The 461,373-nt window shown below is 50.7% G+C and carries 369 protein-coding genes, 2 rRNA genes, 12 pseudogenes and 4 CRISPR repeat arrays (2 of these 387 only partly in view); of the genes and pseudogenes, 202 read left to right on the top strand and 181 right to left on the bottom strand.

Translation table 11 applies throughout. The features are described 5' to 3' along the window. On the bottom strand, positions 1–404 hold the beginning of the coding sequence (locus tag KTT_RS33635) for an MIP/aquaporin family protein (protein WP_235845945.1). The gene continues 502 nt to the left of window position 1, outside the view; the window shows 404 of its 906 coding nt (coding positions 1–404); it begins with the start codon at positions 402–404; its stop codon lies off the left edge, out of view. A gap of 467 nt (positions 405–871) precedes the next feature. Between KTT_RS33635 and fgd the strand changes: the two genes are divergently transcribed. Continuing rightward, the gene (gene fgd, locus KTT_RS33630) at positions 872–1,885 is read left to right on the top strand and encodes a glucose-6-phosphate dehydrogenase (coenzyme-F420) (RefSeq protein ID WP_126602274.1); all 1,014 of its coding nucleotides are present in this window, start codon (positions 872–874) and stop codon (positions 1,883–1,885) included. A gap of 106 nt (positions 1,886–1,991) precedes the next feature. After that, entirely contained in the window at positions 1,992–2,456 is a 465-nt protein-coding gene (locus tag KTT_RS33625) for a GNAT family N-acetyltransferase (protein WP_126602272.1), read from the top strand. Positions 2,457–2,525: 69 nt separating this feature from the next. On the opposite strand, the gene KTT_RS33620 is transcribed toward KTT_RS33625, so the two are convergent. After that, on the bottom strand, positions 2,526–4,613 hold the full coding sequence (locus tag KTT_RS33620) for a glycosyltransferase family 39 protein (protein WP_160146328.1): 2,088 nt from the start codon (positions 4,611–4,613) through the stop codon (positions 2,526–2,528). Between the two features lie 287 nt (positions 4,614–4,900). On the opposite strand from KTT_RS33620, the gene KTT_RS33615 reads away from it, so the two are divergent. Together KTT_RS33615 and KTT_RS33610 are read left to right on the top strand one after the other, a co-directional pair. Then, positions 4,901–7,282, top strand: coding sequence for a phosphoketolase family protein (locus KTT_RS33615; protein WP_126602268.1), 2,382 nt, complete (start codon positions 4,901–4,903; stop codon positions 7,280–7,282). A 200-nt stretch (positions 7,283–7,482) separates the two neighbouring features. Next, entirely contained in the window at positions 7,483–8,559 is a 1,077-nt protein-coding gene (locus KTT_RS33610; protein WP_126602266.1) for a diacylglycerol/lipid kinase family protein, read from the top strand. 63 nt (positions 8,560–8,622) lie between these two features. On the opposite strand, the gene KTT_RS33605 is transcribed toward KTT_RS33610, so the two are convergent. From KTT_RS33605 to KTT_RS33595, 3 genes are all read right to left on the bottom strand, one after another. Further along, the gene (locus tag KTT_RS33605) at positions 8,623–9,192 is read right to left on the bottom strand and encodes a hypothetical protein (RefSeq protein ID WP_126602263.1); all 570 of its coding nucleotides are present in this window, start codon (positions 9,190–9,192) and stop codon (positions 8,623–8,625) included. Positions 9,193–9,438: 246 nt separating this feature from the next. Beyond that, entirely contained in the window at positions 9,439–9,750 is a 312-nt protein-coding gene (locus KTT_RS33600; protein WP_126602261.1) for a hypothetical protein, read from the bottom strand. A 183-nt stretch (positions 9,751–9,933) separates the two neighbouring features. Beyond that, the gene (locus KTT_RS33595) at positions 9,934–10,632 is read right to left on the bottom strand and encodes a zinc ribbon domain-containing protein (protein ID WP_126602259.1); all 699 of its coding nucleotides are present in this window, start codon (positions 10,630–10,632) and stop codon (positions 9,934–9,936) included. A gap of 434 nt (positions 10,633–11,066) precedes the next feature. Between KTT_RS33595 and KTT_RS33590 the strand changes: the two genes are divergently transcribed. The 3 genes from KTT_RS33590 to KTT_RS33580 all read left to right on the top strand — a co-directional run bounded on the left by KTT_RS33590 (position 11,067) and on the right by KTT_RS33580 (position 14,700). Beyond that, positions 11,067–11,567, top strand: coding sequence for a hypothetical protein (locus KTT_RS33590; RefSeq protein ID WP_126602257.1), 501 nt, complete (start codon positions 11,067–11,069; stop codon positions 11,565–11,567). A gap of 487 nt (positions 11,568–12,054) precedes the next feature. Continuing rightward, positions 12,055–12,792 carry an SMI1/KNR4 family protein gene (locus KTT_RS33585; RefSeq protein ID WP_126602255.1) on the top strand — a complete coding sequence of 246 codons (738 nt, stop codon included), beginning with the start codon at positions 12,055–12,057 and terminating at the stop codon, positions 12,790–12,792. Positions 12,793–12,996: 204 nt separating this feature from the next. Then, the gene (locus KTT_RS33580; protein WP_160146327.1) at positions 12,997–14,700 is read left to right on the top strand and encodes a L,D-transpeptidase; all 1,704 of its coding nucleotides are present in this window, start codon (positions 12,997–12,999) and stop codon (positions 14,698–14,700) included. A gap of 78 nt (positions 14,701–14,778) precedes the next feature. Here the strand turns inward: KTT_RS33580 and KTT_RS33575 are convergent, their stop codons facing one another. The 3 genes from KTT_RS33575 to KTT_RS33565 form a co-directional block, all read right to left on the bottom strand. Then, positions 14,779–16,449 carry a CocE/NonD family hydrolase gene (locus tag KTT_RS33575; protein ID WP_126602251.1) on the bottom strand — a complete coding sequence of 557 codons (1,671 nt, stop codon included), beginning with the start codon at positions 16,447–16,449 and terminating at the stop codon, positions 14,779–14,781. A 324-nt stretch (positions 16,450–16,773) separates the two neighbouring features. After that, positions 16,774–17,811, bottom strand: coding sequence for an NAD(P)-dependent alcohol dehydrogenase (locus KTT_RS33570; RefSeq protein WP_126602250.1), 1,038 nt, complete (start codon positions 17,809–17,811; stop codon positions 16,774–16,776). Positions 17,812–18,010: 199 nt separating this feature from the next. After that, complete coding sequence (locus KTT_RS33565; RefSeq protein WP_160146326.1) at positions 18,011–18,727, bottom strand: histidine phosphatase family protein; 717 nt, start codon at positions 18,725–18,727, stop codon at positions 18,011–18,013. Between the two features lie 425 nt (positions 18,728–19,152). Here KTT_RS33565 and KTT_RS36350 point away from each other — a divergent pair, with 425 nt between their 5' ends. Beyond that, positions 19,153–19,488, top strand: coding sequence for a hypothetical protein (locus KTT_RS36350; RefSeq protein ID WP_160146325.1), 336 nt, complete (start codon positions 19,153–19,155; stop codon positions 19,486–19,488). Between the two features lie 464 nt (positions 19,489–19,952). After that, a complete protein-coding gene (locus KTT_RS33555; RefSeq protein WP_126602244.1) occupies positions 19,953–20,717 on the top strand; it encodes an SDR family oxidoreductase in 765 nt (254 codons plus the stop codon). Between the two features lie 72 nt (positions 20,718–20,789). On the opposite strand, the gene KTT_RS33550 is transcribed toward KTT_RS33555, so the two are convergent. Next, entirely contained in the window at positions 20,790–21,800 is a 1,011-nt protein-coding gene (locus KTT_RS33550; RefSeq protein ID WP_126602242.1) for an ADP-ribosylglycohydrolase family protein, read from the bottom strand. A 436-nt stretch (positions 21,801–22,236) separates the two neighbouring features. On the opposite strand from KTT_RS33550, the gene KTT_RS33545 reads away from it, so the two are divergent. Continuing rightward, a complete protein-coding gene (locus KTT_RS33545) occupies positions 22,237–23,001 on the top strand; it encodes a 2-phosphosulfolactate phosphatase (RefSeq protein WP_160146324.1) in 765 nt (254 codons plus the stop codon). A gap of 279 nt (positions 23,002–23,280) precedes the next feature. Further along, positions 23,281–25,185, top strand: coding sequence for a bifunctional homocysteine S-methyltransferase/methylenetetrahydrofolate reductase (locus KTT_RS33540; protein ID WP_126602238.1), 1,905 nt, complete (start codon positions 23,281–23,283; stop codon positions 25,183–25,185). Between the two features lie 55 nt (positions 25,186–25,240). Here KTT_RS33540 and KTT_RS33535 read toward each other — a convergent pair whose 3' ends face one another. The 3 genes from KTT_RS33535 to KTT_RS33525 form a co-directional block, all read right to left on the bottom strand. Next, complete coding sequence (locus KTT_RS33535; RefSeq protein ID WP_126602236.1) at positions 25,241–25,765, bottom strand: GNAT family N-acetyltransferase; 525 nt, start codon at positions 25,763–25,765, stop codon at positions 25,241–25,243. A 44-nt stretch (positions 25,766–25,809) separates the two neighbouring features. Continuing rightward, complete coding sequence (locus tag KTT_RS33530; protein ID WP_126602234.1) at positions 25,810–26,331, bottom strand: GNAT family N-acetyltransferase; 522 nt, start codon at positions 26,329–26,331, stop codon at positions 25,810–25,812. 77 nt (positions 26,332–26,408) lie between these two features. Next, positions 26,409–26,891 (bottom strand): nucleotidyltransferase domain-containing protein, encoded by a 483-nt coding sequence (locus KTT_RS33525; RefSeq protein ID WP_126602232.1) that lies wholly within the window; start codon positions 26,889–26,891, stop codon positions 26,409–26,411. A 223-nt stretch (positions 26,892–27,114) separates the two neighbouring features. Between KTT_RS33525 and KTT_RS33520 the strand changes: the two genes are divergently transcribed. Further along, positions 27,115–27,849, top strand: a complete 735-nt coding sequence (locus KTT_RS33520; protein WP_160146323.1) for a class I SAM-dependent methyltransferase — start codon at positions 27,115–27,117, stop codon at positions 27,847–27,849. Positions 27,850–27,897: 48 nt separating this feature from the next. Here the strand turns inward: KTT_RS33520 and KTT_RS33515 are convergent, their stop codons facing one another. After that, positions 27,898–28,761: a PHP domain-containing protein gene (locus KTT_RS33515; RefSeq protein ID WP_126602228.1), complete on the bottom strand. Its 864-nt coding sequence runs from the start codon at positions 28,759–28,761 to the stop codon at positions 27,898–27,900. A gap of 62 nt (positions 28,762–28,823) precedes the next feature. Beyond that, the gene (locus tag KTT_RS33510) at positions 28,824–29,702 is read right to left on the bottom strand and encodes a phosphotransferase family protein (protein WP_126602226.1); all 879 of its coding nucleotides are present in this window, start codon (positions 29,700–29,702) and stop codon (positions 28,824–28,826) included. Between the two features lie 294 nt (positions 29,703–29,996). On the opposite strand from KTT_RS33510, the gene KTT_RS33505 reads away from it, so the two are divergent. Then, the gene (locus KTT_RS33505) at positions 29,997–31,493 is read left to right on the top strand and encodes a hypothetical protein (RefSeq protein WP_126602225.1); all 1,497 of its coding nucleotides are present in this window, start codon (positions 29,997–29,999) and stop codon (positions 31,491–31,493) included. Between the two features lie 19 nt (positions 31,494–31,512). Here the strand turns inward: KTT_RS33505 and KTT_RS33500 are convergent, their stop codons facing one another. After that, positions 31,513–31,956 (bottom strand): pentapeptide repeat-containing protein, encoded by a 444-nt coding sequence (locus KTT_RS33500; protein WP_126602223.1) that lies wholly within the window; start codon positions 31,954–31,956, stop codon positions 31,513–31,515. A 232-nt stretch (positions 31,957–32,188) separates the two neighbouring features. Here KTT_RS33500 and KTT_RS33495 point away from each other — a divergent pair, with 232 nt between their 5' ends. Continuing rightward, positions 32,189–33,292: a DmpA family aminopeptidase gene (locus tag KTT_RS33495; protein ID WP_126602221.1), complete on the top strand. Its 1,104-nt coding sequence runs from the start codon at positions 32,189–32,191 to the stop codon at positions 33,290–33,292. A gap of 74 nt (positions 33,293–33,366) precedes the next feature. Here the strand turns inward: KTT_RS33495 and KTT_RS33490 are convergent, their stop codons facing one another. After that, positions 33,367–33,936 carry an HdeD family acid-resistance protein gene (locus KTT_RS33490; RefSeq protein WP_218031073.1) on the bottom strand — a complete coding sequence of 190 codons (570 nt, stop codon included), beginning with the start codon at positions 33,934–33,936 and terminating at the stop codon, positions 33,367–33,369. Between the two features lie 362 nt (positions 33,937–34,298). Here KTT_RS33490 and KTT_RS33485 point away from each other — a divergent pair, with 362 nt between their 5' ends. Further along, on the top strand, positions 34,299–34,559 hold the full coding sequence (locus KTT_RS33485; RefSeq protein ID WP_126602219.1) for a hypothetical protein: 261 nt from the start codon (positions 34,299–34,301) through the stop codon (positions 34,557–34,559). A 195-nt stretch (positions 34,560–34,754) separates the two neighbouring features. Here the strand turns inward: KTT_RS33485 and KTT_RS33480 are convergent, their stop codons facing one another. After that, positions 34,755–36,542 (bottom strand): protein kinase domain-containing protein, encoded by a 1,788-nt coding sequence (locus tag KTT_RS33480; protein ID WP_126602217.1) that lies wholly within the window; start codon positions 36,540–36,542, stop codon positions 34,755–34,757. A gap of 387 nt (positions 36,543–36,929) precedes the next feature. Here KTT_RS33480 and lepB point away from each other — a divergent pair, with 387 nt between their 5' ends. The 5 genes from lepB to KTT_RS33455 all read left to right on the top strand — a co-directional run bounded on the left by lepB (position 36,930) and on the right by KTT_RS33455 (position 42,593). After that, positions 36,930–37,478 carry a signal peptidase I gene (gene lepB / locus KTT_RS33475; RefSeq protein WP_126602215.1) on the top strand — a complete coding sequence of 183 codons (549 nt, stop codon included), beginning with the start codon at positions 36,930–36,932 and terminating at the stop codon, positions 37,476–37,478. Between the two features lie 129 nt (positions 37,479–37,607). Continuing rightward, positions 37,608–38,690 carry a uroporphyrinogen decarboxylase gene (hemE, locus tag KTT_RS33470; RefSeq protein ID WP_126602213.1) on the top strand — a complete coding sequence of 361 codons (1,083 nt, stop codon included), beginning with the start codon at positions 37,608–37,610 and terminating at the stop codon, positions 38,688–38,690. A gap of 152 nt (positions 38,691–38,842) precedes the next feature. Further along, the gene (gene hemE, locus KTT_RS33465) at positions 38,843–39,880 is read left to right on the top strand and encodes a uroporphyrinogen decarboxylase (protein ID WP_162511833.1); all 1,038 of its coding nucleotides are present in this window, start codon (positions 38,843–38,845) and stop codon (positions 39,878–39,880) included. 275 nt (positions 39,881–40,155) lie between these two features. Next, positions 40,156–41,619: a hypothetical protein gene (locus tag KTT_RS33460; RefSeq protein ID WP_126602209.1), complete on the top strand. Its 1,464-nt coding sequence runs from the start codon at positions 40,156–40,158 to the stop codon at positions 41,617–41,619. A 149-nt stretch (positions 41,620–41,768) separates the two neighbouring features. Beyond that, complete coding sequence (locus tag KTT_RS33455) at positions 41,769–42,593, top strand: sugar phosphate isomerase/epimerase family protein (RefSeq protein WP_160146321.1); 825 nt, start codon at positions 41,769–41,771, stop codon at positions 42,591–42,593. A gap of 126 nt (positions 42,594–42,719) precedes the next feature. Here the strand turns inward: KTT_RS33455 and KTT_RS33450 are convergent, their stop codons facing one another. Further along, positions 42,720–43,556 carry an SDR family oxidoreductase gene (locus KTT_RS33450; protein ID WP_126602205.1) on the bottom strand — a complete coding sequence of 279 codons (837 nt, stop codon included), beginning with the start codon at positions 43,554–43,556 and terminating at the stop codon, positions 42,720–42,722. A gap of 380 nt (positions 43,557–43,936) precedes the next feature. Between KTT_RS33450 and KTT_RS33445 the strand changes: the two genes are divergently transcribed. After that, on the top strand, positions 43,937–45,001 hold the full coding sequence (locus KTT_RS33445) for a GAF domain-containing protein (protein WP_126602203.1): 1,065 nt from the start codon (positions 43,937–43,939) through the stop codon (positions 44,999–45,001). Here KTT_RS33445 and KTT_RS33440 read toward each other — a convergent pair. Next, positions 44,998–45,504: a HEAT repeat domain-containing protein gene (locus tag KTT_RS33440; protein WP_160146320.1), complete on the bottom strand. Its 507-nt coding sequence runs from the start codon at positions 45,502–45,504 to the stop codon at positions 44,998–45,000. The genes KTT_RS33445 and KTT_RS33440 overlap by 4 nt on opposite strands. A 337-nt stretch (positions 45,505–45,841) precedes the next feature. Between KTT_RS33440 and KTT_RS33435 the strand changes: the two genes are divergently transcribed. Continuing rightward, positions 45,842–46,522, top strand: coding sequence for a thiamine pyrophosphate-binding protein (locus KTT_RS33435; RefSeq protein WP_126602199.1), 681 nt, complete (start codon positions 45,842–45,844; stop codon positions 46,520–46,522). A 2-nt stretch (positions 46,523–46,524) separates the two neighbouring features. After that, positions 46,525–47,424 (top strand): transketolase family protein, encoded by a 900-nt coding sequence (locus tag KTT_RS33430; protein ID WP_126602197.1) that lies wholly within the window; start codon positions 46,525–46,527, stop codon positions 47,422–47,424. Between the two features lie 55 nt (positions 47,425–47,479). Here the strand turns inward: KTT_RS33430 and KTT_RS33425 are convergent, their stop codons facing one another. Next, positions 47,480–48,550, bottom strand: coding sequence for a phosphotransferase enzyme family protein (locus KTT_RS33425; RefSeq protein WP_126602195.1), 1,071 nt, complete (start codon positions 48,548–48,550; stop codon positions 47,480–47,482). 137 nt (positions 48,551–48,687) lie between these two features. Next, positions 48,688–49,614 carry a PP2C family protein-serine/threonine phosphatase gene (locus KTT_RS33420; protein ID WP_160146319.1) on the bottom strand — a complete coding sequence of 309 codons (927 nt, stop codon included), beginning with the start codon at positions 49,612–49,614 and terminating at the stop codon, positions 48,688–48,690. 287 nt (positions 49,615–49,901) lie between these two features. Between KTT_RS33420 and KTT_RS33415 the strand changes: the two genes are divergently transcribed. Then, entirely contained in the window at positions 49,902–50,657 is a 756-nt protein-coding gene (locus KTT_RS33415) for an HAD family hydrolase (RefSeq protein ID WP_160146318.1), read from the top strand. A 49-nt stretch (positions 50,658–50,706) separates the two neighbouring features. Further along, complete coding sequence (locus KTT_RS33410; RefSeq protein WP_126602189.1) at positions 50,707–51,189, top strand: NUDIX hydrolase; 483 nt, start codon at positions 50,707–50,709, stop codon at positions 51,187–51,189. A 43-nt stretch (positions 51,190–51,232) separates the two neighbouring features. Here the strand turns inward: KTT_RS33410 and KTT_RS33405 are convergent, their stop codons facing one another. The 4 genes from KTT_RS33405 to KTT_RS33390 form a co-directional block, all read right to left on the bottom strand. Next, positions 51,233–51,700, bottom strand: coding sequence for an SRPBCC family protein (locus tag KTT_RS33405; protein ID WP_126602187.1), 468 nt, complete (start codon positions 51,698–51,700; stop codon positions 51,233–51,235). Between the two features lie 37 nt (positions 51,701–51,737). Next, positions 51,738–52,865: a sensor histidine kinase gene (locus tag KTT_RS33400; RefSeq protein ID WP_160146317.1), complete on the bottom strand. Its 1,128-nt coding sequence runs from the start codon at positions 52,863–52,865 to the stop codon at positions 51,738–51,740. Positions 52,866–53,003: 138 nt separating this feature from the next. After that, positions 53,004–53,468, bottom strand: a complete 465-nt coding sequence (locus tag KTT_RS33395; protein WP_126602182.1) for a response regulator — start codon at positions 53,466–53,468, stop codon at positions 53,004–53,006. 68 nt (positions 53,469–53,536) lie between these two features. Beyond that, entirely contained in the window at positions 53,537–56,155 is a 2,619-nt protein-coding gene (locus KTT_RS33390; RefSeq protein WP_160146316.1) for a PAS domain-containing sensor histidine kinase, read from the bottom strand. A gap of 328 nt (positions 56,156–56,483) precedes the next feature. On the opposite strand from KTT_RS33390, the gene KTT_RS33385 reads away from it, so the two are divergent. Then, entirely contained in the window at positions 56,484–57,803 is a 1,320-nt protein-coding gene (locus tag KTT_RS33385) for an MFS transporter (RefSeq protein ID WP_126602178.1), read from the top strand. Between the two features lie 85 nt (positions 57,804–57,888). Here KTT_RS33385 and KTT_RS33380 read toward each other — a convergent pair whose 3' ends face one another. Continuing rightward, entirely contained in the window at positions 57,889–59,748 is a 1,860-nt protein-coding gene (locus KTT_RS33380; protein WP_126602176.1) for an ABC transporter ATP-binding protein, read from the bottom strand. Continuing rightward, entirely contained in the window at positions 59,745–61,595 is a 1,851-nt protein-coding gene (locus tag KTT_RS33375) for an ABC transporter ATP-binding protein (RefSeq protein ID WP_126602174.1), read from the bottom strand. Before KTT_RS33375 ends, KTT_RS33380 begins: the two co-directional genes overlap by 4 nt. Before the next feature lie 1,088 nt (positions 61,596–62,683). Here KTT_RS33375 and KTT_RS33370 point away from each other — a divergent pair. Next, positions 62,684–63,679, top strand: a complete 996-nt coding sequence (locus KTT_RS33370) for a helix-turn-helix transcriptional regulator (protein ID WP_126602172.1) — start codon at positions 62,684–62,686, stop codon at positions 63,677–63,679. Between the two features lie 173 nt (positions 63,680–63,852). Continuing rightward, positions 63,853–64,275 (top strand): ACT domain-containing protein, encoded by a 423-nt coding sequence (locus KTT_RS33365; RefSeq protein WP_160146315.1) that lies wholly within the window; start codon positions 63,853–63,855, stop codon positions 64,273–64,275. Between the two features lie 71 nt (positions 64,276–64,346). Here KTT_RS33365 and KTT_RS37865 read toward each other — a convergent pair whose 3' ends face one another. The 3 genes and pseudogenes from KTT_RS37865 to KTT_RS33355 form a co-directional block, all read right to left on the bottom strand. After that, positions 64,347–65,210 (bottom strand): helicase-related protein, encoded by an 864-nt coding sequence (locus tag KTT_RS37865; RefSeq protein ID WP_371864948.1) that lies wholly within the window; start codon positions 65,208–65,210, stop codon positions 64,347–64,349. Positions 65,211–65,330: 120 nt separating this feature from the next. Beyond that, positions 65,331–65,834 (bottom strand): annotated as a pseudogene (locus KTT_RS37860) (DEAD/DEAH box helicase); the annotation flags it as partial. Positions 65,835–66,382: 548 nt separating this feature from the next. Further along, entirely contained in the window at positions 66,383–67,345 is a 963-nt protein-coding gene (locus tag KTT_RS33355; RefSeq protein WP_126602166.1) for a purine-nucleoside phosphorylase, read from the bottom strand. 297 nt (positions 67,346–67,642) lie between these two features. Between KTT_RS33355 and KTT_RS33350 the strand changes: the two genes are divergently transcribed. Continuing rightward, positions 67,643–68,695, top strand: a complete 1,053-nt coding sequence (locus KTT_RS33350) for a LacI family DNA-binding transcriptional regulator (RefSeq protein WP_126602164.1) — start codon at positions 67,643–67,645, stop codon at positions 68,693–68,695. Between the two features lie 63 nt (positions 68,696–68,758). Here KTT_RS33350 and KTT_RS33345 read toward each other — a convergent pair whose 3' ends face one another. The 4 genes from KTT_RS33345 to KTT_RS33330 form a co-directional block, all read right to left on the bottom strand. Continuing rightward, positions 68,759–71,161, bottom strand: coding sequence for a peptidase domain-containing ABC transporter (locus KTT_RS33345; protein WP_126602162.1), 2,403 nt, complete (start codon positions 71,159–71,161; stop codon positions 68,759–68,761). A 16-nt stretch (positions 71,162–71,177) separates the two neighbouring features. Then, the gene (locus KTT_RS33340) at positions 71,178–71,744 is read right to left on the bottom strand and encodes a hypothetical protein (protein ID WP_126602160.1); all 567 of its coding nucleotides are present in this window, start codon (positions 71,742–71,744) and stop codon (positions 71,178–71,180) included. 405 nt (positions 71,745–72,149) lie between these two features. After that, the gene (locus KTT_RS33335; RefSeq protein WP_126602158.1) at positions 72,150–72,368 is read right to left on the bottom strand and encodes a hypothetical protein; all 219 of its coding nucleotides are present in this window, start codon (positions 72,366–72,368) and stop codon (positions 72,150–72,152) included. Between the two features lie 679 nt (positions 72,369–73,047). Next, positions 73,048–76,209: an alpha-mannosidase gene (locus KTT_RS33330; RefSeq protein ID WP_126602156.1), complete on the bottom strand. Its 3,162-nt coding sequence runs from the start codon at positions 76,207–76,209 to the stop codon at positions 73,048–73,050. A 476-nt stretch (positions 76,210–76,685) separates the two neighbouring features. Here KTT_RS33330 and KTT_RS33325 point away from each other — a divergent pair, with 476 nt between their 5' ends. Then, positions 76,686–78,356, top strand: a complete 1,671-nt coding sequence (locus tag KTT_RS33325) for a DUF6585 family protein (RefSeq protein ID WP_126602154.1) — start codon at positions 76,686–76,688, stop codon at positions 78,354–78,356. A 9-nt stretch (positions 78,357–78,365) separates the two neighbouring features. Here the strand turns inward: KTT_RS33325 and KTT_RS33320 are convergent, their stop codons facing one another. Both KTT_RS33320 and KTT_RS33315 read right to left on the bottom strand, forming a co-directional pair. Continuing rightward, positions 78,366–79,106 (bottom strand): alpha/beta hydrolase family protein, encoded by a 741-nt coding sequence (locus KTT_RS33320; RefSeq protein WP_160146313.1) that lies wholly within the window; start codon positions 79,104–79,106, stop codon positions 78,366–78,368. 13 nt (positions 79,107–79,119) lie between these two features. Beyond that, positions 79,120–79,968: a helix-turn-helix transcriptional regulator gene (locus tag KTT_RS33315; RefSeq protein ID WP_126602149.1), complete on the bottom strand. Its 849-nt coding sequence runs from the start codon at positions 79,966–79,968 to the stop codon at positions 79,120–79,122. Between the two features lie 119 nt (positions 79,969–80,087). On the opposite strand from KTT_RS33315, the gene KTT_RS33310 reads away from it, so the two are divergent. From KTT_RS33310 to fes, 4 genes are all read left to right on the top strand, one after another. Next, on the top strand, positions 80,088–81,164 hold the full coding sequence (locus tag KTT_RS33310) for a quinone oxidoreductase family protein (RefSeq protein WP_126602147.1): 1,077 nt from the start codon (positions 80,088–80,090) through the stop codon (positions 81,162–81,164). A gap of 802 nt (positions 81,165–81,966) precedes the next feature. Continuing rightward, a complete protein-coding gene (locus KTT_RS37315; protein WP_235845550.1) occupies positions 81,967–82,473 on the top strand; it encodes a winged helix-turn-helix domain-containing protein in 507 nt (168 codons plus the stop codon). Further along, entirely contained in the window at positions 82,461–82,979 is a 519-nt protein-coding gene (locus tag KTT_RS37310; RefSeq protein ID WP_307720656.1) for an IS630 family transposase, read from the top strand. The genes KTT_RS37315 and KTT_RS37310 overlap by 13 nt, the downstream gene beginning before the upstream one ends. A gap of 880 nt (positions 82,980–83,859) precedes the next feature. Continuing rightward, entirely contained in the window at positions 83,860–85,104 is a 1,245-nt protein-coding gene (gene fes / locus KTT_RS33300) for an enterochelin esterase (protein WP_126602145.1), read from the top strand. Positions 85,105–85,226: 122 nt separating this feature from the next. Here the strand turns inward: fes and KTT_RS33295 are convergent, their stop codons facing one another. The 5 genes from KTT_RS33295 to KTT_RS33275 form a co-directional block, all read right to left on the bottom strand. Beyond that, the gene (locus KTT_RS33295) at positions 85,227–85,625 is read right to left on the bottom strand and encodes a cupin domain-containing protein (protein ID WP_126602144.1); all 399 of its coding nucleotides are present in this window, start codon (positions 85,623–85,625) and stop codon (positions 85,227–85,229) included. A 103-nt stretch (positions 85,626–85,728) separates the two neighbouring features. After that, the gene (locus KTT_RS33290) at positions 85,729–87,150 is read right to left on the bottom strand and encodes a PQQ-binding-like beta-propeller repeat protein (RefSeq protein ID WP_126602142.1); all 1,422 of its coding nucleotides are present in this window, start codon (positions 87,148–87,150) and stop codon (positions 85,729–85,731) included. 65 nt (positions 87,151–87,215) lie between these two features. After that, positions 87,216–88,625: an outer membrane protein assembly factor BamB family protein gene (locus KTT_RS33285; protein WP_126602139.1), complete on the bottom strand. Its 1,410-nt coding sequence runs from the start codon at positions 88,623–88,625 to the stop codon at positions 87,216–87,218. Positions 88,626–89,081: 456 nt separating this feature from the next. Next, positions 89,082–90,521: an alpha-L-fucosidase gene (locus tag KTT_RS33280; protein ID WP_162511828.1), complete on the bottom strand. Its 1,440-nt coding sequence runs from the start codon at positions 90,519–90,521 to the stop codon at positions 89,082–89,084. A gap of 266 nt (positions 90,522–90,787) precedes the next feature. Then, entirely contained in the window at positions 90,788–91,936 is a 1,149-nt protein-coding gene (locus KTT_RS33275) for a LacI family DNA-binding transcriptional regulator (protein WP_126602137.1), read from the bottom strand. Positions 91,937–92,560: 624 nt separating this feature from the next. Here KTT_RS33275 and KTT_RS33270 point away from each other — a divergent pair. Together KTT_RS33270 and KTT_RS33265 are read left to right on the top strand one after the other, a co-directional pair. Next, positions 92,561–92,758 carry a hypothetical protein gene (locus tag KTT_RS33270; protein ID WP_126602135.1) on the top strand — a complete coding sequence of 66 codons (198 nt, stop codon included), beginning with the start codon at positions 92,561–92,563 and terminating at the stop codon, positions 92,756–92,758. Between the two features lie 381 nt (positions 92,759–93,139). Continuing rightward, positions 93,140–93,754 carry a DUF4388 domain-containing protein gene (locus tag KTT_RS33265; RefSeq protein ID WP_126602133.1) on the top strand — a complete coding sequence of 205 codons (615 nt, stop codon included), beginning with the start codon at positions 93,140–93,142 and terminating at the stop codon, positions 93,752–93,754. A 42-nt stretch (positions 93,755–93,796) separates the two neighbouring features. Here KTT_RS33265 and KTT_RS33260 read toward each other — a convergent pair whose 3' ends face one another. Together KTT_RS33260 and KTT_RS33255 are read right to left on the bottom strand one after the other, a co-directional pair. Further along, entirely contained in the window at positions 93,797–94,918 is a 1,122-nt protein-coding gene (locus KTT_RS33260) for a dipeptidase (protein ID WP_126602131.1), read from the bottom strand. A 35-nt stretch (positions 94,919–94,953) separates the two neighbouring features. Further along, complete coding sequence (locus KTT_RS33255; RefSeq protein WP_126602129.1) at positions 94,954–95,901, bottom strand: aldo/keto reductase; 948 nt, start codon at positions 95,899–95,901, stop codon at positions 94,954–94,956. A 1,094-nt stretch (positions 95,902–96,995) separates the two neighbouring features. On the opposite strand from KTT_RS33255, the gene KTT_RS33250 reads away from it, so the two are divergent. Then, the gene (locus KTT_RS33250; RefSeq protein ID WP_126602127.1) at positions 96,996–97,730 is read left to right on the top strand and encodes a 3-keto-5-aminohexanoate cleavage protein; all 735 of its coding nucleotides are present in this window, start codon (positions 96,996–96,998) and stop codon (positions 97,728–97,730) included. 203 nt (positions 97,731–97,933) lie between these two features. Here KTT_RS33250 and KTT_RS33245 read toward each other — a convergent pair whose 3' ends face one another. The 4 genes from KTT_RS33245 to KTT_RS33230 form a co-directional block, all read right to left on the bottom strand. After that, positions 97,934–99,376: an ABC transporter permease gene (locus KTT_RS33245; protein ID WP_160146312.1), complete on the bottom strand. Its 1,443-nt coding sequence runs from the start codon at positions 99,374–99,376 to the stop codon at positions 97,934–97,936. Positions 99,377–99,416: 40 nt separating this feature from the next. After that, positions 99,417–100,349, bottom strand: a complete 933-nt coding sequence (locus KTT_RS33240) for an ABC transporter ATP-binding protein (protein WP_126602123.1) — start codon at positions 100,347–100,349, stop codon at positions 99,417–99,419. A gap of 232 nt (positions 100,350–100,581) precedes the next feature. Further along, a complete protein-coding gene (locus KTT_RS33235; protein WP_126602120.1) occupies positions 100,582–101,355 on the bottom strand; it encodes a glycosyltransferase family 2 protein in 774 nt (257 codons plus the stop codon). Between the two features lie 73 nt (positions 101,356–101,428). After that, a complete protein-coding gene (locus KTT_RS33230; protein ID WP_126602118.1) occupies positions 101,429–102,613 on the bottom strand; it encodes an RNA-guided endonuclease TnpB family protein in 1,185 nt (394 codons plus the stop codon). An 829-nt stretch (positions 102,614–103,442) separates the two neighbouring features. On the opposite strand from KTT_RS33230, the gene KTT_RS33225 reads away from it, so the two are divergent. Both KTT_RS33225 and KTT_RS33220 read left to right on the top strand, forming a co-directional pair. Continuing rightward, positions 103,443–104,720 carry an MFS transporter gene (locus KTT_RS33225; RefSeq protein ID WP_160146311.1) on the top strand — a complete coding sequence of 426 codons (1,278 nt, stop codon included), beginning with the start codon at positions 103,443–103,445 and terminating at the stop codon, positions 104,718–104,720. A 263-nt stretch (positions 104,721–104,983) separates the two neighbouring features. Next, positions 104,984–105,247: a 4Fe-4S dicluster domain-containing protein gene (locus KTT_RS33220; RefSeq protein WP_126602114.1), complete on the top strand. Its 264-nt coding sequence runs from the start codon at positions 104,984–104,986 to the stop codon at positions 105,245–105,247. Positions 105,248–105,433: 186 nt separating this feature from the next. Here the strand turns inward: KTT_RS33220 and KTT_RS33215 are convergent, their stop codons facing one another. Continuing rightward, entirely contained in the window at positions 105,434–106,942 is a 1,509-nt protein-coding gene (locus KTT_RS33215) for a sugar porter family MFS transporter (RefSeq protein ID WP_160146310.1), read from the bottom strand. A gap of 340 nt (positions 106,943–107,282) precedes the next feature. Between KTT_RS33215 and KTT_RS33210 the strand changes: the two genes are divergently transcribed. The 6 genes from KTT_RS33210 to KTT_RS33185 all read left to right on the top strand — a co-directional run bounded on the left by KTT_RS33210 (position 107,283) and on the right by KTT_RS33185 (position 112,070). After that, complete coding sequence (locus KTT_RS33210) at positions 107,283–108,047, top strand: SRPBCC family protein (RefSeq protein ID WP_126602109.1); 765 nt, start codon at positions 107,283–107,285, stop codon at positions 108,045–108,047. Between the two features lie 13 nt (positions 108,048–108,060). Beyond that, a complete protein-coding gene (locus KTT_RS33205) occupies positions 108,061–109,236 on the top strand; it encodes a zinc-dependent alcohol dehydrogenase (RefSeq protein ID WP_126602107.1) in 1,176 nt (391 codons plus the stop codon). 374 nt (positions 109,237–109,610) lie between these two features. Beyond that, positions 109,611–110,318 (top strand): urease accessory protein UreF, encoded by a 708-nt coding sequence (locus tag KTT_RS33200; protein ID WP_126602105.1) that lies wholly within the window; start codon positions 109,611–109,613, stop codon positions 110,316–110,318. Positions 110,319–110,491: 173 nt separating this feature from the next. Next, positions 110,492–111,355 carry an urease accessory protein UreD gene (locus tag KTT_RS33195; RefSeq protein WP_503826473.1) on the top strand — a complete coding sequence of 288 codons (864 nt, stop codon included), beginning with the start codon at positions 110,492–110,494 and terminating at the stop codon, positions 111,353–111,355. Positions 111,356–111,415: 60 nt separating this feature from the next. Further along, the gene (locus tag KTT_RS33190; RefSeq protein WP_126602101.1) at positions 111,416–111,718 is read left to right on the top strand and encodes an urease subunit gamma; all 303 of its coding nucleotides are present in this window, start codon (positions 111,416–111,418) and stop codon (positions 111,716–111,718) included. A gap of 22 nt (positions 111,719–111,740) precedes the next feature. Next, positions 111,741–112,070, top strand: a complete 330-nt coding sequence (locus KTT_RS33185; protein ID WP_126602099.1) for an urease subunit beta — start codon at positions 111,741–111,743, stop codon at positions 112,068–112,070. A 69-nt stretch (positions 112,071–112,139) separates the two neighbouring features. Here the strand turns inward: KTT_RS33185 and KTT_RS33180 are convergent, their stop codons facing one another. The 5 genes from KTT_RS33180 to pnuC form a co-directional block, all read right to left on the bottom strand. Continuing rightward, positions 112,140–114,368 (bottom strand): protease pro-enzyme activation domain-containing protein, encoded by a 2,229-nt coding sequence (locus tag KTT_RS33180; protein WP_235845944.1) that lies wholly within the window; start codon positions 114,366–114,368, stop codon positions 112,140–112,142. Positions 114,369–115,006: 638 nt separating this feature from the next. Further along, positions 115,007–115,513: an HIT family protein gene (locus tag KTT_RS33175; RefSeq protein WP_126602097.1), complete on the bottom strand. Its 507-nt coding sequence runs from the start codon at positions 115,511–115,513 to the stop codon at positions 115,007–115,009. 111 nt (positions 115,514–115,624) lie between these two features. Beyond that, positions 115,625–116,440: a YwqG family protein gene (locus KTT_RS33170; protein WP_126602095.1), complete on the bottom strand. Its 816-nt coding sequence runs from the start codon at positions 116,438–116,440 to the stop codon at positions 115,625–115,627. 107 nt (positions 116,441–116,547) lie between these two features. Next, positions 116,548–117,513: an AAA family ATPase gene (locus tag KTT_RS33165; RefSeq protein WP_126602092.1), complete on the bottom strand. Its 966-nt coding sequence runs from the start codon at positions 117,511–117,513 to the stop codon at positions 116,548–116,550. Continuing rightward, complete coding sequence (gene pnuC, locus KTT_RS33160) at positions 117,510–118,220, bottom strand: nicotinamide riboside transporter PnuC (RefSeq protein ID WP_126602090.1); 711 nt, start codon at positions 118,218–118,220, stop codon at positions 117,510–117,512. Before pnuC ends, KTT_RS33165 begins: the two co-directional genes overlap by 4 nt. A 335-nt stretch (positions 118,221–118,555) precedes the next feature. Here pnuC and KTT_RS33155 point away from each other — a divergent pair, with 335 nt between their 5' ends. Further along, entirely contained in the window at positions 118,556–119,437 is an 882-nt protein-coding gene (locus tag KTT_RS33155) for a UTP--glucose-1-phosphate uridylyltransferase (RefSeq protein WP_126602088.1), read from the top strand. A gap of 229 nt (positions 119,438–119,666) precedes the next feature. On the opposite strand, the gene KTT_RS33150 is transcribed toward KTT_RS33155, so the two are convergent. Continuing rightward, positions 119,667–120,476, bottom strand: coding sequence for an alpha/beta fold hydrolase (locus tag KTT_RS33150; protein ID WP_126602086.1), 810 nt, complete (start codon positions 120,474–120,476; stop codon positions 119,667–119,669). 154 nt (positions 120,477–120,630) lie between these two features. Here KTT_RS33150 and KTT_RS33145 point away from each other — a divergent pair, with 154 nt between their 5' ends. Continuing rightward, positions 120,631–121,431 carry an alpha/beta fold hydrolase gene (locus KTT_RS33145; RefSeq protein WP_126602084.1) on the top strand — a complete coding sequence of 267 codons (801 nt, stop codon included), beginning with the start codon at positions 120,631–120,633 and terminating at the stop codon, positions 121,429–121,431. On the opposite strand, the gene KTT_RS36875 is transcribed toward KTT_RS33145, so the two are convergent. Then, positions 121,421–121,579 carry a VOC family protein gene (locus tag KTT_RS36875; protein WP_218031072.1) on the bottom strand — a complete coding sequence of 53 codons (159 nt, stop codon included), beginning with the start codon at positions 121,577–121,579 and terminating at the stop codon, positions 121,421–121,423. The two genes, KTT_RS33145 and KTT_RS36875, sit on opposite strands and share 11 nt — an antisense overlap. A gap of 533 nt (positions 121,580–122,112) precedes the next feature. Here KTT_RS36875 and KTT_RS33135 point away from each other — a divergent pair. The 4 genes and pseudogenes from KTT_RS33135 to KTT_RS33120 all read left to right on the top strand — a co-directional run. Continuing rightward, a complete protein-coding gene (locus tag KTT_RS33135; protein WP_126602082.1) occupies positions 122,113–122,304 on the top strand; it encodes a hypothetical protein in 192 nt (63 codons plus the stop codon). A 263-nt stretch (positions 122,305–122,567) separates the two neighbouring features. Beyond that, on the top strand, positions 122,568–123,152 hold the full coding sequence (locus tag KTT_RS33130) for a hypothetical protein (protein ID WP_126602080.1): 585 nt from the start codon (positions 122,568–122,570) through the stop codon (positions 123,150–123,152). A 425-nt stretch (positions 123,153–123,577) separates the two neighbouring features. Continuing rightward, positions 123,578–124,549: a P1 family peptidase gene (locus tag KTT_RS33125; protein ID WP_126602077.1), complete on the top strand. Its 972-nt coding sequence runs from the start codon at positions 123,578–123,580 to the stop codon at positions 124,547–124,549. Positions 124,550–124,586: 37 nt separating this feature from the next. Beyond that, a pseudogene (locus KTT_RS33120) lies at positions 124,587–124,757 on the top strand (amidohydrolase family protein); the annotation flags it as partial. A 61-nt stretch (positions 124,758–124,818) separates the two neighbouring features. Here the strand turns inward: KTT_RS33120 and KTT_RS33115 are convergent. The 4 genes and pseudogenes from KTT_RS33115 to KTT_RS33100 form a co-directional block, all read right to left on the bottom strand. Then, a complete protein-coding gene (locus tag KTT_RS33115; protein WP_126602075.1) occupies positions 124,819–125,217 on the bottom strand; it encodes a transposase in 399 nt (132 codons plus the stop codon). A gap of 33 nt (positions 125,218–125,250) precedes the next feature. Beyond that, positions 125,251–126,270 carry a hypothetical protein gene (locus KTT_RS33110; protein ID WP_126602073.1) on the bottom strand — a complete coding sequence of 340 codons (1,020 nt, stop codon included), beginning with the start codon at positions 126,268–126,270 and terminating at the stop codon, positions 125,251–125,253. Between the two features lie 46 nt (positions 126,271–126,316). Then, entirely contained in the window at positions 126,317–128,113 is a 1,797-nt protein-coding gene (locus KTT_RS33105) for a reverse transcriptase/maturase family protein (protein ID WP_126601729.1), read from the bottom strand. A 535-nt stretch (positions 128,114–128,648) separates the two neighbouring features. Further along, positions 128,649–128,927, bottom strand: a pseudogene (locus KTT_RS33100) (transposase); the annotation flags it as partial. Between the two features lie 212 nt (positions 128,928–129,139). Between KTT_RS33100 and tnpA (KTT_RS33095) the strand changes: the two are divergent. Together tnpA (KTT_RS33095) and KTT_RS33090 are read left to right on the top strand one after the other, a co-directional pair. Beyond that, positions 129,140–129,535, top strand: coding sequence for an IS200/IS605 family transposase (gene tnpA / locus KTT_RS33095; RefSeq protein WP_126603326.1), 396 nt, complete (start codon positions 129,140–129,142; stop codon positions 129,533–129,535). Positions 129,536–129,557: 22 nt separating this feature from the next. Continuing rightward, positions 129,558–130,715, top strand: a complete 1,158-nt coding sequence (locus KTT_RS33090; protein WP_126602069.1) for an RNA-guided endonuclease InsQ/TnpB family protein — start codon at positions 129,558–129,560, stop codon at positions 130,713–130,715. Between the two features lie 415 nt (positions 130,716–131,130). On the opposite strand, the gene KTT_RS33085 is transcribed toward KTT_RS33090, so the two are convergent. The 4 genes from KTT_RS33085 to KTT_RS33070 form a co-directional block, all read right to left on the bottom strand. Continuing rightward, positions 131,131–131,820 carry a hypothetical protein gene (locus tag KTT_RS33085; RefSeq protein WP_126602068.1) on the bottom strand — a complete coding sequence of 230 codons (690 nt, stop codon included), beginning with the start codon at positions 131,818–131,820 and terminating at the stop codon, positions 131,131–131,133. A gap of 37 nt (positions 131,821–131,857) precedes the next feature. Next, a complete protein-coding gene (locus KTT_RS33080) occupies positions 131,858–132,274 on the bottom strand; it encodes a hypothetical protein (protein WP_126602065.1) in 417 nt (138 codons plus the stop codon). A 265-nt stretch (positions 132,275–132,539) separates the two neighbouring features. After that, a complete protein-coding gene (locus tag KTT_RS33075; RefSeq protein ID WP_126602063.1) occupies positions 132,540–132,800 on the bottom strand; it encodes a hypothetical protein in 261 nt (86 codons plus the stop codon). Continuing rightward, on the bottom strand, positions 132,797–133,153 hold the full coding sequence (locus KTT_RS33070) for a hypothetical protein (RefSeq protein ID WP_126602060.1): 357 nt from the start codon (positions 133,151–133,153) through the stop codon (positions 132,797–132,799). The genes KTT_RS33075 and KTT_RS33070 overlap by 4 nt, the downstream gene beginning before the upstream one ends. Positions 133,154–133,623: 470 nt before the next feature. On the opposite strand from KTT_RS33070, the pseudogene KTT_RS33065 reads away from it, so the two are divergent. Beyond that, positions 133,624–134,571, top strand: a pseudogene (locus KTT_RS33065) (urease subunit alpha); the annotation flags it as partial. Here KTT_RS33065 and KTT_RS33060 read toward each other — a convergent pair. Further along, the gene (locus KTT_RS33060; protein WP_235845986.1) at positions 134,555–135,937 is read right to left on the bottom strand and encodes a recombinase family protein; all 1,383 of its coding nucleotides are present in this window, start codon (positions 135,935–135,937) and stop codon (positions 134,555–134,557) included. The pseudogene KTT_RS33065 and the gene KTT_RS33060 overlap by 17 nt on opposite strands. A gap of 1,096 nt (positions 135,938–137,033) precedes the next feature. On the opposite strand from KTT_RS33060, the gene KTT_RS33055 reads away from it, so the two are divergent. From KTT_RS33055 to KTT_RS33045, 3 genes are all read left to right on the top strand, one after another. Then, complete coding sequence (locus tag KTT_RS33055) at positions 137,034–137,228, top strand: helix-turn-helix domain-containing protein (protein ID WP_126602056.1); 195 nt, start codon at positions 137,034–137,036, stop codon at positions 137,226–137,228. 783 nt (positions 137,229–138,011) lie between these two features. Beyond that, complete coding sequence (locus KTT_RS33050) at positions 138,012–139,835, top strand: DUF262 domain-containing protein (protein WP_126602054.1); 1,824 nt, start codon at positions 138,012–138,014, stop codon at positions 139,833–139,835. 84 nt (positions 139,836–139,919) lie between these two features. Further along, complete coding sequence (locus tag KTT_RS33045; protein WP_126602052.1) at positions 139,920–140,399, top strand: EVE domain-containing protein; 480 nt, start codon at positions 139,920–139,922, stop codon at positions 140,397–140,399. A gap of 105 nt (positions 140,400–140,504) precedes the next feature. On the opposite strand, the gene KTT_RS33040 is transcribed toward KTT_RS33045, so the two are convergent. Further along, the gene (locus KTT_RS33040) at positions 140,505–140,825 is read right to left on the bottom strand and encodes a hypothetical protein (protein WP_126602050.1); all 321 of its coding nucleotides are present in this window, start codon (positions 140,823–140,825) and stop codon (positions 140,505–140,507) included. 143 nt (positions 140,826–140,968) lie between these two features. On the opposite strand from KTT_RS33040, the gene KTT_RS33035 reads away from it, so the two are divergent. The 3 genes from KTT_RS33035 (at position 140,969) to KTT_RS33025 (ending at position 148,382) form a co-directional block, all read left to right on the top strand. Further along, positions 140,969–141,205 carry a hypothetical protein gene (locus tag KTT_RS33035; protein ID WP_126602048.1) on the top strand — a complete coding sequence of 79 codons (237 nt, stop codon included), beginning with the start codon at positions 140,969–140,971 and terminating at the stop codon, positions 141,203–141,205. Between the two features lie 208 nt (positions 141,206–141,413). Further along, positions 141,414–144,548, top strand: a complete 3,135-nt coding sequence (locus tag KTT_RS33030; RefSeq protein ID WP_126602045.1) for a hypothetical protein — start codon at positions 141,414–141,416, stop codon at positions 144,546–144,548. Positions 144,549–144,569: 21 nt separating this feature from the next. Next, complete coding sequence (locus tag KTT_RS33025) at positions 144,570–148,382, top strand: helicase (protein ID WP_126602043.1); 3,813 nt, start codon at positions 144,570–144,572, stop codon at positions 148,380–148,382. 178 nt (positions 148,383–148,560) lie between these two features. On the opposite strand, the gene KTT_RS33020 is transcribed toward KTT_RS33025, so the two are convergent. Continuing rightward, positions 148,561–149,532, bottom strand: a complete 972-nt coding sequence (locus KTT_RS33020; RefSeq protein ID WP_126602041.1) for a pentapeptide repeat-containing protein — start codon at positions 149,530–149,532, stop codon at positions 148,561–148,563. A 229-nt stretch (positions 149,533–149,761) separates the two neighbouring features. On the opposite strand from KTT_RS33020, the gene KTT_RS33015 reads away from it, so the two are divergent. The 4 genes from KTT_RS33015 to KTT_RS33000 all read left to right on the top strand — a co-directional run bounded on the left by KTT_RS33015 (position 149,762) and on the right by KTT_RS33000 (position 153,472). Beyond that, on the top strand, positions 149,762–150,166 hold the full coding sequence (locus KTT_RS33015; RefSeq protein WP_126602039.1) for a recombinase family protein: 405 nt from the start codon (positions 149,762–149,764) through the stop codon (positions 150,164–150,166). Between the two features lie 347 nt (positions 150,167–150,513). Next, the gene (locus tag KTT_RS33010; protein ID WP_126602037.1) at positions 150,514–150,972 is read left to right on the top strand and encodes a hypothetical protein; all 459 of its coding nucleotides are present in this window, start codon (positions 150,514–150,516) and stop codon (positions 150,970–150,972) included. Continuing rightward, on the top strand, positions 150,969–151,601 hold the full coding sequence (locus KTT_RS33005) for a hypothetical protein (protein WP_126602035.1): 633 nt from the start codon (positions 150,969–150,971) through the stop codon (positions 151,599–151,601). Before KTT_RS33010 ends, KTT_RS33005 begins: the two co-directional genes overlap by 4 nt. Then, positions 151,598–153,472 (top strand): VirD4-like conjugal transfer protein, CD1115 family, encoded by a 1,875-nt coding sequence (locus tag KTT_RS33000; RefSeq protein WP_126602033.1) that lies wholly within the window; start codon positions 151,598–151,600, stop codon positions 153,470–153,472. The genes KTT_RS33005 and KTT_RS33000 overlap by 4 nt, the downstream gene beginning before the upstream one ends. Before the next feature lie 392 nt (positions 153,473–153,864). On the opposite strand, the gene KTT_RS32995 is transcribed toward KTT_RS33000, so the two are convergent. Then, complete coding sequence (locus tag KTT_RS32995; RefSeq protein ID WP_160146308.1) at positions 153,865–154,767, bottom strand: DMT family transporter; 903 nt, start codon at positions 154,765–154,767, stop codon at positions 153,865–153,867. 667 nt (positions 154,768–155,434) lie between these two features. Here KTT_RS32995 and KTT_RS32990 point away from each other — a divergent pair. Together KTT_RS32990 and KTT_RS32985 are read left to right on the top strand one after the other, a co-directional pair. Then, positions 155,435–159,094: an NACHT and WD40 repeat domain-containing protein gene (locus KTT_RS32990; protein ID WP_126602028.1), complete on the top strand. Its 3,660-nt coding sequence runs from the start codon at positions 155,435–155,437 to the stop codon at positions 159,092–159,094. 146 nt (positions 159,095–159,240) lie between these two features. Continuing rightward, entirely contained in the window at positions 159,241–160,647 is a 1,407-nt protein-coding gene (locus KTT_RS32985; RefSeq protein WP_126602026.1) for a transposase, read from the top strand. A 505-nt stretch (positions 160,648–161,152) separates the two neighbouring features. Here KTT_RS32985 and KTT_RS32980 read toward each other — a convergent pair. From KTT_RS32980 to KTT_RS32960, 5 genes are read right to left on the bottom strand one after another with little or no spacing between them, the layout of a single operon-like run. Then, positions 161,153–163,603: a VirB4 family type IV secretion system protein gene (locus KTT_RS32980; RefSeq protein WP_126602024.1), complete on the bottom strand. Its 2,451-nt coding sequence runs from the start codon at positions 163,601–163,603 to the stop codon at positions 161,153–161,155. A gap of 5 nt (positions 163,604–163,608) precedes the next feature. Continuing rightward, entirely contained in the window at positions 163,609–163,989 is a 381-nt protein-coding gene (locus KTT_RS32975) for a PrgI family mobile element protein (protein WP_126602022.1), read from the bottom strand. An 11-nt stretch (positions 163,990–164,000) separates the two neighbouring features. Next, on the bottom strand, positions 164,001–164,237 hold the full coding sequence (locus KTT_RS32970; RefSeq protein WP_126602020.1) for a hypothetical protein: 237 nt from the start codon (positions 164,235–164,237) through the stop codon (positions 164,001–164,003). Positions 164,238–164,283: 46 nt separating this feature from the next. After that, entirely contained in the window at positions 164,284–164,967 is a 684-nt protein-coding gene (locus tag KTT_RS32965; protein ID WP_235845942.1) for a CHAP domain-containing protein, read from the bottom strand. Positions 164,968–164,978: 11 nt separating this feature from the next. Beyond that, entirely contained in the window at positions 164,979–166,322 is a 1,344-nt protein-coding gene (locus tag KTT_RS32960) for a hypothetical protein (protein ID WP_126602018.1), read from the bottom strand. Between the two features lie 66 nt (positions 166,323–166,388). Here KTT_RS32960 and KTT_RS32955 point away from each other — a divergent pair, with 66 nt between their 5' ends. Together KTT_RS32955 and KTT_RS32950 are read left to right on the top strand one after the other, a co-directional pair. Continuing rightward, on the top strand, positions 166,389–167,207 hold the full coding sequence (locus KTT_RS32955) for a hypothetical protein (RefSeq protein WP_126602016.1): 819 nt from the start codon (positions 166,389–166,391) through the stop codon (positions 167,205–167,207). A gap of 135 nt (positions 167,208–167,342) precedes the next feature. After that, on the top strand, positions 167,343–167,921 hold the full coding sequence (locus tag KTT_RS32950; protein ID WP_126602014.1) for an SMI1/KNR4 family protein: 579 nt from the start codon (positions 167,343–167,345) through the stop codon (positions 167,919–167,921). Positions 167,922–168,178: 257 nt separating this feature from the next. On the opposite strand, the gene KTT_RS32945 is transcribed toward KTT_RS32950, so the two are convergent. Then, complete coding sequence (locus KTT_RS32945) at positions 168,179–168,511, bottom strand: helix-turn-helix domain-containing protein (protein WP_126602012.1); 333 nt, start codon at positions 168,509–168,511, stop codon at positions 168,179–168,181. A gap of 219 nt (positions 168,512–168,730) precedes the next feature. Between KTT_RS32945 and KTT_RS32940 the strand changes: the two genes are divergently transcribed. Then, positions 168,731–169,246, top strand: a complete 516-nt coding sequence (locus KTT_RS32940) for a DinB family protein (protein ID WP_126602010.1) — start codon at positions 168,731–168,733, stop codon at positions 169,244–169,246. 113 nt (positions 169,247–169,359) lie between these two features. Here KTT_RS32940 and KTT_RS32935 read toward each other — a convergent pair whose 3' ends face one another. Next, on the bottom strand, positions 169,360–170,148 hold the full coding sequence (locus tag KTT_RS32935) for an aminoglycoside adenylyltransferase domain-containing protein (RefSeq protein ID WP_126602008.1): 789 nt from the start codon (positions 170,146–170,148) through the stop codon (positions 169,360–169,362). Between the two features lie 194 nt (positions 170,149–170,342). Between KTT_RS32935 and KTT_RS37955 the strand changes: the two are divergent. Beyond that, positions 170,343–170,528, top strand: a pseudogene (locus KTT_RS37955) (ISL3 family transposase); the annotation flags it as partial. Here KTT_RS37955 and KTT_RS32930 read toward each other — a convergent pair. Beyond that, positions 170,514–170,993 carry a GNAT family N-acetyltransferase gene (locus KTT_RS32930; RefSeq protein WP_160146307.1) on the bottom strand — a complete coding sequence of 160 codons (480 nt, stop codon included), beginning with the start codon at positions 170,991–170,993 and terminating at the stop codon, positions 170,514–170,516. The pseudogene KTT_RS37955 and the gene KTT_RS32930 sit on opposite strands and share 15 nt — an antisense overlap. Positions 170,994–171,363: 370 nt before the next feature. Between KTT_RS32930 and KTT_RS37495 the strand changes: the two genes are divergently transcribed. From KTT_RS37495 to KTT_RS32920, 3 genes are all read left to right on the top strand, one after another. Next, the gene (locus tag KTT_RS37495) at positions 171,364–171,645 is read left to right on the top strand and encodes a sugar phosphate nucleotidyltransferase (RefSeq protein ID WP_218031071.1); all 282 of its coding nucleotides are present in this window, start codon (positions 171,364–171,366) and stop codon (positions 171,643–171,645) included. Next, a complete protein-coding gene (locus KTT_RS32925; RefSeq protein ID WP_218031070.1) occupies positions 171,603–172,184 on the top strand; it encodes a UTP--glucose-1-phosphate uridylyltransferase in 582 nt (193 codons plus the stop codon). The genes KTT_RS37495 and KTT_RS32925 overlap by 43 nt, the downstream gene beginning before the upstream one ends. A 252-nt stretch (positions 172,185–172,436) precedes the next feature. Further along, positions 172,437–173,009, top strand: coding sequence for a GNAT family N-acetyltransferase (locus tag KTT_RS32920; protein ID WP_126602004.1), 573 nt, complete (start codon positions 172,437–172,439; stop codon positions 173,007–173,009). Positions 173,010–173,058: 49 nt separating this feature from the next. On the opposite strand, the gene KTT_RS32915 is transcribed toward KTT_RS32920, so the two are convergent. Next, positions 173,059–174,009 carry an IS630 family transposase gene (locus tag KTT_RS32915; protein ID WP_126602002.1) on the bottom strand — a complete coding sequence of 317 codons (951 nt, stop codon included), beginning with the start codon at positions 174,007–174,009 and terminating at the stop codon, positions 173,059–173,061. 214 nt (positions 174,010–174,223) lie between these two features. Here KTT_RS32915 and KTT_RS32910 point away from each other — a divergent pair, with 214 nt between their 5' ends. Then, positions 174,224–175,246, top strand: a complete 1,023-nt coding sequence (locus KTT_RS32910) for a S41 family peptidase (RefSeq protein WP_160146306.1) — start codon at positions 174,224–174,226, stop codon at positions 175,244–175,246. Between the two features lie 428 nt (positions 175,247–175,674). After that, the gene (locus tag KTT_RS32905) at positions 175,675–177,906 is read left to right on the top strand and encodes a helix-turn-helix domain-containing protein (RefSeq protein ID WP_126601997.1); all 2,232 of its coding nucleotides are present in this window, start codon (positions 175,675–175,677) and stop codon (positions 177,904–177,906) included. A gap of 67 nt (positions 177,907–177,973) precedes the next feature. Here the strand turns inward: KTT_RS32905 and KTT_RS32900 are convergent, their stop codons facing one another. Beyond that, positions 177,974–178,705 (bottom strand): DUF4253 domain-containing protein, encoded by a 732-nt coding sequence (locus KTT_RS32900; protein WP_160146304.1) that lies wholly within the window; start codon positions 178,703–178,705, stop codon positions 177,974–177,976. 316 nt (positions 178,706–179,021) lie between these two features. Further along, complete coding sequence (locus KTT_RS32895) at positions 179,022–179,435, bottom strand: DUF8617 domain-containing protein (protein ID WP_126601993.1); 414 nt, start codon at positions 179,433–179,435, stop codon at positions 179,022–179,024. 326 nt (positions 179,436–179,761) lie between these two features. On the opposite strand from KTT_RS32895, the gene KTT_RS32890 reads away from it, so the two are divergent. The 3 genes from KTT_RS32890 to KTT_RS32880 all read left to right on the top strand — a co-directional run bounded on the left by KTT_RS32890 (position 179,762) and on the right by KTT_RS32880 (position 182,382). Next, positions 179,762–181,012 carry a pentapeptide repeat-containing protein gene (locus KTT_RS32890; protein ID WP_126601991.1) on the top strand — a complete coding sequence of 417 codons (1,251 nt, stop codon included), beginning with the start codon at positions 179,762–179,764 and terminating at the stop codon, positions 181,010–181,012. A gap of 89 nt (positions 181,013–181,101) precedes the next feature. Next, positions 181,102–181,533 carry a hypothetical protein gene (locus tag KTT_RS32885; RefSeq protein WP_126601988.1) on the top strand — a complete coding sequence of 144 codons (432 nt, stop codon included), beginning with the start codon at positions 181,102–181,104 and terminating at the stop codon, positions 181,531–181,533. 324 nt (positions 181,534–181,857) lie between these two features. Further along, positions 181,858–182,382, top strand: a complete 525-nt coding sequence (locus KTT_RS32880; protein ID WP_126601986.1) for a hypothetical protein — start codon at positions 181,858–181,860, stop codon at positions 182,380–182,382. A 40-nt stretch (positions 182,383–182,422) separates the two neighbouring features. Here the strand turns inward: KTT_RS32880 and KTT_RS32875 are convergent, their stop codons facing one another. The 6 genes from KTT_RS32875 to KTT_RS32850 form a co-directional block, all read right to left on the bottom strand. Continuing rightward, positions 182,423–182,926, bottom strand: a complete 504-nt coding sequence (locus tag KTT_RS32875) for a phosphoesterase PA-phosphatase (RefSeq protein ID WP_126601984.1) — start codon at positions 182,924–182,926, stop codon at positions 182,423–182,425. Positions 182,927–183,206: 280 nt separating this feature from the next. Beyond that, positions 183,207–183,644, bottom strand: a complete 438-nt coding sequence (locus KTT_RS32870; protein WP_126601982.1) for a hypothetical protein — start codon at positions 183,642–183,644, stop codon at positions 183,207–183,209. A gap of 6 nt (positions 183,645–183,650) precedes the next feature. After that, positions 183,651–184,652 carry a WD40 repeat domain-containing protein gene (locus KTT_RS32865; protein ID WP_160146303.1) on the bottom strand — a complete coding sequence of 334 codons (1,002 nt, stop codon included), beginning with the start codon at positions 184,650–184,652 and terminating at the stop codon, positions 183,651–183,653. Positions 184,653–184,718: 66 nt separating this feature from the next. Further along, positions 184,719–185,414 (bottom strand): hypothetical protein, encoded by a 696-nt coding sequence (locus tag KTT_RS32860; RefSeq protein ID WP_126601977.1) that lies wholly within the window; start codon positions 185,412–185,414, stop codon positions 184,719–184,721. 19 nt (positions 185,415–185,433) lie between these two features. Next, positions 185,434–185,976 (bottom strand): flavoprotein, encoded by a 543-nt coding sequence (locus KTT_RS32855; protein WP_126601975.1) that lies wholly within the window; start codon positions 185,974–185,976, stop codon positions 185,434–185,436. Positions 185,977–185,985: 9 nt separating this feature from the next. Continuing rightward, positions 185,986–187,362, bottom strand: a complete 1,377-nt coding sequence (locus KTT_RS32850) for a helix-turn-helix domain-containing protein (RefSeq protein WP_160146302.1) — start codon at positions 187,360–187,362, stop codon at positions 185,986–185,988. Positions 187,363–187,535: 173 nt separating this feature from the next. On the opposite strand from KTT_RS32850, the gene KTT_RS32845 reads away from it, so the two are divergent. The 6 genes from KTT_RS32845 to KTT_RS32820 all read left to right on the top strand — a co-directional run bounded on the left by KTT_RS32845 (position 187,536) and on the right by KTT_RS32820 (position 192,172). Next, a complete protein-coding gene (locus KTT_RS32845) occupies positions 187,536–187,763 on the top strand; it encodes a hypothetical protein (RefSeq protein ID WP_126601971.1) in 228 nt (75 codons plus the stop codon). After that, complete coding sequence (locus KTT_RS32840) at positions 187,756–188,013, top strand: hypothetical protein (RefSeq protein WP_126601969.1); 258 nt, start codon at positions 187,756–187,758, stop codon at positions 188,011–188,013. The genes KTT_RS32845 and KTT_RS32840 overlap by 8 nt, the downstream gene beginning before the upstream one ends. 234 nt (positions 188,014–188,247) lie before the next feature. Further along, positions 188,248–188,511, top strand: coding sequence for a hypothetical protein (locus tag KTT_RS32835; RefSeq protein ID WP_126601967.1), 264 nt, complete (start codon positions 188,248–188,250; stop codon positions 188,509–188,511). Next, the gene (locus KTT_RS32830; RefSeq protein WP_126601965.1) at positions 188,511–189,512 is read left to right on the top strand and encodes an MvdC/MvdD family ATP grasp protein; all 1,002 of its coding nucleotides are present in this window, start codon (positions 188,511–188,513) and stop codon (positions 189,510–189,512) included. The genes KTT_RS32835 and KTT_RS32830 overlap by 1 nt, the downstream gene beginning before the upstream one ends. Further along, positions 189,509–190,690, top strand: coding sequence for an rRNA adenine N-6-methyltransferase family protein (locus KTT_RS32825; RefSeq protein ID WP_126601963.1), 1,182 nt, complete (start codon positions 189,509–189,511; stop codon positions 190,688–190,690). Before KTT_RS32830 ends, KTT_RS32825 begins: the two co-directional genes overlap by 4 nt. Positions 190,691–190,960: 270 nt before the next feature. After that, positions 190,961–192,172 (top strand): IS256 family transposase, encoded by a 1,212-nt coding sequence (locus KTT_RS32820; protein ID WP_126599403.1) that lies wholly within the window; start codon positions 190,961–190,963, stop codon positions 192,170–192,172. 251 nt (positions 192,173–192,423) lie between these two features. Here the strand turns inward: KTT_RS32820 and KTT_RS32815 are convergent, their stop codons facing one another. Genes KTT_RS32815 through KTT_RS32810 form a run of 3 tightly spaced genes read right to left on the bottom strand, consistent with a single transcriptional unit; the run spans position 192,424 to position 196,042 of the window. Continuing rightward, positions 192,424–194,355, bottom strand: a complete 1,932-nt coding sequence (locus tag KTT_RS32815) for a DUF3732 domain-containing protein (RefSeq protein ID WP_126601961.1) — start codon at positions 194,353–194,355, stop codon at positions 192,424–192,426. Further along, entirely contained in the window at positions 194,355–194,837 is a 483-nt protein-coding gene (locus KTT_RS37855) for a three component ABC system middle component (protein ID WP_371864947.1), read from the bottom strand. Before KTT_RS37855 ends, KTT_RS32815 begins: the two co-directional genes overlap by 1 nt. Beyond that, the gene (locus KTT_RS32810) at positions 194,837–196,042 is read right to left on the bottom strand and encodes an ABC-three component system protein (protein ID WP_126601959.1); all 1,206 of its coding nucleotides are present in this window, start codon (positions 196,040–196,042) and stop codon (positions 194,837–194,839) included. The genes KTT_RS37855 and KTT_RS32810 overlap by 1 nt, the downstream gene beginning before the upstream one ends. A 575-nt stretch (positions 196,043–196,617) precedes the next feature. Between KTT_RS32810 and KTT_RS32805 the strand changes: the two genes are divergently transcribed. The 6 genes and pseudogenes from KTT_RS32805 (at position 196,618) to KTT_RS32780 (ending at position 204,143) form a co-directional block, all read left to right on the top strand. After that, the gene (locus KTT_RS32805) at positions 196,618–198,756 is read left to right on the top strand and encodes a phosphotransferase family protein (RefSeq protein ID WP_126601957.1); all 2,139 of its coding nucleotides are present in this window, start codon (positions 196,618–196,620) and stop codon (positions 198,754–198,756) included. A 13-nt stretch (positions 198,757–198,769) separates the two neighbouring features. Continuing rightward, complete coding sequence (locus KTT_RS32800; protein ID WP_160146301.1) at positions 198,770–199,858, top strand: toll/interleukin-1 receptor domain-containing protein; 1,089 nt, start codon at positions 198,770–198,772, stop codon at positions 199,856–199,858. Between the two features lie 230 nt (positions 199,859–200,088). Beyond that, on the top strand, positions 200,089–201,813 hold the full coding sequence (ureC, locus tag KTT_RS32795; protein ID WP_126601953.1) for an urease subunit alpha: 1,725 nt from the start codon (positions 200,089–200,091) through the stop codon (positions 201,811–201,813). Between the two features lie 233 nt (positions 201,814–202,046). Then, positions 202,047–202,838: pseudogene (locus tag KTT_RS32790) on the top strand (urease subunit alpha); the annotation flags it as partial. Between the two features lie 45 nt (positions 202,839–202,883). Next, complete coding sequence (gene ureG / locus KTT_RS32785) at positions 202,884–203,603, top strand: urease accessory protein UreG (protein ID WP_126601951.1); 720 nt, start codon at positions 202,884–202,886, stop codon at positions 203,601–203,603. Positions 203,604–203,648: 45 nt separating this feature from the next. Further along, positions 203,649–204,143 (top strand): hypothetical protein, encoded by a 495-nt coding sequence (locus tag KTT_RS32780; protein ID WP_126601949.1) that lies wholly within the window; start codon positions 203,649–203,651, stop codon positions 204,141–204,143. A 165-nt stretch (positions 204,144–204,308) separates the two neighbouring features. Here the strand turns inward: KTT_RS32780 and KTT_RS32775 are convergent. Then, positions 204,309–207,270: ribosomal RNA gene (locus KTT_RS32775) — 23S ribosomal RNA — on the bottom strand. A gap of 351 nt (positions 207,271–207,621) precedes the next feature. Then, positions 207,622–209,100 (bottom strand): 16S ribosomal RNA (locus KTT_RS32770). The 16S and 23S rRNA genes sit together here, the layout of an rRNA operon. A 657-nt stretch (positions 209,101–209,757) precedes the next feature. Between KTT_RS32770 and KTT_RS32765 the strand changes: the two genes are divergently transcribed. Next, positions 209,758–210,366 (top strand): GrpB family protein, encoded by a 609-nt coding sequence (locus KTT_RS32765; protein WP_218031069.1) that lies wholly within the window; start codon positions 209,758–209,760, stop codon positions 210,364–210,366. 171 nt (positions 210,367–210,537) lie between these two features. Here KTT_RS32765 and thiO read toward each other — a convergent pair whose 3' ends face one another. After that, complete coding sequence (gene thiO / locus KTT_RS32760) at positions 210,538–211,662, bottom strand: glycine oxidase ThiO (protein WP_126601945.1); 1,125 nt, start codon at positions 211,660–211,662, stop codon at positions 210,538–210,540. Positions 211,663–212,151: 489 nt separating this feature from the next. Here thiO and KTT_RS32755 point away from each other — a divergent pair, with 489 nt between their 5' ends. Both KTT_RS32755 and KTT_RS32750 read left to right on the top strand, forming a co-directional pair. Further along, complete coding sequence (locus tag KTT_RS32755; protein ID WP_126601943.1) at positions 212,152–214,122, top strand: S9 family peptidase; 1,971 nt, start codon at positions 212,152–212,154, stop codon at positions 214,120–214,122. Between the two features lie 332 nt (positions 214,123–214,454). Then, positions 214,455–216,056, top strand: coding sequence for a Na+/H+ antiporter (locus KTT_RS32750; RefSeq protein ID WP_126601941.1), 1,602 nt, complete (start codon positions 214,455–214,457; stop codon positions 216,054–216,056). A gap of 30 nt (positions 216,057–216,086) precedes the next feature. Here the strand turns inward: KTT_RS32750 and KTT_RS32745 are convergent, their stop codons facing one another. Further along, the gene (locus KTT_RS32745) at positions 216,087–216,482 is read right to left on the bottom strand and encodes a response regulator (protein WP_160146300.1); all 396 of its coding nucleotides are present in this window, start codon (positions 216,480–216,482) and stop codon (positions 216,087–216,089) included. Positions 216,483–216,890: 408 nt separating this feature from the next. Here KTT_RS32745 and KTT_RS32740 point away from each other — a divergent pair, with 408 nt between their 5' ends. Further along, positions 216,891–217,805, top strand: coding sequence for a glycosyltransferase (locus tag KTT_RS32740; protein WP_126601937.1), 915 nt, complete (start codon positions 216,891–216,893; stop codon positions 217,803–217,805). A gap of 40 nt (positions 217,806–217,845) precedes the next feature. On the opposite strand, the gene KTT_RS32735 is transcribed toward KTT_RS32740, so the two are convergent. Beyond that, entirely contained in the window at positions 217,846–218,112 is a 267-nt protein-coding gene (locus KTT_RS32735) for a metal-sensitive transcriptional regulator (protein WP_126601935.1), read from the bottom strand. 527 nt (positions 218,113–218,639) lie between these two features. On the opposite strand from KTT_RS32735, the gene KTT_RS32730 reads away from it, so the two are divergent. Continuing rightward, positions 218,640–219,137, top strand: a complete 498-nt coding sequence (locus KTT_RS32730) for a hypothetical protein (protein ID WP_126601933.1) — start codon at positions 218,640–218,642, stop codon at positions 219,135–219,137. Here KTT_RS32730 and KTT_RS32725 read toward each other — a convergent pair. Both KTT_RS32725 and KTT_RS32720 read right to left on the bottom strand, forming a co-directional pair. Beyond that, entirely contained in the window at positions 219,134–220,615 is a 1,482-nt protein-coding gene (locus KTT_RS32725) for a helix-turn-helix domain-containing protein (protein WP_126601930.1), read from the bottom strand. The genes KTT_RS32730 and KTT_RS32725 overlap by 4 nt on opposite strands. Before the next feature lie 192 nt (positions 220,616–220,807). After that, a complete protein-coding gene (locus KTT_RS32720; protein ID WP_126601928.1) occupies positions 220,808–221,296 on the bottom strand; it encodes a DUF488 domain-containing protein in 489 nt (162 codons plus the stop codon). A 193-nt stretch (positions 221,297–221,489) separates the two neighbouring features. Between KTT_RS32720 and KTT_RS32715 the strand changes: the two genes are divergently transcribed. From KTT_RS32715 to KTT_RS32690, 6 genes are all read left to right on the top strand, one after another. Further along, the gene (locus KTT_RS32715; RefSeq protein ID WP_126601926.1) at positions 221,490–222,338 is read left to right on the top strand and encodes a class I SAM-dependent methyltransferase; all 849 of its coding nucleotides are present in this window, start codon (positions 221,490–221,492) and stop codon (positions 222,336–222,338) included. A gap of 290 nt (positions 222,339–222,628) precedes the next feature. Then, the gene (locus KTT_RS32710) at positions 222,629–223,633 is read left to right on the top strand and encodes a LacI family DNA-binding transcriptional regulator (protein WP_218031068.1); all 1,005 of its coding nucleotides are present in this window, start codon (positions 222,629–222,631) and stop codon (positions 223,631–223,633) included. Between the two features lie 165 nt (positions 223,634–223,798). Further along, a complete protein-coding gene (locus KTT_RS32705; RefSeq protein ID WP_126601922.1) occupies positions 223,799–225,142 on the top strand; it encodes a substrate-binding domain-containing protein in 1,344 nt (447 codons plus the stop codon). Between the two features lie 114 nt (positions 225,143–225,256). Beyond that, the gene (locus KTT_RS32700; RefSeq protein WP_126601920.1) at positions 225,257–226,195 is read left to right on the top strand and encodes a carbohydrate ABC transporter permease; all 939 of its coding nucleotides are present in this window, start codon (positions 225,257–225,259) and stop codon (positions 226,193–226,195) included. A gap of 37 nt (positions 226,196–226,232) precedes the next feature. Further along, positions 226,233–227,120, top strand: coding sequence for a carbohydrate ABC transporter permease (locus KTT_RS32695; RefSeq protein WP_126601918.1), 888 nt, complete (start codon positions 226,233–226,235; stop codon positions 227,118–227,120). A gap of 57 nt (positions 227,121–227,177) precedes the next feature. Next, on the top strand, positions 227,178–229,535 hold the full coding sequence (locus KTT_RS32690; protein ID WP_126601916.1) for a glycoside hydrolase family 3 N-terminal domain-containing protein: 2,358 nt from the start codon (positions 227,178–227,180) through the stop codon (positions 229,533–229,535). Positions 229,536–229,670: 135 nt separating this feature from the next. Here KTT_RS32690 and KTT_RS32685 read toward each other — a convergent pair whose 3' ends face one another. The 7 genes from KTT_RS32685 to KTT_RS32655 form a co-directional block, all read right to left on the bottom strand. Next, positions 229,671–230,918: a cytochrome P450 family protein gene (locus tag KTT_RS32685; protein WP_126601914.1), complete on the bottom strand. Its 1,248-nt coding sequence runs from the start codon at positions 230,916–230,918 to the stop codon at positions 229,671–229,673. Then, the gene (locus KTT_RS32680) at positions 230,899–231,564 is read right to left on the bottom strand and encodes a TetR/AcrR family transcriptional regulator (RefSeq protein WP_160146299.1); all 666 of its coding nucleotides are present in this window, start codon (positions 231,562–231,564) and stop codon (positions 230,899–230,901) included. The genes KTT_RS32685 and KTT_RS32680 overlap by 20 nt, the downstream gene beginning before the upstream one ends. 132 nt (positions 231,565–231,696) lie before the next feature. Further along, positions 231,697–232,710, bottom strand: coding sequence for a tagatose 1,6-diphosphate aldolase (locus tag KTT_RS32675; protein ID WP_126603322.1), 1,014 nt, complete (start codon positions 232,708–232,710; stop codon positions 231,697–231,699). Positions 232,711–232,791: 81 nt separating this feature from the next. Further along, the gene (locus tag KTT_RS32670; protein WP_126601910.1) at positions 232,792–233,727 is read right to left on the bottom strand and encodes a 1-phosphofructokinase family hexose kinase; all 936 of its coding nucleotides are present in this window, start codon (positions 233,725–233,727) and stop codon (positions 232,792–232,794) included. Between the two features lie 3 nt (positions 233,728–233,730). Continuing rightward, positions 233,731–234,822, bottom strand: coding sequence for an SIS domain-containing protein (locus tag KTT_RS32665; RefSeq protein ID WP_126601908.1), 1,092 nt, complete (start codon positions 234,820–234,822; stop codon positions 233,731–233,733). Next, positions 234,819–235,847, bottom strand: coding sequence for an ROK family protein (locus KTT_RS32660; protein WP_160146298.1), 1,029 nt, complete (start codon positions 235,845–235,847; stop codon positions 234,819–234,821). The genes KTT_RS32665 and KTT_RS32660 overlap by 4 nt, the downstream gene beginning before the upstream one ends. A gap of 18 nt (positions 235,848–235,865) precedes the next feature. Continuing rightward, positions 235,866–237,110 carry a Gfo/Idh/MocA family protein gene (locus tag KTT_RS32655; RefSeq protein WP_126601904.1) on the bottom strand — a complete coding sequence of 415 codons (1,245 nt, stop codon included), beginning with the start codon at positions 237,108–237,110 and terminating at the stop codon, positions 235,866–235,868. A gap of 513 nt (positions 237,111–237,623) precedes the next feature. On the opposite strand from KTT_RS32655, the gene KTT_RS32650 reads away from it, so the two are divergent. The 6 genes from KTT_RS32650 (at position 237,624) to KTT_RS32625 (ending at position 244,511) form a co-directional block, all read left to right on the top strand. After that, on the top strand, positions 237,624–238,400 hold the full coding sequence (locus KTT_RS32650) for a DeoR/GlpR family DNA-binding transcription regulator (RefSeq protein ID WP_126601902.1): 777 nt from the start codon (positions 237,624–237,626) through the stop codon (positions 238,398–238,400). Between the two features lie 233 nt (positions 238,401–238,633). Then, a complete protein-coding gene (locus KTT_RS32645) occupies positions 238,634–239,401 on the top strand; it encodes an ABC transporter ATP-binding protein (protein WP_126601900.1) in 768 nt (255 codons plus the stop codon). Continuing rightward, on the top strand, positions 239,398–241,821 hold the full coding sequence (locus KTT_RS32640; RefSeq protein ID WP_126601898.1) for an ABC transporter permease: 2,424 nt from the start codon (positions 239,398–239,400) through the stop codon (positions 241,819–241,821). The genes KTT_RS32645 and KTT_RS32640 overlap by 4 nt, the downstream gene beginning before the upstream one ends. 66 nt (positions 241,822–241,887) lie before the next feature. Further along, positions 241,888–243,411 (top strand): HAMP domain-containing sensor histidine kinase, encoded by a 1,524-nt coding sequence (locus KTT_RS32635; RefSeq protein ID WP_126601896.1) that lies wholly within the window; start codon positions 241,888–241,890, stop codon positions 243,409–243,411. Continuing rightward, entirely contained in the window at positions 243,408–244,058 is a 651-nt protein-coding gene (locus KTT_RS32630; RefSeq protein WP_126601894.1) for a response regulator, read from the top strand. Before KTT_RS32635 ends, KTT_RS32630 begins: the two co-directional genes overlap by 4 nt. A gap of 213 nt (positions 244,059–244,271) precedes the next feature. Further along, positions 244,272–244,511: a hypothetical protein gene (locus tag KTT_RS32625; RefSeq protein WP_126601892.1), complete on the top strand. Its 240-nt coding sequence runs from the start codon at positions 244,272–244,274 to the stop codon at positions 244,509–244,511. Between the two features lie 235 nt (positions 244,512–244,746). Here the strand turns inward: KTT_RS32625 and KTT_RS32620 are convergent, their stop codons facing one another. Then, on the bottom strand, positions 244,747–246,654 hold the full coding sequence (locus KTT_RS32620; protein WP_126601890.1) for a pectate lyase-like domain-containing protein: 1,908 nt from the start codon (positions 246,652–246,654) through the stop codon (positions 244,747–244,749). A 402-nt stretch (positions 246,655–247,056) separates the two neighbouring features. Between KTT_RS32620 and KTT_RS37305 the strand changes: the two are divergent. Then, positions 247,057–247,638: pseudogene (locus KTT_RS37305) on the top strand (helix-turn-helix transcriptional regulator); the annotation flags it as partial. A 255-nt stretch (positions 247,639–247,893) separates the two neighbouring features. Here the strand turns inward: KTT_RS37305 and KTT_RS32610 are convergent. From KTT_RS32610 to KTT_RS32580, 6 genes and pseudogenes are all read right to left on the bottom strand, one after another. Then, a complete protein-coding gene (locus KTT_RS32610; RefSeq protein WP_126601886.1) occupies positions 247,894–250,509 on the bottom strand; it encodes a PEP/pyruvate-binding domain-containing protein in 2,616 nt (871 codons plus the stop codon). Positions 250,510–250,541: 32 nt separating this feature from the next. Beyond that, positions 250,542–251,195 (bottom strand): TetR/AcrR family transcriptional regulator, encoded by a 654-nt coding sequence (locus KTT_RS32605; RefSeq protein WP_160146297.1) that lies wholly within the window; start codon positions 251,193–251,195, stop codon positions 250,542–250,544. A 666-nt stretch (positions 251,196–251,861) separates the two neighbouring features. After that, the gene (locus KTT_RS32600; RefSeq protein ID WP_235845941.1) at positions 251,862–252,998 is read right to left on the bottom strand and encodes an RNA-guided endonuclease InsQ/TnpB family protein; all 1,137 of its coding nucleotides are present in this window, start codon (positions 252,996–252,998) and stop codon (positions 251,862–251,864) included. A gap of 5 nt (positions 252,999–253,003) precedes the next feature. Continuing rightward, positions 253,004–254,767, bottom strand: a complete 1,764-nt coding sequence (gene ltrA, locus KTT_RS32595; RefSeq protein WP_235845940.1) for a group II intron reverse transcriptase/maturase — start codon at positions 254,765–254,767, stop codon at positions 253,004–253,006. A gap of 577 nt (positions 254,768–255,344) precedes the next feature. Continuing rightward, positions 255,345–255,440: pseudogene (locus KTT_RS32585) on the bottom strand (helix-turn-helix domain-containing protein); the annotation flags it as partial. A gap of 153 nt (positions 255,441–255,593) precedes the next feature. Then, the gene (locus KTT_RS32580; RefSeq protein ID WP_126601882.1) at positions 255,594–256,610 is read right to left on the bottom strand and encodes a phosphotransferase; all 1,017 of its coding nucleotides are present in this window, start codon (positions 256,608–256,610) and stop codon (positions 255,594–255,596) included. A 260-nt stretch (positions 256,611–256,870) separates the two neighbouring features. On the opposite strand from KTT_RS32580, the gene KTT_RS32575 reads away from it, so the two are divergent. From KTT_RS32575 to KTT_RS32555, 5 genes are all read left to right on the top strand, one after another. Next, positions 256,871–257,452 carry a dihydrofolate reductase family protein gene (locus tag KTT_RS32575; protein WP_126601880.1) on the top strand — a complete coding sequence of 194 codons (582 nt, stop codon included), beginning with the start codon at positions 256,871–256,873 and terminating at the stop codon, positions 257,450–257,452. A gap of 169 nt (positions 257,453–257,621) precedes the next feature. Further along, entirely contained in the window at positions 257,622–258,077 is a 456-nt protein-coding gene (locus tag KTT_RS32570) for a carboxymuconolactone decarboxylase family protein (RefSeq protein WP_126601878.1), read from the top strand. A gap of 156 nt (positions 258,078–258,233) precedes the next feature. Then, on the top strand, positions 258,234–259,043 hold the full coding sequence (locus KTT_RS32565; protein ID WP_160146296.1) for a retropepsin-like aspartic protease: 810 nt from the start codon (positions 258,234–258,236) through the stop codon (positions 259,041–259,043). Between the two features lie 646 nt (positions 259,044–259,689). Continuing rightward, positions 259,690–260,295, top strand: coding sequence for a P-loop NTPase family protein (locus KTT_RS32560; RefSeq protein WP_126601874.1), 606 nt, complete (start codon positions 259,690–259,692; stop codon positions 260,293–260,295). A gap of 69 nt (positions 260,296–260,364) precedes the next feature. Beyond that, entirely contained in the window at positions 260,365–260,829 is a 465-nt protein-coding gene (locus tag KTT_RS32555; protein ID WP_126601872.1) for a ClbS/DfsB family four-helix bundle protein, read from the top strand. 47 nt (positions 260,830–260,876) lie between these two features. On the opposite strand, the gene KTT_RS32550 is transcribed toward KTT_RS32555, so the two are convergent. Together KTT_RS32550 and KTT_RS32545 are read right to left on the bottom strand one after the other, a co-directional pair. Next, positions 260,877–261,725 carry an LLM class flavin-dependent oxidoreductase gene (locus KTT_RS32550; protein ID WP_126601870.1) on the bottom strand — a complete coding sequence of 283 codons (849 nt, stop codon included), beginning with the start codon at positions 261,723–261,725 and terminating at the stop codon, positions 260,877–260,879. A 34-nt stretch (positions 261,726–261,759) separates the two neighbouring features. Further along, complete coding sequence (locus tag KTT_RS32545; protein WP_126601868.1) at positions 261,760–262,995, bottom strand: serine hydrolase domain-containing protein; 1,236 nt, start codon at positions 262,993–262,995, stop codon at positions 261,760–261,762. A gap of 219 nt (positions 262,996–263,214) precedes the next feature. Here KTT_RS32545 and KTT_RS32540 point away from each other — a divergent pair, with 219 nt between their 5' ends. Together KTT_RS32540 and KTT_RS32535 are read left to right on the top strand one after the other, a co-directional pair. Further along, on the top strand, positions 263,215–263,760 hold the full coding sequence (locus KTT_RS32540; RefSeq protein ID WP_160146295.1) for a non-canonical purine NTP pyrophosphatase: 546 nt from the start codon (positions 263,215–263,217) through the stop codon (positions 263,758–263,760). Between the two features lie 70 nt (positions 263,761–263,830). Beyond that, entirely contained in the window at positions 263,831–264,667 is an 837-nt protein-coding gene (locus tag KTT_RS32535; protein ID WP_126601864.1) for an alpha/beta hydrolase, read from the top strand. A 20-nt stretch (positions 264,668–264,687) separates the two neighbouring features. On the opposite strand, the gene KTT_RS32530 is transcribed toward KTT_RS32535, so the two are convergent. The 4 genes from KTT_RS32530 to KTT_RS32515 form a co-directional block, all read right to left on the bottom strand. Next, entirely contained in the window at positions 264,688–265,569 is an 882-nt protein-coding gene (locus KTT_RS32530) for a proline iminopeptidase-family hydrolase (RefSeq protein WP_126601862.1), read from the bottom strand. A 10-nt stretch (positions 265,570–265,579) separates the two neighbouring features. Further along, on the bottom strand, positions 265,580–265,882 hold the full coding sequence (locus KTT_RS32525) for a YciI family protein (RefSeq protein WP_126601861.1): 303 nt from the start codon (positions 265,880–265,882) through the stop codon (positions 265,580–265,582). Positions 265,883–265,966: 84 nt separating this feature from the next. Further along, on the bottom strand, positions 265,967–266,698 hold the full coding sequence (locus KTT_RS32520; RefSeq protein WP_126601860.1) for an FAM151A/B family protein: 732 nt from the start codon (positions 266,696–266,698) through the stop codon (positions 265,967–265,969). A gap of 18 nt (positions 266,699–266,716) precedes the next feature. Beyond that, the gene (locus KTT_RS32515) at positions 266,717–267,505 is read right to left on the bottom strand and encodes a PHP domain-containing protein (RefSeq protein ID WP_160146294.1); all 789 of its coding nucleotides are present in this window, start codon (positions 267,503–267,505) and stop codon (positions 266,717–266,719) included. Between the two features lie 569 nt (positions 267,506–268,074). On the opposite strand from KTT_RS32515, the gene KTT_RS32510 reads away from it, so the two are divergent. Further along, complete coding sequence (locus tag KTT_RS32510; protein WP_218031067.1) at positions 268,075–271,482, top strand: ATP-binding protein; 3,408 nt, start codon at positions 268,075–268,077, stop codon at positions 271,480–271,482. A gap of 9 nt (positions 271,483–271,491) precedes the next feature. Here the strand turns inward: KTT_RS32510 and KTT_RS32505 are convergent, their stop codons facing one another. The 4 genes from KTT_RS32505 to KTT_RS32490 form a co-directional block, all read right to left on the bottom strand. Further along, positions 271,492–273,105, bottom strand: coding sequence for a hypothetical protein (locus KTT_RS32505; protein ID WP_126601857.1), 1,614 nt, complete (start codon positions 273,103–273,105; stop codon positions 271,492–271,494). A gap of 244 nt (positions 273,106–273,349) precedes the next feature. Continuing rightward, the gene (locus KTT_RS32500; protein WP_160146293.1) at positions 273,350–274,192 is read right to left on the bottom strand and encodes an alpha/beta fold hydrolase; all 843 of its coding nucleotides are present in this window, start codon (positions 274,190–274,192) and stop codon (positions 273,350–273,352) included. A gap of 151 nt (positions 274,193–274,343) precedes the next feature. Beyond that, positions 274,344–275,342: an extracellular catalytic domain type 1 short-chain-length polyhydroxyalkanoate depolymerase gene (locus KTT_RS32495; RefSeq protein WP_126601853.1), complete on the bottom strand. Its 999-nt coding sequence runs from the start codon at positions 275,340–275,342 to the stop codon at positions 274,344–274,346. A 128-nt stretch (positions 275,343–275,470) separates the two neighbouring features. Beyond that, entirely contained in the window at positions 275,471–277,030 is a 1,560-nt protein-coding gene (locus KTT_RS32490) for a long-chain-fatty-acid--CoA ligase (protein ID WP_126601851.1), read from the bottom strand. Positions 277,031–277,620: 590 nt separating this feature from the next. Between KTT_RS32490 and KTT_RS32485 the strand changes: the two genes are divergently transcribed. Continuing rightward, positions 277,621–281,337 carry an ATP-binding protein gene (locus KTT_RS32485; RefSeq protein ID WP_126601849.1) on the top strand — a complete coding sequence of 1,239 codons (3,717 nt, stop codon included), beginning with the start codon at positions 277,621–277,623 and terminating at the stop codon, positions 281,335–281,337. On the opposite strand, the gene KTT_RS32480 is transcribed toward KTT_RS32485, so the two are convergent. Together KTT_RS32480 and KTT_RS32475 are read right to left on the bottom strand one after the other, a co-directional pair. Continuing rightward, the gene (locus tag KTT_RS32480; protein ID WP_160146292.1) at positions 281,312–282,193 is read right to left on the bottom strand and encodes a glycosyltransferase family 2 protein; all 882 of its coding nucleotides are present in this window, start codon (positions 282,191–282,193) and stop codon (positions 281,312–281,314) included. The genes KTT_RS32485 and KTT_RS32480 overlap by 26 nt on opposite strands. 57 nt (positions 282,194–282,250) lie before the next feature. Next, a complete protein-coding gene (locus KTT_RS32475; RefSeq protein ID WP_126601845.1) occupies positions 282,251–283,426 on the bottom strand; it encodes a glycosyltransferase family 9 protein in 1,176 nt (391 codons plus the stop codon). Positions 283,427–283,956: 530 nt separating this feature from the next. Between KTT_RS32475 and KTT_RS32470 the strand changes: the two genes are divergently transcribed. Together KTT_RS32470 and ppsA are read left to right on the top strand one after the other, a co-directional pair. Further along, a complete protein-coding gene (locus tag KTT_RS32470) occupies positions 283,957–284,976 on the top strand; it encodes an acyltransferase domain-containing protein (protein WP_126601843.1) in 1,020 nt (339 codons plus the stop codon). Between the two features lie 261 nt (positions 284,977–285,237). After that, positions 285,238–287,853, top strand: coding sequence for a phosphoenolpyruvate synthase (gene ppsA / locus KTT_RS32465; protein WP_126601841.1), 2,616 nt, complete (start codon positions 285,238–285,240; stop codon positions 287,851–287,853). An 88-nt stretch (positions 287,854–287,941) separates the two neighbouring features. Here ppsA and KTT_RS32460 read toward each other — a convergent pair whose 3' ends face one another. Then, on the bottom strand, positions 287,942–288,811 hold the full coding sequence (locus KTT_RS32460) for a beta-ketoacyl-[acyl-carrier-protein] synthase family protein (protein WP_235845939.1): 870 nt from the start codon (positions 288,809–288,811) through the stop codon (positions 287,942–287,944). 307 nt (positions 288,812–289,118) lie between these two features. Then, positions 289,119–290,879 (bottom strand): thiamine pyrophosphate-binding protein, encoded by a 1,761-nt coding sequence (locus KTT_RS32455; protein WP_126601837.1) that lies wholly within the window; start codon positions 290,877–290,879, stop codon positions 289,119–289,121. 966 nt (positions 290,880–291,845) lie between these two features. Here KTT_RS32455 and KTT_RS32450 point away from each other — a divergent pair. Continuing rightward, complete coding sequence (locus tag KTT_RS32450; protein ID WP_126601835.1) at positions 291,846–292,415, top strand: hypothetical protein; 570 nt, start codon at positions 291,846–291,848, stop codon at positions 292,413–292,415. A gap of 83 nt (positions 292,416–292,498) precedes the next feature. Continuing rightward, the gene (locus KTT_RS32445) at positions 292,499–293,581 is read left to right on the top strand and encodes a hypothetical protein (RefSeq protein ID WP_126601832.1); all 1,083 of its coding nucleotides are present in this window, start codon (positions 292,499–292,501) and stop codon (positions 293,579–293,581) included. Positions 293,582–293,880: 299 nt separating this feature from the next. Here KTT_RS32445 and KTT_RS32440 read toward each other — a convergent pair whose 3' ends face one another. Further along, positions 293,881–294,594 (bottom strand): PIG-L deacetylase family protein, encoded by a 714-nt coding sequence (locus KTT_RS32440; RefSeq protein ID WP_126601830.1) that lies wholly within the window; start codon positions 294,592–294,594, stop codon positions 293,881–293,883. A 271-nt stretch (positions 294,595–294,865) separates the two neighbouring features. On the opposite strand from KTT_RS32440, the gene KTT_RS32435 reads away from it, so the two are divergent. Beyond that, positions 294,866–298,117 (top strand): S41 family peptidase, encoded by a 3,252-nt coding sequence (locus KTT_RS32435; RefSeq protein WP_126601828.1) that lies wholly within the window; start codon positions 294,866–294,868, stop codon positions 298,115–298,117. A gap of 369 nt (positions 298,118–298,486) precedes the next feature. On the opposite strand, the gene KTT_RS32430 is transcribed toward KTT_RS32435, so the two are convergent. Continuing rightward, positions 298,487–299,893, bottom strand: coding sequence for a golvesin C-terminal-like domain-containing protein (locus tag KTT_RS32430; RefSeq protein WP_160146291.1), 1,407 nt, complete (start codon positions 299,891–299,893; stop codon positions 298,487–298,489). Between the two features lie 753 nt (positions 299,894–300,646). On the opposite strand from KTT_RS32430, the gene KTT_RS32425 reads away from it, so the two are divergent. The 7 genes from KTT_RS32425 to KTT_RS32395 all read left to right on the top strand — a co-directional run bounded on the left by KTT_RS32425 (position 300,647) and on the right by KTT_RS32395 (position 309,848). Then, on the top strand, positions 300,647–301,705 hold the full coding sequence (locus tag KTT_RS32425) for a LacI family DNA-binding transcriptional regulator (protein WP_126601824.1): 1,059 nt from the start codon (positions 300,647–300,649) through the stop codon (positions 301,703–301,705). Between the two features lie 106 nt (positions 301,706–301,811). After that, positions 301,812–302,834: a glycoside hydrolase family protein gene (locus KTT_RS32420; RefSeq protein ID WP_126601822.1), complete on the top strand. Its 1,023-nt coding sequence runs from the start codon at positions 301,812–301,814 to the stop codon at positions 302,832–302,834. A 97-nt stretch (positions 302,835–302,931) separates the two neighbouring features. Further along, positions 302,932–304,272 (top strand): ABC transporter substrate-binding protein, encoded by a 1,341-nt coding sequence (locus tag KTT_RS32415; RefSeq protein ID WP_126601820.1) that lies wholly within the window; start codon positions 302,932–302,934, stop codon positions 304,270–304,272. A 3-nt stretch (positions 304,273–304,275) separates the two neighbouring features. After that, positions 304,276–305,235: a carbohydrate ABC transporter permease gene (locus tag KTT_RS32410; protein ID WP_126601817.1), complete on the top strand. Its 960-nt coding sequence runs from the start codon at positions 304,276–304,278 to the stop codon at positions 305,233–305,235. 15 nt (positions 305,236–305,250) lie between these two features. Continuing rightward, complete coding sequence (locus tag KTT_RS32405; protein WP_126601815.1) at positions 305,251–306,141, top strand: carbohydrate ABC transporter permease; 891 nt, start codon at positions 305,251–305,253, stop codon at positions 306,139–306,141. Between the two features lie 17 nt (positions 306,142–306,158). After that, positions 306,159–308,444: an FAD-dependent oxidoreductase gene (locus tag KTT_RS32400; RefSeq protein WP_126601813.1), complete on the top strand. Its 2,286-nt coding sequence runs from the start codon at positions 306,159–306,161 to the stop codon at positions 308,442–308,444. Between the two features lie 345 nt (positions 308,445–308,789). Continuing rightward, entirely contained in the window at positions 308,790–309,848 is a 1,059-nt protein-coding gene (locus KTT_RS32395; RefSeq protein WP_126601811.1) for a sodium:calcium antiporter, read from the top strand. 20 nt (positions 309,849–309,868) lie between these two features. Here the strand turns inward: KTT_RS32395 and KTT_RS32390 are convergent, their stop codons facing one another. Further along, entirely contained in the window at positions 309,869–310,906 is a 1,038-nt protein-coding gene (locus tag KTT_RS32390; RefSeq protein WP_126601809.1) for a LacI family DNA-binding transcriptional regulator, read from the bottom strand. A 347-nt stretch (positions 310,907–311,253) separates the two neighbouring features. Between KTT_RS32390 and KTT_RS32385 the strand changes: the two genes are divergently transcribed. Beyond that, the gene (locus KTT_RS32385; protein ID WP_126601806.1) at positions 311,254–313,278 is read left to right on the top strand and encodes a hypothetical protein; all 2,025 of its coding nucleotides are present in this window, start codon (positions 311,254–311,256) and stop codon (positions 313,276–313,278) included. Positions 313,279–313,373: 95 nt separating this feature from the next. On the opposite strand, the gene KTT_RS32380 is transcribed toward KTT_RS32385, so the two are convergent. The 5 genes from KTT_RS32380 to KTT_RS32360 form a co-directional block, all read right to left on the bottom strand. Then, complete coding sequence (locus KTT_RS32380) at positions 313,374–315,401, bottom strand: glycosyl hydrolase 2 galactose-binding domain-containing protein (RefSeq protein WP_126601804.1); 2,028 nt, start codon at positions 315,399–315,401, stop codon at positions 313,374–313,376. A gap of 29 nt (positions 315,402–315,430) precedes the next feature. Further along, positions 315,431–316,348, bottom strand: a complete 918-nt coding sequence (locus tag KTT_RS32375) for a carbohydrate ABC transporter permease (protein ID WP_218031066.1) — start codon at positions 316,346–316,348, stop codon at positions 315,431–315,433. Further along, complete coding sequence (locus KTT_RS32370; RefSeq protein WP_218031065.1) at positions 316,345–317,235, bottom strand: carbohydrate ABC transporter permease; 891 nt, start codon at positions 317,233–317,235, stop codon at positions 316,345–316,347. The genes KTT_RS32375 and KTT_RS32370 overlap by 4 nt, the downstream gene beginning before the upstream one ends. Before the next feature lie 87 nt (positions 317,236–317,322). Further along, complete coding sequence (locus tag KTT_RS32365) at positions 317,323–318,747, bottom strand: ABC transporter substrate-binding protein (RefSeq protein ID WP_126601802.1); 1,425 nt, start codon at positions 318,745–318,747, stop codon at positions 317,323–317,325. Positions 318,748–319,044: 297 nt separating this feature from the next. After that, the gene (locus tag KTT_RS32360; RefSeq protein WP_126601800.1) at positions 319,045–320,106 is read right to left on the bottom strand and encodes a LacI family DNA-binding transcriptional regulator; all 1,062 of its coding nucleotides are present in this window, start codon (positions 320,104–320,106) and stop codon (positions 319,045–319,047) included. 504 nt (positions 320,107–320,610) lie between these two features. On the opposite strand from KTT_RS32360, the gene KTT_RS32355 reads away from it, so the two are divergent. Together KTT_RS32355 and KTT_RS32350 are read left to right on the top strand one after the other, a co-directional pair. Beyond that, a complete protein-coding gene (locus KTT_RS32355; RefSeq protein ID WP_126601798.1) occupies positions 320,611–321,024 on the top strand; it encodes a DUF1254 domain-containing protein in 414 nt (137 codons plus the stop codon). Positions 321,025–321,270: 246 nt separating this feature from the next. Next, positions 321,271–322,029 (top strand): SDR family oxidoreductase, encoded by a 759-nt coding sequence (locus tag KTT_RS32350; protein ID WP_126601796.1) that lies wholly within the window; start codon positions 321,271–321,273, stop codon positions 322,027–322,029. 171 nt (positions 322,030–322,200) lie between these two features. Here the strand turns inward: KTT_RS32350 and KTT_RS32345 are convergent, their stop codons facing one another. Beyond that, positions 322,201–322,713: a cupin domain-containing protein gene (locus tag KTT_RS32345; protein WP_126601794.1), complete on the bottom strand. Its 513-nt coding sequence runs from the start codon at positions 322,711–322,713 to the stop codon at positions 322,201–322,203. A gap of 131 nt (positions 322,714–322,844) precedes the next feature. On the opposite strand from KTT_RS32345, the gene KTT_RS32340 reads away from it, so the two are divergent. The 6 genes from KTT_RS32340 (at position 322,845) to KTT_RS32315 (ending at position 328,117) form a co-directional block, all read left to right on the top strand. Further along, the gene (locus KTT_RS32340; RefSeq protein WP_126601792.1) at positions 322,845–323,345 is read left to right on the top strand and encodes a MarR family winged helix-turn-helix transcriptional regulator; all 501 of its coding nucleotides are present in this window, start codon (positions 322,845–322,847) and stop codon (positions 323,343–323,345) included. Between the two features lie 272 nt (positions 323,346–323,617). After that, the gene (locus KTT_RS32335) at positions 323,618–324,556 is read left to right on the top strand and encodes a proline racemase family protein (RefSeq protein ID WP_126601790.1); all 939 of its coding nucleotides are present in this window, start codon (positions 323,618–323,620) and stop codon (positions 324,554–324,556) included. Beyond that, positions 324,549–325,673, top strand: a complete 1,125-nt coding sequence (locus KTT_RS32330; protein ID WP_126601788.1) for an NAD(P)/FAD-dependent oxidoreductase — start codon at positions 324,549–324,551, stop codon at positions 325,671–325,673. Before KTT_RS32335 ends, KTT_RS32330 begins: the two co-directional genes overlap by 8 nt. After that, positions 325,666–325,908: a (2Fe-2S)-binding protein gene (locus tag KTT_RS32325; RefSeq protein ID WP_126601786.1), complete on the top strand. Its 243-nt coding sequence runs from the start codon at positions 325,666–325,668 to the stop codon at positions 325,906–325,908. The genes KTT_RS32330 and KTT_RS32325 overlap by 8 nt, the downstream gene beginning before the upstream one ends. After that, positions 325,905–327,197, top strand: coding sequence for an FAD/NAD(P)-dependent oxidoreductase (locus KTT_RS32320; protein ID WP_126601784.1), 1,293 nt, complete (start codon positions 325,905–325,907; stop codon positions 327,195–327,197). The genes KTT_RS32325 and KTT_RS32320 overlap by 4 nt, the downstream gene beginning before the upstream one ends. Beyond that, a complete protein-coding gene (locus KTT_RS32315; protein WP_126601782.1) occupies positions 327,194–328,117 on the top strand; it encodes a dihydrodipicolinate synthase family protein in 924 nt (307 codons plus the stop codon). Before KTT_RS32320 ends, KTT_RS32315 begins: the two co-directional genes overlap by 4 nt. 92 nt (positions 328,118–328,209) lie before the next feature. Here the strand turns inward: KTT_RS32315 and KTT_RS32310 are convergent, their stop codons facing one another. Continuing rightward, complete coding sequence (locus KTT_RS32310) at positions 328,210–328,590, bottom strand: hypothetical protein (protein ID WP_126601779.1); 381 nt, start codon at positions 328,588–328,590, stop codon at positions 328,210–328,212. 189 nt (positions 328,591–328,779) lie between these two features. Between KTT_RS32310 and KTT_RS32305 the strand changes: the two genes are divergently transcribed. Both KTT_RS32305 and KTT_RS32300 read left to right on the top strand, forming a co-directional pair. Then, positions 328,780–329,511 carry an SDR family NAD(P)-dependent oxidoreductase gene (locus KTT_RS32305; protein ID WP_126601777.1) on the top strand — a complete coding sequence of 244 codons (732 nt, stop codon included), beginning with the start codon at positions 328,780–328,782 and terminating at the stop codon, positions 329,509–329,511. 307 nt (positions 329,512–329,818) lie between these two features. After that, positions 329,819–331,108 carry an MFS transporter gene (locus tag KTT_RS32300; RefSeq protein ID WP_235845937.1) on the top strand — a complete coding sequence of 430 codons (1,290 nt, stop codon included), beginning with the start codon at positions 329,819–329,821 and terminating at the stop codon, positions 331,106–331,108. A gap of 217 nt (positions 331,109–331,325) precedes the next feature. On the opposite strand, the gene KTT_RS32295 is transcribed toward KTT_RS32300, so the two are convergent. The 6 genes from KTT_RS32295 to KTT_RS32270 form a co-directional block, all read right to left on the bottom strand. Beyond that, the gene (locus KTT_RS32295; protein WP_126601775.1) at positions 331,326–331,646 is read right to left on the bottom strand and encodes an SDR family oxidoreductase; all 321 of its coding nucleotides are present in this window, start codon (positions 331,644–331,646) and stop codon (positions 331,326–331,328) included. Between the two features lie 115 nt (positions 331,647–331,761). Then, positions 331,762–332,910, bottom strand: a complete 1,149-nt coding sequence (locus KTT_RS32290; RefSeq protein ID WP_126601773.1) for an RNA-guided endonuclease InsQ/TnpB family protein — start codon at positions 332,908–332,910, stop codon at positions 331,762–331,764. After that, positions 332,907–333,494: an IS607 family transposase gene (locus tag KTT_RS32285; RefSeq protein ID WP_126601771.1), complete on the bottom strand. Its 588-nt coding sequence runs from the start codon at positions 333,492–333,494 to the stop codon at positions 332,907–332,909. The genes KTT_RS32290 and KTT_RS32285 overlap by 4 nt, the downstream gene beginning before the upstream one ends. Before the next feature lie 152 nt (positions 333,495–333,646). Next, positions 333,647–334,051, bottom strand: coding sequence for a PPOX class F420-dependent oxidoreductase (locus KTT_RS32280; protein WP_126601769.1), 405 nt, complete (start codon positions 334,049–334,051; stop codon positions 333,647–333,649). 472 nt (positions 334,052–334,523) lie between these two features. Next, complete coding sequence (locus KTT_RS32275) at positions 334,524–335,291, bottom strand: SDR family NAD(P)-dependent oxidoreductase (protein WP_126601767.1); 768 nt, start codon at positions 335,289–335,291, stop codon at positions 334,524–334,526. A 100-nt stretch (positions 335,292–335,391) separates the two neighbouring features. After that, on the bottom strand, positions 335,392–336,276 hold the full coding sequence (locus tag KTT_RS32270) for an SDR family oxidoreductase (RefSeq protein WP_126601765.1): 885 nt from the start codon (positions 336,274–336,276) through the stop codon (positions 335,392–335,394). A 327-nt stretch (positions 336,277–336,603) separates the two neighbouring features. On the opposite strand from KTT_RS32270, the gene KTT_RS32265 reads away from it, so the two are divergent. Both KTT_RS32265 and KTT_RS37850 read left to right on the top strand, forming a co-directional pair. Beyond that, positions 336,604–337,542, top strand: a complete 939-nt coding sequence (locus tag KTT_RS32265) for an AraC family transcriptional regulator (RefSeq protein WP_126601763.1) — start codon at positions 336,604–336,606, stop codon at positions 337,540–337,542. Positions 337,543–337,571: 29 nt separating this feature from the next. Further along, positions 337,572–337,763, top strand: coding sequence for a nuclear transport factor 2 family protein (locus KTT_RS37850; RefSeq protein WP_371864928.1), 192 nt, complete (start codon positions 337,572–337,574; stop codon positions 337,761–337,763). Here the strand turns inward: KTT_RS37850 and KTT_RS32260 are convergent. The 3 genes from KTT_RS32260 to KTT_RS32250 form a co-directional block, all read right to left on the bottom strand. Continuing rightward, positions 337,746–338,594, bottom strand: a complete 849-nt coding sequence (locus tag KTT_RS32260) for a hypothetical protein (protein WP_126601761.1) — start codon at positions 338,592–338,594, stop codon at positions 337,746–337,748. The genes KTT_RS37850 and KTT_RS32260 overlap by 18 nt on opposite strands. Positions 338,595–338,596: 2 nt before the next feature. Beyond that, positions 338,597–339,229, bottom strand: a complete 633-nt coding sequence (locus KTT_RS32255) for a M28 family peptidase (RefSeq protein ID WP_126601759.1) — start codon at positions 339,227–339,229, stop codon at positions 338,597–338,599. A 543-nt stretch (positions 339,230–339,772) separates the two neighbouring features. Continuing rightward, positions 339,773–340,321, bottom strand: a complete 549-nt coding sequence (locus tag KTT_RS32250) for a TetR/AcrR family transcriptional regulator (protein ID WP_160146290.1) — start codon at positions 340,319–340,321, stop codon at positions 339,773–339,775. A 205-nt stretch (positions 340,322–340,526) separates the two neighbouring features. Here KTT_RS32250 and KTT_RS32245 point away from each other — a divergent pair, with 205 nt between their 5' ends. Then, positions 340,527–341,495 carry an amidohydrolase family protein gene (locus tag KTT_RS32245; RefSeq protein ID WP_218031063.1) on the top strand — a complete coding sequence of 323 codons (969 nt, stop codon included), beginning with the start codon at positions 340,527–340,529 and terminating at the stop codon, positions 341,493–341,495. A 189-nt stretch (positions 341,496–341,684) separates the two neighbouring features. Continuing rightward, positions 341,685–342,389 carry an SDR family NAD(P)-dependent oxidoreductase gene (locus KTT_RS32240; RefSeq protein ID WP_126603308.1) on the top strand — a complete coding sequence of 235 codons (705 nt, stop codon included), beginning with the start codon at positions 341,685–341,687 and terminating at the stop codon, positions 342,387–342,389. A 264-nt stretch (positions 342,390–342,653) separates the two neighbouring features. Here KTT_RS32240 and KTT_RS32235 read toward each other — a convergent pair whose 3' ends face one another. Both KTT_RS32235 and KTT_RS32230 read right to left on the bottom strand, forming a co-directional pair. After that, positions 342,654–342,989 carry a hypothetical protein gene (locus KTT_RS32235; RefSeq protein ID WP_126601757.1) on the bottom strand — a complete coding sequence of 112 codons (336 nt, stop codon included), beginning with the start codon at positions 342,987–342,989 and terminating at the stop codon, positions 342,654–342,656. Between the two features lie 67 nt (positions 342,990–343,056). Beyond that, entirely contained in the window at positions 343,057–343,254 is a 198-nt protein-coding gene (locus tag KTT_RS32230) for a ribbon-helix-helix domain-containing protein (protein WP_126601568.1), read from the bottom strand. Between the two features lie 81 nt (positions 343,255–343,335). On the opposite strand from KTT_RS32230, the gene KTT_RS32225 reads away from it, so the two are divergent. Next, positions 343,336–344,463 (top strand): RNA-guided endonuclease InsQ/TnpB family protein, encoded by a 1,128-nt coding sequence (locus KTT_RS32225; RefSeq protein WP_126601756.1) that lies wholly within the window; start codon positions 343,336–343,338, stop codon positions 344,461–344,463. Between the two features lie 278 nt (positions 344,464–344,741). Here KTT_RS32225 and KTT_RS32220 read toward each other — a convergent pair whose 3' ends face one another. Further along, positions 344,742–345,077 (bottom strand): hypothetical protein, encoded by a 336-nt coding sequence (locus tag KTT_RS32220; protein WP_174844816.1) that lies wholly within the window; start codon positions 345,075–345,077, stop codon positions 344,742–344,744. A gap of 503 nt (positions 345,078–345,580) precedes the next feature. Here KTT_RS32220 and KTT_RS32215 point away from each other — a divergent pair. Together KTT_RS32215 and KTT_RS32210 are read left to right on the top strand one after the other, a co-directional pair. Beyond that, positions 345,581–346,066 (top strand): GNAT family N-acetyltransferase, encoded by a 486-nt coding sequence (locus KTT_RS32215; protein ID WP_126601755.1) that lies wholly within the window; start codon positions 345,581–345,583, stop codon positions 346,064–346,066. Positions 346,067–346,246: 180 nt separating this feature from the next. After that, the gene (locus tag KTT_RS32210) at positions 346,247–347,653 is read left to right on the top strand and encodes a transposase (protein ID WP_126594639.1); all 1,407 of its coding nucleotides are present in this window, start codon (positions 346,247–346,249) and stop codon (positions 347,651–347,653) included. 322 nt (positions 347,654–347,975) lie between these two features. Here the strand turns inward: KTT_RS32210 and KTT_RS32205 are convergent, their stop codons facing one another. After that, entirely contained in the window at positions 347,976–348,260 is a 285-nt protein-coding gene (locus KTT_RS32205) for an ABC transporter permease family protein (protein WP_126601754.1), read from the bottom strand. Here KTT_RS32205 and KTT_RS32200 point away from each other — a divergent pair. The 3 genes from KTT_RS32200 (at position 348,253) to KTT_RS32190 (ending at position 350,133) form a co-directional block, all read left to right on the top strand. Next, positions 348,253–348,507, top strand: coding sequence for a hypothetical protein (locus tag KTT_RS32200; protein ID WP_126601753.1), 255 nt, complete (start codon positions 348,253–348,255; stop codon positions 348,505–348,507). The two genes, KTT_RS32205 and KTT_RS32200, sit on opposite strands and share 8 nt — an antisense overlap. Positions 348,508–348,658: 151 nt before the next feature. Then, positions 348,659–349,111 (top strand): discoidin domain-containing protein, encoded by a 453-nt coding sequence (locus KTT_RS32195; RefSeq protein ID WP_126601752.1) that lies wholly within the window; start codon positions 348,659–348,661, stop codon positions 349,109–349,111. Continuing rightward, positions 349,108–350,133, top strand: a complete 1,026-nt coding sequence (locus KTT_RS32190) for a discoidin domain-containing protein (protein WP_126601751.1) — start codon at positions 349,108–349,110, stop codon at positions 350,131–350,133. The genes KTT_RS32195 and KTT_RS32190 overlap by 4 nt, the downstream gene beginning before the upstream one ends. A 61-nt stretch (positions 350,134–350,194) precedes the next feature. Here the strand turns inward: KTT_RS32190 and KTT_RS32185 are convergent, their stop codons facing one another. After that, complete coding sequence (locus KTT_RS32185; protein ID WP_371864945.1) at positions 350,195–350,482, bottom strand: GNAT family N-acetyltransferase; 288 nt, start codon at positions 350,480–350,482, stop codon at positions 350,195–350,197. Between the two features lie 364 nt (positions 350,483–350,846). Between KTT_RS32185 and pepF the strand changes: the two genes are divergently transcribed. Continuing rightward, positions 350,847–352,658 (top strand): oligoendopeptidase F, encoded by a 1,812-nt coding sequence (gene pepF, locus KTT_RS32180; RefSeq protein ID WP_126601749.1) that lies wholly within the window; start codon positions 350,847–350,849, stop codon positions 352,656–352,658. Positions 352,659–352,924: 266 nt separating this feature from the next. Here the strand turns inward: pepF and KTT_RS32175 are convergent, their stop codons facing one another. Both KTT_RS32175 and KTT_RS37845 read right to left on the bottom strand, forming a co-directional pair. Continuing rightward, the gene (locus KTT_RS32175; RefSeq protein WP_160146289.1) at positions 352,925–353,629 is read right to left on the bottom strand and encodes a LysR family transcriptional regulator substrate-binding protein; all 705 of its coding nucleotides are present in this window, start codon (positions 353,627–353,629) and stop codon (positions 352,925–352,927) included. A 63-nt stretch (positions 353,630–353,692) separates the two neighbouring features. After that, the gene (locus tag KTT_RS37845) at positions 353,693–353,836 is read right to left on the bottom strand and encodes a LysR family transcriptional regulator (protein ID WP_126601747.1); all 144 of its coding nucleotides are present in this window, start codon (positions 353,834–353,836) and stop codon (positions 353,693–353,695) included. Positions 353,837–353,998: 162 nt separating this feature from the next. Here KTT_RS37845 and KTT_RS32165 point away from each other — a divergent pair, with 162 nt between their 5' ends. Continuing rightward, positions 353,999–354,739, top strand: coding sequence for an SDR family NAD(P)-dependent oxidoreductase (locus tag KTT_RS32165; RefSeq protein WP_126601746.1), 741 nt, complete (start codon positions 353,999–354,001; stop codon positions 354,737–354,739). Between the two features lie 97 nt (positions 354,740–354,836). Here the strand turns inward: KTT_RS32165 and KTT_RS32160 are convergent, their stop codons facing one another. Both KTT_RS32160 and KTT_RS32155 read right to left on the bottom strand, forming a co-directional pair. Next, positions 354,837–355,109, bottom strand: coding sequence for a hypothetical protein (locus KTT_RS32160; protein WP_126601745.1), 273 nt, complete (start codon positions 355,107–355,109; stop codon positions 354,837–354,839). A gap of 63 nt (positions 355,110–355,172) precedes the next feature. Beyond that, positions 355,173–356,948 (bottom strand): dihydroxy-acid dehydratase domain-containing protein, encoded by a 1,776-nt coding sequence (locus KTT_RS32155; RefSeq protein ID WP_126601744.1) that lies wholly within the window; start codon positions 356,946–356,948, stop codon positions 355,173–355,175. A gap of 769 nt (positions 356,949–357,717) precedes the next feature. On the opposite strand from KTT_RS32155, the gene KTT_RS32150 reads away from it, so the two are divergent. The 3 genes from KTT_RS32150 (at position 357,718) to KTT_RS32140 (ending at position 361,115) form a co-directional block, all read left to right on the top strand. After that, complete coding sequence (locus KTT_RS32150; RefSeq protein WP_218031061.1) at positions 357,718–358,692, top strand: pentapeptide repeat-containing protein; 975 nt, start codon at positions 357,718–357,720, stop codon at positions 358,690–358,692. A 521-nt stretch (positions 358,693–359,213) separates the two neighbouring features. Next, complete coding sequence (locus tag KTT_RS32145) at positions 359,214–360,128, top strand: AraC family transcriptional regulator (RefSeq protein ID WP_160146287.1); 915 nt, start codon at positions 359,214–359,216, stop codon at positions 360,126–360,128. 114 nt (positions 360,129–360,242) lie between these two features. Next, positions 360,243–361,115 (top strand): alpha/beta fold hydrolase, encoded by an 873-nt coding sequence (locus tag KTT_RS32140; RefSeq protein ID WP_126601742.1) that lies wholly within the window; start codon positions 360,243–360,245, stop codon positions 361,113–361,115. 288 nt (positions 361,116–361,403) lie between these two features. Here KTT_RS32140 and KTT_RS36865 read toward each other — a convergent pair whose 3' ends face one another. The 3 genes from KTT_RS36865 to KTT_RS32130 all read right to left on the bottom strand — a co-directional run bounded on the left by KTT_RS36865 (position 361,404) and on the right by KTT_RS32130 (position 362,589). Then, positions 361,404–361,811 (bottom strand): aldo/keto reductase, encoded by a 408-nt coding sequence (locus KTT_RS36865; RefSeq protein ID WP_218031060.1) that lies wholly within the window; start codon positions 361,809–361,811, stop codon positions 361,404–361,406. Next, entirely contained in the window at positions 361,762–362,052 is a 291-nt protein-coding gene (locus KTT_RS36860; RefSeq protein ID WP_218031059.1) for an aldo/keto reductase, read from the bottom strand. Before KTT_RS36860 ends, KTT_RS36865 begins: the two co-directional genes overlap by 50 nt. Before the next feature lie 138 nt (positions 362,053–362,190). Then, the gene (locus KTT_RS32130; RefSeq protein WP_126601741.1) at positions 362,191–362,589 is read right to left on the bottom strand and encodes a VOC family protein; all 399 of its coding nucleotides are present in this window, start codon (positions 362,587–362,589) and stop codon (positions 362,191–362,193) included. Between the two features lie 147 nt (positions 362,590–362,736). Here KTT_RS32130 and KTT_RS32125 point away from each other — a divergent pair, with 147 nt between their 5' ends. The 6 genes from KTT_RS32125 (at position 362,737) to KTT_RS32100 (ending at position 370,346) form a co-directional block, all read left to right on the top strand. Further along, positions 362,737–363,312 carry a TetR/AcrR family transcriptional regulator gene (locus KTT_RS32125; RefSeq protein ID WP_126601740.1) on the top strand — a complete coding sequence of 192 codons (576 nt, stop codon included), beginning with the start codon at positions 362,737–362,739 and terminating at the stop codon, positions 363,310–363,312. A 277-nt stretch (positions 363,313–363,589) separates the two neighbouring features. Continuing rightward, entirely contained in the window at positions 363,590–364,120 is a 531-nt protein-coding gene (locus tag KTT_RS32120) for a MarR family winged helix-turn-helix transcriptional regulator (protein WP_126601739.1), read from the top strand. After that, entirely contained in the window at positions 364,077–366,824 is a 2,748-nt protein-coding gene (locus KTT_RS32115; RefSeq protein ID WP_126601738.1) for a PEP/pyruvate-binding domain-containing protein, read from the top strand. Before KTT_RS32120 ends, KTT_RS32115 begins: the two co-directional genes overlap by 44 nt. A 472-nt stretch (positions 366,825–367,296) precedes the next feature. After that, entirely contained in the window at positions 367,297–367,992 is a 696-nt protein-coding gene (locus KTT_RS32110; protein WP_126601737.1) for a hypothetical protein, read from the top strand. Between the two features lie 313 nt (positions 367,993–368,305). Next, on the top strand, positions 368,306–368,851 hold the full coding sequence (locus KTT_RS32105) for an RNA-guided endonuclease TnpB family protein (RefSeq protein WP_235845984.1): 546 nt from the start codon (positions 368,306–368,308) through the stop codon (positions 368,849–368,851). Between the two features lie 94 nt (positions 368,852–368,945). Continuing rightward, a complete protein-coding gene (locus tag KTT_RS32100) occupies positions 368,946–370,346 on the top strand; it encodes an IS4 family transposase (protein WP_126601736.1) in 1,401 nt (466 codons plus the stop codon). Between the two features lie 39 nt (positions 370,347–370,385). Here the strand turns inward: KTT_RS32100 and KTT_RS32095 are convergent, their stop codons facing one another. From KTT_RS32095 to KTT_RS32050, 10 genes and pseudogenes are all read right to left on the bottom strand, one after another. Next, the gene (locus KTT_RS32095; RefSeq protein ID WP_126601735.1) at positions 370,386–371,006 is read right to left on the bottom strand and encodes a phytanoyl-CoA dioxygenase family protein; all 621 of its coding nucleotides are present in this window, start codon (positions 371,004–371,006) and stop codon (positions 370,386–370,388) included. A gap of 44 nt (positions 371,007–371,050) precedes the next feature. Then, the gene (locus KTT_RS32090; RefSeq protein ID WP_126601734.1) at positions 371,051–372,616 is read right to left on the bottom strand and encodes an ISL3 family transposase; all 1,566 of its coding nucleotides are present in this window, start codon (positions 372,614–372,616) and stop codon (positions 371,051–371,053) included. An 81-nt stretch (positions 372,617–372,697) separates the two neighbouring features. Continuing rightward, on the bottom strand, positions 372,698–373,012 hold the full coding sequence (locus KTT_RS32085; RefSeq protein ID WP_126601733.1) for a phytanoyl-CoA dioxygenase family protein: 315 nt from the start codon (positions 373,010–373,012) through the stop codon (positions 372,698–372,700). Positions 373,013–373,067: 55 nt separating this feature from the next. Continuing rightward, entirely contained in the window at positions 373,068–373,535 is a 468-nt protein-coding gene (locus KTT_RS32080; protein ID WP_160146286.1) for a helix-turn-helix domain-containing protein, read from the bottom strand. Between the two features lie 169 nt (positions 373,536–373,704). Then, a complete protein-coding gene (locus tag KTT_RS32075; protein ID WP_126601731.1) occupies positions 373,705–374,862 on the bottom strand; it encodes an RNA-guided endonuclease InsQ/TnpB family protein in 1,158 nt (385 codons plus the stop codon). 22 nt (positions 374,863–374,884) lie between these two features. Further along, positions 374,885–375,280 (bottom strand): IS200/IS605 family transposase, encoded by a 396-nt coding sequence (gene tnpA / locus KTT_RS32070; RefSeq protein WP_126603303.1) that lies wholly within the window; start codon positions 375,278–375,280, stop codon positions 374,885–374,887. Between the two features lie 134 nt (positions 375,281–375,414). After that, positions 375,415–376,860 (bottom strand): transposase, encoded by a 1,446-nt coding sequence (locus KTT_RS32065; RefSeq protein ID WP_126601730.1) that lies wholly within the window; start codon positions 376,858–376,860, stop codon positions 375,415–375,417. Between the two features lie 46 nt (positions 376,861–376,906). Next, positions 376,907–378,703 carry a reverse transcriptase/maturase family protein gene (locus KTT_RS32060; protein ID WP_126601729.1) on the bottom strand — a complete coding sequence of 599 codons (1,797 nt, stop codon included), beginning with the start codon at positions 378,701–378,703 and terminating at the stop codon, positions 376,907–376,909. A gap of 535 nt (positions 378,704–379,238) precedes the next feature. Continuing rightward, positions 379,239–379,517, bottom strand: a pseudogene (locus tag KTT_RS32055) (transposase); the annotation flags it as partial. Positions 379,518–379,832: 315 nt separating this feature from the next. Beyond that, a complete protein-coding gene (locus KTT_RS32050) occupies positions 379,833–380,426 on the bottom strand; it encodes a DUF4291 domain-containing protein (RefSeq protein WP_218031058.1) in 594 nt (197 codons plus the stop codon). Positions 380,427–381,033: 607 nt separating this feature from the next. On the opposite strand from KTT_RS32050, the gene KTT_RS32045 reads away from it, so the two are divergent. The 3 genes from KTT_RS32045 (at position 381,034) to KTT_RS37490 (ending at position 383,280) form a co-directional block, all read left to right on the top strand. Beyond that, positions 381,034–381,351: a hypothetical protein gene (locus KTT_RS32045; RefSeq protein WP_126601727.1), complete on the top strand. Its 318-nt coding sequence runs from the start codon at positions 381,034–381,036 to the stop codon at positions 381,349–381,351. Between the two features lie 298 nt (positions 381,352–381,649). Further along, on the top strand, positions 381,650–382,981 hold the full coding sequence (locus tag KTT_RS32040) for a tetratricopeptide repeat protein (protein WP_126601726.1): 1,332 nt from the start codon (positions 381,650–381,652) through the stop codon (positions 382,979–382,981). A 167-nt stretch (positions 382,982–383,148) separates the two neighbouring features. Continuing rightward, a complete protein-coding gene (locus KTT_RS37490; RefSeq protein ID WP_268904557.1) occupies positions 383,149–383,280 on the top strand; it encodes a hypothetical protein in 132 nt (43 codons plus the stop codon). Between the two features lie 131 nt (positions 383,281–383,411). On the opposite strand, the gene KTT_RS32035 is transcribed toward KTT_RS37490, so the two are convergent. From KTT_RS32035 to KTT_RS32010, 7 genes are all read right to left on the bottom strand, one after another. Next, on the bottom strand, positions 383,412–384,056 hold the full coding sequence (locus KTT_RS32035) for an HAD family hydrolase (protein WP_160146284.1): 645 nt from the start codon (positions 384,054–384,056) through the stop codon (positions 383,412–383,414). Between the two features lie 36 nt (positions 384,057–384,092). Continuing rightward, positions 384,093–384,221, bottom strand: coding sequence for a hypothetical protein (locus KTT_RS37485; RefSeq protein WP_268904556.1), 129 nt, complete (start codon positions 384,219–384,221; stop codon positions 384,093–384,095). A gap of 520 nt (positions 384,222–384,741) precedes the next feature. After that, entirely contained in the window at positions 384,742–385,386 is a 645-nt protein-coding gene (locus KTT_RS32030) for a DJ-1/PfpI family protein (RefSeq protein WP_126601724.1), read from the bottom strand. Between the two features lie 184 nt (positions 385,387–385,570). Continuing rightward, positions 385,571–386,974, bottom strand: coding sequence for a cytochrome P450 (locus KTT_RS32025; RefSeq protein WP_126601723.1), 1,404 nt, complete (start codon positions 386,972–386,974; stop codon positions 385,571–385,573). A gap of 313 nt (positions 386,975–387,287) precedes the next feature. Continuing rightward, positions 387,288–388,097 carry an alpha/beta fold hydrolase gene (locus KTT_RS32020; protein WP_126601722.1) on the bottom strand — a complete coding sequence of 270 codons (810 nt, stop codon included), beginning with the start codon at positions 388,095–388,097 and terminating at the stop codon, positions 387,288–387,290. Between the two features lie 23 nt (positions 388,098–388,120). Beyond that, positions 388,121–388,420, bottom strand: coding sequence for a hypothetical protein (locus KTT_RS32015; protein WP_126601721.1), 300 nt, complete (start codon positions 388,418–388,420; stop codon positions 388,121–388,123). Between the two features lie 168 nt (positions 388,421–388,588). Further along, positions 388,589–389,278, bottom strand: coding sequence for a class I SAM-dependent methyltransferase (locus KTT_RS32010; RefSeq protein WP_126601720.1), 690 nt, complete (start codon positions 389,276–389,278; stop codon positions 388,589–388,591). Positions 389,279–389,628: 350 nt separating this feature from the next. Between KTT_RS32010 and KTT_RS32005 the strand changes: the two genes are divergently transcribed. Next, positions 389,629–390,510, top strand: a complete 882-nt coding sequence (locus KTT_RS32005; protein ID WP_126601719.1) for an ATP-binding protein — start codon at positions 389,629–389,631, stop codon at positions 390,508–390,510. Between the two features lie 21 nt (positions 390,511–390,531). Further along, positions 390,532–390,984 carry a hypothetical protein gene (locus tag KTT_RS32000; RefSeq protein ID WP_126601718.1) on the top strand — a complete coding sequence of 151 codons (453 nt, stop codon included), beginning with the start codon at positions 390,532–390,534 and terminating at the stop codon, positions 390,982–390,984. Between the two features lie 131 nt (positions 390,985–391,115). Here the strand turns inward: KTT_RS32000 and KTT_RS31995 are convergent, their stop codons facing one another. Next, positions 391,116–391,859, bottom strand: a complete 744-nt coding sequence (locus KTT_RS31995) for an SDR family oxidoreductase (protein ID WP_126601717.1) — start codon at positions 391,857–391,859, stop codon at positions 391,116–391,118. A 473-nt stretch (positions 391,860–392,332) separates the two neighbouring features. Here KTT_RS31995 and KTT_RS31990 point away from each other — a divergent pair, with 473 nt between their 5' ends. Further along, positions 392,333–393,262, top strand: coding sequence for an AraC family transcriptional regulator (locus KTT_RS31990; protein WP_126601716.1), 930 nt, complete (start codon positions 392,333–392,335; stop codon positions 393,260–393,262). Positions 393,263–393,578: 316 nt separating this feature from the next. Here the strand turns inward: KTT_RS31990 and KTT_RS31985 are convergent, their stop codons facing one another. Beyond that, positions 393,579–393,749 carry a TetR/AcrR family transcriptional regulator gene (locus tag KTT_RS31985; RefSeq protein ID WP_235845934.1) on the bottom strand — a complete coding sequence of 57 codons (171 nt, stop codon included), beginning with the start codon at positions 393,747–393,749 and terminating at the stop codon, positions 393,579–393,581. A gap of 147 nt (positions 393,750–393,896) precedes the next feature. Between KTT_RS31985 and KTT_RS31980 the strand changes: the two genes are divergently transcribed. The 3 genes from KTT_RS31980 to KTT_RS31970 all read left to right on the top strand — a co-directional run bounded on the left by KTT_RS31980 (position 393,897) and on the right by KTT_RS31970 (position 395,634). Next, positions 393,897–394,295 carry a VOC family protein gene (locus tag KTT_RS31980; protein WP_126601715.1) on the top strand — a complete coding sequence of 133 codons (399 nt, stop codon included), beginning with the start codon at positions 393,897–393,899 and terminating at the stop codon, positions 394,293–394,295. A 172-nt stretch (positions 394,296–394,467) separates the two neighbouring features. Beyond that, the gene (locus KTT_RS31975) at positions 394,468–395,184 is read left to right on the top strand and encodes an SDR family NAD(P)-dependent oxidoreductase (protein ID WP_126601714.1); all 717 of its coding nucleotides are present in this window, start codon (positions 394,468–394,470) and stop codon (positions 395,182–395,184) included. A 42-nt stretch (positions 395,185–395,226) separates the two neighbouring features. Next, the gene (locus KTT_RS31970; protein ID WP_126601713.1) at positions 395,227–395,634 is read left to right on the top strand and encodes a nuclear transport factor 2 family protein; all 408 of its coding nucleotides are present in this window, start codon (positions 395,227–395,229) and stop codon (positions 395,632–395,634) included. A gap of 90 nt (positions 395,635–395,724) precedes the next feature. Here the strand turns inward: KTT_RS31970 and KTT_RS37950 are convergent. Beyond that, a pseudogene (locus KTT_RS37950) lies at positions 395,725–395,865 on the bottom strand (IS3 family transposase); the annotation flags it as partial. A gap of 133 nt (positions 395,866–395,998) precedes the next feature. Beyond that, complete coding sequence (locus KTT_RS31965; protein WP_160146283.1) at positions 395,999–397,018, bottom strand: IS110 family RNA-guided transposase; 1,020 nt, start codon at positions 397,016–397,018, stop codon at positions 395,999–396,001. Between the two features lie 508 nt (positions 397,019–397,526). Between KTT_RS31965 and KTT_RS37580 the strand changes: the two genes are divergently transcribed. Continuing rightward, on the top strand, positions 397,527–400,121 hold the full coding sequence (locus KTT_RS37580; RefSeq protein ID WP_160146282.1) for a LuxR C-terminal-related transcriptional regulator: 2,595 nt from the start codon (positions 397,527–397,529) through the stop codon (positions 400,119–400,121). 1,572 nt (positions 400,122–401,693) lie between these two features. Continuing rightward, positions 401,694–403,485: a CRISPR direct-repeat array (repeat unit 37 nt; unit sequence GTTTCAATCTCTACCGAGATACTTACCCCTCTGCAGC). Between the two features lie 342 nt (positions 403,486–403,827). Here the strand turns inward: KTT_RS37580 and KTT_RS31955 are convergent. Together KTT_RS31955 and KTT_RS31950 are read right to left on the bottom strand one after the other, a co-directional pair. Then, positions 403,828–404,694 (bottom strand): annotated as a pseudogene (locus KTT_RS31955) (DUF8757 domain-containing protein). Between the two features lie 65 nt (positions 404,695–404,759). Beyond that, entirely contained in the window at positions 404,760–405,731 is a 972-nt protein-coding gene (locus KTT_RS31950; protein ID WP_126601710.1) for a DUF488 domain-containing protein, read from the bottom strand. Between the two features lie 415 nt (positions 405,732–406,146). Between KTT_RS31950 and KTT_RS31945 the strand changes: the two genes are divergently transcribed. Then, positions 406,147–407,553: a toll/interleukin-1 receptor domain-containing protein gene (locus KTT_RS31945; RefSeq protein ID WP_126601709.1), complete on the top strand. Its 1,407-nt coding sequence runs from the start codon at positions 406,147–406,149 to the stop codon at positions 407,551–407,553. Positions 407,554–407,882: 329 nt separating this feature from the next. Further along, a CRISPR array of direct repeats spans positions 407,883–409,603; the repeat unit is 37 nt; unit sequence GTTTCAATCCCTATCGGGATGCTAACTCCTCTGCGAC. 245 nt (positions 409,604–409,848) lie between these two features. On the opposite strand, the gene cas6 (KTT_RS31940) is transcribed toward KTT_RS31945, so the two are convergent. Next, the gene (gene cas6 / locus KTT_RS31940; protein ID WP_126601708.1) at positions 409,849–410,814 is read right to left on the bottom strand and encodes a CRISPR system precrRNA processing endoribonuclease RAMP protein Cas6; all 966 of its coding nucleotides are present in this window, start codon (positions 410,812–410,814) and stop codon (positions 409,849–409,851) included. A 483-nt stretch (positions 410,815–411,297) separates the two neighbouring features. On the opposite strand from cas6 (KTT_RS31940), the gene KTT_RS31935 reads away from it, so the two are divergent. The 20 genes from KTT_RS31935 to cas2 all read left to right on the top strand — a co-directional run bounded on the left by KTT_RS31935 (position 411,298) and on the right by cas2 (position 437,263). After that, complete coding sequence (locus tag KTT_RS31935; RefSeq protein WP_126601707.1) at positions 411,298–411,723, top strand: hypothetical protein; 426 nt, start codon at positions 411,298–411,300, stop codon at positions 411,721–411,723. Between the two features lie 461 nt (positions 411,724–412,184). After that, positions 412,185–414,011 carry a Cas10/Cmr2 second palm domain-containing protein gene (locus KTT_RS31930; RefSeq protein WP_126601706.1) on the top strand — a complete coding sequence of 609 codons (1,827 nt, stop codon included), beginning with the start codon at positions 412,185–412,187 and terminating at the stop codon, positions 414,009–414,011. Further along, positions 414,001–414,765 (top strand): RAMP superfamily CRISPR-associated protein, encoded by a 765-nt coding sequence (locus KTT_RS31925; RefSeq protein ID WP_126601705.1) that lies wholly within the window; start codon positions 414,001–414,003, stop codon positions 414,763–414,765. The genes KTT_RS31930 and KTT_RS31925 overlap by 11 nt, the downstream gene beginning before the upstream one ends. Then, positions 414,762–416,051, top strand: a complete 1,290-nt coding sequence (locus KTT_RS31920; RefSeq protein WP_126601704.1) for an RAMP superfamily CRISPR-associated protein — start codon at positions 414,762–414,764, stop codon at positions 416,049–416,051. The genes KTT_RS31925 and KTT_RS31920 overlap by 4 nt, the downstream gene beginning before the upstream one ends. Then, entirely contained in the window at positions 416,042–416,560 is a 519-nt protein-coding gene (locus tag KTT_RS31915; protein ID WP_126601703.1) for a hypothetical protein, read from the top strand. The genes KTT_RS31920 and KTT_RS31915 overlap by 10 nt, the downstream gene beginning before the upstream one ends. Continuing rightward, the gene (locus KTT_RS31910; protein ID WP_126601702.1) at positions 416,561–417,079 is read left to right on the top strand and encodes a hypothetical protein; all 519 of its coding nucleotides are present in this window, start codon (positions 416,561–416,563) and stop codon (positions 417,077–417,079) included. A 29-nt stretch (positions 417,080–417,108) separates the two neighbouring features. Beyond that, complete coding sequence (gene csx7, locus KTT_RS31905; protein ID WP_126601701.1) at positions 417,109–417,996, top strand: type III CRISPR-associated RAMP protein Csx7; 888 nt, start codon at positions 417,109–417,111, stop codon at positions 417,994–417,996. A 22-nt stretch (positions 417,997–418,018) separates the two neighbouring features. After that, complete coding sequence (gene csx7, locus KTT_RS31900; RefSeq protein WP_126601700.1) at positions 418,019–419,050, top strand: type III CRISPR-associated RAMP protein Csx7; 1,032 nt, start codon at positions 418,019–418,021, stop codon at positions 419,048–419,050. 7 nt (positions 419,051–419,057) lie between these two features. Continuing rightward, the gene (csx19, locus tag KTT_RS31895; RefSeq protein ID WP_126601699.1) at positions 419,058–419,687 is read left to right on the top strand and encodes a type III-D CRISPR-associated protein Csx19; all 630 of its coding nucleotides are present in this window, start codon (positions 419,058–419,060) and stop codon (positions 419,685–419,687) included. 6 nt (positions 419,688–419,693) lie between these two features. Beyond that, positions 419,694–420,803, top strand: a complete 1,110-nt coding sequence (locus tag KTT_RS31890; protein ID WP_126601698.1) for an RAMP superfamily CRISPR-associated protein — start codon at positions 419,694–419,696, stop codon at positions 420,801–420,803. Between the two features lie 29 nt (positions 420,804–420,832). Beyond that, the gene (locus KTT_RS31885; protein WP_126601697.1) at positions 420,833–422,332 is read left to right on the top strand and encodes an SAVED domain-containing protein; all 1,500 of its coding nucleotides are present in this window, start codon (positions 420,833–420,835) and stop codon (positions 422,330–422,332) included. A 223-nt stretch (positions 422,333–422,555) separates the two neighbouring features. Next, positions 422,556–425,300: direct repeats of the CRISPR family, unit length 37 nt; unit sequence GTTTCAATCCCTACCGGGATGCTCTTCCCTCTGCAAC. Between the two features lie 421 nt (positions 425,301–425,721). Continuing rightward, complete coding sequence (locus KTT_RS31880; RefSeq protein ID WP_160146281.1) at positions 425,722–426,861, top strand: helix-turn-helix transcriptional regulator; 1,140 nt, start codon at positions 425,722–425,724, stop codon at positions 426,859–426,861. Positions 426,862–427,292: 431 nt separating this feature from the next. Beyond that, on the top strand, positions 427,293–429,323 hold the full coding sequence (gene cas3, locus KTT_RS31875) for a type I-D CRISPR-associated helicase Cas3' (RefSeq protein ID WP_126601695.1): 2,031 nt from the start codon (positions 427,293–427,295) through the stop codon (positions 429,321–429,323). 66 nt (positions 429,324–429,389) lie between these two features. After that, positions 429,390–432,470, top strand: coding sequence for a type I-D CRISPR-associated protein Cas10d/Csc3 (cas10d, locus tag KTT_RS31870; RefSeq protein ID WP_126601694.1), 3,081 nt, complete (start codon positions 429,390–429,392; stop codon positions 432,468–432,470). 74 nt (positions 432,471–432,544) lie between these two features. Then, on the top strand, positions 432,545–433,534 hold the full coding sequence (cas7d, locus tag KTT_RS31865) for a type I-D CRISPR-associated protein Cas7/Csc2 (protein ID WP_126601693.1): 990 nt from the start codon (positions 432,545–432,547) through the stop codon (positions 433,532–433,534). 8 nt (positions 433,535–433,542) lie between these two features. Continuing rightward, on the top strand, positions 433,543–434,220 hold the full coding sequence (gene cas5d, locus KTT_RS31860; RefSeq protein ID WP_126601692.1) for a type I-D CRISPR-associated protein Cas5/Csc1: 678 nt from the start codon (positions 433,543–433,545) through the stop codon (positions 434,218–434,220). Between the two features lie 76 nt (positions 434,221–434,296). Beyond that, a complete protein-coding gene (cas6, locus tag KTT_RS31855; protein WP_160146280.1) occupies positions 434,297–435,277 on the top strand; it encodes a CRISPR system precrRNA processing endoribonuclease RAMP protein Cas6 in 981 nt (326 codons plus the stop codon). Then, positions 435,270–435,941: a CRISPR-associated protein Cas4 gene (gene cas4 / locus KTT_RS31850; RefSeq protein WP_218031056.1), complete on the top strand. Its 672-nt coding sequence runs from the start codon at positions 435,270–435,272 to the stop codon at positions 435,939–435,941. Before cas6 (KTT_RS31855) ends, cas4 begins: the two co-directional genes overlap by 8 nt. A 16-nt stretch (positions 435,942–435,957) precedes the next feature. Beyond that, positions 435,958–436,953, top strand: a complete 996-nt coding sequence (gene cas1d / locus KTT_RS31845; protein ID WP_160146279.1) for a type I-D CRISPR-associated endonuclease Cas1d — start codon at positions 435,958–435,960, stop codon at positions 436,951–436,953. A gap of 4 nt (positions 436,954–436,957) precedes the next feature. Then, positions 436,958–437,263 (top strand): CRISPR-associated endonuclease Cas2, encoded by a 306-nt coding sequence (cas2, locus tag KTT_RS31840; protein ID WP_126601689.1) that lies wholly within the window; start codon positions 436,958–436,960, stop codon positions 437,261–437,263. Positions 437,264–437,583: 320 nt separating this feature from the next. Here cas2 and KTT_RS31835 read toward each other — a convergent pair. Continuing rightward, positions 437,584–438,716, bottom strand: a protein-coding gene (locus KTT_RS31835) for an IS630 family transposase (protein WP_126601688.1) whose coding sequence is annotated in 2 segments (ribosomal slippage) — positions 437,584–438,302 and positions 438,302–438,716 — 1,134 coding nt in all. Because the reading frame shifts where the segments join, the coding sequence is not laid out codon by codon here. Between the two features lie 138 nt (positions 438,717–438,854). After that, positions 438,855–442,768: a CRISPR direct-repeat array (repeat unit 37 nt; unit sequence GTTTCAATCCCTACCGGGATACCAGCTTCTCTGCGAC). A gap of 895 nt (positions 442,769–443,663) precedes the next feature. Here KTT_RS31835 and KTT_RS31830 point away from each other — a divergent pair. The 3 genes from KTT_RS31830 to KTT_RS31820 are packed head-to-tail and all read left to right on the top strand — an operon-like array spanning position 443,664 to position 445,628. Beyond that, a complete protein-coding gene (locus KTT_RS31830; protein ID WP_126601687.1) occupies positions 443,664–444,404 on the top strand; it encodes a hypothetical protein in 741 nt (246 codons plus the stop codon). Continuing rightward, the gene (locus KTT_RS31825) at positions 444,401–444,727 is read left to right on the top strand and encodes a hypothetical protein (protein ID WP_126601686.1); all 327 of its coding nucleotides are present in this window, start codon (positions 444,401–444,403) and stop codon (positions 444,725–444,727) included. Before KTT_RS31830 ends, KTT_RS31825 begins: the two co-directional genes overlap by 4 nt. A gap of 25 nt (positions 444,728–444,752) precedes the next feature. Continuing rightward, a complete protein-coding gene (locus KTT_RS31820) occupies positions 444,753–445,628 on the top strand; it encodes a hypothetical protein (RefSeq protein ID WP_126601685.1) in 876 nt (291 codons plus the stop codon). 562 nt (positions 445,629–446,190) lie between these two features. Here KTT_RS31820 and KTT_RS31815 read toward each other — a convergent pair. Both KTT_RS31815 and KTT_RS31810 read right to left on the bottom strand, forming a co-directional pair. Next, positions 446,191–446,757, bottom strand: coding sequence for a hypothetical protein (locus KTT_RS31815; protein WP_126601684.1), 567 nt, complete (start codon positions 446,755–446,757; stop codon positions 446,191–446,193). A gap of 83 nt (positions 446,758–446,840) precedes the next feature. Beyond that, positions 446,841–447,989, bottom strand: coding sequence for a DEAD/DEAH box helicase (locus tag KTT_RS31810; RefSeq protein ID WP_126601683.1), 1,149 nt, complete (start codon positions 447,987–447,989; stop codon positions 446,841–446,843). Between the two features lie 770 nt (positions 447,990–448,759). Here KTT_RS31810 and KTT_RS31805 point away from each other — a divergent pair. The 7 genes and pseudogenes from KTT_RS31805 (at position 448,760) to KTT_RS31775 (ending at position 460,991) form a co-directional block, all read left to right on the top strand. Beyond that, positions 448,760–449,590 (top strand): DUF4007 family protein, encoded by an 831-nt coding sequence (locus tag KTT_RS31805; RefSeq protein WP_126601682.1) that lies wholly within the window; start codon positions 448,760–448,762, stop codon positions 449,588–449,590. Positions 449,591–449,595: 5 nt separating this feature from the next. Then, positions 449,596–450,081 (top strand): hypothetical protein, encoded by a 486-nt coding sequence (locus KTT_RS31800; protein WP_126601681.1) that lies wholly within the window; start codon positions 449,596–449,598, stop codon positions 450,079–450,081. Next, positions 450,069–454,037 (top strand): hypothetical protein, encoded by a 3,969-nt coding sequence (locus KTT_RS31795; protein ID WP_126601680.1) that lies wholly within the window; start codon positions 450,069–450,071, stop codon positions 454,035–454,037. The genes KTT_RS31800 and KTT_RS31795 overlap by 13 nt, the downstream gene beginning before the upstream one ends. Then, positions 454,034–456,373, top strand: coding sequence for a PglZ domain-containing protein (locus tag KTT_RS31790; protein WP_126601679.1), 2,340 nt, complete (start codon positions 454,034–454,036; stop codon positions 456,371–456,373). Before KTT_RS31795 ends, KTT_RS31790 begins: the two co-directional genes overlap by 4 nt. A gap of 2 nt (positions 456,374–456,375) precedes the next feature. Beyond that, positions 456,376–457,797: a BREX system Lon protease-like protein BrxL gene (brxL, locus tag KTT_RS31785; RefSeq protein ID WP_160146278.1), complete on the top strand. Its 1,422-nt coding sequence runs from the start codon at positions 456,376–456,378 to the stop codon at positions 457,795–457,797. A 301-nt stretch (positions 457,798–458,098) separates the two neighbouring features. Then, a complete protein-coding gene (locus KTT_RS31780; protein ID WP_126594041.1) occupies positions 458,099–459,694 on the top strand; it encodes an ISL3 family transposase in 1,596 nt (531 codons plus the stop codon). An 85-nt stretch (positions 459,695–459,779) separates the two neighbouring features. Continuing rightward, a pseudogene (locus tag KTT_RS31775) lies at positions 459,780–460,991 on the top strand (IS256 family transposase). A gap of 50 nt (positions 460,992–461,041) precedes the next feature. Here KTT_RS31775 and KTT_RS31770 read toward each other — a convergent pair. Continuing rightward, positions 461,042–461,373, bottom strand: partial view of an ISL3 family transposase gene (locus KTT_RS31770; RefSeq protein ID WP_235845818.1) — the 3' portion only. It continues 1,243 nt past the right edge of the window; only the last 332 of its 1,575 coding nucleotides appear in the window; the start codon falls outside the window, past its right edge; it ends in the stop codon at positions 461,042–461,044.

Genomic DNA, 461,373 nt, shown 5'->3' with positions numbered 1-461,373 from the left:
GCGGCAAAGACGGCACCCAACAGGTGGGCCACAATATAACAGAAGCCCAGGCCAGATTTAATGCGCCGCGCCACCAGAAAAGCGATGGTCACGGCCGGATTAAAATGTCCGCCTGAGGTGGCGCCAAAGATGGTAATCAGCACTGCCAGCGCCAGACCATGGGCCACGGCGATTCCCGGCAGGCCAACCGCCCCTTGCATCCAGGTGTTGGCCATGACCGAACCCACCCCCACAAACACAAATAGAAAGCTCCCGATCAACTCTGCGACAACCGCGCTGATACCCTTACGCTCAATATTACGCCCACGCGCAGATGGGTCTGTCACCCGTTGTCCCATTGCCGCATCAATATCAACTTCTTCTGGCTCTTCATTAACATAGTCATTCATTATATGATTATCCATGTGCTAAAATCTCTCTTTCATCATCACCACCGATGCGCATGAATAGCTCAAAAGCGATGAGAATGAGGAATAGCACACTCCATGTATCCTCACTGCCTTTGAATGCCCTTGCGCTCCTCCTTACAGTATAAAAAACACGCTAAATTCCATCCCTTGGCAACCAACTTCTCAAGTGAGCGCAGCGGCGGAACGGGAATAAATCTGCTTCATCCATCGTTTTAGAGGGTATCTGACGCTCATGATCATCATCTACAATCGAGACAAGTTCTCGCACCTGCGGCCGCCCGTATGGGGGCGCTCACGTGCGCCAGAAAGACGAGAGAAAGTCCCCTTCTTAACAAGTGATATGCTGTAAGCACCAGAATCTTTGAAACGCTATACAACTATTTCTTCGTAGCCCAAGAGGAAGCTTTATTGCGACAATAAAATTCCTCATAAGACACAGAAAGATAGAGAGGATTTATAGCATGGGCAAACATCCCTTAAAACTTGGATATAAAGCATCGGCGGAACAGTTCGGGCCACGCCAGTTAATCGACTTTGCGGTTGAGGCCGAGCAAAACGGCTTCGATAGCGTATGGGTCAGCGATCATTTCCAGCCATGGCGCCATACCAATGGACACGCTCCTCAGGCGCTTGTCTGGCTGGGAGCCGTGGGTGAGCGCACTTCGCGCATCGAGCTGGGTACCAGCGTACTGACACCAACCTTCCGCTATGAACCAGCAGTAATCGCGCAGGCCTTTGGCACGCTCGGCGTCCTCAATCCTGGTCGCGTTATCCTTGGCGTCGGTTCTGGTGAATCTTTGAACGAGGTGGCCGTCACCGCAGCTGAGTGGCCAGAGGCCAAAGAGCGCCTGGCACGCTTACGCGAGGCGGTCGCGCTGATCAAGCAGTTGTGGACCGAGGATCTGGTAAACTTCGAAGGCAAATACTATAAGACCAAAAACGCCACCATTTATGATAAGCCAGAGCAGCCCGTGCCCATCTATATCAGTGCTGGTGGTCCTGTAGCAGCAAAGTTCGCCGGTCGCGCCGGGGATGGTTTTATCTGCACATCCGGCAAAGGCGAGGAGCTCTATCGCGATAAACTCCTGCCGGCAGTAGAAGAGGGGGCGAAGGCCGCCAACAAGGATCCAGACGATGTAGAGCGCACCATCGAGGTGAAGGTCGCCTTTGATGAGAATCGCGATCATGCGCTGGCCGATACGCGTATCTGGGCCGCTCTGGCACTGCCAGCCGAGGATAAGGTGCAGATTCACGATGCCCGTGAGATGGAGCGGCGCGCCGAAGGGGTGGCGGATCAGGCCCATCGCCGCTGGCTCGTCTCGTCCGATCCCGAAGAGCACATCGAGCAGATCCGCTCCTATATCGAACTGGGCTTCACCCACCTGGTCTTCCACTATCCCGGCGATGACCAGTCCCGCTTCATGAAGCTCTACGCCAAAGATATTATGCCGCGTCTACGGGAGCGCTGGGGATAAATCAGTTTTCTGCTTGTTTATATAAATGCGGTGGTTGAGGCGCTCTGGAGCGCCTCAACCACCGCATTTATATAAACAAATCCTATATTCTTAAAAGGCTATACGAATGCTAGATATGCAGCCAATAAAATCTGAAGATTTACCGCTGATTCAGCAGCTTGGCTACAAGTACAACCTGGAATTGGATGCCGCGGGAACGGATCATGCCGCTGTGGTACGCTGGATTACAGCGACGGCACAAAAAACATGGGAGGGAACCCATTTTTTCTGGCTGGCAAGGTTAGAGAACGAAGTGATCGGCTTCTCAAGTTGTTACCTGGCCATCAATCCCTTCACCCAGAAAACGTCTGGCATGATCGAGGACTTCTATATTGTACCGGCATATCGCCACCATGGCTACGCGCAGGAGCTGGCTCATACGACATTCCACGAACTGGCCAGCAGGGGTGCGGTAGAAATTCACCTGGATATACTCAAGAACAACACAACCGCTCTACAGTTCTGGCGAAGGCTTGGGCTACAGGTGCATCATTATGCAATGTCAATGCCCATCACGAACAAAGAGGCTTAAGCTGTTCAGCGCGCTACAGGTCTGTATGTAAATGTATATACAGACCTGTAACGCATTCCGCTATCGCGTTTAAGTGTGGTGAGAGCAGTTATATAAGCTGAACTGGTTTAGCGCGTTGTGGGAGTTTGGCAGCATCCATAATCTGGCGGAGATCAAGAAACAATGCGTGCCGACCCATCTGATGGCTTCGGCGTTATCGCCTGCTCCCAGCACACTGATAGTCGTCACTTTATGCTTACCTACCTGGTGCGTAGTGCGATGGATGTTAGAAAACAAAAAGTAGCGGATCATGCCCCGATTAACCAGGTCTATTAATTGATCCCTGTTCACAATCTTGTCTCCACCACCAAATCCACCGAGATCCATCACTGGCTGACCGGTCGCCAGAATAATGGGGGCAGCCGGTGATGAGGTCTGGGTAGCTACCAGAAAGCGTGCATGCTGACGATGGGCCTGCAGGTAGGAGATCAGGCGTGTATACGTTATGTCTACCGGAGATGGGGGGCCCTTCTGCACACCAGGCTTGACAATTGTGAGATCGCCGGTGGGACTCACATGAACAACGGGGCCCGCCGAGCCCTGCACACCCGATCGGATAAAGACCGAATAACCACCCCATATGGTAGGTGCAATCAAAAGGGCCAGCACGCCAAACACCAGTGCGAGCATCAAGACAACAAAACGATTCACAGGAGCCAGGCGACCGCTCTGTGGCCTGCCACTCCTATCAGAAACCGGACGCCTGAATGCACGCGCAATAGTCAGGAACAGGGCTATGGCAAAACAGATAATAATGATGGTAGGTATCAGCCAGCTATTCCAGCCACGATAATATTGTATAAACTGGCCCTGCGTGGCCGCAGTTAACATTAACGCGCAAGGAAGCAGCCAGCCGCGCCAGCCAGGTCGCATATAATCCTGCCACATTACGACAAAACCAATACCGGCCAGCGCGCAGATGGCGGGCGATAGCATGACCATATAATACACATGAAAAAATACGGCGACGCAAAAGAAGACATACATCGTTAGCAACCAGACGCCCCAGAGGAGCAGCGACTGCTGCCGGCGATCCCAGGTGAATTGGGGACGCCCCTGCCAGGCCAGCGCGACCAGTGCCAGCAGAGCCACAGGCAAGAACCAGCTCACCTGCACGCTCAACTGGCGGTTGAACAGGCGCAAAGGATCTGGCGCGCCGATGTCGCTGGAGGCCTGCGCTTCCCTGGCGCGGGCCAATTGGGCGGGAGTCTCCGTGACCGTCTTTGTAGCAGTCTCGGGCTTACCATTAGCGGCTGGAGTGCGTCCCAGCAAGCGCGTCAGACCGTTCCATCCCAGGGCAAGACTTAACTCTGAGTTATCTGTGGTAGAGCCAACATATGGTCTCTGGCTGGCTGGAGTCATATCAACCAGCGTCACCCATGATAAAGAAATGGTCAGCAACAGCAGCGCGGCCAGCAACAGGTGTAGCAGGCGTATCCACCAGCGCCGTGGCGCACCCAATAGATACGTAACCGCGAAAGCAGGCAACACCAGGTAGGCCTGCAGCATCTTAATGTTGAACCCCAGACCCACCAGCAGGGCACAGGCGAGCAACCAGCGTAGGTGCCCGGTCTCAGTGGCCTTCAGCAGCGTCCAGGCAGCGCATAGCGTGCTGCAGACCAGCAGCATATCAATAGTATTGTTGCGGCTGGTAACAATGCTGAGAGGAGTCAAGGTCAAGGCCAGCGCCGCCAGCAGTCCAGCCCACTGCCCAAAGGTCCGTGCGACCAGGTGGTGAAGTATTAATACGGAAACAACACCCGCCAGCGCTTCTGGCAGCAACAGGCTGACACCAGAAAAGCCGAATATCCGAGCGCTTAGCACCTGCAGCCAGAAACCCAGCGGCGGCTTATCGATCGTGACGAAGCCGCCTGGATCCAGAGAAACAAAAAAGAAATTATGCCAGTTCAGCAGCATGCTTTTCACGCCGGCGGCATAATAATAATTGCCATAGCCAATCCAATTCAACCGATAAAAATTCAACAGAGCAGCCAGCGATACAATCAAGCCGAGCAGTACGCGGTGCCACCAGGAAGGCACATCTGGTGGATATATGCGAGCAGCACGCAATGGGCGGGTCGGCTCATCCGCGGCAACGGTTGTGTCATTTGCCTGCATTGACCAATCCTCAATCATGAATTTGCATATTACGGCTCAGATAATCTCACTACAGCGAGAAGATGTCAACTATACCGTGCGTTCGTGAGAATAGTATGAAAATCTCAAGTATACGTGGCTCTTTCTCCATTGGTCGATAATATTGCCTGTGAGACGAATGTGATGTTGCTTTGGCTGGTGGTGATATCACTGTGATGTGAAAAAGGTATTTTATTGATGAAACAAAGAGCACCAATGAGAAATAGTAGATACACAGCAGTTCATCTGCGTGGAAGGAAAAGAATACCATGGCAAAGCAGTTGGCAAGCGTCAAGTCTTATCTTGAGCCGGGATTACTTGACCGCATGCATCGTTACTGGAACGCAAGCAACTACCTGACCATTGGACAGATATATTTACAGGATAATCCGCTCCTACGTGAGTCGCTACGCCCTGAGCATATCAAGCCCCGTCTGCTGGGCCACTGGGGCACCTCGCCGGGGCTCAATCTTATATACGTCCATGCGAACAGGTTGATCAAAGAGCAGGACGTCAACGCGATCTACCTGGCGGGACCGGGGCATGGTGGACCGGCACTTATTGCCAATGTGTACCTGGAGGGCACGTACTCAGAGATCTATCCTAACATCTCGGCGGATAGTGAGGGGATGCGCCGCCTGTTCCGCCAGTTCTCGTCACCCGGTGGCGTACCAAGCCATGTGAGCGTTCCCACACCAGGATCGATCCATGAAGGTGGTGAACTGGGTTACGTCCTCTCACACGCCTTCGGTGCCGTCTTTGATAATCCTGACCTCCTGGCTATCGCCGTTGTAGGAGACGGTGAGGCAGAGACGGGTCCGTTAGAGGGCGCCTGGAAGAGCGTCAAATTCCTCAATCCCGCCTGTGATGGCGCGGTACTTCCCATCTTACATCTCAATGGCTATAAAATTTCGGGTCCAACCGTGTTGGGACGCGAAGAGAATGAAGAAGTCAGCCACTTACTGGAAGCCCATGGCTATGAACCTTTCTTAGTAGAGGGCAGCGATCCGTACGTGGTCCACCAGCAGTTCGCGGAAACACTCGATACCTGCTACGCGAAGATCCGCGCATATCAGCACGAGGCGCGGCAGCACGGCTTTTCACACCGGCCGCAATGGCCAGCCATTATTCTGCGCACGCCAAAGGGTTGGACTGGACCGAAGTTCGTGGATAATGTACCGGTTGAAGGCACCTTTCGCGCCCATCAGGTGCCCGTCGCGGATGTCAAAAATCGGCCCGATCATCTGAAAATCCTCGAAGACTGGATGCGCAGCTATAAACCTGAAGAGCTCTTTGATGAAACAGGCCGTTTGATCCCTGAACTGGCCGAACTGGCGCCGAAGGGGAAACGCCGTATGGGCGCCAATCCACATGCCAATGGTGGAAAACTGCTGGTTGAACTGGATCTACCAGATTTCAAAGACTATGCCATAGACGTTCAGCAGCCGGCGACTGAACAGCATGAATCGACACGGCAGTTGGGCAAGTTTATGCGCGACATTTTCACGCGCAATGCGGAGCAGAGAAACTTCCGCCTCTTCTGTCCCGATGAGACCAACTCTAACCGCCTGGGCAACGTGTTTGAGGTCGAGAACCGCTGCTCTGTCAACAAAATCATCCCGGGAGATGATCATCTCTCCCCTGATGGTCGCGTAATGGAGGTCCTGAGCGAGCATCTCTGTCAGGGATGGCTGGAGGGCTATCTGCTCACCGGGCGCCATGGTCTGTTCGCCACCTACGAGGCGTTCGCGATGGTCTCAGACTCGATGACTGTGCAACATGCGAAGTGGATGCAGGAGGGCATTAAACTACCCTGGCGCGCGCCCATATCGTCGCTCAATATCCTTCTGACCTCGACCTGCTGGCGCAATGACCACAACGGCTTCAGCCATCAGGGCCCTGGCCTGATCGATACCGTGCTGTCGAAGAAAGGCTCGATCGCGCGTATCTACCTGCCGCCCGATGCCAACAGCCTGATGGCCATCTCGGATCGCTGCTTCCGCAGCAAAAACCGTGTGAATCTGATCGTCATCGATAAGCAACCACAACTACAGTATATGACCATGGCAGAGGCGATCGAGCACTGCGACCGTGGTTTATCCACCTGGCAATGGGCCAGTAATGATGGGAACCTTGAACCCGACGTGGTCCTGGGCTGTGCTGGCGATATCGCCACCCTGGAGACCGTAGCGGCGGCCTGGTGGCTGCGCAAGCATATCCCTGAACTCAAGGTCCGCGTCGTCAATGTCGTTGACCTGATGGCCCTGTATCCAGCCTTCTTCCATCCCCATGGGCTGGATGAAAGAACATTTATTAACCATTTTACGGAAGATAAACCGGTCGTCTTCGCCTTCCATGGCTATCAACGAGCCATTCACGAGATTGTTCATGGACGCAGCAATGCGCACCGCTTCCATGTGCGCGGCTTCCTCGAAGAGGGAACAACTACCACGCCATTCGATATGGTTGTAAAAAATGGCATGAGCCGGTATCATCTCTGTATCGAGGCACTCAAGCGAGCATCGCGAATCAAGAACCTGGCCCCCGAACTGATCGCCGAGTGTGAAGACATGCTGGTCAAACATGCATCCTATGTGCAGCAGAATCTCCAGGACATGCCAGAAGTACGCGATTGGGTCTGGAGCAATTGAACTGCTAAAGAGATATGAGCGCGGCCGCGACAATGGCGTCACGGCTCATTGCTCCTCCTTTTTTCAGAAGAGGGGGGCGTTGTCTGATCAGACGGTGCCTTCCTCTATTTTTTATGTCCGCCTATTTGATAGGCTGAGCGCTCATACGTTTGAGTCATAAAAAGCCGATGGCAGTTTGAAAAGTAAGTAGAAAGAGACCAATGCAAGCACAAAAAGCTATCATGATTCATAGTCCCAGCTCTGGCCGATCCAGTAAACTGGCAGAGACCACTGACTGGTTACGTGAAGCGGGAATGGAGATTGTCGATGTCCTGCCAATTAATGCGCTCGATGGTCTACCGCCACAGGGACCACTCTGGCAAGAGCAGGGCATCCAACTTGTCATCGCCTCCGGTGGGGATGGCCTGGTAGGTGGCGTAACATCGCACATTGTGTCTAGCAACTTACCACTGGGCATCTTACCGTTGGGGACCGCCAACGATGTAGCGCGTACCCTGGGTATCTCAATGGATATCAAGCAGGCAGCCGCTACAATTATGCGCGGCAAGGTCATCACCATTGACATTGGCATAGCCCGGCCCGCCGAACAGGAGCCGCACCCTATTTCTAACGAGTACAAAGCCGCCGTCCCAGCCAACTCCCACAGCTACTTTGCGCACGCCCTGACCATCGGTATTAACGTAAGATTCGCACAGTTCGCCACCGATAAGCGGCTGCGCAAAAAGTTCGGCAACATGACATATGCGGCCGCGGTAGCCAAAGCGCTGCAGAGCTATACGCCGATCGAGGTAGATCTGGACTTTGAGGGGCTGGCTATCTACGATCACGATCACAATGGCAAACCGGTGGGCACGCCCAGAATTCTCTCCAACCGGGTTCAGATCCATAGTAAGGTGGCTCAGGTCACCATTGTCAATTCGCCGGTATTCTGGGGAGCCTTACAGGCCACGGTGCCAGGCGTTAACCTGCATGATCGGCTGCTGGATATCGTTGTCATCGAGGATAACCGCATGGAACAGTTGGTATATAAAGTGTTGCGCTTCTTCAGGCGTTCAACGGCACAGAAACCTGAGTATGCGGGCTGGTATAAACAATTTCCAGAACTGGTTTCCGCCGAGCGTACCAATATTCCAGGCATTCATCATGTGCAGGCGCAGGGAATTACCATTCATTGCCGTGGCGAGCAGGCCGAGGCAACTTTAGATGGAGAGGTCCGTGGTCAGACCCCTATGCATGCCCGTGTCGCCGACGAGTGCCTCAATGTCATTGTACCTTGAGCCACCAATCACTTGCAGCCTGGCAGTGACGACCGGCGAAAATTATATACCTCTTACGCTGACTTACCCGCCTCTGACCATAATCATATGTTCATCACCAGTCAAGCCAGCAGCAAATGGAATGCATACCACACAACGAGCACAATGACCGTCCCGCGCCGCTTCATCGGGCAGGGTCAGACAGAAACTACTATGTCCCCAGGCCAACAATTCTAAACAGATCTGCCAGTGCAAAGAGATCTCTACCGGAGGGGAACCTCTTTGCCGCAAAAAAAGTTTGCACAGGTCTTCGATAGTGCCCAGCGTATCCAATAGCGATGGCGTTGGGCGCAATGCCTGCAGGGTATAGAGATGATGCGTGTCGCCGAGCGCGCTTATGATAGCAGGTGTGGAACAGACATCCTGCGCTTCCTTCTGCCCGCTTTCAGGCGCTTCGCGCAAAGGTGGGGTCGATGATACCAGGGTAGTAACACACATCTCCCTCGGAGTATGATTAGTAGGAATATAGAGAGCCGCGGTGACCTCTAGCAGAGTATCTGGCTCCCCCTCAACGCGCTGAACTGGCGCAGGTAAATACATCGTTTCCTGGTCCGCAACATCACCAGCCTGGCGCAGGCGCATAAAAATATCCACAGTTTCCTCCCCTACACTGACAACACAACCACGTCACTGTGTAAAGCAATAGCGTATGATGAATTTCATTATACGTATCTACGTGGATTAGCTCAAGAAAAAGCGTGAAAAGTGGTTATGGCTAGGAGAAAAGTCCCTGTATATCTAAGCGCAGAAAACAGTTATAGAGAGGGAAGGGGAGGAAAACAGATTTATCCATCTTCACCCCCGTGCAATATCACGAATAGTGGGATTAAGCCACAATCGCTACCTGCGCGAATGTTCCCGATGAGATTGCTCACCTGCATGGCGGCGAGTGCGTTCATGCTCACGGTCCCGGTCATGCTCGCGCTCATATGAGTGCTCTCGTCCACGGCTATGAGATCTCTCTTCATCCCGATCGCGGTCTCTATCATAATCCCGGTCCCTGTCACGCCCCTTATTGTTCTCGCGATAGCTATACCCTCGTTTATTCCCTTTGCGCCGGCCCCCACCAAAAATTCTGTAGACTACATTGATGAGCATAATGATTACCAGCAGGGCGAGAAAGCCACCGAGCAACAAAATCCAATTATCCATAATAACACTGTTCCTTCCAAACCCGGGTACATCTTGATTGGCGCTGATATCCTACGCTATAGAAAACGATGTATTGCTCGCTAGATCAAACGGTAAATAGTGCGCTTATCGATACAAGTACCTGATTATGCGCCACCAATAAAGGATAGTTTCGCATGTTTGTGCCTGTTTTGCAAACCCGGACTACTTATTGATAGAGGTTCCACATTTCGCGCAGAAGGCCGCCCCCGGCTTTAATTCAGCCTTACAACGTGGGCAATAGGCTTTAGGGGTCTTCAATGCCGTGCCACACCACGAACAGTAGAAGTCGTCAGCATCGTTTAGTTTCTGGCATTTACTACACTTGTGTTGAGCCGGTGCACTGGTAGCAGTTCCCTGTACTGGCTGGGAATATGCTTCTCTGGACGTAGCAGTCCAGGAAAATGGACCACCCTGCGTAGACCCCTGCCGTTGCATTTGCGCCTCCATATGCGAGGGCACAGGACCCACCTGGACATCGGGCCGCTGCTGCAGAGCAACCATGTCCAGGGCCTCAAAGAGCTGTTCCTCCAAGCCTGCCTGACGTAACACACCGGCCCCGGTGGTAAATAGCAGAGGCCAGAAAAATATCATGCCCAGTAGACCAGCTGCCGCCTTGTCTTCCCAACGATGCTCTCCTACCAGCGCCACCACACCCCCTGGCACCCTGCGCAAAATAACCGTCAGCGCAGCCTGCATGCCCAGGATAGCCTCAAAATCGCCACCTTTGCGCAACTGCACTACCATCTGTCCCTGGTTAGAAAAATGCTGCACCTGGTATCCCTGAGACATAAAAATGGATTCAAAATCTCTCACCATGCGATCAACATCAAGATTGGCGGCCTGATAAAAACGTGTACTCATTTATGAAATATCCCCAATTCTATCTGATTATTTTTGAGAGCGTCTGATGCGCAGGATATCGCCTGAAGCATGGCTGGTCTTTCACACCTGCGGTGCTCAAGAGTCAGTTTTGAGTTGGTGCATAGGGGCCCATTCGCGCCCCCATGCACCAACTCAGAAATCAGTGCGGCCGCGCCAGTGGACGCCCGTATGGGGGCGCAAACATGCCCCAATACGACGATAGGTAAGCTACTCTCTTTAATAAGATATGTTTAATAAGACGCGATAAAGTAATGAGATCTAAAAATATTAACCCATCAGGGTTAATTGTACGAAAACCGAAACGATTTATAGAAATGAACAGATCTAAAAGAAAGGCAACCTCAAATGTGCCATAACAACGAGTCAGGTATGCTAAAAGAGTCAGAAACATTACCTGCCTAAGGAGATGCACCATGCTGCAAGCGCCGCAGATTATCGATAACTTTACTCGAAGTAGTCATCCTGACAATTGCTTTCATCTTTCTTACCTCTACACGCGGGGCGTGCCCCTGGCCTTGTTATCATTAGCGGGCATATTGCTCTTAAAAGCGATGGTGCTATCGCATCCTAAAGACCGTCGCAAGCATTTAAAATACAGTTGCGGCACCTTGCTACTGGCCCTATTATGCCTTTCACACCAATGGTTCTGGATCTTTCCAGGGCTGGCTCTCTATAAGCTTTTGCCCGCGTTAGCAAGGATCACCAACATCTCTCACCCATCACGAACGTTGCCAGACTCACATCAGGATGTTTCTGATGAGCAATATGATACTTCCCAGGACAGAAAACCAGCGGAAGAGGGAAGCACGTCTTTGCATTACCAGTATCTATCGTCCTACTATTCCTACGATGAGCAACCTCTGGCGCACTACCCACAGGCGCTCCCACCACACACATACAGCTCATGGCATTAAAAAGGGTGCCGACATGGACACAAACATGGTGTTGCGTACCATTTTTGTGTCAATCAGAAAACATGAGGATAAACGAACTCACCCTGCTCAGCCCGAGGGACATGAGACCCTGACGGGACCGGCAGGGTGACACCTCTTTATCCATCTCACGAAGCCGAAAAACATGGGCGCGATAACGGTACAGCCATTATCATCTTCCTGCTTCATGAATACATTCAGTATACCTGGTTTAGCCATAAAGATTAGTGAACCGCTACACATGCTTTTTGTGAATCATATCACTCCTTGTGCAAAAGCCTGGTAAAAGGAACGAATAAGCACATATCATTGCCCACCAATCTGTCGTTTACAAGGGGGATGACCACAATACTACGTTCAGATCGCCAATCCACGAAAGCCAGAACATGGCTGTTGACAAGAAAGGCCGCGCATATTAGGCTTGTATACGCGGCAACAGCCCAATATAAGCTAGTAGAGGTTAATATGTATGCCACACTTTGATGAGTTATTCCTCACCCAGATTCGGGATCACACCGAAGCCAAATGGCGTGATTCCCAACCACTGACCTTTGAACAGTTTCTGGCGCAAGATCGTATGAGTTGCATCTGGCAAAAAGGCACAAAATGGTTGGGATTAAGCGATGAGGAGATAAACTCGATTGAGAAGCAGTGGTCCCTTCACTTTCCGCCCGATTACCGGCTGTTCTTAAACATTTTACATTGCCTCGATAGACCTGTTATTATCGCGACCTATGATGGCGATACACGCAAAATCGTCCCTTGCGAGTCTTCTTTCTTACCCGACTGGCAACGGGAGGGCGATGGCATAAAAAATGCCTATCGGCAACTTGTCGATGATATCACGTATGAGGTGCTACACAATAATATCTGGAAACCCGGTTGGGGCCGAAAACCCATCACCAGGTATGGCTTGAAGCAACAGATAGAAGCCCTGATCGCGCGCGCGCCTAAATTGATACCAATCTATGGGCACCGTTTCTTGCTAGCTGAGCCCGGGATGGCGGGAAACCCCATTCTGACATGGCATCATTCAAGCATGATTATCTATGCTCCCGACCTCTATCATTTCTTTTGCAAAGATTTTGTGGAACTATTGGAACTGACCGACCAGGACCTGCAGGCAATCAACATTGAAAGCAGGCAGATCAGTAAAAAAAAGCATCAGGAATATAAAACTATTCCTTTCTGGGGAGAGATGCTATAAGCTGCATCGTCCATCTATGCAACCGATTGCTTCAGGGGCTGGAAATACAACTCATTTGTTTTTTGTTTAAAATTTTAGTCCTAGCAGTGCAACTTTTCGTCACTGTAATCGATTATAATAAATATAGAGAGATATATAAACTTATCTTTATGACCAAAGTCTATTTTATGCTTTTAAATGTATGTCCAGGAGGCACATCCCACAATGGTTGATTACCATACCAGTCGACAGCGTTCATATAAAGTACTGTCGCTGATGAGTGTCACCATACTTCTTCTAATGATGCTAAGCGCCTGTGGTAATCCACAGGTGCAAAATAGCGCGTCAACAGATAAAGCAGCGCTTGATAAAGCGATAGCCCACGCCCAGAGCGTCGGGGTACCAGACACTCTTCTCCGTCCTATTTTGAATCAGGAACATAAAATCAGCAGCACGAATGAACCGGTTACCCTGTTTTCCAACCAACCTGCCACTGATTATTATTCAAATCTCGCTAAAAATTATCAACTGTTAACAGTACAGGTACGAGGACTTGAGTATCAAGCCACACAGCAATCTGGCCACCAGGCCTCTATTGACCTGAAAGCTTTCTCCTCAATTCTATCGCAGCGACAGACGCAGGGGTTTGTAGAGGCTCAGAACTTTACCAATACGCTTACCCAGGTTCAAAACGAAATGAACCAGGCACAAGAGCCAAAACAGTATATCCAGGTGAGTCAGAAGTCACAGCAGGCTACGGAAGCGCTGAAATTGCTCGGCACCGCCAATGATCAACTGGGGTCGTTCCAGACGCTCATCAAGACCCTGAAAAGCTCTAACCTGGATACAACCGCATTAGACCAGCAAGAGGCTGACGATGTCAAGCAATTCCGCCAGGCTACCACGCCCGATGATTTCCGCAAGATCATTAAAGACCTCAACGCGCAGTCGCAGACCGCCAATACCATCTCAACCCAGGCTGTTCCTTATGTGGGGCAATTCAAATTGGGGCAGTTTCAGGCATCCATCGATAAGGTGAAAAGCTACGGTGGCAATGCGGACCAGTACCAGAAACAGTACGACAGTGACAAGGCGTTGCTGGATAGCGGAAACTTTGTTAAGTTTACAACCGACTTGAATCAGCACATGGCCGACATTCGGGTACCCTTGCTCCAGTTACAGGCAACCTACGATGTCAACCAGCTCATGACCGATGCCAAGAACTGGGGCCACGCCCACCAGTACCACGATAGCTTCAACGGCCAAACCTATGATACGGCCTATGACTACTGGAATGGTACCGTGTACGATCTCAATTCCGAGCTCACTACCGCGCAGACCGCCGACGATTTCCAGGCGATCATTGATTCAGCCAAAGATCAGCGCACCCTTTTTGAAGGCATGAAGACGGATGCCGTTGATTCAACGCCGTATAACGTTCCTCATCAGAGCGACCTGAAGTTGATGCAGGAGTTCAACGCGACCAAAGGCAAAGTCATCGTTACATCGCTGAATAACGGTGCTTTGCGCGTCTATCAAGATGGCAAACTTATCCACTCTATGCTGGTGGTGTCTGGCATGCCTGACAAACCATCTCCTCCAGGAGTAACAACGGTCACCAATCGCCAATCGCCCGCGGTCTTTAAGGCGTTTGATCAAAATAAAAATTCGCCTTTCTACTATCCAGATACCCCCATCCATTACGCGATGATGTATCACACGGGCGAATACTACTATCACGATAGCTGGTGGAGAGCCGATGACGATTATGGTCCAGGCAAACAATTCCCGCATTATGCTCCAGCAGCATTCAACGATGGAACCCACGGTTGTATTAACATGTCGCTGGACGAGGCGGCCTGGTTGTGGAAATTCACCACGCCAACCGACCCCAATGGAACCGATACGGTGACATCCATCGTGTATTAATCGCGAACACAACACCATAAAAAGGGAGAAACCCGAACGGGCTTCTCCCTTTTTACTATTGAGCTGGATAAGCTACAACTACGCTGATGGGATGATCGGCAAGACGACGGCCGATGGATGCTCGGCATCATGGTAGATGCGCTGCTCAGCAACAGCCAGTTCACTGGTCATACCCAGGGGCGCTCCAGTATTCTGGTTACGATCATATTTGGGAAAGGCACTGGAAGTTATCTGCACGCAGATACGATGGCCAACCTTGAACACCTGGGATACGTTCCAGCAATCAATCGAGTAGTGATAAATCTCGCCAGGTTGGATCAGTTCAGGCTTATCCATGCCATTGCGGAAGCGGGCGCGCACCATACCATCACAGAGACGCTGGCGAAAACCATTGGGCCATACATCGATCAGCATAGCCATAAAATCGGTATCCGGAGCGGACGAGGAGGCATAGAGATCAACCATGATTGGTCCGGTCACCTCCACATCCTCTTGCAGCGGCTCGCTGACATACACCAGCATATCATCCCGACGCTGCAAAGATGCATAGTCATCTGGCCCGCCAATCTGAGAGGAGGTTGCCTCGGTGATAAAGGGTACTGCATTAGCGGGATCGTAGAGGTAGGTATCTACGGGTTCGGTCTCTGGCCTGGTGAAAGAGAGCATACCATTGCCAAAACGGCTGTTCGCACGTCCCTGACTATGCAGATAATAAGGCGTCCACTGTGTACGTGCCAGGGGCCACTCCTGCTCGTCACGCCACACGTTATTCCCCATCACAAAGATACGCACCGGCGACACCCCTGTCACGGGCTGGCCCTTCAAATAACGATCATACCAGCGCAGTTGTTCCGCACGCAAATCGATAATCGATTGCGGACCAAAATCGACATCACCAATTCTGGATTCGGCATTAACGTTGTGGCCCCAGGGACCCATCAACAGGCGTTGATTGGTACGTGCTTCAACGGTCGCGCCTTGCCTGGTCATGCCAATATAATTTAAAGGGGTGCCAATCTGCTCGTCATCGTACCAGCCGGAAATGTGCAAGGCGGGCACATCGACACGATCGAACTTCTGCTGATAGCATAGTGGCTCCCAGTAGTCATCGAGCTGTGTATGCTGCATCTCCGTGCGCCAGGCAGGGATGCTACGACCAACACTCTCATCCATAGTGACGAGTGGCAGATGTTGATAGACCTGCTCCCACTCTACCCGTGCCATTGACTGGAGGGCACGGCCACTGACCAGGTGCAGCCAGCACAGATGCATGGGACTCGGGGTTCCGGTAGGGGTTTCGACAAACGGATCGGAAGGAGGAACCAGCACTACCATGGCCTTGAGATGCGGTGGACGCTCAATCGCGGTCAGCCACTGAATGCGACCACCATATGAGGCCCCGATAGTCCCGACATTGCCATCCGACCAGGGCTGGCTGGCGCACCACTCGACCGAATCATAACCATCGCGCCCTTCATTAAAATAAGGCACAAACTCACCATCGGAATCGCCACGGCCACGAACATCCATCGCGACAAAAATATACCCGTTGCGAACAAAATACTTGGCTGTCTCCAAACTCACCTCGGCCTTCATATACGGCGTGCGCGACAAAATAACCGGACGCTGACCGATCTGCTGCTCCGTACCAACAGGCATATAGATATCGGCCGACAGGGTAATCCCATCACGCATAGGCACGCGTTTATCAAACTGGATCTGTAGTTCGCGAGGATATGCAGTAGTCATTAAACAACTCTCCCTACACAGTTACTATACCAGGGAACGTTACCGTTCCCACACTATTTTTTGTGTTCATGCAGCAGACAGACGCAAAAGTCGTGAGTGTGATGGTGCATAGGAGGCGCGAATGCACTCCTGTTACACCATCAATACGTGATCTTTTGCACCTGTGTTGCTCAGGAGTCAATTTCTGATGGTGCATGGGGGCGCGAATGCGCCCCCATGCACCATCAGAAAAAAACCAGAGCGGCCGCGCACGCGGACGCCCGAAAGGGGGCGCTTATGTGCTCCAGTACGACGCAAGTCTGACGCTCTCATATCGTGAGAGCGTCAGGCAGGCAATACAATCTGCACTTTGACCGAGGTGGGTTTCATATGCGTCGCATACTTGAATGCCTCGATGCTTTCCTGGAAAGCGAACGTATCCGTGATTAACGGCTTCACATCTATCTTACCGCTCCCAAGTAGCGCCAGGGCACGTGGATAGACATGGGCGTAGCGAAAGACGGTCTCTATGCTGGCCTCTTTCGCCTGAGCTGCCACAATATCAAGCGGCACGGGGGCGCCAGGCATACCAATAAAGACAACGCGTCCGGCCGGGCAAAGCGGTTCAAAAACGCTGGCGGCCGAGCGGGCATTGCCGCTGGCCTCAAACACAATATCTGCCCCCCAGCCATCGCTTAGCTGCTGCACCACTTCGGTTACACTCTGCTGCGCCACGTTCACCGGTACGATTGGTCCCAGTGCGCGGGCCAGTTCCAGCTTCTCCTGCACCACATCCGTCATCACAACCTGGCTACAGCCACCGGCCAGCGCGGCCAGTGCCGTAACCATCCCGATTGGCCCTGCGCCCATCACCACCGCCAGGTCTCCAGGCTTGATTCTGGCCTTGGTTGCCGCGTGTATACCTACCGCTAACGGCTCAACCATGGCACCCTCAGCAAAGCTCACATTGTCTGGCAATTTAAACGTGAAAGCCGCCGGGTGCACAACATATGGGGTCAAGCATCCATGCACGGGAGGAGTTGCCCAGAAACGTACAGCCGGGTCCAGATTGTAGATGCCGAGACGGCTGGCCTTGCTATTGGGATCTGGAATCCCCGGCTCCATGCAGACGCGATCGCCTTCTTTTAGATGCGTAACTTCGCTACCGCATTCGACTACCGTGCCAGACGCTTCATGTCCAAGCACCATCGGCGCACGCACGACAAATGGCCCGATGGCGCCATGCTCATAGTAGTGCACATCGCTACCGCAAATACCGACCGTGTGAATAGCGATCCGCACATCGTGTGGACCCAGCGTGGTCGGTAGATCAATATCACGCAGCGACAACTCATGTGCCTTCTCTAAAACAAGAGCAACCATAGCAAACCTTTCTTTATTGAAACAGACCAACTGTTGCTTCCATAACCTGCCCACCGACAATGCTTCTCCTCCATGCGCACTTCTTCTCATCCATGAGCAGCAATTGTTGGTATATAATAGAGGCATTATAACACCTGAACCACGTTTCCCTCCTGACATCTTGAGGAGGTCATGCCTTTAAATGCATGCATATATGCATCTATTGATGCTCCTCTGTAGGCACAGGCTCGGTAGGACGCTCCTCGTCCGAGGCGGGAAGAGCGCGTATCTGATCCCAGGGGATGCGCGCAGGTGTACCGATATCATGCAGATGTAACGCATCATTGTAGCGCATCAGCCGCCAGCGTCGATCAGGCCCGCGCTTTTGCCAGTGGGTAATTGAGGTGTTGCGCGTTCTAAAGCCAGCCTGGGGCACTGCTAATGAACTCAATCGAAAGAAATAGATAAACGAACCATCAATAATGCCGCCATGGCATACCAGCACGATTGTCTTATCCTCATATGTATTTACAATACGCTCCAGGGCAGTGCCGACACGCAACTGGAATTCTCCCCAGCTCTCTCCACCCGGAGCAGGCTGCTTCAGGGGTGCCTTGCGAAAGTCGATCGGCCCGTAGGTGCGTTGATATTCTTCAGCGGGCATGCCATCTGTACCACCAGCGCGCATCTCCTCGATCTCTTCATCCACCAGGAGGGGAGAATCCAGCGCGGGCGCGATAATCTGAGCCGTCTGGCGCGCGCGATGCAGCGTGCTGCACATAAAAACGTCAGCCTTGATTTCATGGGTGGCAGCCAGCCGATCGCGCAGATGCTCAGCCTGAACGATACCCAGCGGAGAAAGCTCACTGTTACCAATCGTGCCCTGAATAGCGGATAGTGCTTCACCATGGCGAATTAAATACAGGTTGGTCGTCATAGATTCTCCAATCAACAGTAATAACATAAATAAACATACTTCGCTCTTCTACTATAACCCATGATCTCGACCGGCTGCAGGATAATTATGGTCATAGTGAGCGTTACAACCAGCATAAAACATGCTTAACAGCCAGTAGAAGCGGTTGCCCACACTTTCTGGTTAAGAAAGTGTGGGCAACCGCTTCTACTGGCTGTTAAGTTCCGTACCATCCACAGTTCCATTTGGCGGCGCACCGCTACATAGAAAGCCTGTGCAGGTGGGGAGGAATCACAACATCAAACGCCATATTCTTAAGAGTCGTGGTCAGAAGCCAACCTTCGCGATAGAACGAAAGCAAGAGTTACACTGTAAAGGCTGGTCATAAGGCGCTCTTAAGGTGAAACCAGATCAATCATTATCGCCAGAACCACCCATGCCACCTGATGGAGGATTATGCCATCCCGGGCCTCCTGGCGGAGGATTATTATGTTCTCCCGGGCCTCCTGGCGGAGGATTATTATGTTCTCCCGGGCCTCCTGACGGAGGATTATTATGCCATCCCGGACCTCCTGGCGGGGGATTATGTCCTTCCGGATAGGAATGATAGTGATAGAACGGAGGCAGCCAGTGATGGTGATACCAGTCCCACCAACCAGGGATATGATATTCATCACACCAGATCCATCCATATGGACCGTACCACCAGCCCGGATAATACAATCCCCTACACCAGTTGGATGGCCAGGGATCGGGATTGGGGTAGTAGTGTGGTTGCGTAGGAGCCTTCTGAAGTCCACAATTGCTCATAGCGTGAGTGGCTTGAAGCATATGGGTAGATGAGCAATTTGCAGACATGGGCGCAGCATGGGTAGAACTACTTCCCAGCATAGCAAATGACAAAGCAAATGCCAGTGCCAGAATGCCCACACCACATCGCAGTATAAGCACCTTACGGTCTCTCATAAGCACTTCCTTTCTTACCTGATAATCTGTAAGAGGTGCATTGAATAATGATTTGATGCAATAAATCATTAATTCCTCTCCCAACCCATTATAATGATGTAAAGAAATTGGGGCCTTAAATGTATAGGAAAAATAAAATCTGTAACTTTAAGGCAATAAATATTTTTAATGCGAAAAATAATTTAAAGAAATAGATATGTAAGGAGTGCGGCAGCTATACATCTAGCGCGAGGAATACGTTACAGTATAGTAAACATCATACCAAGCGAGGAGGAATTGTATGGATCCTAATACTACACCCCGCCGCATTGCGATTGTAACGGGTGCCAGTCGTGCCCGTGGTATCGGAGCTGCCGTCTGCAAAGCGCTAGCAGCCGAAGGTATCGATATCTTTTTTACTTATTGGGCAGCGTTTGATCGCGCCACCTACGGCGCCGAAGAAGAGCCGCAGGCACTGCAACAGGCCATCTGGAAAGCAGGGGTACGTTGTGTAAATCTGGAGATTGATCAAGGGCGGCCACAGGCTGCCAGAGAGATTATGGATACCGTTGAGGAACAACTCGGCTCACCAACCATACTGGTCAATAACGCCGCGTATTCAGCCCGTGGTGGTTATGAAACCATTGATGCTGAAACCATTGATGCTCACTATGCTGTTAATATCCGTGGCACGCTGCTGCTTAGTGCCGAATTCGCCCGGCGCTTTCAGAGTACATCAGATGGGCATATCGTCAACCTGATTTCGGGGCAAGCTCAGCCTATGCCAGAAGAACTGGCATATGGAGCCAGTAAGGGAGCCATTGAAGCCTTCACTATTTCACTGGCGGCGGCCCTGGCTTCGAAACGTATTACCGTCAACGCCATCGATCCAGGACCCACGGACACTGGTTGGATGACTGAAGAGATCAAGCAGCAACTCACCAGAATCTCACCACAGGGACGAGTCGGCCAGCCAGAAGATGCCGCCCGGCTGATCACATTTTTGACCAGTCCAAACGCCAACTGGATTACCGGGCAGGTCATTCATTCACGTGGGGGCATGTAGAACATGCGGCAAGCCGTTTCCCAGGTGTTGGAAGACGGCCTGCCACATTAAAAGGACCCGGCAGAACAACCGCTAGCTATCCCAGGCATTCCCCAGTCGGGTCAGCCGTTCGCGATATTCAATACGCTGCTGCCAATCTGCTGGCCAGGTAGACATTCCCAGATAAGCACCAACAAATGCACCAGTCAGACAGGCAATTGAGTCGGAGTCACCAGAGCTGACGGCGGCACGCTGAATAGCTGAAACAGGATCTTCAGGGTACAGCAAGAAACAGTATAGACCTGTCGTCAGAGCTTCTTCAGCTATCCAACCAGCCCCGGTAATCTGACAGGGATCGCTTTCACGATCCGGATGCTGCATCGCCTGGCGTAAGCGCTCCAGCACCGCCAGGCATTCATCCCAGCCGCCCTCGATAAAGCTCTCTGGAGACTGCGTCGCCTGGCGGCGCCAGAGTGGGCCTAGCCAGTCGGCATGGTATATGGAGCGCTGACTATTGGCATACTCGATCAGGCGCTCAGGTAAGGTAGATGGATCAGCGCCCGCGACCAACTCAGCAATCGCACAGGCCGTGAGGTCAGCAGCAGCCAGACCCGTAGGATGACCATGCGTTAGCGCCGCCTGAAACTGCGCGATGGCGGCACGTTCGCTGGCCGTCACCCCACTATTGGTAGTGGTCAACAACCCGACCGGCGCCACCCGCATATTGGCCCCACATCCCTTAGATCCGCTAATGGTAGCCTTATACCAGGGCAAACCGCAGGCCAGGTAGTCACAGGCTTGCCTGCAGGTCATGCCAGGGGCACGATTGTTGTCAGGACTTTCATTCCAGGCCACAAAGGCATCGCGCAAGGGATCTTCCAATGTCTTAGCCGTATAAGGCCGCGCAGCCGCCAGCAAAGCTTCCCCCACCGCCAGCGTCATCTGGGTATCGTCGGTCACGCGCACAGGCGTATCCTGCGCCAACTCGCGCGGTCCAGCAGGAGGATAACGTTGAAGGATTTCATTAACAGAGAGAAATTCGGTATCCGCGCCCAACGCATCTCCATAAGCGGCCCCAAACAGGCAGCCAGACGCGAGCTTCATACGGGGGCTTCTATCGTTAGTATTTTGCATATATGTACGACTCTCTTAAATTTAAAAATATAGCAAAGATGATAGAACAGTTTTACTATACCATACTTTGAAGCTTCTGCTTCTCAACATGACGCCTACGGTGCTCATTGAGTTTTTAGTATTGGTGTGACACAGTCAGGGGGTGCGAATGCACCCCCTGACTGTGTCACACCAATACTAAAAACGGGGCGGCCGCGCATGCGGACGCCTGTGCGGGAGCGCATTGTTCCCCTCAAGATTGAAAAGGTAGCACACATAGTAGTCACAATATACATAACGCGCCAGAGTTTTATTCTTAAATTCTGTAATTGCAATCCGATAAGAATCGTGTATAGTAGGGATAGAGGTTGACCCATCTTTGAGTAACTCACCTATGTAGTGTGAAAAGTACATGAGGAGAACCTGTTTGCAGCTCAGAATTTACTTTAATCCAGCCGAACTCACCTTTATTGAACCATCCGAAGAAGATATCTATATCGTCATCGATGTTATGCGTGCCACAACAACTATGACCGTGATGTTTGAGCAAGGCGCCAGGCAGGTACTGGCAGCCCAGACCCTCGAACAAGCATTGGAGGCGGGCCGCAAAGTGCCCGGACGTATCTTATGCGGTGAGCGCCATACACAGACACCACCCGGCTTCGACTGCGGGAACTCGCCCGCCCAGTTCGCCACGATGGACCTTAGCAATCGCGAACTGGTGCTTACTACCAGCAATGGCACACGCGCCCTCTTTGCCTGCCCCGAGAAAAGTACCCGCCTGGCGGGTTGTTTTTATAATGGGACCGCCGTAACAGGTAAAGCGCTCGAACTGGCACACGAGCGTCAGAGCAACATCGTGATCCTGTGCGCCGCCGAATACGGCTATTTCGCGCTAGAAGATGCCGCCTGTGCCGGTTACCTGGCGCAGGAGATCCTGCGTCAGAAGCCTGAAATACAGATTCATGACAGTACCCATGGCGCGATTACCCTGTATGAGAACTACCCTCCTGCAATCCTGCTCGAAAAAGCGCAATCCTCCCTCGATCTCACCGCCACCGGTCAACAGAAAGATCTGGAATATTGCCTCGCCAGGAACAAGAGTGCCTGCGTACCCATGGTTACTGGCATAGAAAACGCCACAGGACTCCTGCAGCTTGCCTATCCCGCATCCCAACTGATTGAAATTTAAGCCGCACCACGGTCCCTACACATAGCAGAACCAGACTACAACGATGTACATTGTGTGGGTTCCACAGCAGAGCATAGTGATCAGCTACATGAAGGCGAACAGACTGAAGTTCACCACGCCGGGGCGTGTTTTTAAACAAAGATATGATATACTGCTCTCAATAAAATGCAATTGCAGTAACCTGCTTATTTACCTTTTGAGATTACATTGATCCTAAGAATCAACCAGACGTTGGGATATCAGCATTTGTTCCATTGCTAAGAAAGCGTTAGATCAACAATGCAAAGACACAATCCATTTCTAGAACGATTACGCAATGGTCCACTATTATGCGATGGCGGAATGGGGACAGAGCTCTATGCGCGTGGGATTTCGTATGAGCGGTGCTTTGAGCATCTCAATATTACCGATCCAGAGCTCATCAAATCTATTCACCTGGATTATGTGGCCGCTGGCGCCCAGATCATCGAAACAAATACCTTCGGGGCCAATCGTTATCGGCTCGCGGAACATGGCCTGGAAAACCGGGTTGTCGAGATCAATCGCGCAGGTGCGAAAATAGCACGCGAAGTACGTGAATTGAGCGAGCAGCCTATCTTTCTAGCCGGCGATATTGGCCCCCTGGGTAGCCCTCTGGCCCCCATTGGCACTATCCAACCGGCCGACGCGCGTGCGGCATTCGTTGAGCAGACCGAAGCCCTGCTGCAAAGCGGCGTGGATCTGCTGATTATCGAAACGATGTCAGACCTGGCCGAGATGCGCGAAGCCTTGATGGCTGTGCGCAGCGTGACCGATCTCCCGGTCGTGGCGTTGATGACGTTTGGTGAAGATGGCACGATTGTCAGCGGTGAAGATGCCCATACGGTGGCTACCACCTTGCGTGACCTGGGCGCTAATATCTTTGGCGTCAACTGCGCTCTGGGTCCCGCCAGCATGTTCGATGTGGCTAAAAGCATGTGCGGCTATAGTACAGATGATTTCTTTGTGGCCGTACAGCCTAACGCGGGTCTGCCCAGGCGAGTCGGAAATCGCTTTATCTATGTGGCCACGCCTGAGTATTTCGCCGAGTATACACGACGCTTCCTTGGTATTGGTGTGCGCATGATCGGAGGCTGCTGCGGCACGACGCCCAGGCATATCGCCGCCATGCATGAGGTCTTAAATGAACTGGCACCCACGATCGCGCCCGAGGACGATACCCAATCGTCCACCACTACATTAGAAGCCCTGCGCGAACGCATGCAGGAAAACGCGGCTCAGGGTCAGGAAGAGCAACCGGTCACCCAACTGGCCGCGCGTCTACAGGAAGGTCGTTTCGTCATCAGCGTCGAGATGAGCCCGCCCAGAAGCGTAAAGTTCACACGCTTCCTGCAGAATGCCACCTTTATCTGCGAGAACGGGGCCGATACCATCAATATTACCGACAATGCCATGGCGCGCGTCAGGATGAACAACGTGGCGGCCGCCCGCCTGATTCAGCAAAATGTGGGCATCGAGACCATCGTCCACTTCACGCCGCGCGATCGCAACCTGATGGCGGTGCAGAGCGATGTGATCGGTGCCCACGCCACCGACATTCGCAATATCCTGGCCGTCACCGGTGATCCCCCCAGCCACGGTGACTTTCCCAACTCTACCGGTATCTGGGATGTCGATAGCATCGGGCTTATATCGATATTGAATAACTTAAATAAGGGACTCGATGGCAATCGCCGCAAACTGGCCGCCTCTTCATCCTTCTTTATTGGCTGCGCCGCTAATCCGGCCGCCACCGACCTGGACCTGGAGCTTGAGCGCCTGCAGCGCAAGATAGCCGGCGGGGCACAATATATTATGACGCAACCCGTCTTTGACGCGGGCGCCTTCTTGCACTTCATCAACAGATACAAAGATCAGTACGGCGAGATTCCGATACCACTGCTGGTCGGCCTGCAGCCCCTGCATTCGTATCAACAGGCTGAAAAGTTCCATAATGAAGTGCCCGGCATCGTCATTCCAGAAGAGGTGCGCCATCGCTTGCGCCAGGCCGGTGATGCTGGTGGGGCGGTAGGCATAGAGATCATCAAAGAGCTGTTTGATAAGCTTTATCCCCTGGTTCAGGGTGCGTATATCATGCCACTGGACCGCTTTGAATTAGTGGGCGAACTCATCCCTTACATCCGCCAGCAGACCACGAAGGCGTAAAAGAAATAGAGTGTGTAGAAATAAACGAGAATATTTCTACACACTCTAAGAAAAGCTATTCGCCACGCAACTTGCTATAGATCACTATGTCATGCCACTCCCCCCCACGCCATTGGGCCTTACGCACTATAACTTCGCGGGTAAAGCCAGCTCTGGTCAGCGCCCGCTGTTCCGCGATATTGGTCACATCGGTAGCAGCCTCAACGCGCATAATCGGGTAGGTCTTGAAGAGGTAGTCAGCCAGCAACTTTTGTGCTTCCGATCCATAACCTTTCCCGCGCTGCACAGAAGCCAGATTGATACCTAAAGCATAGTGTATGCTCCCCTCATTAGGACCATAACGAGCAGTACGATAGCTAATAGTGCCCGCCAGTTCGCCTGTAAGCGTCTCAATAGCCAGCATGCCACGGCTTGATTCCAGGCAGCCATTGGCCTCAAACCTACCTTGTAGATGCTTATCGCGAGTCAAACCAAAATTGTTATATTCCCCCTCATAGGCCGGATCATTAGCCCAGCTATGCAATGTGTCTATATCAGCAGCCTGCAGTGGTCGCAGGCGTATTCTTTCACCCTGTATCATTCAACATCGTCCTTGATTCAAACTACATCACATACGTCGATTAACTACTCACCGCGAATCTTGCTATAGAGCACCATGTCATGCCAGTCTCCACTACGCCACTGCGCCTTGCGCAACACACCTTCACGGGTAAAACCCGCTTTTTCCAGGGTGCGCTGCTCCGCTATATTGGTAATGTCCGTGGTAGCCTCAACGCGCATGATTGGATACGTTTTGAAGAGGTAGTCAGCCAGCAGTTTTTGCGCCTCTGATCCGTAGCCTTTCCCTCGTTGCTCAGGCGCCAGGCTGATGCCGATATTATAGGCGGTACTGGCTTCGGGCCCATACCGCTGTGGATGATAGCTGACCGTACCCAGAAATTGATCATCAGAGGTGGTAACAACCAGATTGCCAAATCGCGCGTTTAACAGGCCATCTTCTTCAAATGCCGCTAAGAGATGCCGATCGCGCTTCAAGCCGAAGTTATTGTACTCACCCTCAAACTCTGGATCATTGGCATACGTATGTAGAAAATCCAGATCCGAGCGCCGCAAGGGGCGCAGGCATACTTTTTCACCACGTATCATTTTTTACCCCGTCCTTTATAGCCATAGATACGTTCATCATAAAACAGTATAAGCGTTATGTCTATATAGCGGTGTGTTCAGTGATGATCTTGATAATACTGGTAGGCCAGCTGAATGTGATGATGGTTTTGACGGTAGGCCTGCAGAGCTTGCGAACTGGCTACCGGCACTAGAGATCCATCCACTAAAGCCAGATGGGTCAATGCATCGGATGGCCAGTAGAGACGATAGCCATCACCAAAGTAGTTGGTGACATAGCCATCCACTGTCGGTTCAAGCAAGAAGAATTCTAGCTTGACCTGGTGATAGAGCATGGCACGCTTGTGATGAAAGCGTTTTTCGGCGATCTCGATGATATTGTTGGTTTCACGCAACCAGCGATCCACAGCCTGAAAATCAGCGGCGGGGTAGAGCAGATCAATATCAGCATGGGTACGCGGTGCACTGAGTTGCCAGAGCTCTTCAGCCCAGCCACCAAAGAGGTATGTGGAGATACCAACAGCCTTCAACTGGTGTATCACTTCACGGACAAATTCCCATGTATTGCGAGCAGCACTCATAGTCAACAAATCCCTTTTACTGCTATAATTACTTACTATCAATGAGCTTGTTTTACTAGAAGGGACCATCCCCTACACCGCCGTAGCCCTCACCCTTTTAGTCGAATGCATTGATTGTTCGCTTGATCAGTAAGGATCTTAACAAATCACAATTACATTAAAAACATCATTCTGCTAAAATCGATATCATGATCGATCTGTTAGAATGGAAGGAGTTCCATCAATGTCACAACCTTCAAATCAGATTGACTTCGACAAGAATCCACCCATGCCCATCAGTGAATATGAGCAAACAGTCAAGAGCGTGAATATCGGCTATGATCTCACATTCCAATTAACTGAATGCTTTCTACAGGCCCTCGATAAGTCCGATTTGCGCATCCTGGTGATTGGAGCCGGAGGCGGAGCGGAGATCGAGCGCTTCCTTCCGCAACATCCAGGGTGGAAGATCACTGGTGTCGATCCTTCACAACAGATGTTAGAGCAAGCGCAAGCCAGGGTGACTGGCTTCCATCTGGAAGATCGCGTGGCCCTCGTGCATGGCACCATTGAACAACTACAGTCCGAAACGCGGTTCGACGCCGCAACCTGCCTCTATGTGCTTCACTTCCTCCCAGATGCTGAAAAATTGGATTTATTGCGCAATATCAGGGATCGCTTACAGCCGGGAGCGCCATTGTACCTCATCAGTGCCGTGCGCCCAACCACGGCGGAAATCAACACGACGAATTCAACGCTAAGCGCAGATTTCACTGGCGCCTGGCGGCACTATGGCGAATCGATGGGCATGCCAGCAGAGCGTATGGCGGGCATCGTTGCACGGCTAACAGAGCAGATGTCACAATCACAGGCAGCCACAGCTGACAGGGTGCAGGAGCTTATACACGAAGCTGGCTTCACCCAGGTGGCGCCGTTCTACTCGATGCTGGGGAGTGTCTATGGGTGGGTAGCGCGCTAAATGTTGCTATCCACGACTCACTGCCCATCCAGGTAACAACGTGCTGTGCTATGAGGAGGTCTCAACGTGAATTCCAACGCGCTCCAGCAACTGGCGGCACAGCTCAGCGCGGTACTTTATAGGCAGGCGCCTGGTCGTATGTGAGTCCGAGCCCGCGCTCTGCAACAGCCGATGTTGCTGGGCGTAGGCTAGATACATGGAGGTCTGCTCATCCGTGTGCAGAGGATAGTAGACCTCCAGGCCATCCAGATCTACGTCCTGACGGAGCTGATCCAGCATAGCTTCGCTATAACGTGTAATATCTTCACGTCCAGGATGAGCCAGGATACAGATCGCTCCGGCGTGGTGCGCGGCCTCGATAACGTCTTTGATATCATTGGCGAACTCCAGCAGACCAGCGTCGCCCAGAATCTTCCACAGCGTTATATTATTGGGCGCGTAGCGATGTTCAATTAACAGTGCGGCCACGTCACTAAAACGCGTAACCTGTCCTGAACTGGCACGTAATACGCTCTGCTGCCGGGGAAACTGATAGCCTTTGCGCACTAAATTTTCATAGACGGAACGCACATTCTCCTGCTGCGCCTGCACCAGTGTATCTCCCAGCGCCTTTAGCTCATCATGTTGAGAACCAAAGCCGTAACACAGGATATCTGTAGGATACTCACGCCATCTGGTCGTCATCTCAACGGCAGCGAGCATCGGCAAACCCTTTTGTCTTGCCAGTTGTTGCAGCGCCAGTGATGCATCAACACGATCGTGATCGGTCACTGCCACCAGCGCGAACTGCTCGCTCAACAGGTAATCAATTAACTGCTCCGGGGTCCACTGCCCATCGCTATAGGTCGTATGCATCTGCAGATCGATAGCGGCATCCGCCGATAGCACCAGTTGGGAGGTTAAAGGGTTCACAGGCGCATCCTTTCAAGCAAAAATCTATCCGTATCACATTCTATTGAAAAATTGAACAGCGCTCATCGGTAAGTAGAGATACCACTCTCAAAAGCCTGCTGGTCGTCGTTTTCGAGACCGAACAACGCTTCGAGTAGCGCGAACGTTCCCTGGTAAAAAACGATACGCCCCCAAAAATGAGAGATAGCGGGATACACATCAGTACAGCAAAGCACGAAAGGTTCGCCATAACAGGCAAGTAAGCCCGCAAAATCATAGGCTGGATCACCAAGGCCCATGCCACCAAAATCGATCACACCACTAATCTCCTGCTGTTCGCTGGAATACAAGATGTTGCTGCTCCCGAAATCGCCATGTTTGAGCACCGGCGTGTAAGCAAAGTTGGCGGGATCAGCCAGAAAACGCTCAAAATGATCGCGCGTCTGCTCACGCGCCTCGGGGCGCATCCAAGGGAAACAGCGTTCACGCATCCGTGTGTATATATCCAGACACTCGGCGTGTGTGTTGGAGAGCGGCAAGGCATCAGTTGGTAACAGCGACAGGGGGATAGCATGTAGCTGCTTCAGAAAAAGGGCTAACTGCCCTGCCAGACGCTTCATCGTTCCCTCATCGGTAATAGCCTGGAAGGTCTGGCGCCACAGTGGCTGACCAGCCAGCATTCGATAGCCCACAAACGCCTCTCCGATCGTTTGGGACGCAAGATTATCGAACAGGATGTGCGGAATCGGCAAAGTGACCTTATCCTCTAGCAACCGCAGGATCGCTACCTCAGTCTCCAATTGCCGCAGACCAGCGCGGTACTTTGGAAAACGAAAAATGAAATCGTCGTTCACTATGAGCACATCGTTATTCTGTCCATGCTGCACAAATTTCATACTATTTATCGATATGTCAGGATAACATTGAGAGATGTGTTGTAGATACTGATTCTGTACGCTCATAACACCTCGTAACCTATTGCTGTTTTTTCGTTAAGGTCCACTGATGATAAAACATGGAGCATAAAAAAGAAAGGGGCTGAAAGGGAGTCCTTTTTCAGCCGCCTTACCCAAAAAACGCCACGGAGATCAGAATTCATCATGTATTAGCGATCAGTAATAATAGTATTAATTTAATTATACATTCATATCTTATTATATATATTTATAAATATAAGATCGCTTAAACATCCCATGCCCTAAATATTTGCTACCCTATCGTTTCATAAAAAAACACATGAGAAGGAGATGGGAACAATGGACAGCACTGATGATGTTCTCTTAGAAATAGTGGCGGACAACGCTCCTTATACCGCGAGCTGGCTGGCGGCATTTCAATATTTTTTGCCGGTTATTCCTATGGTAGCCGCGTTTCTGAGTGCGATTACCTTTATCATTGCGTGGGCACAAAGCCAGGCGCAACCAGTTTCCTGGATCGGGATATTCTTCCCATTTACCGCTGGCACCCTGGGAGCTTGCGCGCTATGGGCCATACTGGCAACCATCTTTCGGCGCTTCACAGCGGTTGATCTCGCCAACGCCAGCAGTTATAACGCGCTGTGCAAACGCCTCAACTACCTGGACTATTATATTGCTACCACCTTTCCAGATGGTAAAGTACTACAAGAAACGTATACCATGCTTAACCGGCTCAAAAAGTTTCCAGACCATAAACAAGGGCTCTCTCTTCCTGCATCAGAAGCCAATCAATCAGGGACGGATCTAGATCCAACGCCGGGCAGCAAAGGTAAGCAGCCAGCACATCCGCAGCCATTGATCTTATCCTACCGGAACGCGATCTACGCTGCACTGATGGAACAGACGCCGAACTGGATCAGCGGCGCTGGCTATATCAAACTATGGAACCTCATGAACCAGGCAGAAGAATTACTCATCACGCTTGAACCGGTCGAGAAGGTTCTGCAAGATGCGGTCTATGACGATATGCGCCTGCGCCAGTCAAATATCGCCAATAGCACCGAGTGGAAACACAAACTACAGATGGCGCTGCTGGCCGTCACAGCGGGGGCGGCCCCTTATCTCAATCCTGGTGTGCCTTCGCCCGCCAATAACACTACCGACACCGGAGGAAACAGGAGCACCTTGCTAGCAACACCACATCCACCTACTAATGCGGGCACAGGACAACCCGTTCTCCCTCCTCCCTCTCTGAGTCGGGATCAAGAATCGTCCAATGGCATTCCACAACCAGATAACGGACAGAACACACAGTCCCAGGCACGAGCTATACTTCAGCTCATTCGCGAAATGATCAATAGCTTTAATACAAACAATTGGAACGGCCTGATTACGGCGCGTAACCGGCTGCTGAGTACCATGCTGCTGGTAGGGCTAACCACATATATCGCCACACAGATGACTATTATCATCCGCATCAAACCTCAGCATCTCATAGGGATCATCATCTTCGGTCTGATCGGCGCCCTGGTGGGACTCTTTGGCCGCCTGTATCAGGAAGCACAGGCAGAAAACGATATAGATGATTATGGCCTGGGGTCGGCACGTTTAATTGTAGTGCCGTTGCTCTCGGGCCTGGCTTCCATCATCGGTGTTTTAATTGTCGCTAAAGTCGCTAGCTTTGACGATCTCTATAACATCAAGAGCATCCTCAGCAATTTTGTGGTGGCCGCCACCTTTGGGCTGACACCCAATCTGGTCGTCAACCAGTTGCAAAAGAGATCAGATCAGTATACGGGCAACCTCAAAAGCACACAGCCAACCAGCAGTCAATAAAACTCTATGCGCGCTAAGATTAGAGATTATCGCGACGGGAGCGGGCTCTGGCCAGTTGAGCAGGGCTGACGTTGGTTTCCGCCAGGCGCGCTCCCATCAAATCGGCTTTGCTCAGGTCTGCCCCTTCCAGATTAGCACCGCTGAGGTCTGCACCCCGTAGATCGCATTCAGCTAAACAGGCATTCCTCAGATCGGCACCACCCAGGTCAACCTCCGCCAGGTTGGCGCCACGAAGATTAGCGCCCACCAGTTGGGCGCTGTTCAGGCTCCCATTGTTGAAATCAACACCAGACAGGTTGGCACCATTAAAGTTAAAGTAGGAGAGGTCGAACTCGCCAAAATGAGCTCCGCTCACATCCTGGTCCGATAGATCCAGTACGGCATCGCTATGCTCACGACGCCACGTATTCCACTGCCGTGGACGACTGGTTCGCATCAAGTCAATCAAGTCAAACTTATCCATTACAGGCCTCCTTGATCCGATCGCTGCCTTTATATGTCTACTCTACATACAACCACAATTTATAATAGCCGCGACCCAAAATAAACCTCTACATTTATTGTAACCGCCACGCTGCTACTCCGCCAGACTGATCATTGAGGAAAATGTAGTATAGTGAGAGGGGCCCGAGACGGGTGAGGATGCCAGAGGAGCAGGCCAGACAACTATTACCTGAACAGGGAGTACATATATTATGCAAAGGGCGCGCTTACGCGATTTGGGGATTAACATCGGCAATCTGCCGACGGGCCAGTATAATGCCATCACAGATGTGCCGGGGGTGTTAGTCGGCCATGAAACACTGATTTCTGATGAGGGCCACGTAGCTCGTACCGGCGTCACGGTGGTTGTACCGCGCCATGGAGATATCTGGAGCAACCATGCTTTCGCGGGCACCTTCAATTTTAATGGCTGTGGCGAGATGACCGGGCAGGCCTGGATTGCTGAATCGGGGGTCATCCATACACCGATCGCCATCACCAATACAAACTCCGTGGGTGTAGTGCGGGATGCCCTGTGCGCCTATCCACTGGAGATGGCCGAGAAGTGGCAGACGCCGCCCTCAATTGCCGCCTCCTGGTCAGGCTCACTACCGGTGGTGGCCGAGACCTGGGATGGCTGGCTCAATGATATTGGGGCCTTTCACGTCACCAAAGAGCATACCTTTCAGGCACTGGAGAAGGCCAGCGGTGGCCGGGTCGCGGAAGGAAATGTAGGAGGAGGCACAGGAATGATCTGCCATGAGTTTAAAGGTGGCATCGGAACCTCCTCGCGCCTCGTCACCTGCGTTGGTGAGCAGTACACTGTCGGAGTCCTGGTGCAGAGCAATTATGGGAGCCGCAATCTGTTGCGCGTAGATGGCGTTCCCGTTGGACGCGAGCTCGATTACAGCAAGGTGCCCGATCCCTGGACCGTGCCTCCCAAGGGCGGCTCGATCATCGTCGTGGTAGCTACCGATGCCCCATTGCTACCTGTACAGTGCGCGCGCCTGGCCAGAAGGGCCACTGTCGGCCTATCCCGGGTTGGTGGAGTAGGGCACAATGGGAGCGGCGACCTCTTCCTGGCCTTCGCCACCGGGAACGACGTTCCCATAGGCGCGCAGGCTCCATTGAGCGTGAAGATGCTGCCCCACGATCAGCTCGATCCCTTCTTTGAGGCCGTGGCCGAAGCCACCGAGGAAGCGATCCTGAATGCTCTGACAGCCGCTGACACCATGACTGGCTGGCAGGGTCGAACCGTCTATGCGCTCCCGCTCGATGAGTTGCAGCGTATCATGGCGGCGTATCGCGCCCCATAAAAAAAGGATACAGATATATGTTTGATCTGTATCCTTTGAGGTTACCTATGACTGGAAACCGAAACGGACGTTGCTCAGGCCACGCCCGAGCCTGGCATGTGGGAAGCTGGATACACCCGGGAACGTGATTGAAAGTAGCGTACCAGAAACAACACGCCAAAGATGATCGCATAGAAACCGATGAGCCAGATCACGGCGAGCAGACCAAGCCGCGGTTGAATGGCGATCCAGATGCCGAAAATGATCGAGGCAAGACCTGCCAGCGCCAGCCACCAATCCGTTCCCACATTCAGCTGGGATGAAAAAGCCGCCACCACTTCTGCTATGCCGGTGATAACCGCCCAGGCCGCAATCACGTAGACAAATGCCAGCGCAGTAAGCCCCGGCCAGACAAAGGCAATGATACCAGCCAGGATGCTGACGATGCCCTCTAGCAATAACAATCCCCAGTTGTGCAACGAGCGGCCACGTATGGCGGAGAAAACGTTGGCGATGCCGTCAACAATCGCGTACGCGCCAAACAGGACCACCAGCAGGAGCAGTGTCTTTCCAGGCCAGCCGAGCGCCAGGATGCCAAAGAGAATGGCAATAACACCACGGAACAACAACGACCAGTGATAATCGCGTATCATGGTTTGCTGCATGATTTCTCTCCTTCATCGCTACCAAAGAACAACAATGTCAACGATTGATCTCAAATGGCCGCTTTTCACTTGATATATAACATCACTATCGCCACATTGACATCCTCCAAATGAAGTATAAATTTTTCCTGGTTTGCAGAAAAACCAGAAGAAAACCATAGTGGGAATCAAGCATTAGTCCTATGCGAGAGGCATTTGTCTACTTCAGACTAGTTTTCGCGTCAATATAATAAAGAGCATGTGCGAAACTAATTTCCACATTTAGTGATCCCGAATAGAATATTTGATTAGCAAGGCAAAAACACGTTTGAGACAAGCAGATAGCTATCATTAATCAGCAGAAGACACTCGGAGGGGCAGAAATGAAAGAAACATTGCAAAGTTTATGGACCCTGGAAGAGCAGCCTGAATCGTTAACTATCCTCCACAAAGGTGCGCGTTGCTATACCCGATCTCTGAAAAAAGCCTTTCATGGCCTTATCCATCCTCAATCTCACACCAGAATTGATCAATCAGCAGGCATTGCCAGAACCAGCTTACTCCATCCAGCCCAGCAGCAACGCTTAAAAAGCAAGATCTACGTGGTCGATTATTACATCGATGGTCACCAGGAAGTGGATTAGCGTCTCTCCCCTCGCCATGGCGCGGCTTCTCTCCACACCTTCGATACGTCCATATTTCAGGAGGGTCGGCCCCACGAAACTGACCCTCCACCTGAAGAGAAATACCCGGCTCAGTGCAGCCAGCGGGAACGGCATTAACATCAAGTGAGGCTAAAATCTCAGTCGAAATGCAGGCTGTAGACAGCAAAGAATCGTTTAGCCAGTCGTGATGGTTCCGTTGGCCTGGACATGAATCGTTACCGCTTTGAGCGGCTTCGTAGCGGGGCCATTGAGCACCTTGCCCATCTGCTGAGGATCAAACTGTGAATGGTGCAAGGGACAAACCAGTCTGTGGGTCAAAGCGTCATAGCTGACCAGCACCCCTTGATGGGTGCAGGCTCGATTGTAGGCGACAAGCTGACCAGTGGGTAGGTGAATCAAAATACTTTCGAGTTTGGTGTTGGGATCAATAAAGGTACGCGCGGTATTCTTAGGGGGAATCGTCGTACTAATAATGTTGTTCTTTCTGGCAACTGGAACCGGAGTCGGCTGTGCCGCTGGCTGCCCGGGCAGATGCAGGGTGCCATCCTGGAATAAATGCAACAGGGTAAAACCTCCGCCCAGTAAAACACCAGCTGTAATCACACCATTTACCGCCTGCACGACACGCCGACGACTGATTTCAGGCCGTGTTCCATCTGCTTTTGGCTGCTCCGGCGTGATGGTTTCAGGCGTATCGCGACCAACCCTGGCGCCATTGCCGGCCTGCGGCTGAGCAGGCATCGCCTGGGTATGTGAACTGGCCGGAGGAGTAGAGTATATCGGCGGCTGCTTCCTGGAAGCAACCGGTACCTCGGGGGCTGGGCCAGCGGGTGCGGCTGGCCCCATGGGAAGCGAGGTTGGTCGAGGAATGCTCTGCAGCTTAAATGTATTGCCTGGAAAAGATGATGCCACCTTCGGAACGCGACCAGACGTCATGCCTGCCATCGCCACTTTATATTCGCCGGTATCACCAGGAGGTAAGGTATCAACCAGCGCCAGGTGTACATTCATCGGCAGGGCGGTCCCTGGTGGAGCCGGGGCCGGGCGGGTCGCCTCCTCCATCACATTTAACACACGCTCAAAGGCCGTTACCAGTTTACCGGCCGACTGCAAGCGGAGCGCAGGATCGCGCTCAAGGGCGCGTTGCAGGGCAATATCCAGGGCAGCCGGCACATCTGGCGCCACCGACTGCAGGGAAGGGATACGCTCATCCACATGTTTCTGCAACACCGTAAAAGGATCAGGATCTGAAAACGGTGGATAGCCACAGAGCATTTCAAAGGCCAGGATACCCAGCGCGTAGACATCGGCGCGAGCATCAAAGGGATGGCCCAGTACTACTTCAGGGGCAATGTAGATAGGATTTGTCAGGAGGGTACCTGCCACGCTAAATAAACCAGGATACTGGTGGGCCACCTGCCCGATTCCGCGCATCTCTAACATATGGGCCAGGCCAAAACCAGCTACCATCACGCTGTAAAGACCGTCAGGCCCCCCCTGGCGCACCAGCAGAATATTCGATGACTTCAGCGTGCCGTGGATGACGTTATTGCTATGAGCATAATCTAACGCATCTGCGATCTGGAGCAACAGGGCCAGCGTTAGATCAGGGGAACAGCGCTGCTGCTGCTTTAGAAACGTAGCGACGGTCTCGCCCTCAACCAATGGAGTAATCAGGTATGGATATCCATATTGTTCACCAAAGGCATAGGTGGGCACGATATAGGGATGCTGCAAATGGCTGATCGCTGCGGCCTGCTGCATGAAACGAGCCATAAAACGTTCTCTCGCCGCTCCCTTACACTCAACGGGCAACAGAAAAACCGTCACCATCATCTCCCGCAGCTCTCCACCTTGCCGTCGAGCCAGGTATACCGCGCTCAGGCTCCCCTGCCCGATGAGCTGTGTCAGGCGATACTCACCAATATCTTTGCCGACAAGGTGTTCCACGGGTATTAGCATCTCATCCCCCTTGATATCTGCCGTCACGCGATCCAGACAAACTGGTAATCAAATAAATTGTATATACACTACGCCTATAGCGTCAATAGAACCACACCACGAATAGGACTTGTGGATATGCAATTACTTGATATGCCAGATTGCTCCAAATCCTATCAAAAAGGCTGATCTTTCCTTTTTTGCGCCTGATAGGTTGGTAGTTTTGGGCTACAAAATGCGACATTCTCGAACATTTCAAATGGCTTGCGCTATACTACCCCTACGTGTCCACCCGGTCACGGCCAAAGTATCAGGTAATATTCCCCTAACAGCATAAACTCAGGCCGTTACCATCATATTGTTACCACAGTTATGTGTATAGAAAATATATACATCTGGAGATAAAAGTTGAAACGATCGCATTTTGCGCGCGAAATTATAGAATTAATAGCGATTACCCTGCTTTTGTTCGTGGTTATTCGCTTTATTATTCACGGTTATCACATGCAGAGTACCAGCATGCAGCCAGAGGTTGGTAGTGACGCCTATGTGATGGTAAATCGAACCTCCTACATGTTTACCCGCCCCCAGCGGGGCGACGCGGTCGTCATCCATTATCCCCCCGATCCCAATACGGATATAATGGCGCGCATTATCGGTCTGCCGGGCGATGATATCAAGGCCAACGGCCCCCATATCAGCGTTAATGGCATGGTGCTCAATGAAACATACGTGCAGCATCCCTTTAATCCTGAATCAAAGGAGTGGAAGGTTCCGGCCAACTCGTACTTTGTCTTAAATGATAACCGCTCAATGACCGATGACTCACGCCGCTGGGGCTCAGTCACAAATGATATGATTGTGGGAAAAGCGATCGTGGTTTTCTGGCCGGTGAATTCCTGGCACATCATCAGTAGCCATTCAACTGTATTTAACCAGGTCAAAAATACTCCATAAAAAGTAAAAAATCTCCAGTGATTTTCTTTTGGGATGGAGAATTACACAGGTTTATACGTTGCATTTCGACTATCCTCACGCTATGATATGGAAAGTACAAATACGTTTTGAGGTCAACAAGGAAGTCGTATGCAGTTATCATCGCAATCTGGCTCAGAGCAAACAGGGGTGGGGCGATTTCTCGCCGCCTGCCAGCGTCAGCAGACAGATACAACACCGATCTGGTTTATGCGCCAGGCCGGACATTGCCTGGCTGAATATCGCACGCTTCGTGAATCCTATGACATTTTAACCATTGCTCGTACTCCAGAGCTCTGTTCGCGGGTATCTTTGATGCCGGTAGCGCAGTATGGCGTCGACGCAGCAGTGATGTATACAGATATCATCCTTCCCTTGCCCGGCATGGGTCTGCAGACCGAACTGGATCCCGCACGCGGCCCTATTATACGCAACCCGGTCCGTACGATGCAGGATGTAAACGCACTGCGTGTGCTGCCGACTGAGGAAACGACGCCTTTTGTGATGGAGGCTATCCGCATCGTCAAACAGGGACTGGCGGGGAAACAGGCGGTCATCGGCATCGCCGGTGCACCATTTACACTGGCGCTCTATATCATCGAGGGCGTGCCCACACGCGAATATAGTACCGCCCGATCTCTCATGTACCAATTCCCCGACGTCTGGCACGCATTGCTGAACACGATTACCGATGTACTGGTTCGCTATGTCCAGGCAGAGGTCCGGGCGGGTGCCGATGCCATTCAGCTCTTTGATAGCAATGTCGGAATACTGGGACCTGGCGCCTACGTTCAGTTTGTCCAGCCGTATACCCGGCGCGTCCTGGAGGCGATCCGGCAGGCGGGTGCGCAGAGCATCCACTTCGGGACCGGGAACGCCAGCCTGTTACCAGAGATGGCACGGGCCGGTGGTGATGTCATCGGCGTAGATTGGCGTGTGGACATCGATCAAGCCTGGCGGCAGATGGGGGTTGAGCATGGCATCATGGGCAATCTTGATCCTACGCTCTTGCTTGCCCCCTGGGACACCATTAACGCAGGCTGTCTAGATATCCTGCAGCGAATTCAGCGGCGGCCAGGCCATATATTCAATCTGGGACATGCTGTTCATCCGGGTACCAATCCAGATGACTTGCGCCGGATTGTCGATACGGTCCACAATTACAGGGGTCACGCCACAGAGCTCTCCCGCTAGAAATTCCCAGCGAGGGTACAGATTCCCCCGCTCGTGCATCATACAGTTAACATAAACCTGACAATACTGCCATCAACAGAGCAGATTGGAGATAATAGAGCACCACCATGAATGTAACACCATCAACGGAATCATCATCATCCGCCACCGCCATCCAGAGCCGCTTTCTACGTGCCTGCAAACGCCTCCCGGTAGATGCAACACCGGTCTGGCTCATGCGCCAGGCTGGCCGCTATATGGAAGAATACCGTGCCCTGCGCACCCAGCATCCTATCCTTGAACTTATCAAGCAGCCGGATCTGGCCGCCGAAGTAACCATGCAGCCTATTCGCGCATATAACCTGGACGCGGCCATTATCTTCGCCGATATCCTCCCACCTCTGGAAGGGATGGGCCTCAACCTGGAATTTATAAAGGGTGAAGGACCCGTCATCCATAATCCCATTCGCAGCCGCGCGGACGTTGAGGCTCTGCGCCTCCCTGATCCTACGGAGAGCCTGTGGTTTACCCTGGAAGCTATTAAGCTGGTCCGTAAACAGCTTGACCCTCGGGGTATCCCCCTGATTGGCTTTAGTGGCGCCCCTTTTACGCTGGCTTCCTATGCCATTGAAGGAGGTAGCAGCAAAAACTACTTGCACACCAAGGGCCTGATGATGAGCGACGCACCCACCTGGCATCTATTGATGGAGAAGCTAAGCGAAGTTGTCGGCAACTATCTCCTGGCCCAGGCTAAAGCGGGCGCGCAGGCGCTGCAATTCTTTGATAGCTGGGTCGGCGCCCTCAGTCCGGCCGACTATCGCGAATATATCCTGCCGCATAGCCGTCACGCCATCGACATCGCCAGGCAGGGCAATGTCCCCATTATCCATTTTGGTACCAACACCAGTGGCATGCTCAACCTGATTCAGGAGGCCGGTGGTGACGTTATCGGCGTCGACTGGCACATCGATCTGGATACCGCCTGGGACAGCCTCAAGCCCGAAACGGCAGTGCAGGGAAATCTGGACCCGGTAACGCTGCTGGCTCCCTGGCCGGAAATCGAGAAACGCACTCGAGAGATTCTCGATCGAGTTAAAGGCCGTCCGGGCCATATCTTCAACCTCGGACACGGCATCCTTCCGGGTACCCCCGTCGACAATGTACGCCACCTGATCGACTTCGTCCACGAATATACCTCTATTCAACACTAAAAATTGACATAGTGATATGCAATGGCGTGCAATGCATGCCATTGCATATCACTATGTCAAAAATCTTTTGTGCCCCTGCTCTGCGCAGTAGCCCATTTTATGGTGGGGTGCGCAAATGCGCACTTCACCACTACAAAAAACAGTCATTTGAAGCAATCAATATACATTGAGATGCTTCAAAGCACAATTGTTGTCGTTAGGGTATTGTTTTGGTATATTGTGATGTATGATATACACAAGGAAGAGTTTCTATCTCGCACAAGGAGATGGCACAATTGAAAATTAGTCATAAATCCGCAATTATCCTCATCGCATCCGTTTTGTCCCTGGTGGCAATTGTCGTGCTGGCTATGTATCTACTTGGCATCAAACCCTCTTCAGAAACGGCCTCCAGCCATCCCTTTGTCACCCCCCGGGCTTCAGCACCGGGCAAGCCGGAGCTCATAAAGCTGGAGCAGGTTACTGATCAGGCCTTTGGTGATGAAGACACATACGTTCCCAATAGCTGGGGTGCGCATAAAGATCGCATTATCCGTACATCCAGGGGTGACCTTTTCACAACCTATATTTCACAGGGAGATGATCTCAACGATCGTGAATGGCACCTGATGCATAAAGCTCCAGACAAAGGCTGGCAGGAGATCCAATCTGGAAATGCGGGCGCCGAGCCAATCAATATTGTCCTGGGCAAAAACGATAGCATCCATCTGTTCGCCTGGCCTCAAACGCAGGGAAAATTACAGCATATCTACTCAACCGATAATGGAGCAACCTTCAAGAACGAATGGATCGCAGGAAAATGGCAAACGGGCAATGAACAGGGCTATAGTAGCGTAGGCGTCAACGATCGCGGTGACATAGTTATTGATCAGACTGGACCCGATAAACCCGGCATCTTTAACTGGGCCTATTTCAATGCTGACACAAACAAATGGACCTTCCATAGCAATACGCTGGATTTCCGCTATACCTATGCTTTTCTCTTTCCCGGTTATAATAATGATCTCTCTTTTGTAGCCACCCGCGATGTACAGCGCCATTATCTTAATCTTCCCCAGCCCGCGAATATGTCGAGTACCCCCTGGATATTTAATGAAGTGAAATATTTCCATATCGATGACATTACAGCCAGCCAGCCAAAGCTTACTCCGCTCTTGATTAAAGAGGTTAAACCACAGGATCCCAATAATGCCGAGGATCATGACCTGGTCTATGTGACGGATAGCTATGTCGATACAGCGGGACGCATGCACATCCTCTATCTCAATGAATACGAGGGTCTCCACCAGGCCATTGTTGAGGACGGCAAAATTATTAAGGATGTGGCCATGCCCAATGTTGATTTCGGGCAAAAAGTACGCATCACCCAGGATACGCAGGGGCACTTTTATCTAATCTCGATGGGTGCGCAGGGCGCGACCCTGAATATCTATCCCGGCTCATCCGACGATACCGATGGCACGCAACTGGCGCCCGTGGTTAAATTCAACATCTCGCACTTTCTCGGTTGCGAGGATTACGACTTCTGCCATTCTCCTACCTTTACGGTTCCACGCAATGGGCACCAGCTTTCCGATACCATCGACGGCGTCTATGGCAATCATAATCATGAATACTACTTCCGCATCGATCTACGCGGCAATAGCACAGGGGCGGCAAAATCCATGCAGATGCCGTTTACATCGATGGTGATAGTCTATTCCGACGAGAAAAAAGAAACGACATTGCACACCCGCTAAGCGCTGGTGGTCATTAGCTCTACTGCCCGTGTCTCTATCAATAGAAAACCATTACTATCCATCCGTCAAGGTTTGGTGACATAATGGAAGAGAGGCAGATGATGCTGTCTATCTACAATGTTCTTTTCTGTAGAAAGAGGCAAGAAGCAGTGAAATTTGCATTTAGTACCCTTGGCTGTCCGCAATGGACGACAGAACAGGTCGCGGACAATGCTGTCCGGCTGGGCTATAGTGGTGTTGAGCTACGCCTGCTGGATAATGAAGTTATCGACCCGGTACGTGACGCGGAGAAGGTGCGACAGGCTGTGGCGACCTTCCGCGCACGCGGCGTTGAAGTGTGTGCCTTTGATACCTCCTGTACATTTAATCTCAGCGATGCGGCGGAACGGGCGAAGAACGTTGAGTCCCTGCGCGTCTGGATCCAACTGGCTCAGGAATTGCAGGTACCGATTTTACGTGTCTTCGGAGGTGCTGGTACGGGTGAAAATATCGAGCAGGAAAATCAATGGGTCGCGGAAGCGCTTCGGCAAGTCGCGCCCCAGGCCGAGCAGGCAGGGGTCACCATTACATTGGAAACCCATGATGGCTTTGCGTCCGCGCACCGCACGGCGCAAGTGCTGGATTTAATCGATTCGCCAGCGGTGGCGGCCCTCTGGGATAGCCATCATCCCTATCGCATGGGAGAATCGGCCTCCGAGGTATGGCAGCTACTGGGACCACGCGTGGCACACGTGCACGTAAAGGATGCCCGCCGGGATGATAGCGAAAAATCTGGCTGGAAACTGGTGTTGATGGGAGAAGGCGAGGTGCCGGTACGCGAGCAACTAGCCAGCCTGCAGGCCAATGGCTATGACGGCTATATTTCTGTCGAGTGGGAAAAACGCTGGCATCCAGAAATTGAAGATCCAGAGATCGCCCTGCCACAACACATCAACTGGCTCCATGCCGCCGAAAAACAGCTACAGCAAAAATAAAGAGTTCTCTATAGGCTCTTGCGCCTGCGGTATTCAAACAGCGTTTTACAGAATTGACGTGCTGCCCTGCAGGCGCAAGAGCGCCTGCAGGGCAGCACGTCAATTCTGTAAAACAAAACGGGTATATTAGACGCCGCTAAAGGCGGAAAAGCCGCCATCAACCGGGACAACGATGCCCGTTACAAAGGTCGCGGCCGGACTGGCCAGCCAGAGCAGGGTGCCAACCAGATCCTCGGCCTCTCCCAGGCGATGCATCGGCGTATGGGCGACAATCGTCTCTCCACGTGCGGTAAATCCGCCCGTCTTTTCATCGGTGAGCATAAAGCGATTCTGATTTGTCAGGAAAAATCCTGGCGCGATCGCATTGACACGAATGGCAGGGCTATATTCCTGAGCCATATGCACAGCCAGCCACTGCGTAAAGTTCGTGATGGCGGCCTTTGACGCGCTATAGGCGGGAATACGCGTCAATGGTCGTAGTGAGTTCATAGAGGCGATATTGATAATACAGCCTTGCTTGCGCTCCGCCATACCGCGCCCAAATACCTGGCAACATTTGAGTGTGCCGGAAAAGTTGAGGTCAAAGACATGATCAACCGCTTCATTATCCAGATCAAAAAATGATCGCTCTGGCGATGTGGTAGCGGACGGATGGTTGCCACCGGCACCATTTACTAAAATATCAACAGGGCCAAATGTCCGGATGATCTGTTCCAGGGCCTGCTCCAGGGAAGTGCGATCCACTACATCGCAAGCCAGGCCCAGAGCGCTTCCTCCCTGCGCCTGAATCTTCTCGGCAACGTTACGGGACGACTCCTCATGCCGGCTTAGAATAGCTACCTTTACGCCAGCCTGTGCCAGTGCATACGCCATCGCACTACCCAGTCCACCGCTACCACCAGTGATAACAGCCGTCTGACCTTCTACGTTAAAGAGGTGCTGAAGTTGTGACTCGTAACTCATATTTGCTCTCTCGTATCTTCACTAGCGCCACTATGGATGCATTTCGCGCGTCGCTCACGCTTCTTGACATTCCATGATTAAAGGCTCTTTTGATAAAATCCCTTTCATTGTAACATAGGATCTCGTTTCCATAGCACAGCATTCATCAAATCTGAGGATGGGTTTTACTTTCATCATGTTGGGGGCACGTGAGCACCCCCGCACGCGCGTCCGCCCTGTATCTTTCTGAGCACCGCAGGTGCAAAAAACCAGGTATGCCGCAGGTAATGATTATGAGAGTACGGCACTCTCTGAATACTTATTGACGGGGGCTACTTTTTTGACGTAATATAGCTAACAGGCCATTATACACTTGCTAGTAGTAGTTAGACGAGTAGTAATTGAGTAACACACATGAGTCGCCAGGGTGGCGTATATTTCTAGAAGCGGCCATTGCTGACCCAACCGAAAGGCAACGCATTGCACGCATATTAGGTGTCAATCAAATCAGTCTGATACGCTGGGCTTCGGGGACCTCAAATCCGCGTTTGAAGCACCTCTATGCACTATTAGAAGCTCTGCCTGATCATCGCGAAAAACTGATTGAAATGATCGCGGTTGAATTTCCTCAATTTCGAGCCGATGTCGCAGTTATCGAAGAAATGCCGCAAGAGATTCCTTCGTCCTTCTATGCCAAAATACTAGAAGCCTATAACCAGCGCACCAAACATCTAAGGATCGCTACGATCCGTTCAATGATTCTGCAGCAGATGCTTTCACATCTGGATGCTCGGCAGGATGGGGTCGCCATCTATGCCAGTCAGTGCACCCGACCCCAGGCGGGCAAAAAAGTTCGGAGCCTACGCATCATCGATGGGCGCGGCAATCCGCCATGGCATGCCATCAATAGTAACGTGCGGTTCTATGGCTTAGAGTCCCAGATTGGGTATGCAGTTCAGACCAAACGACCAATCGTTATTCATAAACATCTTATAAAAAAACAGTGGTTCCCCGTCAACTATAACGAACTGGCCGAAAGCATTGTCGCCTATCCTTTAATCCATGCCAATCAAATTGCCGGATGCATGACGTTGATCAGCCCGAAGCCACAGCACTTCAGCGATGTCCACATGGAATTGATCCGCAGGTATGTGGATCTCTTTATGCTCTCGTTTGAATCGTCGGATCTGTATGATTTTGAGCAGATCGCGCTGGGCGTTATGCCTTCATCCGATGTACAGGAAGCAATACTGGAAGAGTTTAATAGCAGAGCGACACAGTTAATCATTGAAGCCAGCAAGCGAGGATTATCCCTGACACGTCCAGAAGCAGAGAAACTGTTATGGCCGGAGATAGAACAGGAGCTACTGGATATAGCCGCAGGCTCTTCCAATGAGATGCCGCCAGCGGCACAGCCAGCATCATGCCCGGAAGTTATCACGCCATCAGCCTATAACCTCGATTAAGTATCCAGTTGCCGCAGGCGCTGAATGGCATGCTGCAGGTACACGGCGTCAATCTTCTGCTGTGAGTGCTCCTGTAACTGGAGCAGGGCGGATAATGCCTGGACATCGCCCGTTTCGCCCAGCGTGAGGATCGCGGTGTTGCGTACGCGCTCATCGGGATCCTGTAAAGTGGTCAGCAGGAGGGCAACAGCTTGTGAACCACCAAGCTTGCCCACAGCAACAATAGCGGCCCGGCGTACCCGGGGCAATTCATTGGTCAAAGCACCCGCCAGCGCAGCCACAGCCAGGGGACCTCCAATCTGACGTAACGCCAGAACGGCTCGCAGTCGCAACGCCGGATCAGGATCATTGAAGAGAGCCGCTAACGGCGCAATCGCTCGCTTATCCGCTAGTTGCCCTAACATTTCGACCGCCTCCATGCGCGCGGCTTGCTCACCGTGTTGAAGTTGTTCCTGCCATAGAGCCAGTCCCTGTTGCTTATCCTCGGCATCTGTTTCACCCATATCCTTAATCCTTTCATTATCTGAGACAGTGTATCTGACGCTCATGAGCATCGCCTGCAGCCTGCCTGAGGTTTCGCACCTCCGGTGCTCACACGTCCGTTGTGTGCTGGTGCAGGGGGCGCAAATACGCCCTCTGCACCAGCACACAAACTAGTGCGGATACGTGTGTGGGCACCCATGTGTCCCTCGATGGCTGGAGTAAAACCCGCGGTGCATACATAAGCATTGTATGTGTACAAAGGTACAGGTTGGCGCTGAACGTTGGGACAATGCGCCGCAATGCATAAAATTTTAAACTATCCCCATATTCACAATAGCAGATAAAGGACACAATGATATGACGACAGATTTGGCAGAGATCAAAAATTTGATGGCCCTGGCCACGGGCGATGAAAAACATAATGCCAGTGCCCACTCTACGCTCGATGTACTCTGGGTACTTTACGATCGTATTCTGCGCTATGATCCTCAACAACCTCACAGCGAAGAACGCGACCGCTTCATCTTGAGCAAAGGTCATGGACCGGTCGCACTCTATGCGATCCTGGCCGCGAAAGGCTTCTTTCCCAGCACGGAACTGCCACATTTCAAAAGCTGGGATGGGATATTAGGGGCCCATCCCGATCGGCAACGCGTGCCTGGCATCGAGGTATCCACCGGTTCGCTCGGTCATGGTCTATCAATGGCCATTGGCGTAACGCTAGCGCTGCAGGCGAAACAGAGCGATCGCCGCGTCTTCGCGCTGGTGGGTGACGCTGAATGCAATGAAGGCAGCATCTGGGAAGCGGTGATGGTCGCCAGCCAGAAAAAATTGAAGCAGCTTACCTGTATCGTGGTCAATAACCATTCCAGCACCATCGAGTATGGAGATATGGCGACCAGATTTGAGGCCTTTGGCTGGCATGCCACAACCATTAATGGCCGCGACCATGAACAGATCTACGCCGCATTAAGCCAGCAAGATGCTGCGAGACCAGGCGTCATCATCGCAGACATTGCCGAACGAAAAGGAGCCTGATTATGACTATCACAGCCACGACCATGCGCGCGCAGATGCGGTATACGCTTGAAGATCTGGCCGCAACTGATCCAAGACTGATGATATTGCTGGCAGATATCAGTGTCGATTACTTTCAGCAACTTCAGCAGCGCTATCCGGAACGCGTACATAATCTTGGTATCCTGGAACAAACCCTGATTGGTACGGGAGCAGGGATAGCAATGGAGGGATTTATCCCGGTTATGCATTCCATCGCCCCATTCCTGGTGGAACGTCCATTTGAACAGATCAAGCTTGATTTCTGCTACCAGGGTCTGCCGGGCAATTTTATCAGTATTGGCGCCTCTTATGACTATAGCACCGAAGGGATGACCCATCATGGGACCGGTGATGTGCAGATCCTACGCAGCCTGCCGGGCATGCAAATTGTCGTTCCGGGAACGGCGACTGAGTTTGATCACCTCTTTCGCGCAATGTACGCCAACGGCTCCCCCACCTACTATCGTCTCAGCGAACACGAAAACCCGACCGACCATCCGGTTGAAGCGGGCAAATTGACGGTGGTTAAACAGGGCAGACAGGCCACCGTTGTCGCGGTCGGGCCCATGCTCAGACATGTCTTGCCAGCAGTGGCGGATCTCGATGTCACGGTACTCTACTGTACAACGGTCGCTCCCTTTGATAGTGAGACACTGCGCCACTATGCGCACCAGAATATCATTCTGGTCGAGCCGTATTATAGCGGCGGTCTGTCCGCGGACATCAGTGCCACCCTCAAGCACATGCCCATCAGGCTGGAGGCAATCGGGGTTCCCCATACTCTGCCAACCCGTTATGGCAGCAGCGAACAGCATGACGCCGCCAACGGGCTAACGCCAGAAGAGATACGGCGCACGATCCTCAGCTTCTTATCACAGTAAGCATTATTGCCCTGGGATCAGGAGGAGGCGTGCGTTCCCCTGATCCCAAAGGCATCTAGAGCCTGGTAGAAAACGAGTGACGACCAGAGGATATATGAACAAAGTGCTGCAGCCAGTCGAGCACAAAGGCCAGTTGTGTGGGAGCGGTGGCGCGTAAAGTGGGATCATCAGAACGGAAGATAAAGTTGAGGTGTTCAATCAAACGTACCGCCTCAAAGAGGCGCAACCATCGTTCGTGCTGTTCTGGAAGGGGGCGCACACGTTCATAGCCACGTAGAAATGCATGTCTCAGCAGATCTTCATCCTGCCTTCCCGCCACTCCATCCAGGGTAATCGAAAGGTCAACCAGGTAGTAGCTCCAGCAACACTTGTGAAAGTCGATCGCGCATACCTCTCCCTTGTGGAACAGATAACAGTCCTGCCGAAGGTTTCCGTGGATGAGCCCATAGCTATCAGGACCGGCCGGGATAGTTGAGAACTCCTCGCGTGCCCGTTCGGCCACTTCAGAAAAGATACGGTACTCACGACCAGTGATTAAGCCCTCACAGCGCGTAGTGGCGAAATCAGGATCAAGCACCGTTTCATCCTCGAACACCTGCTGCCAATCCCAGCGCGGTCGTACAAAATCCTCGGAAGGCACAAACTGTCTGGAGTGTTGATGCAGGCGAGCCAGAAATGTACCCACACGCTCAAACAGGGTGGGAGAGAGGCCAGAATCTACCGAACGCCCGGGCATCCAGCTAAACAGCAAACAGACGCACTCCTCTTCAACGTCCTCAATGCGGACCTCCGGCATCAGCGCACCATCTCGGGCAGCGATAGGCTCTGGCACCAGCAGATCTGTGTCGCGCTTCAGCGCGGTCAACCATTGCAGCTCAGAGTTCCACAACACACGGTCAAAACCTTCCTTGCGGAAGAGATGCAGGGCGAAGCGTCCGTCACCACTCCCCGCGGCCGCGTTGCCTGCATGCATGCCTGGCCTGACATATGAGGCTATACGAAAAACACTGTGCTCCCCTGGAGAAAGCAGCATCAGACGCGTGCCGCCAATATCGTAGTGAGTCAGCGCGGCCTCAGCTAAAATACGCAATCGCCGGACCTGACTGTTATAGTTTGCGGTATCCATTCATTCACCCCCACACCATCAAATAGCCGAAAAATGTGTCTATAACAGACGCACAAAGATTATACATGAAAACATAAACATAGACATCGATCAAATAGTCGATGTCTATACACATATATGAGTATAGCATGCATATGTTAAGAGATTGTTGTACAGGTTATAACGACAGCACTCATATCATCACTTTTGGCGCGCATATTTTCCGCCACATTCTGATGCGAACTGGCAATTGCCTGCTGCACAATCTTTCTAGCAGCAGTTGTACGCTTCTCTTTTTCTAAAAGGAGCGCCAGCGTTTTATCAGTCAGGTTGTCATGAATACCATCGGAGCAGAGCAGGACCCGGTCTCCTGGCTGAACATCTATATGGCCAATATGAACATCCATCGACTTCTCATGGCCCAACGCCTGGGTAATACCATTGCGATTATCAAAATAACTTTTTTCAAGACGGCTAAGCTCACTAATGTTACTGGCCTGGTCAATACGCAATGCGTCTTCCGGGGTAATTGAGCCATCTGATATTTTTAGAGCCAGGTATCCGTCATCATCGGTCAAACGTTTCAAGCCATGATCTGGTCGCCAGAGATAAATGCGGCTGTCTCCAACGTGCGCATACGACATATAATAGATATGGGCATCTTCATCATAAGAAAAAAGGGTCAACGCGGCCGTGGTGGCGGGATACCTGGTATACTCCTGCATACTCTGCGCACGTCGCTCACCTTCCAGAATAATCTGCTGATGGGCGGCATCAAACAAATGCAGGATCATTTCTTCAAGCCTGGGGAATGACGAGAATGGCACAATGCATGGCTCGGTGTGCAACTTTTTCCAGGTGCGGCGCATAACACGCGCCGCCAGGCGTGAGGCCACCTGGCCCGGTCCAGAACCAACACCATCAAATACCGCCGCCAATCCTCTTTTTCGATCTAGCAAAATGGTGTCTTCATTAGGGTCATCACTATAGTAGGTATGCCCTTCGTGTGGCACACTATACCGAACAAAGGTCAATGGCGTTTGGGTAACACCAGACGTAGAATAAGCTCTTACAGAGACTGTCATAGTGAGCCCTCTTTCTTCCAGAATACTATCCAGCATATACAGAATAAAATAGAAGTTCTGCATCAACCAGACGGGGGATCATTTTGAACTATTTTAACATATCTTGAAGCTTTTTTCTGAATTCGTGCTCTTTGGTTATTTCCTATTGCGTAAGGCATATATCAGTCTACCGCGGAAGGACAACACCTGATCAATTGATGAGGACACAATTGTGCTATGATACAAGTAGAGGTTGGACAGGATGAAGATGCCCAATCGCCACAACAGCATCGCAGGAGAGAATAACATTGTCGGATTTACCAGCAGAAAAAACCTTACTCCCATTACAAACAAGCGCGATCTTATTCGATTTAGATGATACACTGCATCACCGCAGCAAGGCCTTTTATGGTTGGGCCAGCGACTTTGCGCAACGCTACCATGATCCGGCGAAAAAAGCTGAGGTAACAGCAATGGTTCGGTACCTTGTCGAGCTGGACAACCATGGTTACCGGCCGCGTGAGGAGTATTTTACCGATGTTAAACGCAAGTATCCGGCGGTAGAGGGATCGATTGAGCAGTTAATTGAGGGCTACCAGCGCGATGTCATTGATCATATCATTTTAGAGGATGAGATCATGCTCCTCTTGCAACAATTGCGCGCGCGCCAGATCCCCTTTGGCATTGTTACAAACGGGGTGGGCTATCAACAGAAACGCAAAATTAAGAGGCTGGGAATCGATGCCTACACGGACTGCATTTTTGTCTCGAAAGAGTTTGGAAAGCAGAAGCCCGATCCCGCGATCTTTCTGGCGGCGGCTCGCTGTCTGCAAAAACCTACGCAGGAGATTCTATTCGTTGGCGATAATCCCGAATTCGATATCTGGGGAGCACACCAGGTAGGCATGAAGACGGTCTGGGTCCATCATGAGCCCCGGCAGTGGCCGGAACAGATTTCGCCCGAGGTCGCCGACCTGACAGTGCATACATTCGCCGATCTTCTCCCGGTACTGGGCTTACAGTCGGAAAAAGATGAAGAGAATACGGCGGTCAGTCAGGGCTAAAGAGTGACATACAGGCATTGAGATTGAGGAAAGCGGTTTTAAGATTAAGATGGCATCAATTATAGCTACCCTGGGATATATTCTTTCGCCGGATGGGTCACACGTTTTGATGATTCACCGCAATAAACGCCCCGATGATATCCACTATGGGAAATATAATGGCCTGGGCGGAAAATTACATGCGCAGGAAGATATCATGTCCTGCATGAAACGAGAAATCGAGGAAGAATCGGGTCTGATCGCCGATCATATGTTGCTGCGCGGCACCATTTCCTGGCCCGGCTTTGGTAAGCAGGGACAGGATTGGTTCGGTTTTATCTTTATTGTCGATCGCTGGCATGGAGAGGCACACCAGGGGAATGAGGAGGGGACGCTGGAATGGGTGGAACGCTCGGCGATTGCGACGCTGCCGGTCTGGCCCAGTGACCATCAATTTTTACCCATGGTTTTTGACGATGATCCAAGGCCTTTCCACGGCGTTATGCCATGGAAGGACGGAACGATGCTTAGCTGGAGCTATGTGCGCTCATAAGTTGGTCTGACATCTGGAACGGCACATAGAAAATCGATCACTCTCAGGTATCGGAGCGATGCGCGCGCGCGGCATACCTGGCCAGGGCGTTGAGCTCTTGCGTAAAGACGTTCTTCAGGATGGCGGGATACAATGCCTGCTGGAAACGAGCCCACAGGGTGTGGGCCGGTTCCCAGTGAGCCGCGATCTGAACATGCGCCTGTTCACCGCCCATGGCCGGGGTGACGGCAAACATGGTCACAAGCGACGAGGTGGTCTCCCTCTCCACCAGCATTCGGCCAGGCTCAGGCTCACTAACAACGGCGCGCGCGGCACGCTCAATACCATACGCGTGTACCCGGTAGCGGATCACCGTTCCATCGCCCTGTCCACCCGACTCAACCTCAAACTGGCGTATATACTGCCTGGGCATAATCTTCATGTGCCCCCGGCGATAATCCGCCAGCAGCGCGTAGACAACCGCCGCAGGGGCGGCAATCAGCGCGACAGTCTCATAATGATTCTGTGCCATACTACTACTTTCTCTTCCTTTCTGTCGATTCCTCTATCTACCTGTCCACATCAGGCTGGCGCAACGTAAAGCAGAAGCGGCTTCCTTGACCCGCAATACCCTCGCTCTCAACCCAGATCCGTCCGCCCATCCCTTCTACAAATTGCTTGCAGATATACAGGCCAAGGCCCGTACCGTGTACCGAGCTGGCAGCATCACGCTTGAGACGCGAAAATTTTTGAAACAGATGAGGCATATCAGCAGCCTCGATACCGGCCCCTTCGTCCTTGACACATACACACACCGTGTTATCCTTTCGCAGGCTGGCGCAGATGACCACCTCCGTGTGCGCGGGCGAATATTTGCAGGCGTTGGAAATGAGATTGCGCAATATCTGCCGCAATTGTTGCCGATCAGCCAGAACCACCAGGCCAGGGCTAATACTCAGTTCCAGCGTGTGCTCCTGAAGATAGATGTGTTCGCAGATTTCCGCAATCGTCGCGGCCAGCGGCAACTCTTGTATGTAGATCGGCTTCCCTTCTTTTTCCACCTGCGACATATCGAGCACGTTTCTGATGATTAATTCCAGCTCGTCACAGCCGTAGGATGCACTCTGCAAAAAAGTGCTCCGCGTGGCTTCATCGAGCTGATCGCCGTGTTCCAGCACAAGATTAATGTAGCCTCGTATCTCCGTCAATGGTGAACGCAACTCGTGACTGACACTCATCAAAAACTGGTCGCGCGCTTCTTCTAATTGCTGCTTATTATAGGACTGGCTCAACTGCTGCACACCGTGTTGTGGTTGCGGGCCCGCAATAGCGGACGCATGACGGCTGAAAGGGAGCCACAGGAAACCGAAGCAGATAAGTACTACCCCCGGCGCCAGCATCCCGAACGCAAAATCCTCGACGAGTAGAGAGGACCAGTGCAAAGTATGGATATGCAGGGTCACCAGGCTGGCACAAAACAGTAAGGAGGACAGAGCACCCAGGCTGGCAATTCGTAGCCCGAACAGGCAACAGGCAACCGCCACAGGGATGGCACAGAGCGCGACGATTCGCGAGTCGCAGGCCTCAAATAAGGCGTACGCGATAACAATAAAAATAACGCTACAACTACCCAGCAAGAAAGCCAGACGTACACGCAACGATAAACGATGTAGAAAAAAAGGTACCAAAGATCGCAAAACACTTGCTCCCATTCACACAGAAAAGCTGGCACGAGCCATTAAAGGGACCCGTCCCTTTCCGATAACATACAATACCAGCCTGTGTATTATGCCGCTGGCATAGCATGCCGAAAACCGGGGGACTTGTGCAGGAGCCTAGTCTGATTGTAAAGAAATATTTTCTGGTAGCATAGCAACGCCAAACCAGTACTGATTGAGCATCTCAACAATAGCCAGCAGACGCTGAGTGCTCATAGGTTTCAGAATATAGCTATTCGCACCTTGCTTGAAGCTAACTTCGATATCATGCTCATCTGCGGAAGATGTCCAGACAATAACCGGTATCATGCGTAAGGTTTCATCCCCCTTGATCTCCTGCAACACCTCAAGACCATCTACCGCTACCAGTTTTAGATCGAGCAGAATCAGTGCTGGTATAGGTGACTTCTGCGGATCGCTGTAACGATCCCTCTGATACAGATAATCCAGAGCCTCCTCACCATCAGCACAGCGAACGATTGGGATAGTGATCGCAAGCTTTTTTAAAGCCCACTCAATAAGCTCTACATCTTCATCGCTGTCTTCTACCAAGAGCAAAGGTGCCAATACACTACGATCCATTTTCTTCTCTTTTCTGCTACCCTGGTTATAACCGTTTCTCCGATCGGAGATTTTTTTGTTCCCATACTTCAGTCCAGAGCCAGAGGTAAGGTAAACCAGAACGTGGCTCCCTGCCCCGGACTACTGATTACGCCAACCTGCCCATTGTGCTGGCGTATAATTTTCTGGCATATATAGAGTCCCAGACCTAATCCCGATGACCCACTATAAACGATGCGGTCAGGCACCTGGTAAAAACGCGACCAGATCTTTGATTGAAGCTCCCGAGCAATCCCTGGCCCTTCATCGCAGATAGAGACCCGTACAACCATGTTATCTAGCTCGAAACGTATGGTGATCGCTTTATCCACTGGCGAGTATTTAATGGCATTGTTCAGATAATTTGTGAGTACCTGACCAATACGTTCAACATCAACGACAACAGGGATCATATCTTCACCGACAGGCTCGATAATCTGAATAGTGCTCAAGGTGTTACCTGTACGAAGGTCCGCAACGACGTTACGTACCACATCCAAAAGATTGCACAACTTAGATTGTAACTCAAGGCGATCCTCTTGTATACGAGAAACATCTAATAGATCACCAATCAACCGGCTTTCAACCGCGACCTGGCGCTCGCCACGATTGAGCACCTCGTCGATCTGCTCTAGCAAACCGGGATCTGGTATCGCCGCCGGCAAGTGCCCTATCTTGCGATGGGTAAGTTGTAGACCGGCTTTAATCGTCGCCAGAGGCGTCCGTAGTTCGCGGCTGGCCAGGCGTAGAAAATTATCTTTCTGACGATTGGCTTCACTTTCTGCAACCGAACGGATCTGCGCAATAATACGTTCATGTATCAGACGCTCACGCTCAATGACCAGCGCGGTCAACTTGCCTACGACCTTTATCAAGGTCAGGGCTTCAGATAACGGGTATTCCTGCTGGACGGAGGGCGCATCCATGATCAACAGGCCCAGGCATTGTTCACCGATATGCAGGGGCGCCACTAACATCTGTGACATCCCAAAGGTGGCTATATCCGCCTTTGGGATGCAGGCCACATCTAACAAAACGGGCTCACCCCCTAAAAGTCGTTCACGAAAATCAGCGGACAGGTAATCATGCAGATAGACATGGGGCATCTCGCGCCAGAAACGCTCTTCTGATTCAGGGGGTAATCCGGTGGCGGTCACCGGCACCAAACGATATGTCCCCGAGTCAATGGTTACGATACACGCCATCTGCGCGCCTAGCAGATCACAACCAAGCGAGAGCAGGTGCCGTACTACCTCTTGCCGGGAAATATATGCTTGCTGATCCGCCATATTATCGGGAAAATTAAGCTGCTCCATCGAGTGGGCCAGGGCTTCGGCCATCGCCAATAGGGTATCTATAGCGTGCTGGGTACGCAACTCCTGGCGCCGTCTGACCGTCACATCTCGAAATATCAGCACGCCCCCGATAATTTCGTCGGCAAGGTTACGGATCGGGGCACCACTGATGTTCAGGCAGCGCTGTTGACCATCCAGAGCCGTAATAAAAATGTCTTCAGCCTGTGGACCTTTCAGAATCTCTCCATGTAATACGCGGTGGAGCGGCGTCTGCTCCAGCGCGAGAAGCTGTTCGTCCATGCGCATCTGTACTAACGGGATGCGTTTGGACATCGGCAGCAGATCAAATGTCTCATTCCCGTCAAAGCCCAACAGGTCACGGGCCGCCTGATTCATCTGTAGCACCTGTCCTTCGCGATCATAAATGACGATCCCGTCAGCAATCGCGGCAAAGGTGGTCGACAGTTGCTGGCTCAGATGGTGAATCTGTTCTTCCGCCTTTTTATGGCTGGTAATATCGTGAACGGCTCCATAGAAGTGAAACGCGCCGCTAGACTGATCCTTAATAGGATGACAGGAGTCACGTAACCAGCGTATCTCGCCATCTTTGGTGATCAGGCGCCACTCGCGCACATCGGAGGCGCCAGCCAGTAGTGCTCGTCGCCGCTCCCGCACCGCCGGAGCATCATCGGCGTGATAAAGCGCGGGATTCAACCAGCCCAGCGCATCAATTTCTTCGGGCGTATAACCGGTAATGCTCTTAAATGTATCTGTAAGCCATACACGCTTGATTTCACCATCGACTCGTATCTGATATGAGTAGGCAGAGTCAGCGACCAGGGCAGAAATGCGGCGCGCGCGCTCCTCACGCGTGCGCAGGCGTCGCTGCTCGATCGCACCCTGCCACAACATCTCTTCCAGATAGCGGCGGCGGCGTACATATTCAGTCATATCGCGCAGGATCACCACAGCGCCCACCAGATCGGCAAACTCGTTCTGCAAAGGCGCCCCACTGATCTGTACATAGAGCTCCTGCCCGTCATGGGTAGGGAAATGGATAATAGGAGCGTTCTGGCCGGATAACGTTTCACCACCCAGCATACGCGCAATGGGGATCGTATCGGGGGTTAATAACTGCCCTTGCATATCACGGGCCCGCAGGCCGGCCATTCTTTCTGGTTTCAGAATATCTTCCTGGGATGTTGAGACAATGCGAGCAAGCAAACACTGAGCAACCGCATTGGCGCTTTGCAGACAACCAGTTGCATCGACCTTTACCACGCCATCGGGAATCGCCTCCAGCAGAGCCTGTAATTTATTGACATGTTGTAGCTGAAAATGGGATGGAATGGTGGAGTACAGTTTATGTTGCAAATCAGTGTCCTCCTCTGCCAAGAGATCGCTGAAAGAAAGTCTCGCTTGCGCATGCAGCAGGGTAAAGCCGGGCCAATCTCCACGGTGAAATAAGAAATCGTTCTTTCCCATTCTAGCACATTAAGGTTTCTATGAGGAGTTGGGCAACGACAATAGATAGATACATTCGCACCCATCTGTTTTCGTTGCCCAACTCCTCATAGAACAGACACGATAAAAACTCTGCTGTTCCAAGCATGTCAAAAAGCAGAAAATGTTTTTTGTGTTATTATATATAGCAGTCTATTGACAAGCATTCTCTATTTCACGGACGAAAGGAATTCGGTCAATGAATGCCTGGAGATTATTTACCTCGCTCTCACGGGAGCAACGCAACACATTTACGGCCAGTTTCATGGGCTGGACATTGGATGCCTTTGACTTTTTCCTCCTCACCTTTGTACAGGTTAAACTGAAGGATGACTTCCATGTCGGGCTGCCCGCGATTGCCTTCGCACTTTCGATGACACTGATGATGCGTCCAGTAGGTGCCTTTATCTTCGGCTTGCTGGCTGAGCGCTTTGGCAGGCGCACCCCTTTGATGATCGATATCCTGTTCTATTCGGTGATCGAGTTACTCACAGCCTTCTCGCCCAATTACGGCGTTTTCCTTTTACTGCGTATCCTGTTTGGTATCGGTATGGGCGGTGAATGGGGACTGGGCGCCTCGTTAACAATGGAGTCATTGCCAACCGAATCAAGAGGGCTCTTCTCTGGCATTCTCCAGCAAGGCTACGCATGTGGTTATCTGCTTGCGGCGCTGGTCTATGGGCTGGTCTTCAGCTTCTTTCCGGCCTCCCTGGCAAACTGGCGTACATTGTTTGTAATTGGCGTGTTACCAGCTCTGCTGGTCGTCTACATTCGATTTAATGTGCCCGAATCACCGGTCTGGGAACAACAACAACGGCGCCACCGCCGCGCGGGCATTACTCCCTGGCAAAGTATCTGGCGCGCGATCAGCAGCCGCCCTATCCTGTTCATCTATGTGATCATTTTAATGACCGCGTTCAACTGCTTATCGCACGGCACCCAGGATAATTATCCAACCTTCTTGCAGGCACAACTAAAAATCGGGGTGACCGGGACGACCATCATTTCCGCCATCGCTAACGTGGGAGCGATTATTGGTGGAACGCTGTTTGGCTATTATTCACAACAATGGGGGCGGCGTAAAGCTATCATTATTGCCTGTTGCCTCGGCATCATCATGATTCCCCTGTGGTCCGGCTGGCTCAAGATTCCCGGGGTCAGTCTGCTCTATACGCTGCCACTGGGTGCCTTCCTGCTGCAATTTATGGTGCAGGGAGCGTGGGGCGTGGTACCAGTCCACCTCAACGAGCTTTCGCCCACCGATGTGCGCGGTACCTTCCCGGGCTTTGCCTACCAGTTGGGAAACCTGTTCGCGGCCCAGATCATTTTCGCCCAGGCCCTGCTGGCCGCCAATATGGGACAATCCAAAATCCCGAATTATACGGCCGCGCTGGGCATTTTCTCATTAGGGGCTTTTCTGGCGGTCATTATTATGACGGCCATCGGCCAGGAGGCCCGTGGCATCGAGTTTATGCACGAGGAAGATTCCGAGCAATCAACACTGGAACAACCAATCTAAAGAGGTGTATTGAAATAAGGAAAGGGTGGGTGAGAAGCGCCCGGGCGCTTCTCACCCACCCTTTCCTTATTTTAATATCAGAGCTCTACGCGCTGGCAGCGGCAGCCGTATGGCGGAATCCCATCGCGTAGAGCGATGCATACTCCCCCTCGCGCTGCAGAAGCTCGCTGTGCGTCCCCTGCTCAACGATCTGGCCCGCCTGCAAGACAACAATGCTATCCGCATCCTTAATCGTCGAGAGGCGGTGAGCAATCACAAAAGCGGTGCGACCATGCAGCAGCTTTTTGAGCCCCATCTGGACAATCGCCTCCGTAAAGGTATCGATATTAGCTGTAGCCTCGTCCAGGATCAGAATATGAGGATCAGCCAGCAGCGCCCGAGCAAATGAGATAAGCTGACGTTGTCCCATACTCAGATTACGGCCACGTTCGCGAATAGGCGTATTGTAGCCATCGGGCAACTGGATGATCAGATCATGGGCGCCTACAATTTTAGCCGCCTCCATCACCTCTTCATCCGTAGCCTCCAGGCGACCATAACGGATATTATCCGCGATGCTACCGGTAAACAGGAATGGCTCCTGGGGCACCACGCCAACCTGACGCCGCAACGACTTCTGTGTCACATCACGCAGATCATAGCCATCAATCGTAATCGATCCGCTCTGGATATCATAGAAGCGGGTCAACAAGCTGATGATCGTGCTCTTACCGGCACCCGTTGGGCCCACAATCGCCACTGTCTGACCAGCCTTGATATCCCAGTTCAGACCTCGCAGCACCGGATGCGCAGGATTGTAGCCGAAGACAACATCCTTAAACCTGACATCACCCTTGATCTCTGGCAGATCCTGGGCATCCGGCTTATCCTTAATCTCAACCTTCATATTCAAGATCTGGAAGATGCGCTCAGCCGCCACACCGGCACGCTGCAGTTGGGTATATTGCTGGCTCAGATCACGAATAGGATCAAAGAAACGGTTAATATACAATACAAAGGCAACCAGAGTACCAATCAGCAGCTGACCCTTTGAGACCAGGTAGCCACCATAGATAACGGCCAGACAGATAGCCAGGGCCGCTACCACCTCAACCAGAGGGAGGACTAGCGCCGCGATGCGGCTGGACTCGAGGTTGGTGTCGCGGTTATAAGCGTTGAGATCGTCAAACTCCGCGCGGTTGCGATCCTCACGTACCAGACTCTGGATCACGCGCATACCGGAGATGTTCTCTTGCAGCGTCGAGTTCACCAGCGAGATTGAGGCGCGCGTACGACGGAAAGACATCTGCGCATGCTTCTGCCAGAAGGCCGCGATAATGAACATGATGGGCAGCACCACAAAGGTCAGCAAGGCCAGCAATGGACTCATCACCAGCATCAAGATGATAATACCCACCAGCGCGATCACAGAGCCCAGCATCGAGAGCAGACCAGAACTGAGCATGGCTTCCAGCACGTCGATATCACTCTGCAAGCGTGACATGACGCGACCAATCTGCGTATGGTCGTAGAAGCTCAGCGAGAGGCGCTGCAGATGCGTAAACATATCAGCGCTCAACAAGAACAGGATCTGCTGACCGGCCCAGGACATCGACCAGACCTGCCAGTACTGGGCCTGCCACATGGCGATATTGACCACTAGAAAGATGACGCTCAGGATACCCAGTCCCACCAGGTCACTATGGATAATATAGTTATCGATCGCCAATCCAATTAACCAGGGATTGAGCAGGTTCAATATAGTATACACGAGCATGAGGACCATGCTCCAGATCGCTGGTGTCTTGTATTTCCCGATATACGGGAAAAACATGCGCACCAGCTTCCAATCAAAGTTGCTGCCCTCTTCTTCATCAGAATGAGCCAGGCTGTTCTCGATCCAGTTATGAGAACGTTTATAGTCAGCGTAAGAAACCGCCTTATCGCTTGCCCTGGTTTTAATCACTGTAATACCTCCGTCTGCAGATCAGACTGAGTATTCAGCACCTGTGCCTCAAACTCTTCCTGTTCTCGCAGCTGCATATCATAGAGTCGGGCATAGGGACCGTTATGCTTCAACAGTGTAGCATGGGTACCGCGCTCAACAATTTTTCCTCGCTCTAAGACAAGAATCTGGTCGGCATTTTTGATGGTGCGCAGGCGGGAGGCCACAACAAAGGTAGTGCGTCCACGCATCACTTCTTCCAACGCCTGCTGAATCAGATATTCGGTCTCCATGTCCACACTGGAGGTTGAATCATCCAGCACCAGGATGCTTGGATTGAGCAACAACGTACGCGCGATCGCCACACGCTGCTTCTGGCCGCCTGAAAGGGTGACACCACGCTCACCAACCCAGGTATCATAGCCATCGGGCAGCGTTAGAATGAAATCATGGATACGCGCTGCCTTCGCGGCTTCCAGAATCTGTTCCTCCGTTGCTCCAACCACACCATAGGCAATATTCTCGCGGATCGTCGCATTGAACAGAAACACATCCTGCAATACCAGGCCAATATTGCGTCGCAACGAGGCCAGCGTAACATCACGCACATCAGACCCATCCACCAGCACACGCCCCCCTTTTGTATCATAGAAGCGAGGCAGCAAATGCAGCATAGAACTCTTACCACTACCGGTTGGACCTAGAATAGCGATGGTCTGACCCGGCTGCGCATCAATAGTGATATCCTTGAGAACTTCAACACCATTACTATAGGCAAATGAAACATTTTCATAACGTACATGACCGGCTACTTTTTGCAGGACTTTGGCATCAGGCGCATCCGTAATATCTGAGGGCGTGTCCAGAACACTGAAAATACGTGTTCCTCCCGACAGACCACGTACCCACCAGTTAATCATGAAACCAAATGTACGCACCGGCGTTCCCAGTAGCAGGATATAGTTGGTTACCGCCACCAGGGTACCCAGGCTCAACGTGCGGTGAATAACCGCGATACCACCAACCCATAATACCAGTACCGTCACCAGGTTCAGCGAGAGAACCAGCAATGGCTGATTCCAGGCCGACAGGCGCATAGCGCTCATATTGAGCTCACGCAATTGCTGGTTCTGCGTACCATATTTCTCAATCTCAAACTCTTCACGAGCAAAAGACTTTACGACGCGCACACCGCTCAGGCTCTCCTGCATAATCGTGCTCAGATCACCTACGCCATTTTGCACCTCCAGCCACAAAGGTCGCAAACGCTTGACAACCTGGGCCGAGAGAATTAGCATTATAGGTACCGAGATTAACGTAATCAGAGCCAGATAGACATCGAGTCGCAATAATAGAATTGTCACAGAAGCAAAGGTAACCACCGCTAGCAGGGCGCGTAGCAACCCCATAGGGAAAAAGTTACGTACAGCTTCAATATCAGCGGTCATGCGTGACATCAGCTGACCAGTTTCAGAATCATCGTGAAATGAAAAACTGAGGTGCTGTAAATGATCATAAAGCATATCGCGCAGATCGTAAGCGACCAGCGACGAAATGGCCTGCCCGAGATAACCTTGCCCATAAGCAAAGAGGCCACGCAACGCACTGGTTACCAGGATCGCCAATGCCGCCCACAGCAGGTCCTGAAAACGACCACTACGAATACCAACATCAACGACCCACTGCAACAGCCAGGGCACGATCAACGAAAAGCCGGTTGCCAGCCCCATGCAAACAACAGCTGCAACTGCTTTGAACCAGTGAGGTCGCAACAGTTTAAAAATGCGCATATAAATGCGCCAATTCTCTTGTAATTGATTTTTACTCAAAGACGGTGAAGATTGCTGATTGGCCTGTGTTACCTGCATTCCAGATAAATCCTTTCTTGACGCGCCGTATCCGCAGTATTCCCAGTACACTTACTCATCGCACGTCGGGGCATTTCTGGTTATGCCCATAAAACAAAAATGACCTATTACACTATCTTTTATCCACTCATGCGTGATATGCATCGAGCAAGTAGAGCCTGAAGACAAATCACATACATCAATGGATGTGACAGGTTAGTATCATCACTCAAAGTCTAAAATGAAATGGCTGACATATGCTTGTCAGTCATTCTACATCTTTTTTGGAAATTTCGGTAATTGATTTTTGTTTTATTCCCGGAAACTGATACCTATTTCCGGGAATAAGCCGTTTTTCCAGTTTTTTGCTTTCTCATACTTTCGTTTTCTTTCTATTATGCTTTCTAAGAATGTATCTTAGTTTCATGATTATCACCTGCAGTGCGCATAAGTCTTCGCACCTACACTCAAAATGTGTTTGACTTTCGTCATGTTGGGGGCACGTGCGCGCCTCCGCACGCGCGTCCGCTGCGCGGCCGCGCTGGTTGTGTGTGTTGGTGCAGGCGGGGCGCGTCCCGCGCCCCGCCTGCACCAACACACCATGGATGTGTGAGCACCAGAGGTGCGAATGCGCTCCTGTTGCACCAATACACCATGGATGTGTAAGCACCAGAGGTGCGAATGCGCTCCTGTTGCACCAACACACCATGGATGTGTGAGCACCAGAGGTGCGAATGCGCTCCTGTTGCACCAATACACCATGGATGTGTGAGCACCAGAGGTGCAAAAGCTCACGCGTGCTGCAGGCGATAGTCATGAGAATCAGACACACTCAAAGTAGTCTTCGTACCTACCCCACTCACTAGTCTTCGTACCTACCCCACTCACTAGTCTTCGCACCTACACTCAGTAGTCTATTGTATATTGGTGCAGCAGGAGCGCTTTCGCGCTCCTGCTGCACCAATATACAATAACAATGCGGCCGCGTAGCGGACGCGCGTGTGGAGGCGCTTATATACCTCCTCATTAACGATAATCGTCAAAAAATAGTAACTTCTTTACCTCATCCCCTCTTGTTTTTTCGGGATCAGTAGCACATAATAAAAGATATGCAGAAGACTGAAAGACTTGTGGCGATCACACTATTGCTGCAGGCGCGCGGAAAAATGACGGCGAAGCGACTCTCCGACATTTTGGGCGTCTCCGTACGCACCATTTATCGAGATATTATTACACTCTCTCTCGCACATGTACCGGTTTCAATGGAATATGGGCCCGGCGGCGGCTACTACTTACCAGAAGACTATCACCTGGAATCAGCCATCTTTACCCGTGAAGAAGCTATTTCGCTGATCTTAAGTACCGATATCTCTGGGAACTACAACCTGTTTGCCGGTGATACCGATCTGCACCGGGCCCTGGTCAAGCTAGAGGCGGTGCTGCCTGAAGAATATCAGGCCGATGTGCGAGCGGCACGCGATCACATCCTGATTGATACATCCGCATGGTGCAACCAGACCACTGAACCGACGCATCTGGAAACGATCAGGGCCGCTGTCCTGGGCTCACATCAACTGGATATCCTTTATTCCGGCAGCAACTGCTCGAAGTTCGCGGTCACTGGCGTGCTGTGGCGCCGTATCGAACCCTATGGATTGGTATTTAAAGGCCTCAGTCGTCGTCATATCCGCACGGGACGCTGGTACCTGGTCGCCTTCTGCCAATGCTGTCAGTCTTTCCATATGCTGCGTGTCAGTGACATTGAGCAGGTATTTGTGCGAGAAGAATTGACGATACCCAGGCCGGATTTTAACCTGCGCGCTTACTGGCGAGAAGCTCGCAAACAGTTAGAGAGGCGCTATCCCCCCATTTCCCTGAAACTGCACGTGAGCGCCCAGGGCCGTCAAAGCGTCCTCCATGGAGACATCACGATTCTCAAAGAGGACGCCGATGGCGGCGCTATCGTTCAGGTCAATGTAGAATCTCTCGACGATGCCATCTCCTACGCGCTCGGACTAGGGGCCGCCGTAACGGTTCTGGAGCCTCCGCAGGTCAGAGAAGCAGTGGCGACAGCCGCTCATGCCATCGCGAATATATATAGCTGATCCAGACCACTGATCGTGCTTCAATACTCCTTCACATGTTCATCAACTTCGATTGAGAAAAAATACAAAATGTGGCACACTTCTAGAAGACGGCTAGGAAAATAACTTCAGCGCTGAAGTCCAGAACAGGTGATCTGGTTCATGAGAAGATGAAGAAGAGGGATCAGGCGATAATGACAAATAAACGACTTATACTTACGCTTCAACCCGATGTGCTGGCCATCTGCCGTTTAGATCCGGCGACCCCGCTTTCGTCCGACATGCTCAACGGAAATTTTGTAGCCATTACCAAAACAGATGAAGAGCTCTCGATCATTTGCCCACAGACTAACATAACAGATGAGGCTATTTATACCAGGGGATGGCGCTGCCTGCGCATCGAGGGTCCCTTTGCGCCCGACACCACCGGCATCCTGGCGGCGGTGTTATCCCCTCTGGCAAACGCCAATCTGAGCGTCTTTACCGCCACCACGTATGATACCGGGCATGTCCTGGTACGAGAACAAGATCTCAATCAGGCGATTCAAATCCTGGCTCAGGCAGGCCACACGGTGCGCAGCGAGAATAAAGCCACGGCACCCCACGCCATCCAATAAATAAAGGCACCCCTCCTTTTGTCATAGAGGGGTACCTTCTGGATGAATATATTCACCAGGTAGTAACCAGGTTAGCGCTGACCGGGTCGACCGCTAGAGGCGACGCGGCGGCGTACGCGTCCAGACTTCCTGTCGTTGTCATGGTGTTGGGCTTCGGCCTCAAAGGATATATGCGTCCTCTGCTTTACTTTATGGCCGCCAAAGTGCGCGGATCGGCCCGCCGGACGTTTACTACTATGCTCTCTCCTGCCAGCAAAACGGTCCGGCTCAACGAACTCTTCTGATTTCCAGACAGGAGCCGTATTGACGCGGATCTTTTTTGGGCGCGGCTTCACTTCAGCAGGATTTTTATCTTCGGCCTCCATCCTGCTACCTTTAGGAGCCACTGTAGCTGGGGATGCGAATTTGCGATTACGGGCGGGACGTGCTCCTGAAGGCTGCTCGAACTGCGGCTCGGCTACCATAACGGGCTTCGCGACTGGTCTGGCAATCATAGCATCCTCATCGATTGTCAGTTGTTGAAGCGAGACCGCCTGCCCGAGGTTGCGCGACATGCGCCGCCATTTGGAGACGTCCCCCGGCGTTAGCAGCGTAATGGCCTTACCATGGTCTCCCATGCGACCAGTACGGCCAATGCGATGGGTGAATAGCTCACTGGATTCGGGCAACTCATAGTTGATAACCTGGCGAATGCCCCGGATATCCAACCCACGAGCGGCTACGTTGGTTGCCAGCAAGGTCTGCACGCGCCCATGGCGGAAAGCGGCCAGCACCTCTTCACGGGCACGCTGGCTCTTGTTCCCATGTAGGGTCCCTACCGCAAAACCAAGGTTGGTAAGCTGCTTGCCTAACTTCTCCACGCCATATTTGGTCTTGCCAAAGATCAGGCTGCTTTCACCATCGGTGGAGTTCAGCAATGTACAGAGGGCCGCCATCTTCTGATTCTGCGGTATCTGATATGCGATCTGTTCGATGGTACTTTCCGCCCCGATGGCCGGTTGGATAGCGACCATGGCGGGATCCTTCAGGAATTTCTCCTGTATCTTCGCCACCCAGTCAGGCATGGTGGCCGAGAAGAGGGCCATCTGGCGTGTTTCAGGCGTTGTGGTCAGGATCTGCTCGATTTCGGGCGCAAATCCACTATCCAGCATCTGGTCAGCCTCGTCCAGCACGCAGATGCGCAGGCGTGTCAGGTTCAGGGAGCCTCGCTCCAGGTGATCCTTCACGCGACCGGGAGTGCCGACAACGATCTGGGCACCATAGCGTAGAGCCGAGATCTGCGGGTTATACGGTCGCCCACCCACCAGGAGGGCGGTTGAGAGACGCCGGGCAGCGGCCAGCCTGCTTAAAACATTATTGACCTGAACGGCCAGCTCGCGAGTCGGTACCAGAACCAGCGCCTGTACAAAGCGCTTATCTTTAGCAAGTCTTTCCACAAGAGGGATGCTATAAGCCAGGGTCTTACCCGAACCAGTCGCTGACTGCCCCACAAGATCTTTGCCATCCAGCAACACTGGAATGGCTCCGGCCTGAATAGGGGAAGGTTGGGTAACTTTCATATCTGCTAAAACCGCGCGTGTGGCGGGTTGCAATGCGAATTCAGAAAAAGATGGCATGAAAAATCCTTTCGGCCAAAGCGTCTGCGGTGGACGCATTAAAGTTCCCCGGCAGCGAATGGTGTCAGGGATTATCAGATGCAGACCGCGAGGTCACGGAAGCAATGCTGCTATCTGATAGAAGTAGAACTGGCGTGCAGGAAGAGATATTCTATAGAGGATTGCTCAGAGCTCTTTAGCGTCTTTTATCAGGGAACAGTGCTTCATCATTTATCTGTTCCAGGCCGTGCAAACAGTTATATCTCCCGTATTATATCCGCCCTAGAGCTAATAGTCAAGCCGCCCCCAAAAATACCAGTTTTTTTCACTTTCCTCTTTGGCGCCTACGGCGCCGGGTTGGGAGTGTGGAGTGTGCGCTGGGCGGCCGCCCAGCGCACACTCCACCAGGGACTGCCCGGGCTTTCACACACACATGTATAGTTGGAGGCAGCAGGGGCGCATCCGCGCCCCTGCTGCCTCCAACTATATAGAAAAGTGTGTTTGACACCCCCTTATACCTGGTGCGTGAGCAGATAGTGGGCCATGGCCGATCCAACCGTGTATGCGTTAGCGATAGCGATGCTGGAACCGGGGAAGTTTCCAAGTAGATCCTGTACGGACTGACCGGAAGCGGGCTGATCAAAGTTGCTGGCTGCTCGCAGGTTCAGGTAGTGGTCCAGGTGACCGGTACGCTGCAAGACACCGGCTACCGCCGTGTCTTCCTGTTCTGTCGTACAGTATTTGCCCTGATTGTTGGTCAGTAGACCCATAATATACTGAGCCTCGTTGGAGAGGTCCTGTCCCGCCCAGTAATCGTCACCGGCCATGGTATCACATGTCAGAACGGAAGGGTGCTGGTTGGCCTGATTTGCATACTTCTGCCTGGCAGTCTGGGCCTGGGTACTATCTTGCAGCTTCAAATTTGATGTCTGGGTCATAGCCAGTTTGGTTAGCGTCGTGTTGAGTTGGAAGGCACCGGTACCGGCTTTGTTATTCTCCAGGTAACCATGGGGCACATTAGGAGCTGTAGACGGCAGGAGGTGATGACCCTGATCCCAGTCCACCACCCAGTTAGCCCAGGCGACAGAACCCAGCGTGTTATTAGTGGGAGACGCACCACCAATGCCAGCGGTAATAAAATAGGTATTTTGAAACGAAAATTGTGGATCGCGCAGAATCGCCATCATACTGGCGGCGGCATTCACCTTCTCTTCACCGGTGGTGGTCACACAGAGGCCATTGCTGTTACAGTGCATGTCACTAAAGGCACCAGTCGTCTTGTAATCAAGCGGCAGGCTCTCATTAGACAACCATGGCTGTGTCTCAGATGAAAACATGGTAATCACTAATACTTTAACCTGAAAAGGTCCTGTTGCCGCGTGTCCGCGACCAATCGTACTCAACAACGCGACCAGGCACACCGCAAGACAGAGCACAGCCAGGCTGGCACGTTTGAAATAAGAACGTGAGAACATCGTTACTCCCTTCACATACAATCATTAACAGGCAAATCATTGGTGGAGTATATCCGGCTGTTTTTACACTGTCAATTGACTGATCATAAGCGGGGTGACTTTTTGGTAAAACTTATAAGTAGAAACCAATTTATCTTTAACGTAATTGTTCTTTGATAGTGGTATTAAAAAAGATAAGCTAAGGTTTTCCTGCCACATATCTTGTGTGTACAGATTTATACATATCTATTAATATGGTGTATGATAGAAACAAAAAAAACTCTGACATAAAATTGATAGAAATCGAGGGAAAAGGCTATGTCGACACCTGTATCCTCTATCCATGAATCTAACGATCCTCCGGCCGCGCGCCCAACTATGCAAGATGTCGCCCATGCCGCAGGTGTCAGCCTCAAAACAGTTTCACGCGTCGTCAATAATGAACCACGCGTAGACGAAAAGACGCGTGAGCGCGTCCACCAGGCAATCGCGCAGCTTGGCTTCAGGCGCAACGATATCGCCCGCAGCCTGCGGCAAAAACAAACATCCTCTACAATTGGACTTATAATTGAGGATATCGCCAACCCATTTTATTCGAGCATCGCCCGTGGCCTGGAGAAGGTGGCGCAGCAATATAACTATATGTTGATCATCAGTAATTCAGAGGAAAACGCGCTGCGAGAGCGCGAATTAGTCAATGCTCTATTAAGCCGACGCGTTGAAGGACTCTGCATTGTCCCCGCCGGTACCGACCATTCCTACCTGGCTGCGGAACTACGCCGGGGAACTCCATTTATCTTTCTGGATCGCCCACCGCTACAGTTGCAAACCGATACGATAGTGCTGGATAATCGAGGAGGATCTCGTCAGGCTATAAGACATCTACTCGCGTACGGACATCGGCGCATCGCCGTCATCCAGGGTGATCCGCGCGTCTATACTGGAGCTGAGCGTATCGCGGGCTACTATGAAACACTGGCCGAGCATGGTATCCCCTGCGATGAAAGCTTGATCTATTCTAATTGCGATGAGGCGCAACTGGCCCACCAGGCCACCCACGCGTTGATGAGCCTACCACAGCCGCCCAGCGCGATCTTCTCCACCAGCAATCGTATCAGTATCGCGGTACTGCGAGCATTGCGCTCCTACACGCAACAGCCAGCATTTATAGGCTTCGATGATTTCGATCTCGCCGATATGCTACCCACCCCTATAACAGTGGTCGCTCATGATCCAGCCGCAATGGGGACGCGAGCCGCGGAGATCCTGTTCGCGCGTCTGGCCGGTAGCACCGTCCCCTTTCAGCAGACAATCATACCAACGCGGTTGATCGCGCGCGGCTCGGGCGAGTTACCTCCTCCCCGGGCATAACGGTTTCAGCCTGTATCCAACCGAGCACAAAAAACAGGAGGGCATGGAACAGGCAAACGCCGCTCAACCAGCCGTAATAGCACCCGTCTCCATCTGGGCATGAATAAGTCTGGCATAATACCCATCCTGATGAATCAAAGCGTCATGCGTGCCCTGTTCTACGATGTGTCCTTCATCCAGTACAAGAATCAGGTCCGCGTGACGAATAGTGCTCAGGCGATGGGCAATAATGATCTGCGTACAGGAGAGGACGCTGATATTCTTTTCGACCACTCGCTCTGTTGCGACATCCAGAGCGCTGGTCGCTTCATCTAACAGGAGAATACCAGGCCGTGTCGCCAGGGCGCGCGCCAGCGCCAGGCGCTGACGTTGGCCTCCGGAGAAAGCACTTCCACCCTCGGATACCAGTGTCTCATACTGCATGGGCATCTTCTCGACATCCTCATGAATAGCGGCTGCCCTCGCAGCCTGCACAACTCGTTCCATCTCCATGGCTGGATTGTTGAGCGCGATATTTTCACGCACTGAGCCACTAAAGATAAAAGCCTCCTGCAATACAACCCCGAGTTGACTGCGCAGCGCGCGATAATTCAGCGTCTGAAGGGGCAAACCGTCGAAGAGAATCTCTCCCTGCGTTGGCGTTACCAATCCGATCAGCAATTTTCCGAGCGTGCTCTTGCCCGAGCCCGTTTTTCCCACGAGTGCTACCTTCTGGCCGGGCTGAATAGAGACCGTGATGTCTTGTAGCACCATGGGCGCGTGGGCATCGTACTGGAAGCTCACATTCTTCAGCTCAATACGTCCTGTCAGACGCGGAGGCAGCGACACCTGCTGTGGATCCTGCTCACTCTCGGCGCTCACTACGTCGGATATGCGATCAAAGTGAGCGCGGACAATTTGCAAACTGCTACCAGTGGTGGCAAGCGAACTAAATGGGGCGAGAAAAGAAACGGCCAGTGCATTAAGTGCCAGCATACTACCAATCGACATTGTGCCGTGAATCACCAGCAACGCTCCAATCCAGAGCAGCACGAATGGAGAAGTCAATTGGAGAATATTCATGAACGCGCTGACGATAGATGTGAGATAGCTGAGGCGCATAGAGATGTTCATCTCATCAAAGAACAGATTGGTCCAGCGATCGAGCGCACGCTGCTCGGCTCCCGCGGCCTTCAGGGTGGCGATGCCGGCCAATGCCTCGTTGAGATATCCCTGCGTCTTTCCCTGGGCCGCCAGATCTTGCTGGGTCATGCGACGGATCAGGGGCGCACTCAGCCAGAGAACTCCAACTTCAAGAAGGCCGATCACCAGGGCGATTCCCGCGATCAACGGCGATTGGGAGAACAGAATCACCATGTAGACAAGCACCGTACTGCCATCGAGCAGGGTCGAGATGAGTTGATTGGAGAGCAGGTCACGAATAACTATATTGCTGTTGACACGTGAGAGCAGGTCACCACTGAGCCGGAGTTGAAAGAAGCGATAGGGCAAACTAAGCAGGTGCTCAAAAAAGTTTAGCATCATTTGCGCGTCAATGCGTGTACGCAGATAAATCAACAGGGATGAGCGCAAGAGCGTTGTGATGCCCTGGGTGAGAATAAGCACAATCATTCCCAGTCCCAGAAACGTCAGTAGCTGGGTGGCCTGGGTTGGAATAATAGTATCAACAATGACGCGCGTCAGCAGCGGGATGCCCAGTCCAAAGAGTTGCAGCAGTAATGATGCCAGCAGTATTTGTATGATAGTGCCTCGCAGGTGGAGCAGCGAACGCGTATACGTTGTAAGTGAGAAGGTTGAGTTGGACGCGCGCCGTTCAAATTGTAGTCCAGGTTCCAGCATCAGCACCACGCCGGTAAAACCATCGGCAAACTCTTCTGGTGTCAGGCGCCGCCGTCCCACTGCGGGATCGACCACGTCAACATGGCGGTCTGACCAGCGCTCAACGACGATAAAGTGATTAAACTCCCAGTGAACGATGGCCGGTAGCGTGACAAAGCGAAAATTCTCGATGTCTTTAATGGCCACCGGCCTTGAACGCAATCCATATTGATGTGCCGATGTGAGAATAGTCAGGGCACTCAACCCATCGCGTCCGACGCCGCAGCGTTCCTGTACCTCTGAGACGGTGGTGACACAGCCATGATAGTTCAGGATCATGGCCAGGCAGGCGGCCCCACACTCGACTTCGCTCATCTGCCGCATTTCGGGAACCCGGCGCCATTCTTTTAATCTGATCTTCAGTTTGTCGGATAGGGATGGCCTATCAGCGCTTTCAGCCGATTTGGACGAGGTGGTCTCCTGCTCCTTTTGTTGGGCGGCACGCCGTTCTTCTTCCTGGATCAATTGTGCCAGGCGAATAAGTTCCGCCATATCTTTGATGCCATCTATATGCTGAGTCGGCGCCTCCATCTCCTCACCATCCCCTGTTGCCGGGGCCGAATTTTCATGAGATCGTGTATCTTGCATCGCGGCTCCCCTCTCGTTACGACGGTAAAATATGATCGAGTCCCGGTACGAGTGAAAGCACACTCTGCGTGCCGGTTTGCACGCTTGTCATGCAGTAACTGCCGGCGTACGTATGAGCAGTGGGCGTCGGTTCGATCTGCACCATGACAGCTACAGAAGGGGTGAGGATAACCTGGGCCAGTGGACCCTGTAAATGAAAGCGTGTGCGTGCCTCATCAGGGCCGATAATCCCTGATTCAACTTGCTGTACCGTACCACGTAAAGTAATACCGCTTGAGCCGAGTTGTAGTGTGGCTGGATCACCACTGTGCAGCCTGGTACGTTGATTGAGCGGGACAAAGACAACCGCCGTTAACTGTTGTGCATCCTTCCCGGGCTCCGTGATGAGTCCCTGCCCCGAAACCGACGCTGGCACCCTGACAAGCCAGGCCAGCATCCCCATAACCAGGGCAAATACCAGTAAAATCCACAAACAGGCGAATGCCGGTGGTGAGATGAGCCGCAAAAGAATACCCCGGTCACGCCGCTGTAGATAATTCTTTAAAGCCTGTTCACGAAAAATTGAGGGTTCCGAGGAAGACATCCCTACTCCTCCCATCTATGATAATGTGATTATTAGCAATAATGTCCACCATGGTAAGAATGTGTCTTATTCCCACCACTTTGGGGGCACGTGAGCGCCCTCGCACGGGCGTCCGCTACGCGGCCGCACTGTTTTTGTGTGTCGTGCATGGGGCGCGCGGATGCGCGCCCCATGCACGACACACAAGGGAATTCTGAGCACCGGAGGTGCGAAAACCCATGCAGGCCACAGGCCATCATCATAGGAGTCAGACACGTTCTAAAAGGTATAGGTACGTAGATAATTCGATAAGCAAAGATTGTAAATAAAAAATGGCAAGGCCAGATAGAGGCTCTGTTTTTCTCTATCTGGCCTTGCCAGCCATATGCATAGTTCATGCATATGGCTGGCCAGTTGATGCTGAGGCTACCAACCACAACGGCGGCTGTATGAGTTGATATCGATAACCACATTAACGTCGACGCTAATGCTGGTCTCGCGATCACCACACCAGGAATCCCAATCACGATGCTCACAGTGGTGTTCCCAATGATGCTCGCAGCCGTTGCCACCGGTGACCTGAGTAAGTTGCTCGTTTGTCAAATCCAGCAGACCCATCTCTTCTTTGTTCTTCATTGTAGACATAGAAAACTCCTCTTTTCAGGTTTCAAGCTGTTGACAATTTCTTCAGTTGATGATCATCAATTCCGCACCAATGTACCTTATATGCATTTTACCGATCTCACACCCACTCACCAGCATCAGGATAAATGTCACATATCCGTATACATTCTCTGTCCTACGCCAGGAGTTACGCGATTCTGCTAAAAGCAGTGCCACAAATAATTCACGTGCACTTGAACTACTTGAAACGCTCGCTTCCGCATATCCTTTTTAGGATACTCATCCGTTCATCCGATCATCATGTATACCTGCTGACAGGTACAGCGATGATAGTGGATCACGAGAAAAGGCGATCGCAGGGTGTGTCTTCAGTAAAGGTGCTCCCCGAAGGGTCGAGAGGTATCTTTTGTGCCCTCTCTGATAAGCATTACGCCAGGGGATGTATTTTGGATCACTTGTTTTGACCAAAATAAATTATTGAAGTAAAAAATCTAAATATTCCTTTTTGCATACTTAGATATTCCACCACTGTACTTTGTATAATATTTGCTAAGCTCTCCATTCAATCTCACAAATTTATTTTCTTTCTATCCAGCATATTCAACATGCAAATTAAACGTCTTCTCTATCTTAAACCATGAAAAAAACTACCCCTTCCTACAATAGGCAAGGGGTAGTTCACTATATTTATATTGTAGCCTTACACCTGCACCAGCCGCAGGGTAACGATCTCGTAGGGTTTGATGTTGAAAGAGACTTGCTTGCCCTGGCTCTGCAGCTGCTCGCCGTTCTCTTCCAGCAGATTGGTGTGCCAGACCGTGGCCAGCTCAAAGCCGGTGGTGAGTGTGACGCGACCACGGCGGCGCTGACTCTCGTACAGGCGTACGATAATCCCGTTGCCATCCTCGGCCCGCTTGACCGTTTCGATGATGACGTTGGGCTTATCCACGCTGAACAATGACGACAACTGCTGCTGATTAGCAGAAGCGCTGGCAGCACGCTCAGGCGTATAGACGATCAAGGGATCATTGAGCGCGTAGGCGGCACTGATCGTCTCCTCACTCCAGTTGCCCGCGTGCGGCAGCAGACTATAGGTAAAACGGTGCTCGCCCTGGTCCGCTTCTGGATCAGGCATGGTTGGGCTGCGCAACAAACTGATACGGATGACATTCTCTTTGATGTCATGGCCGTATTTACAATCGTTGAGCAGGCTCACGCCGTAATCACCCTCGCTCAGATCCACGAATTTTTGCGCGCAGGTTTCAAATCTGGCCCAATCCCAACTGGTGTTGCGATGGGTCGGGCGCTGAACATTGCCCCACTGGATCTCATAGGTAGCCATAGGACTCAGGATATCGACCGGGAAGGCGGCTTTGAGCAAGATATGGCGCTCACGCCAGTCGATGTGGGTGTCGACATCCAGGCGCGGACTGTTGTAGCTCAGCGAGATGCGCTGGGTGTAGTCGCTGTGCAAGATGCGGCGCTGGATCTCCAGTGTCGCACGCAGGGGTCCCTCTTCCACGACGCGGATCGCGCTGGCGGGCTCGGCCAGCCACTGCTTATCATCATAGAAGATATCGACATCCCAGGCGTCCCAGTTCAAGGGACGATCCTCAAAGGCCTGGAACTGGTTGGCGATGGCGCCCTCCGGCAGCACTTCGCGCTCACGCAACTTGTCGTAGACGCGGGTGATGTCACCGTCGCGGTTAAGCTCGATGCGGATGTACCTGTTCTCCAATAGCCCCTTCGTCGCGGTTAACTCGGTAGTGGGGACCTTCTGCTCGCCCTCGACTAGCTGCAAGCTAGTGATGCCAAACTGCGCTACCGTGCCAGCATCGATCCAGGTGCCCTGCTCGCTGGTCTGCGTCGAGACCGTTTCGCCGCTCTGGCTGATCTGCAGATGCTTACCCGCCGGCAACGTCTGCGGCCAGTAGGCCAGGTCGTTGCGCTCAAAGGAGGTGGGATTGGCTAGCAAGACATCGCCCCCAACCTGCTCGGCGATGGCCTGGAAGGCCTGGTCGCGCACGCTGGTACCCAGTTCGCTGATCTCTTTGTATTGCTCGGCCGAATCGACATAGACATCATGGATGCTACTGCCGGGGATGATGTCGTGGAACTGGTTGAGACAGATGAGCTGCCAGGCGCGCCCAATAGCATCGGCCGGATAGCTATAGCCACTATTGAGTAGACTGGCCTGTGCCGCCAGGAACTCGGCGTCGTGCATCAGGAACTCGCTCTTGCGGTTCGAGCGCTTGTTGCGGCTCTGGGTGGTATAGGTGCCACGATGGAACTCCAGGTACAGCTCGCCATTCCAGGTCGGCAGTTGCGCGCCCGAGGTCTCTTCTAGCTGACGGAAGAAGGCATCGACGTGTCCCTGGCGCGTGCGTGGCATGGCAGGGAACGCGGCCAGCTCGCGCAGGTTCTCCAGCATCTCGCGGGTAGGACCACCACCACCATCACCAAAACCAAAGGCGGTCAACACCGGAGGAGTAACATCGTCATGGCCCAGATCCTTCTGCCGGAAGTTGGTCCAGGTGCCCAGGATATCTTCGGGCGTCGCCATCGCGTTATAGGTGCTGGCGAAGGCGCTCCCTTTCTCGGGCGTGGGACTGAAGTGGGTCAGTACACGTGTACCATCGATACCCTGCCACCAGAAGCTATCGTAAGGCAGGCGGTTATATTGGCTCCAGCCGATCTTGATGGTGAAGAAATACTCCAGCCCGGCCTGCTTGATCAACTGCGGCAGAGCCCAGGCATAACCAAAGACGTCAGGCAGCCAGAGCACCGGCGTATCAACGTGCTCACCGAAGTGTTCTTTGAAAAAAGATCGGCCCAACAAGAACTGGCGCGCCAGCGACTCGGGACCGCTCAGGTTACAGTCGGCCTCGACCCACATGCCGCCGGTCGCCTCCCAGCGACCCTCGGCCACGCGCTGCTTGATAGCCTCAAACAGCTCGGGATGATCCTGGCGAATGTAGTCATAAAGCTGCGGCTGGCTCTGCGAGAAGTGGTAATCGGGGAACTGCTCCATCAGACGCTGCACGGTATAAAAGGTGCGTGACGCCTTGCGCCGGGTCTGTCCCAGCGTCCAGAGCCAGGCCACGTCGATATGCGCGTGACCGGTGCCTACCACCTCAACATCCAGCGGCTCACCCGCCTGCGCGATCCCCTCTTTGAGGGCTGCGTGCGCCTTTGAGACACTGGCATAGAACGCATCGCCAAAGGGCTCGCGCGTATCCAGAATGGTAAAGGCGCGATCAAGGGCGGCGAGCAGTTTGCCACGGGCGGGAGTCGCTTCGGTCAACACCTGAGCCGTCCCCAGGGCCACACGAGCCGTGGCGATAAAGTCGCGCGTCGGCTGATCGATCTGTACCACCTCAGCCGGCTTCATCAGCAGTTGTGTGCCCTTCTCACCACCAATACCGGTCCAGCCGTGCAGAGCCAGCACGTGCTGCTGCCCATCCTGCCACTGCGGCCGCAGCAAAAACTCATGGTGATAGCGATCGCTGGCGGCATATGCAACGCCATCAATATAGGCTAAGACCTCAGGATGGATAAAGTCGCCCGCGATGCCAATCGGCAAATACAGCGCCAGCGGCGCATCCTGTCCCCACTCCGAAGGAATCTGGAAGGTCGAGCGCAACACAAAGTTCTGGCGCCACTCACCCCAGTAGGAATAGGGCTCAATGGTCTTCCACTCTCGATCATCAACCTCAACTCCAACCGGAGGCGTCTCCTGCGGGCTCATCAAGGGCTGAAAACGGAACGGCGGCAATGCCTGTCGCCGACGATACACCAGCGGCTCGATCAACGTCAAGCGCTGCGCAATTTTCGGAATCGTCCAACGAATCTGGTGAAGCACAACATACTCCTTACTGCTGCTATGGTAAACTTCACCCATTGTAACACACGAACTCGCCGCCGACGCTTCGAATTCGCGACAATTCTTACATCCGCAAAGCAATCGAAAGCTAAAAGAAACACATGCTAAAAAGGCGGGGCCATAAACATATCGGCTCCAATGCAAAAAAACCAGGACTGTCTGCAGAACCGTAGCATCCTGTTGTTGGTACGAAAAAAATGGTTATCCCACATTGAGAGATACCCTCTCATTGACTTCTTTCCCATATTCTCTTGTTTTGTCTTGCGAACAATGTTAAACTCATACATACGCAAATTATCTTTTATTGATACATTGCCAGGCCAGAAAAAATGACTTCATCCCTCAACAAAGAAAATCTTATTTAAAGCCACAATCACTAAAATGACTGGATATCCCGCTTTAGATATTGGGAGCAAGCGAATATATAAAAAAATGTGATCCAAAGGATAAAGACAATGATTCCTCAGTCCTTTTCACCGCAGATGTATGAGTCGGATGAGCATCATCACCTGGGAACGCTTGAGGGGGTATATATTCGGCACGTAACCCTTTCAGGAAAGATAGCCCTGGTAGGCCTCAGCCTATCCATACTCTTTGTAGCAATAGATGCGCTGCTCCTGCTCATATGGGGCGCTGTATCCATGTCCATGCAATCGCCAATTGGCTTTACCCAGAGCATTTTCCTGGTTGGAAAACTTCTTTCTTTTATCAGAGGTGAAGAGCTCATCGCTCCCTTTTTACATCCCAGACTCTCTGTATCCATCTATACAGAAGGTCTGATTTATCGCAAAGGGCGCAGAACGCGGGTGGTGCGTTGGGACGAGATCCAGTCCATTCGGCGCCAATTCAAAATATATCGCAGCAGAGGCAAGGTAAAGCACGTCTCTCCTACGTATACCTGTATCCTTGCTCAGCAGCCAGATATAGTTCTGTACGCGGGGATAGATCATATTGCTGAAATAGGCACCCTCATAGAACATAAACTCACACAGCGGCTTCTCCCACAGCTTCAAGCGGACTATGAGGCGAACAAATTCATCGAATTCAACACGTTCTTTCTCGATCAGCAACACATCGGGGATTGGAAGCAAGAGACCATCTGGAGGCAGGTAAGCAGGATAGAAGTTGGCCTGGAAAATATCGTAGTTGAGATAGCAGACGAGAAGACAGACCAGATTGTTGTTCCTGCGACCAATATGGACAATGTGTGCGCGCTAGAGGCTTTGCTGGAGAGTATTCAAAAAGAGAAAGGATTTGAACTTTCTCTGACCGCGACCCCACAGGTTCAAAGTATTAAGCAGGGAAATCCGTACGAGAACACCATACAAAGGCAGCAGCGCGGGCAAACCTCCTGGGTCTCTACCCTGGTGCTCACCCTGCTATCCATCGCTGGACTGGCATTACAAACATGGGTGTTCTATGATAGTCTCAGCCAGGAACGACTCGCCGACCTGCCAGCTCAAACTTTCCAGGTCTCCACTACACCAACGATTATTATTAAGGTTGACGCAATAGACCAGCTCTTTATACGCAACAAAGGAAATGACAACAACCAGGTGTCGGTTGAGGGATGGAAGAAAGTCACAGGCATTGGCAGTCTTGACAACATCCAACAACAAGCGACCCGGAACGGCAACACGATCAATTTAAGCTGGACGATGCAGCAGAAAAATTTCTTAGGGCTTGGAGCAGAGAAAGTCTTTCTTCTCATTGATATACCAGTCAACAGCAATGTACAGATCGAGACACGTACGGGGGATCTGTTCATCAATGACATCAATGGAGAGATCAAGGTAAAGACGCAAACAGGCTCCATCAATCTACAGACAACCCTGCGAGGTCACTCCCAAGTGCAAAGTACATCAGGTCAGATCAATTTTTGCGGCTCACTTGATCCACAAAGCAGCGATCTCTTCAAAAGCGATAGCGGAAATATCAATATCACCCTACCATCAAATGCAGCCTTGAATCTGTCTTCATCAAACAGTACAAACCAGATCTACAATGACTTCAACAACAATGAAACAGGCACCGTACCACGTACCCGCTTAGAGATCACCACCCGCACAGGTACCGTCACAATTCATAAAGGAATCGTGTCAGATCCGAAACTTTTTTGCTCATGACAGGATTTTTTATCCCCTGGGGAGATAAGTAGTGAACCATGCTACAGCTTCATCCCACGCCTGTTCCCAATCGTGGGTAGAAAGGTCATGAGGAGAGTTGGGATACTCGATATAGCGCAGCCGTTCGGGTGACTGTGCATAGTATGGGGCAAGCCGCTGATGTAGTGCTCGTGCAAATTCAGGTAATACATTCGTATCTTTACCAGCCACCTGCGAGAGCAATGCTATGGGGAAGAAGCGATCAAGATGAAGGTGAGGACTATCAGGCCAGGGGAGTCTCCATTCAGGTGATCCGACCACAGAAACGGCTGCCTGGATGCGCTTATCAGCGATAGTGGCAGCATAAGTCACAAAGCCGCCAAACGAGTGACCAGCAATGCCGATCCGCCCAGAATGTGCCCAGCGGCATGCGATGAGCGCATCGATAATCGCTGGCACTTCTCGCGTAGTCGCCTGCACCGTGGAGAGAAATGCAGCCTCAAGCTGCTCATTCCCCATCAAATGAGGTGTGACCGGAGGGAAGCGCTCATGAAAGTCCGGATAACGCCGCTCTCCATGCCCGATGCCATCAACACCGACAGCAAGGACACCCGCTGCCGCGAGGCGCTGTAATACCGGCACGTAGTCATCTTTGGATTGTCCAAAACCATGATAAAAGAGCACTGTTCCCCGCTTTGCTCTTTCCTCTGGATCATCCTGAAATATAGCCAGTATAGGAGCTGAAGTGAGCTCCAGGCGAATAGATTCCATATCCATCCTTCCGTTAGTGTGTGAAAGAAGATTCGGACATAGCGAGTTGTGTTAGCTTTCTAGCCGTTTCCTCGTCGGCAGGCAGATAAACGACCATCTTCAGACCCGGCGCATCTTCGATCTGGAAGGTGTCATGATCGAAGACCAGGGAACCTACATGTGGGTGGAAGAATTCCTTGCGACCCTCCCGTCGTTCCTGTACATCATGCCGCGGCCACCAGCGTGCGAACTCGGAACTGCGCTGCTGGAGATCCGCGATTAACGCGCGCAATTGCGGGTCATTGCGATACAAGCCGCTGCTGACACGCAGTTGTGCCAGCACACGCCGTGCTACGGCTTCCCAATCACGACTACGACGACGATACTCCTCGTTGGTGAAGAGGAGGCGTACAATGTTGCGCTCTTCTACTGGCATGGTATCAAAGTCCGCGAGAACCTGGCAGGCGGCCCGATTCCAGGCCAGCACATCCCATCTGCGCCCGGTGATGTAGGCGGGATTGTTTCTTCCGATCTCTTCAAGAAAGCGGTGGAGGAAGGGACTGACATACTCACTCGGTGGGACTGGATGCGCGGGAGACGGCTGGCCCGCCAGCAGATAGAGGTGAATCTTTTCAGCAGTTGTAAGCCTGAAAGTTTGAGCCAGACTATCAAGTACCTGAGTAGAGACGTTGATGTCGCGTCCCTGTTCCAGCCAGGTATACCAGGTAACACCAACGCCAGCAAGCTGAGCAACTTCTTCACGTCGCAGTCCCGCCGTTTTGCGACGTGCAGTGCGTGGCAATCCTACATCAGCGGGGGACAACTGACTCCTACGCGTCCGCAAGAAACTGGCCAGCTCAGTACGCTGTTCGCTAGATACCATGCTACTATCTTCCTTTCCCTGGTAGTGCCAATACCAGTATCAACACGCTCTGGAATGACTTTAGATCTTATGGCAAGATAATACCATAAATAGAAAAGTATTGGAAAGGAGCCATAAACATGAAAGCCGCAATACTGAAAGCAAAAAAACAACCACTGACCATTGAACAACTTCCAGATCCAACGCCAGGTGCTGGTGAAGTGGTCGTTCAAGTGCTCACGGTTCCAATTCTAGCCTATACCCACGAGGTCTTTTCTGGTGAAAGAGATTATCCCCTGTTACTCCCACTTGCTCCAGGGGTGGGCGCCATCGGACTGATAGAGAAGACGGGACCTGATGCTACGCGCCTGGTGCCCGGTCAACTCGTCTTCTGCGACCCAACCGTGCGCTCACGCGATGATGTCCTTTCACCAGACATCATGCTGCAAGGATGGATCGCCCCTACCGCGGGCGCGCAAAAGCTTCAATCGCACTTTCGCCATGGCTCGTTTGCCGAGCGCATGCTGCTACCGATGGAGAACGCCTATTCACTTGAACAGCTCCGTTCTTTCGATCCCGCCAAACTTGCATGGATAAATACAATGCTAGTTCCCTATGGTGGTCTGCTGGCTGCCGATTTACAGCCGGGACAAACCATACTGGTGAATGGCGCAACCGGCCACTTTGGTAGCGCGGGGATAGCCGTCGCTCTGGCGATGGGGGCCGCCCGCGTGATCGCACCGGGGCGCAACGAACAGATGCTCAACACACTGGTAAGCACCTTTGGTCCACGCGTTCGCCCCGTTCTGATTTCAGAACAAGAGGAAGATCTCAGCAAGCGTTTCCGAGAGACGGCCGATGGCCCAATTGACTGCCTGCTCGATATCCTGGGACCCATGCGCAGCACAACTTTGACGCGCAGCGGTATCATGGCTTTACGTCCCGGAGGAACAGCGGTCCTGATGGGAGGAATCGATATGCCAGTCGAAATTCCTTATAAATACATGATGCGCAACAACCTGGTGGTTCGTGGGCAATATATGCTTCCCAAGCATGCCCCCTTGCTGCTGGCGGCACTGATCGGCAGTGGACAGATCAACCTTGAACCATTTTCTGTGCAGACCTTTCCCCTTGAACAGGCCAACCAGGCCGTGGAATACGCACGTGACCATGGTGGCCCCTTCCAATTAACGGTGCTTACCCCTACTCAAAGGTAGAAAGAAAAAAGTAAGCGTAAGTTAACTCACAAATTGACATTCAAATAAATTTAAAGCACTGAATCACCAGGATTATGCATAATCCTGGTGATTCAGTGCTTCAGTTCATCTCTTTTCTCGCTTTAATTACGTATATTTATATAGCACTACAATTAGAACAGAAAGCTAAGATAATAGAAGGCATTTCTATTTAATAGCAGGAAAGATCCTATGAAAAATTCTCTATATACCAACGATAGCACGCATGTGACGCGCTGGCTTTATGCTATAGTGGTGATCTTTCTATTTACGCCCATAGTTGTTTCTGAAGTTGCAGCATTATTGCATAAACCATCACCCTTCCCAATCTGGGTAAATTATATATTTCAATGTATTAGCTGGTTCTGCTGGGGCATAGCATCTTTAATCGTAGTCATCTCACGTCATCGTCATGAACCGTACCCCTCCATCTATACGCAACCGAGGTTCTGGTTCGGCATAATCGGCTTTACAATAATTCCTGACGCGATTACGCTAGGTATGGAAGATAGCCATGTACTCTCTGAAGGGATAGTATCAGCTACAATCCTATTAGCTTCAATCATTGCTACCTTGTTTTGCCTTATAGCAGCACTGTACTTTCAGGTACGAGGGCAAAGAAAAGCAACTCATAAACAAAAGAATATCTAGAAGTGACCATGCACAAAACCTAAGCAGGCATTTTTTATGGGAAGGCAAGAGATGAAGAGAACCTCTTCCAATGATCTATTGACCTCAGCATAAGGTTCTAAAGTCGTCCATACTCAAACCGATAAAAGGAGGTATGAGCAAGAAAGAACAACATCCCAACGATTGGCGTGAATGGCGACGACTGCGCGCTTGGCAGCTGTATACGCAGGGCTGGAGACAAAAAGACATCGCCGTAGCCCTTGGAGTAACCGAAGGAGCGGTGAGTCAGTGGATGAGCCGAGCCAGGAAAGAGGGCTCGGAGTCCTTGCGACAACAACCGCCACCAGGTCCCCAGCCCAAACTGACCGAAGAACAGCGAGCCCAGTTGCCCGATCTGCTGGCCAAAGGGGCCGAGCACTATGGGTTCCGCGGCCAGGTATGGACCACAGCCCGCGTGGCAGTGCTTATCAGGCAGCACTTTGGGGTCAGCTATCATCCCGCCCATTGCAGTCGCCTCCTGCGGAGCCTCAAGCAGAGTGTCCAAAAACCGGAGGAACACGCCAGCCAACGCAATGAAGAGGCGATCAACGCCTGGACAGACGAACGGTGGCCCGCGCTTAAAAAAAAGCCGAGCAGGAACAGCGGCAGATCGTCTTTGTAGACGAGTCGGGCTTTTACCTGCTGCCGATGGCGGTGCGCACGTATGCTCCGGTGGGCCAGACACCAGTGTTGCGAGTGCCGCTGACACGCGATCATGTCTCGGCGATTGGGGCGATTACCCCGCAGGGACGTCTCTTTATGCAGACGCAATCTCATTCCTATAAAGGAGAGGATGTGGTTGGTTTTCTCAAGCACCTGCTTCGCCAGATTCCCGGGAAGTTGCTGGTGATCTGGGATGGATCGAGCATCCATCGCTGCCAAGCGGTCAAAGACTTCTTGGCGCAGGGAGGCGCAGCTCGCCTTCACCTGGAACGCTTGCCTGCCTATGCGCCTGAGTTCAATCCGCAGGAAGGGGTGTGGAATTTGCTCAAACGTCGTGAACTTAAGAATGTGTGTTGCAAGGATTCCACCGAGCTGAGTTATGCCTTGCTGCTGGCTCTTGCCCGCCTTCGGCATCGCAAGCAGACCTTGCGTCACTGTTTCGTTCATGCTGGCTACTCACTTTAGCTTTTTATGCTGAGATCAATAGAATCTGAAATAAAAAGCAATGGAGTCTTAAAACACCTATGCCACTCACTCCAATTATTGGCCTCATCGGCTCAAGACCAGTTGGACCATTTCCCTACTGATCGGGTCGTGCTGACCGATGAAATGGCACTGGACTTCGAGCACTGGACACTATGTCTTCCTACCTACTGGCAACCTTCGGAAACGCAAATGGATCATCTCAAAAGATTGGATGATTTCTTGAGTAAGTTGAGTGGTTCGCAACATAGTGATTTCTGGACGAATGAAGCGCTCATCTCTGATCCCAGATGGGAAGAGGTTCGCATATTAGCCAGAGCGGCGCTGCTGTCATTTGGATGGTCCATCGTGGTTCCCCCACCAGTCCGAATGGAGCTTTGACTTTGTATTCACATTTTTGTATAGTATACAGGTACATAGAATTCCTCAAGAAGGAGAGATTTATGCCTGATCATTGCTAAATGATTCCGACGCATATAACTGAAGAGCAACTCTGTTGCATTAAGCTGGCTATGGCGCAACAGATATTTTGTTCTACCCAGCAAAACGCGGAAGAATGTTAGCAACATCACGGTTCAGGTCAGATGCTCTCGCGATATATCATTATTCCTTCCTCTTTGATCTTGTTCCTAGGTTGACTTGCATTGTAGCGCTGCATGCCATAGAGGCGCTTGCATCTCCATGCGTTCGGAATCTCATCTACACACTCATGTTAAATCTATAAATCAGTAAGATTCGAACACGAGACAAAGTGAAGCGATGAAAGGGCCGGAAGCAAAGAGAGGGTGATGCCGATTTATTTCTGATCCTTCCTGCAATTGTGGAGCTTTTCTCGTGGAAAGTTTATCAGGAAAGGTTCTTTATGGTTGCGACCCAAACCCAGATCAGTCCTCGCATCAGTTCGTTACAACGCGCGCTTGAAGTCGGAGATCCAATGGCATTGGAGACATTCTGGCAAGAAATTATGCAGAGCGGTACTCCACTCATAGAAACCAGTGAGGGTGATGACAGGCATGCCCTGGTTACGTTTCTCTGGCGGGATAAAGGGGAGACACAAAATGTGGTAATCTGGGGCGGACCGGCCGGCCTGGATCATCCTCAGGACCACCAGATGACCCACCTGCCAGATACAGATCTCTGGTACAAGACATATCGGCTTCAGATGGATCTGCGTGGAGTCTATACCCTCTCTACCAATGATTCTCTGATAGATCAGGAAAACGGAGGTTTCGGCACCCGTTTCATCCCTGATCCGCTCAATCCGAAACGCTTTGTAGCGCATAAAGATGAGGAGAAACCTGATTCACAGGAGGTAGTCTTCTCCATTCTTGAACTGCCAGATGCTCCCGTCCAGACCTGGATCGTACCACACACGGACGGTGCGAAGGGCAAGATCCATACCCATCGCCTTCGCAGTCAGATCCTCAACAATGAACGACGCATCTGGGTCTATACGCCTGCCGACTATACAGAGAGAAATGAGCCGTACCGCCTCTTGCTCCTCTTTGATGGCTGGGAGTACATCGATCTTATTCCAACGCCGACCATTCTGGACAACCTTGTACGTGAAGGGAAGATTCCACCCCTGGTCACGGTTTTGATTGATAATCCGGATGGTGAGACACGCAATCGCGAGTTAACCTGCCATCAGCCGTTTGTCGATTTTCTCACCCAGGAGTTGATGCCGTGGGTTCATGAACACTATCATGTCAGCTCCGATCCCGCGCGGACAATTGTTGGTGGCTGTAGCTTTGGTGGATTGGCGGCTGCCTTCGCCGGATTACGCGCTCCCAGCACCTTTGGCAACGTGCTTGCGCAATCGGGTTCGTTCTGGTGGGATAAGGATCCCGAGGACGATATTCAGCAAGAGTGGATTATCCAGCAATTCATCGCCAGTCCGCCTTTACCCCTGCGCTTCTATCTGGAAGTCGGCCTGAAGGAGGATCTGGGATGGATCTACATGGTTGGCTGCAATCGGCATATGCGCGATGTATTGAAGCTCAAAGGTTATGAGGTGCATTATGCCGAGTTCAATGGCTATCACCACAATGTTTCTCATCGTGGTTCGTTGGCTAATGGATTGCTTGCATTGATAGGCAAGCAATAGGTTAGTCTAAACTATTGCTTGCATTGATAGGCAAGCAATAGGTTAGTCTAAACTGTCTATGCGAGGCGAGGAATTCTCGCTTCGCATAGACGGGCCTGGATCTTTAATTGCCAGAACACATATTACAGCACTGGCCAGTGATCAGCCACAGGCACCCATTCCTGTTCACCCGGCCAGGGTGGCATCGTGACGATAACACAGCTCAGGGGCGTTGAGCTGGTGTTGCGCACCTGGAAGTGCGTGCCAGCCGGAATGCTAAAGGAGACACCTGGCTGGATCTTTTCTTCGTACTGCACGCCGTTTTGCTGTAGCCATACCTCACCCTGCCCCTGCAGCACATACCATATTTCTTCCACCGTTCGATGCACACCCGCACGCGATACCTGGTTCGGTAAAAGTGTACAATGGACCATACTTCCTCTGCTCGTATTCGCGAGCAAGCGAATCTCCGTCATATCAGGGGCCTGTACATCCATATCTACAGGCAGGTGCTTGATCTGGGTCTGAATATCATTATCCATGCTCGTACCTCATTCCAGTGCTATATGAATTCACGAAGGCCCTGGGTTCTTTTTTGAGAAGTGCCTCATGAAAAACATAATTCTACTATCACCAATACATTGGCTATTCTATATGTTTGCTCCAGAGGATTTTGCCATCGTTCAACTGCAGCACCGATATCGTCTGGTTGTCTTGAGATAATAAATCTAGCAGTCCGCCATTAATTGAAGTCAGATGGCTCTGTATAACTTGCGACCAGAGCACAGTTCCATCTCTTTTATTAATCGCCTGTATCAGGCCCATCTCAGCTGAAGAGGAATGTAAAGAGGAAATATACAGGCCGCCCTGTATGGTCCAGACAGCCTGATTTGCGTCAAGAGCCTTTTTCCACATTATGCCCGTATCCACATTGATAGATTGCAATTCATTGCTCTCGGTCTGAATATATACCACATTATTCTGAATATTGATGAAATCCGCGATGCCAGTCTCAGGAAGTGGAGTATGTTCTTTCTTCCCCGTTTGCAGGTCGAAAACCTCCAGGGTATCGACCCCCTGAGTATATGCATAGAGATAATGGGCATCTGCATTCAGATCAACAGTATCATTAAATTGATGGGACCACACAACATGACCCTGTGGTTGAATTGCTAATACCTTGTTATTGTCTGTTTGTAGATAGAACGTCTTCTGTTTTACTGCAAATGGCAACACGGGGTTCGATGCAAATGGTTGTGTGGAGGATGCTTCATTGTTGTATGCCCAGAGACGAGTACCACTCCGCTCATCTATCGCATAATAGTATTGTTGCCTATAACCACAGGCATAGATAATACCATCATTAATTGCTAACGTCGTGTCAATATCGGCACTATGCCAGAGCAGGCGGCCATCTTTGACCGCATAAGTGGTTTGGTCGGCATCGGAAAGTAGAAGCATTCCATCCTGCTCAACAGCTGTGGATTTAGTGGGAAGCGAGGGGAGCTTATAGGTCCAGAGAACTTTCCCGGAGCGGGGGGCAAGCAGAGAAATCTGTCCATCAGCATGTATAGCATAGATATTGAACGCCTCACCATAAAGATTAACTGTCACTCCATAGCTCATACTGGAGGTGGGAGATTGGGAGGTGCGCCAGAGCAGGGTGCCGGTCCGCGTGTCATAAGCAGTGACATTGGTATTCTTCTGGGTCAGGCTCGATACCTGGTCGTCATTTTGTGGCCGTTCCAGTACAAATGTCACGTTATCACTGCCAGTCATGGCAGTATATAAGGGTTGACCAGCTGGCGCGGTTGGAGTTGAAGCCACAGATGTTATCAGTGATGATACTTCCGGGAAGAGGAGAACAGCGATCACCACACATGCTGCGATAATCGCCAGCGTAAACCAGAGACGTGCACGGCGCGCCAGAGCAGCAAACAGTGGCTTCAGCTTTGATGGCCTGACAGGATGATTACCTGCCTCGCTCGTCTCTTCAGCATCAATATCGGTAATCTCTAATTCGCCATGCGTATAATCATCTTGATTTCCATCGGGTCTAGCATCCATTCAATCTCTCCATTACGTTGCAAGATATCATTGCAGGTCATCAACCTCTAGCATCAAGACATCATCTATTCTATCTGTTTGCTCCACAGGACTTTACCATCGCTTAATCGCAACACAGAAAGGGTATAGTCATCAGAGGCATACAGATCTAACACGCTGGCATCAATCGTCATTATGTTGCCCTTTATGGTACCAGACCAGAGCACGGTACCATCTCGCTCACTAATTGCCTGCACAGAAGCTGTATTGTTGAAAATGGGAACATACAGAACACCATCAGCGGCCCGGGTTGCTGGACTTACAGCGAGGGTCTTTTGCCAGACGACGTTCCCTGTATCCGCATTGATAGCTTTCAGTCCTTCATCAGTCTGAATGTATAACAGATTTCCCTGAATGTCTTTGATGCTTACAACACCTGTCGCAGGGAGAGGTGTGCGCTCTTGCCTGCCCGTTTGTAGATTCAGAACCTCAAGTGTCTCGGCCGATTGATCGACAACATAGAGATGATGAGTATCTGATTTCAGGGTAACAGAGCTATGAAATTGACGGGACCACAACACATGGCCTTCTTGAATAGCCAGCACTTTATTGTTGATCGCTTGCACATAGCATGTCTTATTTTCGATCACCGGCAGTGAAAAGGACTGAAAAGAAGGTTGTTGCGCTGCAGGTGGCATTGTATAGGTCCAGAGAGAGGTACCGCTGTTCTCATCGATGGCCGCATAACGCTGGTGCGCCATATCATAGAAATATATAATCCCATTATCAATCGTCAACATCGTTCCCAATTGACCATTACGCCATACTATGCCTCCATCTTTAAAAGCATACACGGCTTGATCGGACGTTTGCAAATAAAGCACCCCATCTTGCTCAATAGCCATGGGCTCAGGCATAGTAGAGGGCAATTGATAGCTCCAGAGGGTTTTACCGCTACGAGGGTCGAGCAGAGAAATCAGGCCATCCGCACGTAGCGCATAAATATGCTCTCCCTGACCCTTGAGGTTGGTCGCCAGCCCATACGTGGTCCTGGATAATTGGTGCTGTGGCGTGTGCCAGAGAAGCGCACCACTATGCGTATCATAAACAGTGATGCCAACGTTATCCAGAGGACGCGACGACTGATCTCCATTTTCGATCTGCCCCAATACAAAGGTAACATTATCATTGCCAGAAACCGTAACAAACGAATAAGGGGGAGCCATAGGCGTAATCGCCGGTGGCGCAGAGTCCACCGGATGGATAAAAGAGGCGGCATCGGGAAAGAGCAAGCTAGCAAATACGAGACAGCCCACCACAATCGCGAGCATAAACAAGATACGCGCATGGCGCACAGTAAAAGCGAGCAATGGCTCAAGCCTCGATGATTTGCTAGATCGACCATTCATCTCGCCAGAATCATCCGTATCTATATCAGTAATCTCTAATTCAAAGTCCGGTTGATCACGCTGAAGTGGATCGGGTCCAGAGTCCATCCTATTTCTCTCCCATAAACAGCACACGGTAGATCAGCCAGGGTAGCCGATCTGAACCAGAAAGCATATTCATTATACACTGTTAGCGCTGGTTTATGGTGATTCAACAGCGATCAAGCATAGTGCAGCCACGCCGTAGAATGTGTCTGGCTCTCACGATCATCGCTCTGAGCATGCTTACGTTTTCGCACCTGCGGTACTCAGGAATCCATTGTGTGTTGGTGCATCGGGTGCGCGGATGCGCACCCGATGCACCAACACACAAAACCGGTGCAACCGCGCAGCGGGCGCCCATGCGGGGGCGCTCACATGCCCCCATGGTGGCGGAAGTCAGACACGCTCTAGAAAAGAAATGCATCACACAGAGGAAATGCGGCGGGCGGCTTCATTGTTTTGAAGCCGCCCGCCGCATTTCCTCTATTTACAAGACTGATAGATGCATGCCTGGCCGGTGTGCTAAGCGGTTGGTGAGATGCGGAAGGCAAAGGCATGTTCGCATGGCTTCTGCTCTGGAAGGCTGATAACCAGGCCCGCGGCCTCGCGCCTCCACTGCAGTTCCTCGGGATAGCCCAGCAGTTCGACTTTCCCAATCTGATGTTGGAACAGGGTGGCATCGCTGGCCAGGGATTTAATGGTCACAGTGCCATCAGCTGGCCACGCCAGGGCGATTGCATACAGCGTTTCGCCATGGGTGGTAAAGCGAATATCCTGACTGGTAAAGGCCGCGCGCTTCGTGTCGTTAAAGCTGCCGCCAACAACCTGCGTGGGGCCCTCGCCAAAGGTCTTCCATGGCCGCGTTCCATAGATCGCTTCGCCATTGATCTTGAGCCAGCGACCGATATTCAGCAACAGTTCCACCTCTGGCTCAGGAATGGTGCCATCGGGTCTGGGACCGATATTGAGCAGGAGCGCCCCATTTTTGCTGACGATATCTACCAGGTCCCCGACCAGTTCAGTCGCGGTCTTATACTCCTGGTTCTCCGTATAGCCCCAGGAATTCTTGGCGACGGCCGTATCCGTCTGCCAGAACGGATAGCGGATATCGGTGAGCTGGCCGCGCTCGATATCGAAGACGGCGCTACCGGCGGGAAAAGCGTCATGCTTGTAGTTGATGGCCACTCCACGCGCCCACTGCGCGCCACGATTATAATAGTAGGCGGCGAAGCGCTGTAGATAACGGCGGAAGGCTGGCTCCTCAATCCACCAATCAAACCAGACCAGCTGCGGCTGATATTTATCCACCAGTTCACAGGTTCGCGCCAGCCAGTCGTCAAGAAACACCTCGTTGGGCTGCATCGTCTTGGGCTGGGCGGGTCCGTAGAGGCCAATATAGCGAGGATCCTGTACATCCGAATCAAACACCATGCCACCTTCGTAAAACCACCAGTGCTCGGCCCGGTGGCTGGAAAGGCCAAAGACCAGCCATTGCTTGCGCACAGCCTCCGCCAGTTCGCCAATCAGGTCACGCCTGGGACCCATTTTGGCGGCGGTCCACTCCGAAAAGGCGCTATCGTACATTGCGAAGCCATCATGGTGCTCGGCGACAGGAACAACAAACTGGGCGCCCGCCTGGCGGAAAATATTGGCCCAGGCATCGGCATCGAACTTTTCGGCCTTGAACAGGGGGATAAAGTCTTTATAGCCAAACTGCGCCTGCGAACCATAGGTCTCCACGTGGTGCTTGAACTCGCGGCTATCCTGCAGATACATGTTACGTGGATACCACTCATTCCCAAAGCCAGGAACCGAATAGACCCCCCAGTGAATAAAGATACCGAACTTGGCATCCTCGTACCAGGCGGGTACCGTATATCCTTTGAGCGATTCCCAATCAGCCTCAAATGGTCCAGCGGCAATCGTCTGTCGAATGCGTTGTGTCTCTTCCATCATACTCATGCGTAAACCTCCCTATGAACACGAAAGAACGGGCGCCATTAAAACGCTTTCTCGGCCATGGTAAAGGTGCTAATTGAACGTACATAGATTCGGAGCTCTAGCAGGTTGTTTCAACCGCCACAAAGGCGATGATAGCAGCCGTTGCTGCAAAATCTGAGAAAACGTTTTCTCAGATTACAATTTTATTAGCATACAAAGTGCGTATCTGTCAAGGGGCATACAAAATCAACAGGAACTTCTCAAGGAAAGTTTGCAGATTCCGAAGGCTAACACTCAGATGATGCTTTCTGGAGTTGCTCGCCTCGCGCATCCTTCTTGCGGCTGACTCTGGCCTGGCGAGTCGGTGATTGCGATGAACGGTCGGAAGTATGAACACGTGGACGAGAAGAGTCGCGAACCACAAGCTGATGCTGGAGAATAATTTCTTGTCGAGGGGCATCAGGTTTTTGTAAGCGTTGGAGCAGCCTGCTGGCGGCGGTGCTCCCGATGTCGTAAGCCGATTGAATCACAGTGGTAATCGAGACCAGTTCGGGTACCGACCAGTAAAGCTCATCAAAGCCGACCAGCCCGATATCAGCGGGAATGTGCTTTTGCCGGGCATGGATGGCGCGCAATGCGCCCATTGTCAGACGGTTATTAGCGGTGAAAATAGCATCGACCGGCGGGTCAAGGTCCAACAACTTGTTTGTCAGGTGGATACCCGCATCGGGCGCGATCATCGATCCCCGCTGCTCCAGTACGGCTTCCCGTGGAATGCCCGCTTCCTGCAGAGCCTGGCGATAGCCCAGCACACGTTCATTGGCATTCGTTACGGATTTGGGACCGCCAATCATGCCGATGCGGCGATAGCCATTCGCGATCAAGTGGGCGACCGCCTCGCGCGCGGCGGCGGCGTTGTCGATCAAGACACAATCAGTGGAGCGATCATCGAACTGGCGATCCACAGCTACCACCGGGATATTACGATCTTTCAGATCGCCTAAGACCGCGATGCGGCCCTGGGTAGGTACAATAATCACGCCAGCCACAGGTTCGGCCGCCAGCACCTCGAGGTATTGGGCCTCCTTATGAGCGTCTTCAAGTGTATTGCAAACGATCAGTAAATAGCCTTGCTGCTGCAATACCTCCTCCACACCACGAATCAGATCGAGAAAAAAAGGATTCTGCATGTCTGTAACCAGCAAACCAACCAGCACAGAACTTCTTCCAGCCAGGATGCGCGCGGCCCGACTCGGCTGATACTTCAGATGGATCGCCGCCGCATGAACACGTTCCGCCAATGCTGGATCAACGGTTGACACACCATTCAAAACTCGAGAAACGGTAGCAATCGATACGCCGGCTTTTCTCGCCACATCGTGAATGGTAATTGCCTTTGGCTCATGGAACTCTTCCGCCCTACTGCGATCTGTCATAACTAGCCTCTACATCTGCCGGAATTTTTTTCTCGCCTGGCCGATTTTCAATGATGAAAAAAACCTGTTTCTCAAAAGGAATCGATACAATCCGAGAAAAACAGTTTTCAACTTCTTGGCAAGCATTATAAGCTGATTTTTTTACGATAGCAAGAGCTTTTTCGTGTGCTCTGTATGGCATCCTCTCAAGCAAGCTCCAGTGTTTTTAACTGTCCAAAAAAATATAGTAAGCGCTTTCTTGAAAAGCGTTATACATATCATAACATACCCTTTTTCACACGCAATTCCCCCGTCATGCGGTTGGATTGAATTGTACTGATGACATGCGCCAGGTGATCAGCTAATTTCCCTTGCTGTTGTGACATGTCTTTCTCCATTACGGCATAAATACATTTGTAGCTTTCCAGCGGATAGAAGCATCTGTCTGTTGAAGCAGCGCACAGGCAATTATTTCAGGAAAAGAGCTACCTGCCAGGATAGCGCTACCCGGCAGAACGTGCTTGAAATAGATGCCGTTTTCAAAGCCTAAGGAACGGCCATTCCTCCTCTGCTTAAAAGGCAGGGGCATCCTGGCCCGTCTTGGTGATAAAATAAAGCAAAAACAAAGGAAAAGCAGGTGGTTCCATGGAAAATTTTGATGAACTAGACAACCAGGTGCTGGCGAAGTTGATGAAAATAAAGAAGAAGCGTGACGCAAATCTGCGTTTCCGGGCAGAACAAAAAGAGCGGCTCGAAAAGACGCTCAATGATCCCCTGCTCTCACCGATTGCTAAAAATAATATTGAAAGGCAGTTGCGCGAACTGATTACCCCGAACGATTAACAGACGCCCCAGGTCATCATCATCCAGGTCATCGAGTAGCATTTCTCTTTGTGATGAGCTGGTCAGGGCATCCGTTAGCTGTGGGCCAGCTCATTAATCGATATATACTAGAATACTTACCTCGATTGATAACAGAGTATTCCAGATCTCTTATATTTAGAGAATATAACCAGTCCTGTAAAAAATAGTCTCTTAACAGCTGCATCAGAACCTGCTAGACATAAATGTATTGTAAAATATGAAGGATATAGGTATAATAACCCTACCATATTTTGCAGCCTATCCTTCAGTCAACACAGCACAGGTACATAGATACTTTTTGGTTAGCGCTCTGTTGTGCACTGAAAATCAGAACTCATTGACGAGTAGAGCGGTGTACTTATGCCTCAACAGCGAGAAACAACAACCAATAATCTGGCAGATATAATTCAGCTCATTCAGGTTGCACACCGAAGTGGTACACTAACGGTCGAACGCGGTGAAGGAGCGGCCTTTGAAGAGGGCACAATTATATTTATAAATGGGCAAATTACGGGTGCACAGATCGGCCCCTACACAGGTACTCCGGCATTGAGCAGGTTTGCCACCTGGACTGTTTGTCGTTTTTCCTTTCTGGTCTCAAGTAATCCACCTGTGCCATCCAACCCGCCAGCTTCCAATGGCCATTCAAGCGGTTCACTCCCTCCAGTGCGCTCTAACGGCATGAGTCAACCATCTTCCTCGCTCACCAACCCGGGAATGCAGAGATTGCCCCAGGGTACAAACCCACAGGCACCCATCGCTTTACAAAAACCCTATCGCATTCCCACGAGTGGAAATGTGCTGGGATATATGGAACAATTAGGACTGACACGCGAACATCGACGTCTGTATATGCTCATCGATGGTCAACGTACCACACATGAATTGTTCGCGCTGATGGGTAAAAATCCGGAAAAAATATTGGAGCTCTTGAGAGATCTGGAACGATCAAGACTGATTATGCTGCACAGTTAAAACACAGAGCCATCTACAGCGGCTCTGTGTTTTAACTGTGTATCAGCGCCAGGTTTGCCGAAAAATACGGAGCCAGTTTTCAGAAGCAATGAGACGCAGGGAGTGCTCATCATAACCACGCGCTGTCAGCGCGGCATAAAGTCTGGGCAAACAGGAGATATCACGCAGGTCACCGGGCATGGTCGCGCCATCGTAATCGGTGCCGATCGCGACCCCTTCAATCCCTACATGCTCTACCAGGTAGTCGATATGGCGGATAAGATCCTCGATCGGTGTATCAACGTTGCCCTTTCCATCCGTACGCACATCATAGACATTGAAATTGATACCAACCAGGCCATGGGATGCCTTGATCGCGTCCAGTTGTCTGTCAGTGAGATTGCGTGCTGAGGGACAAAGGGCATAGGCATTGGAGTGCGTCGCGACCAGCGGTGCCTGTGAGAGGCGAGCGACATCCCAGAATCCCTGCTCATTGAGATGCGAAAGATCCAGCATGATACCCAGCTGGTTACAGGCTTTTACCAGGGCTTTACCAGCATCGGTCAGGCCGGGACCCGTATCGGGCGACTGGCCAACGACCAGAGGCACACCATAGCCAAAGATATTGGGACGGCTCCAGACCGGTCCTAAAGAGCGCAGACCGGCCTGGTAGAGCACGTCCAATGTGACCAGTTGCGGATCAATCATCTCGGCGCCCTCAATATGCATGATGGCCGCCATAATCCCTTGCTGCAGACAGATCTCAAGGTCTGAGACGGTACGCACAATCATTAAACGACCCTGCGAACCGGCCTCCAGACGAGAGAGCAAAGAGATGATCTGCCAGCTCGCCTGCTGGGCGTACTCATAGTGAATGGATGGTCTGATATAGCTCTCGTACCAGCGCTCCGGCGACACGTTGGATGCCGCCGATGGCCGTTCACCATCGGCGGCTTTGGGTGCGGGCACATAGACAGCAAAGAAGGCCCCGGCCATGCCTCCCTCCTGCGCGCGCGGATAATCGATATGACCATCCTGCCCGCGCGAAAAAAAGGTCTGGACAAAGGGAAGCTCGCTGGCTGGCATGGTCAACGCTGGCTGCGGCAGCGGTTCCATCTCATAAAAACGTAGCAACGTATCCATATGCCCGATCAGGGTTGGATGGATGGATGTATCATCTACCATACTATTTTCTTTCTACGTCAGGAGTTGAAGCAGAGTTAAGACAGACGAATCACCTCTATCTCTCGCCACAACTCATCAGGGATAACGGTCTGGGCCAGCTTTACGGTCTCATCCAGGCGCTCGGGACGTGTCATGCCGATTACCGTTGAATGGATACGCGGATCGCGCAGGGAGAACTGCAACGCCACCGCCGCCAGTGGAATATTATAGCGCTGACAGGCATCTTCAAACTTTATGGCCTTCTCTACGTACTCTTTAGGCGCTTCACCATATTCATAGCGCGCATAGGCGCGTGGTCCCTTCGCCAGCATACCACTCCCATAAGGAGCCGCGTTCACCGCCCCAACCCCATGCCGCTGGCAGACATCCCAGAATGGATCGGCCTCGGTATTGAGCAGGGTGTAACGATTATGTGAGATGGCCGCCTCAAAAATGTCGGTCTCAACGAAGCGTGTCATCAGATCGATTGGGCCACCGGCTACGCCCAGGTGCTCAATCAGTCCCTCTTCTTTACAGCGCTGCAGCACCTCGACGGGTCCGTTGGGCGCCATAGCAGCTTCGAACGTTGTATGCTCGGGATCGTGCAGATAGAGCAGCGGCAAACGGTCCAAACCCAGCAGGCGCAGGCTGCGCTCGACGCTTCTACGCATCTGATCGCCACTAAAATCGCCCGTCTTGAGATCACGATCAGCCTTGGAGGCCAGCACATAGCCAGCTGGCACACCGCCCAGTTCTTTTAGTACCACTCCGATCCGGCGCTCGCTCTCACCATCACCATAGGATGCCGCCGTATCCACAAACGTAATCGGGCTCTTAAAAATGGCGCGAATCGTCTCCAGGGCACGCTCTTCAGGCACCGAATAGGCGAACGTATCGGGCATATCACCCAGTGGAGCGCACCCTACGCATAACGCGGGCACCTGTAAACCTGTCTTCCCCAACGTACGCAGAGGCAGGATAGGGTTCGACTGAGAATATGACATAAAGCACTCCTTCTGCACATGCAACGTTCTGTCTCAGAGGTGTATGATATCATTATTCATAACAAAAACTTCTTGTTAACAGTATCGCACATATCCAATCAAGCATGCAGATCAATTTTAGGCGTTGATGGCACGTGTTCGTTCAATGAACACGTGCCATCAACGCCTAAAAGGTATGTCTCACTGCTTGATGCATATTGTGATTTGGCAGTCGATTTATCCGAACTCTTGACGGTTATCCTGTCCAGCACTTGGCTCTACAGGCCAGTTGAGACTTATATCCAAAATTTTTATTGTTCAGCTTTTGACGCATAAACATGACTGTGGCACAATTTTTGACAGAATTACTCTGTCCATTGGTCCATCAGCGCGAAAATGCACCGTCCTGTTTGTTTCTGGATGGGCTATGAGGACAGCAATTCGTCAAAACCGGACAGGATATAGATCAAAATCGCGAAAAGGCCACATTTGGTCCGAGCCTCAATATGTGACAGAATGGTTTCATTTCGCATCAGCGACTGTAGCGCTACTGTCTCAAACAGCTTATCAGGCCAATGGACCACTTTGCTGTTTTGACCCATAAGATGCCCGTGCTGTCATTAACCGATAAAGTGTCCATCGGGGACAAAGAGATTGTCAAACCACACACTCACATTTGGGCTAGCATCTGTCCTCCGCCAGGCCCAGATCGTTGGAAGAGACGCAGTTTTTTTGGAATGAAGAAGGGTTGCACAAGGGCGCAAGAGGAATGTGGCTGAGGCGCGAGCACGGCTGTATTGAGTATCAAGGGTGTTAGACACAGTGCATGAGGGAGAGTAGACACCTCGTCTTATGATACTTGACAGAGGTGCGTCGTCGAAATGAGCAAAAACAGTGAGATGAAAAGCGTCTAAAGCATCTGTAGAAGCCAAAAGGCACGTCCTTTTTTTGCTCAAATTGACTGCGCTCCCCTGTCAACACTCATATGGCGGAGTGTCGGAAAGTATTGTATCGTTTGCTACTGGTCTGTGAACACCAGGCCACCGTAGACTCATCTCGTAAGATGATATGGCTCGACGGGCGAAAGTCGCCTGTTTGCCACGACAGGAGGAACAATGAACCAAACCAGGATAGGACTTCAGGCCACTCTCAACGGAGATCTGACGAAGACCGCACACGTCGCGGTGCCGGTGTCGGTCGAGGAGCTGGCTCGCGACGCTGCTGCCTGCGTAGCAGCAGGGGCGCGTGCGATCCACCTCCACCCTCGTGATGCCAAGGGACGCGAACGGCTGAATGCGGAGATCGTTGACGCGGTCGTCATGACAGTCCGCAACGCGTGCGGGGTCCCAGTTGGTGTGTCAACCGGCGCCTGGATCGAACCCGATCTCGTACGCCGACTCGACTTGGTGCGAGCCTGGCGCGCCCCCGATTACGCGTCGGTTAATGTGTCTGAACCAGGCTCGCTGGAGGTCATGATGGCACTGATCCAGGCGGGGGTTGGCATCGAGGCTGGTGTCTGGACCGTCGAGGACGCCGAGCAGCTGGCCGCGTCTGGCTTGGGCGGACAGGTCACCCGCATCCTGGTTGAGCCGGTCGCGGTCAGCGTCGCCAACGCGCTCGGCTTGGTCGAAGACATTCACAGAACGCTGGACAGGCTCGGCCTGACGGCACCACGCCTGCAGCACGGTGATGGCGAGGCTACCTGGGTGCTGCTCACCGATGCGATCCATCGCGGTCTGGACACGCGGATCGGGCTTGAAGACACGCTCTACGAGCCCAGCGGCGAGCGCACGACGGGCAACGCGTCACTCGTGCGCGCCGCCCGTGAGTTAGGTGCCGGCACTGCATAGAACCCGTCCCACAGAGCGACCGTGCGAAGGTTCCCGTTACACTGGCTGAGATTGAGGGAAAGGCAGTTTTCTCTCAATCTGGACCACTCATGAAATTGACCCATATCATATCCACCTTTTTTTGACCCATATTGTGTCCGAGGCAGCTAAAACGTTTGGCAAATCACACATATCTAGATGTCAAATTCGAACCTGGCGTGTAATTAGCGTAGCATCCTGGCGATCTGGCGCAAATTCGGCTTTTGACCATACATCAAGATGCCGATGCGGTAGATGCGCGAGGAGGCCCAGGCGCAGATCATGATAGACACCAGCAGAATAACGATGCTCAGCATAATCTCCCAGCCGCTAACCGCGTTGGTGGCGATGCGCATCATCATCATGGTTGGTGTCCAGAAAGGGACAAACGACATGACCCTGAACCAGGTCGCACCCGAGCCTATTGAGCCACCAATAAAGCTGGCCATGTAGCCAACCATGAAGATGGTCGTCAGGGGTCCGACGGTATTCTGCACCTCGTCCTGGCGCTTCACCAGCGCGCCCAGGGCGGCAAAAAGGGTGGAATAGAGCAGGAAGCCCAGCACGAAGTAGACCAGCAACAGCAACAGGAGCGTCGTCGAAGCATGGATGTAGCTCAGGTTGAGCGGCAAACCATTGGTTTGCAGGGCCGCGCTCAGGGGTCCTTGCAACAACAGACCAATCAGGCCAGCAGCGACCAGACAGACCATCTGGGTTAAGCCAGCGGCACCAATCCCCAGAATCTTCCCCCACAAGAGCTGAAAAGGGGTCGCGGCATTCACCAGGATCTCCATGATGCGGCTCCCCTTCTCATCGGCCACGCCATTGGCCACCCACATGCCGTAAAGATAGACGGCCATAAAGATCAGCACAGTTCCGATCACACCCAGGAAGTAGCCGCCCGCCAGCGAGATCAACGAGTCATTGCCGCCATCCTTCTGGGTATAGACGACGTTAAAAGCAGGGGGCGCCAGCAGATGCTGGGTTTGCGCGGGTGTCAAGCCCAGGCGGGACGATTTATCCTGTACGCTCAATTGACCGGCTACGGCCTGGATCTGGGCCAGATCGGTATCGCTGAGGCTGGCGGTAGCGGTATAATAGGTGAAGCTCACATCCTTATTAGCGTTGCGGTTCAAAACCAGCAACACATCCAACTTGCCATCCTTTACATCTTTTTGCAATTGATCTGCCGTACCAGGCGCGCCGCTACTCAAGGTGAAATGCGGCTTCCCTTTTTGTGGGATCGATCCCTGGTTTATACCCTGAACGTCGGCATTCGCGGCTGTATTGAGACTACGGTCAAAGTATTGCAGTAAGCTATCACCGCTTAGCCCCGCCGTGGTCCCGGCATTATTGACGATGGTGACATGAGACTGCGAATTGGAGCGGGCCGCGAAAAACTGGATCACGGTTGGAACACAGGAACCGATCAGGGCGAATAAGACAAACAATACCGTTGTAATGATATAGCTACGCTGGGTAACGCGATTTTTATATTCACGACGAGCGATCAAGCTAATATTGCGCCATGTATTGCTGCGCGAATCGCGGCCCGAGCGCACAACCTCAGTATTATGAGTCACGGGAGCAGCCTCATCAACAGGAGGCATCACAGTCTTGTTTGGCATATATCCTCTTCTATCTATTGTATGCAGCGATAATGAATGGTTAAGCCACCGTCGTGGGAGCATCAGGCAGGGCGATATTACCGACACGTTCAATGAAGATATCAGTCAATGAAGGCTCGGCCAATTCAAAACGATTAATCTGGCCAGAATGTTGCAGAGCCGTCTCAAGAATGACATTCGGATCCAGGTCCGCGCGAATCTGCATCTCAATATAATCCTGGCGCCGCTTGGTTACCTGCACGCCATCCATATCATCCAGCCACAGCGCCTGGGGATCATTTTCTAGTTTTAACCTCACAATATTGCGTCCGTGCTGACGGCGTACTTCCTGCACGCTCCCCTCCACCACCGCTTCTCCCTTATTCATGATCACGATATCCTCGCACATCTCTTCAACCTGATCTAACTGGTGCGTCGAAAAGATGATCGTCTTGCCGCGCCGATGCATCTCTAAAAAGGCATCCTTCAACACAATGGCATTCACCGGATCAAGGCCGCTAAATGGCTCATCCATGATGAGAATAGAGGGATTATGTAAGATCGTAGCCAGGAATTGTATCTTTTGTTGATTTCCTTTAGAGAGATCTTCGATTTTCTTTTTACGATTCGCGTTAATCTGGAAACGGTCCAGCCACTCATCCATGGCGCTCTTCGCATCTCTTTTTGAGAGACCATTCAATTGAGCCAGGAACAGCAGTTGTTCCTCGACACTCATCTTTGAATACAGACCGCGCTCTTCAGGCAGATAGCCTAGCTCGCGGCGTGGAATTTCACGTACGTCTTTCCCATTCCAGGTAATCTGCCCACGATCGGGGCGGAAGATATCCAGCACCATACGCATCGTAGTCGTTTTCCCGGCTCCATTGGCACCCAGCAAGCCAAACAACGCCCCCTCTTTGACCTCCATAGACAGATCTTTGACAGCCTGAAACTGTCCAAAGGACTTACTGATAGTATCTACAACGAGTCCCATGCATAACTCCTCATCGCATGTGGTTGATATAGTATCTGAACATAGCAATATGTTATAGCCGTAGAAAAAAGGTCATCCAATAAGTATAGACGTTCTCTATACAAAAAATAAAATCATGAGCTTATCAAACTAGAACAGTAAAAATAGTTCAGGGAGATAGGTGAAGCCCGATATGACGCAATTTGTGTCATATCGGGCTTCACCTATCTCCCTGAATAGTGTCTGTTAGACGCTACCGGGGCGCGCTTTTTCTTTCTTGCAGGCGCCATTGACGAGCATAGTAAAAAAGCTCTTTGAAGGCGCGCAGGATAACACGGGGATGGGCGCCAGTAGCCTTGCCGGTACGCCTGGGCAGGTGATGGACGCCAATCTCTTTAAAAGTGTAGTCGGCGCGCTTTAACTTATACAGTATCTCGGCATTGATCATGGCGCCACGTGTCTCAAACTGGCTTTGGTGAATAAAAGCTGTTCGATACAATTTAAAGGCGCAATCAACGTCGCGTACATGCACACCCAGGATCAGGCCAATCAATTGCTTCCATCCCCAGGCATTTAGTTTACGCATCCACGTATCCTGGCGGTCGATGCGATATCCAAGCACCGCGTCATACTGGTCGATGAAAGGGAAAAATAAGCTGATCTCCCGAATATCAAACTGCCCATCAGAATCCATAAAGAACGTTAGCTCTTTATCGGCCGCCTTAAATCCACTAACCAGGGCCGCGCCATAGCCCTGATTCACAGGATGGGTAATGACACGCACGCGCTGGTCTTGTTCTGCCAGAACATGAAGAATCTCACCTGTGCGGTCCTTACTGCCATCATCAACCACCACAACTTCAAATTCGTCAGCCCATGGACTCAACGTTTCCAGAATATAGGTTACGGTCGTTGCGATTACCTGCTCTTCATTATGAGCGGGCAGCACAATAGAGAGACTGTGCGCTAACTTTGGCACTGAGCCGTCGCTGGCCGCCTTACTACTAAAGGATGGTGTGGAATGCATACACTAAACCTTCCATTATAACTGCCCCTATTTTGACATCCTCCCCACGGCTAAAGCCAGAGGATTCCAAGAATCACTTCTTGGGTTTCCTGCTTCGCTGAGACTTGCCGGCGTTGGTTTTCACCGCCCCCGGTCTGACGGCCTCTCCACAGGCATTGAGGACCGTGAGCCCCACGGACCTTATATTCTTTGCCGCATTCATATCTCGGTCATGATGGACGCCGCACTCGGGACATGTCCATTGGCGTACATCGAGCGTGAGAGATTCGAAGATATATCCACAGTCGAAGCACCGCTTACTGGAGGGATACCACTTGTCGATGGTGACCAGATTTCGATCGTACCAGTCTGCTTTGTATTCGAGCAGGGACACAAATTGGCTCCACCCCACATCCGAGATGGATTTGCTTAATGAACGATTCTTGACCATATTCTTCAACTCAAGGCTCTCCACACAGATCGTTTGGTTTTCACGGATCAGCCGTGTGGAGAGCTTGTGAAGAAAGTCAGCACGTCGGTCAGCAATCCGGGCGTGGATGCGAGCCACCGTGCGCCGTGCCTTCTCTCGATTCTTCGAGCCCTTTTGTTTCTTGGCGAGTCGCCGTTGGGCCTTTGCCAGTTTCTTTTCATCTTGCTGAAAAAAACGGGGATTGCCCACCATCTCACCATCAGAGAGCGCCACGAACGATTTCAAACCCAGGTCGGCGCCGATGGTGGTTTCACAGGGTATCAGGTGAGCAATGTCCTCCTGCACCAGCAAGCTCACGAAATAGCGGCCTGCGGCGTCTTGGCTGACGGTGATACTGGAAGGGATGGCCCCCGCTGGCAAAGGGCGCGACCACACAATCGCGAGTGGCTCTTGCATCTTCGCCAGCGTGAGAACCCCATGGCGAAAGGTGAAGGCGCTCGATGTGTAGGTCGCCGATTGTTTCTTCCGTTTCTTTTTGAAGGTCGGATACTTGCCGCGACCCTCAAAGAAATTGATGAATGCCTTGTCGAGGTGGCGCAATGCCTGTTGGACGGGAACACTGGATACCTCATTGAGCCAGCGATAGTCGTCTTGTTTTTTGAGCTCAGTGAGCATCGAAGAAAGGTCTTTGTAGTACAGGCGTGTGTGTTCTTTGTAGAAGGCATCCGTTTTGAGGCGTAAGGCCCAATTGTAGGTAAAGCGTACACAGCCAAAGGTCCGAGCAAGCATCTGTTTTTGCTCGTCGGTTGGGTAGCATCTGAATTTGTAGGCGCGTTTCTGTGTACTCATGCTTTACATGCTAGCATATACGGTGTAAAAAGTCAACAGTACCCCCCATCGCGCCACCAAAAGGAACGCGCCTTCTATCCTCATGGCTGAAGCCAGGGGTTTTACGGCGCGCTTGATAATTGCTTTATGGCCATTCGGGTATCCCTTCTTCAATATCGCTCGTATTGAGAGCAGTATAAATGAAAATTATCTGGAAATATGCGCAAAAATGTAAATTTTTTGCTAACTTTATCTGCAGATAGAATATATATTGTTTAAGCGTTGGTGCAACACAACAGGTAGGGACAGCTGCCCTTACCTGTTGTGTTGCACCAACGCTTAAACATATGTTACTATAAACCCATGAATCAGTTATCTATTTATATCCTATCCCTGGACAGCATCCATACCCGGGGATGGCTGATACACCGCAACAGGAATCGCAACACAAGCACCCCGGCCACGTAAGCCCGGCACCGGTTTACGTGGCCTGTGAAGGTGCTGGTTGGCGTTGTAAACGACATGCTTTCATGCCGTTTCTATATATATGCCTGATCGACCAGCAACACCTTCACTCTCCCGCATACTTTTTTCTTCACCTTATTATGCTGTTCTGCGCCGGGCATATGTCTGTGATCTTGCAATCCAGCTACACCTCCCGGCAAACAGGTCTGATATATAGCCTGGGGTTCATCCCCAATCGCTATATGCAATGTTTTCAGAGCTGCTTATCAGAACAGCAGTGCATGCTATCGAGTTGCAAGACCTTTCATACTGCCTGTGCGCAAACGCATGCGTTGAACCAACAACGTTTTTTAGTCTTTTTTCTAGCAGTACGAAAGGTCTCACTATGTCTACCAGGGCACCACAAACAGAGGCGCCGAAGGCTTCAAGGAAGCCTCGTTCGCTCTGGTGCAATCGCGATTATCTTCTACTATGGGGAGGCCAGACGATTTCTGATATCGGTGGTGGCGTATCGCAGTTCGCCTTTCCTCTCCTTGTGCTCTACATCACAAATTCACCGCTGGCGGCGGCTACGGCGGGCACCATTCGTGTCCTGCCGAATATGCTTTTCTTCCTGCTGGCGGGTGCATGGGTGGACCGCTACAATCGCAAACACGTGATGATACTGTGTGATCTTGGTCGCGCCTGCAGCCTGGCAAGCATTCCCATCGCGCTGGCGTTTCACAGTCTGACGATCTGGCAACTCTACATTACCGCCTTTATCGAAGGGACCTTGCTGGTCTTCTTTGGCGTCGCCCAGGCATCTGGCCTCAGCCAGGTGGTGCCGCCCGAGCAGATCTCCAGCGCCATGGCCCAGCAAGAGGTCGTGGAAGGCACCACCATTCTGCTAGGACCCGCCATCGCCGGTCCACTCTTTGCGCTGGGGCCGCTCTTCCCCTTCCTGGCAGATGCCATATCATACCTGATCTCCATAGTAACGCTGGGAGCGATTCGCACACCCTTCCAGACGCCACGCAACAAGCCACGACGCCACCTGCTACACGAAATCAAAGAGGGCATTATCTGGGCCTGGAGACAGCCCGTCATCAGAATCGTCAATAGCTTGAATACCCTGGCGGCCCTGGTGAACCCGAGTAGCGCGTTAATCGTCATTGTACTGGCCCGGCAGCAGCACGCCTCCAGCACGACGATCAGCACCATCTTTGTCATTGGTGGGCTGGGCGCGATCACAGGCTCGCTACTGGCGCCGCTGGCACGGAGATTTCTGACAGTGGGGCAAGCTATCATTGTGGTACGCTGGCTCTTCGTATTGCTCTGGCCCTGCTATCTGCTGGCCGGCAATCCGTTCATCCTGGGCGTTATTGAGGCCGGCTTCAACTTCGTCGATCCATTTGAGGATGTCGCGTATTTCAGCTACCGTCTGACGGTTATTCCTGATGATCTTCGAGGTAGGGTCATCAGTGCCTGCCGCATGTTTACCGCCATCAGCAATCCATTAGGGCAGTTTTTCATGGGCTGGTTGCTCGACAAATATGGACCACGACCAACGATTATATTCGGCTGGCTCGTTCTCATGCTGGTTGCCACACTGTTTACCCTCTCGCCGCACATCAGAACCGCCAGGCATCCGGAGACATTATCGACGGATCAATCGTCTACTTAAAAGTTTCCTGCAAGAGCATCTAATATGGTACAGGTTTCTTCGGGTGGACCGCCATCAAAAAATCAATTATAGTTGATAATAACGGACACAGTCTGCAAGCGTTTCGCGCGTGGCTGCTCACCCAAATAGTCGAAAGGCCTGGCAAAAGGATTAGAATTTCAAAAAAAACGGCCCAGGACATTTACAGCAGCCATGAATTGTACAATAATAGGGAGAAGGGTTCATTCTTCCCTAATTTGTTAATCTTGAAAGGATTATTCACTATGGCCTACGTAATCACCCAGCCTTGTATTGGCACCAAAGATGCCTCCTGTGTGGATGTTTGTCCGGTTGATTGCATCCATCCAGGACCCGGCGAAGACGGCTACGATGAGCATGAGCAGCTCTACATTAACCCGGACGAATGCATCGACTGCGGTGCATGTGAGCCTGCCTGTCCCGTCACCGCCATCTTCGAGGAATCTGCGGTACCAGCTGAGTGGAAACAATGGATCAAAATCAACGCCGATTTTTTCCAGGGAGCTTAAGACTCTATTTGCAATCTCAATGAAAAGTTGAGGATTAACAAAAAATAGGGTAATAACATATAGTGATATCTTTTGCAAGGCCTCTCTCGGAAAACAAGATTGTCAGCCGGGATGCAAAGGATATCACTTTTTATCCTGCCTTACAGGAGACGATGTGCATTCACGCCAGATACGATGCTCTCTGCGTTAAAGGTATTTACGCGACTTTATATTCGGGATAGCTCCCGTTGCTACCACTTCTTTCTCCTCCCACTTACGCCCATTGAGCCAGTAGGCCTCGATCTGCTCCAGGCTCTTATTCCTGGTCTCAGGGACGAAGAGAACGCAGAAGATCAACGCCAGGACACTCATACCAGCATAGACCCAGAAGGTAAAGCTCTTACCAATCAGGTTGATCAGCGATAAGAACGTCAGGCTGACGAGCAGATTGGCGCTCCAGTTGGCGAAGGTAGCAATACTGGCACCGGTAGCGCGCAGATGGGTGGGGAAGATCTCGGCACACATCAGCCAGAATACCGGACCCAGACTGATGGCAAACGCAATCACATATCCCAGCAGTGCCAGCAAGATGAGATAACCCGATTGGCTGGGCCCAATGGCGAAGATCACACCCAGGACAACTAATGTGATGAACATGCTGATGGTGCCACCAATGAGCAGTGCCCGTCTGCCCACCCGGTCAATCAGAATACCGGCAAGAACAGTGACTAAGACGTTGACCACCCCAACAATACTGGTGGCGAGAATAGCACTGGTAGCTGACGTAAAGCCGGCATACTCAAAGATAGTCGGTGCATAATAGATCACGGTATTGATACCTACAACCTGCTGAAAAATGGCCAGGCCGATGCCGGTCAGCAGGGCCACACGTAAACCAGGCCGTAACAGTTCGCGCAGCGCGCCACGAGTGGTTCTCCCGGCAAAGGATGAGCGAATCGTTTGCCATTCCTGCGTCGCCTCCTCAAAGGTGCAGAGTCGCTCCAGTACCAGCGCGGATTCAGACCAGCGTCCCTTGCTGGCCAGCCAGCGCGGCGACTCAAGGGTAAAAAGCATCCCGATCAGCAACGCCAGGCCAGGGAAAGCGGTGACCGCGTACATTGGAGGCCAGCCCATATGCGCGCCTGCGAACGCCAGATCAACCCAGTACGCCAGAGCAATCCCGATCGTCAATGCCAGTTGATTAAACGTTACCAGCACGCCCCGCAAACGGAAAGGGGCGATCTCTGAGATATAGACTGGCACGATACTGGCAGTCGCCCCGATGCTCAATCCAACAATGAAGCGTAACATGAGAAACATTGGCCAGTTCATCGAAAGGGCCGTACACAGTGTTCCCAGCGTAAACACACCGGCGGTCAGCCGCAGCGTCGTGCGCCTCCCCAGCATATCACTCAGTTTGCCACCACCCAACGATCCAATGGCTGCTCCCAGTAGTGCGATGCTCACCGTAACTTCCTGCATCCATGCATTCAAAGCAAAGCTCACGCGCAAAAACAGCATCGCCCCTGAAATAACCGCCGTATCATAACCAAACAAGAGGCCCCCCAGGGCCGCGATAATAACAACTACGTACAGCAATAGACGCTGCCGCCAACCACTTTGCTGACGTACCCGTAAAGGACTCTGCTCCAACAATGGTGGTCCCAGAAACAAACCATCATCCTCATCCCTACCACTACTGTTCCGATTATTCATTACATCCCTCCTCCACTTCTCCACAGTTGAAAACACAGTCCCTGTACTTTTGACAACATCAACGTATATCATTACTAAGGCACAAAAACTGTTTTCATACACATATTATATATATTGAGCAAAAAAGTAATTGCTTTAAGAAGAATATAAAAGAATAGTAAAAAAATCTATTGCCAATTGGCGGCTAACAGCAATGCTCGCAGACATTGCTGTTAGCCGCCAATGGACTTATGGCTGTCTACCGCTATCAAAAGGGAAACGACCGAAACCATGTTTTGAAGCGCCCCGTACTACCCTTATGTTTAATTGATTGGCTACTCAGCAATAAAAGAGGAAGAGTATGGCTTCAATTCAATCTCCTAGAAAAATTAGATTAACGACAGTAAACAATCTGGACCAAATAACAAGTTCATCTACAAATATAGGGAAAACCGAGCGCTGGATCTCTGCTATTAGTGGCGGAGCGCTTGCCAGCTATGGAATTGTGCGGCGGGACTGGTTGGGAGTAGGATTAGCGCTGATTGGTGGTGGACTGCTCTTGCGAGGCGCAAATGGGCGTAGCATGCTCTATAAAGCCCTGAATATTAATACTGGTGGGCAACAACTATCAGCCAATGTCACCATCATCCCGGGCAATAAAGGTATCCGGATCAGCCGTTCACGGACCATCAACAAAAGTGCGCAGGATCTCTATGCATTCTGGCATAATTTTGAGATGGCTCCCCTCTATATGCCCGGTATCAAGGCCGTCAACGCGACCGGCGAAAGAACTACGCACTGGGTCGCCAGTGGAGGCAATGAGTGGAATGCGGAACTTTTGGCAGATAAGCCGGGACAATTGATCGCCTGGCACGCGCATGGCAAGCCAACAACCGCCAACGCGGGCAAAGTGATCTTTCAACCCACTATCGAAGGACGAGGGACGGTTGTCACGCTTGAACTCGATTTCTTCCAGACCGATCCGCTGCATAAGGTAGTAAGCCACTTTACCAGTTCCGGCGCCGAATATGAGGCTGCCGAGATACTCAGGCGCTTCAAAGATTTAATGGAAGCGGGCGAGATTCCCACGATAAAAGGCCAACCAACAGGACAGGGTAGAAAGTAAGCGAGGAAAAAACATGAAAGCAGTATGCTGGTATGGTGTCCACGATGTACGTGTTGAATCGGTACCCGATCCAGAAATACTCAATCCACGTGACGCGATTATAAAGATTTCAACCTCGGCCATCTGTGGCTCAGATCTTCACCTCTACGATGGCTATATTCCAAGCATGAAAAAAGGGGACATCCTGGGGCATGAATTTATGGGCGAGGTTGTCGAGGTCGGTACAGGCGTGACCAATCTCCAAAAAGGGGATCGTGTGGTTGTCCCCTTCACCATCGCCTGTGGGAACTGCTTCTTCTGTGAGCGCCAGATGTGGTCTCTCTGCGATAATTCGAATCCCAATGCCGCAATGGCAGAAGCCCTCTATGGACAATCAGCCTCCGGACTCTATGGCTATTCCCATCTCTATGGTGGTTACGCGGGAGGACAGGCCCAATATGTTCGCGTCCCATTTGCCGATGTAGGCCCCATCAAGGTCCCTGATAACCTCAGTGATGAACAGGCCCTTTTCTTGTCCGACATCTTCCCCACCGGCTATATGGCCGCCGAAAACTGCCAGATCCAGCCGGGAGATACCGTGGCGGTATGGGGGTGTGGTCCTGTGGGCCAGTTCGCCATTCAGAGCGCCTATCTGCTCGGTGCGGAACGCGTCATCGCCATTGATCGCTATCCCGATCGCTTGCAGATGGCAAAAGAACAAAGTAAAGCCGAAGTGATCAATTATGAAGGCCAGGATGTCGTGGAACTGCTCAAACAGGCCACTGGTGGACGGGGCCCCGATGCCTGTATCGATGCTGTAGGATTGGAAGCTCATGGCACCAGCGTTGGCGCGACCATGGATAAGCTCAAACAGCAGGTACGTCTTGCCACAGACCGTCCTCATGTGCTCCGTCAGGCTATCCAGGCCTGCCGCAAAGGAGGTACCGTCTCCTTGCCAGGCGTCTATGGAGGCTTCCTGGACAAGGTACCCTTTGGAGCCGCATTCGCGAAGGGCCTGACCTTCAAGATGGGGCAGACCCATGTCCATAAATACCTGCGTCCGCTCCTCAATCGCATTCAAGAGGGCGAAATTGATCCATCGTTCGTCATCACTCACCGGGTAGGGATCGATGATGTCCCCCACGCGTACGACATCTTCAAACATAAAGAGGATCACTGCATCAAAGTCATCCTCAAACCTAACGATTAATATAGTGTAGGCGTACCGATACGGGCAGTGCACTTTACGCATAGTCTATATCGGTACATCTACACTATCATTATTTTTAAGTATTTACATCTTTCAAAGCAAAGGATATAGTATTTACAGCGAAACGGACGTTGGGCACCATGTAAATTTTCTGCTTGGCAAGTAAGTAAATTCAGTTAAAGCTCGTTCGAAACCCGCTCTCGTCCGTTTCAATTTCCTCTTGCATCTGGCTTCCATATTCATTCATCAGGTTGCGTATCAAAAATTGTCATTTTTGGCCCACTGAGGTACACTACTAACAATTTGATATCCCTATCTCATCACCATAGAGAAGACCATCTCAATGTTCGTCACTCAAGCAACCATGAGGGAGCATGATCATTGATAATTTGTCATTTTTAAAGTTGCTTCAGCTCGCCGATAGCGCTGTACCTATCGGTTCAGCGGCCCATTCCTTGGGGCTAGAAACCCTCACTATCGAGAATACTCTGGATGTAGGACGTTTAGAAGATTTTTTGCACCATTACCTGGCGGAAACAGGGGTGCTAGAGAGCGCCTTCTGTCGCCTCGGACATCGCCTGGCGCCAGATAAGGGGGCATCAGGGGTAGCAGCAAGCTGGCTAACGCTCAACCAGCGCTTGAGCGCGCTCAAAACCGCTCGCGAAAGCCGCATGGCGAGCGCCACACTGGGACGGCGTTTTTTACAACTGGTTATCGCGCTAGAAGATGCTCCGTGTCTGCGCCAGGCGTTCGCCATCGCTCGCCAGCAGCCATGTGACATGCACTTCAGCATAGCATTCGGCCTGGTTGGTGCCGTGCTGGGCATCGATGAAACAACAACGGTCCTGGTCTATCTCCAACAGTCATTGGCTAACCTGGTCTCTGCCAGCCAGCGTTTGCTTCCATTGGGACAAAGTCAGGCCAGCGCCATACAATGGCGTCTAAAATCAACGCTGCTGGAAATAGCTGAACGCGGCCGTGAACAGGCGGAGGAGCCGACAGAACTACAGGTATTTACCCCTTTGGTAGACATTGGCAGTATGCGACATCCACAACTTCAAACACGGCTCTTTATCAGCTAAAATAGAATTATGGCGTCAGAAGGCTCAACAATTGAGCCCTGTATGTGATCTATAATGGTTACATGCATCCGTTATCCATCCCACCGGTCTGTACACGCACCGCCGCGTAACAGTATCCACAGAACGATCTGGACCACAACGAGAAAGTCGAGTGGATTATCATTCAAACACCATTGATACCAACGAGAACAGTAGAGGGAAAGTTACGTCTTGGCTTCGCCTGCGACGAAGCAACGCAGCGCACACAGCTTCAACGCAGCGAGCAGCATGCGCCGCTCAAAGTCATTCGCGCCTTCCCCTTACCAGCAGGAGGAGCACTCATCCACATGCATAATATTTCCGGTGGGGTGCTGGGAGGAGACCAGCTGGCTGTCGAGGTCAATGTTGGCCCCGGTGCCTATGCGCAATTAACTTCAACCAGCGCGACCCGGCTCTATCGCAGTCTGCCAGAGGCTCCTCCTGCCCGTCAGATCACACAGCTACAGGTAGCCGCCAACGGCCTGCTAGAGTATGTCCCTGACGCCCTGATCCCGTTTGCCGGCGCTCGCTATCAGCAGCAGACGCGCATTCAGCTCGCGTCCGGGGCTGGTTTATTCTATTGGGAGACCGTCGCTCCCGGTCGTATAGCTCGTGGTGAACTCTTTGCATATGATTTATTACAGCTACAGACTGAAATTGTAGCCATAGATAAACCCATAGCCATTGAGCACATCAAACTGGAGCCACAGCGGCACAAACTATCATCGCTGGCCCGGCTCGGTCCCTATCATTATTTCTGTAGCTTCTACATTTGCAAGGTCGGCCTGGACGCCGCGCGCTGGCTGCAACTGGAAGAGGAGCTTGGTGCTTTAGCCAATCAGCTTACATACCCGGATGAGATATGCTGGGGCGTCAGCACTCTGACCGCCCATGGACTGGTGATCCGCGCGCTCAGCAAGCAACACACCCACCTTCCAGCAGGACTGCTACGCTTCTGGAACGCCGCCACACAGCGGCTTTACAATAGAGAGGCTCATCCACCGCGCAAGATCAATTAGCCACCTATTTAAGGCTATATGAATTCCAAGGACAAGATATCAAAGAAGGAGGCTGGATACATGTTACTGACCCAACGCGAACAAGAAAAACTACTTATTTTTGTTGCGGCTGAACTGGCACGCAAGCGCCAGGTTCGCGGGCTCAAGCTCAACTATCCCGAGGCGACCGCCATCATCACCGCTGAAATTATGGAGGCGGCCCGCGATGGCAAAACGGTCGAAGAGATTATGAACTTTGGGGCAACGATCCTGACCCGCGCCGATGTCATGGATGGCATTGCTGAAATGATCCATGAGGTTCAGGTTGAGGCCACGTTTCCAGACGGGACCAAACTGGTCACCATCCACGATCCAATCAAATAGCTGTCCGAATAGGAGGATAACCATGCAACCAGGCGAATATCTACTCAATGAGGTAGGAGGAGATATAGAGCTCAATACCGGTAGGAAAACAACGAGACTGCTGGTAAAAAATCTAGGGGATCGGCCAGTACAGGTTGGGAGTCATTATCATTTCTATGAGGTAAATAAGGCGCTGGAGTTTGCACGCCAGCAGGCCTATGGCATGCGTCTGAATATCGCTTCAGGCACCGCGGTGCGCTTTGAACCTGGTGAAGAGAAAGAAGTCAGCCTGGTAGCATTTGGAGGCGCGCGCATCATCTATGGGCATCAAGGACAGGTAAATGGACCACTCGATCCCGATAAGAAAAGCTAAGATCTGTTATGGGTGAACAGCACGCAGGGCGCGCGATGCTCACCCATAAGATAGATCATCTTGCGAACATTAGCTAATGGTCAGAGCCACATCGTCAACATAAAAGTTAGAGGTCAACGAGGAATCGGTAGTACCGGCGAAGTATACCTGCACCTGCTGGCCCTTATAACTTGAAAGCGTTGAGGTCACATTGAAGGTGTACTGTGTCCAGCCTTTGGCATTGGCATTACATAGCTTCTGTGGCGTTGAGATGGTCGTTCCGCTACTGGTACGCAGCCTTGCGTAGAAGTAGTCGTAACACGTGCTCCCGCTCTCACTCGTACTGATGTAGACCCAGTAACTCAATGTGATATTCGTCGCGGTCGATGGGATACTGACGGTTTGATAGATGCTATCGCTACACGAGTTGTAGCCACAGAGATAGACACTATTGCTCCCACTATGAGGATTACTGGAGTCAACAAGCTCGTAGCCACCGGAGGACCTCTCGGTCCAGGGGCTGGAGCCACTCTCAAAGCCACCGTTCTTTACCACATTGCCGCCTGGCGAGGGTGTCGGTGTCGTGGTTGGCGAGGGTGTCGGTGTCGGTGTCGTGGTTGGCGTCGGCGTCGGTGTGGGAGTACCACCACCGCTGCCAGCGGCCAGGTCGCGTGCGATATTCCAGGCATCAGGTGAACCAATACCTGTGGCATTATCATAGCCAGTGGTCGCCGAATAGTATAGATTGTTGCCGCTCGTGACATCGTGGTACGCGCTATAGGTCTGCGCGGTATTATACAACTTATATAGATCAGCACTGGCGCTCCCTAGCGTAGCCTTACCCTGCGCCGTCAGATACTCGTTGGTGTCGCCAGCAATACCGGCCCACAGGGGTGCGGCGGCACTGGTACCACCTACGCTAATCCAACCAGAACTGGAGCATCCAGCAGCTGTAACGGTGCAATAGACAGAATAGCCGGTACTGGGATTGGCATCGGCCGATACATCAGGAACTTCACGTTTGGCGTTGGTGAGATTGGGACCACTCTGATAGCTGGGGCGGTTAAAGTAGGTGCTGATGCCGCCGCCGCCACCCTGGCTGCCGCTGCCCCAGGCTGACTCGCTGCTATAGGTACCACCACTGCCAACGTTGAGCGTTGTACCACCAACGCCGACCACATAGGGATCGTCCGCTGGTGAGTCTACAGCCAGTGTCGTGCTACCATTACCGCAGTCATATGCACCCGAATCGCCGGAGGCCGCGAAGAAGGCCTGACCCTGGGCCGCGCCCTGAGCGAAGATAGCATCCAGCGCAGCAAGTTCAGAATTACCCGAACTGGATTCGCATTCGCCCCAGCTGATGCTGGTCACTTTCGCCTGGTTATCGGTCACGATCTTGTTGTAGGTATCATTCACGCCGGTTGTCGAATTTGGTCCAATGTAAATTTTCTGCGTCGCGCCTGGAGAGATGGCGGAAACCACTTCCATATCCAGCTCAACCTCGATCGCGCCCGCACCAGCGGTATTGGTCGCGCCATCGACCAGCACATTTGAATATTTGCCGGAGCCCAGGCCATAATTGCTCAGATATGCGTTCACATCGGAGGCTTTATACCCATCCAGCTCAAAGATAGCCGTGGTCTGACCCGTGCCATCGCCGCCAGCGCTGATCAACGAATTCACATCGTACGCGGTGCGCAGTTCGGATGGCGTATAGCCGCCTCCAGGTCCGGTCTGCGGCTGATTTGAGATCCGGGTCGCGGCATGCTTATACTGGGCAACGTTATCCAAACCCGCAACATTCAAAATGACATTCCCCAGATTAGCAGGCACAGTCGGATCGGTATTAGGGGCATGCACCGTTCGACCATTGATGTTGTAGTCATTCAACGTGACACCAAAGGCCTTCTCGATATTCGAGACGGAGCCACTGGCATCCACCAGGGTACGATTAGGAGATACAGAGGAAACCTGCATACCCTGACTACGTAAATAAGCGACAACATCATCAACTGATTGCTGAGTTGGGCTAAACTGATCAACGAACTCCTGAGGAGTCAAATAATGTTGATACCACTGAGAAAGTGGGTTACGCTGGTCCGCGATCAACGTATCCAGCGCATCCCGGTTGCGTAGATTCAAGCTGATCGAGAGTTGCAGTTGATTGTTTGCTCCAGTGGTATGTTGGGGTTTATATTTTTTCAGCACCGGAGCCAGGTGACCAGATAAAGTATGACGCCCTCCTTGCGGCACCAGAGTCTTCGCAAACGTCAATTCACTTCCCTGAAACATTACAAATGATACGAGTGCTAGCAACATGGCACACACCATCGCTGACAGGCGTGTTAGCCACTTTTGAGGCAAAGTCCTTTTCACAAGCCCTCCAAAGTGATAAACCACGGCGACAAAAACAAGTTGGAAGAGTCAATGATGGGCTACTGTTGTTGACGAAGATAAATAGTATCGTGCACCAGCAGCAGTAACAATCACTCCAACTTATCTGGTAAGAGATAATAAAATTATAAATGTATATACTTACTTTCCCCTTACCTAAAAAAATTACAACATTTACGATTAAATAAATATTACCGAGCGTCTTTTCTAGACTCTTTATGTATAGAGACACCTATTCATATGAGAAAAATTACAGAAGACTGCATAAGACAGGAACACAAAAAATAGCACAGGGTATGTGGATCAAACTATGCAATACTATTAGAATTAATAATCAGAAGAATGCGATGCCGACCACAATTCACTATCTAGCAAATGGATCAAGAGATTTTCTTCATGATGATCAGCGAAATAGATAACACGCCCTTGCCTCTGAAGAACGCCAATAGTGGAGAGCAGTGTGCAGCACACCGAGCCAGATGATGCCTGGCTCTGGCGTGCCACACTATCTGGAACAAAAATGTGATCCTGCTCCTCGTGACCCATATCGGAGAGAGAGGTCTCTATGGTTCTTGTCTCTCTAAAATGGGGAGGAGGGCGTATCGAATCTGTCTGGCTAGCTCCTCACCATTCTCAAGGGAACCACGTGGCAACACAAACCGCTTTGAACCGATAGGATCGCCAGCGTAACGAGGAAAGAGTTGGATGTGGACATGATTAATTGATCCATCACACATGGTATTCAGATAGACCTTTTCAGCGTGAAGAGCTATTTTGAGAACCTTTATAACCTGAAGACAGCGTTGAAAGAGGGATTTCACTTCTTCATCCGAAAGCTCAGAAATATCTTCTCGATGTGGCTTGTAGATCACAATGGTATGCCCGAGCATGCGTGGATACTGGTCAAGGACCACTTTAAACTGATCATCTTCATGTATGAGGGCTTGCTGCCCAAAGATAGAGCCGGTAGCCAGGTCATGGCAAGAATAACAAATCCCACGCTCTCGCAGCGCTTCGATCTCTTGATTAAGCCGGTGACGATCTTCTTCCCATGAAGGAGTGGTATTCATATCCTCTCTCCAATGTATCTGTATTGAGTTCAGACGATAGAGTTAAACATCATCTGGTCGCTATGCAGCGCTCTACTCACGGGAACTGCAAACGAGATGAATGCGTTCCTATCAGGTTGATTGTAAAATCAACTTCACCTTACTGAAATCTCTCTTTGCCAGGTCTCGTGTACGAATCCAGTAGTAAATCCGTCCGGTATCTCCCCACTCCGTATCAGGAACATCGTCGCTACCCATCTGAAACAGGAGTTGCCAGTCGTTTGGTGGGCCTTCAAGCTCGCAGTGCATATCCCATTGGACCTCATCTGGGTGTCCCAGAAGACGATGAAGAGGAATGTGGCGTTGGGTTCCCGCTCTGCCTGCAAGCTGTGCCTGTACCTCATAATAGGCCTGCTCTTCTTCATCGGTGAGCGGTCTTGACAAGCCCAGTCGCTCCACAGAGGTGGAATCATACTGGCTATAATCTGGCAATGTGATCTCCGTGGAACACGTTACAGCACTGGAACGATAGCGGCGACGCCTGGCGATCATCTCTGGAATGGCAACTCGTTGGAGGTCAGTGGGCGCATCGGAGTCATACAATACACGCCAGGTGCTCTGGCGACGAGGCCATGAATCGAAGAAAGCATCGATGTCAAAGAAAAAGGAGAGCAACCCCCTGATCGGCAAGAGGCGCATGGGATCACACGAAGTCACCTCAGACAGGTTGATCTGTGCTACAAACGGCAGCGGGACGCCATCACATTCTGGCCATAGATTTGCCGCAGAGAGATTCGGAGCACCCCCGAATTTAGTCGCCCCTGGCTCAAGCTGCGCTTCCTCCATGGAATAAGCTTTGAGGCGGATCGATGGCAATACCACCTGCATAATCTCTGTGCTCACCTGAGCCAGTCCCCCGGTCTCCAGGAGCTGCTGTAATCGGCTCATACGTTTCCTCCCTACTGCTCGACATGCGGTATTTGAGAAGGCGATCCGAATACACTCCTGATAGTTCTGCTGAGGAAGTGATGGTCGCTTTCAGAAGCCTGCCAGACTCATGTTCCCAGCAGATTTTCAACGGCCTGGACAGCCCTGGCAAAACGTTTTTCCCAGCTTCCGCTGATCATGAGATAGGGGCGGTTCCGCTCACGTAGGGCTTGCAGGCAGAGGTCCATGAACTCCTGGCGTTCATTCTTGAAGAAACGCTGGTTGTCATCGACCCAGGGTACATCGATATCGGTCACCAGGTACAGATCATAGTTCATTTCGTCAGCAGCTGCATAGAGCCAGGCCGGACAGGTACCAAAGAGGACGTTGCTCCAGACGGTGGTGGTCAACAGGTCGGTGTCGCAGAAGAGCACGCGATTGGCCTGGCGCGCCAGGGCCTCCGTTGAAGCCCGCTGTCCGCGCGCGATTCTGTTGATATCCTCCAGGTCATCGCAGCGGCCATTTTTGAAGTCGAGCAGCCCCCGGGCGTACTCTTCGACAAAAACGGTCTGGAAATGTCGGGCGAGATCGATGGTCAGGGTGGATTTGCCGGTGGATTCAGGACCATAGATGCACACGCGTTTGGCGTAATAAGGTCGCACCACGAGCGGGAGATACTGCCAGTAGTGAAGCGGATTGGAGCGTAGGCGCGTGGCCGAGATAGGCACCAGTGTGCGCGGATGGTTGACCGGAATATAGATCATGCCCAGTAGTTCAGCTAATTTCCAACCATAATCCTCGGACGCAAAAATGTAATCAGGAATGAAAGGCAGAGCGGCACGCAGCGTCTGTTCCCAGATCTGCCAATACTGAGGATGCGTCTCCTCTGGATTTTCGTCGTTAACATGGATCACCCGTGCCCTGGGTGCCATCTCCTTGATCCACTCCAGGCGCAATTCGCTTGCGATCGAGTCAGTTGGCCGGGTGCCTACCACCAGCAGCAGTTCATCGACATACTGTTGAGCGAAATCAATCAAATACTGATGGCCAAGATGGGGAGGAATAAAACGGCCAAGCACTAGCCCGCTTGTCATACATTTTTCTCCTCGAGCGTAGCCTCATCCAGAGAGGCTGTGCCAGCCACCATTTGGAGTTTGCTTTCCTGGCGTTTGGATTGCAGCCACGCACGTACCCCCAGGAGGCACATCGCCAGGAAAACCACATAAACCACGCTCGTCAAATAGAGCCGCTCGTACACATAGAGCGGAATATAGATCAGATCGGCAAGAATCCAGAAATACCAGTTCTCCAGAAATTTCTTATTCAGCATATACTGGGCGACCAGGCTCAAAACCATTGTCAATGCGTCCAGAAATGGAGCCGAATCCTGCACAGTTTGTAGATAGAAGGTCAGGACAGCCGTAGCGGCGATTGCGATGAGGGACAGAATCAGAAGTTCAAGCGGAGAAACGTGGGAAACCTTCAAGGCCGTCTTATTTTTTCCACCGCGCAACCAGAGATACCAGCCCTGGAAGCCCAGCAGCACATAGAGCACCTGCAAACTCATATCTGCGAAAAGCCCGACGCGCCAGAAAAGGACAAAGAAAAAGACATCGTTGGCAATTCCGATAGGAAAATTCCAGATATTCTCCACCACCGTCAGCCAAACCGACAAAGCGCCTGTGATGAATCCCAGATCTTCTGCCAGTGTAAAAGGAATCACCTGCCACCAGGAACCCGCCAGGAGAGCGAGAGAAGCCATGGTAAACAGGGCAAGAAAGATTACATTTCTTCGTTTCAAGGTAGCATCCTGCCGCCCGCTTTATAGGCCAATATAGAGATCCATCCATCTTTTTAGAACAAGTATACCACATCCACTGCGCGAAAAAGTTAGCGCATCTCCAATAACTGACGTTGAAGTGAGCCAGATCAGTGATACGCGAGAGAAACTTGTATTTCCTTATAATACCAGTTACACTCTTCTTTGAGTGTATTGTTACCAGGGTTTCAAGCCACCCAACGCTCTTGTACAGAGCAACGAAGACAACCACGCTATTTTCCACTTGAGAAACTGCCGCAGGGCAATACAAATACAGCCCCGTTGTATAATACTGTGTAAACACGAAAGGCAATTCTATGCAGAAAATCCGTAAAGTTGTTATTCCAGCAGCAGGTTTTGGGACACGATTCCTTCCACAGACCAAGGCAATGCCGAAAGAGATGCTGCCGATTGTGGATAAGCCTATCATTCAATACGTTGTGGAAGAGGCGATTGCCGCAGGCATTGAAGATGTTGTCATTGTGACGGGTGCGCTCAAGCGGGCCATCGAAGATCATTTCGATGTCCCCAATGCTGAACTGCTCAACAATCTTGAAGCAGGGGGCAAAACCGATCTTCTGGAAGAGATACGCGGCATTACTGACCAGGCGAACTTTATCGCTATTCGTCAAAAAGGGAAGTACGGGACTGGGACGGCTGTATTGTGTGCTGAGCCAGTGATTGAAAATGAAACGTTTGTGGTCATGTGGGGAGACGAGTTTATTCGCAGTACTCCCCCAAGGCTGTCTCAGATGATCCGTGTCTATGAGCAATATGGAGGGGCGGTGATCTCCACAGTGAGAATCCAGAACAAAGAGGATCTCTCACGCTATGGCATTGCCGATGTTGAACCTGTTGCAGGAAATGTCTATAGAATCAAACATATTGTAGAAAAACCGCAGCCTGACCAGGCTCCCTCAAACCTGGCCACCGTCGGGGCCTATATTCTTCCACCCGACATTTTTGCGCTTTTACGTCACCAAAACCCTGGCCCAGGAGGGGAAATCTGGTTGTCGGAAGCTATCGCCGAACTCATTCGCACAGGGTATCCTGTCTATGCGTGTGAAATTGAGGACGGGCGATATTATGATACCGGAAACAAATTGGAGTACCTGAAGGCGGTTGTTGAGCTCGCGTTGCACCATCCTGATCTGAAGACCGAATTCAAAGCGTTTCTGAAAGCCCTCCCGCTTGACTAATTGACTGGCAACATGAGAGGGTTTGGCTTACCTCTCATTAGATAGAGTAAAGGAAAGAGGCATGCTTCCCTCGCCTCTTTCCTTTACAGTGCAACATTTCAAGCTCAAGTCAGTAAAGTAGCCATGCATTTGATGCTCCACATGTTCGGACTGGACAAATGCGGGATACCCTCAGACACGCCAACATCCTCTGCCCACAAAGGATAAATAATCGGAAGCCTTCCTCTTTTCAAATCTCCATTTCTTGTCTTACCTGCATTACGATCTCTCGGAAGGCTTTTATCAGCGCCTCTGGCTCATCTTTGTTAATGAGGTGGCCGCTGTGCTCAGCGATGATATGTTTGCTCCTGGATGAGAGACCCGCTAGTTCGCACTGCATCTGGTACCAGATCTGTTCAATTTGCTCTACCAAACCAGGAGGATAGTTATCAGGATCTCTATTTGAACGTCCTCGGCTGACGACTATTAACGGCGTCGAGCCAAGCGTTCCGCAGGTGCGCATGAGCTCACTGTTGACTAGATTGTCGATGTGCTCTTCATTGCTAAATGGATCGCACCAACTCACCTCCCACGCATAGCGTAGTTGTGCCAGAGCGTTCGGCTCATTTGCTTGCGAAGAAGGCAGGATAGCCAACTGTCGTTGTTGTTGTTCTTCATGCGCGGAATCGATCAAGACCAGGGCTGCCACTTCTTCAGGATAATGCTTCTTGTAGAAGCGTATCGTCAATCCCCCCAGGGAATGCCCGGCCAGAATGTAGGGACCGGAAATATCGGCAGTATGAAGCAAAGCATGTAAATCAAAAACCAGGTCTTGAATGGTCCGAGGCGTCGGAACAGGATCACTCTGTCCAAGTCCAGCGCGATCGTACCACACCACGCGAGTAAACGTAGCAAGTTGCCTGGCAATCTCATCATAGAAGCTGCCTGCCGCTCCCAGGCCCATTTCCAGCACGATAGTCGGTACTCCATGTCCTGCTTTTCTCCCGACCAGCCGACGCTCAGCAACATTGACAACAATAGGTTCATCTTTTTGCTTCATAAAGCTTTTCTCCCCCTTGTCTATGATTCTTTGATTGCACTAACACCATATTGCAAATAGAAAAGCACTGGACTAATGCGGAATAAAGAAGTATGTAAATATATATATGCTATAATGCCTATAAATTGTAGTTGAGCGATAAAAGGAGCAAGGCATGCCTCGCATTCGCGTTAATGGTGCTGAACTGTATTATGAGGAACAAGGTAGCGGTGCCGAAACAATCTTTTTTTCACACGGTCTCCTCTGGAGTTGCCGCATGTTTGATGAACAGGTCGCATCACTACGCGATCGCTATCGCTGTATTGCCTTTGATCACCGTGGCCAGGGTCAGAGCGAAGTGACACGTGATGGCTATGATATGGAAACACTCTACCAGGATGCCGCTGCCATGATTGAAGAACTGGGACATGGGCCTTGCCATTTTCTTGGACTCTCGATGGGTGGTTTCATCGGTATGCGCCTGGCTGCGCGACGACCTGAGCTACTCAAATCCCTGCTATTACTGGACACCTCCGCTGATCCAGAATCCACCGAACATATATCCCAGTACAAACAACTTGCCTTCATCGGGCGTTGGACCGGTCTGAGCATGGTCAGTGGACCCGTAATGAAGACAATGTTTGGGCAGAAGTTTCTCAATGATCCAGCGCGAAGTGAGCAGCGTCGTGAGTGGCGACAACGACTTATCAACAATAATCGTATCGGCAGCGCCCGCGCCACCATGGGCGTGGTCAATCGTCAGAACGTCTATGACGAGCTCGAAAAGATCAGCATCCCCACGCTGATTATTGTCGGAGAGCAGGATGTAGCCACACCTCCCGAGAATGCGCAACGACTCCACGACCGGATTGCTGGTTCACAACTGGTTATCATACCAGAGGCAGGGCATACATCAACGGTGGAGGAACCAGAGGCGGTCAACGACGCGATCAGCACATTCCTTGCTAATCTATAACCTGATAACGCCTTGACCACCTATCTATCTGATCCTCTTCCTGGAAACTAGGAGCAAAGCCAATCATCTCTGTATAAAAAGTCCTGGCGCGATCAACGTCTGAAACAGGCACGATTATCAGTTCAAGTTTCATTTGCATCGTATTCATTATGGTTAGCTCCTCTTTCTGGATCTTCAATAACTCTTCTGCTTCAAGTATAGGCTGAAAAGAGAACAGAAGCGATCCTTGTGGTTTAAATTTATTTTGCTTGCTGTAACATAATGACGATACATGTGGGCATCTATCATCTGCCAATGCGGCACGCATTAATCTCAGACACGCAAGCTGTAAAGGAAAAACATCGCCAAGGTAAGAGAATCAGACCAGAGCTAGCATAGACGCTATAGCTCATCTAAATCAAGGAGTCTGTCAAGACTTTTGTGCATGTATTTTTCTCTATTATAAAACACGCACAGCAAGCATGCCTATAACAGGCAACCAGACCTGACATCAACCGGCTGAAACAGTCGCCCGGCCCTGGCGGGAAATCGGTCGTAATCTCACCACCACTATTCAAAAAGGGTTAGGCCTGAGCATCATTATTGCGCCCTGAGCACTAATCGCCATCATCACAAGAGCTGGTGGCTTCTTCTATGGCATCCCATATGGCCTGATCTATAGCATCATCATCGGATTAGTCAGTGGCATTGCCAGTATTCTCACTGGAATCCTTCACAGCGGTTGGTCAAGTACCATTCCTTGAAGAACACCAGCTGGCGTATGCGAATGAAGGCATACGCAACTCAGCTCGCAACGCCCTGATTGCCGCTGGCTTATTCGGCGTCGTAGGAGGTATTGCCAGCGGACTCGTATGCGGGTTTACCTTTGGCTAGATCGGCCAACTCCCTCATTGGCGGCGTGTTGAGTTAGAAAGGCAAGAGGACAAAGGTAAAAAAGTTATCGAATAAAAATATCTTGTATTTTCACTGGTAGATCACAAGGAATTGAACACAAGCCACAGCCCCATTCTTCATAAAATCAGCAGTATAACCACATTTCATAAACTAAAGAGACAATTGATCTTCATTTGTCTGTTTGAGCAACTTCTTTTCTCAAGGTATAATACGGAAAATACCGCTGAAAGAAAAGAGACTGTATGCAAGCAGCAAATATTGTGCAAGAAGCAAGAAATAGCCTGTCTGGACTGCCTTCCTCGCAGGTCCTTCACGCGCTCACCTACCTGAAGGAAGGCGCCCCCAAGAATGAGGATGGCTCTGATCCACACGCAACATTGCGTGCCCAAGTCCTCAAGGAGTTGCAGAACACACTCTCATTGAAAGACCGCCCGCTCCTTCGCTTTCTGATGGAACAAGAAATCACTTGTCGCAAGAATGACATCGAAACAGAGAGTGATAACATCCACCTTAGTGGTTTTCTGCTCTTTCTGCTCGGTCAGCTTGAGGATGTAGAGCTACTGTGGAAAGCCAAAAGAGCATCCTTTGATACCTGGTGTGGTTTTGATATTCAGTTTCTAGTTGGTGCAGGGGTCTCTACTACCCTGATATACCTCCACTCCATCGAGCAGGAATGGGCAAAGAAAGCAAGAACGTATATCGAAGAGTGCCAGCAAACAGGAGACTTAGACGACCTGGAGCGTTATCGTCGCGCGATGCAGAGGTATTTTGAGATAGAACCCTCTGCGGAGGAAGCAAACACAACGGAACACCCCGAGACGCAGTAATCAGAAATTGGTGATTCCAAATCTGATCCGTTAAAGAAAATTTAGAAGCAGATCAAATTACATTCCAAAATTTCCTTTCAGAGTTTCCTGAGTGGTTAATAAGCTAAATTATTCTGATATCCTCCTGAAGGATATGGGCCTCCGTAGTGTGCTTAGATTTTGTCAGAACCAGGTAAAATCTGCTGGGCGAGCTCTCCATTTACCCTCACTCCTTGGGCAGTTATCGGCGAAACTGCCGAACCTTTATTTGCACCACATCCTTATTGGTCAAGCATCTGCGATGACAGCCAAAAACCAGGAATATACATTTCACTGACTAATCCTATACATGGTGTATCGCTTTTATCATGAGAATGAGCTATTATATTTATTGGCTAAAATGAATATGATAAATATTAGTGCTTTGTAAACAGGAGATTCAACATATGTTGATGAATAGTTCTCTTTCCCTTGTGCCCCAAACTTCATTTGAAGGGCCAACCTTACCCGTTGATTTTCCAGCGCTGCACATTGGTGTGGCTGAATATGCAGAGGGGCCAACCGGTTGTACCGTTTTCTACTTCCCCGATGGGGTGGCGACGGCAATAGATGCGCGTGGAGGATTGGTCGGTAAGACTGGCGATTATGAACGCAACCATGCAATTTGTTTCGCTGGTGGCTCTATTTATGGACTGGAAGCTGCAAGTGGAGTCACTGCCGCCATCTTTGAGCAACGGGCTTCTGCCCTCCAAACGAAGGCGTCGGTTTCCAGCAAACATATGGCTTTAGTTTCTGGAGCCATTATCAATGATTATGGGGCACGTGACAATGTCATCTATCCTGATCTTCAATTGGGAAAAGCCGCCCTCCAAGCGGCGCGCCCTGGTCTTTTTCCTCTGGGGGCGCGAGGTGCTGGCCGATCAGCCACGTGCGGCAATATCTTCAATCTCACACACAAAGAGCCTTCGGGACAAGGTGGTGCCTTTCGCCAGATTGGAGACACCAGGATTGGCGTATTCACGGTCGTCAACGCCGTTGGTATCATCATTGATCGGCAGGGCCAGGTTGTACGGGGTAACCGCGACCCCAGGACCGGTCTACGCCTCTCTCCCGTTGAGGATCTGGAACAGCGACTTGCTCGTGGTGAAGTGGTCACTACGGCCTTTGGCAATACCACGCTGACACTTGTCGTTACTAATCAATGCTTACGTCCAGAAGAACTGCGCCAATTAGGAAGGCAAGTCCATAGCTCGATGGCGCGAGCTATTCAACCATTTCAGACCATCAATGATGGTGATGTGTTATATACCGTGACGACCAATGAAGTAAACGATGCTCGTGTCAGTGGAACGATGCTCGGAATACTGGCATCAGAACTGGCATGGGATGCGGTTCTCAACAGCGGGCCAGCGCAATAAGACTTTCTAAGAAAAAAGGAAGGAACCACTTTCTGCCAATGAAGCTGGCTTTGTCGAGGATACGATCGCGGCCATTGGACAGAGGACGATCCACACCTACCATACCGAAGGTGCCGGAGGGGGCCATGCGCCCTATATCATCCGTATCGCCTCATTTCCAAATATCCTGCCATCCTCAACCGATCCTACCATGCCTTTTACACAAAGCGAGCGAGAAAGCCCTCGTCATTCATGACTCTGTTGGGAAATTTTGTGCAGACATCGGAACATCACAGTCGAGCCACCTCCCTGAGACGAGCAAAGGGCGTAGCTTGGCGCTCGGGACGCGAAAGTGTCCCTTGCATTTGTGCTTGAAGATGCGCGATGATGCGTACCACATTGATCCCGGCCGCAATCTGTACATGGTGCAGATGCGTCTTTCGCTCCCCGCGATAAGGACTCCGTCGCATTCTGGTCCGACGCGCTGCTTGTGAAATGGTTCCTTCAACACCAGCACGCAGGGCGTATTCCTTCTGGAAAGCAGACGTGTCTTGCTCTTTTCGACGCTGCTCTAATGCCTCATAGGCTTCTTGAGGCAGAAGTTTGAGAATACGCCCCTTGGCCCCAGTTGTGCAGTGTTCTCGTGCCATGCACGCCTGACAGCATTGGGGAGGAAAACGAACCTCAATCTTGCCTGTGCCGTGTCGGTCAAGAAACGGAGCTCATCGCTGGCTCAGATGGCCTTGAGGACAACGGACCCGTTGCTGGTGCCAATCCACTTCAAAGTCGTACAGCCCATACCCCTCTCCAGCTTGCGCTTGCCAACTGGTTGACTCCTGGAGCGGACCCATCATCTCGGTTCCTTGTTTGGCTTGCTCGACAAGAGAGGTGGCACTGGTGTAGCCTTGATCCACGAACAGGGCCGAAGGGGCCACCTCGCGTTCACGCAGGTCCTGCAGGATCGGTTCCACTGCCATGCTATCAGGAGTCGTCGCCGGGACCGTGTGAACCTGGACAATCAGATGGGGCATGTGCGGATCTTGATCACAGGTCTCTGTCAGATGGATCTTGTACCCTAACCAGATGAGTTCTCGTTTGCGAGCCGAGCGTGCTTGTTCATCGTAGGGCGACACGATCCGGTCCTCGTTCGTGACCGCAGGCCCATCACGCCATCGCACTCCAGTCTGGCTACGCTCGTAATGCTGATCAAAGACCTGTCGGAGACGGATGACAGAGGGCAATTGGCCCAGAGCTGCGGGCGTTTCTTGCCGTTCGAGACCATCGAAAAGCCGTGCCACATCCTCTCCTACTTGCTTGCGTAGGGCCTGTTGTTTGCTCTCCTGCTTGGGAAAGCGTGTCATCTCAAAACGGTGAGCAGAACGATCGAACCAGTCGGGGGCCATATGCAAAAGCAACCACTCCGGGTTCTGCTTCGCCAGGTCATTGAGCGCGGCCCGCATACTCTCACCAACACTTTCCAGGCTGTTGAGCGTTCGCACCGCAGCGAGTACTGCGCTTGAATCCGTCCGTTGTTTGCCGCCGGCTTTGAGCCAGCCCCGTTGCCGGCTGACTATCAAGATGGGTTCGAGCACGAGAGACTCGGCATGGGCGTCGATGAGCCGTTGGCGAAAATCGCATAAAATGGTAAAATCGAACCCTTCGTCGTCTAAAGGTAAACTACAGGGTAGGCCGCTGGCGAGTTCCTCCGCAAAGAGCGGAGCACTTTTCCATCGGCCCCCCACCGAACCGGACGGGAACCTTTCGATTCATCCGGCTCTCTGGTAATGTTCATTCGAGGCGATGAGATGTCAGCGGTTTCCCGGCATGAATAGCTTTGTGGCAGGATTGGCAGACAACCAGTGTTTTTCGATGACGTGCCGCCATCGTTTTGACCCACGCTGGCTTTTCAGGCCGACCATAGCGTTCAAGATCCTTCAGAGCTCGGATATGGTGGACTTCGATCTGCGTATGCGAGTCACAGAGTTCACATGTCTCCGCAAGCAGTCGTTGAACGATTTCCGTTCGCCCATTCCAATAAAGGTAGGGATCATCATTGAGAACCGCCTCCATACGGCGTTGCAGAGGAATACCACCCCATTGGGCAATGAGGGGGTCTTTCCCTTCCCGCTGGATGACCGTTTGCAGTCCTTTGTAGACTTTCCCATCGGTCATCAGGGTGGCTCGGAAGCGTTCGTAGACTTGATGCACTGAGATTTTGAGTTTGGCTGCCAGTGTTTTGACCAGGGATTGCTCCATGATCCACTTCAGCTTGTTTAATCCATAGACATTGTGAGCCAGGCGGTAATACTCCACGACGCCCCGATACACCCCCTGGTAATGCACGATGATCGAAAAGACCGAGTCATTGAGCATCTCCGTGCGATGGATTGGCTTGTTATGGGTCATGTACCGCTGGCATTTGGCTTGGATTACTGCCGCAGGAAGAGAGAGTTCTATCTTCCCGTTGAGCACACGTCGCTTGTAGTACGCTTGCTCATGCGCATCGTTGCGCTGAAAGGTCGAGATTTCATACCCAAGGAATTTCGCCTTTTCCGTGCGCATATGGGTAATAAGCGTTTTGGTTTCTGAGAGGTCCAGTTTGAGAGACTCACGCAGGAACATTCCCAGTTGGCGTTTGATTTCCTTGGCATCTTCCTTTGGCCCGATGATTCCCAGGCAAAAGTCGTCTGCATAGCGACAATACCGGAGCCGTCGGTAATCGGGATCGTAGGGATCGATCGAAGGAAGAGAGCGCCGCTGTTGTTCCAGGCTTTTCGTTTCTTCTTGCTTTCCCTGCTGCCGCTTTCGACGGATGGTACTGCTGAGGCGAGTGTAGATGGGGTTGGCCTTGCGGCGTTCTCCCCTGGTGTATGCTGGGATGAGCGTGTCTTCGACAAAGGTATCCAGATGGCTGAGCACGATATTGGAAAGTATTGGACCAAGAATTGAGCCTTGCGGTGCACCGCTTAATGTGCGGTTCCATTTCCAGTTTTCTAGATATCCTGCTTTCAGCAAACTGCGGATGAGTTGAAGAAAGCGACCATCATGAATATATTTTGCCAGGGTATCGAGCAACAAGTCGTGCGACAAGTTGTCGAAGCAGGCAGCAATATCTCCCTCAATGGTCCAGGTTACTCCAGCCCAATGGTCGTAAATGTCCTTGAGAGCCGTATGGCAACCTCGTCCGGGCCGAAAACCGTGGGAGTGTTCAGAAAAAGTTGGTTCGAAGTATGCCTCAAGTATGAGGCGAATAACTTCTTGTAACAGCTTATCTGACCACGTTGGAAGACCCAGAGCGCGCGTCTTCGTGCTGTTCCGCTTTGGAATGACAACCCGTCGCACCGGTTTCCATTGATACCGTTCCTGACGTAATGCGTTGATGATCGCATCAATTTTCGCCAGGGACATGCTATCAACGGTTTCCGTTGTGACCCCCTGGGTCATGGCTCCTTTGTTCCGATAGATTTTGCCGTAAGCAATCAGGTACCATTCACGATTGAACAATTGTCGATACACGCGGGTCAATGGTAATCGCTTTTTCCCACGTTCTCGAACGAGTTCCAAGTAAACCCTGGCCTCCTGCATTACGCATACCTCGTTTCGTGTTGGAACTCCACATTTCCTGTCTTCCTTCCCCCTGTGGCTGGCTTTCCCAACCGCCCTGGTGGGTCGTGACTCCCACGAGTAGTATGAAGACTCTGTGACCCTAAGCCTCGCAGCTCGTAGGCCATCCCGTGGTACGTCATGGTGATACGTCCGAGCGTGACGTAGGCACGCAATTCATCCCCTTTGCCAACTTCATTAGCTGGTCCCCAATATGAAGAAGGGTGCAGTAATCGCCCTAAGTAATTACTGCATCATATGGCATCGGTAATAGACGCTATGACCGATGGGTGAAATATGACACCACATGGAGATTTGCATTTGAGCAGTGTAGCTCTTGCCATATCACGCGAGCCTTGCAGAACAGCACCCTAAGCGTCTTCGAATGTTTTCTGCGTTTCCAACATGCTCTTGTCCCCTTTCCTTTTCAGGTCCAGGTAAGTTGGATGACTCAAGAATCTCCCTTCTCATTCTTCCTGGCTGCACCAGGGATATCACCATGCGCCACACGGCGCAACAAGGCGTATTTCCAATCAATGCGCGCCCGCACTGCTTCTGCTGCTTGGCGATCTGTGAGGTGCTCAATGGTTTGTAATACTGTCACTACGGCCAAACGCCAGGGAGTTTCTGCATTCCGTCCACGCTTGGGGAACAGATGAGCAAAGGTCTCATCTGTATAGATGCTTGCCAGTTCGTCTCGTAAAACCATCGCGAGCGTCCCTTTGGGGAATGCTCGATGGGCGATCCGGCTCGTTGTTTCTGGAACCTCATCTAGCCGTCTCGGTTTCATGGACATGAGCATGCTCCTTTGCTTCTCGTCTTTCACTCCATTCCTGTCAAGGGGGGATTTTTTCTCACCTTACCATCTTTGCTCTTCCTTGACGAGTTGTCTGAACAAAATTTCCCAACAGAGTCATTCATGCGGGGGATGAATCGCCGTTCCTTGTTTTGGGGCTGGTGCACAGTGGCATGTTGACAGAGCATGTCGCATCAACTATACTAGTCTACATGAGTGATGCGTATATCCATGAACAGCATGCGGTCCACCACATATTGTACCACATCATTTTTTGCCCGAAACGACGACGCAAGGTGTTGGTAGGTCCGGTGCATGATCGGTTAAAAGAGGAGATTGAACACGTGGTAGAGGAAAACCAGTGGCACATTGTCCGGCTGGCGATTCAACCCGATCACGTCCATCTCTTCATTCAGATCACCCCTTATACCACGCCCACCGATGTGGCACGGCTCATCAAAGGTCGCTCGTCCAACCATCTGCGCAAGCAATTTGAGCACCTGAGACGGATGCCGTCATTGTGGACCCGTTCGACATTCTATTCAACTGCCGGGCATGTGAGTCAGGAGATTATTGACGCCTATATTGCCCGCCAATCAAGGTCCTAGCAGGAAGGGGGGACACGAGGCTATGCTCATCTACGAATACAAACTTGATGGCACAAAGGCACAATACGCTGCCATTGAAGATGCAATCAGGATCACGCAATTCATCCGTAACACGTGTATCCGGCAGTGGATGGATGGCCGTGGTATCGGTCGCAATGATTTGCAAGCCTCGTGTTCCCCCCTTGCTCAGGAATTTCCTTTTGCCAGCAAGCTCAATTCGATGGCACGGCAAGCCGCAGCGGATCGGGCGTGGTCTGCGATTTCCCGCTTCTATGACAACTGCAAACAGAAGAAATCAGGGAAGAAAGGTTACCCCCGTTTTCAGCATGATAATCGTTCAGTGGAATACAAAACCTCTGGGTGGAAATTGAACGCAGACGGCAGACACATCACCTTCACCGATGGCTGTGGGATTGGATGCTTGCGTCTGGTGGGCACGCGAGCCATTGAAACCTTTCCAGTCAAACAGATCAAGCGGGTTCGCCTCATTCGGCGTGCAGACGGCTACTTCTGTCAGTTTGCCGTGCAGATAGATCGGGTCGTCGAACATGAGATGACAGGAGCGATCACCGGCATTGACGTGGGACTCAAAGCCTACTACACCGATGCCAATGGCACTACTGTGGAAAATCCCCGCCACTATCGCAAAGCCGAGAAACGTCTCAAGCGGTTGCAGCGTCGTCTCTCCAAGACAACCAAGGGCGGCAAGAACCGTTTGAAGGCCAGAAAGACGTTGGCAAAAGCACACCTGAAAGTCCAGAGGCAGCGCGAAGATTTCGCTCGCAAAGAGGCGAACGCGCTTGTGACATCTCACGATCTCATTGCCTTTGAAGACTTGAAGATAGCGAATCTCGTGCGCAATCACCACCTGGCCAAATCGATCAATGATGCATCCTGGGGCCGCTTCCTGGCCTGGGTGCAATACTATGGGGCGTTGCACACCATCCCCGTGATCAAGGTCGCACCACATTTCACCAGCCAGAACTGTAGCGGCTGTGGCACGCTCGTCAAGAAAAGCTTGAGCGTGCGTACCCACGTCTGTCCCAAGTGCGGACTGCTCATAGACCGCGATGAGAATGCCGCTCGTAATATTCTGGCAAAAGCGTTGGCAAAACGAGAGCAACGGGAACAGGACCGTACCGTAGGGCATACGGGAACGGATGCGCCGTTGAGTGCATGAAACGCTTCTGGACATTGGGCCTCTACTTGCTGGTAGCAATATCCGTGAGCAAGTTCGATGGATGAAGGAAGAATCCCCGCGTCTTTAGACCGGGGAGTGTCAATAGAAACACGAGCCGAGATCGAAAGGGAATGAATACGATTGGGATTGCGCCGCTGTTCACGAGCATCTCGGTGCATGATGCCCTCCCAAGCTATCAGAGCTATCATTGTGCAAGTCCATCACTTGCGCGATCTAACCATTGTGGAGAAAGAGCTCAAACAGAATTGGGCAAAGGATACGGAAAGGTTGCTCTTGGACGTGAAAGAGGCTGTTGATACAAAGAAAGCTGACAACTCGTCGTGAGCTATCAGCTTGAGATCGCTAGGATTATTCTGGTTAATAATGTAATCCGACGATGATCCATCTGGTTGCTTTAGCCTAAATTGTAAGCCACCACATCACATGGCCCCTGTCCACCATCGCTAAAAAGATTAGGACCTCTTGTCCAGGTACACCATTCAAAGCGTTCAGGGATAATTGCCGAGATTGTTCCTTGGTCATCTGGAGTACCGCAATTATTCGAATAGAGATGTCCAGACGTGATCTTTACCATCGCTCCGTAGAGTCCATACCCCCTCGACATAGGGGGGATGGTTAACTGGATCAGGCTTCCTGTTGTCGATGTTTGAATCTTACTAACAGTATTACTAACCCGATGTACACTTTCGTAGATGGCATCTGCCTGAGCTTCTGCCGTAACCTCAAGGTTGGCTGCTCCGTTGAACAGAGGGGCATCTGCACTGGCTTCTATACCGGCCTGAACTTCAGCACGAAACTTCTCTATTTTTGTGTCGCTGGTTGAGATTGAGACTGAAGCGCTATGGCTCGCACTAAGTGTAAAAATTTCTTTATTCGCTGTGCCATTATAAGCGGACTCAAAGTCAACAACGTCCAATGCCTCGCCTTGATTCTGCACCTGGTCATAAACGTAGGTTGGTTGGCACGTAGGCGTTGCAGTTGCACGTGCATTACCTTCTGTGTCGTTGCCACCACAGGATGCAAGTGAAATGAGAACCAAGAGGAAGAGTATGCCGAAACGTACTATGCGAGGTATTCTAGTCACCTGTGGCTCCTTTATTTATGATATATATGGCGTGATCTTAGTTTACCGCAAAAGGGATGGAGGCTTCCTTGCTCGACTTATAGTCAATCTCGATAGTATAGTCGCCCGTCGCGTTGAGCAACACTGATTTTTCATAGACTGCGGTACCAGATTTGATAGAGACTGGTAAACTAGTATCCTCTAGGTCAACACCATTGAATATTTTTAAGGTTGCTATAGCATTGCTATCAGATGTATTAATAGTAAAGACAACGTACAATGTCTGCCCAACCTGAAATGTTCCACTTTCTCCTCGTACTGCTTGTTGTTTTTGATCGAAACCCGTTCCTACCTGAATGGCTGTAATATGTTGTCCGGTAATAGCTCCTGACGGATTCCCTCCACAGGCTACCAACGAGAGAAAGGCGACGAGAAGCAAACAAATCCCTATGCCCATTGCGGTGAATCGTCTCATGCAGCCTCCTGTCTACTGAAAATCATCTACTATTGATAAGCATGTCTACAATGCAAATGTTTTATAATACCTCACTATAAATAACGCATAAGCTCAACAAATATCAATTCTTGCTTACGCTGGCCGGTTCTATTATAGAAATTTGCAGATTAAGCGGTTCTTCTGCAAATCCGATGAATACAGTTTCCTTGCTGATAGGAAAGTACACCTTCACACTGCTGCCGCCAGAAGAAGAGTAAAGGCGTGAAACAGCAAAACACTTCGGCTAGAGTTGAATGCCAAAGAGCTGAAATGTCACCACCGTCACAACGATAGCCAGGCAGGTGCCAGCAATGGCTTGCAGAACGGTATGGGCGCGCACTTGCCATCGTGCCCAACCAACCAGGAACACGAGCGGTGAGAGAGCAAGCAAGCGAGGGCCGAAGAGAAGGACAAAGACCGTCACAGCACCTGCTATACCAACCAGGTGCAAGCTAATCTTCCAATAGCGTGTTACGATGAGCGAAATACCGCAGGCGACGATCACCGCCACCACGTAGCGATGAGAATAGGAGACGCATGCAAGGCGTAGAGGCCAGCAAAGCTGAGCAGCATACACGTCAGGCCAAAGAAGAGCGGTACAAAACGCTGCTCACGTTGACTGACATGGTGATCCGTCAGCTTCCCTTTTCGCACCCCCTGCCAGATAAACAGAAATGGGGCCACCGAAATACCAAGAATAGGAATGATCCACCAGAGGAAAGCATGCACAACATCAGGCGCAGTCACAAGTGCAATCACTAAAAATGTCGGGAGCGCCACAAACAAGGGGTTTGAGATCTCGGAAACCACCCGTGCCAGTTGCTGCTGAAGGGTCCTATCCTCTGAGGCTTTTTCCATCTCTTCTGCTTTGCGTACCTTTCTCAATACCAATACTACCTGCAGCCAAATCTTTGGATAACAACTCACGTTTGCCTGATATTCTCGAAAACCACTCCTGCCTCTGGCACCCTGGCATTATCACCTGGAGATAAACGCCAGTGACCAAACCATCCTGTATGTAAGAACGTTAAGTTTGCTGATTAATACACAATAAGGTTTCGCAAAACAGCAGCATTATAACTATGTCACTGTAAGTATGGCCGGAGATCCATTTATCAGGTTGCATGACCATAAATATGGGTTCTTTATATTATGTACAAAACAGCCATATGATGCCACCTATCATACACCAGGTGCCCCGCTTTCACAGTATACTAAGATGGAACCAACAAAGGAGGCGGCCATGCCATCAGAGACATCCGTCATTACAGTTGTTTGTGATAGCCGGAACTTCCATTCTTGTAGATAGTGATGAGAGGGCAACACGTATGAGCCAACGCATCCCTCGCCAGATGTATGCCGATCTCTATGGTCCTACGACCGGCGATCGCGTACGACTGGCTGATACCGAGTTACTGATTGAGATTGAGAAAGATTATACCGTTTACGGCGATGAGATTACCTTCGGTGGCGGCAAGGTGATTCGTGACGGCATGGGCCAGAGCAGCCGCGCCAGCCGTGAGAGTACCCCTGGCACCCTGGATCTGGTGATCACCAACGCGATCATCATCGACCACTGGGGCATCGTCAAAGGCGACATAGGCGTTCGTGATGGTCGCATCGTCAAAGTGGGGAAAGCCGGCAATCCCGATACGATGGATGGCGTTGATCCTGAGCTGGTGGTTGGCTCCGGAACCGAAGTGATCGCTGGCGAGAACATGATCGTGACGGCCGGCGGCATCGACTCACACATCCACTTTATTTCACCACAGCAGGTCTATGAGGCCATGTCCAACGGCATCACCACCATGATCGGTGGTGGTACAGGTCCCGCCACGGGTACTAACGCGACCACCTGTACACCGGGCGCATGGAATATAGCGAGGATGCTCCAGGCGGCCGAACACTGGCCCGTCAATTTCGGCTTCCTGGGCAAGGGCAATACAGCGACCCCCGAGCCGCTGGAGGAGCAGATACGCGCTGGCGCCTGCGGACTCAAATTGCATGAGGACTGGGGTACCACTCCTGCGGCCATTGATACCTGTCTCAAGGTCGCGGACCAGTATGATGTTCAGGTGGCCATCCATACGGATACTATCAATGAAGCTGGCTTTGTCGAGGATACGATCGCGGCCATTGGACAGAGGACGATTCACACTTACCACACAGAAGGTGCTGGCGGGGGCCATGCTCCTGATATTATCCGTATCGCCTCATTTCCAAATATCCTGCCATCCTCGACCAATCCTACGATGCCTTTTACCAAAAATACCATACCACGTCGTTTCCATCTTGGAACTGTTCCAGTGTTAGGCCAAACTTTTCTAGAAATGCCATGTCATCTAAACAGATGTTAACGTTTTTAATGGTTTTAGGTTTCCACGTTCCTTCTCTAACGCCAAGGTGATCAGCCTGATGCAATATGCTTCTCCAACTTCTCTGTGGAAGAGCTTTCATAATCTCTAGCTGGCTCTTATCCCGGTACATGTCTCGCAAGATTTTATTATCATCCGACCTCCACTTCTTATTGCCCTTGCCCTTGTCAATAAAGGCCGTTTCTACTCCCCAGTTCCCATACATCCACACAATGGTTATACGGTAAAAGCGGGGGCTGACATAATCGAGTTTCAGCTCTTTAATTAAAAGCTTAAGCAATGATTTGCGCAGTCCAAACGAATGTTTATGCCAGGACTGTTCCAAGTCTTTTAGCTCCTCTTCAAACGTGCCCAATACAATTTCTTGAGACGACTGAGCAATTTGTACTAACTCAGCTTCTGCTTCTGACTTTCTACCCAACAGCTTCTCAATCTGCGTTTCTAAGCGAGCAACCACAACGTCGGTTTTAATCTTACCCATATTCACAGTCAGCGTATCAATTTCTTCATCAATAGCTTCGATACTTTGTTCGAGCCTCCTCTTCCTCTTTGCATTTTTCTCGATAATGGCGGCTCGTTTCTTCTCCATATCACCAATGTCTATGTCTTGTAACTGTAAGCGTTCGAACAGCTGGGCTACGATAGCATCTTCTACAACATCGGCATATGCTGAAACTACAGTCTCCCGAGACATACCATCATAAACACGCACTTTATAGTGATACCATTGAGCACTTCTTCCATAAGACACAGTGGCCTTAGGATCTGACGAAGTAAATGTAAAAAGTGGTTTGCGCTCCGCATAGGTTATCTGGGAATATTTAACAACCCGACGCACACGATTGGTCGGAGTACCGTCTGGCCGAAAATCTCTTAAGCGGTCATAAACTGACCAGAACAAATCTTCCTCGATGATAGCCGGATGATTATCTACTCGTGTAACGCCTTCACGCTTAAATATACCAATGTAAACCTGATTCGTCAGGATTTTCTCAATCGTCGACTCACAAAAGGAAAAGCCACCATTCTGGACGCGCAGGTTGCATTTACTTGTATCAGAGGGGTGAACCCAACTCTCAAAAGCGGGGAAAATATAGGGCATTGCCTGTAATTCTCGTTTGAACTCAACAAGATCATAACCTAGCTTAACAAAGCGAACAAAAAGCCAGTGAACAATCTTCGCATGAGGCTTGTAGATGATAAACTTGCCGTAGCGGGGATCTTCCTCATTTCTCTCAGTAATATAGCCAACCGGGATAGATCCCATGCCTGCCCACATTCCACTTCTGGCAGCCAGACTACGCCGCCTGTGCATAGTTCCACGTACATGGTTTTCGATATAGGCGGCTGCCATCTGCACTTCCATCCTAAACATCTCTGCATGTTGTAGATTGGCAAAATTATAGGTCATCCGCTTACTTTCAATATGGACAAAAACATCATTCTCGCGGCACAGCTTGATAAAGATATTACTATCGATCCGGTCCTCGTCTCGAAAGAGACGGTCCACATACTCAGCAATAACGACACCAACATTGGAGGTTGGACTTTCAATAGCATTACAAATAGCCTTCAAACCGGGCCTGCGATCAATAGGCCATGTCCCCGAAGCATCTTTAATACTTACATTTCCGTCTGAATCCACCACCTCGTTTTCTACGAATAGGGTAACGCTCCCCGTTGTCCCATCATCTTTGAAACCCAAGGTATTTTTTACATAATCAAGCAACCTGACAGTTTGAGAAATATGTGATTGTATATTCTCAACAACTTGTTCTTTATCAGACTGTCGCCCATACAAATATGCATCGCGGCTTGTATCAATTCTGGGGTTATACAACTCTTCTGTAGCATAAAATTTTGTCGGTTTCTTCCGTTTGGCTACCATTAAACTTCCTCTTTCTAGCTAAAGGCTTGTCTTGATCTCCTTCAGAGACGGCTGATCTGCATTTGATTTCCTCTTTGGGTTTTCTAAAAAGAGCTCAATCAAAATTTCTCGAATCATCTCTTTCTCTGGCTCAGTCATATATGCTCCTGGTTTTCATAATCACCTGGCAAAATCTGCCCTACTCATAATGAAATCAGGATAGCGAACGCAGAAAAGAAATGACGAGAAGATTCTTGCTGAATTTTTCCTCCAATCTTATAGGGATATGCGGACGTATCGTGATAGAACATCAAAATTAGCGTTCTTCAATCACAGTCAATATCCCTGAATGGTATTATACAGCAATAAATAGAAATTTAACAGATTATTAGTCCTTAAAAAATAATAAACAAGAATCAAAATGAATATTTGTGAAGTTAATTGACCACGCAGAATATACATACTATAATGACCTAAATACTGATAGGAGAGGCTAATGGCGGAGCAAGAAGAAGTTATGCTAACTGTTAAGCAGATAGCAAAGAGAATGAGCGTCGATGAAAAAACCGTGCGCAATTGGATCACAAAGCAAGATTTAAAAGCATTTAATGTGGGTGGCCGGCGCCCAGAATATCGCATTAAACCTAGCGACTTCGAGGAGTTTCTTAACTTGAGGAGAGCTGGAAATTAAAAACAATTATTGTGCCCTATGCTGCATTGAGTTAACAAGAAAGAAACTCTCGTTAAGATTCCCATTGCTATCAATATTTTGATGGGACAGCATTAACAGGTAACTGGATACAAGATCATTTTCGGTAACAAACCCTACAATGTTAAGACATGACAGAATCAAATAGAAACGTTTCTCGCGCTATTTCGGTTCCATCCTTGCTAACAGAGGCTACTTTGTATACTAAACTTTCAGCCATATGCCAAATGTGATTAGCTAACCCACCGACTCATAAAACATCTGTCCACGTCATACTCTTTAATTTATAAATGCAATGTCATGCCAATCGACACCCATGTCTGGCGTACACGCAAACGTCGTCTGGATCTGTTCAACTCAAAATAAACGCCAATCAAGTTCATACTACCTTTGCTATAACCATCGTACCCTACTGAACCCTATGTCCTCTACGTCGGCCTCATCCACTAGGGCTGCCATATCCAACCACACCCAAGCCCAAAATGCAGCAATTTCCTCCTCAATAAAGTAGGTCAATATCTATATGGTTACGGTGAAGCAATCCAAAGAGAAACCTCGGAAATTTAAACCGAGCGTCTGTGTGAATGAACCCAGTGAGTTCGATTCCCATAAATAAATATAATAAATTAATGGAATTTCTTATTTCATGCTAACAAACATTTTAAGCAATAACGTAAGCATAATTACATTGATATTAATAACCATTTCGGTTAAAATTCATATTATATTATATAGTCATTAAAATCTAGTAGTAAGGAACATATAATGAATGAGATTCGTGGTATGGCAAAGACTGTTCGCCAACTACTGGCGGATACTAAGTATTCAGTTGATTATTATCAACGCGAATATAAATGGGAAGAGAAGCAGTTGAAAGAGTTGATTGACGATTTGGCATCTCGCTTCCTACAAGATTATGAAGCAGGGCATGCTCGTTTTTCTGTTGCTGACTATGGTCATTATTTCCTGGGCTCAATCATTATTAGTAAGAAAGAGAATCAGAGTTTTATTATTGATGGACAGCAACGCCTGACGAGTTTGACGCTCTTCCTCATTTACCTGAACAATTTACAAAAAGCATATAAAGATCCAGTTGAAATCAACAGTCTGATTTTCTCAGCTCACTTTGGTCAACGTTCATTTAATATGAATGTTGAAGAATGGGCTAGTTGCCTGGACGCTCTATATACTGGGCGGCCTTTCGATGAAGTGGATAAGCCAGAATCGGTACAAAATATTGTCCAACGTTATAGTGAAATTGAGACGCTGTTACCTGAAGAGATAGTCGATGGGGCACTACTCCATTTTATTGATTGGCTCACAGAGAAAGTTCATCTTGTTGAGATTACAGCATATTCAGATGAAGATGCCTATACAATTTTCGAGACAATGAATGATCGAGGACTTTCTCTCAATCCAACAGATATGCTTAAGGGATATTTGCTGGCGAAGATCTCAGATGTCAAGAAACGAAATACGATGAATGTGCTCTGGAAACAACAGATAACAAAGTTTGAAGCATTTTATAAAGAGGCTCCAGCTGATTTCTTTAAGACCTGGCTACGTAGTCAGTATGCTGAAAACATTCGTGATCGCAAAAAGGGCTCTAAACCTGGAGATTTTGACCGTATAGGTACAGAATTCCACCGCTGGATACGTGATTATCAGAGTCGCATAGGCCTCGATAATCAGGAAAGTTTTATACAGTTTATTGAGCGAGATATGAATTTTTATGCTCGTCACTATAGGCATCTGCTAAAAGCTGCTAACTCCTTCCAAGAAGGCTGGGAGTCTATCTACTATAATGCTCAATTGGGATTCACCACACAATATCAACTCTTGCTGGCTCCACTGCTACCCGAGGATTCTGAAGAGGTGGCTCATCACAAGTTCAAATTGGTAGGGCTCTATCTGGATATTCTCCTCAACCGCAGACTCTGGAACTTACATAATATCGGCTTCTCAACAATGCAATATGCCATGTATCTGCTTATGCGCGATATCAGACGCCAATCTGTAGAGGAACTCAGGAGCAATCTTTATAACAGATTAAAGGCAGAAAAAGAAAGCTTTACCAGCAATACACGCTTTGGATTGAACCAAAGAAACTATTTCTTTATTCGACTTATGCTTATGCGCATAACTCACTACATTGAGCAAAAATCTAATTTCCCTTCACAGTATAAAACGTACATGACAAGTACGGGAAAGGCAAAATTTGAGGTGGAGCATATCTGGGCCAATAAGCCAGAACGCCATCGTGATGAATTCCCACAGCCAGCAGATTTTCATGAATATCGTAACCGCATTGGTGGCCTACTGTTACTACCAAAAAGCTTCAATGCGAGCTACGGTGCTTTACCCTATCCAGAAAAAGTAACACACTACTACAGTCAGAATTTGCTGGCCAAATCGCTATCGGAACAGAGCTACGAACATTGCCCAGGCTTTCTCCAATTTGCGGAACAATCGCATTTACCATTTAAGCCCTACGCTGCATTTAACAGAGAAGCGTTAGATGAACGCCAGGAACTCTATATTCAGATTGCTGAGCAGCTATGGAATCCAGAACAACTAATACATATATAGCTGGCTCCTGATAGCTATATATGTATTAGTTGTTGTCATTTATCATTAATGACGTGATCAATATCTGTAGAAAGGATTCATCAGATGGAACGAGATTATTGGTTGACCACACATAAAGGCTCTTCCTGGCAAGAATTTCATCGATTAACAAATGCGCAATTGGCAAGTTTTCCGAAGCGAAATAGGCGTCAAGTAGAAAAGATGCAGATTGGTGATTATATCCTTTGTTATCAAGCAGTCACTTCTACCTGGATAGGGCTGTTAGAAGTAGTTGCTGAACCCTTTTATATTGATGAAGAACCATTCAATGAAAAAGATCGTATTTGGGACAATCCTGAATTGGAGTTTCGGTGTCGAGTTCCAGTGAGAGTGCGTCTCGATCTTCCTTCTGATGATGGGGTTCCCATTGCGCCGTTAAAAGAGCAACTTTCATTTTGTCAGGGTCCAAAACCTAACTCTTGGGCGGGTTTTCTAAGTAATAATCCTAGACATTTACGAACTTCAGATGGAGAAATCATTCAACAAGCTCTGCAAGAGAAAATAACCAGACTCTATGCTTCATGAGATATTCTGCTGCGTAGAGATCCACAGACACATATACAGCAATTTATTTCAAAAAGTAACCAGCCTTCTTGTAGATTAAGAAGGGCTGGTCGCTTTTTTGCTGACTTAACGTCGACGTAGCTTTACGCTGATACGCTTGAGGTGGCGCTTCATAGCTTCAGGGTCATCAAGGTCAGAGGAAGCTATTTCAATAACGTCGTAACCCTCCTCTTCAAGGCTTTCACGGATCATGCGATCAATCTGCTGCTGATTTTTATTGCCATGGATGCCTTTGGAGAGGCCATCGAGGTAAACGGCTAGCTGGGTTCCTCGTACTTCGTCTTGATAGAATAGATCTGGCGTTGTGACCCCAAGTGGCTTGCCAAGATCAATGCTATATTGATGAACAAACTGGGGTAAGCCTGCTTGCACCAATATCTCGCTCAACGTGTATTCTCCTCGATTAGTAGGCTGCTGGCTTCGGCTGTTTATCGAGCTTTCCTGAATTGGTGCGAGATCATGTTCGTGATGTGGAGTTCCCTGGCTACCTAGATAAAGAGGACCAACGGCATGATCCATATGGTTTCGCCATGACCTGGATGCTGGCAGCATTCATTAAAGAATATGAGCAGAATAGAACTTCACCAGTCTGGCAAGCGCTAGTAAAAGAGATATGTACCAGCTTTGAGCAAAATCTTAAAGAAAGCAAAATACGTGAGGAATATGTTGACGATTTGTTGCAACACGTTTTAGGTTCTAACAAAAATTCTAACAATTCTTCATTAACCCCAATACCCATACAAGCAAACAATAAAAGTAAATCATAAAAAAATTAAATTATTAGAACAAAAGCACTATATAATTTTATAAAAGCAATAAGTTAGGCAATTGCAAATTTTTAACTCTTATGCTATTCTCATTTTAAAAGTTATTCATACTTTAAGATCGCGATTCTTGGCAAGAATATTTTCAGGTCATAGTTGAAGGGAGGGCTGTGCAGGTTGCAATAGCAATTTTATGCATGGCTTAATTTATATGAGCAGTATCGAATACAACGATCAACAACTTTCACCGGTGAACTATAAAGAGCTTCTTGAGGCCATCCAGGCTGAATTGCAGAAACAAGCGAAGGTTGGTAAACATCTTTTCCTCGAAAAGGATAAAGTCATCTTTGATGTTGATATAATTGCGAATGCAGTTGCCGAAAAATTTGCCGACAGCAATCATTATCCTTTTGAAATCAGGGATGGTCTTAGTCACGCCTCAGTGCATGCATTGGACATCAATGAGAAATCAGACTTTAGCCATGACCTACAACGCACGATTCTTGCCGAGCTGCACACTCAAATCGCTCAATGCATGAGTACAAAACATCACTCCCTCGGCCAGTATGTATCGACCCTTCTCAAACCAATGGATGTATTCGTCCAAAATAAACCAGCTGGCCTTTCCTATCCCATTAATAAAGAACATACATTAGAGAAGCGCAGTTTGCATGCTAACGAGAACCTGTCAAAAGACGACACCTGGCTCAAAGCGCATAAGTTAACACTCAGCGTAACCAATATCGATAGTTTCAATCAACAAATTGTCGACAGTATCAACACCTATATCGAGAACTATGATGGCTGTGATGAGGACGATATCGCCGATGTTCGCGAGAACCTGATCAGTGCTCAAAATCAAGAGAAATCAAATCTGAATCAGCTTAAAAATATCGTCCTACAAGATTCTGTAGCGCGCATTCATCGCGAGGCAAAGGTCTGTTACCTACGCTATTTAGGACGAGGATTAATGGAGTGGCAAAAAAGCAAACAGCCACATAGCCAAAACGAAAAAAATGTTAGCAAAGCCATTCTGCTTCTAGGCAACCTTATCCGTCGCTTACAGAGTCTGGATGCCTATATTCGGCAAGCGGATAAAGCCTATAGCGAGTATACAGTCTACTTTCGCCAACAAGAATTTAATTATCGCGACCTCTTTGCCCGTGCCGATGCATTTAATGCACTTCCCATTATTCCTGAGATTGATGGCTTCCTGGGCGAAAATACAGATGCCAATCGACAGACAAAAACCTTTACTTCAGGTGTCAAAATGAAGTTTAATGGAGAGGTACATAATCATGGTGGCAAAGGGAAATCCGTCTTTGAGTTCAATACTATACTACTGGATCCTGCCGACCAAGAATACCTGCTACGCCAGAGGGCTGCAAGAAATGAGCACACATTCTATGAAAAAATGCTCAAAGTTGCACTGCTCTATTGCTTCGTCTTTGTAGATATGGAAAACAAAAACCATAATCCAGTCGCCTATTTTGAAACACATATCCTGCCTGCGCTACGCTCCAATGATGATGCTCAAGTTATAGCAAGCCTACAAAGACTCAAGCAGCAAGTAACCCAACCAGCGATAAAACAAAATCTGGATGTGCTCAAGAAAGTTATCATTGAATTTTTGAAGAAGGCCTCTTCAGGTCCGGCAAGATTGTCATTCGATATGGCCTTAACCCTGGACAAAAGTATCCTGACCAAAGATGTCAACCAGATTATTCAGGGAAATATTTTTCAGGATACCTTCGATAGCCGCAACGGCAAAAACGCACTCAAATATCTAGCAGTCACCGACAATGCTCCAGGCGCCAATACACTAAGCAAGCTACCCTTAAAAATGGTTTTTGAGCCAATCTATTACTCACCCGCCAACCAACAGGTCGAACATTTCACAATGCGTGCTCAGACCGATGATATTCAGGTCCTACCGATATTTTTAGCCCCCGTTGATGAAGCGGCACCCAATAAATACAAAAAAGCGTATGCAGACATCACGCGTATTGCGCTATATTATCGCCACCACGATGTACACGGTGACTCAACACGAGCATTTGTCTATCGTTTCACTTACACACTACTTGCGTATACCAGTATTAAACTACTAGCAGACAGCCTCCCAAGTGAGCAACATCAGGCCCTATTCACGCCCCTCATGTGTATCCATGCCAGAGAGATGCAAGCTCCCGATGAGAAGGGCGACAAGTATGACGATGAGACCTTTATGCACTCGCTCTCCAAACAACTGGCCCATATGTTAGGGCAAGACTATTTGAGTGGATCGCAAGGCTTTCATGTCGATACCATTCAGGACAGTAGCTACAAACTAGCCAACGGGCTATACTCTCTTTACTCAGCCCTCCCCCATACCTTTCAATTGAAAGAACCTACCAGCGATGAGGCACCTGTCACACCTTTACCAACTAACCATCTGATTAAGAAGATGGCCATTATCGTGGTTTCCAGTCAAAAAAGCGATGCCAATAAGCATTCACCTGATTCTTATCTATCCACGGTTATTGGGAAAGTAATTGGCATTGAAAGGGGAGACGACCACACGGTTACGGTGCGTACACTGAACACGTTCTCAGCCAATCAGAACAGCCAGGACCTGTATCGGCGTCCGGATGTTATTATCGAGCAAGTAAAAAAGTATCATCGTCAAGGCTACGAGCATTTCCTTTATATCGCTCATGCACCTTATAGCAGCAAACTTAATGTGTCTGACGGCGATGATGAAGATTTGTTCTTTATGAATAAGGATATTATTCAATCCATGCGTGCCGTGGATGCCAACATCAAAGTCTACCCAACCTTCTGTGATAAATATTATGTGATTAACCGCAAGCTCGCCGACGTACAAAATAAGCCATTGTTACAGGCCGACTCGCTCTACATCGATGATATCAGCGACCTGACCAGAGTAAGTAATGATCCTTCACGCCGCTCACAGGTATTTTTAAATCTGTTCAATGGCATCAAGGTCAATCCCAATGCCATCTACAATGGCGTCATGTCGTATGTGACATTGATCAATGTTTATGACAATGATCCAACATACGATCAGTATATCTGGACTGATCTTCTCAATACTTCAACTCCAAACAACATGAAGGCAGAGATCATCGACTTTATTACCATGCTGCACTTTTCACGCTACGAAAAGGCAAGCCAACAAAAAAACCCAGTTGGCTTTAAGCTTGATCCCTATACCGACATTATCGGTGACTCGGCAGTCGGCCCCCTTTCTATCTTTCCCAACATGAATGCTGGCCGGGCACGTTTTAACGCCCTGGCCTTCCTAACCGTTGTACGTGCCGTCATGCAAATCCACACAAAATAGTTGTCAGAAGGAAGTATTCCAATGAAACCAGAACAAGAGCCTGTTGAGGCTCTAGAACCAGCCGTTGAACCACAAAAGCAGGAGCAAACATTTGGGGAAGACCTGGGACGCATTTTTGAAATCGGCTTCAATACAGGCTTCTTGACCGCCATCCTTCAACACAAGAAGATTAAAACCTACTTTGGGGATCTCTATACTAATGATCTAAAGCACCTACGCAAACAGAGCTTGCTGAATGCAATCTATAAAAAAACAGGGGTCACAAATCCAGTTGATAAAGAACAGTTGCAGCGCTGGGTACTCTATTTTTCGCAAAAAGGCTATCTGGCTGGCCTGAATCTTTTTACGGAATACCTGCACTCATTTTCTCATCAGCGCAAGGATATACCTCGTGAGGTTGTCTATCTGCAGTGTAATTTCTATGGACAGAACAGTTTCTATGTGTATAACAAAAATGACAAGGCCGCTGTACAAGGATTGATGCAACAGCTGCATAGTTTCAAGGCAGCGGATTTCTCAATGAGCGAAAAGGAGATCCAGGACCACCATCACACCGGTCGCTTCCTTAACGCGGATACGTTGCTCTTACTTAAATATGGACGCTACTGGCGTATTTTGTGCATCGATCTTTCGGTGTTCTCTCTCCAACACCTTGAGGAAGCCAGAGATCTAGGAAATATCGAAAATATACGCACCATGCTGGCCTCGGAACTATATTATAACCGTTCCAAAAGTATCTTTAGTGATATGAGTATTGATACTGAAGCAGAAAATTTCACCAATGATCTTTTGTCGGAGCAACTTAAAACCTATTTCACAGCCTTTAAGCGCAAAGACAAGGAGACCGTTAAGCTTATTCAAGCAGCCAGTTATGCCAACGATTTTTACGCGTTTTTGTTACGCAAAGGTATTCTGGCAGAAACTGACCAAGTTCTTTTTAATATTATTGGTTATACTGATCGCGCCATCAATGCCATGTCGATCAACCAGGAGCAGCGATCTCTCTTGAAAACTTGTGCTGAGATTTATCAACACCATACCAGTGACAAAAACATTGGTGAAGCGCGCGATTCAGTACTGAGTAAGATTCAACTGGCGACCCGTAAAGGATTTGGAGGCAACCGGGATTTTGTAGAAAAATTGGTGCACCTGGTCGATAATGGTGATGGTCCTCACTGGTTGACCCATACCGAGACTATTGATAAATTTTTAAATACACGTGTTGCTATTACAGAACAAGAACTGAGCCCTCCTCTGCGTGCTGAACTGCAATCAGCAGAATATATTCAACAAAATATCCTGAATGTACATGCGTTGCTCACCAATAAAGCACTAGCTGGGCCTCATCCCTACCTCTTTTTAACAGGCAATCCTGGTATCGGCAAAACAACTGCCATCGTCAACTACTTGAAACGAGTGCGGCAACAGGGCGACGGCTTCCTGTTTCTCTATATCAGTCCGCGCAAACAGGTCAATCTGGATATCATCCAAAAGTTTCGCGAGACAACAGATACCGAACCTCCATGTCCCGATGTCTTTGCACTAACCTCGAACTCGCTGATTATTCGCAACACGGGCGGTCACAAGGCAGTACATTATTATTCTAATCAACGTAGTGACACCTTTCGCGAAAAGAATGTGACCTTTATTCATGCTGATAGTGAAGAAGCTCAGCTTCAGCAGGCGCGCGCACGTCAGCTTGAAGAGATTCAGGAGGGACTCCTGATCGACAAAGGTGAGCAGATTAGCGGGGTATTAGACAGTCTATGCACAGCACTGCATGCAACCCTGGACAAACCATTAGCCAAGGCAATTGTAGCTACAGTTGCAGTACAATCGCTCAAACGCTTAAAAGATGCACAGCAAACGACGATGCGCCACCTGCATACCATCTTCAAAGGCGTGTATAACAATGAGGGGCAGGTTATTCCTGCAAAGATGCAACAGTTAAGCCAACAGATCAAGCACCTCTTTATCATGATCGACGAAGTCACTGGCGATGAAAGTGGGGTTGAATTTTTGCATGGATTGCATACATTTTTGAAGAATCGCGAACTACTCAACTCCCCATTGATCAACACCAAAATCATCGTCGCTGATGCCTCTATTGTTGATCCTCACATCATCAAGCAACATCTGGAAAACACAGCCTACGAACCAGATAAAATTTATTTCCGCCAGGTAGCACCGAATACGAACCAAGCCTATCCATTACATCAAGAAACATTTCGCTTCCTGCGCGAACACGCAACCGTAATCAACGCGAATGCCTATCCCGCCAGCAAACTTCATATCACCTATAAGATCGGTGTGGACGCCCTCCAATTCGATGAAGCGACCTTCACCGAGCGTAGCAAACAATTGGAGCAGGAGAAGAAGCATAACATCATCACAGATATTCTGACCACCCTGGATGATGCAAATGTTCCTCAACAGTTAGTCTATATTCAGGACAAACAACGTTTAGCAGAGCTTATTCAGAATATCAGAAAAATCCGGGGACACTTCGAAGCTAATGTTGAGTATTTAGAAATTCATGCCAACATATCTGAGCAAGATAAAAAAGACATTGCAGCGTTCCGTAAAACTGCCAAAGTAGTTTTTATGACCGCATCAGCCAGTCGCGGACTATCCTTTCCCGAAGCGACACGCATCCTGATTGATATTCCCCATTTTGAGATTGAGCAAAATCTCATGGAGATACTCCAGGTTATCTATCGAGGACGCGGCGATAAGCATCGTGACCTGGAAGAAAAACAGCTGCTCTTCTATCTTACTGATCAGGTTATCTATACTGATGCCACAGATCGAGCCAACTCTGTACGTGAAAGTATGGTCCATCTGTTGAATATACTACTGATTCTTAAAACCTCGATGATGACCCGTATCGCTGGTGATCTGAAATTAGGGGTCAATCAACATTTTATGATGATTCCAATCGGTGGCAAGTCCGTTTATGCCGCGGGAGAAACATTCACTTCGCGCATCAGCAACTTAATTCGCGAAGCTCAGACCCTCAGTCACCGCTTTTATGGTGACAAAAGACTTACTATTGTGCAAGAAAGCTTAATGCGCACACTAGAAAATGTCCACATCAGTCTGCGTCCACTAGCCGCACAAAAGCATGAGGAAGACCAAATACAACGCTCCAATTATATCGCATCAATAACAACCTTCGCACATGATTTTGAACAGAAAATGCGCCAGGGTTTTGACCAATTACTCACGCTTCCAGCATTGGAACTTGCACACATTAATGGGAGTCTCTTGATTGTGCCAATTATCAATATGTCGATGCAGGAAGCATACTGGATGCAATTTGAAGAGGTTCTAAAGCAAAACAAGGCTGCTGGTATTGATTTGCTAACAGCGATGCGAGATTTAAGTACTGACCAGCGCTACCCACCTAGTTTCCAAATGGCGCTCAAGGATGGTATTGCGCTCATCAAAGCACTCCAAGAAATGGCAGAACACAAAACACCTCACTATGAACAAGAAAGCAGCCACACAGATCAGCATTATGCCCTACCTATAGCTGTTTTCCTGCTACAAAATGAAATGAAAGAACATTTTGCAGCCAAACAAGAGCCTGTAGATTCAGATAACCAGCGTCAACTACCATTTCATGCACTACTGTCCCGCTATATCCGTACACTCTACCCCGCCGATAGTATGTTACCGATTGGACAACATTATGACGATTTTCCATTCCTTGTTTTCCGCAGCTTAAATATAAGTGCAGCGAGAAGCAAGATGTTCACGGGAAAATATCTCTTTATGTCCCGGGAACTCAACATCATCAATATGCTCTTGTCCAGCAGCAAACAAGAATAATAGCAATATTAGATTGTCATTTTAGGGGTGGAATAGTACAACCAAAGTATTTTCGTTCCATTCCCAAGAGAGGATGTACAAAATTTGTACACCATCTTACCTGGACACTAGATTTTGGTTGGTTAGAAGATGTTAAAAGAAGAATTGGATTAGAACGCGACAATAACAGTTAAACACTTTACCAATTTTTCCCTTCCAATGCAACATGAGCCGATGATAGAGGTAAAGATGGTGAAACTGCTTCTATGCCAAGAAGAGCTCCCTTTGCTTTGCTAGTTTCTTTTTGTCCATTCGTTAATCCAATGGCATTGTAGAGGTTTGTACCCTTGAGAGATTGAGCATCCTCGATATTAGCACCTTGGAGATCAGCGTAGCTAAGATCTGCATTGCTGAGATTTGTACCGCTAAGATTGGCCATATCAAGCTGAGCATGACTAAGATAGGCGCCGCTGAGATCTGCATAACCAAGTTTGGCATTACTGAGATTGGTGCGTATCAGATTAGATCCATGCAGATTAGAGCGACTAAGCTTAGCACCTCGGAGATTTATATTGGATAGATCTGTCTCATGTAGATCTATCCCTCGTAAAGAATCTAATCCTATACCTAAATCCACCAATCTGGCTTCGCTTAAGAATCGAAGAACCATCCCTCTACGAACTGGATCTAACATCCTAAGAGTGGTTATAGTACGGGCCTGGGCAAGAACTTGAGCCTTCGAATTTGCGATTAAGTCTTCTTTGAGGAGAAGTTCTGATAGTGAGGTAAAATAATATTGTAATGCATCTTCCCTTTGTTTATCGAGTGCTTGTTGCTTCTCTGCCTCCTGGCTAGCGTCAATTCTTTTTCTCTCATCTTCGCTACGACTGTGCGTATAGAGTACGCCCCCAATCGTTAGCACAGCAGGTACAATAAAGAGTTGCATCCAATCCCAAAACGTTTTCCCTGACATCCCCGTCCAACGCCAACTTAGATAATATCCAAGAAATATCAGAATACTACAAATACTGAGAGCTAATGCAAGCGACATCGACCATGGGTGAGCTTTGAAAAGTTTTTTCATCATTTCACTCCCACAAATGCTTATCCTGGAAGAAGAGTCCATCACACTCTCTACAACGTAAAAAACACTGTATTGTACAATTTGCATGGCAAGTTGATTGCTTTATAGTTTGTAGTAAATACTCAGGTCTCTTCGACCACTTACACAAATTTCGCCATTTTCCCATGCCAACATTAGTTGTGATCATCGCCAATATATGAAAAACCACTAAAAATATTTCGCCACTCCTCCAGATCAGGGAATGACAGCATTGCCCTCGTCACAGAGATGAAACACAGTCATCTCAAGCTAGCAACAATGGTGAAAGGGATATGGAATGCAAATTATTAAGGCGCGGGCAGCTCTTTATTCGGTTTATGCGGAGGAGAAGGGTGATATTCTGCAAGCGGCAGAGACATATTGTACAGAGCATGGGTATTTTCTAGAAGCGGTCTACTATGATATCGACTCCAGTAAGACAATGTTTGCCGATTTACAGAATGCGGTAGATCGGCAGACCTTCCAGGTGCTGCTGTTACCTTCATTTGATCATATTTATAAGCATCATCTGGGTCATGTGCTGAATTTTCTCATTGACGCACTGAACGCTGGTATCGAGGTCATTTGTCTAGACCCGCAACCAACAAAATTATGCCAGCAAGGTCTGATGATTGTTCCCCACTCGCGAACGCCCCAGGCAGCCAACCTGGAGGAGATTGTTCACTGTCTGCGCTCACGTTAACCACGATGCGATCAAGGCTTCTCTTCTCGTGGACAAGAAGAGAAGCTCCTCCAGGATTTCCTCAAGAAAGGGTATCAATGAGCGCTGTCTCCACCAGTCTGCCTGGTATGTTCGGATGCTTAAAATCCCTAAGCGTTGAGGTGCTAGGCGAACGCGGCAGCCACCCCAGCGCAGGGTCTACCACGCTTGTGAGCGGGTAGGCAAGATAAAGGGAGCTTCGCTCCCACACTCGGGCAGCGCTATTGACTCCAGGAAGGGCCTGTGAAGAGGAACGAGGAAGCACTATTTGAGTGTCGGTTAAAAAAGCGGAGTGTCACGTCAGCACTGTGATGAAATGGAAGGAAGAGATGAAAAAAGAACGGCTCAATATCTATTTGGATCCGGCGTTGAGAGCTGCGATCCGTGATCTAGCTGGGAGCGATGGGCATAGTAGTCAGGTCGCTGAAGAGTTGCTACGTTTGGGACTGGGGTTGAAAAAAGGCGAGACGATCGAGCAGCAATCGCTGCCGGTCATTCGCGATCTGCTTCAGTACGAGATGCGCAAATCGCTATCTCAGTTACGCAACGAGCTGCGGGAAGATATGCAGCTTGAGATCCTCAATGAGATGAAGGCGGTGACGCGCCGGAGCGACGATCGGCTGGCCTCCTTGATTGTACGAGCTATCCGCGAAGGGGGATTAAGCCGGCGCATGATCTATGCGTTGCTGGCCAGAGATGATGCCCAGTTCGCGTTACACGTCTATGACGATGCCAGGGTCAAGGTCGGCAAGGATCTCGCCGCTCGTGCGGGCCAAGAACAGGCATGATCGCGAAAGGGACAGGTTTCGTCAAGGGAAAGAAGCAGGTGGCAGGCAAAAAGCTGGCCTACCACCTGAAATATCTCCAATACAGGCCCAGAGGATCTGAAGAGACGCGCGAGCAGCGCTTTTTCTTCGGTGCGGTGGAAGATCACGTCGACAGAAAGGATATTCAGGAAGAAATTATGGCTCATACCTCCAGAGCAGTCAGCTATCACCGGTTTGTGCTCTCCCCTTCCCAAGAGGAGCCTATCCTTGATTGGATGGAGTGGACGCGCGCCGTAATGCGCGACCTTGAACACTATAAGGGGCAGGCGCTCCACTGGTATGCAATCCATCATACCAATACCGATGACCCACACATTCATGTCGTGCTGGCCGGGAGCGGAGAAGACTATCAGTCTGGTCAGCCGAGCCCTGTGAAGATGCTGACAAAGGATAAATCGCCCGGCGGTCGCGATGATTGGGAGTTTCTACGCGCACGGGGAAGGGAACATAGCGAGTATGAACACTATCAGCATCTCCAGGCAACGCTTCAAAAGCTCGATAGAGAAGATCCCCTCATTCATCCGATGCAAAGAAGCGCGTTAACACGAGATGCTGAACGCTCGCATACACAGAAAGGTTGGGAAAGATGAGGCGACATCTCCTGCTTCTTGCCTGCCTCGCTCTTGCGGGGATAGCCCTCTGGCTTTCGGGAGTATGGCTACGCGGATATCATATCGCGATCCTCACGCTTGCATTTTTAGCCGATTACCTGACTCCTGAGAAGTATCAAGCGGTGACACTTGACCAGGCCTGGCACCACTGGTGGCAGATCGGTGACGGACAACGCTGGAACCTGTATCTGCATGACAGCACACTTCAACACGTAACCCTCGCCTATGCTCAGTTCGCAGGCATGGTGATCATCCTTACCGGAGCGTTTCTCTTCCCGTGGCGCACCATGAAATTAAGGGCATCAACCGTTCACGGATCAGCACACTGGGCAAACCTCAAAGATGCGCGCATCCTGTTGAAGGATCGCGGAAAGAAAGCAGCGATGCAGAGCCAGATCCCACTGGGGATGTATAAAGGTCAGCAACTGGTGCTCAAAGAAAAGCAAATTGAGGAACATGTCCTGATCGTTGGACCGAGCGGCAAAGGTAAGACTGCGGGTATCATCGCGCCTGGTATTTTATCCGAGCGTGGAAATCGCTCGCTGGTCATCATCGATCCCAAACAGGAACTGGTCAGGCTGACGGCTGGTGCGGTCTCCCAATCGATGCAGATCTGGCTCTTTGCTCCCACCCAGCCAGAACATAGTCATCACTATAATCCGCTGACCCACATTTCTTCGATGGAAGAGGCTGAGGAATTTGCTACCTGCTGGGTCTCCAATACAGGTAGGAGCAGCGATCCCTTCTGGGATCGAAATACGGAACTGCTGATTACTGCCGTTGTGCTACACCTGCGAGATACAGAGCCGAATGCTTCCTTCTCTCGCCTGGCCGACATCCTGACTGGCTCGTCCTTTGCTGATATTGAAGCTCTCTTCGAGGCGAGCCCATCAGTTCGAGCCAAAAAGACGGCGGCAGCATTCCTGAAGAATCTCAAGTTAAATGAGAAGACCGCCGGAGGTGTGATGACGGATATCGCCGGGCGCTTCTTCCGCTTGCAGAACCCGAAACTGGCAGCCGTTACAGCAACCAACGACATCGACTTTAATGCGATGATCGAGCAGCCTACTGCCTTCTATCTCTCCATTCCAGCCAGCGCCGCAGAGCGTCTTCAGCCGCTAACGGCCTGTTTGCTGATGCAAATGTTTACGGCGTTCGTCAATAGAGCGGAAAAAGAGCCGCAAGGTCAGCTCCCACGCGGCATCACCTGCTACCTTGATGAATTTGCCAATGCGGGCAAGATTCCACAGATGGCACAAAAAATCAGTATGTTGCGCAGCACCAAAGTCGGGCTTATCCTGGCCATTCAAAACTACGCGCAGCTTGATGCACTCTATGGTTCCGAGAGCAAAGAAACCATTCTGAGCAATACGACCACCCACATCGTCTTGCCGGGAACCGGCCAGGATGAGGCCGAATTCTATTCGCGCCGCATCGGAACCACAACTGTTATTGGTCAGAGCATGAATAAAAACGCGCAACAGCAAAGCGAGAGCTGGAGCCAGGGCCAACAAGAAATAGGTCGCAGACTCATCATGCCAGAAGAAATCCGCACTATGAAAAAGGGAGAAATGCTTCTGCTAACCGATACCATCGCGCCCATCAAGTTCCGCAACATTCCCTATTATCAGTCACAGCTCATCAAACGTACCAATCCTCAATTTCAGTATCCGAGAGTTAACGAAGAGCATCGCACATATGAGGCACTCACTACGCCTAGCGAGAATCAACAGAAAGAGGACTCGGAACTAGCACATGAAATGCTAAAAGAGTCTGGAGCCAAGCAACCAAGTATTATATTAGAACGGGAAAAGTGCACCTATAACCGCCAGACGTTGTCGCCAGATTAAAAGTTCTAAGAGATCATAGGCTTCATCAAACGCCTCTAGAAAGATCAGCAGACAGGTTCCAAACATTTGAATCCTTTACATGCCATAAAGGAAAAGAAATCCGGGATAGATACCAGCACAACAGAGATTAAAGAATTAATATTTGTTTCAATGAAAGAACTAGAAGCTAGAATTACTCATATTGAAAACTGCAGAGTCTATCAAACGTTAATCTAGAGGATGAAAAACACTGGAACCATATTAAAGTAAGGAGCAGAAGTATATGGATATTCCGCGTCGGGGTAGTTTCACTATCAACAGTTGGTAAAATTTTATACTTAGGAACAACTATTGTTTATTAAACGTTATCTAATCATATAAACAGCAATCTGAATCCATCATTAAAATTTATTTTATAAATTTACTAAAGCAATGCCGCAAAAAATAATAAATACTCCTACCCACTGAGTTTTACTTAGTTTCTCTCGCAAAAAAATCCAAGCAAGCAATACAGTTACTACGCTAAATAAAGATACTAACACATTAATAATTGAAACCTGCTCTGATTTGAGAGTAACGCTTAGAGTATATATAATAAAAGCAGCAGTATCAAGAATGCCCATCAAAATCAAATACAACCCTAATCGATTTTTTGGAAAGCGAATATCTTGAGATATAACCAACGCCAGTGGAGCCAGCAAGGAAATTGTTGTGAAACGAACAAGCCAAACTGTATTTAAACCACCAAAGGTAGGAATGACATGAAAACCTAATGTCCAAAATGCAATACCGTAACAAATAGATGCAACAATTGCCCAGCCCACACCTCGGGGTACGTTATAAAATAAATGTATAGATTTTAAAGACACTTGCCCAATAAGAATTTTTTTAGGTGTTGCCGCAAAAGCGATACCGAGAAGAGTAATAGCCATCCCCATACAATGAACACGGCTAATAACCTCACCACTAAGAAAATCCAAAATGACAGTAAGCGCTGCATAGCTCGCCGCAATAGGGGAAACAATAGCAAGAACACCAACCTTAAAAGCTTTATATAAGGCAAATGAGCTTACTATGTTAAAGAAAATCTCAATAAAAGCCCATGCCCAAGGTTGCCATTGTGTAATATAAAAAAGATGCTTATATGCCCCCGTAACAAGTGAGAAGATACTTAATCCAACAAAACCAACTATTTGCATAAAAAGTAAAGTACGATAACTTCCAATTTTCCGTGAAGAGTGCTGAGCAATAAAATCAGAAGCTCCCCAACAAACCGCCGCTAACAGCCCTAGAATAACCCCCATAATGTCCCTCACAATATATAGCTTCTTTGGCAATACGCCATTATCTTCTCTAAAGCAAAAACATAAAATAACAAACTTTGCACAAAATCTATACATATTTTAAAGCTAAAAAACATTAATATCAACATTAATTCATTACAAATATTTAATTTTTATCATTTAGCCGCATTCTTAAATTGTCATTGTTAAATCGCTTGTACTATCAAATACATACTAATATTGTAGCATTCATAATATATTAAAACATAAATTATACATAGTTACAATGTGATTATATTCACTAGGTTTCTATCCTCTTATTCCACAATAACCCTTTTTATGGTATAATCCAAAATGTAAGTCTCAGAGGTTGATTTATAGTAAGAATAAGGAAATAATTAATGAAAAACAAGGGAACTGAGCGCAGTTAAGTCAAAAAGGAGACATCTTATGTACTCTCATTAAAAATTCCGCTGTTTGATACATTGCTATCAATAGCGTCCCCTTTTAGGGAAGATACATTTGATAATAATTATCAAACTACCACTATCTCTAATGATTTTTAGTGATAACTTTTTATAGGCAGGTAGCAGGCTTTTCTTTTATCAGAAACTAACAAGCAGCCACTCAACTGGCTTTTTTTTCTTTCGCATTTGGTCAAACGAAAGGTATGTAAGCAAGGAAGCAAGGAAGAATACATATGCCTAGAAAGAATATCATGCGAAGATCTCAGAGCACAACATCCCATATAGCGATAGTGGTTTCTCTTTCCATTATGATTTCTATTTTAATTTTCATTATTGCGACTACATTTATTTTCATAAATGTAGGTTTCATCCAAGGTACGCTGATTTTGACAACTATTTCAATTATCACGGGTATTATTCTTAGTCTATTAAGTCTTTTGTTTTCTTTTTTGCAGTGGCATAGTCAAAGTTCCTCTGCTGAGAGGACAAAACCTTCATCAAGTAATTTTCAATCTAAGTTGTTAACTTCTCCATTAAAAACGCAAGATATATCTCAATCATTTTGGCAAAGCATCTTTTCCGGTACAAATATTTCTACTCTATTTCGAAAACAACCATCAATGCATAATAAATTTGTGAGAACAAAGCAACCTTGTCAGATCGATTGGGGAGAAGCTCCTCAAACACAACAATTCTATGGCCGTCATATGGAGCTTACAATGCTTACTCAATGGATTCTTCACGATAATTGCCGTGTTGTAGCAATACTTGGCATTGGCGGAATAGGAAAAACGACATTAACAGGAGCATTAATAGAAAAAATTAAGGACAATTTTCAATATATATTGTGGAGATCATTGCATAACGCCCCCTCTCTCGAGAACATCCTTGAAAAGTGCATTCAATTCTTTTCGGAGCAACAACAAGTAGTTTTACCAATAGACACAGATGAACAAATCAGCTTACTGATCCATCTCCTTAATTCCAATCGTTGCCTGCTTGTTTTGGATAACTTTGAAACAATTTTGCAAGGAGATTATCGCTCTGTTTATTATAAAGATGGGTATAGTGGGTATGGAAGGCTTATTCAACGCATTGGTGAAGCACATCACCAGAGCTGCCTGGTTATCACTAGCAGAGAAAAACCCAGAGAATTTGCTTACATCGAAGGAGTAAATGCATCATCACGCTCATTGCATCTTTTAGGATTGAACTTGCATGAAGGGCGTTCCATCTTAAATGATAAGGGCCTCGTTGGTTCAGATAAGGCATGGTCCACATTTATTAATCAATATTCAGGCAATCCATTAGCGCTCAAACTTGTTGCAGAGCACGTTCGGGAAATTTTTGATAGTGATGTAGAAAGCTTTCTAGCCAATGGAGATGCTATTATTGGAGTGCATGAATTACTAAATCAACAGTTCAAAAGGCTGTCCTCTATAGAACAAGAAATCATGTACTGGCTAGCAATTGCACGCATATTTACTTCCCTCAAAGAACTCCAGGAGGATATTAGTACTGTAGATACAAGAAAAAACTTACAGGAAGTACTAGCTTCATTAAAGCGAAAATCTATCATAGAGTCTAATGGAGCGGGAAGCTTCACTCTTCAACCAGTAATTATGGAATTTGTAACGAACAAATTTGTTGATCAGCTATGTTCCGAGATAAATAACGGAAAACTGGATTTAATTGCAAGTCATGCAATAATAAAAGCGCAAACAAAAGATTATGTACGAGACAGCCAAATTGTGCTTATTCTTCAACCTCTTCTTCAATATCTCTTATCATTACAGGGAAAAGAAAATGTTGAAAAAAAACTTCGGCAATTACTCGCTATGCAAAGACAGTTTAACAATTCAATATCTACCTACCTAGCGGGGAATGTTTTAAATATATTGATTCAACTACAAACAGATCTTCATCAATATGATTTTTCTCACCTTCGTATCCAACAGGCATATCTTAGAGGTATCTCCCTCCAAGATGTAAATTTTTCCTATGCAGATTTTAGAAAGTCTTTATTTACTGATTCATTTGGTAGCATTATCTCCATCAGCTTTAGTCAAAATAGAGCATTCCTGGCAGCAGGAACTGCTCACGGAGATATCCGATTATGGGATCTCAATGGTACGCCTTTTATGACCTATACGGGGCACACAGATTGGGTAAAATCTATTTGTTTTAGTTCCAATGGGGAACTACTTGTTAGTGGAAGCGATGATCAAACTGTTCGCATTTGGAACGTCAGGACAGGTAAATGCCTTCGTATAATACAAAACTTCCCTAATTGGATTTGGACAATTAGCTTTTGTCCTTCTACAAATATGTTTGCAACAGGTGATGATGATCAAACAGTTCGCGTTTGGGATCTCCAAACTAGTCAATGCTTACATATACTTCGAGGACACACTGCTCAAGTGAGGGCACTCGCCTTCAATTCAGATGGAACATTGCTTGTAAGTGGGGGGCAAGACCAAACTATAAGAGTATGGAATATACAATCGGAGCAGTGTCTTCACATCCTTAAAGGTCATACACATTGGATTTGGTCTTTGGCATTCCATCCACAAGGTCATCTTCTCGCTAGTAGTAGTGATGACCAAACTATACGTATTTGGAATATTCAAACTAGTCAGTGCCTTCATAAATTACAAGGTCATACAGATCAGGTTAGATCAATTGCCTTTAATCCACAAGGAAATATCCTTGCTAGTGGCAGTAACGATCAATCAGTACGCTTTTGGGATGTTCTATCAGGCCGCTGTCTCCATATATTATCAGGCCATACCAACCGAATCTGGTCTGTGGCCTTCAGCTCTGATGGAAATACTCTTGCCTCTGGAAGCGATGACCAAACTGTTCGTCTCTGGGATGCTTCTTCAGGACAATGTCTACAAAACCTTCAAGGGTTCGCCAATTGGGTATGGTCTGTTGCATTTCACCCATCAAATCAAGCTATTATGGCTAGTGGTAATGATGATCAAAAAGTGCGTATTTGGGATGTTCTATCAGGCCGCTGTCTCCATATATTATCAGGTCATACCAACCGAATCTGGTCTGTGGCCTTCAGCCCTGATGGAAATACTCTTGCCTCTGGAAGCGAGGATCAAACTATTCGCATTTGGGACTTATCATCCAAGCATTGTCTCCATATATTATCAGGCCATACCAACCGAATCTGGTCTGTAGCCTTCAGCCCTGATGGAAATACTCTTGCCTCTGGAAGCGAGGATCAAACTATTCGCATTTGGGACACAAAAACTGGTACATGTCTTTCTACCATTGAAGGGCATACTAGTTGGATTTGGTCTGTGGCCTTCAGCCCTACTGGAAAATTTCTCGCAAGTGGGAGCGATGATCAATCGGTTCGCTTATGGAATATATCAACTAGTAATTGTTTAAAAGTTCTTCTTCACGATACCTACCACGTCAGATCAATTTCATTCAATTCAGATGGAAGCATGCTTGCTACAGGATGTGACGATCACAAAATTCGTATTTGGCATATAGGAACTAGCCAATGCCTTCAAACCTTGCAAGGACACACTGGTTGGATCTGGTCTGTAGCTTTCAGCCCTGATGGAAATACGCTTGCTTCTGGAAGCGAGGATCAGACAGCACGTTTGTGGAACGTGCAAACAGGAAATTGCTTACACAGTTTCAGAGGCCATACAAATCGTGTGTGGTCTGTCTCGTTCGATGCACAAGGAACTGTTGTTGCTAGTGGTAGTAACGATGGAACAATTAAGCTCTGGGCAGTTCACACAGGCGAATGTATTAAAACCTTATGTAGTGATAGGCCATATGAAAGAATGAATATAGCAGGGATAAAAGGCCTTACTGAAACGCAGATAAGTGTGCTTAAATTATTAGGAGCATGTGAAAAGTAAACACTTTACTTTATTAGCATTTATATATAAATGCTAATGTACATGAGACATCCCGAATTTTAAGGTCGGGTTTGTAAAAAGACACCTCCTGAGCGAGACTGAAGGAAAAACAGGCCACCATTCAGTCAATCCAGGAGGTGTTGTTCATGTCATCTCAGTATCTCACACCGCTTGAGGAGCCACAAGTTCCAGCATATCCCCCTGCCGAGATGGCGCAGGGATTGTACACTGCTCTGGCTCACTTTCTGGCTCCCTTGCTCATGCAAGCCGATAGCCGCATGGACAAACGACTGGTGCGCACGATGGTGCAGACCGTGGCGGTGATCTTGACCTTCCGTGATCGCGTCAATGGCTTGCTCCTTTCGGAAATGGGCGGCTATCTCGAGACGCCCGACAAAGCTCCGGCAGGCACCAAACGCCTGTCTCGGCTGCTGCATTGTCGCAAATGGTCGGCTGAACTGATCCGCTCGTATCTGTGGCATCGAGCCAGCCAGCGCCTCACAAGGTGGAAACAGATGGGAAGGGATGTGCTGGCGCTGTGGGATGAGAGTGCCTGGGAGAAGCCAGAAACTATCGCCTCGGACGACCTTGCCCCGGTGCGCTCGAGTAAGGGCGCTCGACTCACCCATATCAAGAAAGGTTACTACACCCCGCCGCGTGGCCCCATCTTTGTGCCGGGCCTCCATTGGTTGGCCGTGGTCCTGGTCGGCAGCGAGCAGCAAGACGACCCGCCTGAACTAGCCAGCATGCGGTGGTGGACCAGCCGTGGGGCGCGCGCTTCCTTCAAACGCGATGAACAAGCCAAACTGTTACTGCAAGGCGTTCTGCTCTGGGGACGCGAGGTGATGCATGTCTTTGATCAAGGCTTCGCCAGCAGTTTCTGGCTGGGTCTGTTGCTGGCGTTCTCGTTGCGCTTTGTGCTGCGCTGGAAAAAAGATTACCAGCTCGTGGATGCCCAAGGTCAGCGACGTGCAGCCTGGAAAATCGCCCGTGGCAAACGAGGATGGCAAGAACGCTGGGTGTGGGATTGCCGTCGTCACCAGTGGGTCATGGGCAGTGTTCTCGCTTGTGCGGTGAGGCATCCCGACCATCCTGAGCAGCCGTTGTGGTTGGTCGTGGCCCGGCGCAAAGGTGGCTTGCCCTGGTATCTGCTCACCGCCGAGTCCATCACCACCGCGGAAGATGCCTGGCGGATCATGTTTGCCTATGCGCGTCGCTGGCAGATCGAACTGACCTGGAAAGAAAACAAGAGCGAATTGGGCTTCCAAAGCCCGCGGCTCTGGGAGTGGGAGACGCGAGAAAAACTGCTGCTGTTGGCGGCGCTGGCCTACGCCTTTCTGCTGAGCCTGCTGGCGCCGTTTTACGAACTCTTACGCCGCTGGCTGTTGCGGCACTACTGTCATCGCACAGGCCGTCATGCCCGGCAAGCACACCAGCCGTTTGCACGGCTGCGCCTGGCCTTGAGTCGGTTGTGGCAACGGATCCCTGCGCGCTGGGAGGAGGTAGCTGGCCGGCCCCGGCCCCAGCCTCGCGTCCAGATCATTATGCTCTGAGGCGGTGTGGAGGTTCCCCACGTGACGAGAGACGCTCTGGTCGGCATCGGCTGACCATGTGGGCGTGTGTCCGGTGTTCATCGGGTACAACACGTCTTGCCAACAGAGGATGCGAATGCGTGCGAAAAGAGCATACCCCTAGGCCCTGTGGAAGCCGCTGGGATGCTTTGGGAGTGGAAAGTCGATTGACCAGCTCCTTTCTCTTTTTCCGTTTTTTGGCACAGTGGTGCTTTTCAGCGAGCCAAACGGGGAAAGCACGTTGTTCTGCAAGAGAAGAGAAGCGAGCAGTTCTCCATTTTTGAAGGAGAACTGCTCGCTTCTTTCACAAGTTCATCCCTAAAATTTGGGATGTCTCATGTTTATTAGCATTTATATATAAATGCTAATGTACAATAATCCACTTATTTGAAAGAAAATTTAATTTCCATAGTTTAAAATATATTCCTGGATCGCATCCATATATGCGGATGCGGTCCAGGAATATATTTTAAACTATGGAAATTATCTACAAATACACCTGTGGGCCTGATAACGCCAGGCTGTGTTCTATAGGGCTGGCGACAACTTTCATGGGAACAGAGAGTCCTTTGGCAAAGTAGAGACCTTCGCCTTTGGCACAGCACAGGAGAAATTTGCGGGTTCCCTGGCTGAGTTGAAGAGCTTCAGAAACGGCTTCGATGGTGGTATGATCCTGTTTCATGGCGTATTTGATCTCCGATTGTTGGATAATGGTCATGCCGTGCTCGTTTCTGACAAAGTCCTGGACATTCTGTGTGGTAACGCGCAGGCAGAGGTTGTATTTGCGGGCACGACGAGCCAGGCTCGATAAGAAACGACCTCCTTCGTCGAATTGCAGCAAGACCCATGCTTCATCGACGGAGAGGATGCGCGGGACCGGATGTTGCTCGCTACGAACCTCGGTCCAGACGGCATCGGTGGCCAGGAAGAGGCCAACAGGGCGCAGTTCGACGTCGAGGTCGCGCAGGTTAAAGACTACAAATTGATGCTGGCTCAGGCCGATGGATTCATCAGGGAATGAAGAGACATGCCGTTGCAGGCGATCAGCCAGACCAAAGGTGTCTGGTCCACAGGTCTGCTGACGCAACAGCTGATAAAAATCACGCATCGTAGGTGGTTTTCTGGTATGGGTCGCGGGATCGGCGGTGATGCCGCACTGCTGATAGAGCTGGCTCATACAAACGTTGAGATAGGCCTTCTCGCGCTGCGAGAGCGTACCTGATGTCCGTTCTCCTTTTTCCGCCAGGAGGAGATCAAAGAGCACATGCAGGCTCTGATACTTTTCCTCCAGGAGATTGCGCCCTTGCTTCTCCGCCGTCGGCAGAATAAACGGGTTGATCTGGAGTGATCCAGGAGAAAGGCGAATGTTGGTGCCGCCGAATTTCTCGCACATGCGCCGGTATTCATCCTCGGGATCAAACACGATCACTTTATACCCGCGCTGCAGGCAGCGGCTCAAGTAGACCTTCTCATGATACGATTTCCCGGCGCCCGATTTAGCGAATTTGATAGCGTGCCCATTCTGCAATTCGTCGCTAAGCGGATCAACGATAACCAGGCTGCCATTGGGCATCACCCCTTCCAGGATACCATGCTCCATCGAGAGGCTGGTACTGGCAAACGGGAATGCCGTCAGCAGCGAACTGGTATCCAGAATCTTTTTTCGCTTTAAGATATCACGACCATCTGGCAGCGTACAGAGCCAGCCGCGATGGTGCTCTAACGAGAGCGCGATCGCCCTCAGTTCCAGGCTCTTGAGCACCGACAGCAGGCGTTCCGAGCGCTCGTTGAGCTGCAGGCGCGATGATGCCCGCACTAGCAGGTAAAGTGAGACGCCAAAGACCTGCTCATCCTGCGCGACCAGCTTTTCACGCAGGGTCTCGACCTGCTTCAGCGCCTCGTGGATATATGGGTCGTGATCGCGCCCACGGCGCTCCTCAAGCATGCGCGTCGCGCGGTAGCCTGTCAACTTATGCGAGAGACGCGCCGTATACGTCCCCGCTTCCAGGGGCTGAATATGCATGACCATCTCGATCGAAGGCTCATCGATCTGGACCAACCGATCAAGCCATCCAGGCGAGACCCGCGAGGGATAGTCAACCACGGCATAACATCTGAGATATTCATCCATATCGTCGTGATGGACACGCACGTACTTCGGCTTGATATCCAGCAAACCAGGAGCCAGCAATTCGGACACATTGATAGCATTGGGATAATCAGCAGTCGGTGACTGCAAGGCAACAGTGCTATTTTTGTTTATAGTCAACCCCCTCGCAGCGTTATTCTGCGTAGATCTCACAGGCAGGTCGGTCGCCTCCAGTTGCTGTGACGTCAGAGGAAACGCCTTGGCAGCCTTTGCATGCAGGCAGGATTGATAGTAGTGGACAAGCTCCAACCGGTTCAGACGCCTGCCATGCAATCCCATCCGCTCCAGATCCTGGAGGAGATCAGCACACCGACGTTCCAGCTCGCTTTTTGAGAGGTCGGCAATCTCCGAGCGGTTTTTCCCCTTCGCTTTCAGGCGATCGGCAGCCACGATGAGATAAAACTTACGCTGCAGTAGCACGCGTATGGATGCCAGGTTATGCACAAAGCGGATGTGATCCTCGGTCACCTCATCAACGGCAGGGGCCGAGGCAACCTGGCCTCGTGCCGTGTCGAGATCGGCCAGATACGACGACAGCTCGTACGGCTCGATGCGGATATGGATCATCAGCGGAAAGGAAAGCCGCGCCAGGAATACGCGGAAACCTTCCAGAACCACCTCTTGTTCCGCCTCGGACATCAGCGAGAAGTTCACAGGTTGTGTTTCGAGCACCGCCTTGTATTCGCGCTCGCGCGCTTTCTCGGTGCGGAGACAGAGGGTGTTACCCTCTATCTCGCGAACCGCCATCATATCAAGCATAGTACCGGGTTGATAATGAAGTTGTAACATACTTGCTATTCCTCCTCCTCGTCATAATCAAGAACGGGCGTATTCAGTTGCTCCACAGGAGCCAGATCTTCATCAGGAAGTTGCTGCCAGAGATAGGTCTTCGGGGTCAAGAGATAGAGCAGCCAGACCATGGCCCATTGCTCCAGGCCACGCGCAGCAGGACGCAGAAAGGCCGCGGCCACACCGATCACAACAGGGACCAGCGAGCAGAGTGCATTGCACACCAGGCCAGCATCGCTGCCATTGAGAAAGGACAGTGAACTCCATAGGGTATAGTCGAGCGCCACACCCGAACCAATCAAGAGCAGTTGGCGCGTAGTCAGCCCCAGGATGATATGGTCGGATACTTCCAGGTGGATCGGGATTTTATGTTTATAGTTGCTCATCGAACCTCCTGCTAGCCAAAGATCCGTTGCGCGATCGTCTGCAGCACCGGACCACCCACGATAAAGACGAAGCCGAACACCGCGCACCAGGCTGCTGCCTTGGCCAGCATCCCCTTGCGCTCATTGCCGAACGAGGTCATCAAGATCACACCGATAATGCCAAGGATCGAGATGAACAGGCCGATACCCAGTGCATGAATAAAAGCGCTGAACGCGTTCGTCCACTTCGTAATTTCAGGAAATTGCATAGGTACTCGCTTTCTATCTGCTGTGCAGAGCAATAAACAGTAGTATTCAAGCGGCAGGGCGAATATAGCCCTGCACGGTAAAGGTGTCCCAGTAGCCGTTGTGCGTGTTCACGGTGCCGTCTGGATTGCGGGGCAACGTCTGGACTGGCAGCTGCGCATTTGCCTGCGCGAATGTAATGGAATGCACATCAACAGCAACTACAATACTGACGTGCCCAAAGGGACCACCCGCCCAGGTCATAATGTCACCAGGCAAGGGCTGCTGGCTCTCGATCCATCCTGGCTGATGAGCAAACAATGCCCAGAACTGATTGGCATTTTCACTCACGATAGGAAGCGGCTTCACATGGATATAGCTGGCGATCACGAACACCACACACTGAAAATTGCCGTTCTCCCAGGCAGCACAACCAGGGCAGTGGATCGCCGCCCACTGGATCACTTCAGGCGGAAAGCCGTTGTCATACCAGGCATCCAGCGCAATGCCCAGACGCGGATCATTACAATCCAGGCCCGGCTTGGGATCGGGTTGACAGTGCAAGTGGCGAGCCATGGACAGCGCCATCTGCACCACCGCATTATTTGATACCCCGACAGCCGGGGCAGGACTCGTATTTATGCCTCCTTGCAGCGCGATGGTCGTGAACGTCCCGTAAGAGATCATCACCACCATCAAGAGACAAAAGAAGATCATCGTACAGCATCCAAAGGCCCTCCTGAAACTCTTCATGCGTTATCCTCTCAGGCTCTTCCACGAAGTGACGAACCAGCATCGGCCGCGCCAGAGGCCACCGTAACAACGGCCGTGCCTCCCGCCGAGACGGGCACAAGCATCCAGTGTCGGAGCATCTCAGGGATAACAAACGCGATAAACAAAATGCCGATTCCAATGAGGAGATTGAGCAGTTCCGCGCCGGGGTTATTCTGCAGGACCGCAGCCGCCAGCATGCGACCACCCACCGTGATGGTGAGCACCTGGAGAAAGCGCATCAGACACAGCGCCACGAGGATGCGGAGCCAGGTATGCGCGATCTGCTGGGTATCCGCGTGAAACAGACACAGCAGGCACAGTGGTCCCAGGGTGATCGCGATGGCCACGCCGGCGATCCCAATCGCGGCCTGAATCACCACCAGGACATTCATCAGACCATGCAAGACCTGGAGGAACGCAGCCAGAAAGACCGGCGCACCTTTCCCGGCGTTCCCCAGCGGGATAGGAGACATCCCAACGTGATTGACCAGGACATCGCACAGTGCATTGTTGAAGTCGATCAAGAGCTGCGCGATCTTGAGGCTGCTATGGGCAAACACCAGCGTCAAAAACAGGCGCGGCACCACATCGATCACATCAGCATAGCTGACCGCTCGTTTCCCGGCGGTCAGGAGCCGCATGCCAATCCAGCAGAATGCTACGACCACCAGTCCGTCGGTGATATGCAACATCACCTGCCAGACCGCAATCACAGCGGGATTCCCATAAGTCGCATCAGGTGGAATGCGCTCGGTCATATGCTGTGATTGCGCAATCAACCAGTTCGCCCCATTGTTAAAGCTGTCCGCGATCCACTGCAGAAAACCCACAAAAGCATCACAATAGTGGATCGGGGCCAACGGATTATTCGGCAGCGCCGAATCCAGCGGACAATTGCCCGCAGTGGGCGCCGGTGGCTGGTGAGCCTTCGTGCACACCACCTGGTTGGCATACTGCTTCTCCAACAGATCAACCGGCCAGCCAATCCGCTGAAACAAATCCGTAGAACGCAAGCAGGTCGTCGCGGGAAGCACCTGCAACTGATCATCACACAGCGTTGCGTTGCGATACTGAGGCGACAGAAAGGAAGGATTCCACCCAAATTCCTGCTGCACAATATCGCCAGCCTTCCCCGAATGCTTGCAAACAGAGGCCACATCACCAGGTGATATCTGAGCCAGAGTAACGGCAGGCCCACCGCGCAATTGCCCAGAAAGATGAGAGGAAGTTGGCGCTGATACGAAGGTGTGGAAGCTAGCCTGGATCAATATAGCCAGCCCCACAACAATCGGTAGCCATAGCGGCCAACGCCAACCACAAAAAAGACGAAACATGACACCTCGCTTTTCCTAGCACACATATTCATGCTTATCTCTAAGCGAGGCCAATGATAACAAGAAATGGAGGCAACAAATGGCGAAGTATTTTGCAGGATTTATCCTAAAAGAGAGGTTAATGAATCGGACCAATCGCATTACTTAAATCTTTGCATTATTGGAGAAAAATGGTGTATTTATTTGTGCTGCAGTGGAGGATATAAATACATTCTAGTTTTGTTACATATTCCAGACAACAAGGTCTGGTTTAATTATTTTAAGCGCATCTTATGGGAAAGTAACATAATGGCACATATTTTCGTTGGGGTCATTGTTCCAGAATCTACAACATTTGAGAAGATTGAAGATACGGTCAAAAGACAGCTAGAACCGTTCGGCGATTACTGGGAAGTTGCCCCATATAAAGTTTATTTGTCTAAAGACAATATTAGAGACATCATTGAGGAGCATAACCTCTCACCTGAAAAGCGAGAAAATATTGTGCAGGTGAAGTGGTGGGGACATTCATTAGCTATTGATGAGCAAGGCATCTATTATATGAGTACATATAACCCTCAAGCAAAGTGGGACGACTGGTGGTGCATTGGAGGACGGTGGAACGGAGTAGTCAGCAAGATGTCTCGCCATAATAGTGGCCAGAGTTCAAATATTGAACCAGAACATTGTAGCTTACATGAAAATATGATCCGCATTGAACAAATAGAAAACATTCCTCAATTTTTCGCGCTGCTTACACCAGATTTACATTGGTATGAAATAGGAACCGAAGGGGTAAAATTGGAATACAGTGAGCAGGAAGTATCTATGTGGCAAATAAAAGCACAACAAATTTTAGCAGAACATCGAAACGATATCTTAGTAGGAGTTGATTGTCATTCTTAAATAGCTCTGATATTTCAAGTATTGGGAAGGGAGCAAGGAACATTTATGATTTCCTTGCCTTGTTTTAAAAACGACAATAGTTCATCCAAAATAAAATCTCTTTCATTAAACGTATAGTAGAAAGCTCAAGCAAAAATGGCACATTCGTTAGATCGATTGGGTCTCATAAAAGAGAAGCTAAAATACTTAAAACAACGGGATACCCGGTTTCAGACGTTCGGAGCAAGCGAACATATGTATGAATCGCGCCCTCCTTTAACTCCCAACGAAGTATCTGCATTTGAACAGAAACATTCCATTATGCTGCCAGAGGACTATCGAAACTTTTTACTCTACATAGGAAATGGAGGAGCCGGACCCTATTATGGACTCTTCTCCGTACATATGTATAACTGGGAGCTAGCTACTGTCCAGAATAATTTTTTAACACTCCCCTTTCCTCATCAGGCAGCCTGGCAGCCCAATTCAGATACAATTGATAAAGAAGCGCTAGATGAAGATCATACTTACTTCGGGAATTATTGGGTTCAGGGATCCATGAGAATTTGCCACTTTGGGTGTGGGGTCTATATGTTGTTAGTGGTAACCGGATCAGAACGAGGACATATCTGGTTTGATGACCGCACCAGTGATTATGGCATTTATCCGACAGGAAACAACTTCCTCACCTGGTATGAAACATGGTTAGAAGATAGTTTGCGGGATATAAAATAAAAAAAGAGGAACGCGACCAGAGAAGCGTTCAATGTTCCTCCGTTTGCCCAGCTCTTTTCTATTTCAATGCAAGACGCGAGACCGATCAATTGAATGAAGCACTTCAAGCATATATATACCTTTCAATACTGCTTTCTCAGACTTTACCAACAAGCTCAAAGCTATCAGAACCGCCACATATAAGGTAGCTCTGATAGCTTCAGTTTTCAGTTTGTAACAGCACATAATATTTCCAAGGTGATTATATTCTTAATGCTCTACTGATGAGGTGATTTCGGCATCAGCATATACCCAAAACTGGAGAGGCGCAGAATGCGAACATCAACACAGGCCTTTTTCAGCTTTCGGCGCGCGTTTTCAATGTGCTTTTCTAGCGCCTCTTTCGTCCACATATCCAGCTCTCCATTAAAAATATTTTTCACGATTTCGCGATCGGAGACAGGATGCTCGCATAATAACTGGAGCATGACCTGGTATTCAATAGGAGAAAAACGCACCTGCTTCGATCCAAAGATCAGGACTCTCACATCATCCAGATGATAAATACTACGGCCATTCATCGTAAAGACAGCATTCTGATTATCGAACATACAAGACAGCTCTAACTTTCTAGATCACATACGATCGTCGCTGAGCAATTACAGAGATTGTTTGATCTGAATCGTAACGATTTTCAATTAGAGACTTGGTTCTTTCATTGGCCCATTGATTGCACTTGTACAATATTGCAAATATAAAAGAGGCAGGGTAGTATACAATCTTGTTCTCACATTGATTGCTCTATTTACATAAAGAAGGAACCAATTACTATGGCAATTACAAGCTCTCTGGAACTGATGACGCCCTGGAGATTACTTCGCTCATTGCGGAAAACGCCATACATTCTTCAGACATTGCTTCGTCAAGTCACATCATCTCAGGCACAGCAAGCTCCTCATGATGCGCACGAATGGAGTATTATTGAAGTCCTTTGTCATTTGCGTGATTATGAAGAGATCTTCTTCCGCCGTGCTTTACTGATCATAACGGAGGAGTGTCCTCATATACCTATACCAGAGAGCAATGAAGAGCTTGCTCGCAAGGGCGAATACAAGCAGCAGAATATCACAACCGTTTTAGATTCATTATTTACAACGCGCCAGGCATTTCTTCAAACTTTGAACGATTTGAACGAAGACCAATGGATGAGAGAAGGTATCCATAGTGAGCAATTTCCTATTACGCTCAAGGAAGCGGTTTTGCAAGTAATCATACATGATATCGATCATATCGAACAGATTACGCAACTCCTTCATGAACAAGATCGTAGATCGAATCTGGCATAATCATACTGATAAAAAAAGCTTATGAAATTTTTGCCATTAATATGAAACTTACTTGATGAATTATCATTGAAGCGATCTCATTTGAAAGGGGCTAGCGTAAAAGCCAATTCTAGCTACTTGTGAGATTCCATATCAGAAGCATGAATAGCATCTTCAAGGGAAGAGAGTACCGCTCGACAAAAAGCTTTCACTTCCTGATTCTCCAGAATCTGCCCCGTATCGCCTCGACGTTGTGCAAGTGCAGTATCAATGAGGGAAGCGTAGCATGGCAACTGTGATTTCGCCCATGCTCCCGCTTCTGATTTTGTTGCGTGCAACCCCTTGAAAAGGTATAACCAAGAACGACATGCAGTGAGAATTGCGCCACTGCGATCATTGATCACATCCCAGCTTAACGGGCGTCGTAGTTGTGTTGTGCATGCCTGTAGAAGAAAGTGACGCGGAGAGGCTGCAATCACCGTCATGGGTGGCGGACCTGTCAGAACACATCCTCTCTCTCGTGCCATCGCGAGGTCGAGGAGAGAATATCCATCAGTGCTCTCTGGTATATGTACATCGAAATGGGGTTGGTGACGCTGCACTCGGATGATGGTGTCCCAATGAGGAAGTCGTGATGGGGTTGCCGCCGCTTGTCGCGTCAGCAGCTCACAATCGATCCCAGCAAGAGTTGATGGGGGAGTATGCTTTGCGAACCAGGCTTGCAGTTCCTCCTTTTTGGAAGCAGGCAACGACGTTTCAACGACTGCAATGAGATCAAGATCACTTAGGTTTGGGACAAAGTCACCAGTCGCTACTGATCCATGAAGGTAGATAGCAACAAGCTGTTCTCCCAAACGCTCCTGCATTGCTTCCGCTGCGAGATGGGCGAAGTGCATGATGCTCTCCAATGCATCACTCGGCATGGACGCTCCTTTTGGATAACTAAGGCACAATAACAGAGAAAGGCCCACTGATGAAACTCTTCCTACAGAGTAGCTTACGTAGTTTTCTTAGCTCCTGCAAGGTTTTTTGCAGCGAATACTGCACATAAATATCAAGAATCAATCGGCTATGCTGGCCTCGTTCAGAGCTATTGCTTCTCTTCTGCCATCAGTGACCAGAACTCCAGTCTTTTGCTGCCGGAGTTGAAAAGGGCAAAGATGCGGTACAAGCCGGTTTGACCTGGCCGATCGACAATGTCATGCTCAAAGAGCACGTGATGAATCTCAATCTTATGACACAGCAAATGTATGGTAAGGCTGAATTCGCTCTTCTTCGCCAACGCACCTTACACAGTATCTGATCTTACGGAAGAGGCTATTTTGATCCCCATGACGGGCAGACGCTGCCCCTCAAGTTGGGAGTCGATATCTCTGATATGGGAAGCACCCATGTGTTGATAAAAACCGGCAGCATGAGGATCAGCTTCCCATATCATCTCATTGGCTTCCAGAGCGCGAGCCATCTCCAATGCATGCAGAAATAAAAGGCGCCCTATACCTGTACCTATTCGCTGTGGGATCACCCAGAGTTCAAGCAGTTCGCATATGCTGTTCTCATGAAGTGTGATCCCATGCAAACCGACGACGCTCTGCGGGTTTTCTCTTGCTATATAGATTTCGTTCTCACGTATATAGGCTGGTGAAATGGTCAGGCGATCTCCCCAGGCGGCTATCCAGTTCTCGGAGTAGCCCCAATAGGCCTTTGATGCCAGCATAATCTGCTTGATGAGTGCCGCATCTTGAGGCATAGCTTTAGAAATCTCCACGTGGCGCTCCTCGCTTTTTCTTCCCCTGGCAAAGAAGAGTAGTAATATGCGTAACTTCTTCCCTAGTATATGCATTTTACCTCTTTTTTACAAGAATGACTCTTTCTCTCCATCTAAAATTGCGCAAAGCAAGCGAACAGATAACCCCGGGAGTGGGCAAGGGCTTTTATATGCGGCAGAAACTTGTATTTTCCTATAATTACAGGTACACTCTTCTTTGCTCGTATTGTTGTTATATTTTCATACCACTCGACGCTTTTGCACAGAGAGACGAAGACAACCACACTATTTTCTACTTGAGGGAACTGCCGCAGGGCAATACGAATGCAGTCCTGCTGAGTAATATCGCGTAAACAGGAAGGGCACTTCTATGCAGAAAATCCGTAAAGTTGTGATTCCAGCAGCAGGTTTTGGGACAAGATTCCTTCCACAGACCAAAGCAATGCCGAAAGAGATGCTGCCGATTGTGGATAAGCCTGTCATTCAATACGTCGTGGAAGAGGCGATTGCCGCAGGCATTGAAGATGTTGTCATTGTAACCGGTGCGCTCAAGCGGGTCTACGCAGCATTACCAACCAGGCAAACTTCCTCTCTATTCGTCAAAAGGGGATGTATGGAACTGGGACAGCTGTACTGTGTGCTGAGCCGGTGATTGAAAGCGACATGTTTGCAGTCATGTGGGGAGACGAGTTTATTCGCAGTACGCCCCCAAGGCTTTCTCAGATGATCCGCGTATATGAGCAATATGGCGGGGCGGTGATCTCCGCAGTGAGAATTCAGAACAAAGAGGATCTCTCACGCTATGGCATTGCCGATGTTGAACCCGTTGCGGGAAACGTCTACAGAATCAACCATATTGTAGAAAAACCGCAGCCTGACCAGGCTCCCTCAAACCTGGCTACCGTCGGGGCCTATATTCTTCCACCCGACATTTTTGCGATTTTACGCCAACAACAGCCTGGCCCAGGAGGGGAAATCTGGTTGTCGGAGGCGATTGCTGAACTCATTCGCACAGGGTATCCTGTCTATGCGTGTGAAATTGAGCACGGGCGATATTATGATACCGGAAACAAATTGGAATACCTGAAGGCGGTGGTTGAGCTCGCATTGCACCATCCAGATCTAAAGACCGACTTCAAAGCGTTTCTGCAAGCCCTCCCGCTTGACTACAGCGCTGTCCAGAAGGTTTGAGCTATGAATACCTGGTAAATGATCTGAAAATGAGGACCGGTTTAGCCCTCACCAGTAAGCCCTTGTCCCCCGTCATGAACACTGGTATAATGGTCGTTGGGAAAACTGCTCTCCATCGGGAATATCACATCCAACACCTGAAAATTCCTCGTGATGAGATCCACCTCACGCTTAAGAGATGGTGAACTGAACTGCTAACTGGTGGAAGAAACGGCCAGATGAGAAACGAAACACAAACAAGAGGAGGCTCACTTGTTCTCACTTCATCACGTCACGCTTCGTCCCCTGGAACTCGACGATATTGACCTCCTGTATAGCTGGGATCTTGATATCGAATTAAATATTCTCAAAGGCTGGACTCCAAGACGATCTCTTCGCGCGTTTCGCCAGATTTACGAGCAGCGTATCACTCAGCCGTCAGATACGAACATTCGGTTCGGAATCCAGTATGAAGGACATCTTGTGGGGTTTGTGGATTTGGGATTGATTGACCATGAGCAGCAACGGGCCGCCATCGGGATTGCCATTGGCGACAAGCAAGTCTGGGGACGTGGCATTGGCACAACAGCATTATGTCTCCTCCTCGATTATGCCTTCACCGTCCAGAGGCTGGAACGGGTCTATGCTGAAATTTACGGGTTTAATGCGCGATCGATGCGCTTAATGCAACGAGCAGGCTTCCAACAGGAAGGCATGCTGCGTCAGCATGAACTGCACAATGGGGCGCGCCAGGATCTCTACATCTTTGGTCTGCTCAAGCCCGAATTTTACCAACACCACCAGAGTCTCTTCGGCCTCCCTCATCAAGAGCAAGCGATCCAGTAACAGCACGTGGAGTTTTTTTCCACAAACCGTTTGCACCAGTGCTGAGATGTTAAGCTGTTTTCCCGCGCGATGTCGTGGGATACCCACAATGCAGAAACCAGCCGAGCGCATCTTGAGCAGTGATACTGGGCAACGCCTGAATGATGGCGTCTTGGAGCGCCTCTCGCGTACGAGCGCCTACGCGTCGCAAGAGCGTTTTCAGTTTGGAAAAGGCCCCTTCAATTGGTGAGAAATCGGGCGAGTAGGCAGGCAGAAACAACAATTGGCACGATCTTTCTTCGATGGCCTGCTTCACCCGAGGTCCCAGGTGAATCGAGAGATTATCCAGAATGACGATCTGTCCCGGGCGGAGGCTGGAAGCCAAGATCTGCTCGACGTAGATTTCAAAGGCGACACCATCCGCTGCGCCATCCAGTAGCATCGCTTCACCCATGCCCTCAAGCGACAGGGACGCGATCAACGTCAGGTTTGCCCCGTAGTTGCGGGGGACTCTGCCCACTGCCCGCTCTCCTCGCGGAGCATAGGCATACAGCGGGGTCATGTTGATCTGGGTCCCGGTTTCATCCACGATGACCAGGTCCTGGGTGGGCAACTTCTTGGCTTGTTCTCGCCAGGCTGCGCGAGCCGCATCGTCCTGTTCGCTGGCTCTCAAGCTCTTTTTTTTCCGCGTCCAGCCCAACGCCATTCTCGTGCGACTGAGAGAAGCGGGACTGACCTTGGTCCCGGTCCTGGCTTCCCACATCTGGCAGTGCTGCTCTCGGGTTGCATCGGGGTGGACTTCTAGCTGGTCGAGCAGGCCAGCACGCAAGGCCGCTCCCTTGATGCTGGGGCGACCAGGGATCGGTTGGGGCAGGACATGCCCCCTCTCTCGTCGCGCTTTAAGATAGCGCTTGATCGTGGCTGTGGAAATGGCAAACATCTCTGCAACTTCGGCTTGCTTTTTTCCTTGGTCGATGGCTCGCAGCACGCGTTGCCGGAGGTCTTGAGAATACGCTTTCATGCTGCAAGAGTATCATAGATCAGCCCTTCTGGACAGCGCTCTAGTACACCGGTGACATGAGAGAGGGCGCGTACCGGTGGAGCCTTCCTACTTCTTGATGGGAGGGTTCAGTTCGCCATTCATTGCACGAGATGGAAAACATACAAGTTCTACTTATCGGGTGATTCTATGTTGTATGTCCCCATGCCTACTTTTCATCTGGAGAAAGGATGCCATGATGCCTCATGAAAATTTCACCCTCACGACGGAAGCCCAATCGCTGATCCTCGAACGTCTCTATCACTTGTTAGCTGAGCATTACGTTGTTCCTGAGCTTGTTCCTGCAGCAGAACAAACGCTGCGTCAGCAGTTCGGCACTGGCGAATTTGCCAGTTACACTGCTACCGATGCGTTTTGTGAGTTCGTGACCACGCACCTCTACGAGTATTTTCACGACCGACATCTTGTCCTGCAGTTCCATGCCGAGGCACGGCCGATCTCTAATGAGGAGAATCTCACACAAGCTGCTGAAAGGCAAGCACAAATGGTAGAGAGAGAAACTCTTCGTAACTTTGGCTTTCAGAAAGTAGAGAGGCTCGAAGGCAATATTGGCTATCTCGATCTGCGTTTTTTCTCTTCGCCCGCGATTGCCGGTGATACTGCCGCCGCCGCCATGACCTTACTGGCTCACACTAACGCTATTATCATCGATCTCCGACATAACGATGGCGGAGAAAACTATATGGCACATTTGCTGACAAGCTATCTGGTGGAGGCTGAACCAATCTTGCTCAATAGCTTCTCTTTCCGCTCCCATCAAAGGACACAACAATGCTGGACGCTGCCCTATGTCCCTGGAAAGCGCTCTACTCATCAACCGGTGTACATCTTGACCAGCGCGGCCACGGCTTCAGCGGCTGAAGAGTTTGCTTACACGCTCCAACAATTAAGGCGAGCAGCAGTGATAGGGGAGAAGACAATAGGAGCAGCCAATCCAGTGGAGATCTATCAGATCACCAAGCATGTGAAAGCGCTGATCCCGATTGGCAAATCCCTCAACGCCGTGAGTGGAACGAACTGGGAAGGCACAGGAGTTATCCCTGATAAAGAAGTACCAGCAGCCCAGGCACTGCACATTGCACATATGGAGGCTCTTCAGAAGGTGTTAGCAGACACACAACTTTCGCCTGCCGCCTCTGCGTTCTTGAAAAAAGAAGCGCAGAAGCTGATCCAGAGCCAGACCTTCCTCAACGAATAGTGAATGCCATCTTGAGAGACGTCGCTCATCGACCGCGTTGCCATGTGCCAAAATGGCTGGATCTTTATACTCCCTTCCAGCTACTCAGCACGTTGGTTTTCAACTTCGAAAATTATATAGAGGTCAGTAAAGCAGCCATCCATTTGATTCTCCACCTGTTTGGACTGGACAAAAATGATATAACAGCACGGATCATCTTACCATAGCCCGTTTGGGGCAGCCTACTGCTGCTCTTCAATCGCGCGTAGACATGCTCTCAAAATTTTGAACTGCCCGATATGATCGGTGTCTCTGCTCCTCGAACACGTGTCACTGGAGTGATCAACCAGGGGGTATTATTGAGCGAAAGCTATGGTTGTGTTATGATCGTTTCGTGCAAGATAATTTAATCTGAATCAAATTACATCATCTTGACATATTTCAAACACATGCGAACCAATTCAACATACCTTCTACGTATGTTGCTAGAAATATATTTGCTTTTCTCAATGGATGAACCCGTACGAACGAACGAGCTGATACGGCAGGCTCGCCTGGAACAAGGATATACCCAACGTACTCTAGCCAGAGCACTTGGAGTGGACGAACAAACAGTGCGTAGCTGGGAGCGCGGAATACGCTTCCCATCACTCGAATTTCGCAATCGTCTGAGCACAACACTGGAGAAACCATTAGAGGAACTTGGACTACGCGTCAATCAGAGCGAACAGCCAGAGGCAGTAAAAGAAACGAGCAACCATACCAACTCGCCTGAACCTGACGCGCTTCACACAACAGCGCCCATTAAAAATGCTCGACAACAGGATGTCATAGCTACCGGAACCCTAGCTCTAGTTGCCACGACCTCTCGTGAGTTCTATGCTGATGTCAATCGTCTGCGCATGCTGCGACGCGTGCGTTCTCGATGGATTCACGGCGTGCTGGAACATGTCTCCAGCGGACACCTCCTTACGTTACATCTCCAAGAAGAGCCAGACGCGGTTGGGCATCCATGGAAAAGCTCGATGAGGGAAAACTTCACTGCGAGAAATGCTCAAAACGATCCCCTGCATATCATGCAGGTCTACCATGATGCCAATGGCGAACTGCTCATTTTAGGAGAGCCGGGCGCGGGCAAGACAACGCTACTACTGGCTCTGTTGCGCGAATTGATTGAGTATGCCGAGCTTGACGTCACGCTACCCATGCCGATTGTGTTTCACCTTTCTGCCTGGGCCGAAAAACGGCCTCCATTTGCAGACTGGTTAATAGAAGAATTGGTCACCAAATATCAGATTCCCCATAAGCTCGCAACGGAATGGATCCAGCAGGACCACATCGTGCCGCTACTCGATGGGCTTGACGAGGTAGGTGAGGGCTTCCGCGCAGATTGCGTTGAAGCGATCAATACCTACCGGCAGGAGCATGGACTCAGCCCAATGGTTGTCTGCAGTCGAAAAAAAGAGTATCTGGCGCAACCAACTCGCATTATCCTGAATACCGCAGTCATTGTACAACCACTCACCGAGCAACAAATTGAGAGCTACGTTTCACAGGCTGGACCCGAACTCGAGGCCATGGGTTACGCCCTCACACACGATACCCATTTGCGCGAAATGGCCTCAAACCCACTCATGCTCACCATCCTCGCGCTCAGCTATCGAGATATGCCCCTTGACGAGATCCTCACAATGAGTTCGCTGGAAACAGGTCGCAATGCCATCTTTGAAAAATATGTGGAGCGACTCTTACTTCAGCAGAACGCCGCTGATGAACACTACTCATCACAGCAGACAAAACGGTGGGTGAGCTGGCTGGCCAGGCAACTAACACAGCATAGCCAGACAGAATTTTACATTGAGCGGATGCAACCCGACTGGCTTTGCAATGACACGCTACGGCATCAGTATCGGCACGTCGTTGTGCGACTCATATTTAGCCTGGAGATCATCATCATTTCAGCCCTCTTTTCGCTCCTGCGCGGCGGTCGAATTGGACCTATTAGCGGCATCGGTGTTGGCCTCCTGGGCTGGCTAGGATCAGGGCCAGGAAATAGTGCATTGGGGTGGATGGCCCCAGGCCTGGGAGGTGGATTAGAAGGTGGCGGAAGTCTTGGCATTATTATCGCCACCGTGACGTTGCTAGTTACGCTGCTCATTGACCGGCCCATCCCCAAGCTATCGTGGCGCATGTTCTGGCGGAGCCTCTCGCAAGGGATACAAAAAGGACTGTGTATCGGGATCACTGTCGGCACGTTATCCTGCGTGCTCTTTGGACTCGATAGCAACTGGAACAACGGTCTGTACCGTGGCATGGGCATGGGGCTTTTTAGCGGCCTCTTGATTGGATTAATGGCCAGTGGCTGGATTGGGCAACTCCCTCACTGGCCAATATTCGGCATCGGCTTTGCCTTCATCGGCGGCGTGATCTTTGCTTTGCAGGCCGGCATGCTCAATGGCGGTATCGCCTGCATTGAACACTATATACTTCGCCTGTATCTCTGGAAAGCAGGGCACATCCCCTGGAAGTATCGCCGCTTTCTCGACTATGCAGCCAAACAGATCTTGCTGCAAAAAATCGGCGGGGAATATATGTTCTCCCATCGCCTCCTCCTAGAGCATTTCGCATTGCCTCATCTATCAGACAATCACAAAAAGCAGCTCGATATAGATAGAGGATAAAGATAAAAGAGCAGTACCATAGAAACAGCTCTCGCCCATAGATGGCCTGAAATCAGAACACATCTTGCTAATCCCACCAGAATAACCACACACGACCGTTGAGCAATGTCTTGACGAGAGTTGCAAAATTACCTCGGAGCCATTGATCAACCACATCAGGAGCGTAGATGTACTGTTCTTTTGCGAGCAGAAAAGCGTCTTCCCATGTGGTTGGCGGTCTTAGCACGCGCATTTCCATGGTACTTGGAGCCATAGCAACTAATTCGGCTCCCCAGCGCTCATTCCAGTATTTCATCATCGCCACCTGGACTGCATTTGATGGATCCCATTCATTCCCTTGAACAGGGAGATAGGCCGGCACTTCCCAGAAATGAGTTGTTGGAACGAGAGCAATGGGAACCAGCGACGGGAGTGTATAGGGAAACCGACCGTGGGGAAGGCGAAAGTCAAAAGGAGCCGGTGGAACGTCAGCACGCCTTCTCACATCCTCTTCATCTATTCTTATGTGAGGTTCCTCCTGTTCCAACCATTGCTGAATACCAATGTGCAATCCTTCCTCAAGGATCTCCTGGACCATTTCTTCTTCTGAGAGAGGCTCTTTAAAACGATCCCAACCAATGACTGGCCAATATCCCGTCTCAGAGACGAGACCTCGTAATACTTCCCATTGCGCGAGGGCCTGAATGACAGGAACCCGCAGAAGGTAGATGGGATGCTCTTTCCCTCCACGCTGATATTCAGGGAGGCTTAATAATGATACATCGATATGATGATATTGAAGCGTTTCTTCCAAGTTCATGATGACCCGCCGTACAAGCATTTTTGGGTATGATACCAGTCTCTTCACTGCTTGACCAGCCCACATAAAACGCGGCCAATCTTTTGGCACAAAGCGTCCAAATATTCATAGCAAAGTAGAAAGACGAAAGTTGCCACTGCGGTAGACTCCATCTTCCATTTGCAAGACGTTTTTACCAGTCCCTCAGGGTGCCTGCAAAAGCGTCTTTTTGGTATTCTTTATCTAAATCGTATGTCAAAAAGGCTGTTTTTAGCAGCGTCTTTCCAACGAATTGTGTGTTAGACACTTGGATGGCTCTATCTCCTGATCACAAGAATCATTGAGAAATGTCCTTATCAGAATGTGTATGCTGTGATTGTAATACCCCACGAATATTATCCTCAGGAATATATGTGCCATACACATTTTTGCCATATTCACTCTGCTTTTGGATAAATACTCGCCCGCAGATCTCGCATTCATAGATAAAGCGTGCGGAGCGAGTCAATTCAATAAGTAAGTCAGAAAGAATATCGTGAGTTGTTAAGGCTTGCAGATAACCCTCTCCGAAACGAACACGAAGGAAATCGTCTTGTTTACCTGATTCTCGTGCGATTATAAATGCCTCTAAAGACCTGGTAACAGCGCCAAAGACTGCTTCTTCATCTTCATCCGGAATAAATGTAGCTTTATATGGCAGATAATCGGTCTGATCTCGTATGATATGGCCGCAATCGCATTGAAACTTCACTGATTTTTCTCCATCTTTTACTGTAAGAGGGCTGCTCCCGAGTTATCTCAGCATACCATCTACAATGTAATCGGCTATCACGACGCCTAAATTCTTTTACACACATCAGCCAATCTCAAGAGGCACGAGCAGAAACCGGAGCCAACAAGTCGTAGTGTCGCTATACTCAAAGAAAAGCAGCATCTTCTGGTACAGCTAGGATCCCCTGAATTGTTATACATCCTTTTGTATGAATACCTCTTACAATTGTGTTGTTGAAAGTGTTGGACAATATACGTTATAAAAGAACAAGGCAAAATACGAAGAGCAGGAAGTGGAAAAGAGATATGGCAAATACAGAACTCATTTCTCTTATCAAACAGAGTGTTCAAGAATGGAACAAATGGAGAGAACAACATTCAGACGTAACAGTAGATCTCAGCGGAGCCGACCTGAGCTATACAGATCTAGGCTTTGCCAACCTGAGCGAAGTCAACCTCAGTGAAGCTGATCTGAGCGAAACAAACCTAAACGGAGCCAGCCTTGGCTTTGCCAACCTTATGGGTGCCAACCTCAGCCGTCGAGACGTGCACAATAGAGATCTCAGCAATACAAACTTTAGTGCAGCCAATCTCAAAGGAGCGAACCTGAGCGGAGCCAAGTTCAACCATGGTAGCCTTAGCTTTACCAACCTCAGCCACCAAGATTTACACGACACAGTTTTCAGTTTTGCCAATCTTCAGGGAGCCAATCTCAATCATGCCAATCTCAGCGGAACTGATCTGAGCGGAGCCAATCTCAGCAGGGCCAACCTCAGGGGGACTAATCTCAGCCATGCCAACCTTAAAGGGGCCAACCTCAGCACAACCAACTTCAGCACAGCTAACCTGAACGCAGCTAATCTGAGCGGGGCACTTCTCGTCGAAACAGATTTTACAAGAGCGACTCTTACCGATTGCATTATCTATGGTATAGCGGCATCGAATGTTCAATTAGAAGATGCTACCCAAAAAAATCTGCTTATTACCCAGGAATATGAAGCAACTATTACCATTGATGACCTAAAAGTTGCTCAATTTATTTCTCTCCTGTTGAACCATCAAGAAATTCGTAATGTGATTACTCTATTGGCGACTCAATCTGTGCTTATCCTCGGACGCTTTACACGCGACCAGGAAATCACATTAGAAGCACTACGAGAAATATTACGATCACATGGATATCTTCCTATTCTCTTCAATTTCGAAAAGCCAAATAGCCTCAATGTATTTGAAAAATCAAGTAGCTTCAATATAACGGAAACAGCCACAACCCTTGCTCGCCTTTCACGTTTCATTATCATTGACCTTACTGATCCTCGTGGTGCGCTGCATGAAGTAGCACGTATCATTCCAAATTGCCAGGTACCCATCCAACCGATTGTAGAAGGAATAGAAAAACCATACAGCATACTTGAACATTTGAAAAATTTCCCCTGGACATTAAAACCGCATTTTTATCAGAATAAAGAAACATTGATTGCCTCATTCCAAGGACATATCATAGAGCCTGCAGAATACAAAGCAAAAGAGCTAGAAAAACGCAAAAATAATAGATGAGAAAACTCACAAGGATAGAATAGACAGGCACATATTCAACTGGGGCTACTCTATCATAGATAGTTTTTATCAGGAAGGCTACTTGAGATATGGCGGACACACTCGATATCAGCTTTACGTTCCAAACCAAGCAAACACCGAGCTATTGGTGGTTGATCATGTGTGGCGTGTTAGCGTCCTACCAGTTTATATTCCATGCCCCTGATCATCCTACCGGACAAAGCAGCTATACCTATTATCGTTATAATCCGCCGTATACAGGAGATAACGAGGAGATCGAATCTTGTATCGGTTCCTTTGAAGATGTTTCAGATGAGGTGCGTGCAGAACGAGGCTCGATTGTGGCGCTCTTCTGGCAAAAGGAAAACGACGGTGAAAGCATGGAATTGGATTTTGGTTTTACTCCAGAAAAAGAAAAGGAGCGCATAGGAGTGCTCATCACTGTCCCTGGTGGTCAAATACGAGATGTGCCGATTGAGAAAGCGCACGCTCGGCTGAAAGATCTCTTTGCATGCACCTAGGCGTTAATCGAGGCATGTCAGCCAGAAACAGGTGAGATCTACTGGGAAACCTCATCATTTAATCTCACTCCCTGGGCAGTTATCGGCGAGACTGCCGAACCTCTATTTGCACCGCATCCCTATTGTCCAGCCATCTACGATGACAACCAAAAGCTCATACAGATGCTGCTGCAGAATGGCAAGACCTTGTTTTATCTCAACCCTGTTCCTGTCTTACGAAGACAAGATCAAAACCAATATTGGCAATTTTATTCATTGCAATAAGAGGATAATACATACATTTCTGGCCGACCATTATTCCTCTCTACGCAGGAAGTATAGATCATGCAATCTCATCCATTTGTTGCAGTACAAAATATTTGTACAATTTGGACGAAAGACTCACGAGGAGGCATCAATGCGCAAGCGCGCAATCGTACTCCTGAGGCACTTGAATTACCTACACTTGCCGTTCCATATTCTGAATATAATTCCCTGCTCCATACAGCGCTATATATTGAGCGCTACAGCTTTCAACGCCCTATAGAAAAGGTCGAACAACAGGAGCAAACCAATCCATTCTGGTACAATTGCCTCAAGTTCGAGCGTTGTGAAAACACGCTCAACACTACGTTCGAATGGGAGCACAACAAGGGCATGCCAAGACGCGCTGATTTTCTGAGAACAACATGGTCGTTGCGAGAAAATACGTGGGGATGTGCCATCTACAATATACGTACTTCAGAAGATTATGGCTGGGTTTACAAAAAGTATATTATTTCCTTTGGCTTATTTCATTCGTACTCTCATCGCTTGTTTTTAGACACCGAGCCAGTTCACATCTATAGAGACATGGCCCAGTTACGATAAGGATAAGTGAAACATACGGTGTATCTGCAAAACACACCAACTAGAGTTGAATGCCAAAGAGATGAAACGTCGCGATCGTCACAAATATAGCCAGGCAGGTGCCAGCAATAGCTTGCAAGACGGTATGGGCGCGCACTTGCCACCGTGCCCAGCCAACCAGGAGCACAAGCGGTGAGAGAACCAGCCAGCGAGGGCCAAAGAGAAGGACAAAGACCGTCACCGCACCGGCCATGCCGACCAGATGTAGACTAATTTTCCAATAGCGCGTCACAATGAGCGAAATACCGCAGGCAACGATCACTGCCACCACGGTAGCAATCAGAATGGGAGACGCATGCAAGGCGTAGAGGCCAGCAAAGCTGAGTAACATACATGTCAGGCCAAAGAAGAGGGGTACAAAACGCTGCTCTCGTTGACTGACATGGTGATCTGTCAGCTTTCCTTTTCGTACGCCCTGCCAGATAAAAAGAAATGGGGCCACCGAAATACCCAGAATAGGAATGATCCACCAGAGGAATGCATGTGCCACGTCAGGCGCTGTCACAAGTGCAATCACCAGAAATGTTGGGAGCGCAACAAACAAGGGGTTTGAAATCTCTGAAACCACTCGTGCCAACTGCTGTTGAAGGGTCCTATTCTCTGAGGCTTTTTCCATCTCTTCTTATTTATATACCTTTCTCAATACCATTTCTACCTGCAGTCACGCCACAAAAATGACTACTCTATGAGGCAGATCTTATAAAACTGCCTTCTTGCTAACTCCTAGTATATCGCAACCGCACGAATCCCCATACCCTCTAAGTACAATATGGTCCATAGCACAATTACTCAAAGGAAAAGGGTTGGTGCTTGTAAGCGCCTTTATTTCTGATAATATCCGAGATCATTTGCTGTGTTAAGACCGCGGGATCGCTCTCATTAAAATAAAGCACACTCGAACGCCATTTTTCCATACAGGCATACGCGAAGGAAAAAGCAAGCAAATAACTGTCACCATGCCCACTGATATCGATTGTAATTACTGATTGTGGCTTGCTAGAAAGTGCGGTGCATACATCTTGAAAATCTTCCGGATAATCTTCCCTTAAGGCAGGAATAAACTCGGCTTCAGGAAAAATCATGATGTAACCATGTGCCGAAGACATCAGGTTGCTTACATTCGGATTCTCGTCTCCATAGCCACCCATCCCCAAAACAAATGCCCTCACCTCCTCAGGAGTTACATCTTCCTGGGCAATAAACACACACATTGATGATCCCATATATGCTCACTTCGCAGTTCTATCGACCTCTATTTTCCATATTCTAATAGACCGATCTTCCTTCAACATATCTTCTCCTAGAAAACACGTTCCTCCAGTTGCTAGATAACCTGTTGTTGACCAATCTAGCCCTCCAATCGTTTCTGTCCAATGCCTCTCATGCAGCCTCGGACCTGGATGAGCCTCAAAAGAAGCAACACACTCAAACGTTGTTAGAGACCAGATATCGAGTATACCATCTTCTCTACTACTTGCTAGAAATCGGCCATCATGCGAAAAAGCGAGCAAATCGTAAAAGACGTCACCTGATGCTGGAAACTTATGGAGCAAGTGCAATTGTTCCAAATCATACACATACACTCCTCGTATATCGTCATCTCCAACATTCGTAACAGCAAGCAGTTTGCCATCTGGTGAAATCTTCATTCCTTGAATACCAAATATGGGTAGAATTCTCCGAACAGCATAATAATCGTGTTCTGGATCAAAATGACAGATATGGATCTCTCCTTCTGGACTAGAGGCAAAAAAAACCAGTTCCAGGCCACTGAGGGCAAATTGCAAGCATCCTACGGTTCCATCAGCCGTATCTGGCTGACCAGGAACGTCGATTGATGTCCATTGATGTTTTAACAAATCGTAGAGCAAAATATTGCCGTTCTTTCCATCTCTGACCAACCAACGTTGATCGGGAGAAACAGCGAAATCAACCACGATGCCCTGGTCAGGATGAGAGAGTGCCATCAATTCTTCCCCATCGTACGCGAAAAAACGGATATGCTTCTCTCCATCAAAAAAAACAATCATTTTACCATCTGCGGTACACTGTAAATCCAGGGCTCTGCCGGGAAAACGCTGGCAATAACGCCAGATATCCCCGGAGCTTCGTTGCCATTGATACACGGCAGTTCCATCGGATGACCAGAGCGTATTGCCATCTGGTGAAAAACAAACACGATACGTTTCACCTTGGTGCTGTTCAAATTGGTGAAGAAGAGAAATGTGCAATGATATCATCCCTCCATGGTGATGCCTGCAAACAACGGCGTGCATCAACTGAACGCTTGCCTTGGATCATCTTCGGCGGAAATAATAAATACGCGTCGTTCGAAGTTCTAATTGGTGTTGCTGAATGTAGTCCGCATAATTTTTATAGAGATGCCGGTGGAGGTGGTAGTCTCGGTATCCATGCAAGTGAGCAGCATAATACTGAATATCTGCCTCACAGTCAAGCTGAAGTTTCTGACAGATCATCGTATATTCACTTAAATCTGCAAGCAATTCCTGGCATTCATCCAGGGTCGCACCACTAATGCCGTAAAGCACGCCAGAAGGCAGTTCATGTAACGCGTAGTAGAGCACATTATCAAGATAGGCATGCTTCTTTAAAAGCACATCACGATCATTTGGGTCGTACTGCAAATATCGATCGATGAGCGTCTGATTAGTATATCCATTACGGATCTTCTTCATTCGATTGTAGTCTATAAGCGATTGGGTATGCTCCAACAGCACCTTTATCGCCTGTGCATTCCCCGACTCAATTTCGCGGGCCAAAACCGGGTAGATCACCTGGGCAAAGAGCGGCATACGAATAGAAGCCTGATGGCTTTTCAGCTGATCCAGCATCATGAGAAGATCAGCGAAAGAGGTCTGCTCCAGATTGGGATAGCGCCCCAGCAGATCGCTCATCAATCGGCCACGCTGACGATGATAGCGAGGATTGCTCTCTATCTCAATATACTCTCCAATAAATGCCTGCATGGTCATATACGTTCGTTATAATCCTTTATCGTGCTTTCTCATATGCATGGTATATCCGCTGCAGCTCAGCGAGGATTTCCTGACAGGGCACCATTTGAGGGGATTTGTAGCGCTCCGGCTCGTGCAAGACATGGACATTGCAGTCGCGCAGAAGAGCGATACTTCTAGCAAAGGCGGGGTGACGCACAAGGTCCATCTTGACACAAGGGATGAGGAGAAGCGGAATCTGGCCATTGCCGAGAGCCTCGCAGAGAAGGCTGACAGCCAGGTTGTCTCCGATACCCGCAGCCCACTTGTTGACGGTATTAAAAGTGGCCGGAATGACGATGATGGCATCCGCCTTAGGAAGTGGGTCACCTTCGCCAGGCAGTTTGTAGTCAACGCGAACCACATGGCCGGTGAGGGTTTCCAGTGTGGGCATGTCGATCCAGCGCGTAGCATGAGGAGTGGCAATCACACAAACATCCCAGCCCGCCTGTTGGACCTGTCGAATAAACTCGTCAATTGTCTCAGCAGGGGGAGCGGCACACACGATCATGTAGAGAACTGGCTTGCGAGAAACGACCATAGCACTCCTTTAGAGTAGTGAAGCAACCGGCTCCGCAGTGATTTCTTTGTATACCTCGTGGATGTGGTGATCCAGCTCATGCACCCAGGCAGCCGTTTCCCAGGGCTGAAGAGCCGCGCGCAAGGCATAGACACGTTGCAGGGAACTCAACGAGCGCACGTGACGAATAATAGTCAACGACTGATAGGCGGTCTCAGAGGCCTTCTGACCCTCGCCGAGGCCGGCATACGCAGTCCCCATATCTGCCAGTATAACCGATTTGCGCCGCAAAGAGGAAGAGTTCACCAGCGATTCGGCGGTCTGCAACGCACCAAGCGCCAAATCAGCCTTCTTCAACTGGAGATATCCCGAACCTTTATAACCGGCCAGACGTGAAGGACTGAAACCTGTCGCGTATCGGTCATTGTCAGAAAGCACCTCTGGAGCTATGCTCTCCGCTCGCTCAATCGCCCGGGTAAAAGCCTCAAGGTCCTCAAGCTGAGAGTGAGCCTCGGCCTGGATACAGGCAAGCCAGGCACGGGTTCCACTCTGCTGGATAGCAAGCTTCTGACTGGCAACTAAGAGGGTGAGTGCATCTTGCGGTTGATGCTTCTCTATATGCAATAAGCTCATGCGACCAAGGCCAACGGCCCACAAATCAGCGTTGCCCGCGGTCTGGGCAGCGCTGAGGGAGAAGGCATAATAGGACCATGCCAGGTCGTACTCGTGAAAGTCAAAGAGGATCTTCCCGATGATTTGAGCCACTTCCCCCGCGATCTCAGAAAGCCGTTTTGCCGTACTGACAGGCTGTGAGCGGTGTAAGAGCGCAGTGACCGTCTGAAAGTGGCCAATCACTCCGCTAAAGACCTCAAATGAAAAGTTCTGGCTGAGCTTCCAGTAACGCTGCGTAACATTATCGAGATCATCTAACACACTTGCATCCACCACAGAAGAGTGCGTGAGATGATACTCAAGCTGATGCGGCGCATCGGCGTGGAGCATGATATAGGGAGAAAGGACCAGAGTCGTACAGGCAACCTGGAGCATACCTTTCAATACATGCCGACGAGAAAGATCCAAAACAGGTCCTCCAGTTTCTCTCGGGGTGTCTTTCTGCGATTGATCTTGTGCTGATACAGGCAAAGCGGAAGATTCTGATGGTGAAGCAATAGATCCTTCAGCTGCCTTTGGCGGCTCTAAAAAGCCAAGCTCGATCGCGGAGAGCTGAAATAAAGCACAAAGCTTTTCCTGGTAAAATCTGCCAGGTGATCTTTCTCCCGTCTCCCAGCGGCTCACCATATCTTTACTGGTCCCGATACTCATCCCGATCTTTTTCTGTGACCAGCCACGGATCTCGCGCTGATATTTCAGCTTCTCATTGGGCTGCTTTACTTCACGGCGCATCATTTCCACCTCATGTTTTCTCTTATAGAGAGGAGTGTAGCACAAAATAGCACATAAAACAGCCTGTATCACGAAAAAGGCAACTTCTGGCATGAAAGCGCTATCTACTTGCGACGCCATTCTGGGTATGCTCTACACAGAGAACACAATCAATACAAAACAAAGGAGGTTTTCCCATGGCAGGAAGCCAGGTGGCAGTGTTACGCCAGCAGATCGAGTTGATTTGCGATTCCATGCACCAGGGACTTTCAGGGTTGGCGGCGGGGACAGCCAGGCACACCTTCATCGTCCGCAAGCATATGGAACTGCAGAGTGCGCAGGAGCAGATGGCCCATGTAATCGGTGATGAAAAGTCGATTGTGGCTATGTGCGAAATCTATGAGCGGAGCGTGCTCAATGGATAAGCACGCCAGCAAACCAACCCTGCTCGAACTGCGCAGAAACACCACCATCACATCCGAGCAACTGGCACGTGAAGCAGGCGTAACCCTGGCCCAGTCGTACGCCGTCGAAATCGGCGGTTTCGTTGACGAACATGTTGCCCACACAGTCATGAGCACGTTCTCTCGCCTGACACACCAGCAGGTCACATTAAACGATATCAGGTGGAGGCACCCCGCCGCCTGGATGCCATCGTCCAGACGACGGGCGTAGTGAAGAGGGAAAGAACAGAACGGGAGAGTATGCATGACACAGCCGTCACATGGAGTATCGCTTCACCCGACCCCTGGCCACCATACTCCATGTTGTGTCTGTGTTCCCGGTGGATGTTGTCGCAGTCTCCACCCCAACCCTTGCGACAACATCCACCGGGAAGGTCACGTTGATAAGCAACTTTGTAGCACAGCCATCATGGAAAGAGACAATACACAGATCGGAGTATAAGAGATGAACACAGCGCTTCCAGCATCATCGCTTCCAGTTGAAGCCAGCGAGTCAGTTGAAAGGCTGCTGCCCTTTAGTCTGCTCTTCGCCGAGACCCCACCTCGTTTTGGTCCGCGCGATGAGTCCATTTACCCAACCGCATACAAAAGCAATCGCGACGGCAAAGAAGAGGATGATGAGACTGACGATACAGATGATCCGGATGAAATCCCGGATCAAACCGGACTCATCGCTGACTCCAACACGCGAGAGGACGATGACTACTAATGAAGAGCCACGTGTTGATCCTCACACAGCCAAGCGATGGCCACGCCACCATGATGCTTGAGGAGCTGCAGTATCGCGGTGTCCACGTCACCTGCTGCAATGTGGCCGATTTTCCAGGCAGCATCACCGCCTCATGCACGCTTGACCAGCAAGGTCAGCTGGATGGAACATTTGGGTATCAAGGGCAGACTATTACCCTTGATACCTTGACCGGCATCTGGTGGCGCCGCCCCACGTTCTATAAAGCGGCTCCTGGATATACTTCCGGCGAGCAAAACTTCATCGAACTGGAAACCCAGCGTGGCTTTCTGGGCCTCCTGGAGAGCGCCGAGGTCCAGGACGCACATACACTCTGGGTCAGTCGCTATCATGCCATCCGCAGAGCCGATCTCAAACCGCTCCAACTGACGGCCGCCCAACAACTTGGCCTGCGGATCCCGCGCACCCTGATCACGAATGATCCACAACGGGTCAAATCCTTCTATGACATTTGCCAGGGCCGCATCATTCTCAAGTCAGTCGCCCGTGGCGTTATCGAGGGCAACGACAAAAGCTACCTGTATACCAACGAAGTAGGACCTGAATACATCGATGAACACACCCTCGAACGGGTACGCGTTACAGCCCATCTCTTCCAGGAGGCTGTGGGGAAAGCGTTCGAGCTGCGCGTCGTCATCATCGGACAACAGATCTTCGCGGCAGAGATCCACTCTCAGCACACGGCACATGGGCGCATCGACTTCCGACGCGATTACCCCAATCTGACCTACAAAGCCCATCAGTTGCCCGATGATCTCGCGCAAAAGCTCTTCGACCTGGTCCGCTTCTTTGGGCTACAATACTCGTCAATGGACCTGATCGTCACACCTGCAGGCGAGTACGTCTGGCTCGAATTAAATCCCAATGGACAATTTTACTGGCTGCAAAAAGAAGTGCCACAGCTCCACTTAAAGGAAGCCATGGCCAATCTCTTATCACAACCAGAGGAGTATCGCCTATGAATACCTCCCCCTTCAACAGCGCCACGCAGTCATCTGCAGAAGCACGCCAGCATCTGGTCGATGAACTCGTGAGTAAAGGCACCATCAGAACGGCAGCGATCCGCAAGGCCTTCGAAGCCATTCCCCGCGAACGTTTCGTCCCCTTTTTCTATGAACGAGACGAAGCTCAAAAACAGAAAGCCTGGACACGATACGATGTGGCAAGCACACAAGACTATACGAATTTAATTTACCGCGACGATGCCCTTGTTACACAGGTGAATGAGCGCGGCTGGCCCAGTTCGTCCAGTTCGATGCCAACGGTCATGGCACTCATGCTCGAAGCACTCGATATTCAACCTGGACAACGCATCCTGGAGATCGGTGTAGGAACAGGCTACAATGCAGCCATCATGACCATGCTCACCGGAGATCCACGCCTGGTCACGAGTATCGAAATCGACGAAGGATTGGCCCAACAAGCACAACAGGCGTTACTGAGCACTGTTGGACCCGTCAATATCGTCACAGGAGATGGCTATCAAGGTTATCCCGAGCATGCTCCCTATGATCGCATCATCTCCACAGCCAGCGTCCCTCTCATCCCACCAGCCTGGACACAGCAGCTCGCCCCAGGTGGACGTCTCGTCACCGACCTGCATGGCTCGCTCGCCAGCGGCTTCCTGATCATGGAAAAAGCACCAGACGGCACCATAAGTGGACATTTCCAAGAGCGACCGCTACACTTTATGCCTCTAATCACAGAGCAGCTGCCCCAGGCATCCTTTGGTACGGTTAAAAACCTGCTCCAGGAACCACGGAGTGAGCTATTCCCTCTGGATACGAACTCACCATTTCCAGCTATCCTCGAAAACCATTCCTATCGCTGGTTCCTGCAGTGGTTCTTCCCAAATACCCATATCAGCCGACAAAACATGGGCGACGCAGAATACATCTATCTCTACAATCTCAAACACCGCACCATCCTCCGCTTCCAACAACTAAACGGCAAATGGGCTGGTGACGTCCACGGCGCCTATCCCCTCTGGCAGAAAATCCAGGATGCCTACGCTACCTGGGAAGTCTTGAAAAGACCTGCTCCCCAGCATTACAGATTGGAAATAAATGCTCGTAACCAGACTATCCTATATGTAGGAACACTAAGTCTGCTATTAACACGCACTAAAACGATTAGATAACTAACATGGTCAAAGACTTGCAAAGAGCCTTTGACCATCAATCTTAGCTCCACTATAACAAAATACAGCCTCAGATTAGAAGCAAAACAAATTTATGGAATCCATCAATTGACTACTTGCTCACATTAGGAAATTTTAGCAAGCCATCCAATGCGAGTTTTTTCGCAGCACAAGAGTGTGTAAAATATTTTGTGTAAATAATACGTAATACGTGATACGTAAGACGTAACGTATAATAGGATGAGGAAGATGGAAGAAGAGGAAAAACGTATGACCATTCGACGCGAACTCATTGATGAACTGCTCAAAGAATGCAGCGATCCGAAACAGCTGCTCGCTGAAGGCGGATTTCTCAAACAACTCACTGGCGCGTTGATCGAACGCTGTTTGGAAGCAGAGATGGAAGAACATCTCGGCTATCCTAAGCATGGCAAGCGCACTGAAGAATGCACCAACGTCCGCAATGGACGCAGCCGCAAAACCCTCAAAGGATCACAAGGAGTGGTGAGCATTGACATGCCACGGGATCGTGATGCCAGTTTTGAGCCTGTCTTGATCCCCAAGCATGAAACACGGCTGGAGGGCTTTGACGAGAAGATCCTGGCGCTCTACGCCCGTGGCATGACGACCCGTGATATTCAAGCGCAGATCCAGGAGCTCTATGGTGTTGACATTTCAGCCACGTTTGTCTCCAATGTCACCGAAGCCGTGCTTGATGAGGTGCGTCAGTGGCAGAATCGCCCGCTGGAGGTGCTTTACCCGATTGTCTACGTGGACTGCCTGGTGGTCAAAGTACGGGAGAACCAGCGCATCATCAATCGCGCCCTCTATCTGGCTTTAGGGGTCAACATGCAGGGCCAAAAAGAATTGCTTGGAATGTGGTTAGGCCACAACGAAGGCGCCAAATTCTGGCTTTCCGTGTTCACCGAGTTGCACAATCGGGGACTCAAAGATATGTTTGTCGCTTGTGTGGATGGGCTCACTGGCTTGCCCGAAGCCATCGAAACGCTCTATCCGCAGACCCAGGTCCAACTGTGTATGGTGCACATGGTGCGCAACTCGCTCAAATATGTGTCCTACAAGCACCGCAAGGAGGTGGCCGCCGACTTGAAGCAGATCTATGCCGCCGCCACGGAAATGGAAGCGGAATTTCAGTTAGAACTGTTTGCAGAGAAATGGGACCCAAAATATGCGAGCATCAGTAAGTTATGGAGAAGCCACTGGAGCCATGTTATCCCGTTGTTTACCTATCCAGAAGATATTCGCAAAGTGATCTATACCACCAACGCAATTGAGTCAGTCAACATGTCATTGCGCAAGGTGACACGGAACCACCGCATGTTCCCCTCCGAGGAAGCCGTCTACAAAGTCGTGTACCTGGCCATGTTCAATATTGCCAAAAAGTGGACCATGCCCATTTACCATTGGGTGCCAGCGCTCAATTGCTTTGCTTTGCTCTTTGGGGAGCGTTTTCCCCAATAGAGCAAAATACATACACAAAAGTCTTGACAGACTCCAGCACAACTACCCCAGATAGTCTCTGTATTCGGAGATGATTTTATTGGCCATTTCCTTACTCTTTGATAATATCTAGAACCACGTAGCCTTCCGATCAAAGCTATATCACTCTGGCATTATCCTAGCACTATGACCTTTCTTTTATCACAGCTACTCTAACTCATCCCGCTCAGCAGCATCTAAAAACAATTATATTTGCATCTGTATCTCTTCGATTAACGACTAATCCAATTAGTGGGCACTAACGCTTTACCTCTTCTCCAGTTTTCTTTCACATAAGACTGATAACGTTCATTATCCAAATTTGCGTGTTCAGTGATAATCACTTGAAAGTTAGGGGCTAAACTTTCAACTACATCAAAGATTAAACTGAACATCTTGAGTACCGCTTCACGTTCTTCATCATTAGAAGTATTCATATTAGGATCAAGCTCAATATCTTGAGGGTAGTAAACTTGTGAGGGTTGGTCAAGAAAAAGGAAACGTGGGACAGGGCGATTTTGTTGAACAAAATGCTTGTGAAAAGAAAGAAGAGCTACAAGATGATAGGCTAACCAATTTTGTGCACTACCTATTCTACTCAGAGGAATAGATTTAGTTTCAGTATCAACAATAATTGTAAGATTCTTTAAATCAAAATGGACTGGATCATCTCGATATTCTATATTCAATTGCCTAATTAATTCGCTCATTGAAACGTTTATCCTGTAGAGGATACGATCCAGACGGTCTGTTTTCTCCTCAGAATCAATTTTTGCCTCCAATAAATCTATTTCTCTTTGGATCCTATTTATGCTTTCTCTTAACTGAGAGGTTGTGTCAGTTAGGCTAACACTCTCTAGCCACAAGCTAATTCTTCCTATTACTCTTCCTCTTCTGATGTTCAGATCTTTTAATCGAGAGGCTACACTCTCTTCTTTTATGAGAGCATCAATTGCTTGATTCTTTTCACGTATCTGCTGCCTAATATTACTTTGTTCAATCTCAAGCTGATTTATATAGGACCGTAATCTGGGGCGCTCCCGTGATGTAGATGCTAAGTTTGACCTCAGGTGATCTAAAGTACGATTGATAGCAGCAACACTTGGCACCGGTATTTCTAATGTGTGAGAACAGAGAGGACATATTTCTGTATTCTGCTTCTCTGCACTAAATAGCTGTAGAGCTTCAAGTCGCACTTCCTGCTGCAGTATCTCTGTTGCGAAACCCTCAGCTTCATCGGCAAAAATTTTTGCTTGTCTAATTTCATCAGATTTTTCACTGAGTTGGTGACGTAATTCGGTCACATCATCCTGCAAATTTCCCAATGTATCAGAATTTGCAAAGGTTGCCTCTTCGCTTGGAAGCCAAGACGTAATTCGTCGTAAATATGTAAAAACCTCATCTTGTTCTGCGGGTATATCTTGTATAGAAGATATAAGGCCAACCTCACTTGCTTCGGCAAGAAGCGCTAAAGCTTTTCCCTGGTCGCCACCTTGAATAGCTTCAGCTTCTTGTAATGCACGTATTAATCTCTTCTTTTCTTTTTGTTTACGTGCCAATTGTTGTTCTAATGCCAATTGATCCTCTTGAATAGCACCGAGAAAATATGGAAGTGTATCTTTAATCACTTGGGGAATTTGCGGCTCAGATTGTCCATGAAATAGTTTATTATTTACATTGATCTCCTTTTGATCTTGATAACAATAGTACAACGCATGCCTAATATTTGCAGCTAGGGGAGCACGAGTTTGATTAGGCGGAGGAGTATTTAAGTTTGGAGAAATGCCAATTTTATTTGTGAGCAGATCTTTTAATGCTTCTGTTGTAGTATTGGGTTCAGATATTAAATCAGGGCTGGCCACTACATCTCCCTGAATCAGGTAAGCTCTATTCGTTGATTTTTTCCCTTGAGGAGGATTTTCTCTTGCTACAAACATTTGGCTATCAGGAAATTGAAGCAACAATCCAAACCATGATACCTTGTCGGTAATTGCACCATCAAAAATCATGCAAGAGCCCTCACAAAGGCAATAATCAACTATAGGGATTATTGATGTTTTTCCAGTTGAAGATGCTCCCGTAATGATGTTAACTTTTCCAGGATCAAGAGGCACAACACGCTTTTCTCTCTCGTAGCTATAGATAACTATTTCTTGTATCTGCATTATGGTCGAACTCCCCACAGAACATATATTGTCGTAACACTACCAGCCCGTGCGAACCAACGACCAATAACGCCAGCTGCTTTATAGCAACTTTCTATCTCACCTTCCTTTTGAGATTGAGGGACCCGCCGACGATAATGAGCGGTGCTTAATCTTGCCTGATCATCGAACGTGATAGCGTGAACCTGCAGAAGAAATAATATTGCCTCTTTTGTTATAGGAACTAGTTGCCTCGTACGATCAGCAAATCCAATTTTCATATCCTCGTGAGACTGCAACCAAACATGCAGTTGCCTTTCTGAGCGCATAGTTTCTCTAGTTTTTGTATGTAAAACTATTGGTAAGACTAAATAAACCAACGGGAAAGGAAATGGCTCGGATTCAACTTCCTCGAAACTAACAATGCATCGACGTATCACTTCCCCACAAAATGCGGGATTCAAAAGACTAGCAATTTCAATGGGCCGTCTATCCCAAGACATCATGACGCTGCCTCTTTCTCACAATTTTGTAAATGGCTTAGGAGAACTTTGAAGTTGAGGTGCCAACCAAGACGTAGCTGATTCGCAAGCATATGATAGCTGCCTCGTGTAATAAATTCCTCAGTACAACGGACTCGAATATGGAAATTCAGTCGCATCATATCTTCATAAAGGTTCCTCCCTTCTTTGATCAGAACCTCTTCCACTGTCTCGTATTCTAAGTCTTCCTCCATTGTGGCGAAAATTCTTTCCCATTCATAGTAGAGCTTTTCGTCGTAAAGTTCTAATTCCGATATGGGTATAGATAGATCCCTGATCCATTTTGAACGTTGACGTGATGATCGGTAGAAATCACTGATTGCATGGTTGACACGTTTTTGCCCAATTTTGACTAACTTCAACTGTTCAATAAACATCCGTTGATCTTCATTCAACTCGTTTTGATCTATTTGCACTGAGCGTGGGAAATGAATTGGAAGGGAGTCTCTATAATACTGCTCACGAATATCGTCAATCATATTGGATAATTCCTTATAGGAAATATAGTTAGAGGAGCGCTCATAAAGATGTCTTATCACTAAATCATCCCATCGGCCCACAATATGTTCATAAACCGCTTCCACATATTCTTTTCGTGCAGCACAAGTAAGGATATTTAATGTCTTTTTTCGGAGATCAAGGATGCCAGGAGAACCATCAAGTACTTGAATTTTTTCGACAAGTGCGGTTTGTTCTTCCTTACTGAGAGATGTAAAAATGGCGTACGCGCCTTGGTTCGTTTGACTTTTCGATGTATTAGCGATATGTATGAGTTTTTCTACAGCAGTATCTACATCTCGATTGCCAAAGGGTTTAGGCCTCAGCATATTTGCGATTGATCCATTTGGAGCTATTCCTGTCGTTAAGATAGTCAAAACCACATTTTCTAATTGAATTTTTTTATTTTTTAAATTGGTGCACCAAATTCTAATAGTCTTCCACAAATCAGAACATGCATCCGTGAGAAAATCAGGATTTCTATGGAGTTTTATTTGAATAAGCTTAAGTTCATTGCCATCTTTCACGATATCAATATCATCGAGGTTTTCGATAGCTAGTTCAAACTCTTGTCCGTCCTCACGCGCTTCCAAAAGAAATAAAAGTGCATATCTTATTTGAAAGAGATAACCAAGGGCGGGATCCTGTGCAGAAAATTGGTCAGTCATTGCGGCCACCTTAAACACGTATCTAATCTCACTATACTGCTATATATTATTTAAGAAACAATCTATCCTATTAGACATGAAACTTGTTATGCGAGCTGCTGTAAGTATAACAGAAGCAATGAGAAATCCACAAGTAGTAAGATCAAATTATTCTCTAACAACATATGGAGAGTATAGTATTTTCAAAAGCTCTTCAGACGAAGCTGTCGCAGCTGCAGAGTGTGCAATACCTTGCAACTAAAGTGCGGCTAGTACCACTCTACTCACAGTGCGCTTACATTAACAGGAGGCAGGAATTCACAAGAACATCAGCATCACAAACGTGAAACAATGTCGTCCTTCCAAGTAAGAATAACAAAGTCCAATTAAAACCAACCGAATATCGCCGCTGCTCAGACTTGTCTATGATAAGAATATAAGTTCATACAAAAAAAAGGAAGATGCATGCCAATGCACAAAATCTTCATCTACACATTGACAGACAAAAACTTTCATGCTAATTTCGCAAAGTATATGAACTCACCCCTAAACCATTGATTCTCTCAAAGACGAAAACGAATAAAAGAAGAACAGCCATGTTTGACGGACTAAATGCACTTCCTTGGTACGCTTTGAAACATGCTTATGGCTCAGCGGAAGAAGTACCGATGTGGCTTCGTCAGTTGACCTCTCCCTACGAATACATCAGAGAGGAAGCCATGGGCTGCCTCAGCGGCTCAATTTGCCATCAGGGCTGGATCTGCCCCGCGACAGCCTACGCGGTACCCTATCTGATTGAATTGCTTCGGGAGCCAGCAGTTCCAGAGAAAGCAGAGATCCTGAGACTGCTCACACAAATAGCCGTCACCAATCCCGATCTTTCCGAAGAGAGGTGGCGCAAGAACGCCGAAGTTCCTCAATGGAATGTTCCAGAACACGTCCCATTCAAAGATGCTTGCGATGAGGTCATGCACGGCCATCCAATCTATCTCGCGTTGCTCGATGCACCTGATCTGGAAATACGCATGCAGGCGGCAAAGCTTTTGCGGCATGTGGCAACGCTGACGTCAGATTTGTGGGCCCATCTCGTTACACGACTCAGGCAAGAATCTGAACGCAAAGCGCGTGCCAACTTAATCCTGCTCCTGGGGGCACTTTCGTCATCGAAAACCGAAACCCTGGCTTTCTTCACCGATCTCGTAAGAGAAGATACAGATGAGCTCATTATTTTCTGCGCCGCACTTGTACTGGTACGATTGGCAAAAGATGAAACGCCATCAGAGGTTGTTCAACTCCTTGCGCATGTCTTGCTTCAACCATCTGAACACCTGGATGTTTACCAGGAGTTACCGTGCAAAGAAGCAATCAGTTGGCGAGCGGCAGCACTTGGGCTTGGACATCTACGGCCGGAACTGCTTCAGCCGTTCGTACCAGCACTGCAAGAAAAACTTCTCCAGGCTGAGCAATTATGGGCCATGACGCTGGCTGAAATGCTACTGTTCATTGTCTTTTCCAGTAAACAGCCAGCAGATCAACGGCAATGGACGCTGGCAGAACTCACACGACGGCAGATCACCGTACTCTCCCTCATCAGTAAACGGGCCGACCTTTGGGACGCTGATTTTGTTCCAGAATTACCAGATGTACTGCGAAAGTATGGCTTGCCAGATGACAGACAAAAGATAGCACACTTTCTCAAACGCGAACTGCCATCATTAGTGCCACAAACATATCCCTCTGACTTTCTCAATTCCGATGATTACACCCGCTATGATACCTTTTACGATTATCTTCGGAAGGTCTTTAAAAAGCACCTCCCTGAAGTGTACCCTGAAATCCGTGTACGCCGTATCGGTCAGATGAGCGGAATGCAAGAAGACAATCTAGATTTACTAATAGTCAACGATGAAATCATTTTTCGTCTTCCCGATAGTCCAGCGGCCATTGCCGCCATGGAACAAGAGTATGCGCTTCTTCGGAGCCTGCAGGGACGCGTGCCTCTTCCCATTCCCAATCCTGTGTACAAAACCCCACACGACGGTGAGCTCGGTCGCATCTTTATGGGTTACCCCAAACTCCCAGGCAAACCGCTCTATAAAGAGATGTTAGAAAGCATTGATAGCGACCAGACAGTAGAGGTGCTTGTTTCCCAGGTCTTCTCCTTCCTCTATACGCTTCATCATATACCCCTGGCAGACCTTGCGCCTATCAGTCTGCCGGTACTCCATGAACGCAAACGCTATGAAGCGCTCTATACGCGAGTGCGCTTAGAGTTCTTTCCACAACTTGAGCCGGACATGAAAAGCCAGATCGCCACCGATTTTGAGCAATTCCTCGATATCCCGCACAATTTCTCACTGAAACCGACCCTGATCCATGGCAGCTTTGGGCCGCAGAGAATTCTCTATCAGGCGCAGAATCATTCGATCGGTGGCGTCATTGGTTTCACACAAACCGGGCTTGGAGATCCCGCGTATGACCTCGCGACGTTGTTTGGACCGCACGGCTATGATAGAAACCTTGTACAAGGTATTGAGCGCGTTTATCCAGGCTTCTCGCTTCTACGGGAACGTATACAGTTCTATATGAACGCCTCTATTCTGCAAGAAATATGTTCTCAGCTCGATCAGCAAAGCATGAAAAACATCGCTCCCCAACGAGAACTACTCTCGTACATGACCTTCTCTCAGGCAAAAAGCGCTACCAGAAAAGACAATCCTACGAGAAAACTGTAAAGGAAGAATGACTATGGCTAATCCAGAACATGTAAAATTGTTGAAGCAAGGCGTAGAAATATGGAATCAATGGAGGACAGAGCACCGTGATGCTCGTCCAGACTTCTCTGGCGCCGATCTACACGATAGCGATCTTCAGGGCGTCTATTTCAATGGTGCCGTCCTCTCTCACACGAATATGAGCGGAGCCAACCTCCATAAGGCTGTGCTTGTCTCTGCTCATCTCACCCAAGCCAATTTGAATCAGGCTCAATTGTGTAAAGCATCCCTTTCCGGAGCCAATCTCAGCGGAGCCCGACTCTGTGAGGCAGATCTGAGTGAAGCCGACCTCTTTCAGGTGAATTTACATAGAGCCGATCTAAGTGGAACCCGGCTCGACGGTGCTTATTTCTATCAGGCAAACCTTTCAAAGGTTAACCTCACAAATGCAGATATGAAAGGAGCGCAACTAGGGTTAACAGTGTTCGCAGATGTTAACCTGTGCCACGTACAAGGGCTAGAATTTGCCGTACATCGGTGCAAATCGTATCTCAATCTCGACGTCATTATGCGCTTCCATAATAATCTTCCCATACAGTTTCTTCAAGGCGTCGGTTTTTCGAACAGCATCATCAATGGGATTCGCTCCGGAAACATAATTCCAATTGATGATTCTGCTCAGTCCCACCATAAATGGGAGGCCTGTTTTATCAGTTACACCCAACAAGATCAAGCATTTGCAAAAAAGCTGCATCAGGATCTGCAGCGTCAGGGCATACGGTGTTGGCTCGACGATGAAGATCGACTTGACGACGAGCTTCGATTTTCAATACCTCATATCATTATTCTCTCACAACACTCAGTACAACTAGACTGGAGAAACAGCCAGAAACCTGATTGGGTCTTTCAGGAAGTCATTGATGCCCTGGCGACAGAAAAAGAACAAGAACGCCACATCTTGATTCCCATACGCCTAGATGAGACGATTTGGCAATTGAACGAAGATTGGGCTGAAGAACTTCGCCAGACACGAGAGATTGATGACTTTACACACTGGTCAAACGAAGAGATATACCAGCAAGCGCTAAACCGTTTGCTTTGTCGCTTCAAAACAGGTAGATGAATGGCGCCCCATTCATCTACCTGTCGATTAGTATGTACAAAACAACCACATGCTGCTCCTGAGCAAATACCAGGCTTTCGTTTTCACAGTATACTAGAGAAAGACTTTCATAGAGCAAAGGTAACCTATGGTATCACGGACATCCTTCATCATAGGGAATGTTTGTGGTCCCAGGATAATTATAAGCAGGATACTCTACTATCATAAATCGTGATGAGAGGGCAACACGTATGAGCTTACGCATCCCTCGCCAGATGTACGCCGATCTCTATGGTCCCACGACCGGCGATCGCGTACGGCTGGCTGATACCGAGTTACTGATTGAGATTGAAAAGGATTATACCGTTTACGGAGATGAGATCACCTTCGGTGGCGGCAAGGTCATTCGCGATGGCATGGGCCAGAGCAGCCGCGCCACCCGCGAGGGAAGCCCTGGTACCCTGGACCTGGTGATCACCAACGCGATCATTATCGACCACTGGGGCATCGTCAAGGGAGATATCGGTGTCCGCGATGGTCGCATTGTCAAAGTTGGCAAGGCCGGTAATCCCGATACGATGGATGGCGTTGATCCTGAACTGGTCGTTGGCTCAGGGACCGAGGTAATCGCTGGCGAGAACATGATCGTGACGGCTGGCGGCATCGACTCTCACATCCACTTTATTTCGCCACAGCAGGTCTATGAGGCCATGTCTAACGGCATTACCACCATGATTGGCGGTGGGACAGGTCCCGCTACAGGTACCAACGCGACCACCTGTACGCCGGGCGCCTGGAATCTGGCGAGAATGCTGCAAGCGACCGAGCACTGGCCCGTTAACTTTGGCTTCCTGGGCAAAGGCAATACGGCTACCCCGGAGCCGCTAGAAGAGCAGATACGCGCAGGTGCCTGTGGCCTGAAACTCCATGAAGACTGGGGCACCACACCGGCGGCTATCGACACCTGTCTTAAGGTTGCCGACAAATACGACATACAGGTCGCGATCCATACAGACACCATCAATGAGGCCGGCTTTGTAGAGGATACGATTGCGGCCATTGGAGGTCGCACCATCCACACCTACCATACAGAAGGTGCTGGTGGTGGTCATGCTCCTGATATTATCCGCATCGCTTCATACCAGAATATCTTGCCATCCTCGACAAATCCTACCAAACCGTTTACTTTGAACACCTTAGCCGAACACTTAGACATGTTGATGGTCTGCCACCACCTTAACCCGATGGTCCCAGAAGACGTGGCCTTCGCAGAGAGCCGCATTCGTCCTGAAACCATTGCTGCTGAGGATATCTTACACGACCTGGGTGTCTTCAGTATGATCTCCAGCGACTCGCAGGCCATGGGGCGCGTGGGAGAAGTCGTTACGCGTACCTGGCAAACTGCACATAAAATGAAAGTACAACGCGGTTCTTTACCTCAAGATTCAGAGCGCAATGACAATTTCCGGGTCAAACGCTACGTGGCCAAGTACACAATCAATCCCGCCATCACCCACGGCATAGCACGGCATGTTGGTTCGATTGAACCAGGCAAACTGGCTGATCTCATCCTCTGGCGCCCTGCCTTCTTTGGAGTCAAACCAGAGATGATCGTTAAAGGCGGGTTTATCTCGTGGAGCGCGATGGGAGATGCGAACGCCTCTATCCCGACACCGCAACCAGTCCTTTATCGACCTATGTTCGGCTCCTTCGGTGGTGCGACGGCTGCTACGAGCCTGACATTTGTTTCTAAAGCAGCCATAGAGGAGGGGATCCCCTCTAAGCTCGGTTTACACAAAACGGCGGTTGCAGTAGAGCAATGTCGGACTATTGGCAAAGCTAATATGCTGCACAATACGGCGACGCCTAACATTGAGGTTGATCCCGAAACCTATGAAGTGCGGGCCGATGGAGAATTACTCACCTGTGAACCTGCTGAAGTTCTCCCCATGGCACAACGGTACTTCTTATTTTGAGATGAAACTATCTTTGTGTTGCATTCCGACGCAATGAAAGCAAAAACGAAAAGAGCCTTGACGTAAATCAAGACTCTGATGAACTGAGGATCACGTTGTGATCGCAAGTTACAATTAGAGGGCGACGTTAAATCGCTGGTACGAATTGCAGTATCAATCGTCTGTATTTCGGAACAGGATGCGCACTGATGTTACAAGATTTCGCAATTCGTCCGAGGTGGTAAATGAGGGAGTCTGTAAATACGTTGGCTGAACACCTGGACATGTTGATGGTCTGCCACCATCTCAATCCACTGGTGCCTGAGGATGTGGCCTTTGCGGAGAGCCGCATCCGCCCTGAAACAATTGCCGCCGAGGATATTTTGCATGATCTGGGCGTCTTCAGCATGCTCTCCAGCGATTCGCAGGCGATGGGACGCATTGGAGAAGTCATTACGCGTACCTGGCAAACTGCACATAAAATGAAGGTGCAGCGTGGGCCGCTGGCACCCGATAGTGGGCGCAATGATAATTTCCGCGTCAAGCGCTATGTAGCCAAATACACCATAAATCCGGCGATTACCCATGGGGTGTCACAGCATATCGGCTCAATTGAACCTGGCAAACTGGCCGACATTGTCCTCTGGCGCCCCGCGTTCTTCGGGGTCAAGCCAGAAATGATCATTAAGGGCGGCTTCATTTCATGGAGTGCGATGGGAGACGCGAACGCATCGATACCTACGCTACAGCCAGTGCTCTATCGTCCCATGTTTGGCTCCTTTGGTGGCGCGACGGCCGCGACCAGTCTGACGTTTGTTTCTCGGATGTCGCTGGAGGCTGGTTTACCAGACCAAATTGGGCTGCGGAAACAGAGTGTGGCGGTGGAGAATTGCCGCCATATTGGAAAAGCAGATATGATCCATAACGCGGCCACACCAAAGATTGAAGTAGATCCAGAAACGTATGAAGTACGCGCCGATGGAGAGCTGTTGACCTGCGAGCCGGCCGGGGTGCTCCCACTGGCGCAGCGTTACTTCTTATTTTAACCTGGATTGACAGTGCAATTACGCTAATAGAGAGATGAAAACGACATGACTGATACAGATTTTACACGTGCCTTTCGGGTGGGGATTGCTGGTCCGGTTGGCAGTGGTAAGACCGCTCTGGTTGATCGTCTGAGCCGCAGGCTCTGGCCGCGCTACAATCTGGCCGTGGTCACCAATGATATCTATACGCGAGAAGATGCTGAATTTCTCTTGCGCCAGGGAACATTACCGCAGGAGCGTGTGCGCGGAGTGGAGACAGGAGGCTGTCCCCATGCAGCTATTCGAGAAGATGCCTCAATGAATCTGGAAGCCATCGCCGATCTGGAGGAGAGCCTACCTGGACTCGAACTGATTTTTGTCGAAAGCGGTGGCGATAATCTAGCAGCCGCTTTTAGTCCCGAACTGGTCGATGTCGCGATCTATGTGATCGATGTATCGGGCGGAGACAAGATACCGCGTAAAGGTGGACCCGGCATCATGCGTTCAGATCTACTGATTATCAACAAAATTGATCTGGCTCCCTATGTGGGCGCCTCCCTCGAAGTAATGGACAGGGACGCCCGCATCAAACGTGGCGAACGACCATTTGTGTTCACAAATCTCAAAGCTGAAACGGGACTTGATACCGTTATTGATTGGCTTGAGCAGCAGATCCATGTCCCTCCACAGCAGCGGCGTAGCATCATCGATGCCCATATGCCCTACACGGGACAGCCACATAGCCATAGCCATGATGAGCAACCTGGACACAATCATACCCACTAGCGCACTCTATCATCGCACAATGCGCCGAAAAAGGAAGGATCCTGCATGCCAATGATGGTTCATCTGACATCAGAGAAGAAGGTCAGGCATATTTTACAGGGAGGAATCAAAGGAAGCCGAGGCGTATATTGTATGCCGATGCTCCAGAATCACTATATCTCTTATCAATGGCTACGCGAACTTAAGCGCAATGGGCAACGCACCTATGTCGCGGTCTATTTCCGGCTAGCCAGCAATGAAGTCGTTTCAGTTGGTCACTATAGTCGACCTCATGAGCAGATGCAGCTCAGTCAGGCGATTGCGACACTCATGCAAATCAACGATCCACAGGGATATGAAATCATTGTGCCACGTAAAGTTGAAAGAAAAGAGATCAACAAGGTGCGCCCAATCTCACAGTTGCTAGGATGGCGTTATATGCCTCATGCCCACGGAAAAGCTTTCTGCAACTGTCCCGCCTGCATCCCACGAGGCCAGATTAAATCGCGGATACTGCGCGAGCGTTACAAAAATGGTACTACGCGAAGTGGCTCAGATTGAGCCACTTCTAAATATACAACAAAAAAGACCTTACTTGCGAGAAGTAAGGTCTTTTTTTCTTACGCAACTGCATACCATGTATCCTCAATTTTGCCGAGCCATCTGCCAGTCAGAGACTGAAGCAGAGGACGCGCACTACATGAGCCACGATGAAGATACTGTTGGTGAAACAAGCCGTACGATCATTAGGGCGACTTCGCTCCGCCTGTTACCAGGTGTCCACGTGTCGTCTATCGACCAGGTCGTCTTCCTGGGATCTTGATCCTACGAATAGGATGGGAGAACTCGTCTTGGGTGCGGCTTCGCGCTTAGATGCTTTCAGCGCTTATCCCTTCTCGACATAGCTATCCAGCTCTGGCCCGGGCAGGCCAACTGGCACACCAGCGGTCGAGCCATCTCGGTCCTCTCGTACTGGAGATGACGCCCCTCAATTCTCCTACGCCCACGACGGATAGAGACCGAACTGTCTCGCGACGTTCTGAACCCAGCTCGCGTGCCGCTTTCATGGGCGAACAGCCCAACCCTTGGGACCTACTCCAGCCCCAGGATGCGACGAGCCGACATCGAGGTGCCAAACCTTGCCGTCGATGTGAACTCTTGGGCAAGATAAGCCTGTTATCCCCGGGGTAGCTTTTATCCGTTGAGCCACACTCCTTCCACTCGGGAATGTGGGATCACTAAGCCCGACTTTCGTCCCTGCTCGACCTGTCCGTCTTGCAGTCAAGCTCCCTTGTGCCTTTACACTCTTGTGGGTGATGTCCATCCACCCTGAGGGAACCTTTGGGCGCCTCCGTTACTCTTTGGGAGGCGACCGCCCCAGTCAAACTACCCGCCTGATCCTGTCCACGTCCCGGCTCACGGTGACGTGTGAGAAACAAAACACAACGAGAGTGGTATTTCATTGCCGTCTCCCCTACCCCCACAAGGATAGGTTCTCCGACTCCCACCTATGCTACGCACGCTCTGCCTCGTTTCGAGGTCAAGGTGTAGTAAAGCTCCACGGGGTCTTTTTGTCCTGTCGTGGGTAACCCGTATCTTCACGGGTACTTCAATTTCGCCGAGTCCTCTGTCGAGACAGTGCTCAACTCGTTACTCCTTTCGTGCGGGTCGGAACTTACCCGACAAGGAATTTCGCTACCTTAGGACCGTTATAGTTACGGCCGCCGTTCACCGGGGCTTAGATTCGCAGCTACGATCACCGCTCCTCGTAACCTTCCGGCACTGGGCAGGAGTCAGCCCCTATACTTCCGCTTTCGCGTTCGCAGAGACCTGTGTTTTTGGTAAACAGTCGGTTGAGCCAATTTCTTGCAACCCCCTCACGCCACTCCGAAGAGCCTCGCTACTAGGGCACCCCTTCTTCCGAAGGTACGGGGTCAATTTGCCGAGTTCCTTAACAGAGGGTCGCTCGATCACCTGGGGAGTGTTCCCCCTGCCTACCAGTGTCGGTTTGCGGTACGGGCGGAGACAACTCTGGCGAGAGGCTTTTCTTGGCGGCCTAGGGGCCGATGACTTCCGCGGACCAACGTCCGCTCGCTGCACGTGTCATGCACAGGAAACCGGGATTTGCCTCGGCTTCGCACTTCAACGCACAGACCCATCCTGTCCATTCGATGGGCTCACCTTCCTTACCGCGTCCCCCCATTGCTCAATAACGAGCATCTCCGGTGCAGGAATCTCTGACCTGCTTTCCATCGCCTACGGCTATGACGTCCTCGGCTTAGGACCCGACTCACCCTGGGACGTTTGACGGTGCCCAGGAACCCTCAGGCATTCGGTGTGTCTGGTTATCACAGACATGACGCTACTCATTCCGGCATTCTCACTTCTCTTCGCTCCACCAGTCCTTGCAGTCTGGCTTCTCTGCTGGAGAACGCTCCCCTACCAATCCATCTAGGATGGATTCCATGGCTTCGGTAATCCGCTTCAGCCTCGATACGTTGTCGGTGCCACGACACTCGACCAGTGAGCTATTACGCACTCTTTAAATGGTGGCTGCTTCTAAGCCAACATCCTGGCTGTTTGGGCGTTGTGACCCCCTTTTACACTCAGCGGATACTTGGAGACCTTAGCCGATGGTCTGGGCTGTTTCCCTTTTGACGACGAAGCTTAGCCCCCGCCGTCTCACTTGCATGCATGCTGTCCTGGCATTCGCAGTTTGCTTGGGTTTGGTAACCTGCACGAGGCCCCTAGCCCATTCAGAGCTCTACCTCCAGGATAGTGTATCATACAGCTGTACCTCAATACATTTCGGGGAGAACCAGCTATCTCCGTGTTCGATTGGAATTTCTCCCCTATCCACAAGTCATCCCCCAGTTTTGCAACACTGGTGGGTGCGAGCCTCGACGGACTGTCACATCCGCTTCACTCTGCTCATGGATAGCTCACACGGTTTCGGGTCGCATCGCCGCAACGTTCGCCCTGTTCAGACTCGGTTGCCCTGGGGCTCCCCAGCTTTAGCGCTGGTTAACCAGGCTACGACGATGCACTCGCCGGATCATTCTACAAAAGGCACGCCATCAGCCCTTGGTTCCGCAACGGAACAGTGGCCTCTGACTGCTGGTGAGTACGTGGTTTCAGGGTCTCTTTCATCCCCCTCTCGGGGTGCTTTTCACCTTTCCCTCACGGTACTTGTTCGCTATCGGTCGCTAAAGATGTGTAGCCTTGGAGGGTGGTCCCCCCAGCTTCCCACAAGATTGCACGTGTCTCGTGGTACTCAGGATCCCGACCCACGTTAACAAACCGTCCTTTACGGGACTGTCACCCGCTCTGGTCGCGCTTTCCAACGCGTTCAAGTAGTTCGTCATTGTTTGATGTCGGTCCTACAACCCCGACCATCCCGAAGGATGATTGGTTTGGGCTCCTCCCGGTTCGCTCGCCACTACTACGGGAATCTCGGTTGATTTCTCTTCGTCGGGTTACTGAGATGTTTCAGTTCACCCACTGCCCCCCGTCACTGCCTATGTGTTCAGCAGGCGGTCTCCAGACATCACTCTGGAGGAGTTGCCTCATTCGGATTCTCGGGGTTCATCGCTTGTATGCAGCTCCCCCCGAACGTTTCGCCGGTCTCCGCGTCCTTCTTCGGTCTTTAGCGCCAAGGCATCCACCTCGTACTCTGTGTAGCTTGTTCTCTACGTCTCTCATCATGTACTATGAATGCTTTGACTTCTGCTCTTCTTCTCGAAGAGAGAAATCGATCCTCTGCTTCAACTCTGGCTGACCATCTTGCTCAGCAAAATTGAAGATACATGGTATTCAGTTGTGAAAGTGCACTGTTGGCATCATCGATCACGCGTTCGTAGGTGCCGGGCTTGCCCCGGCTTTCATACGGGCCACGCATCTGCAATGTACCCCAACAGCTCAAGAGTGGAAACCAGCGTCGCTTCTGGCAACACGCCATGTCACCAATGTCCTGGTCGACCTGGAAGTGGGATGAGTCTGTTACGTCATGGTATCCATGACCCTCATCCAAGCTCCCTAGAAAGGAGGTGATCCAGCCGCACCTTCCGGTACGGCTACCTTGTTACGACTTCACCCCAATCACTGACCCCACCCTCGACGCTTGCCTCCCAGATGGGTTAGCCCAGCGGCTTCAAGTGTTGCCAACTTTCGTGGTGTGACGGGCGGTGTGTACAAGACCCGGGAACGTATTCACCGTAGTGTGCTGACCTACGGTTACTAGCAACTCCAACTTCATGGAGGCGGGTTGCAGCCTCCAATCTGAACTGAGGCCAGGTTTGACGAGATTAGCTCCCCCTCGCGGGTTCGCAACTCTTTGTCCTAACCATTGTAGCGTGTGTGTCGCCCAAAGCGTAAGGGCCGTGCTGACTTGACGTCATCCCCGCCTTCCTCCGTCTTATAACGGCAGTTTCGCTAGAAAAATCCAACTAACGACAGGGGTTGCGCTCGTTGCGGGACTTAACCCAACATCTCACGACACGAGCTGACGACAGCCATGCAGCACCTGTGAACCCGCCCCGAAGGGACAGCCCGTTACGGCTGGTGCAGGTTCATGTCAAGCCTTGGTAAGGTTCTTCGCGTTGCATCGAATTAAACCACACGCTCCGCTGCTTGTGCGGGTCCCCGTCAATTCCTTTGAGTTTTAATCTTGCGACCGTACTCCCCAGGCGGACCACTTATTGTGTTAACTACGACACTGAAGGGGTCGATACCCCCAACGTCTAGTGGTCATCGTTTACGGCTAGGACTACCAGGGTATCTAATCCTGTTCGCTCCCCTAGCTTTCGCACCTGAGCGTCAGGTACTTCCCAGGACACTGCCTTCGCCTTTGGTGTTCCTCCGGATATCTACGCATTTCACCACTCCACCCGGAATTCCGTGTCCCTCTGAAGCCCTCAAGTCAGACAGTTTCCGTAGTACTTCGTCAGTTGAGCCGACGACTGTCACCACAGACTTACCTGACCGCCTGCGTGCGCTTTACGCCCAGTAACTCCGGACAACGCTCGCCTCCTACGTATTACCGCGGCTGCTGGCACGTAGTTAGCCGAGGCTGATTCCTCTGGTACCGTCCGTTCTCGTCCCAGAGAAAAGCAGTTTACGATCCGAAAACCGTCATCCTGCACGCGGCGTTGCTCGTTCAGGGTTGCCCCCATTGACGAAAATTCCTCACTGCTGCCCCCCGTAGGAGTCTGGGCCGTTCTCAATCCCAGTGTGGCTGATCGTCCTCTCAGACCAGCTATCGATCGCAGTCTTGGTAGGCCATTACCCCACCAACCAACTAATCGAGCGCAGGCTCATCCTCGGGCGCCGTTTCCGGCTTTCTTCTTACGAAGCTATGCGGTATTGTCGGCGATTTCTCGCCGGTATTCCTCACCCCAGGGCAGATGACCCACGTGTTGCTCACCCGTCCGCCACTCCCTACTTGCGTAGGGCGTTCGACTTGCATGTGTTAGGCACGCCGCCAGCGTTTATCCTGAGCCAGGATCAAACTCGCCATCCAATTTTTATGTGTACATCACAGAGCAGTGATGTGCAATTGCATGTGAATTGCGATCATGGCCAAGTTACATGAACATTGGCTTATTTCGCAGATTATTATGGATACTTGATGGTGATCATCAAGCCTCCGAATTGACAGGAACTGGTTCGTTGTGTGTTGTTGTTCCAGTTGCTGTTCTGCTTTCCACTCTTCAGTTGTCAAGGTACTTCATCGGCAGAACCTTCATTCTGCCAGGAGACAGGCGCTTGATGTTTTTTCGCTTGCTTGTCTCACGTGCTGTAGTATCGCATATCCGTTGTGCTTTGTCAAGCGGTTTTAGGACCACTTTTGCGAGCCGTCCGAAATCTCGTCATTCGCCCCGGTCCCGGTCGGAACCGCCGCTGAAAACGGCTGGCATACCCACGGACGCAGCAAACCTGCGGTGGATAGAATTCATGAGGAGAATAATGATCTCAGAGGCGCTACATTAGCGTAGTACGGCTGATGCGAACGAACAGGAGCACCCAATCTCAGCGAGCCAGGTGATTGTTTCATTTGTTGACAGCTCGATGATTATGCCATATCTGTCAGGACCTGTCAAGCACTTTGGGGACGTATTTTACCTCGTCGAAAAAAATCGGATATAATGACTCGGTGCGTATTTCTATAAAAGGTGAGATGCCGGATATGGATGAAATAAACAAAGGCAATGCGTCTAGCTCTAGCAAAACGACAACAGAGGAGCAACTCCGGGCCTATACGATCGGAGAACTGGTACCATTGACAGGACAGATCCAGATCGTCGATTACGATGCTGAGTGGCCACTGCTTTTTGAGCGTGAGGCCGAATATATTCGGACAGCACTGGGTGAGCGGGCACTGGCCATTGAGCATGCTGGCTCGACATCGGTACCGGGATTGGCTGCCAAACCGATCATTGATATCGTGTTGGTGGTAGAGGATACAGCCGATGAACCTGCCTACGTTTCGGCACTGGAGGCAGCTAGCTATGTACTACGCATCCGGGAGCCAGACTGGTATAAGCATCGAATGTTTAAAAGGCCTGGTGCGAGTGTAAATCTACATGTCTTCTCGCAAGGTTGTCCCGAGATCGAGCGCATGCTTTCATTCCGCGATTGGCTACGCAGTCATCCAGATGACCGCCAGATGTACGAACAAACCAAACGAAGGCTGGCAAGCCAGGCATGGAAATATACCCAGAACTATGCGGATGCAAAAACCGAGGTGGTAGAGGAAATTTTCAAGAACATCCACAGAGCGTCATAAAAAAAGAAACCCCATGTAGGGACGTCCCTTGCGGTCGTCCGGGCCGCGAGCGACAGCGGCCCCCGTGTTCCCCCACGACACCGCTTCCCCTGCCTTCCACGCTGGTCCACGTGGTACTGGCATGCCAACGATCCACACACGTACCCACAAGTTACATAGGGATGGACTTCCCTACGATTCCTTGAAACGCGTTGCCTGAAATGGCTGTAAAAGGGAGGGTAACCGACCTGTGACGATATATTCGGTAATGCTCCGACCGGTCAGCGAACTAAGCAGAATGCCAACACCATTATGTCCACATGCCAGCACCACATTTTCCATGCCAGGTAGTGGCCCAAAGATAGGATGGCTATCTGGTGTAGCTGGACGGATACCAGCCCAGCGACGCTCAATACCGGAACTGGATAAAGATGGAATAAGGCGCAGGGCTTTTTTATATAATTGGTCAGTCTCTGCTAAAGTTACATCGGCAGTAAAGCCTGCCTCCTCTTTGGTAGCTCCTACCAAAATCTCATTGTTTCTAGGTACAAGGTAGATGGACTCACCAAAGAGTATATGCCGCAAAACTGGTTGTAACATTGGCAGAGCGATGATCTGTCCTTTTAATGGACGCACCGGAATATCCGTACCAATTAATGAGCTTAACAGACCTGACCAGGCACCTGCCGTCAATACCAGGTGCTCACATGTGATAATCTCACCCTCCGAGGTTTCGATCCCCACCACCTTCGTTCCCTCATACAATATTCTGGCCACAGGCGTCTGGGGGCGCAGCTGTGCTCCCAGTTTGCTGGCAGCCATCGCGTATGCCTGTACCAACCGGGCGGCGTTGATTTGAGCTTCTACCGGGACAAAGATCGCGCCGCAAACATCAGGAGCAAGCCGCGGCTCACGCTGTCGGGCTTCGTCTCCATCTAACCATTTCAGAGGCAAAGCAAACGCTTGCCAGGTCTTAAACCGTTGCTTGAGACGGGCCAGTCTTTTAGGATTGCGAGCCACACGTATGGAACCAGTCTGTGCATAACCCAGCTGCAGCCCGCTTATATGCTCTAATTCTGGAACCAGAGCAGGAAACTGCTGGAAGCCTGCCAGCAGTAGATCAGCAAAAGCTCCTTCTCCAGGGATGGGGCCCAGGGGTGCGAGCAGCCCCGCCGCCGCGCCAGAAGCCTGCTGGCCAATCTCGCCCCGCTCAAAGAGCATGACTTCTCGCCCGGCTTTACGGAGAAAATAGGCAATTGAACAACCAATTACTCCACCGCCAATAATAATTATGTCCGTTGCTTGCCGGGTCGCCATCGCTTTCTTTCCAATCGTGTATAGTTGCTTATCCAGATGAATGATAGCAGCAGGAACCCCGGCGATGCAACATCAGTGGAGAGCAAAGTTGGATGAAAAGGAAGAAGAAATACTGCAGAGGTGGCAGAGAATTAGGTTTACGGAACAAGAGAAAATCAAGTACCAGCAAGGGGCAGTGCTGAAGCAATCCATACTATACGGATGCCATACTCCCGCAGAGACAGAGTATCATATAGATGAAACCTGCAACACTGGCATTCATGCTTTACTGGTACTATCAAGTTCCTCTGCAGCAATATCACTAGTATAGAACCAAGTTATGTGAAATCTATGATGAAAAGTTCAAATTTTTATAAAGTGCCTTCTTTCTTTAATAAACTTTCAGTTTGAATTCCATATTTTAGCCTGCATACAAAAATGAGAAAGAAAAAGTTATACTTAAGTATGTCTGGATTTAGATGGTTATAAAGAAAATGAGAAATAGGACATATGAGTATCTCTCACAATAAGTATCAACCTGCGTCGAAAGCAGCGGCACAAAAACAAACAATCACGCCTGAGACTGTTTTTAGCGTCCGCGCGGCCTCTAACGCGGTGATCTCGCCTGATGGTACAAAGATTGCTTTCCTGCGGGGAGAGTGGTTACCAGGAGAGGAGAAATACCAGCATCGGCTATGGATAGTAGACGCTGAAGATAGGGATCCCCAACCATTGACCAGGGGAAAACGAAAAGATAGTGCCCCTGCCTGGTCTCCCGATGGAAGCATGATCGCCTTTGCCTCAAAAGTTGAGGGCGAAAAAGGCAACAACCATGCTCAGCTCTATTTAAAAAATGTACAGACCGGCGAGGAACGCCAGGTCTGTTTCCTGCCCAATGGCATTAGCAATGTCTCCTGGTCTCCCGATGGAAAACATATTGCATTTTGCTCACTAGAAGGAGAGCCTCAGCCGCAGGATCCCCTGGTTCAACATATAAATCAGGGGCGCCATACGCGCCTGTGGACCGTGCGGCCAGATTACGATGTCGCTGAGCCGGTCACGCCTAACGGACTGTCGGTCTGGCACTATGCATGGTCACCCGATAGTCAGCATTTTGGCCTGTATTATGCGATGGGCCCCCATGAAACCGATTGGTATCGCGGGCAGCTTGGCCTGGTATCCGCTTATGGCGGCGCGGTTCACCAGATCAGTCAATTGACACGCCAGGCTTTCGCGCTTACATGGTCCCCGGATGGAACGCGGCTAGCGTATGTCTCAGGAGAGTGGAGCGATCCAGATCGTGGTGGCGGCGAGATCTTTGTTCATTCCGTGAAAGATAATCAGGTTCGTAATCTCACTCCTGGCATCGATTGGAGCCCTACATGGTTGCAGTGGCATCCAGACGGTCAGCGCATCCTCTGTGCTGGCTGGGATAGGATGACGGGACGCGTGGCGCTCCTGGAAGAATCCAGTGGTACATTGACCACCGTCTCCGATAATTTTTTACTGGGTGAACGCGGCTGGCCGCATCTTTCTGCTACTGCAGACCTGCGTAAAGTAGTAGCCACACATTCGGAAAAGTATCCATATGATGTCTGGCTGGGCGATCTACCAATCGACGATCAGTCCGCGCCAAAGATCACCTGGCAGCGTCGTTCGCGCTTAAACCCGCTCGCAGAAGAAACGCTGGCTGTGGCCACAACAGAACAAATCCATTATGAAAGCGTCGATGGCTGGTCAATTGAAGCACTGGTAACCTGGCCAGATAAAAAGACCAGCGATATCAATCTGCTGCCACTTGTGGTTAACGTCCATGGTGGACCCTCGGGCGTCTGGCAAGATGATTGGGACTCATATCGTTCCCAGGCTCTAGCGGCCGCCGGCTTTGCGGTGCTGCGGCCAAACATTCGGGGCAGCATGGGCAGAGGCGTCGCGTTCGCGGACGCGGTCATCGGTGATATGGGTGGAAAAGATCTACAGGATGTGCTGGCCGGGGTTGAGTACCTGGTCAATCGGAACCTGGTTGATAGCCAGCGCATTGGCATTATGGGCTGGAGCTATGGTGGCTTTATGACGGCGTGGGCGGTTACACAAACCCCACTATTTAAAGCAGCGGTTATGGGTGCGGGCATCAGCGATTTCCATAGCTTCCATGCTCAAACCAATATCCAGGATTGGGATATGCGTTTCCTGGGTCAGATTGGCCAGCCCGCCAATCCCCTGAGCGATGCCGCCACGTATCGAGAACATTCGCCGATCACCTATGCCAGCCGTGTACAAACTCCGACGCTAATTGTTCATGGTGATAAAGATGCCTGCGTCCCCGTAAACCAAGCCTATGCTTTTTACCGCGCTCTCCAAGAACAAAAGGTGCCAACCGAACTGGTTACCTACCCACGCGAAGGCCATGGCCTGACAGAACGCAAACACATGTTAGACTATATGCAACGCACCCTCGACTGGTTTAAACGCTACCTTTAGTCATAATTCGGTCTGCGAACATCTTTTTCCCTGCTGTTCTATTTTATCGAGGCAAGGTGTCAGGGAAAAAGATGTTTCGTTCGGCAAGTATAAATAACTCTGGCAAAGGTTGTCTGGCCTTGTTTCTCTACCTTTGGTCTGGATTTTTCGTGATAGATATGCTAGACTAAAGCAATAGTAAATTTTTGTAAGTAACTAAGAAAAGAATATGGTGTGCCGGGAAGTCTGGTCGGCATTTGTACAATGACAGCCCCATAATTACTTGACAGGGGTATAATGCACGATCACCTGTTATGTAACCCACAACAGGACAAGAAGGGACTTCTGACAACATGGCAGAAACGGTTACACTGATCTTTTTCCTCTTTACAGCCATTGTTATTCTGGCGATGATCGCTATGCGGTTGCGCATTCCCTATGCGATTATGCTGGTACTTGGTGGCCTGATCATAGCTTTTATCCCTGGTCTACCGGCTATTCATATCAATCCTGATCTGATTCTTTTCGTTTTTCTGCCACCGCTAATTTATTCCTCAGCCTGGCAAACCTCGTGGCGTGAATTTCACACCAATCTGCGCCCGATCCTGCTACTTGCTATCGGCCTGGTGCTGGCCACGACGGTTCTGGTTGCAGTGGCATCCCATTTTTTGATTGGCCTACCATGGTCGGTAGCGTTCGTGCTGGGCGCCATTATTTCACCTACTGATGCTGTAGCAGCCAGCGCCACAGCGCAGAGCCTGGGACTGCCGCGTCGAATTGTGACCATTCTGGAGGGCGAAAGCATGGTGAATGACGCCACCGGACTGGTTATCTATAGATTCGCCGTGGCAGGTGTCGTCACAGCTAGCTTCTCGCTCTGGCAAGCAGGCCTGGAATTTATTCTGGTTGGCGTCGGTAGTGTACTCCTCGGTCTGGCGTTTGCCTGGCTACTGGCCAGGCTCCATCATCTGCTGGATGAGCCAACCATTGAAATTAGCATTACCCTGCTCACACCGTTTGCCGCCTATCTGCTGGCAGAGGAGCTCCATGGATCAGGCGTCCTGGCTACGCTGGCGGCCGGGCTCTATCTGAGCCGGCATTCCTCTCGCTTCTTTACCTCGGGTACGCGACTACCAGCCATGGCAGTCTGGAATACGCTGGCGTTTCAGTTGAATGGCTTTGTCTTTCTCTTGATCGGGCTGGCGCTGCGTGACATCCTGGAAAACTTGAGCCTACAACAGCTTCCCTCCTTGTTGGGAAGCGTCCTGCTGGTTAGTGGTGCAGCCATCGTCATCCGTTTACTGCTGGTCTTTGCCTCTTCTTACCTCCCTCCCGTACTCAACCCACGGGTCAATATTGGCCAGATAAGGTCCAGGTGGCGCTCAACCGCGCTTATTGGTTGGACCGGCTTACGCGGGGCAGTCTCTCTGGCAGCAGCCCTGGCTCTTCCGCTCACACTACAAAATGGCTCCCCTTTTCCACAGCGTAACCTGCTGATTTTTCTGTCATTTGGCGTCATCCTGGTCACACTGGTGGGCCAGGGGCTGACATTGACACCTTTGATCCGCTTGCTTGGCTTAAAAGGGGACGACAGCGTTAACGATGAACGGCTCCAGGCGCGTAAAGCAGCCACGAAGGCAGCTATCAAACGCCTGGATGAGCTTAGAGATGCCGAGTGGGTATCGGAAGACTTCTTTTCCACGCTGTACGATTACTATGGGCGCAAACTTGAGCAGTTCGATATGTTTAAGCAGGGCGAACAGGCGGATGCCCTGCATGACCATCTCAACATGAATGCTCGTCTACGACGCGAAGTACTTGACGCCGAACGTGCGGCGATCATCAAGCTACGAGACAATAATAGTATTGATGACGAGGTCCTGCGTACCATTGAGCGCGATTTAGATTTAGAAGAGCAACGCTTAAGTCGGTCACCAGCCAGTACATTAACGTAGCATAGCATCTTTTTCCAGGCAATCGTTGAGCTACTTTGCGGTGAGTTGATTAATCAGTTGACGCAACGTGCGTGGCGCAAACGGTTTACGTAACAATGGCACATCATCAGGTAAAATATGCCGAAATTGTTCCAGGGTTGGTCCGCTCACCGCCGTTACAACAATGACTGGTAACTGCCAGGATTCAAATTCTTTGCGAATGGCAAAAAAGACGTCGGCACCAGTCATTGTACCTGGCAACAACAAGTCCAATATAATCAGGTCGTATGGAACTCCCTGCAGGGATGACGAGGAGCCAGAAGGAAAAATAGCTTCCAACATAGAAGCTCCGCTGCTATGGGCGGTAACAATGTGCCCGTCCATTTTTAAGGTTGTAGATAAAAAAGCCAGAATGGCTGGATTGTCATCCAGAACTCCAATATTCACTGTTTTTACTCCCCCCTGGTAAAAAATACAGCAAAAGAACTGACAGGCAGTGTTATATACCTACCCGTATAACGTATCAAGAACACAAAAAATACGCGTACAGAACAACTATGTGCCAGTACAGGCGGCGATTATAGATAAAATACGTTCAGTCACTCATGATCCGCTCTCGCTACTATAGCGAAGTTCTTCACTCAAAACTGTGAAATACTTAACAATATAGATGTGAGATTTGTACTTTACGCGCATCTTCTATACAGTTTGACCGCACCTAAGGCAGGAGGTCCTATTTGCTTGACCGAGGTCAAAGACTCAAGTAGAGTAAAGCGCGTATTTGATAGTTGCGAACCTTTCAACCATCTTGCATGCAAGCGTTGTCCAGGTTTGCCGCCTGGTCTGGAGGATGTAATGATCAGTAGCATTCTTACCGCTTATAGAGAACCAAGAACAGTTGGGGTGGCCATCAAGGCATTGCTAGAACAAGACTGGCCGGAGGCTTATGAGATTCTGGTAGTGTGTCCGGATGAGGAGACAGCCCGGGTTGTACAGATATTTACTGATTGCTATCCACAGGTTAAACGCCTGGTCGATCAGGGCCAGGGTAAGCCATCAGCACTGAATCTGGCCTTTTCCCAGGTCCGGGGGCGTATCTGTGTGTTTACCGATGGGGATGTCGTGATACAGGAAGGGGCGATTTCAGCGCTGCTGGCACCGTTTGCTGATCCACGCTGTGGCGCGGTAACGGGCCGTCCTGTCTCGGCCAGTCCTCGCACTTCGATGCTTGGCTACTGGTCTCATTTGCTAACAGATGCTGGCGCGCATTCTATGCGTAGTCACCGTGCGCGGCAGCTGCAGTACCTGGATTGCTCAGGCTACCTATACGCGGCCCGCAGTGAACTGCTCTCTCCCCTGCCACCAGAAACGCTGGCAGATGATGCCTTTATTTCTCAGCTGATCTGGCAGCAAGGCTATGGAATCGCTTACGCGCCCGAAGCTCGGGTAGCGGTGCGCTATCCTACCACATACCGGGACTGGCTGTTGCAGAAAGTACGCAGCAGTACGGGGGCCGCACAGACACCCCAACCGCTACGTACTGATAACAAAAAGTATGTACGACCACCTGAGTATATGCGCTCATTGAAGCGCGAGGCGCTGGCTGGCTTTCGCTCGGCGCTCACTTACCCACAAACCAGCAGAGAGCGCTGGTGGACCTGGTGCCTCTTTCTGGCTCGCATACACCTCTGGCTCTGTGTCTGGGCTGAACTCCATCTTAAACATCGGTCCTATCAGGATATCTGGCAACGTGTAGAAACAACCAAGTAGCTGCGCTGCTTCAACGTTGCCATGTCGCAGAGGCGGTCCCTTAGCGATTGCCAGCCAGGTTGTATAGCTGAATCAACTCGTCAATGATGCCTTGCTCACTACCGCTCTTAATGCCCTCGGGCACACAATGCTGCAGATGCTTCTCAAGAATCAAGGCCTCAAGCTTTTCAATCGCCTTACGAACTGCATAGGTCTGCCGCAAGACATCAACGCAATATTTATCCTCTTCAATCATCTTCCGAATACCATTCAAATGACCATCGATATAGTTGAGCCTCTTCAGCACATCTGACTTATCAGCCTGCATACGTTTCTCGCTTTCTCACACTACCCCTGGGGAGGGGGTATACACCCTGTCAGTATACACCGCGCATGCCAGAATTGCAACACTTCATACATCTAGAGAGCGCTGCGCGCTCGCGCAAAGGCCTTCGGCCTCCCTCAAACTATTGCTTTTTATAAGCATTCCGTGTATGTTTATTATATACAGTATTTTATCGCTTTCTAGGTGCCAGCATTTTTTGGGAGAAAATCCTTATCAGGTTACGTTCATTATGCTGCAAGCATATTTCAAGCAGTTCTTGTGATTGTTCCAGTACAATCTATTTCAACGGTGGAGCTTCAGGGCTCCTTTTATGGAGGCGTTTGTCGTGTCTGATGGACATCCAAAAACGCCAGGGTGCCATCACAAAAACAGTGGAGGAATAACACAAAAAGCTGTGGCGAAAGAGCCAGTGAGTCAGTGTCATGCGTCATAGTAGCCTGACCTAGAAGCGCGTATCAGGATCCTTACTCAACCTATTTTATTGCGTTAGCCAGACAAGGAGCGCCACTATGCAAAAAGTTTCCCTGCGTAAGGTGAAGACACCCGTCAGTTACTTGCAGGAAAACAGCGAAGAGATCTTGCATTTTTCATTGCAAGGCTTACTACCAGCCGGCCATACCCTTGCCCTCAACACATCCCTCGGAACCCTTTCTCATCTGGCCTGTAAAGATGAGCGTCCGTATATGTTGATGGAACAGCAGTTTACGACCAGCGAGAGCTGTGTTCTGCTTCCTTTACTCGAAGCCTATCCTTACTATTGTCCCTATGAGGTGCTCCTGGCGAGCTTCAATAGCGGTCGCGTGACCGAGGCAGCCATCGCGCGCAGCCGCAAGCGCTTAATGGAGGCGCAGGAGGCTGGTGTATGGGACCAGGAGATGCGGCCGGTGCGCAATGTGCTTTCGCGTACGCGTCTGAAGACACGCTCCTTTGGCATCGAGATTTCGTCAATCCTGGAAACGGGGTATATATTGATGCAGATGCCCAGACATAAGCATCCTGAGCTCTAAACGGCGCGCTTCGTCAAGTCGTCTACGCTCTCGTCGCAGCGCCATTGGTGCGCCTGCAGACGATGGATCTTGAGTGCCATGAGCAGGGGAAGGCGATCAGGCATGTGCTCTAGATCGAGTGGGCACAATTTTTGTATGCGGCTGAGGCGCTGCAGTAATGTGTTGCGATGCACGTCAAGCAGGCAGGCGGTCCTGGCGATGTTGCCACCACACTCCAGATACGCCTCAAGAGTATCCAGCAGGTTGGTCTTTTTGCGCTGGTCGTACTTGAGCACTACCATAATCGAGTGCTGATACTGATCGTTGATGCCGTGCGCCTGCACAAATGGATAGAGATATCGATATGCACCTAGCTCGGAAAAGTGGGTGCAGCGTAGCTCTGCCTTGAAACAGGCGCCGATCTGAGCGGCTTCACAAGCCTCAGCATAGCTCCGGGGATAGTCGCTGATTACCTGACAGCACGTTCCAATGCCAACAGACATATAGATAGCGTACTCTTGCCAGATCATCTGAATTAGTGGCTCAAGCTGTTCGTTTAGTTGTACCGCCTCAGGTACGGTCTCAAAAGGGAAGAGACAGCATAGGCCCGCTTCCCGTTCATCGATCAGGATGCTCGGATAGCAGGCCTGCAGGCTCTGCTTGATGTGGGTCAGGGCCGTATTGTAGCGTGCCAGTCGCTCCTGTCCCGCTCCTTTTTTGTCCTCCAGCGGTTCAGTGGCTTCCGATAGCTCGATCAGCAACAACACATGTGGTTTTGTGACGTCAAATCCCAGTATATATGCCCTTCTCTGCAATGCCGCTTCGCTCGCCGGTTTTCCAGATAATAAGTCCTCAAGCAAAGCTTTAACCACGCTTTGCTGCGCGATCATGTCTTCTTCCATATAGCGACGATGCTTGATGGCTAACGCCGTTTGCTGGGCAATAGTATTCAAGAGCAACTGCTCATCATTATCGCAATGAATTGGTCGTTGAGCGTAGCAGTACAGCAATCCCAGTTGCTCATTACCCGCGCACAAAGGAATACAGATACAATAATGATCGCTGCTTTTCTGTAGAGGATTAAGCAGGGCAGCTTCTTCTCTGGTGATCTCAGGTATTTTGCCCTGCAAGCTAAATGTACGTAGATGTTCCCACAATGCTGTATCAATGCGCAAACTTTGAATCCGCAGACCGCTACCCCCTACATCAGGATGGCTTGCACAGAGATGGAAGGTGTCTTTGGGCTGGCTACGCAACATAATCAGGCAGAGATCGATATCCAGCGCCTGCGTGATCAGTTCCGCTAAGAGCCGTAGCATCTCAGACAGACGCAAAGGCAGGGTTATTGTATTCACCAGCTGCGCCAGCACCGTGTGTAGATTCAATTGCTCTTTCTTCACAACCATAGCCTGGCTGGTTTCTGGTCCCGGGTTCACTGGCGCTAAGGTGGTTGTAGGAAAGGTGGTCTCTGACATCAGGGTCTGTGTTTCCACCATCATGCATCCATTTCTTACTTGTCGTTTTTCTTCAGCCTGTACTGTCGCATCAGCTGTGGATACGTCGACTCTATCAGGGGGCGCTTCTGCTTCTTCATTGAGCCTGCATCGCTCGTTCGCTACAGGATAAACTACGCATATTCGATAACGGGATGTAGAAATCTTTCTCAGCGTAGCATATAAAATATGCTTTGTCTATCCTAAAGTGTATAAAAATTGTATAAATATTGGCGAAACAATGTCTTGCAAAGTGATATATAAGACTGGTAGAAGACTTTTATCTGCCAGAGGAGATGTTGAGGATATTTTAGCTGTGCTTCCGATGCACAGCAGGTCACGTAAAACCATGGCGCTTGAATGCTCGACATCGTGAGTCGCGAAAACGAGCGTCACCGGGCCCTTTTGTGCCAGCTCAGCTAGCTTTTCCAGGCTGGCCTTCGCTTCATCAGCGTCTAATTCCTTCTGGTAACGATGCCGAAATTCGGTAAACCGTTCGGGATCATGTCCAAACCAGCGGCGCAGGTCATTGCTGGGAGCCACCTCTTTCAGCCACACATCGATCTGTGCCTTTTCCTTGGAGATGCCACGTGGCCAGAGCCGCTCCACCAGGACACGCGTCCCATCATCTGGCCCCTTCTCTTCATACACCCACTTCAAATGTACAGCCAGAGACCTGGAGCTCATAATGAACTTCCCCTCTACCTTCTGATGTGCTTCGCTACTTCTCAAAGACCATCATCTATATCGTTACACAATGCATTATAGCATATGGACCGACAGGGAAAACACGGTCTCAAAAACGATCTATCTGCTTTACCATCTTGTTTTTCTCATCACAATACGCTATGCTTTTCCTGCATTAGAAAGGAGTTCTTTCATGCGCAAAGAACTACACGAAGGGAATCGCCGCTCCTGGAACGAGGCGACCGTGGCCCACAATAGTCATCGGGGGGACCAGGTGGCCTTTTTCCACAACGGAGGGACCACGCTACATCCTGAAGAACTGGAGTTGCTAGGTGACATTCGTGGGCTATCTGTCGTCCATCTGCAATGCAATGCTGGACAGGATACGCTCTCACTGGCTCGCCTGGGGGCTATCGTTACGGGTGTGGATATCAGCGATACGGCCATCGACTTCGCACGCAACCTCTCCCAACAAACAGGCCTCGCTGCCACGTTTGTCCGTAGCGATCTCTACGAATGGTTCCAGGAGGCGGCCGCGAGCCGGCAGCGGTTCGACCTGGCATTTTGTTCCTATGGGGCCATCTGCTGGCTCTCCGATATCAAAACCTGGGCTAAAGGGGTAGCCGCTATTCTGCGCCCGCAAGGATCGCTGATCGTGATTGATCGCCATCCTGTTTCGCGGATGTTTGACTGGAACGGAAATCGAACTTCTCCCTATACCACACGGGGAGAGGTGATGAGTTCTGAGGAAGGTGTAGGTGATTATGTCGCCGCGAGCGGTCAAGGACTCGCTGGTGGAGAGTATGCAACAGGCATACAAGATTTCGTCAATTCTCATCCTAGCTACGAATTTAGCTGGGGTTTGGGGGATATCGTTACGGCCGTGCTGGATAGTGGTCTGACCTTGACGACCTTGCGTGAATATCTCTACATCAATGATTCTCCTCCCTTTGCGAACATGATCGCTTCTGAGGGCCACTGGTCTCTCCCTCCCGATCAACCTAACATGCCTCAGATGTTTTCGCTCACTGCCCGCAAGTAAATAAAGGGCAGTTCGCCTCTCGGTTCCATCCTCAGTGGTCGTCTCTTCAAATTTTCCGATAAAATTTATCGGAAAATTTGAAGAGACGACTACGCTACTCCATTCGTTTATTTGCTCACGCCTGTGTTTACATAACGCTCGTATGAAGAAATAACGCGATGATGTAAGATATTTTTTGGTTAGCTCAGCCCCTTGACAAATAGAATTTTTACGGGAATACTTATTACTATTCCGATAAAAGTAGCAGGTGTTTTCCGATAATGAAGCAATCTTTCTCTAAGCGTAGCACTATGACAGAAATTGCCGCGAAAGCAGGCGTTTCTATCCCCACCGTCTCTCGTGTCTTACATCAACGACCAGATGTAGCACCGGAAACTCGTAAGCGTGTGGAGCAGTTGCTAGAGGAACATGGACTTCTCCAGCGTCACGCAAAGAAGCTTTCACGGAAAGAGCACAGCGGTATTGTGGACATGCTGTTTCCCGGATTTGATAGCATGTATTCTTTCGAGATCGCGCGCGGCGTAGAGGAGGTGCTTGCTCGCACAGACCGTCGTCTGGCTATCTCGTCCACACATCATTCTTTAGAGCTTGAGCAGCACTGGATGAGCAAAATTCAGCATAGCCCATCCGATGGCGCTATTCTGGTGCTTGCGCATGGTGAACCCAGGCGCTTCGATCCATTGCATCGTCACAACATTCCCTTTGTCGTCGTCGACCACGCCGGGGAACTGGGACTCGATACACCTTCGGTCGGAGCTACCAACTGGCTTGGTGGACGTACAGCTACGGAGTATCTTATTTCGCTCGGCCATCGGCGCATAGCGGTCATTACCGGTCCGACCACGCTTCCATGTAGCCAGGACCGCGTCGCGGGCTATCGTGTGGCCCTGGAAGCCGCTGGACTCCCTGTGCGGCCAGATTATATCTGTCAGGGGAATTTCTCTCCTGACAGCGGGTATACACAGACCAATGCGTTGTTGGATCTGCCCGAGCCTCCTACCGCTATTTTTGCGGGTTGCGATGAGCAGGCAAATGGCGTCTACCGGGCGCTGCGCGACCGTGGCCTGCGTATTCCCGATGATATGAGCGTGATCGGCTTTGATGATGTTCCTACCGCGTCCATCGTCACTCCCGATCTGACCACCATACGTCAGCCATTGCGAGAGATGGGACGCGTCGCGACAACAATGCTGTTGCATTTGATCAATGGAGAGCCACTGGATAGCATACGTGTCGAGCTGACGACAAACCTGATCGTGCGCAATTCATGCAAACCCCTGGACGATGAAAAGTAGAAAGGAGAGACCGTAACGTTTCCTCAGTTCCTGAAAAAGTGATCCTTGCTTTTTCATTGGAATAGTGCTCGACAATCATCGATCTTTTTTGATTTGGTATTATTTGATGATATACCAGGATTGATATACGCACCTGGTAGGCATAGATGCCGGAGAAGCAGAGCAATGCAAACAAAGATATCACGTCGCACTTTTCTAGAGGTTACAGGTGGAGCTGCGCTGGCCACATCGCTGGCAGGATGCTTCGGTGTTGGGAGTAGTCAATCCACAACTACATCGAGCGGCGGCAGCGGCGGCTCGAATAGCGTCTCTATCTGGGATATCCGTACCGGTAGCGAGCAAAAAGTCGTTCAGACGATCACGAACGATTTCAATAGCAAGCATTCCAATATTCATGCAGCCCTCAATTTCTTCCAGAATGATCCATACAAGCAGAAACTCCAGGTCGCCATGGGCGCGCATAATCCACCCGATATTTTCTTCGGCTGGGGCGGCGGCATCCTGAAAAGCTATATCGACGCCAATGATGTCTATGACCTGACCAACGACTTCAATTCAGATCCCGCCTGGAAGAATCGCATCATTCCTTCCGTTCTCTCTGGCGCCACCTTCAACGGCAAGCTCTATGGCGTTCCTACCAGCGGCGTACAGCCCGTCCTGTTTTTCTATAATAAGGACATCTTTAAGCAGCATAAGATAAATCCTCCTCAGTCGTGGAATGAACTGCTGAGCGCCATCAATACATTGAAAAACGCAAATGTCATTCCGATAGCGCTGGCCGGCGGCAGCAAGTGGCCCTATCTGATGTATGCGGAGTATCTTGCCGATCGCATCGGTGGTCCGGATGCGTTCAATGCGGTGCTGGCGGGTAAAGCCAATGCCTGGTCGCAGGACGCGTTTATCAAAGCCAATACCTCTATCCAGCAGTTGGTATCGATGGGGGCGTTCGGTTCGTCCTTCGCTTCGGTCATCGCCGATACTAACCAGGATACGGCGCTGCTCTACACCGGTAAGGCCGCTATGATGCTGCAGGGCAGCTGGAATTTCCCGGTGGTGCAGACAAATAGTCCTGATTTCATCAAGAGCGGCAAGCTGGGCTGGTTCCCTTTCCCGGCCGTTGAGGGCGGCAAGGGCAACATCGCCAACGTCTATGGCAATCCCTGCAACTTCTATTCGATCTCGAAAACCGCCAAATCAACGGCGAGCTGCGTTACCTATCTGAAGGACGCGGTCCTGGGCGATGAAGAGGTCAAGCAGTTTATCGCCGTCGGTGATGTACCTCCGGTTCAGGGTATCGAGTCGCAGTTAGCCAGTGCCCCCAATGGCGATTGGCTGCAGTACAACTATAAGATGGTGCAGAACTCGCCCCACTTCCAGCTGTCCTGGGATCAGGCGCTGCTACCGCAGCCGGCACAGACCTTGCTGACCAACCTGGATCAACTCTTCTTGAAGCAGATTACCCCCCAGCAGTTCTCGGATAATATGAATAAAACCTTGAGCGCTTCATAGGCTGGTGACCACTGAGCTTGCGAGCTCTTAATGATCGCTCGCACACTCTGCGTACATTTCTATCCCTTTGATGAAGGGATAGAAATGTACGCGTCAGTAGATAGGAGGGCGCACATGAGCGCATCAATCAAGGTTCCACAAACAGCAACGAATACATCCAGAGTTTCCCGGCGCTCCACGTGGGTCTCGGTCCTGTGGACCCTGCCGGCGCTGGTGTTCTATCTTCTCTTCGCCATTATACCGATGTTTATCGCGGTCTATTTAAGCTTCACGAACTGGAATGGCCTGTCGACAGCTAGCTGGGTTGGATTGAAGAACTGGATCGCGCTCCTGTCGGACTCGGTTACGGGCCATGCGTTGGTCCTAACCATCGAGGTGATGATCGTGAGCTGGGTCGTCCAGACACCATTGAGCCTGCTCCTGGGTGTTTTTATGGCGGGTCAGCAAAAGTATCGCGCGGTCCTTAGCGTGGTCTACTTTCTGCCGCTCCTCTTCTCAGCGGTGGCGATAGGCCTGACCTGGGTCTCGATTCTGGACCCGAATTTCGGCCTGTTGGATACGCTATTGAAGACCATAGGCTTGCCGTGGCTGGCGAAAGGCTGGTTGGGTGATCCCAGCCTGGCATTTTTCGTCGTAATGGCTATCATCTGCTGGCAGTTTATTCCTTTTCATGCCCTGCTCTACCTGGGTGGCGCGCGTCAGATTCCCAAGGAATTGTACGAGGCGGCCAACATCGATGGCGCCGGCCGCTTGCAGAATTTTTTCGCCATCACGCTGCCTCAGTTGAAGTATACGGTGATCACTTCTACCACGCTGATCTTCACCGGTTCCCTCACCTACTTTGACCTTTTCTGGGTGACAACCGGAGGTGGACCGGGCTATGCGACCCGCGTGCTGCCGCTGCAGATGTATATTACAGCCTTCCCTAATGAGTCGGTCGGCTATGGTAGCGTGCTGGCAGTACTGCTGGCGCTCTTTGGCATCGTCCTTTCGTTTATTCTGCTGCGCTTTACCGGTTTTACCAAAATGTCAAGCCAGTTGGAAGGATTGTAAACCGGCACGGTGTTACACTGGAAAGTAAGGTACTTCTATGGGTGTAGGTATACTTCCTGAAAAAGCTGCCACCGAGCAGCAGCCACAGCAGAGGCGTTCGCGCTCGGCGGGACAGCTGTGGGAAATTGTCCCGATTGTGTTCGGGATCATCTGGCTTATTATCGCGTTCTACCCGGTCCTCTATATGTTTATGACCAGCCTGCGACCGCTGGCGGATTTCTTTACGGATGTACCCTGGTTGCCCCCAACCCATCCAACATTGAGCAATTATGGGGATATCCTGGCGAACGATTTTGGTCTCTATTTTGCGAATACGGCGTTTGTGACCGTAATCAGTGTGCTGCTGATTGTGGTGGTCTCGCTCTTTGCTTCCTATTCGATCTCGCGTATCCGCAATGGCTTTACGCAGGGGGTGTTCAGCCTGTTCCTGGTCGGACTGGCGATTCCGCTGCAGGCAACCATTATCCCGATCTATGCGATGATCACCAATCTGCATCTGTATGACACCCTGTTCGCGCTGATTCTGCCGAGCGTGGCCTTTGGCATTCCGCTCTCGGTCCTGGTGCTCGTGACGTATATCCGCGATATCCCCAAAGAACTGCATGAATCGATGCTGCTGGATGGAGCTGGCCATTTCCGCATCCTGCGCAGCCTGGTGATGCCTCTGTCACGGCCTGCCATCATCACGGTGGTCATTTATGAAACGATCCAGGTCTGGAATGGCTTTCTCTTTCCCCTGGTGCTCACACAGAGCGCGAGCGTACGCGTGCTGCCTCTGGCGTTATGGAGCTTTCAGGGACAATATACGACCAACGTGCCAGCCATTCTGGCCGCGGTCTTCCTGTCAGCGACTCCGATCATCCTGCTCTATATCTTTGGGCGTCGTCAATTGCTCGGCGGTCTGGTAGCGGGCTTTAGTAAGTAGGACGGTGGCGAGTCGCAGGTGCACGTGCACTCACTATGATTAGAAAGTTAACACACTATGGGAACGACTTCTTTGTACCGCGACCCGCAGGCTCCTGTCGAGCAGCGGGTTGAAGATTTGCTGAACCAGATGACACTGGATGAGAAGCTGGCTCAACTTGGCTGCTATTGGAGTACCGCGTTTGTCGCGACAGGGACCTTCGATCCCAGGGTAGCAATCGAAAAGATGCCCTATGGCATCGGGCAGGCGACACGCATCGGGGCCGCGACCGGCCTGCATCCGCAGCAGAGCGCGGCCTTGATGAACGCGCTGCAAAAGGTTGTGCTCGAACAAACACGGCTGGGCATCCCGATTATTGTGCATGAGGAGGCGACGGGTGGCTTCTGCCATCGCGATGCCACCGTCTTTCCACAGGGACTCGCGCTGGCCGCGACCTGGAATCCAGAGCTTGTTCAGCAGGTGGCTTCGGTGATCCGTTCTCAGATGCTGGCGGTGGGAGCCAGGCACGCACTGGCCCCGGTGCTGGATGTGGCCCGCGATCCCCGCTGGGGACGCGTTGAGGAGACCTATGGCGAGGATCCCGTTTTGATCGGGACGATCGGGACGGCGTACGTGCGGGGTCTGCAGAGCGATAATCTCGCGCATGGCGTGGCCGCTACCGGCAAGCATTTCCTCGGCTATGCCATGTCTGAGGGGGGGCGGAACTGGAATCCGGTTCAACTGGGACCTCGCGAGCTGCGCGAGGTCTACGCCGAGCCGTTCTCAGCAGTAATGCGAAATACGGGCATCGCGACCATCATGAACTCGTATGCCTCGGTCGATGGCTTGCCCTGCGCCGGCAGCCCCGCTATCCTGACTGCCCTGTTGCGTGGCGAGCTCGGCTTCGATGGTCCTGTGGTGGCGGACTATGCTTCAGTTGAGATGCTGATGAACTACCACCGGGTGGCGGCGACACCGGGTGAGGCGGCTCGCCTGGCTCTGCTGGCTGGTCTGGATATGGAACTGCCTACGACAAATTGCTATGGCGATCCCCTCAAGGCCGAGGTCGAGGCGGGACGGCTGGCGATCGAGGTGGTCGATACAGCGGTGCGTCGTGTGCTACAGCTCAAGTTCCAGTTAGGACTCTTTGAACACCCCTATGTGGACGCGGAAGCCGCCAGTTCAGTCTTTCAGACACCAGAGCAGCGTACCCTGGCCCGACAGGCGGTGGCGCAATCTACCATTCTGCTCAAGAACAATGGTCTGCTGCCCCTGACGCCTGCCACGAAACGCATCGCGGTGATCGGTCCCGGCGCGGATGATCAGCGGCTCTTGCAGGGCGATTATCATTATCCGGCACACCTGGAGTTGATCTACGCCGCGCCCCAGGCAACGGAGGCGACCGGCCTCACGGTTCCCGAAGCCGCTGGCGACTATGCTCCAGGCCCATTTTATACCCCTCATGTCACCCCTCTGGCTGGTTTAAAGGCCGCCCTCGGCGATACGGTCGAAATTCACTATGCCAAAGGCTGCGAAGTGCTGGGTGATGATCGTTCGGGCTTTGAGTCAGCCGTTCAGACCGCCAGAGCGGCCGATGTGGCCATCGTCGTGGTTGCAGGACGCAGCGGGCTTCTGCGGCCGGTGACGTCTGGCGAAGCCAACGACGCGACCGATCTTGATCTGCCCGGTGTGCAGCAGGAACTGATCTCAGCCCTGGCAGCCAGCAAGACGCCGCTGGTGGTGGTAGTGCTCAGTGGACGCATCCATACGCTGTCCTCGATCGTCGATCAGGTGGGCGCCCTGCTCCAACTCTATCCTGCTGGTGAAGAGGGTGGCAACGGCCTGGCGGACGTACTGACGGGGAAAGTGAATCCCAGTGGACGCCTGCCGGTCAGCATGCCACGCTCAGTCGGTCAGATTCCTGTGTATGCGGGACACCGCGCCGGCGGCGATCGGGCGATGTTCTTTGACGATTATATCGATTCACCCACAACACCGCTTTTCCCCTTTGGTCATGGTCTGAGCTACACGACCTTCGCCTACAGCGATCTGCAGATCCGGTCGCGGGATACCACCACGCCCATTGAGATCACTGCAAAAGTGAGCAATGTGGGAGAGGTCTCGGGCGATGAGGTTATCCAGCTCTATGCCTGTGATAAAGTGGCCTCGGTCGCGCGACCCGACCGTCTCTTGCTCGGCTTTGCCCGCATCTCGCTTGAGCCCGGACAGACGCGTCAGCTCACCTTCACGGTCCACCCATCCCGGCTCGCCTTCTACGATCCCTCAATGCGCTTCGTGACTGAGCCTGGGGATTTCAGCTTCAGCCTCGGCGCTTCCGCCACCGATATCCGCCTCACCGAAACCATCACCCTGACCGGCGCAGTCTCTGAATATATACAGCGCGAGATCGTAGCAACCACGGTCACCATCGGATAACAAAGGTCCAGGAGCACTTCCACAACTCAAGCGGGAGTGCTCCTGGACCTTCATTATTCTTTATTCAATGTTGAGCATACACGGCAGTATTCAGGCATACCGCGTTCTATATCTATATATAGATCAGGTATACACTTAAAATGAGACCGGCAACGCCTCCAGGCCGCGCAGAATAAAACCGCCACGCCAGCGTATCTGCTCCGGTGCCGTGTTAAGGCGCAGGCCGGGCATGCGCTGGACCAGCGTAGTGATAGCGATCTGCCCTTCGAGCCGGCTCAGCGGGGCACCAAGGCAGTAATGGGCCCCCTGACCAAAGGCCAGGTGCCGGTTGTTCTTGCGCGTGATGTCCAGCGCATCGGGGTTTTCAAAGTGGCTGGCGTCGCGATTCGCCGATCCGATGACGGCCAGTACCAGTTCTCCACGGGGGATCGTTGTGCCGGCAATCTCGATGTCTTCCCGCGCATAGCGCTCTGTGGCCATCTCAACCGGACACACAAAACGCAGAAGCTCTTCTATGGCGGGCTTGATCAGCGTTGGGTCGCCGCGTAGTTTCTCCAGTTGATCGGGATGCTCTAACAACGCCAGGGTACCGCTACCGATTAGATTCACGGTCGTTTCGTGACCGGCAATCAGCAGCAGAAAGATCATCGCCAGTACCTCGTCTTCGCTCAGTTGATCGCTCCCATCTCTGGCCTGAACCAGGGCCGTAATCAGGTCGTCTTGAGGATGGGCGCGCCGCTCCTTGGTGAGCTTCTTCAGGTATCCCATAAACCTCATGATGGAAGGGATGAGCACAACGTAATTCATATTGGTGCCCGCCGATAGCACGGCCTTCGTCCAGCGGTGAAACCTGGGGTTGTCTCGCGCCGGAACCCCTAACATGCGTCCAATCACGGTGAGGGGGAGCGGCAGCGCGAAGTCAGCGATCAGATCCACGCTGCCCTTGCGCTCGGCGGCATCCAGCAATTCATCCGTCAATGCCTGGATCTGGTCCCGCATCTGTTCAATCAGACGTGGCGTAAACGCTTTATGAACCAGCGCCCGCAACCGCGTGTGATCTGGACTATCCAGGTCCAGCATATTTCTCTCCAGCGGCTTGAACATCGGGGGAATCCAGGGCATCTTCTTCAATTGTTCAGGCGTCATCGCGTTACGGCGATCTTTGGCGAAGCGCTCGTCTTTCAAAACACTCAATACATCGTCATAGCGTGTAATCAACCAGGCGCGCTGCTTCGTTGGGAGCGTCACCGTAAAGACCGGGGCCTCGGCGCGCAGCTGTGCATAAAATGGAAATGGATTCGCTTTGAAGCGCGCATCGACAACGTTCACCGGCGCTATCGAGCTTGTGGATACGGTTGCGCTATCAGGGCTTTTCTTCATCATGATTCGTGACCCCTATGCCATCCAATATCATATCGGTTAAAAATTCGGGCAGCGCATCCCACTCAGCCTCTATGGCTGTATCACCTATAATGTGCTCTATAATCAGGCCAAGCACCATAGCAGGTATGGCGCGCATTGCCAGTTTGAGGTTGACAGGTTTGATGATATGCTGATCTGCCCATTGCTGGAAGTACTGTTCTACCATGACAAACGTCGGCTCAAAAATCTTCTGATAATACAGCTCTCTCAACTCCTTGTTGACCAGGATTTCTGAGATGACGACTCTGAAGATCTCGAAATTGTCCGCCTTGAGCAGCGCCAGGCGGTGTCGCAGATAGGCCTTCATAAAGCTGCGTATGTTCACCTCGTCATTGAGGAGAGAGAAATCTTTGGCGCGCTGATCTGATTCATTCAAGCGATCCAGAATGCCAAGTATCAATGCCATCTTGTTCTCAAAGTAGTTATAGATGGTGCCGTCCGCGATACCCGCCTCACGCGCAATGTCTTTGATAGTGGTCGGATGAAAGCCTTTCGTGGCGAACACTTTGACGGCGGCATCCAGAATCTGGTTGCGCCGAGCGGCGATCAGCTGCTCCTGAATAGAATCTTTGATAGTCCCCCTCCTGATGAATGAGCATTCATTCAAATGAATATCCATTCATAAATTACCACGACAATTATGCCCTGTCAAGATGGTAGAGTTCATGTATTGCAAGAGACAGACAAGGCGGCAATCACAGGATACCTCGTGATTGTCGCCTTGTCTGTCTCTTGCAATTTATCTATCTATCACCTCTATGGCATCAAGGCCTCCATAGATGGTGTACCAGGGTTGCGCGCAGACGGCTAGCACTTCATCGAGGGCCTGGATGTTGCGCACGCCCTGATCGAGCAACCACGCTTCCAGCGCGGACTCGCCATCCTGCACAAAAACGGGGATGCCGCCCTTCCAGGTGGCGCGCCCACAGAGGACTCCGCTGAAAGGGACGCCCGCCTCGGCGGCCAATTCCAGGGTCTCGCGGAATACAGCATCATCGACGCCCCCGCTTAAATAAATAAAAGGAATCTTTGCGGCGGAGGCGGCTGTCTGGAAGTGTTCAATGGCGGCAGCGCGCTCGTACGCCACCTCCCCTCCCTTATATGCCAGGCTACCAGCCAGGTAGGTGCAGTTGATGGGCACCTCTATCTTGAGCATGTCTACGCCGTAACGGGGTTTCGAGAACTCCTCAATAGTGGAGCAGGCATATTCCGGCTTCAAGCGCGCGAACTCAAGGCTCTTCTCCTGGTGCGCGTTATCATACACCAGAGGCTCAAGGAAAAAAGGGATGTCCAGAGCCTTGCATTCGTCTCCCACGCGCTCGACAAAGGCCTGCTTACTATCGTTGATCCAACCTTCATCGGCGGGATTATAATAGAGCAAGATTTTGACCACGTTGGTGCCAGCTTCAACCAGGCGGCGCGCGCTCCACTGGGGAAGCAGACGCGGCAGGCGGCCAATGGCATTTTCATCATAGCCGGTCACCTCGTAGGAGAGCAGTGCCCCACAGCCCGGTGCGCGCTCACGTAGAGCCTCTAATCCGTATTCGGGATCGAGCAAGACCGCGCTGGCATAGCGCGCCAGGACCTGTACAACCTTGCGCTTAAAGGTTGAGATGGTCTGCGCCGTTCCATACCCTTCTTGCAAGGCGTTGATACTCTTCTTAAGCGATCCACGCTGGTCCATGGCCACGGCCGCGATAATGCCTTTGTCATCAGCACAGGCTCTGATATTCTCAAATTTACCACGACTGATCTGCACCACTGTTCTTCATTCTTTCTTTTTCAATCTAGTAATTTCTTTGCTCTATCTAATAAAACCGTAAGATACCGCTCCTTAGAGAGCAAGCCTGTGGACGTCAGGCAGGATATCTACAACTTGCTGATGCGTAAAACGGCCGGCGCCGAGTTGTAAGGTGTTGGCGGCGCCTGATGCGACACCTAGCCGGCTGGCTTCCTCCAGATCCTGCCCACGGATGAGCGCCGCGACAATGCCAGCCAGCAGGCTGTCTCCACTGCCGGTGCTACAGATAGCGGGGACAGAGGGACATGACCAACCAAACGTGTGATGAGCACGTGAGCGACCCACCACGCCAGCCTTTCCCAATGTGATGATGACCTCTTGTGCTCCGCGCCTCTGCAATACAGCGGCCGCCTGTAACGCGTCAGCTGGTGTATCGATATGCATCCCGGTCGCTTGCGCGGCTTCAAACTGGTTGATCTTCAACAAGTCTGGCTCCAGAGTGAGCGCGGCGGGAAGCTGAGCCCCATGTGTATCCAGGAAAACAGGCACATTGTGGCTTCTGGCCCGCTGGATGAGCGTGCTCAAACCATCCGCCGGTGTTCCCGGAGGGAAGCTCCCGTTAATCGTCAGCATTCGCGCCTGCGCCAGCAGTTGGTCGACATGCTGCACCAGTCCAATCCATTCATCAAGGGTTATTGCCGCCCCCGATTCATAGATCTCGGTCAATGCGTTGTAGGCGGCGGGATCAACGATGGTCAGGCAGGTACGCAACTCGGCATCCACCGCCTGTGCGCTCACGCATAATCCCTCTTGCACGGCCAGGTCGAGCAGTAATTTCCCTGCGTGACCTCCAATCGGGCCAACGACCGTTGGTTGTCCACCAAGCGTACGTAGCGCCCGCGCGAAATTAAAGCCTTTTCCCCCGGCCAATGTCATTATCTCGCGGGGACGATGGATCTTCCCGGGTGTAAAGCCTGGCAACACCACGGTCTTATCCAGGGCAGGATTGGGAACGACGGTGAGGATCATGGCCTATTGCTCTCCATCCAGCACAACCACCGCGCTCAGGTTATGTGGTGTGTCGGGCGTCTGCCCATTCACTCGTGCCCGGTAATACCCCAACAGTTGGAGCAGTGGCAGATAGAAAGCACCACGATTTGCCTCTGGTAGACCCGAATTGAAGAGGACGGAGAAATCAACCTCAGTTGGGGAGATGGGCTGTTCTGACAGGGCCAGCGTCTGACCGCCCAGCGCCCGCATCTCGCGTAGCACGGCAAGTTCGGAGGCGCGAGCCTGGTCTGAGAGCAGGCCTACCACCAGCGTGTGCTCATTGACCATCGACATGGGACCATGGCGAAACTCCATAAAGTGAAAGGCTTCAGAGACTGAGAGCGACATCTCCTTCATCTTCAGATTAACCTCGGAAGCCAGTCCGTATTGCAGACCCGAGCCGAGAAAATAGAAGCGCTCGATACGTTTGTCCTCACCCAGCCGCCGCGCCAGATCATGGTAGGTCTGCAGTAGGTGCTCGCACAGCGTGGGCAGTGTACGCATGCGCTCGAATTGTGCTTCGTGTGCCAGTGAGACAGCGGCCTGCGCGGCAACCAGCATGGCGCTAAAAGAGCGTGTCTGCACGACGCTCTGTTCCTGACCGTCATCGATGATCAGCGCCAGGTCACTCAGGCCAACCAGTTCCGCCTCGGGATAGCAGCCGATGGTGATTACCGGTCCGTTGTGGTGTTGCTTAAACGCCTGTGTGGCGCGAATCGTTTCGGTGGTATATCCTGAGCGCGAGATGGCCAACAACAATGGCTGGCTATCGGGCGCGATTACGGTGGCGGGGAAAAAAAGCAGTTCGGAAGCGGGCACGGCGCGGGCACGTATCCCCAATTGTTGTTGCAGCAGGGGAGCAACCGCCTGCGAAAGATAGTAGGTTGAGCCGCAACCGGTCACCAGGATCTCAGAGAACCGCCTCGCCTGCCAGAGCGTTTGGATAGCCTTTCTTTGTGCCGCCACAACCTCCAGGGCCGCGCTCCATGCGGTAGATTGAGTCAAAATTTCGCGTAGGGTATGTGATTCATATTCAGTAGGGATCCTCTTCGTTAATTGCGTTTCATTGCTCATTGTTTCTCCCTTGTATGTTGTCCATTGCTACGCGCGACCAGCGCGGCCGCACCAATAATAGCGCAGTCGCGTCCCATACTGCTGATGCACAGCGTCTCGGCGCTAAACATGGTACGGCTGGTTGATGATTGCGCGAGCAGGTATTCAGCCCTGGCACGCATCTCGATCAACAAGGGACTTGGGACCATGGTCAGTCCGCCCCCGATAACAATGATCTGTGGATCAAAGGTCATCGCCAGCAGATAGATGCCATAGGCGATATGCTTACCAGCCTGGCGCAAGATGCGCAGCGCCAGGCCATCATTGTCGGCGGCAGCCGCGAAAACATCCTCGGATCGGAGGGTTCCCTGTCGCTGCAAATAGGATTTGAGCTGCGTCTCCTGCCCTGCTGCGATCGCGGTCTGCGCGGACAACGCCAGGGCCGGTCCGGCGGCGAGCGCTTCCAGACAGCCACACGCGCCACAACGACACAGGGGGCCATCGGGCATTACAACAAGATGCCCGACCTCGCCAGCCATGCCGTGCGCGCCCCGGTAAAGCTGTCCATTCATGATCGCCCGGGCGGCGATGCCGGTTCCAAGACTGAGATACACCATGTTGCGTGCGCCCCGTCCAGCGCCGTAGATGCTTTCGCCCAGCGTCGCGGCACAGACATCGTTGTCGATCACACATGGTAGATTCAGTTCCTGTTCGAGCCAGCTGCGCACCGCCACGTTTTGCCAGTTCAGGTTGACCGAGAGCAGGCATACTCCCCGCTCTGGATCAACCATACCAGGAATACCCAGGCCAACAGCTCTGACGCGTGCGGGCGCGATCCCGGCAGTCTCGATACACTCCCTGACAGCGCTGGCGATCGAGTGCAAGGTGCGCTCGGGATCTTGCGTGTCGGTCGCTGTCATGACCTGCCCGATAACCTGACCATGCGCATCAACGATGCCAGCCGCGATCTTGGTTCCCCCCACGTCAACACCGACAATCACGGACTCCGCATTGGTCAGCTCATTGACGGGCTGTATATATTGCATACGTCTTCCCCACATCAACTAGACCGCGACACCACGCTTTTCACGGCGAGCCTGCTCGGCTGCAAACACGGTCAGGTGCGTCTCCAATGATTCCTGTGGACCGGAGAGGATCTTACCGGGATCGCGCTGCGCGACGGCCGCTACGAAGCTCTGCATCAGTTTGTAGTCTCCACCACCATGCCCACTCGCTTCCTCTACACGCTCGATCTCGTATTCATGGGTCTCTTCCGTCAAGAAATCATAGTGCACGATCTTGTGTCCATTGCCACGGATCTCGCCCCGCGTACCAAAGATGATCGTCTCACGATCACGGGTCTCGCTGGTAGCGATCATGGTAAAGGACGCGGTGGCCCCATTCTCATATTCTAGATTGACCACCTGGTGATCGACCACATCGTTATCGCACTCGTAGACGCAGCGGCCGTAGGGCCCAGTGCGCAGCACATCCACTACGCCCTGCTGCGAGAAATCGGTGGTGATCACGTCCAGCGGCCAGCCCGTACTTCCGCTGGCCAGGCGTTTGAGATAGAAGCGTTTGGCGGAGTAGGGACATTGACTCTCGTACGCGCAATCGAGACAGCGCGTGGCATCTCCGGCGGCAGCTGGCTTCTGCTCCTTCCTGAAGTGCAGCAGCGAACCAAACGAGGTAACGTTTACACAGCGCTGGCCGATCATGTAGCGCAACCAGTCGATATCATGGCAGGACTTGGCCAGCAGCATAAAGGAAGATCGACCCTCGTTGCCCCAGTTTCCACGCACAAATGAATGCGCATAGTGCCAGTAGCCAACCGGTTCCAGGTGCTGCACACTCACAATGTCGCCAATCAATCCGGAGTCGAGCAAGGATTTCAGCTTCTGAGTATAGTTTGTGTAACGCATAACGTGACCAACGGCGAAAATGTTGTTATTCGCCTGTACCGCCTCAACAATGCGCCGGCAACTCTCCGCGTCTGGCGCCAGCGGCTTCTCCAGCAGGATATCGTAGCCCTTATTGGCGAAGGCAATGGCTGGATCGCGATGCAGTATATCCGGCGTGGCAATCACAACCGCGTCCGCGAATTTCGGTCGATCCGCCAGTTCCTGCCAGTCGGAAACCACATTGTCGTTCGGTACCTCATGTATGGTCGCCAGGTGCGTGCGATAATAATCACGCGGGTCCGCCACACCGACAACCTCTACCTGGTCAGGATGTTTCTGGGCATAGCCAGCGTACATCTTTCCTCTACTACCTGCGCCAATAATCAGCAGTGTAACCGGTTTCATCAGGATTTCCTTCCTATCTAATAGCAACACCTTAGAGACCAATATCCCAATACTATAAATGCTATCCTTTTGTGACGGTAATGGCGATTCCCTCAATAGCGCTCTTTGAGAAGGTTCTTAGCATATCTGGCATGGGCCATGAGACCAGGGCCGCTCCATCCATTTTTCATCAGCTATGCCTATCACCTCCCTGCTCAATATTGCTCCATCATACAAGCCATAAAATCGATCAAATTCAATCAAATAAGAGCATTAAAATGATCATTTATTTTCGAAATTACCATCAATTTTTCTCTTTGTCAAGCTTTCACGCATGTACTCGATCACACTCTGATCGAATCCTTGACATGATTTGACTTTTTCCCTATACTCCGATCAGTATACTGGTCACCAATGAGACGGTGTTGAATGGTATTCATTGTATCTCTTCGCATAGAGGCGTAATGATACCCTCACATCCCCGGTGGAGCCCCTGGGAGGAGAACGACAAACAGGAGGAAAGAAGCATATAAAATGCGTACAGAAGTGCCATTAACGACCAGGCGACTCCAACAGATTGAGCATATTCTCAAACAACGCCAGCATATTCGGGTAACAGAGTTAAGTGAGCAGTTGGGAGTAAGCGAGCCCACTATTCGCCGTGATCTGAAAAAACTGGAAGCGATCGGTCGTGTGCACCGCGAGCATGGAGGGGCAAGCGCGCCCACATCTACGACAACCGAGCCGCCAATCCTGCAGCGCGTGACGGAAAACATTGAAGAAAAACGTCGCATCGGGCGCCTGGCTGCATCGCTGATCCAGGATGGCGAGACCATCTTCCTTGGTTCGGGCACCACCACCCTCGAAGTGGCCCACCATCTCCATGACAAAAAGAACCTGACCGTCATCACCAATGCGCTCAATATCGCCCATCAGCTTGCGGGCAATGAAAACATCACCCTGATCATCACCGGAGGTGTGATCCGCCATTCCGAACTCTCCATGATCGGCCATATCGTCGAGCAGACGCTCCGGGAGCTACGCGCCGACAAAGCCATCATCTCCATGCGCGCCGTCAGCCTTCAGGATGGCCTGACCAATGTCGATCCCCTGGAAACCAATACCGATCGTGTCATCATCCAGTGCGCGCGCCAGGTTATCCTGGTCGCCGACCACCACAAATTCGACAAGGTCGCCACCGGAGTTGTCGCTCCCATCACCTCCGTACACACCATCGTTACCGACGATCAAACCCCACCCACCACCATCCAACACCTGCGCGATCTGGACATCGAGGTCTATCAAGCCTGAAGGCGATTGCAAACCATCGCTAAATCACTCATAGCAACACAGCTACCTCTTCTCACTACTCGATACAGGTCCCTACGAACAGCATCTACCTATAGGTAGAGCCAGAATCTAACTTGAGATAGATCAGTTTGTGACGATATCGCTCTATACTCATCCAGGAACCTGATATAACGATTCAGGCAAAGGACATACCCTGTTTCTGGAACAGGTATACTGGAGAGGACTACATTTACATGTCTGATATGCATACAGCTACCCGCTATCATTTAAACGCGCCTGCATTAATACAGGTTGAACACCTTACCCGCAGCGTTACGACGCGAACACAACAAACTACGCTCCTCCATGACCTCACCTTCGATGTGCCCGCGCAGAGTCTCTTCGCTATCAATGGACCATCGGGAAGTGGTAAGTCTACACTGTTAAATATGCTCGCTGGCATTGATCAACCCACAAAAGGACGTGTTATCTTTGCCGGATACGAGTTGAAAGCGCAAAGTGAAAATGCACTGGCCCGCTGGCGTGGACACAACGTGGGCATCATCTTTCAGTTTTTTCAGTTAATTCCTACCCTTACCGCCTTTGAGAATGTCTTGCTTGCACTGGAACTGGGAGGTGGTGGTGGACTTCGGCGCAAGGACTGGCGTGGGCGTGCCCGTGTGTGTCTGGATACGGTAGAGATGGGCGCCTTCACCCAGCGCTTGCCTGCAGAATTATCCGGAGGCCAGCAGCAGCGTGTCGCCATTGCGCGAGCCCTGGCCAATGATCCACCAGTCTTGATTGCCGATGAACCAACCGGGAACCTTGACTCGGTAACCGCACATTCAATCTTTCAGACGCTGACAAACCTCACACACCAGAAAAAAACAGTCATCTACGTTACCCATAATCCTCAGTTCGCCTCGCTCGCTTCCGCAAGGATCGATCTATTGGATGGGCAGATTGTCCACGCAGATGGCACAACTGCTATCATCACACCTTTAAAGGAGGTGCATTCATGACCGCAGGCATGCGTAAACTTATGGCCGATATGACATTGAGAAAAGGGCGCACTCTGCTGATAATTATTGGCATTCTCGTCGGCGTCTTCGGTCTGACCTGCATCAATCTGACGAAAGATATGCTCTTTTCAGCCTACGCTTATACCATTGAAAATCAAACAACACAACCAGATATTACGATGCTGGTCGATCAATCAAATCCCAAGCTTATTTACACACTGCAGTCTGTTCCCAACGTTAAGACGATGCAACTTGAGACTCGCGTTTCTACTCTGTGGCGCATCAGTAGAGCTCCCGGCTATACTCCCCTCAAAATTGTGAGCTACCCCAGCGTAAAAAACCAACCATCTACCACCTTGAATCCATTTGAACTTGTAAGCGGTCGTTATCCAAAAGTTGGCGAAATTGTAATGGAATATGGGGATACCACTTTAGCAAACGTCACTATCGGTGATACAGTCAGCATCGATACGATTCATGGAGAAGCCCGCTTGCATGTAGTAGGAATGGTACGTACCGCAGGCATCGATCCTGCTATTTCAGGAAAAGCGCAGGCATATATGAGCGATGCAGGCCTGCGTCAATTAGATGTGCTTACAAATAGCGATGAACCCAACCACCCCTCACGCCAGTTTTTGATTCACTATAAGGTTGATGATATTACGCAGGTGAATACGACAGCTAAGACACTACAAGATGCATTACAAAATCAACATGTACGCGTCCTCGCTACCACTTTTCCAGAACCCGCTATCGTGCCGCTGCAGCAAATAACTGGCATTTTTACTTTGCTCTTGACGCTGGTTATTCTGGCTATATGTATAGATGCCATCCTCATTTTTAATACGGTCACAACGTTCATCACTGAGCAAACGGCAATCATTGGTACGATGAAAACGCTGGGGGGGACGCGGTGGCACATTATGAGACAGTATCTGGGTTTTGTAATTACCTGTGGCGCGTTGGCAACTATGCTGGGCCTGAGCCTGGGAATCGCCGGAGGCTATGCTCTCGCCTCTACCCTGGCACCATCTATTCCACTGGCATTGGGACCATTTACGTTGCCATTCAATCTTATCCTGCTCGCGTTTCTTGTCGGCATGGGTGTACCAACGCTCACAGCCTTGCTCCCAGTATGGAATGGAACGCGTATCACTATCCACGAAGCCCTTTCCGCTTATGGTATCAGTAGAGAGAAAGAAAATGCTGTATTATCCCATTTTGCCTGGCGAGCCAGCTGGATCCCACAAACGGTGTGGTTGGGACTACGCGGCTTTTTCCGCAAGCGCTGGCGAGCATTCCTCGCGATCTCTATGCTGAGCATTACTGGTACAAGCTTCTTAGTGGTTCAAACCTTGACTGTTTCTATCAATCATACCGTCAATTCGGTCTTTACCAACTTTCATGCCCAGGTTGAAGTCGACCTGGGCCCTCAGATGACGCTTGGTCAGATTACCAAAGATCTCAGCGGCATTCAGAATATTCATACCATTGAACGTTACGGTCAAGGAGGGGCAAATACCCGGTGGGGACGCCTTGCGCTCTGGGGGATTGAACCACAGACACACATGTATCATTACCATTTGGTTGCTGGACGCTGGTTGCGTCCAGATGATGATAGTGTCGTTCTCATTAGCAATCATTTTTCAGCATTAACAGGGCTGACCGTCGGCAACGAGATTGCGGTAAGCAATACAAATAATCAGCCCGCAACCTGGCATATTATTGGCATCATCGATGAAAACGTGAATGGGTTAGGACAAATGGGAGCCGCAATCGTTCCAGTAAACACTCTCTATCAGTTTCAGGGCATCCCTGCGCATGTTGTCAAAGATGCCGCGTCACGAGTTTTGATACAGGCAAACGATGCTTCGGCACCCGCAGCACAAAAAATTACACAGCAGATCGGCAATATGGCCATCAACATGATGAACAGGGGCTCAGTGGAACGCGGCGGTGGAATCGTAAATGTCTACCTTGTACAGGATGATATTAGTCGTCATCAGCGTAGCTGGTTTATCTCGTACATTTTGCTCTATGGGGTTGCGCTCATAGTCGGGATCACTGCTCTTATTGGACTGGCTAACGAGTTAACCGCTTCAGTTCTGGAGCGCCGTCGTGAAATTGGCATCCTGCGTGCCATGGGTGCTAGCTCCTGGCAGGTCGCGCAGGTCTTCTGGATACAGGGCCTCTCACTGAGCGTTATAGCCTGGATCATAGGCGCTATAGTGGGACTGCCACTGGCCTACGCTTTTTTACATCTCTTTAGCCAGTTTGTGATGTCCATTGACTTTGTCCTCGATCCCTTCGTTTTTCTGCTGATGTTGCTGGCACTACTGGCTATTTCAACCCTGAGCAGCATCGTTCCAACCCACAACGCATCTCGCCTGCGCATCACCGAGCTTCTACACTACGAATAAAAACAGTATAGTAAAATAATAGTGGCTTAAACTAATTTTGACACACTGTATAAGGAGTTGCTCTATATGCGAGTAATGCATTGGCGCGTTGGGAACCTTTTCTGGCGCCTCACATTGACATATCTGTTCGCAACCTTTGTCGCGGCGCTGGTAACTGAGTGCTCGATCACGTTGCTGCCGTTGTTGAGGGATCTCCAACAACCCAATGTATCACCGCTGGAAGTATTGGAAAAACAGGGGATCGCGCACGTCTCGGCCGCGCCAGAAAATATATCGACCAGCTCGGATAAAGAGGCGCTGCGTGACGCACTTGCGCTACCGCTCTTTGATGATATCCATCAGGATGAGCCTCGGCTTACATTTATAGCGCTTATTGATCATAACGGCCGCATTTTAACTTCAACCTCCTGCAGCCGCTCACAATTACTTTCTCTGGGTACGGGAAAGTGCGCTCAACAAGCACAACAAAAGCTTACTCAGCTTCAAGTCTATCAAGCAACCCAACCAATTTTGCGTGACATCAGCACTTCCTATCCATCTACAAACCCTATTATTCATCGTCTGCCAACAGGCGCGTCTCTAGTTAACATACCCATACAGAACGCAAACAAGCAGATCACAATCAATCTGCTCGCCGATATAGACGGTTCTCTCAGCATACAACATACACACACTCTATCACTCGGAATGGTTATCTCTTCATTATGGAGCTACTGGCAACCTGCAGGATTTTACTTTATTTTCTTAGCCAGCGCGTTAGGCACCGTCGCGGGAATACTTATTTCACATGATCTTACGCGTCGACTACGCCGCATAACCCTGGCAAGCCGGGAGTGGAGCAAGGGCGAATTTCAAAATATAATCCATGATAAAACCCATGATGAATTGGGACAACTGAGTAAAACCCTTAATACTATGGCAGAACAACTACAGCTATTGCTACTGACACGGAAAAAACTGGCTATCATAGAGGAACGTACACGCTTGAAACGCGACTTACACGATGCGGTAAAGCAACATCTGTTCGCGGTCCAGATGCAACTATCTGCGGTGCGTGTACTGTTCCAGAAAGATGCGGCATCATCATATCAGCATCTTATTGAGGCGGAAAAAGTAGCGATGCAGGCACAGCAAGAACTGGCAACACTTATTGAGGCCCTTCACCCTGTCGCCCTTACTGAAAATAACCTGGTTGTGGCACTGCAAGAGTTCTGTCACGCCTGGTCAGAGCGCACGAGAATTGTGGCATCTGTGCATACAAAACAGCTACCACCCTTAGCCACTGAAATCGAGCTGGCTATCTTTCGCGTCACCCAGGAGGCATTCTCAAATATAGCACGCCATAGTGGAGCACACAATGTCGCACTCAAGCTACTTTCAGCACCAGGTGTGATCACACTTCAGATAACAGATGACGGATATGGTTTTAACCTTTCTACTACTCACCCCAGAAAACACGGTATAGGACTACAAAGTATGCGTGGACGCATCGAAGCTCTCAAGGGACTGTTCACCATCGAGAGTGCAGCATGTCATGGCACATCTATCACTGCACACATCCCACTGGCCAGAAAAACGGAGGGAGAATGACAAAGATCATTCAGGTAGGTATTGCCGATGACCACGCAGTTGTCAGGCAGGGAATACAGGCTTTTTTATCCACCCAACCCGATATACACGTTGTTGGCGAAGCCAGTTCAGGAGCAGAGGCTATTGAGCTGGTAAAAACATGGCGCCCCGATGTGCTCCTCCTTGACCTGGTCATGCCAGGTGTAGACGGCGTGGAGACAACACAACGCGTTAAGCACATAAGTCCTCAAACACACATTGTCATCCTGACTTCTTACGTACAGGATGAATATATTTTCCCCGCTATCCGCGCCGGTGCACTTTCCTATCTGCTTAAAGAGTCCGGCGGGGAAGAGATTATCAACGCGATCCATAGAGCTATCCAGGGTGAAGCCATCCTCCATCCACGTATCGCATCGCGTGTCGTTCAGGAATTACAGGGAAAACATCAACCAGAGATCAACCCGTTTCGCGCACTTAGCGAACGCGAATTAGAGGTTCTGCGCTTAATCGCTAATGGACTTAGCAATGCCATGATTGCGGAACAACTGGTGATCAGTGAAGGCACGGTAAAAAGCCATGTCAACAATATTTTAAGCAAGCTGCATCTAACCGATCGTACGCAGGCGGCTATCTTTGCCTGGCGCGAGGGCATCGTTCGCAAATAGAGATGCCCTCCAATAGATCTTTATTTCCCCGTTGGTGTCTGGATACGCCTACCAGCCGGGATCGCCGGAAAAAATGCCGTGCAGTGGCTGCCATCCAAGTTGTTCACGCAGACGCTGGTTGCTGCAACGGTACGATGGTTCTTCAGGCAAAGACGCATTACAGGCAGGCGGGGGCGTGTAGCCGGTCGGACAGTGTGGTGATATAGTCTCCGTTTGCTGAGCGTCATCCACGCTTTCAACCTTCTCTGGCTGAACAAACAGCAGCTCCTGCTGCGCTTTCTCGACGCCTGCCAGTCTGGCAACCTATCGGCCCTGGCAGAAACGCTCTCCGATGATGTAACTGCCTGGACTGATGGAGGCGACAAAAGCTCCGCTGCTCTACGTCCAATTGTCGGACTCAACATGGTCATGCGCTACTGCCTGGGCATCATCGAAAAGCCGGCCTGCAAATAGAGAAATGCATTTAGCGTGACCTGTAACGTTGTAAATGGTGCGCCAGCACTCCTGATATGGTTGAACCAGGAACTCTTTTTCATTCACTCCTTCACCGGTTACGAAAGAATTCAGACGCTCGGGATCGTCCGCAATCCCGAGAAGCTTACCTACGCTCAACAACAAGTCAGGGCTCACCAGCAGTAACGTTGTTGCTGACGAGCCCTGAGTATATAGCCGGTAAGAGGACTGGTTACTATGGATAGCTTACGATGGTAACCGGGGTATCGGGATTGGCGCTAGTCGACGAGCCACCGGCATCGTTGACGACATGCAGGATACCACCAGATCCACTTGTGGAGAGGAAGATGGTGAGCAGATCATGCAGGCTGCCCGCCGGTAAAGTGGTCGGTACTTCAAAGGCGTGCGCGGCATAGATGTCTACTCCCTGGTTGAAGAAACTGTAGCTACCCATGCCATAGCCATTGAAGCTGGTCACCTGATTGCCTACTTTAAAGGCCGCCCAACCATCAACGCCGGGCGCCTCCATCCACGCGGCCTGGCTGGGTGGATCATAGGGCATCTCGTTCTGGAAGAAGATGTCGGTACCACCGTTGCCGTTCCAGATCACCTCGTACTTCTGATAGTGTTCAACGAAGAGACCGTACGCGGTCACGTTATCACCGTTGACGATAACACCGGTATCGGCGGTATTGTCAGTCCAGCCCACACCGTTGCCGTGATCGGCTCGCCACGCCCAGATGTCATCAAGGATGACGTTGTCGCTGTTGACGACAAGACTGGTGGTCGCTTTGCCCGATTGGGCACCACCAATGCGGAAAAAGACATCGTGCAGAGCGGTTGGATCGGAGGCATCATGGTCGCTACGGGCGTGTCCATCACCAACCTGTAACAAAACCTGGGAATTCGTTGCGCCTGCGTCAAAGATCATTCCTGAGATCGAGACGCCTTTGGCGCTGGCAACCGTCATCGCTGCAGTGCCGTTGTCAGGGATCAGGGTGGGAAAGCCGAGTCCCAACACGATAGTATCAGGGCGCGTAACCTGGATGCTCTGGTCCAGGTGATAGACGCCCGGAGTCAGAATAAGGTTCTGGCCAGACCTTACTGCATCATTGATGGTCTCAACGGAATCGGTTGGTCTGGCAACAAAGAACTTGTTGAGCGCGATGGATGATCCAGAGGCCGCGCCACTGGCCCACGTTGTCCCTGAGGAGTCGCGCTGCACCGAGGGTACAAAGACGTTGTAGTGCTGATTGGCATCCATGTACAGGTATGGCGCCTCTCGCGTCACCGGGCTGGTCGCCAGCGTGGTGTAGGGACCACCGCATGAGGACTGCGCGGGGAAACACTGGGCAGGCGCGCCAATGACACCTGAGAATACCTGGTTCCAGACACCGTTGCTCCAGCCGTTGAGCTTGCTGTTCCTGACAAAAAACTGCTGCTGTGAACCATTCACGACGTTGCCATCGAACTGCGAGTCAGCGATGAAACCACCACTGGCGTACGATGGACCGCTACAGTAGTCCATTAAAGTCGTGTACCCGTTGACATGTACACGTCGCATCGGCGCGGCCTGCGACACAGCCCAGAACTCGCCGCTGTAGCAACCGGCATTCGGAGTGGTCACATTGATACTCAGGTTCGACAGCGAACGCCAGAAGTTGTCAAGCGCAATACAGTTGTTGGACCCGAAACACTGATTACGTACATCAACAGAGCCGTTGATCACAACATCGTTCGGAGAAAGACCCAGGCCCTCTACCTGTGTGTAGTAGCCGACCTGAAAATTGAGGGGATTGCTGCTGGATCCATACGTGCCAGGCTCAAATAGTAAAGCATAACGCTGGGTTCCGAATTGATTGGGGATCTGCTGATTCGCCACCGCATCGACCGTCGCCTGGATCTCGCTCTGTGGCATGCTTGGATTAAAAATATACACATTTGGCCCAAAGTCAGATTGACTGGGAGGGACCAACTGCGCTGCCAGCGCGGTCCCATTGGTGCTCAACAGCGCCCCGGCAATACCGCCAGAGACCATCATACACATCAAAGCGAGCAAAGCCCCCAGCGTGTAGATGCGCCGGGCCTTCCATGATAGTGGCTGTCGATGCCCTTGGGATAGGAAAGCACGAAAAATGCTCATTTCCTGATCTCCTCATCTGTAATTTGCCGCGTCTATGCGGCTCTTAAAAAAATCAAAACATAATTATTTTTCAATACAGAACAAAAAAAATTATCAGATCACCTCGCGCACAATATCTCCTAGTATAACATGAGAAACCGGTTTCTGCAATGTGATGATCACTATACTAAATATTTAACCTTTATTGCGCAATCACCCTTCAAACAGACGGCTCGTACTCTCACCACGACATGAAAAGGCATACTGAATGGGCACAAGTGATAGATCTGGCGCTTGTGCCCATTCAGTATGCCAGTGTATACCATAGAAATCCTGTCAGATGTTGACAGGATTTCTATGGTATACTTGCTCTTGTCCTAAAAACAGGTTATCCCATGCAGCAATACACATTGGAGGGATTCCTTGCGAGCAGATCGACTACTCTCACTTCTCTTGCTGTTACAAACAAGGGGACGCATGACCGCGCAGGCTCTGGCGGAGCAGTTGGAGGTTTCAGAGCGCACCATCTACCGCGATATCGAGTCACTCAGTATGGCAGGCATACCCGTTTACACCGAGCGCGGACCGGGCGGTGGCTGTGAGCTTCTGAATGGCTATCAGACAAAGCTGACCGGGCTGACTATCGCAGAGATACGCGCCCTTTTTCTGTCAGGCAACTTCAATTCCCTAACCGATCTTGGATTGAACCATGTACTGGAAGATGCCCTGCTCAAGCTTTCGGCCGCACTCCCGGCTCCCTCTCGCGTACAGGCAGAGCAAGTGCGCCAGCGTATCCATATAGACACCACGCAATCAACCTGCTCAAACCAGATCCACTCACATCTGGAGTTGATCCAGGAGGCGCTCTGGCAGGACTGCACGCTGCGATTGACCTATGGGTACAGCCAGCGACACATCGACCCATACGGTCTTGTCTCGAAAGCCGGAACATGGTATCTGGTCGGTGCAAGCGCGGGTACGCTACAGGTGGTGCGCGTCCTCCATATCCAGAGCATTCAATTAACAGAGCAACACTTCACACGCCCCAATACCTTCGACCTTGTCACCTATTGGAATGAGCACGTCACACCGACCAGCAATCCGGTTCCAGCCTCCAGGAAAAGCAAGCGACTTTTAAAAAAATCATTTTTAAAAAAATCCAGAACGAAAGTCAATTTTTCTGCTCCTGCGCCGCAAAAAGCTGGCCATACTACCGATACACCTGATAAAAAAAAGGCGCCATTGCGGCAAGTTGTCGTATCAGGAGAGTTTGATTATTCCCGTGCTTCCATCAATCGCAATTATTTGCCCATCCCGGATCAGGCGCATCGCTCCTGGTACGTTTACTATCGCGGGGATGCCGTACTCGCGGGCAATAATGGCCCCGTGTGAAAGTTGCCCACCGATCTCCAAAACAATACCGCCAACCAGGGGAAAAACTGGTGTCCAGCCAGGATCTGTCGCCGATGTAACAAAAATATCTCCCGATGTTAGCTGCATAGCTTCCTGCATCGTTTTTATGATGCGTGCTCGACCACGCATTGTGCCACCGCTGACCCCCATGCCTTGCAGGCGCATGGCATTCTCGCCTTCATCAGTGATGGGCGTACCATAAGCATTGAGCGCCTCGGGAGCGACCATTGTAAACCAGAAATCATACGCGAGGCGACGCTGCTCAATGCTCGTTTGTACTTCGGGTGAGACACCATGGGTGGCAATAAGCTGCTCAATCTCGGGTATCGTCAAGAAAAAGATGTCGTCCGCCAGCGTGAGTTGACCTGCCTCAACCCAGCGTCTCCCGAGTTCGGCATAGATCTTGCGCACAGGAAAGAGAAATTTCACCATCGTGTAGCGACTATTGTCGCGCACGGCCACAGCACGCTGGGCACGCGCAAGCACAAAACGAAAGATCAGGCGGCGTATAGGGTCTAGCCCGCTCTCAACCGTAGAGACCGCTACGGTACGGCGCTGGCGTTGACGGGCCTCTATCATAACAGGATCGCTGTGCTTATCCGCATTAAGATATGACGCGATCAATTCGATAACCTGCTCCGGCTCCTCAGCCCAGCGCGGATTGCGCATCTCCAGTTCGTTGGGACAGCGATGACCGTGCCGCGCGAGAAACGCTGCAAGCTGCGCAATGATCTGCCTTCCGCCCTCATCTGATCGCAGCCGATCAAGCGCCGTACGTGGATCTGAAGAGAGCAACCACTCCTGTATCCCACCCTCTTGAGCGATCCGCGCCATCTGCCAGAGATCAGGGCCGACTTCAGCGCTGTACACCCCGGGGAGTCCCGTAACCAGGTCTTGTGCCAGGTCTTTGTGCGCCCACCAGTGCACAATCCTTTCAAGGATCCCGTAACTTATCGCGGCACCGATACTAAAACGCATGTTGGCTGCCCAGGCATAGGCTCCTCGTTGACTCCAGGTGGGTAGTCCCTCCTGCCAGAGCTGCTCATCATCAAGCCGGTCGAGATCTATACGCTCAAAATCGTTGACCCACTGATCCACATGCGCGAAAAACTGTTCTGGAGAATCTTTTGGCGTTTTAACCTTCTTCTTCTTTGGTTTAGGGCGAGTAACAAGTAGAAAAAGTCTTCGCGACAGGCGCCAGGGACGAAAAGCATTCTGTTCTAACTGAGCACCACGAGGACGACTTCCCCATATCTTATGCAGCCAGCTGGCTGGAAGCCCTAGCTCTTCAGTGAAGCTGTGTACGAGCGCGCCTTCGTTAAAATACAGTCGTCCATAGAGGCGCCGCACCATCTGCGGCTGGTTTGGTTGACTCGATTCGCTGTCCAGACCAAAAATCACAGGAAAATGGGTCTCTGTGAGTGGAGTGACGGGATAGGGCAGGTTTTCACCGACGTTCGTTCGCGTCCATATATCATACGGCTGCGGTGGCTGGTCCTGCTCACGATCCCAGGAATCATCACCCGGAGGAATTGGCAGATCATGATTCGCGGACAGGGATAATGTGGTGGCAAGCGTGGTAATTGGACGCGCCTGCACGATGAAGATCTGTCCTTTCACCAGGGTCCACTCGATATCGTATGGCATCCCAAAATGCTTTTCTATACGTTCTCCAAGCGATATCAGTTGCTCAACCTGTTCATCGCTGAGTACAGATGGTGCCAGCGCTGTCCCTATTCCACCATTAGCCCCTTGCCGCCTGATACACCCGGTGACCTTCTCGATGAGAATACTCTCAGGCGTAATCTGACCAGAGACAAGTGCTTCTCCTATTCCCCAGACGGCATTGATCATCATCTCTTCACGCGAACCACTGACTGGATTGACGGTAAAGAGCACACCCGAAGCCACAGCTGGCACCATCTGTTGGATAATCACGGCCATAGATACCCGTTGAGAGCTCAGCCCCAATCGGGCGCGATAGCTCATAGCACGTGGAGTCCACAATGAAGACCAGCATTGCTGCACCGCTGTAAAAACATCCTCGAGAGACCCCACATTGAGGTAGCTCTCATGTAGACCAGCAAACGATGCTACCGGTGAATCTTCGGTGGTCGCCGACGATCGAATGGCGACCCCAGGCGTATCAAGTTGCTGATAAACCTGGGAAATAGCCTGCGCAGTCACATCCGGTATGGGATGTTGCATAAAGAGCGTCCGTATAGCCTGCGCGGCCCTCTCGCATGAAGTGATATCACCCGGCGTCACTGACTGTTCCAGATGCTCAATTTCGCTGAGCAGGTTATAGGTATCCAGAAAGTGTTGATACGCTTCAGTGAGAAGAATAAAACCAGCAGGTACGGGAAAGCCCGCGTGAATAAGCGCTCCCAGATTAGCCCCCTTGCCCCCCGCAACATTCACTTCCTGCCGCTGTACATCCGCCAGGGCACATATATATTCCATCAACGGCTCCTTTCACCGCTTTGTTTCCCACACTATGGAGAAGTGTGCTTCTCCTCTGAAACATCGGGAGGGGAAGTAGCATCCCTGACCGCCTTCTGGGAAGAACTACTTGTCAGGGCACGAATAGCCCATGCTACGGTTTCAACGGCTTCTTCCGGCGTGAGATTGAGGTAATCTCTAAAAGCACGTATGGTCGCCGTCGTAGTAAGAATAAATATGCTGTTACGAAGATGTATCCGTTCCTGCTCATCAAAGCGATCCATGACCGGCCGCAATGCCTCATCAATCAACCCTAGCCTCTGCGGCAACGCCTGCTGACGCATTTCATAGCTTAATTCGCTCATAGCGGCCGCCCGTAACATCTCGTCAATGCCTTCATAGCGGAGGAATACATCTTTAATGAGCGCGATTAGTTCCTCAGGATTCTGGGGAAGCGATGAAACTGTGGGGAGTCCTGATTTCTGAACAATATAGCTGCCAAGCGACTCGATTAACTCACGCTTGGTGTGGAAATAACGATAAATAGTTGGTACAGAGACACCCGCCACGCGGGCAACAGCCGGAATAGAAAGGTCCGCCAGGCCTCCCTGTGCCATGGTCTGGATTAGCCCATCAAGAATCTGCTCACGGGTCCGCTTTGCCTGTTCCTGTCGTAACGGGCTCCGATAATCTCTTTGCTTATTCATGATATGGATCATATCATGAATATACGAGTCATGTCAAAAAGTTGGCAGGTGCATTGTCAGCAGTTGATCTGAAAAAGCAAGCTGTAAGAAGTTTTTTCAGGTTTTTGATGTTATGCTTGATGAAACGTCGGAATGGAAAGGGCAAATTATCGTTCTGGCGAACATAGAATGTACTCGACGTTCTTTAAATGGGTAAGAATATCAAAGCATAAGGGGATTATTCATGAGCAAAACCGTTTTTTTAATGAATCTGACACTCGATGGGATCATGCAGGTGCCGGAAGGACCAGACGAGGATCGCCACGATGGCTTCGAACGCGGTGACTAGGCAGTTCCCTGTGCCGCAATGGCACAGGCCGAAAACAGTAAGTCCAATACCAACCCCCTGTTTATTGGGACAACGGACATATAAGCAATTCTACTCCGTCTGCCCCAGCAGGCTAATAATCCCTACACTGAAACGCTCAACAACACGCAGAAGTACGTCGCATCTACGACATTACAGGAGCCGCTTCCAATGATATGGCATATTCTGTGTATAGCGCCAGTGCATCATGGAACTGCTCCGATTAATGTAGGAAAACGTATGCACGCATCGCTTTCTTGCATCTTTCGTTGTTGCTGCTTCATCCGTAGGCGCCTCAAGACCAGGCGGCCTTTTTGGTCTTACCCCGCGTCCACAGCCAAGTTTTCGTCTTCGTCCGAGCCAGTACCGGAGACGGCTTGATCAATGAGCCCGATCAAGCGCAGGGCTTCTCGAAGGACATTCTGACCAGCATTGTGGTCACGATCCTGAGGAAAGTGAACATAGGGGCAGGAAGGATTCTGGCACACAAAGACGCGATCTTTGAGGGCCATCTGCTCCCACGTCCACCCACAGCAGTGGCAGGTCTTACTGGAAGGAAAGAAACGATCGACCTTGATCACCTGCCCACCTTGTTGGGAGGCCTTGCTTTCCAGCAGGTGCACCAGCGTGCCGAGCGCGGCGTCAGAGAACGCACGGGCCAGCCGTCGGTTTTTGAGCAGCCCCTTGAGATGCAGGTGCTCTACCCCGATGATGCCATAGCAGTTCACCAGCCTGGTCGAGAGCTTCTGCAGGACATCCTGGCGCAAGCACACAATCTGGTAGTGCAAACGTGCCACCTGCCTGCGCGCTTTTTCCCGATTCTTCGACCCCGGCTTTCTCCGATGCAAGCGTTTGTTGGCCTGCCGCAGTTTCCCCAGTGCGGTTTTGAGAAAGGCTTGGTTCTCGACTTGCTCTCCCGTACTTAAGGTTGCCAGGCGGTTCAATCCGACATCAATGCCCACCGCTGCCGCTTTCTTCTCAGGGATTTTGTCAGGCAATTCGACCTGGATACTCACGAACCACCAGTCGGCGGTTCTGGTGATGCGTGCACCGAGAACTTTGCCCTCAAAGCGAAGATTCTCGGCCATATTGACCCATCCGAGCTTGGGAACCCAGAGGCGATGATCCCTTAACTCAAATTGGTCGTTGGAGAGATAGAAGCTCGGCTTGCTGCGTTTCTTGCTCTTGAACTTCGGGCGGCGAGCCTTGCCGGTGAAGAAGGCGGTAAAAGCTTTGCCCAGATCGAGAATGGGTTGGTCAGAAGCGTTCTTGGTCACCTCCCAGGTCCAAGGGAATTGCTCTCGTCGGATTGCGTTAAAGTGTTTCTTGAGCTTGAGAGCGGTCGGTTTCTCCCCAACGTCATAGCGCCGATTCCACTCGGACAACGCGCCGGGTAGCCGGGGCGCATTGCTGCGCCCAAGCCCCCTAAGAACGGTACGTGAGTCTTTCGTCCTCATACCGCTCAAGCCTTTCTAACGCTCTGTTGGTCCACAGAGTGCGGTTTCTCTACATGTAAACCTTGGCTATGGAGTTGTGCATGGCAGTTGGGATGCAGGAGCACACGGTTTTCGACCCTATCTGTCCCACCTTTGCTTCGCCAGATCACATGATGGCTATGCCATCCGGTAATCTTTGTGATTCTCTGGTTGCACATTGGGCATTTGCCGTTTTGCTCCTTCCACAGATGCAGGAGTTGTCTTTTTCCGGTCAGGTTTTGCTCTGTTTTCACGTCGAGACGTTTTTCAAAGTAGGTTTCCCAGGCCGGGTCGAATGGATTGGCTGCTCCTTGAATTGAAGTATGCCGTTGGATTTTTACCGCGTCCGCTCGTCGTAAATGGACGAACTTGGTGTGTCCGTCTTCATCCTTGACTTCTCCTGTGAACACCCAGTTAAATGTGCCCTGTGTCGTGAAATATTTCTGTTTCACCCAGGTGGCGCTTTTTCGTGGATGTCTTCTTCTGGCCCACCACCACACTTTTTTGAAGATCGCATTATCCACAGAGTTAAAGGTTTTCTTGCTGGCTCCGAACCGATGGTAGTTTGCCCATCCCCGTATGACAGGGTTGAGCTTTACGATGAGTTGTCCAGCAGAACTGTCCTTTAATTTTTCGATAATTCCTCGGACCTTTTTCAAGAAGGTTTTCACATTCTTTTTTGAGGGAGTAGTAAGTACTGCTCCACTCTTGTACTTCCGTACATGCTGTCCGAGAAAATCGAAACCGTCCTTAATATGAGTAACTACCGTCTTTTCTGATGAGAGCTGGAGTCCTCTTTCCTTCAGGAACAGTTCGATAGAAGGTTTCACCTCTTGTTCCAGAAGTTCTTTCGATGCTCCAGTGACCACAAAATCGTCGGCGTACCTTGCCAGATTCACCTTTGGACTGTTTCCCTGTTTTGATCGAGGGAAGCGTTCTAAGAGGAACTGGCTCAAACCGTCTAAGACCATATTCGCAATCGTTGGTGAAATAATCCCACCTTGCGGCGTGCCTTCTTCGGTCAGATGAAGAACGTTTTTCTCCATATATCCCGCTTTGAGCCATTTTCTCAATATCGTTTTTTCCATTGGAATATGAGCCAATAGCCAATCATGTGAGATTTTATCAAAACATGATTTAATGTCTCCTTCTAGCACCCATTCTGCCCCTTGCCTTTGTGAGAGGAGCGTGTGGCAGTAGACGAGTGCATCAGCCGTACATCGTTCGGGTCGGAACCCGTAGGAGTGCGGATCGGCAAGTGTCTCTGCTACTGGTTGGAGGGCTAGGAGATAGAGAGCTTGCATCGCTCTATCCCTCATGGTCGGGATTGAGAGTGGCCTTTGAGCACCATTGCTCTTGGGGATATACACACGCCTGAGCGGTTGTGGGTGGTAGCCCCTTGGCTTCAGGTTGTGTATGGCTTGTGCTTTCTTTTCTGGCGTATCCCAGAGTATCTTGTCTACGCCTGGTGTTTTCTTGCCCTGGTTTTCTGTCACTCGTCTCACGGCAAGAGCTTTACCGCTGAACGAATGGGTTAAGAGTCGTTGCAAGGCTTTCACTTTGCCCCATCTCTTTTCCTGAGTCGCCTGGACGATCCTGGCTTGGAGCCGACGCACGTTTCGCTCGGTCCGATACCATTGGATACCGTGCCATTCGAGCATATCGTGGAAGGACGCACCAGCAGACGTATCCTCTTCAGTTGCTTCTGAATCCGTCGTTTCTGCCGCCATCTGCTTTTCCTTCTGTGTCATGTGCCATTCCTTTTCGTCCTGAAAGACCAGACGGAAGTCAGCCCCCTTTCGGGTGAGGGAGGCCCTCTATCTCTGCCATTACAGCACAGCTTTCGCTTGCTCCGTCTTCCTCTACCTGCATTCCTATCAGCGTCCCTTGCGGGTTGCTTTCCCTTATCGGGAAGAATACAGGCTTACCATGTTCCGCCTGTGTGCCTGGATGGGTTAGGCACTGCCTGTTCGCCGATGACGTTGATTGTCTCCGAGGAGGGAAACTGGATACCCTTCTTCCCGTCATATTACCTTTTGGTTCAAGCCTGACAGCATCTTTGGCTTGCTCGTGTTTACGACGTTTAACGGCAGTTCACATGTGTTAGCCATACCATCCACCCTAGCCCTCTAACCGCATTGATGCTGGCAGTTGCAGCTTCCCCTCACGGTTCTGCTACTCTCTTTCGAGAAGAGATACATTGTTCCAAGAGCTTTCCCACCCCTGGATTACTCCTGGCGCGGGTCTTGGTAGAGTACTGGTGGGAGAACACCAGGTTGGACGCTCTTATCTAGCTCCAACAGCCACACAAGCGACTTCATGTCGCAACCAATTCCACACGAATCGAGCCACTCCCGCGGCGCGTGCCAAGGAGTTGGCCTGTTCTGAAGTGGGATGCAACCTGATCTTATGGGCGCGAATCATGCGTTTTTGCTCGTTCTCCTGCTTGATATTTGCCTCAGTATAGAGCAAATGTTCTCCCTTGTCAAGAAACCAGAAAGCGTGGCGTTTTGCCTACAGTTGATCCTTTTTTCATACCTTTTTGGAAACAGTTGCACACTCTTTCGCAAGCACTGCTTAATCTTGATCAGGCTTGTCCAGGAAGGTAAGGACACGCTGGATGTTGGACTGCGCAATCTCCATCATGGCTGCGCGGTCGGGGAAATCGCCATCCAACAAGCGCAGGGGCCCGCTCACCAGCGACAGATACATGGCGAGTGCGTAAAACTGCATCCGCTGCTCATCCAGGTCGCTCGCGCGCAGCCACTGGTAATGATCACCGAAGCGCAGTTGCAGAAAAACATGCTCCCACTCGACATCGAAGAACATGGTGCCCTCAATATCGATCATAACCGGATCACCTTGCTCATCTACGAGCACGTGATCCGGTCCCAGTTCACCATGAATAAGGCTATACTCATGGCGTGGACGCACAGCACTCACCAGATCATAAATCTTCTCTTCCAGCCGCACGCGCACCTGAGCGATGCGCTCGACCCTTGACGCGGACTCGGCAAGGTCTCGCAGCGCACGGCTCAGCAGGATCTGCTCACACGACAGCCGCAATGGGAAATCGCCAACACTTTCCACCAGCGCAACCTTACCAGGGCATCTCCCTCGCTGTTGCCGCATAACCTGCAAAGCCTCACCCAGGCGCTTGAGAGAGTGTTTCGCCTTCTGCGGATCGGAATGGATCAAAGCCTCTAACGTACCACCACGCACATCTTCAACCACGGCAACATCGTCAGTGATATGGCGCCGACTCCGGTCAAGAAAATAGATCCGCGGCGTACGTACACCAACAGCGTTCAACTGCGCATGGCTGGCCTCGAAAAGATCGCTACCTGAGGCACTTGAGAGCGGATCAAATTCATCTGTCTCCTGCTCACTGTGCGCCACTGGCCAGTAATTCTCCTCCCCACTCCAGACATAGAGGATCGCGGTAAATGCGTCGTCAAAAGTCAGGCGGTACACACCCTTTTTGCTACCGCCTCGTAGCCGCGCCACTGTGTCCAGGCGACGCGCCGAACCAAAGGTTGCATCAACAATGTTAGTTAATTGCTCCTTCTCAACAAACTTGCGTGTTGCGTCCATGTGTCGCCTCCATAATCAAAATGATCCAATAGCAAGGACCCAATTCTACTGTCCACCTCATGAAATGTCAAACCATTATGCATAGCTTCATCTTTCGTGGCGACACTAGCTTGATGATATAAGGAAAGCAAGATGCGAGAAGTTTTTCTATGCTACTGATGGTACGCTTGAATCAAGCATTGGGATCATAACGGACAAAATACATTTGGCAGAATGAAAAAATATATCTAACTACGCTTTACATAAGGAGGAATCTTCTCATGGGTAAAATCGTTGCCTTTGTCAATCTGACACTCGATGGGGTTATGCAGGCGCCGGCAGGTCCGGATGAGGATCGCCGCGACAACTTCAAACATGGTGGCTGGGGAGCACCCTACGCCGCGATGGAGCAGGTCGGGGATAGTAAGTCCAATACCAACGCCCTGCTCTTGGGCCGACGGACATATGAACAATTCTACTCCGTCTGGCCCCACCGAACCAATAATCCCTACACCGAAGTGCTCAACAACACGCAAAAGTACGTCGCCTCAACAACGTTACAGGAGCCGCTTCCATGGATCAATTCCACGCTACTGAAAGGTGACGCGACAGAGGCCATGTCCGCGCTCAAACAAGAAGCCGACAAAGACTTCTTGATCATGGGGAGTGGCGTGCTGATCCAATCGTTGATGCGGCGCAACCTCATTGATGAATATGTGCTCTTGATCCATCCCCTGGTACTGGGATCAGGACGTCGCCTCTTCCCCGATGGTGGCTCCTTCACCCAACTCCAACTCACCAAAACCAAAACCACCAGTAACGGCGTCATCATCGCGACCTATCGGCCTGTTACTAATAGATAAAATGAAAAATCGCGTCCTCCTTTGGTCACATTCTTACTCCATGCTCCGTCAGTGTGGTGGCGAACGAAATTTGGCCCTCCAATGGGCGAAACAAACTTGTTCGAAAGAATTGGGGATGGTTTTGGGATGTTGAACAACCCAAATCCCCCACAACTGAAGGAGATTATTTATGCAAGCACGAATGAGCAATCCGGCAATGCTTCTCCCCAACGCTATGGATTCTATTCTTACCCTGCTTAAAGCTACCAGAAAGGGTGGTGTGCCACCAAAGACACTTGAGCTCGTGCATCTGCGCGTAAGCCAGATCAATGGTTGCAGCGCCTGCGTTGACTCGGGTGCTCGCACCGCTAAAAAAGCTGGCGAGACGGATGAGCGCCTCTTTGCCGTAGCCGCCTGGCGCGAAGCGCCTTACTTCACCGACGCTGAACGGGCCGCCCTCGCGCTCGCCGAGGCCGCCACGCGTCTGGCCGATCGGCCAGACTCCGTTTCAGACGCCATATGGGAAGAGGCCACGCGCCACTACGACGAGAAAGGCCTGGCCGCCATCGTCCTCATGATCGCCACCACTAATCTGTTCAACCGCCTCAACGCCACCACCAGACAGGCCGCAGGGCAGAACTGGTAATGAGCGCCGGCAATAGACATCTTGATGCGTGTACAGTCCGAGCGGGGGCTCGGACTGTACACGCATTTTGACAGAAGAAGCTGTCTATGTTACGATCCTTTCAAACATTTGCGTTGGTATATGTTAACCAGGATCGTTTGTAGAGAGGAAGATATTGTGGGCGGTTTTGATCTCATCATCAAGCCCGATGAAGATGATGTTGACGTTGCCGAGATTCTCGTTGATGGATCGCTTGAAGACAAGCCATACCGTTTTCTGCTCGATACCGGAGCGGCGAGAACCAGCGTTGTCTTTGACGACTACACATCCTCATTCGACAGCATCGAACAACATAGCTCGTCAGGAGTTTTTGAGGCTCATCACGAAGACGTCATTCGCGTACCCGCCATCGATCTTGGTCCGATTGTAAAGCGGGATTTTCCACTGGTCCGTATGAACCCCGATCATCCCTCCAAAACAGGCCTGATCGGCATGGATATCCTTAAAGATTTCTGCTTCCACTTCTTATTCGATCAGAACAGGGTCAGCATTCAGCAACCAGCTGTGCCTGTGGCAGACCTATCCTGGCAGAAACTATTTCTGGATCAGAAATTTCACCCGTACATTGATGTTCATTTCGATACACTTACAGCCCGCACGGTATGGGATACAGGCGGGGGCATAACCATCGCGGACCTGACCTTCATCGAAAAGCATTCCAGCTATTTTCAGCCCATCGGACAATCTCAAGGGACCGACCCGACCGGAGCCAGCATGGAAACCCCGATCTTTATGATGGCCCCCACCCTCATCGGTGGTTATGCGTTTCCAGCGCACAAAATAGCTGGTGTCGACCTGTCGCCGGTAAACGCCACCATAGAAGTTCCGATGGATCTGATACTGGGCTACACCACGCTATGCCAGGCCCACTGGCTGTTCGACTTTCCAGGCAAACGCTGGGCCATCTCCCAACGCATCAGCTCGTGAGCATAGCAAATAGAATACCGCTGTCTGCAATTTGCGCTTTCTAAACGCCTAAACGCGCATATAATTGACAGATCGCTTTCCATCCGGTTATACTACGATCGGATACATTCATTTCTATTCTGGAGGATCGAACATCTATGCCAGCACAGCGCTAACTCCATCCTGTTTCATTTGATATAGATGAAACAGGCACTATGCTTCCTGATCACATACAAAGTATCTCTTCTGTGGAGGGGTTGCTCAACATACTCCTCGGCTTTATTGTGCTAGCTTTGGTTATTGCTTCTCTTGCACAATACGACACATACCAATGAGATACAGCGTATCGTATATGCGGGCAGAGACAGATGGTGCCCTGGGGTATGGAGAAGCGCAGCAAACAGAGATGTTGGATCGGGAATCCGCAGCAAAACTGTCATTGACATTTCCACTTTGCGCCGCCTCACATGCGCATTTGATTACGTGAAGGTGATAACAAAACCTCTTTTCCCACCACCTGTCCCTGCTCAATGCCGCGACAAACAATACTGGTTGCCTGTATGCCCTCTCCACAGAGAGAAATGCATCAGCAAGCAACCGTCAAGCAATGATCGCACAGTTACAGGAAATAAACCAGCGTAACCATTTTGAAGAGGAAAACAAACATATGGTCAAAGTCCATATCATAGGCGGCCCCGGCAGCGGAAAAACGACGCTCGCGCAGTGCATAGCCGCCAGATATCAGGTCCCCCACTACAACCTGGATAAGGTAGATTGGAAGCAGGTCAATGAGGTGGATATCGCGGAGCAGCCAGGCTGGGTCACCGAGGGCATCTATCTTATCTTTACGGAAGCGATGCTCTATCATGCTGACTACATTGTACTCCTTCACGCGCCCCTACCCGTGCTGATGCAGCGGATGGTACGCCGCCATGTTTTGAATAGCCTGCGTGGTACCCAGGATTATCCCGGCCTCAACGGCATCAAGCTCCTCATTCACTTGATGAAGGGTACACGCCGCTACTATCTCAATCAAAGCGATAAGGAGGTTCCCTCGGCAAAGAGCCTCCACGACTATATTGAGCAGCATGCGAAGATCGCTGATCCTCCAACAAAGGAGTTTGTCAGTAAGTACGTCTCCACGTATGGAGAGTTTATCATACCTCCAACGGCTCAATTCGTCACTGACTACCTTGAACGGTATAAAGAGAAGCTGATCTTGATCAATGACAAAGCAGGCAGAGAGCGTTTCCTTGCGCTTCTCACCCAATAATAATACAGACAATTCCCGCAATACAACGTGTTATCAGCACGATGTTTCACATATGAAAGGGTTGGCATCATGGCAATAGAACAGCGGCAATTCAATCGCCAGGAACTCCTGACAGCACTAGAGCAAGGATGGAAGCAGTATCTGGCTCATTTGCACACGTTGTCCGAGGAAGAGCTCGTTCGCTATGCTCAGCAGCAGGGATACACCCGCGTTCAGGATGTTCTGGCGCATGTGATCGCGTGGTGGGAACGTTCAATGCACAGATCCCATCAGATTATCAACGGCCAGAGCGTTCCACGCACCAACGATATGGATGCATTCAATGCCGAGGTGGTGAAGCAGTACCAGCAATGGACTCGCGACGCCGTCGAGGCCAGATTTGAGGAGACGCTGGACATCTTTGAGCACTTCCTTAAAGAGCTACCCGAGCACGCATTTGAGAACGAACGCATTCAACTCTGGTTGAGAATCGACGCTATCGATCATTATGAAGATCATCGCTTACCCAATGCTCCCAAATTGCAGTTAGCGTAATAAAGGAGACAGCAAGTAGGTTTTGCTTGCTGTCTTCCTAAAGGAGATTAATTGCGTGGTGGACCCTGGTGAATGCGCTGGCGAACCTGCGCAAGTGTGTGCTGGGAATAGAAGCTTTCCAGCCACCAGGTGGCACCGGCTGCGGCGAATGATGCGGCGTGAGCTACATCCCTGGCCTTGTCCGTACCGCTGGTCAGCCCTCCGGCGACAACATCGAAGGCGGTCGCTTTCTGCGTGGCCTGAGCACGGATGTAGCCAAGGATCTCGCGGAAGTCATCTGGCGTGAGATCGCGGCCAGCCATCAGCGGGAAGACGCCATCCCACTGTGCAGCGCGGCGAAATGGCTTTTTGTTGGGCCAGTTGCCCGCGACCCAGATCGGGATGCGCGGCTGTTGGATAGCTTTGGGCAGAAATTGTACCTCTGAGAGCTGATAATGCTGTCCCTGATAGCTGACTTTCTCGCCGCTCCAGAGCCGGGTCAGGACCTCCAGGCTCTCATCAAGCATCTCGCCATGTACCCTGGCATCGGTAATCTCGCCGAATGCGCTATACTCTCCGCTGCGGTCGCTACCCAGACCAATACCAAGAATCAGACGCCCTCCCGAGAGCTGATCGAGCGTCACTGTTTCGCGTGCCAGCTTCCAGGGACGCCGGCGTGGTAAAGGCGTGACCATCGGACCAAGCTTGATGCGTTTAGTACGCAGTGCAATCGCGGACATCAGAATCCAGGGATCGGCAACCATCAGCGTTTCTGACGATCCAGCCAGCTTATAGTTAATATGGTCCCAGATAAAGAAGCCATCCCATCCCGCCTCCTCAGCCTCATGTGCCAGTTCGGCTACTACAAGAGGATCACTAAAAGGACCAAAGTGGGGAATATCGAGAGCAAATCGCATAGAGAGCATTCCTTTTTTTTATTTAAATATAACATTAATCCGAGATGGCCTGGTAGGTCATAGCCAGAAAATCTTCGCCGAGCTGCGTGTAGAATGGATTGGCACCCAGCATCTGAGGCAGAACGGTCGCCATCAACTGCTCCTGTGGATCGGCGATCCAGGTGGTACCGAATGCGCCCGGCCAGTAGAAGGAGCCTACGCTCGGTCCCAATCCGATGCGCCTGGTTCTGACGGCGACCCCATAGCCAAATCCCCAGTTGTCCCACATGCTCGCCTCAGGGTCCATATCATAGCGGTCAAAATTGGAGAAGGGATGCATATGTTGCTCAGGGGTGAGATAATCGGTTGTCATCGCCTCCACGGTCTTGCGCGAGAGGATGCGGACACCATTCAGTTCGCCTTTGTTCAGCAACATGAGTCCAAAGCGCTGGTAATCATCAGCGGTGGAGACGAGACCGCTGGCGCCAGCGGGAAAGATGGGCGGCTCGGCCCAGCCGGTGTTACGTGGATGATCCCGTACCTCTATGCCTCCTCCAGGCGCTGCCGCATAGAGCGTTGCCAGCCGGTCGCGTTTCTCTGGCGAAACCGAAAAACTCGTATCCACCATCCCCAGCGGCTCAAACAGGCTCTCGCGCAAGAACATCTCCAGCGGCTTGCCCGTGATTCTGGAGATCAGCACCCCCATGATGTCAGAGGACACCTGGTACATCCAACGCGTCCCCGGCTCATAGATCAAAGGGAATTCACCAAGACGAGCCATCCATGCTTCAGGAGCGAGGTACACCCTGTCGGGAATCTGCAGCGCATCAGAGGCGGGGGCGGCAGTCAACGCGAAGAGCTGAGGCCTCAGGCTGGATGCGCCCCACCCAATGCCGATGCGATACGTCAGTAGATCATGCAAGGTAATGGCGCGCGACGATGGATAGACGTCATCTGGTGAACCCAGCGGATCACGCATCACCATCCGATCCGCCAGCTCCGGCAGCCAGGTATCAATCCGATCGTAGAGGCGAATCCTCCCCTCTTCAACCAGGGCCAACATCGCAACAGTGATAATTGGTTTGGTCATTGAAGCTATACGAAAAAGCGTATTGCGTTTGATAGGGGTTCGCGTCTCTTTATCCTGCCAGCCAATGGTTTCTACATGGGCCTCCTCGCCGCGCCGATGGATAAGGGCCACGATACCTGCCATCTCGCCACACTCGACATAGCCCTGCAAAACCCGGCTCAAACGCTCCAGCCGCTTCTGTGAAAGTCCACTCTTATGCATGCACATACACCTCTTATGTTTTCTCATTCCAGGGTGATAAAAGAACAACCGCGCCCGTTGCTACCCCTGCGTCATACGTCTCTTTTATAAGAGAGTATAGCAGGAGAATGGCGACATCCTTATGTCATAATTAGAGCAATCACAATATATCCTTTATCCATATCAATGGCATCCTATTGGTAGGCATGCGTTCTCTCAAGAAAATTGAGGTTTTGTATATTGCAACCACTCACATTTATTACAGGCAACAAAGGCAAGGCGGAACAAGTAAGCTGGCTCTTACATGTTCCTCTCACCCACAAAAAAATTGATCTTCCCGAGATTCAATCGCTCGATTTAGCCACCATCGTTGCGTGGAAAGCGAAAGAGGCGTATCAGCATGTTCAATCTCCCGTTCTGGTAGAAGACACCTCGCTATGCTTTGGCGCGTTGGGTAAACTACCCGGACCACTGATCAAATGGTTTCTGGCGGAGTTAGGCACCAATGGACTATGCCGCTTACTCGATAGCTATCCAGATAGATCCGCTGAAGCCACGGTCATGTTCGGTCTGTATGATGGGCAAGCGCTCCACACCTTTAGAGGTTCACAAAAAGGTTCGATCGCACTGGCACCCCGTGGTCAAAACGGCTTTGGCTGGGACTCCATCTTCATTCCCAGCGGATCAGAGAAAACCTGGGCTGAGCTGACCATCGAAGAACAAAAAGAAGCATCTATGCGCAAGGCAGCGTTAGAAAAACTGCGAGTCCATCTCAAAAGCCTTTAAATATTGGCACAATGAATGCCTGGATGAAATGGTAGTTGATCTCCGAAAAAAAGGAGGGGTGAAGAAACACATGCGAAACCTTGAAGAAATCAACCAGATGCGCGTCGTCTATCAGATGCCCCACATGGAACAGGTTCGAGTGCGCAAAGATATTGTCTATAAGACGGTCGCTGCAGAAAAATTGCAGATGGATGTCTACTACCCACCCGAGATGGCATCTCAGACGCCTCATCCGGCGGTTCTCCTGGTACATGGAGGTTCGCAGGCAACGTCTATCAAGCACATTAAAGAATCTGGCCCGTATGTTTCATGGGGACAGCTCATTGCGGCATCCGGGCTGATTGCAGTAATGTTCAAACATCGTACAGATGAAGGCTATACCAGGCTCCATGACGCCGGCAGTGATGTCGATGCTCTTATTCACTATGTACGAGACAATAGTGCCTCATTGGGTATCGACGCGGAACGGTTGGGCATCTGTGCCTTTTCACAGGGAACCATTCATGGATTGCCTGGCGTCCTGCGCGATACTCCAGCATATATACGCTGTATCGTTGCCTACTATGGCGGCATGGGCCTGCTGAATCCGCGTTATTTTCACTTTCCAGTGGAAGAAGCAGAGCTAGCCCGCGAATTTTCGCCGGTCTATCATTTACGACAGGTTGATGCATCCAGGGTCGCGCCCATCTTCATCGCCAAAGCAGGCAAAGATCGCCCATTCCTCAATGAAGCGCTCGACGAGTTTATCGGCGTCGCCAATGAACGCAACATCCCTATCACCTTCATGAATCATCCCCATGGCGAGCATGGCTTCGATATCCTCAATGATGATGCGCGCAGCCAAGAAATCATCAAAGCCACACTGGCCTTTCTTGCCGAGCACCTGAAACAACAGGACGATATTTAGTTTGAGATCGTCCTGTTGGATTATACTGGTTCGCTCTGGTGCAAAAATTGTTGAAGCACATCAAGGTAGCGTTCGGTTTCTTCAGCATGCGCATAGTGGGAGCTTTCCATAAAGACAACACGCTGAGATGCTGCAATGCGCTCATGCAGAATACTGTCCTGTCCAACGGCGATGCCATCATGGGAACCGGCAGTAATCAGGGTGGGCAGGATGATTTTATGCAGCTGTGGTGTGATGTTCCACTCACGCAGGGCAGTGTTCCACATCCATTGATTTAATGTTACATTCCTTTTCTCAGGAGAGCGCGCTTGCAGGAGGTGGTCGGGCCAGGGATCGCACCGGCAGTAGAAGTGCCGGTCAAAATAGGCCAATGCTCGTTGACGGGCAGCATCCCTTTCCTCTCCCTGTACTTTCAGTAGCGTCAGGATATCGGCCGGTAACTGTTGCCAGATACGTTGCTGCCCGGCAAACATATGTTGAGCATCAGCTGGCGTACTGGCCAGAGTCAGACTGGCCAGCGTTTCTTGTTCGCGCAACGCATATTCAAGGGCGAGCATGCCACCCCAGGAATGTCCAAACAGGTGCACACGATCAAGTTGGAGAGCATCTCGTATCGCGGCAATCTCCTCAAGAAAGATGGAGATATCCCATGAGATGTCATCTGGCCGATCGGAGTTTCCACAGCCGAGCTGATCATAAAAAATAACCGGGCGACCAACCAGCGCCAATTGCTCAAGCGGCTGCAGGCTCTCATGCGGAATACCTGGTCCACCATGCAAGGCGAGCACCGGAACACTATCCGTCGAGATTGAGTTGATATCTCCCGCGATACGATACCAGGTACGATATCCTTTAAAGGGAATGAAGCCTTCACGGAATAATGGGGACGTAAATGTCATCATATCGGGGTACTCATTCGTGGGTAGATTCCAGAAGGATGGTCCAGCGCTCGACCCTGGCGATGCGCCTCACGCCTTTCACCAGCCAGGGATCATCGGCGAGACCGGCATCAAGGGCTTGTCTGCTTTCTGCATCAATGACGAGCAGCACTTTCTCTTCACCACCAAGTGGACCGCCGAGAACTATAAAGCCATCGTCGACAAGTTCATCCATCAATCGGGCATGCTCATCCCAATACGCCTGCTCACGCATCGGATACCTGGCATCCCAGTTATCACCACACTCCAGGGTTACCGCGAAATACTGTTTTGGCATCGACACCTCCTTGTCCGCGCAGTATAAGATCCTTCCTTAATAGTACCCCGGATACCGGTCAATCTTATTCCTATTTCACGCTTCTTACCACCAATGCAGCGTTTGACCGACTTCATCCACACAATCGTAGCAGACGCGGGTCGGATCAGTGTTCTCCCGCAGCCAGAGATAAAGGTACTTGTCCACTGGCTTGCCATCCCAGATAGTTAATGAGTACCCATCGTGCCGCAACAGCCTGGATAGATAAGGCCAGGAGAAGGGAAGCAATCTGGCGTTGATGGGAAACGTCACCTGCTCGAAGTCCTGGCAGAAATGGAGCATGTCGTCTATATTCTTCTCGGTCAGCGGTGCATACTCGTTGGTCCAGTCGGGAGACAGGATGCCCTGAGGATAGAGCTTTTTACAGGCGGCGAAAAAGCCCATGGTGTTAAACTTTGGCGGCATTCCATCGTTTCCTGGCACCACACCAGCGTTGAGCAGAACCGGCTGCTGTAAGCCGCTATCCCTCAGGCTCGTCAGGCAGGGAATGAGCACTTCCGGGTCCTTCAGATCCAGTTTAATCCCTTGCTGGGAGCTAGCCATGCTGTCGATAAAGGCATCAAAATGAAGATCACTATCCAGGGCCGGTGGATGGCCCAGCACGACCTCACCGTTGGCAGAAAGGATTACATCAACTTCTAGCATCATTATCTGCGGATTATTCAATGTCTCTCGCAGCCGCTGCTGGCTGTTGACTGCATGTGCCCAGGTAATATCACCCAGAACGTCGATGCCATAGTGTTCCTTTAAATAGATCATGGCGTCTTTCATAAGCATCTCACTTCTTTCCGTTGATCAGAAATCTTCGATAGTATATTCTTCTAGCTGCTGCTGCTTCCAGATACGAACCTGTCGGATATCCGCTTCACGAAGGATATCCTCAAACTTCGTGTGAGCCTGTCCGACCTCCTCTGGATAATGGGCATCGGAGCCACAACTGATAGCTGTACCTTGCAACGCACAGGCGCGCATCAAACGTCGAACCACATCGGGATAGGTTAGCACATCAAAGCCGTTGAGCTCCAGGGCCACGTTACAATGCGTAGCCTCGGCTGCCAGGCGTTCAAGCTCTTGATCAAAGGTAGGAGGGAGATAGGGATTGGTCGTTCGCATGCGTACCGGATGGCTCACAACCTGAAAGAAACCGCTGCTCACCGCCTCGCGCAGTAACTCGAAGTAGCGCAGCCAGAGGGCCTCGCCCTTCTCGCGGCCAAAATCTTCTTTCACGCGATCATAATGCAGTGCATCAACATCATGGATGGAACCAATCAAAAAATCCCACGTATAGCCACTCAAGGACGCCTGGATCTCCTCGTTCTTGCCTGGATAGAAGTCGACTTCAAGCCCCAGGCGTACATCAATATGTTCCAACCGGGCTGCCTCCAACACCTGCTGGCGGTACTCCTCCATCGGCATGATAACCCCTTCCTGCGGCATATGCGCCAGCACGGGACGCCCTTCGACCGTTTGAGAGATATGCTCGGAGATACCACATATCTTCAGTCCTCGCTGGTGAGCGGACCGAACCATGGCCTGAGCAGAAGTGTAAGAGATATGGTTATGAAAGTCAGAAATAATACGCATAGGTAATGTGATCTCCCTTCTGTACCAGGCTGGCCGCGTCCAGCCTGCGTTTCCAGACATTTTTTACAACATAGTATGTAAATATAATAGTAGCATTATGTAATGTAAAATTTTCTAGAACCTGATATAAAGATAGAGATATTCGCTACAGGCAGCGCTATCTCTAACGCCTCCATCGTTCTGGAAGTATTCTCTCATGCACAAAACAACACTCTGGCACAGCTAAGCAGCCAGTCCTGAGAGCAAGATGAAAGAAGAACATAAACCATCTATATGCTACACTTCCTGAAGTATTCACCCCAAATTCCTGTTCAGCTTGCATAGACACAACATTTTCGTGTATCTTCTATACAGCGATATTATCTATCTGCAAATACATAGATAGGGCCGATTGGCACAACTTCCGATTGACGCAAAGAAATCGAGGAAAACGAGCAAAAGTAAGTGCCTGTACCCGATGTAGACGAAAAAGTAGTCTTCTTTTTTACCAGGCGTATCACAGGTCACACTATCTCTATTAGCAGTTCCACATATTTGCACAGCCACCGTACTAAGGAGAAATCACATATATGGCACCGCAACCGATGCCTGGACCTTCTGCATCCATTGACTTTCTAGCGGGCGGAGGAGAGATGGGGGAACGCATACGTACCTTCGACTGGTCGTGTAACCCTCTTGGACCTGTTGAACAGTGGCCGCAAAGTCTAAAAACGGTGGTTCGTATCATGCTCACGTCCCGCCAGCCGATCTGGATTGGCTGGGGCCCAGAACTGATTAAGCTCTACAATGATCCCTACAAAGCCATTGCGGGAGGGAAACATCCGGAAGCATTGGGTCAACCCGCAGCGGTTGTCTGGCGTGAAATATGGGATGAACTGGGACCACGGCTTCGCACTGCGGTAGAACAGAATGAGGGCACCTATGATGAGGCATTGTTGCTCATCATGGAACGCTATGGTTATCCCGAAGAAACCTATTATACCTTCTCTTACAGTCCAGTACCAGGAGACCAGGGCGGCGTCGGTGGCATTATTTGCGCCAATACCAGCGACACAGAGCGTATCATCGGTGATCGGCAGGTAAAGTTACTACGTACCCTTGCCACCCAGACAGCTGATGCGCGTACCATTACCGAGGCCTGTCGCCTCAGTGCCGCCAGCATGGAGCAGAACCTCCATGATATCCCCTTCGCCATGATTTATCTGTTCGATCAAGAAACACAATCAGTGAACCTGTGCGGCACCTCTGGTATTTCACGCGACCACCAGGCCGTACCGGAGACCGCCGAGCTCGGCGCTCCCGGTCTCTGGCCTTTCGCCGATGTACTGAGAGAACAGAAAATCTGTGAGATCGATAATTTGGATCACCTGAGTGATACCCTGCCTACAGGTGCGTGGAAGCGCCCACCACGTCAGGCCGTAGCTATCCCCATTGCTCCCTCGGGCCATACCGGGAAAGCGGGGGTATTAATTGTTGGTCTCAATCCTTTCAGACTGTTCGATGAAAACTATCAGGGATTCCTCAACCTTGTTTCAGGCCAGATCGCGGCCAGTCTCGCCAATGCGCAGGCATACGAGGAGGAGCGCAAACGCGCGGAAGCCCTGACCGAGATTGACACGGCCAAGACCGTGTTCTTCAGCAATGTCTCCCATGAATTCCGTACCCCCCTCACGCTGATGCTCGGGCCCATTGAGGATATGCTGTCCGAAAAGCACACGCTTTCACCAGAGCAGCGCACGCGTACCGAGATCTTACATCGCAACGCCCTGCGCCTGCTGAAGCTCGTGAACACCCTGCTGGATTTCTCTCGTATCGAAGCGGGACGCGTCCAGGCTGTATTTGAACCAACCGACCTGGCAACCATGACCACGGATCTCGCCAGCAGCTTCCGATCCGTCATAGAGAAAGCCGGCATGACGCTGACGGTGATGTGCCAGCCCATGGATTCACCGGTATACGTAGATCGCGAGATGTGGGAAAAGATCGTCCTCAACCTGCTGTCCAATGCCTTTAAGTACACCATGGCGGGGGGGATCACCGTAACGCTTGAGCAGCACAATACGCATATTGAGCTCGCGATCACAGATACCGGCGTGGGCATTCCTCCAGAGGAACTTCCTCATATATTTGAACGCTTCCATCGCATTAAGGAGAGTACAGGGCGCACAATCGAGGGGACCGGCATCGGACTTTCCCTGGTGCAGGAGCTGGTCAAGCTGCACGAGGGAACCATCAACGTAACCAGCATACCCGGCCAGGGAAGTACCTTTACCGTCTCGCTCCCGCTGGGAACGGCCCATCTGCCACAAGATCGCATCGCCGCCACGCGCACACTCGCATCCACAGCAGTCAGCGCGGAACCCTACATCGTCGAGGCCTTCAGGTCACTGGCCGGTGAAAACGAGTTCGTCGATGTGCAGTTAGATATAGTCCCTTCGTATGACGGTGGGCAAACAGATCATGATGCACAACCATCAACGGCACAGATACTCTTCGCAGATGATAATGCCGATATGCGCGACTATGTCAGCCGGTTGTTAAGCCCTCACTATAGCATCCAGGTCGTGTCAGATGGCCTGGCAGCATTGGCCGCGGTGAAACAACACCGGCCGGACCTCGTGCTGTCGGATGTGATGATGCCGGGCATGGATGGATTTGAACTATTACAGGCACTGCGAGCAGATCAGGAGACAAGAACTATCCCCGTTATCCTGCTTTCCGCCCGCGCAGGCGAAGAGGCGAAGATCGAAGGGATGGAGGCAGGAGCCGACGACTATCTAATCAAGCCTTTTAACGCGCGAGAACTGCTGGCCCGCATCCGCGCACACCTGGAGATGGCACGTATCCGCAGAGAGGCAGATGAGCGCGTCAGAGCCGAGCGACAACGTCTGCATGATCTCTTTATGCAAGCGCCCGCGATCATTATGATACTGAACGGGCCCGATCATATCTTTGAACTTGCCAACTCATTATCTCTACAGCTACATGGAATACGCCAGCCCGTTATTGGCAGACCGATCCGCGAAGTCATCCCTGAACTAGAAGGGCAGGTCTTCCTGAAACTACTCGACTCGGTATATCAGACCGGCCATGCCGCTCACGGCGTTGAGGTTCCAGCCCAGATTGATCGCACAGGTGATGGTATGCTGGAAAAGTTGTACTTTAATTTCGTCTATCAACCTTCCTATGATTCACAGGGAACTATTGATGGAGTTCTTGTACATGGCGTTGATGTGACTGAACAGGTCCTGGCGAGACAGCGTAGCGAAGAGCTATCGCGGCAGAAGGATGAGTTTATTGGCGTTGCCAGCCACGAGTTGAAAACGCCCGTGACCAGTTTGAAGGGCTACGCGCAGTTGCTGGAGCGCCGCTTCCGCCAGGAAGGTGATGAGCGTTCAGCTACCCTGTTACAAAAAATGGATGCGCAGATTAACAGGCTGACAAACCTGGTGAGAGATCTACTCGATGTGACACGCATTGAGGAGGGACAGCTGATCTTCCATCCCTCTTCCTTTGAGATGAGCCCCCTCATCAGCGAGATCGTTGAGGATATGCAGCGAGCGGCTCCTAAACATCACATCATACAGTATCTAACCCCTGGCATCACCATCACCGCTGATCGTGAGCGCATCGGACAGGTGCTTATCAATCTATTGACCAACGCGGTAAAATACTCCCCGCAGGCCGATACCATTGTGGTAAAAACACGGTGCACGGACGATGCGGTCATCACGTCGGTACAAGATTTTGGCATCGGCATTCCCACCGAAAAGCAACTGCATCTCTTTGAACGCTTCTACCGGGTCGAAGGAGAGAGCCAGTTCACCTATCCTGGGCTGGGATTAGGCCTGTATATCTCGTCAGCCTTCATCACGCGGCATCATGGCTCTATCTGGGTTGAGAGCAAGCCAGATGAAGGAACGACGGTATCGTTTTCCCTCCCCCTGCACCAGTCTCCAACAACAATCAGGGGCTAAAGAAGGTACCTACTCGTCTACATGCATGAGCTCGTGCAGGCGAGTAGCCGCTTGATCGCGCGAAATCCTATCAGCCAGTAAGGCATCCAGGATCGCTTCAATTGTGGCCTCCTGTGGCCCCTCACGACCCATTTCCGGCGCCAGGTTCAATGGTTGTCCAGGTGTGACAGTCACAGCCTTCTCCTCCAGTGGCGACTCGCTCCCCTGGAACAGATGATGGCGTCGCGCCGTTGGCAGATAGATGCCTACCAGGACGGCGCCAACTAGAAAGGCGCTCAGCCATCCCTGTGCCACCAGTTGCCAGTTCGGCACAGCCGAGCCGAGCAGTGCGGTCACGCCAGTATACAAAACGACGGCCAGGCCAATCGCCCCCGTCAGGACCCCTGCTCCCATCAGGGTGAGCACATAGCCACGACGCGGTCCCGCGATCAGTTCACCATCCCCCCCTTTAGAGACGTTGCGCATATACCAATCTATCAAGATGTAGCCAATCCCGCAGAGCACCAGGGCCCAGGACTCAAACCACGCCTGATAATCTACTCCCACGCCACCGGTTGGGAAGAGGATTTTCAGCGCATTGTCCAGCAATCTGCCTAGCCCCCACCAGAAAGCGCCAGCCATAACAGTTCCCACGATGGCCACGATCGTCAGGCGTAGCACCTCCAGATGCATCAATCCCTGGCGTACACTCCTGTTCAATGACCAGGTATAGATGCCAATGAGAAGCATCCCCAGCAGCAGAGGTGAGATGAAATCAGAGCTTCCCTGGGAGCTAAGGACCGCATCCAGAGGAAGAGGATCTCCGTATCCCAGGCGCAACAGGGCCACAATCGCCAGCGAGCAGCCGCGCAGCAGGAAAGCCATACCACAGGCCAGACCCAGGCCATGAAAGATCAGGCGTGTCGCCAGCGATCGATCCTGGCTGGCCGTCCAGCTATAAAAGAGCCAGCTTCCCACGATCCAGAGCAGGGTGAGCATTAACCAGAATGGATTGGCAGGTTGGCAGGAAGAACTTCCCTCACACTGGACAGCTCCATGGAAGAACACAGTATCGATCACATATCTGATCGTGGGTTGCAGGATAAAGAAAATGATCACGATGAGCAGCAGAACAAGTTGCACGCCGAAAAGGTGAATACGTTGAAAGACACGCGCGGGTCCGGTTGGCCCACTGGTACGCCGACGCTCAAGATGCACCAGACAAGCCAGAAGCAAGCATGAAAGAGCAGCCGCGCAGATGAAGGTCAAACCACTATAGGAGGTTGTGGCCAGCCCCGAGAAGGTTATAGCCAGCAGGGGAACACCAAAGGCCACGCTTATCCCTTCGGTCGTATTCAAGAAAAAGGAGCGTATCGCGCTATGTGCAGCTTGCGGCTCCTGCCGGAGATCATGGCGAAGAAGCCAGTAATGCAGGCCGCCCAGCAAACCTGCAATCAGAAAAGCCACACAGGCATAGCTCAGGGCCTGTACAAACTGCGCCTGCGTCGGAATATTCTGATAAGGTCCGCGCAAACCTGTAAATGCGAGGCCAGTTGAGAGCAAGGAACCAAAGGCACTCACCGCAAAGATTAATAATGCCGCTGTAACCGCGTAGAGGTAAAAACGATAAAGGCTGCGGGTCATAGTAAACCCTCCTGTCTGCTGATTATGTATAGCAACCCAGGCTGCAACAGATTGATAATAAAATGGATCAACCTGCAACCGCACCTGGGTGAATGCGTACACTCTACGCTTCTTAGCATACAGTCTGGTGGCACAGAAGGGGGTGAGTCAAATGCCCCATTTTTGCTCTAGCCCTGCAGTGGTAGATGCTTAACGAGAGCACTTTACTGAATGTCTTAGCAAAGCTATCCCTGCACCCCCATGGTCATTGGGATAAGAAAGCCAGCACTGCGCTGGTGAAAACTTCTGAGAGCATGATGGTGTAATGGTTGGTATCGGGGATTTCTACCACACGACTGCCTTTGATCATGTTTTGCGCTCGTTCAGCCTCATCAGCCGTCAGGATGATACCCCGGGTAGGTGACAGTGTCCCCAGGGCGGCACGCGTGATGAGCGTCGGGGCCTGGATGCGCGGTAAAAGTGCGTCGGCATTCATGCTCATGTTAACGGTGATCTCTTCCTCAATGGCCGCTTTGGGAACGCGCGAAGTCACCGTTCCATCAGTGTGGACTTCGGCATCGTAGCGATAATAATTCTCCCAGAAAGGATCCCACTGATGAACAGGTGTTTGTTGCCGTTCCGCCAGATACGCATTGAGTGAGGGGTATACCTGCCCCAATCGTTGCAGTGAGGCCCCGATAGCCTGGAGTGCGTCCTCCGGGACCCGTCCGCCCGCGTCCACCAGGACAAGTCGTCCCAGGCGTCTAGGGTGGACTGCGGCAAAGAAATATCCGATCTGAGCACCCAGAGAATGGCCGATAAAATGAACAACTGGTAGGTTCAGCGCGTCACAGAGTGAGAGCAGATCGTTGACATGATAGGGCATGCCATAACCATGTGGAGGTTTTTCGCTCAGACCACGTCCGCGCAAGTCCGGGGCAATGGCGTACCACCCTTGACTGGCGAGCACAGGTCCAAACTGTGCCCATTCCTGGCTACTGGCGGTCAGACCATGAACAAGCAAGACCGTTCGTTCAGGCCTGGTAAACTCCCCCCAGGTCTGATACTGTAAGCTAATTCCATTGATTTGCACCTGTTGAGTCGACATAGCAATATTCTCTTTCTGATATTTTTCGTGAGGAGAGAAATGCACACCAGGCATCCAGCCTTGATGCGAATGGAAGCTCGTTGCCGGCACATCTACCAACGAGCTTCGTTGTACTATATAATCGCGCTGTGTTTTCGCAACCCGCGATGCCTCAATTGCTGAAGCGCATGAAAAAGTTGTAGAGGGCCAGGTTTGCACTGGGACCAGCGGGATCTCCCCAGAGTCCAGTGCCTCCAGACCAGGCATGCCCCATGCCGTTTATCACCCAGTATTCCTCGATCTCTTGCCCGCTGTTATTATTCCAGGTGTAGGTGGTATAGGAGTGTCCTCCTGGCACTTGTCCGGATGTGGTGGTCGCGGGGCTGGAGAAGCTCACATTATAGGTTCCCCCTGAGGCATCATGATCCGTTTCCATCCACTGCTGGATCACCTGGTCACCATTGACCGGCCAGACGACAGTATCAGCCGTCCCCTGGATATCAATGGTGGGAACCGCTCGCGCATAGCGCCCCATCGTCTGATAGGCCAGGTCGCCCTGTAACACAGGAGGAGGCCCACCTGTGACCGAAGCACTCAGAGAGAAAGAGGTGACGGCCTGGTACTCCACGCCAGAATGCACTCCAATCGCGGTATACAGATCTGGATAGGCGGCCCCCATATTCACCGCCATTGCCCCACCCGACGAAATCCCCGCGATATAGACGCGGTGTTTGTTAATCGTCCAGAGCGAGGAAGTGTTTTCCACAGTCTGAGTGATACCAGCGATCTCAGCGGTTTCATCCATGCCTCGATACTGATTGCTTGAGAGGAAAAAGTTCCAGCACAAAGAAGCATTCGCGAAGGCTTCCTGCTGGAGATAAGCAACAATAAACTGCTTCTGGTCCGCCAGGGCGTTCATTCCGGTGTCTGCAGCCATCGTTGCTGCATCTACCGTGCAACCAGATAAAACGACGATCAGGGGGACCGATGTCCCTACCTGGTAGTTTGCGGGCGTATACACATCGTAGGTATACAGTCCGGCGGCACCCAGATAACTAAATTGCTGCAATTTCCCTGCGGTCGCGGCGTGCGCGGCCGGGGAACATTGAAAGAGCAACAGACAACCTACGAAAACGGCCAGAGTGCACCATCGGATAAAACGTGTGAACATCGGCGTTCGCTCCTTTTTCCCGTTTGGACAATATCATTTCCGACAAGGTTGCGATGTTTTCTGACGAACAAGATCAGTCTGACATGGAGGTGGTACAATAGCAGACACACCGTCCCTCCACGCAGTGTTTATGTTTGCTGTGCCTGGCGCAGTTCGCTTTTTAAAATTTTCCCCGTGGCTGTCATAGGAAGCGTGGTGCGAAACTCAATCAGGCGTGGGTACTTATAATCGGCCATGGTTTGCTTGGACCAGGCAATCAGTTCGGCTTCCGAGATGGTTGTGTCAGGCTTGAGGATGATAAAGGCTTTGATCTCTTCGCCGTGGCGCTCATGCGGGACGCCGATGACGGTCGCGATACTGACCGCCGGATGTGTCATCAGTACTTCCTCGATTTCACGTGGGTACACATTGAAGCCGCCGCGAATGATCATATCTTTTACGCGATCGACAATATAGAAGTAGCCATCTTCATCGCGTCGTCCAATATCACCGGTATGGAACCAGCCATTGCGCATGACCGCGGCGGTTGCCTCAGCGCGTTTATAATAGCCCTTCATGATATTGTGGCCCCTGATCACCACCTCACCCGGTTCGCCCACGTTAACGTCCCGGTCATGCTGATCCACCAGGCGTACTTCGACTCCCCAGACAGGGAGCCCAATCGAGCCGGGTTTGATTGTCCGATCGAGCCGATTAAACGTAGCAATTGGACTGGTTTCTGAGAGACCATAGCCTTCCAGAATGGTGACCCGGAATTTTTCGTTAAAGGCCCGCATGACTTCCACCGGCATAGCAGCCCCACCGGAGATCGATACTCGTAGGTTGCGCGCGATCTTCTGCAAATCATAGGTCCCAGCGCCTGCATAGTTGAGCATCGCCCAGTACATCGTTGGCACTCCCGCAAAAATAGTGACATTCTCATCATCCATCAGGCGCAGAACGCCTTCGGGGCTAAAGCGGGACACGAGTACCAGGGTTGCTCGATTGTAGATACCCGCGTTCATTTGCACCGTCTGTCCAAAGGAGTGGAACAGGGGCAATGCGATCAGGTGCACGTCGTGATCGGCTCTAGGATACATCGTATCAGACAGGCGCGCATTGAGGAGCATGTTTATGTGCGTCAATTCAGCTCCTTTAGGCTTGCCCGTCGTGCCGCTGGTGTAAAGAATGACAGCCGTGTCGTCTGGATGCGTCTCCACCGTTTCAAAGGTCTCTGGCTGACCATGCATGAGCTCGCCAAAGGTTGTCGCGCCCGCAATAGGTGATGGTGCGGCTGGATCATTGGTCATCAGGAAGAAGTGTGTACAGCTTTCCACCTCCTGGAACGCGGTAAATCCCATCTGCCCAATGGGCAGATCGGAACTTCCTTCCTGACAAAAATATGCCTTTGCTTCCCCGTCAGCGAGATGATAGGCGATTTCACGGGGCTTGAGCAACACATTCAGCGGAAGAACAACACCACCTGCTTTGAGAATGCCATAGTAGGCGATAACGAACGATGGGAGATTCTGGCAACTGAGGGCAACGGTATCTCCCGGACGAATGCCCGCCTGAACCAGTCCATTGGCCACCTGGTTGGCAGCGGCCTGCAAAGCAGCATACGACAGTCTGGTTTTCTCATAAATAATAGCTATTCGCTCAGGCACTTCACGTGCGCTATCATCAAGCAGGACGGCAAGATTGAGCATGCATTCTCTCCTTCAAATAAAGTAGTAAAGGGTGTCAGACACGCTTTTTACCGGGAGGCGTGAGCGCCTTTCAAGTAGAGGTTTTCCAGGGCCTTGCCCCTTGAACCCGCTTGTGCCGCCTGACGGCGAAGGAGAGGAAAAATCAGGGGACACCCTTGCCCCCCGCCATGGGCTGCCGCCCCTGGACCCCGCTCCAAAAAACCTATACCTGAAAGGACGTGAGCGCCCCCGCACGGGCGTCTGCATGCGCGGCCGCGCTTGTTTTTTTGTGTTGGTGCAGCAGGTGCGAAAAATCGTACTGGCCGCAGGCGATGATCATAAAATTCTGACACTCTCGTAGAGATATTGTAGCAGCAGTAGCGTTGAGAAAAGCGTTTATTAGATCGATCGCACGGTCAGAAAATCGTTTGTTTTATGGTCGAGTCGCTGTTGTTTTCCTTGCTCATCCTCTTGCCCTTATACCTCGCAATCACTATACTATCTCTACCAACACTATGTGTACTGTTCAGACGAGCATTTTGAATATCGTGACACTCCGCTTTTCGCTGGACAGGTAAACGCTGTTGTATGGATGTGCAAAGGAGCAATTCATGAGTGACCTGAAGATTGCGTTGCTCGGGACACCGATTGTAGAGCATTGCGGTCAGCGCGTGACCTTCTATGATCGCAAAACGCTGGCTCTGCTGATCTACCTTGCGACAGAACCCGGCGTACATTCCCGTCAGATGCTCGCGCGTCTCTTATGGTCTGAAAGCGATGCGGCACATGGAAGAGCAGCGCTACGCATTGCCTTGCTGCACTTACGGCAGGCACTCGAAGAGAAGATGGCAGCACGACATGGGGCGCATCTACTCATCACTCACGATACGCTCGGACTCGATCTTAGCTCTGGCATTGAGCTTGATCTGCACGCGTTTGAGACCGCGTGGACCTTGCTCCAGCAACTTCCCGCGCCAGAAATGATGCCCGGAGAGGCCCGCCGGACGGTGATTGCTCATCTCCAGCAGGCGATAGCCTTTTACCGAGGCGGCTTCCTGGATAATTTCGCGCTGCGAGATGCGATCGATTTTGACCACTGGGTTGGCATGCAGCGTCAAATCTGGTTCAAGCGCATTGAGCAGATACTGGATTGGCTTTCCCAACTGCAAAATGCAGAAGGGCAGATCGAGCAGGCGATTGAAACCGTTGAACGCTGGCGTACCTACGATGCACTCAATGAAACTATCTATTTACGCCTGATGCAATTGCATTTCTCGCTCGGCAACCGTGTCGCGGCCTTAAAAACATACGAGACCTGTCAGGAAGTGCTGCACGCGGAGCTTTCCGCCAGGCCCTCTTCCAGCTTGCAAGCTCTGTCAGATCTTATTCGTAATACCTCGCCAGTTCCTCGTGGCAAGAACTATACCAGCACTAACGAGGGCACATCCTCTGTACGAACCTTGCTTGAGATTCCTTTTGTGGGACGAGGTGCGAATTTAAGTCGGCTCATTACCTTCTATGAGAAGGCTGCCGGCGGACAGCCACACATTGTCATGTTGGAAGGTGAAGCAGGAGCGGGTAAATCGCGACTTGCCAGCGCGTTTCTCGACTGGGCAAGGGTACAGGGAGCGCGCATACTGGAAGCTAAAGCGTATGAAACCTATCAACGCCTGGCGTATCAGCCTCTGCTCGATTGTTTTCGTCCCTTTATTGAACAGACACGCGATCTCCACCATCTGCTCAGCGATACCTGGATCGCGGAATTAAGTCGGCTCTGGCCTGAACTGTGCGAGCGCTATCCTGATCTACCAGCCCCTACCATCGATGAGGCATTCGCTTCCACTCGCCTGTTAGAAGCACTTGCCCGCCTAGGGCAAGCGAGCGCGACACAACAACCGCTGCTTCTCTTTATTGATGATCTGCAATGGGCGGATGAAGCAACCCTGGATGCGCTCCATTACCTCAGCCGGCGCTGGTCGGACCGCGCGGTCCCTGTCTTGCTCCTCTTCAATCGGAGAATAGGAACAGTACGGACGCAATCACGCCTGGGCGAGTGGCTTACCAACCTGAAAAGCGTTATCTCTCTGACACGGCTGGAATTGGGCCCCCTCTCTCCTCAAGACCTCTTGCACATAGCTCACACACTGTTGACCGCACAGGAAACACTCCCGACGGGATCCCGGGCTGGTGATCTTTCCGAGCAACATGACCACACATCTACAACTACCCTGAGCGCAGAGCAATTTGCAGCATGGCTGTATGCAGAAACACAAGGACAACCATTCTATGTGGTAGCTTTGCTTGAGGAATTACTTGAACATGGTGGATTGGTGCCTCGCTTCCTTGAAGGGAAAGGGTGGATCTTCGAGCCGCAAGCTGCCCTGCTTCAGACGGGCGCATTTGGAGGAAGGTTGCCCGCGAATGTGCGGGAGGTGCTCCAGAGTCGTCTGGATCAGCTTTCTCCAGCAACGCGTGACCTGCTGGCAGCCGCTGCTGTGCTCGATCATGACTTTACCTTTGAGCATCTTTGTCGTATTGCCCAACTCTCAACGCACGAAGGGCTCATCGGCCTGGATGAAGCCTTGAATAGCTTATTCCTTCGTGAATCTCGGCGGCAGTCGGAAAGCTCACATACTATTTGCTATGTATTTGTCCATGACAAGATGCGCGAACTGGTGTACCGCGAGATGGGTAAGGAACGGCGACACGTCTTTCATGGCAGAGCGCTCCAATTGCTGAAAGAAATAGATGCTCCCGCGGCGGAGGTAGCGTATCACGCCGTTGCCAGCGGAGCTACTGACGCGGTCTTTCGCTGGAGCCTGGCAGCGGGCGATGAGGCGCTTCATGTGTTCGCGATACGCGATGCCATCAGGCACTATGAACAGGCGCATCAATTGATAAACAAACAAGAAATGCAGGTACCAGCCGCCGAGCTCGCTCACCTGTTTACACAGCTTGGTCGGGCTTATGAACATCGCAATGATGCCCAGGCGGCCCATGCTACCTATCAGATGATGCTGACAACGGCCCGCCAGAGCGCTGATCCAGGCATGGAGTGTTCCGCGCTCAATCACCTGGCCGTCCTCATCAGTGAAGATTTTTCGCAGATGCCGCGCGCCATGGCATTGCTACACGATGCACTGGTGGTAGCGGAACGCTCTCATGACAAGCGTGCAATAGCCCAGACCCAATGGAGTCTGGCGCGGGTCAATTACTACGTGTTAAACCTGGATGCAAGCCTGAGCTATGCCAGGCAGGCCTATGCCCTGGCAAGTGAACTTGAGCAACACGATCTGATCGCCAACAGTCTCAATATCCTGGCCTATATCACCCGAGCGCTGGGACAGTGGGAAGAAGCGGCATCTTATGCGGAAGAAGCCCGGCAACGTTTTGCCACGCAGGGAAATCGTATGATGGAAGCGGACTGCCTGAGTAGAATCGCTGACGCGCGGATCAATTGTGGACAACCATACGAGGGGATTGCGGCGGCACGCTCGGCCTATGCGATCAGCTGTGAAATTGAACATCCCTGGGGACAGGCTAATTGTGGTTATCAGCTCGTGCGCAATCTCGTTGAAATTGGCTACTATGAGGAAGCGCTCACAATTGCGCTCCAGAGCACTGCAATAGCGCGTACACTGACCTTCAATATCATCCTTTTCGTCAACCTGATCTCACTTGGATTGGCCTACCAGGCGCTTTTATTGCCCGAGAAAGCACTCCATGCGCACATGGAAGCCTGGGAACTCAGCGAAACGGTACCTTCGTCGCGCTACACCGGCTTGAGCATCTCACTGCTGTGCATTGATTATGCCCTGATCGGCGATTGGGAAACAGCCTCTATGTATGCCCGACAGGCTCTGGTCATGAGAGATCCCAGGGCCGTGGTATGTCCAGAAGCTCCTCGCTGGCCCGAAACGGTGGCTCTGTTGTATACAGGCGCCAGCACACAGGCGACGGAGGATCTGCAGACGTTTTATCAACTCTTTGGTGCCAACAAACGCTGTTCCATCTCTTATGCACGCGCGCGTGCCGCTCTTGCTGAAGCACAGGGCGAAACAGAGCAAGCGCTGACATGCTTGCAGCAAGCCAGCGCTTTAGCAAAAGACCTCGGTCTTCCCGGAGAACGCTGGCAGGCAGAGGCAGCCCTGGGCAGGCTCCACCAATCCCGTGAAGAACATGAACAGGCGGCACAGGCTTTTGCGCGCGCCGCAGCCGTGGTCGAAGAGCTCGCCAGCAAGATCACCAATGACGAGTTGCGCTCGCAGTTTCTTGCATCACCTCAAGTACGCTCCCTTTTCTCTAGGGATGGAACCTGGAGAGTTTGACAACTTCTTGTTCAAGCGTAGCATTTAGCGGCTTGCGCTCTTTGAGAATCCATGGCAGACCCGTACACGCTTCCATAACCCCCTTGCGCACATCACGATTGGCAACGGCCTGTCGCAGCAGGGGTGACGTTTCAGCAAGGACGCCACTCAGGGAGCGGCGCAGCCAGACTGACCAGAGATGATTGCGCACAACGAGCTGCTTTCTTATGGCTTTATTACGCTGGGGTGCAGGGGCGTGATGGGCAAGAATGTCTGGAACATACGCCAGGGTCCATCCCCGCTCTGCCATATCAAGCGCGATCAATTCCTCCTCCCCGCCCACACCAATATTGCGATGAAACCCTCCCACATCCAGAAATACGTCTTTTCTTATGACTGCACCGCAAGCGATAAATCCCAGAATGTATTTCCCAGGAAAATCATCGGGCGTGGCGATCGGGCTTTTATCCATCAGCTGGCAGGCAGGCTCAATCTGTCCTTCACGCAGAAGGATTTTCCCCTGAATCAACCCCAGGGTAGGATAGTGCTCAAAATACGTCACTGCCGCTCTCAAAGCTCCATCTTCCCACCAGGAGTCGTCATCAGCAAAGGCAATGTAGGGAGTCCGGGCATGCTTTGCTCCTATGTTTCTTGCCGATGATCCATCATTCTCGGCCCGTTGAATAAGCGTGACATCGGGGTATCTGCTGCTCACCAGTTGGATGGTCTCATCTTCTGAATGGTTGTCGACGACAATGATGGGAACAGGCTCATGGAGAGAGAGCAGCTTTTGAAGGGTGGCATCCAGTGAATGGGCTCTATTTCTGGAGATAATGACAATTGAGATTTCGTCCGCCAGGGTGTTATCAAACTGCATACGGTTCTCCATTTCTTGCTCAAAGCATAGTCCTGTTCCTGTCCGGCAGAAAAAAGGTTACAGGCCCAACAGACTTTGAGCTGCTGTAATCACTTCATCGGTGGAAACGCTGCTGACAAGGGAAACAGTATGATCACAATGATCACGGATGAGGTCGCATCCACAAACAGGACAGTTGGCCTGCCATGAGACCAGGGGAACGTGGCGTAGCCTGGAAAGCGGGGGGGCAGTGATGGCATTCAAGCACCAGTAAATGCCGACCGTCCGGGCGCCAACCGCGTGCGCGAGATGGAGGGGGCCGGTATCGTTTGAGATGACCACCTGGCTACGAGCAAGCAATGCCGCTAACCCACCAAGGGAAAGGCGCCCGCAGAGGTTAGAGCTTTCCACATGCATAGCCTCTTGCACCCGATCAACCGTTTCTTGCTCATCATGCGTTCCGGTAAGAACGATATGCACATTCTGCTTCGCCAGGGCATCCCCCACGCGGGCAAAGTTTTCAGCCGGCCAGCGACGTCCTGGGTCCATTGCGCCCGGGTGTAAGATAGCCAGTGGCTGACGATCCTTGGGCAAAACGTGCAGAGCTTCAACCCTATCCTGTTCAGTAACGACGACGTGAGGCTCAATACTGCATGTTTGCGCACCAGCCAGCGCGACCACTTCTAGATAACGGATATATTCTGACTGGAGAACATGATAGGGGATCCAGCGATCAAGAGGGATCGCATCTTCAGCTTTTGAACCGATGGTGACCCTGGCTCCAAGCTTTTTCACGAACGGATTAGAGAAACGGCCTCCTCCGCGAAACTGGCAGGCCAGATCAAAGCGCTCCTGCTGCATGGTCTGAAGAAAAGTGTTGATCTGCTCCTGATCGGTCTTTTCACCGGGCTCGACACTTACTCCACCACAGGGTGGGACCTCAATCGCCCGATCAACCGGAGAAGGGCGCTGGCTCAGAAATGCCGCCGTCCAGGGAAGCGTGAGGAGCACCAGTTCCGCCTGAGGATAGGTTGCGCGCAAAGCCTCCAATGCTGGCAGGATAAAGATAAAATCACCAAGCCTGTTGGTACGCAATACAGCGATTTTCCGCACATCTGCGATACGCTCACCACTGAATGTTTCGGTTCTCCTGGTATTTGTCATCTGAAATCTAGCACCAGACGAGTCCTCTATCCATGCATCAGATTTTCCATTGAAGGATTTCTCTGTATTCCAGTTTGCCAGAGGTGACATCAGCTCAGCCCCCCTTTGCCAGCCAGGTTGGAGCTTTGCGTGTTTTCCTCATATGTGATTATTGCCTCTTTTCATCTTTGGTTAAGCGGAAAGAATCTCTCTGCAGAAAAAATTCTATCGTATGGAGATAATACGTTCTTTCCAGGTGAAAAGAGGACAGGGCCCTGTCTCCTTTGTCTGTTACAAGTCCCTGCCCCACGGCGTTCTCGCTGGCAAGGAATGATCAATCGTTACCCGCGTTTTCCGATAAGCAAGCAATCACTGTTCATTTCAGCCATCTCACTATGCCAAGATTGATGCCTTCAAAACGATACGCGCTCAAATCTTCTTTCAGCGACACGCTGACAATATAGGGTAATAGGGTACGAAGATACATATCGTCTGTCCATCCGAAGTTGCCTCCAGTCGAATCTCTTCATAGTCTGTTCGAAGCCATAAGTTTGACAAATATGCTCATGTAGATTAATCTCTATATACATTTAAAGCACATACCTTATTTTTTCATTATTGAATCATCAGGAGAAGGTGCTATGTTCGGAAGGGACCTTGATGCGGTATCAGTACGCGCTCGGCTTGGGCTCAGTGATGACTTTATCCCCTGGCTTGAGGAACTGGAGTTGGCTGGGGCGCCAACTCCTCCAGCCCGGCTACCCAATGCGCACCTGCTCGCTCATCTGGGTGTGTCGTCGGAGGACGCTGAGGCGATCATTGGCGCATGGCTCACACCAGATCAAACCCCGGAGCTGTGGTGGCTTCTGCAACGCTGTCATCAGCAACTTATTTCACAGATGGGCGAACCGTACCCATCCCCTCGCAGCCAGTGGCCACTCCTTCCGTCGCATCTCGGAGCGTCGGGCAGGCTCTTCTACGTATATGTGTTTCTTTCGGCGCTTCCTTCCATACGACAATGGCACTGCGAACACAGCATTGCTGACGATGTGTCCTGGAACACTCTCGCTGACCTTGGCGAGCACATCGCCATTCATCGGCGAATCTTCGGCACTGCGGGCCTCGACGTCCCTGAATGGATCATTCACCACTTTCGAGGAGTGCTCTATCGGCTCGGTCGGCTCCATTTCCACAGAGGTCGGCTCTCTCCTGACTGGCCAATCGACCATAACGCCATCAGCACCGATATGGCCGGATCAAGACTGATTCCTGGTGCTCCGGCCCTCTCCCTGCACATCCCCGAGTCTGGGGGTCCCATGACTCCCGCCATCTGCGACGAGTCATTCGGGCAGGCACGCGATTTCTTCGCCCGCCACTTTCCTGAAGTAGAGTACCGCTTTGGGCAGTGTTCGTCCTGGCTCCTCGACCCACAGCTCGCCAATTATTTGCCGCCTACCTCTAACATCGTCCAGTTCCAACAGCGATTTCACCTTGTACCGGGCGGTTGGAACGGTGATCAGGACGTCATGCGGTTTGTCTTTCGGCGTGTCGCGCCGTCACTGGATGAGCTACCTCAACGCACAACGCTTGAACGGGTGGTTGTCAAACATCTACGGGCGGGACAACATTGGCAGATTCGCTCTGGCTGGCTGGCCCTCTGAGCGCTCCCACGCTAAAGCAATGGGGGTGAGGATGGGGAGGAGGATGGCATGTTCGCGAGAGCAAGGGAGCGGCATAGTTCCTGAGGACCAAAAAAAGAAGCACATGTATCTCCACTTTTATTGTAACACCTCCTATCTACTCGCACACTGCCTTTTTGGACGATTTTTTTTGGCGTTCCTTCCCCTATACTCAGGTAGATGTAAATCCGCGGGATACCATCAACACGATCAACGCAGCAATTGACAGGAGAGGGAAAACATATGGGTTCCTATGTGCTTGGTTTTCAGGACATTGACAAAACAAAACTCATGCTTGTGGGAGGGAAAGGCGCGAACCTGGGGGAGCTCTCCAGGATTGAAGGCATACACGTACCAGATGGTTTTTGCCTTTCTACCGAAGCATTTAAACGAAGCATCGGGGAAGTGCCGTCGATAAACGAATTGCTTGATCAGTTCTCGCTGCTCAAGGTGGAAGACCGCGATACAATCAGTGCATTGAGTGCTGAGATTCGCGGGGCCATCGAAGAGATCGCCATCCCTCAGGACATTACGGAAGAGATCGCCCGTTTCCTCTCCATGTCTGGTGAAAAACATGCCTATGCAGTACGATCCAGCGCAACTGCGGAGGATTTACCGACGGCCTCCTTTGCCGGTCAGCAGGATACGTATTTGAACATTATCGGACAGGAAGCCATCCTCAAGCATATCAGTAAGTGCTGGGCATCGCTCTTTACCGACAGAGCAGTCATGTACCGCATGCAAAACGGCTTCGACCATCGTAAAGTCCTTCTGTCTGTGGTTGTTCAGAAGATGGTCTTCCCGCAGACGGCGGGCATTGCGTTTACAGCCGATCCCGTCACTTCGAACAGGAAAGTCGTATCCATTGATGCCAGCTTCGGACTTGGTGAGGCTCTGGTCTCCGGTCTGGTGAATGCCGATAACTATAACGTGCGTAACGGCAAGATTATCGTGAAGAAGATATCCACCAAGAAGCTGGCGATCTATGCCTTACACGAGGGTGGTACGAAAGAGCAGGCGATTGAGCCTGAACGGCAAAGCAGGCAAGCTCTGACGAATGAACAGATTTTACAACTTGAGCGCATCGGCAGAAAGATTGAAGCACATTTCGGCATCCCCCAGGACATCGAATGGTGCCTGGTTGATGATACATTTTCTATTGTCCAGAGCCGGCCAATCACGACGTTATACCCCATCCCTGAAGTGAATGATCACGAACATCACGTGTATATATCTGTTGGTCATCAACAAATGATGACTGATCCCATAAAACCATTGGGGATCTCTTTATGGCAGTTAACAGCTGCTCGACCCATGTATCAAGCTGGTGGAAGATTGTTCGTTGATGTCGCACAACAACTGGCCTCCCCTATTGGCAGAGCAATGGTATTACGCGCCATGGGACAACACGATCCGCTCATAAAAGATGCGCTTATGACCATCATCGAGAGAGAAGATTTCATACCATCGTTCCCAGATGAGAACAAAGAACCGGGCCCCGCTACAAGCAATACAGCTGCGTCGTCTGCGGGTGTGCAAGCACCGTTCGAAAACGATCCGGCCATCGTTTCCGATTTGATGAAGCGAAGTCAGGCATCGGTAGCAGAATTACAACAAACCATCCAGACGAAAGCAGGGTCAGATCTCTTTGATTTTATCCTGGAAGATATCCAGCAATTAAAAAAGATCTCGTTTGATCCACGAAGTTCGGCTGTGTTTATGGCTGCCATAAATGCTTCTGCATGGATCAATGAAAAAATGGAGCTGTGGTTAGGTGAAAAAAACGTAGCAGATATCCTTTCTCAATCGGTCCCCAACAACATTACGTCGGAAATGGGTCTGGCGCTATTGGATGTCGCGGATGTGATTCGTCCGTACCCGGAAGTCATTGCGTATTTACAGCAGGTAAAAGATGGTACTTTTCTGGATGGACTGGTGAAGTTTCCTGGTGGACAGGAAACCCGGGACGCGATCTCTGCTTTTCTCACCACATATGGCATGCGCTGTTCCGGAGAAATCGATATTACGAGGCCCCGTTGGAGTGAACAACCAGCGACCCTTGTCCCCATGCTTCTCACGAACATCAAAAACTTTGAGCCTGGTGCCAGCCAGCGGAAATTTGAGCAAGGACGACAGGAAGCGTTGCAAAAAACACAAGAGATAGTGGATCGATTGAAACAATTACCGGATGGTGAAGCGAAAGTCAGAGAGACACAACGCATGATCAACCTGGTCCGGAACTTCATTGGCTACCGTGAATATCCAAAATACGGCATCGTAAATCGCTACTTCGTATATAAGCAGGCGTTACTGAAAGAAGCTCAACGACTCGTAGAGGCCAACGTTCTTCATGAACAAGAAGATATCTACTACCTCACATTCCAGGAACTGCACGAAGTCGTACGCGCACAGAGGCTGGATTCTCAGATCATCAGCAAACGAAAAGACAAGCATACATTCTATGAAAAACTCACGCCCCCACGTGTGCTCACGTCTGATGGTGAAATCGTTCCAGGTGAGTACAAACGGGAACATCTTCCAGCCGGCGCAATGGTAGGTCTCCCTGTTTCGTCCGGAATCATAGAGGGACGAGCACGTGTCATCTTAACCATAGAAGATGCTGATCTAGAAGAAGGGGATATATTAGTCACCTCCTTTACAGACCCGAGCTGGACACCATTGTTTGTAGCCATCAAAGGCCTGGTCACCGAAGTTGGCGGACTGATGACCCATGGAGCAGTTATCGCGCGTGAATATGGCTTGCCAGCAGTGATCGGAGTGGAAAATGCAACCAGGCTGATACAAGATGGGACACGCATTCGCGTGAATGGAACAGAAGGCTATGTAGAGATCTTCTAGCCATCGTGCTGGAAGATCTCCCTCTGCGCGCTCCGCACCTTTGGATTTTCGCGCGGCCCCTCGATATCGGGGTAGAAGATATATTTGCTCATATTGAACGCTTGAAAAGCAGCACCGTTTGATGATAGCCAACCCCTACGGCCGCAAGGACCAGGTACGGCGCGGTAATCAGCGGATAGTGATACGCCAATGTGACAGCGTAAGAGGCCAGAGTCAGGTTTCCAAATTGCTCCAGCGTATCCAGGTATTCCTTTGGTTCGATACGAGCCGCCCAATTATCCATTAGAACACGCGAGGCCTGGTGCGTGATGAGCGCGATGTCCTTTCCGCTGAGACCGTGTTTTTTCAATAGGGAGAGTACCATCGTTGGGATGCCGTGCATCGCCGACACCTGAAAAGAATGCAACCCTTGCTCCTCGGTGATCTTATACGTGGGATGCGCGCTTTCGCGGGCCTGCATCGTCATCGCGCCATATTGCTCGCTCAGCGTCTGGGTGGCGTAATCCAGCAGGACAAATTCGGCATCTGGACCAATCAGCGCGGCCCCTGCTCCGTCACCCACGCTTAGCGCGTGCCCCTGCGTGTAGTCCATATATTGGGTCCAGTTGGTTCCACAAACGACGAGCGCGTGTTTGCTGTGACCGGCGACGATGGCTTCACAAGCCTGCAAGATCCCCAGCAGGAAGGTCGAGAATTCATTGTTCAGAGGAATGACCATCGTCTGTTCTGACAACTGCAACGCGTGATGGACCTCGTAAAGGCTGTTCGGGGTAAGGTATGCCGCTACTGACGTGTAACCGTACAGTCGATCAATATCCAGCACGGCTCCATGGGCTCTTTCAATGGCTACTCTTGCCGCCTCTACCATAAATGTTTCAACCCGTTCATCGCCTGCTAAGTAGCGCCTCTCCTTCAGGCCTGTAAAAAGGTCTACTTCCGCGATCCCCTGCGCGTTCATCGTCCTTGTGAGCGTCTTGAAAATAGGGTCGTCGTTCGTACGGATGTGAGGGGGAACGCTGAACCCACACGATTTGATCCCAACTCTGTTGTTTCCTGGCTCTCGCGCCGTCAAATCTCGGGATTGAAAGGGAGATCGATCTTTAAAAATGTTATACATCTTTCTACTTGCTTCACTTTCGATATGCTCATAGCACCTTGCTCTCCCAGGTGAAAACATTCTCTCTCTGGTGAGATGAACACGAACACAAGAGCATAGGTGGATATCTCACGGTCAGAGAGAGAAGTTTATCGGGAGGCGCGTATGATTACTTTCCGAAGAAGGCTTTTAATGTATCGACTCGTTGTTGCAAAGAGCGGGGCGCCTCCTCTATGTCGACAATAGCTTCGATCAGGCACGGTTTCTGCAAGCGAAGCGCTTGCTGCAAGCTCTCTTCAAATTCAGCGAGCGTGGTCGCGGTAAACGCTTCTACCCCCGCGCCACGGGCAATGGCGCTCACATCCATGGGCTTGCTATACGTGGTCAGGTACGAGGTACCCGTGATGAGCTTTTCGCCGTTGTACGCCATGCCGTGGCCGCCATTGTTGAGGACCACCCAGATGACTGGAAGGTTGTAGTCCACCGCGGTATGGATTTCCAGGCCATTCATCCCAAAGGCGCCGTCCCCGAGCAGTGCGACAACCGGTTTGTCTGGCGCGGCAATTTTCCCGCCGATGGCAGCCGCAATGGCATACCCCATCGATGCGACATTGGTCGCGAAAAACACCGTGCCCGTTTGGCGGGCCTCGTAAAACTGGCCCGCCCAGCTGAGGCAGTTCCCGTTGTCAACGAACAGCAGGGTGTCATCGGGCAGAATATCATTCATTTTCGTCACAACCGCCTGCGGTTTGAGGACAGGAGCTTCGGCCTGCAATGCCTCGGCATGGTAATAGCGGGGATGCTGCTCGCGAAGCGCGTGTAGCCTGGTATAAAAATCATGCTGTGATCTCGCTTCACCCTGGCTGAGCGTGTCCGTCAAGGCGAGAAGTACAGCATTTGCGTCGCCAACAATGCTGTAGTCAACTGGATAGTTTTTGCCGATCTCCAGCGGATCAATGTCGATCTGTATGACCGTACGACTGGCAGCCAGGCGTGGGTCCCAGCCGTTGGTCTGGAATTCGCCAAGACTGGTTCCAATCACCACAATGGCATCGACATCTTCAGCATATATGTACGCTTCCGCCAGCGGGTGCCCACCGAAGCCAAAAACGCCGAGTGAGAGCGGGTGCCGTTCAGGAAATGCACTTTTCCCCTTGAGGGTCGTCGCGACCGGAATGGCCAGGTGTTCAGCAAGGCGCTGGAGGGGTTCCCAGGCGCCAGACAGATTGATGCCATGACCAACCAGCAAGGCGGGTTTTCGCGCCGATCTCAGCACAGAGGCCACATCTTGAACAGCCTGTGGATCTCCCGAGGGCAGAGTCCGGGTATAAAACTTCGTCACGGGCTGCGCGCTCACCGGCGCCATTTGTTTGATCACATCGGCCGGCAAATTCAAATGCACCGCCCCGGTGCGACCGGTGAGAGCGGTCCGGACCATACGACGAATCATATGGGGCATCTGCTCGCCACTCTGTAGCATCAACGACAATTTCGTCGCGGCCCGATAAGCATCAACGACATCAACGTTCCAATTGCCGCTGCTGCTATCCTGGACTCCGCCTTTGCCAAAAGCACTGGTGGCCACCTGTCCGGTGAGGGCCAGGACGGGGATCGAATCGCTGTGGGCGCTGGCAACGCCGGTAAACGCGTTTGTTGCGCCAGGGCCACTCGTCGCGCAACACACACCGAGGCTACGCCGGACACGCGCGTACCCCTCTGCCATAAACGCCGCGCCCTCTTCATGTTTCGCTAAGATGGGCTGGATGTGCTGTCGCTCAGACAGGGCAGCAAATAAAGGGACCAGAGGACCACCGGGAACGCCAAAAATATGTGAGACGTGCATTTCCTCAAGAGCATTAAAGAGCACGTGAACAGCAGGTAATGTCTGAGTGAGCTCTGTAAGCATAATGTCTTTTTTAAGTGTGTTCATTTCAAGCCAAATCCTTCAATTGCACCTCTCGTGTCTACTCCTTCACACGAGGTAGAAACACATGCAGTCTGCTCTCCCACCGTGGGATATCGCACGATATCCATGTCTACCGAACTTCGGGTTGGTACACATAAAAAGGATGCCGGTATGCTTCATCAGTCGATGACTATACATCCCCGGCTATCAACGCGAAGGACGATGTGCATCATCATTGAGGCAATCTGATCGTAATAGGTATCGTAAAAAGAGAGGGATTCTTCACAGGTAGAGCAATCAAGCAAGCTTTGGATAGACTGCATGTGCGTCAACAAATGCCACATTTTCTCTGCCAGGCAGAGAAACAAATAAGTATCTCTCTTCAATCTCCTATTAGTAGATTTATATGTTGTTATAGCATTAATTTCATTCCCTGTCTAATTTTAAATCGATAACATGACCTCTATCTCCCTTGAAACTTGTCACTGCTGCTCTCAACATCAGATATGCAGTTGAGGTTATATTTTCTTGAATAGCTATCACAAATAGATGAGATTATCTGCAGGTGTCCATCTATTATATTGTTGAGTTTTTGCCTCTGGTGTAACGGCCATATGGACACCCTCCCTGCGGTCTATGCAGCGAGAGCTATTTGAACGAGTTCGCTAATGGCTTAAAGGGGCGTGGGAGGCATAGTCTTATATCTAATGGATACAAATCACTATGGGGACTACATGATAGCTGTAGGTATTATCGTGTGACTATTCGAAGAAAGCCCGGCCCATTTGTAAGAGACGATTGAATTCATGCTTAGGGATGTGATATAGTCGGCATATATAGGATGAAGTGGTTTTAACCATAATTAGGTATCCTTGTTTTTCTTGCCAGATTTATTCACAGTATTCGCACAAACCACACCACATATAAAAGGTGCAAAATGGAGGAAAGAAATCATATCGATTTCGCTGAAAAAGTTACAAAAGGTGTTGCATGGAAAACAAAGATTATATTGATGCAAGTTTAGGTCTTGCGTTTAGTCTCGGGGTCTTTGAGCGGTACCGAAGAAATGGTTTATTACAAGCAAGTGACCTTCACCATGTGCCGGGTATCCGGGGACGCTGCACCGGGTATCTTCAACTGGTCGAAGGTAAAGTCACGGCGTGTTATGTAGAAGAACAAAACGGAAAGCGTCATCCTACAACAACAGATGTCCTCATACGCCTAGATGGGGAACGGGGACCTTTCCACTGGAAGCTTCATCCTCTACCGGCCCCGCCAACATCTCACCCTGACAGGGATGCGCAGTCGGAACAGGAGCAAAAGCCTCCCATTCCACGGCAAATCGCCAGACTCAATGTGGACAGTTTAGTCGGCTGGACGACAATCCAAAAACTGATGCTACAAAGCGTTTACGAGCAGATTGATGGGCGCAGAGATATCACTGATATCAAAAGAGCTGTTCCCCTTTCATCAAATGTGGTCGATGAAGCACTGCGGATTCTTTTTTCCCTAAAAGTAATCATTTTCATTACGCAGGACGACCAGAATAAATTTTTTTGATGAAGTCTGCCTGAATACATCAACTACCCTGATACCATCAGGACACCCATAGAAGTCGCATAATATACTAAAGAAGGAATTCGATGAACAACACGCAAAACAACCAGGGATGGTCTCCCCAAGAACTTGTCGAAGAGAATAAACAAAGAACGGGCCTGATAGGATGGTGGTACGCGAATACCGCGCTCCCAACGCCCCCATCGAGCGCGAGTTTTGTAGAACGAGAAGCCGCCCGTAAATCGCAGCTCACCGCGACCATTATTTTCTGGCTCCTCGTGTGTTTTATTCTCTTTATTCCAGGCTGCCTCACCCTGCCTAACCCATTTGTTATATGGGCTGACGCGATTATGATTGTCTTCTCATTCATCGCTATTTTCTTCAATCGGTCGCGCTGGCCGCAGGGCGCTGGATTGCTGTTAACCTTAGGCTTTGAAATCGCATTGACTTTGGTTATTTTTACGACCTGGCCGCTAGACGAACCCAGCATCCAGCAATACGAATTATTTGTCTTTGGAGAGCTGCTCTGCGTATCTCTGCTCAGTTCAAGCAGCGTTTTTATCGTGATGCTTTACAATATCGGCATCATCCTGGCCAGCTTATTTTTGCAGCCGCATACTGCCGTGCTCAATCACGATCTCCAGATGCAGTTAATCCCTATCATCATTCGCCCCGTTGGTGTCCAGTTCCTGGTGGCTTTCGTCTCGTGGCTCTGGGTCAACTCCGCGTCAAAAGCGCTCAAACGCGCGGATCGGGCTGAGATGATCGCCTACCTTGAGCACCAACTCGTCGATGAACGAGAACATCTCCAGCAGGGCATCAACCAAATACTGCAGACCCACGTAGAGGTTGCCAATGGCAACTTAAAGGCGCGTGCCCCGCTCAATCAGGATAACGTGCTCTGGCAGATTGCACGATCATTAAATATGCTGCTCGATCGCCTGCAAAGATCAGTCATACAAGAGCAGCGCTTAAAGCGCATGGAGATGGCCGTTCAAGCACAGGTACAGGCCATTCAGCAGGCCGAGCAGCAAAACGAGAAACCGGTCCTGAACTTTACCCAGACGGAACTCGACATGCTGATTGCGGCTCTACAGGGCAAAGAGTTGGGCCGGACGACCCAACTGCCGAGCATGCAACGCTCACCACAGACATTCAAAAGCCAATAACATACCATCCATTGCGGGCATGGGTCGATGTATGCGATAGGACAGGCCGCAGCGTATCTGCAACTGGCGGCGTGGGATCCTGGCATTGGCTCATGCATTACCTGGATGCATGCTTAAACGCTGTCTGTAGAAGCGCGGGACTTTCACTAAAAGAGGAAAGCCGAGGTGAGAAGGCTTTCCTCTCCTGGATCAGCTCATCGATGCCTTCACGATATGCATTCAGAATCGCTATGCCGCCACGGGCCTGAAAGGTATCCTCTTAGCCAATGTAGCGCCATGTGCTTCCTCACCTGCACCATTCAGTCGAGATACAACCGCATAAATGCTTCAGCGACCGCAAGGTTGGCATTGCTTCCAATCGATGCCGCGCGTTTTCGCCATCCCTCTCTCAAAGCAAGAGGGTCCGCGGTCTGGCTCTCGTGAGCGAGCCGGGCCTCCAATTTCCGATCGAAGCCAGCGCTGATATCTACATACGCATCAGCGGCATGGCTTGCAAACAACCAGACCTCACCAACAGCGTGCGGTGACAGTCCTGCCTGCACCTGTTCGGCAAAGGCCAGATGATCGCGAGCCAGGGGGTAGACCGCATCGAGGGCGGCACGCCCAACCACCCGGTGATCCCGATGGCACAGGTAGGCTGGATAGGGATGCTCGGGATCGTGGGTAAATACGATGGCAGGTTGCCAGCGGCGCGTCCATGCCACCAGGTCAGCGCGTAAGGCGCGCGTATTTTCGACATCTCCATCAGGGTAGCGCAAAAATACCACCTCAGTAATACCAAGCAGCATCGCCGCTTTTTGTGCTTCTTCCTCTCGCTGAGCGGCCACCTCGTACGCTTGCCGCTGGGGATCTGAGGATCCATGTTCTCCCGATGTCACAAGCAACAGACGCACCGTAGCTCCTTGATCGATAGCCTGTGCAAGGGTACCTGCACACCAACTCTCAATATCATCGGGATGGGCGGCAATAGCCATGATCGGGACCGCGCCTGGAGCAGGAGTAACCTGTATCAATTCTTCCCTCTCGTTTCTATGTTATATGTGTAACTTGCTTATCCAAATCAGACTGGATGCTCATATATCAATCTATCACAGATATTCAGAAAAACAGAAAGGGGAAGCGAAAGAAAACACATATGAATAGTACGGAAAGAAAAAACTCCAAATATCTATAGATCAGACATATTTGAATGTTTGTCGAACGGCTCAGATTTCTGCTACAATAACACATATTCTCTCACTCGGCCTCGTTTCACGGCTGGAGTACGTTCCTGAAGGAGGATTCATGGGAACCACAGGCTATCTTCGCTTTCCGACCATCTATCGCGATCATCTCGTCTTTACCGCAGAGGATGACCTCTGGCGGGTCTCCGTCGACGGTGGCCGCGCCGAACGATTGACCGCTGGCGTGGCGGCAGCCACCAGAGCGCGTTTTTCGCCGGATGGTCAACAGATTGCCTTTACCGGCAGCGGCGAAGGCCCCGATGAAGTCTATGTGATGCCTGCCGAGGGCGGGCCGTCGCGTCGCCTGACCTATCAGGCCGGACGCGCGGAAGTGATTGGCTGGCAGCCCGACGGAACACAGATCATCTACGCCAGTTCAGCTGGATTGCCCTCGCCACGCTGGCGCATGCTCTCTGGCGTCTCTCCCCAGGGTGGTGAGCCAGTTCGACTGCCCTACGGCATCGCAAACGCCATCGCCTTTGGTCTCGACGGTGCCATTGTGCTAGGCCGCAATATCCGCGAACCAGCCTTCTGGAAGCGCTATCGCGGTGGGACCGCTGGCTACCTGTGGATCGATGCACAGGGAACAGGCGAGTTCAAGCGACTGCTCGACCTCAATAGCAATATCGCTGCCCCATGCTGGGTGGGGAGTCGTATCTTTTTCCTTTCTGATCACGAAGGCATCAGTAACGTCTATTCCTGCCTGCCCACCGGCGAGGATCTGCGGCGCCATAGCAACCAGGACACGTTCTATGCTCGCAATCTCGCGACTGATGGGCAGCTCTGTGTCTATCACGCAGGTGGTGATCTGTTTGTGCTCGACCCGGCCACCAACCGCGAGAGGCGTCTGAAAATCGATCTCGCGGGATCGCAAACGCAGCGGGCGCGCCAGTTTGTTCCCGCGGGCAAGTTCATGGACTCCTATGCGCTGCATCCCACGGGCCAGGCAGTCGCCCTCACCACGCGCGGCAAAGCCTTCAGCATGAGCAATTGGGAAGGGGCTGTGTTTCAGCATGGGCAAATCGATGGCCCGCGCTATCGCCTGGTAGACTGGCTGGCTGATGGCAAGCGTCTGGTCGCGGTCAGCGACGCGGGCGATGAGCCACGCCTGGTTGTCTTTCATGCCGATGGCTCATCACCCGATCACATCCTGGGCCAGCTTGATATCGGCCATGTAACCGCGCTGAGTGCCGCGCCGGTTGGCGATCAGGTGCTGTTAGCCAACCACCGCAACGAACTGCTGTTAGTGGACCTGGCGGCAGAGACCTTGCGTGTGCTTGACCGCAGCGACTATGGCCGCATTGAAGATAGCGACCTCGTCAATGGCATCGCCTGGTCGCCTGATGGTCGCTGGGTCGCCTATGAACAGGCTATCCGTGCGCAGCAGATCATCATTAAGCTGTGCCGCATCGAGAGTGGCGAAACTTATCAGGTGACGGATGCGCTGCGGCGCGATACCAAACCGGCGTTCGATCCTGCCGGGCGCTACCTCTATTTCTTGAGCGCGCGCGACTTTGATCCGGTACCCGATACGATGCACTTTGAATTTAGCTTCCCCAGGGGCATGCGCCCCTATCTGATTACGCTGCGCAAAGACCTGCGCTCGCCGTTTCAGCCGGAATCGGCGCTACTGCGCTCGGAAGATGAGGTAAAACAGGCGCAGGAGAGGCAGAAAGAGAACGCAAGCCATCCATCCGTGCCTGAACGGGTAGAGATTGACCTGGACGGCATCACCAATCGCATCGTAGCCTTCCCCGTTCCTGAGGGCCGCTACGGGCAGGTTGTCGGCACCCGCAACGGCGCGCTCTTTACCTCGCTGCCAGTCGAGGGATTGCGTGCTGGTGAGACGTCCGACTTCAAACCGAAATCGAACGGCAGTCTGGAGTGGTATGACTTCGAGAAGCGCAAGCAGGAGCATATCGCCGATGAGATCGGCGATATCAGCGTCACCGCCGATGGCACCATGGTGCTCTGCTACTCCCATGATCGGCTGCGCGTCCTCAAGACTGGTGAGAAGCCGCCAGAACTTCCGGCGGCTGCGGTGGACAAGCCAGGCCGGGAATCAGGCTGGCTTGATCTGGAGCGCATAAAGGTTTCGATCCACCCGGTCGCCGAGTGGCGCCAGATGTTTGGCGAGGGGTGGCGCCTGCAACGCGAGCAGTTCTGGGTGGCTGATATGGCCGGTGTGGATTGGCAGGGCATCTACGCGCGCTATGCCCCGCTGGTGGAACGGCTGACCTCACGTGGCGAACTCTCGGACCTGTTCTGGGAGATGCAGGGGGAGCTTGGCTCGTCGCACGCCTATGAGTATGGAGGGGAGTATCGCCCACATCCCGACTATCGCCAGGGCTTCCTGGGCGTGGACTGGCGCTTCGATGCAGACGAGAACGTCTATCGTATCGCTCATATTGTGCGTGGTGATCCATGGAATCTGAAAGAGACATCACCGCTGCTGGCACCAGGAGTAAATGCCAGGGTAGGCGACGCAGTGCTGGCGATCAATGGGCAGCGTCTCACACCGGAACAGGGGCCGCAGCATCTGCTGGTGAACCAGGCGGAAACAGAGGTCCACATCCTCCTTCAGCCCTCCACCGGCCCGGCGCACAACGTGACCGTGCGGACCCTGGCCTCTGAATTCGGCGCGCGCTATCGTGATTGGGTGGAGACGAACCGCCGCCTGGTCCATGAGCAGACGAATGGCCGCGTGGGCTATGTGCATATCCCCGATATGTGGACGGATGGCTACGCGGAGTTCCATCGCTATTACCTGGCCGAGTATGATTACGATGCGCTGATCATTGATGTACGCTGGAATGGCGGCGGCGCTGTTTCCGGTCTGGTGCTGGAGAAGCTGGCGCGGCCCCGGCTGGGATACGCGTTCCAGCGCTGGTCGCCACCCGATCCGTATATCTATCATTCCCCACGCGGCAAACTGGTGGCCATCACCGACGAGAATGCTGGCTCCGACGGAGACATCTTCTCCCATGCCTTCAAAATGATGGGACTAGGACCGCTGATCGGCAAGCGCACCTGGGGCGGCGTCATTGGCATCTCCCCCTATATGCCGCTGGCCGATGGGACCACCACGACCCAGCCAGAGTTTAGTTTTTGGTTCAAGGATGTCGGCTGGGGTGTGGAGAATTATGGTACCAATCCAACGATTGACGTCGACTATACGCCTCAGGATTACGCGCGTGGCTCTGATCCACAACTTGGGCGCGGCATCGCTGAGGCACTGCGTCTGATAGAAGAATATCCTGCCGCAACGCCGACGCCAGAACAGCACCCCTATCGGGGCTATCCCCAAAAGTGAGCAGCGAAAAGATAGGAATACGCTTCTGGCCAGCGGTCTCTATGGCACGAAGCATCAAGCATTGACCTTGCTAGAGCCTGTTCCATCCGTTTTTCATCAAACGTTCAAAACAGGCTCCAGACAAAGGAGCAAAACTTCTTCTATCTTGCTTTTCTTGCGTATCTATATGCTGAAAAACGTGGGAAAGCTTCCTGGATGGCCTGGCTCCCGCCTTCACAGGCACATCTCTCTCGGCCCAACCAATCAGCATTTTAAGAGAGATGATCCGGGGTCTGATATACGCTTTGTCAAGGAGGAGTTGCGGTGGATAGCGCTATCCACCGCAACTCCTCCTTGACAAAGGCTAACTCGCCTTTTGTCAATGCGCGATTAACCTACACGTACCAATTTGATGGAGTCTGCACGAGCATAGCTGTTCGTTTGCGTAAGCGTTACACTCTCTACTTCTCCCCCCAGGAGGTTATACGTTCCGATTTTGAGCCAGCCACCTGGGGTGGCGGCAAAATTGATGGTCTGCGTTGGTTCAATGGTGCCTCCGTGATTAAACTGAACCTTTCCAGCGGTATCATTGTTGCTATTGGCAACAATATACAGGTAAACATCATAACTGCCGGTTGTTCCTGAGGGAAGCGTCAGTTTCCAGTTCGCGGTTGCGTTGTTGGTATTAGAATAACGCGAGCTTGACTCGCCAAATCCAGCCAGGGAGCTTGTCGTCCAGACACCAGTCTCGCTGTATGTACCATCGGAAGGACCAAAGTCGCTGCTAGCACTATCGTTATCTACGTAGTAGTCCTTTTGATAATACTTGAAATTGCGAAATTGTATACTGGTCGGCGTTGTACCAACTGTTTGCCCATACTGAATGCAGCTGAGCCAGACTTGCGTAAAGTCCTGGATAGGAGGACAGCTGCCAGCATTTGGATTGGTGGAGACCAGTGAGCTGATCGTACAATCGGTGCGGTAACTGGCAGAGAGCGCTTGCGACGAGAGCGTTTTCTGCAAGACGTTATCGACATAGAAGCTCATACCGCTCTCATTATAGGTAAAGCCATATGTATGCCAGGCTGTCTCATCGATAGCTGTACCAGTTGCATCTTTCAGAGTATAGTTACCGCTTTGCACGCTGTAGATAGAGGGGCACGATCCGTCAGCAGCATGTTCATAAAAATTCTGATCAGCCAGGCTATTGGAGTAAGTGTTAAATTCGAAGCCATCAATCTCCATAGTAGGACATGTCAGAATGGTATTGCCGCTGCTGTCAGCACTGCCATCACTGTGTATGCGCCAGAAAGCGGGGTGCCAGCCAGCTTGCGCAGTGCTTTTCGCCTGGACTTCATAGTATCCATAGCGGAAACGCTGTTTGGTGATAACTCCACCTGCATAGTATGTATTTGCCTTGGTGGGATCTTTGGTCAGATTGATGGTCAGCAAGCCGCCGCCCTCGACAACATTGCTTGCCTGTTGAATGGAAGTATGTGTGGTGCCATCTGCATAGGAGAACGTACGCTTTCCAAGACGATAGGTCCAATTTTTTTCCAGATCTGTGTTGGTGCCGCTGAAATCATCAGAGAATGCCAGGTGATAGTAGCTGGTTGGAGACGGTGGCGAGGCATGGCTAATCAGCACCGGGCCGAAAAATAGTGTACCGCTGATTAGAACCAAGAGCAAAAGCCCCACCAATACAGGCCTCCACCGTTGCCGGGTCTGAGCTATGATGCTCGCGAGACTGGTGCTACGAAGATCGGTAATACGGTAGCAGTGCTGTAATCTCATCATGTCGTCCTTTTCCTCCATGAAAATGAACATCACTCAAATGATAAACACAAGTTGAGCACGTATCTTTTGCTCTATGCGGCAAGAAATATGAAACAACTTTCCACACGAGTATACCTGGTAGAAATATTTTTGCGCAATGCTATAGAAAAAACTGCAATATTTTTTCAGCGTGTACCTGGCTTTTCGCACCCGCGGTGCTCGCAGGTCATATAATTGTTGGTACATGAGGGGCGCGGATGCGCCCCTCATGTACCAACACGCAAAAAGGGTGCGGCAGCACCAGAAGTTGTCTGGGCGTTGTACGCGTCTTCTTTCCTCATAGGTTTCTGGTTTCAGCACGCTCACCTCCTTTCCATATGGGCCTCTGGCTTCAGCACGCTCACCTCCTTTCCATATGGGCCTCTGGCTTCAGCACGCTCACCTCCTTTCCATATGGGCCGCTGGCTTCAGCACGCTCACCTCCTTTCCATATGGGTCTCTGGCTTCAGCACGCTCACCTCCTTTCCATATGGTGGGGCATGGGGCGCTACAGCGCCCCATGCCCCACCATAAAAAAAAGTGCGGCCGCATAGCGGCCGCCCGTGCGGAGGCGCTCACGTCCCCCTATACGACGAGAGCAAAGCACATTCTCAAACAACATCATTGAAATTTTTTTGCAGATTTTGCGAAAGGATTGAAAAAAAATTTTTCTTTCTCTATACTTAACAATAAATAACAGCAGTGCACCATTTCGCACAGATTGGAACACATTCTATGCGCATCAAATTGCGAGATATTGCTGAACGAGCTCATGTCTCACTGTCAACAGTCTCACGCGTGATTAACAATCATCCTACCGTGGATGCAAAGACGCGCGAAGAAGTCATGGCAGTCCTGAAAGAGTTTGGCTACCCATTAAACTTTGCTAGCCTGGGGCAAAACTCTGCCACTAACCATGCCATCACGGTTGCCGTCAGTGGGGTACAGATTCTTCAGGACACGCCATACAGGCAGGGGAATGAAGATAATCGGCAATTCTCAAGTTTCGGCCCTGTTGTATGCAATGGAATAGAGCTGGTCTGCCAGCGTTCCAATACCCTGATGACGATCCAGCGTATCAGGTTAGAGGCTCCCACGCCTGAAGATCTCGCTCTTTTAGCTCAGGCAAAGGGAGTCATCATTGTCGGTGGAATGGTTGCCGCCAGTGTGATTGATACATTAGAGGAAGCCAATGTGCCTTTTGTGCTGGTGGGCGCTCACCTTGGTATACGCATGGTGAACTGCGTACAGGGAGACTATCTCTCCGGTTTTGTGGAAGCGATGAAGGTTCTGGTCCAGAATGACCATCATCAGATTGCGTTCGTTAATGGCCCTGTGACAACGACGACGAGCCAGGATAAGCTTTCGGGATATCAGCTTGGCCTGTGTCAGTCTGGTGATTGCTATCATGAGCAACTGGTTATTTCCGCGGAAGATTTCACTCCTCATGATGGATATCAAGCGACCCAGAAGCTACTGGCACGAAAAGCTGAAGCCGATTTTAGCGCTATTATTTATGCTTCTGACCTGCTTGCTTTAGGAGGGCTCTATGCGCTGCAAGAAGCCGGTATCGCGGTCCCCGAGCAGCTCTCTATCATGGGATGTTACGACGAGCCAATCGCGCAATTTACGACACCTCCATTATCGACAATTCATCTGGATTGGCAACGGATGGGTGAAATCGCGGCCCAGCGCCTGTTAGCCCTGTTAACACATCAGAACGAATATGCATTACGTATAGTGGTGCCGATGAGGCTGATTATGAGAGCATCCCACGCGCGAAAAGCTATTTAAGCATTCTTATCTTTGCTTCTCATTTGTTACGAGACTATAGTCATAAAGCGTTATCAATACGTCCATACATGATGACAACATGTACTGAAAGGAGCCTGGTCAGGATATGGAGCAACCAGTAGCACCTTTTAACGATTGGCTACAGGCCGCGCCGGAAACAGCCCGGTTCAGCATGCCTGGCTGGTATGTGTGGTGTGGTTGCCTGACACGCGATGCCGATGGCCTGTATTATCTTTTTTTCGCCCGCTGGCCCCAACACATGGGGTTTGAAGCCTGGGTGACCCATTCAGAGATTGCCTACGCGACCTCGCCCTCGCTCTTTGGCACCTTTACCTTTCAAGGAGTGACCTTGCCATACAGACGAGACGAGGTCTGGGACCAGGTGTCGCATAATCCCACTATCATTCACTGGCGAGGCAAGTATTACCTTTACTACATGGGGACCCACGGGCCTGTGGTCCAGCATTCAGCAGAGGCAGAGCCGTCTTCAGACCTCTGGTGGCGCTATCGGAATAATCAGCGTATCGGCGTTGCTGTTGCGGATACCCCGGCGGGCCCCTGGATACGTGCGGCACAGCCAGTGGTTGAGACATCCTCCACATCCTGGGATGCTCTTGTTACCAGTAATCCAAGCTGCTGTGAGACACCCGATGGCGCAATTTTGATGATGTACAAAGGAGTCGGTCTGGGACCGCTTCCTAAAGGAGGTGATGTTGTCGCAGGCATAGCAACCGCCAAGCATCCACTTGGACCATTTTATAAGCAACCCGAGCCTGCTATTGCTCATCCAATGGAAAGCTGGGCCGTTGAAGATCCATTTATCTGGTATCAATCTGGAACGTACTATTGCCTGATAAAAGATTTTCATGGCTATTTCACTCATGATCAGAGAGGATCGGTCGCCTTATTGCAATCGAGCGATGGTATTAACTGGCAGCCTGCCCAACCTGCTCTGGCATTTCGTCGCGAGATCCGGTGGCAAGATGGTCAGAGTCAGTCAGTTGAGAGAATCGAGCGGCCACAGATCTGGTTTGAGGATGGGATGCCCCGCGTCCTTATCTGCGCGGTTCGAGAGGCCGCTGATTCCCAGCCGTATAGTTTACGCATACCACTGTTAATGCCCACGTAACATCGTAACCTGTTGTAAGTATGACATCTGTTTATTTTTGCGCCGGTAGAAAGATGTTTTCCCGCAGACAGCCGGGAAGCGAGAAGGAGAGTCTAAGATGACACTCGACCAACCAAAAGTTACTTCATTATTTTCTGGCCAGATGAATCGCCGTACTTTTTTAGGAGGAGTGCTTGGCACCGCGGCCACCGCTTCTCTATTAGCAGCTTGTGGAGGCGCACCCGCCAAAAGCGCGGGCCCGGTTACCGTGCATTTCTGGGGCGGCGTTCCAGCTGATAAAGGGCCAAATGATCTGGTTGCGGCCTTTAACAAGCTTCATCCCGACATAAAAGTTATTTATACCCGCTATGTCAATGATGCGCCAGGGAATGTCAAGCTTGACACAGCTTTGAGCGCGAATGGATTAGTCGATGTCTTTGTCGACTATGTTCCCGCTTACATGTTCAAACGTATTGATGCTGGAGCCTCGCAGGATCTTTCGTCCTATATCGCGCAGGATAAAGAGGTCAAGCAGTGGGTTGATAGTACACAGGGGATTGTCAAAGTCAAAGGCACCTATTTTGGCCTGCCAACTGCGACAGATACGGGCGGCTATTTCTTAAATAAGACGTTGCTGGAAAAGACTGGCATTAAGATGCCTCAGCAGTGGACGGTTGATGAGTTTCATGCTATCGCCAAAGAGGTCTCTGGCAAGAACGTCTATGGCACCTTTGATACGCCCGACCTGGCGTTTGCCAAATATGGGGCCAACGCCAACTACAAGGATGCGCATACATCCAACTTTGACGATCCGATTTTCAGGCAATCGCTTGAGTTGCACCGCAATATGATTGTCGAAAAAAGCGCGTTCCCCTGGACCGAGGTGATGGCGCAGAACTTGCGTGTCTATTCTCAGAGCACCTATTTAAAAGGGCAGGTGTTGATGGGATATGCTCAGGGCACCTGGATACGCTACATTGCTGATACGACCAATTATCCCCATGATTTTGTCACGGCGTTTGCTCCCATCCCAACGCCGACCGGTGTTGATCAGCCATATTCACCAGGCGGCCTGGGGAGTTGGATCCATCTGAATACGCGGTCGCAAAATAAAGAGGCAGCCTGGACCTTTTTGCGCTATCATCTGACCGATGGGGCAAAATACATGATCCCTAGCGGCAGAATTCCAGCCTTCCCTGGTACCGATGTAAATACCAGTATCAATGGTATCCTCGGTCCGAAAAAGGATCAGGTTTTTGATGTCGAGTCGTATAAACGCCTGCACTTTGACACCCCTGCGAAATACAGCGTGCCAACAATCTCAACCGCCTCGGCCGAAATCACAAAAATCTTGCAAGATCAGACGGACCGCTACTTGATCGGGGAGATCAATATCGATACGTGGGTAAGCAACGTCAAACAGCAGAGCGATACAGCGATCCGAAACGCGGGGAACTAGCTTATGAATACGCCGCTATCTCTTGAAGTAACGCCTGAAGAGACAAGGACCTCTTCCGATCCGCGCCGGCAAATTCGTCGGCGCACCAGTTCATCTTCATGGATAGGCTACCTGTTTATCGCGCCCAATTTCCTGGGCTTTGCTATTTTTACGCTGTTGCCGTTGCTCTTTTCCCTGGTCATCGCTTTTGCTCGCTGGGATATTGTTTCAGGCACCGGCGGCATCACCTGGGTCGGGTTGACGAACTTTAGCAACCTGCTGCAAGATCCCAACTTTTGGGAGAGCGTGCGAACGACACTGATCTATGTAGGAGCGAGTCTTCCTTTAAGCCTGCTGCTGGGACTGCTTATCGCACTGGCACTCAACGGACCCATTCCCGGGCGGGGTATACTCAGAGTTGCGTTTTTCATTCCCTATTTTGCCAACACGGTCGCCATCGCGACGGTCTGGCTCCTGCTCTACCATCCTACCGCTGGCCCGATCAATGTCGTGTTGAAAAACCTGGGAGTGAGCAATCCACCGGGCTGGATTATCTCCTCTGAATGGGCGTTGCCGGCCTTGATCATGCTCGCGGTCTGGTCGAGTGCTGGCTATAACTCGATTATCTATCTGGCGGCTTTGCAGGATGTGCCACAGGAACTCTATGATGCCGCTCGTATTGATGGGGCCAACAACTGGATGCGCTTTTATTATGTGGCGCTCCCCTTTTTACGGCCATCCATCTTCTTCCTCTTCGTCACCGGATTTATCAGCTCATCACAAGGCTTCGGCTTGATCAATTTGATGACGCAGGGGGGTCCGGGCCATGCAACGACGGTCGCCTCGTACTACATTTATCAGAATGCCTTCCAGTTTTACCGGTACGGCTATGCATCAGCCATGGCCTGGGTCATGTTCTTGCTGGTCTTCGTGCTCACGCTGGTCTTCTGGTTTTCTCAACAACGTCGGTCCCCGTCGGCATAAAAGGAGGATGAACTGATGAATCTGCCCCTGTTTCAAACCCAATCGAGATCTAGCGGCAAATCGCGTTGGACCTGGCAACGACGTGAGCGCATCTACTGGTTTTTTGTCGGCTCGCTGATGTGGTTATTGGCGATCATGTTTGTGCTGCCATTTCTGTGGATGATTATCGCCTCATTGAAGCGAGAAATTGATGTTTTCAGCGTTCCTATTCAGTGGCTCCCCAATCCACTGGAGCTGACAAATTATGTCGTCGTCTGGACGGGAGCACACGCTCTGACGCGCTATTTGGGGAACTCACTGCTGGTCGCAGGAGCGCGCGTGCTGGGTGAACTGCTGACATCATCGCTGGCGGCTTATGGCTTTGCTCGCCTCTCATTTCGTGGTCGCAACACCCTGTTCTTGCTCTATATCAGCACCCTGATTATCCCGTTTCAGCTCTTACTCGTTCCACGGTTTATCCTTTTTCAGCAGTTAGGCATTTACGATACGCTGTGGGCGCTCATCTTGCCTGGTATCTTCACAGCCTTTGGAACATTTCTGCTGCGGCAGTTTTTCCTCGCGATCCCTGAGGAATTTAGTGATGCGGCCCGGCTTGATGGGGCCAGCGAATGGACGATCTACTGGCGTCTTATTCTCCCATTAGCGAAACCGGCACTTGCCACGCTAGCTATCCTGGCCTTTGTGAGCAGTTGGAATGATTACGAGACACCGCTGGTCATGCTAACCACGGAGAGCCATTTTACTATTCCGCTGGGTTTAACCAGTTATGTTGATGAAAGCGGCGGTTTTAGCGCTGCCTTAACGATGGCTGGAGCCGTCTCTGCTACCCTGCCTATCTTCGCCGTCGTCCTGGTGATGCAGCGGCAATTTATCCAGGCGCTCAGCAGCACTGGACTCAAAGGATAGATATGTCTGGAGGTTTCATGTTCGTAAAAAGTGATGCAACAACACGGGGGCGCTCGCTCCAAAATCAGCGCGTTACCTCTGATCTTGTTATCATCGGAGGAGGACTCTCAGGAACCTGTTGTGCCATTACCGCGGCACGCGCGGGATTGCAGGTTGTGCTTATTCAGGATCGACCTGTGCTGGGAGGAAACGCATCCAGCGAGGTACGGCTCTGGGTATTGGGCGCGACATCGCATATGAATAACAACAATCGCTGGTCGCGCGAAGGAGGAGTCATTGATGAGCTCCTGGTGGAAAATCTGTATCGCAATCCCGAAGGAAATCCACATATCTTTGATACCATTATACTGGATGCCGTTGTCAATGAGCCCAACATTACCCTGCTACTCAATACGGCCTTAATCGATATTGAGAAAGATGCTCCTGATCGCATTCGTGGTGTGCGCGCCTTCTGTAGCCAGAACTCAACGATGTACACCGTCTGGGCTCCGCTTTTTTGTGATGCTTCAGGCGATGGCATCCTGAGCTTTTTAGCCGGAGCCGCCTTTCGCATGGGGGCTGAGGCTCGTAGTGAGTTTGATGAGAAGTTTGCTCCCAGTAAAGAATATGGTGAGTTACTGGGCCATTCATTATATTTTTATAGCAAGGATACAGGAAAACCGGTCCACTTTATTCCTCCCAGTTATGCGCTAAAAGATATTACACAGATACCGCGTTATCAGCAATTTAAGAGCAATGAATATGGTTGTAATTTGTGGTGGATTGAATATGGTGGGCGACTTGATACGGTGCATGATACAGAAAAAATTAAATGGGAGCTCTGGCGTATCGTGTATGGTATCTGGGATTATATTAAAAATTCTGGACAATTTCCTGAGGCAGAAACATTGACGCTGGAGTGGGTCGGTATGCTGCCGGGGAAGCGTGAGAGTCGCCGCTTTGAGGGTCCTTATATGTTGTGTCAGCAGGATATTGTTGAACAACGTGAGTATAAAGACGTTGTTGGCTTTGGTGGCTGGTCGATTGATCTGCATCCGGCCGACGGCATTTTCAGTGAGCGGCCGGGGTGTAACCAGTGGCACGCACGTGGTGTCTATCAGATTCCGTATCGCTGTCTATATAGTAAGGATATTCAGAATCTGTTCTTCGCCGGACGTAGTATCAGTGCCTCTCACGTCGCCTTTGGCTCTACGCGGGTGATGGCGACCTGCGCCCATTCCGCGCAGGCTGTTGGCATGGCAGCCGCGCTCTGTCGGCGTGAAGGGTTACTGCCGGCACAGATCGGTGAGGAAGCGCGTATCCAGCATCTGCAGAGAGAACTGCTACGGCGCGGACAATACCTGCCGGGTCTTGCTCTCCATGATCCATCTGATCTGGTTGCACAGGGAACAATCTGTGCTTCAAGCAGCCTGGTATTGGCAGAGATTGAGAAAGGTGGCCCGGTTGAGCCGTTAACTCGTTCACGCGCTCAAATGCTCCCAGTCACTTCGGGAACACTTCCTACAGTATCCTTCCTCCTTGATGTATCGCACGCGACTACCCTTCAGGTCGAGGTACGGACCAGCGATCGTCCCTCCAACTATACGCCAGACGTTGTGCTGGAAAAGCACGCGATTGAGCTCGCGGAGGGGAAAAAGCAACGGGTAGCTATTCCGTGTTCAACCCACATTGATACCAATCGCTATGTTTTCTTTTGTTTGCTCCAGAATGAGCATATCGCTGTTCATACGAGCCTGCAGCGCTTCACTGGCTTACTTGCACTTGAGCAGAGAGATGTTCAGAGTCCACCAGAGGATATCGGGATCGAAGCCTTTGAGTTCTGGTGCCCTTCACGTCGGCCGCATGGTCAAAATCTAGCGATCACTATCGAGCCTCCGCTTACGAATTTTCAGGCCCGGCTGATCGCCAATGGGAACGATCGACCAACGGTTGAAGCCAATGCCTGGGTAGCGGCTCTTGAGGATCCCCAACCCTGTTTGAGTGTGCGCTGGGAAACCCAGCAGCGTATTGCCCAGGTTGACCTGGTCTTTGATACAGATAGCGACCATGCGATGGAATCCGTCTTGAAGACCCATGCGGAAAGGGCTATTCCATTTTGTGTGAAGCACTATCGATTACGTGATCAGCAAGGCAAGATTCTAGAGGAGCGAGATCACAATTATCAGACGCGTAATACGATCGTTTTTGATACTCCCATCTCTACAGACCAGCTATCTTTGGAGGTGCTAGCCAGTCATGGAAACGTTCCGGCGGCAGTATTTGCTATGCGTTGCTATGAGCAACCCTGGGTGGTGAGCATGTAACAACGTGCTGGTTGTACACAAGCCCTGGCATCCAAGTTCTGTACCTCCATGTTTTCGGATCAACACCACAATTATTACGCAAACGCGTGAGGAGCACATCGTCCAATTGCCAGGGATCGGGCTCATCCAGACTGCCGCTGGTTTTATTGAGAACTTTCTGAATGCAGGCGACCTCAAATCGTATTTCGGTTGGTCTCCAACGGTGGTTCAGTCTGGGGTGACGCTTGATCTGGTGGGGAAGCACGTAGAGGGGCTCGGACGCAGCGTTCCCACACGGTATTCTAACGATATCTTAACCAGCAACGTGTATAACTACACTAACAATCTTCGAGATGAGGTACAGATATGTTTCATTCCTTACCATTGTTTGCACTCTTGCTTATCTTTGCAGTTGCGGCCGTAGCTGTTTGGGTGGCTGGCATCCAGCTCTCCAATACCACTGACGTTCTATCATCACGTTTCAAACTGGGGCAGGCTCTTGGCGGGCTCATCCTGCTGGCAGTTGCCACGAATCTGCCTGAAATTGCTATCACGTTTAGCGCTGCCCTCTCTCATAATCTGGGCATTGCCATCGGCAATATTCTTGGTGGGATCGGTATACAAACCGTCGTTCTGGTACTGCTTGACATTTTCGGTCTGTGGCGACAAGACGCACTAAGCTATACCGCCGCCTCGCTGGAGCTTGTGCTTGAAGGAATACTGGTTATTGCCGTCTTGATTGTCTCTATCATGGGCACACAGATGCCAGGATCGCTTATTTTTGCGCACGTCGCGCCGGGAGCGCTTCTTATTGCCATTCTATGGGTCATTGGCATCTGGCTCCTGGGCAAGGCTCGTACGGATCTGCCCTGGCAAGAGAAAGGGCAGGCGCCAGATACACTTCACAAGAAGAGGGGAGAGAAGACGCAAGGTACAACACAAAAGTGGGGCAATGCACGGGTGATCATCGTTTTTGCCGTTGCGGCAGTCGTCACACTCGTAGCCGGTGTCATCCTTGAAGAGAGTGGTGATGCCATCGCGACTCACATCGGGCTCAGCGGCGTTCTCTTTGGAAGCACGGTGTTAGCAGCTGCAACCTCACTGCCCGAATTGTCTACCGGCCTGGCCTCTGTGAAGGCAGGCGCATATAACCTTGCCTTCAGTGATATCTTCGGTGGCAATGCCTTCTTACCCGTTCTCTTTCTCGTGGCAACCCTGCTCTCGGGTCAGGCTATTCTGCCACAGGCGAAGAATACCGATATCTATTTAGCCGGACTGGGTATTCTGCTTACAACAGTCTATCTCTATGGGCTGATCTTTCGACCCAAGAAACAGATTCTCCATATGGGCATCGACTCACTGGTAGTGCTGGTGCTCTACATTCTTGGCATTGCAGGACTGTTCGCGATTGCAACGCTTTCATGAGGAAGACCGCAACCTCTTCCTCACATTGCCCCATTCCCTCTACTGCTTCTATTTGCGACTGACTGCCTTTCGACAAGGCAGCAGCGCAGTTCAAGCCGTATGGATGGTAAGGTCGGTTCGGTATACCGTTCGATCAAACGACGCACGGCCATCCTTCCCAATAGTTCACGTTCAATACGAACCGTCGTGAGAGGAGGCGTCATAAACGCGGCCACCGAGATATCATCAAAACCGATGAGAGAGATATCCTGGGGAATACGCAACCCTCGTTCTTGCAATGCACGGGCGGCGCCGATGGCGGCCAGATCGCTCCCACAAAAAATAGCCGTAAATGGTGGATGAGGAGCCATGAGAAATATTTTGAGACGCTCATAAACATCATCGAGCCAGAGGCGGGTGTCTACAACGAGCGCGGGATTATAGTCATATCCGGCCTCTTCTAGCACTTCTCGATAGGCGCGATGCCGACGATCAATCGTAGCTCGACCACAACGAGTAATACAGAGAATATGGCGATGACCATGCTCAAGCAAGTACCTCATGGCAAGCCGTGCACCCCCATCATTATCTGGCAAGAAATCATCGATTGCCAGGTCTTTATAATCTCCATTGAGTAAGACCATGCGAGGATTCAGCGCCTGGGCACTGGCAAGGACGTGCGGCTCAAATGCAGACAGAAAGATCAGCCCCGCAGAACCACTCTGACGAACTTTTTCCAGGACAAAAAACGTACGATACGTTCCCGGTTCTACCAGTGTATAGCTCAAACGAATATCATGCCTGCGGCACTCGGCCTCAACCCCGGCCATGATATCCGCATGGAAGAGATCCTGCGAAGCATACTTTTCTACCGCGCTGATGAAAAGATTGATGCTCTCCAGCCGGTTGCTTTTTCCCTGATACCCCAGGCTCCTCGCCGCTTTGAGGACACGATCCTTTACTTCCTGGCTAATGCTCACCGTCTCAATGTCGTTCAACACGCGAGAAACCGTACTGATGGATGTGCTCGCTGCCGTTGCAATATCACTGAGCCTGACCCGCTGATGTGTTCTACTCATAGGTACTCCACTGCCATTATGCTTGCTCTCCTTGTGCAAAATTTTACTTTATTTTTGCATTAAATGCAAGCAAAATATGGGCATAAAAAGCTTGACTAACTTCCCTTTTTCATGGTATTTTAGAGGAGTAAACGTTATCTTTTGCTTTCATAGCCAGAATGCTCGTGCACATTAATGCTGTTTCTTTGCATGATTTGCACTCTAAAGTAGAACATGGTGAGGCATCAACGACGACGTGACCCGAGGATCAGCGAGCAGGGAGAGCAACTGATAGGCAAAGAAAACACCGTCCTGAGCCACGTTGAAACTGGCGCATTTAGTAGTACGAACAAGGAAGGTTTCATCTTATGGCAGAAAGCAATGATGCTCAGAAGAGTCAGCAGTTGTGGCCAATGCAGCGTTTTCCCCGTCGCGCGTTTCTAGAACGTGCAGGTGCGACGACGGCGGCCCTCGCAATAGGAGGATCGCTCGTCTTCACAGGAACAGGGAAGGCTCACGCACAGGGTACCCAACCATTACCCCCTGTTCCAGATATTCAGCCTGCTACGATATCACTTACCACCTTTGCTCCAGATGAACAGCGCTTCGCCCCACACCTCGCCACGCTCTCCTATATAGCCAATAGTGTCGATGACCAGCACGCAGCAACCTATGGCTATATCAATACACTCTATCGTGGAGGATCAGGCGTGCCGGGCAATACGCGCCAACAAGAACCAGCGCTGGTGATGGCCTATTTTTACTCAGTCAAGCGCCCCTGGAATCCATATTACGGCAATACGGCACTCAGGCAGCGATTAGAGGCCGCCTTTTCCTACTGGCTCACGCTCCAGCACGATGATGGTTCCTTTCCGGAGTATACTCCCGACGAGCATTCACTTGCCGCAACAGGTTTCTCGCTCTTTCACTTTAGCCTTGCCTTGCGCTACCTGGATCAGGGACCAGGCATCGATGCCACGCTCTATGACCAGGTTGTCAACGCGTTACGGAGAGCGACGGACTGGTTGCTTGATCCCAACAATCCGATCCCCTGGGTCAATGGCCTCAAATTTTCCAACCAGATCAATGGCGGGCTCCTGGGTGTGACGAACCTCCTACCCAGGTTTCGCGATCCAGCACTGGAAGCGCGCCTGCTGGAACGACAACGCTTCTTCCATGCCAACGCCCAGAGCCAGGCTGGATTCTACTTTGAGGCCAATGAGGTCGACCATCCGTATTCCTTCCAGGTGCTCAGCCCGATGCTGGCCCTGCGCTATGAAGCGCTGCCCTATGCCGATGAATTGCAGATGCACCAGCAGTTCTTTGACTGGCTCCAATATAACTTCCTCTGGGAACCCGATGGCGCTGGATTTCTCATTGATGAGTCGATCTGTGACCGCTATGGATTCCCCTACCAGCTGGCTTCCCCCGGTGATACGTCAAAGGATGATGCGAATCTGCTCTGGCCACGCTATATCCCTCAGGCGGCGGCATATCGTCCTACGGCCCAGGAACGTGATGCGGCCCGCCAGGCATGGGCCCAGGGCTCATGGTCCAATATCAAGCCGTATCCACAATGCCAGTATATGGATATGACCAATTTCAACCTGCCGTTCTTCCGTGAAAGCGAACCAGACAGCAGAGAGAAAGAGGCAGCCATCGCCTCACTTGCGTACATGCGGCAGCAGCGTTTTACGGAATATCGCGTTGATACCCCCAGGGACTTCGAGTTCCTCTTCGTTCGTCGGCCCTCCTATTATATGGGGATGGCCCTCGGCAAGGGGACCGCACCACAATTACCCAAACGCAATGGCCTTTCATTCCTCTGGCATCCCCAGATGGGTTCGCTGATCCATAGCCGCAACCTGGTCAACGATCTGGTCTGGTCTACAGCTGTCGGTACGCCCGGTACGTCCACCTTCCAGATGGATGCGGCGAACTTCTTGAATGCGACGTACTTCCATGGGCAGAGCACCCACCCGGTCGATCCAGCACACCTGGGGGCTGGGGAAGCCTTTACCGTTCACTACACGACTCCTGATCAGCGGTTCGCGCGAGATGTGTTCTTTACGGATAGCCATCTGGAGATCTCGACCCAGGTGAGTGGAAACTTCAACGAGCGCCTTCCCCTGGTTCTCAAACCGGATGACCAGATCAGCTGGATCGGCAGCATAGACCATCCAACATTCGGGGTACAATCCCAGCAGACGCAGGCGACCGGTTTCAGTCTCGCTCGCAACGGCCATACGATGACGATCTCCTGGGGTGATACGCCGCTGGCCGCTTCGCTGACGGCCTCGACGTATTCGTTCTTCGCTGACAAACAGCGCACGCTCTACCTGCTTACGCTGTCCACGCAGAATCAATTGAACTACACCATTACCATTGAGTAACTATCCCGAGGTAGAAAGGACAGTCGTGGTGACGCCACGCCGGATTATTGAATAATCCGGCGTGGCTCATGTCTTATCACAAGAGGAAGCGTACGTCAGTCAGCAATTATGCCAGAGGCGGCAGGCTCCTCACGAAGAGCGAGGGGATCGGTATGGAAGATGGTACTTAGCTCATGCGCTGCTGGCTTCATCGCTCCAGCATAATCGAGGATAGAGGTATTCGCCGCGCAAGGAAAGGCATCGTGTCCCATCCAGACCAGAAAGCCGCCACAACGTGGAAAGCGGCCCTTGCAGGCGCGGGCCGCAATCACCAGGGCCTTCGCCTGTCGCTGCTGACTCCAGCTGACATATTCCTCAATGGTCTCGGGATCACGCCCATATTCCTCTACAAATTGAGGATGCTCGATCCACCAGCTGGTGCGGCGCCAGAGAGGATTGTCCCAATCAACTGGAAGCAGCGCGCCACGACCTGCGACGCTTGCCAGAAGCTCCACAGAGCTGGCTCCGGGAGCACCCACCTCCGAGCGAAACAACGAATCGTCTGTTTGCCAGTAGTGCGCCCATACTCCTTCTACGTCACCCTCAACCGTCCAGGGTCCATGCGTATCCCAGTGGCATCCCTGGCCCATATGTGCTTCGTCCGCCGAAAAACGTGGACCACTGGGTGAGGAACTCAGAAAACGCCGGCCTGGATCAGCGACAGCTACAATCTGACCCAACGAGCGAATCAACGGCGACGTCATATTCACCGGCTTTCCGGTTCTTCCGGCTTCCTCCAATTCGTTGCCACCGCACCAGAGCAATAACGACACATGATGCTGACGACGTGAGATATAGGAGAGCAAAATAGTCTGTAACGTCTGCACACTTGCGGCGTCTTCCGGAGGTGCATTGTCAACGCCAGATGAGGACAATGGCATTTCTTGCCATACCAGCAAACCAAGCTCATCACAGAGCTCATAAAAGCAGCTTTTTTCCAGAAAAGCTCCCCCCCAGACGCGCAGAAGGTTACAGCCCATATCGCGATAGATGCGCAGCCTGTGCCGGTATTCATCAGGCGTCACATCGGCAAAGTTGGGTCGAATGGGCGTCCAGTTGATACCCTGCAAAAACACGTCCTGGTGATTCACGACGCAGAGCCAGGGATCTGCATCGGCAACTGAACCTTCACAGGGCCTCCAGTTCACGATCTTAAAGCCCACCTGCCGCTCCAGACGCTCTTCACACTCACCGCTCTCATTGAAAAGTTCAATCGCTACGGTGTAGAGCGGTTGCTGCCCTGACCCGTTCGGGTACCAGAGCCTGACAGGGAGCTGCGTCTTCATGATACCAGCAGCGAACTCCTCGGCGCGATACCGCTGTTGATACAGACACGTTTTTTCGGCTGCGCTCCCATCCGCTTTCTCTGAAAGCGTAATGTGTATGGAGGCATTGCGCGGAGCAGTGATCTCTCCCCAGATGCGCACAGCGCCCAACGGCGCAGTCGCATCGGTGCTCTCTTCAACGCTGGTTGTACAATGGAAAGAAGCAATTTCGTACTCATCAAAGACTTCAAGACAAAGATCATCCCATATCCCGATCTGGACCAGGCGCGGCAGCCAATCCCATGTATAGTTGAAACGTGGCTCCCAGGAGGTCATCTGCGGGGTAAGGCCGAATTGTCCGAGCCAGCGCGCGGGGCAGGCGAAGATAATGCTAAGGGTCACCTCTTCGTTGGGCAGCAAGAACGCATCGAGATCAAAGACATGCGGCACAAATGCATTGGCAAAGGTGCCCACCTCTTGCCCATTGATCAGCAACCAACCGGAATGATCCAGACCCAGCGCACGCAGGCGCACATGCCTTCCCCGCAGCCAGTCCGCCGGCACGGTCGTTGTAAAGACCCAGTGGCGATTTTCTACCCATTCACATGCCTGTGCCTGCATCCCAACATTCCAATCAGGAATGATCTGGGACTGTAATAAGGCCATCTGAACGGAACCGGGCACCTGCGCGGGTACCGGAGAAATACACGCATCACGGCCAGTCGCCGGGTTCCCTGAGCGAGGCAAGCGCCATTCAAATGGATTCCAACCAGTAAGGGTCCAGGATAATTGTCGTAAATCATAGATCTGTTTTGTCACGAAAGCTTCTTTCTACACTAGGAAACCAGCTAACTTTTGAGAGAACCACCCATAGCGCCCTCGATAAAGTAGCGTTGGAGCGCGATATAGAGCACAATCAGCGGCAAGGCAACGATCAACGTCGCAGCCGATAGTTCCGCCCATTCATTGCCATATTGTCCATAAAAACTGAAGAGCCCCAGTGTTACCGGGCTATACTGCGCATTTGAGAGATAGATGGTTGGACCGATGATATCGTTCCAGACGCCGATCGCATGCAAAATGAAGGCGGTGACGAGCACTGGTTTGATCAGTGGCACAACAATCGTGAACACATAGCGGAAATAGCCGCACCCATCGATTGCCGCAGCTTCATCCAGGTCTTTGGGCATCGAACGCAGATAGCCGATGATCAAAAATGGTCCCACCCCGAGTGTCGCGGCATTCAGCAGAATATAGCCAATCTGTGTGTCATAGAGCCCGATGCGTACAATTAACTGAAACTGTGGAATCAGCGCCGAAGGCATAAACAGCGATAGAATGAATAAAACATACCAGTAACGACTACCGCGTATATATCCTCGGGCAATAGGGAAGGCAAGCAGAACCGCCAGTACCGTTGAGAGCATGCTTGCGACAACCGTATACAACAGGCTATTGAGAATCGTCGCGCCAAAATTCCCTTTCGACCAGGCGTTGACAAAATTTTGCCAGTGCAACGCTTTTGCCAACCCTGTCGGATCAAGGATAAATTCTGATGGTGTTTTGAGCGAAACATTAACCAGTGAGAGTAATGGAAACAGGTATAACAACAGCGCTAGCGCGATAATGAAATAGGCAACAAGATAGAAGACGATGCGTTTGCGCGAGCGCACATGGCGCGTTTTCGGGCGCCGAACACGGGTTGCCATCGCTGCGGTCGGGCTCGTAGATTCCAATGAAACAGGTGAAGAATCGAGCGATCTCATAGTTGCACCTCTTTCCGGCGGAAGTAGGCCAGCGCGATCAAAGCCACAGCCGCGACCAGCACAAATTGCAACATCGCAAGAGCAGAAGCATAGCCTTGCCTCTGGGTCTGTGAAAAGCCATTCGAGAAAATCTGATAGCTCAACACGCTGGTATTGAAATTCCCTCCAGTCAAGACATAGATGAGCTGGTAGGTTTGCAGGGAACCAATAATGCCCAACAGCATATTGATCGTGACACTGGGGGCAAGCAGCGGATACGTCACATTGCGAAAACGTTGCCAGATGCTGGCTCCGTCCACAACCGCGGCTTCTCCCAGTTCCGGGGGAACCGTTTGTAAACCGGCCAGAAAGATAATCATCGAGTAGCCCAATGCGGACCAGATCTGGACGCCAATCACCAGCGGAAAGGCCAATGTATTGTCACCAAAGAAGGAGGACGTAATGCCAAAATGACCAAGCAGCAGGGCAATCGGGCCACCGGTGGGGTCAAACATCAAGGACCAGATCAGCCCGATAACCGTGACACCAAGGACAACCGGCATAAAGATGACTGAACGCACGAAGGTATGCCCTGGTAATTTGGTGTTCAGCAGTATCGCCACTCCCAATGCGAGTGTGTTCTGGATAATCGTCACCGACACACAAAAGATGATGGTCCGCTCAAGCGCGGCCAGATTATCACGGGTCGAACCAGAGGAGAAATACTCGATGTAGTTTTGTAAACCGATAAAATGCCAGGGGACGTTTGGCACCCCGGAAATATCGGTCAGAGAGAGCACGGCCGTCGATAAAGATGGGCCCAGCGAGAATAAGACAAACAGGGCAACACCGGGGAGCATTCCGAGATAGGGGACCCACCAGGTGCGTTTACCACCAAAGGGATTCATGCTATTACCTCCTCTAAAGTTAGGAGAGCGGTGAGGTGAAAGAAAGGCCGAGGGTCTTCTTTCACCTCACCGCTCTCCCACCCTGTCTTACGATTTCGCTGCGAGCCAATCAGACTCCATCTTCTGTGCCAGGGATTGCGGACTGTCCATCGATCCCAGAGGGGCTAGATACACTGTTGGGCACGGGGCGCTACTCATGCCAACAAAATCTGTGTACTTGCCACCATGCTGCTTATTATGCAGCACCTGATCCGGTGACAGACGCATGCTATTGGTCCATTTGGCAATGGATTGCAGGAATGGGGTTGTTTGTGTATTGGGCTGCGCCGGTACCAGGCCATCAGCATTGATAAACTTGCTATAATTGGCCGGGTCTGAATAAAATGCCAGCCACTTCATGGCAGCATCCTGGTTCTTTGAACTGGAAGCAACAGCCCAGGAGATATCATATTTCCCGGCCAGGAAGTCATTTTCACTGGCGGTATCACTACCGGGCAACGGGAAATAGCCAAATTCAAAGCTTGAGTCAGCCTGTTGAAGCGACGGCGCAGTCCATACTCCATCTGGCATCATAGCAGCCTTACCAGCGACAAAACGAGCGGGAGTTGTCGCGTAACTGATCCCACCAAAACCTTTTTCGGTATACGACCATATCTGCTGCGCGCGTTGTAACACCTGGACAAACCTGGGATCCGTGTACTTCATGCTATTTGTCCACATCCCCTTGTCGAACGCCTGCAGATCAGGATACATCGCTGACAATAGAGCCTGGCTGGGGAGTCCAGCTGGCCAGCCGTCCTTTTGTCCAATGGTAAATGGAGTCACACCCTTCCCTTGCAAGTGCTGGCAGATGTCCATAAGTTCGCTCCAGGTAGTAGGAACCTGGAGATTATACTTGCTGAAGATACTCTTGCTGTAAAAAACGCCAGTAAATGCGGCACTGCCCGATGGTATTGAATAGACTTTTCCATTGTAAGATGAGGTATTCTTGATGGCGTCTGGACTGAAATTCTTCACAAATGGTTGACCAGTCAGGTCGACATAATTGCCTGCTTCAATCTGCTTCACCCAACCCGGTTTCTCCAGCCCTGGGGTATAGGATGTGAGCGCTCCGACAAATGACGTCACCTCGATGATATCGACGTCTTTGGCCGCAAGCCTGGTCTGTTGGAGGGTTGCAAACGTATCGGTTGGCGCTGTTGATACGCTAACAGTGATATCAGGATATTTCTTGTGGAAGGCATCATTGAGGTCATGCATGGCCTGTACAGCAGGTGCGTTGACGTGCATGATGAGTTTGAGATTGGTGGCCCCTCCCCCACTCGCCGAGTTGCCACTCGCCGAACTGCCAGGCTGTTCACCGCAGGCGGCAAGCAAGGCCGTTGCAGAACCGAAGCTCAGTCCGAGGGCGGTAGCACGCTGTAAAAAAACACGACGGGAGAATCCTTGAGTGGTATAGTCTTCGACGAGTTGATCCACGTTGACCTGTTGAGGACGGCGAAATAAGAACATGAAAAACGCTCCTTCGCTTATTCATAACTGAACATATGTGTTCAAAACCACTTAAAAGAACAATGGTGCGACATCGCATATAGTGAATGACCACTTGAGAAGAAGAGAGCACGATTGTCTACGCTGTTCTACCTCCTTCCTGTCTTTGGGGACCTGACACGTGATCATTGTGAAGATCAACATGCTCTTTTTCCAACATATTCACCTTCGCAGGGCGCAAACATCTAAGGATAGCATGCTCTACCGAAAGGGCGTTGCTATCTTCTATCCGAATCTATGCGGTGACAAGAAATATGTTTACGTACGTGGCCTGACAGACTGCCGTTTGATCAGTTCAACACGCATCAAGTTTGTCGTTTTGATCCCATCTGCCTCTCCAACCTGCGTGATGAGCATTTTCAGAGCCGTGGCTCCTAAGGCTTCCCTGGCTACACGCACGGTAGTCAGTGGCGGATCAAGGTGTTCAGCAAGCTCGATATCATCAAAACCAATGATCGAACAGTCTTCAGGAATACGGATGCCTCGTTCGCGCAAGGCTTTGATGGCACCTATCGCCGTTTTATCGTTCGCACAAAAAAGCGCACTAAATGCTACGCCAGCGTCCAGAAGACGCAAACATGCCTGATAACCGCCTTCCGGCGTCAGGTTGCATCCTTCTTGCAACTCTTCTCGTAGAGGGATACCCGCATCAAGTAAGGCACTGCGATATCCATTGGCACGCTGAGCAATAGGATAAAGGCTATTGCTTCCGCGAATACCATGGATGGGAGGCCCGCCGATAAAGGCAATATCACGGTGATGCTCGCTCACAAGGTACGAAACAGCTTCATACGCTCCACCATATCCGTCAGAGACCAGCGCGCTCACGGGTCTTGTCGGCGAGAAGGCATCAACAAGAACGACCTGATAACGGGCCTCATAGAGCTGCTCGATCAGCGCAGGTTCACTTGGTCCCACCAGCAATACCGCGCGTATCTCGCTCTCCTCCAATTTTTCCAGCGCGTCCCGGGTCGAATTGGCCGTTCCTATGCCCAGATAGCGTACGTTAATGTCATATCTACTTGCCTCTTGCTGCACCCCATGCAAAATCTGAGACCAGAACGGATCGATATCCGTCGAGCTCCCGTTACGATTCTCCGCCAGCAAGAAAACGATTTCTTTGAGAGACGACGTAATACGCAGGCGAACAGGCTGGCCCGCGATACCAAGATACCCTAACTCCTCGGCGGCACGTAACACCCTTTCACGAAGTTCTGTATTGATTCCCCCTCGCTGATTGAGAACACGCGAGACCGTCCCAACTGAGACTGAGGCATGCTGAGCAATATCTTTGACCGTTACGTGTCCTTGTGTAGGCAACTGTCTCCACTCCCCTCTTTTAAAATATTCATGAATTTATTTATAACTTTTTCTGGAACAAAAGTCAAGGCCTTCACCATCCAAAACGATAGAATTCGTTTTCTTTTTCAAAAAATGAGCCAATATCGTGATCATACTGATCGAGAACGCCCCTCTCTTCGTATGCTTTTCGCACAGCTCTATGCAATCTCTCTCCCATAACAATGTATAATCTTGACTTGTATCAGGCTTCATTACAGACTGGAGAGGCATTCCCAGCTAATTCCATTTCTTTTATATTCATGAATTTATTCCATTTATTCATGAATATTATTCCGTGCATGTCTCTAGCGATTCCAGAGGAATCCTATTCTATGAATCATCTCTGCTGCTTGTACATTGGGGAGTAGGCAGAAACTTTGCGCCACTACAACTGACACTGCACCGTTTCAAACACCTATTCAAAAACAGGCTTTCTTGAGCCTGGACAGGTCCATAAGATAAAATAGCAGGAAGGAGACAAGCATCCGCAAGGAGGAAAACCATGGCAAGTTCACCAAAACAGTATTAGCAACAGGAACCAACGATGTGCTCTATATCGACAGCTTACTCAACCTCTCTAAAGGGGCGCAGGTTTTGCACGTGCCAGACATGGCGGGTCGGTACTACAGCGTGCAGTTCACTGATCCCTGGGACGGCACGAATTTTGCCTACGTCGGCAAACGCACCACGGGAACCAGGACTGGCGGTTACCTCATGAGCGGGCCGGGCTGGAAAAGAGCCGGGGCGCAGGGGATAACACAGATTGCTTCTCCGCACAATTCGGTGCTCGTTATCGGTCGTGCATTTGTGGAGAGCGACAGCGATCTCTCAACCGCCTATGGGCTGGCGAAGCAGATCCAGGTCACCCCACTGAGCCGCTGGCAATCCGGCCACTAGCACTCCATTGAAAGACGGAACTGCCAGAGGAAAGATTCGCCCCCTTTTCTCTGCCATTGGACTAAAGGTGGACGGTCGCGCCTTTTGAAGCGTACAATAGGTGTAAAAATCAGGAAACACTTGACATCCACTCTGATAAAAGAGATATTTTTTTCACCAGGGATTCAAAGTACGGCTGGTCGATGGGCAGGTAGGGCACGTATAGAACATCGGAGGAGTAGAATGGCGCACGAGGAAAAAAGACATATGAATGGAACGGGTCGCATCGCTCTCATAACTGGTGCTGGAACTGGTATTGGCAAACGAACGGCATTACTGCTCTTAGAAGCCGGGTATTCCGTCGTGCTCGCGGGCCGCCGAGTCGAACCCCTGGAGCAGACGGTTCAGGAAGCTGGGGTGCCGAAGTCGCGCACGCTGGTGATGTCTACCAACGTGAGCGACCCTGAAGCGGTATCGGCGTTATTCGCAGCAACGCAAGATACGTTCGGACGGCTGGATGTGTTATTTAATAATGCAGGCGTGGGTGCCCCTTCCATCCCACTTGAAGAACTGAGCTATGAGCAGTGGTGCCGGGTACTGGATACGTGCGTGACGGGAACATTCCTTTGCACGCAGCATGCCTTCAGGATGATGAAGCAGCAAAATCCGCGCGGTGGGCGTATCATCAATAATGGGTCGATTTCCGCGCATACCCCTCGACCCAATTCCGCCCCGTATACGGCGGCCAAACATGCCATCACCGGCCTCACCAAATCAACGGCGTTGGATGGTCGCCCATTTGACATTACCTGTGGGCAGATTGACATTGGGAATGCGGCAACCGAGATGACAGCCAGCATGGAAGATGGGGTGCTCCAGGCCAATGGCACCGTTGCTGTCGAACCAACGATGAGTGCCGATCATGTTGCGCGGACGGTGCTCTATATGGCGAGCCTGCCACTCGATGTCAATGTCCCGTTTGTCACCGTGATGGCAACCAGAATGCCTTTTATAGGTCGCGGTTAAGGCTATAAGATTGCCCCGTTTTTGTCCACGTTATTTTCCTGCCATGCTTCTCCATCTAACAATTCGCGTGATGCAAGGATCCCTCGGTTGACCCGTGGGGAGAAGCATCACGCACGCCATTCTACGAATGTTACATGTGGGTAAGAATCAGGGCTTTAGCTATGAGGTGTGTCAATCATGGTGGTGAGCCGACTCTCGGACAACTTGCCATGCGGGACTATTCAGGAAGTGGTTGTCGTAGAGCTCCTGAGAGGCCAGCAGTTCCGAAAGCGTTGCCTCTCCACGTTTCAGGCGTTCGACGAGCCGGAAGTATTCGAAGCGAGGAAGCCCTGGAGCCTGGACGATCAGGAAATCGGCAGCGTGGCCAGCAGGAGTCGCAAACGCGTGGGCCATATCGGGTGGAATCACCACCAGATCTCCTTTGCTGGCAGTGATGACCTGCTCTCCTGCCAGCAGTTGGAGCTGCCCATCCAGCAGGTAGAAGAGTTCAGCTGACTGGTGATGCGTGTGCGGCCTGGCTCCTTCAAGACCCGCTCCCATCGTTGTGCGCATGATACTGAGCGCGCCTCCCGTCGCGTCACTATCAGCCAGCAAACGGGTAGAAAGTGGGGCCAGACCAAGGACCTCTACGTCAGCCTCCCTCACCACCAGAGCCTCATCAAAACGCGGAATGATGAACGTCATGTCGGTCTCCTTTCTTTGCTTGACATGAAACATGGGTTCTGTTATTCTCCCAACATTCAGAGAGTAACAGGTCATATTCTTAATGTCAACTATCTTAACATTAAAATAATCAACATTGTGAGGAGGGAGTAATGGCTGACGCGATTGATGCGGTAATTGCCCAATGGAAAAGTGTACGCCCTGATATTGATCTCTGGCCGATGCAGGTCCTGGGTCGGATTGCGCGGCTTGCTCGCGTACTGGAAAAGGAACACAAGAAGTTTCTCGCCGAACACGATCTGGAGCCGTTTGAGTTCGATGTGCTCACCACACTGCGTCGAGCGGGCGAACCGTACGAATTGACTGCTTCAGCTCTGCTCAAGGCAGCGTTGGTAACCTCGGGGGCCATCACCAACCGGATCGACCGCATGGAGGTCAAAGGTTTGGTCGAGCGGGTGCGAGATCAAGACGATCGCCGCTCGGTCCGCATCAAGCTCACGCCACAGGGACGCAATGTCCTAGACGCGATATTCGGCTTGCATGTCGCCAACATGGAGCGTCTCCTTCAACCCCTCGATCCGCTTACAGGTGAACAGCTTGTGAGTGGGCTCCGGACCTTGCTGGAGTCTTTAGGAGATACCTCGCTTTCGTGAGCGGTGGGGGCGGTTTCCCTCCTCTCTCCCCTGGAAAAGAAGCGTTTGTCACAAGAGAGGCGCATCGTTCACTTCTGGGAATTGGAGAAAACAGTCCTGATGTCGCATTGCTAATGCGTTCAAAATCTCGTTGCGCAACTCGTGGGATCATTTGACACCGTAACATAATGACATGTTCCTGCACAGGCAAGACAACGAAACATAAAAAAGGTAATATATCATTGTGCGGAAAAAGCCGCACCTGGCCTGTAGCGAAAAAAGAGGGAGAGACTGTGCAAACTATTGCCATCATCGATTCGCATACCGCGGGCGAACCAACACGGGTCGTGCTTGATGGAGGGCCGGACCTTGGTTCGGGTAGCATTGCCGAGCGCCTGAACGTTTTCCGTGAGCAGTTTGATTGGTTCCGTTCCGCTGTCGTCAACGAGCCGCGCGGCTCAGATGCCATGGTGGGGGCGCTCCTCTGTGAGGCAACAAGTGCCGAGTGCGCGGCCGGCGTTATTTTCTTTAACAACGTCTCCTATTTAGGCATGTGCGGGCATGGAACGATGGGACTGGTAACGACGCTGGCGCATCTGGGGCGCATCGGCGTGGGCAAACACCTTATCGAGACGCCCGTGGGCATCGTGACGGCCGAACTACTGGCAGATGGCCGTGTGACCGTGCATAATGTGCCCGCATATCGCTATGCCAGCAATGTATGCGTTGAGGTCGAGGGATATGGTCCGATCACAGGCGATATCGCCTGGGGTGGCAACTGGTTTTTCCTGGTGGAGCATCATGGTCAGGATCTTCAGTTTGCACGTGTAGAGGCGCTCACCGACTTCACCTGGCGCATCCGCGCAGCGCTTGAACGCACGGGAATAACCGGGGCCAATGGGGCACTGATCGATCATATCGAGCTCTTTGTGCCCGGCAGCAACGGCGCGCGAACCAGAAACTTTGTGCTCTGCCCCGGGAAGGCCTACGATCGTTCCCCCTGCGGCACCGGCACCAGCGCAAAGGTCGCATGCCTGGCGGCGGACGGCAAACTCCAGGAAGGGGAAGTATGGATACAGGAGGGCATTCTCAAGACCCGCTTTGAGGCCTCCTACAGCTATAAAGATGGTCAGCTCTGGCCCACCATTACAGGTTCTGCGTTCATCACCTTAGAGGGTAGCCTCATCCTCGATGACCACGATCCTTTCCAGCGGGGCATTCGTGATGTCTAAAGCATTTGACGTGATCATTGTCGGCGCCGGCATTGTCGGCGCCGCCTGCGCCTATGAACTGGCTACGGCGGGTATCTCCGTGGGCATCATCGAGCGGGACGCCATAGGCAGTGGCGCGACGGCGGCCGGCATGGGCCACATTGTCGTGATGGATGACAGCCTGGCGCAACTGCGCCTGACGCGCTACTCACAGCTGCTCTGGGATGCGCTCGTACAGGAGGCTCCCGCGGACCACGAGTATATGCGCTGCGGCACGATCTGGGTTGCAGCCGACGAAGATGAGTTGGAGGCCGTATCCGCCAAACATGCCCTCTTCCGTGCCAATGGGATTCCGAGCGAGGTACTCGATGCTTCGCAGTTGTACACGCACGAGCCACACCTGCATCCCGCTCTATCCGGCGGTCTGCTCGTACCCGGGGATGGCGTGGTCTATCCACCTCGCAGCGCGGCCGCGCTGATCAGGGCCGCTGAGCAGTTCAAAACCAGCGTGCTGCATGGCACGGTCACACGCCTGGTAGAAGGCGGAGTCGAGATGGCGGATGGACAGGTTGTCAGGGGCGGCATCGTCGTGATTGCCACCGGCGCGTGCGCTACCGATCTGCTCCCCGAACTGCCCATTCGCCCGAAGAAAGGACACCTGGTGATTACCGACCGCTATCCGGATTTTGTGCGTCACCAGCTGGTTGAGATGGGGTACATCAAAAATGCGCATGCTACCAGCGGCGATTCAGTGGCCTTCAATGTGCAGCCGCGTGGCACCGGACAGGTTCTGATCGGCTCCTCCCGCCAGTTTGATGCCCCTGGCAATGAGATCGACTATACCATCCTTTCCCGTATGCTCGCCTGCGCCCAGGCTTACCTGCCAGACCTGGGCCAGCTCAACGGTGTACGCTGCTGGACCGGGCAGCGCGCCGCCACGCCCGATGGACTCCCTTTGATTGGTCCCCATCCTGAACGGGCTGGCCTCTGGCTGGCAACCGGCCATGAGGGTCTGGGCATCACTACGGCCCCGGCCACCGCGCGCCTGCTCGCCGATCAACTGCTCGGCCGGAGCCCGGCGCTGCCCATCGAACCCTATCTGCCACAACGCACCTTCCTGGAGGAGCAGCATGTCTGACATACACCTCACCGTCAATGGACATGAAGTCCTTGTTCCCGCTGGCAGCATGGTCGTGGCGGCGATCGCACGAGCCGGCGTCAACACCTATCGCCGCTCCGTACGCGGTGACGCACGTGCTCCGCTCTGCGGCATGGGCATCTGCTTCGAGTGCCGCGTGACCATCAACGGCCGGGCCCACCGCCTGAGCTGTCAGATACCCTGCGAAGATGGGATGGAGGTGGTAACAACATGAGAGGGCTAAGCTTTGACATTGTCATCGTGGGCGCGGGACCGGCTGGCCTGGCTGCTGCGGCAAGCGCGGCGCGCAGCGGGGCCAGCATTGGGCTGCTCGATGATAACCCGCGGATAGGGGGCCAGATCTGGCGCGGCGGCATCGAGCAGGTCCCCACGCTCCAGGCCAGGCGCTGGATGGCGCGCGCCACGACCGATACCATCACCGCGCTCCAGCGCGCCAGGGTACTCGCGCCGCTCTCAACTGATACGCTGCTGGTCGAGCTACCAGATGGGGCCGTAAAGCTCCATTTCAAGCGCCTGATTCTGGCGACCGGGGCACGTGAGCGCTTCCTTCCCTTCCCCGGCTGGACTCTGCCGGGGGTGATGGGCGCCGGAGGACTTCAGGCACTGGTCAAGGGTGGGCTGCCCATCGAGGGCCAACGTGTGGTCGTGGCGGGCAGTGGGCCGCTGTTGCTCGCCGTCGCCAGTTCTCTCACACAGAAAGGGGCGCGTGTCCAATATATCGCCGAACAGACCACCTGGACAAAGCTCGCAGCCTTTGGTCTGCGCCTGCCCGGCTATCCCAAACAGCTCAGGCAGGCCAGCGCACTGGGTTGGGGCCTGCGCGGCGTGCCGCTTCACGCGGATGCCTGGGTGACAGGCGCTCATGGTACAGAACGACTGGAAACCGTCACTATTCAAAGCAGGCAGGGCCAAACAGAGATTGCCTGTGACTATCTTGCCTGCGGCTTTGGCCTGTGGCCCAATACCGAACTGGCCACAGCCCTGGGATGTGAGATCCTTGACCACGCGGTGCGGGTAGACCCATGGCAGCACACGAGCCGCCAGGATATCTATTGCGCGGGCGAGGCAACCGGCATCGGAGGGCTGGATCTGGCGCTGTTGGAAGGACAGATCGCCGGCTTCGCGGCCAGCGGACAGGGAGAGGCAGCCCGTGCCTGTCTACCAGAACGTGAGCGAACCCAATCGTTCACCAGGCACCTGGAGCACACCTTCAGCCTGCGACCGGAGCTTAAAAAGCTTTCCTCCGCCGATACCATCATCTGTCGCTGCGAAGATGTCACCTATCAAGAAGTGCAGAGGCATCCTGGCTGGCGCAGCGCCAAACTGCAGACGCGCTGCGGCATGGGCCCCTGCCAGGGACGTATCTGTGGCGCCGCAACCGCATTCCTCTTTGGCTGGACCCAGGATTCCGTGCGTCCGCCCGTGACCGTCGGACGCGTGTCCAGCCTGATACATACACAGGAAGATGCGCATTCTCATCAACCAGAGGAGGATACACAATGACCATCAATTGGAGCGGGGTTATCCCTGCCATTACAACCAGCTTCAATCAGGATTACAGCATTGACTTTGCATTTTTCGGCGAGCATTGCCGCTGGCTGGCCGATGCAGGCTGTCTCGGCCTGGTGCCGTGCGGCTCACTCGGTGAGAGCGCAACGCTGAGCACCGAAGAAAAGATCGCGCTCATTGAAACGGCCCTGCATGCCGTAGGCGAACGCGTGCCCATCATTCCCGGCATCGCCTCCCTCTCCACGGCGGAGGCGGTATGGCTCGCGCAAGCCGCCGAATCCGCTGGATGTCACGGTCTGATGGTCCTGCCACCTTATGTGTATTCCACCGACTGGCGCGAAATGAAGGCACACGTAGAGGTGGTGATGCGCGCTACTAACCTGCCCATCTTGCTGTACAACAATCCACCCGCCTACAAAACGGATTTTCTGCCCGAGCAGATAGCTGAGCTCGCGCAAGAGCACACCAACCTGGTCGCGATCAAAGAATCCAGCAGCGATGTGCGCCGTGTCACCGCGATTCGCGCCCTCCTTGGCGAGCGTTTAGAGATCCTGGTCGGCGTAGACGATGAGATTGTAGAGGGCATACAGGCTGGCGCGGCCGGCTGGATCGCCGGCCTGGTCAATGCCTTCCCACGCGAATCGATTGCGCTCTTTCAACTGGCAAAGCAGGTACGCGCCGGCCAGGGTGATCACGCCCAACTCGATGCGCTCTATTCCTGGTTTCTCCCTCTCTTGAGAATGGACACGGTACCAAAATTTGTACAGCTCATCAAGCTAGCTCAGCAGATGGTCGGCATGGGAAACGCCCGTGTGCGTGCACCTCGCCTCGAACTCCACGGGGCCGAGTTAGAAAACGCCCACGAGATAATCCGGTATGCGCTTGAACATCGGCCAGGGCTTGATATCGCATAGCGATAGCTGGTGAAGCGCATGAGACCCGACATCATGGTAAACGCGCTTCACCATTGCAGTAATGAATGGCTGGGGGGCACATCTATCACCGTTCAAACGCATGCGTTGATGATTCGAGCATCAAAACGTCGGCAATAAAAAGACTCAGCATATGGTTTTCCATCAGCATCACGGGGATAAACTTCAAAGACAAAATCCTCCCAGTGCCATTCATGTAATGAAATAACATCCAGGTGCTGAGGCTGCCTACTACTGATCCTCAATGGGCTAAAATTCATGCCATAAAAACGCATGTGAAAAACCCGCGTTAACTCTTCAATTCTCCCGTTCTCATAAAACCACGCGTCCAGAACCGGCTCCACTTCGAAAATATCATAAGAATACTGCTCATGTATTTCTATTCTCAAAAGAAAAGGAAACAGCTCCGGTTTGAGCGATTTATACTCCTCAACGGCTTTCACATATGGATTCATTGTATCTCCTATTTCTATTCTTCGACTCTTTTAAGACGATCAGACAATCCTTCGAGACAATTTACCATAGATGTTCTCGGCGTCCATAGATATACTCTGCTTATACTTGCAATTCGCAAGTGGTCTATCCTCTTAGTCAGTTCTATCACATACTTCAAAATACAGAGGAAAGAAAGGATCAGGGAGCTTATGAACATCATGGGCAAAACAATTTTGATCACAGGCACCAATCGCGGCCTTGGGAAGGCGCTAGTTGAGGAAGCCTTGAGGAGAGGTGCCAGGCAAGTGTATGCCGGTACGCGTGTCCCAATACAACATTCAGATACGCGCGTCACGCCTTTGACCCTGGATATAACAAACGCAGCTCAGATTCAGGAAGTTGCTGAGCAGGTCACATCTCTTGATATCCTCATCAACAATGCCAGTATATCGCTTTCTGAGAACTTGAGCGATCGGGCTGCGCTTGAAGAGCATCTCGCTGTCATCTTCTTCGGCACCTACGATATGACCCAGGCTTTCCTACCGCTCCTCACTCGTTCGCGGGGAGCCATTGTCAATATTCTATCCGTGGCAGCCCTGGCCGCCTTACCAGTCATGCCGTCCTACTCACTCGCCAAGGCAGCTACGTTCAACCTGACGCAATCACTACGCGCGTTGTTAGCTGGACAGGGCGTAAACGTCCATGCCGTCCTACCCGGGCCGATAGATACCGAGATGTCACAATCTCTGGACATACCAAAGGCTTCTCCAGAGTCAGTCGCTCGCGCTATCTTCGACGGCGTGGAGAAGGGAACGGAAGAAATCTTCCCCGATTCCATGTCTGAGTCCCTGGCGGAGAGTTGGCGCAGCGGTGCGGTCAAGGAACTTGAGCGCCAGAATGCGACCTTCGTAGTCGCAGAGGGGAGCCAGGCGGCCGGGTGAAGGCGACGAACGCCTTCATTGGGCCGATCTGACACACCTGGGCTTTCCTCACATGATGTGTAACAAATAAAGCCGGTATAAAGCGGGGAGGGGCGGCGATCCCCTCCTGCCGGGTTTTGGGCGAGCATGCTAGGGGCATGATCACGTTCCCAAAATCCCCTCCTCTCCTGCGGCGGGGATACAAAAGGGTATGTTATACCCGGTTGAAAAATAAAAGATCATAGAGGGCGATAATCGCCCTGTTTCCATAGTATAGTCAGGGGAGAAAGCTCATTTGAGGGCTGAGCAAGAACAGCAGGAGAATATCATGGAGACAATACCATCTCTCAAAACGAGTACAGAGGCGCGAGCCGCATACATGGACACGGAAGTCATTCCACAAAAGCCTGTCCCCCTCTGGCGAAATCATGACTATCTTTTGCTCTGGCTCGGCCAGGCTGTCTCCTCACTCGGTACGCGTTTCACACAGTTCGCGTTTCCGCTGCTCATTGTGGGGCTGACGCATTCCATCGCTGCCGCCGGGCTGGCGTATAGCCTGCAACAGCTTCCCTACGTCCTCCTGAGCCTACCCGCCGGGGTGCTGGTAGACCGCTGGCCACGCAAACGCCTGATGCTTCTCTGTTCGTTCTGCTTGATGGGGACCGTGGCAAGTATTCCCCTGGTGCTGTTCCTGGCCAGCGATCAACTGCGGCTGCCTCTCCTTTACACCATAGCCGTTGGCCTGGGAGTCATTTCAGTTTTCTATGAGTTGGCCGAATTGGCAGCACTGGCATGGGTCGTGCCAAAGAACCATCTCACCACAGCGATAGCACAGAACGAGTTTGTCTATGGCTCCAGCGCACTGCTCGGACCCGCGCTAGGCAGCTTGCTCTTCAGCATCGCACGGCTGCTCCCATTCGTCACAGACGCGCTTTCATATCTGATTTTGCTGTGCTCACTGCTCTCCATCCGCTCGCCCATGCAAGACGAACGGAGGGCGGAGCGTCGTCACATGCTGGTAGAAGTGCGCGAGGGGCTCAGCTGGCTATGGTCGCAGCAGGTGACGCGCTCGGTTGTCCTGATTGCCAGCTATCTCTCCTTCACCATAACAGCCAGCGTGCTTATCGTGCTGGCCATTGTGCAACAGCAGCATATCCCGTCCGTGTTCTATGGACTGATCGTCGCGGCTGGCGGTGTCGGGAACCTGCTCGGCGTGGTGCTCTGCCCGCCCTTTCGGCGGCGAGTACGCTTTGGCAGAGCGTTGGGCTGTGTCCTGCTCGTGTTTGTATTGCTCTGGCCTCTCTATGGCTTCATCACGACCCCCCTCCTGCTGGGAGCTATCTTCACGGGCATCGCTATCGCCGACTCGATCGGTGCTATCCTCATGAGCAGTTATCGCCTGGCTGTCGTGCCAGATGCCCTGCAAGGTCGCGTAGGTGGCGTCTATCGCTTGATCCTGTTCAGCATCCTTACTATTGGTCCTGCCGCACTCGGACTGAGCCTGGAGCATCTGGGCATTTTGGCCACTGTGGGGATCATGTGGAGTGGCCTGATTCTGATCACGGGGGGTCTGTTTGTGAATCGGCACATGCGACAAGCAACGTTACCATATATGTAAATCCCAACATTCTATGGTTGATGATCAGATGTCCCCAAGTCTTCACCATACAAACGTCACAGTAACAGACGACGCGTGGAGTCAGCGAGCACCAGAAAAACTCGCTGTGCCTGTACATGTTTCTTCCCCAACGCTACAAAAATGAGGAACGTCCAACGTTCATTCTTGCAAAGAGCAAACTCCCATTCAAAGCCTGCTTGCTCTTTGCAAGAATGTGTTAGCGAGGATACAATCCGCCGTCGATGACAATAGTCTGAGACGTGATAAACGCATTTCCAATGAGCAAAAGAACGGCATCAGCAACCTCTTCTGGACGACCAAGACGCCCAACGGGAACACGTGCGGCAAGTTGCTGATGTGCCTTTTCATCTCCTGGTAACGTTCCACCACCCTCAATCAAAGCGGGTGCAAGCACATTGACCGTCACTCCATAGGGAGCAAGAGGGCCTGCCAGGGCATGCATCAAGCCCATCTGACCTGCTTTCGACGCGGCATAATGGGCCGTTCTGTGAAACTTACCCACATATGGACAAGCCATACCTGGCGTTCACTTCCTGCTTCATCCAGGGCAGTTTCACTCGCTCGTGCGAGCGAGCCAGCGCTGCCCTGTCCACAGGCTTCCATTCCGGCAGAACTTGCCGTACTCTGCTGTGTTATCCTGCCGCCTTGAGGGCGAGATTGATCGAGGCATTGCGGTCGCGATCGATCACCGAACCGCACGCTTCACAGTGGAAGAGGCGATCGGACAGCGTGAGATCCTCATCGATCCAACCACACCACGAACACGTTTTGCTCGACGGCTCCCATTGAGAGACCGTGTAGACCAGCGAGCCGGCCTGCTGCGCTTTATACTCCAGTTGCCGGCGAAACTCGGCAAATCCCACATCCGCGATGGCTCGACTCAGGTTGCGATTCTTCACCATGCTGCTCACCTGCAGATCCTCCAGGACGATGCATGTCGGACGCTGCTGATCGGGCTTGGTTTTCGCCACAATCAGTGCGGTCACCTGATGCACCGTGTCCTGGCGCAGGTTGGCAATATGGGCATGCAACCGGGCCAGTTTGCGCGCCGCTTTCTGCCGATTTTTGCTGCCCAGCTGTTTGCGCGCATGCTGACGGCTGAGCCGTCGCAGTTGCTTGAGATGCGATCCCAGCGCTTTCGGGTTGCCAAACACCCGACCATCCGAGAGCGTCGCCAGCGCTTTGATCCCTAAATCGATGCCGATGGTCTCTCCCAGGGCGATCGCGGCCTCAGCGTGTTCCTCCTCCACCTGCAGTGAAACATACCAGCGCCCGGCTCGTTCTGAGACGGTCGCTGAGAGGATATGCACACCAGTGGTGGGAAGATAGCCACGTTCTTTCAGACGCAGCTTGCCTAAACGTGGCAATTGCACCCAATCTTCTCCCACATGGATGGCGCCAGTCAGGCGGAAACTGCCAATCCCACGCTTTTTCGACTTGAAGCGCGGATACCCCAGCTTGCCACGCCACCTCCCCTGCTGCTTCTTGGCACAGCGTTTCCAGAAGTGTTTGAAGGCGTGTTCCAGATCGCGCAGGCTCTCTTGTGGGGCGGCCTTGCTGACCTCGTACATCCAGGAAAGCTCGCCTTGTTTGAGGGCATTGAGCTCTTTATGCAAGCTCATGGCTGTGGGCGCTTTGCGCCCGGCGGCACGCTCCTCTTGATAGCGGCGCAAGCCCCAATTGTAGGCGTAGCGGGAGGTGCCTGCATGTTTGAGGCAGGCGGTCCGTTGTGCATTGTTGAGCTTGAGCTCGGTTTTATAGCCGCGCACGATGAGCGTCATGCCTCCTCCTCTTCCTCCATCTGCTTCTCAATACAGGCTTTGATCTGTGCGGCCCGGCGTGTACTGTTGCGCCGACCATAGATGCGGGCAGCCATGCTGCTGATCACGCTCACGAAATCGTCGACCAGATCATCAGTGGTCTCGCTGGGAAAAATGACTTCGACCTGTCGGCCTTCATTGGCCAGCAACTGTTCAATATAGTGAAAGCCACAGCGGGTCAGACGATCACGGTGCTCCACGACGATCGTGCCGATACTGCGATCTTGCAGCAATTTGCTCAACTTCGGGCGTTGATCGTTGAGTCCAGAGGCGATCTCAGTCACTTCTTTGGCGACCTGATAGCCACGGGCGAGCGCATAGGTGCGTAAGCGCTCCATCTGACGCGCCAGATCGTCTTTCTGGTCAGCCGAGGACACCCGTGCGTACAAAGCAATCCGCCCGGTTGAAGCACTGATGGCGGGTTGATCGCGCACAATGACGGTTCCGGTGGCGGTTTGATAGGCATCGAGTTGCCCGGCTTTATACCATCGCCAGGCCGTTTTGTAGGAGATGCCCTGCTGTTTGGCGTACTGACTCAATTTCATGGCTATATTTTATCATATATTGTCCCTACCTGTCAATATAATAAGAAACTAATTATGACCTTACATTGGCTTTCGTTCTCGCCATGAAAACAAACATGGCATCTTGCATACTGGAACGATGGGCGGACTCGTACGCCGTGGCCTCTAAGGAATCAGAACCTTCTCCGGGGTCGCGTAGTATGCTCAGGCTCAACGACAAAGATAACGTGTTCGTCTCCCGGTTGATGCCACGGGTAGGTGTCCCGCCCGAGATACCGTTTCGTCATACCATTGAGAAAGGAAAAATCAGGATCTTCCTCAATACGAATTACCCTTCCGCGTATCTCAAGATGGCGGTAGGGGTTATTCGGATCAACAATGCACAGCGCGATGCGGGGATCACGCTGGAGATTCCGAAACTTCTGGCGGGTTTTGGTTTGACTGAAACGGATGTAGTTTCCATCCCAGTCGAACCAGACCGGGGTGTTATGTGGCTCTCCTTTCACCCCAACGGTGGCAACATGGGCCAGGGTGGTTGTGTGCAGCAGATCAGCATATTCCTGTGGAATATCTACCATCAGCGTATGTTTCCTTTCATCACATGGTTACTCATTAAAAAACGACCATTGAACACACATCGTTTTCTGAACGTCGGCCTTACGCCCGTTGGTTCAGGACACCAGGAAAACTATACGGACAAACTACCCTTAAGGGGGGCTTTAGGGCTCTACTGATGGGCCACTTTATACGAACGGGGTGTTAAACCCCTGTGTTTCAACCCTGATTCTTACCCACATCTTTTTGATCAGGCTTGAAAAGCCAATCGCCAGAGATGGGCTTGTGAAACAGTCAACAGTGGCAAGAAACCTTGATGGCCGTTTCACAGATTCCATTTGTAAAATGTAGGTAAGAATCAGGCCTTTTAAGCGGGGGAGGATGTCAAGAGAAGATTTCCTATCTGCATGAGACAGGAAATCTCTGGTCCGCCTGCACATCAAGCAGTTTCAATCAGGCCCCTGGCAGCTTTTCGTCTCAATGGGATCAGTAAATTTACGGCACAAGCGCAATCCCGGATGCCGAAATGACGAAGATCTTTCCGGCACTCTCGCTCGGATCGCTGACAAGCTCGACAACAGCACTGGCGACATCCTCTGTTGTTGGCCTGGCTGGCCGAGTTTTGATAAAATCGGCAGGTGAAAGACCAAGAGAGGAAGCGTACGCCTGGGCAGCCACTTTTCCCAACTCCGTTTCGGGGATGATGCGTCCTGGAACAAGCGCGAGAAATCGCAAACCGCGTTGCAAACGAGCGGATTCCTTCTGGGCATAATCTGCCAGGAACATTTGCGTGCGCTTCGCACCAGCGTAGCCACCTGAAAGCGGCGATCCACCAAGAGCCGCGCCACTGGACATGAGCAGAATAGTCGTCCCCACGGGAAGCGGTGCGGTCAATGCTGCCTGCGAGAAAAGCAACGATATCCTGACATCGCTGTTCCAGTTGGTCGAGAACTGCTCCCAGCTCTGTTCCACCAGTGGTGCCATATGTGGTATAGCGCCCGCACAGACGACCAGAATATCTGGCAACAGCACCTCAAATACTTTCGCGGGGGCGCCTTCGCTTGTAGCATCAAGCGCGAGTACTTGCACCCCTGGGAATTCAGCGGCGAGCTGCCTGAGCGGCTGTTCCTGTCGCGCAATCGCAAGCACCCGCGCCCCCTCTGCCTGAGCCGCAGCGACGATGTCCCGCCCCAGCCCTCTACTGCCTCCAATAATGACTACATTTTTGCCGCGCAAACGCTGTGTCGTGATCGATTCGTTCATATGTCCTTCTCCTTGCTCGGCGAGTTGGCATGTCACGTGAACCGCTCACACGCATTCCACACGACATGTTGATTTTACTATGCTTGAACTATTCCCCATGCTATTCCGCAGTGGCCAACTCACCACGAAAATCGGCAGCATGGCGACGTGCAAACTCAGCGAAGGTGGTGGGGTGAATATCTAACGCAATGTGCGTCTCGGGATGCACGACAGCTTCGCCGTTAGCCTCCTTCCGACGCTCATCTGCCTGCACATCGAGCGCATCTACGAGATAGGCAGGAAAACCTGCCGCGAGTAGGGCTCCATTTCTATCTTCTGGAGAGATGCTGACATAGCGCACGCTCGATCCTGTGGCAAGTGAGATCTGTTCGGCAATCTCTGCCATACTCAATGCTTCTGGCCCCGACATCATATAGGTCTTGCCCTCATGACCTGTTGTGGTCAGCAGTGCAAAGGCGGCTTTGGCGATGTCCTCCAGATCCACGGGAGTCAGCTTTGTGTCCTCTAAGGGAAGGAAAAACGCACCTGCGCTGACGATGGTGGGGGCTTCCCGTAGATACTCCGTCATGAATTGGCTGGGACGCAAGTGGGTCCAGGCCAGCCCGGAGTGTTCAAGATACTGCTCGATTTCTGCGTGCATGCGCGAGAAGAGAAAGGGCGAATCCAGTGCCGTCGTCGAACCAGAAAACTTGACGATGTGGCGCACGCCCGCGGCTTTGGCGGCATCGATGAAGGTACATTGCGTCTCCACCATCTGCAGATTGGGAGAAGAGATCAGCAAAACGCGCTCTACCCCCGAGAGTGCGTTTGTGAGCGTCTCGGGGCGCTGCATGTCACCCTCCACGATTTCTACGGTGGGAAATGCCTCTAATACCCGGGCCTTTGCGCGACTCCTGACGAGCGCTTTCACGGGATGCCCCTGGCGAGCGAACTCACGGATCATAGCAGAACCGGCCAGGCCATTCGCACCTGTGATAAGGATCATGATACCCTCCTGCGCCAACGGGGTTCGCCTGGTCCAGAGAGGGGAAGTATCGCTCGAAAAGCACTCTCATGCGAACCCTGCGACCCGTCTGCGCTCTACTAGTGAATAAGGAACAAAGAAATCGTCGATGGGACGTTTCCTGCAACCCTTTTTCTCAGTCACTGTTTCCTCTGTACTGAGCCGCAGCCTCATAATCAGAATCCCTCGGTGCGACCCGCTCAGGGCGATGTGATCTTCTTACTAAAGAGAGTATACGCTTGAATGCTGAGACAATCTATGCTATATTGTCTTAAATAATTGTCTATTCGTCTCAAAGGAGGAGAAAGTATGGACGTGCTCACGGATGTCCTGAATACACTCGAACTGAAGGGATGGATCTCTGCACGCAGAGTGCTTGTTCCTCCCTGGCGTTATGCTTTTGCCGCCAGTCAAGATATGATCTTTCATCTCCTTGGCAGCTTTGGTGGAGGCTACCTCACGCTCGCGGGAGATCCAACACCTCTGCGGGTCGAGGATGGAGCAGTCCTGCTCTTTCCCTTTGGGCATGCCCACTCTATCGGCGACCAGCTCACCTCACCCCTCATTCAGGTACTGCATGTGAACTATGACGCGCAGAAGCACTATCAGGGTTTCCCCGAGACAGCTGAGGAAGCAAAGAGAGCGGTGCTCTGCGGAGCGTTCCATGTGGAGCATCCTGGCGCATTCCCCTTGCTGCACAGCTTGCCAAAGGTCATTCACATTCCCGCAGAACAGGGCCGCACGGATCAGGGCTTTCGTGAGATTGTTCAACTCATCGCGCGTGAAGCAGCCGCTCCTCGGCTGGGGACCGAAGTGATGCTCAGGCGCTTCACCGAACTGCTTTTCATTCACATCATCAGGGTCTGGGTGGAGCAGCAGGCGGGGCCTGCTACTGGCTGGTTGGCGGCGCTGCGTGATCCATCCATCAGCAAAGCGCTCGGCTTGCTTCATCAATCGCCAGAACGGGGATGGAAGGTGGAGGAGCTGGCAGCAGCCGTGGGTCTTTCACGCGCAGTCTTCTCTGCTCGCTTTACCCGGCTGGTGGGTGAGCCTCCTATCAAGTATCTGACCCGTTGGCGTATGCACAGGGCGACCCGTTTACTCCAAAACAACATCGAGGTAGAAAAGATCGCAGAACTTCTGGGCTACGAGTCAGAAGTGGCCTTTCACAAAGCCTTCAAACGAGAGGTCGGCATGCCCCCGGTCAGGTATCGCAAGCTTGGGAAACCAGTCTCCACGACGCAATAGAGAGCGTCAATCACTCTCTTGAGGAGATTGTGCATGCTGAGAAGCAACTTCAACAGGCAATAGTGAACAACGATGTGCCAGCCCTGGAACGAATAATACATGATGATCTGGTGTTTATTGATGTTGAGGGAAATGTACAGGGAAAACCTCTTGAGGCTTTCTGCCGCTATCTGTGTTGTAAACTGTATGGCTGTTGTAACCAGTTAGTTTGCTCCACGTGAACGATGAAGATAAAGAAAACTTGCTGCATAATCAATCTCACAACGAAATTGACTGAGCACATCGCCGGCAAGGGCACCAATGACAGGTTCGCTCGTCATCTGAGAAAGCGCTTGTTCAAAAACGCCTGCTGGCCGAGAGACAATGGAGAGATCATCAATGTGATAGGGACCCCAGGTCAAGTGTGAAATATAGGCCGTTTGTTCGTCCTTTATTTCTTGCATTTCGTCCAGAAATGTTGAGCTGGCCTCAACTTTTAGCACACTCGGATTCTGGCTCACCCAGGCATCTATCACTGTTTGAGATACCATCGTCTTGCTGGCTCCTGTATCGAGAAGCATACCATAGATGTCACGGCCAATCTGAACTTCTACACGTGGAAAGTGGCTGGTTGCTTGAATACCCACAGGCAAACAAACACCAGCTGAACGGGGGGCATGATCTGGCGATATGAGCGTAAATTGCTGCTGAGGATAATCAAAAATAAGGTAAAATTTACTGAGAAGCGGGGCACCACAAAAAACTTCGATCCCCTCTTCTCCCTGTATCGTCTGCTGGCCTAAAGCAACAAATGTTGGTACCCGCGTTAAATCCAGCTGTATTTCATCAATAGAGAGTGCTGGCAATCTGGCTGGAACAAGCTCCACATCATGGCGCTTATACACCACACCTAACTCTTGCGCCAGGTGTTCCGTAATAATCACGGCACCGCCGCCGGTATCAAGCCAGCAGCGAGCTTTCCGAGGCTGACAATCATCGGTCCTAAAGGACACGTCAATAAATGGGCGATTTTTCATGATATACAATGGAACCGTAACAGCAGTTTTTCCCACGATTATTCTCCTTGACCACCGATAGTGTTATATGTGCGATACATCCCGTTAAAATTGGCCTCGAAGTACTCAAGGAAATCGCTCATCCAGTACAAAACATACTGCATAGCTTCATCTTCAACGGTATCTGGTGCATCGCGACAGCCATTATGAAAAGTATCCAGAATTGAAGGTCGTTGTTGTGGTTGCTTCCCTCTATGTAGAGCGTGCATAGCAGCGACCATCACCATAAGGTCGCTGTCTGGAATCATACAAAGAGAAAGAGTAGGAATGCCAGCCTTTTCAAAGGAGCGGTCATCACTGGCTGGTAACGTGGGAAGTATATAGCATGGCAACGCATTCTTTTGCAACGTGTGCCGCAAGGGCTGAGCAAATGGTGTTGTTCTAGCGTATCGATCAGAAGCACAGAGTAATGTATTGCCAACGCCACAGATATCCAGATTTATCATGGCCGCAATGCTGGCCGCTGTACATCGCTCTATATAGGCCAGTCTGCCTAGATGACCACATTCTTCCAGATCGAAAAAAACGATATCAAGAGGAATGGAAGGAGGATGATGAATATAGCTTTTGAGCAACATCAGCAACACACATACAGCCGCTGCGTTATCATTTGCGCCAGTGCTGGCGCACACGCTATCATAATGCCACTCAGTACCTGCTTGTGCAAGGTGAAGATGGTTTCCTGCGTGATCGGCTCCTGTCTGCCAGCAACCAGCGACACGACATACTCATAGGCGCGGGCATGATTCTCCGTCTCTTTATACTCTCAGAGCGAATGATCACCAACGGTCGGCGGTTGAAGCACTCAAAAAGCGGGGCGAGGCTGTTCCTGAAGAGTATCTTCCTCATATTGCTCCGCTTGGGGGGGGGAGCATATTAACCTGATTGGGCAATACAGCTTTACGCATCAGTCTGCCCGCTCTCTGGATAACCTTCGCCCATTGCGTCTTCCTGAGCAAGAGGAGCAAGAGACGCATAAACTCACACAAACAAAGAAGGTTGACACTTCCAATGTGGAAGGAAAGTTGAGTGGTTTGCTCCTATCTCCATACAGCCTCCAGTTCATTCATCAGAATCACGAACGATGCCAAAGCCGATGAATGAACTGGAGGACGTCTGCAAAAGTGCCAGAAAACGTTCGTTTCTTGTGACAGCAAAGACGTCTTTCTGCTCCATCAAGACCTCTTTGTGCTCTTGGCACCAAAGAGGAGAAGTGCCACGATCTGCTCGGGGAGCTGGTCATCGAGCGGTTGATCCGTTGCATTCGCTCGAACGAGGATTGGTCCAATCGCAGCTTCCACCAGAAAGTGTGCATTCACCTCCTCGGGAAGTTCACCACGATCTTTGGCTCGTTGAATGATCGCTTCGGCCCTGCCGAAGCGATCTCTCCAATAGGCCCGGCGCACCTCTTCTAGCTCTGGTTGCGGATAATGGCCCACGACAATCTGGTCAATCACTTTTCCTACGGGGGTTTGGATGCGTGTGATAATCCCACGGAGCAATTCCAGCAAATCGGTTTGCAGGGTTCCAGTATCTGGTGTGGGCGTCTCGGTGGCGCCGTAGTCTTGTAGCGCCTCTGCCACGATGGCTGCTTTGGTTCCCCACCGACGAAACAACGAGACTTCATTGACCCCGGCGACAGAAGCAATCTCTTTCGTTGTCATCGCCTCATAGCCTCGTTGACTCAACAGCTCAAGCGTGGCAGCAAGCACAGCCTTTCGCACGTATGCACTCCTCCCCCCAGGACGGACCTTGGACTGAAGAGAGGGGTACCCTGCTCTGGTAGGTGTTTCGTCTCCTGTTTTCTTCATGTTCAGAGTATACCAACTGTCTTCACAAAAAGCAAGTGACACTTGCTTTTCTGCGGGGGATCTGCTATACTTCGAAATGTAAGCGTCACTTGCTTTAGGAAAGAGACAAAGGAAACACATGAAGATAATAACCCTTGAAGAGCACTTCCAGTTTGCTGAGATCACTGAGGCGATTGCCCGGTTTTTGCCTCGTTCTCAGGAGCGTTTCTATGATTCGCCCACCGCACAACTCGAAGATCTGGGAGTTCGTCGCCTGCACGCTATGGATGCCATGGGCATCGATGTCCAGGTTCTTTCGCATACCTCGTCAGGGATACCATCGATTCCGGCAACAGAGGCGGTTTCGCTGGCGCGAGAGATCAACGATCGGCTCGCGACAATCATTCGTGCTCATCCTGACCGCTTTGTGGGCCTTGCGACCCTGCCCACGCCTGATCCAGAAGCCGCCGCTGCCGAATTGGAGCGGTCGGTGAATACTCTGGGTTTCAGGGGCGCGATGATTCATGGACATACCAATGGTCGTTTTCTGGACGATCCCATGTTCCGTCCCATGCTCGCAATGGCAGCCACACTCGATGTTCCCATTTACTTGCATCCTGCCCCCCCGCCCAAAGCCGTAGTGGAAGCCTACTATGCTGGCTTTGAGCCTGCCGTCAGTGGAAGCTTTGCCACCTTTGGGTGGGGATGGCACCTGGATACCGGTATTCATGCGCTGCGCATGGTTCTGGGAGGAGTCTTCGATCTTTATCCTGGTCTGCAAATCATTCTTGGTCACTGGGGAGAAATGATCCCTTTCTATCTGGAGCGCTTTGCCGGGGGATTAGATCCAGTAGCAAAGCACTTGCAGCGGCCTGTCTCTGACTACTTCATCCAGCAGATGCATGTCACCCCCAGCGGAATGTTTACGCTTCCTCCCTTCCTGCTGACGCTGCAAATGCTAGGGGCTGACCGTATTCTGTATTCCGTTGATTATCCCTTCCAGAAGGGGGATCAAGCCAGGGCGTTTCTGGAGCATGCCCCAATCAGTCCTGCTGACAAAGAAAAAATCGCCCATAGCAACGCGGAAAAGCTTCTCAAACTGATCTGAAAGCAGCTTTCGGTGACCACTGACGACTTGACCCACCAGTAGATAGAGGATCGTATAGGTTCTCAGACTTCTCATGAGCAGTTACAATCTCAACGGGAGATCTGTGACGGTTTTCTCTGTACAGGAGATATCAACTCAGGTAAAACCAGACGAAAAGATGCTGATACCTCAACGCTGAAAGGAAAAATGATGCCACCTTCTCCATTCGACAAACATGTTCTTCTCATTGGCGCGTCTCGTGGCCTTGGCTATGCTTTAGCTCAAGAATATCTCAATCGCGGCTGGCACGTTGTTGCTACGGTGCGAGATGTGAACAACACAAAGTTACATGCGCTGATGGATATCTCTGATGGACGGCTTGAAATTGAGACGGTCGACATCACCGTTCCTGAGCAAATTACTAGATTGCACGAGCGTCTCACCTCGAGAAGGTTCGACCTGTTATTCATCAATGCAGGTGTGACCAATCAGCCTGAAGGAACAGTAGGGGAGGTGCCAACAGAAGAATTTGTGCGCGTGATGGTCACAAATGCTCTGAGCCCTCTGCGTGTGATCGAGACCTTGCAAGACCTCGTTCTTCCGACAGGGACCATCGCTGTCATGTCCTCAGGACAGGGGAGTGTTGCCAATAATGTAAACGGAGGACACGAAGTGTACCGAGGGAGCAAAGCGGCGTTGAATACATTCATGCGCAGCTTTGCCGCCCGCCACACTGGTGATCCACGAACGCTTGTGCTCATGGCCCCGGGTTGGGTACGTACCGAGTTGGGTGGCTCCCAGGCACGTTTAAGCATTGAGGAAAGTATCCCCAATGTGGTCAACACCATCGATGCACAGAACGGCAAGCCTGGTCTGCACTATCTCGATTACCTTGGTCGTACTGTGCCCTGGTAAGTGCTGAAAACGCTCAGATGAAGGCAGAGGAAGCAACATGGCATCGAGCTGAGAATGCGCTATCTTCCTCTGCTTTCCTCTTCTGAAAAAGATGGCACATTATCGGATTTGATAAAAAGAGTGTGCAACTGTTTCCAAAAAGCTACCACACCGATGTCTGAGGCTCCAAATTAGCAATCCCCATCCGTCGCTGCCATCTTTTCTGCGACTGCCTCGGCAGAGTTGTGTCGTGCACAAACAGAGCAGGAAGACCGCTAACAGTGATCAATCCACCCCTTGGAAACGGGCCTCTCGGTAGATCCAGCAGTGATCAAAAATGCGTCCGAACAGGGAACGGATCTGATCCGAGAAAACACGATCCATAGGACTGCCATATCCCCCTTGAAGGAGTTGCTGAAGTGAAACAGCAACAGAGGCTTTTTCTGAACGTGGCCTGTGCTGCGTAACCATCTCTTGCAGGTCTTGCAGATAGCTCGCAAAGACTCGAGCCAGCCTGTCTTCGCTTTCCTTATCCAGAAGGGTCACAAGCTGATCAAGGTCTTGGAGGAGTCGTTGCTCGTGTTGCTGATATTCCGCTTGAAGTGACTGATAAGAAGACACCTGATACCCCCATGAAAATGGTAGAAACAAGAAGCTTACAGGAGACGAGCGAGAAAGCCCCGTCCATTCATGGCGGGGATGAATCGCCGTTCCTTGTTTGCGGCTTGGGTGGCATGGGTTGGTACGTTGGATCATCCCATGCCAGATAGGTATCAAGCGCCCTCCGAATAATTTCAGCCATGGGTAAATCTTCCTCTATGCTTCTCTTTTCCAGTTGTTTCTTTTGTCGTTCAGTGATGTAGATATTTGTTCGCTCTTTCCTCATGGGGCCTTCTTTTCTTGTTTGACATGGTACCCTATTAGGGTGTATACTATACCATAACAATACAGAAAGGACAAGGACGCCATGCTGATCCACGAATACAAGCTTGATGGCAATAAGGCACAATGTGCCGCCATTGATGAAGCGATTCGTGTCTGCCAGTTCATTCGTAACACGTGTCTCCGTCTCTGGATGGACGACCACGCCACCAAGAATGACTTGCAGAAGTATTGCGCCGTCCTTGCCAAAGAGTTTCCCTTCGCCAACCCTCTCAATTCTCAGGCTCGTCAAGCGGCTGCCGATCGTGCGTGGAATGCTATTCAACGTTTCTATGACAACTGCAAAGCCAAGAAACCTGGGAAGAAGGGCTATCCCCGTTTCCAGCATGATAATCGCTCCGTTGAATACAAGCAGACTGGATGGAAGTTAGAGCCTGATGGCAGGCATCTTACCTTGATCGATGGGTGTGGCATAGGTCGTCTGCGTTTAGTGGGAACACGTGACATTGAAACGTTCCCCATCAAACAAATCAAGCGGCTGCGTCTGATCCGCAGGGCAGATGGGTACTATGCCCAGTTTGCGGTGCAGGCACATCGGGTCATTGAGCATGAGATGACCGGCGCAACGGTTGGTATCGATGTGGGGCTCAAAGCCTACTACACCGACTCCAATAGCAACACGATAAAGAACCCGCGCCACTATCGCAAGGCAGAAAAACGACTCAAGAAACTGCAACGCCGTTTGTCTCGCACCGCAAAGAAAAGCAACAATCGGAAGAAAGCCCGCCAACGAGTCGCCAAAGCACATTTGAAAGTCCAAAGGCAGCGTGAGGATTTTGCCCGCAAAGAGGCGAACGCGCTCGTCACGTCTCACGACCTGATTGCCTATGAAGACTTGAAGATTGTCAATATGGTGCGCAATCGGCACCTTGCCAAGAGTATCAATGATGCCGGTTGGGGACACTTCCTCCAATGGGTCAACTACTACGGAGCGATGCACGACATTCCAGTTGTGAAGGTGGTACCACACTTCACCAGCCAGAACTGTAGTGGATGCGGCACGCTCGTCAAGAAGAGCCTGAGCGTACGCACACATATCTGCCCTGCCTGTGGATTGGTAATGGATCGGGATCACAATGCCGCTGTGAACATTTTAAACAAGGCTCTCAGTACCGTCGGGCAGACGGGAACTGATGCACCTGTGAGTGCATAAAACGCTTCTGGACATCGGACCCCTACTTCTCAGGAGCAATCCTGTTAAGCACGTTGGATGGATGAAAGAAGAATCCCCCGCATTTATGCGGGTGGAGTGTCAATCGCCTCTCTTAGTGTAGCATTTCTCGCAGTCGCATTCTTTCCACAATAACCGGGATGGTGTCCAAAAGTGACTCAAGCTCACTCGCTTTATAGGTTTTTCGAGCACATTCAGCCTGAGCCAGGGAAACTTCATTTAATATGAATATAACTGGCTCGGCTCTGGTGGCAGTGCCGTCACCAGGACCAGGCTCCGATAGCCTTGACCATCTCGACAAGGGTGGTTCCCGTCGGGGCAGAAACGAAGTAGTACGCTTTCTTCGCTTGCTCATCCAGGCAACGACGGATGAGCAAAAAGTGTCGCCCATCATCTTCCCATCCATGCAGGATGGGAATGACTGCCCAGTCAAACAGGCGCGGTCCTTTTGTGCCATTGCTCATGCTCAGCCGTTGCCAATCCTCGGCAGGAACCAACAGAGCTTCTGCCTCGGCCACGGTCATTCGTTTCCGGCAGGAAGACCAGTGCTCGCCAACGAAGTTCTGGGCGAGCAAAACGCGGGGCGATGCGGGCATGCAGGTATTCGAGTTCCTGTCCCCACTTCCACACTTCAATAAAGGTCGTTTTCTCACCTACCGAGGTGAGGCGTTGAGGCTGCGTCATGTGTTGCTCCTTTCCTCTGTGGCAGACTCTTTCTCAAAGAGTGCCACAGGGGCAGAGCATGCTGTTCTTCGGACGAACCCTTGTCTTCCCCTGCTTTCTCGGGGGTTGCGTTCTTTAGTTGTCTTGTGTATACTCACAGAACAAGACAAAAAGCATTGGTCAATCAGCGAAGGATGGCATCCACTGATGTGTCTCGTGTTTTACCATTAAACCTCTTCCGTTTGTTTTAGGGCTCATCCTCCATCGAGAGCCCCTTTTTTGTATGCACTTCACAAGTTGACTCAAACTGTGAACATGCTTCCCGCTACTCATCCTATGATGAGATCCTTCAACGTGTGCTCAAGTTGGTTCGCTCAACTGTTGAACAGCTCGGAACACAGGTGCCGTATCAAGCAATTTCAGGAAGAGGAAATGGATGAGTTTATCTATTCGACCCGCTTCTCATGATGATATTGAAGAGTTGGTTCAATTATCATTGTTAGCATGGATTCCCGTTTTTCGTTCATTCAAGCAAGTATTAGGTTCCAGAATCTATCCACCCATTTATCCAGATTGGGAAAGGCAGCAGAGAGAAGAGGTGGAACGTGTGTGTAAAAATGATGCTCTCTACTGCGTCTGGATAGCAGAAGAAGAGAACATCATCACTGGTTTTATAGCGTATACGCTCAAGAGCGAAGAGAAAACGGGATATGTTGAATTGCTTGCCGTCCACCCCGATTATCAAAACCAGGGAATAGGGACAGCATTGAACAACTTTGCACTCGACAAGATGAAAACAGGTGGTATGAAGATAGCAAACCTCTGGACAGGTGGAGACCCAGGCCACGCACCTGCTAGAAGATCCTATGAGAAGGCTGGGTATACTGCTTTACCTTTAGTTCGATATTACAAAGACTTGTAGAAATGGGATGGCTACAGGTGTTTTAGTCTTTCTTGACATCCCAAGTTGTCAAGAGAATTACCTGAGAGCGGCAAACATGAGACATCCCGAATTTTAAGGTCGGGTTTGTAAAAAGACACCTCCTGAGCGAGACTGAAGGAAAAACAGACCACCATTCAGTCAATCCAGGAGGTGTTGTTTATGTCATCTCAGTATCTCACACCGCTTGAGGAGCCACAAGTTCCAGCATATCCCCCTGCCGAGATGGCGCAGGGATTGTACACTGCTCTGGCTCACTTTCTGGCTCCCTTGCTCATGCAAGCCGATAGCCGCATGGACAAACGACTGGTGCGCACGATGGTGCAGACCGTGGCGGTGATCTTGACCTTCCGTGATCGCGTCAATGGCTTGCTCCTTTCGGAAATGGGCGGCTATCTCGAGACGCCCGACAAAGCTCCGGCAGGAACCAAACGCCTGTCTCGGCTGCTGCATTGTCGCAAATGGTCGGCTGAACTGATCCGCTCGTATCTGTGGCATCGAGCCAGCCAACGTCTCACAAGGTGGAAACAGATGGGAAGGGATGTGCTGGCGCTGTGGGATGAGAGTGCGTGGGAGAAGCCAGAAACTATCGCCTCGGACGACCTTGCCCCGGTGCGCTCGAGTAAGGGCGCTCGACTCACCCATATCAAGAAAGGTTACTACACCCCGCCCCGTGGCCCCATCTTTGTGCCGGGCCTCCATTGGTTGGCCGTGGTCCTGGTCGGCAGCGAGCAGCAAGACGACCCGCCTGAACTAGCCAGCATGCGGTGGTGGACCAGCCGTGGGGCGCGCGCTTCCTTCAAACGCGATGAACAAGCCAAACTGTTACTGCAAGGCGTTCTGCTCTGGGGACGCGAGGTGATGCATGTCTTTGATCAAGGCTTCGCCAGCAGTTTCTGGCTGGGTCTGTTGCTGGCGTTCTCGTTGCGCTTTGTGCTGCGCTGGAAAAAAGATTACCAGCTCGTGGATGCCCAGGGTCAGCGACGTGCAGCCTGGAAAATCACCCGCGGCAAACGAGGATGGCAAGAACGCTGGGTGTGGGATTGCCGTCGTCACCAGTGGGTCATGGGCAGTGTTCTCGCTTGTGCGGTGAGGCATCCCGACCATCCTGAGCAGCCGTTGTGGTTGGTCGTGGCCCGGCGCAAAGGTGGCTTGCCCTGGTATCTGCTCACCGCCGAGTCCATCACCACCGCGGAAGATGCCTGGCGGATTATGTTTGCCTATGCGCGTCGCTGGCAGATCGAACTGACCTGGAAAGAAAACAAGAGCGAATTGGGCTTCCAAAGCCCGCGGCTCTGGGAGTGGGAGACGCGAGAAAAACTGCTGCTGTTGGCGGCGCTGGCCTACGCCTTTCTGCTGAGCCTGCTGGCGCCGTTTTACGAACTCTTACGCCGCTGGCTGTTGCGGCACTACTGTCATCGCACAGGCCGTCATGCCCGGCAAGCACACCAGCCGTTTGCACGGCTGCGCCTGGCCTTGAGTCGGTTGTGGCAACGGATCCCTGCGCGCTGGGAGGAGGTAGCTGGCCGGCCCCGGCCCCAGCCTCGCGTCCAGATCATTATGCTCTGAGGCGGTGTGGAGGTTCCCCACGTGACGAGAGACGCTCTGGTCGGCATCGGCTGACCATGTGGGCGTGTGTCCGGTGTTCATCGGGTACAACACGTCTTGCCAACAGAGGATGCGAATGCGTGCGAAAAGAGCATACCCCTAGGCCCTGTGGAAGCCGCTGGGATGCTGTGGGAGTGGAAAGTCGGTTGACCAGCTCCTTTCTCTTTTTCCGTTTTTTGGCACAGTGGTGCTTTTCAGCGAGCCAAACGGGGAAAGCACGTTGTTCTGCAAGAGAAGAGAAGCGAGCAGTTCTCCTTCAAAAATGGAGAACTGCTCGCTTCTTTCACAAGTTCATCCCTAAAATTTGGGATGTCTCATGTTTTGCCGCCCTCTTGAGGCGTGCCATTTTTGGCACTTTTCTGATCATTAGTGCTGAGTTAACAAGTGCGGCTGTAGTGCAGTAGTCGATCAGGGTCAGTGCCTGCCCGAAATTATCCCAGTGCAGTTGATCCGGAAACCAGGTGATCGGGAAAGTATCCAGATCCGCTGGCGATTTAAACGCGGTCAGGATCAGCCAGAGAAAGGGCGCGATAAAGATCAGGGCAAAGACAATCAGCAGGATGAGCACCAGTATATTGCCAGCTATCCTGCGACCCAACAGCGCCCGGCGCCTGATGGTCCCGGTTGAGAGGGGCATTACCTATGGCGGTCGCTGCAAGGGCACCACCAGCTATGGAACGATTAAGCTTCCAACCAACCTGGTAGTGGGAGATGCCATCCTGGCCCCGCAATACTCGACACTCAACAATACCGCCGCAATCGTCCAGCCTGATGGACGCACGGTAGAGCAGGTACAGCCGCTGGCCCGCCGCTAGTCCTGATAGGGCCACTGCCGATCCTAATTATGGCTACTGCATTCAGGATCCCTGTAAGAGCAATCCCGACACCAGCTTTCGCCAGGGCAAATTACTGGCGATCAGTCTCGACGCCACACCGCAAAGCCTGCGATTGACCAGCGCGCCAGTCATGGAACTTTTCTATGCCCTGCAGCACTATGGTGGCTATATCGTCGACGATAGCGGCTGGGACGATAATCAGATCGGCATTGACAATAGCACCTTAGGCGATACCGATCTCTCAAATACCACCTTCGTCAATGATGTCAACACGCTCTTCGCCAATTTGAAAATCATCGATAATAATGGTCCGGATAGCATTGGTGGCGGCGGGACACCGATCGTGCAGCCCGCTCCTACCCTGCTGGCCAACTCTCCTACACCACTGAATAAGAAAAACTGGACCACGACCGCCTCGGATAACAGTGCCAACGCGCAACTGATGCTGGATGGCAATACTTCCACCGGCTGGAATACCGCGAAGAATCCTTACGCGGGCGAAAATATCGTTATCGATATGAAGAAGCCGCGCACCTTTGATCGCGTCGTCATGGCAAGACGCTGGTACAGATCGAGCCATTGACACGCTGCGATGCGGGCGGCAACGTTTATGGCTATCGCGGCTGCGGCTCTGATATTACCGGAGATGGTATCTGCGGAGGTCACTTTGGCTCGGGTCTCAGCAGTATCGGAGGGATGATTCGCTTAAGCGAGCTGCAGGCCAGCGGCAACCAGAACATCCCGCACGCGCTTCAGCTAGAGATATGGAATAAGTATCTCTATGCCTGTCACGGCACCGTTAATGGCTATCGCTGGCCCGCCAATCAGGCCGACTCAGGCACCTGTGACTCCAGCAATCCGGCCGTTTATAAAGGAACCAATACGAGCCTGATGCAGGGTTCCCTGCTGGCCCTCTCGCCATCGGCAACGCCAGATAGCCTGGGGATTAAAACAGACGTGGGCCGTAAAATGTTTTATACCCTCCAAAATTATTGTGGCTACATCGTCGATGATACCGGCTGGGACGACGTTCAGATTGGCGTCGAAAATACGTTGCGAGACAACTATGATTTCGGTTCGGCTGATCTGAGCAGCGACATCAAGAGCCTGTTCGCCGCCCTGCAAATCATCGACAACAATTCGTTCTCCAATATCGGCGGTGGTGGGACACCACGTGTGCCGCTGGCACCTCCCCTGTCTACCTCTGGAAGCGGTGCCTTTCTTGATCGTAGCGGCTGGACTGCCAATGGGACGTCCAGCAACAATCTGCTGGCGCCCCTGGATGGAAACAATGCCACACGCTGGACCACCGAGGCGCCGCAGACCAATAATCAGTACTACCAGATAGACATGGGGCAGGCGCACAGCATCAGTCGCATCACCCTGGACTGCAGCCAGTTCCCCAACGACTATCCACGGCAATATAACGTCTATCTCTCAACCAGCAACTGGACCTGGGGTAACGCCGTCGCGGCCGGAAGCGGCAACGGCGCAAGCCTGGACATCTCGTTTAGTCCCCAATCAGCTTGCTATATCACCATCCAACAAACCGGCAGCGACAGCTACTACTGGTGGAGCATCGGCGAACTCCACGTGTCTACATAAGACAGCTTGCTGATAGAGTAGAGAGCAGTGCCACGTCGATGTGCGTGGTACTGCTCTTTCATTACAAACAAATACTGCAGAGCAGGTATTTGCCCGGCACAGGCAGGTAGCCTAACTTGCGATTGACCGTCAGCATTGGCACGTTTTCGGAATCATTGTTGGTGCGAAGGTAGGCTACTCCATATTTCCTTGCACACCTGATGACAAGCAGTTTCAGCGCGAGCGCAATTCCGCGTCCGCGATACTCCGGTTCTACACCAGTCATCATATTGTACATGGAATTGGTGGTTGGAAAGTAGCCAGCCGCAGTCATACCAACCCATTGTTTTCCATTAGCAGCTTTGGTTATTCCGACTTTTGGTTCTGACTGTGCTCAAAACCTACATATATCAATATCTTGTTTTTTTGTGCATATATGGGATATGCTGTTAAGCAAGGCTGTCACTACCCGCATAGACTCATCTGGGGGCGTCCCTGAAGAGGTCGTTCTGGGAGGTGGCTCTTCCTCAAGAAGAATTGCTCCCGTACTCAGAGCATTTTCGAGAGAAGACAGTTGTTAGACGTGTTGCAAGGAATCGATCGGAAACCACAACAGTCCTTTGGCATCATCGCCAGGATGCTCGATTGCCTCCTCTACTTCAGCTGAGCACAAAAGTTGCCAAAAAACCTTTTTTTTCGAGTTCATTCCACAGACAGAAAGGGAATAGACCAGGATGCCAAAGATGACTCTTCCCCCACGAAGCGCGCAACGCCAGGAGGATACCTGGGACATTGCCAGTGTATTTCCCAATATTGCGGCCTGGGAAACTGAATATCAGTCGGTGCAAGCAGAATTACCGGCCTTTCAAAAGTTCCATGGGAAGCTGAATGGTCCCACGATACTGGCCGAGGTGCTGGATGCATCCTTTCAGGTCATCGTGCGCGTCCAGAAGTTGTCTATGTATGCCGAGCTCTTGACGAGCGTTGATGCCAGCGATGAAAAGGCGGCAGCTCTGATCAGCAGGGCAGCGACGCTCGATGGGCAGGTGGGTGCGGCCCTGGCCTTTATCAAACCAGAACTGCTGGCGAATGGCGCGGAAAAACTCGCGCTGTGGACCAGTTCAGACTCACGCCTGGCTGCGTATACTCATTATGTAGAGGATCTTTTACGCTTGCAGGCCCATGTACGTTCACCTGAAGTTGAGGAGCTATTGGGTGCGCTCAACGATCCTTTTGCGACAACGTACGGCGTAGTAGGATCTCTCACCGGTGCTGAGATGCGCTTTCAGCCAGCAACATCGAGTACTGGTGAGGAATATCCAGTCGCTCAGAGCACGACTGTCCCACTGTGGTCCAGCACTGACCGCGAGACGCGCCGCACGGCCTGGGAAAACTACCATGATGGCTATCTCGCCTTCAAAAGGACGCTGGCTCATAACCTGGAAGGTCAAATTAAGCAGTATGTCTTTTTAGCGCGTGCACATGGCTATCGCTCTGCCCTGGAAGCGCGGCTCGCGGTTGACAATATCCCCGTTGAGGTGTATCACAATGTGATTGAGACCTTTCGTCGTAACCTCCCCACCTGGCATCGCTACTGGGCGCTGCGGCGGCGCATCTTGGGATACCAGACCCTGCATACCTATGATCTCTATTCGCCCTTGACCACGAAGCTACCGGCACTGCCCTATACACAGGCGGTAGACTGGATTGCTGAAGGACTGCAGCCGCTCGGCGATGAGTATGTGCAGATTCTGCGTCGGGGCAGTCTGCACGAACGCTGGGTGGATATCTATCCCAATCAGGGCAAACGCCTTGGGGCCTTCTCCTCAGGCTGTCCGGGGACGCATCCTTTTATCTTCATGAGCTATGACGACTCACTAAAAGGCATGAGCACCCTGGCGCACGAACTTGGGCACTCGATGCATTCCTATCTGACCTGGCAGACGCAGCCGCTGGTATACAGCAAGTATTCGATGTTTGTAGCCGAGACTGCTTCAAATTTTCACCAGGCCATGGTACGTGCGCATCTGTTGCGCACGCACCCTGAGCGCGATTTCCAGATCGGGCTGCTGGATGAGGCCATGAACAATTTCCACCGGTATTACTTCATCATGCCCCTGCTGGCCCGCCTTGAGCTGGAAATGTATGAGCGTGTGGAGCGCGGCGAGGCCCTGACCGCCGATGTCCTCAATGCCCTTTTTGCTGAATTCCTGGCGGAGGGCTACGGCAGTGAGGTTGAAGTGGATGCCGCACGCGATGGCATTACCTGGGCCACCTTTGGCCATCTCTATGCAAACTTCTACGTCTTCCAGTACACAACAGGGATCGCTGCTGCGAACACCCTGGCGCGCTCAATTCTTGCATCCCAGCCTCAAGCGGTTGAACGCTATCTCGCATTTTTGCGCACCGGCAACGCGCGTTATCCGCTCGATGTCCTTCAGCAAGCAGGCGTCGATTTGAGCACACCTGAGCCAATAGAGGCCACCTTTGCTGTGCTGGCTGACTATGTCGAGCGCCTCGAACAGCTGACAAGCACTCCAGAGTAACGCTCAAGAAGAAAAACCAAAAGCATGTCAACGTAGGTGCCCGGCTTGGCCAATCTTGCCGCGAAGCGGTCCACATCCGGGCACCCTCGTTCTCCAAACACGGTTCCATGCGAAAGAAACGGGCACCAACAAGCCACAGTCATGGTTCATGTTTACCATCTACTTCTCTGTATTTCATCTACGTTTTTACGCCATTTCTCTTGCCCGGCTCTCAGCTTTGGGCACTCGACGAAAGCGGGTCAAATCCAGCCTGAGCCAGAGAAACTTCATTTTGCTGCAGAGGACAGAGACGCCTGTTCTTGTGCCCAGGCTACTGCTGTTTGCAGAAACCACCTTGCGCCCGGAGATGCCAAATCTTGCGACTTAATGGCGAAGCCAGGCTGCATGTAACGAGGGGGATCGAGTGGGAGCAGAGCGATTCCCTCCATCTTCTCCGGAAGCATCATACGTGGCAGCAGCGAGACACCTAGCCCTTCACGAACCATAGCAAGGATGGTGGTCATATCACCGGCATGGTAGCGAATAGTGGGTTCAGTCCTCCCCCACTCAAGACCTGCCTGTTGCAGAAATGCACATCCTATCCTGGGCATGATAAATGGCTCTTCACGTAGCTCCCTAAGCGTCACGGCTCCCTGCGTATACAGGCGGTGATGGGGTGGAACGATCACATACAGTTCGCTTGTGCTCATCAGCGTACTTTTGATCTCTTTGGCCGGGTGCAGAACAAGCCCAACATCAATGATACTGCTGATAATCCACTCATACACCTCGTGCAACTTCCCTTCAAAGAGCACGACTTCGATATCTGGATACTCAGCCTGAAAACGCGTGAGCACACCAGCAAGCAAACGCAGACAGACAGAAGGAATGCTGCCCAGACGTAGTTTCCCCATAGCCTCCCCATGCGCTTCTTTCGCTTTTTGCTCGATAGCCTCTGTTTGTGCCAGGATCACACGAACGTGTGGAAGCATTTTTTCACCCATCTGAGTCAGTGCAACACCGCCTCTGCGGCTGCGTTTAAAGAGCTGAACGCCTCACTCACTTTCGAGTGTTGAGAGGGCATGGCTCACCGCTGACTGCGTCAGGCTCACACTATAGGCTGCTTCCGTGAAACTTCCCGTTTCTGCCAGCGCGACAAAACACTGGAGTTGTGAAAAATTCACATGAAAATATTTCATAATTTATGAGAAATATGATTTGCCTTCATTCCAGCAGATCAAGTATACTTCTGACAAGTGAGGAAGGAAGCTATATTCTTCACCCTTATACAGTTATATAAGGGATAGATGAGCGATACAACCATTATAAAATACCATTATGAAGTACACAAGGAGATATCGATGCGTTTACAAGGAAAAACAGCTTTGGTTACCGGAGCTACCTCAGGAATTGGACAGGCTATTGCTGAATCCTTCGCCCGTGAAGGGGCACAAGTGATCATTGCAGGGCGGAATGAGCAACGTGGAAAGCTGGTGGTTGATACGATTCGAACTGCTGGTGGATCTGCCACGTTTCTTGCCGCCGATCTGGCATCAAAAACAGCCATCGACCGTCTGGTGAAAGATGCATACGAGACGTTTGGTCTCGTCGATATTCTGGTGAATAATGCAGGAGTCTATCCATTTGCTCCGACACCACAAGTCGACGAGACAACATTTGATACGGTCATCACGACGAACGTGAAAGGCCCTTTTTTCCTGGCAGCCGCCTTGCTTCCTCACATGGCAGAGCGAGGATCGGGAAAGGTCATTAATATTACGACAGCAGGGGCTCACGTTGGGGTTGCGGGTGCAGCTCTTTATGGCGCATCCAAGGCCGCTCTCACGTTGCTGACGAAAGCCTGGGCAGCGGAGTTTGCTCCTAACGGTGTCAACATTAATGCCATTGCGCTAGCGCCAACCATTACGCCTGGTACGGTAGGTATGGAAGAGATACTGGAGTCAATGGCGCAAGGAATTCCGGCAAGGAGAGTAGCACAGCCGAGCGATATAGTTGGAGCTGCCATCTACCTTGCCAGCGATGAAGCAAACTATGTTCATGGTGCAACGATCCCTGTAGACGGAGGGATGCTAGCCATCTGATCTTTTTCTTCCTGACGCAAAGAGGTGCGCAACCATCACAATATGATCGTGCACCTCTGCTTCTTATTGATCTCCAGCAGACTCGTGCCCGAGAGCCTCAGGAACGGAATGCCGGCACCAGGCGGCCAAGGCGCTGGATAGCTTGCGTCTGGTACGGAAGCAGGCTCAGCGATCCGCTCAAGAAATACAAGACCACCGGCAACGTTCGCACAATCGGCGTCACGACCACGCGTTTGCGAACCAGTGATCCGAGCAGCAAGCCGGGGTGCGCCCACTCCACCCTCGCCAGATCGAGGATCTTCAGGATCAAGGACCGCTCCTGCTGCTGATCACCGCGCAGGAGATGGTAGGCAGATTGGGGAATTGACATCCTCCCACGACTTGAGTCGTGGGGAGGATGTCAATGGTGGCAACCCCATCCAAAAGGAGCACATTACATCCCGGCACCCTGCAAAGCTGTTCGCGCGGTGGCACGCATGCGTTTGAGTAATCTATTTTCTACTTTTGCCACATGGGGATGGATGCCTCCGTTTTCTTTTACTGCTTGCTGCCATTGATTGAAGCGTTTTGTTTTTGTATCGATATCGTGCAATTCAGTACAGCCAATGCTGTCTGTGTTCAAGTCAACCGTAATGGTATCGCCGTTTTCTACGAGCGCGATTGGCCCTCCAAGATAGGCTTCTGGCGTCACGTGGCCGATGACAAGACCCACTGAGCCGCCAGAGAATCGGGCATCTGTCATCAAAGCAATCGTGATGTTTTTTTGTCGGCAAAGGGTTGTAATACGGGATGTAGGGTCGAGCATTTCAGGCATGCCCGGTGCGCCCTGCGGGCCAGCATAACGGATGACAACCATGTCTTTATCCTGAAATATCTCTGGAGTATGTGTGAGCGCTTCAAGCACGGCTGCCTCACTATTAAATACCTGCGCTTTTCCGGTAAAGATGCCGTCTTCCATGCCACCCTCTACACCTGCCACTTTAATCACTGCGCCACCTTCGGGAGCGAGGTTTCCGCTGAGCATCCGCAAACCACCCGTTGGTTTAAAGGGTTTTGCAACAGAATGGATAACTTCACCATCAGGTGCTGCTGGATTCAGGCGGTTGATTTGTTCCTGCAGTGTCTCTCCTGTGCAGGTGATGCATGTTCCATCCAAAAATCCCGCTTGCAGCAGTTCTTTTATAATAACCGGCAGGCCACCTTTTTCTTCGATATCCACCATAGAATATGTTCCAAACGGCCGGGTATTCACCAGAACAGGAGTGATGCGGGAAAGTTCATTAAATTCTTGTTGCGTGATGACATCGTTCCAGAAATCCAATCCTGCTGTCCTGGCAATTTCCGGTGCATGGAGCACGACATTGGTTGATCCTCCCATGGCAATAGCAACGTTGATCGCGTTTCTTAAGGATGCTCTGGTAACAATATCTTTCGGGCGGATATTCTTCTTTGTCATCACCAATAGATATTCAACGAGTTCGTCAGGAAACTGTTGTATCCTTCGCGGGTCTTGTGAGGCAGGAGCGACCATATGCAGTGGTTCCATGCCAAGTGCGCCGAAAAACGACTGCATAGTGTTATACGTAAACATCCCACCGCAACTGCCACATCCAGGACACGCATTCATGGCATACCGTGTTTTCTTTTCTCCGTCTGCATCTCCAGCAACTTGAAAACAACTCACAAGGTCAATCCGTTCTTTTGTTTGGGGATCTATTCCCGGCCTGATAGAACCGTCTGACATGATAATGGCAGGTTCATTATGTTCCAGGAGTGCCGCGAGCGTGCCGACAGGCGGCTTATCACAGGCGACCACTGCAATAATCCCTTTTGCTTCACTGCCACTGAGATGTAAGCACGCCGCATCATGGGTGACTTCCCTGCCGATCAGCGAAAAGCGCATCTGGCTTGTGCCATTCAACTGTCCGTCTGACACACCTCCAGCAAAATTCGGCGCGATCAAGCGGATATTGAGATTATCTTGCAAAATTCTCTTGCTCATGGCTTCCTGGACAGCTGCGACTTTAGCGGTAATACCTATATAACATTGGCTGTCTCCCTGATTGCCAATCACTGTCCAGACTGGCGCATGGACTTTCATTGGATCCTGCCCCAAAAACTTTGCCGTCCCCACCTTCTGGCAATCCCGGCCAGGATTTTCGGAAATGAATGCGTTGTTTGGTTCGCCGTTATACTTGCTATCGTTCATATGAAGTAATCCTCCCACAGTAGCACTATGCCAAATATTGAGGGCGTTTCGTACCCCCCAAAATGCTCTTCAACAAACGAGAAAGCCAGCTTAGACAAGGTCAAACAGAACGAGAAAAAAGCCGTTTTGCAGGTGAACCCAAAAGGGATGCTCTCTGCCTGTTTCAACCTGGAAATGCTCTGCTCATCTGAGTTCCGAAGCGCCCTCACCGTTGTTAGATTTCACTCTATTCTATCACGATCAGAAAAATGCTCAGCCAGGGTTGTTCATACAACTCAGGAAAATAATCCTCGCACCATTGGCGAGTCGCTGTGGTCGAAAAGGAACGGCGCTCTCATACCTGGCTGAAGCACAGAGGTTTTCCCGCGCTCGGTTATATATAAACGTGCGGACGTATGGCTCATCGATATACGTTCTGAGGCTACTGGTTCTGGGGACGCCCATCGCCCGAAAACCTGCGACAGGATCCGCGCTCCATCTTCCAGAAGGTCCGACCCGACTGGGGCCTCTCCACACCTGGCCTGCGCGAAGATTGGGAAGGCGGCAAGAAACTGCATTCCCCCTATGGGCACAGACGATAATACCGTATAGATCAGGTAAAGCACCTATTTTGAAGCCATGTTTCCCAGATAGTGCTGAACGAGTATTTATTTGATAGTTCTGTTGCTCACTTGCTCTTGAGAAAAATCGCTCTTCTTCGTCGATTTCTTTGAGATATAATAAAGCAGAAAGGATAAAGTTCCATTGCTAACAGAAATGAGTAACTGCAGTGGCCTCAAAGTTTGGAATCTGGTGGCAGAAGATACAACAACATCCATTCATCGTGATGGGCATTATTGTCCCGCTCATGGCGTTACTTGTCCTTGCCTTAGCGGTACACCGGTGGGGATGGAACTGGACAGGCTTTGCTCCATACTTCAGTCCTCCGGGGACCCAATATAATGATGTCCCACGTGGGAAGACGCTCTGGGATTGGCTAGGTCTCCTCATCATTCCCCTTATGCTTGCGCTTGGAGGCTTTTGGCTCAACGAACGAGACAAGGACAGAGATAAGAGAGTCGCGGAGCAACAGTACAAGGCTGACTGTGAGACCAGGGCAGATAACCACAGAGAAGCAATGCTCCAAACATACTTCGAGAAAATGGCAGAGCTCCTTCTTGAGAAAAAGTTGCGTGACGCAGAAGAAGAAGAAGAGGTACGGAAAATAGCGCGTGTTCGGACATTCATAGTGCTCCGTAGGTTAGACGTAATGCGGAAAGCAGCTATAATTCGAGGATTGCATGACTTTGGCCTGATAGACAAAGATAAGAGTGTTGTGAGCCTGAACGGAGCCCACCTCAGCGGAGTCGACCTGAGCGGAGTCCCCATCAGCAGAGCCCATCTCGGCGGAGCCGATCTCAGCAAAGCTAACCTCAGCAGAGCCAAACTCAGCGAAGCCGATCTCAGCGAAGCCGATCTCAGCGAAGCCGATCTCAGCAGAGCTAACCTCAGTGGCGCCAACCTCAGTGAAGCCAACCTCAGCGAAGTCGATCTCAGCAGAGCCAACCTCAGTGAAGCCAATCTCAGCGGAGCCGACCTGAGCGGAACTGACCTCTTCGAAGCCGATCTCAGCAGAGCTAACCTCAGCGGAACTGACCTGAGCGGGGCTGACCTCAGCAACGCCATTGTCACTGAAGAACAACTGAAAGAAGCCAGGTCACTCCAAGGCACAATTATGCCCGATGGGTCAAAACATCCACACTGAGCTCAATAAACATAGAGTCCAGGATCGCACATCGGGTTTCCGGCGTGAGTGCCTCTCTTTGCCGAAACTCCAAATTAACGCATAAACTTGCCAGGAAAAGTCGTATGCTAAAAATCACGAAATTCTCTCTATGGATCCAGACTTCACACGTCTTTTGGGCGAGTAATTGCGTCAATTTGGCGAGGTTATAGTTCCTCCTCTGCATTTCCATCAATCCCTGCTATGATCAGCTTGCTTCCGAACCTCCAGTTCAGGGAAAGATAGAAGTGAACATATCTTCCTCTTCTACAAAGAAGCAACTCCAGAACATTCAGTCGTCACTTCTGGAGATTGACAAGCATCCTCTTCATTTCATGTGATACATTTTCAGGAGTACCCTTCTTTTTTTGCTCTTGCCAATTCCTTTCTTTTGAATGAGTTAGAGTCAGTGTCACAAGGTTTTGTCGCTACGCGGGAACGGCCCAATGAGCTGTGTTCATCTACAAGTTGCGCGACAATTTTCAGAGAAACGAAGTATCCATATGACAAAAAAATTGCCACCATCGCCATTGATGGAAACATCCAGACATGAACCGACCTCTCCCCTTCTTTTGCACTCCAGTGAAGAGAGCGCCTGGGATGGGTTGGTGGTGCGTGTCTACCGTGAACCAAGGGAGATCGAGCAATTGACCATGCCTCTGGTTTCCACTCTCACATTGGGGTTGCTCATAAGCGGAACGATGTATAAGGAACAACGAGAACTGGGCGGCCCCTGGAAAGGTCAGTATTTGCGCCAGGGAAGTCTCTTTTTGAGACCTGCAGGGAGAGCACCTTATGAGCTACGCTGGCAAGCACTCTCCTCTCAGCCAGTCCAGACCCTGCTTCTCCAATTACACACGGATCTTGTTTCTCACACCACCCAGGAACTGGCAAGTGCTGCTACGAGGCAAGTGACATTCGCAGAGAACATTGGTTTCCAGGACCCGTTGCTGATGCAGATCTGTCTCTCCCTCTGGCACGACCTCAAGCGGCAGACTCCTGCCGAGACACTCTATCTGCAATCCATTGCTCAGTTCCTCGCCGTTCACCTCCTGCGGGGTGGTTCTCCGGCAGTGGAAAACGGTCAGACATTGACGCGCCAACAGATGCGGCACGTCACCGACTTCATCCAGGCGCATCTCGATCAAGCTCTCTCTTTAGAGCATTTGGCTCAGCAGGCTGGCTTGAGCCCCTATCACTTTTCCCGCCTGTTTCGTCAGACGACAGGAGAGAGCCCGCACCAATTTGTCTTGGGGCGACGAATTGAGTTCGCACAACAGTTGCTGACGGAGACGGATGCATCGCTGGCTCAAGTGGCGCTTCAGAGCGGCTTCGCCAGCCAGAGCCATCTCAGCAGCATCTTCAAACGACGCCTTGGCTTCACTCCCCGAGCCTATCGGAACACCAGGGAGATCTGAGCAGGTTTTTGCACCAATACGCAAGAACGTGGAAGATTTGCTCGCCTCTTTCCCTGTATCATATCAGTATTCTACTGTATCAAAGAAGAGGATAGGAAAGAGAGAGTTGAAAGCATGCAGAACGCCAGACCTTCCATTACTCCTAATGATGTCGAGAAATACGTGAAGCATGAGTATGCAGATAGTAATGGTGTGAAGATCCATTATGTGAGCATGGGTGAGGGACCATTGGTTGTGATGGTCCATGGTTTCCCTGATTTCTGGTATACCTGGCGTCATCAGATGGTGGCGTTGGCTCTACATTTCCAGGTGGTTGCGCTTGATCTGCGTGGCTATAATTTGAGCGATAAGCCAACCGCGGGTGAGCAGTATTCGATGCGCTACTTGATCGGCGATGTTGAGGCAGTGATTCGCCACACTGGACACGAGAAGGCTATTCTTGTCGGTCACGATTGGGGTGGCTCGATCTGCTGGCAGTTTGCTACGGACTTGCCTGCTCTGACAGAACGGTTGATTATTCTGAATATGCTTCACCACAAGGGGAGGACTCGCATGTTGGCCAAGAATGCGCAGCAGCGTGCAAATAGTGCTTATGCTCGTCAATTTCAGGAAGAGGGAGCGCACAAGCAGCTTTCGGCAGAGATGTTGACTGATGAGTGGTTGAAGATAAAGGACCCTGTTGCGCGAGCACAGTATATCGAGGCTTTCCGACGATCGAGCTTTGAGGGGATGTTGCACTATTATAAGCAGAACTATCCTCGCCCACCTTACCAGGAGGCACCGGATCCGGTCACAAAGGTGCAGGCTTCGGTCCTCCAGATTCATGGATTGGATGATAAGGCTTTGCTAGCGGATGGCTTGAACAATACATGGGAGTGGCTTGAGAACGATTGGACGTTGCTGACTATCCCCGGAGCTGGCCATTTTGTTCAACGGGATGCAGCCGATTTGGTGACGCGCACTATGCTGAGCTGGCTTCATCGCTAGCTTCCCTGTGGAACTGACCAAGGCAAGCTGATGAGAAGCCACGAATGGGAAAAGTCATTTCGTCTGTGGAGCGCAACGGCAGGTATCCAAGGGAAGGGGTTTTCCTCCTTTCAGCCTGCCTTGCGTCAGTTCCTTCTTTTTGCCATTTATTGACTGCTCATTTCGCCAAGTTTCCTCGTTGACACATATCTCCCCGTTTCAGCGAAGTTATGGTATGGCTGACAATATCTTCTCCGGGAAAATACGCTTCTGTCGTCAAGCGTGGTGAATGGATTGGTAAACGTGTGGCTATGTGTTTTTCCGCGCGAGCGCATCCCGCACCTGTGCGTCATACGTGGATGCATTGAACCAGTTGGGATAGATTGCCCCTGGCTCTGTCAGTCTGCCCAGCGCCACAAGCTCATCGGTGCTGAGCGTCAGAGCATGTGCACCCAGATTCTCCTGGAGCTGGCTCACGTTGCTGGCTCCCACCAGGATCGATGTGACCGCCGGGCGAGAGAGTAACCAGACTAATGCGACTTGCGCGGGAGAAACATCGTGCTGCCGGCCAATGTCTCGCAGCGCGCTCACGACATCGTACCCATGTTCGCGATCAAACGGGAGAATGTCAAAGCCTGTCAGTCGGCCCCCATTGCCGTTGGGATTCTCACGTGTATATTTCCCTGAGAGGAAGCCACCGGCCAGCGGACACCACATCTTGTCGGCGTTTTCCCAGTGCTTGCCCGAGCATCACCTCCGATTGCCCATTGGCATACGCATCGGCGGTATTGAAAAAATTGACCCCTGCATCAAGCGCTCGTGCGACGAGCTCGTTTGCCATCGTCTGATCGACCTTATAGACTGAGCCGAATGCCCCCGATCCTTCGCCAAAAGTCATGCAGCCAAAGGCAAATGTGGAGACGACAAGACCTGTCTTGCCCAATTGTGTATATTGCACACTATTTCTCTTTTCTCATTCTTTCAGTGCTTGAGCGATCCCAGGCTCAAGCACTGAAAGACGCGTTTTCCGTGGTTTGTGTTCCTCTCGCTTCTGGAAACATCCCATGGCAAGGGAGGTCCACTCAAGGAAGAAGACTTAGGGTTCATATTTCCGGATGGCGTCTGCGCTGGTCGGCCTGAAAAAATTGACCAGGTTTCCGTCAGGGTCGCGAAATAGCACGGAGCGATTCCCCCACGGCATGGTTGTCGGCTCCATCACAAATTCGTTGATGATGTTCTTGAGCTTTTCATATTCCCGGTCGACGTCATTGACCAGAAACTCGATGATCACCGTATGGTTCTGAGCCGGGGAAGCAACGTTTGCTCCGAAGAGCCCGATCGTTCGCGTGCTCGCAATCGCGAGAAGAGAGGAAGGCGAAGCCAGTTCGGCAAAATCTTCCGTGTACCATTTCGCTGACAGGCCCGTCACCTGTTCATAGAAGTGAACCAGACGTTTCACATCGTCGGTAATGACTCGGATCGAGACGAAGTTCATAAGAGAGTTCCTTTCGTGATTGCATTTTTGAATGATATATGATACGCTACGGTATCGTAGCGCAACAGTAGTGTATCATATAAACAAAAGGAACGTCAAGACGTGGCGAAGAGAGACGTCGTTCGTTCAGCGTAGGAAAGGAAACCAATGAACAGGAGTACTCATCCCCCCATCGATGATCGGGTTCGGCGCTCAAAGGAGCGTGTCCTTCAGGCGGCTTCTGAGCTCTTGACCGAAAGCGGGTTAGAGGGTGTCAGCGTCGAGGAAGTTTCTCGCCGATCCGGGGTTGCGAAAACCACCATCTATCGTCACTGGGCAACACGAGCAGATCTTGTGATCGATGCCTGTTCCCAGATAAACACCAAACAGGATGTGCCCGATACGGGCAGTTTCGAAGGGGATATAACGGCGTTCCTCACGAGCATGGCCACCCTTTTGCGTACGGCAAGATGGTCTTCCGTCGTGCCATCGATCATCGATGCCGCCGAGCGTGACCCTGACATTGCCCAGATTCACGGCATCATTCAAAGGGGGCATGCTGCGCCATTGCGAGAGATTATCGCCCGCGCCGTGCGCAATGGCGAAATACCGATGAGCACCGATCCGTCTACCCTGATCGCAGTGCTTCTCGGCCCGCTCTTCTATCGCCGCTGGTTCTCTCGCGAGCCTCTTGACGATACGTTCGTGAAAGCCGTTGTCCAAAATGTCATCAGTCAGCTATGAAAGACCAGGTCGACGACCAAAACCTCCCGCTACGACACTGGAAGAGACGCGAGAAACGACCGCGCAGGTCATCAGTTGGGCGATCTTCGGTCCGCAGCGCAATGGAGCCGCAGAGACCAAAGCATCTCAAAAGTGGTGATGCCCAACGTGTTCTGGCTATCGTGATGGCTGGCTTGTCACTTGTCATCACTGTTACTTGACCGGCGCTCTATGCTAAGCTTGTATCCTTGACATTTCTAATAGTGGAGGTTATCATTTTTCTAGAGAAATTAGTTGCATGCATGCACACAAATATCGGGAGGGCGAGACAATTATCCATCATGATGATACTGAATTGCTCACCTGGAGTATCAAACAATTTCGGAGAACCATTCTGAGCGATTTCATCTACGGGATGGTTCAAGCCTTTGAGGATTTTGACTATTCGCTGCCTCAAATGGCAACCTTGCTATTCCTGGATGAGCAGGGCGATCTGACCATCAAACAGGTCGCCGAGGTACTGGGACGTTCAGTGTCGGCTACCAGCCGCCTGCTCGATCAACTCGTCAGGCGTGGAATGATTCATCGTCGCGGAGATGAGCGGGATCGACGGGCCAAACTGGTGGCCATTACCGAACAGGGGCGAGCGCTGATTGCGACCCTCGAACAACGGCGCGCTGAGGCGCAGATATCCGCCATGGATTATCTCTCGACTGAAGAACGAGCTGCTGTAACTCGTGGAATGGTACTGCTCGCTGAAGCCGCGCAGAGAAGGAAAGAACACCATGCGTCCTCCACAACACGAACAGAAGGATCAACAACATCCTAGCTCTCCCGATTACGTACTCCCTTTGAGCGCCCTCAATCGTGACATGCTGGCGCTGGTCGGTGGCAAAGCCGCCAATCTTGGGGAGCTTACCAGCGCGCAACTCCTCGTGCCGCCCGGATTCTGCGTCACCACCATCGCCTACGCGCAGGTTGCGGAGGAAACTGATCTGCACAATGTTCTGGATCACTACCCTGCTGGAGAAGATGGAGAGACAGCAAGACTGGCAAACATGGCGCAGGCCGCCCGCACCCGTCTGCTTGCCGCGATCATGCCCAAAGAGATTGCTGATGCCATCATCGCAGCCTATAACGTTTTGGGCGCTGGAGAACCTATCCCTGTAGCAGTGCGTTCCTCTGCCACCGCCGAAGACCTGCCCTTTGCAAGCTTCGCGGGCCAGCAAGATACCTACCTCAACATTGTCGGGAGCGATGCCGTGCTGGATGCTGTGCTGCGCTGTTGGGCCTCACTCTGGACCGACCGCGCGGTACGTTATCGCGAGAGCCTTGGTCTCGACCAGCGTACTACCAGGCTCGCCGTCGTCGTGCAACGAATGGTCCAATCCGAGGTCGCGGGCGTCCTTTTCACCGCCAATCCTGTCACTGGCAAACGCCATCAAGCTGTCATCGATGCCAATCCTGGCCTGGGAGAAGCGGTCGTCTCCGGCGCGACCAACCCCGATCATTTTGTCGTCAACACTGCGACAGGCGAGATCATCGAGCGCAGGCCTGGCGATAAGCGCGTTATTATCAGCGCAGCGGCAGGTGGTGGCACGCTGCGTCGCGAATCCCCTGATGGTCACAAAGAAGCCTGTCTCACCGACGACCAGATCCACGCTCTGGCCGCTCTAGGAGAGAAGGTCGAAGCCTACTATGGAGCGCCACAGGATATCGAGTGGGCCATTGACCATTCGGGAACGTTCTGGCTCACGCAATCGCGTCCGATCACCACCCTCTATCCCTTGCCTGCCAACGCCCCAACCAGCGACGATGTGCTGCGAGTCTACTTCTCGTTCAACGTCTTCCAGGGCGTCAATCGCCCCTTCACTCCGGCAGGAGCCTCGCTCTTCCATTTGATCGGATCTGGGATTGCTGCAGGAATGGGCTATCCGCAGCCCGATCCCCTGGCTGGCCCTCCCGTAGTGCTTGATGCTGGTCAACGTCTCTACCTCGATGTGACGCACCTGTTACGGAACACGATCGGACGCCGTCTGCTCATAGGTGCGGCGAGCTTCGGTGAGGCTCGTTCAGCACCGCTTTTCAAGCAAGTAACCAGCGACCCCCGCCTCGCACTCATTCCGACGAAGCACTGGCACCTGATACGCGCTTTGGCTTCCGCGTTGAAAAAAACTCGGGCACCGCTCTACGCCCTTCAGGCATTGTTCTGGCCTAAGGCTGCTGTGAAGCGGGTACAGCAAACCGCTGAGCGTGTACGGGCGACAAACTTCATCACGCCTGGCCTCACGAGCGAAGAACGCCTGAGAGGAGTAGAGCGTTTTGTCGGGAATTTCGTGAAGATCATCGGCGGATTAGCACCAGTGTTGCCCATTGGGCTGGGAAGTCAAGCTATGGCGGGCAAGCTGTTGGGCGATCTCGCGAAGCCAGAGGAGAGGCAGGTCGTGTTGCGCGGTCTCCCGCATAATCCAACCACAGAGATGGATCTGGAGCTCTGGCATCTGGCGCAACGGCTGACTGACTCTCCCGACATCGTTGAGCGGATGCACGAATCCACACCTGAGCACCTGGCACAGGCGTATCGGGCAGGCTCCTTGCCGCCTCAACTCCAGCAAGGATTGGCGGCATTTCTCGCACGCTATGGACATCGCGGCGTGGCTGAGATCGACCTTGGCTTGCCGCGTTGGTCAGAAGATCCAACGCACATCCTCGGTGCGCTTTCCAACTACCTGCATCTGGAAGACGTCAATCTGGCTCCCGATGTGCAGTTCCAGCGAGGCGCACAAGAGGCCAAAAGCATGCTGGCCGAACTGGTCCAGAGGGCAAGGAGCAAGGGCTGGCTACGCAGTCGGTTGGTTCACTTCTTCCTGAGCAGGACTCGTGAGCTGGTTGGCTTGCGTGAGATGCCCAAGTTCACGATCATCTTGATGATGGCGCGTATACGTGAGTTGCTCTGGTCGATTGGCGAAGAATTGGAGCAGGATGGGCGGCTGGAAGCAGCTGAGGATGTCTTCTTCCTCACCTTGCCCGAGATTCATAGCGCACTGGCAGGCCAGGATATGCACGATGTCGTGCGCGATCATCGCAGCGCGTACGATGTTGAACTGCGTCGTCGCCACATACCGCGTGTGCTGCTCTCCGACGGCACCGAACCCGGCGCCCTGGTCACCGACGAGGCTGATGAGGCTGCAGGAATACTGCGAGGAACACCAGCATCGCCCGGACGGGTCACAGCGAAGGCCAGGGTCATTCTCGACCCAACCGGAGCGCACCTGGCCCCTGGCGAAATTCTGGTTGCGCCCTCGACCGACCCTGGCTGGACGCCTCTCTTCCTGACGGCGGGCGGGCTAGTAATGGAAATGGGTGGGGCTATCTCCCACGGCGCAGTTGTGGCTCGTGAATACGGTATCCCGGCCGTCGTCGGCGTTGCCGGAGCCACCGAGCGCATCACCACTGGTCAGTGGATCACCGTCGATGGCGCGGCTGGCAAGATCACGATCGAAGAACCAGCAGAAGCACCAGCTGCCGACTGAAACGGTTGAGAAGCATTACCTTTCACATGCTTTTGCCTCACCATCCGAGCATGCTCGCAAAACAGCATCCACTGATCCAGATGGGGTTCAGGTGGAAGTAAAAAGCACCTTGTTCACCTACTCATTATTACGTATCCCTGGCCGATACCAAAAGCGGGAATACATCCCTCTCTCATGAGCAAATACGTCATTGCTGGAGTCACGGCTCGTGGTGATGAGTCGTGAGCAAAGTTTGACATGTTTGAGAAAGGATAACTGAAGTAGTCAGCACATGTAGGCATTCCATCTTTAAGGTGATATACTACGCGTGCGGGTTTTGATCAGTAGCGACGTTTATGATGAAGAAAGAGGCAGCCTGACGGATCGCAACATTCGTAGAGCTGCATTTTTTATGGCTATACGGTAAAAATTTCGCCATTTTGCAGAGAACAGATGCGAAAACACTGAATTGTGAGGAGTCAGGTTCTTATCAATGTTGAGAGTATTACCGGAAGTAACCGTTTATACCGGGCCGATGGGTGCTGGGAAAACGACGCGGCTCTATGGCAAGATGGGTGAACTTACTCACCTCGGTATTCCTTATGAAGCATATAGACCGGGAGTGGATGTTCGAGACGTGGTTATCGCTCCTCGTGGCTATGTCATGAGTGCAAATGCGGCGCTCACTCCAAATTGTACCACGGTCGAATCGCTTGCTGATATTCCGGTTAAGGAGCTTGTGCCGCGCGGCATCAAGACGCTTTTTCTGGAAGAGTGGTTCATGTTTGGCTTTGATCAGCAACGGCGGCCAATACCAGGTCTCTATCGTGAAATCATGGGATGGTGGGCTTCGGCTGGTATTGAGCGAGTGTATGCGGCAGGACTTGATCAAGGTGCAAGCGGCAATCAGTTTGGCCTGGTGGTAGATGCCCGCAGATATGGCGCAAAAGTGGTCGTGTGTACGGCCAAGTGTGCTTATCCAGTCAATGGTGAACGTGATCCAAAATGCGGGCGTGTCGCCCGCAATAGTCAAATCTATGATGTTCGTGACAACAGAGCATTTGATATGGAGACCTTACCGGATCTTCTGCCCGAAGGGTTGCGTCCGCATGATCGCTATCGTGCGGTGTGTACGCAACACCTGCTATTGCCCCCAGAACAGACAAAGCCATTTGACCCCGTTCTATGAAACTTACCCACATATGGACTGACCTTGACCCTTCAAAGCGGGGCAAGATCACCCTGACACTGGCAAAAATGAAAGAGCCGCTGGCTCTTGTATGGTCACGTCCCTTGCCTGAAGGAGTTACCCCATCCAGTGTCACCGTCAGTAAAGACGCCAGTAACCGCTATTTCGTCAGTTTGCTGGTAGAAGAGAGTATCGCGCACCTGACCTCCTGTGGAACCGCTATGGGTGCCGGTCTGGGCTTGAAGTCGTTCGTGGTGCTCTCTGATGGAGAAATCGTTGGCAATCCCAAATTCTTCCATAAGGACGAAAAAAACTGGCAAAGGCGCAACGCCGACACGCGAAAAAGAAAAAAGGGTCCAAGAATCGGGACAAAGCGCGCCACAAAGTTGCCAGAATACACGCCCGGATTGTTGATCGACGTTCAGACTTCCTCCACAAGCTTTCTACACGACTGATCCGTGAAAATCAAACGATCTGTGTAGAGAGCCTTCAGGTCAAGAACATGGTCAAGAATCGTTCTCTCAGCAAAGCGATCTCGGATGTGGAGTGGAGTCAATTTGTGTCCCTGCTGGAATACAAAGCAGACTGGTACGGTCGAAATCTGGTCAAAATTGACAAATGGTACCCATCCAGTAAACGCTGCTTCGACTGTGGATATATCTTCGACTCCCTCACCCTTGAAGTACGCCACTGGACGTGTCCAGAATGTGGCGTTCATCATGACCGAGATCGCAATGCAGCAAAGAATATCAGGTCCGTGGGGCTCACGGTCCTCAATGCCTGTGGAGAGTCCGTAAGACCGGGGGCGGTGAAAACCAACTCCGGCAAGACTCAGCGAAGCAGGAAACCCAAGAAGTGATTCTTGGAATCCCCCGCCTTTTAAGCCTGACACTTACACAGAAATTGTGACGTGCTGCAAAGGAAAGGCCAGAACAAGCAAAGGAAGAAGACATATGGAACAAGCACCCTTGCAGCATGCCGACACATGGGCGGTTGAGACCTTTGGAGCAGCAGAATTGGGAGATCCGCGTCGTACTGATCGTTTGATTAAGATTGCTCATGCCCTGGCAGAGAGGCCATCGGCCTCATTGCCTCGCGCTTTAGAGACCTGGGGGGAAACGCAGGGGGGATATCGTTTCCTGAGCAACCCTGCATTCGGGTACGAAGATCTCTTGCTCCCTCACTGGAGTCAAACGTACGACGCGGCGACCCAGTGCGCTCGTACGCTCCTGTTGGCTGACATCACCGAGTTTGATTTCACCAGGCATAACGCACTCAAAGGTCGGGGACCGGTGGGCAACAGTCGTGAGAATATCGGTTTCAGTTTGCACACCGTGCTTGCGATGGACCCACAAACCCAGGCGATCTTAGGATGCATGATGCTCTCACCTTTCATTCGTCAGCTTGCCCCTCTGGGGGAAACAAAGGCGGAGCGCAAAAAGCGGGAGCGAGAATCGCAGGTCTGGGAAGAGAGTATCCAACAGATCGGACGGGTTCCTGAGCGCCACCAATGGATCTACGTAAGCGACAGCAATAGCGATGTCTACACGTTTTGGCAGACGTGCGAGGATCTTGGGTATGACTTCGTGTTGCGAGTGGCTCAGGATCGCAATGTCGAGATTGCTCAAGAAGATGGACAAGCTGAGCTTGACGAAGGGCATCTCAAGTCCCTGGCTCGTGCCCTTCCTCGCGTGGATGCTCATCTGGTGAACATTCCTGCCCAGCATGCTCAGCCCAGACGAGAAGCCCTCTTACAGATCAATTTTCAGCAGGTACGTGTCCAGCCTCCTCTGCACGGAGCCTGGTTACGCAAAACGGAGATTGTCGCCTGGATCGTGCGGGTCTGGGAATCCCAGCCACCTGAAGGACAAGAGCCGTTGGAATGGATCTTGTTGACCACGCTGCCAATCACCTGCCCAAGCGAAGCGTGGGAGGTGGTACGATGGTATGGCTGGCGCTGGTTGCTGGAGGATTTTCACAAGGCCCTCAAAACTGGCTGCCGAATGGAACACCACAACCTCCAAAGCATCGAGGCCCAATGGAAATTGCTTGCACTGCTGACTCCCATTGCCTTGCGTTTGTTGATCATTCGGCAAACGGCACAGCAGGCGGGGGAAAGTCCAGCGACTGACGTGGTTTCGCAGAATGCTATCCAGGTCATTATCTTGTTGGATAAACGCCATCGCAGTATCACTACGGTCCAAGAATTGTGGCACGCTATTGCGCGCCTGGGAGGCTACCTCGACCGCAAAAGCGATGGTCCACCTGGATGGCAGACGTTATGGAAAGGATGGATGCGGGTCATGGACGTCTTAGACGGCGTTCATCTCGCCACGCTTCTCCATCCTTCATGATTTCTGTGTAAGTGTCAGCCTTTTAAGCGGGGGAGGATGTCAATGTAGTGGCCAGAGCTGTGGGCAAATTACAGGATCAGAATAATCAGGGTGTCCATTCACCTGACGGCAGAGCAAATCATTATTGTGGCGTGCCAAGGTCCCATTGCTATAACGATACGCTTGATAATGATTGCTCGCATCCTGTAGATGAACAGCTATTGAACGGCGCGGTTGAGAAGTCAGATTTGGGCCACTACCATGGATAGTTAAACAGGAATGGAAACTTACTTCACCTTTTTTCAGAACAACAGGGACCTTCACAACAGGCTTATCACCTGTATTAAACTTTTTCTCCAGCCCTTCCAGGTCATTGCTGAAGAAGTCCAGGCCCTCTGTGTTGTCTGACCAATCCTGGCTCTGATCAATCATCGTAATGGTTCCCATGCGCTCATTACAATCATGAAAAGGTATCCAGGCCGTTAACATTTGCTCAGAAGAGCAAGTCTTCCAGTACCCACGATCGGTATGCCAGCCTACATTAACAGGCTTATTTGGATCACTACTCGGTTTATACAGGAGTTGATCGTGCCAGAGTCGAATAGGTGCACCACAAAGACGAGCAGCAATCGCCCCCAGAATAGGCTTGCGTACAAGAGCGGCCAACTCTCGATTCTGCAAGGAAGCATAATCATTTTTGGCTCTTCCGCACTTTGCGTGCTAAGTTATGCGGATTTCAAAACCTTTTGACGTAAGAGCGGGAAACCGCTTCGCCCATACATCGAACGCTTAATATACTTGAGTTTATTGATCTTTCCCTCGACTGGTCCATTACTGTAAGAGAGGGTTAGGGCAGCATGAAGAGCTGAACCTTCCTTTTCCAACCCCTGAGCAAAGTTCACCAACTCGGTGACTTCGCTGATCTGGCAGTCTCGAAGCCAAGTGGAGAGCAGTTCTGCCTTTCGTTCTTTAACCATACTCACAAACCGTTGAGCTAAACCATAGACGAGATTGGTGTTCTTTTCCTGGCAGATGAGCGAGAGCGTCTCTTGCTCTTGCTTCTCCAAGTGAGAAGGATCGCGCAGAAAGGACCAGGAAAGATGACGCGGGGCCATGCTTTTCGCCGTTGCACCTTTCTCGTGTTGGCTTTGGTTGAGAGCCTCTTCATCCGCCTCTCTTTGCAGTTGAACCCAGCGATAAACCAGCATATATCCTCCCGAAAAGCCTGGCTCGGCTTGAAGGTGTTGCCAAAGTTTTCGTGGCGAACGACATCCCTGATTCCAGAGTTGCTTGAGAACCCCACGATAAGGATCAATGGCACTCCTGGTCTGTTGTGCACGGCTCCATTCTGGAAAACTCCTGGCCGCGATAAATTTGCGCACTCTTGGCTTGCCGATCTGGAGCCGCTTGGCGATCCCTGAAATTGTTCCTCCTTGCTGACGTAGCGCCTTGACTTGGTTGTAGAGGGTGAGGCGCCGTTGCCGTGATCCCTCTCGACGAGTCAGTTCGCTGCTGGTGCGTTTTTGTCGCAGCTGTTTTGTCGCTTGCGCTTGTTGTTGCATTTGCGTGCGATGGAGGAAGCGTTCCACCGCTTCTCGAAGGTTTTTGACTACATGCCAACGATCAATGACTTGTTGTGCAGATGGAGCGCCGTCAGTGGCTCCGCGTTGATAGTCTTTGGAACGATCTCGGCTAATGATTTCCACACCCGGATGCTGCCTCAACCACTCGGCGAAGGTCTCCGCACTGCGGTCTTCGAGCAAGTCGACTGGCTGGTGCGTCTCTAAATTGATGAGGATAGTTCCGTAGGTATGCCCTCGCCGAAAAGCGAAATCGTCCACGCCCAGAATGCGGGGAGTTGGTGGCACCGAGGTCTTCTTTCTGGCTCGTCTGAGAAGCGTGTCGGCACTCACTGGCATGGCCAGCTGATTGGCAAGCCGTGAACCTGCTTGTCCGCTCAGGACTACCGCAATACTCTCCAGAATAGCTCCTAAGCGGCTTGTTTGCCGTGCTGAGACCGGGACCTGAGGCAAACGCTCTGCAAATGTTTGCTGGGAACACTGCGGATTCGGGCAGCGAAAACGGCGCACCTGTAGCATGAGCTGGACTGATCGACCACTGATCGGCAAATCCTGGGGTGAACGGGTGTAGTAACTATGAACATGAGTTGAAGGTTGAGAACAGGACGGGCAAGCTGATGTTGATGTGAGTGCACGAGCTGTAATCGTCAGCAGATTTTCTCTGCTCGCAATATGCTGGATCTCAAAGCCAGCGAATGAAAAGGGAAGCATTTGTCAGAAGAAGCCCCTCGCAGATGATTTGTCGGGAAAAAACATTTCCCCTATCATTTTCTACGAAGATAGGTTGCAAACTCAGCACGCAAAGTGCGGAAGAGCCTCATTTTTGCGTAAGATATTGCCATGCTCAGGACGCCAACCACTCACTTCTCTGGGCAAAGCAAAATCGCGCTCTCCTCGATAATAACGCTCACTTCCAGCGACACAAGCATCCAATTCCTCATTGGTAAAAATTTTCTTAGATTTATAGTAGCCGTGTGTTTGATAGAAAGCTACATCTTCATCGGTCGGCAACAGTTCCATTTCATCTGCTTTAATTGCATCGCAGATCCTCCAGCAGCGAACCTCACCTAAAAAATCATGAACTTGTGCTGTTCTAAGCATAGCCAAAAAAAGAGGGAGAGTCTTTATCTATGAGAGGCATATTTTTAAACATTTATCTCTTTCACTTGCAAAATCGTCTCCGATATTCCTGTGGGGACACGCCCATGTGGCGCTTAAAAAAGATGCTAAAGGTATGAATGGAGGAGAAAGACAGGCGCTCCGCAATCACCGAGATAGGATCATTGGTCTCAATTAAGCAGAGCCGCGCTCTCTCAAGGCAAAGCGAACGCATATATTGTCCCAGCGGAACTCCCATTGAACGTTTAAATTCCCGCATCAGATGTGAACGACTGGTATGAACCAATAATGCGAGCTCATCTATTGTGTGCAAATTTCCGCTGTCAGCATGCACATAATCAAGAGCTTGCCGTAAGATCAGGCTCAGCATTGTAGAACGATGCTGCGATGGATCTTCAACAATTCGCGTAGCACAGCCATACATCCGAATCAAAGAGACGAGCAGGCGAAGGAAAAGACTCTGTACCATTTCTAAGGCATGAGATTGCTTGTTTTGCAATTCACTAAACATCCCATGAAAAGTAGCTCTCGCGGTACCATCCTGGTCGGCTATCACACGACTCATACCAAGTTGATATTGACACTCCCCGGTCTAAAGACGCGGGGATTCTTCCTTCATCCATCGAACTTGCTCACGGATATTGCTACCAGCAAGTAGAGGCCCAATGTCCAGAAGCGTTTCATGCACTCAACGGCGCATCCGTTCCCGTATGCCCTACGGTACGGTCCTGTTCACGTTGTTCTCGTTCTGCCAACGCTTTTGCCAGAATATTACGAGCGGCATTCTCATCGCGGTCTATGAGCAGTCCGCACTTGGGACAGACGTGGGTACGCACGCTCAAGCTTTTCTTGACGAGCGTGCCACAGCCGCTACAGTTCTGGCTGGTGAAATGTGGTGCGACCTTGATCACGGGGATGGTGTGCAACGCCCCATAGTATTGCACCCAGGCCAAGAAGCGGCCCCAAGATGCATCATTGATCGACTTAGCCAGGTGGTGATTGCGCACGAGATTCGCTATCTTCAAGTCTTCAAAGGCAATGAGATCGTGAGATGTCACAAGCGCGTTCGCCTCTTTGCGAGCGAAATCTTCGCGCTGCCTCTGGACTTTCAGGTGTGCTTTTGCCAACGTCTTTCTGGCCTTCAAACGGTTCTTGCCGCCCTTGGTTGTCTTGGAGAGACGGCGCTGCAACCGCTTGAGACGTTTCTCGGCTTTGCGATAGTGGCGGGGATTTTCCACAGTAGTGCCATTGGCATCGGTGTAGTAGGCTTTGAGTCCCACGTCAATGCCGGTGATCGCTCCTGTCATCTCATGTTCGACGACCCGATCTATCTGCATGGCAAACTGACAGAAGTAGCCGTCTGCACGCCGAATGAGGCGAACCCGCTTGATCTGTTTGACTGGAAAGGTTTCAATGGCTCGCGTGCCCACCAGACGCAAGCATCCAATCCCACAGCCATCGGTGAAGGTGATGTGTCTGCCGTCTGCGTTCAATTTCCACCCAGAGGTTTTGTATTCCACTGAACGATTGTCATGCTGAAAACGGGGGTAGCCTTTCTTCCCTGATTTCTTCTGTTTGCAGTTGTCATAGAAGCGGGAAATCGCAGACCACGCCCGATCCGCTGCGGCTTGCCGTGCCATCGAATTGAGCTTGCTGGCAAAAGGAAATTCCTGAGCAAGGGGGGAACACGAGGCTTGCAAATCATTGCGACCGACACCACGGCCGTCCATCCACTGCCGGATACACGTGTTACGGATGAATTGCGTGATCCTGATTGCATCTTCAATGGCAGCGTATTGTGCCTTTGTGCCATCAAGTTTGTATTCGTAGATGAGCATAGCCTCGTGTCCTCCCTTCCTGCTAGGACCTTGATTGGCGGGCAATATAGGCGTCAATAATCTCCTGACTCACATGCCCAGCAGTTGAATAGAATGTCGAACGGGTCCACAATGACGGCATCCGTCTCAGGTGCTCAAATTGCTTGCGCAGATGGTTGGATGAGCGACCTTTGATGATCCGTGCCACATCGGTGGGCGTAGTATAAGGGTTGGTCTGAATGAAGAGATGGACGTGATCGGGTTGAATCGCCAGCCGGACAATGTGCCACTGGTTTTCCTCTACCACGTGTTCAATCTCCTCTTTTAACCGATCATGCACCGGACCTACCAACACCTTGCGTCGTCGTTTCGGGCAAAAAATGATGTGGTACAATATGTGGTGGACCGCATGTTGTTCATGGATATACGCATCGCTCATGTAGACTAGTATAGTTGACACGACATGCTCTGTCAACATGCCACTGCGCACCAGCCCCAAACAAGGAACGGCGATTCATCCCCCGCATGAATGACTCTGTTGGGAAATTTTGTGCAGACATCGGAACATCACAGTCAAGCCACCTCCCTGAGACGAGCAAAGGGCGTAGTTTGGCGCTCGGGACGCGAAAGTGTCCCTTGCATTTGTGCTTGAAGATGCGCGATGATGCGTACCACATTGATCCCAGCCGCAATCTGTACATGGTGCAGATGCGTCTTTCGCTCCCCGCGATAAGGACTCCGTCGCATTCTGGTCCGACGCGCTGCTTGTGAAATGGTTCCTTCAACACCAGCACGCAGGGCGTATTCCTCTTGGAAAGCAGATGTGTCTTGCTCTTTTCGACGCTGCTCTAATGCCTCATAGGCTTCTTGAGGCAGAAGTTTGAGAATACGCCCCTTGGCCCCGGTTGTGCAGTGTTCTCGTGCCATGCACGCCTGACAGCATTGGGGAGGAAGACGAACCTCAATCTTGTCTGTGCCGTGTCGGTCACGAAACGAAGCCCATCGCTGGCTCAGATGGCCTTGAGGACAACGGACCCGTTGCTGGTGCCAATCCACTTCAAAGTCGTACAGCCCATACCCCTCTCCAGCTTGCGCTTGCCAACTGGTTGACTCCTGGAGCGGACCCATCATCTCGGTTCCTTGTTTGGCTTGCTCGACAAGAGAGGTGGCACTGGTGTAGCCTTGCTCCACGAACAGGGCCGAAGGGGCCACCTCGCGTTCACGCAGGTCCTGCAGGATCGGTTCCACTGCCATGCTATCAGGAGTCGTCGCCGGGACCGTGTGAACCTGGACAATCAGATGGGGCATGTGCGGATCTTGATCACAGGTCTCTGTCAGATGGATCTTGTACCCTAACCAGATGAGTTCTCGTTTGCGAGCCGAGCGTGCTTGTTCATCGTAGGGCGAAACGATCCGGTCCTCGTTCGTGACCGCAGGCCCATCACGCCATCGCACTCCAGTCTGGCTACGCTCGTAATGCTGATCAAAGACCTGTCGGAGACGGATGACAGAGGGCAATTGGCCCAGAGCTGCGGGCGTTTCTTGCCGTTGGAGACCATCGAAAAGCCGTGCCACATCCTCTCCTACCTGTTTGCGTAGGGCCTGTTGTTTGCTCTCCTGCTTGGGAAAGCGTGTCATCTCAAAACGGTGAACAGAACGATCGAACCAGTCGGGGGCCATATGCAAAAGCAACCACTCCGGGTTCTGCTTCGCCAGGTCATTGAGCGCGGCCCGCATACTCTCACCAACACTTTCCAGGCTGTTGAGCGTTCGCACCGCAGCGAGTACTGCGCTTGAATCCGTCCGTTGTTTGCCGCCGGCTTTGAGCCAGCCCCGTTGCCGGCTGACTGTCAAGATGGGTTCGAGCACCAGAGACTCGGCATGGGCGTCGATGAGCCGTTGGCGAAAATCGCATAAAATGGTAAAATCGAACCCTTCGTCGTCTAAAGGTAAACTACAGGGTAGGCCGCTGGCGAGTTCCTCCGCAAAGAGCGGAGCACTTTTCCATCGGCCCCCCACCGAACCGGACGGGAACCTTTCGATTCATCCGGCTCTCTGGTAATGTTCATTCGAGGCGATGAGATGTCAGCGGTTTCCCGGCATGAATAGCTTTGTGGCAGGATTGGCAGACAACCAGTGTTTTTCGATGACGTGCCGCCATCGTTTTGACCCACGCTGGCTTTTCAGGCCGACCATAGCGTTCAAGATCCTTCAGAGCTCGGATATGGTGGACTTCGATCTGCGTATGCGAGTCACAGAGTTCACATGTCTCCGCAAGCAGTCGTTGAACGATTTCCGTTCGCCCATTCCAATAAAGGTAGGGATCATCATTGAGAACCGCCTCCATACGGCGTTGCAGAGGAATACCACCCCATTGGGCAATGAGGGGGTCTTTCCCTTCCCGCTGGATGACCGTTTGCAGTCCTTTGTAGACTTTCCCATCGGTCATCAGGGTGGCTCGGAAGCGTTCGTAGACTTGATGCACTGAGATTTTGAGTTTGGCTGCCAGTGTTTTGACCAGGGATTGCTCCATGATCCACTTCAGCTTGTTTAATCCATAGACATTGTGAGCCAGGCGGTAATACTCCACGACGCCCCGATACACCCCCTGGTAATGCACGATGATCGAAAAGACCGAGTCATTGAGCATCTCCGTGCGATGGATTGGCTTGTTATGGGTCATGTACCGCTGGCATTTGGCTTGGATTACTGCCGCAGGAAGAGAGAGTTCTATCTTCCCGTTGAGCACACGTCGCTTGTAGTACGCTTGCTCATGCGCATCGTTGCGCTGAAAGGTCGAGATTTCATACCCAAGGAATTTCGCCTTTTCCGTGCGCATATGGGTAATAAGCGTTTTGGTTTCTGAGAGGTCCAGTTTGAGAGACTCACGCAGGAACATTCCCAGTTGGCGTTTGATTTCCTTGGCATCTTCCTTTGGCCCGATGATTCCCAGGCAAAAGTCGTCTGCATAGCGACAATACCGGAGCCGTCGGTAATCGGGATCGTAGGGATCGATCGAAGGAAGAGAGCGCCGCTGTTGTTCCAGGCTTTTCGTTTCTTCTTGCTTTCCCTGCTGCCGCTTTCGACGGATGGTACTGCTGAGGCGAGTGTAGATGGGGTTGGCCTTGCGGCGTTCTCCCCTGGTGTATGCTGGGATGAGCGTGTCTTCGACAAAGGTATCCAGATGGCTGAGCACGATATTGGAAAGTATTGGACCAAGAATTGAGCCTTGCGGTGCACCGCTTAATGTGCGGTTCCATTTCCAGTTTTCTAGATATCCTGCTTTCAGCAAACTGCGGATGAGTTGAAGAAAGCGACCATCATGAATATATTTTGCCAGGGTATCGAGCAACAAGTCGTGCGACAAGTTGTCGAAGCAGGCAGCAATATCTCCCTCAATGGTCCAGGTTACTCCAGCCCAATGGTCGTAAATGTCCTTGAGAGCCGTATGGCAACCTCGTCCGGGCCGAAAACCGTGGGAGTGTTCAGAAAAAGTTGGTTCGAAGTATGCCTCAAGTATGAGGCGAATAACTTCTTGTAACAGCTTATCTGACCACGTTGGAAGACCCAGAGCGCGCGTCTTCGTGCTGTTCCGCTTTGGAATGACAACCCGTCGCACCGGTTTCCATTGATACCGTTCCTGACGTAATGCGTTGATGATCGCATCAATTTTCGCCAGGGACATGCTATCAACGGTTTCCGTTGTGACCCCCTGGGTCATGGCTCCTTTGTTCCGATAGATTTTGCCGTAAGCAATCAGGTACCATTCACGATTGAACAATTGTCGATACACGCGGGTCAATGGTAATCGCTTTTTCCCACGTTCTCGAACGAGTTCCAAGTAAACCCTGGCCTCCTGCATTACGCATACCTCGTTTCGTGTTGGAACTCCACATTTCCTGTCTTCCTTCCCCCTGTGGCTGGCTTTCCCAACCGCCCTGGTGGGTCGTGACTCCCACGAGTAGTATGAAGACTCTGTGACCCTAAGCCTCGCAGCTCGTAGGCCATCCCGTGGTACGTCATGGTGATACGTCCGAGCGTGACGTAGGCACGCAATTCATCCCCTTTGCCAACTTCATTAGCTGGTCCCCAATATGAAGAAGGGTGCAGTAATCGCCCTAAGTAATTACTGCATCATATGGCATCGGTAATAGACGCTATGACCGATGGGTGAAATATGACACCACATGGAGATTTGCATTTGAGCAGTGTAGCTCTTGCCATATCACGCGAGCCTTGCAGAACAGCACCCTAAGCGTCTTCGAATGTTTTCTGCGTTTCCAACATGCTCTTGTCCCCTTTCCTTTTCAGGTCCAGGTAAGTTGGATGACTCAAGAATCTCCCTTCTCATTCTTCCTGGCTGCACCAGGGATATCACCATGCGCCACACGGCGCAACAAGGCGTATTTCCAATCAATGCGCGCCCGCACTGCTTCTGCAGCTTGACGATCGGTGAGGCGCTCAATGGCTTGTAACACTGTCACCACGGCCAAACGCCAGGGAGTTTCTGCATTCCGTCCACGCTTGGGGAACAGATGAGCAAAGGTCGCATCTGTATAGATGCTTGCCAGTTCGTCTCGTAAGACCATCGCGAGCGTCCCTTTGGGGAATGCTCGATGGGCGATCCGGCTCGTTGTTTCTGGAACCTCATCTAGCCGTCTCGGTTTCATGGACATGAGCATGCTCCTTTGCTTCTCGTCTTTCACTCCATTCCTGTCAAGGAGGGATTTTTTCTCACCTTACCATCTTTGCTCTTCCTTGACGAGTTGTCTGAACAAAATTTCCCAACAGAGTCATGAATGACGAAGGCTTTCTCGCTCGCTTTGTGTAAACTCCACCAACCTACATTGGCTGAGCTCCACCTGAGAAGCTCATCATAGTCAATAGCTGGACTTTTGAACTGGCATCCAGGCTGCTAATAGAGTAGAAGCTTCAAGGCCTATAGCAGCCAGAGCGTTAACGGCAAAAAAAATGGTGATATGTCAGTGTATTTATTCTAACTTTTCTACAGTAAACATGGCAAGATAGCGCAAATGGCATTTTACAAATAGAAAGGTCTTCGCTTTCGCTTCCTTGCCCGCTTGCAATAGTGCATAGATCTTTCGCACCAGTGGGGTTGCGTCACGAATCTCCATGGTCCACTCATTGACATACTGTTCAATAATCTGGCGGCTCAGACCAACTTGAATGCTGTTGATAGGAAGACTTTTGCCCCGAAGCGTGCGTTCGGGATCCCATTGCACATGGACCCGTGCCTGCTCAAATTGCGTGGCCCACTCATCATAACTGCGGTAGACCGATGGATCATACGTGGTCAATACAGCCTGAGAGAGCGCCTCCTCCCATCCCTGCCGTGTCATGCGAATGGCCAGAATCATTTCCTGGCCAGATTTGCGTCCCCAGTTGCTGCGCTCCATGAGCCATAAAAAAGAGGGCTTGATCCAGGTCATGCGCTGCATCGAAAACGGGGGCACAAAGCGATTGTGCTGTATCGCCGGCAAAGCGATGGCCTTCGCATAGGCCTGGTAGAGCGTGATCGACTTGCTATCATACTCAGCACGAATTTCATTGGTATGTATTTCCACATTACTCAGTCTACTCTTAATGCCTCCATCCAACGTTATTATAACCTCATGTGAACCAATTCTAGCCTACTCATAGGGGCTCTCATAGGCAGAAAGAAGACAAAGACACGCTCGCTCAACGGCTTATTGATAGCTTACAGTATCCTCTCCCGGATCGTTTCCTCTAAATAAAATCTTATATAATCATGTATTGCAAGCTAGTTCCGAAGTCTTCTTTGTTGTAGGCGAGGAAGATTATTCCTGTCAAGTCGCAAAGATTTTATGAATACGCTCTGTTCTATGATCGCGCTTCCTTCTTTCTTTTGCTCTATTGACGAATAAATGCACAAAGGATACAATTGAACGATGTATTGATACTATGGCAAGGACGACCATATGACTATTTTTGATGCCTGCAAAAGTTGTATTCGCGACGACATGACCTCCCTTCCCCGTTCTCCCATCGGAACACTATGCAAAACCATACCGATAGACATGAAAACTTCTGTCTGTCGAGAAAAGAAACATCTTTTATATTTACATACTTAAATAGCAACCCAATAGAATGTTTACGGGTTCCATATCATACTACTACTGAGAAGTAGCAACGGGAAATGGAAAAGCAACGATGACGAGTTTTCTTGAGACTGGTGCCATTGTCCTGACGATTGCAGACCTGATCGCGATAATCGGTGCGTGTATCTTTGGTGCTCTAGCCCTGCTCCATCACTTCAACCACGATGGAAGCAATGCAACGTTCCACCATACTGAATTAGCAAAGCTCTGTGCGCTCTTATCCTGCGCACTCTCTCTGGCCGTGATGCTGTGCTGGGGGTATTACGTCTCATCGTACATTCACGACTCTTTGCAATCATGCCACTCGCTCTTTAACTGCCCATCGCCATCTCAGCCAATAAACTATAAGAACAACGTTGCCCGACGGTAAACGTTGTTACAGACCTCATCCATAGAAACATAGTAACTATTCAGAAGGATCATGTAGAGGATGCAAATGATGCAAGACTCTTGCGTTCTTGCGCTTGATAAAGCAGCAATTGCTGCCCTGCTAGTGCCGTGATCAAGGGTGGCAAAAACAGGCCTGCTTTGCATCTTCTACGTGCCCATTCTGAATAGATGCCAAAATCGCTAGAATCTTGGTCTACCTGCTATTTTGTTCTGCAGCAAAAAATTGTTTATAATCTCTAGTATAGAGAAGTCATTCAATATTTTATGTGAGAATATGTATGCAAAATGATGATATGGCCAGGTTACAGCAGGCGCGACAGGCGCTGCAACAGGGGAACCCGCAGGAGGCGTTTCGGATCGTTCGTCCCGTTTTGAGGTATTCGGGAAAAACCTGGGCGCAAAGCGACTTTGTGGAGGCGTGGAGCGTCTTTGCTGAGATCTCCACGGTCCTGGCAAGCGAAGAGTTTACCAATTTTGTGTATGCAGTTATACGTAATCCTGAAGATGTACAGGCTCTGTATCATTTAGGGTATCAATTGTTTGAACAAAGCCTCCACGACCTGGCGGCAACGGCACTCGCCCGAGCACATGCCCTGGCTCCTGATTCACCTGGCATACTCAACGAGCTGGCAAGTGCTTTGGAGACCATGGGCATGAACGCAGAGGCCTGTCGTCTACTCCAGGCCCGCCCCAAGGTCATACAGCATAATTATCTGAGCCGTTATCTGCTGGCCTTTAACGCGATCATGAGCCGTGATCTAGAAACTCCACGCAGACTGCTTGAATCGCTCCAACAAGAACCAGATGAGCATCGAGAGGAACTGGCAGGGCGTATTGCTACCATGCTGGCCCGCGCCGATGCGATCAAAGGCGTTTCCTCGCTGGACCAGCAGGATCTACGCGGTTGGCACTATATCTTAACGGGTGCCTTCTTGCTCCATCTCTCACCTTATGGCTTTGACGAGGGCATGAATGGACGCTATGCCTTTGTGCAAGATACACCAGGTCTCTGCCTGGAGGGTATCCTTCGCCTGGCAACTGCATTGAAAGAAATAGGCATCTCTGTCCCGCGCGTCTTTGCCTTGCCTGAGCGGGGCAGTACTATTCTTGCCCGGGCACTGGCGCTGAAACTTCACGTTCCGCTTGTGGATTGGAGTAATGAGGGGCAAACAGAGCCAGGCCTGATCGCCGCTTATGATCTGAACCTGTTGGATGGCCCAATTCTGGTCTCGCTTCGTCAGCATCATCCAGGGCAGGTGCTCTGGAGCCATGCAACCTGTTGGACAGAATCTTTCCCCTTAACCGCTGACTTTACAACCTTCTTCTATCAGGTGAACCATGCCCCATGGGAAAGCCAGATGAGCGTTGATCCCGATACCAGGCAGATGGTACATTCCCAGCCAGATGAACGCGATGCAGCCAGTATTGCGGCAGAACTGCTGCAAGCTCAGGTAGAAAACGAGGCATTCGAGGATTTGCCAAAATTACAAGCCCTGACGAAGGCGGCTGCTACCGCTCACGGAGCAGCTATACCAGCAGCATTGAACACCAGGGGGCTTCGCCAGCAGCTATGGGATAGCTCACCCGTCAAGAGTTCACGTTTCGCATAGGCTTCTGCCCTGGAGGCTAATCACGAACAAGACGGCAATCCTATTTTCCAAGATTTGAAAAACACACTGCATCTTTCGTGCATATCTTGCGCAGATAGACATAAAACATCTATACTGCTATACAGTTGATGTTGCCTTTTATTGAAAGGTAAAAGAGCGACCCGGGTGTGGCAGAGTGCACGAGCAATGATGTCTTGCGCTTTAATATTCCCAATAGTGGGTTGCTCTTCTTCTTGAACATGAACCTTTTTGGGCACGACGATACAAATCGCCAGGGGTCACAAGCACGAACCGTCTAAGTTTCAGACACACCTCTTCAATGCCCTGGTAAGCGAGTGACTCAATCGAGTACGGGAGTCTATGCAATCGTATGCTCTCAAAGAGGCGTAGTCACAGTTGCTGTAGGCAACTCTCTCGTCACCATCCTTTGCTAGGCTTGTAGAGCACATACTATTTCAGCTAAAGAGGAACAGGCATGTGCTCCTTCTCGCTCAAATTGTTCTTGCGCCACAAATCCAGTTGTGACCCCAATAAATCCTATACCTGCATCTCGTGAAGCATAGTAATCCATCAACGCATCGCCAATGTAGAGGACCTCTTGACGAGTGATCCTTTTTTCGCTGAGCAGTTTGAGTGCTTTCTCAAAGACTTTAGGATCGGGCTTATGAACAGGTTCGTCGTCTGCCCCCTGCAGAAGAAAAAACTGGTCGACGGGGAAACCCAGGCGCATCAAATCGTTTCTCGCCCTCGAGCCGAGGGTGGAGGTGATCACGCCAACTTCAACACCTGCATCCAATAAGGCATTGACGATCGCAAGCCCATCTTCCTGGACCTCTTTGAGAAATTGATCTTCCAGCGACACGTTCGCCTTGAGCATGTTTTCGGGAGTATCAGCCTCTTGATACAAAATGGCTATCATCGGTTCAAATGGCATCCCCCAATGCTTTGCCAGAGCTTCGTCGGTCAGATCGATATTATAGAACTGCTTCGCGACCGCCTTATGATGAGCCCACTTAATAACCGCGGTTTTTAAGAGCGTGTCATCCAAATCAAAGAGAACGGCTTTATATTTCATATGCATCATCCATAACTATATATACAAATTTAACGCTTAGTATACAGTATCCAACACCGCTCGTCCAAGTGCATCTTCCAGTATTGCCGATTGTCCCTCACGCGGGGTGCGAAGCTCTAGAAGCCCCTTTTCGACCTGCTCGTGCTGATCAACCAAAGATGCCATAGCTATCTCCTTTCCAGGAATAAGCGGGAAGAGCTCTGTTCCGCTTAACAGTTAGTCGTGTTTTAAAACGTCGAAAACACAACACGAGTGTTGTTTTTCAGGCGGTTCATGCTCAAACCTCTTATTTCTGAAACTGCGCAATACCGGGCATGATGAACCGGGACTTCTCCACCCTCTCCAGTGGGAGGCATTGCAACCCGATGCTCAGCATCAGGGCAAGGACTGTCAAATCGGCGCTTGCTGCATAGACCGCCCATGGATCTACTGCATTGAAGACAAGGCCTCCCAGGACGAAACCAAAAATTAAGGCCAGACTAAACGTCTCCCGGAACCAGCCCAGCAGGCGACCAGCCCTCGGTTCGGGACCTGTCCTGGTGATGAGCCACAGCAAGGTGGCCGTACACAAGCCTACTGCGGAAACGAAAAAACCGACGCAGCCCAGCGGGATCGCTTTTTGTTCCCCCAGGCGGCTGACCGCCGGGTTGAAAGGAACGCTGTCCTTTGAATCCTTCTACTCGACTCATCCGCGTGCTAAAGACGTTTGGAAATCAATGCCCTTCGCGATTGCCTGAGCCATCTGTTCCCCTAAGAGGCGCTCGACCACATGCAAAGCCATATTGAAACCTGATGTTACTCCAGCTGAGGTAATAATGGTCCCCTCATCGACAAACTTTCCTGTGCGTTGGACCTGGATCTGAGAAAACTGTTGCTCAAACAGATCGAGTGCAGCCCAATGGGTAGTAGCTCGCTTCCCATTGAGGAGCCCTGCCTGGGCAAGGAAAAAGGCCCCCGTACAAACTGAGGTCATAAGTTGGCTCTGGGAGGAAGCGCGCGCGATCCAACGCATGACCTCATCCTGGGCAATGACGTGGGCAATGACGCCAAGATTGGCACCAGGGACGACCACGATATCAAAAGCTGGAGCCTGTTCAAACGAATAATCGGGCTGAAGACGAAGCCCATTACTGGCTTGGAGAGGTATGCCTGCCTGGGAAACGGTTCTGACGACAAAAGGGTGATTCTCAGAAGTATCCTGACCCAACAGACCTTTTTGGAGATCACTTATGGTATATCCTGCACTATGAAAAACTTCATAGGGACCAGCTACATCCGTCAGATCCACATGATCAAATAGCAGAATCCCTACGGTCCATTGTTGCTTCATCAAATGTCTCTCCTATGCTTAAACTACGAACGTTCGCGTTTATGGCGATTCAAAAATCAATGAAGATCGTTAAAAAAGATCGGTTATGGCCTTCTTTCTCCTCTGCGGGGAAGTGCTACGACGAGAACACGCTTTGAGCGTGTTATCAGGGACACACGCTTGTTTCTTTCAAAAGATGCCCCGTTTATAGCTCATCCTGTCGATGGGCCGTCATCCGCAGGCCGCCTCGTGGTCGCAACGTGATCAGTGGCTCCGGGATCACTTTTGCCCCTGGTAGGAGGCGAAACTGATATCGAGGCAGGATTGTGGCCAGGATGAGCTGCGCTTCTGTGAGAGCAAACTGATTGCCAATACAGCCGCGCGGGCCACCCCCAAAGGGAATGTAGGCGAAGCGATGGCGCCCGGTGGCCCGCTCCGGCGCAAAGCGCTCCGGATCGAAGACATCAGGCTGTTCCCAGAAGTCAGGATGTCGGTGGGTCACTGCCGGAAACAGCAGGACAAACGCCCCTTTGGCAATGCGATAGCCACCAATTTCATCCTCAGCGAGCGCCTGACGACCAAAGACCCATGCGGGTGGATAGAGACGCATGGACTCCTCCAGCACCATCCGTCCAAACGTGAGCTGGGGCAGATCCTCTATCGTCACCGCACGTCCGCTCAGGACGCGAGTGTACGCCTCTCGGAGCCTGGCGTCTATCTCCGGGTGCTGTGAAAGCAGCAGAAGGGTCCAGGTGAGCGCGCCGGACGTGGTCTCATGACCGGCGACCATGAGGGTGATGACCTCATCGCGTAATTGCAGGTCGTTCATGCCAAGGCCCGTCTCTGCATCCCGCGCTTCGAGGAGCATGGTAAGGAGATCGTTCTCACTCCCTGTCGCTCTGGCCTTTCGTCCAGCGATCAACTCATCAACAACGGCGTAGAGGGCGTCTCTCGCTTTGTACAGGTCATGACGCTGAGGGGTCGGCAGGGAGAGCAACCCTGGCATGTAAAAGGCTTGTGCTTCCAGTCGAATGGCGGTGCCCAGCGCCTCAAACACCCGCTGCTTGTAGGGGAGCATGTCTGCGCCAAAGAGCGCTTTACATACGATGGTCAAGGTCAGACCACTCATCTGTTGAAACACATCAAGAGGATCTGACGCGTCCAGTTGCGTTTCCTCAAGCCAGGCCGTCGCCCCTTCGGTCATCAATTGGCCAAAGCCCGCGATGCGACTGCGATGAAAGGCTGGTTGGATCAAGCGACGTTGCGTGAGCCAGGATTCTCCATTGTTAGTGAGCAGTCCATTGCCCAGTGTTACCCTGAGCACTTGATCGGAAGGCCCTCCCTTGCGGTAATTTTGGTGATTCTCCTGCACGACGTGGCGTACCCCATCGGGATGAAAGACCAGGGTCCAGGGACCCATCATTGTCTGCAGCGTCACGACATCTCCGTAGCGCTCGCGTAGTTCTCGCGCAAATGAAAGAGGATCTTGTCCAAATTTGATGGTATTCCAGAGTGCTGTCGGCCACGGCGGTCCGGGGGGGTGCTTAATCCCCTTCGCTTGCGAAGCGCGAGACGTTGTCGGTTGTGGTGTCACTATCGATGGAAACATGTGTTGTTCTCCTTAAAGACAAAAGGGACGGATAACTCAGGCACTCAGGTGTCTTTGAGCACCTCCATGAGCGCCTGTGCGAACAAGGACGGGTAGAATAGGAAGCTGAAATGTCCGCCAGAGAGCTGGACAACGTTCCTATCCAGTTCCCTGACCAGCACCCGGCTCGGCTCAGAGGGAGGGCAACTGGTCCTGAGAGCCAAATCTGCTCATGGCTCTCATTATCTGAGTGCTACTTTTACCTGCTTTTATTTTTATTTCCTGCTTTATTTTTACTTCTCTAACAATATGATTTTTTACACGTATTCTGATATTAAACGTCTTTGAGAACATGTATGAGTACCTGTGCAAACTCGGCAGGGGAAGACCGAAAGCCGAGATGTCCACCGGGAAAATCGACAACAGTGAGATCGAGCTGTTCTGCCAATACCTGGTTCGGTCGATATGTCATCTGGTGCTTGGAGTCATGTCCGCCAGCGAGGACGATCTGCTCAGCGTGCGCAGCAAGCTTCGCGAGATCAAGCTCAACGCGTGGATACTGACGCAACTCGTATTCCATCCAATACCTGGTATTGGAAACCATAGACGCACTGGCATGTTCACGCCTCACCTTCTCCATTACCTGCAGATCGATGCTTCCGAGTATCCCCTGATTGAACTGATACATGGCTTTGGGAATCTCCTCAGTGCGGTAGGTGTCGTAGACTCCGTCAAAAAAGGCGAGCCATTGTGCTGCATCATCCAACAGCTTCACGACTGGCGGCTCATGGGCTACCAGCGTCTGGACCCACTCAGGATGCCGCGTGAGGACTTCAAGCGCGACAATGGCTCCTGAACTACTGCCAAAGACCATCGCCGGTTTGTCGCTCAGGTGCTTGATCAAACGCAGGACATCATCGGCATCGACCGCGAGTCGATGATCGTAATCTTGAGTTCCATCAAGCTTGCTCCGCGAAAAACCACGGCGATCATAGATCACCACCTGGTACTGTGAGGTCAAGTGATGGATGAGCGGACGGAAAGACTCTCCCGTACCACTCGCTCCCGGAATCAAGATCAGGAGGGACCCGGAGCCGCTCACTTCGTACAATAACTGCGCCCCTGGAACGTTGAGAGTACTCATTGACTTCCCTTCTTTCTTACTTACTATGCGAGCGTTGAATGAACGGAGCTGTCTGTGCGTTCCTGTCCTGTCTTTTGTCCCTGGTCAGTTGCGCTCTCTTCAGTGGTGATCCCTTTCCTCCGTTCATTCTGCTTCCCCTGCCCATAAGAGGTCATACCTCGCGGCTTGTATATGGCCAGTCCTGTGAGCATGATCAATACCACCAGCGTGGCTCCAGAGGTGGCGACCAGTTTGATTTGTATCCCATAGGGATAGGCATTCAGGATAGTCGCTTTTGCCGCGAGGTCTGCCAGCAGGTCAATAAACTGTGTGTGAACGAGCAAGAGAAAGACCGCGCCGGAGGTAACTACCAGTTTTGCGCCACCGCGCCACCTGGTACTTCCGGTACAACATCATACCGTTTACTCATCATAGTCTCCTCGCGTCTATTCATGAGACATGTTGTCAATATGCACACAGGCACCGCAACCGCATGTGGAAATGCGTGCATCTCAGCATTTGTATGCGCGGACGATGCTTGCTCCCGGAAACGAAGAGAAGCTTGAGGGCGACATCTCTTCCGTCGCCAGCTGGTCGAAACCGGCCTCCTTGAGAAGAGCCTCCAGATCTTGGAGGCGACTTCCTCCGGCATGGAAATTCGCCGCCAGGCTCGCTCGATCTTGTTTGTGCTTGAAGTCAGCGATCACCAACCGCCCCCCAGGTTTGAGCACACGAGCAATTTGGGCCAGTCCCTGACGCTTGAGCGGCATCGGTAGATGATGCATCATCAAGGTCGAAAACACCACATCAAAGCTCTGATCCGGGAAGGGGAGCCGCTCAATAGCCCCCACCAGGAACTCGACGGAGAGGTTGCGTCGCCCTGCTTTCGCACGAGCACGGACTATCTGTTGTTCTCCTGGATCAATGCCTGTGACGCGACCTGTACGGCCGACGCGACGGGCAACCTCTATCGCCAGGGTTCCTGTACCACAGCCCACGTCCAGCACCTGCTCTCCGGGTTGCAATTGTGCCAGGCTGATAGTCCTCCGCCTGAGCTTCTGAAACGTTCTCTGGAAGGAAAAGGTATTGTGAAACCATTCCCCCAGGTCATAACGCCAGCCAGAGTTGATAACCAGCCCTTTCGTTTCTTTCGCTGATGCCGAGTCAGCCGAGCTGGGGTGATGATGCGGGGACGAGTGCATAGATGGTGCTCCTTTCAGACCCCCCCTCTTGTGAGAAGAGAGCGTATTGACAAGTTGCGTAGGTTGAGACAGAATATCTCAAATGAGTGATTCCGTCTGATTTCAAGTGTAGTCGGACGGGTAGACGGAAACAAGGTTCAATCGGGCAGATGTGTCCCAAATGAGACAAGGAGCAAAAAATGACTCGGCAAGGGAAGAATTGGCGTCTGAGATGAACACAGACGTTCGCATTTGTGCATCACTTTTCCGTACGGAGGCTATCCAACGGCTGAGAGATATGGTCTCATGGGCCGATTCCGCGCGGATCAAGCTGCTTGTCTTGCTGTTCTGCTTTTTGATATACTGTCCCTATGGGAAAAACGCGAGCCTTCCAGAACATGCACAATGCCGCACCAGCACTCACCCCTTTTCTTGGTCGATCACAGGACATGGAGGAGATCGGCGCTCTGCTTGCCGATCCATCCTGCCGCTTATTGACGCTCACTGGTCCCGGAGGCATCGGCAAAACCCGCCTGGCGATGGAAATTGCTTCTCATCATCAGGCGTTCTTCCCTGATGGCATCTTCTGGGTGTCGCTCACGCAGCTCTCCCGCAGCGATGATCTCCTGCCAGCCATTGCCAAAGCCACTCCATTTTGTTTTCAGCAGGAGAGCCGCAGTCCACGTGAACAATTCTTTGCGTATCTGCAGGAAAAACACGCGCAACAGGTGCTGCTGGTGCTGGATAATGTGGAGCATCTGCTGGAAGGGGTCGATCTCATCGCTGACATGCTGGCAGCCACAACCTCCTGGAAAATCCTCGCGACCTCCCGTGAAGTGCTCAATCTCCAGGAAGAATGGGGCAGGCCGATCACGGGTCTCACCTATCCTGCAGCCCACGCAGAAGAGCGTGCAGCAGAGGAATATAGTGCCGTGCAATTGTTTGTGGAGCGCGCACGCCGGTTACGTCGTGATTTCGTTCTGTCTGAAGACGAGCAGGGAGTGAGAGACATCTGCCGATTGGTCGAGGGGATGCCGCTCGCGCTTGAACTGGCGGCTGGCTGGCTGAGGACGCTGCGTCCGACGGACATTGCCCAGGAAATCCAACGCAATCTGGATCTGCTGGCAACCCGTGCGCACAACCTGCCAGAACGCCACCGCAGTATGCGTTCCGTGTTCGCTTCCTCCTGGCAATTGCTATCTGAAACGGACCGCGAAGTGTTCCAGAAGCTCTCCGTTTTTCGCGGTGGATGAACGCGCGAGGCCGCAGAACGCGTGGCAGGTGCAGAGCTTTCGACGCTGGCCAGACTGATCGACCAATCGCTGGTGCGCAGGAATACGATGGGGCGCTACGAGGTTCATGAACTGCTGCGACAGTACGGCGCAGAACACCTGGAGGCGGCTGGCCAGACAGAGGCGGTCCAGCAGAGATATCTCGCCTATTATCTGAAACTGCTTGCCCAACGTGAGCGCGACATCAAAGCACACCACCGGACGGGTAAAACACCTGGTCATCACGAATCCGTCGGTTCAACCCGTTTCCTACATGGGAATGTGGGCGGCGCTACGGTTACCGCCGCTGGTCCTTCGGGACCACCTGATGCACTCAGGACGAATCTACTGCAATGGGTGGAAAGTATCCGTGAAGCTCCGTTCGTCGTATGCCACACCCATCATGCTTCGATTCTGTGGCTAAGGCAAACAAAAGTTAAGGATAACAGCACTTAATAGTAGATTTTAGTAACGGTATCTCCTGATGTTTGTTGATGGTGTTCTCAAATGAATTGGTAGGGGTATAGTATTCTCCAAGTAGGATGAGGGCCTGACAGGTACGGTTGACCTGTACCTGCCAACACGCTCTAAATGAAACCGCCGTTCGCACGCAGGACCTGTCCAGTGATCCATTCAGCTTCCTCGCTTGCCAGAAACAGCACCGCTCTGGCAATATCTTCCGGTTCACCAAGACGACCAAAGGCAATCAACCGCTTGAACGTCTCAATTTGCGCTTCTGATTTATCAGCGGAAAACAGGTCCGTGTTCACCGGTCCAGGGGCGATTGCATTGATCGTAATGTTTTTGGAGCCCAACTCCTTAGCAAGCTGCCGAGTGATTTGTTCAACGGCGCCTTTGGTGCCCGCATAGAGACTGTAGGTAGGAATCATTTGCCCAAGGACAGAGGAGGAGAAGTTAATAATACGGCCACCTGCCTGGAGGTACCTGGCTGCCAATTGGCAGGCAAAATAGGTTCCTTTCACATTGATAGCAAACTCCCGATCGAAATCCTGTTCCGTGATCTGTTCAAGAGGCCTGGTCGTCATAATCCCGGCATTGTTGACGACAATATCAAGGCGTCCAAATTGTTCAATGGTGGCCTGGAACAAAGCTTGCAGGTCTGCAATGTGACTGACATCTGCCTGCACAGCCAGAGCCTGACCGCCGTTTTGCCGAATACGATGCACGATCTCATCAGCAAAACCTTTGTTGTGAGCATAATTGATGACAACGTTCACTCCGTTGGCAGCCAACGCTTCTGCGATGGCCTGACCGATTCCGCGTGATGCTCCAGTGACAAGAGCGACTTTGTTGACCTGAGGTGTACTCATTCTAGTATCTCCTAGAAGAATCTTATCAAGAGGTAATTTCCTTATCGCGAAGCAGGGACCGTATGTCATCGGTTTTCTCTGCTTCCTCGATTACACATCCATTACATGTGTAGAGTATAGAGGAGATCGGTGGGGCAAATCTTGGACATTCTTATTGTCAGTTTGGATATTTTGACGATCTTTGTGGCAATGGAACTCACACCATAGCGGTCTCAGCGTGCTCTGAATACGCACACGACCGCTTCGCTGTATGAAGCCTTCGCTCCTGCCCTGGCGCGCCGCTTGTGCGAAAAATTGGAAATCCATTACATTATAATAGTCCCATATATGTATCATGCGAGACCACTGCATCATCCCCGACCCGATCGGCATAGGCGACTCCAACAAGCTATCCGGCAGTGGCCCCGAATCGTATCGCTTCTCTGATATAATTTACAGAATGATAGGTATCCTTAAAAAGGAGGATAGAGGCGATGGAAAGAAAGATCACCGGTTCTACTCAAGCCCATTCTCAGCAGGGAATACTTCGCTCCAGCGAGTCTCTGGCATGGAAAAACATTGTAATTGAACAACGCTATCATGCTGGCGGAGAATATGTCTTTCCGGGTTCATCATCTCACATGATTTGCCTGCACCAGGGGTCGCCCATCCAGATTGAGCAAGTACGAAACGGGCGGATACTTCATCACACCATGGCTCGTGGGAATTTACAAATCGTGCCTGCCGGGACTGAAAGCATATGGCGCCATACAGATGGCGCTGAACATATGCATGTTTTACTCACCCCCGCTTTGCTTCAAATGGTCTCAGATGATTACAATCAGCAGCATATCGAGCTACTGGACCATTTTAGTGTGCAGGATACGCGCATTCAACACATCAGCTCAGCCATGTTAACAGAACTCCTTGAAGGAGGGCCATCGGGACGTTTCTACATTGAGGGCCTCACCACAGCGTTAGTGGCTCATCTGATTCATAAATACACGAGCACCCCTCACGATCCACCAGAGATCACAAAAGGCTTGCCGCCACACCTGTTACGAAAAATCACGTCTATCATTGAGGATCGGCTCTCCGATGATCTGGGACTCGCCGAACTCTCAGCTGAAGTAGGCCTGAGTGCATCCCACTTCTCAAGTCTATTTCGCCAAACAACCGGACTCTCTCCACACACCTATATCGTGCAACGCCGTCTCGAACGTGCCCAACACCTGCTCAAGTCAACCCGACTTTCTATCGCTGAGATAGCCACGACAGTAGGATTTTATGATCAAAGCCATTTAACTCGTCATATGCGACACGTTCTCGGGGTCACTCCATCCTACATCCGAGAACACCTATCCTACAATCGTGACAAAGATCATCAACATGCACAAATCTTCAGCCAAACGTACGCGCCGTGAGCACGCTACGGGCAACGCTGTCCACGGCTTCATCCCAGCCATCCCGTATAGCGGCGCGCCAGGTCGCGTAGGTCGTCGTTATCGATGTGAGCACGCAGGCGTCCAGCACGCCGAAAGCCCAAAGAACCTTTACGAAAGAATGTAAACTGGAAGGGTTCGACTGGCCAACACGTCGGGGAAACCGATCACAGAGATTACTCGTGATCTTGTGAGCCTGCCCCGCTTTTGTAGGCTCTACAAAAGCGGGGCAGGCTCAAGGAAGCAAGAGATAACCTTCCATCTGACACCCCATCTTTGCGATGAATGCACAAACTTCTTAGCAGTGACGATAGATGGTGGTCTTCGCCACCCCGGATCGGCGAGAAACTTCCTCGACGCTGACACCCTCTAACCCGCTTTCGGTCAAGAGCTCAGAAGTCGCCCGAAGGACACGCTCCTTTGAGCGCCGAACCCGATCATCGATGGGGGGATGAGTACTCCTGTTCATTGGTTTCCTTTCCTACGCTGAACGAACGACGTCTCTCTTCGCCACGTCTTGACGTTCTCTTTGTTTATATGATACACTACTGTTGCGCTACGATACCGTAGCGTATTATAGACCGTGCAAACATGCAATCACGAAAGGAACTCTCTTATGAACTTCGTCTCGATCCGCGTCATTACCGACGATGTGAAACGTCTGGTTCACTTCTATGAACAGGTGACGGGCCTGTCAGCGAAATGGTACACGGAAGATTTTGCCGAACTGGCTTCGCCTTCCTCTCTTCTCGCGATCGCGAGCACGCGAACGATCGGGCTCTTCGGAGCAAACGTTGCTTCCCCGGCTCAGAATCATACGGTGATCATCGAGTTTCTGGTCAATGACGTCGACCAGGAATATGAAAAGCTCAAGAACATCATCAACGAATTTGTGATGGAGCCGACAACCATGCCGTGGGGGAATCGCTCCGTGCTATTTCGCGACCCTGACGGAAATCTGGTCAATTTTTTCAGACCGACCAGCGCAGACGCCATCCAGAAATATGAACCCTAAGTCTTCTCCTTTGAGTGGACCTCCCTTGCCATGGGATGTTTCCAGAAGCGAGAGAACCTCTTTGCGCGAGAGGAACACCTACCACAGAAAACGCGTCTTTCAGTGCTGGAGCCTGGGATCGCTCAAGCACTGAAAGAATGAGAAAAGAGAAAGAGAAAGAGGATTTTTTCTTATGGATATTCAGGATAAAGTTGTGATCATTACAGGCGCATCTAGCGGCATTGGCCTGGCTACCGCGCGTCTCTTTGCTCAAGAAGGGGCAAAGGTCGCGCTTGCGGCGCGTTCTGCCGATACGCTTCATACCATTGTCAATGAGCTTCATGAGCAACATCGTGAGGCGCTCGCGGTTCCGACCGATATGAGCAAAAAGGATGAGATCGAGTCTCTAGTGAACAGAGTATTTCAGCAGTATGGACGCATTGATATCCTCATCAATAATGCGGGACAAGCCGTGCGTGGCCACGTGGCTGATGTCGATATTGATCAGTTTCGCCAGATTTTTGAGCTCAACGTGATTGGTCCTGTAGAAGCGATGCAGGCGATTGTCCCAAAGATGCGTCAAAACGGCGGAGGTCTGATCATCAACGTCAGTTCGACTGCTGCACACATGCACCTGCCCGTCATTGGTGCCTACGCCGCGACAAAGGCTGCCCTCAATATGATCTCTGATACGGCACGAGAGGAGTTAGCTTCAGAGAATATTCGCATCACCACGATGTTTCCTCATGTCACGGCAACGAATTTCGGCAAAAATAGCATGGCAACTCCAAAGACCAATCATCTGCGCCCACAACTCAACGTACCAGAACCCGATAGTGCTGAAGCGGTGGCTCAGAAGATTCTCGATGCGGCACGCCATGAGCCGCACGAGCAATATATGGATCGTTAAGCGATCTGACGTAGATATTTCCTGAAAAAAGAGAGGATTCTGATGTCAGAGCAACAGAGACAAGATACATATGTCCATGCGAAACCGAAAGAAATCTTCGAATCCATGATAGAGGCTGCGAATCGTCACGATCTGGAAGCGATGGTGACCTATTTTGCACCCGATTATCGGAGTGAACTGCCGTTTTCCCCGGAAAGAAACTTCACCGGTCAGGCAGGTGTACGAAAGAACTGGAGCTTCTTCTTCTCAACCATGCCAGATTTCCGGGTAGAGATCCTCAGCGAAGCGATAGAAGGAGATAGTGTATGGGCAGAATTGTTCTTCCATGGAACACGGGCGGACGGAGTGAAGCAAATGATGCAAGGGGTGAACATCATGAAAATTCAAGGCGGGCAGATTGTCTGGGGAAAGCTGTATCAGAGTAGCGTTCAGCAATCGCCTACATATTGATGCAACAGAACCATACGTCAATACGAGAGTTCATGAGGAAGAGGTTGCGATAAGCTCATCGCAATCTCTTCATTCTCATATCAAGCATTCCAATTTCCTTGAAATATGATGCTCATGCAGCAGCAGGTGATAGCGATTACTGGCATACTCATTTCCCCTATCTGAATGATGGATCAGCTCCGCTCCTGGCGGCCGCTGAAGCAGGGCCATCTGTAACGCGGCATAAACCAGCATTGAACCGTTCTATTTGAAGTAGAGCAGATTTCTCTTCTTTGACCCTCCAAATTCGGATCATCCGCAACTTTCGTGCATTTTCAAGAAGCTCTTCTGAAAAAGTCCTGACTCCATCGGCTCAGACAGGAGATTATCCTGCTTGAGCCATCGACTGGAGTTCGACCTGATATCCCATGCGTTCGAGCTGTCGGACGAGCTGCTTCTGAACGACCTGGTGATCCCGTTCGTTGAAGTAATTGCCTCCCAAATCCTGATAGGTTCCGCCATCGCGCAGCAGATGATACACAATGACCAGAATGCTGTGTCCCACCGCCACCGCTGCTTTCTTGGGTCCTCGCCGAGCGGCCAGGCGACGATATTGTGCTCCCAGATACGTGTTCTTGGTTCGGCCAGCTGCGTGTGCCGCCTGGATCAGCAACCGACGCGCATGCAGGTTGCCTTTACGGGTCTTGCCTGAGAGGCGTTTGCCCGCACTCTCATGATTGCCTGGACACATCCCCACCCACGACGCGAGGTGTTTGCTCGAGGAAAACTGGTTCATATTCACCCCGATTTCTGCCAACAATCCCTGGGCCACCTGCTCACTGATCCCGGGGATCTGGTCAAGGTGCCTGACCGCCTCCTGCCAATTGAGAGGGGGTGCGTCGGCATCAGAGGATGCAGGAGCTTGAGGGGCTTGAAGGGGCGACTCACCTCCCTCGGCACTCGGCTCATCATCCTCCGGTGGATCTGGAGGATCCAAACGGCGTGCAATTTCCTCGCTGACCCGCATGATGGCCTCATTGAGATGATCAATCTGTCTGAGGTGCTCACCGAGCATGAAACGATGATGTGCTGTCACGGTTCTCCTCAAGGCCCCCTCAAGGACCTCCTGGCTCGCGCGAACCCGCCCTACCGCCAAGGCGGCCAGACGTCCTGGATCCGTTTCTCCAGCCACCATCGCACGTAGGATCAGCTCAGCGGCTTTGCCCAGGACATCGGACACCACATCCCCCAGCTTGATATTGGTATCCTCGAGCGTCTTCTGTAAGCGGTTGACTTCTCGTGCTCGTTCCTCCACCAGCTTTGTGCGATACCTCGTCAACTCGCGCAAGTGCCTCTGGGAAGCCGAAGGGATGAAGCTCGCCGAAAGCAGTCCGTGGGAGAGCAAATCCGCAGGGCTTCTCCCCGCTGGGGAGGAGGTTAGAGAGGACAGCCCTGGATACTGAGCTGAGGGTCTTTTTCCCCACTCATCGCAAGCGGCCTCGTGTCGCACGTTTGAATTCTGCGGTGTACACACGCTGCTTTTTGGCCATTGGATCCTCCTGAGTCGAAGTCTATCACACGTTTCTTCCTCGACTCCACAAAAACGGGGGAAGTCCAGAATACCAGAAGGCATGTATGAGATTGCTCTGCAAGTCCTGTGTGCAAGAAGCTCCACAAGGGGTAGAGGTGAAGTTGGCCCAATTGCTAAACCTAAGTTCCTGCATGATGTTCATCCACATCCGTCAAACCATATCTAAGAACAACGGGGATCTACAGGTGGTTTCCACTTGAAAAGCTGCTTGCCTTGCTGTGCAGCTTTTTGATATACTGCCTTTATGGGAAAAACGCGAGCCTTTCAGAATATGCACGATGCTGCACCTGCACTCACCCCTTTTCTTGGTCGATCGCAGGATATGACGGAGATCGGCGCTCTGCTTGCCGATCCATCCTGCCGCTTATTGACGCTCACCGGCCCTGGAGGCATCGGCAAAACCCGCCTGGCGATGGAAATTGCTTCTCGCCACCAAACGTTTTTCCCCGGTGGCATCTTTTGGGTGTCGCTCACGCGGCTCTCTCACATCAATGATCTCCTGCCAGCCATTGCCGAAGCCACACCATTTTGTTTTCAGCAGAAGAGCCGCAGTCCACGTGAACAATTCTTTGCGTATCTCCGTGAAAAACACGCGCAACAGATCCTGCTCGTACTGGATAATATGGAGCACCTGCTGGAAGGGGTCGATCTCATCGCTGACCTGCTGGCAGCCACAACCTCCTGGAAAATCCTCGCGACCTCCCGTGAAGTGCTCAATCTCCAGGAAGAATGGGTCAGACCGATCACGGGTCTCACCTATCCTGCAGCCCACGCAGAAGATGCAGCAGAGGAATATAGTGCCGTGCAGGTGTTTGTGGAACGTGCACGCCGGATACGTCGTGATTTCGTTCTCGCTGATGACGAGAAAGGTGTGAGAGACATCTGTCGATTGGTCGAGGGGATGCCGCTCGCGCTTGAACTGGCGGCTGGCTGGCTGGGGACGCTGCGCCCGGCTGACATTGCCCAGGAAATCCAACGCAATCTGGATCTGCTGGCAACCCGTACGCATAACTGGCCAGAACGCCACCGCAACATGCGTTCCGTGTTCGCTTCCTCCTGGCAATTGCTATCTGAAACGGACCGCGAAGTGTTCCAGAAGCTCTCCGTCTTTCGCGATGGATGGACGCGCGAGGCCGCAGAAAGCGTGGCAGGAGCATCGCTTTCGACGCTGGCCAGACTGATCGACCAATCGCTGGTGCGCAGGAACGCGGTGGGGCGCTACGAGGTTCATGAACTGCTGCGACAGTACGGCGCAGAACACCTGGAGGCGGCTGGCCAGACGGAGGCGGTCCAGCAGAGATATCTCGCCTATTATCTGAAACTGCTTGCCCAATGTGAGCACAACATCAAAGCACACCACCAGGACGCCGCTTTAGACATCATTGCGGCTGATTTTGAAAATGTGCGCCACGCCTGGCACCTGGCCGTCCGCCAGAAGCAGGTGGTGGCGCTGGGTGGAGCGCTCGAAAGCCTGCACCTCGTCGCCCATGCCGGACGCGCACACGACATCGTTCCCCTGTTCCAGGAAGCGGTTGAGCAGTTCCCCCCTTTTCCCGACGTCGAGCAACGCGCGATCCTCCATCGCCTGCAGGCGCGGCTGATCCGCCTGATCGTGCTGGACAATCTGCGCATTGAACGACCTCTGCGCGCAGAGATTGATGACTGTCTGGCAGCGGCGCGGGCGCGGCAGGATCAGGCGGAGATAGGCTTCTGTCTGATGGTCTCGGGCCTGGTCGCCAGGTGGGAGGCGGATGAGACCCCTCCAGATGCTGATAGCAGGGCAGGCAGACTCTTTCAAGAGAGTGCAGCCGTCTACGAAGCACTCGGCGATCCGTTCTACCAGGCAGAAGTGCTGTCCTTGCAGGCAGCAACAACCGCTCAGGAAGAGGTCCAGGTGAGTCAAGCGCTGCTCACGCAAAGCCTCGAACTGCGGCGCGAGATTGAAGACCGCCATGGGATCGCCTGGATTACCCTCAGTCTGACCGATGTCATGCTTGCTCAACTGGATTACGTCGCCTGTGAGCGGTATGCACGAGAGGGACTGGCGTTGATGCGTGAGATGGACAACACGAAAGGCATGCTCCATGCGCTGTTCGATTTGGCGGAATTGATGCTGTTCAAAGGGGAACTGGAAGAAGCGCGGGCGCTCGCCGAAGAGATGCGCGACCTGGCGGACAAGACCAACGACCTCAACAGCAAAATGTTCTCGGAGGGAGTCCTGGCGTTGCTGCTGTGTGTGAGGGACGAAGCCTATCTGGAAGGCGCAACGCTGGCCAGAAAACAGCAGATGCTGGCGCAGGAGCCATTTTATGGTGATCGCCACGAACTGAGTGCTCATTGGGGGCAGGCGATCGCTGACTGCGGACTGGGCCAGTATGCCGCAGCTCGGCGAAGCTACCCCGAGTGCTTAGGACGACGTAGTGATCCTGGTCCTGCGACGATCTGTCTGGCGCTTGAAGCCGCCGCGCTCACCCATGAGGAGATGTGGGAAGCCGCGATCGAACTGCTGGGGCTGGCTTTTCACCAACCAGGCTGGGCGAGTGGCTGGCTACATCACTGGCCGCTCATCGCACGCCTATGCAACGACCTGAGAGGCAAACTGGACGAGGAGACATACCGGGCCTCCTGGGAACGCGGTGCTGGCCAGGATCTGGAGACAACGATCCGCTCGATCCTGGGGCAAGTGGACGAGGCCCCCCGCAAGAAGACGAACCAGATGTTACTCGAACCGCTGAGCGGGCGGGAACTGGAAGTCCTGGGCCTGATTGCCCGGGGGATGAGTAATCAAGCGATTGCCCGACGCCTGGTACTGAGCGTCAACACTGTCAAGGTCCACACACGCAATATCTACGGCAAGCTGGGCGTCAGCAGCCGCACTCAGGCCCTCGCCCAGGCCACGAGATTCAAGCTCCTCTAACGAGGCTCGGCTTCCTGTTCCACCTCCAGAAAATACCACTGTCTGCAAGAGGAGAGTACTCCTTTTGGGTGATCCTACTACTACCATGTGTTGTCTATGCTTATGACATCATCGATGAACGGTGAAGGTCGTTTCGATGAGCAATTGCATCCGACAAATCGAGGCATCTCATTCGACCAAAAGGAGGAAAGACAACATGTGGGGATACTCTTTTCAAGGCGTCAAGATCGTTCACGAGCAGATGGTTCAGGAAGCGCTGGAACATCGCGCTTTGCCACGCAGCGAAAAACGCGTTCGCCGCTCTCCCTTGAAGCACATCTTTAGAGCAGTGCAGACTCATTTCACTACCTCTGCCTGCCAACCATAGGCAGCTCTTTTCTGCTGTAACGGGGAGGAGTTATGCAGCGAGTCCTGAGCCGCGACGAGCATGCCTCTCTCTCCGAGTCGAGACTGCTCCTCTCCTGGCACCCTTTTTTCTACCTGTAAAGCGCGACATAGGTAGGCTCCTTTAGTATATTCCTCAACGCTATAGTCTCTTCTCAGAGAGACGCTGGAGTAGCTCTAATCGTTCCCTTTTACTATCTGTTATTACATCCCGTTTCCTGAGATCGGTTGATGGCATGCTGTCTAGTATTCTTTCTCTAGCATCCGCCCCGCTCAATCTCTGATTGACCGACAGGATACTGTTTGGGCTTGATTCCCTTCTAAAACGCTTGATTCGTTTGAGCGAGATTTTTGCGGTGACTGGTTCAGTATCAACTAACATTGATAGTGCGTTGCCCAAAGGTGTGGATGGTTCCTTGACTTTTGGCATGTAATGGAGAGTGTGCCAACAGCAAGTCTTCCATAGAAGCCAATTTACACTATCACGCAAAAAACCTTGCCGCACTCTCCAGCATCCTAAAAAACGCTTGCTTTTCATAGGTGATATCGCGATGCATATGCTTCTATCCCTTCCCACAAGTTTTTACACCATCGATTGCAATACTCACCTATCTTTTCTATAACAGCATCATAGACCCAATGCGGTTTCTCCACCAGGTTGACAGCCAAATCCCCCGAACAAGACAATTGAAGACGTATCATGGTGCGCCGGTACGCATGCACGTTTGAGCTTGAAATCCCAGAAAAGACATCCTCTGTGTTCCCTCCGTTGAAGTGAGATTGGTAAGACTGGTATCAAACAGGGGGCCGAAAGGGTACCCAATAAAGGAGCCTGAGAAGAGGGTTCAGGAGGCATTCTCAAAAGTGCTGTGTACCGTATTACAGCCAACTTGACAGCCAATTTCAAAAACAGCGTTTAGGCATCAAAAGGCTTCTAAAACGCCACAAAAATAGCATAGAACGGTACACGAAATGAGCACACAAAACACTTCTCGACTGCACGCATTTGCGACCCTGCACTGGTATGACGAAACCATCAAGTTCATCTTCAACTTGTCACCAAGAGCAGCGAACTCCTGTTGGCTGCTGGTATCATGGCAGTACCGCCAATTTTCTCACCGACGGCAGCGTCATGCAAGGGCACGCGGCCCTCTCAGACGCCTGAGCACAGGCCACTATTGATGGTGAGTTTCAATCTCTACCGAGATACTTTCCCCTCTGCAGCCACGCGCCGACCACTGGGCGAGCATATTACTGATGAGTTTCAATCTCTACCGAGATACTTTCCCCTCTGCAGCGTACCACATCTTTGTCTATCCCATATGCTGATGCCTGTTTCAATCTCTACCGAGATACTTTCCCCTCTGCAGCATCGTAGTCGCACGCGTTTGGATCATACATAAAATGTTTCAATCTCTACCGAGATACTTTCCCCTCTGCAGCCTTGCGTAGTTTATTCTCACTGGCCAGCTTGTTAATGTTTCAATCTCTACCGAGATACTTTCCCCTCTGCAGCGGAACGGTGGAGTTGGTTAAGTATTGCAGTTTTGAGTTTCAATCTCTACCGAGATACTTACCCCTCTGCAGCCATGAGACGGAAACGATCGCTCGCGAGGTGACCGACGTTTCAATCTCTACCGAGATACTTTCCCCTCTGCAGCCTGAGGCCCCTGTAGCTCCATCAGTTGTCACACCGAGTTTCAATCTCTACCGAGATACTTTCCCCTCTGCAGCACAAGCAGCTTAATTACTGCTTTTCCATTTGCATCGTTTCAATCTCTACCGAGATACTTTCCCCTCTGCAGCGCAGCCACTACACGGAGTAAGGGACTATGATAAGTGTTTCAATCTCTACCGAGATACTTTACCCTCTGCAGCATACGCAGACCGATGGGAGAGGAGACACCCGGAATGAAGTTTCAATCTCTACCGAGATACTTACCCCTCTGCAGCGCCCGAGGAATCCTGAGCCCCAAAACGCCAGAAGGAGTTTCAATCTCTACCGAGATACTTACCCCTCTGCAGCCCGGACTCAATATCATCAGTGGAAACATAAGCTTGACGTTTCAATCTCTACCGAGATACTTACCCCTCTGCAGCGATGAACGCGATCGGTTTGCTCGCCTACTGCCTCTTTCGTTTCAATCTCTACCGAGATACTTACCCCTCTGCAGCCCAAACTATCGAATATCCCGACAGAAGCAATGAAGCGGTTTCAATCTCTACCGAGATACTTACCCCTCTGCAGCACATAATCAGGCGTGCGCCCCACCGTACTGCATCGGCGTTTCAATCTCTACCGAGATACTTACCCCTCTGCAGCTTAGTGCATAGTTATAAATTGCAACTTCATCTATCGGTTTCAATCTCTACCGAGATACTTACCCCTCTGCAGCTTCTACCTTTCCCAGGGTGAACCCGGTGTTCAACGCGTTTCAATCTCTACCGAGATACTTACCCCTCTGCAGCTTCTACCTTTCCCAGGGTGAACCCGGTGTTCAACGCGTTTCAATCTCTACCGAGATACTTACCCCTCTGCAGCGTAGCCATGATACTGCTGCTGGCCATGATCGCCCAGTTTCAATCTCTACCGAGATACTTACCCCTCTGCAGCCTGGAGGATGGCGCATCGATGGCGCTGGTAGCAGAAAGTTTCAATCTCTACCGAGATACTTACCCCTCTGCAGCCAATTCCTGCGGACCACATGGCCCGTAAAATGCTCTTGTTTCAATCTCTACCGAGATACTTACCCCTCTGCAGCAAAAAGCCCGATGCCTGGGTGAGTGTGAGCGTGATGTTTCAATCTCTACCGAGATACTTACCCCTCTGCAGCGTGGCTCATCAATATGGGCGCGCATCCGTTTGACAGTTTCAATCTCTACCGAGATACTTACCCCTCTGCAGCGGAGGTACTACAACCCTCCACACACACGCACACACACGTTTCAATCTCTACCGAGATACTTACCCCTCTGCAGCGGCGGCTGCTTCGTGCCGCCTGAGGAGAAGGCAGAATCAGTGTTTTGCGAGGCACGACGTATTTCGTGCCATCAGGGTACTTCATATGCCTCCAATATATCAACTATACATGAGAATGACTCTGTTTACAAGAGCCTGAGAAGCCATTTTAGAGCTACAGCGCATTGTTGCGAGGCAGCGAGATCAGCATTTTCACCGCTGCGTGCCTCGCAACAATGCTTTTATCAGAATACATACCTCTGTATTATTGTATTGAACAATCAGTTAGTCATGTTAGCCTATGGACAGCATTGATTTGCCACCCACCTTGATCAAACTCAAAATGCAAACCAATGTCATGAGTTAGTCAAACAGACGCTGTTGCTGTATTCCATCCGTTCGCAGTGTGCTCGATGGGATGTTTTCCAGAACACTATTATGAGGTTTGGGAGGCACAAATAAGCCGATAATGATAAATGGATTGGGAGCAATTTTATGGTATTGTTGTGTTGTTCCCAGGAAAAAGTAGATATCCTTTGTCCGAAATTCATCAAGGTATTTTTTACGGACAAGAGTGTTTGCCTTTTTCTCATCGTGATTATATTTGTCGTAGCATCGTCAATATAAGGCTCCCAATTCCCAATCCTCAATCATGAGTCTGTGAGGTCCGGTGTCTCCATCAGAGGTAAATTTGTAAAAGTACTTATAGGGAAGCTTGCGAACAATCTTGCGCGTTTTCCCCTGGCCCTGCTCATCTAAATCAAACAGGTTGTATTGGAGTAGCTGATCCCTCCACTCCTGTTTCCATTCGCGTTCGTCTGGTTCAATAATCAGGTCTTCAATCTGACGAGGTTTGAGTGTTGCCAGGGATTTGTTCGCATCACTCTTTGCCAGTCTGATGATCTCTTCCATAGAAGTAAAAACTTCGTTCAGGACATACTTCTTTCGTTCTTGCCAGTCACGATTTTTGCCAGTGTCGATCTTCTCACCGACCTGCAGACTCTCAATATCATGCTTGGGACGATAGCTCTCCTGGCGGAAATCTTTTCTATGGCGTACCAGATCTACCGTAACCCAATGATATTTAGAATATTGGTTCCCATATGGGAGGGCTCTAAACGGGATAGGATAGATGCGGATCCATTTCCCATCAGAAAGAAAACCCGCCGTACATACTAATTCATCATACTTACTCGAAGGTAAAGGGTACGTTTTTACGGTGATTAACACGTTCGCACCGGGTATCTCTTCCGGTAGATACACGTTGCACCCCCAATGAACTAGCGGAGAATACATTATAAAGATGAATATAATGTATTTATACCCAAAAGTCCATTGTGAGTATTTTTGCTCTCTTGATTAACAGTGCATGCACTCTCGTCACGCAGATGAATAATTGGCATTTGAAAATCGGGTTCCTTAATTAGATATGCTGCAATTCTATGACGGTGACAACACAAATGATGAGCTTCAAAACAGGTGATTGCGACACGTTTATAGTCCTTAGCAATCTGTTTGAGCCAGATGAGATAATCTAATTGTGCAGGCAAGATATGCGTAGAATAAAAATCAAAGAGTTGGCGATAGTCAGTTTCATCCTGTAGATCATGTCGAAGATTGGAAGGAATACCGAGTTCTGAAACGTGCATATAGGTTATATCTGCTTCGCTTAGAAAGTACGCAAGCCTTTTTTTTGAGAAACCATATTTCATCGAGAGAGGGTTTTTCCGTACATCAATCAAGGCAGCCACATTGTTGGAAATCAGCAGATCAAGATACGCGTCGATAGATAACCCTTCATAACCAATAGTGAAGAATGTGGGTTCCTGAGATTGATTCCAACAGGCAGAGAAGAGCTCGTATTCCTGGTCAGGAAACAGGGATTTCACATGTGAACTACGTGAAAAATAGTGAGGAATTTCTAAAACAACTTTATGCAGGAGAGCTTCACCACTCAACTCTCCAATCTCTGCAACTAATGCATATAAAACGGCACGATCTGTTGCCTGTAACTGATCTATATGTGACCCATCAGCGGCTAATTGAAAATTTTCCTGCGCTGCCAACAAACCAAGATCAATAAGCCTGTGGTGATCTTGCGCCAGAATAAAACTCTTGTTCCCGGTGGAATGAGGAAAAAAATCATAGTAATGTTTCCCTCTACGCCAACACAACAAGAGCAAAAGTTCCTGGCAATCCAGGATATCTAACGAGCCACCAAAGGCCTCAAGAAGGGCTAATAATATCTTTCGTCGGTAAAACATCATACAACTCCTCGCCTGAACGCAGATCTCTCCACCCACTATAAACGATCAACGCCAGCAAAGAAGCAATACAGTCTATTAACGCAGTTCACAACAGCCAAAAGTATTACCCCATATATATTAGAACATATGATCTCAATTGTCTATGAGGAAAATGGCATAGAGAGGTGAATAGAAACGTCTCAATCGCTCTTTTATGAAAATCCCTACAACAGCTAAAGCCAATATTGATATAGAAACCATACAATACAATATGCTTATGCTCAGATCATATAGTATGCAAAATAAACAGGGCAAAGACTTTGCCTCACCAAATAAATATTTAGAATATAATTACTCATAGAGCCACATTTACTTATCATGCTCAATATGCTATGATCGTTGACAACAATAAATTTATAAAGCCGAGAGATCAGGTATGAATGTAGAATTACAGCACCCTCTCCATGTCTTTTTTTGCTATGCACGTGAAGATAAAAAACTCAGAGATGACCTGGATCGCCATTTGAGTAGCTTGAAACGCCAGAAGGTGATAGAGACATGGCATGAGTACGAAATTGTAGCAGGAGTCAACAGACAGCACGCCATTGATACCTATTTTAGAAAAGCTGACGTCGTTCTGCTCCTCATTAGTTCAGACTTTATTTCCTCTGATTATTGCTATAGTCACGAAATGCAGCAAGCCATGCACCGTCATGAAGCGGATTCTGCGACTGTGCTTCCCATCTTGCTCAGGCCGGTTGACATTACTGGCGCACCATTTAGTCATCTCCAGATGCTTCCACGCGATAACACTCCCGTCACACTCTGGAAAAACCAGGATGAAGCATTTTTCTATATTACGCAGGACATCCGCCAGGCCATTGATACCAGAGCCTCTAAACTCATTCAATCCCAGCCAATCATCACAAACAAAAAGGTTGGTAGTTCTTCTACAGCCAACGATCTAAAGCAATTCTCGGATCCACAGACGCAAGAAAAAGGATATGTAGTAGACGGGATCGAGGATTTCGCTGCAGCGATTGACACTGTACCTGCTGTTACACGAGATCTGTTTGTATACATTTGTGACTGGGCACGTAACCTTGAGAAGGTTGCACCAGTAAAGCTCCAAACATATCATGGAAAATCGCATCGGCTCACACTTCTCCCTCGGCTCCGCGACGATATGGCTGGCTTAATAAGTATTTACAACGTCAATGGCACTCTTTCGTTGCAGTTCTGGAGAAGTGTTTTTGTCCATCGCGCACCCCTGCACCTGAGGCTCATTGAACAACACTATGGAGAAGTTGGGCAAGGAAATTATCTACACAAGATCGATCAGAACTTATTTGACATTCTTACCAACGCCTATCTAGAAGCTGCAAATTTACCTGTCATAACTCCTTCAGAACAACTAACTGAAGAATATAAACAGCCCCTTCCACAAAAGAACAGTGATCGCAATATGATCGACCTCATTGTCGAGGCTGCCTTCAAAATTAGTGCTGATAAACAATCAGTATCCTTAGCAAACTTATACGATGAATATATGAATTCTAACCCTGGCATCAGCAAAGGATCTACCCATGCCAGCTTCGATGCAACGGTAAATTATCATTGCATCAATATGCGTTCACGCTTCTCAGATGTAAGAAAGCGATACCAAAAAAACGCTTATTGGATCACCAAACCCTTATTCAAACGAGTCAGCCGTGGACGCTACATGCTCCTTTCCCAGGAGGAGGTTACAGCATTTCAAAAATGCGTACAAAATAATGTTCCATTGATTTATGAAGACGAATACGATGTTTCTTTAATGCTCAAAGAAAACCATGCTCAATAAAAATACAACTGTTACCCATGAAGAGATTAATAGAAATTCCAAATCAAACAGTGCTAATAAGGAAGAGAAAACAGCCAGGCTAACTGATCTTAATATGACTAATTTTCAATGTTACAAGCTTCCCGCTTGTTTAGATTAGTTGCGACTGTTATAGATACTCCTTATATCCATATTTCTCACATATTCCAATCTCTATTGGAATCCTCTTCCCTCTGCAATACACCCTCAGTATATCCAGATTCAGTGGCACATTAGGACTTCAATCCCTACTGGAATACTAGCTTCTCTGCGACTGTTATGCTCCCAGCATTAGCCTCAATTGATGTCATGTTTCAATCCCTATCGGGATGCTAACTCCTCTGCGACACCCTTTACCCGCTCGACCAATGAAGAAGAGACGCAGTTTCAATCCCTATCGGGATGCTAACTCCTCTGCGACGGTCTTTCATTCGCATGGGACACAGCACGCTTCATCGTTTCAATCCCTATCGGGATGCTAACTCCTCTGCGACAGAGAGCTGTTCCCCATGACAAACAGTCAGAAAGAGAGTTTCAATCCCTATCGGGATGCTAACTCCTCTGCGACCGCACGTGCCTCTAAATGGCATAGCGAGATTTCAAAGTTTCAATCCCTATCGGGATGCTAACTCCTCTGCGACTACGGCATTTAATCGCGGGGGGACGCATATCTCGAAGTTTCAATCCCTATCGGGATGCTAACTCCTCTGCGACCAAAAAGCATTCCATGTTCTCACGGTCTGTTTGGTAGTTTCAATCCCTATCGGGATGCTAACTCCTCTGCGACGTGTACGTGCCGTAGTGATGGTGCTGGAGCTCGGATAGCAGTTTCAATCCCTATCGGGATGCTAACTCCTCTGCGACCTACGCCCCCGCTACTTTTGCCAAGATCAGATGGTGTTTCAATCCCTATCGGGATGCTAACTCCTCTGCGACAAAAATTATTGGCCTCTGGCGTTCGATGTCAAAATGTTTCAATCCCTATCGGGATGCTAACTCCTCTGCGACGGTGACATAGGAGCAACGGTGACAAAGAAAAACAAAGTTTCAATCCCTATCGGGATGCTAACTCCTCTGCGACGTTAAAGATGCCGTGGCAGAGTTGATTTGTCGAGTTGTTTCAATCCCTATCGGGATGCTAACTCCTCTGCGACGACGCGAGAGAGAGCGTAGCATTGAGGATTTAGCATCGTTTCAATCCCTATCGGGATGCTAACTCCTCTGCGACTCACCTGGTTGGCGTTCCTCCTGCTCGACCAGCTCCGTTTCAATCCCTATCGGGATGCTAACTCCTCTGCGACATCGATGGCTGACTCTATGCGGTCCTTGATGCCCGAGTTTCAATCCCTATCGGGATGCTAACTCCTCTGCGACATCGGCGGTGTACGCCTTGCGTGTTGCCAGTTGATAGGTTTCAATCCCTATCGGGATGCTAACTCCTCTGCGACGACGATTCTCCATACCCGTATGATGATCCAAGTCATTGTTTCAATCCCTATCGGGATGCTAACTCCTCTGCGACGCAATCATTTAGGCGCTACGCAAGGATCGACGGAGAGTTTCAATCCCTATCGGGATGCTAACTCCTCTGCGACCTATAAGACGCATGTGCCTCAATTCGATACTGCTTTGTTTCAATCCCTATCGGGATGCTAACTCCTCTGCGACGAAATGGATCTATAACCACCTCATCCTCTTTTGAGGTTTCAATCCCTATCGGGATGCTAACTCCTCTGCGACTTGGCTCCATCTGGCCTTTCCCCCGACAATTCTGTGTTTCAATCCCTATCGGGATGCTAACTCCTCTGCGACATGATGAAGGGCTTCCCCATTCAGGAGCAGTTATTCACGTTTCAATCCCTATCGGGATGCTAACTCCTCTGCGACGTCTATCTGATTTGCGCCGCTAAAAATCGTGCCTAAGTTTCAATCCCTATCGGGATGCTAACTCCTCTGCGACTTCTCTTCATCCTCTTGCGTGATAAAGAGATGCTTGTTTCAATCCCTATCGGGATGCTAACTCCTCTGCGACTGCGGCTGCCTCGCTGCGCCTGGAAAGCGGGCAAAAAATAGTTTTTGCGAGGCAGCGGTACAATCCAAGTTTCACACAGTAATTTTTGCTGCTCATAAAGAGACTATACACGAGTTAGTTGTCCTTTACAAGGGCTTGAGAAGCCTATTGAAGAACTTATCTGCTTTTTGCGAGGCAGCGAGCTTAGCATTTTCACCACTGCGTGCCTCGCAAAGATGTTTTTCATAGCGCCAACAATTTTTCATTTAGAACGAGTTGACTAGATAGCGACATTGACCCATACCCATCGCTGGTTTATAACCCACTCCAGTATAGAAGGCAAGTCTGGCGAGTAAGAGAATTTGTTGTTGGATATTTAAGGATGATGAGCCTATGGCTAGAGTATTCCCTCGGAAGCGATAAGTACAACGACCGACAAATCCTCGTTGAGGGTGATTGACAAAGCGAACACTGTGTGGCATGAGATCATAGTCTTCAATGACCAGACCATCCTCTTGAATGTATCGTTCAATCTGGTCACGTTGAACAAGCTCAGCAAGTTCGGGAGGGGCAAGCTCTTGCCAGCGTCGAGCTAAACCCGGAAAGACATAGATGGGTAAAGGAAGGCGTGCGTAATAGTTGCTTTGTTCTCCATTCGGACTGCGGCTACTACGGTTAAACGTCGTAAGCGACGCAAAGTCGAGAGTAAAGCAATCCTGCCGTGGTCGGATAGAGCCTTGTTGAATGGATGCGGCAAGATCAATAAAGGAGGTAAAACCAGTCCAACCAGTGGCATCATCATTATTGAGCAATACTTCTTCCAACAAAAACGTACGCTTGCCAAGCTTGATGAAGGGAACTTGCAGGTCAGCATTATTGAATTGCATAAGGGAATCGTAGAAGAGCGGAAAAAGATCCCCGAGTAGCAAAGTAAGGCGAATAATATATGATTTAGTAGGATTCACAGGCAGGTGAATATTCTCCCGTTCGGCTTCACGCATTCGTCGAGACGGAATAGGAAATTGAAGGCTAGAGCAGGTAAAGAGGCGTCGTCGATTACCATCATGAAGCCAGGTTGCCACATCGGGTGCGTAACTCCTTACCCAACTGAGCCAGGCGCCATGCACCAGTTCGCCAGAGAAAGGCATCAAAGTCCCGCTTTCAAGCGGACGCAGCTTTAGCTGCACAGCATATAATCGGGATGGTGCATCATTAATTCTTGCAATCTCCATAAATTACTTTTTTCTCTTTTCCAATGTCTACATGAAATAATACAATAGTGTCCTTCTCACAAATAGGCAGTTGATAGCACAACTATGCAATTAGCCTAATAGATCAGCCTAAGTGATAACTCTTCTCTAGAATACTTGATTACCCATGAAAAAACTATCTAAAAAATCGACAACCAAACTAAACAGTAGTGAATTTTAAGTAACTCTGCTTAGAAAGCATAAAATGGTATACGTTCATCTACAATAATCGGCCTTAAATACATCTCTTGAACAAAAAGAACTTAGGTCATCTAAGCTTGAATTGCGAATATAAATATGCTAAATTATAATCATACCTTTAAGCTCATTCAATCCTGATAAGAAGAAAAGCTTATCTGCATCCCTTGTCAATCAAGATACCTCTTTTACTATTCAAACATTTAGCGCGTTACTATTAGGATCAGAGGAATTCGATGTCAGGAAGCATAAAATGGAGTTTGTGCAATGCTCAAAAAAAGCCAAGTCTGTGTCCCTGAGGTCTCTTCTAAGATCTCAAATGAAGCAGCAAAGTTAGAAGATAGTCCATCACAAAATTCGATACTTCTCCAGAAGCAAGCCAGCATTAAAGCAACACGACAGTTACATTTGAAAAGAAAATCCAAAAGACAAATGAGTAACTACCATAGCGGTTACTTAGAAAAGATTGATAAACTCATCATTTTAGGAGTTATATCACTTCTTTTCTCAGAAGTTATTCTGCATTCTGATAGCAACTCAATTGCATTCAGTCTCTGTGCGCTGGCTGCTTCAATAGTCTTAATAACAACCTGTTTTTTTATTGTGTGTCCTAAAACGCACATAGCTGCAAAATTATGTGAGCAAACGCTTAGTATAGCAGAGAAATTCATCGATAGAGTAAAAAATCGATAGAATGCCGTTTTAACACACAACACAATGATAGAAGAAGGCAAATGAGGTTATTTGCCTTCTTCTATCATTGTGTTGGCAATGTAGTCTATGGGTATATTACCTTTGTGGTTAACTTGAAACAACTGTGCTATAATTTAGGCATAAGTATTCTTTTTGGGATACTATCTTTAAATGAGATTGAAACGAATTCATCTTCTGATGAACTATGTCCTTTCTTTGTGCTCAATGTCCTTAGATTTCCCGTATTAGGGCTTGCGTAGGGCACAAAACAGAAAGCATCTACAACTATTTTGTAGATGCTTTCTGTTTTGTGTGGATATTGCGCTTGAATAAAAAAATATAAATGCTTTTAAAATTATTCATAACTATTTATGAGTGCAATAAACGCCAAACATGCTATACTTAGTAAGTTACAAAAATGATCACTCGCATAACATTAAAAGCCTGGAGGCAATAGATTCGTGCAAAAGACACTCGTAGCGTTCGATGCCGATAGGATCAAGGGCTATGTCTTCGGTACCGATCGACTAAAGGAAATTCGGGGGGCGAGCGCACTGCTAGATAAGTTAAATCGTGAAATGATGCGCACAGAAGCCAAGCAAGTTAAAGATGCGGAGATCATCCCTATCTATACCAATGGTGGGCAAGGACTCTTTGTTGTCAGCGCCGATAATGCCCATACAGTAGCTGAGGATTTCGGCCAGCGGATACAAAAAAAATTCTCTGAAGAAACCCGTGGTGGTGCTTCTATTACCTATGCGCTGCAAGATCTCCCAGCCAATCTTCCTGATACTATTAATGCACTCAAGAGGATAGATCTAGCAGACTATTTTAAGCTGATTCAAGTCCAGATGGACTTCAAAAAAGGCAGCCCTGCGGATACGGTTGTACTTCCCTCGCACCCGTTGATGCGTCCATGCGATGCTTGTGGGATCAGGTATGCAGCGGAGAAAGGGGCAGAAAAAAATGAGCCGGAAGATCTGTATTACTGCCAAAGTTGCCGAGAAAAGCAGGAAGAAGATCATAGAATTAAAGCACAATTTCAAAAAGCTGCTGACTACGTACATAATTTCAAACAGTATACAGAGGACAATATTCTCCATCAGGAATTGTGGAAGCGCATTAGCTACTACTTGCAGGAAGCCAGTTATGATTTTTTCCCGTTCGGCTCACGATTTGTTCCGCAGCGTCCCAGTGACTTTCATGCTTTCCGACCTCTAGTTGAAGCAAAGGAGTACATTGGGTTAATTTATGCCGATGCCAACAACATGGGAGCAAAAGTTACGCGATTAACCAGGCTTGGAGTCTACGAGCAATTTGCCAAAGGAGTGGATCGCGCCATCCATCAAGCTATGAGCAGGGCCATCAAACAACATCTGCCAATCGTCCAGATCGCTGCAGACGAAGCCGCTGACGATATACAGGATGAGTCTATCGTAGAGGGCAAGATTACGCGTTTTCCCTTTGATATCTTTCTCCTGGGTGGCGATGATATCGTGATGCTTACCGATGCGGCGAAAGCGATGGAGGTAGCGCTCACCATAGGGCAAGAATTTCGGTCCATCATGACACAAATCTGTCAAGAGACGCCTGAATTCCGAGAGCTTGGAAACGATCAGTATAGCTTATCTATTGGCGTTGTCATGGCACCAATCAAGTATCCATTTCGCTTGATGCTGGGATTGGTAGAAAACATCCTCAAGGACGCGAAGAAAGAAGCCGCTAAAGCTCGCAGCGACAGAAACAAACAAGCGGGAATAGATTTTGATGACACACGCATCAGCTTCAGAATTGTCAACGGTGGTATGCAGATCAATGCCAATGATCCCTACATCAAAAAACCTGAAGATAAAGCCGATCGAAGAGACGAAGATACCAATCAGGAATTTCACGCTACTCTCCGGCCGTATTCGCCACGGGACCTGGACAATTTACTGAAAGCAATTAAAGAAGGTCAGCATTTGCGCCTCGGCCGTACCAAGCTGCATCAATTGCGCGAGTCTATTTTGCATATGAATACAACGACCTCTGTAAGTGAAAGTATCGCCGTCTTGCGCAACTGGAATGAGATACAACGAAAACATATTCTCACTTACCTTCGTCGCTACGGAACATTCTATCAGCATGCTCCTGCCGATCCAAATAATCCACTGGCGGGTTTGCCACGTCTGGTATTTCCATGGTTTTTAGACACACAATCGGTCTATCGCACAGCACTGCTGGATTTTGTGGAACTCTATGATTTTGTAGCACGCGACAAGAGAGAGCAGGTTGGCTATGAGCAATGATAGACTTGAACTCACGTATCGGCTGACGTTTGTAACTCCCTTTCACTTTGGAACGGGCCTGCGCGAAGGACTGATTGATCGTAGTGTACGTCGCGATCCACAGGGCTATCTCTATGTACCTGGCGCAACGCTCAAAGGGGTAGTACGTGAACACTGTGAACAGATCTGTCGCCTACTCGAACCAAACAACGAGCGGATCGCCAGTCCGCATGATCAAGAGAACGCGTTGATTGACCTGTACAACCCCGACACGAAAACGCTGATTACCCATATCTTTGGCTCAGCGAACCATCCGGGCTTGCTCTTTTTTGACAACGCCCAGCAGTCAGATGCCGATAGAAAGCTCTATGAAAGCACAGACAAACGTGAGGCCGGCGGAAAATACAAACACATCCAGACAGAAATATATACACAGGTGCGACTCGATCGATTAACGCGAACTGCGGTACAGGGAGCGCTCTACACCAGCGAATTTGGACGCCGGGCACTCTCCTTTGAAGGAACCATCACCGGTTGGATACAGCATACAGACATCCCGAACTTACCACATGTCAGCCAGGAACTCCTGCTACTTCTGGCAGGACTTCTGATGATTGAACGGCTGGGTGGCAACAAATCGACAGGCAAGGGTGTGTGCACCAATGAAGTGGAGCATATCACCATCAACGACAAAGAAACCTATACCAGAGAACACTGGGCAACCTGGCTGGAGCATCTCGATCAACTTACTGTCAGTGGGGGAACACGCTCATGAAATATCTTTCCATCCGGGTGATTGCCCAATCACCACTCTCCATTCGCTCAGATCATGCCTCCAGTGGAGCCGGGACGACCAGTTATATTCCTGGCTCCACTGTGCTTGGGAGCCTGGCCACCACCTATAAACTTCTGAATCCCGGCGATGCACATAACTTTGAACGCCTCTTTTTGAGTGGTGCGGTCCGTTTTCCCAATCTCTATCTCGCCTCTTATAAGAAAAATCAGAAACTACCAGACATCAATAAAAACCTGCCTATCTATCCGACACCAAAGACGGCAATCGCCTGTAAACGACAAAAAGGCTTTCTCTATCCATCCGATCAAAATAACGAAAGCCATGGAGTACGAGATACGCTGATTGACCATACACTCTTTACTGAGTGGCCCGAGAAAGATAAGGTTACCGCGCTAACCATACTGGAAGCAAGCCAAACATGTGCATTTGAGCATAATCATCAACGATGTGGCGAGCCAACCAATAGATATGAGGCCTATTACAGACGCATCAATGATAAACAACTGCTGGCATCCGAAGGCAAATATCACCTGCAAACACATACTGGCATTAACCGCTTCTCTGGCACCATCGAGGAAGGAATCCTCTATAACCGGCAAGTGTTTGATGAGGGGACGCAATTCTGGGGGCTCATCAAAGTCACGGATGAAACAGTAAGCACGCTCCTGGAGGACTTTTTAGAGAGGATCGCAAAAGGTGGTCTGATGCGCCTGGGCACTGGTCGCACACGTGGTATGGGCAAAGTATTCCTCATCACAGAAAACCAATCCAGAGAGACGGATACATTTGCTGCGTTCCAACAACGTCTGGATACCTTTAATAGCATGCTCCAGCAAGAAGCTCGCAAATATCAAACGCAGCTTTCACAGATTGAGGATCAGTATTATTTTGCACTTACGTTGCATTCCCCAACCATCCTCACTGATGCCCTGTTTCGTTATCACGGTACGATTAATGCACGGATACTTGAGGATCTGCTGTACAAACAAGCAAAAACCCCCATCCATGGTATTCAGCACGTCTACCACCAGGCACAGGTACAACGCATCACTGGCTGGCAAGAGTTATGGGGAACACCCAGGACAAATGAATACGCCATTGAAACAGGCTCGGTCTTTCTCTTTAAATGCCCCCATGCACAACGCACAAAACTTCTACCAGCACTCTACCAGCTAGAAGAGCAAGGGATCGGCAAAAGAACAATCGAAGGGTTTGGACGCATATGCATCTCGGATGCATTTCATCAGGAGGTCACATGGCTATAAGTAAGCAGGGAGCCAGCCGGAAAAACGCGCACCTCGCACTGAAAATCACGATCGAGGTGCAGGATGCAGCAGAGCAATTCTATCCAGAAAGCTATAAACTCGGCGAACATGCCGCAGCCGTCATCACGAATCGTCATCGCTCGCAACTCACCAACCTGGAGAATGTCGCGGCCAGCGCCTTCAAAACATCGGACATCTTTGATTATATTAAACGACAAACCGCCCGCTACGATTACTGGCGCAGACCCCACTCCCAACATAGCCAGGAGATTTTCGGGGTAAGACTACTCAATATTCTTTCGAAGGACCTGGAAAAGAAACACAATACGATCTGTAATAAGCTCGCTATTCAGAGCGATACAGACGAGGGCCGGCATCTCTACCGTCATGTCTATTTACTTCTGATCCGTCAATTTATCCAGCAAATGGTTGTGCAGTACGAGTTTAGCGCTAACCTCTCTCAAGAGGAAAAGGAGAGTATGTTCCCTCAGAAAATGAAAGGAGACTAGATGCTCTCGCCAGAACAAATGCAAAAGATCTGGGATATCAGCGATACGACGATTTATCGGGAAGCGGTAGCGTTTATTCACCGCCTGGTCAAAAGCGAGGGCTATGATCCACTTCCGCCCAGCCAGGTACGAGGTCTCCTCAATATTACGGGCAATTCTAGTTACACGCAAATCGAGACCTTTATCATACATCAACGCGATCGTGATTGGACGCCCAGGCAAAGAAACATCAAAGTATTCTATACCGAACTGGAAAAAATCTTTATAGCCATGAGATCACAGCGGCTACGGCGTGAGTTTCACCTGGTAGATGAGCAAGCACCACCACAGGTGTTGCGCCAGCAAGTTGACATGCTCATGGTATTCATTGTACGCGAATTCCTACAACATCTCATTGCCGAAAACAATGTGCTTGTGCAAGAAAAAAAAGGGCAACACGCCACCCCTTATCCAAAACGCCCGACGCAATCACCACGTCAAAATACTCCAACCAATTCTAAAGAGAGACAAACAAGATAAAGCAAGAAACAAAGAGATAGAGGATAGCCATGGCAGAAGAAACATCCAGACGCTATACATTGAGCAATCGCTATATTTTTACCGGACGCCTGGTGATGCAGACCGCATTTCACATCGGAGGCGGCCGCCTCACGCTAAGCGGCAGTGATAGCCCTGTTATCTTGACGCCAGAAGGCCAGCCATTTATTCCAGGATCCAGCTTCAAAGGATCGCTCAGGAGCACTACCGAGAAGATTGTTCCAGCACTCCCAGAGAGTGCGGAACTCTCAAGCTGTGGATTAGTCGAACTCAGCGACGAAGAACAACTGGCGGCCCAGCAACAGCAGAAATGGGTTTGTTCCTCCTTGCGCCAACGTGAATTTGCACAGCGATATCGTAATGCCCCAAATGATAAAAACATTTTTACCCAGGCGCGGAAAGAGTTGTGCCATACCTGTCAACTCTTTGGCTCACCCTTTAGCGCCTCACTCATGAGTATCCAGGACCTCTACCTTGCAGATATGACCTGGTTCGATGGCCTGATCCAACACAGAGATGGCGTTGCCATTGATCGCGATAGTGAAAAAGCGCGTGACCGCCTCAAGTATGACTTCGACGTGGTGCCCGCTACCACCTCATTTTCAATGAACATCACCCTGGAAAATGCGTCACCAAAAGATCTGCAGTTGATAAGTATCGGACTGAGCGAATTTGTGAATGGCTACGGAGTAATTGGTGGCAAACGTTCCCGTGGCCTGGGTGCCTGCATATTAGAAGATTTCAAAGTCACCTGCATCGATTTAGCAAGTGGAGATCAAAAAGAGCGCAGTCTTCGTCTCAAAAATCACTTGCTCAAGATTTTACCGGAGCCACTGGATGGACCGACATTTGTCCATGATCAGATCGACACTCTTTTCGCTGACAATAACGCTAGATAGCTTACATTAAAGGAAGCGTGCAATGTTAAAAAAACTGGTCAACGAAGCGTCTTGTATCCTGCGCATCACCACCACCGGTCCGCTCCTGATCAAGTCGGGTAGCGCCACCATCAGTGGTCCCGACATGACCCCAGTCCGCACTTATCGCAATGGTAAACCAGAAATTTTCATTCCCGGCAGTTCACTCAAAGGCGTTTTCCGTAGCCATATTGAGAAGATTGTGTGTAGCCTCAAACCTCGTGTTGTCTGCTACCCCTTCTCCGGACATGATGAAAAAGAAGCTGATCTGGCACAACGCCGAAAAGATTACCGGGATTCGTGCAGTCAGGCGCTCACAGACCTAGCGAAAGATAAAGACATGCGCGCGAAAATTGAGGCCGAAACAGACTTTGTGTATGAGCATTCCTGTCCCACCTGCCGCTTATTTGGTTCCACAGGATTTATTGGTCGCATCGCCATTGGAGATGCCTACCTGGTCTCTGACGGCATCACCGAGCAACGCGACGGCGTCGGAATTGATCGTTTCACGGGCGGAGCCAGCCATAGCGCAAAATTTGAGCTAGAGGTTGTCAGTAGTGGTGTGGTCTTCGAAACAAAGATCCACCTGCGCAATTTCGAGATCTGGCAACTAGGAATGCTGTTTGTGGTGCTCCAGGATCTGGAAGAAGAACTGATTCGTATCGGATCAGGCCGCTCACGAGGCTTAGGAAGTGTAACGGCCGAGATCAGTCCCAACGGTCAGCACCATCAACCCGGCGGATTCATCACCAGCACCATACGTAACGACAAAGAACCAGACAACGAACTCTGGGGACTTGGCCGCTGGCTTGAAGATGGCAGCTATGGGACCTGGAAGGATGACATGATTAATCTGGAGCAACCACTGGAGCGACGCCCCAATGGTATCCGGCTTCAACGCGTATTTCAGGATCAAAACCTGAACGCGTTACGTCAGGCCACTATCGACGAGTTTGTGAGTCGCATCCAGAATTGGCCAGACAATAGCTTCGCACACATCCAAAGCAGTGTGAACGGGATCAAAGGAAGGAGGTAAACAACACATGGTGGAGGTATTATACACAGGAACGCTCTCAGACCGGCAGCTCACACAACTCATTATGGATTGCGGCTTTCCACCACACGCACGCTTTCTCGGTGAACAATTGCCTGATCGCCTCATTGACGACGCCGAGCGCAAGGATCTGCTCCTCTTTAACTGGTACATCCCCTCCCTTCCATTTACCAGATATACGACCGGGCGCATTTTTCATTTCGAGGGTGAGCTACGTTGGGAACAACAGAATGCGGACGAATTTCAGCTTCTCTATCTTGGTAGTGACCACTATACCGACGTGCTTGAACACCATAGCTGTACACTGCAACCAGAGTTCGCAAACCTGATGAGGGAGAAGAAACTAAAGAATGTCCCCAAAGAGTATGTTTTGTTCGGCAAAAGGCTCGGTGAAGATCCCAAACAGCTCGCAACACCAGAGAACCACATCACCTATGCCGAAGCACGCATTCCTCGCCTTCTCCACTATCCGCTCCAGGTGTCAGCGGATGAAAAACCTGGAGAGCGTGTGAGAATACATGCAACAGAATATGTGGATAGAGAAAGTGGATGTCTCTATGCCTACAGGTTCCAAACGCTACAAGCCATGACAGACACATCCATCAATAAGGGAGCATGAAACGCGATGAATCCTTACGATTTTGTACGTATTGATTGGAGTAAACCACCCGAACGCCACAAACCAATCTGGCATCACCGCCTTTTTAACCAGACAGCGGAACCACTCTATTCAGGGCAGCTCGAACTCGACATCTACCTGGAAACACCCTGTTTCATTGCTGACCCCAATCAAACATCGGCTGATCCAACGAAACCATCCAGATTTTATAGTAATGCGCGTGGCGCCTACACTATTCCTGGGAGTTCGTTGAAAGGTCTGTTTCGATCGGTGGCCGAGACTCTCGGAAATGGTTGTCTGACACTGTTTGATAGCAGTTATGAGAATCATAAAGTGGATTATTACCGCAACGTGCCTGCCACCTTCCAAAAGTGCAAAGATATCAATGCTCTGTGTCTTACCTGCCGTAGCTTTGGTACATTGAACCGCAACACAATCTTTCTCGGAAAGATCAATGTCAACGATGCCGAGGTAAACCCTGACAGGGTATACGAATACCCTTCCATGTATACGAAGCCACTCATGACGCCACGTCCCCATCACGATAGTTTCTATCTGGATGAAAAAAAGCAGTATATCGCTGGCCGCAAGTTCTTCTTCCACCACTCACCCAATCTAGAACCACTCAGTGCTCCCGGATACACCTACATGGCAGGCAAACCATCCAATCGCTACATTCTCCCCCTGGATCGCGATACCCAATTTCATTGCCGTATCGATTTTACCAATCTTGAACGTAACGAATTTGCCGCACTACTGCTAGCAACCACGCTTGAAGAGAACATGCGCCATAAAATTGGTTATGGCAAACCGCTCGGCCTGGGTTCAGTTCAGATCATACCTACCAAACTCACGCTCATCGACTACGCAGCACGCTACAGTGGACAGGGAAAAAGTGGAAAAACAGTCAAAGAAGGTGATGATACCTGGTACGCGATTGATGACTATACAGAGAACTTCAAACAAATCGTTGTACCTCCCAGTACCCTGGATGACCTGCGCTATATCTGGTCCTGGCCACCTGATGAAACGGTCAACTACGCCTATCCATCGAAAGACTGGTTTAACCGCGAAGGCCGCGGCAAACGCATTGAAGATACACGCAACCTGCGCTAACGAAGAAGAAGTTCATCAAAGGAGTGAATATGACAGGCAATAAACATGCAGCAAGAATCGCCGGAGATGACTATCAACATCTCTATTCCTGGTGGTTAATTCTTGGATTAAAATTGCCAGAAGAAAGAATAGCCAAAGTCATCCTGGAAGATGGCAGTGCGCGCTACGTTGATGATGTAACTATCCGCTATGAACCGGGGACAGAATTACCTGATCGTTTTTATCAAATCAAATATCACGTGGATCAGCGTAATGAATATTCAGCCCAAGAACTTATTTCAACAAAATCAAGTTCTCAAAGTCTTCTAGAAAAATTCTGGGAGAGTTGGCAACATCTACGCCAGAATAACCCGGATCGATCACTCGAATTATACCTTGTCAGCAACTGGACCTGGGGGCAGGATGCATTGGGAAAATGGGTAGGAGGTGCAACTGATAGCATTAATATTGATGAATTTTTTGCTGCTCAACCATCAAAAAAAATTCAGAACATTAAACAAGCCTGGCAAACAAAGATTCAGGCCGACGATCAGAGTTTTAAGGCATTTCTCAGCTGCCTTCACTTTAGACTTGGATATAGCGCAAGCGTCTTAATCAACGAACAAGTAGTAGAACGCATGCGGCATCTGCAACTAAAAACAGATATCGCTTCTTTATCTAACTGTAGTAGTATCGTACGTTCATGGCTTAATAGTAATCACACAACCATTACTGCTGAAGAATTACATACAGAACTCAAAAGGTATAATCTGTACTTGCCCGCCAAAGAAGAACGCTGCGTCACCATTTATATGAATTCGATAGAAGAGCAAAAATATGCACATAAGCCAGACTATCATCTACGTTGGCGCAATTATTTTGTTGATGTTGGTAACCGGGGAGGTCATCAGTTAAAAGAGCCATCCAATTGGAACGACATTCTTTTGCCTCAACTCGAAAGGCTCAAAAATAAAGTCAATAAAGATACGGATTGCCGTTTTATCAGAGCCTATGGTCAATCCAGGCTCTCGTGCTGGTTCGCCTTTGGCTTTACATTTTCCGAAGTCGCATCATATACACTAGAGGTTCATCAAAACAACCAGAGCTGGAGAACAGATGTAGAAGCAAGCAAAAATGTTCATTTGATCATTACAAGTAATCATGGATCTCCTCATGGGGAAATACTCGATCAAGAAGGCGACACAGTCGCTCTTGGAATCAGTGCCTATGGTTCAATTCCCTTAGATAATGATGTCAAAAAATACCTGGCTCAAAGGAAAGGGAAGATAGCAGCTCTCTTACTTTTATCTACAGAAGACTTGAATCGCAAAATAGAGGATGCACATACCGTTGTAGCAATAGCTGAACAAGTAAAATCATACGCTAAATCACTTATCCAGCACTGGGAAGCAAAAAAACTATTGCTGTTTTATCAAGGTCCCTACAGCGGAGCCTGTTTCATTGGACACAAACTCAACGCCATTCATGCAGAAATTCAAATCATGGAAGATCAGCAACCTGGTTATGCCCCCTCATTTCTCCTCAAATAATTAATGGGGCTATCTTCTATTATGGTTGTGAAGATAGCCTACCTCTCTCGATATCACAGTATAAAAGCCTCAGAAAACTATTCACCTTCTACCGGAACGTCTGCACCTCTGCAAATTAGACGGCACATCCCTGAAACGTCGATCGCAGCAAGTTTCAATCCCTGCCGGGACATCTGTACCTCTGCGGTCGCACCTGATGATCATCGGGATCACACCCAGCCATGTTGCAATCCCTACCGGGATGCTCTTCCCTCTGCAACTCAGAGTCAAGCGACTCACTGGCAGGCTCAACGAGCGTTTCAATCCCTACCGGGATGCTCTTCCCTCTGCAACGACTAGAGCGGGCGTTGTGAATAGACATAGTGTGAGTTTCAATCCCTACCGGGATGCTCTTCCCTCTGCAACGCAGAGCACCGCCAAGTCCACCTGGGCCCGGTGAAGGTTTCAATCCCTACCGGGATGCTCTTCCCTCTGCAACTATGTTCTTGCTTGGCTTCTTCCTCCGGATCGTAGTGTTTCAATCCCTACCGGGATGCTCTTCCCTCTGCAACTATGTTCTTGCTTGGCTTCTTCCTCCGGATCGTAGTGTTTCAATCCCTACCGGGATGCTCTTCCCTCTGCAACGCCAGCGCCTGCGCCCGGTTGTACTTCTGGGATGGGGTTTCAATCCCTACCGGGATGCTCTTCCCTCTGCAACTAAACTGGTCATCATCTGGATTGTCTGACCAGTCTGTTTCAATCCCTACCGGGATGCTCTTCCCTCTGCAACGCCGTTGCTCTCCAATGTAGGCGGTAATGCCTTCAATGTTTCAATCCCTACCGGGATGCTCTTCCCTCTGCAACCAATCGGATGCGTCGCAAGCCATCGCGGCGCGTTTTGTTTCAATCCCTACCGGGATGCTCTTCCCTCTGCAACACAGAGCCGACACCCAAGAGAGCACCTTGAGTCTGAAGTTTCAATCCCTACCGGGATGCTCTTCCCTCTGCAACTCAGGAAAGGAACCAGCCCCCCAATACCGATCATCTGTTTCAATCCCTACCGGGATGCTCTTCCCTCTGCAACTGGCACTCTTCGCGCGATTGGCGCGATTGCGTTCCGTTTCAATCCCTACCGGGATGCTCTTCCCTCTGCAACCGGTACATCGCGCCGGCCTGAATGCTGTTTAATGAGTTTCAATCCCTACCGGGATGCTCTTCCCTCTGCAACTGCATTAACTTATCCTTGTCCAGCTGGGCAGTTTGATGTTTCAATCCCTACCGGGATGCTCTTCCCTCTGCAACATCCAGAAATTTTATTCGGGATTGACGATTGATGGGTTTCAATCCCTACCGGGATGCTCTTCCCTCTGCAACCCCATCGGGCACGATCTGTGGTTGGGTCAGTCTCGATGTTTCAATCCCTACCGGGATGCTCTTCCCTCTGCAACTCCCGGCGCCCGAACCCGGCCCGCTCGTTATCATTGTTTCAATCCCTACCGGGATGCTCTTCCCTCTGCAACGTTGTAATCCTCGCTAGAGTAGTCCGTGTTCAGTACGGTTTCAATCCCTACCGGGATGCTCTTCCCTCTGCAACGTGTTACCCCCCTGTACTGACATCCGTACATTAATAGTTTCAATCCCTACCGGGATGCTCTTCCCTCTGCAACGGCCACGCGCTCGCTGCTCCCACTGCTCCATCTCTTCAGTTTCAATCCCTACCGGGATGCTCTTCCCTCTGCAACTGTTTGCTGGTACTTCTTGATGGCAAGCAACATATTGTTTCAATCCCTACCGGGATGCTCTTCCCTCTGCAACGTCTACCCACATATCCACAGAAATAGCCTCTAGGAAAGTTTCAATCCCTACCGGGATGCTCTTCCCTCTGCAACAAGAATGCGCGGCGTACTTTGCGGATTTGAGCCGCAAGTTTCAATCCCTACCGGGATGCTCTTCCCTCTGCAACAGCGCCTCCTCCGGGCTAATAATTTTGTTTCACAGTGTTTCAATCCCTACCGGGATGCTCTTCCCTCTGCAACAGAGTCCACTCTAATTCGCATGCGGATAGGAGGAAAGTTTCAATCCCTACCGGGATGCTCTTCCCTCTGCAACGGTAGGGAGACGCACCAGCCATATTATCATCATAGTCACTGTTTCAATCCCTACCGGGATGCTCTTCCCTCTGCAACCAACGGCACCGTGGTGCAGCAGCCATTCTACAGCGTGTTTCAATCCCTACCGGGATGCTCTTCCCTCTGCAACGAACAATACCTTTGACTTCGTGAATGCCCGTTTCTTGTTTCAATCCCTACCGGGATGCTCTTCCCTCTGCAACTAATAGCCGGAAAGCGTCAGATCGCCGTTGCTGTTGGTTTCAATCCCTACCGGGATGCTCTTCCCTCTGCAACGCCGCCAACCGTAGCCAGTTTTGCAGCTCCATTTTTGTTTCAATCCCTACCGGGATGCTCTTCCCTCTGCAACTGATCAACCCGCCCGAAACACAAAACCCGTCCATCTTGTTTCAATCCCTACCGGGATGCTCTTCCCTCTGCAACAGTAAGCGGAAGCTTCCCGGCAAGCACGAGGTAACAGTTTCAATCCCTACCGGGATGCTCTTCCCTCTGCAACTGAGAAACGAACAGGTTCATCTTACCCCAATTGATGTTTCAATCCCTACCGGGATGCTCTTCCCTCTGCAACATCATCCAGGAACCCATGCTCATGAGAGCGACTTTGAAGTTTCAATCCCTACCGGGATGCTCTTCCCTCTGCAACCCCCCCAAAAAAAGCCCATCCCCACAAAACATGCATGTTTCAATCCCTACCGGGATGCTCTTCCCTCTGCAACGCAAAGGGCGGTTCGTTGCGGATCGTATGCACCATGTTTCAATCCCTACCGGGATGCTCTTCCCTCTGCAACTTAATGTACTTTTAGATTTACGAAAAATACTACATGTTTCAATCCCTACCGGGATGCTCTTCCCTCTGCAACCGCGTTTGCCTCGAGACGCCTGGAAAGCGGGGCGAGGAGAGCTTTTGCGAGGCAGCGATGAAATATATGTTTCGCAAGGCGTTTTTCATCATTCACAGATACACTATACACGAGTTCTTTGTCCTTTACAAGAGCTTGTGGAGCCCGTTGGTAGCATTCCTTTGATGTTGCGAGGCAGCGAGCTCAGCATTTTCACCGCTGCGTGCCTCGCGACATTTGTTGGCAGGAACAGAATGCCATTTTACACACCGGCTTTTACATCTGCTTATGAAAAAGCATATTATGAGGTTGAGCCAGATAGCAATTATTCATTCCTTTTGTTATGTCAATGGTACTTTATACTACAAAATCTTACCTATCACACATCAGCGTTCTATAATCTCATCTATAACATATGTGCCCACTTGTAATCAGGAGGTCTATGATGGAAGCTAATGATGCGCCCCAATTATCCTGGGATGAGTTAGATGATGATTCAAGTAGCCCTCGACATGAGACGGCTGAACGCCTGCTGCGACTTGTACTTTTACTGACGGGAAATACATGTACGCGCAAAGAGGTTTTTGCTCAGTTGGGATCCCATTACAAAATCGATGAGAATGATGAGGAGGAAGCCTCCAATGCACGCTACCTGGCTAATCAGCTTTTTGGAAACGATATCGCCTTCCTGGAAGAGATCGGTTATGAGATCGAAAAAACCAGGAGCAGTATAGATCGGCGGATTTATCACTATCATATCGCTCCTGGTAGTGGACCAGGTACACAGTTTTTGTTCCGGCACGAGGAAGTCGAGGCTTTAATTGTTGTCTACGCGCTTTTTACCGATCCTTCTAAGTATGCATCGATATCTGGCCATCAAATACACCCATCCCAGCCTCCCCGTCATCCATTTAGCGAGGAGGTACTTGCTCTAATTGAGCGCTTTGTAGAGATGTTGCCAGTTGAGCAACGCCACATGTTTGATCAATCGGTTCGTAAGCCCTATATCTACTTTAATATGGCTCCAGTCACTGATTACCTACCTCATCGCACTATCATAAATACCCTTGCAGACATCATTGCAAGCAATCAATCGGTAAGTTTCCACTATACCTCGTCGCGTGGCAAAAAGCACCCAACGTTTCATCAACGTGTAGACCCCTACTATATCATCCATCTTGACGGCCATTTCTACCTGATTGGCTACAGCTATAAGATGAACTGTTTTTTTGAATTTCGGATAGATCGCATCCTCGCAGATACCCTCAAGCCAGGTTCGGAGCCTATTGATAGGACAAGGCAGCAAAGACCGATTGCATTTAGTTACTGGGCAGACGAGGATCTAGCCCATAGTGGATTAAGCCAGCGCTGGCTACGCCAATCCATCGAACAAGAAGAGGAATATGCAGACGAGTATGGCCGCCTGAGACGCCGTTTCCTGATTCGGGCCTATGCCTATAGCGAATGGCGCATCCTTCAGCAATTGCGCAAATACGCCTCTAAAGTAGAGCTAGTTGAGCCACGGCACCTACGCGAGCAGATGCGCGATGACTTACAGCGAACGCTCAAGCGCTATCTCTAATCTGGTCACGGCGAAAAAATAAAAGAAGCAACAATAAATTCCACTCACAGTTAGCGACAAAATTGCATCCGCGATACGTACGGTATGCATCACATAGTTCACTGTGACCAAATGCGTCCTACCACCACATGCCCTACGAATTCAGGGGTGATTGACTCCGTTTTTTGGCAGAACCCAATAAATTAGGACAGCAGATAGCCGGATTAGCTCATTTTAAGCAAAAATAGGTGTTCTGTGGGAACGCCTATCCTTCGTATAATGGCTGCAAAGTAGTTGGGGGAGCTACATAATGGAAAAGCTATTGTGGTTTATACTACGATTCCAGTGTGGGTGGCATCAATACATGACGCTAAAAATAACTATTTTTGCTTTCTGAGAAGCAAAAGCTATATGTTAGTAAAGTCGTTAATCAGTGAGTGGAGGGAAGGCATATGGCATTAACCAGTTTGCATATTCTACCCGTATATTCAAAATTACATCCTACGGCGACAATACATACTGTTCGCTTGCTCCAGCACCAACATGAAACCCTGGAGGCATTCAGGAACCCAGATATTGATGTGATTACAAATATGGCCATGACAGGTGATGGAAAAAGCCTGGCGGCCTACCTCGCTGCCATTCAAGATCAATTACATGTGATCGCGATGTATCCGACAAATGAGCTGATCTCTGATCAGTATGCGGCCCTTCCATCGTATGAACAGAACCTAGGTATACCTATTAAACCATTCGATACGATGTATAGCGAGAAAATCACGCAACTGATGCGCTTGCATCAATCAACCAATCGGCTGGAAGAAGTGCGCAAACTCCTGGTAAAAAACCGAATGATACTGACAAATCCAGATCTCTTGCATTTGATCATGAGCCATCAGTATGGATGGGAACATCTTCGAAAAGAACTTCCTGTCACTATCGGCGCTTTCTTCGACTATTTTATTTTTGATGAGTTTCATATCTTCAATGTGCCGCAGGTCATTGCAATTATCAATATCCTCGGCTATTTGACAACAGGGTATCGAGATAAAGCGCGAGAACGCAAAAAGTTTGTGTTTCTTTCTGCCACACCAAACACGCAACTTCATACACTGCTACAACGTGGTGGGATACGCTATCAATCAATCCAGGGAACCTATCGCTCATCTCCTCAAGGTGAGGATTATCGCTGCATTTTACAGGCTTGTGATCTAGAATTTCATGAGGTCTCCCAGGAGCGCGAGCATTCGACAGAACAATGGATTGAGGAACACCTTGAGACGCTACTCCACTTCTTCATACACTATCCGGGCTCCAAAGCAGCGATCCTGGTTTCCTCGGTTGCGACAGCTCGCCGCATATATACACGAATTAAGGCCTATTTTGAACCCTATGGTATTACCGTTGGGGAGAATACCGGGTTGACGAACCGCGAAGAGCGAGAGCTATCACGCACACGCGACATCCTGGTTGGAACGTCAACGGTAGATGTGGGAGTTGATTTTCACATCAACTATCTCATCTTTGAAGCTTCCAGCGCTGGCACCTTTCTTCAACGCTTTGGCCGTCTGGGCAGGCATGGCGAGTTTCCGATCTATCGCGCTCATGCGCTTGTGCCACGCTTTGTCCTGGAACGCGTACAGGCACAAATAACTGATGAAATGGAACGAGAAGCATTGAATAAAATGATCTACGATGTTTTTCCGACTGAGCAACAATTTTCCCAATATTGTAGTCTTTGGGGAACAGTTCAGGCCGCGCAGGTTGTTGCGGAACTCCAGTCGCAACGTAAACTCGATGCCAATCAGGCCTTTACAGACGCACTGGTTGAGCAATATGAGCGCACCTATGCTACTGGCGACAAACCAGTGATGAGTAAGGCACTAAAAAAATACTGGCGCATCCATAAAGAGGCACCGGAGATTATCCAGGAACTGCGTAGCTTTCGTGGCCAAAGCCCTCTTTCCTGTGCTGTCTGGGACACCGATAATCATTTAAAAACCTATGAACTCTTTTTCCTACTCAGCAATACAGAATTTGAAGTTCTGGACACCTTCACTTTTATGCAAGAAGTACGGGCACGCGGTTTAGAGGAGCGAACATTTGAGAAGCAACTGCTCTACCTGAAGATCCATGATTATATCCCAGAACGCCTACAGTTAATTCTTCAAGTACCCTATGATATCACGCCATTTCTCAACCGCATTCAGGTGCTGCATGGCATTACCATCCAGTCTCCTCACCCGGTCTGGCGCGATAAAGTGAACTTCAAGCTCAAGCACTTGAAGCTTCCAGCCATTGTAACTGATATAGAACGCGCCGCACTGAAACAAAAATTACAACTTGGCCCACTGTTTCCCGTCTATCACCTACACGATGTCACGGGAGGCCGGTATTCCATCAGCTTTGGGCAGGAGGCACTGCTTCTGGATTCTTTACTCTTTTTTCGTAAGCCACAAGGAGATAAGCCGATGTTGCTCTAGCTCCATGCAATAGACAGCGATCCAGACACAAGAACAGCAGCAAACCAACGACAGAAAGGAGACCATGTGTTTTTTTTAGATTTTTTACTCAAGCAGACCGATCCACATGATCCGGTCACGCGCTCGTTTATTGAACATATGATTCCAAACCTTATGCAAGAGTATGTCATTACCTCAGCAAAAGGAGGGGATCACGCACATGATCTGGGGAGAGACGATGAAACTCGGCGAAAGTTTGAAGCCAAGCCAGATCAGAATATGGTCAGTCACCAGCTCAACGGCATCTTTCCCACCTTGCGCTTACTTCACATCCTTGACGATGAAGGGATAGGCCCATACCATTTCTCTGACCTTGAGAGCCGCATCTATATCCTGGCATATCTCATGCACGATATTGATAAAATTGTGCCGCATGATCCGAGCTTAAAAGGCGTTGAAACCCAGGACCGCGATGCAATTGAACGAGCGAAGAAAAGCATTGCCGAGCAACTGCAACGCTGCAATGCGGAGGCCTTCTTTCCAGATTTCATGACCTATCTGGAGGATATTACCTATCTTGTTGTCAATACACAGCAGATGTGGGGAACCAACCTGCATACCTATCTCTGGAATTTTCAACTACGTGAGAGACGGATCCTGCTTTTACGGCGACTCTGCACCTATTCTGATCATATCGCTTATCTCATCACATCGCCGTCATCCATCGTGCTTGATAACCAGGCAAAAAATCTTAACATCATTCTGGGCGAACTTAGTGATAATACCCTCACCTTCACCTATCACCAGCTACGAGAGGTCCGCGGGCTGCTGACCAATGTTATCAATGAAAGCCTGGTTGACCTCTTTACAAAAGGGAACGATGGTATCTGGCCGTATCTATTTTTCGCCGATGGAGTTGTATACCTGCAGCGAGCATCCCAACAATTAACAGTGAACCACAAGCAAGTTACTGAAACCGTACGTGAACGCTTGCGACAGATCTGTGCCCAACGCATCATCAGCCAGGCTCCCGGCTTTAAATTCAGCATCCAGGGCATCGCAAAGCATCCCGGCTACTACTTTGAGTTCCTGACCCTTGAAGAATATATAGAACTGCTCACTGACTTTACCATCAGGCGCACGACTAATGATATTACAGTAGTGCCATTCGCCAAATTGCGGCAGATGCAGGAACATAGCGAAATCCCGGCGACAATCACAACCGATTTCGTACCAGATAAAATGACGGGCATGATGAGCCGTTTTCTGTCCGTTGTTTTCACAACCCTCCTTGATCTGCTAGACAAAAAACAGGTTGAATTACGTGACCGTGTGACGCAGGCTGTGGTTGCTCATCTCGCGCTCACACCGTATTGGTCTCAGTCCCTGACTATTCCTAATCGAGGCGGCGTTGAATACCGCTGGTTCTGGCTCGCGGCCTGCTTTATGCGTGATCATCAGGGAATGGATATCTATGATGGAGAACCAAACCTGTTCCAGATATTCCGTTCTACACTGGCCCTGGTTCGAGAGTTGGCCGGAGATGAACTGCGCCAGCGGCTACCACAGCGCTATCTTCAACATCTGCCCGCGTACCTCGAAAGCAATATAGAGCTACCGCTCTCGGTACAGGAAGGAGGAGCACTACCAGACTTTCAAGGGGAACTGGCACGCTACGCCGGCGCAAAAACGAAGGGACGCAAGCTCATCTGCACTCTTTGCAACAGCGCCTATCCAACCGAAGAGCAAGCCGATAACGCGGTCTTATTCCAGCCCTGGGTTTACAAAAACAAGCTCTCACTGTATGCAGGCAAGAACGCTGGAGGCATCTGCACTATCTGCGCACTCGAATTGATGCTACGCCAGATTTTGCAGAAAAGCACCCTGCGACTGACGGGAAGTAAATTTGAGTCCCTCAAAACCAAATATATCTCCATCTACCCAAATTTCTTTTTCACCCAAGAGACGGGAGCAATGGTTGAGGGTATCATACAACAGTTGCAGGATATCAACTTCTTCAGCATCCGCAGGCAGTTGAATGGGGAAGATCTTACCATCAAACGTCTATTAGAATTAGAGGTTTTCACAGCGGCTGGCAACGAGAGTCAGCCACCGCCGATCTTATCCCTTCACGATGATGAGGAGGAGGAAGAGCTAAGCGAACCAGAAACATCAGTAGAACAGCAAGAGCGTAGCTATATCAAGTTTCAACAGACAGCGTATCCTGGCATATACATGTTCGGGATGCGCGCAGCGAAAGACGATGATGACACATCATCGTGGGCAATGCCTGCCTTTCTCGCGCTAGCTCTCCCCCTGGTTTCGAACACCAAGGTAGTCCTCTCTGAGTTGCCGATACCACTTTTCTCATCGGGGCATGACTTCCGAGAAACAGTCATACTGGATGCCCCGCATGCCTATCTTACCCGTCTGTTACGGGACAATCGCATACGTGTCAATACGCTGCATGCTCAACTGTCGCGTCTGACAAGCATCTATCGCATAAATCTTGATACCTATGCGAAACAGGGCAAACCCGAGTGGAAACATCTCAGTGGCATCACACGCGATCTCGCCACAGACCCATTGTTCCTCTTCAGCTATCTCCGCAAACAGCAACGCGCTGAACAACGCGATACCTTACGCACCAAGCGCGTCCAACAATATATGCACGCGTATAAAAATGTCCTTTTTACAAACGTACAGGAGGAAAACATGAGCAAGGTTGAGCAATGTGTCAACCTCTATACCAGATTTTATCGGGGTGGATACGAATCACACTCGATCGTCAGGCCGGTTGATATCGTGGCACGCGCGATTATCACCAGCCCACGCGATATCGAACCAGAAGATCTCCTCTGGCAGTTACAGGGCGAAGTCACCAAATGGCTAAATCGCGTCCGCAGCAAACAGACCAGCGGCTATGCCATGTTCTGGGGCAAAGACATCACGGAAAAAGAAATCCAGGCGGTCCAGGATTTTATTAGCTACTTCTATAAAGAAGTTTTTGTCACCTATTGCGAAGGCGAGCGGGGCATCCTACGTAGTCGCCTCAATCGCTTCAAGGATGGCTGCGAAGCATACTACGTTTACCAGCGTGCTATGAAACGCATCCAGGAGCAGTCCGAACCAACGCCCGAAGAGCTAGAAGAGATGGCCGAGGTTTAACGGCCATCTCATTGTCAAAACACTAACCATAGACACGTCAATAGAAATTTTCAATGCACCAAAGGAGTAATAGCATGTTTTTAAACACCCTCGAAGGTTACAACGTATTCCATCAGGATATTCCAAGGTTGCCAATGGGCAAATATGCCCATATCATCACCCTACGCGAAACGAACTCGTTTGCCTTATTCCAGACCGATGGCGAATTAAACCTCAGCCGCGTCAGCCTGGGACGCGCAAAAGAACACCAGGGACATGCGCCACGCATTGTCCTGTTTAAACGTAAGCAGTCTACCCCGGAGCGGCTCACCGGACGAGAGCTCCTGCGGCGCTATGGCCTGGTCAACGACTGCGAATATAATAGCGCACATTTCTGCAAACACTGTCCCGATTGCATCTACTACGGCTATGCCATTGGTGACAAAGGCTCAGAACGCTCAAAAGTTCTGGTTGACTCGGCATTCTCTATCACGAGCTACGATACATCACACCAGCAGTTCACCTTTAATGCACCCTACGAAAACGGCACCATGAGCGAAGGTGGCAAAATGAAATCTGCCCTCGGCGAGCAAGACTATGTAGTGCCACAGATCTACTTCCCATCCGTCATTACCATCAAGGATCCGACCGAAGCTGAATTCATTTATGTGATCAACAACATTATGCGTACGCGTCGCTACGGTGCCCAGAATACGCGCACCGGTAGCATGCACAATACGATCACAGCCATTATCTTCGCGGATGGAGAGATCTTTTCCAATCTGTACCTCAGCCAGGCCGTCTATGATACCCTCACGCCAGAAGAACGAAAGAAAACACCGCTTGAACGAAGCGCAGTACTCGACGCCATGAAAACAGCCGTTCCAACCCTTCTCAAAGAGGATGCTATCGTTTCACACACGTTTGCTGAAGAAGCGCTGCAAGCCATGCTACAGGAAATACATAGCGTGACCAGCAATGAGGAACGACTCAAGCTACTACTTACCCAGGCTAATGAAGAAACCAATCGCTACGCACAGACGTATGGGGTCAGCTCAAAAGAAAGCAAAGCAGCGAAGAAATAGAGGAGCCAATGTTTCTGACGATCTGCCATCTCACTCTGCATGACTATCTCTTCTATGCGTCGCGCGAAATGGGGAGGTTGTATGAAACGGAGAAATACCTGCATAATTATGGTCTCACCTATGCACTTGGTCTGGTCGCATCTCCGTACAGCAATACATCACAGGTTCCTCGCTATCAAGAGGATCTGCGCACGTTGAATGAGCAAGGGGTGTATGTCACCCCGGCTCATCCAATCAGCTATAGCTATGCATTTCATACGTTCAAAATGGCCAATGTCAACTACTACAATTTCACACCTCAGATCAGCTCAAACCAGGCTGTCTTTGGGCGGGCCAAAGAACTTGCCCCACAAAGCACCTTTGAATTTTTCGTCATCAGTCAGGCGGCCATCCATCTTCCACATTGGATTCGCCTGGGCAAGTGGATGGCAAAAGCTCAGGTAGCAACTATCGCGCAAACATCAGTTCAGATAAAAACTGGACAGGGGCGCATCAATGGCGCATTGAATCCGCTCGACCTTCCTCAAAGACCGCAAACATGCAATATCGTAGCGATGGCTCCGGCGAGCCTGATTACCAATGTGCATATGAACGGCGAACATTATGAAGCGCGGATAGAAACAACAGACTACAGCGACATTATTCGTCTCCCGGCAGGGATGCGCTATCACGCGGCCCATGTATAATTCTTTATCACTCGTAGACAGGCAGGAACACCCTTTTTGTTTTCCTGCCTGTCTACGTCAAAAGGAACCAACGTATATGCAGAGTACAACGTTATCCTCAGCAACTTCATCCAGGTTGTACGCCTTGCTGCTCAGAATGAGGCCTCTTGAAGGGGGGCATACACTGATGCCGTTTTCTGGCGATCTGGTACACGCCGCCTTCCTCAACTGGGTACGCACCTCCGCTCCTGATATCGCCGAATGGCTGCATCAGGGCAACAAACGACGCCTTGTCACGTGCTCCAGTCTCCAGTTTCCGCTTCCTATCACTCGTATGCGTGAAGCAGAAAAGAACAACACCCACCTTCCACTACAGCCAGAGAAAATCTATACCGTTCGCATCACCCTACTGCTTGATGAATTGTTTCCACTTCTGTATGAGGCCTTGATGGGCTTCGACATGTCCAATCAGGCAGCTCGCCGCCAACCATTTATGCAGTTGGGCAAACAATCGCTACTTCTTCAGGAGGCAGTAGTTACAGATGAAGCCTCGCAGTGGTGTGGTACTACTTCTCTACAAGAGCTGGTAGAAGAAATACAATCCCTCCCATCAGGGCATGTACACCCACTAACGCTGGAGTTTGCGTCGCTAACAACGTTTAATAGGAGCAACCAACGCAATAAAATCTATGGCAGCCACTATGCCATGCTGCCGCTTCCCATCTACATCTTTCCAATGCTGGCCAACCGCTGGTGTGAATTCGCTCCGCCTGAATATGCCCACATCATCCAACGTGACCAGATTGAACAATATATTCTCGATGACGGCATGATCATTTATGATTATGCGCTACAGTCACATCGAGTTACCTTTACCAATCATCCCCAAAGAGGCTTCGTCGGAACGTGCACCTATCATCTCTACCAATCAAGCGATCCAGTCACGCCAGAAGCTCCATTAACGGTACGCCAACAGATATTACTGCTGGCGCGCTTTGCCTTCTACTCAGGCATAGGCTATAAGACAGCCATGGGGATGGGCCAGACTCGCGTCCTGGAAGGAGGCAAACGTGCTTGAGCAAGAAAATGATGCGTCAGATAGTGATATGCTGGGCATCTCATATTTGAATGCACTGGAATATTGCCCTCGTCGCTTTTATTACGAGTGTGTCTTACATGAATTCATTGAAAACGCTCATACTATCGAGGGCACCATGAATCATGCCCGAAGTGACAGTGGCTACACCACCATGGACGATGGTGTGACAACCTTGAGAAGAGTCTGGATTGGATCGTCCCGGCTCAGATTGAGTGGCTTTGCGGATGTCGTTGAGATTGAACATGGCCAGTTTATACCAGTGGAATATAAAAAAGGCAAGATGGGTATCTGGCTCAACGATCACGTACAACTCTGCGCTCAAGCACTTTGCCTGGAAGAGATGACGCACCTGTCAATCCCTGTTGGGGCGATATTCTACGTTGGGTCCGCCAGGCGTGAAGAAGTCGTGTTCTCCGAAGCATTACGAGCCCATACAGAAGAGGTCATTACGCAAGCATTCACGCTAATAGAGCAGCACCAAATGCCGCTCCCACTCGAAGGGAAGCGAGCCATACGGTCATGCCTTCCACAACTCCATCCAAAGTGCCGCGACTGCAGTCTGGAACCGCTCTGTATGCCGCGTGAGGTGCTTTTTCTAGGAAACCGACCAGAAATATTGTCACAAAAAAAGCTGCATGAATAAAAAGGAGGTGAAGAGTATGGCGACATTGTATTTAAGCGAACAGCAATCCTTTGTCAAAAAACGCGATGAGTACCTGCTCATTCGCTATCAAGATAAGCGAACGGTAGAGGTTCCCATTCATAAAGTCACACAAGTCGTTATATCTGGTGATGTCACGGTAACAACCCCGGCGCTTCATCTCTTGCTAGAGCGTGGCATTGAAGTCTGCTACCTCTCAATGTATGGGCAATTCCGAGGGAGGCTATCGCCCCCAGTTGCGAAAAATGCTTTTCTGCGTCGAAGTCAGCATCGGGCACACATAGATGAACAGCAAGCCCTACACATAGCACGCGCCTGCGTCAAAGGGAAGCTAGAGAATATGCGTGTAATGCTCATGCGTGCCAATCGGTCATTGCAGAATAGCGAGATTGAAGATGCAGCAGCAGCCATACGCATCATGGGTCAACAAGCAACGACAGCTACCACGATTGGATCATTGCTGGGCATTGAAGGGAACGGCTCCAGATCCTATTTTGGGGTATTCGACAAACTGCTGCGCGGCTCGCTCCCATTTCCAGGCCGCCGCCGACGTCCGCCAACTGATCCAGTCAACGCGATGCTCAGCCTTGGCTATACGCTCTTACATCACCAGGTTTCATCAGCTATCCAGGTAGTCGGGCTCGATCCCTATGTTGGTTTCCTCCATCAACCCCGCCACGGACGCCCGGCATTAGCTTTAGACCTGATGGAAGAATTTCGCCCCATAATCGTTGATTCCGTCGTCCTCAACATCGTCAATCACCACATCCTTAGCGAGCGTGACTTTGAAGAAGAACTCGGAGTGGTCCTGCTCAAATCATCAGCACGCAAAATCTTCTATGCCAAATTTGAGGAAAGATTACTAGAAGAACTCCACCATCCACACTTCGGGTATCGTACCAACTATAGACGCTGCATCGAACTACAAACACGTCTCCTCGCAAAATGGCTCACCAACGAAATCCCTAATTATCCTCCCCTCTGTATACGGTGAAGCTATGACAGATCACCAGTATGCGGAAGATACCATGCTCTATATCGTCAGTTATGACATTCCCAATGATCGACGACGAACACGGGTGCATAGCGCGCTCACGGGCTTCGGCACATGGGTGCAATACAGTGTCTTCGAATGCTTCCTTGATCGGAAACAACGCCTGCAATTAGAAGCACGCCTGCAAAAAGAAATACATCACAAAGAAGACACTATACGCATCTACGGACTCTGCCGAGCCTGTCACCCTAGAGTAGAAGTGCTCGGTCGAGGTGACAAACCACAGGAAGACCACATCTACTTACTATAAACGGGTATCGAACCAAATCCCCGACGAAGATTGACCAATAACAAATCGACAGCGCATCTACGCTTGTCATAGGAAGTGTAGATGCGCTGTTCAAAATAATTTCCACAGTCCTATCCAGCAGCCCAGATACAAGAAGCACCTCATCAGAGTCTCAATCCCTACCAGGATACCAGTTCCTCTACGAGAAACGTTCCTAAATGGTCCCTTTTTATAGATATGGTTTTCCCCTACCGATATATCGCTCCTCTACGACTGTCTCATAGCTAAAGACGACATGGTAACAGATATGTTTCAATCCCTGCTGAGATCCTAGTGGACTGTCATTCTCCAAGTGAAACCTCAACTGATGGGTAGAGATGTTTGAGTTTGATGCGCGCATCAGCCGTCGTAAAGCGCCAGTCCACTTTGATCGCTTTCTGATTTCGTCGGGTTTGCCAGGCATCCACCTGGCGACGTACGTCTTCCTGGTCAGCCAAGCGCTGGCTGATCCCATGATGCATGAGAACGGCCAGTTCAATCTCGGCCATATTCAACCAACTCCCATACTTGGGCGTGTAATGGATCTCCAGTCGTTCCACCAGGCGGCGAGCCTCAGCGGGAGGAAATGCCTCGTACAATGAACCGATGACATGCGTGTTCAGATTATCCATCACCAGCACAATCCGTTCTGCCTGCGGATAGTGGATATCAACCAGGTCCCGGACGAACTGCGCCCAATCCTGTTTTGTGCGCCGTTGCGTAACCTGAACCATCCGCTTACCAGCTAACGGCTCACAAGCGAGAAAGAGATTGCAGACGCCATGCCGCTCATATTCATAATCAAAGCGTTCGGACTCCCCCGGCTTGAGAGGAAGACGCTCACAGGTGTCTGCTTTGAGTTGCTTGCTGGTTTCATCCAGGCAAATCTGCGGGCGACGCTCATCATAGGGCCGCTGATAGACCGCCAGAACATCCTCCATCGCTGCGACAAAATCAGCATTGGCCTTTGGCGCAATACACCACTGCTCTTTCAGCCAGGGTTTCAACTGGTTTTTTTTAGTGCCTGACGCACGGTTTCATGGCTGATCATCTCCACCTCTGCCAATTGGACCAGTTTCTCCGCCAGCAGACGCAAACTCCAACGTTCCTGATCTTCTGGAGGACCAGCACAAATGAGCGCAATCAGATGGGCCTCTTTCTCTCCATCCAGCTTGCGCTTTTCTGGTCGATCCGGTTGCTCCCGTCGGGCAAGCGCATCAAGCAACCCGGTGCTCAAGAAGCGCTCACGAACTCTCCAGATGGTGGTTCGACCCACTCCAAAAGCGCTTTGGATCTGCTGATCGGTCCATGCCGGACCCTGTTGGCTGCTGTCGGTTTTCAACAGGATCTGGCGCGCTGGTGCTTTTCCTGCTTTTACCAGCCGTTCTAACTGCTGGCATTGTTCGAATGTCAATTCAATGGTATGCTTGCTCACGAGAAGCTCCTTGCGAGGTGGTTTTGTTCTTGCCCGCAAGGATACTCTTTTTTCTCCTCCGTTTCAAATCATCTTTGACAGTCCACTAGTTCCTCTACGACACGCTCGTCACGATGTACGCTATAAAGCCATTATTGGGTTTCAATCCCTGCCGGGATGCTTGCTCCTCCGCGACGAGTTGGATTATAACTGGATCAATGATCACGGCGCGTTTCAATCCCTACCGGGATACCAGCTTCTCTGCGACTGATCCAATCGAAGTCGGGAAAGTCGGCCGCGTTTTGGTTTCAATCCCTACCGGGATACCAGCTTCTCTGCGACCATGATCATGTCGAATGCCCCGGCATATGATAAGCTGTTTCAATCCCTACCGGGATACCAGCTTCTCTGCGACATAGCATCAAGTGAGCGGTGGGACTGGGACATTCTGGTTTCAATCCCTACCGGGATACCAGCTTCTCTGCGACGAAGGAGCATTTCCTATGACTATCAAATACGTTGTTATGGTTTCAATCCCTACCGGGATACCAGCTTCTCTGCGACACAACTGGGAGCGGATAAAGTCGCCGCCATTCAACGCATTTCAATCCCTACCGGGATACCAGCTTCTCTGCGACCATTCCATTACTGCACTTTCCTCGTTCCCATCCCACGTTTCAATCCCTACCGGGATACCAGCTTCTCTGCGACATAATACCAAGGCTTGACCGAGAAGTCTTCACTGATCCGTTTCAATCCCTACCGGGATACCAGCTTCTCTGCGACATGAGCATCGAGCAGGCATTGGCCAGCGATTTAACCGTTTCAATCCCTATCGGGATACCAGCTTCTCTGCGACATGCGGCGGAAATCTTCTGCTTCGAGTGTCATCAATGTTTCAATCCCTACCGGGATACCAGCTTCTCTGCGACACGGGCTGATTTTCTTTCGCGAATACCAGAGACTTGTTTCAATCCCTACCGGGATACCAGCTTCTCTGCGACACGGGCAGGGCATCTTCTGGCGCACGGTCAACGACTCGTTTCAATCCCTACCGGGATACCAGCTTCTCTGCGACTTCAGCAACGGTGGTAGTGCAGCTCCACCACGCAGAAGTTTCAATCCCTACCGGGATACCAGCTTCTCTGCGACCGCCCAATCGGCGGCTTTCCTTGCCACTCTAAGATTGTTTCAATCCCTACCGGGATACCAGCTTCTCTGCGACGATAAGCAGTTGCTCAATGCCGATGTGATAGAGGAGTTTCAATCCCTACCGGGATACCAGCTTCTCTGCGACGTTAATTAAGCGATGAGACAAACAGGTAACCAGGGGTTTCAATCCCTACCGGGATACCAGCTTCTCTGCGACACAACGCCTCCAGGCCATCGATTTCCACATTCCAGTGTTTCAATCCCTACCGGGATACCAGCTTCTCTGCGACTGTCATCGCATATTCCCAGTTCACAAACCAGCTAAGTTTCAATCCCTACCGGGATACCAGCTTCTCTGCGACATTTTGAAGGGCAGGTCCATGCTTTGAATATCATGCACGTTTCAATCCCTACCGGGATACCAGCTTCTCTGCGACGCAACCGAAATCATGCAGGATGCGGTACGGTACTTGTTTCAATCCCTACCGGGATACCAGCTTCTCTGCGACGTCGTCAGTGGGGGCGTCAATAGCGCCTATGGTACGTTTCAATCCCTACCGGGATACCAGCTTCTCTGCGACAGGCCAGCGGTCCCACTATAGGCAGGCTGCAGTACAGTTTCAATCCCTACCGGGATACCAGCTTCTCTGCGACACAACGCCTCCAGGCCATCGATTTCCACATTCCAGTGTTTCAATCCCTACCGGGATACCAGCTTCTCTGCGACTGTCATCGCATATTCCCAGTTCACAAACCAGCTAAGTTTCAATCCCTACCGGGATACCAGCTTCTCTGCGACAGGCCAGCGGTCCCACTATAGGCAGGCTGCAGTACAGTTTCAATCCCTACCGGGATACCAGCTTCTCTGCGACCGATCCCCCATCAATTGCAAGAGTTTAGCAATTCGAGTTTCAATCCCTACCGGGATACCAGCTTCTCTGCGACTTCAGGGTATATGCCGGTACCAGAGGGTTCCAGGTGGTTTCAATCCCTACCGGGATACCAGCTTCTCTGCGACGAAAAATCGAGGGGAACGCGATACAACTTTCGTCCCATGTTTCAATCCCTACCGGGATACCAGCTTCTCTGCGACGGCCAACGAGCAGATGGCGGCTCACATCGATGCAGCGTTTCAATCCCTACCGGGATACCAGCTTCTCTGCGACGTGATGTGGTTATCTGCCGTGGAGACGAGCGGATCAGTTTCAATCCCTACCGGGATACCAGCTTCTCTGCGACTTGTCGTATTCGGGGTGCGCAAACGAGTGGAGGACGTAGTTTCAATCCCTACCGGGATACCAGCTTCTCTGCGACCTATCTGCGCAAAGGGAATGAGATCCCCCCCGATGTGGGTTTCAATCCCTACCGGGATACCAGCTTCTCTGCGACGCGACTAACTGCTGTGCTGCTTGTGCGACGGCAGAGCGTTTCAATCCCTACCGGGATACCAGCTTCTCTGCGACACGCGTGTGACGGTCCAGTCCTATGGCATCATGCAAAGTTTCAATCCCTACCGGGATACCAGCTTCTCTGCGACAAGCGATCGTGTAGTGCGTGGAGAGGGGATCGCTGCGTTTCAATCCCTACCGGGATACCAGCTTCTCTGCGACCTCCCCCGAAGATCCTGAAGTCACCTTCTCCCTCAGTTTCAATCCCTACCGGGATACCAGCTTCTCTGCGACGCGAAGGAGATTGCCTCAGATGGGCTCTTTGTCATGTTTCAATCCCTACCGGGATACCAGCTTCTCTGCGACGGGACGCTGGCATGAGCAGGCGCTTCGCTTCACTGAGTTTCAATCCCTACCGGGATACCAGCTTCTCTGCGACTGAGCGACCAGCACTGGCGCCAACCCTATCTCTGGGTTTCAATCCCTACCGGGATACCAGCTTCTCTGCGACACCGAAGCGACAACCTTGTCCAGATGCTCTCGCCCTGTTTCAATCCCTACCGGGATACCAGCTTCTCTGCGACTCGCCAGCGTGGGCGCGGGCACCTTTAGCCCGTCCAAGTTTCAATCCCTACCGGGATACCAGCTTCTCTGCGACAGTGAATAGCGCCTGGCACGCCTTCACCGCCTGGATGTTTCAATCCCTACCGGGATACCAGCTTCTCTGCGACGACACCGACTCCGATTGACCGGATCGATGTCAGCGTGTTTCAATCCCTACCGGGATACCAGCTTCTCTGCGACAACCGCCCGGCCCGAACGGAGGTACGGCAATGAAAGGTTTCAATCCCTACCGGGATACCAGCTTCTCTGCGACTCTCGACTTTAAATCTTACGGCAATGCTGCATCTGTGTTTCAATCCCTACCGGGATACCAGCTTCTCTGCGACGCAATAAGCGCCCCTAAGCCTCTTGTTTCTGCTGCTGTTTCAATCCCTACCGGGATACCAGCTTCTCTGCGACATATTGTTGCGGAATTCAACCCAGCTACTGATACGTGTTTCAATCCCTACCGGGATACCAGCTTCTCTGCGACGGATCACGGGGCAGTCCTCGCCCCGCAACTTTGAGGTTTCAATCCCTACCGGGATACCAGCTTCTCTGCGACGACCGACGCGGCAAGCTTGACCAGCCCTGTCTCCTAGTTTCAATCCCTACCGGGATACCAGCTTCTCTGCGACGCCGCCAACCGTAGCCAGTTTTGCAGCTCCATTTTTGTTTCAATCCCTACCGGGATACCAGCTTCTCTGCGACGACAATGTGGGCGATGGTGTTGTACGTATTGCTATGGTTTCAATCCCTACCGGGATACCAGCTTCTCTGCGACAGAAATGGCATGATGTTGTTCGTTACTTCACTGGGAGTTTCAATCCCTACCGGGATACCAGCTTCTCTGCGACTTTCTACACGGTTACCGTCTCGAGCTCGCCAGTTGAGTTTCAATCCCTACCGGGATACCAGCTTCTCTGCGACAGCATCTGCCTCGCGACGCCTGGAAAGCGGGCTCAAAATGACTTTTGCGAGGCAGCAGTAAAATCTAGGTTTTACACGATAATTTCTGCCGCATACAAAGACACTATACACGAGTTCCTTATCCTTTACAAGAGCTTGTAGAGCCTTTTGACGACATCCATGTCGTTTTGCGAGGCAGTGAGCTTGGCGTTTTCACCGCTTCGTGCCTCGCGAAATCAGATTTTCATAAAACATGAAACAATTGTGAAAAGGATTAGGGTACAGAGAACATAGCGAGAAAGGCATCCCGTTGGATAGGACTGCCTATCAAACAGGGAGTCAAAAAGCGTCTAGAATAAAAGGGCCTGAGGAGCGGCTTTAGGGAATGATCTCGAAAATTCAGCGTCCCGCATGACAGCCAATTGACAGCCAAATTCCAAAACAAAGGATTCTTAAGGTACTCCCAATGCAACATGGAAAATGGTATAGCCCACTCTCAGCCTGTATCAATCTCTACAGAGATCTTCCTCTCCGCTTCCATAAGCAGAATGCAACCCCATAGGATTTTGCGTGTGCATAATTGCTACTAAGGTGCCATACTCATCCAATCAACCGAAGTGAACGAGAAAACAACCACACAAAGTCATTTGGACGCATCCAATTTTTCATGTTGCCCACCATAATTGTATAAAAAAGCTTTATCTTACTGTATATATGGGTTAAAATGCTAATACTTAGTTTTATACATATACACATATATGAAACTAAATCTATTACCTCCACTGAGGAGCTCAATATGGCACATCTCTTATTTCATAGCATCTCTGGTGCCTGTGCAGAGAGAGATCATCCATATTGTTGAAAGTCACAAGTACACTTTTGTTCACATATCATCTAGATTGGAAGGAACCACCATATGATCACACAAACCCTCGCAGAGATCACCCAAGGCTTCCTGAACGACCATGCTAATATGGAAAAACTGATGCAAAACTCGGCTTGGCGCACACAAACAATACCAAACATTCAGCCCGCGCTTCATGAGTTTATTCAGGGTTACAGTACCTTTGCACAACTGAGCGCGGAGTTAACCATGCCGCAGAACGGCTGGTATGTGGGGGCAAATAATTCGGGTTATTTCAACATCAGTCTTCGAAAGTTTGCCAAAAATTATATAGGGAACAATAACGAGGCCAGTGAACAATTTCGCGCCCTCCTTCAGGATCTCAATGTACGCACCCTGGGGCAAAAAATCGAACTGTTTTACACGTTCCTGCTTCAGGAGAAAAAACGCCTGCAGGGCACGGGACTCGGTGTCCGTTCCATTATCAGCCCCATAAGCAGCGCATTTATCATGTCTCAATTCGCCCACTGGCTTGATCCTCAGGGTGAGCTTCTCATCAGCACCCAATATGTGCGCGAAAGCACCGTCAAACTGGTCCGGGGAGGCTTGCTCCCCAACCACACAGAACTCAAGCCAAGAGGATCTGACTTTATCATCAGTACTGGAGCACAATACGACGCCTTTTTATCGCTCTTCGACGCCGTGAGAGACACGGCACCACAGATCACGTCCCTCCTTCCTCTCCCCTATTGGCGAGAATACTTTATCTGGTGGGCGATGGACCATCGGAAGGAACTGATCATATCCAGATGAAAGAGAACGATGATGCGGAACTGCTTTCCAGCACACCGACACAACGCCTCCACATGGAAGAGCAGGACAGTCTCTCAATCGCAGATCAAGAGCAGGAGGACGGCGAGTTGGCACAACACCGCTCACTGCTCATTGAACACAGACCACTTCTGCCTATTCCAGATCTATGGCTATCAGAAAATATTCGTGAGATCCAGCACCATATTCTGGTCGACAAACAGGTGATCCAGATCATCTACCATGCGTTTTTATCCAGGCATGTCATTCTGGCGATGCCATTACCATCAATTGCATTACAGAATTGGGTATACAGCACCTTGTGATACTGAAAACGAAGAAATAGATACCATGAATTATATGAGCTTAACATGGGCCAACCTGGAATGGGGCCCATGGATTTCATTCACAGACAACGAGGCATGGAAAACACTCCCTACAACTCCAGGCCTCTATCGTGTCCGCGCAGCTAGGAGAGATGAACTTTTCTATATTGGAGAAACTGGTCGAAATCTGCGCGAGCGTATAGGATCATTACGCACAAATAGCCAGAAAAAAACAATGCCATTTAACGACCCACATACAGCTGCCCCGGCGTTATGGGCGTGGAACGATTCGGACCAGCTACACTATGAATGTTCGGCAACAGTTCTTCATGATAGAGGGAGTATCCAGGACCCCACAAGAACACTGCGAGGATTAAAGTGTTATCTGCTCTGGCGCTATCGATTAGAGCGAGGCGAATCAGTGCTGTGCAATCATGGTCATTTTCCTGCACGGTATACGAAATCAAAAAATAGAAGCGATGGATATCAAGGCGAACGTCTCCCCGATGATGCACCAGATAATCCCGCTAGCGGTCCCAGTTATCCTCCGCTCAAGCTCATTGGAAATCCCTTTGATGAAAAAGAATGGATGAGTGGCTTGGGCTGGAGCGCGTTTCTTCCATTACATGCACAGATCACAAAAACACTCCAGCCAACACTGGGCGTCTATCGCATTCTCACCTTAGAAAACCATGATGTCTTTGAAATAGGCAAGACAACAAATCTGCAACGGATTCCAACGCATTCCCAGAAAAGTTGGGGCCATCTACAGCCCCTTTTTTCATATGCTCCACTCGAATACAAAACACCATTATTTCAACTTCTAGAAATAGAAAATGACCTGCTTGGTGGGTTTTATGCCCTCACGAAACATCTACCAACAATTGTATCTGTCTTTTAAACCGAGGTCATCCACACACTAAGGCTATCTCAGGACTAAACACAGGCTGCTAACCATTGCATTGTTCCTGGAATATCAAGAACATCATTTACGTACGCTTTCTCCAATAAAACGCGAGGAGCCAGGTAATCGTATTTTCCACGCCATAGAAGCATGTCTTTTAGATTCGATATCATGGCATTCACGAGATCAGGTACCCGAGGACTCAATGCATATAACTCGGCCAGCACATCGGCGATATTGCCTTTGTGAGATATTTCCAAATAATAGTCGCAATCAGAGCTGTAACTACACCAGCCCATATGCATCAGGATGAAAAAAAGCGTTTTATTTTATAGATACGCCACCCAGTCCAGGGAAACAAGAGGAAACGTCCAGGTTCCAAAGAGACAACGCAACTAGAAAGCCAATCTGATCGCCTGGCAAAATCGCGAATTAAAGATAAGCGTTGCCTCGCAAGAGAGGATAGATATGGATATACTATCTCCTCCTGTAAAATCCTGCGCATGCGTAGCATCACCTGTTTATGAAATTGGATGTCTCCACGGGTCTTCCAGTTGTGCTAAACGACCCCTTTTGCTCGTTCTACATGCACAATTCTCTTACGGTCATCGACCGAGATAACTCGCCAGGCATATCCGGCCAGGCCGATGATACCCTCCACCTCTGGCACGCTTTGAATCGTTCCAACTTCCTGCGCACCTGCCAGCACACGGAACTCCTGCTCGTTGGCAAAAATAGCATAGAAATGATAATGATTGGTGAGTTGTGCGCCTTTCATACCCACGATGAGCGTTCCCTCATCCATGCGCGCAATATGATCAAGCGATATCAGGTGTTGAAGAAAAAGGCGATATTCATCTAATGTCACCGATTGGAAAGGTGCCAGGGTCAGGATAGACTGGGCTAATTGGGCTGGTGTCAATTCTGTTCTTGCCTGCAGAACACTCATTGTCTGCTGATAGAGCAAGCTCAATGGCATCGTAGGAATATCAGGAGGCTCGATCCATCGTTCCTCTAGATAAAGCTGAATGATAGCAAGTGTTTGTAGAAATTCCCAGGGTATTTGTTCCCATTCGGAGGGGGCGCCTGCTTTATTGTCCAGATACTCAAACGTATAAAGGCACATGCGAGATGGTGCTCCGCGACGACCGGAACGCCCCAATCTTTGCACAAAACTGGATACAGAATGCGGCGCGTTAACTTGAATCGTCACAGCAAGATACCCAATTCCAGGGAAGATGTCGCAATGACGCTTGACTGCTGAGCCTGTTCACGCATGCGCATCTCAGCAACTTCCCTCGAGCTAGCGGCAAGACTGCTATGATGAACAAAATACCAGTCCATGCCAGGCCGTTGTTGGCTCAGGCGATGGCGAAACTCGGCTGCAATACGTTCAGCCTTATTTCGGCGATTCGTAAAAACTAATGTTTTCTGGTAACGCATCGTAATAGCAAAAAGATCATCATAATAATCCTGGATATCTTGCTGTAACTCCCGACGCTCATCAGGAGATTCAGTCGACACCGATCCTTCTGGGGTCTCTTGCTGTGAACCGGGGATTATCGGCGGAGAAGCCGTGCGGCGAGGATACAAACCAATGTCTTCCGGAGCTATATCCGCATAGAAGGCCTTTTCCTCTGAAGCCAGTACAATGTGATTGACACGCAATTCAATTCGTCGTCCTTGCTTCGACTCCGTCACGAGGCGTGCGTGGGTCTGAAATTGAGAGCTGCTTTGAAGCCATCGCAACGCCACGTCAACATCTCCAATAGTTGCTGACAACCCAATACGCCGAACGGGGCGGCGAATAGCACGTTCCAGGCGTTGAAGATGACAAAGTACCTGCTGACCGCGTTCAGTACCAATGAAGGCATGGATCTCATCAATAATCATGAAACGTAAATCCCCAAAGATTATGCCCAGTTCACCGGCACGCTTCATAAACATCGCTTCCATCGATTCTGGAGTGATCTGCAAAATACCGCGGGGCTGTTTTAAAAAGCGCTTTTTTTGATGATATGCAATATCTCCATGCCACCCCTGAATGGGAAGAGCTGATCGCCCATACAACAAACGTTCGATGCGCTCAAACTGATCATTGATCAGTGCCTTAAGCGGTCCTATATAAAGGATTCCGACAGACTGCGCTGGCGATTGATCTAACAACGTTAAGGCTTGAAGCATAGCTGCTTCAGTTTTGCCGCTGGCAGTGCCACTCATAATCAACACATGATCGTCTGTGCCCATAATCGCGGGAATAGCAGCTTTTTGAATACTACGCAAATCTGCCCAACCGTTTTGATAAATATATACTTGAATGAACGGCGCTAACCGCGTAAAGGGATCACCTGTGCTCATAGGGTAACCCTGGAAAAGTAAGAGTCGTCATCGAGGATCTCATTCTGTGGTGTTAATGCATCTGGATTTGATTGCTCACGGGAAGCAACAAAATCACGTTTGTGAATAATATCAGAGAACGCAATGGTATTATCCCGCCTCATCAATTCCAACACAGCGATTAAATCACGAGTTATCTCGCGCGGCGTAAGAAATTGATTGGCACCTACCTGTGCTGTTACCTTAAACTCTTTTTACTTTAACATGCAAATCTTATAAACTGACTTCTCTGAGGACAGTTGAAATGACCAAAGCAACCCGTTAGAAAAAAAATACTGTCAAACGGATGAGAATCAATGAAAATATGAGAATATATAGCCTTAATAATCCACATCATCAATAACAAGGCGTTTTTATATTATTCTATAGTAACGCGATATCGATTAACTAGTATTTGCTAATATACTTATATCCTATTTCTTTCTCTGTACGCAACGCTTTGCACTTTCAATATGGCTAGATAAAATATTGAAATAAGAAGTAATAAATTTTCAAATACAAATGTTAGGTATTGCCTAGCAAGTAATTTCAGTGGTAAAATAGCTTCAAATACACCTAATTACTCATCAATACTCAAAATTGCTAGAAAGTAGCTATAGGGTAAAGAGTATTCCCTCTTTACATGTGCCTCAAAAACGACTAGATTATTTTGCACTTAGTGGGTTTCTGTTTTACCATACTATGTGCATTTCTATAACAACCATCTAAATGGAATTGTATAGGAGTTAACCATGGGAAAAACTATGGGTTTTTTTCAGAACTTCAACCTGGACTTACGCCGATTGAGTGATGCTCTCATTTATATTCAGGACAACCCGACGGCGAGTCAAGAAGACCTGGCTCACGGTATGAGCGTAAATAAGCCAGTCGCAGCTGGATTTTCAGCCTGGCTTCGTCATACAGGATTAGCAAAAATGGTGGGTAATGGCGATACACTGGCAAAGAAAAGTTACCAACTGACTCAATTTGGACAACTTGTAGCTCGCTATGATCCTACACTTGCCAATTTGGGAACTCAATGGATTTTGCATTATTATTTATCAGTGAAACGGGACGAAGCATCCGATGCCTGGTATGTTTTAATTAATCATTATTTACCTTTTCAGACCAACTTTACAGGCGATAAATTTCAAGCTTATTTTGAAAATATGATGGAAACAGACGCGAAAAACCGCTCTGCTCTCACGAAAGATCCAGCATCGGCCCTGTATACATATGTGCGACCAGATGCCTTAGCAAAACTGCATATTTTAGAGAAACAGAACAATACCTATTTAGTCAGTCGACCCAATTATCCATCCCCTCTTATTGTTGGATATATGTTATTCGACTGGTGGCAACATCGCTTTGATTATACAAATACTCTCCGCTTCTCTCAGCTTTGTAATGAAGAAGAGAGCATCGGCCGGATTTGCCTGGCTGATGTCAGCCAGGTGAGGCGTTTTATTACAGACCTGACTGGACTAGGATATTTGAGTTTCTCTGATACACAACATGAACCAGTAAATCGTCTCCGGCAGCTTCAGGCGAGTAGCCTGCTTGAACGGTATTATGAACAGTGATAAGCATGACGGATATTGAAAATGAACTAACTGTTCGCATTCGTAATGTGTGCAACGTACAAGCACGATATCGTGTTCTCTGGATAGTTGGAGAACCACGATGTGGAAAATCTTTTCTCTGTAGGTCTCTATGCAAAAACAATGGATGGAAATACATTAATTACACTCTTGGCCGCGGATTCTTAGACAGCTTAGTTGGGCAGGAAGAAATATATCGTCCTCAAAACTTCTTAGATGATTTATATCGTTGGTGCAATCAATCAACCGAAGACTTCATAGTCCTTGATGAGATTGAACCGTTATTGAGTTTATGGACATGGGATATACAGGAAGAATTTTTTAAACTTGTAGGGCGTGCTCCAGACTTAACAACTGGCATAGTGATTACAACTCGTGTCCGCACGACTCAGCAGCTAAGCAGAATATTTTCAGAGATGGATCCAAATCATATTTATGAGATACAACAAGGAGTGATCTCATGGTACAACTGATGCGCAATGTCGTGCAGATTCAAGGTGGATTCAAACCATCTGTGCAACTCCCCAAAGACTTCTTTAACGAAGAGTATAACCGGCACTTTGTCGAAAGCTATATTCCTACGCATGATATCCTTGATATTTTCATGGAGATACGGAATAGTTTACAGTTAAATTCTGAGAACCGTGCGAAACTATTTATGGGCACATATGGCACTGGCAAATCAGATCTCATGTTGATGATATCCAACTATATAACGCGTTCATCAGATGATCCACTATTAACCCCTTTCTTCGAACGATTGCGTAACCTTAATAGTAGTAAAGCTAAAGCTATTTATGATGCGCGATTGCACAAACCTCCATTTCTCCTTGTTCTCCTACAAGCCGATACCGCAACCACTTTTAGCAGTTTTGTTTTAGACGGGCTACAAAAGGCTCTCGATCAAAGTGGACAATCAGAGATCATGAGCCCTACATATTATCGTGCAGCAACAGACCTTATAGCACAATGGGAAAGAGACCTTCCAGAAAATGTTGATCGCGTTGATAGATGGTTACAAGAAAATTACGGCATGACATTGGGTCAACTCAAACGCGATCTTATGGGCCCTCAAGCTGACAATGCTCTAGAAACATTTAGATTGGTCACAAATAAAATCATAGGGATGCCGTTTCACCCAACTGCTGTGATTGAAAGGCCTGACGATGCCTTTGATGCGGTCTCTAAAAGGCTTGTGGAAAGCGGAAAATATAGTGGAATATTTATAATCGCCGATGAGTTCACGCATTTATTACAAAATTTAGCGGAATCATCGGTAGCTGCACCAGATATCAAAGCGATAGACAACCTTGCTGAAACAGCCGCTCGATCTGGCAAAAACCAGATCCACTTCTATGTTGTAAGCCTACATGGCTTTTCTAGTGCTGGTAACCAGGCAAATACGGTTTCATCACAAACTGCACTAGAAAGGACTGGTGGACGTTTTATCCAGGGTCAGGTATCTTTACGATCCCAGTATATGGAGGAACTTATTAGCGCAGCTATCGTAAAAAAAGTTCCTTCCGCATCGCTTTTTGAAAAAGATATTCAACAGCAAGATGAGCTTCTTTCCTTAACAATGGGCCTATGGGGGCAGCATTCGGAAAAACGTGATCGAGAATGGATGAAGGAGACAATTGTACAGGGATGCTTCCCACTTCACCCCTTGACAGCCTACTGTTTACCTCTCCTCAATAATAGGTTGGCTCAAAACGAGCGTACAATGTTTAGCTTTTTATGGGATGAAAACCGTGGGCTTAAATCTTTTATAGACACGGCACATTTAAGATCTAATGATGGGCGGCTCAACTTACTTTCTTTAGATCAGCTATTTACGTACTTTGAAGGTAGCTTGAGAGAGAAAAACACCGAACTTTACTATCTCTATCAACAGTTCAGCTCAAAACTTACACCCGAGCAAATACGTATAGGGCTAGAAGGGCGTTTGTTAAAAGCCCTTATCTTACTCGACATGATTACTGGTGATCCCTCTAGTGTTTCATCGAATTTACGCACTAATCGGGAACTGCTGCGCCATGCTCTAAACCTTTCTCGAACGCAAATGACTGAACTCAATACTGCGCTGCAACAACTAGAGCAGGCGGGCATCGCTTACCCAAATCAAGCAGGATATTATCAATTAGTGAAACAGGGGCAAGCCAATCCCAGTGAATTACGAGGAAGAGTTGAACAATATGCAAAAGCTATGCCGTTCCTGTCACTCAATCTATTAAATGACCAACATATATTAACAGATATAGATGCCACAACCTACAATAAGCGGCATGGCACAGATCGCAAACTCATAGCCAAATTCGTCAGTTCGGCGGATCTAACAAACCCCGCAAACTTACTCAAAGACCTACCACAGACAGATGGTCTACTATGGTATGTTATAGCCTCAACAGAATTAGAGCGTCGGCAAGCCTGCATAGAAGCTATCCGATTAACAAAAACACACGATCAATTAGTTATCGCGATACTACGCTCACCTACTGGTATCATTGAGCGCCTTAAGAGAAAAATAGCCGTAGAGAAGCTTTCCCATGATCCTGAGTATGATAAACCAAGCTACCAGGAACTATTGAAAGAAAGTGGCTTAGTGGGCTCTGACTATTATTCCGCTTTCAACAAAGAGTCTCAACGATTTGAACAGTATACAGAAATTGAATGGTATCAACAGGGGAGAGCAACTACAGTACAAACACGACTACAGCTTGGAGATCTAGCAACAAGAGTGATGGAAAAGGTGTTTCCTTACACACCAACACACAGTACAAAGCAACATCTCTCAAAGGCTCCCCGCAACACCACCAAATTGAAAGAAGCATTAGATGCATTAATAAGTGCCCCATTTAATCGGCCAGCAAGTACCAGCAAAAAATCTATCACAGATGCTATTTTGATTAACGGCGCACAAGAATTGGACTTAATAGAATATATTGACCAGAAAGGCGGTTACAATGTCTATAATGTGTGTGCGCCAGTCAATGATCACAGTAAAATAGTCTGGCAATATTTAGATAGCCAACTACAAAAGCAGGGAGTAAACTGGGCGGAGATTGTAGAGCATTTACAAAGTCCTCCTTATGGTTTGTACAAACCAGTCATACAGCTTTTTCTCGCAGCCTTTTTACGATTGAATCGGGGCTATATAGAAATCTACACAACAACCAATAATTATGGAATGCGAAATTCTTATGGCCAACGTATAGATGTTACGGGAGAAACCATTATCAAAATGGTAGATAATCCCAAAGACTACCTGATCACCTATAAACCCTTACCTCCGCAACAAAAAGAGTTTCTTATGGGGTTAAAAGACATTTTAACTTCAAGCGTAGCATTCGCCAATTATAGAGATATAGAAACAGAGTCATTACGCAATCAGGTTGCGACATGCCTACATAGAGGAATAAAAGCCATTCCAATTCTCACTCAAGTTCCTTCGATAAGTGAGCTAAGTAGTATATACTCAGACATACCAGAAAAAACTATCAAAATAGCTCTATCTCTAATAGAGCTAGCACAACAACCAGATGAGAAATCAAGAGCAGCATCTCTGCTTGAAACATTGCCTCCCAAACTAGGATTATCTGCCAATTATACAGAGTGGACCAGTGCTACCATTCATCAAGCATTATCATTATTTGGAAGTGCTTATCCTCTACTTATCCAGGCTTCAAAGAGACTGCGGCAATCAATCACGATGTCCCTCAGCCAATCTTTGGGCTTACCAGAACCAACAGAAATTGAGCAGGAGGTTTTTAAAGCTGCCCGGCAATGGCGAAAAGAAAAAGTAGGCACAGTACACACAACAGATATGGAATACAGATCAGACGCTCGCATGCTACTTCAGCTACTTGATGACCCGCATAATTTTGAGCAAGTTTTTCTTAATGCTCTGCCAGCCAACTGGGGATTAAATCCTGTTAGCCAATGGCAAGCACTTAGTACAAGAACGCTCTATTTAAATCGCCTTAAACAAGCCATACAAACCATCGAGCATAAAGCCGCTACCCAAAGAATACAATCAACAGGTAGGGTTCCTGCAACCAATGAGGGGCAGGTAACAAATCTACCCAAACTTACTCCGTCTCCTCAACCTGATATAGCTAGAGGAAATTCATCAACTATTAATAATTTACCACCTCGCACATCTTTGCCACCTAAACCAATAGCAAATGATTCAGCCATCAAGCACAATCAGGTCAACCCACCACCGGCCAACTCAACTTTCAATAATTATTGGGCGCCAAAAAACGCAAATAATAATATAGAGAAAGGTCTAAACAATATACAGCAAGGACATAATGGTAGCTCCATAGAAGATGCTTTTCAGGCGATACGAGCTATCGTTGAAAACCTTACTCCAGCAAACCAACGCTTGTTATGGGAGAAGCTAGTTGAGGAGTATGACCCCCGATGATCACCATTTACTCCGACTTCCATCAACTCAAACAGATAAAACGGACTGGAGATACTTTCATTGCAAGTAGAATACAAGATTATGTGCCACTTCGGCAGCGGCTACGCCGCGCACTTGACGAAACACATAATGATTGCGAGGTATATATACAGCTTCCAATCTTAATACATTGGCTGGAAGATCTCCGCGCCTATAACCCGCAGCTAATTGTCTGGCGGGAAATACGACTAGATTCATACTTTGAACAAAAATTTGGTTTTTCTCCTCCAGAGGAATTAACCGAAATAGCACAAAAAGACTTGCTAAATACACTAAAGCCAGTACGCACTGGAACTGTCACAGATCCCATAGGATGGATATTAGGAAGGAAAGTAAATCCCATATGGGGAGGTTCACCATCAGATAAAGAGCATCTGGCCAATGTGGCGGCAAGCATTTTAAAAGGAAAAGCAATCCCAGCCATGCTCCTTCCACTAGTCAAAAAACGTATAGCACAATGGGCTGAGCAAGACCACCGTTACCACATTTTTCTTGATGATACGCTGAAGGATGCGGCAGAAAATATTTTTCTCGGCTGGACCTTACGCAACTATCCATCCAACCCTCTAGGTGATCAAAATAGGAGTATAGCCTCAATAGAAGATTGCAGCCAGCATATAAGTATCTGCATAGAGTGCTTAAAGAAATATAATGCACAAATCAAAAGTTTTTGGTCTAATCAAATGAGAGCAGATATAAATCTGGATTTAATGCAGATCTTAGGTTCAATGTCCGGTCTGGTTGATGCTGAACTAGAGGCTATTGACAGATCGGCCAGAAAACATACGGAACAACTCACGAATGCACTCATTGAGGCTATCAAAATACGCTTCTCGCGTCTCCCGCGCACAGAAGACGTCGTAGAAAAGCTAGAAAAAATTGTCACACCACCGGTTCCTGATGATCCGATCGAGAGATGGTCAGCCGAACAATGGCTAGACTGGGTCACAGATGAATACATGCCTTATTTTGCGTGGGTACTCCGGACAAAGCATCGCCGTGATAAACAGATGCAACTGGCCCGTCAATTCGAAGAGTGGTTAATAAGGGAATATCCCCTACTGTCACAAAATCCTCAAGCTCCATTTTCGCCACATCAGTTGGACAACATTAAAGAGTCCTTGAAGTCTCATAATGTTGATATTGTTTTCTGGTTTATCATTGATGGATTAACATGGTGGCAAGGTAAAAAATTACTTGATTTTTGTACAGAACGAGAAATAAACAGTGTTCACATCCAACCAGCAATTTCAGCTCTTCCAACAATCACGTCAATATCTAAAAACGCCTTAGTAAATGGCTACCTTGATGCATCAAAGATGAACCAACCTACAGTACAGAGTATTAAAAATCGTCTCACCAAAGAGATCACCAATATACAGGTATTTACACAAGCGCATGAGCTAGAGCTGGCATATGCGACGGAATTGGCCCCGGGGCTCTATACCTTGCTTTACAATACGCTTGACCATCACAGCCATACGCTACAGGGCTTCACAGACGACGAAAGCATCAATGGACATCTCCAGCTCATTGCACGACTCATTAAGGAAGGGTTCGAACACTGTATAGAACAGGGGTTAAACCCACGGGCATTTGTTAGCAGTGATCATGGTAGCACCCTGTTGCCAGAGCAGGCTAGCGTGCTGAGAATTCCCCATTTTGCTTACTTGCTAGATGAAGAAAATGGCGCAGAAGAAATCTCGGTCGGGGACAAGCTAAAACCGTTTCGGCGCACACGTGTTTGTGCAACAGATAATGTCCCAAATGACGATGATTTACGTCGCATTTCAACCAATTGGTATTTTTTACAAAAAGACATGTTCAACTTACCAGAACAATTTTTAATCCCTAAAGGTTATAGTGCTGTAGAGAGGCGTCCTACTGGATGGACACATGGAGGAGCAACGCCCGAAGAAGTAGTGGTAGCAAGCCTTGAGTTACGGCCTTCATTAGAGGAACTGATCGCACCAACACTACAAATAGAAGGGAGCCTACGGCCAGGTACAACCAACGAGATGGAAGTGACAATCACAAATCCGAACAACTTCCCGCTCAAAATCGTACAGCTTTTCATAGAAAACATACCAGTGCCCATAAAATCAACGCGTATAGGCCCTCACTCCACAATATCGGTTTCTATCAATGTACAGACGACAAGTAATCAATCAATCAAATCCATTAAATGGCTTCTCTCATATGAAGGGGGAGGTCAACATTCAAGCACTGAAGGATCAGTAAACATACAGTTGCGACGCTTATATGCTACTACGTTAGATGATATGTTTGAGGAATGATAATGACACTACAGTTCGAAGAAAAAGCACTCAAATATTATAGTGATGTGTGCGTAAACAAAGACCTTGTTCGTAAGGCAAGCATCGGAACCGAAAGCGTCCCTATGTACGTCAGTGAGTGGATTGTCTCACGTTATTTAACAGATGGGCAAGTCGATGCAGCAGCACGGCAAAAGATGAGGGATTTTGTTAATAAGCACTTGCCATTGAAGGATCAGAAAGAACAATTAAAATCTAAACTAAAAAATGGCGGAACGCTTCTCATTCTGGATACATATAGTGTGGAGGTAAATCTTCGCACAGATGAATATATTCTCAAAATCCCTTGTCTGGACGAAAATAGAGCAACCATCGAATCATATATTGTTGAAAATTATCCTCTTCTACTCAATGGCGGTGTCTGGGGCGTTGGTCGCCTGGAATATCAGTCCCCTAATGGGAAAGAGAATCCGTTTGGACAAATACGTATGGTTGACTTTCGTCCAATGCAAGCGGCAACTATTGATCTTGACCTCTTTTGTGAGCAACGCCAACACTTCACATTAGAAGAATGGAGAGATCTGCTTATAAGCAGCATGGGATACAACCCCACATTCTATACACCAGAGCAGATGATGCTCCTGCTTACACGCCTCATCCCAATTGTTCAAGAGCGTGTCAATTTAATAGAATTAGCCCCAAAGGGTACAGGAAAATCGTTTGTGTACCTCAATTTATCGCGCTACGTACGCTTAATCTCGGGAGGAAAAGTTACTGCTGCGGTTTTATTCCATAACAATGCCACCAATCAATCAGGGCTGCTGACAAGATTTGACGTTGTCGTTTTCGATGAAGCACAATCCCTTTCTTTTGATAATCCAAACGAAGTCATTGGAGTGCTTAAAGATTACCTGGAATCAGGAAGCTTTTCACGCGGGGGCAAACAAAAAAACGCGGCTACAGCAGGTATCGTCATGCTCGCTAATATACCACTGGCAGCCGATGGCAATCCGCGTTTTGAAAATCTTTTCTTAAATCTGCCGGATTTTTTACGAGAGACAGCTTTTATCGATCGCATACATGGAATAGTGCCTGGCTGGCAACTACCAAGGATTGAAGAAGGCTCTATATCAAAACAGATAGGCTTTAAAGCTGATTTCTTTGGAGACATACTTCATACCTTACGACATACCGCAGGATATGAAGACTACATCAAAGCACATGGAAAAATTATTGGGACGAATGATGTTCGAGATAGGAATGCTATCATTCGTTTAGCCACTGGTTATTTAAAACTACTCTTCCCCGATTTAAAGGTAAGTCAAGATGAGTTGGTAAATTATTGTCTACGTCCAGCAGCTTCGTTACGGCAGCTAGTACGTGACCAGCTAACCATCATGGATCCAGAATATAAACCCTCGTTCATTGATGTAGCAGCTATTTAGCAGGCACGTAAACACCAAGAAAGTGTAACCCAATCCTTATCAGGAAGAAGTACTATCTACGAGCTGATATTTTCGCTGATCTTCCATTTCACACTAGTAACTTTTTCAAAAGTATTGACTACAAAAAACACGTATCAATAGAAAAAAAAAGAATTCAAACCATCATTTTTTCTTAATGAAGGGGGAACAGAAATGAGTCTGTAAAATATTTTGGCTCTTCCGCACTTTCCGTGCTGGGCTTGCAACCCCTATTCGTAGAAAAAGATGGAGGGAAATTGTTTTGCCTCCAATAAAATCATGAATGAGGTGCTCCTTCTTGCCAATGCTTCCGTTCTCGTTATCCGGTTTTGCCATTCAACACATCACACATATCAGGGAGATCCTAACTATTACGGCCTGTGCCACTAGTCCCACAGCGGCTTGCCCATCTTGCCAACACGTTTCGTCTCATATCCATAGTTATTACACACGCTCACCACAAGACTTGCCGGTCAGCGGTCACATTGTCCAGCTTGTTTTACGAGTGCGGCGTTTCCGCTGCTTGAATCACACTTGCCAGCGACAAACCTTTGCCGAACGCTTGCCTAGTCTTCCCGTTTCAGCCCGGCAAACGACTCGGTTAGCAACATTGCTGGATGGCATCGCTGTTGTTCTCAGTGGACAAGCAGGCTCACGACTCACCGAGCAATTAGCCATGCCAGTGAGCGCCGATACACTTCTCCGACGAGCCAAAAAGAAGGCCCCACCGTCACCAACGCCCCGAATCCTGGGTGTGGACGATTTTGCTTTTCGACGCGGGCGCACCTATGGGACGATCCTCATCAATTTAGAAAGTCACCAACCAGTTGATGTGCTGGAAGATAGGAGCGCAGAAACCTTTGCCGACTGGCTCAGGAAGCATCCAGGCGTCGAAATTATCAGCCGAGATCGTTCCAAGGACTACCTACGTGGGGCAACTGAAGGCGCACCACAAGCCCAACAAGTCATAGATCGCTGGCATCTGTTAAAAAATCTTCGGGAAGCTGTCGAGCGATTTCTCAGTCATACCCAAATGCCAGAGGAGGTAAGAGCGGAAATCAGCTTGACGATTGCGCCGCGTCAGAAGAGAACCAGTGGCGAGCGAGCTCGCTCCGAGGGCTCACGAAACCGACGCCTGGCACTCTACAATCAGGTGGTGGAGTTATCCAAGCAAGGAGGGACTATTCAGGGGATCGCCAGACAACTCCAGATCAGCCGGCAAACGGTTCGCAAGTTTGTTCAGGCCTCCACTTTTCCTGAATTTCAGCGAGTTCCTCGCACCAAGAGCGCGATTGACCCATATCGCCCATATCTGCAAGAGCGTTGGGAAGCAGGATGCCGCACCATCGACCAGTTATGGAAGGATGTGCAAGAGCGTGGATTTACTGGTAGTTGGATGATGGTCTACCGCTGGGTTCAACTTCAACAGGACGAGAGAGCTGAGGCAGCCGACCAAACGCAACAAAACACGCAGACGAGAACAAACAAACTGGCTCCGCGCCATCTTGCCTGGCTGTTTCTTCACAATCCTGAACATCTGGAGAAGCAAGAACGAGAGGCCCTTGCTCTGCTGCGAAAAGTACCAAGCATCGAAACAGCCTATGGATTAGTCCAACAATTTGTCGTGATGCTCACAGTGCACAACGCCAAACCACTGGATACCTGGCTCTGGGACTGCCAACTGAGCGGGATTAGCGACCTGGTGACCTTTGCTCAGGGCTTGGAAAAAGAAGGTTCTGCTCTCCACGCAGCGTTCACTCTTCCGTACAGCAATGGACCTGTCGAAGGAAAAATAAATAAATTGAAATATATAAAGCGATCCATGTATGGGCGAGGTGGTTTCCCGCTCTTACGCCAAAAGGTTTTGAAAGCTGGATGATGGAGCACGGAAAGTGCGGAAGAGCCAATATTTTGTGTAGTGGTCACAATGGATAAAGAGAAGAAGTGGAAGGAAGAGGAAGAATATGACCATACGCAAAGAATTGATCGACGAGTTGCTCAACGAGTGTGCTGATCCTCAGGAGATCTTGGGAGAGGGAGGACTGCTCAAACAACTGACTAAAGCTATCATCGAACGATGCCTGGAGACGGAACTGCAGACGCATCTGGGCTATGGCAAGCATGAGCACAAGGAGGAAGGCGTCACCAACAGCCGCAATGGAAGCAGCAATAAAACCGTAAAGGGAGAGCAAGGCCACCTTCAGCTTAGCATTCCTCGCGATCGAGAAAGCTCCTTTGAACCCCAGCTGATCAAGAAACATCAGACCAGACTGGAAGGGTTGGATGAAAAAATCCTGATCCTGTACTCCCATGGGTTAACGACTCGGGATATCCAGGCCCAATTGCAGGAGATGTATGGGGTTGAGATCTCGCCGACCTTGATCTCCAGTGTGACCGACGCCGTGAGTGATGAAGTGCGCCAGTGGCAGTCTCGTCCCCTCGAAGCGGTCTATCCCATTGTCTACGTGGATTGTCTAGTGGTGAAAGTCCGGGAAAACCAACGGGTGATCAACAAAGCCCTGCATCTCGTCTTAGGAGTGACCATGCAGGGACACAAAGAGTTGCTGGGCATGTGGATTACGCAGAATGAAGGGGCGAAATTCTGGCTTTCCGTCTTCACTGAGCTACAAAACCGAGGCGTCAAAGACATTTTTCTGACCTGTGTTGATGGGCTCACTGGGCTACCAGAGGCAATGGAAACCGTCTTCCCGCAGACCCGCGTGCAACTGTGTATGGTCCATATGGTGCGCAATTCGCTACGCTACGTGTCTCACAAACATGCCAAAGAAGTGGCGGCTGATCTCAAGCTGATCTACACCGCGAGTACAGAAGGGGAAGCGGAGCTGAATCTGGAGCTGTTTGCGGAAAAATGGGATGGGCAGTATCCCACCATCAGCGCTACTTGGCGTGCACGTTGGAGCCGTATCATTCCCTTGTTTGCCTTCTCGCAGGATATTCGTAAGGCCATCTACACGACCAATGCCATTGAGTCAGTGAATATGACCTTACGCAAAATGACGCGGAATCGCCGGATTTTCCCATCGGATGAGTCGGTCTTTAAAGTGATGTACCTGGCCATCCAGACGGTGGCGAAGAAGTGAACCATGCCCATTCGCGAGTGGAAACCTGCCCTCAATCGTTTTGCCATCGAATTTGGGGATCGATTTCCCCAATGAAACAAGGAGTTTACACAAAATATTGGCTCTTCCGCACTTTCCGTGCTCCATCATCCAGCTTTCAAAACCTTTTGGCGTAAGAGCGGGAAACCACCTCGCCCATACATGGATCGCTTTATATATTTCAATTTATTTATTTTTCCTTCGACAGGTCCATTGCTGTACGGAAGAGTGAACGCTGCGTGGAGAGCAGAACCTTCTTTTTCCAAGCCCTGAGCAAAGGTCACCAGGTCGCTAATCCCGCTCAGTTGGCAGTCCCAGAGCCAGGTATCCAGTGGTTTGGCGTTGTGCACTGTGAGCATCACGACAAATTGTTGGACTAATCCATAGGCTGTTTCGATGCTTGGTACTTTTCGCAGCAGAGCAAGGGCCTCTCGTTCTT

The organism is Dictyobacter aurantiacus, assembly GCF_003967515.1.
Lineage (GTDB): Bacteria > Chloroflexota > Ktedonobacteria > Ktedonobacterales > Ktedonobacteraceae > Dictyobacter > Dictyobacter aurantiacus.
This window is presented reverse-complemented; position numbering and strand designations above follow the sequence as displayed.

What these genes read in the sequence shown, in the direction of transcription:
- KTT_RS32385 (WP_126601806.1), top strand. Translation starts at nt 311,254, where the DNA reads ATGGCAGAAAGCAATGATGCTCAGAAGAGTCAGCAGTTGTGGCCAATG.
- KTT_RS33505 (WP_126602225.1), top strand. Translation starts at nt 29,997, where the DNA reads ATGGACAGCACTGATGATGTTCTCTTAGAAATAGTGGCGGACAACGCT.
- KTT_RS32365 (WP_126601802.1), bottom strand. Translation starts at nt 318,747, where the DNA reads ATGTTCTTATTTCGCCGTCCTCAACAGGTCAACGTGGATCAACTCGTC.
- KTT_RS33480 (WP_126602217.1), bottom strand. Translation starts at nt 36,542, where the DNA reads ATGCTAATACCCGTGGAACACCTTGTCGGCAAAGATATTGGTGAGTAT.
- KTT_RS32750 (WP_126601941.1), top strand. Translation starts at nt 214,455, where the DNA reads ATGGCAGAAACGGTTACACTGATCTTTTTCCTCTTTACAGCCATTGTT.
- KTT_RS32455 (WP_126601837.1), bottom strand. Translation starts at nt 290,879, where the DNA reads ATGAACACACTTAAAAAAGACATTATGCTTACAGAGCTCACTCAGACA.
- fes (WP_126602145.1), top strand. Translation starts at nt 83,860, where the DNA reads ATGGTTGCGACCCAAACCCAGATCAGTCCTCGCATCAGTTCGTTACAA.
- cas6 (WP_160146280.1), top strand. Translation starts at nt 434,297, where the DNA reads ATGCAGAGTACAACGTTATCCTCAGCAACTTCATCCAGGTTGTACGCC.
- KTT_RS33245 (WP_160146312.1), bottom strand. Translation starts at nt 99,376, where the DNA reads ATGCCAAACAAGACTGTGATGCCTCCTGTTGATGAGGCTGCTCCCGTG.
- KTT_RS33450 (WP_126602205.1), bottom strand. Translation starts at nt 43,556, where the DNA reads ATGAGTTACGAGTCACAACTTCAGCACCTCTTTAACGTAGAAGGTCAG.
- cas7d (WP_126601693.1), top strand. Translation starts at nt 432,545, where the DNA reads ATGTTTTTAAACACCCTCGAAGGTTACAACGTATTCCATCAGGATATT.
- KTT_RS33535 (WP_126602236.1), bottom strand. Translation starts at nt 25,765, where the DNA reads ATGATACAGGGTGAAAGAATACGCCTGCGACCACTGCAGGCTGCTGAT.
- KTT_RS32600 (WP_235845941.1), bottom strand. Translation starts at nt 252,998, where the DNA reads ATGAGGACGAAAGACTCACGTACCGTTCTTAGGGGGCTTGGGCGCAGC.
- KTT_RS36875 (WP_218031072.1), bottom strand. Translation starts at nt 121,579, where the DNA reads ATGAATACGATGCAAATGAAACTTGAACTGATAATCGTGCCTGTTTCA.
- KTT_RS33510 (WP_126602226.1), bottom strand. Translation starts at nt 29,702, where the DNA reads ATGAGCGTACAGAATCAGTATCTACAACACATCTCTCAATGTTATCCT.
- tnpA (WP_126603303.1), bottom strand. Translation starts at nt 375,280, where the DNA reads ATGAGCGATGCGTATATCCATGAACAACATGCGGTCCACCACATATTG.
- KTT_RS32020 (WP_126601722.1), bottom strand. Translation starts at nt 388,097, where the DNA reads ATGAGTACTCTCAACGTTCCAGGGGCGCAGTTATTGTACGAAGTGAGC.
- KTT_RS33125 (WP_126602077.1), top strand. Translation starts at nt 123,578, where the DNA reads ATGTTGATGAATAGTTCTCTTTCCCTTGTGCCCCAAACTTCATTTGAA.
- KTT_RS31975 (WP_126601714.1), top strand. Translation starts at nt 394,468, where the DNA reads ATGGATATTCAGGATAAAGTTGTGATCATTACAGGCGCATCTAGCGGC.
- KTT_RS33590 (WP_126602257.1), top strand. Translation starts at nt 11,067, where the DNA reads ATGCTGCAAGCGCCGCAGATTATCGATAACTTTACTCGAAGTAGTCAT.
- KTT_RS31995 (WP_126601717.1), bottom strand. Translation starts at nt 391,859, where the DNA reads ATGAGTACACCTCAGGTCAACAAAGTCGCTCTTGTCACTGGAGCATCA.
- KTT_RS32425 (WP_126601824.1), top strand. Translation starts at nt 300,647, where the DNA reads ATGCGCATCAAATTGCGAGATATTGCTGAACGAGCTCATGTCTCACTG.
- KTT_RS33375 (WP_126602174.1), bottom strand. Translation starts at nt 61,595, where the DNA reads ATGCAGGTAACACAGGCCAATCAGCAATCTTCACCGTCTTTGAGTAAA.
- csx7 (WP_126601701.1), top strand. Translation starts at nt 417,109, where the DNA reads ATGGCAGAAGAAACATCCAGACGCTATACATTGAGCAATCGCTATATT.
- KTT_RS32940 (WP_126602010.1), top strand. Translation starts at nt 168,731, where the DNA reads ATGGCAATTACAAGCTCTCTGGAACTGATGACGCCCTGGAGATTACTT.
- KTT_RS31970 (WP_126601713.1), top strand. Translation starts at nt 395,227, where the DNA reads ATGTCAGAGCAACAGAGACAAGATACATATGTCCATGCGAAACCGAAA.
- KTT_RS33370 (WP_126602172.1), top strand. Translation starts at nt 62,684, where the DNA reads ATGCAGAAGACTGAAAGACTTGTGGCGATCACACTATTGCTGCAGGCG.
- KTT_RS33495 (WP_126602221.1), top strand. Translation starts at nt 32,189, where the DNA reads ATGCAAAGGGCGCGCTTACGCGATTTGGGGATTAACATCGGCAATCTG.
- KTT_RS33555 (WP_126602244.1), top strand. Translation starts at nt 19,953, where the DNA reads ATGGATCCTAATACTACACCCCGCCGCATTGCGATTGTAACGGGTGCC.
- cas5d (WP_126601692.1), top strand. Translation starts at nt 433,543, where the DNA reads ATGTTTCTGACGATCTGCCATCTCACTCTGCATGACTATCTCTTCTAT.
- KTT_RS32550 (WP_126601870.1), bottom strand. Translation starts at nt 261,725, where the DNA reads ATGCGATTTGCTCTCGATATTCCCCACTTTGGTCCTTTTAGTGATCCT.
- KTT_RS32520 (WP_126601860.1), bottom strand. Translation starts at nt 266,698, where the DNA reads ATGCTTATGAAAGACGCCATGATCTATTTAAAGGAACACTATGGCATC.
- KTT_RS33435 (WP_126602199.1), top strand. Translation starts at nt 45,842, where the DNA reads ATGACGACAGATTTGGCAGAGATCAAAAATTTGATGGCCCTGGCCACG.
- KTT_RS33570 (WP_126602250.1), bottom strand. Translation starts at nt 17,811, where the DNA reads ATGGTTGCTCTTGTTTTAGAGAAGGCACATGAGTTGTCGCTGCGTGAT.
- KTT_RS31950 (WP_126601710.1), bottom strand. Translation starts at nt 405,731, where the DNA reads ATGATGTTTTACCGACGAAAGATATTATTAGCCCTTCTTGAGGCCTTT.
- KTT_RS32200 (WP_126601753.1), top strand. Translation starts at nt 348,253, where the DNA reads ATGAGCACCAGTATATTGCCAGCTATCCTGCGACCCAACAGCGCCCGG.
- KTT_RS32075 (WP_126601731.1), bottom strand. Translation starts at nt 374,862, where the DNA reads ATGCTCATCTACGAATACAAACTTGATGGCACAAAGGCACAATACGCT.
- KTT_RS32300 (WP_235845937.1), top strand. Translation starts at nt 329,819, where the DNA reads ATGGAGACAATACCATCTCTCAAAACGAGTACAGAGGCGCGAGCCGCA.
- KTT_RS32390 (WP_126601809.1), bottom strand. Translation starts at nt 310,906, where the DNA reads ATGAGTAGAACACATCAGCGGGTCAGGCTCAGTGATATTGCAACGGCA.
- KTT_RS32415 (WP_126601820.1), top strand. Translation starts at nt 302,932, where the DNA reads ATGACACTCGACCAACCAAAAGTTACTTCATTATTTTCTGGCCAGATG.
- KTT_RS32815 (WP_126601961.1), bottom strand. Translation starts at nt 194,355, where the DNA reads ATGCAGATACAAGAAATAGTTATCTATAGCTACGAGAGAGAAAAGCGT.
- cas1d (WP_160146279.1), top strand. Translation starts at nt 435,958, where the DNA reads ATGGCGACATTGTATTTAAGCGAACAGCAATCCTTTGTCAAAAAACGC.
- KTT_RS31980 (WP_126601715.1), top strand. Translation starts at nt 393,897, where the DNA reads ATGAACTTCGTCTCGATCCGCGTCATTACCGACGATGTGAAACGTCTG.
- KTT_RS32515 (WP_160146294.1), bottom strand. Translation starts at nt 267,505, where the DNA reads ATGCGTATTATTTCTGACTTTCATAACCATATCTCTTACACTTCTGCT.
- KTT_RS32475 (WP_126601845.1), bottom strand. Translation starts at nt 283,426, where the DNA reads ATGTCACCTCTGGCAAACTGGAATACAGAGAAATCCTTCAATGGAAAA.
- KTT_RS32140 (WP_126601742.1), top strand. Translation starts at nt 360,243, where the DNA reads ATGCAGAACGCCAGACCTTCCATTACTCCTAATGATGTCGAGAAATAC.
- csx19 (WP_126601699.1), top strand. Translation starts at nt 419,058, where the DNA reads ATGGTGGAGGTATTATACACAGGAACGCTCTCAGACCGGCAGCTCACA.
- KTT_RS33540 (WP_126602238.1), top strand. Translation starts at nt 23,281, where the DNA reads ATGCAAAGACACAATCCATTTCTAGAACGATTACGCAATGGTCCACTA.
- KTT_RS33600 (WP_126602261.1), bottom strand. Translation starts at nt 9,750, where the DNA reads ATGGATAATTGGATTTTGTTGCTCGGTGGCTTTCTCGCCCTGCTGGTA.
- KTT_RS33025 (WP_126602043.1), top strand. Translation starts at nt 144,570, where the DNA reads ATGAAACCAGAACAAGAGCCTGTTGAGGCTCTAGAACCAGCCGTTGAA.
- KTT_RS31830 (WP_126601687.1), top strand. Translation starts at nt 443,664, where the DNA reads ATGATCACACAAACCCTCGCAGAGATCACCCAAGGCTTCCTGAACGAC.
- KTT_RS33335 (WP_126602158.1), bottom strand. Translation starts at nt 72,368, where the DNA reads ATGTCTACAATGAAGAACAAAGAAGAGATGGGTCTGCTGGATTTGACA.
- KTT_RS33430 (WP_126602197.1), top strand. Translation starts at nt 46,525, where the DNA reads ATGACTATCACAGCCACGACCATGCGCGCGCAGATGCGGTATACGCTT.
- KTT_RS32240 (WP_126603308.1), top strand. Translation starts at nt 341,685, where the DNA reads ATGCCACCTTCTCCATTCGACAAACATGTTCTTCTCATTGGCGCGTCT.
- KTT_RS32410 (WP_126601817.1), top strand. Translation starts at nt 304,276, where the DNA reads ATGAATACGCCGCTATCTCTTGAAGTAACGCCTGAAGAGACAAGGACC.
- KTT_RS32700 (WP_126601920.1), top strand. Translation starts at nt 225,257, where the DNA reads ATGAGCGCATCAATCAAGGTTCCACAAACAGCAACGAATACATCCAGA.
- KTT_RS32490 (WP_126601851.1), bottom strand. Translation starts at nt 277,030, where the DNA reads ATGCTCAATCTTGCCGTCCTGCTTGATGATAGCGCACGTGAAGTGCCT.
- KTT_RS33210 (WP_126602109.1), top strand. Translation starts at nt 107,283, where the DNA reads ATGGCTTCAATTCAATCTCCTAGAAAAATTAGATTAACGACAGTAAAC.
- csx7 (WP_126601700.1), top strand. Translation starts at nt 418,019, where the DNA reads ATGTTAAAAAAACTGGTCAACGAAGCGTCTTGTATCCTGCGCATCACC.
- KTT_RS32545 (WP_126601868.1), bottom strand. Translation starts at nt 262,995, where the DNA reads ATGCATAAGAGTGGACTTTCACAGAAGCGGCTGGAGCGTTTGAGCCGG.
- KTT_RS32765 (WP_218031069.1), top strand. Translation starts at nt 209,758, where the DNA reads ATGCCGGATATGGATGAAATAAACAAAGGCAATGCGTCTAGCTCTAGC.
- KTT_RS32100 (WP_126601736.1), top strand. Translation starts at nt 368,946, where the DNA reads ATGGAACAAGCACCCTTGCAGCATGCCGACACATGGGCGGTTGAGACC.
- KTT_RS33250 (WP_126602127.1), top strand. Translation starts at nt 96,996, where the DNA reads ATGAACCAAACCAGGATAGGACTTCAGGCCACTCTCAACGGAGATCTG.
- KTT_RS33290 (WP_126602142.1), bottom strand. Translation starts at nt 87,150, where the DNA reads ATGGATGCTAGACCCGATGGAAATCAAGATGATTATACGCATGGCGAA.
- KTT_RS33005 (WP_126602035.1), top strand. Translation starts at nt 150,969, where the DNA reads ATGATCGCGAAAGGGACAGGTTTCGTCAAGGGAAAGAAGCAGGTGGCA.
- KTT_RS33230 (WP_126602118.1), bottom strand. Translation starts at nt 102,613, where the DNA reads ATGAGTACACAGAAACGCGCCTACAAATTCAGATGCTACCCAACCGAC.
- KTT_RS32295 (WP_126601775.1), bottom strand. Translation starts at nt 331,646, where the DNA reads ATGGCTTGTCCATATGTGGGTAAGTTTCACAGAACGGCCCATTATGCC.
- KTT_RS33090 (WP_126602069.1), top strand. Translation starts at nt 129,558, where the DNA reads ATGCTCATCTACGAATACAAACTTGATGGCACAAAGGCACAATACGCT.
- KTT_RS32630 (WP_126601894.1), top strand. Translation starts at nt 243,408, where the DNA reads ATGACAAAGATCATTCAGGTAGGTATTGCCGATGACCACGCAGTTGTC.
- KTT_RS33410 (WP_126602189.1), top strand. Translation starts at nt 50,707, where the DNA reads ATGGCATCAATTATAGCTACCCTGGGATATATTCTTTCGCCGGATGGG.
- KTT_RS32315 (WP_126601782.1), top strand. Translation starts at nt 327,194, where the DNA reads ATGACCATCAATTGGAGCGGGGTTATCCCTGCCATTACAACCAGCTTC.
- KTT_RS32840 (WP_126601969.1), top strand. Translation starts at nt 187,756, where the DNA reads ATGGATAAGCACGCCAGCAAACCAACCCTGCTCGAACTGCGCAGAAAC.
- KTT_RS32155 (WP_126601744.1), bottom strand. Translation starts at nt 356,948, where the DNA reads ATGAACGATAGCAAGTATAACGGCGAACCAAACAACGCATTCATTTCC.
- KTT_RS32870 (WP_126601982.1), bottom strand. Translation starts at nt 183,644, where the DNA reads ATGGGATCATCAATGTGTGTGTTTATTGCCCAGGAAGATGTAACTCCT.
- KTT_RS33295 (WP_126602144.1), bottom strand. Translation starts at nt 85,625, where the DNA reads ATGGATAATGATATTCAGACCCAGATCAAGCACCTGCCTGTAGATATG.
- KTT_RS32265 (WP_126601763.1), top strand. Translation starts at nt 336,604, where the DNA reads ATGGACGTGCTCACGGATGTCCTGAATACACTCGAACTGAAGGGATGG.
- KTT_RS32820 (WP_126599403.1), top strand. Translation starts at nt 190,961, where the DNA reads ATGACCATTCGACGCGAACTCATTGATGAACTGCTCAAAGAATGCAGC.
- KTT_RS32215 (WP_126601755.1), top strand. Translation starts at nt 345,581, where the DNA reads ATGAGTTTATCTATTCGACCCGCTTCTCATGATGATATTGAAGAGTTG.
- KTT_RS32860 (WP_126601977.1), bottom strand. Translation starts at nt 185,414, where the DNA reads ATGACCATGCAGGCATTTATTGGAGAGTATATTGAGATAGAGAGCAAT.
- KTT_RS33385 (WP_126602178.1), top strand. Translation starts at nt 56,484, where the DNA reads ATGAATGCCTGGAGATTATTTACCTCGCTCTCACGGGAGCAACGCAAC.
- KTT_RS33420 (WP_160146319.1), bottom strand. Translation starts at nt 49,614, where the DNA reads ATGACAGTCTCTGTAAGAGCTTATTCTACGTCTGGTGTTACCCAAACG.
- KTT_RS33150 (WP_126602086.1), bottom strand. Translation starts at nt 120,476, where the DNA reads ATGAAGCAAAAAGATGAACCTATTGTTGTCAATGTTGCTGAGCGTCGG.
- cas3 (WP_126601695.1), top strand. Translation starts at nt 427,293, where the DNA reads ATGGCATTAACCAGTTTGCATATTCTACCCGTATATTCAAAATTACAT.
- KTT_RS32350 (WP_126601796.1), top strand. Translation starts at nt 321,271, where the DNA reads ATGAATGGAACGGGTCGCATCGCTCTCATAACTGGTGCTGGAACTGGT.
- KTT_RS32935 (WP_126602008.1), bottom strand. Translation starts at nt 170,148, where the DNA reads ATGCCGAGTGATGCATTGGAGAGCATCATGCACTTCGCCCATCTCGCA.
- KTT_RS33550 (WP_126602242.1), bottom strand. Translation starts at nt 21,800, where the DNA reads ATGAAGCTCGCGTCTGGCTGCCTGTTTGGGGCCGCTTATGGAGATGCG.
- KTT_RS33030 (WP_126602045.1), top strand. Translation starts at nt 141,414, where the DNA reads ATGAGCAGTATCGAATACAACGATCAACAACTTTCACCGGTGAACTAT.
- KTT_RS37580 (WP_160146282.1), top strand. Translation starts at nt 397,527, where the DNA reads ATGACGGAGATCGGCGCTCTGCTTGCCGATCCATCCTGCCGCTTATTG.
- KTT_RS33285 (WP_126602139.1), bottom strand. Translation starts at nt 88,625, where the DNA reads ATGGACTCTGGACCCGATCCACTTCAGCGTGATCAACCGGACTTTGAA.
- KTT_RS32690 (WP_126601916.1), top strand. Translation starts at nt 227,178, where the DNA reads ATGGGAACGACTTCTTTGTACCGCGACCCGCAGGCTCCTGTCGAGCAG.
- KTT_RS32395 (WP_126601811.1), top strand. Translation starts at nt 308,790, where the DNA reads ATGTTTCATTCCTTACCATTGTTTGCACTCTTGCTTATCTTTGCAGTT.
- KTT_RS32720 (WP_126601928.1), bottom strand. Translation starts at nt 221,296, where the DNA reads ATGAGCTCCAGGTCTCTGGCTGTACATTTGAAGTGGGTGTATGAAGAG.
- KTT_RS33060 (WP_235845986.1), bottom strand. Translation starts at nt 135,937, where the DNA reads ATGGGATCTATCCCGGTTGGCTATATTACTGAGAGAAATGAGGAAGAT.
- KTT_RS33345 (WP_126602162.1), bottom strand. Translation starts at nt 71,161, where the DNA reads ATGCAAGATACACGATCTCATGAAAATTCGGCCCCGGCAACAGGGGAT.
- KTT_RS31985 (WP_235845934.1), bottom strand. Translation starts at nt 393,749, where the DNA reads ATGAACAGGAGTACTCATCCCCCCATCGATGATCGGGTTCGGCGCTCA.
- KTT_RS32430 (WP_160146291.1), bottom strand. Translation starts at nt 299,893, where the DNA reads ATGATGAGATTACAGCACTGCTACCGTATTACCGATCTTCGTAGCACC.
- KTT_RS33015 (WP_126602039.1), top strand. Translation starts at nt 149,762, where the DNA reads ATGCAAATTATTAAGGCGCGGGCAGCTCTTTATTCGGTTTATGCGGAG.
- KTT_RS32900 (WP_160146304.1), bottom strand. Translation starts at nt 178,705, where the DNA reads ATGAACTTGGAAGAAACGCTTCAATATCATCATATCGATGTATCATTA.
- KTT_RS32980 (WP_126602024.1), bottom strand. Translation starts at nt 163,603, where the DNA reads ATGTTACAACTTCATTATCAACCCGGTACTATGCTTGATATGATGGCG.
- KTT_RS32685 (WP_126601914.1), bottom strand. Translation starts at nt 230,918, where the DNA reads ATGATGAAGAAAAGCCCTGATAGCGCAACCGTATCCACAAGCTCGATA.
- KTT_RS31890 (WP_126601698.1), top strand. Translation starts at nt 419,694, where the DNA reads ATGAATCCTTACGATTTTGTACGTATTGATTGGAGTAAACCACCCGAA.
- KTT_RS31910 (WP_126601702.1), top strand. Translation starts at nt 416,561, where the DNA reads ATGCTCTCGCCAGAACAAATGCAAAAGATCTGGGATATCAGCGATACG.
- KTT_RS33270 (WP_126602135.1), top strand. Translation starts at nt 92,561, where the DNA reads ATGGAAAATTTTGATGAACTAGACAACCAGGTGCTGGCGAAGTTGATG.
- pepF (WP_126601749.1), top strand. Translation starts at nt 350,847, where the DNA reads ATGCCAAAGATGACTCTTCCCCCACGAAGCGCGCAACGCCAGGAGGAT.
- ltrA (WP_235845940.1), bottom strand. Translation starts at nt 254,767, where the DNA reads ATGACACAGAAGGAAAAGCAGATGGCGGCAGAAACGACGGATTCAGAA.
- KTT_RS33565 (WP_160146326.1), bottom strand. Translation starts at nt 18,727, where the DNA reads ATGACGACCAACCTGTATTTAATTCGCCATGGTGAAGCACTATCCGCT.
- KTT_RS31990 (WP_126601716.1), top strand. Translation starts at nt 392,333, where the DNA reads ATGGAAAGAAAGATCACCGGTTCTACTCAAGCCCATTCTCAGCAGGGA.
- KTT_RS31920 (WP_126601704.1), top strand. Translation starts at nt 414,762, where the DNA reads ATGAAATATCTTTCCATCCGGGTGATTGCCCAATCACCACTCTCCATT.
- KTT_RS32985 (WP_126602026.1), top strand. Translation starts at nt 159,241, where the DNA reads ATGTCATCTCAGTATCTCACACCGCTTGAGGAGCCACAAGTTCCAGCA.
- KTT_RS32460 (WP_235845939.1), bottom strand. Translation starts at nt 288,811, where the DNA reads ATGAACGCGCAGGGGATCGCGGAAGTAGACCTTTTTACAGGCCTGAAG.
- KTT_RS32650 (WP_126601902.1), top strand. Translation starts at nt 237,624, where the DNA reads ATGCGTACAGAAGTGCCATTAACGACCAGGCGACTCCAACAGATTGAG.
- KTT_RS32445 (WP_126601832.1), top strand. Translation starts at nt 292,499, where the DNA reads ATGAACAACACGCAAAACAACCAGGGATGGTCTCCCCAAGAACTTGTC.
- KTT_RS33355 (WP_126602166.1), bottom strand. Translation starts at nt 67,345, where the DNA reads ATGTTCTCACGTTCTTATTTCAAACGTGCCAGCCTGGCTGTGCTCTGT.
- ureG (WP_126601951.1), top strand. Translation starts at nt 202,884, where the DNA reads ATGACTGATACAGATTTTACACGTGCCTTTCGGGTGGGGATTGCTGGT.
- KTT_RS32165 (WP_126601746.1), top strand. Translation starts at nt 353,999, where the DNA reads ATGCGTTTACAAGGAAAAACAGCTTTGGTTACCGGAGCTACCTCAGGA.
- KTT_RS32735 (WP_126601935.1), bottom strand. Translation starts at nt 218,112, where the DNA reads ATGCAGGCTGATAAGTCAGATGTGCTGAAGAGGCTCAACTATATCGAT.
- KTT_RS32945 (WP_126602012.1), bottom strand. Translation starts at nt 168,511, where the DNA reads ATGTTCGATAATCAGAATGCTGTCTTTACGATGAATGGCCGTAGTATT.
- KTT_RS31925 (WP_126601705.1), top strand. Translation starts at nt 414,001, where the DNA reads ATGAGCAATGATAGACTTGAACTCACGTATCGGCTGACGTTTGTAACT.
- KTT_RS32510 (WP_218031067.1), top strand. Translation starts at nt 268,075, where the DNA reads ATGGCACCGCAACCGATGCCTGGACCTTCTGCATCCATTGACTTTCTA.
- KTT_RS32220 (WP_174844816.1), bottom strand. Translation starts at nt 345,077, where the DNA reads ATGCCCGCATCGCCCCGCGTTTTGCTCGCCCAGAACTTCGTTGGCGAG.
- KTT_RS33185 (WP_126602099.1), top strand. Translation starts at nt 111,741, where the DNA reads ATGCAACCAGGCGAATATCTACTCAATGAGGTAGGAGGAGATATAGAG.
- KTT_RS33105 (WP_126601729.1), bottom strand. Translation starts at nt 128,113, where the DNA reads ATGCAGGAGGCCAGGGTTTACTTGGAACTCGTTCGAGAACGTGGGAAA.
- KTT_RS32850 (WP_160146302.1), bottom strand. Translation starts at nt 187,362, where the DNA reads ATGATGCGCCGTGAAGTAAAGCAGCCCAATGAGAAGCTGAAATATCAG.
- KTT_RS33620 (WP_160146328.1), bottom strand. Translation starts at nt 4,613, where the DNA reads ATGCAGGCAAATGACACAACCGTTGCCGCGGATGAGCCGACCCGCCCA.
- KTT_RS32285 (WP_126601771.1), bottom strand. Translation starts at nt 333,494, where the DNA reads ATGAAATTGAGTCAGTACGCCAAACAGCAGGGCATCTCCTACAAAACG.
- KTT_RS32435 (WP_126601828.1), top strand. Translation starts at nt 294,866, where the DNA reads ATGGGAACCACAGGCTATCTTCGCTTTCCGACCATCTATCGCGATCAT.
- KTT_RS33610 (WP_126602266.1), top strand. Translation starts at nt 7,483, where the DNA reads ATGCAAGCACAAAAAGCTATCATGATTCATAGTCCCAGCTCTGGCCGA.
- KTT_RS32485 (WP_126601849.1), top strand. Translation starts at nt 277,621, where the DNA reads ATGAGTGACCTGAAGATTGCGTTGCTCGGGACACCGATTGTAGAGCAT.
- ppsA (WP_126601841.1), top strand. Translation starts at nt 285,238, where the DNA reads ATGGGTTCCTATGTGCTTGGTTTTCAGGACATTGACAAAACAAAACTC.
- KTT_RS31935 (WP_126601707.1), top strand. Translation starts at nt 411,298, where the DNA reads ATGCTCAAAAAAAGCCAAGTCTGTGTCCCTGAGGTCTCTTCTAAGATC.
- KTT_RS32145 (WP_160146287.1), top strand. Translation starts at nt 359,214, where the DNA reads ATGACAAAAAAATTGCCACCATCGCCATTGATGGAAACATCCAGACAT.
- KTT_RS31915 (WP_126601703.1), top strand. Translation starts at nt 416,042, where the DNA reads ATGGCTATAAGTAAGCAGGGAGCCAGCCGGAAAAACGCGCACCTCGCA.
- KTT_RS32715 (WP_126601926.1), top strand. Translation starts at nt 221,490, where the DNA reads ATGCGCAAAGAACTACACGAAGGGAATCGCCGCTCCTGGAACGAGGCG.
- KTT_RS31805 (WP_126601682.1), top strand. Translation starts at nt 448,760, where the DNA reads ATGGGAAAAACTATGGGTTTTTTTCAGAACTTCAACCTGGACTTACGC.
- KTT_RS33280 (WP_162511828.1), bottom strand. Translation starts at nt 90,521, where the DNA reads ATGAGTATGATGGAAGAGACACAACGCATTCGACAGACGATTGCCGCT.
- KTT_RS37855 (WP_371864947.1), bottom strand. Translation starts at nt 194,837, where the DNA reads ATGTCTTGGGATAGACGGCCCATTGAAATTGCTAGTCTTTTGAATCCC.
- KTT_RS32035 (WP_160146284.1), bottom strand. Translation starts at nt 384,056, where the DNA reads ATGAAATATAAAGCCGTTCTCTTTGATTTGGATGACACGCTCTTAAAA.
- KTT_RS32955 (WP_126602016.1), top strand. Translation starts at nt 166,389, where the DNA reads ATGGAGGCAACAAATGGCGAAGTATTTTGCAGGATTTATCCTAAAAGA.
- KTT_RS33625 (WP_126602272.1), top strand. Translation starts at nt 1,992, where the DNA reads ATGCTAGATATGCAGCCAATAAAATCTGAAGATTTACCGCTGATTCAG.
- KTT_RS33145 (WP_126602084.1), top strand. Translation starts at nt 120,631, where the DNA reads ATGCCTCGCATTCGCGTTAATGGTGCTGAACTGTATTATGAGGAACAA.
- KTT_RS33180 (WP_235845944.1), bottom strand. Translation starts at nt 114,368, where the DNA reads ATGTTGCTAGCACTCGTATCATTTGTAATGTTTCAGGGAAGTGAATTG.
- KTT_RS32480 (WP_160146292.1), bottom strand. Translation starts at nt 282,193, where the DNA reads ATGCAGTTTGATAACACCCTGGCGGACGAAATCTCAATTGTCATTATC.
- KTT_RS33325 (WP_126602154.1), top strand. Translation starts at nt 76,686, where the DNA reads ATGATTCCTCAGTCCTTTTCACCGCAGATGTATGAGTCGGATGAGCAT.
- KTT_RS32495 (WP_126601853.1), bottom strand. Translation starts at nt 275,342, where the DNA reads ATGTTCACACGTTTTATCCGATGGTGCACTCTGGCCGTTTTCGTAGGT.
- KTT_RS32890 (WP_126601991.1), top strand. Translation starts at nt 179,762, where the DNA reads ATGGCAAATACAGAACTCATTTCTCTTATCAAACAGAGTGTTCAAGAA.
- KTT_RS32605 (WP_160146297.1), bottom strand. Translation starts at nt 251,195, where the DNA reads ATGAATAAGCAAAGAGATTATCGGAGCCCGTTACGACAGGAACAGGCA.
- KTT_RS33395 (WP_126602182.1), bottom strand. Translation starts at nt 53,468, where the DNA reads ATGGATCGTAGTGTATTGGCACCTTTGCTCTTGGTAGAAGACAGCGAT.
- KTT_RS32290 (WP_126601773.1), bottom strand. Translation starts at nt 332,910, where the DNA reads ATGACGCTCATCGTGCGCGGCTATAAAACCGAGCTCAAGCTCAACAAT.
- KTT_RS32010 (WP_126601720.1), bottom strand. Translation starts at nt 389,278, where the DNA reads ATGCACTCGTCCCCGCATCATCACCCCAGCTCGGCTGACTCGGCATCA.
- KTT_RS32110 (WP_126601737.1), top strand. Translation starts at nt 367,297, where the DNA reads ATGTTGAGAGTATTACCGGAAGTAACCGTTTATACCGGGCCGATGGGT.
- KTT_RS33320 (WP_160146313.1), bottom strand. Translation starts at nt 79,106, where the DNA reads ATGGAATCTATTCGCCTGGAGCTCACTTCAGCTCCTATACTGGCTATA.
- KTT_RS31820 (WP_126601685.1), top strand. Translation starts at nt 444,753, where the DNA reads ATGAATTATATGAGCTTAACATGGGCCAACCTGGAATGGGGCCCATGG.
- KTT_RS32530 (WP_126601862.1), bottom strand. Translation starts at nt 265,569, where the DNA reads ATGATGACATTTACGTCCCCATTATTCCGTGAAGGCTTCATTCCCTTT.
- KTT_RS33490 (WP_218031073.1), bottom strand. Translation starts at nt 33,936, where the DNA reads ATGCAGCAAACCATGATACGCGATTATCACTGGTCGTTGTTGTTCCGT.
- brxL (WP_160146278.1), top strand. Translation starts at nt 456,376, where the DNA reads ATGACACTACAGTTCGAAGAAAAAGCACTCAAATATTATAGTGATGTG.
- KTT_RS32960 (WP_126602018.1), bottom strand. Translation starts at nt 166,322, where the DNA reads ATGTTTCGTCTTTTTTGTGGTTGGCGTTGGCCGCTATGGCTACCGATT.
- fgd (WP_126602274.1), top strand. Translation starts at nt 872, where the DNA reads ATGGGCAAACATCCCTTAAAACTTGGATATAAAGCATCGGCGGAACAG.
- KTT_RS31880 (WP_160146281.1), top strand. Translation starts at nt 425,722, where the DNA reads ATGATGGAAGCTAATGATGCGCCCCAATTATCCTGGGATGAGTTAGAT.
- KTT_RS33240 (WP_126602123.1), bottom strand. Translation starts at nt 100,349, where the DNA reads ATGGGACTCGTTGTAGATACTATCAGTAAGTCCTTTGGACAGTTTCAG.
- KTT_RS33070 (WP_126602060.1), bottom strand. Translation starts at nt 133,153, where the DNA reads ATGGAAAAAGCCTCAGAGGATAGGACCCTTCAGCAGCAACTGGCACGG.
- KTT_RS32730 (WP_126601933.1), top strand. Translation starts at nt 218,640, where the DNA reads ATGCAAAAAGTTTCCCTGCGTAAGGTGAAGACACCCGTCAGTTACTTG.
- KTT_RS33315 (WP_126602149.1), bottom strand. Translation starts at nt 79,968, where the DNA reads ATGGTATCTAGCGAACAGCGTACTGAGCTGGCCAGTTTCTTGCGGACG.
- KTT_RS32245 (WP_218031063.1), top strand. Translation starts at nt 340,527, where the DNA reads ATGAAGATAATAACCCTTGAAGAGCACTTCCAGTTTGCTGAGATCACT.
- KTT_RS31780 (WP_126594041.1), top strand. Translation starts at nt 458,099, where the DNA reads ATGAGGTGCTCCTTCTTGCCAATGCTTCCGTTCTCGTTATCCGGTTTT.
- KTT_RS31800 (WP_126601681.1), top strand. Translation starts at nt 449,596, where the DNA reads ATGACGGATATTGAAAATGAACTAACTGTTCGCATTCGTAATGTGTGC.
- KTT_RS33220 (WP_126602114.1), top strand. Translation starts at nt 104,984, where the DNA reads ATGGCCTACGTAATCACCCAGCCTTGTATTGGCACCAAAGATGCCTCC.
- KTT_RS32030 (WP_126601724.1), bottom strand. Translation starts at nt 385,386, where the DNA reads ATGAAGCAACAATGGACCGTAGGGATTCTGCTATTTGATCATGTGGAT.
- KTT_RS31810 (WP_126601683.1), bottom strand. Translation starts at nt 447,989, where the DNA reads ATGAGCACAGGTGATCCCTTTACGCGGTTAGCGCCGTTCATTCAAGTA.
- KTT_RS33080 (WP_126602065.1), bottom strand. Translation starts at nt 132,274, where the DNA reads ATGAGACGATTCACCGCAATGGGCATAGGGATTTGTTTGCTTCTCGTC.
- KTT_RS32965 (WP_235845942.1), bottom strand. Translation starts at nt 164,967, where the DNA reads ATGAAGAGTTTCAGGAGGGCCTTTGGATGCTGTACGATGATCTTCTTT.
- KTT_RS33225 (WP_160146311.1), top strand. Translation starts at nt 103,443, where the DNA reads ATGTCTACCAGGGCACCACAAACAGAGGCGCCGAAGGCTTCAAGGAAG.
- KTT_RS32695 (WP_126601918.1), top strand. Translation starts at nt 226,233, where the DNA reads ATGGGTGTAGGTATACTTCCTGAAAAAGCTGCCACCGAGCAGCAGCCA.
- KTT_RS33260 (WP_126602131.1), bottom strand. Translation starts at nt 94,918, where the DNA reads ATGGTAGATGATACATCCATCCATCCAACCCTGATCGGGCATATGGAT.
- hemE (WP_126602213.1), top strand. Translation starts at nt 37,608, where the DNA reads ATGCAGTTATCATCGCAATCTGGCTCAGAGCAAACAGGGGTGGGGCGA.
- KTT_RS32710 (WP_218031068.1), top strand. Translation starts at nt 222,629, where the DNA reads ATGACAGAAATTGCCGCGAAAGCAGGCGTTTCTATCCCCACCGTCTCT.
- KTT_RS32910 (WP_160146306.1), top strand. Translation starts at nt 174,224, where the DNA reads ATGATGCCTCATGAAAATTTCACCCTCACGACGGAAGCCCAATCGCTG.
- KTT_RS32040 (WP_126601726.1), top strand. Translation starts at nt 381,650, where the DNA reads ATGCAAAATGATGATATGGCCAGGTTACAGCAGGCGCGACAGGCGCTG.
- KTT_RS33155 (WP_126602088.1), top strand. Translation starts at nt 118,556, where the DNA reads ATGCAGAAAATCCGTAAAGTTGTTATTCCAGCAGCAGGTTTTGGGACA.
- KTT_RS32210 (WP_126594639.1), top strand. Translation starts at nt 346,247, where the DNA reads ATGTCATCTCAGTATCTCACACCGCTTGAGGAGCCACAAGTTCCAGCA.
- KTT_RS31825 (WP_126601686.1), top strand. Translation starts at nt 444,401, where the DNA reads ATGAAAGAGAACGATGATGCGGAACTGCTTTCCAGCACACCGACACAA.
- KTT_RS33045 (WP_126602052.1), top strand. Translation starts at nt 139,920, where the DNA reads ATGGAACGAGATTATTGGTTGACCACACATAAAGGCTCTTCCTGGCAA.
- KTT_RS32705 (WP_126601922.1), top strand. Translation starts at nt 223,799, where the DNA reads ATGCAAACAAAGATATCACGTCGCACTTTTCTAGAGGTTACAGGTGGA.
- KTT_RS32575 (WP_126601880.1), top strand. Translation starts at nt 256,871, where the DNA reads ATGGGTAAAATCGTTGCCTTTGTCAATCTGACACTCGATGGGGTTATG.
- KTT_RS32160 (WP_126601745.1), bottom strand. Translation starts at nt 355,109, where the DNA reads ATGTCAATTCCCCAATCTGCCTACCATCTCCTGCGCGGTGATCAGCAG.
- KTT_RS32450 (WP_126601835.1), top strand. Translation starts at nt 291,846, where the DNA reads ATGGAAAACAAAGATTATATTGATGCAAGTTTAGGTCTTGCGTTTAGT.
- KTT_RS31945 (WP_126601709.1), top strand. Translation starts at nt 406,147, where the DNA reads ATGAATGTAGAATTACAGCACCCTCTCCATGTCTTTTTTTGCTATGCA.
- KTT_RS32830 (WP_126601965.1), top strand. Translation starts at nt 188,511, where the DNA reads ATGAAGAGCCACGTGTTGATCCTCACACAGCCAAGCGATGGCCACGCC.
- KTT_RS33365 (WP_160146315.1), top strand. Translation starts at nt 63,853, where the DNA reads ATGACAAATAAACGACTTATACTTACGCTTCAACCCGATGTGCTGGCC.
- KTT_RS32640 (WP_126601898.1), top strand. Translation starts at nt 239,398, where the DNA reads ATGACCGCAGGCATGCGTAAACTTATGGCCGATATGACATTGAGAAAA.
- KTT_RS32325 (WP_126601786.1), top strand. Translation starts at nt 325,666, where the DNA reads ATGTCTGACATACACCTCACCGTCAATGGACATGAAGTCCTTGTTCCC.
- KTT_RS32305 (WP_126601777.1), top strand. Translation starts at nt 328,780, where the DNA reads ATGAACATCATGGGCAAAACAATTTTGATCACAGGCACCAATCGCGGC.
- KTT_RS32320 (WP_126601784.1), top strand. Translation starts at nt 325,905, where the DNA reads ATGAGAGGGCTAAGCTTTGACATTGTCATCGTGGGCGCGGGACCGGCT.
- KTT_RS33525 (WP_126602232.1), bottom strand. Translation starts at nt 26,891, where the DNA reads ATGAGTGCTGCTCGCAATACATGGGAATTTGTCCGTGAAGTGATACAC.
- KTT_RS32610 (WP_126601886.1), bottom strand. Translation starts at nt 250,509, where the DNA reads ATGGAATATATATGTGCCCTGGCGGATGTACAGCGGCAGGAAGTGAAT.
- KTT_RS37495 (WP_218031071.1), top strand. Translation starts at nt 171,364, where the DNA reads ATGCAGAAAATCCGTAAAGTTGTGATTCCAGCAGCAGGTTTTGGGACA.
- KTT_RS33205 (WP_126602107.1), top strand. Translation starts at nt 108,061, where the DNA reads ATGAAAGCAGTATGCTGGTATGGTGTCCACGATGTACGTGTTGAATCG.
- KTT_RS33275 (WP_126602137.1), bottom strand. Translation starts at nt 91,936, where the DNA reads ATGACAGATCGCAGTAGGGCGGAAGAGTTCCATGAGCCAAAGGCAATT.
- KTT_RS32970 (WP_126602020.1), bottom strand. Translation starts at nt 164,237, where the DNA reads ATGCAATTTCCTGAAATTACGAAGTGGACGAACGCGTTCAGCGCTTTT.
- KTT_RS32280 (WP_126601769.1), bottom strand. Translation starts at nt 334,051, where the DNA reads ATGGTAGATATTCCACAGGAATATGCTGATCTGCTGCACACAACCACC.
- KTT_RS32560 (WP_126601874.1), top strand. Translation starts at nt 259,690, where the DNA reads ATGGTCAAAGTCCATATCATAGGCGGCCCCGGCAGCGGAAAAACGACG.
- KTT_RS33310 (WP_126602147.1), top strand. Translation starts at nt 80,088, where the DNA reads ATGAAAGCCGCAATACTGAAAGCAAAAAAACAACCACTGACCATTGAA.
- KTT_RS33425 (WP_126602195.1), bottom strand. Translation starts at nt 48,550, where the DNA reads ATGGATACCGCAAACTATAACAGTCAGGTCCGGCGATTGCGTATTTTA.
- KTT_RS37315 (WP_235845550.1), top strand. Translation starts at nt 81,967, where the DNA reads ATGAGCAAGAAAGAACAACATCCCAACGATTGGCGTGAATGGCGACGA.
- KTT_RS33405 (WP_126602187.1), bottom strand. Translation starts at nt 51,700, where the DNA reads ATGGCACAGAATCATTATGAGACTGTCGCGCTGATTGCCGCCCCTGCG.
- KTT_RS32975 (WP_126602022.1), bottom strand. Translation starts at nt 163,989, where the DNA reads ATGAGCAACTATAAACATAAAATCCCGATCCACCTGGAAGTATCCGAC.
- KTT_RS37845 (WP_126601747.1), bottom strand. Translation starts at nt 353,836, where the DNA reads ATGAAATATTTTCATGTGAATTTTTCACAACTCCAGTGTTTTGTCGCG.
- KTT_RS33235 (WP_126602120.1), bottom strand. Translation starts at nt 101,355, where the DNA reads ATGCATTCCACACCATCCTTTAGTAGTAAGGCGGCCAGCGACGGCTCA.
- KTT_RS32855 (WP_126601975.1), bottom strand. Translation starts at nt 185,976, where the DNA reads ATGGTCGTTTCTCGCAAGCCAGTTCTCTACATGATCGTGTGTGCCGCT.
- KTT_RS33050 (WP_126602054.1), top strand. Translation starts at nt 138,012, where the DNA reads ATGAATGAGATTCGTGGTATGGCAAAGACTGTTCGCCAACTACTGGCG.
- KTT_RS32370 (WP_218031065.1), bottom strand. Translation starts at nt 317,235, where the DNA reads ATGAATCCCTTTGGTGGTAAACGCACCTGGTGGGTCCCCTATCTCGGA.
- KTT_RS33520 (WP_160146323.1), top strand. Translation starts at nt 27,115, where the DNA reads ATGTCACAACCTTCAAATCAGATTGACTTCGACAAGAATCCACCCATG.
- KTT_RS33440 (WP_160146320.1), bottom strand. Translation starts at nt 45,504, where the DNA reads ATGGGTGAAACAGATGCCGAGGATAAGCAACAGGGACTGGCTCTATGG.
- KTT_RS33595 (WP_126602259.1), bottom strand. Translation starts at nt 10,632, where the DNA reads ATGAGTACACGTTTTTATCAGGCCGCCAATCTTGATGTTGATCGCATG.
- KTT_RS32505 (WP_126601857.1), bottom strand. Translation starts at nt 273,105, where the DNA reads ATGACCCGCAGCCTTTATCGTTTTTACCTCTACGCGGTTACAGCGGCA.
- KTT_RS32375 (WP_218031066.1), bottom strand. Translation starts at nt 316,348, where the DNA reads ATGAGATCGCTCGATTCTTCACCTGTTTCATTGGAATCTACGAGCCCG.
- KTT_RS33615 (WP_126602268.1), top strand. Translation starts at nt 4,901, where the DNA reads ATGGCAAAGCAGTTGGCAAGCGTCAAGTCTTATCTTGAGCCGGGATTA.
- KTT_RS32645 (WP_126601900.1), top strand. Translation starts at nt 238,634, where the DNA reads ATGTCTGATATGCATACAGCTACCCGCTATCATTTAAACGCGCCTGCA.
- KTT_RS31790 (WP_126601679.1), top strand. Translation starts at nt 454,034, where the DNA reads ATGATCACCATTTACTCCGACTTCCATCAACTCAAACAGATAAAACGG.
- KTT_RS32800 (WP_160146301.1), top strand. Translation starts at nt 198,770, where the DNA reads ATGGCTAATCCAGAACATGTAAAATTGTTGAAGCAAGGCGTAGAAATA.
- KTT_RS32080 (WP_160146286.1), bottom strand. Translation starts at nt 373,535, where the DNA reads ATGTTTAGTGAATTGCAAAACAAGCAATCTCATGCCTTAGAAATGGTA.
- KTT_RS32670 (WP_126601910.1), bottom strand. Translation starts at nt 233,727, where the DNA reads ATGATCCTCACCGTCGTTCCCAATCCTGCCCTGGATAAGACCGTGGTG.
- KTT_RS32905 (WP_126601997.1), top strand. Translation starts at nt 175,675, where the DNA reads ATGCGAACCAATTCAACATACCTTCTACGTATGTTGCTAGAAATATAT.
- KTT_RS33055 (WP_126602056.1), top strand. Translation starts at nt 137,034, where the DNA reads ATGGCGGAGCAAGAAGAAGTTATGCTAACTGTTAAGCAGATAGCAAAG.
- KTT_RS32230 (WP_126601568.1), bottom strand. Translation starts at nt 343,254, where the DNA reads ATGAGGAAAGAGCGAACAAATATCTACATCACTGAACGACAAAAGAAA.
- KTT_RS32825 (WP_126601963.1), top strand. Translation starts at nt 189,509, where the DNA reads ATGAATACCTCCCCCTTCAACAGCGCCACGCAGTCATCTGCAGAAGCA.
- KTT_RS32620 (WP_126601890.1), bottom strand. Translation starts at nt 246,654, where the DNA reads ATGAGCATTTTTCGTGCTTTCCTATCCCAAGGGCATCGACAGCCACTA.
- KTT_RS32045 (WP_126601727.1), top strand. Translation starts at nt 381,034, where the DNA reads ATGACGAGTTTTCTTGAGACTGGTGCCATTGTCCTGACGATTGCAGAC.
- KTT_RS32660 (WP_160146298.1), bottom strand. Translation starts at nt 235,847, where the DNA reads ATGCAATATATACAGCCCGTCAATGAGCTGACCAATGCGGAGTCCGTG.
- KTT_RS32470 (WP_126601843.1), top strand. Translation starts at nt 283,957, where the DNA reads ATGTTCGGAAGGGACCTTGATGCGGTATCAGTACGCGCTCGGCTTGGG.
- KTT_RS32420 (WP_126601822.1), top strand. Translation starts at nt 301,812, where the DNA reads ATGGAGCAACCAGTAGCACCTTTTAACGATTGGCTACAGGCCGCGCCG.
- KTT_RS33500 (WP_126602223.1), bottom strand. Translation starts at nt 31,956, where the DNA reads ATGGATAAGTTTGACTTGATTGACTTGATGCGAACCAGTCGTCCACGG.
- KTT_RS32345 (WP_126601794.1), bottom strand. Translation starts at nt 322,713, where the DNA reads ATGACGTTCATCATTCCGCGTTTTGATGAGGCTCTGGTGGTGAGGGAG.
- thiO (WP_126601945.1), bottom strand. Translation starts at nt 211,662, where the DNA reads ATGGCGACCCGGCAAGCAACGGACATAATTATTATTGGCGGTGGAGTA.
- KTT_RS37485 (WP_268904556.1), bottom strand. Translation starts at nt 384,221, where the DNA reads ATGGCATCTTTGGTTGATCAGCACGAGCAGGTCGAAAAGGGGCTTCTA.
- KTT_RS32665 (WP_126601908.1), bottom strand. Translation starts at nt 234,822, where the DNA reads ATGAGCAATGAAACGCAATTAACGAAGAGGATCCCTACTGAATATGAA.
- KTT_RS32090 (WP_126601734.1), bottom strand. Translation starts at nt 372,616, where the DNA reads ATGCTTCCCTTTTCATTCGCTGGCTTTGAGATCCAGCATATTGCGAGC.
- KTT_RS33580 (WP_160146327.1), top strand. Translation starts at nt 12,997, where the DNA reads ATGGTTGATTACCATACCAGTCGACAGCGTTCATATAAAGTACTGTCG.
- KTT_RS32755 (WP_126601943.1), top strand. Translation starts at nt 212,152, where the DNA reads ATGAGTATCTCTCACAATAAGTATCAACCTGCGTCGAAAGCAGCGGCA.
- KTT_RS32310 (WP_126601779.1), bottom strand. Translation starts at nt 328,590, where the DNA reads ATGAATCCATATGTGAAAGCCGTTGAGGAGTATAAATCGCTCAAACCG.
- KTT_RS33340 (WP_126602160.1), bottom strand. Translation starts at nt 71,744, where the DNA reads ATGTCTTCCTCGGAACCCTCAATTTTTCGTGAACAGGCTTTAAAGAAT.
- KTT_RS33010 (WP_126602037.1), top strand. Translation starts at nt 150,514, where the DNA reads ATGAAAAAAGAACGGCTCAATATCTATTTGGATCCGGCGTTGAGAGCT.
- KTT_RS32925 (WP_218031070.1), top strand. Translation starts at nt 171,603, where the DNA reads ATGTATGGAACTGGGACAGCTGTACTGTGTGCTGAGCCGGTGATTGAA.
- KTT_RS32130 (WP_126601741.1), bottom strand. Translation starts at nt 362,589, where the DNA reads ATGAACTTCGTCTCGATCCGAGTCATTACCGACGATGTGAAACGTCTG.
- KTT_RS33175 (WP_126602097.1), bottom strand. Translation starts at nt 115,513, where the DNA reads ATGAATACCACTCCTTCATGGGAAGAAGATCGTCACCGGCTTAATCAA.
- KTT_RS31795 (WP_126601680.1), top strand. Translation starts at nt 450,069, where the DNA reads ATGGTACAACTGATGCGCAATGTCGTGCAGATTCAAGGTGGATTCAAA.
- KTT_RS32115 (WP_126601738.1), top strand. Translation starts at nt 364,077, where the DNA reads ATGCGTCCTCCACAACACGAACAGAAGGATCAACAACATCCTAGCTCT.
- KTT_RS32195 (WP_126601752.1), top strand. Translation starts at nt 348,659, where the DNA reads ATGGAACTTTTCTATGCCCTGCAGCACTATGGTGGCTATATCGTCGAC.
- KTT_RS32270 (WP_126601765.1), bottom strand. Translation starts at nt 336,276, where the DNA reads ATGATCCTTATCACAGGTGCGAATGGCCTGGCCGGTTCTGCTATGATC.
- cas2 (WP_126601689.1), top strand. Translation starts at nt 436,958, where the DNA reads ATGACAGATCACCAGTATGCGGAAGATACCATGCTCTATATCGTCAGT.
- KTT_RS32990 (WP_126602028.1), top strand. Translation starts at nt 155,435, where the DNA reads ATGCCTAGAAAGAATATCATGCGAAGATCTCAGAGCACAACATCCCAT.
- KTT_RS33200 (WP_126602105.1), top strand. Translation starts at nt 109,611, where the DNA reads ATGATCATTGATAATTTGTCATTTTTAAAGTTGCTTCAGCTCGCCGAT.
- KTT_RS33215 (WP_160146310.1), bottom strand. Translation starts at nt 106,942, where the DNA reads ATGAATAATCGGAACAGTAGTGGTAGGGATGAGGATGATGGTTTGTTT.
- KTT_RS32880 (WP_126601986.1), top strand. Translation starts at nt 181,858, where the DNA reads ATGCAATCTCATCCATTTGTTGCAGTACAAAATATTTGTACAATTTGG.
- KTT_RS32655 (WP_126601904.1), bottom strand. Translation starts at nt 237,110, where the DNA reads ATGAAACCGGTTACACTGCTGATTATTGGCGCAGGTAGTAGAGGAAAG.
- KTT_RS33000 (WP_126602033.1), top strand. Translation starts at nt 151,598, where the DNA reads ATGAGGCGACATCTCCTGCTTCTTGCCTGCCTCGCTCTTGCGGGGATA.
- KTT_RS33265 (WP_126602133.1), top strand. Translation starts at nt 93,140, where the DNA reads ATGCCTCAACAGCGAGAAACAACAACCAATAATCTGGCAGATATAATT.
- cas6 (WP_126601708.1), bottom strand. Translation starts at nt 410,814, where the DNA reads ATGGAGATTGCAAGAATTAATGATGCACCATCCCGATTATATGCTGTG.
- KTT_RS33130 (WP_126602080.1), top strand. Translation starts at nt 122,568, where the DNA reads ATGCAAGCAGCAAATATTGTGCAAGAAGCAAGAAATAGCCTGTCTGGA.
- KTT_RS32835 (WP_126601967.1), top strand. Translation starts at nt 188,248, where the DNA reads ATGAACACAGCGCTTCCAGCATCATCGCTTCCAGTTGAAGCCAGCGAG.
- KTT_RS31885 (WP_126601697.1), top strand. Translation starts at nt 420,833, where the DNA reads ATGACAGGCAATAAACATGCAGCAAGAATCGCCGGAGATGACTATCAA.
- KTT_RS32405 (WP_126601815.1), top strand. Translation starts at nt 305,251, where the DNA reads ATGAATCTGCCCCTGTTTCAAACCCAATCGAGATCTAGCGGCAAATCG.
- KTT_RS36350 (WP_160146325.1), top strand. Translation starts at nt 19,153, where the DNA reads ATGGAGGATTATGCCATCCCGGGCCTCCTGGCGGAGGATTATTATGTT.
- tnpA (WP_126603326.1), top strand. Translation starts at nt 129,140, where the DNA reads ATGAGTGATGCGTATATCCATGAACAGCATGCGGTCCACCACATATTG.
- KTT_RS33170 (WP_126602095.1), bottom strand. Translation starts at nt 116,440, where the DNA reads ATGAGCCGATTACAGCAGCTCCTGGAGACCGGGGGACTGGCTCAGGTG.
- KTT_RS32175 (WP_160146289.1), bottom strand. Translation starts at nt 353,629, where the DNA reads ATGCTTCCACACGTTCGTGTGATCCTGGCACAAACAGAGGCTATCGAG.
- KTT_RS33255 (WP_126602129.1), bottom strand. Translation starts at nt 95,901, where the DNA reads ATGTCATATTCTCAGTCGAACCCTATCCTGCCTCTGCGTACGTTGGGG.
- KTT_RS33575 (WP_126602251.1), bottom strand. Translation starts at nt 16,449, where the DNA reads ATGACTACTGCATATCCTCGCGAACTACAGATCCAGTTTGATAAACGC.
- KTT_RS31815 (WP_126601684.1), bottom strand. Translation starts at nt 446,757, where the DNA reads ATGTGCCTTTATACGTTTGAGTATCTGGACAATAAAGCAGGCGCCCCC.
- KTT_RS32060 (WP_126601729.1), bottom strand. Translation starts at nt 378,703, where the DNA reads ATGCAGGAGGCCAGGGTTTACTTGGAACTCGTTCGAGAACGTGGGAAA.
- KTT_RS32225 (WP_126601756.1), top strand. Translation starts at nt 343,336, where the DNA reads ATGCTGATCCACGAATACAAGCTTGATGGCAATAAGGCACAATGTGCC.
- KTT_RS33530 (WP_126602234.1), bottom strand. Translation starts at nt 26,331, where the DNA reads ATGATACGTGGTGAAAAAGTATGCCTGCGCCCCTTGCGGCGCTCGGAT.
- KTT_RS33035 (WP_126602048.1), top strand. Translation starts at nt 140,969, where the DNA reads ATGACCTGGATGCTGGCAGCATTCATTAAAGAATATGAGCAGAATAGA.
- KTT_RS32740 (WP_126601937.1), top strand. Translation starts at nt 216,891, where the DNA reads ATGATCAGTAGCATTCTTACCGCTTATAGAGAACCAAGAACAGTTGGG.
- KTT_RS32885 (WP_126601988.1), top strand. Translation starts at nt 181,102, where the DNA reads ATGGCGGACACACTCGATATCAGCTTTACGTTCCAAACCAAGCAAACA.
- KTT_RS33350 (WP_126602164.1), top strand. Translation starts at nt 67,643, where the DNA reads ATGTCGACACCTGTATCCTCTATCCATGAATCTAACGATCCTCCGGCC.
- KTT_RS32125 (WP_126601740.1), top strand. Translation starts at nt 362,737, where the DNA reads ATGAACAGGAGTACTCATCCCCCCATCGATGATCGGGTTCGGCGCTCA.
- KTT_RS32275 (WP_126601767.1), bottom strand. Translation starts at nt 335,291, where the DNA reads ATGAACGAATCGATCACGACACAGCGTTTGCGCGGCAAAAATGTAGTC.
- KTT_RS32340 (WP_126601792.1), top strand. Translation starts at nt 322,845, where the DNA reads ATGGCTGACGCGATTGATGCGGTAATTGCCCAATGGAAAAGTGTACGC.
- KTT_RS32810 (WP_126601959.1), bottom strand. Translation starts at nt 196,042, where the DNA reads ATGACTGACCAATTTTCTGCACAGGATCCCGCCCTTGGTTATCTCTTT.
- KTT_RS32025 (WP_126601723.1), bottom strand. Translation starts at nt 386,974, where the DNA reads ATGTTTCCATCGATAGTGACACCACAACCGACAACGTCTCGCGCTTCG.
- KTT_RS32580 (WP_126601882.1), bottom strand. Translation starts at nt 256,610, where the DNA reads ATGGACGCAACACGCAAGTTTGTTGAGAAGGAGCAATTAACTAACATT.
- KTT_RS32525 (WP_126601861.1), bottom strand. Translation starts at nt 265,882, where the DNA reads ATGCCAAAACAGTATTTCGCGGTAACCCTGGAGTGTGGTGATAACTGG.
- KTT_RS32555 (WP_126601872.1), top strand. Translation starts at nt 260,365, where the DNA reads ATGGCAATAGAACAGCGGCAATTCAATCGCCAGGAACTCCTGACAGCA.
- KTT_RS33585 (WP_126602255.1), top strand. Translation starts at nt 12,055, where the DNA reads ATGCCACACTTTGATGAGTTATTCCTCACCCAGATTCGGGATCACACC.
- KTT_RS32915 (WP_126602002.1), bottom strand. Translation starts at nt 174,009, where the DNA reads ATGAAAGCGTATTCTCAAGACCTCCGGCAACGCGTGCTGCGAGCCATC.
- KTT_RS32535 (WP_126601864.1), top strand. Translation starts at nt 263,831, where the DNA reads ATGCGAAACCTTGAAGAAATCAACCAGATGCGCGTCGTCTATCAGATG.
- KTT_RS33190 (WP_126602101.1), top strand. Translation starts at nt 111,416, where the DNA reads ATGTTACTGACCCAACGCGAACAAGAAAAACTACTTATTTTTGTTGCG.
- KTT_RS32845 (WP_126601971.1), top strand. Translation starts at nt 187,536, where the DNA reads ATGGCAGGAAGCCAGGTGGCAGTGTTACGCCAGCAGATCGAGTTGATT.
- KTT_RS32005 (WP_126601719.1), top strand. Translation starts at nt 389,629, where the DNA reads ATGGGAAAAACGCGAGCCTTCCAGAACATGCACAATGCCGCACCAGCA.
- KTT_RS33485 (WP_126602219.1), top strand. Translation starts at nt 34,299, where the DNA reads ATGAAAGAAACATTGCAAAGTTTATGGACCCTGGAAGAGCAGCCTGAA.
- KTT_RS32120 (WP_126601739.1), top strand. Translation starts at nt 363,590, where the DNA reads ATGCATGCACACAAATATCGGGAGGGCGAGACAATTATCCATCATGAT.
- KTT_RS32635 (WP_126601896.1), top strand. Translation starts at nt 241,888, where the DNA reads ATGCGAGTAATGCATTGGCGCGTTGGGAACCTTTTCTGGCGCCTCACA.
- KTT_RS32950 (WP_126602014.1), top strand. Translation starts at nt 167,343, where the DNA reads ATGGCACATTCGTTAGATCGATTGGGTCTCATAAAAGAGAAGCTAAAA.
- KTT_RS32570 (WP_126601878.1), top strand. Translation starts at nt 257,622, where the DNA reads ATGCAAGCACGAATGAGCAATCCGGCAATGCTTCTCCCCAACGCTATG.
- KTT_RS37865 (WP_371864948.1), bottom strand. Translation starts at nt 65,210, where the DNA reads ATGGCGGCCCTCTGTACATTGCTGAACTCCACCGATGGTGAAAGCAGC.
- KTT_RS32400 (WP_126601813.1), top strand. Translation starts at nt 306,159, where the DNA reads ATGTTCGTAAAAAGTGATGCAACAACACGGGGGCGCTCGCTCCAAAAT.
- ureC (WP_126601953.1), top strand. Translation starts at nt 200,089, where the DNA reads ATGAGCTTACGCATCCCTCGCCAGATGTACGCCGATCTCTATGGTCCC.
- KTT_RS32805 (WP_126601957.1), top strand. Translation starts at nt 196,618, where the DNA reads ATGTTTGACGGACTAAATGCACTTCCTTGGTACGCTTTGAAACATGCT.
- KTT_RS33165 (WP_126602092.1), bottom strand. Translation starts at nt 117,513, where the DNA reads ATGACAAGCGGGCTAGTGCTTGGCCGTTTTATTCCTCCCCATCTTGGC.
- KTT_RS32725 (WP_126601930.1), bottom strand. Translation starts at nt 220,615, where the DNA reads ATGATGGTGGAAACACAGACCCTGATGTCAGAGACCACCTTTCCTACA.
- KTT_RS36865 (WP_218031060.1), bottom strand. Translation starts at nt 361,811, where the DNA reads ATGTGGTGTCCGCTGGCCGGTGGCTTCCTCTCAGGGAAATATACACGT.
- KTT_RS32780 (WP_126601949.1), top strand. Translation starts at nt 203,649, where the DNA reads ATGCCAATGATGGTTCATCTGACATCAGAGAAGAAGGTCAGGCATATT.
- KTT_RS32330 (WP_126601788.1), top strand. Translation starts at nt 324,549, where the DNA reads ATGTCTAAAGCATTTGACGTGATCATTGTCGGCGCCGGCATTGTCGGC.
- KTT_RS33020 (WP_126602041.1), bottom strand. Translation starts at nt 149,532, where the DNA reads ATGCAAATTGTACAATACAGTGTTTTTTACGTTGTAGAGAGTGTGATG.
- KTT_RS32500 (WP_160146293.1), bottom strand. Translation starts at nt 274,192, where the DNA reads ATGTCGACTCAACAGGTGCAAATCAATGGAATTAGCTTACAGTATCAG.